This is a genomic window from Pseudonocardia sp. DSM 110487 (genome assembly GCF_019468565.1).
Lineage (GTDB): Bacteria > Actinomycetota > Actinomycetes > Mycobacteriales > Pseudonocardiaceae > Pseudonocardia.
Genome location: NZ_CP080521.1, coordinates 575,007 through 1,020,262 on the forward strand (window position 1 = coordinate 575,007; position 445,256 = coordinate 1,020,262).

Here is a 445,256-nt window from a genome sequence, read left to right on the forward strand (position 1 = left end):
CCGCAGGCGATCGCCACCGGGTGCATCCACATCGGCACCATGGCAGGGAAGTTGAACGGCGTGATCCCGGCGCAGACGCCGAGCGGCTGGCGGAACGAGAACAGGTCGACGCCGGTGGAGACCTGGTCGGAGTAGTCACCCTTGAGCAGGGTCGGGATGCCGCAGGCGAACTCGATCACTTCGAGGCCGCGTTGCACCTCGCCGCGGGCGTCCGAGACCACCTTGCCGTGCTCGTCGGAGATGATCTCCGCGAGCTCCTGGACGCGGGAGTTCACCAGCTCCCGGAAGTTGAACAGGATCTTCGTCCGGTTCGAGAGCGACGACTGCGACCAGGTCTGGAACGCCGCAGCGGCCGCCTGGACGGCCGCGTCGACGTCCGTGCGGCTCGCGAGCAGCACCTCGGCCTGCTGCTCGCCGGTGGCCGGGTTCCAGACCGGCCCTGTGCGCGTGGACTCGCCGGTGGCGGGCTTGCCGCCGATCCAGTGCGTGACGGTCCTCATGCGGGGGTGCCTCCTGCCGGCGGGCCCAAAAGGGGCTTCTGCTCTGCCTTGTGCGCCTCGTAGGTCTTGCGGGCGGCTGTCGTGCTGTCGAGCTGGGAGACCTCGGCAACCGGCACGTCCCACCAGTTCCCCGAGTCGGGAACGGGAGCGAGCGGGTCGGTCTCGATGTGGATCGCGGTCGTCCGGTCGGACGCGCGGGAGCGGGCGATCGCCTCGCGGAACTCCTCGATCGTCCGCACGCGGATGACGTCGGCGCCGAGGCTCTCGGCGTTGGCGGCGAGGTCCACCGGGAGCGTCTGCCCGTCGAGCAGGCCGGTGTCGGGGTTGCGGTACCGGTAGGCGGTGCCGAACCGCTGCGAGCCCACCGACTCCGACAACGCCCCGATCGAGGCGAACCCGTGGTTCTGCACGATGACGAGGTTGAGCTTGATCCCCTCCGACACCGCGGTGACGATCTCGCTCGCCATCATCAGGTAGGACCCGTCGCCGACCAGGGCGAACACCTCGCGGTCCGGGGCCGCCATCTTGATCCCCAGCGCGCCGGCGATCTCGTAGCCCATGCAGGAGTAGGCGTACTCCACGTGGTACTGCTTCGCGTCCCGCGCGCGCCACAGCATCTGCAGGTCACCGGGCATCGACCCGGCGGCCTGCACGACGACGTCGGTCGCGTGCATCTCCTCGTTGAGCGCGCCGAGCACCTCGGTCTGCGCCGGGAGCGGTTCGTGGCCCAGGTGGAAGGCCTCGTCGACGGTGCGGTTCCAGGCGGTCGTATCCCAGGTGGAGGAACACCGGTAGCCCGCGAGGGCCTCGGTGAGCGCCTCGAGCCCCGCGCGGGCGTCGGCGACGAGCATCTCGCCACCGTGCTTGGCCGCGTCGAACGCCGCGACGTTGAGGTTGACGAACCGCACGTCCGGGTGCTGGAACGCGGTGCGGGAGGCGGTGGTGAAGTCGCTGTACCGGGTGCCGATCCCGATGACGACGTCGGCCTCGCGGGCCAGCGCGTTCGCCACCGGCGATCCGGTGGAGCCGACGCCGCCGACGGCCTGCGGGTGGTCCCAGAGCAGCGCGCCCTTGCCGGCCTGCGTGTCCCCGACCGGGATGCCGGTGGCCTCGGCGAAGCGGCGCAGCGCGTCGGTGGCCTCGCTGTAGTGCACGCCGCCGCCCGCGACGACGAGCGGGCGCTCCGCCGAGCGGATCAGCTCGGCCGCCCTGGCCAGCGCGGCCGGCTCGGGCACCGCGCGCGGGATGTGCCAGACCCGGGGCGCGAACAGCTCCTCCGGCCACTCGTACGCCTCGGCCTGCACGTCCTGCGGCAGCGCGATCGTCACGGCGCCGGTCTCGGCCGGGTCGGCGAGCACGCGCATCGCGCCCAACAGCGCCGAGGGCAGCTGCTCGGGCCGCCACACCCGGTCGAAGAACCGGGACACCGGCCGGAACGCGTCGTTGACCGAGATGTCGAAGGTGCGCGGGTCCTCCAGCTCCTGCAATACCGGGTTTGCCACGCGCGTGGCGAAGACGTCCGACGGCAGCAGCAGCACCGGGATCCGGTTGGTGGAGGCGAGCGCGGCCCCGGTGATCATGTTCGTCGAGCCCGGTCCGATCGACGCGGTGCACGCCATGGCCTGGAGGCGGTTGCGCATCCGCGCGTAGCCGACGGCCGTGTGCACCATGCCCTGCTCGTTGCGGGCCAGGTGGTACGGCAGATCCACGCCCGTGCGCGTGGCCTCCAGCAGCGCCTGCCCGAGCCCGGCCACGTTGCCGTGCCCGAAGATCCCGAAGCAGCCCGGGATCAGCCGGTGCGACGTGCCGTCGCGCTCGCTGTACTGGTTCGCGAGGAACCGCACGAGCGCCTGGGCCACGGTCAGCCTCACGCCTTCTCCTCCGTCGTCGTCAGCGGGAGTCGTGGATCGATCTCCTGGTCCTCCCAGGTGGCGCGCACCCAGGCGTGCTCCGGGTCGTCGCAGATCAGCCACGCCCGGTCCGGGCTCGGACCGGCCATGACGTTGAGGTAGTAGAGGTCGTAGCCGGGCGTGGCCATCGACGGGCCGTGCCAGCCATGGGGGATGAGCACGGTGTCGCCGCTGCGCACCTCGGCGCAGACGTCGATCTCCCGGCCCGGGCCCGAGGTGTAGACGCGCTGGTAGGCGGGGCCGTCGCGGTCCACCTCGAAGTAGTAGACCTCCTCCAGCTGGGCCTCGCCCTCGCGCTCCTCGTCGTGCTTGTGGGGCGGGAAGGACGACCAGTTGGCGCCGGGCGTGAGTACCTCGACGGCGATGAGCTTGTCGGCGTCGAAGGTCTGCGGGTTGCAGAAGTTGTTGACCTGGCGGCTGGCCTGGCCCGCGCCGCGCAGCTCCACCGCAACACCGTCGGCAGGGCCGTAGCGCGCGTTCAGCCGCCGCGTGGCCCGTGCGGCGGGGAGGGCGAACCGCCCACCGCCGTCGGACGACACGGTGACGTCGGCGTCCCGTGGCACGTACGCGAAGTCGCTCACGCGGGCGAAGACGCTACGGCGGCCGGTGACGTCGAACGTCTCGCCGTCGCACGACACCCTGCAGCCACCCGACAGCGGCAGCACGACCATCTCGTCCGCCCCGGTCGAGAAGGTGACGCTCTCCCCGGGCGCCAACTCGAGGATCCGGAGCGAGCTGTACTCCCACCCGGCATTCTCGGGCGTCACGACGAGCGAGAAGGGCCCATCGGAGGTCTCGCCCCGCCGCACGAGGGGCCCCACATTCCGACGAACGGCGCGTTCGTCGGAACCTGTCCGACCAACGAGCCGATCGTCGGAACCGAGCTGCGCGCTCACAGGAGCCCCACCGCCGCGTCTACCGCCCCCGCCACGTCGTCGCCCGGTGGGTAGAGCAGCGACCGGCCGATCACCAGTCCCTTCACCGTCGGCAGGGCCAGTGCCTTGCTCCAGCTCGCGAACGCGGCGTCCTGGTCCTCGGCCACCTCCCCGCCGAGGATCAGGGCGGGCAAGGTCGTCGCGGCCATCGCGCGCTCCATCTCGTCGACGATCGGGACCTTGAGCCAGGTGCGCGCGGACGTGTTGCCCAGGCCGGCCGCGACCGTCGAGGCGCGGATCATCGCCTCGGTGGTGAGCTCGTTGCGTACCCGGCCGTCGACGCGGTGGGAGATGAAAGGCTCGACCATCGCCATCAGCCGGTGCCCGGCCAGCTCGCTCACCGCCCGCCCGCACGACTCGAGCGTGGCGGCGGTGGCGCGGTCCTCCGGATCGATGCGGACCAGCATCTTGCCGCCCTCGAACCCGGCCGCGGCGATGCTCGCGGCGTCGAAGGCGGTGAACCGGTCGTCGATCTCGAAGGTCGTTCCGGCCAGGCCGCCCCTGTTCATGGAGCCGACCACGACCTTGCCGTCGAGCGCGCCGAGCAGCAGCAGGTCCTCCAGCACGTCGGGGGTGCCGAGTACGCCGTTGACCCCGGGCCGCGACAGCGCGAGGCACAGCCGGTCGAGCAGGTCGCCGCGGTCGGCCATGGCGAGCGGCCGGTCGCCCGCCCGCAGCGCGCCGCGGGCCGGGTGGTCGGCGGCGATCATCATGAGCCTGCCGTGCTCGCCCAGCAACGAGTCGGGCTTGCGGCGGCGCTGCGCGGCCTCGGCCACCGCCTCCGGCCTGCGCACCCGCAGCTCGACGAGCTCCTGCAGTCGGTCAGCCAGCACGGACGGCCTCCCCGAGCTTGGCCTCGACCTCGTCGGTCGTGGGCATCGCCTCCGCGCAGGCCAGCCGGCCCGCGACGATCGCACCTGCGGCGTTGCAGAACCGCATGGAGCGCTCCAGATCCCAGCCGGAGAGCAGCGCGTGGCACAGCGCTCCGCCGAACGCGTCGCCCGCCCCGAGGCCGTTGACCACCTCGACCGGCACGGGCGGCACGACGACCTGGGTCGTGCCGTCGGAGGCGAGCACGCCCGCCGGCCCCTGCTTCACGACCGCAAGCCCGACACCCGCGTCGTGCAGCGCCTTGGCCGCGGCGTCCGGCTCACGGGTCCCGACCGCGGTGTCGCACTCGTCGAGGTTCCCGACGGCCACCGTGACGTGCTGCAGCGCCTCCTGGTACCAACGGCGGGCCTCCTCGCGGGAGGGCCAGAACATCGGGCGGTAGTCGAGGTCGAACACGGTGATGCCCGCCTTGCCGCGTGCCCGCAGGGCGGCGAGCGTGGCCTCGCGGCTCGGCTCCTGCGACAGGCCGGTGCCGGTCACCCAGAACACGCCGGCGTCCCGCACGGCGTCCATGTCCAGCTCGCCGGCGTGGATCTCCAGGTCGGGCGCCTTGGGGAAGCGGTAGAAGTACAGCGGGAAGTCGTCGGGCGGGAAGATCTCGCAGAACGCACAGGGGTCGGCAAGTGCGGCACCGGCGTGACGTACCGGTCGTCCACGCCGAAGCCCCGCAGCGCGTCGTGGATGAACTCGCCGAAGGGGTCCTGCCCGGTCCGGCTGATCACGGCGCTGCGCCGCCCGTGGCGCGCTGCCGCGACCGACACGTTCGTGGCGCTGCCGCCGAGGTACTTGCCGAACGTCTGCACCTCGCGCAGCGACACCCCGGTCTGCAGCGGGTACACGTCCACGCCGATGCGGCCCATGGTGAGCACCTCGAACCCGGCCATCCGCCTCCCCTTCGAGTCCGCGTTCTCCAGGTGACCCCGGACACGCCGCTCAGGTGTACTCTGACCCGCCGTACCTGTCAACACTTTGTCAGGACATACCCAACGGTAGGAGCAGGCGTGGAGGTCTCGGCACTCGACCGCACCAGCCCGGTGCCGCTCTACTTCCAGGTGGCCGGGAGGCTCGAACAGCTCATCGAGGGCGGCCAGCTACCGGTCGGCGGCCGACTGGAGAACGAGGTGGAGCTCGCCGAGCGGCTGGGTGTGTCCCGGCCCACCATGCGCCGCGCGATCCAGTATCTCGTCGAGCGCGGGGTGCTCGTGCGCAAGCGCGGCATCGGCACCCAGATCGTGCACCCGAAGGTACGCAGGCCCGTCGAGCTCTCCAGCCTGTACGACGACCTGGCGAAGTCGGGCAAGCGGCCCACCACGCGGATCCGCAGCCTCGATGTCCGCCCGGCGCCCGACCACGTCGCCGAGGCCCTTGGCGTGCCGGAGGGCACAGAGGTGACGTGGATGGAGCGGCTGCGGTTCGCCGCGGGCGAACCGCTCGCGCTCATGCACAACGCGGTGCCGGTGGACGTGCTTCCGCTGCGCCATGACGACCTCGAGGCACGTGGGCTCTACGAGCTGCTGCGCGCAGCCGGCTACGTGCCGCGGATGGCCGACCAGGTGGTGGGTGCCCGTGCGGCGACGGCAGCCGAAGCTCGGCTGCTGGGCGACACGCGGGGTGCCCCTGTGCTGACGATGACCCGCACGGCATGGGATGCCGGCGGTCGTGCGGTGGAGTACGGCTCGCACATCTATCGCGCGAGCCGGTACTCCTTCGCGCTCACCCTGTCCAGCTGACCCGGATGGGTCCGCTCACCTGCGCCAACCCCCCACCGGGCTGCAGGCGACACGCAGCTCAGCGGTAGCGCCGCTGCGGTGCCTCGTCCTCGTCGTCCTCGGCGGGAGCATAGGGATCGGCGTAGTACTCGTCCTCCGCCTCACCGTTGCGGGGTGCCGCGCTCCCGATCTCGCGCTGCAGCGCGTCGAGGTCCATGGTGGGGGAGCTGTACTTGAGCTCTCGAGCCACCTTGGTCTGCTTGGCCTTGGCTCGTCCGCGCCCCATGGCTGGTCCCCCTTACAACAGGGAAGGGGCGGCCGGATGTCTCGGCGGCCCCATTCATCTCAACAATCTCGTGGTGTTCACCGTACCTTGCGAACCGGCAGGAGTGCGACGTGGCACCGGTGATGTGACGCCGGACGCGTAGGAGGTCACCCGCTGGGCTGGCCTCAGCGGGTCGGGACCCCAGCCTCCTGCCCTTTCATCCGACGTTCCACCACCCGTTCGGATGGATGTGAGTGCCATCACGCCCGCGCCGACTCCGCCGCGGGTTCGTCCAAGTGGCGTAGCGCGAGGACGGCGCAGAGCGCGGCGGTCGCGCCCATCACGAGCATCGCCGACCAGCCGGCCAGGTCGGCCACCAGCCCGCCGATGGCAGGGGCGACGGCGGCGGCCATGTAGTTGGCGGTGTTGGACATCGCCATCGCGGTGGCGGCGCGACCCGTGGGGGCCAGCTCACCTGCCGCCGTGAAGACGAGGCCGTTCCAGCTGATCGCGAGCGCCGCGGCCGGGACCAGCGCGGCGGCGAGCAGCGCCGCGGGCCCCGGCCGCAGGACCGCCGCCAGTGCGAAGCCCGCCGCCACCGCGATGGCGACGATCCGCAGCGGGCCGAGCCTGCTCTGCACCCGGTCCGACCACGCCCCGTTCGCGAGGCGCCCGACGGCGCCCAGCACCTGGGTGAGGCCCAGCAGCGCCCCCGCGGTCGCAAGGGAGAGACCCGCGCCGCCGTGCAGCACCTCCACCAGGAACACCGAGCCGAGGAACTGCGGTACGACGAGCAGTAGCCCGGCCACGCTCAGCCGCTGCAGCCGGCGGTCGGCCAACACCTCGCGAGCCCGCGCAGCGGGCCGGGCGGATCGGGCGGGCCGGTCCGGCGGTTCGCGGATGAACGCGGCGACGGCCGCCGCCGCGGCAAGGCACGTGACGGCCAGCGCCGCGAACACCGCGGGCACCCCGCCCGCGTCCGCGATCGGAGGTAGGGCAACGGCCGCGACCGCGGCCCCGATGGGTACCGCGGTCTGCCGGATCGCCATCGCCGTGCCCCGGCCCGTCGCGGGGAACCAGGTGAGCACGGCGCGACCGCTGGCCGCGTTGACACTCGCGCCGGATGCCCCGGCGACGATCAGCAGGGCTCCCGCGGCCACCGCGTCGTCGACGAGCGCGAGGACGCCGAGCGCCACCGCCGCGCCGAGCAGCCCGGACGCCATCACCCACCGCTCGCCGAACCGGTCGGCGGCGCTGCCCCACGCCATGAGCGTCGGGATCAGGCCTGCCGATGCGAGCCCGATGAGCACACCGACGCCGGCGAGGCCCAATCCGAAGTGCTCGCGCAGGGCGGGCGTGACCGCGGCGAGTCCGAGGAAGTACGCGGTGGCGGCCTGTGCGGCCGTCCCGACGACGAGCACGACCCACCGATATGAAGGCCCCGAACCCATGACCCGACGATAGGCGGCCGTACCGAATATCGGGACGCTACTCCCACATAGTGAGAGTCGAGAGGACTTCGCACAGCGTGTGGGCACTTCGCACGAGGCCGACCTCGTGCGAAGTGATCCCTAGCGGAGGCCCAGCTGGGCTGCTCGACCCGGGGGTGGTGTGTCCGCCTCAGGGGCGTACGACGTCGGGTCGATCCTCGCCGGCGTCTCGCGGTCGGCCTCGCCCGCCGTCAGCTCGGCGTCCACCGGGACGCTGCGCTTCACAAGGGCAAGCGCCACCGGGCCCAGCTCGTGGTGGATCGTCACCGTGCCGACACGGCCGACGGGACGTCCGTCACGCTGAACCTGGTCGCCGGGCACGGGCAGGGTCTCGTCGCCGGCGTCGAGGTGCAGCAGCACGAGGCGGCGGGGCGGGCGCCCGATGTTGGCCACCCGGGCCACCGTTTCCTGGCCCCGGTAGCAGCCCTTCGTGAGGTGCACCGCCGAGCCGATCCACCCCACCTCGTGAGGGATCGTGCGGTCGTCGGTGTCGACGCGCAGGCGTGGGTGCAGCGCCTCGACACGCAGCGCCTCGAACGCGAGCGTGCCGGCCGGGCGCGCGCCCGCCGCCGTGAGCCGTTCCCACCACGCGGCCTGCGTGTCACGGGGGACCAGCAGGTCGGCGGCATCGGCACCGGGCCAGCCCATGCGCCGGACGAGCCCGCCACCAGGCAGGGCGAGCGCGCCGTGCGGACGCTCCGGCACCGCGACGCCTGCCGCGGCGAGCACGTCGGCTGTGTCCGGGCCGACGACGCTCAGCACGGCGAGCTCCGCCGTGGCGTCGCGGGGCTCCACCTTCGACCAGAACACCATCTTTTTCAGGTAGTCGAGCAGCTCCGGCACGTCGCCCGGCTCGGTGTCGAGGAACACCGTGTCGGCGGTGTGCGCCACCACCATGTGGTGCAGCACCCGGCCGTTGATGTCCAGCACGAGTGCCTCGGTGCCGGAGTCGGCAGGCAGCTCGCTGACGTGCTGGGTGAGCAGCAGGTGCAGCCAGCCGAGCCGCTCCGGTCCGGTGACCGCGATGACGCCGCGGTGGCCGCGGTCGACGACCCCGGCGCCGCGGCTCATGGCCCGCTGCTCGGCAAGGGGGTCGCCCCGGTGCGCCGGGACGTCCTGGTCGTTGTCTGCCCCTGGCAGGTCCGTCACTGCTTTGCCTCCTCGGCGTCGCGGCACTCGCGGCACTGCCCGGACAGCGCGACGTGAGCGGGGTCCAGCGCGAAGTCGGACTCGGCGAGCAGCCGCTCCGCGAGGCCGTCCATCAGGTCGGTGGGGGATTCGGTGACCGTGCCGCAGGAGTGGCAGACCAGGTGGACGTGCTGGTGCTGCTGCTCCGAATAGGTCGGAGCGCCGTGGCCCAGATGGGTGTGGCGGACCAGCCCGATGCGCTCGAGCAGGTCGAGCGTGCGGTACACCGTGGTGATGTTGACGGCGGGCGCCGCCTGCTGGACCTGCGTGCAGATCTGTTCCGGCGTGGCGTGCCCGAGGGCGCGCACGGCGTCGAGCACGAGCTGCCGCTGCGGCGTCATCCGCAGGCCGCGTTGGTGCAGGGTGCGGCGGAGGGCCGCCGGCCCGCTCTCCACGGTTCCCGACGTGGTGTCCACCGACTTGATGGTAGGCGCTCCGGCGTCCGGTGTGTCGGGTGGTGGACCGGGGGTTACGCGCTCCGATACCCGAAGATCGGGTGCCGTCGGTATGCTCCGTCAGGGTGAACGACCAGGTTTGGGAGCCTGGACCTACCTACCCTCGGCGGGTGGAAGGGCTGTCACGCTCGGGAGGGACGACGGATGACGAGTGATGCGGGCGCGCTGGGTGCCCCCAATTTCGACGTCGTCCTCCGGGGCTACGACCGCAAGCAGGTCGATGAGCACGTGGCCCGCCTCCAGCGCGTGGTCTCGCGAATGCGCGCCGACCTCGAGATGGCCCGCAGCCACCCGCTGCCCCTCGTGTCCCCGCCCGGCGGAATGCCCGCCGCGGGTGGCCCGCGTCCCGCGCCGCCGCGACCCGGCCCCGGTGGCCCCCCGCAGCGCGGGAGTGATGCACCCGACGTCGTCGGCAGCTTCACCGACCGCATGCAGAGCATCTTGCAGGCGGCGGAGGAGGAGGCTGCCGAGATCCGCAACAAGGCGCGTGCCGCCGCACGCGCGGAGGAAGAGAAGGTCCGAGCGCAGCTGGCCGACCTCGTGCGACAGCGCGACGCGCTCCTGAACGAGCTCACGCGCATGCGCGGGCAGCTCGAGGGCATGCTCGCGGCCCCCACCGGGCGTCTGGACCTCACCAGGGGCGACAGCGGCGGCGGCCAGGCCCGGCCGACCCCTTCGCCCTCCCCGAGCGCGGCGAAGCCGAGCCCGGGAAAGCCCCAGCCGTCGCCGTCGTCCCAGCCGTCGTCCCAACCGTCCGCGCAGCCTGCCCAGCAGCCCTCGCAGCCGGCTGCCCAGCCGTCGGCGGGCAACCGGCAGGGGAACGCTCCCGCTCCCGCGGCCCAGCCATCGGCAGGCACTCGATCGGGTGGTTCTTCCCAGCCGCCGCAGCAGCAGCGGTCCCAGCCGTCGCAGCAGCCGTCCTCGCAGCAGCCGTCAGGGCCCCGGCCGCCCGCCGCGCCCACCCCACGGCCACGTCCGTCGGGCGACGGCCATGGGCAGGCGCCCGCACGTCCCGCCGCCGATGCCACGAAGGGCGCAGGCGGACCGGAGGGCGGCTCCGGCCGTCCCGTTCCCGCCGACAGCGTCACCCGGGCCGCGCCGCAGGTCCCGCCACTCGCGCCGGCCCCCGCAAAGCCGCCCGCCACGGCGGCCGGCAGCGGATCGGCGCCTGCGGGGCAGGCCCAGAGCGCGTCGCGGCCCTCGACGCCGCCGCCCGCAGGCGGGTCGTGGCAGCAGCCCGGGCAGGGCGGCCAGAACCGCCCGGCGCAGAACCCGAGCGGTTCCGCTCCGTCCCGTCCGGCCGGCAAGTCCGGCAACGGGGCGCCGTCCGCCGGTTCCGGTCCGGCGGCGCCGAGCGGCTCGAGCCAGAACACGACGCAGGGGCAGCAGCCCGGCCAGCGAGCGAACGGGCCCGGCGCCGCCCAGCCGTCGGCTCCTCGGACGAACGCGCCCACGCCGAACCAGGGCTCGAACACGCCGGGGGGCAACGGGTCCGCACAGCGGCCCGCGGCCGCCCGCGGAAACACTCCGGGTGGCAACGGTTCCGGGCAGCAGGCCGGTGCCGCGCGCCCGGCCTCCGGGCAGCAGCAGGCCGGGCAGCAGCAGGCCGGGCAGCAGCAGGCCGGGCAGCAGCAGCAGCAGGGCGCGCAGCAGCAGCAGGGCGGGCAGCAGCAGCAGGGCGGGCAGCAGCAGGGCGGGCAGCAGCAGGGCGGGCAGCAGCAGGGAGCAGCGCAACCCGCTTCCGGCGGGCGCCCGTCCGGCCAGGCCCCTCCGTCCGGTGGCGAACAGCGGCGGCCGCCCGCGCAGGAGTCCGGTGACCTGTTCCGGGCGTCACCCGATCAGGCGAAGCGTGGCGGGGCCGAGCAAAGGCCTCCCGCGCGGCCAGTCGACCGGCCGGGCGGGGAGCGCACTGCCCTCGTCCCGACCGTCCCGCCATCGCAGGTGTCGCAGCCGCGCCAGAACGACAAGCCCGGGAACGGCGCCCCGACCACGGGCAACCCGCCCCGGCCTGCGTCCGCCCAGCGTCCGGACGGCGCACGACCCGAGCAGCGCAGGGACGGCCAGGGCGGCGCAGGGGAGTCCGGCAGGCAGGGTTCTGGGCCCTCCGGCAACGGCGCCGAGCACTCCGACCGATCCGCATCGGCGTCACGCTCCGGGTGATCTTTATTGCGCACCGTGAGCTGAAAGGGCGTACGGTGCGCAACCATGCAGCTGCCCCTGTCGGCGTCCGCGCTGGTCATGCTGGGCGTGGCCGCAGTGCTGGTCGGTGCCTTGATCCTCGTGGTGATCGCCGTGCGCAGGCGGAAACCCTCGACCGGATCCAGCCGGGTTCCACCGGACATGCGAAGGCCTCAGCCCCCGGCGACGTCGGGCCCGAACGCCGTCGACTCTCCTGCAGGCCCCACAGCGCCTGCATCGGTGGAACCGGTACCCGCACCTGCCCAGCAGGCGACCGAACCCGCCGCCCCGTTCGTGCCGCAGCCGCTCGCGGGCCCGGTCGCCGCAGCGGCGGCGCCGCGCCCTGCGGAGGTCACCGCAAGGGTCGAGCCGCCCGGCGGCGGTGAGCAGGTCTTCGTCGACCCGACACCCTCCGGCGGGATGCCCACGGTCTCGTCGCGTCCCCACCAGGCTGGCTCGGGGCGCACGGTCGCGGCCGCGGTGGCGCAGGCGTTCGCTGTGCGGGCGGCCGCGGGCCGCACGGGCGGGCCGGACGTGCAGCGGCCCGCGGGCCCACCGCCGCCCGACGACAGCACCCTCGACGCGTCGCAGAGCGACGATCAGCCCTCCGCCTCCGGCGTGGACGACGTCGACCCGGCCGCGAGGACCAATCCGGACGGCCTCGACATGACCGCGACGACGACGTCCGAGGCGGGCGAGCCCGAGCCCCACGTGAGCGGCAATGGCTGGGTTGCCACCGCCACTGAGCACCGCCCGGAGGGCAACGGGTGGCAGGCACCCGAGACCGCTGCTCCCACGCCCGTAGCGGGCTTCGTGGCGGGCGGATGGCCGGTGCCGGTACAGCCGGCCCCCGAGCCTGCCGCGGTGCCGGCGCCCCGCCCGGACGACGGCGGCGATGGCCGGCAGAGTGCCCCGGCCCGCGACGCGCGCGACCGGCTGCTCGCCGTGCTGCTCGACGACCCTGAGCGGGCCGTCGGCGCCGCCGACGAGCTGGAGACCTGCCTCCACGAGCTGGACCGCCTCACCGATGCCGTGCGCACGGGGCGAGCGGCCCTTCGCGACGTGCTGCACCGCCTGGCCGCCGCGGGCCTGCGCCCGGACCAGCTGGCCCGCCTGGCCCGCCTGCCGGAGAACGAAGTGCGGGAGCTACTGGAGGCCGCGCCCGCGGAGCAGCAGGCCTAGGTGTCCCTGGCCGCGCCCATGATCCGAAGTTTCGGGTGCTCATGGTTGTGAGGGCAGCCGTGGACAACCGCTAGTTCGGATCATGCCCCGCCGCCGGTCGGGCGGTCGGGTCAGGCGCGATCGTGTCGATCCGTCGGGTCGGTCTGGTCGGGCCCCTGCCGGTGGGAACACGCCGGCGGCCGGGGCTGGTGGGTGAGCGCCGGGGGGCCAGGGCTGGGAACGGCGCGCCCACGAAAGACCCGGCACCCGGCCGCACCCCGGGGTGCGTTCCGCGGAACGCACCCCCGGCCCAGGCGGTGATCAGCGGTTCGGTGCGAAAGCCGACGCCCCGAGCCCGGCTATCAGAGGAATGATCACGAAGTCCGGCTGGAGTGCTGCGTGCGCAATCAGCCCGCGATGCGGTTCAGGCGCGCCGAGAGGTGTGGCTGCAGTGGCTGGCCCACCATCGCGCGCTCGTCCACGTAGGCCAGGTCGCCGCCCTCGACCAGACCGTAGAGGCGGTGGGAGCCCACCACCTCCTTGGCCGACGCCGTGCGCACCACGGCGTCGGTCTCGATCTCCCACGAGGTCAGGTTGCGCGCCCGGCCGTAGAAGATCTCGGTGATGCCGGTGGCGTGGGTGATCAGCACCTCGAGCTCACCGTCGGGCTGTGGGCGCCAGAAGCCGGTCTCACGGGCGCCGGGGCGCACCACCTCGCCGTCCGGGCCGAGCAGCCACGCCTTGGCCTCGTAGGTCAGGAACGGGCGGCCGTCGTGGGCGAAGACGATCTGCTGCCCGAAGCTGTAGGGGCCGTCGATCGTGGGGTAGACGACCTCCCCGGTGCCGCGCCACACGCCGACGAGCGGGAGCAGGCCGATGCACAGCTCGTGCAGGTCGGGGCCCTCACGCAGGTTGGCGGTGTCGTCCGGGATCGGCAGGTCGTCGAACCGCGGCCGGTTGCGCTGCGGGGAGTCGGGTGCGGCGTTGGCCGGGCCGGTGATGGTGCCCGGCAGCTCGTCACGGCTCATGGCTTCGACTCCTCGGGCCCGCTCGGAGCCGTCGTGAAGAGCCGACGGAGCAGGTACCCGGTGTAGGCGGTGATCCCGCCGCAGACGGCGAGGAGCACGCCGGTGAACAACCACTGCACCGGGCGCACCCTACCCGGTTGCAGCAAAGCCACTTCCACGCAAGCACGTTGCATGAAAGTGGCTCTGCTTTCCCCGGGGAGCCCCCGCCTTGCTTCGCGGCGGCGGTGGCTCCCCGGAAGTGCGTTTGGGCTGCAATCCCAGGTCGGCCTACGCGAGCGCGATCTCCGCGCGGTGGACGCCGGGGCCCTCGGCGGTCAGCTCGGCCTGGCCGGTGCCCACCCGGGAGAGCGCGCGGACGGTCCACGTGCCGGGCGCTGCGAAGAACCGGAACTGTCCGGCCTCCGACGCCACCACCTCGGCCGTGAACTCGCCGGTGCCGTCCAGCAGCCGCACGAAGGCGCCGCCGACGGGCTCACCGCCTGCGACGACCCGGCCGGTGAGGACGGTCTCCTTGGTCAGATCGGTGCCCGGCGGGAGCGCGACCGCCTGGTCGGGTGCACCGCACATCAGGAGACCTTCTTCGCGGGCGCGCCCAGCTCGATCGGCACGCCGATCAGGGAGCCGTACTCGGTCCAGCTGCCGTCGTAGTTCTTGACGTCGCCGTAGCCGAGCAGCTCGTGCAGCACCACCCAGGTGTGGGAGCTGCGCTCACCGATGCGGCAGTAGGCGATGGTGGCCTTGCCTGCCTCGTAGCCCTCCTCGCCGTAGAGCTTCGCGAGGTCCTCGTCGGACTTGAACGTGCCGTCCTCGTTGGCTGCCTTGCTCCACGGGATGTTGATCGCCGAGGGCACGTGGCCGGGCCGCTGCGACTGCTCCTGCGGCAGGTGGGCGGGCGCGAGGATCTTGCCGGAGAACTCGTCGGGCGAGCGGACGTCGACCAGGTTCTTCTTGCCGATCGAGTCGACCACCTCGTCGCGGAAGGCGCGGATCGACAGGTCCGGGTCCTGCGCGGTGTAGGTGGTGGCGGTGGGCTCCACGACGTCCGTGGTCAGCGTCCGGCCGTCGAGCTCCCACTTCTTGCGTCCGCCGTCGAGCAGCTTGACGTCGGCGTGTCCGTACAGCTTGAACTGCCAGTAGGCGTAGGCGGCGAACCAGTTGTTGTTGCCGCCGTAGAGCACGACGGTGTCGTCGTTGCTCACGCCCTTGGCCGACAGCAGCTGCGCGAACTGGTCCTTGTCGACGATGTCGCGGCGCACCGGGTCCTGCAGCTCGGTGGTCCAGTTGATCTTGACGGCGCCGGGCAGGTGGCCGCCGTCGTAGGCGGTGGTGTCCTCGTCGACCTCGAGGAAGACGATGCCGTCGGTGCCGAGGTTCTTCTCGGCCCAGTCGGCGGTGACCAGGACGTCCTGGCGGCTCATGCGGTGGCTCCCTGGCTGTCGGTGGTGCGATCTCGGGCGTGCGCGAACCCGCTGCCGGCACGGGGCACGGCAGACGGGTGCGGTGATTCGGTCATGCGAATGCTCCTGAGGGCGTGGAAGGACGCAGATGCTCAGGAGGCGCGACACAGGCAGCTGCCGACGCGGCACAGATCAACTGCGCGGCGACGGGTCAGCGGCCAGAACACGCTGGTGAGGGTAACCGAGGATGCGGGATCGCGGCAGTACGGATGAGGAGCAGGTCACTTGCGGGTTTCCGCGCGGCCGCCGCGTCGGCTAGCCGGTAGCCGATACCGCGCCGTCGCCGAGGGTGAGGTCGTCGGCGTAGCCGCTGATCTCGAGCGCGCCGCCGACGGCGCGGAGCTTCGTCGGCGTTGCCGCGAGGGGGAGCGAGCCGGGGTCGATCCGCAGGGTGAACTGCTGCTGCAGCGTCCGCTGCACCGACGGGGGGAGCGGGTCCGCGTCGATGCCACCGATCCGCACGTCGAGCGGGACGATCTGCGCCTGCCCGTCCACCAGCTCGAGCATGGCGATGACGGCCACCTCCTGCTCCTCGCCGAGCAGGGTGATGTTGCCGGCGAGCCGAACCGCGTTTTCCGGGTCGATCGTCCGCAGCGACTTGTCGCCGCCCTCGTCGACGGCCTGCTCGAGGGCGTAGTCGTCGACGTTCTCGATGCGCAGCTTCTCGATGCCGGGGACGAGCCGTTCCACGTCGGAGGCGGGGATCTGGACGATGCCCTCGACCTCCTTCACGGACAGCGACTTCGGGCCCGATCCGAGCAGCATCGGCAGCGGTGCACTGACGTCGCGGAGCTGCGCGTGCACGGTCAGCTCCTGCAGCTCGCCCACGCGGATCCGCTCGGCGTCGACGTCGACGCTCGAGTAGTCGCCGGAGATCGCCTGCGTGAGGAATGGGAAGCCGTTGATCCGCACGGACGGGTCGTCGACGAGACCGATCTGCTCACGCATCTGGCGCGACACCGCGGACTCGGCGAGCGCGGCGGCTCCGTAGTCCACGGCGACGAACAGCCCGACCAGGACGAGCAGCGCGATGACCAGGCGCCTCATCCGACCTCCGACCTTGCGGCCCGGCGTTCTGCCGGGGTTGAGGTTTCGACGGTAGAGCGAGCCGGTTCCCGGCCGTCACCGGGGCTCTGTCTGATTGCCGCCGCTTCGCTCGGGCGGGCGCCCGCGGCGGCGAGGGCCCAGCGGGCGATCCGCCTGGCGAGCTCTGGGGTGGTCCCGCTCTCCCCGTGCCCGTCACCCGGCTCGGTCCACGACTCGGCCTGCCCGCCCGACGCAGTCGCGAGCGCGCGTGCGTGCGCCGCGGAGAAATAGTGGTCGCCCGCGATGTGGACGAGCAGCAGCGGCACGTCGATGTCGGCGACCACCTCGACGGGAGAGGGCGGGACGACCTCCCATCCACCGTCGAGGCGCACGCCGATCGCCCGGGCGGCGAGCCTGCCGTGCGGCTGTTCGAGCAGCCAGTGCACCCGGCGCATGGCCGCGGTCTCGCGCGAGTACCAGCGGGCGGGTGAGCTCACGGCCACCACAGCATCCGGCCGGTGGGCGCCTTTGCCTGCCTGGCGCAGTGCCACCGCGGCGCCGAGGGAGAACCCGATCGTGGCCACCCGCTCGTAGCCGAGGTCGCGTGCGACGGCCACCGCAGCGTCGAGATCGAGCGGCTCGCGGTCGCCGACCGTGTTGCGGCCTCCCGAGCGGCCGTGACCGCGCATGTCGAGGGCCACGACGGGGGCCACGGCGGCGAGCGCGGCGAGCAGCTTGCGGGTGGTCGGATGCCCGACATGGTGGGTGAACGCGTGCGCGACGACCAGTCCGATAGCCTGCCCGCGCGCCTCCCGGGAGAGGTGCACGCCGGAGAGTTTGACCCCGTCGGCAGAGGTCGCCGTGACCGCAACCGGCGTGACCTGCGCCGCGCGACTCGTGTGATCGACCACCACCCGGTTATCCTGCATCGATCCGCGTGTGGTGTTCCCGCCGGGTCACGCGGATGTGAACGGTGCGTCAGCGCAGCCCGCCGTGCTCGGAGGAGGGGCCGCAGCGGGCGGCCCAACTCCCGGTGGGAGAGGAGGCACGCCACGTGGAACTCCTATTGCTGACGGCCGACCCCGATCCCGGGTCCGTGCTGCCAGCTCTGACGCTGCTTCCACACGGGGTCCGCACGGCGGCTCCCGAGGTCGCGGCGCTGCTGGACGCCGGTCCGCACGACGCCGTCCTCGTCGACGCGCGCACCGACCTGGTCGCGGCGCGCAGCCTGTGCCGGCTGCTCGGCAGCACCGGCATGGACGTGCCCGTCATCGCGGTGCTCACCGAGGGCGGTTTGGTCGCCGTTTCCGGTGAGTGGGTCGTGGACGAGATCCTGCTGCCCACCACCGGTCCTGCCGAGGTGGACGCCCGGCTGCGGCTGCTGAAGTCGCGCCCCGGTGCCGACTCGGGCCGCGACGGCGGCGCGCTCGTGCTCGGCGAGCTCGTCATCGACGAGGCCACCTACGCCGCGCGGCTGCGTGGCAGGCTCCTCGAGCTCACCTACAAGGAGTTCGAGCTGCTCAAGTACCTCGCGCAGCACGCGGGCCGGGTGTTCACCCGCGCGCAGCTGCTGCAGGAGGTGTGGGGCTACGACTTCTTCGGCGGCACGCGCACGGTCGACGTCCACGTCCGGCGGCTGCGTGCCAAGCTCGGCCCCGAGCACGAGCAGATGATCGGCACCGTACGGAACGTGGGCTACAAGTTCGTCCGCCCCACCCGCGGCGGGCTGGGCGCGTCGCCGGTCGGGTTACTGGACGACGACGGCGGGCCCGGTGACGACGATGAAGGCGACCGGGTCCCGCGCCAGGTCTCCGAGGTCGCCGGCCGCTCCTGAGGCCGCCGTCCGCGATAGGCGCTAACGTCGTGCGGGTGATCGAACTGTCGTGGCGGGCCGGGTTGGACGAAGCGCTGGCCGGCGAGGTAAGGGCACTCGCCGCCGCGGCCACCACCGCCGACGGCGCCGAGCCCCTCGGCGAGCACGTGCTGATGCACCTCACCGACGACGGCGCGGCGCACCTGCTCGCCCTCGACGACGGCGCGTTGCGCGGCGTGGCCCAGCTCGACACCGCCGACGGCGTCGCGGAGCTCGTGGTGCACCCCGACCACCGGAGGACAGGGCTCGGCAGGCGGATCGTCGAGGAGGTGCTGGCCCGTGCGGGCGGCACGCTCCGCGTCTGGGCCCACGGGCAGCATCCGGGCGCGGTGGCACTGGCCGCCCGTCTCGGCTTCACCCCGGTTCGGGAGCTGTGGCAGATGCGGCGCAGCCTGCTCGACGGGTTGCCGGAGCCGCAGCTGCCCGCGGGTGTGCGGCTGCGCGCCTTCGTGCCGGGGCAGGACGACGATGAGTTCCTGCGGGTCAACAACGCCGCGTTCGACTGGCACCCGGAGCAGGGCGGCTGGGACCGTGGCCAGCTGCGCCTGCGGGAGGCCGAGCCGTGGTTCGACCCGGCGGGTTTCCTACTGGCGGTCGACGAGGCGGACCGGCTGCTGGGGTTCCACTGGACCAAGGTGCACACCGAGCCCGAGTCGATCGGCGAGGTGTACGTGCTCGGCGTCGACCCGTCGGCGCAGGGCAAGCGGCTGGGTGCCGCGCTGACGCTCGCCGGTTTGCGCCATCTGCGCGAGCGCGGGCAGTCACGCGTGATGCTCTACACCGAGGCGGACAACGCTGCCGCTGTGAAGCTCTACGGCAGCCTGGGGTTCACCCGATGGCAGGCCGATGTTTCGTATCGGCGATGACGGCTGTTCACCCGTCGGCAACCACAGCGTTGCTGCAACTGATCACGTCGGCGCAGGTCACGGCAAGATCACGGTCCACGCTCCGTGAGTGCAATGCCTCACCCGGGGGACCTGTTCATCTTGCGTTCATCTGAACGGCGGGGCCCGTCCACCGGCCTTACCTAGCGTTCCCGGCGAGCGGCCCCCGAGCCGCCCGAGCCCGTTGCACGGGAACCCACGTACGGAGGAACACAGGTGAACACCCTGCGGCACGGCTCGCGTGCCCGACTCGCCGCGGTCGGCGTAGCCGCCAGCGGCGCTCTCCTACTCGCAGGCTGCGGCGCCGCCAACGAGGCCGCCGCCCCGCCGGCCGGTGGTGGCGCGCCTGCAGCGACCGACGTCTCCGGCACCATCTCCGGTGCCGGAGCCACCTCGCAGCAGGCCGGGATGGAGGCCTGGATCGCCGGCTTCAGCAGCGTCGCCCCCGACGCCACCGTGAACTACGACCCCACCGGTTCCGGTGCGGGCCGCACCCAGTTCACGGCGGGTGCGGTGCAGTTCGCGGGCAGCGATGCCGCCCTCGACGAAGAGGAGCTTCCGGCGGCGCAGCAGGTCTGCGGCGGCCCGGACAACGTCATCCAGATGCCGCTGTACATCTCGCCGATCGCGGTGGTGTTCAATCTGGACGGCGTCGACAACCTCCAGCTGTCCGCCGGCACGATCGCGAAGATCTTCAACCGGCAGATCACCACCTGGAACGACCCGACGATCGCCGGTGAGAACCCCGGCGCGCAGCTGCCAGCCACGCCGATCACCCCGGTGAACCGGTCGGACGAGTCGGGCACCACCGAGAACTTCACCGAGTACCTGGCCGAGGCGGCCGGCGCCGACTGGCCGCACGAGCCCGACGGCGTGTGGCCGGTCCAGGGCGGCGAGGCCGCGCAGGGCACCTCGGGCGTGGTCGGCGCGATCCAGGGTGGTCAGGGCACCATCGGCTACGCCGACCTCAGCCAGGCCGGTGACCTGGGCACGGTCGACGTGCTGGTGGGCAACGCCCACGTCAACCCGACGCCGGATGCCGCAGCGGCCGTTGTCGAGGCGTCTCCCCGTGTCGAGGGGCAGGGGCGGTACAACTTCGCCGTCGAGCTGAAGCGCGACACCCCCGGCGCCTACCCGGTGGTCCTGGTGTCCTACACGCTGGCCTGCACGCAGTACTCCGACCCGGCTCAGGCCGGCACGGTGAAGGCGTTCCTGAACTACATCGCCAGCGAGGCGGGACAGACGGCGGCGAGCGAGAACGCCGGCAACGCGCCGATCTCCGACAGCCAGCGCAGCACGTTCCAGCCCGCGATCGATGCCATCGCCGCGGCGGGATGATTGAGCGCGACATCACGTAGCCGCGAGGCCCGGACGGTTGTCATCATGAAACCGTTCGGGCCTTCGGTCCGTGACCGTTCTGCGCGCTCGAACTTCCCCGGCGATCCGCCGGAAGGGATCATGTGAGTACCGAAACCACCCCGGGCCCAGCGCCTGCCGTCGATCCGCAGCCGCCCGCCACCGCCGTCAAGCCCGTCGTGCAGCCCGGGGACCGCGTCTTCGCCGGCATGGCCAAGGGCGCGGGCATCCTCATCCTGGTCGTGCTGGCCGGTGTGGCGGCGTTCCTGCTCGTCGAATCGGTCCCGGCGCTCACCGCGCCCGCCGCCGACATCCCCGGCGGGGCCGGCTTCGCTGCCTACGTCGCACCGCTGATCTTCGGCACGCTGCTCGCCGCGGTCATCGCCCTGATCATCGCAACGCCGCTCGCGGTTGCGGTCGCCCTGTTCATCACCCACTACGCCCCGAGGCGGATCTCTCAGCCGCTGGGCTACGTCGTCGACCTGCTGGCCGCCGTCCCGAGCATCGTGTACGGGCTCTGGGGTGCCTGGACGCTGGCGCCGGCCTCCGTGGCGCTGATGCAGTGGCTGGAGGGCAACCTCGGCTTCATCCCGCTCTTCGCCGGTCCGGTGTCCGCCACCGGGCGCACGATGCTGGTGGCGGGTGTCGTGCTGGCCGTCATGATCCTGCCGATCATCACGGCCGTCTCGCGCGAAGTCTTCCTGCAGACGCCGAGGCTTCACGAGGAAGCCGCGCTCGCGCTCGGCGCCACCCGCTGGGAGATGATTCGGATGGCGGTGCTGCCGTTCGGCAGGTCCGGGATCATCAGCGGCGCCATGCTGGGCCTCGGGCGCGCGCTCGGCGAGACGATGGCCGTCGCGATCGTGCTCTCGGTGTCCGGCGGGATCACGTTCAACCTGATCAGCAACGGGAACCCGTCGACGATCGCGGCCAACATCGCTCTGCAGTTCCCCGAGGCAAGCGGGCTGGGCGTCAACGTCCTCATCGCGTCGGGGCTGGTGCTCTTCCTCATCACCCTCGCGGTGAACTCCATCGCGCGCTACATCATCAACCGACGCCGAGAGTTCTCGGGGGCCAACTGATGACCGTCGACACCAGCAAGCGCGAGCAGCGCACGAGCGCGCTCCCACCGCCATCGAGCGGGCTGGAGATCCAGGGGCAGCTACCTCGGTGGGCGGTCCCTGGCGGGCTTGCGGCATCCGCCGTGGTCATCGGGCTGCTGCTGGCCGTGGTCGGTTTCAGCATCGGGCTCTTCGTCGTCGGCACGGTTGTGCTCTTCGCGGTGGCCCTCTACGTCGCCTCGCGGCGGGTCGAGGGCCGGCGCAAGGCCACCGACCGGCTGGTCACCGTGATCGTCAGCAGTGCGTTCGGGCTCGCGGTGATCCCGCTGATCTCGGTGATCTTCACGGTCGTCTCCCAGGGCCTCGTCCGGTTCGACCCCGAGTTCTTCAGCTCGTCCATGCGTGGCGTGGTCGGCGAGGGCGGTGGCGCGTACCACGCCGTCATGGGCACGCTGATCATCACCGGGTTGGCGGCCGTGATGTCCATCCCGGTTGGCCTGCTCACAGCCATCTACCTGGTGGAGTACGGCAAGGGCCGGCTGGCGCGCGCGATCACGTTCTTCGTCGACGTGATGACCGGCATCCCGTCGATCGTCGCCGGGCTCTTCGCGGTGGCGCTGTTCACCTACCTGGTCGGTCCCGGCGCCCGGCTCGGATTCGCCGGTGCCGTGGCGCTGTCGGTGCTGATGATCCCGGTGGTGGTACGTGCCACCGAGGAGATGCTGAAGATCGTGCCGAACGAGCTTCGCGAGGCCGCGTTCGCGCTCGGCGTGCCGAAGTGGCGCACGATCCTCAAGGTCGTGATCCCGACGTCGATCGCCGGCATCGCGTCCGGGATCACGCTGGCCATCGCCCGCGTGATCGGCGAGACCGCGCCGCTGCTGGTCGCGGTCGGCCTCACCACAGCGCTCAACTTCAACCCGTTCGACGGGCGGATGGCCACCCTTCCGGTGTTCGCCTACCTCTCGTACGCCACGCCCGGCGTACCGCGCGAGCCGTACCTGGAACGGGCCTGGACCGCGGCCCTCGTACTGATCATCATCGTCATGCTGTTGAACCTGCTGGCGCGACTCATCGCCCGCATGTTCGCCCCGAAGACCCGATAGGAGCCCTGCGATGGGCAAGGCGATCGAAGCCAAGGACCTGAACATCTACTACGGCTCGTTCCGCGCGGTCGAGGGCGTCAACATGTCCATCCGACCGAAGACGGTCACGGCGCTGATCGGGCCGTCCGGCTGCGGCAAGTCGACCTACCTGCGTGCGATCAACCGTATGCACGAGGTCATCCCCGGCGCGTACGTGGAAGGCCAGCTCGAACTCGACGGCAAGGACCTCTACGGCCCCGGGATCGACCCGGTGGGCGTGCGGCGTCAGATCGGCATGGTGTTCCAGCGGCCCAACCCGTTCCCCACGATGTCGATCTACGACAACGTGATCGCGGGCCAGCGGCTGAACAGCAAGAAGCTACGGAAGGACGCCACCGACGAGCTCGTCGAGAGGTCGCTGCGCGGCGCCAACCTCTGGAACGAGGTCAAGGACCGGCTCGAGAAGCCCGGTTCGGGCCTCTCGGGTGGACAGCAGCAGCGCCTGTGCATCGCACGGGCCATCGCCGTGCAGCCCGACGTGCTGCTGATGGACGAGCCGTGCTCGGCCCTCGACCCCATCTCCACGCTCGCGATCGAGGACCTGATCAACGAGCTGAAGATGGAGTACACGATCGTCATCGTCACGCACAACATGCAGCAGGCCGCGCGCGTGAGCGACTACACCGGCTTCTTCAACATCGAGGGCACCGGCAAGCCCGGCAAGCTCGTGGAGATGGACGAGACCAAGACGATCTTCTCCCAGCCCAAGGAGAAGGCCACCGAGGACTACGTCTCGGGCCGCTTCGGCTGATCGGCGGTCGTGAGCGGATACGCGCGCCATAGCGCGCGTATCCGTCACGAGTCAGATCGGGAGGGCGTCGGGCTCCTGGCCGGTCACGGCGTAGACCGTCTCCCGCGCCACGACCACCGCGTGGTCGGCGAACCGTTCGTAGTACCGCGCCAGCAGCGTCACGTCGACGGCAGCGGGAATCCCGTGTGGCCAGTGCTCGTCCATGAGCACCTCCATCATCCCGTGGTGCAGCACGTCCATCGCGTCGTCGTCGGCGTCCAGTTCGGCCGCGAGTATCACGTTGCGGGTGCGCGCGACCTCCGCCGCCTTGAGCGCGAGCTGCACGGCGACTTTCCCCATCTCGGCGAACGCCGGTTGCACCTCGACCGGCAGCGCCGGGTTCGGGCAGCGCATCCGCACGACCTCGGCGATGTGCAGCGCCAGGTCGCCCATGCGCTCGATGTCGCTGACGGCCCGGATGCTGGCCACCACGGCTCGCAGGTCGCCCGCGACGGGGCTGTGGAACAGCAGCGCGTCTCCCGCGAGGTCTTCCACCTGGGCGCGGAGCGCGTCGATCGCCGCGTCGCCTGCGATGACCTGCTCGGCCAGCCGTTCCCGGCATTCCAGCAGGGCGGTGGTGGCGCGGTTCAGCGCGCCGGCCGCGGCCGTGCACATCCGGCCGAGTAGTTCGGACAGCTCGGCCAGCTGTTGTGGCAACGGAGCGGGAGGCACGCCGAAGAGCCTATGAAGTCGCCGACTCGATGGCAGCAGCGGCCGGGTGAATGACGCGTGACCAGTGGAACCACTAGACAGTGAGCGGCCCCGGCATCTGGCCGGTGACGACGTAGACGATCCGTCGCGCGACGGCCACGGCGTGGTCGGCGTAGCGCTCGTAGAAGCGGGCCAGGAGCGTGATGTCGACGGCCGGGCCGACACCGTGGCTCCAATTGCGGTCCATCAGCACCGAGAACATGTGCCGGTGGAGGTCGTCCATGGCGTCGTCGTCGGACTCCAGCTCCGCGGCGCGGGCGAGGTCGCGGGTGCGGATGACGTCGCCTGCCTTCAGCGCCAGCTCCACGCCGACCCTGCCCATCTCCGCGAAGTAGGGCGTCACCTCGGCGGGCAGCACGGGGTGCGGGTGGCGGCGGCGGGCGGCCTGAGCGACGTGGAGCGCGAGATCGCCCATCCGCTCGATGTCGCCGGCGCCGTGGATGGCCGACACCACGATCCGCAGGTCGGTGGCCACGGGCGCCTGCAGCGCCAGCAGTGCGAACGCCTTCTCCTCTGCGGATGCGCGGACCTCGTCGATGCGGATGTCCTCGGAGATCACCTCTTCGGCCAGCTGCAGGTCGACTTCGAGGAGCGCCCGCGTGGCCTTACGCATCGCATCCGCCACCTGTGTGCACATGCCCGCCAGGGCACCCGCGAGATCATCGAGCTGCTCCTGATAGACGTCGCGCATGTGCCAAGAGTAGTCGCGAACCGGACGAACAGCCGCGCGGGAGAGTGAACCCGCGGTGAACGTCGTGGGATCTCACGTGCAGGTGACGGCCGGTTCCGCGGATGCTTCGGTGGTGGGGGCGGACAGCGCGATCGGCTCGGACGGCGCCCGGACCACGTCGTCGAACGAGCGGCCGAGCACCAGCTGCAGCACGCCGGTGCTGCCAGGGTCGGGCACCTCGGTGGCCGACGGCACCGTGGTCCTCAGCACCTCGGCGGCGGCCGCCTGGTCGGGGGAGAACCGGATCACGGTCTCGGAGGTGGGCTGATCGGCGCTGGAGGGCTCGCCCACCTTGAAGCCGAGTGAGCTCAACGTCTCGCTCACCTCACCGGCGAGCCCGGAGCGGGTGGAGGCGTTGACGACCTCCAGAGCGACCTCGCTCGGCGTGGGACCGGCCGTTCCGGCGCCGGGGTCCGTGATGTCGGCAGGGAGCGGCTGATCGGCGCGAACGGCGGAGAACAGTGCCGCTGCGTCCGTGTCTCGCATGACGGCGTTGCCGCGCGCGTTCCGTTCACCGGTCGGCACCGCCGCGTACCGCACGCCATCGGCATCGAGGCGGCGCAGGGTCATCGCGAGCGCGAGCACCTGGTCGATCCCCGCCCCGTCGGTCAGCAGGGCGTCGGTGAGCGTCGGGCGCAGCGCCGTGATCCGGCGGACGTCCAGCAGCGCGGTGCCCGACACCGCCGAGTCGAGCACGGCGGCGAGCACCTGCTGCTGGCGCTCGATGCGCCCGTACTCGGGCGACGGCTCGCCCTCCACGTTGCCTGCCTGCACGAAGTCACCCACGCGCACGCCTGCCAGCCGGTTGGGGCCCGCTTCGGGCACGACCGGGCCGAGCACGCCGTCGAGCACCGGGCGCGGCACGCAGACCTCGGCCCCGCCCACCGCATCGGTCATCGCAGGCACGGCGGCCAGGTCGATGCCGACGTACTTGGTGATCGCGAGCCCGCTGAGCTGCTGCACGACCCGGGTGATGCAGCGCGGTCCGCCGACGTCAAGGGCACTGACGAGCTGAGTGCGGGCCTCTGCCTGCTCCGGCTCGTCCGCGTACGTCGCCGCGCCGGCGTCCCAGCGTTCGCACGGCGGCCGGTTGATCTCCAGGTCGAGGGGGAACGCGAGCACCGTGACCGGGCCGCCGCTGTCCGGGATGTGTGCGACGGCGACGGTGTCGGCACGCGGCTGGGCAGAGTCCGAGGCGGGCTTGGTGGCCACCACCAGCACGTTCTCGTCGCCGGCCTGGGCGGCGGCGTCGACGACGGCACTCGAACCCGGATCGAGGGCAGCGGCATCGCGGACGGCCGCGCCCAGCCACGTCTTCGTGCCCCACCCGAACGCAGTGGCTGCGAGTACGGCAAGGGCCATCGCCCCGGCGAGTAGCCGCCCCGCGATGACAGCGGGCCTGCGCCGCTGCGGCGGCGCGCTCGGTTCTCCGAGTCGGCGATCGGTCACCGCGAGTCTCACCCCGGCGTGGGCCGCGGTCAGCCGGGTAAGCGTCTCGTCGATGCGCATCGCGCGCGTGTGCGCGTCGTCGTCGCGATCGGACCGGCGGGCGTCGTCGTCATGGGGAGCCCGGCGGACAGCGACCGTGGCTTCGGGGTTCATCGCGGCGGCCCTGCTCCGCGAGCTCGGCTCGACGTCGGTGCGCGCCCGGTCCACGGGAGGAGCCGGCTCGTCGGCGTCGGCCGGCCGGGCGCGGGTGCTCCGGACCGGGGTGTCGTCGGGCGGTTCGGCGGGGCGCCGACGGGTGATGGGCAGGGCGGTCGTCGCCGGCGCATCCGGCTCGCTCTCGCGGCGGCGGGCGGGGATCGCGGTGGTTGCTGCTACCGGCATGTCCGGGCCGTCGCCTGGGTCGAGCCGTCGTCGGCGCGGGCGTTCACCGGTAGGGATGGCCGTGGCCGGGGGCGCGCCGACGTCGTGATCAGCGCTGCGCCTGCGGCGGGCCCCCGTGGCGGGCAGGGCGGTGGTGGCTCCGCCGACCACTGGCTCGACGGACCGTCGCGGGACATCCGGGGCGTCGACGGAGTCCCGGTAGCGACGGGCGCCGCCGCCGACGTGTTCGTCGTAGTCCGGCGAGCGCCTGGCCGTCAGCTCGGGCGATTCCTCGGTGCGTCGACGGCGCGTGGGCGCGGCCGGGTCGAGAGCATCGGACGGGTGCTGCCGCCGGCCGTTCGGCGGGTCGTCGTAGGGGCTGTCGTAGGGGGCGAGGCGGCGGGCGCTGCCGTTCGGGGGTTCGGTCCGGCGGGCTCGGCGAGGCGCGGGCTCGTCCGGGAAATCCGCGGTGCGGCGTCGGGTGGCGCGGGCGGGGCCACTGGACTGGACCGCGTCCTGCAGATCGTCGTCGGGGGCGGCTCGGCGGCGGCGTGGGGCGGCGGGCTCGTCGAAGGGCTCGTCGAAATCGTCGTCGCGCCGCCGACGGCCATCGGCCGCGGCGGGTGTTCCGCCCGGCTCGGCCGCCTGCCGCCGTCCGGAGCCGCCGGCAGGGGGTGCGGTGTGACGCCTGAGCGCTCGGGCCGGGGGAAGGGCTGTGGTGGCGTCGGGGGCGGGCGGGGCGTCGAACGGCTCGGGCGCGCGCCGTCGGCCTCCGGGGCCGGTGGGCGGCGCGGACCGCGATCCCCAGCGCTCGTTCTCGTCGGGCGCCGCGTACCCGTTCCGGTACCCCGGGTCCGGCTCGTCGTCTCGGTAGCGGTGCCCGGACCGCGGGCCGCCCCGAGGCGGGGAGTCGTACCGTCCGGGTGGCAGGTCGACGCCTTGCCGCCCGCTGTCGGCGCCGGCCTCGTCTTCGGCCGCCCGGCGGCGGGCAGCGCGGCTGCCGGGGGGCGGCACAGCCGGATCGGAGCCGAGCAGGCCGTGGCGGGCGAGGACGTCCTGGGGATCCTCGTACGGGTCCTCGTAGGCGCGCCTACGCCCCTCGGTGGGGCGCTGAGCACGGTACGGACCGTCCTCCACGCCCACCTCCTCGGCACGAACAGGGGGCGGGCACGGGCGCGAACCGCCCGAGCCCGCCCCTCAACGTCTCGATCCGAGCTTACGGAGCGGAGGCCCTTTGATCGCAGTGGGGTGCGACGACCGGTGGCTGGGGGATCGACCGGCGGCCGGCCGCCGGCCCGGCGAGCCGCACGTGTCCGGTGTGGGCGTCGTGGAACGCCACGGCGTTGCGCCCGGCGTGCTTCGCCGCGTACAGGAGGCGGTCCGCCGCGGCGACCAGCCCGTCGTGACCCGTCACCGGTCCGAAGCCGTGAGCGACGCCGATGCTGACGGACACGCAGAGCTCGGGCGCGAGCTCCGGCCACAAGTGGCCGTCGACGCGCTCCCGGACGGTCTCGCAGACGCGCACGGCCTCGTGGCGGTCGTGCCGGGGAAGGACGATCGCGAACTCCTCGCCGCCGTAGCGGGCGCAGAACGCGCTCTCCGGCAGCGTCGAGTCGATCACGGCGACGAGCCGCTGCAGCACGCGGTCGCCGAACGGGTGGCCATAGGTGTCGTTGATCTGCTTGAAGTGGTCGACGTCCAGCAGCGCGACCGCGATACCGGCCGGCCCGACCCCGCCCGGCTCCCGGAGGAGCGCGACGAGCCGCTCGTCGAGGTAGCGACGGTTGTAGGTGTCGGTGAGGCAGTCGCGGCGGCTCTGCTCCCGCGCCTCGGCGTGCTCACGACGGAGCCGGTCGAGCTCGTCGACGCCGGACTGCCCGTTCAGCAGCCGGACGGCCGTGCGGAGGTGCTGGTAGGCCTGCTCCCAGCGGCCGGCCGTTGCGAGCTCCTCCGCGGCAGCCGTGTGCCATACCGCGCCTGCCGCTCCAGGCGTGGACGGAACGTGCTCCCGCCTGGCCGCGCCCAGCATCGTCATGCCAGAGGTGTCGACGGCGGAACGCCGGTCCTTGAGGTCCGCAACCCGTACGAGGCGGCTCAGCCTCAGCCGCCGGAGTGCTCCAGCTCGGCGCCCAGCGGGACGGTGGCGTCGTCCGGGTCGTCCAGCCAGTGCTCGGGGAGGACCACCCGGCCCGCCGAGCCCTGCCGGCCGCGTGGGCCGTCGGCGTCAGGCGGGAAGGCGATGTCGGGGTCGAGCTGGGTGAGCAGCTCGTCCAGCTCGTCGATGCTGCTCACCATGCCGAGGCGGCGGCGCAGGTCGGACCCCACTGGGAAGCCCTTGAGGTACCAGGCGATGTGCTTGCGCATGTCGCGGATGCCCTTGTGGTCGCCCATGTGCTCGATGAGGAGCACGGCGTGACGGCGCATGGTGGCCGCCACCTGCCCCAGGTTCGGCGGCTCCGGTAGCGGGCGTCCGGCGAACGCGGCCTCCAGATCACCGAAGAGCCATGGCCTTCCGAGGCACCCACGCCCGACGACCACGCCGTCGCACCCGGTCTGCGCGACCATCGCGAGCGCGTCGGCGGCGCTGAAGATGTCGCCGTTGCCGAGCACCGGCAGTTCCGCGGGCATGGCGTCGCGGAGCCGGGCGATCGCCGACCAGTCGGCCGTGCCCGAGTAGCGCTGCGCCGCGGTGCGCGCGTGCAGGGCGACGGCTGCGACCCCGGCGCCAGCGGCGCTGCGCGCGGCGTCGAGGTAGGTGTGGCGCTCGTCGTCGATGCCGATGCGCATCTTGACGGTGACGGGAACCGATCCGGCGTTCTCGACCGCCGCGCGCACGATCCGCTCGAACAACCTGCGCTTGTACGGCAGCGCCGCCCCGCCGCCCCGCCGCGTGACCTTGGGGACGGGGCAGCCGAAGTTCATGTCGATGTGGTCGGCGAGGTCCCGCTCGACGATCATCCGGACGGCCAGCCCCATCGCGACCGGGTCGACGCCGTAGAGCTGCATCGACCGCGGGTGCTCGTCCGCGTCGAACTCGATCATCCGGAACGTCAGCGGGTTCTTCTCCACGATCCCGCGCGAAGTGATCATCTCGCAGACGTAGAAGCCCGCGCCCTGCTCGCGGCACAGGCGCCGGAAGCCCGCGTTGGTGATGCCGGCCATGGGGGCGAGCACCACCGGCGTATCTGACACGAACGATCCGATGCGCAGCGGGCGGACGGTGGTCGGGGCACTCACAGGGCCCCATTGTCCCCGACGTCAGAAGTCGACGGAGACGCAGGCGACGCGATCGCCCGCGGTGCCGGCCTCGCCGGGCTCGGAGGAGGTCTGGTGGGTGTGCAGGACCAGCGACTTCGGCCGCCGGTCGGCCGGGAACGTCCACGCGACGGTCGACTCGGTGCTGCCGGCCCCGGTCTCGTCGGTGGTGAGGTCGAGCCAGATCTCGTTCTGCGGGTTCGCGAACGTGGGGTCGACGCTCGGCTGCACCGGGTCGGCGGCGTACTGGAAGTGCGGCCCCGCGGCGTCAGGCTGCTCCCCGCACGGCTGCGTGTGCACGTGGGCCCCGTACACGCGGTGCGGCTCGAGAGCCCGGACAGCGAGCATCACCGTGGTGGTGCCCTCCCCTGACCGCGACTGCACCGCGCCCCTTGCGCCTGCGGGCACCAGCCCCTCGTCGTAGGTGATCGCCGGGCCGGCACCGCGCTGGAACGTCTCGCTCACCTGAACGGTGTGCACGGGCCTGGTCGACGCCGCCGTTTGGACAACGGTGTCCGCGTTCGCGCATCCGGCCGCGAGCAAGCCACCGAGCAGTCCGGGGAGCAGGTGACGGGGTCGCATGTTCCCCAGGATGGGTGGTGGCGCAGCGTCGCGAGAACTGACCCTGCGTTACTCCAGACCAGCTATGCGAAGGTCATCGGGCGGCTCCGCTGCGTGCAGGCCGCTGGGCCATTGGCGGCATGATCGCCCGACCCGTACATCGCGGCTCGATCCACAGCGCGGACGTACTGCTCGGGTCCAGGCGGCGTTGCGAGCAGCACATCGGTGCTGTGGCGGACGCGCCGCCGTACGGGTCGTGGTGATCTCCGGGCGGCGGTCGCGTCCGGCTACGCTGGAGACCCACGGGCCTCTAGCTCAATCGGCAGAGCAGCGGACTTTTAATCCGCGGGTTCAGGGTTCGATCCCCTGGGGGCCCACCATAACCGCAGGTCACGGGGCTGCCGGGTCCTCCGGTTCGATCTTGGTCACGTTGAACTCACGTTCTTCAGCCCGAGCGAAGATCTCCAGCACCTCCGCAGCCTTGCGGGAGACAGCCTTGCGGCCAACGTAGGTGTCCGTGGTCTGTGAGATGCGGGAGTGGCCCAAGAGGTCACTGGCCTCACGGGTAGGAAGCTCGTCGGTCACCAGGGTCGCCACAGTGCGGCGGAAGGTGTACGGAGTGAACCACTCCCCGAGCTTGTGGCGTCGACGGAATGCCCGCCAGTCACGCCGTAGGTTGTTGGCCTCACGGAGTCCGCCGCGTGAGTTCGGGAAAACCCATCCCTCCAACATCTCAGGGTCGACGCCGTGCTGCGCAGCCACGCGCTGGCGACGATCCTTCAACATCTCGACCAGCCATCTTGCAAGTGGAATCCCTCGCTGAGCAGTCTCGCTCTTGCCGTCGTTGAGCTTCAGTCCCTCGCCCTTGATGCGGACCAAGTTGTTATCGACGTACGCAACCTGCGCATCAAAGTCGATCCGTTCCCATCGAATCGCGAGCGTTTCGCCAGTCCGGTTACCGGTCCCCCCGAAGTATCGCGCGATGTCTGGAAGGTCCTGGCGAACGGCGACGAGATCGGCATCGAACAGTTCGAATATCTTGAGTGCCTCTGGAACGCTCAGCGCTCTCGATACCCTCTTTCGACGACGACCTTGCTCGACCCGCCGAACGTCGCGGATCGGGTTGGTCTTGATAGCGCCATGTCGAACGGCCAGCCCGCATGCTCCTGAGAGGATCGCTCGACACGTCTTGGCTGTCGCAGCTGAATGCGACTTGTTGATGTCATGAACGATGCGATCGGCGCGGCCTGCGGTCATCTCGCTAATCGAGAAGTCGCGGACTCTCGGCAGCAGGAGCTTCGTCCAGCGGTTGTAGTAGGTGTCGTAGCTAGTCCCGCTACGCGTGCCCAGATCCACCATCTCACGGAACTCGGCAAGCCACTTGTCCACGACCTCCGGCACTTTGCTTTCGGCGCTGATCTCGCCTCCTGCCACTTGTCGGTCTCGTACAGCCTCGCGTAATCGATTCGCAGCCTGAGGTTTCGTCTTAGCCCAACGTCTGATCTGGCGTACCTCACCGTCGAAGTCGCGAAACTGGCACGTAGCGCGCCAATGGTGTGGCCGCTCCAGGACAACGCTGAACTCGCCCGCTGTTCCTATTGGCAGTCGTGGTCGCGCCATCTTGTGCCTTCCTTCACGAGATCTAGTTGTTGAGTGAGTCAAGCCAGATGCGCACATCTGACGGCGCATAGCGCAAGTGCTTGCCCATGCGGCGGGCACGAGGTCCACGGCCGTGCCGACGCCAGTCGTAGAGTGTCTTGACTGGAATCTTCAAGAACTCTGCAACTTCCTCGATCGTCCACATAGGCTCCATTGCAGTCGTCATTACTCTTCCCCTCCTTTCTGATATGAGTCATCCAGTCGTGCGCTCCTCCTTTGCGGCCTGGCGATGAGCGCGGGCGCGGTCGGCGGCGTCAGCGGCGAGTTGGGCGTCTCCGGTGGTGTTCCAGCCGATTCCGGCGAGGGTGAGTTGGCAGACGATCAAGGTGGTGTCGTCGTCGTGCTCGTGCTGGTGCTCGAGGCGGTCGACTTGCCTGCGGCGCCAGTCGGTGTGCTGCTGGCGGTGCCAGGCGCGGCGTTGCGCGCGCAGGGCCTTGTGGGTGGTGGAGTAGCGGCGGGATTTGGTGGCGAAGTGGCCACCGAAGCCGAGCATGTGGGTCCAGCGGCGCAGCCGGCCCCAGGTTTTGTGCCAGTCGGCTTGTTGTTCGTCGGTGGTCCAGTCCTGCGGCAGGGTGCCGAGTTGGAAGGCGTAGGCGACGAGGCGGCCGAGGTGGGTGTGGGCGTCGCTGTAGTGCTCGGCGGCTTCGGCGGTCATCCGCCCGGTGGGTGGCAGCCCGGTGGCTTCGGTGGCCTTGGTCGCGTACTTCGCGAGGTAGGCGGCGACGGCCTCGGAGGTGATCTGTCCGGTGCCGAGGTTCCCGACGGGGCGGACGTCGAGTTGCGGGCCCCATTCGATGGGCCAGCTGTGGTCGGTGTCGGCGTAGTCGGGGGTGCGCAACGCGACCGTGGGGACGATGCCGGCAACGAGCTCGGCGAAGTCCTGTGCGGTGATGTCCGCCGGTGGGGCGAGTATCGCATCCGGGTCGTCGAGTTCGCGGGCGTCGAGGCGGATGAGTGCGTGGAAGTGCACGACCCCGCGGCGTTGGTATTCGGCGACCTTGCCGTAGGAGATACGGAGTTTGACGCCGTAGGCGCGTTCCCAGGGACGTAGGGCGCGATTGAGGGCGGTGTTGGTGCGGCTGAACAGTTCCCCCGCCCAGGCGTTCCAGACGACGTGGTGGGCGTGGTCGTAGCAGTCCAGGCACAGCGGCCGGCCGAGACTCGGGTGGTTGTCGGTGTGCCGGGCGGTGCAGACCAGGAGCTTCCCGTGGGGGCAGCGGGTGATGGTGCGGCGCATCCGGCAGGGGGCAACCTTGCCGGTCTTCGGGTTGACGTTCCGCGTGTGGACCGGCCCGAACGACGGTGCAGTGAGGGTGGCGAACACGGCAGGGTGTCCGGCGACGGATGACGGGACGCCCTTGCCGCCGGTGAGGCCGGCTTTGATGAGTTGGTAGGTGTCGGCGCGGTAGGTCTCGGCGCACGGTGGGCAGACCGAGGCGCGGCGGTCGCCGCAGGGGACGTAGAGGACGCCGTCGGGCATGTCGGTGGTGGTGTGGCGGGTGTCGAGGATGCGGCCGGTGGCGCGTTCCACCGTGTCGATGGATCCGGTGAGGCGGACGGGGCGGCGGCAGCCCCGGGTGGAGGCGGTGTGGGTGAGCCAGCGGTTGAGGTGGTCGGAGCCTGCGCGGCGTAGGAGTTTGCGTTCGTGCTGGGACATGTCATCGGTGGTGGGCATGGGCGGCTACCAGGGGATGGCGGGGAAGTAGGTGCCGAAGTAGTCGCGGGCGATCTGCTCGGCGCGGGCGCGGACGGCGGCGACGTCGGTGGGGGTGCGGCCCCGGGTCCAGGCGGTGAGGTCGCCGTTGAACCGCATGTGGGCATCGATCGCGGCAAGAGGGTCAACCACCTGGACGGCGAGGGTGTCGCCGAAGTAGGTCAGGTGCGCGGCGAGGGCGTAGACGATCTCGCGGGCGGTCAGGTTGTAGGTCTCGGCGCGCAGGAACACGGCCTCCCCGCGGGCGTTCGGGACAGCGATCGTGCTGGCGGTGCTGGCACTGGTCGTGGTGGGGGTGTCGAGGGTGGTGGTCATGGCTGTTCTCCTTCGTCGGGTGGTGCTCAGTGGTTGGCGGTCACCACCACCCCCGGACTCCCTGGTGACGCATGCGTGTGGGGTGGGCCGGGGGTGGGGGTCGCCGTCAACGACCGAAGGTGTGTGGCTCTGCGGTTGTCGGAAGGGTTGCGAGGGTGGCGGTTTCGTGGTGATCACAGGCGAAGCAGAAGCGGAGCAGTCCGCAGCCATACAGCGCGTGATCCGGGATGCGGCCGTTGCAGGCGCATGGGTGCCATAGGCTGAAGTCGTGCCCGTCGCGGTCGCAGCCGATTCGGGCGGTGCAGCGCAGGCAGCGGGGTTCACCGGAGTCGGTGAGGGTCCAGCCGTGTTCGGTGATGTAGCCGATGGCCTCATCGGGTGTGTCGAAGTGGACGACGTAGTCGGCGCCGGTTTCGTCGAAGGTGGTGCGGCAGGTGTCGCAGGTGACGACGTAGCAGCGGGTGTGGTCGATGCTCATGGCTACAGCTCCACCCGCATGGGTTCGGCGGTCCGGTAGCCGGTGCGAGTCATGACCGCACAGAGCGGTTCTCCGTCCCAATGGGAATGCGGTGGTGGAGGTCCCCACACTGGGGTCCATTCCCGTGGTGGCTTCATGGCGGCGAGTTCGTGGCATGCGGAGCAGACCAGGATGAATCGCTGGGCTTCGGTCGGATGCTGGGTGTTAGTCATGGGGTGAACTCCATTCCAAACAGGGTGGGTTGGTGTTGGCAGGACAGGCAGTACCGGTCGCCTTCGGCGGTGTTGGCGATGAGTTGGTGGCAGCCTTTGCAGAACCGGCGGTGCCCGGTGCGGCAGGTGGGGCAGTGTGGGAGGCCGGTGTGGTCGTCGATGAATGGTTCATCGCAGTCGGGGCCGCGGCGGATGCCGGGTGCCCGTGATTTGCGGCCGGTGCGCACGAGTATCAGGTTGTGCTGCAGGTAGTCGTCGTGCAGGTACTGCGGTGTGGTCACGACGGTTCGCCTCCCCGCGTGGGGATTACGGCGATGGCGCGGTAACGGTCGCCGTGGTCGGTGTCGCCGCAGCCGTCACAGGACCAGGTGCTGAAACCGAGCTCTGTCCCATCGAGCAGGAGGGCGCGATGACCCCAGAGGCGATCCATGCCGGCAGCGGCAACTTCGGCGGCGTCGGTGCCGTCGTCGAACTCGCCATTTGTGATCAGGTGGATGCAGACGACACAGACGGCGAGGTGGGTGAGGTCGTATTGATCGCAGCCGGTGTTCATGACGGGTTGCCTCCCCAGCGTTGCTGGGCGGCTTGGCGAGTGATGCCCAGGCGGGAGGCGATGTCGTTCCAGGAGTAGCCGTTGGCGCGCAGGCCTCGGATGGCCAGGCCCATGGCGGCATCCAGGCTGGTGGCGATCTCCGCGAGTGCGGTAATGCCTTCGATGTCGCCTCGGGCGATGCGTCGGCCGTGGGCGGCGATGACGCGACGGGTGAAGGAGGCGTAGTCGTCGTTCTCCACGACGTTGCGGCGGTTCCGGGATGCCCGAGTCGGGCGGGTGCCTGTGGGCCGGTTTTGGTGTCAAGGCTGGCTTGACAGTCGGCGCGCTCATCGCCTGGCCCGCAGGTGGGTGGCGGGCCGGACCATCACGGAGGCTCTGGGAGCCCGTGAGATGGTCAGGGAATCGGTGGTGGTCGCATCGGCGATCCGAACGAGGATTCCGAGCACGGCCAGGGCCACTAGCGCGGTCACGATCAGTGTGAACATGGGCAGACTCCTCCTGTTGTTCGAATAGCGAGTGCTATCCGGGGTGTAGGTACTGCTGAGTGGGATGAGGGTTTAGGCGGCAGGGTCGATGCCGCGCATGCGCAGCGCAGTGGCGATGACGGCGCGGATTTGCGCGTCGGTCAGGTATGCAGCCTTGAACCGGCGTGGGATGCCACCCTCGGCGAGGATCCAACCAACCCCGATGTCTTCGGGGCGGATGTTGCGGGCGGAGTAGCCTTCCTTGGCCCACCCGACAGCGAGGATGATGTCGCTGGATGAATCGGTGGTGCAGCGGAAAGCGACCCGGAACCCGAACAGGTCCCGCAGGCTGGTGGGGATGATGTCGGCGGACGGGCGCTGAGTAGCAGCGATGACAATGATTCCGGCGGCGCGTCCGCGGGCGACCAGGTCGCGGACCAGGGTGCGGAACTCTTCCTGTTCCTCTTTGGTGCCGATGGTGACCGAGAAGAAGGCGAGTTCGTCGATGACGCAGACAATGACGTCCAGTCCGTCGGCGCGGGCGATCTTGCGGCGCTTGACCGCGTTGAGCTGGCGGTAGCGCATGTCCATCTCGGCCTGGAGTTCCCGCAGGCGGGTTAGGGCGTCGGTCATGGAGTTGCCGACGAACACGTCGGCGATCTCTTCCCAGAGTCCGAGTTCCACGGTCTTGCCGTCGAACAGCCACAGTCGGGCATCGGAGCAGAGGGCGACGTGGGCGATGATGGTGTTGAGCAGGCTGGACTTGCCCGAGCCTGGTTCGCCCCCGTCCAGCAGGTTGCGGTACATCAGGGTGACCTCGACGGGGAGGCCGTTCTCGTCGATCCCGAAGTAGATCGGGTCGTAGATCGAACGCGGTTCACAGGTGCGGCGGCGGGTGCGCCGGCGGTGGTGTGGGCGGGTCATCGTGATCGGTGTCCTTCGCGAGTGGTTCTCTCTGTGTGGGTGTTCTCCTTGCGTGGGGTGGTCGGGGCTGGGATGCGAGCGCGGTTCCCCGGGGTGGGGGTGCGTGGGTCTCGCATCCCGGTCCCGTCCGGTGTGGACGGCCAGTTACTGGGGTCGGACCTCATCGGTCGGCTTGTCGTCCCCACCGCTGGTGGTGGTGGTGACGGGGGTGTCGTTGATGATGGTGTCGGCGATGCCGATCACTTCGGCGTTGATGGAGCCGATGTTGATTTCCATGGGTTCGCCCTTCTCGGGTCAGACGTAGTCGCTGACGTCCACTCCTCCGAACCCGGTGACAGATGGTTCGGAGTCCTTCTCGGTACCGGCCGGTGTGCTGGCCGGGGTCTTGCCGGTGTTGCGCGGGCCCGAACCGTTCGTGCTGTTGCCGTTGCGGGTGGCTTGCACGGTCGGGAAGTCCGCCGGTGCGTTGGGCTGCAGGGTGGATCGGTCCGGGAGCGGCGCGGTGGAGCCGTTCGCCGGTGGTGTGTCGTCCCCGTCGATGTCGTCCAGGACGGCGGGGCGCAGCACGGTGCGTGCGGAGAGTGGGTCGCGTCGAATGACGTCGACGATCACCAGTGCGGCCTGGTGGCGGGTGGGTGTCACCCGTGCCGATCTAGGGCTGTCGCAGGGCGCGCTAGCTCGCGCTGCAGGCGTAGATACGCGCCAGATCCGCCGGTACGAGGCTGGTGAACAGCAGCCGTTGCTATCTGTCGCGATCGCGATCGCCGATGCCCTAGGTATCTCGGTCACTGAGCTGGCTGGCCGCTCTCCGAGCGGCGTCACCGTCACCGGCGACTGGTGGGCGTCCTGGCAAACGTCGCGCGATGGAGTAGAGAAGATCGCGACGCAGCCTGTACACATGCGACAAGAGGGCGAGATCGTCCACATCGCTGCCACCGAGCACGGGCTGAGCGCAGAAGAGGGCGGCTACCTCTGGACAGGGGAGTGCCGCCTCTGGGACAACCAGGTCCTCACCGGCTGGTACGCGGCAAACGAGGGCACGGTCCGATCCAAGGGGACCATGTACCTGTTCATGAAGCACGCGCACGGCATCCACATGATCGGCCGATGGGTCGGTCTCGGCTATGACGACCAGGTCATGACCGGTTGGGCCACGATGGGCAAGACGCGCGATGACTCTGAGCAGGCGATGACCGAACTGATCGCCGAGCGCGGGACGACGCCATGACCGAGCTATGCGAAGTGGTGATCACTGCACCCGATCCCGCGTGGCTTCGCAGCTTCACGCGCGAGCTCGTGGACCGGCGTCTCTGTTCGAGCGTCCACAACTTCACCCCTGTCCACTCGATCTACCGGTGGCAGGGTGAGGTCCATGAGCGCACCGAGGGGCGCGCCTCCCTGCATACGCGACGTGCGCTCGTTCCTGAGATCGTCCAGTACGCCAAGGAACGCCACCCGTACCAGGTGCCCGGAGTCAGCGCCCGGCCGATCTACGACGGCAACCCTGAGTATCTCGACTGGATCGCTGCTGAGACCGACCCGTCGGCCGGTGGTGCTGAAGGCTCGTGACCTCGCATCGCAGCCGTGTGGCCCACTTCGTGGTCGACGTGGGAGACCTTGAACGAGGCGCTGCCTTCTGGATCGCCGCTCTCGGTGCCACCGAGGAGCCCTTGGATCCCAAAAGCAGTGCGGTGTACCGCCGGCTTCGGCTGCCCGATGCTCCGGTTCGTGTACTGCTTCAGCTCACGTCTGATCCCAAGTCGCACAAAGAGCGGATGCATCTCGACCTCGAGACCGACGATGTGGAGACCGAAGTCCGCAGGCTGGAAGCACTCGGAGCCACACGGTGGAGCCGTCAGCAGGAGCGCGGGCACGACTTCTGGGTGATGCGGGACCCGTGGGGCAACGAATTCTGTGTGCTGCAGACGGAGTTCCCCGATCTCCTCGCGCAGCGACCGTCGTGGGCAGCACGCGACACCTGGTGAGAACTTTCTATACGTCTTCAAGCCGCCCCCATCCGGGGGCGGGCCGGACTGCGTCCGGACGGCATGCGCGGCCGCTTCCTTGCCGCTCCGCTCACGGGCGGCCGCGCGCCTATGGGCCGCCGGCCATGCGCCGGCAATGGGAAGCTGAGCGACGTCGAGTAGTGGTCATCCCCGCTGGCCGCAGATCGTCTTACATGATCGCGAGGAGTCAACCCCGCTGCGCGCCCCGATCCCGCCGGTGGCCTCGCTGGCAGGGCCTGCGCCAGTTGCGTCAGCGGTCGGGTAGCGGGATCGGGGGTTCCGGGTTGACACCTCGTGATCATGTGAAGAGCCGGCCAGGATCGCGGGGATGGGGGCGAGTGGCCGCCCAGCGCCGGGAGACCGTTGGTCGGCTGTCGTCAGGCGTCGTCCGACCCTTCAAGGGTGAGCTGGCGTCGGTGGTGGTCAAAGTGCTGGGTACCGAAGTGGTAGACGTCGAGCACGCTCATGGTGGGCTTGAAGTAGGGATCCCACGCGGTCGGAACGTGCATCGTGAGCGCGAGGCTCCGTTCGGTCTCGGCCGCGAGGGTGCGCTGAAGGCCACGCATGATCCAGTCGAGCACGGCGGTCATCGCGCGTGGCGAGAGGATCTGCCCGCCGACGCATGAGCCCAAGTAGTTGATCAGATGGAAGGGTTGGCGGCCGGCGTTCAGCGTGGCGGCGAATCCCCGGCTGTGCCCGAGTCTGCCGAGAGTGCGCACCAGAGGGAGCAGGGTACGGACGACGGCGTAGCCGAGCACCATGTGAAACAGCAGTTGGCGGTTCGTCCACCTGGTGCCGTTCGAGGGACGCCGCAGGTCGTGAGCTGACGAAGCGTGGACGAGTTGGTGAAACTCGGCCTGCGCCCGCCGCATCTCGTCGCTGATCTTGACCTGTTCCATGCGGACCCGCTCCGTTTGCTCAGGGCCGAGGACCCAGCTGGGACCGTCTCCGATGCCCTACCATCCCCCAAAGCCGCTTCCCCCGGCCACACATTCGTGAAGGGGGAAGCCATGTACAAGCCATGGTCCGCATCGCACGCTCAGCCGCCACCGCCGTTGGACCGCCCGGTCTGGGTCAACCTTGAGGCGTTCTGGGGTCCGCCCGACGATGGCACTGCCGGGGCTGACGATCCCCCGCCTGGCGGCCTCCTCGTCGCCACAGGCCGCGTCCCTGGCCTACTGAAGCGCTGGGTCCGCTCCACAGACGGTCGGTGGTTCGGCCGTGTGAACTTCAAGATCACTGACTCGTACGGCGCCGAGGTGACCGAACACGTATCGGTGCTCGTGCCATCACACGCCTTGACGCCCCGCTCCTGAGCGCACACCCAGCACTGCTGACAGCACACCCTGACAGCAACGACCCCGACACCTGGGCCATCGTCAGCACACCCCTGCTCCAAGGCAGCCCAGGTCATCGACCGTCCCAGACCATCAGAGACACCAAGATCCCGATTTTGGTTCCGATGGCTCGTCGCAGATACCTGCAACCTCACACCTCGTCCTGATCGAGTATCACAGCGCGAACTACACGCCTCTCCGACCTGTACACGGAGATTGCTTCGGGGTGGCCCGTGGCCGGCGCGTGTCATGCCCTCCAAGCGTCTGGAGGAGTGGATCTCATGGTGTGGACAAGATCCGACAGGATCTCAGCAGGCAGCTTGGCGATAGCCTCCTTGGCCCTGTTGTACGGACCTGTAAAGGACTATCAAACAGCGGCAAGTGTACCTTCGGGCCAGATTGTAATTGGAAAATGTTTAGCGCCAGAGCGAGAGGGTTCATCTGCTATGGATTCAACCCGTGAGTCGGTCCCGGATCAATCGCCAGATGCAGAACCGGACCAAGCGGGACCATTACCTCCTCCCACTCCAAATGTGCCGGCGCCAACCGGCACGTTGGACACCACCTGTCGTGTCCAGTATGACGAGACACTCGTTCCGGATCCGCCGGCTTCAGATTATGATGATGTTGTCTTTGACAAGGTGCAGATCAATGGAAGCTCGGATAATGTCCCTGCAGATAGGGACTTGTGGATCGTACTCCGCCCCGAGGATGACGGACAGTACTACCCGGTGGCGCGCGCAAGAAGGCTGGGCGATGGCGCTTGGAGCCTGGGGGATTCATCTCTAGATTTAGTTCAAATACCCAAATCGGGAATCACATATGATATCTTCCTGTATATGGCCGACAGTCAGCCATCGCGTCAACTGGCGACGTGGGATGAGAGAGAAGACAGGAAGCCTAGAGAGCAGTATGAGGGTATGCCAAGTCTCCCTCCAAATCTCGTCCTCTTGGGCTCGGAGTCGATTGAGCGACCGATATAGAACCTTGGAAGCGGAATCCTGGCTCGAAGTACCACCCAGGCTGTCCCGGATGAGTCAGGCCAGATGAGCTGTCAAGCGGAGGGGACTGCTCACGCGTCCGCCTGTGCTACGAACCATCCCTCACGTCCTACTCACGTCAATGGTCCGGAACTGACGCTCAGAAAGTAGAAGCGATCGGAAATCGCGATGCTACTTGCGCCCAGGTATGGGCCCAGTTCAGTCGCGACCGGCAACGTCCAGTCAAGTAGATCTTGAAACCGCGGGTTCAGGGTTCGATCCCCTGGGGGCCCACAACATCCGCTGGTCACGGGCTCGCTGGTGATCTCGGGTCAAGATCCAGGGACACTTTTGGGACTCGTTTCGTCCGCTGGCACGCCGAACAGCCCCTCCGGCACCTCTGCCGTCTGGCGGTCGGTGACGCGGACCTCCCGCCACACCCACCGGTCGTTCGATGGATCTCGCCAGTTGCCGAGCGAATCGGGGAACACGGCCTCCACACTCGGGCCGATCGCCAGCCGGCGGCGCTTCAACATCGTGACCGCCCACGACGGCGACGGGATCAGCCGCTCACCCTTCCGCCCGCTCTTCGTCGACGGCGCGGTCTAACGTCGCCACCATGGCAGCACGCTGGGACGGGGATGACCGGGGCTACGGCGTCGCGGACGCCGTACAGCTCGTTGCGGGCGCCAACGAGCTGGTTGCGGCATTCAGGGAACCCATGTGGGTAGCTGAACAGCCTGAGGTCCACCTCTTGCCGCACGTCGTAGCGTGGATTGAGCAGGACCGTAACCTCGTGTTGATCAATGCGGAGACCGACGGCGCGGGTGCGTACATCATCAATCTGGAATGGCGTGGTGCAACAGGCAGCGTCGGAGGCGCAAGGGCCGCTGTCTTTGCTCTTGTTGGGTCCTTTGCCGAAGGAGCGACGTACGTGAGGCAACGGCGGGTCGCGAGTAATGGCGACTCCGTGCCGACGCTGATGTTCCAGGTCGGTACCGGTGAGATCGCTTCAGACGCTCGGTTCGAGCCCCACGGTCATGTCGTAGTGATCAACCTGACCGGCGTGCTAGCTCACGTTCTTCCGCTTGCGTGAAGATCTCCAGCATCTCAGCGGCATTGCGGGAGACGGTCTTACGGCCGACGTAGGTCCGGCGAGATCCACGTCCCTCTTGGCTACATCGCTGCTTTCATGCGGGAGTGCCTGATGGAATCGTGTAGCCGGATGCTGGAGGAGGCAGTCATGAACGATGAGTCAACAGTCCTCGGCGAGCCCGCGGTCGTCGACCGGGCCACCTTCCAGACCGAACTCGACGAACTGCGGGCTCGGGAGAAAGCGCACACCCGGGAAGGCGACGCGATCGCGGCGGCCCGACGACGCCTACCGATGGTCGAGGTCGACGCCAACCTCGAGCTGCTCGGCCCTGACGGGACGGTCACGTTGCTCGACGCGTTCGAAGGCCGCCGGCAGCTCATCGCCTACTACGCCATGTGGTGGCCCGGCCGACCCGCGCCCGAGCAGTGCGAAGGCTGCACGTTGTTCCTCAATCAGGTCGCCGAACTGTCCGCCCTGCACTCCCGTGACATCACCTACGCGGTCCTCAGCCAGGGCCGCAACACCGCATTCGGCCCCGCCGATCCACAGGCGTCGTACGCCGAGAGCCTCCGCTACCGCGACTTCATGGGCTGGGACATGCCCTGGTACTCAGCGCAGCCCTCCCTCGACGCGCTCCTCGTCGGTCGCGAGAGCGGCTTGATGCACCTCGTGTGCTACTTGCGCGAGGGCGACCGCGTCTTCGAGACCTACTGGACGAACCGCCGCGGCGTGGAGGCCATGGACTACAGCTACACGCTCATGGACCGCACCGTCTACGGACGCCAGGAACCCTGGGAGGACTCACCCACCGGCTGGCCACAACAGTGCTCCATGAGGACCGACAGCGGCCCGCCCGCATGGACACCGGTGTCGGAGGAGTTCGGCGGACGCCCCATCGGCCAGTGGTCGCGACTCGACGCCGGACACTCCGACGACCTCGCCGTTGGGCCCTGATCGTCGGTGGAAGGAGCGCCAACCCAGGAATTGCATTCTTCTGTCCAGCGCTAAAGGGATCAAGCGTTCAGGTTGGTAACGATCGGGCGTGTCCGGTCGCTGCCTGATCGCGGAAAGTGGTGCCGGAGCGCCAGATCTGACGCTCTGACACCACTCGTGGTGATCAACCTCGCTCAGGCTCGCGGCCGGAGAGACTCAGGCTCCGTCGTCGAGGAAGTGGTCGGCGCGCTCCGGCCCGTACAGGAGGGCGTGCTCGCGCTCCTGTACCTCGCGCCGGGCGTCGGCGATGCGTCGCCAGGCCGCGCGGCGGGCGTGCACGTCGACGAGAGCGATCAGTAGCGCCACACAGACGAGGATGGTCAGGCCACCGAGGACGATCGCAAGGTTCATTGCCGGCCCCCGTTCGGGTTCGGACGACACGCGCCGGCCGGTTACCGGCGGTGGGCGTCGCAGGTGTAGTTTGCGCACTGGGCCTTGCTGTCGCAACTCAACAGCTGGGATTCCCATACAGAACACCCGACTAGCTCATCCCGCGAGAGCACATGCATACGAGCGCACCCGTTCGGCCGCTTCCAACCGAGGACGGCCACGAGGACCATCGCGGTCCTCGCCGGCCGGGAGGTCCACGTGCCGTCGTCTGAGGGGCCGCTGCTGCATCGTCGTAGGCTCGGGGCCGAGCTGCGGCGGCTGCGCGGCGACCGCACGCTCGAAGAGGTCGCCGAGGCCACGCTGATCAGTACGTCGAAGCTGAGTCGGCTCGAGAACGGGCAGGGTGTGCCGCAGCCGCGGGACATCCGTGATCTCGTGAACTTCTACGAGCTGGATGCGCAGACTGCTGAGCGCCTGCGTCGATGGGCGAGCGCGGGGCGCAGCCAGGCGTGGTGGCGGGAGTACTCGGGTGCCCTGTTCGCTGGGCTCGAGACGTACCTCGACTACGAGTCCGGAGCGTCGACGATCCGCAGCTTCGCCGCGGCGATCGTGCCGCCGCTGCTGCAGACCGAGGCCTACGCGACTGAGCTCTATGAGGCGCTGCCGATCGTCCGATCCGATGCTGCGCGGCGTCTGTCGGAGGTCCGCGCGCGGCGCCAGCAGCTGATGGTGGAGTCCGAGGCTGCTCCTCAGCTCACCTTCGTGCTCGATGAGCCGGTGCTGCGCAGGCCCTTCGGCTCGCCGGCTGACGTCCGCGAGCAGCTCGACCACCTGCTGGCCGTCTCGCGCCAGCGGAACGCGTCGCTGCGAATCGTGCCGTTCGGTGCCGGACTCCACGCCGGCCTCCACGGAATGTTCACGATCCTGCAGTACGCCGACGACCGCGACCGTGATGTGGTCGCCGTCGAGTCGCACACCGGCGAGCGCTTCCTCGAGCAGCCGTCGAGCGTCCTGGAGTACCTCCGGATCTTCGACGCGATCACTCGGAAGGCGCTCGACCACGAAGAGTCCCGGGCGCTCATCGCCGAGATTCGGGAACACCCTCACCACTCCCCGAAAGGCACGCCGTGATCTCGCACGACCGATTCCGCAAGAGCAGCTTCTCCGGTGGTGGGGGATGTGTTGAGGTGCGCCTCCTCCCCGACGGCCACATCGCGGTGCGCGACAGCAAGGACCCGAGCCTTCCTGCGAACCGCTACACCCCGGGTGCGTGGACTACGTTCCTGGCCGGGCTCCGGGCCGGCGAGTTCGACGTGGAGTGACAGCGCTCAGTCGAGGCGCCGCGCGCGGAGGCCCTCGGCGACGACGTCCGTGGCTGTCGCGAGCAGTTCGCGCAGCTGCGCCTCGTCGCGCCGCAGCGGATCGGGACGCCACGCGAGGCTGATGACGCCGTTCCACGCCGCCCACAGGAAGGTTGCGACCTGTTCCGGGTCGACCGGCCGCAGGTCTCCCGTCGCCACGCCTCGCCGGATCGCGTCGACCAGCCGCTGGTTCTGCTCGTCGACCGAGCGGGCGAGCCGTTCGGACAGCTCACGACCCGCGGCGTAGCGGCCCGGGGGGCCGGGGAAGGCGAGCATGCGGAAGTGGTCCGGGTGTGCCAAGTAGAAGGCGAAGTACTGCTCGGCAGCGGCGTGGATCTGCTCGATCGGTGAGTCGCTCGACCCGTACGCCCGGTCCATGAAGTCGCGGTCGACCTGCAGTGCGCGCTCGACGAGGGCGGCGTGCAGGCCGGCCTTGGAGCCGAAGTGGTTGTAGATCGACCCGACGGCAACGCCCGCCGCTCCGGCGATCTCCTCGACGGTCACATCGTCGGCAGACCGGTCCCGGAACAGCGTCTCCGCCGCGTGCAGCAGTGCGGTCGTGGTGCGTTCCTTGCGCTGATCGACCACCTGTCCCGACCTTCTCTTGTAACCGTTGCAAAAGCTGGTACCGTCCGATCATGGCCGATTGGCCGAGCGTGCACCAGCAGGTGGTCGACCTCTTCGTAAAGGGATGGGGCCGCCCGGAGCCCCACGCGTGGGACGAGCTGCTCGCCGACGACGCGGAGCTCGTTCAGCCGATGCTGCGGTCGGGTCGAGGGCGGGCCGTCTGGCACGAGGAGGCGCGTCGCCTGCTCCGGCTCGCGCCCGACTTGCGCGGCGACGTGCTGGCCTGGGCGGGGCGCGACGACGTCGTGTTCATCGACCTGCGGCTCAGCGCGACGGTGGGTGGCAGGCCGCTGGTCTTCCGCAGCGTCGACAAGCTGTTGATCGACCCCGACGGGCGGGTGCTGCGCCGCGAGGCCTTCTTCGACCCCGCTCCGATCGCACTCGCGCTGCTCCTCCGGCCGGGCGCGTGGCTTCGAGCGGCGCGGTTCCTGCTCCGCCGATGACCGCGGAGACCTGGCGGGATCCGCGGCTGGGCGCGGCCCGCGAGGCGCGGCTGCCGGCCGGCCCGATCCGCTACCACGACGCCGGGCACGGCCCGGTGCTCGTGTTCGTCCACGGCTACCTGGTCAACGCCAACATCTGGCGCAAGCTGGTCCCGCTGCTCTCCGGCAGGTATCGCTGCATCGCGGTGGACTGGCCGCTGGGCTCGCACGTGGCACCGATGCCGGGCGCCGACCTGTCTCCGCCCGGTATCGCGCGGCTCGTCGGGGATTTCCTCGACGAGCTGGACCTGCGCGACGTCACGTTGGCCGGTAACGACTCCGGCGGGGCCTACGCCCAGATCGCCGCCGCCGATCGTCCCGAGCGGATCGCGCGGCTCGTGCTGAACTCCTGCGAGACCCCGGAGTGCTCGTGGCCGCCGGGCCCCGGTGGCTTCGGGCTGCTCAAGGCCGCGGCGCGCCGACCCGCCACGCACCGGGTGCTCTACGAACCGTTGCGCCTGCCCGCCACCTGGCGGCTGCCGAACACCTACGGCTGGCTCGCCAAGCGCCCGATCGATCCGCCGGTGATGCGCAGCTACGTGCGGCCGGTGCTCACCCGGCCGGCCATCAGGCACGACGGGCGCAGGGCGATCAGCGCGGTCTCACCGCGCTACACCCAGGCGGCGGCGGACCGGCTGCGGAGGTCGTTCGGCAAGCCCGTGCTCCTCGCATGGGCGGCAGACGACCGTGTCTTCCCGCTCGACCACGCCCAGCGGTACGCCGCCGCGCTGGGCGCCGAGTTGCGGACGATCGCCGACGCGTACACCTATACGGCCGAGGACCAGCCGCAGCGCACCGCCGAACTCCTGACCGACTGGCTCGGGGCGAGCTAGTTAGTCCTTCCGCCCCGTCACCGCCACCGTGACGCCGAGGCCGATCATCGAGAGGCCGCCGATCCGGCCGACCACGGCGAGCCGGCCGGGGGAGCGGGCGAACCAGTCGCGGGCCGCGGACGCGCCGAGGCCCCATGCGCTGTCCGAGGCGAGTGCGATCCCGACGAAGATCAGGCCGAGCAGCATCATCTGGCCTGCGACGTGCCCGATGCCGGGATCGACGAACTGCGGCAGCACCGCCGCGAAGAACACCATCGTCTTCGGGTTGGCCACGCCGACCGCGAAGCCCTCCCACAGCGTGCGGACGCTGCCCCGCGCGGCCTCGCCGTCGATCGCGGCGGGAACCGATCCGCGTTGTCGCCACGCCTTGACGCCCAGGTACACGAGGTAGGCGGCACCGGCCAGCTTCAGCACCGTGAAAGCGACGGCCGAGCGCTCCACGACGGCGCCGATCCCGAACGCCACCGCGACGACGAGCACGTAGGCGCCGAGCGCGTTGCCCGCGACCGAGCTGAGGGCGGCGCGCCTGCCCTGGGCGAGGGCCCGCCCCACGGTGAACAGAACGCTGGGGCCGGGGATCACGATGAGCAGGAACGACATCGCCGCGAAGGCGAGCAGACGGTCGACGGACACCATGCCGCTATGCCAGCACGTTCCGCGCAGGTCCGGCTAGTGCTTCCCGCCGGAGGATCGTCGGCGGTGTGGGTGGATCGAAGCATTCGCGTGCCGATCGAGCGGTCATCGGGCCTCCGTGTAGGTGGGCCTGCCTCCCATCACGGTCGCGACGATCGGAACGTCCCGCAGCTCGCGCGGTGCGATGTCGCTCGGGTCCACCGCCACCACGACCAGGTCGGCCGGATCCCCGACGTGCACGCCCGCACGGCCGCCGCTCGCCGCACGCAGCGCATCGGCCAACGGGATCGCCTGCTCCGGGTGCCACGGCGGTCGATCGTCGTCGGTTCGCGCGACCGCGGACGCGATGCCGTCCCACGGGTCCAGCGGCGACACCGGCGCGTCCGACCCGATCTCCAGCCGCGCCCCGGTCGCCAGCAGCTCGCCGTACGGGAAGGCCTGGCCCGTCCGGCCCGCCCAGTACCGGTCCGCCACGTCACGGTCGTCGGGGGCGTGCGCTGGCTGGACCCCGATGGTCACGCCGAGTGCGGCGAACCGTTTCATGTCGTCGGGGTGGACGAGCTGCGCGTGCTCGATCCGGCCGGGGCAGCCCACCTCGGTGAACGCGTCGAGGGCGATCGCGGTGGCGCGGTCGCCGATCGCGTGCACCGCGGGCTGGATGCGGTGCCGGTGCGCCTTCGCCATGAGCTGCACCAGGTCGTCCGGGGAAAGCTCCAGCCGGCCGTGCGAGCCGAGCCCCGGGTACGGGTCGTGGCAGTACGCGGTGCGGGTGTTCAGCGACCCGTCCACGAACAGCTTGTACGGCCCCACGGCCAGCAGCCCGCCGGAACCGGGGACCGAGTCACCTGTGTGGTGCCCGCGGGCGATGGCATCGTCCAGCACGTGCCGGGCGATCACGCACCGCACCCGCACCGCGGGCGAGCCGATCGCCAGCCTCCGCGTCCAGTCGGCGACCGTGTCGGCGTACTCGAAGTCCATGATCGCCGTGACGCCGCGGGCCGCGGCCGCGTCCATCGCCTCCAGTACCCAGCGGTCCAGCTGGTCCTCCGACGTGGCCGGCAGCGCCGCTGTGGCCCGGTTGCAGTCGCCTTCCACGAGCACGCCCGTCGGGTGGTGCGCCTGCCCGACGAGCGCGAGTGCGGCCGGGCTCAGCCACGCGGTGTGCAGGTCGTTGCTGAGGAGGGCAACCGGCCGGCCCGGCAGGGCGCGTTCCAGCAGGTCCTTGTGCGGTTCGTCGGGCCACAGCCCGTCCCGGAAGCCCCCGCCGATCACCAGCTCGGCGGCTTCGGCCGGTGCCGCCGACACCACCCTGTCTACCGCCTCCCGTGCCGAGCCGGCGTCGTCCAGCCGCACCCGGCGCCGGCTGCTCGCCCACTGCGCGGCGTGCACGTGCGCGTCGACGAGTCCGGGCAGCAGCGTGCCGCCACGCCCGTCGATCACCAGCCTGTCGCGGGTCGGCGCGAGGGAGCCGATCTCCGCCACCGTGCCGTCGGCCAGCCGCACGTCCGCCACCGGCCCGCGCAGCCCCACCCGGACCCGGCGCAGCAGCACCGTCATCACATACCTCCCCCACTGCCGCGGGCGCGCAATGTGGCCACTCCCGCTCCGTCCAGTTCGTCGCAGTACACCGGACGCCCGGTCATCGCCATCACCAGCGCCAGCGTGCGGCCCGTCACGAGCGGGCCGGAGCCGGTGGTGAACGGGCCGTCGGTCGCCTGTAGGTACAGCCCGCGCACCCGGCCTCGGGCGAGGACGACCTGGTCGGAGCCCGCGTAGTACCGCGCAACGCGCGTGAGGACGTCCACCGGGTGGTCGCGCGTGATGCCCAGCGGCCGCCGGATGTCCTCGCCGTGGACGACGACCTCCCCGAGGATGGCCTGCAGCGGGAGCGGTGGGGACGTCGTGCTGGTGACGATCCGCGCGAACCGCGCGAGGGTCTCGGCGGGCGAGGAACCGAGCTGCTCGGCGAGGCGCATCGCCACCTGCCGGTCGAAGTCGAACCGGCAGCGGATCACGCCGGCCAGCCAGCGGAAACCGTTCAGGCTGCCGGCCGCGGTCAGGTGCGCGACGACCTCGCGCACGTTGAGGCCCGCACACAGGGACGGGGTCGACCACTGCTCGTCCTCGAGATTCGCGAGGTCGGCGGCAAGGGCCGCCCGCTCGGCGTGGATGAGTGGCCAGGTCTTGGATCTCGACACGCGAGTAGGTCGCGGCGGGCGGTGTGAGTTCATCGGCCGTCGCGGTGTTCGGCGAGCACCTCCTTGGCCACGCGCGCGGACTCGTCCGCGACCCACGCCCCCGCGTACGGGTTGTCGATCGTGATCAGCGCCTTCCACAGCGCCCAGCCGCGGGCGCGCGCCCACATCGCGTCGTCGGCCGGCATCAGGTGCTTGAACTCGGCACGGCTCTCGCCGTCGAACAGGGTCCAGGCGATCACGAGGTCGCAGGCCGGGTCGCCGACGCCGGACGTGCCGAAGTCGATGACCGCCGAGAGGTCGCCGCGGTCGTCGACGAGGAGGTTGCCGGCCGCGATGTCGCCGTGGAACCACACCGGCGCGCCGGTCCACCCGGCGTCGATCGCGTTCTGCCAGACGTTCTCGGCGGTGGCGCCGTCGATCCGCGGCCCGAGTGCGGCGATCGCGTCGTGCGTCTCGGCGTCGTAGACGCTCAGGGACCCGCCCCGGTGGAAGCAGTGCGCGCCTGCCGCCGGCCCGCCGGACGGGTCGATGCCCTGCAGCGCGACGAGGAACCCGGCGACGTCACGGGCGAATGCGACGAGGTCGCGGATCTTCTCCCGCGAGCTGACCCGACCGTCGATCCAGCGCCGGACCGACCACGGCCACGGGTACCCGCCGCCAGGAACTCCCAGCGCCAGCGGAACGGGGATCGGGAGCGGCAGCCGCGGCGCCAGCCGGGGGAGCCATGTGTGCTCCTTCTCCACGCTCGCCACGTACGCCGCGGCGCTCGGCAGTCGCACGGACATCGTGTCGCCGAGGCGGAACGTGCGGTTGTCCCAACCGGGCTGGTCAACGGGTACGACCGGCAGCCCGGACCATTCGGGGAACTGCGTGGCCACCAGGTGTGCCGCGAGGGCGGCGTCGATCTCGTCGCGGTGCATCGCGGGCATCCTGGCCGTCGCGGGCGCCGGCACGCGAGCGAGTTCCACAGGTCCCGCATAGCCCGTGCAGACGGAGCCGACAGGTGGATCGAGCACGGTAACGGACATACCGCGCCCTGGCTGAGGGCTGGGCGCGGCTCGGAAAGGGACCCGCCGGCAGCGTCGGGGGCACCGGCGGGTCCCTGCGGCCTACGCGCGGTCGCCGGTGATCGCGTAGGCGGCCAGGAATACGCGGACCGCCTCGTCGGCGTAGTACTCGAGCCTCTCGGCCGGTTCCTCGACGTCCGAGAACATCGCCCGGTTCAGCGGGATCGAAAGGATCAGCCAGTTGAAGTGCTCCGCGGCGATCAGCGGGTCGGGTACGTGCAGCAGCCCGCGCTCGGCCAGCCTGGTGAACCAGCCGGCGAACGTGGCGTGCGCGCGTTCGGGTCCGCGCGCGTACCAGGCGGCGGCCAGTTCGGGGAACCGGTCGGCCTCACCGATGAGGATGCGCCGCATCCGCACCAGGTGTGGCTGCATGACGTCGACGACGTGCCTGCGGGCGAACTCGCGGAGGTCTCGCTCCAGGTCCTGGGTTTGCGGCAAGGCGTCCACCAGGGACTGCGTGAGCCCTTCTGTCTCGGCGATGTCGCCGGTGATGATCGCGGTGAACAGGCGTTCCTTGTCCACGAAGTGCTTGTAGACCGTCTGCTTGGACACCGCGGCCCGTGCGGCCACGTCGTCCATGCTCGTGCCCGCGTACCCGTTGCGCAGGAACAGTGCACGGGCCGCGTCCAGGATCGCCTGACGCTTCCGGGCCGAACGCCCGAGCTCAGCTGTCTCCGTCACGGAAAAACCATACTGGACGGCTCAGTACTGATGCGAGTACTGTGCCGTCCAGTACTCAAAGGGGAGGACGGGATGAAGGTGACGTCGAACGACGGGACCGCGATCGCCTACGAGCGCGCCGGCGCCGGCCCGGCGCTCGTGCTGGTCGATCCGGCCCTCGGCTACCGTGAGTTCGACAACGTCCGGGGGCTGGGGAAGCTGCTCACCGCCCGGTTCACCGTGTACAGCTACGACCGGCGTGGCCGCGGACAGAGCGGCGACACCCCGCCGTACGCGGTCGAGCGCGAGGTCGAGGATCTCGCCGCTGTCATCTCCGAGGCCGGCGGCAGCGCCTGTGTCTACGGCTTCTCCTCCGGGGCGCTCCTGGCGTTGCAGGCCGCGGAGGCCGGTGTCCCGATCGAGAAGCTCGTGCTGATGGAGCCGCCCATCGGCACCGACGACGACCCGGCCGACACCGCGTTCACCGCCGAGATGGAATCGCTCGTGGCTGCCGGGCGCCGCCGGGAGGCGGTGGAGCGCTTCCTCGCCGCCGTCGGCGTGCCTGTCGAGATCCTCGCGGGGATGGCGCCGTCGATGCCGGCTCTCGACGCCGTCGCGCACACGATCGTCTACGACTGCCTGATCTCCAACGCGACCACCACCGGGCTGCTGGCGAAGGTGCCGACACCCACCCTGGTCCTCGACAGCCAGGGCAGCAGCGACGACCTGACGGGCTGGGCGGCGGGCGTCGCCGCCGCCCTGCCCGACGCCAGGTACCGGAGCCTGCCCGGCGGCTGGCACGGTGTGCCGGTCGAGGTCCTCGAGCCGGTTGTGACGGAGTTCTGTTCCTAGCGCCTGCGGTCGTAGATCACGGCGATCTCGCCGAGCTCGCCGGTCTCGTGACGGGTGAGCGTCCACGTCGACGCGGGCAGGCCGTCCTCGAACAGGCGCTCCCCACCCCCGACGATCTCCGGGAGGACCATCAGGTACAGCCGGTCGATCAGGTCCGCCGACAGGAGGGCCTTGATGAGGCTGGGGGAGCTGTTGACGAGGATGTCGCCCGCACCGGCGGCCTTGAGGTCGGCGACGACGTCAGCGGCCGGGGCGTTCACCACCCGGGTGCGCTCCCACGGCGCCTCGGTCAACGTGGTCGACAGCACCACCTTCTCCGTGTTCACCAGCCACTTCGCGTAACCCCGGTCCCGCGGATCGGCGTTCTCGTCGCCGGCCACCGACGGCCAGAAGCCCATGAAGCCCTCGGCGTTGACCCGGCCGAGCAGGGCCGTCGTCGCGGTCTCCCAGACGCGGGTCATGTGGTTGCGCGCGACGTCGCTGGTCACGTACGGGACGAACGTGCCGAAGTCGGCGGGGCCGCCCGGGCCGTGGTAGCGCCCGTCGAGGGTGAGGGCGAGGTTCGCGGTGACCCTGCGGTCTGTCGAGCTGGTCATGTCGATCAGTCCTTTCTGTCAGCTGGGGAAGGTGCCGCTGGTGACGTTGACGAACGTGCCGGTGATCGCCCCGGCACCGTCGGAGGCGAGGAACGCGGCCGTGGCGGCGACCTGGGCGAGCGTGGGGGAGCGGCGTGTCATCCGCATCCCGTCCAGGTGCTGGAGGAGGCCCTGGAACGCCGCGTCGTCCATCGCGGGGCCGCCGGCGACGGTGGCGAGCTTCTCAGGGGAGAGGGTCTCCGGGAGGCCTGCCGTCCAGATCCCGGCCACGCGGACGCCGCTCGGGCCGATCTCCGCGGCGAGATTGCGGACGAGCGTGTCGGTGGCCGCGTCGGCCGGGCCCGTGCCGCCCATCATCGGGCTGCCGGCCGCGGAGCCGCTGTTCAACGCGAGGATGACGCCGGAGCGCTGCTTGACCATGTGCCGGGCGGCCGCCCGGGCCGAGATGAAGTTCGCGGTGGCCCGCGTCACGATCGGGCGGGTGAAGTCGGCCGTCGTCATGTCGATCAGCGGGATGCCCTGCACGTCCCCGGCCGTGACCAGGTTGAACGAGATGTCGATGCTCCCTGCCGTCTCCACGACGGAACGGGCGTGCTCGTCGACGGCCTGCTCGTCGAGGCCGTCGAGCACGGCGACCTCGGCCCGCCCGCCGGCCGCGGTGATCTCCTTCGCGACCAGCTCGAGGCCCTCCCGGGTGCGTCCGGCGAGGAAGACGCGGGCGCCCTCGCGGGCGAACGTCGTGGCGACGGCCGAGCCGATCGACCCGCCTGCCCCGTAGACGACGGCGTTGCGGTTCTCCAGCAACATGGCGCGTTCCCTTCGGTTCGTGATGGCAGGAACGCTAGGGATCCGCGGGCGGGCGGAAATCCGTATCGGTATCAGTACTTCTCAGGCGGGTGGCTCAGGGCGCTCGCGGAGCAGGGGTGCGACGACGCCTGACCCGGATAGGGTGGCCGGCATGCTGCGGGGGCGGCGCGCCGAGCAGGAGCGGGTCGACGCCCTCCTGGCCGCGGCGCGGGACGGGATCAGCGGCGCGCTGGTGGTCAGGGGAGAGCCCGGGATCGGCAAGACCGCGTTGCTGGAGTACGCGGCACAGCGGGCCGACGGCATGCGGGTAGTGCGCGGCGCCGGGATCGAGTCCGAGGCCGAGCTGCCCTTCGCCGGCCTGCACCTGCTCCTGCGGCCCGCCGCCGACGCGCTCGAGGCGCTCCCCGGCCCGCAGCGGCACGCCCTCGCCGGTGTGTTCGGGCTTGGCGAGGCGGGGAGCGGCGACCGGTTCCTGATCGGCGCCGCCGTGCTCTCCCTGCTCGCGTACCTGGCCGAGGCGCAGCCGCTGCTCTGCCTCGTCGACGACGCGCAATGGCTGGACCGGCCGTCCGCGGAGGCGCTGCTGTTCGCCGCGCGGCGGCTGGACCGCGAGGGCGTGGTGGTGCTCTTCGCGGTCCGCGAGCATTCCGGCGAGTTCGCGCCTGCCGGCGTCCCCGAGCTATCGCTCGCCGGGCTCGACCCGGACAGCGCGGCCGCGTTGCTCGACGACCTCGGCGCGGCGCTGCCCGCCGACCAGCGAGAACGGCTCATCACCGAGACGCACGGCAACCCGCTCGCGCTGCGTGAGCTGCCCCCGCTGATCGCGACGCAGGGTGCCCACCTCGGCGTGATCCCGCTGACGAGCCGCGTGCTCGACGCCTTCCACCATCAGGTCAGGGCCCTCCCGCCCGGGAGCAGGCAACTGCTGCTCGTGGCCGCCGCCGACGACACCGGGGACGTCCCCACCCTCCTGCGGGCGGCAGGCACCCTCGGTCTCGGCGCCGCGGACCTGCAGCCGGCCGAGACGAGCGGGCTCGTGTCCGTCACGGCGGGCGGGCTGGCTTTTCGCCACCCGCTGATCCGCGCGGCCGTCTACCACGGCGCGCCGCTGGTGCAGCGGGTCGCGGTGCACGCCGCGCTCGCCGAGGCGCACGCCGACGACATCGACCGCCGGGCATGGCACCTTGCGCTGGCCGCCACCGGCGCCGACGAGCGGGTGGCCGCCGACCTCGAGCACGCCGCTGACCGGGCACAGGCCCGCGGCGGCCACGGCGCCGCGGCGGCCACGTACGAGCGCGCGGCCGCGTTGAGCGTCGATCGGGAAGCGGCGACCCGAAGGCTCGTGCTGGCCTGCGAGGCGGGCGTGCACGGCGGCCGGCTGGAATGGTCGCGGGGCCTTGCGGAGCGCACCGCGCGGGACGTCGGTGACCCGGTCGTCCTCGCCCGGCTGGCCGCGGTGCGGGCAGGAGCCGACTTCGCGCAGGGGGAGCTGCGCCGCGCGCACGGCCTGCTCACCGACGCCGCGCTGCGGATTGCTGGGAACGATCCCGAGCGCGCGTTCTGGATGCTCATGCAGGCCATGCACGCGGCCTGGGCGGCGCCGACCGACGAGGGGCTGATCGCGGCCACCGTCGACCGGTTCGACGCGCTGGGCCTTGATCCCGACGCCCCGCTGATGGGCGTCGCATGGCTCGCAAGGTGGGCTACCGCGCTCGTGCTGGACCGCGATCCGGCCGGCTTCCCTGCGCTGGACCCCGTGCTGTCCCGAGCCCGGGAGGCAGGGGCCGCAGCCGGTCCGCGGGCTCTCCTCGAGGTGGCCAGCCGGGCGTTCGTCGCCGCGCGCGACGAGGAGTGCGTCGAGATCGCGACGGCGCTCGTCGGGCAGGCTCGCGAGCACGGCACGGTGCACGCACTGCCGGGTGGCCTGGGCATCTCCACGCTCGCGCAGGTCATGCTCGGCCGGCACCGCGAGGCGTGGATCAGTGGGAGCGAGGCCATGGCGATCGCCGGGGACACCGGCCAGCCGCTCTGGGTCAGCTACGCCGCGGGCGCGCTCGCCTATCTGGCCGCCGTGGAGGGTGACGAGGATCGGTGCCGCGAGCACGCCGAGCTCGCCGCACTGGACGCGCGGGCGTCCCGGAGCGCGACGTCCGGAGGCGCGTGGGCACAGGCGGGACTGGCGCTGCTCGACCTCGGCGGCGGCCGTGTCCAGGGCAGCCTCGACCGGCTGCAGGCGATGGCGCACGGCCAGAGCCGGCACCTCGCCGCGGTTGTACGGAGCGTGCCGACCGAGATCGAGGCCGCCGTCCGGCTCGGCCGGACCGCCGACACGGTCGAGCCGCTGGCGTTGCTCACCCGCTGGGCCGCGACCCTGCGACGTCCCTGGATCGAGGCGCTGCTCGCCCGCTGCGAGGCGCTGACCGCGCCGGACGCCGACGCCGAGCGGCATTTCGAGCGCGCGCTGGCCCTGCACGCCACGGCGAGCAGGCCGTTCGAGCAGGCGCGCACCGCGCTGCTCTACGGCGAGTGGCTGCGCCGGGCCAAGCGCAAGTCCGACGCCCGGGTGCAGCTCGCGGCGGCGCTCACGGCGTTCGAGGAGATCGGGTCGCAGCCGTGGGCGGCGCGGGCGCGGGCCGAACTGGGCGCGTCCGGGGCGCGGACGCGCCAGGCCGCGCCGTCGCCCGCGTTCGGCGGGCTCACGCCCCAGGAGCTGCAGATCACCCAGCTCGCCGCGCAGGGGCTGTCCAACCGGGACATCGCCGCGCAGCTGATCCTCAGCCCGCGCACGGTGGCCTATCACCTGTACAAGGCCTATCCGAAGCTCGGGATCAGCTCCCGCGGGGAACTGGCGACATTGTCGGGAGGCACACAATGACGCGCACCAGCGCGAAGGCAGCGCTGTTCACCGAGTCGGTGATCCGGGAGACGTTCCGGCTGGCCGCCCAGCACGGCGCGATCAACCTGGGGCAGGGCTACCCCGACTTCCCGTGCCCGCAGGAGCTCAAGGACGCCGCGTGCGCGGCGATCCTCGCCGACGACAACCAATACCCGATGACCTTCGGCACGCCGCCGCTGCGCGCGGCCATCGCCGAGAAGACCGCGCGGACGTACCCGGGCTGGACGATCGACCCGGACACGGAGCTGTGCGTCACCTGCGGGGCAACCGAGGCGCTGGTGGCGGTGACGTTCGCGCTGCTCGACCCCGGCGACGAGGTCGTCATGTTCGAGCCGTGGTACGAGAACTACCAGCCGGACGCGATCCTCGCCGGCGCCGTGCCGCGCACCGTGCGGATGCACGCGCCCGACTGGACCTTCGACGAGGCCGAGCTGCGTGCCGCGTTCGGGCCGCGCACGAAGGCGGTGTTCCTCTGTCACCCCAACAACCCGACCGGCAAGGTCTACACGGCTGACGAGCTGGCTCTGCTGGCAGAGCTCTGCCAACGCTGGGACGCGGTGCTGGTCGTCGACTCGATCTACGAGCACATCCACTACCTCGGCCCGGGCGGCTACCTGCCGCCCGCACTCGTACCGGGGCTGGAGGATCGCACGATCACGGTCAACGCGCTGTCCAAGACCTATGCCGTCACCGGTTGGCGCGTCGGGTGGACGGTGGCGCCGCCCGACCTCACCTCGGCGATCCGCAAGGTGCACGACTTCCTCACGATCGCCGCGCCCGCGCCGATGCAGGCCGCGGGCGTCGCGGCGCTCGGGCTGCCCGACGGCTACTACGTCGATCTCGCCGCGCGCTACCTGGCGCGGCGCGACCTGCTGTGCGAGGCGCTGGAGGACATCGGGTTCGGCCTGCGCCGCCCGGACGGGTCGTACTACGTGCTGTGCGACATGTCGCCGCTGGACCCGGAAGGCGACGGCGTCGCGTTCGCCCGCAGGCTCATCACGGAGATCGGCGTGTCGTGCGTGCCCGCGCTGTCGTTCTGGCAGGCGGAGAACGCCGCGGCCGGGCGCAGCATGATCCGGTTCGCCTTCCCGAAGCGGCCGGAGACGCTGCACGCCGCGGTCGACCGCTTGAAAAGTCTCAAATAGCAGTTCAATGACACGATTGAAGGTATGGATGCCAGCTCCGTGATCCGGTACATCACCGAGGAGTTCGACCACGTCGTCGCCGTCGAGAACGAGGGCGACACCTTCTTCACCTACGACCCGAGCGGGCATCCGCCGGAGGGGGCGTGGCAGCCGTTCGCCACGGTCGTGACGAGCGATCGCCACGACCGGGTCTCGAAGCTGGACCGGCCCGGGGCGTTCCGGCTCAACATCGGGCTCAGGAAGGCGACCTATTCGAGGCTGTTCGGTGCCCCACCCCGCGAGCGTGACGAGGACTGGGTGCTCGACACCGGTCTCGACTACTCCGCGGAGGACCGGCTGATGCCCCACCCCCATTACGGATCCCAGTACTGGGTGTGCGTCGTCAACCCGGGCGAGGCCGGATTCGAGGAGGTCAAGCCGCTGCTCGCCGAGGCTCACGCCTTCGCCGCCCGCAAAGCGAAGCGGGGTTAGCCAGCGCCTACCCGCGGCCGCGCGGCATCGCCTTGCGCAGCAGCTCGACCGTCGCGGAGAAGGTGTCTCGCACGGCTGCGGCGGTGGTCGCCGGATCCCCGCCCGCCTCGATCGTGACCGGCCCGTACGGGATCGCGGTTCGGGTGGTCGGCAGGTCCGGCACCCCGCCGATGAGGTGGCCTGCCCCCGGGAAGTCCAGCTGCGTCGAGCCGTGGGTGTTGCCCGCCTTGGCGATCGCATCGAGCGCGCGCTGCGCCTGGGGGGTGGACGGCCACAACCCGTCGGCTTCGCCCGATGTGAGGAGCACCGGGGCGTCGATCTGTTCGACGGGGATGCGGGCGACGGCCAGCCGCCACCGCGATGCCGTGGAGACGGCCCGCGCGTACGCGTCCACCGAGCGCACGGGTTGGCCCGGTTGTGCGGACGAGGCACCGCGGGCGGGCGACGAGCGCAGGAAGGGCACGTCGGCGCCGGCCCGGGTCCACGAGGACACCTGCGTGCCGGCGGCGCCGAGCCCCGGCCAGACCAGGTCCGACGGCACATGGGCCGCCACGGCGGCGAACCGGGACGGCTCCGTCGAGGCGAGCACGAGCGCGTACTCGGCGCCCTTGGCCGTGCCGACCACGCCGACCCGATTCCCGGCCACCTCCGGCCGCTCGGCGAGCCACCGCGCCGCGGTGAGCCCGTACTCGAGCGGGATGCGGCTGAGCGTCCTCGGCAGGCCCGGCGCGCCGAAGTAGGCGAGGCCGAACACCACGTAGCCCTCCGACGCGAGCAGCGCGGCGTACGCCGGGTCGGGTCGTCCGCCCTCGGCGCCGCCGAGCAGCAGCACGCCCGGCCAGATCCCCGTGCCCGGTGGCAGGTAGAGGTCTCCCACCAGGCCCGCCTCGGCGATGGGCAGCACCTGGCCGGCCGGCTCGCGCACGACGCGGCGCAGCGTCGTGCGCGCCACCGTGACGCCCGCCAGGTCGACACCGAGCAGCACGACCACGTCGTCGGCGTCCATCAGCGGGTACGGCGCCTGCGCGCTGTCGGGCAGGCGCATCGACCAGAACAGCCCGTGTGGATCCACGCCCGTGTAGGTGCCGCCGGTGGATGCCGCGGCCGAGAGGTCCACCTGGCCCACGCCGTCGGTGACGAACTCGCCAGACGACTCCCACTGCTGGCCCTGCCGGTCGTACGTACGCGCCCACACGCGGACCTGGTCGCCAGCGGGGAGTCCCTCGACCGTCACCTGGACGGGTATCGATATGCTGACGCCGTCGGGTCGCGCCGTGATCTGCGGGCCCGTCTCGGTAACGTGCGCGGAGCACCCGGCAGCCAGCAACGCCACCGCGCAGGCCATGCCGATCGATGTCCGCATGCTTCGGATGCTAAGAGCGAAGATCCGATCTCACCGTTCAGCTCCCCCGGTTGGGCGACATGCCTACGGCGATGGCTGCGGGACCGTGCACTCGATCCGCGGGTTGAGCCCGACGTAGTTCAGGGGCCCCGCGGCGACCGTGACGAGCACCGTGCCGAGCTCGGCGCAGTTGACCTGGTCGTCCCCGGAGAAGTAGCCCCGCTGGTACGCGGCAAAAACGCCGATGAGTAGCCAGATGAGGACGATGACAGAGCCGGTCCGCATGGGTGTCCCTCTCGCCGGAAGATCTGGACTCTATGTGATCTGAGTCTCATCGAAATCACGATCGCACGTCCCTCCGGACGCTGCTAGCTTCTGCAATGACTCCGCGGTGGTCCCGACGGAACGACGCCGCAGTACGGGACCGCCCGCCGATCCGGCGAGGAGGGGGCGGCTGACGTTCCCGCCTACCCTCGTTCGGAGTCCCCATGAAGATCGGTATCGGTCTGCCCGTCGACGACCCTGACGTCCTGCGCGAGTGGGCCGTCCGCGCCGACGCAGGCCCCTTCAGCACACTCGGATTGCTCGACCGCCTGGTCTGGCACAACCCCGAGCCACTCGTCACGCTGGCCGCCCTCGCCGGCGCGACCAGCCGCATCCGGTTGCAGACCGAAGTGCTGCTCGCGCCGCTGCGTGGCACGGCGCTGCTGGCGAAGCAGGTGGCCACGCTCGACCGCCTGAGTCGCGGCCGCTTCACACTCGGCCTCGGCGTCGGAGGTCGGGCCGACGACCACGCCGCCGCGGGCGTCGACCTGCGCGAGCGGGGCCGTCGCCTCGACGAGCAGCTCGTGCGGATGCGGGAGCTGTGGGACGGCGGTACGCCCATCGGCCCGGCCCTCGCCTCGCCCGGCGGGCCGGAGCTGCTGTTCGGCGCGTTCCGCCCGGCCGCGCTCGCCCGCGTCGCCCGGTTCGGCGACGGGCTGCTCTGCGCCGCCCCGCCGTCATGGGCAGGCGACCTGTTCCGGGCGGTCGAGCGCGACTGGGCGGAGCGCAGCCGACCCGGCAGGCCGCGGCTCGTCGCCCAGGTGAACGTCGCGCTCGGGCCGGACGAGGTGGCCGACACCGCCCGCACGGCCATGGGCGCCTACTACGGCTTCACCGGCACCGCCGATCGCATGCTGGCCGGCCTGCTCACGACGCCGGACCAGGTGCGCGACGCGGTGCGCGCCTACGCCGACCTCGGAGCCGACGAGGTCGTCCTCTACTGCTGGGCGACCGATGCCACGCAGGTCGACCGGATGGCGGATCTGGTGTCCTGACCGCGGGGGCGGCGTGCGATCCTTGACGCGTACGGTCGCTTCCCCCGGCCGCCGATCTTGGTCGCTGGAAGGGGAAGCCGTGTACAAGCCGTGGTCGTCGAGCGTGAGCACGCCGCCTCCGCCGCTGGACCGGCCGGTGTGGGTCCATCTCGACCGGCTCTACGGCCCACCCGATTCACCCGGCCCGATCGCCGACCCCGTGCCCGGCGGGCTCCTCGTCGCCACGGCGAGGGTGCCCGGGCTGCTCAAGCGGTGGACCCGCGCGGTCGACGGCCGCTGGTTCGGCCGGGTCAACTTCGCCGTCTGCGACGCCTACGGCGCGGTGGTGGCGGAGCACCTGGCGGTCCTCGTCCCCGCGTCGGCCCTCACGCCACGGGAGGAGGAACCGCGGCGGTAGGTGGGCGGGCGCTGCCCGGGCAGCGATCAAGGGGAGATGGTCGCTGTTCGATCTTCTGGAGCAGCCATCAGCCCTTGATCGCCGGGGAGAGAGCGCAGTTGTCCACCTCGGCCGCTGGTTGTCCACAGATCACCCACATGGGGTGGTTTTGCCTGGTCGAGGGCCCAGGCTCGATGCATGCGCCAGCCACTCCGCGATATCGCCGCCGCACAGCACAGCGCCTTCACCGCCGCGCAGGCCATGAGCTGTTACAGCCGCGGCGAGCTGCGGGCGCTGTTGCGGTCCGGCCGCTGGGAGGGGGTGTTCACGGGTACGTACCGAGTGAAGTCCGGGGTAGCGGGCTCGAGGCTGCGGCTGTCGGCGGCCGGGCTCAGCATCGGGCGCGAGGTGCCGGCCTGTCTGCACACGGCCGCCGAGCTGCACGGCTTCGGTGTGCTCGACGACGTGGTCACCCACGTTGCCGTCGGCCCGGACGAGCCGTGCGCACGCCGAGCTGACCTCTGGCCGCACCAACTCGCCCTCGCACCGGACGACCTGGTCCGGCTGCGGTGCGGGGCGCTCGTCACCACCGCCGACCGGACGGCGATCGACCTGGCGCGAACCCTTCCTCGCATCGACGTCCTCCCCGTGCTCGACGCGGCCCTCGCCGCGGGTGTCTGCACGCCCGAATCGCTCGCCGCGGAGCTGGATCGGCACGCAGGGCTCCGCGGCGTCCGGCGGGCCAGGGAGCTGGTGCCGTTGTCCGACCCCGCTCCGGAGTCTCCGCAGGAGTCCCGGCTGCGCCTGCGCTGCCACGACGCGGGGTTGCCGCCGCCCAGCCTGCAGTTCCCGGTCCTCGACTCGCGTGGCCGCACCCGCCGCTGGCTGGACCTTGCCTGGGAGGAGGCCAAGGTCGCCCTCGAGTACGACGGTGAGGACGGGCATGCCGGGCGGGAGAACCTGCGCTCCGACCGCCGCCGCCACAACTTCCTGCAGGATGACGGCTGGGCGATGTTCTACGCGACCGACCTCGACGTGTACCGAGACTTTCCGGACCTGATGCGGAAGGTCGGGACAGCCATCGAGCGCCGATCCCAGCGACTCGTCGGCTAGTCGCGGGCTCCTGTCCGTCGATCAAGGGCAGATGGTCGCTCCGAAGGATCAAACCGCGACCTTCTCCCCTTGATCGCCGCCCGGCGGCCGGCGTCACCCGGTTACGAGTGCATCCAGCCGCCGTCCACCACCCAGTGCTGCCCCGTGCACGAGCGGCTGTCGTCCGCGGCGAGCCACAGCACCAGCCGCGCGACGTCGGCAGGCTCCAGCCGCTGAGGCACGGCCTGTGCCGCGGCGCGGTGGGCATCGGCGTCCGGGGTCATCCAGTTGTCCAGCTGCCGAGGCGTCATGATCCAGCCGGGCAGCACGCAGTTGACGCGCACGCCGTCCGCTCCGAACTCGCGCGACAGCGACCGGGTGAGCCCTTCGACGCCTGCCTTCGCGGTCATGTAGACGGTGAGGTCGAGCAGGTCCACGTGGGCCGAGATCGAGCCCATGTTGATGATCGAGCCGCGCCCGGCGGCCCGCATCGCGGGAGCCACCGCCTGCGCCGCGAAGAACTGGTGGTCGAGGTTCACCCGCATGCGCTCGTCCCAGTAGGACGGCTCGATGTCGCCGACGGGGTGGCGGGTGTCGCTGCCGGCGTTGCTCACGAGCACCTGCACGTCACCCAGCTCGGCGGCGATCTCACCGATCACGCGGCGGTACGCGTCGAGGTCGCGGATGTCGCACTCGCGGAACAGCGGGCGCGGGTGCCCACGCTCGGCCACGGCCGCCACGAGCTTCTCGCCCGCGTCGGCGGCCACGTCGACGAACCCGACGCGCGCGCCCTGGGCGGCGAACTGGGCCACGAACTCGGCGCCGATGCCGCTCGCGCCACCGCTGATGAGAACGACGGCGTCGCGCAGGCTGGGGTAGGTGGCGTACTCGCTGGTCATGCGGGCAGTACTACCCCGCGACCCGCGGAGCCCGCGCGGAGGGCCTGGTAGGCGTCGTCGACGCCGTCGAGCGGGTACCGATCGCCGAGCAACACGTCCAGCGGCAGCCGGCCCGCCAGGTACAGGCCCAGTATCCGGGGGAGATCCACGGGCGGGTTCGCCGACCCGTACAGGCTGCCGACGAGGCGCTTCTGCTGTTGCACCAGCTCGTTGATCGGGATCGACGCGGTGGCGTCCACCGCGCCGAGGCCGACGGCGATGGCGGTGCCACCGGGTCGCAGCACGGCGAACGCCTGACGGAGGGTCTGCGGCAGGCCCACCGCGTCGACCGCGACCTCCGCGCCGCCGCCCGTCAGCTCATGGACGGCCGCGACCACCTCGTCCGGCGACAGGCCGGAAGCGTCGAGCGTGTGGGCGGCGCCCAGGCGGCTGGCCAGCTCCAGCTTGTCCGCGGCGACGTCGACCACGATCGGCACCGCCCCGACGAGTACGGCGCCCATCAGCGCGGACAGGCCCACCCCGCCTGCGCCGACCACGACGAGCGGCTTGCCCGCCACCTGCCCCGCCACGTTGACGACCGCGCCGACACCGGTGATGACCGCGCATCCGCTGATCGCGGCCACGGCGGGCTCGACGCCGTCGGGCACCTTCACGACGGCGCGTTGCGACACGACCGCGCGCTCCGCGAAGCAGGAGACGCCGAGGAAGTGGTGCAGCGGCCCACCGCCGAGCCGCAGCCGGGATGTGGCGTCGAGCAGGCCTCCGCTGCGCGCCTGCACCCGCCCGAACACGCACATCACCGGGCGGCCCGTGACGCAGTACTCGCAGTGCCCGCACCGCGGCCGCCAGGTGAACGCCACCCGGTCGCCCACCGCAACGGCATCGACGCCGGGCCCGGCCTCCTCGACCACGCCGCTGCCCTCGTGACCGAGCACGATGGGCAGCGGGCAGGGGATCGCGCCGTCCATGTAGTGCAGTTCGGTGTGGCAGACCCCGGCGGCCTCGACGCGCACGAGCACCTCGCCGTCGTGGGGCGCCTCCAGCCGCACGTCCTCCACGCGCAGCGGCTCGCCCGGCGCCCGCAGCACCGCGGCTCGTACCCGATGCATCAGGCCCACGCTTCTTTCGTGACGCGCACGTCCTGCCCGGTGCGGGCGCTCTCGCCGATGGCGAGGGAGATGGCGTGATCCTGGCAGCCCTGCGCGAGCGGGTACGGCGGAGGGCCTTCGTCGCGGGCCCAGACACCGGTGGCCTCGAGGATGGCGGCGACGGCGATGTCGTCCTCCGACAGGCGCGTTCCGCGGAACGGGTTGCGGTACAGGACGGTGCCGTCGAGGGAGACGTGGTCGAGATCGTTTCCCTCGAGGTTGAGATCGATCCCGGTGCGGCGGTACACGAGGTGCGACTCGACGGGCGTTGCCGGCTCGGCCAGCCGGACCAGGCGGTCGTCCACCAGCTCACCGGTGGTTCCGCGCACCGCGATCCGGCGCTCGAGCAGCGGGTTCCACCACTGGTTCTCGGTGAAGTCGTAGAGACCGTGGCGGCCGCCGAAGTCGAGGGTGGCGATCGTCCTCGTCCGCGGCTCGGGTGCGGCTTCCGGGCGCCAACCATCGAAGCCGAGCGGGTCGACGAGAGGCGCGCTGAATGCGCGCGCGGAGACGACGACGTCCTCGGTGTCCACGCTCAGCAGCCCGCGCACGAGCGAGACCGCGTGGTAGAGGTGCGTGGAGCAGACGTGCACGGCCGTCGGCTCCCCGATCGTCCCGGCGCGCACCGCGGCCAGGCGGGCGGCGTGGCCGGGCATCAGCAGGTACTGCTCGGCCACCTGCACGAGGCCGCTGCCGCCCACGTCCGACCACAGGGCGCGCAGGCCGTCGAGGTCGGGAGCGGGCGGCGTCTCGACGAGCACCGGCACCCCGAGCGCGACCGCCGACCGGGCCACATCGGGCATCTGGGGCCACGGCACGGCCGCTGCGACGAAGTCGGGACGCTCGCCCGCGAGCAGCTCGTCCAACGTGCGGACGGCGGGCACTTCTGGTCCGGCCCGCTCGGGATCACGACTCACGACGCCGATCGCGCGCAGGTGGTCCGGCACCGCCGCAGCGAGTCGGAGAAAGAAACGGCATCGCTTGCCGCTGCCCACCACTGCGAACGTCGTCGGCGCCACCGGCCCACAGTCGTTCATGGTCCGGCGTGCGCGCAAGGCCCGATCGGGATCGCGGATATCACCAGAGTGGACAGACAGCGCTCACGATCCGTTGTGATCTGCGCAACAGGAGGTAGTCGGACAACTTGGAGTAACCCGGACGGGAGAGTCTCGTTTGATCAATTACGCGGACCGTGACCGGCCGACCATGCCGTCATCCGGTCAGGACCGTCCCTGTCCGATCAGCTCTGTTTGGGTGACATGTCACAGCAAACTGCGCCGCCCGACGCGGCGCCGTCCCGGGGCGCGGGCCCCGGCCCGTCCCGACGCGGGATCCTCTTCGGGGCGATCGCCGGGGTCGTCATCGCGGCTGGCGTCGTGCTGGGCTTCACCTTCTTCGGCGGTGGGTCGAGCACCGACCCGTCATCCGTCGCCGAGGGTGGGGTTCCTCCGGGCGAGGTTCCCGTGAGCAGTACCTACACCGAAGTGACCGGCGCGCCGGCCGACCCCGACCCGACGGGGACGACCGAAGGCCTGGTCGTGCACCCGATCCGGGAAACTCCGGTGCGCGACGCCCCCGACGGGCGGCCCATCGCGCGCATGGAGACCACGCAGTTCGGCGACACATGGCTCCCCGTGATCGCCGAGCAGCCGGGCTGGGTGCAGGTGCTCCTGCCCTCCAAGCCCTCCAACTCCACCGGCTGGATCCGCGCCGACGACGTGGAGCGGGCAATCACGCCCTACGTCATCCGCGTGCACCTCGGTGCCAAGAAGCTCCAGCTCGTGCAGGACGGCGAGGTCGCCGACGAGTGGTCGGTGGGGATCGGCACTCCCGAGACCCCCACACCGACGGGCCGGACGTTCCTGCTGGGGGCGTTCACCAACCCGAACGAGACCTACTCGGACGTCTTCCTCCCGCTCGGGGTGCACAGCCCGACGCTGGACAGCTTCGGTGGCGGCCCGGGAACGGTCGCCATCCACGCATGGCCCGATGCGAGTTCCTTCGGCAACGCCGTCAGCAACGGCTGCATCCGGGTCCCGAACGACGCATTGCAGAAGCTCGCCAAGGTCCCGCTTGGCACGCTCGTGATCATCGATCAGGAATGAGGGGTTAGCACCACAGTGAAGACGAAGAAGCTTGCCGGTGCGGCAGCGGTCGGGGCAGTCACCGCGGTGACCACCCTGCTCCTCGGTGCGACGCCTGCGTTCGCACAGGACTCGGACTCCAAGGGCGACAGCGCGTTCGCGCTCTCGGCGTCCGGTGTCCTGGACATCAACCCGATCTCCCCCGTGAAGTCGGCGGACGGCAAGCTGGTCCACGACGAGCTCCTGTCGATCGGTGACGTCGCAGGGGAGTACGAGGACGACATCTCCCTCGGGCTGCTGACCTCGGAGGCCGAGGCCCACCGCTCCGAGACCGCCGTCAAGGAGGTCAACCTCCTCAACATCCTGCGCGCCGACCTGATCCGCACCTGGTGCGACAACGGCGAGGGCGGGCTGCAGATCATCAACGGCACGGTCCTCGGGCAGAAGCTCCCGGACACCTCGGTGCCCGGCAAGGACATCGACGTCTCGCCGCTGGTGAAGGTGTCGCTGAACGACCAGAAGCGCAACACCGACGGCTCGCTCTCGGTCACCGGCATCAAGGTGACCGTGCTCCCGGCCCCTGAGGTCGCGGACCCGAACGAGAAGCTCGACTCCGCGGAGAAGGCGGCCCTTCCGGTCCTCGGTGACCTGCTGGGCAAGGAGCTGCCCGTCAACACCGACACCCTCGGCGGCCTCGTCGGCGACCTGGGCGGCCTCGCAGGCGGTGACCTCCAGACGATCACCGTCGGCAACGCCACCTGCCAGGAGGGCGGCGCAGCCTCCGGTAGCGACGAGAACGCCGACGACGACGGCAAGTCCTCCAAGGACGACGACGGCGACGACGACGGCAAGTCCTCCAAGGACGACAAGGGCGACGGCGACGACGACGGCAAGGGCGGCGGCAACTCCGACGTCAAGGCCGACACCGCCCCGGCCCCGTCCGTGGTGAAGGCGGCCCTGCCGGTCACCGGCTGACACGCACCATCTGAAACATCACCGCGACGGGCGGGAGCCGAGCAGGCTCTCGCCCGTCGTCGTTTTCACGCCAGGCGTTCGGGGAGGCTCCACCGCATCGCGATGCACGTGCCGGCCTCCGCGCGCTGGACGTCGACCCGTTCCGCCAGCCCCGCGATGAGCACCATGCCGCGGCCGCGCCAACCGGATTCGCGCGGCGCCTGCCAGTTGCCGTGATCGCGCACGACGACCTGGACCTCGCCGTCCACGCAGCTCGCGTCCAGCTCGGCCTCACCGTCGCCGTCGGGGTAGGCATGATCGGCGACGTTCGCCAGCGCCTCGTGCGTGGCCAGGACGATGTCGTCGACGGCATCGGCGGAGAGACCGAGACGGGCGGCCCACCTCGCGACCTGCGCGCGAATGTCACGGAGGCGGTGCGGAAGAGACGGCGCCGGGAGCCGCAGTTTCAGCGATCCCGGGCCGCGGGCGAGCGCAGGCATCCAGTACTCCCGGTCGCGGTCCTGCGAGGCAGATGGCGGGGAGATACCCCCTGTGATGGGGGACGAACCTGGACAGACCGGATCGGGTATGAATCCGGCCGTCGCGGCGTTGGAGGGTGATGTGGATCGACGTGGGAGCGCCCCCGACCGGACCTGGTTGATCGCCGTCGCCGCCGCGATGTGGGGAACCGACGGCTTGCTGAGGCAACCCCTCGCGGGCCAGCTGCCCGCGGCCACGGTGGTGTTCTGGGAGCACCTGCTGATCGTGGTGGTGCTGCTCCCGTTCGTACCGTCGGCCGTGCGGGCGTTCCGGGCGGCGAACGGGCGGGAGCGGCTGGCGCTCGTGCTGATCGGCGCGGGCGCATCGGCCGTGGCAACGGCGCTGTTCACCCAGGCGTTCCGCTATGGCGATCCGGTCACCCCGCTCGTCCTTCAGAAGCTCCAGCCGGTCATCGCCGTGGTCGCGGCCGCGCTGCTCCTGGGCGAGCGCATGCGCCGCGGATACTGGCTCTTCGCGGTGCCCGCGCTCGTCGGGGCGTGGCTGATGGCCTTCCCCGAGCCGCTCTCGGCGGCGCCGCAGGCGGTGACCGCCGCGCTGCTCGCCGTGGCGGCGGCCGCGCTGTGGGCCGTCGGCACGGTGCTCGGGCGCATGGTCAGCGTGCGAATCGCCAGCCGGGACGTCACCGTGCTGCGGTTCGCCATCGGCCTGCCGGCCAGCGCGGTCGTGCTGCTCGCGCAGGGTGCTCCGGTCGCGGTGACGGGCGCGCAGCTGGGCCCGCTGGTGCTGCTCGCGCTGGTGCCCGGCCTGCTCGGGCTCACCCTGTACTACATCGGGCTGCGGTCCACCGCCGCCGCGCGCGCCACGCTCGCCGAGCTGGCGTTCCCGGTGACGGCCACGCTGATCGGCGTCGGTCTGCTCGGCACCCGCCTGGAGCCGAGCCAGTGGTTCGGGCTGCTCGTCGTGGTGGCCTCGGTCACGGCGCTGGGCCTGCGCGAGCGGTCCCGGGAGCCCGTCGTGCGCGTGGAGGCGGCCGCGGCGTAGCAACCACGGTGGTCGAGTAGGGCCGGCACTGGCGGGCCGACGCTACTCGACCACCGGAAGACCGGCGAACCGCCAGGGCCGGTCACGGCTGCCCGGAGCGGAACGCGTCGAGGACGCGGCGCTCCCGCTTCGTCGGGCGCCCGGCACCTCGTTCCCGGCGGGCGACCGGCACCACGGCCTCCGGTGGTGGGGCCGGGGTGCGGTCGATGTAGCAGGTGGCCGCGTCCGCGGCGCCGACCCGTTTCTGGATCACGCGTACGACCTCGACCACCCGGGTCCGGTCGTGCACCCGGGCCCGCACCTCGTCGCCGGGGTGCACGGGCGCGGCAGGCTTCGCGGGCCGGTCGTTCACGCGCACGTGCCCGCCCCGGCAGGCCGCGGCGGCGTCGGACCGGGTCTTGGTGAGCCGGACCGCCCACAGCCAGCGGTCCAGTCGCGTCGACTCCACGCCTCGATGATGGACCATCCGCCGAAGTCGAACGCCACCCCGGACCTACCGGGTGTGGAGTGTTTCACCGGAGGGCCACGGATCGGTGACGGCGTGCAGCAGCCGATCGATGACCGACAGATCTCCTACAACGGCGACGCTGCCGTCGGCGCATGCGGTTTCGAGTGTGGCCGGATCGGCCAGCAGGGCGCTGAGCGTCTTGGGCTCCGTGCGGAGCGAGGCGGCTGCCGTTGCGGGTTCGCCGGGCTGCACCTGAACCCGTCCGGACGCAAGGCGGACCGTCCACGCCCGACCGTCGAGCTCGAGACGGCAAGTCGTCGCCGGTGCCGCGGGGTCGGGGCGAGCGGCACCTCGCAGGAAGATCAGCACGGACGTGGCGCTGAGCGCGCTCGGCGGCGGGGGTTGCGGGGCGTCCATCCCCCAGTCGCTCAGAGCCAGCAGGACCGGTTCCAGCTTCCGGCCCCGTTCGGTCAGTTCGTAGACCCGAGGACCGTCGGCGGGCGCCAGTCGCCGGACCACCCCGTTGTGCTCGAGTTCTCGGAGCCGGTCCGCAAGCAGGTTCGAGCTGACGTGGGGCAGAGCGTGCCGCAACTCGGAGAAGCGCTGAGGCGCCAACAGCAGCTCGCGGACCACCAGCAGGGCCCAACGCTCCCCGACGACGTCGAGGGCCCGCGCGATCGCGCACGAGTCCCGATAGCTACGGCTGGTTGGCATGGCCGCCTTCCTCGTCCAACTGATCCGAAACTACCACAACTGCTGATTGTTATTTACAACTGTAAGAGGTTGACTTTAGCAACCAGTGGCAGTTACCGTTCCCCTCGCACCGGCGCATGGAGGACGGACATGAGTGGATTGCTGCTCGAGAAGAAGAACGCTGTGATCTACGGCGGCGGCGGAGCCATCGGGGGCGCCATCGCACGGGTGTTCGCCCGGGAAGGCGCGAGGGTCTTCGTCGCCGGGCGGACGCAGGCGAAGCTCGACGCCGTGGCGCACGACATCGCCGCGGCGGGCGGAACGGTCGAGACCGCGCACGTCGACGTTCTCGATGAGCGGGCGGTCCAGGAGCACGCCGATGCGATCGCGGCGACGGCCGGCAGCATCGACGTCGCCGTCAACGCCGTGAGCGTCATGCACGACCAGGGGACCCTGCTGGCGGACCTCTCGCTGGAGGAGTTCATGCGGCCGATCGACGGTTTTCTGCGGCCGCTGTTCATCACGAGCAAAGCCGTGGCACGGCACATGGGTCGCGAGCGCCCGGGCGTCGTCCTGATCCTGTCCGAACCGGGTGCCAAACTGGCCACCAGCGGCATCCTGGGACACGGCGTGAGCGCCGCAGGCAAGGAGGCGTTCTCGCGGCTGCTGGCCGCGGAACTGGCACCCGGCAACATCCGGGTCGTCGACATCCGTCCCCACGCCGTCGTCGATGCGCCGGCAGCGGGTTCCTACACCAAGGACCTCTTCGCACGGTCCGCGGCGGCGACCGGGCAGTCGGTCCAGGAATTCCTCGAAGGCGGGTTGGCGCAGGGGACGCTTCTGAAGCGGCTGCCCACGCTCACCGAGATAGCGGAGACGGCCGCGTTCCTGGCTTCGGACCGCGCCGGAGCCATGACCGGAACGGTTGCCAATCTGTCAGGCGGCGCACTTGTGGACTGAGTCGAACGTCCTCGCACGCCCGGTCGGTGCCTCTCGCCGACCGGGCACGCGTGGTAGTTGCCGTACCGGACGGACTATCCGCCGAAGCTGAACGCCACCTCGCCGAGCTCTCCGAAAGCGGCGCGCACCTCGTCGCCCGGTCCGACGGGCACGGGTGCGGTCGTCGTTCCGGTGGTGACGAGCTCGCCCGCGTGCAGCCCGCGTCCGTGCCGGCGCAGGTCCTCGACGATCCAGACGAGCGCGTTGCGCGGATCGCCGAGCACGTTGCCGCCACTCCCCGTCGCGGCCCGCTCCCCGTTGATCCACACCTCTGTTCCCCATGTGGACAGGTCGTGCTCCGCCCAGCCCGGCACCTCGGGGCCGAGCACGAACCGGCCGGCGCAGGCGCAGTCGGCGAGCAGTTGGGCCCCACCGACCGTCTCGTAGCGGGCGAACCGCGAGTCGGGCACCTCGACCGCCAGGTGCAGCCCGTCGACCGCGGCAACGATCTCGTCCGGGCCCGCGTCCGGCGCGACGTCGGCGCCCATGAGGTAGGCGAACTCGGCCTCGACCACGCGCATGTGCATGCCGTCGCTGGCCAGCACGTCTCCGGGGTCGTGCCGGAACCGTTCGAACAGCGGGCCGGGCAGCGGGCCGGTCACCCCGATGTGCGCCTGGCCCGACGCGGTGGTCGCCGCGATCTTCCAACCGTAGGACCGCCCCGCGCGCCCGCCGATCGCGAGCTGCACGGCGAACCCCTCCGCGTCGTCCCGTGGCCGGACGTCGTCGGGGAGCGCGGCGATCCGCTCCCCGGACGTCCAGGCGTTCCACAGGACGTCGGCCGCGGCGCCGGCGCGGTTCGCGTCAGACATGTCCGTCATCTTGCCCGCCCCGGCGCAGGCGCAGCTGGTCGACCACCACGCGCACGCGCGGGTCGTCGCGCAGCTCCTCGAGCGTGACGGGCAGGGGGAGCCGCCAGTTGGGGTACTCGTCGATCGTGCCGGGGAGGTTGGGCTGGCGGACCTCGCCCACCACGTCGTACGGCGAGACGAGCGCCAGGCGCGAGCGGCTGCGCGCAAGCAGCGCGTGCATCGCGACGACGAGCTGGTCCTCCCCGGGATCCGGCCCGTCGACGAGGCCCTCCTCGCGGAGCAGCTCGACGAGCTCCAGCCGGTCGACGGTGGCCTTCGCCTCCTCGGCCGGCACGTCGTCGAGCAGTCCGAGCTCGGCGCGCACCCGGACGTGCTCGCCGCGCAGGAAGCCGGTGGCCGTGGGGAGGTCGTGGGTCGAGATGGTCGCAACCGACTGCTCCGGCCACTTCTGCGGGGGCAGCAGCGGCTGGCCCGGCGCGTCCAGGTCCCGGGTGAACCACAGCACCGACGAACCCAGGATGTTTCGCTCCGCAATGCCCTCGGTGACCTCCGGCTCGACCGTGCCGAGGTCCTCGCCGATCACGAGCGCCCCGGCGAGGTGGGCCTCGAGGGTCAGCACGGCGAGCATGACGTCGGCGTCGTAGTGCACGTACGTGCCCCGGTCCGGGCGCTCGCCCGGCGGCACCCACCACAGCCGCCACAGCCCGGAGACGTGGTCGATGCGCAGCCCGTCGGCCTGGCGGAGCAGGGCGCGCAGGAGGTCGCGGTACGCGGCGTAGCCGGTGGCGTCGAGCCGGTCGGGGCGCCACGGTGGCAGGCCCCAGTCCTGGCCCTGCTGGCTGAAGGCGTCCGGCGGGGCGCCCACCCGGACGCCCTGAGCGAGCACGTCCTGCAGGGCCCAGCCGTCGGCGCCCTCGGGGTCGCAGCCGACGGCGAGGTCGTGCACCACTCGCACGCCGACGGCCCTGGCCGCGTCCCGCACCGCCGCGAGCTGGTCCTGCACCTGCAGCTGCACCCACGCGTGGAACGCGATCCGCGGGGCCAGCTCCGCCTTCGCGGCCGCGACACCCGTGCCGCCGGGCGTGCGCAGGCCCTCCGGCCACCTGCTCCAGCGGGCACCGTGCCGCTCGGCGAGCGCGCAGTAGGTGGCGAACTCCTCCAGGTCTGCCCCGATGCCGCGGGGCTCGGGCCTGCCCTCGGAGCGCCACAGCAGCTCCAGCGCCGCGCGCTTCGCGGCCCACACCCGGTCGTGCTCGATCCGCCCACCCGAGAACTCGGGGCGCAGCGCGTCGACCTCCGCCCGGCTCACCGAGTCGGTTCGGGCGTAGGCGCTGAGGTCGGTGATCCGCAGCGCGAGCGGCGTACCGAAACGCCTGCTCGACGGTGTGTAGGGCGACGGCTGCACCGGAGGGACCGGAGTGATCGCGTGCAGCGGGTTCAGCAGCACCGCTCCCGCACCGTGCTCCGCGCCGGTCCACGCCGTGAACGCCCGGAGGTCGCCGAGGTCCCCGATGCCCCACGAGCCTGCCGAGCGCAACGCGTAGAGCTGCAGCATCCACCCCCATCCGCGTGACGGCTCGGGGAGCGCGGGGGGCGCCACGACGACGGTCACGTCCTGCGCGCCCAGCTCGAGGCGGTACCAGCCCGGTTCCAGCCCCGCCGGGATCTCGGTGACCTCCCGCCGTTCGCCCGCGGCATCGACGAGCACGCCGGGCTCGGGGAGGGCGCGCGAGGAGTCCGTGCGGACCGCGATGGTGCCGGGCAGTCGCCCGCTCGCCGCCCGCTCGCGGGCCGCGGCCAGTGCCCCACGTCGCGCATCCGGGCTGCCGGCGTCGACATCGAGCAGGCCGAGCACCCGGACGACGACCTCGGGATCCACCTGGACCGGGCGGCGGTCTCCGTCCCGATAGCTCGTCGCGACACCGTGCGCGGTCGCCAGTTCGATCAGCTCGCTGTCCACACCGTTCCCTTCCCCTGGACCCGCCCAAGCATGCCGCTGCCGGGCAAGCGATCACGCTTTGGCCCGTGACCTGCGGCAACACGCTCCTCGTCGCTCCCTGCTCAGATCAGGAACAGGTGCTAGGTTCCCTCCGGCGGGCTCCCGCACGGCAGGGCGGTCCACAGCCGCTGGACGTCCGCCGCGGGGCGAAGGCGGATGCGGAGCGGAGAGCGCCGGGACATGGCAGAGCGGGCGGGCGGATCATCCAGGCGGCGCCCCGCGGGCGGGGGAATCCGATGAACACGCTCGTTCTGATCGGGCTGGTGCTTGTCCTCGCGGGGTTCGTCCTGCTCGCCATGCGGTTCGCGCCGCGGGTGCGCAGGCAGTTCGCCGCGACGGCCGCCCAGCCGCGCACGGTGGCAGACCTCGTCCGGCTCCGGGAGCAGACGGTCGTCCACGGGGCGCAGCCCACCCCCGCTCCCCGAGCCGCCGCTGCGTCGGCCGCCCGGCCCGAGCCGCCCGCGCCTCGCGTTGCGCCGGTCGCCGCCGCGGTGCCGGCCCAGCCAGGGCCGGGCCGGGCCGCGGCGGAGCGGTCGGTGCCCGCGTTCGTGCCGCCACCGCCTCGTCCCACTCCCGTTGCCGGGCGGGTGCGGCGGGAGTCGGCGGAGCTGCCGCCGTCCCTCGACGGCGACAACTCGCCGTGGCAGCGCGGCGCCCGGATGGCCGTCGGGCTCGGGGGTGGGCAGCCGTGGCGGGAACCTCCCGCGCCGCCCACGCCGCTGCGAATCGTGCCGGCCCCGGAGCCGCCCGCCCCGGTGGAGGCCGCCGCGCCAGCCGAACCGGAGGCGCTGATGCGGCTGGTTCCGGCCGAGCCCGAATCACGAACGGATGCGCCGGAGGAGCCGAGCGAGGCGACTGCCCCGGCCGAGCAGGTGTCCGTCCGGCTCGTGCCGGCGGAGGCCGCCCCGGCGCAGGATCCGCCCGAGCCCGCGGAGGCTGTTGCCCGGCGGCAGGCCGTCTGGATCGAGCCAGAAGCGGTTGGTAAGCCCTCCGAGCAGGTGCCCGCCCAACCCGTGCCGGTCGAGGACGTCCCTGCGGAATCGCAGGCCGTCTGGATCGAGCCGGCCGCGGCCGGCGTGCCGGAGCGTGAGAACGTGGATCCGCCCGAATCGGAGCCAACGAAGGGGGAGATCCCGATCCCGGACGGATGGGACGACATCGAAGCCGAGGACGTCCCGGCAGGCGCCGTGCCGGACCGGTTCGCCGAGGAGCGATCCGCGGTCCCCGACGAGCAGGCGGAGCGCCGTCGCGGCCGGCAGACGCCCGACGAGCGGGCCGCAGAGCAGGCCGCGGCCGATCTCGCCCTGCTGCGGACATTCGGGTTCGCCGACCCCGGGCTGCGCCCGGACAGCGCCCCCGTGGTCGCGATGGAACGTCCGGACGAGGAGGAGCCGCCTGCCGAGCCCGGTGACGCGCAGCCCGTGCGGTACCGGGTGATCCGCCGAGACGGCACGATCGTGGGCGGTGCCACCGTCACGCTGCTCGACGACCGCGGCGGTGACGTGGCCGCCGGTGCCGCCGACGCCGAGGGGCGGGGCGAGGTGCTCGCTCCAGCGGCCGGTGGCTACGTGCTCGTCTCCACCGCGGCGGGACACCAGCCCGGCGCCGTGGCGATCACGGTGTCCGGGGCGGCCACCGAGATCGACGTGCTCATCGCGCGCTCGGCGTCCGTGTCGGGATCCGTCGTCGGCGAGGACGGCCCGATCGCGGGTGCCCGCGTCACGCTCGTGCAGGACGGCGAGGCCGTCGACGCGGTCGACACGGCGGACGACGGCACGTATCGGATCAGCGACATCGGGTCCGGTGAGTACGGGCTGTCGGTGGCGGCGCACGGGTGCCGGCCGGTGGCCGTCGTGCTCGACGTGGAGGAGGAGGCTGACGTGCGCCACGACGTCGAGCTCGAGCCCGCGAGCCCGGTGGCCGACAGCGACCTCGTCGAGGACGACGCACTCAGCGGCCTGCGCTGACCGTGCCTCACGTCGAGGGCAGGCTGCCCGGCGTCGGCGGGGTGGAGCTGTTCTGGCAGGGCTGGCTCCCCGCGGGCGATCCGCGCGGGGTGGTGCTGCTCTGCCACGGGCTCGGTGAGCACTCCGGGCGCTACGGCACCGTGGTCGACGCGCTCGTCCCCGACGGCTGGGCCGTGTACGGCGTCGACCACCGCGGCCACGGCCGTTCCGGAGGCCGGCGTGCCCACCTGCGCCGCTACGCCGACTGGCTGGCCGATTTCGACGCCTTCCGACGCGTGATCGTCGCCCGCCATCCCGGCCTGCCGGTGTTCCTGGTCGGCCACAGCATGGGCGGCCAGATCGCGCTCGCGTACGCGCTGGACCACGAGGCCGACCTCGCGGGGCTCGTCCTGTCCGCGCCCGCGCTCGCGAACAACACGGTGCCGAAGGCCGCGGTCGGCGTGCTCAGGGCCGTCGGGAAGGTCGTGCCCACGCTCCGTCCGGCGGGCATCGACGCCTCGAAGATCAGCAAGGACCCCGCGGTGTACGAGGCGTACCAGGCCGACCCGTTGGTGCACCACGGCCGTCCGACCCTCGGCCTCTCCTCGGCGCTCGTGGGGCAGTTCGGGGTGCTCCCGGAGCGGGCACGTGATCTGCGCCTGCCGGTGCTCATGCAGCACGGCGCGCTGGACGCGATCGTCGACCCGTCCGGCTTCCGCCGCATGGAGGCCGCATGCGGTTCCCCCGACCTCACGGTCCGCTGGTACGAGGGGCTCTGGCACGAGATCTACAACGAGCCAGAGCGCGCCACCCCGCTCGGCGATCTCCGCGACTGGCTCGCCGCCCACGTTTGATCGCTCCGAGCTCGGCCCAACGGCCCGAGGAGCGCCCTGAACAACTCAGGCCTACTGCGCGGCGCCTTGCCCGGACATTACGGCGCGGATCCCGCGCGCTGGGAGCAAGTGGAAATCCGGGGTGGGATGTGTTCATATACGCGCATGTCGCCCGCCGCGGTTCTCGGAGAGATCTGGGGCTCTCGTCGCGCGGACGCTTTCGACCAGTGCTGTCGCCCGAGCTGACCTTCCCCGTCCGCTCGAAGCTGCTGCCATCACTGGAGTTCCCCCGTGCTGCTGCACGCCCCCACACCGCTCGCGCTCGGTGATCTCACCGCCCTGACCCGCGAGGTCGCCGCCGAAGTGCGCGCGGGCCGCCACCCCGTCCACGTCGACCCGGAGCGGCGCTGGTACCGGCTGCTGCGCAGCGACGAGTACCTCGACGTGTGGCTGATCAGCTGGGCCACCGAGCAGACCGCGGAGCTGCACGACCACGCAGGCTCGCTCGGCGCGCTGACGGTCGTGTCCGGCAGCCTCGTCGAACAGCGCTGGGCCGGGAACGGGCTGCGTTCGCGGCGGGTGCGCGCCGGGCGCAGCCTCGGCTTCCCGCTGGGGCACGTGCACGACGTCGGCAACACCGAGCCGACGCCCGCGGTATCGGTGCACGCGTACTCTCCTCCGCTGACCGCGATGTCGTATTACGCGGTCGAACCGGGCGCGCGGTTGCGTCGCACCCGCAGCGTGCTGGTGGAGTCGGGTTCGTCGGAGGGAGTGGGATGACCACCGTGAACGACCTGCTCGCGGCGGCCCGCGCGCGGCTCGACCGGCCGGACCCGCACCGCGCGGCGGAGTTGGTGCGCCACGGCGCGTTCCTCGTCGACACCCGCCCCGGATGGCAGCGCGCGGAGGAGGGTGAGCTGCCGGGTGCGCTGGTGATCGAGCGCAACCACATCGAGTGGCGGCTCGATCCCACGTCCGATGCCCGCATCCCGGAGGCCGTCGACCACGACGTGACGTGGATCCTCGTGTGCTCGGAGGGCTACAGCTCCAGCCTCGCCGCGGCCTCGCTCCAGGACCTCGGGCTGCACAACGCCACCGACCTCGACGGCGGCTACCGCGCCTGGAAGGCGGCGTTCGCCGCAACCTCGGTGGCCGAGTAGGGCACTGGTCAGGCCCGGAACAGCTCGACGAGCCTGCCGAGCTCGGGAACGCTCCCTGCGGCGTCGAGCGCTTCCTTCAGCGTGGCGTCGTGCACCGGACGGGCCCGTTCGAGCAGCGCCCGACCCTCCTCGGTGATCTGGCTGTAGATCCCGCGTCGGTCGTCGGCGCAGAGGTAGCGGCTGAGCAGGTCGCGGTTCTCCAGACGGTTGACCAGCCTCGTGGTGGCGCTGTGGGAGAGCGCGGCTGCGCGGGAGAGCTGCTGCATGCGCATGTGCCACCCGTCCTGGCGGGCGAGGGTGTCCAGCACCGTGTACTCGACCACCGACAGGTCGAACTCCGACTGCAGCGCCTTCTCCAGCGCCTCCTCCAGCCGGCCGTGCAGCGCGGCGAGCGTGCGCCAGCCCTGCGCACGGACCTCGACGGCATCGTCGGCGATCGGCATCGCGGCACCTCCTCACGTGCGGCCCAGCATACCTGCTTGCCGCGATAGGAAGCGTGTGCAACTGTTGTAGACGCGCGCTATCGGCGCGCGCTCACATCAGGAGGACGGTTCATGCCCCTCGCCCTGCTGGCACTCGCCATCAGCGCCTTCGCCATCGGGACCACGGAGTTCGTCCCGACCGGCCTGCTCCCCGAGATCGCCGCCGAATTCGGCGTCGACATACCCGCCGCGGGCCTGCTGATCTCCGGCTACGCGCTCGGCGTCTTCGTCGGGGCGCCGCTGCTCACCGCGGCGGCGACGCGGCTGCGCCGCAAGCCCGTGCTGCTCGGCCTGCTCGCGCTGTTCGTCATCGGCAACATCGGATCCGCGCTGGCCGCCGACTACGCGCTGATGATGGTCAGCCGGATCGTCGCCTCGCTGTGCCACGGCGCGTTCTTCGGCGTCGGGTCGGTGGTCGCGGCCGGCCTCGTCGCCCCCACCCGCCGGGCCGCCGCCATCGCGATGATGTTCACCGGCCTGACTCTGTCGAACGTGCTCGGCGTCCCGCTCGGCACGCTGCTGGGCCAGACGTTCGGCTGGCGCAGCACGTTCTGGGTCGTCGCCGCGCTGGGCGTGATCGGAGCGCTGGGCGTGCTCGCGCTCGTGCCCGACCGCCCCGCCGACCCGTCCGCGAACCTGCGCGCCGAGCTCTCGGCCTTCCGCCGCCCCCAGGTGTGGTTGGCACTGGGCATGACCGCGCTCGGGTTCGGCGGCGTCTTCGCGTCATTCACCTACGTCGCGCCGCTGATGGTCGACGTCGCGGGCTTCCCGTCGAGCGCGCTCACCTGGCTCGTGCTCCTGTTCGGGGCCGGGCTGGTCGTCGGCAATCTCGTGGGCGCGCGGCTCGCCGACCGGGCGCTCATGCCGTCGATCGTCGGGGCGATCGCGGCACTGGCGGTCGTGCTCGCCGCCTTCACCGTGACGGTGCGGGCGCCGGTGCCCGCCGCCGTCACCCTGTTCCTGGTGGGCGTCGCCGCGTTCGCGACGGTGCCGGGCCTGCAGGCGCGGGTCCTGGACGCCGCGGGCACCGCAGGGACGATGGCCTCCGCGGTCAACATCGGCGCCTTCAACCTCGGCAACGCCGTCGGCGCATGGCTCGGCGGTCTGGTGATCGGCGCCGGGCTCGGGTTCCCCGCCGTGAACGGCGTCGGCGCGGCCATGGCGGCCGCCGGGCTCGCCGTCGCCCTCGTCTCCGTGGCGCTGGAGCGGCGCCGCGTCCCCGTCCCCGCATGACCGACAGGAGAAACCCATGACCAGGACCGCACTCGTCGTCGGGGCGCGCGGCGTCATCGGCGGCACGCTCGCCGAGCACCTCGCCGGCCTCCCCGACTGGGACGTCGTCGGCCTGTCCCGCCGCGGCGGCCCGGCAGGCGGCCCGGTCCGCCACGTCGCGGCCGACCTGTTCGACCCCGCCTCCGTGCGGGACGCCTTCCGCGCCCACCCCGGCATCACCCACGTGTTCTATGCGGCTTACCAGGACCGGCCGACGTGGTCGGAGCTGGTGGAGCCGAACGTGACGATGCTGCGCACCGTGCTCGACGTGGCCGCGGAGAGCGCCCCAGACCTGCAGCACATCAGCCTCATGCAGGGCTACAAGGTCTACGGTGCCCACCTCGGCCCGTTCTCGACGCCTGCGCGGGAGAGCGACCCGCCGCACATGCCGCCGGAGTTCAACGTCGACCAGCAGCACCTCGTGGAGGAGCGTGCGGCCGCCGCCGGGTGGACCTGGTCGGCGATCCGGCCGTCGGTGGTGGCGGGCTTCGGGCTCGGCAACCCGATGAACCTCGGGGTGGTCCTCGCGGTGTACGCGTCGATCAGCAAGGAGCTGGGCGTGCCGCTGAGGTTCCCCGGCAAGCCGGGTGCCTACGACGCGCTGCTGGAGCTGACCGACGCCGGCCTGCTCGCCGAGGCCACGGTGTGGGCGGCCACCGACCCGCGCTGCGCGAACGAAGCGTTCAACATCGCCAACGGCGACCTCTTCCGCTGGAACCGCATGTGGCCGGTGGTCGCCGACGCGTTCGGGCTGGAGGTGGCGCCGCCGCTGCCGATGTCGCTGCGGGACGTGATGGCGGACAAGGAGCCGGTGTGGGACGCGATGGTGGCCCGCCACGGGCTCGCCCCGACCCCGTACGCGGACGTGTCGTCGTGGGCGTTCGGCGACTTCGTCCTGTCATGGGACTACGACATGTTCGCCGACACGTCGAAGTCGCGCCGGTTCGGCTTCCACCGATACGTCGACACCGAGGCCATGCTGCTCGGTCTCTTCGACGATCTGCGGAAGCGGCGGATCATCCCCGAGTAGCGTGCGCCCCCGGGGACGATCAGGGGAGGGCGTCGATGGGTGAGCAGAATCTGCCGGTCGCGGGCAGCATCGCGACGGACAACAGCCTCGCGGTGGCGGGGAGCGTGGCCACCGCGGGCAGCGTCGCCGTGGCAGGCAGCGTCGCCACGGCGGGGAGCGTCGCGGTCGCCGGCAGCGTGGCGACGTCCGGCAGCGCCGCTGTGGCGGGGAGCGTGGCCACCGCGGGCAGCGTCGCGATCGTCGGTTCGGTGCTGACGCTGCTCAGCGTGGCCCTCGCATCGTGCATCGCCTGTCTCGGCTGCGTGGGCTGCCGCCGCTGCGTGGCCTGCATCGGGTGTGTCGACTGCGTGGGCTGCGTCGGGTGCGTGGGGTGTGTGGGACTGCGCGGTGCCGTGGGCCAGGTCGGGGTGCGTGCCTGAAGGCGCCTGGCGGATCATGGCGCGGTGAGTGCTCGCAACCTGTTGAGCACCGCCTGCAGGACGGCCGCGCTGGTGGCGTAGTTGAGTCGCAGGTAGCGGCGGCCGTCCTCGCCGAAGATCGGCCCGCCGCTGAGCAGTACGCGGGCGCGGGCGAGCACCTCGGCGACCGGGTCGTCGCCCAGCCCCAGCGCGTCGGCGGCGAACCAGTAGAGGTAGGTGGCCTCCGGCATCGGCTCCGGGTCAGCGGCCCACGACGCGACGGCCTCGGCCACCAGCCGCCGGTTGCGGTCCAGCACGTGCAGCAGGCGCTGCTGCCAGTCGCCGCCGTGCCGCCACGCGGCGACGGCGGCCTCCACCGCGAGCGTGGAGACCGCGCCGTACAGCTCGGTCGGCTCGGCGTCGCGCACGGCGAGCAGCCGCCGCGGCCCGAAGTGCGCCACCGAGCAGCGCAGACCGGCCAGGTTGAACGCCTTGCTCGCCGACGTGAGCGTCACCGTGCGGGCCGCGGTGTCGGCGTCGATCGAGGCGAACGGGACGTGCTCGTGGGGCGCGAAGGTCAGCTCGGCGTGGATCTCGTCGCTGATGACGAGCAGGTCGTGCCTGCGGGCGATCGCGGCGATCTCGCCGAGCTCGTCGCGGGTGAGCACCCTGCCGGTCGGGTTGTGCGGGTTGACCAGCAGCAGTGCCCTGCAGTCGTGGGTGGCCACCGCATCGGCAAGTCCCGTGATGTTCGCCGCCCAGCTCTCGGACGTGCGCAGGAACGGCACGTCCACCCGCTTGCGGCCCATCGCGCCCACGGTGTGGTGGAACGGCGGGTAGGTCGGGGTGTGCACGGCGACGGCGTCGCCCGCCGACGTGCCGAGGTGCAGGAGCACCTGCACGGCCTGCACGACGTCGGTGTGCTCGCGCACGTCGGCAACGTCGACCGGCCAGCTGTAGCGCTCGCGCATCCGGTCGGCGAACGCGTGGCGCAGCGGATGCCCGTCCTCCCACCGCGGATAGCCGAGGTCGCCCCGGCGCACCGTGTGCTCGATGGCGTCGGCGATCACGGGCGCGACGGGGTAGTCCATGTCGGCTACCCACGCGGGCAGGACATCGGGGTCGACGCGCCACTTCGAGCCCGGTCGCTGTCTCAGGTCCTCGATCTTCAGGTCGTCGAACAGCGGGTCGAGCACCGGCGCCATACCCCGAGCGTAGGAGTAGGGCCCGCGCTACTCGACCAGCGTCCGGTCGATCGCCTCGGCGTTCCGGTCGAACCAGCGCTGTGCCCGTTCCTGGCGCGCCTGCGCCTCCGGTGTCCAGTACTCCGCGAAGCCGGGGACGCCCCGCTCGGCGCCGTCCCGCACGATCTCGCACATCCAGGCGTGGGAGTCGCGCAGCGCGGGGAGGAACGCCGCACGATCCGCGTCGTCGAGGCCGTAGGCGTCCACGAGGATCCGGGTGCGTTCCAGCTCGCGGCCGCGGCGGGCATCGGTCGTGTCGACCGGGTCGCGCAGCGGCGCCCACAGGCGGGCGGCGGCCGCGAGGTCCCAGACGGGCGAGCCCGGCCCCGCCAGGTCGAAGTCGATCAGCGCCACCGCGTGGCCGTTGCGGAAGACCACGTTGTCGAGGTTCGGGTCGTTGTGGGCGATGCCACGGCCGTCGAACGGGGTGGGCGCGGGATGCGACCAGTGGTACGGCGCCGGGTCGAAGGCCGCCGCCGCGTCGTGGAAGCGGCGCAACAGCCGCCCGACGCTGCGCAGCGCATCGTCGGTGAGCCCCCACATCGGTGCCGGCGCCGTGACGGCCCGGCCGGGCACGTAGCTGAGCACCTCCCGGCCCGAGTCGTCGACGCCGAGCACGCGCGGGGCGCCGTCGAACCCGACGTCCTCGAGATGCCGCAGCAGCGCGTGGGTGGCGCTGCTCGTGGGACGCAGCGGGCGGCGGACGGTGTTGCCGACGCGGTGCACACGCCCGCGGTTGGCCGTGCCGCCCAGCAGCGGCACCTCCACTACCCCGGCCCCGCCGCGGTGATCAGCGACTCGGCGAGCGTCGAGTGCGTGACCAGGCTGTTCACCAGCCCGCCCCGCACCGCGGCAAGCACGGCTCGCACCTTCGCACCTCCGTACACGATCGCGATCACCTCGGGCACGGCCCGCATCTGGTCGGCCGTGATGCCGATCATCCGTTCGGTGAGGTTCGAGCGTACGGGCATACCGTCGGCGTCGACGAGGATGCCGGAGATCTCGGCGCACACGCCGCTGCGCGCGAGCTCCTTCCGCTCGGCCTCGCCGGTGGCGTCGTAGACCGTGGACTGTTCGGGCTCCCACGCTCCCACGCCCGCGACTGCACGGGTGACCGACCCGATGCGGGAGAACGCCTGCGCGACCTCGGGCTGGCGGCGCAGGGCCTGCGCGGTGGCGGCGTCGGGCACCGCCATCGGGGCGTAGAAGAAGTAGGCCGGGCCGCCGGCGACGCGAGCGACGTCGCGGACCACGTCGATCGAGCTGTCGTCCACGCCCGGCCGGGCGAGGGCACCGGTGAGCTGCACGACGGGCACCGGGGCGAGCCGCTGCAACGCGTTGGCCATCGCACTCACCGAGCGCGCCCACGACAGGCCGAGCACGTCGTCCGCCGTGACGATCTCGGTGAGCAGCTCCGCCGCGGCGGTGCCGAGGTGGGCGCGCATGGTGGCTGGCACGTCGTCCGGGGTGTCGGTGACGACGCAGTGCTGCAGCCCGAGCGTCGACATGAGCCGGTCCGACAACTCCACGTCGACCGAGCCGGGATGCCCGATCTCGATCCTGACGAGCCCGCTGTTGCGCGCGTCGTCAAGCAGCCGGGCGACCTTGAAGCGGCTGAGCGCGAACTCCTGTGCGATCTCGACCTTGGACCGGCCGTCGAGGTAGTAGCGGCGCGCGACCGACGCCGTGAGCACGAGCTGGGCCGGCCCGCGCGCGCTGCCGTCCATCGCCACTGCCGCCTCCTCGCTCATATGAGCGGAACGACGCCCATTCTTCCACAAGCCATTGAGTTGAGGTTGGCTCGTTGCCACACTTCTGATCGTGTGATCGGGCGTGTGCTCATCTGAGCATCAGTGGGCACCGATGCGGAGGGACGCAATGAGGCGACTGAGCATGCGGAGCGTGCTGCTCTCCCTCGTCGTGCTGCTGACGAGCACCGCCTGCGCGGGGTGGGGCGGCAGCGTCGGAGGCGGTGGGGCGAACAGCATCAACGTGCTCATGGTCAACAACCCGCAGATGGTGGACCTGCAGCGGTTGACGGCCGAGCACTTCACCCAGCAAACGGGCATCACCGTCAACTTCACGGTGCTGCCGGAGAACGACGTGCGCGACAAGATCAGCCAGGAGTTCTCCAGCCAGGCCGGTCAGTACGACGTGGCGTCGCTCTCCAACTTCGAGATCCCGATCTACGCCCGCAGCGGCTGGATCGCGTCGATGGACCCCTACATCGCGCAGGACCAGGCCTTCGACCAGGCCGACATCCTGCCGCCGATGGCGGAGTCCCTGAAGGGCCCGGACGGCCAGATCTACGGCCAGCCCTTCTACGGCGAGTCCTCGTTCCTCATGTACCGCGCCGACGTGCTGCAGTCCGCGGGCATCGCGATGCCCGAGAAGCCCACGTGGCAGCAGGTGGCCGACATCGCCGCGCAGCTGGACGGCGCACAGCCCGGCATGGCGGGGATCTGCCTGCGCGGCCAGCCCGGGTGGGGCCAGGTCTTCGCACCGCTGACCACGGTGGTCAACACGTTCGGCGGCACCTGGTTCACCGCCGACTGGCAGGCCGCGGTGAACGCGCCGGAGTTCCGGGAAGCCGTGCAGTTCTACGTCGACCTGGTGCGCGAGCACGGTGAGTCGGGTGCGCCGCAGGCCGGCTTCACGGAGTGCCTGAACAACATGGTCCAGGGCAACGTCGCCATGTGGTACGACGCCACGTCCGCGGCGGGCTCGCTGGAGGCCGCCGACTCGCCGGTGCGCGGCAAGATCGGCTACGCGCCCGCTCCGGTCGTGGAGACCGACAGCGCGGGGTGGCTGTACGCATGGGCGTGGGGGATCCAGGCGGCAAGCGAGAAGAAGGACGCCGCGTGGAAGTTCGTCTCGTGGGCGTCGAGCAAGGAGTACGAGCAGCTGGTCGGCGAGCAGATCGGCTGGTCGGACGTGCCTGCGGGCAAGCGGGCGTCCACCTACGAGAACCCGCAGTACGTCGCGGAGGCGAGCGCATTCGCCGAGCAGACGAAGAACGCCATCGAGACCGCCGACCCGCGTAACCCCGGTGTGCAGCCGCGGCCCGCGCTCGGCATCCAGTTCGTCGGGATCCCGGAGTTCCCCGACCTCGGGACCCAGGTTTCGCAGGAGGTGAGCTCGGCCATCGCCGGGCTGGTGACGGTGGACGAGGCCCTCGACCGGGGCCAGCAGCTGGCCGACGACGTGGCGGAGCGGTACCGCTCCCGGGCGGAGGGGCAGTCATGAGTACGGCAGTGGAACCACGCACGTCCCCGACCCAGCAGCCGCCGGGCGAGGGTGCCGCGCTGCGCCGCGCGGGCGACTGGGCGCGCCGCGCCCCGCTGCTGCCCGCGCTGATCTTCCTGATCATCGTGACGCAGCTGCCGTTCGTCGGCACGCTGGTCATCTCGTTCATGAACTGGAACGCCTACTACCCCGACGAGGTCGGTTTCGCCGGGTTCGACAACTACCGGCGGGTGCTCACCGACGTCACCACCCGTGACTCGATCATCACGACGATCGTGCTCACGGTGTCGGTGGTTCTGGTCAGCGTCGTGCTCGGGCTCGTGATCGCCCTCCTGCTCGACCGGACGTTCCGCGGCCGCGGGATCGTCCGCACGATGATGATCACGCCGTTCCTCGTGGTGCCGGTGGCCGCGGCGCTGCTCTGGAAGCACGCGCTCTACAACCCGGAGTACGGCCTCTTCAACGGCGTGCTGACGTGGATCTTCGGTGAGAACGCCCCACAGCCGGACTGGATCTCCACGATGCCGCTCACCGCGGTGGTGGCGTCGCTCGTCTGGCAGTGGACGCCGTTCATGATGCTGATCCTGCTGGCCGGGCTGCAGAGCAAGCCGCTCGACGTGATCGAGGCGGCGAGGATCGACGGCTGCTCGTCGTGGCAGATCTTCCGGCACATGACGTTGCCGCACCTGCGCCAGTACCTGGAGCTGGGTGCGCTGCTGGGGTCGATCTACATCGTGCAGAACTTCGACGCCGTCTTCACGATCACCTCGGGTGGCCTGGGCACGGCGAACCTGCCCTACACGATCTACCAGATCTTCTACAACGCGCACGACTTCGGCCGGGCCTCGGCCGCGGGTGTCGTCGTGGTGATCGGAACGATCATCATCGCGACGTTCGCGCTGCGCACCGTCTCGTCGCTGTTCCGTGAGGAGGGGGCCCGATGACCGCCACCCTTGAGGCGCCGCGCACCGCGGCGCCCCCGGTCAACCCGCCCGGTCGCAACCCGGCCGGCACCCTGCTCACGATCCTCGCGTGGGTCGTCGGCGTGCTGTTCGTGCTGCCGGTGCTGTGGATGGTCCTCACCTCGCTCCACAGCGAGGCGGACGCGGCCACCAACCCGCCGTCGCTGTTCGCGCCGCTCACGCTGGACGGCTACGCGAACTTCTTCGGCGCGCAGACCGGCACGAGCCCGTGGCCCGCACTGCTGAACTCGCTCACGGCGAGCGTGCTGTCCACGGCGCTGGTTCTGCTGCTCGCGATCCCGGCGGCGTACGCGCTGTCGATCCGGCCGGTGCGCAAGTGGACCGACGTGCTGTTCTTCTTCCTGTCCACGAAGATGCTGCCGGTGGTGGCGGGCCTGCTGCCCGTCTACCTGATCGCGCAGGGCATCGGGATGCTCGACAACATCTGGATGTTGATCATCCTCTACACGTCGATGAACCTGCCGATCGCGGTGTGGATGATGCGGTCGTTCCTCGCCGAGGTGCCGGTGGAGGTGCTCGAGGCGGCGTCGATCGACGGGTGCAGCCTGACGCGCACCCTGCGCACGGTCGTCGTGCCGATGGTGCTGCCCGGCATCGCGGCCACATCGCTGATCTGTTTCATCTTCAGCTGGAACGAGCTGCTCTTCGCCCGCGTGCTCACCGCGACGGTCGCCCAGACGGCGCCCGTGTTCCTCACGGGGTTCGTCACCAGCCAGGGTCTGTTCCTGGCCACGGTGTGCGCGGCGTCGGTCGTGGTGTCGCTGCCGGTGCTGATCGCCGGGTTCGCGGCGCAGGACAAGCTCGTGCAGGGGCTCTCGCTGGGGGCCATCAAGTAGCTCAGATCAACTGGACGAGCAGGGATCCGGCGACGAGCAGCACCAGCCCGGTCCCGCGCCGGGCACTGAGCGGTCTGCGGGGCAGGCGGAGCCAGCCGCGCGAGTCGATGGCCGCGGATGCGAGCTGCTGCCCGGTGACGGTCAGCGCGACGGTGACTGCCGCGCCGATCGCGGGGATGAGCAGGAACGTGCCGGTGACGTAGCCGACGGCGCACGCGCCGCCGAGCCACCCCCACCACGGCATGCCCGCGCCGGGAAGGCGGAGTCGCGCGGTCCGCCCCGTGACCAGGAGGGCGGCGAGCACGACGGAGATCGTGAGCGCCGCTACGACGAAGCTGACCAGCGCGACGGCGATCGGCTGTTCGAGCACCGAGCGCAGGCGGGCGTTGACGGCTCCCTGCACGGGGAGCACCGCGCCTGCGACCAGCCCGAGCAGTAGCCACCCGCCCGCCGCCGGGGGTGCGGGCGGTGCGGGCGGTGCCGCGCCCGTCGCCGGCACCGCCGCAGGTGCGCCGGCCGGCTGCTGACCGCGGACGATCAGGGTGATGCCGGCGAGCACTGCTGTGGTGCCCGCGAGAATGCCGAGGGTGACCGGCTGCCGGGGCAACCCGAACAGCCCGAACACGTCGAGCCCGACCGACGCCAGCATCTGGCCGGTCACGAACAGCCCGCCCGCCGCGAGCGCTCCCATGCGCGGGAACAGCAGGATCCCGCTGGTGATGTAGAGCGGGCTGGCGAGCCCGCCGAGCAGGTACCACGCCGGCGCGTCGGTGATGCCGGTGAGCGCGCCGAACGCGCCTGCGGCCGCGGCCAGCACCGCCAGCAGCCCCACCGCTACCCACAGCTGCAGCGTCGACGCGCCGTACGGCGTGCCGACCGCCTTGGTCAGCTGCAGGTTCACGGACGCCTGTACGGCGAGCAAGCAGCCGATCAGCAACGCGCTGATCAGGAGGACGACAGTCATTCGCACACCTCTCTCGAAGATCTGGACATGGTGTCCGGTTTCGAGAGTACTGCAACTGGACACGGCGTCCAGTTTCGCGCGGGCCCGGCCCGTCCGGTGTCGCTGACTGCGGCACCCAGTCACTAGGTGGCGGTTGCGTACTGCGGGCGTCCGCTGGGCCGGTAGACCTGGATCGTCACGCCACCCCTGGTGGCGCGGTATTCGACCAGGTCGAGCGCTGTGTCCGGGCCGGTGGCGGGAAACAGTCGCGTGCCCTGGCCGACGACCACGGGATAGGTGAGCAGGATGATCTCGTCGACCAGCTGGTTGTCGAACAGCCAGCGGACCAGGCTGCCGCTTCCGTGCACCTGCAGCTCACCCCCCGGCTTGGCCTTCAGCTCGCGGATGGCGGCCGCGACGTCACCGGAGAGGACGGTCGTGTCCGCCCATTGCGGGTCGGTGAGCGTGCTCGATGCCACGTACTTCGGCCGCGTGTTCAAGGCTGTTCCGATGGGATTGTCGCCGTGGTTCGCCCCCCAGGATCCGGTTCCCCATGAGCCGGCGAAGATCTCGTAGGTCAGCCGTCCGAACAGGAACGCGTCGGCGCGCTGGTAGACCTGGCCGAGGAACGACTCGGCCTCGTCGTCGAACAGCGGCAAGGCCCATCCGCCGCGCTCGAATCCGCCCCTGCGGTCCTCGTCCGGCCCGCCGAGTCCCTGCATCACGCCGTCGACGGAGACGTTCGTGGCGATCGTCAGTTTCATGGTCGCAGTTCCCTTCTCGCTTGGCGGCCTCTCACTCTTGCTACGAACACGTCTGTCCCGATCCGACACCGCCCCCGGATTTCTTTCGAGGACTTCTGGTGCGCCGGTTGTGAGCGACCAACGCTGGGCTCCCGGTGGGGCCACTAGCCTGGGCCGATGGCTGCCGTCGGACCGCCGCGCGTGGGCGTCCCACCCACGGAGCGCGCCGACGCCGCCCGAAACAGGGCGCGGGTCCTCGCGGCCGCGGCGGAGCTCTTCCGCAGCCGCGAGGACCCTCGGGCCGTCACGATGGACGACGTCGCCCGCGCCGCCGGTGTCGGGCGGGCCACGCTCTACCGGCGCTACCCGGACATCGTCTCGATCGCGGAGGCGCTGCTCGGAGAGGACGAGCGCGTGCTGCAGGAGGAGCTCCTGCGCGGCGCGCCTCCGCTGGGACCCGGCGCCCCGCCTGCCGAGCGGCTCGCGGCGTTCTACGCCGCGCTGGTGGAGCACCTCGACCGGCACCTGCCGCTGGTGCTCGCGGTGGACGCGGGGGCGGCGCGGTTCGCGGTGGGCTCATATGGGTTCTGGCGCGCCCACGTGCGGTCGCTGCTGGTGGAGGCAGGCGTCCCGGACCCGGACGCCATGGTGGACGCGCTGCTCGCGCCGCTCGCGGCGGAGGTGTTCCGCCACCAGCTCGCCAGCGGCGTCACGCCCGCGAAGGTGGCCGACGCCCTTGCGCACCTGGCGCGCCGGCTGCTGTCCGACGCCGGCACATGACGCCGCGGCGCGCTCCGACAGCCGGATCGCCTCGGCTGGACTGTTGCCACTGATCGGCGGTCACTCCATCATGTGACCGATCACCGCGGAGCGTGCTGGACGGAGACCCATGAGTGACGGAGGGCCGGTTCACCGGACCGTCGACGTCCGGCTGGAGCTGCAGACCGATCCGGAGTCGGATCCAGAGGACCGGGAACTGGCGATCCGCCGGCTGCGGCGCGAGCTGTCCGAGTTCGACACCGGTGTCGTCCGACCGGCCGCCGGACCTGCCACTCCGCCCGGGTCGAAGGCGACCGACCCGGTCACGATCGGCGCCGTCGTACTGGCGCTGAGCGCCTCCGGCGGGGTCTTCGTCGCGATCGTCGAGACCGTCAAGGACTGGCTGGGCAGGCAGGCGGCCCGGCACCGGGTCACGATGTCGATCGACGGCGACTCGATCGAGCTGACGCGGGCGTCCGCGGAGGAGCGCCAGGCGCTGGTCGAAGCCTTCATCCGCCGGCATTCCGCGGACTGACCGCGCCGTGGGCAGGCGCCTGGCGCTGCTGATCGCCACGCACGAGCACGAGGAATCGTGCGTACGTCAGCGCGCGCTCCTCCGACAGTCTGCTCGTGTTCGACATCTCCGGCGGCTGACCCTGACCCCGTGTGTCGGGCCCCGGCTCTAGCCTCCGGCTCGTGACGATCCTGGAACTGCGCCAATACTCTCTCCGCCCCGGCCGGCGCGACGAGCTGATCGAGCTGTTCGAGCGGGAGTTCGTCGAGTCCCAGGAAGAGTTGGGAGCGCGGATCGTCGGCACGTTCCGGGACCTCGGCGATCCGGACCGGTTCGTGTGGGTCCGCGAGTTCGCCGACATGGCCGCCCGCCGCGCAGCGCTCGCCGGGTTCTACGGCGGCCCGGTGTGGAGGGCGCACCGCGCGGCCGCGAACGCCACGATGATCGACTCCGACGACGTGCTGATGCTCGAACCGGTCGGGCCGGGGCTTCCCGACGCGTCGCGGGCCGCCGTCGGATCGGGTTCGTCCGGCCCGTCGCGCGTGCTGGTGGTGGTCCGCAGCGGCGAGGGCCTTGAGCCGAGCGTGGCCGAGGCCGAGCGGCTGCTCGGGGTGCGCCCGGTGGTGGCCTGCTCGGCACCGTACGTCAACGACTTCCCAGCGCTGCCGGTCCGCGACGAGCAGGTGGTGGTCTGGTTCGCGTCGTTTGCCGATGCTGCCCTCCAGGCGGCCCGCGAGCCGCTGCACGCCGAACCGGCGTGGCGGGCGGGGACGCAGGCGATCCAGCTTCTCGAGCTGGAGCCCACGCCGCGGTCCGCCCTGCGCTGAGCGGCACGGCCGAGCGAGATCAGATCTTGATCACGATGACCTCGCCCGCGCACAGCGCCGCGAGGTCGTCCGGATCGGACGTGAGAACGGTGACAGGGCCTCTGGCTTTGGCCGCGAGTGCGGTGGCGCTGAGGATGGCATCGAGGGCGTGGCTGTGGCCGTGCAAGCCTGCGTCGCTCAGGAGCGCAGCGGCGTTCCGGGCGATGGCCTCCGTGACCGGCTCCACGACGATGCGCGACAGGGTCCACTCGAGCGCTGGGCGGTTGATCTTCGGGTGGATCACCTCGACGAGCGTGGCTGCGCTGGTGACGACCCGAAGGTCGTCTGCCCGAGCCAGGGCGAGCCAAGTCGTCACATCGCGGTCACGCCGAACGGCGCCTGACAGTCCCTCGCTGTCCAGGACGAGCGTCCCGCCCGGGCCGGCTGACGGTTGTGTCACGCCGCGCCCGGCGCCGGCTGGTGTTGGTGCTCGCGTTCGCGGAGCAGAATGTCGCGTTTGGCCTGGATCTCCTCGTCGCTGATCGGGCCGTGTTCGGCTTCGGCGACCGCGATCAGCTCAGCGAGGTTGTCGCGCTCGATCTGCCTGGCGACGGCCGCCGAGACGTACGCCGACAGGCCGGACGGCCCGCTTCGTGCGCGTGCTGCTTCGGCGATGTCCCGGGGCATCGTGATCGAGTACTTCTGAGTAGGCTCGGGCATGCTACTTATCCTACCGTTGATGCCACCATTCGCTATTCGCCGATCCGGACGTCGACGCCCGGCCCCATCGGGATGTCGAACGCGTAGAAGGCGGTCAGCACCAGCACCCACGCCACCCAGAACGGCACCACGAACGGCACCATCTTCGCGATCACCGTGCCCAGCCCGGCGCTGGGCTGGTAGCGCCGCACGAAGGTCAGCAGCACGATCATGTAGGGGTTGAGCGGGGTCATGACCTGCGTCGCGGCGTCGCCCACCCGGAACGCGCCCTGCACGAAGCTGGGCTCGTAGCCCAGCAGCAGGAACATCGGCACGAACACGCTCGCCATGAGCGTCCAGAGGCTGGAGCCGGACACGATGAACAGGTTGAGCAGCGAGGCGAGCACCACGAACCCGAGGATCGCCGGGTAACCGGTGAGCCCGATCGTCTGCAGCAGGTTCGCTCCGGAGACCGCGAGCCACGCGCCGATGTTCGTCCAGGCGAAGAGCGCGATGAACTGGCCGAGGATGAACGCCAGCACGATGAACCCGGAGAGGTCCTTCAGGGCCTGGCCCATCAGGAGCGGCACGTCCGCGCCCCGCCGGATCACCCCGGCGTAGATGCCGTAGAAGAGCGCGGGCACGAAGAACGCGAGGAACACCAGCGTGACCACCGAGTCCAGCAGCGGTGACGCCGGCAGATAGCCACCGGTCTCGTTCCGCAGCGGGGAGTTCGGCACGAGCACCAGCACGAGCACCGCCACCACGAGGACGAGCAGTGCGACGCCCGCGGCCCGGAGCCCGCGCCGCTCCGTGGGGGTGACGGTGGCGCTGGTCGGTTCCGCCGTGGGGTCGTCACTCCCACGCGTTGCTGTGGGGTCGTCGTCGGGTTCCACCTCGGTGTCCGGGAAGCCGGAGCGCACGAGCCCCGGCTCCACCACCCGGTCGATGATCAGGCCGGCCAGCAGGCTCAGCACGATCGAGGAGACGGCGTTGTAGAAGTAGTTCGAGATCGGTGTGACGGGCGTGCCCGTGACGGGCAGGGCCGCGGCCACCCCGTTGGTGATCCCGGCGAGCAGCGCGTCCAGGCTCGTCACCAGCAGCGACGTCGAGTAGCCCGCGCCGACGGCGGCGAACCCGCCGATCAGCCCGGCCACCGGGTGCCGGCCCGCCGCCTTGAACACGATGGCGGCGAGCGGCGGGATGATGATGAAGGCCGAGTCGGCCATGACGCTGCCGCTGACGCCGATGAAACCGAGCGCGTAGGGCAGCAGCCAGCGCGGCGCGCGCGAGAACGCGAGCCGGATCAGCGCGTTGAGCATCCCGCTGCGCTCGGCGAGCCCGACCGCCAGCATGATCGTCACGACCGTGCGCAGCGGCGGGAAGCCGATGAAGTTCTGCGCCAGCCCGGTGAAGAAGAACTCCAGCCCCGCGCCGCTGAACGCCCCGCGCACCGGAGTGATCTCGTTCTCGCCGGGGATCGTGACGCTCACCCCGAACGCCGCCATCACCGAGGACAGCACCGCGACCACGAGCGTGAGCAGCACGAACAGCATGAACGGCTCGGGCAACCGGTTGCCGGCGCGTTCGATCCAGTCCAGAACGCGGTCGAGGCGGCCGGGGGCGGACGGGCTGGTGGTGGTCACGCGGCCTCCTCAGTCGAAGAACATCGGTACGTCCAATGGGCCGCCTGCCGCGGCGAACTCGGTGTGGACGGCCTCGCGGAGGCCCGCGTCGGCCAGGTAGTCGACGGCGGTGAGCGCGAGGCCGACGGCGCCGTCGCGCACCGCGAGGTCACCGGCCGGGCCGCCTGCCGCCTCGGCGAACGCCGTGGTGTGCAGCGCGACCGTCGGGTCGGACACGGCGATCATCGGATGGATCGCGGGCATCCGGTAGCTGAGGTTGCCCAGGTCGGTGGAGCCGGTGAGGAAGTCGGGCACGACGCCGGGCGGCAGCGGCCTGCGGTCCACCGGTTCCTGATTCACCGCCCATCGTGCGGCGAGCGCGTGGTTGAACCGGATCGGCAGGTACGCCGGCAGCGGATCCCAGTGCATTTCGACGCCGCAGCCGGTCATCGCCGCCGCGCCGTGCGCGATCTCCGTCATCCGGGCGGCCAGGTCCCGCAGCGTCTCCGGCGCGGCCGATCGCACGTAGAACAGCAGCGCCGCCCGCTCGGGCACCACGTTCGGCCGGGCGCCTCCATCGGTGAAGATCCCGTGCAGCCGGTCGCTGCTGGGCAGGTGCTGACGCAGCGCCGCGATGCCCTGGTAGGCCGCCACCGCCGCGTCGAGCGCGTTGCGGCCCATGAACGGCTGTGCCGCGGCGTGCGATGCGACCCCGTGGAAGACCATCTCGACCTGGCGGCGGCCGAGGAACGGGTGCAGCGCGAGGTCGTGCGTGAACGGGTGCAGCATGATCACGGCGTCCACGTCGTCGAAGACGCCCGCGCGGGCCATCTTCTCCTTGCCTCCGCCGCCCTCCTCGGCGGGCGTGCCGATCAGCGACACCCGCCCGCCGACCCGTTCCTGGGCCATGGCGGCGGCGAGGAACCCGCCGACGCCCGTGGCGCAGATGATGTTGTGACCGCACGCGTGGCCGAGCCCGGGAAGGGCGTCGTACTCGGCGAGCACGGCGATGTGCGGGCCCTCGGTGCCGCGGGTCGCGATGAGCGCGGTGTCCAGACCGCCGACCCCGATCTCGGCGGAGTGACCGTGCCGTTCCAGGAGCGTCGCCACCGCCCGCACCGACCGGTGCTCGGCGTAGCCCTCCTCGGGGTGGGCGTGCAGGTCCTGGCTGAGCGCGACCAGATCGTCGCCGTACTCCCGCGCCGCGGCCAGCACCGCGGCCCGGACGTCCTCCGGCGCGCCCGCGTGTTCGGACGTGATCGCGTCCGCCTCGCGGACGGCACGCTCGGTGGCCGCGGTGAGCGAGCGCAGGTAGCTGTCGTCGGGTGGCGACGGCCTGGTGGCGTCGGGCTCGCACATGATCGGCACCCTAACGCGGAGGCCCCGCTCTCGCCGCCGTCGCCGAATGGACGTCAGCAAGGTGGCCATGCATGACACTTCAATCTCCGTTGAAGCTTCGCGGGCCGATCATGCGCGGATGACACGCTCGCTCGGCCCCGCCGACTTCGCCGCGCCGATCCACGACCGCTGGTTCGCCGACTACATGACCGGCGCGTGGTACGAGTACGGCCACCTCGACGTCGACGAGGAGGAGATCCTCCGCTTCGCGAAGGAGTTCGACCCGCAGCCCATCCACACCGACCCGGGGTTCGCGCGGAGCGGTCCGTTCGGCGGGATCATCGCCAGCGGCTGGCACACCGCGGGCCTCGCGATGCGGCTGCTCGCCGACCACTACCTGTCACGCGTCGCGAGCCTTGCCTCGCCCGGCATCGACGAGCTGCGCTGGCGGGTGCCGCTACGGCCCGGGGACCGGGTGCACCTGCGCGCGACGGTGCTCGACACCCGCCCGTCCCGTTCGAAGCCGGACCGCGGCTTGGTCGTCACCCATGTCGAGCTGCTCAACCAGGACGGCGGGGTGCCGATCGCCTTCCGGGCGATGAACCTGCTCGCCGTCAGACCAGATCGTCGATCGCCTTCTGGATCCGCTTGATCGAGACGGGGTAGCGGGTGCGCATCGGGTGGGCGTAGAGGCCCACCCGCAGCTCCTCGATCATCCAGCGGATCTCGCGCAATTCCGGGCCGGGTTCGACGCCCGGCGTGAGCGCGGCGAGCTCGGCGGCGTACTCGTCGGCCACCACGCGGACCTGCGCGGTCCACTCGGCGTCGCGGGCCGGGTCGGCGCGCAGCTTCTCGATCCGCCGCTCGACGGCCTCCAGGTAGCGCGCGACGTCGGCGAGCCGGGTGGCGCCTGCCGCCGTCGCGAAGCCGGGGCCGACCAGCGCGTTCACCTGCGCGGTGATGTCGGCGACGCCCGCGGCCAGCACCGGGGCGCGCAGGTCGGCGAGCTGCGCCTGGACGCGGTGCCAGACCACCAGCACGCCGCGCACGGCCTGCAGCACCTGCAGGGTCGTGGAGGCGAGGCGGTCGGCGAACAGCTTCCGCAGACGGGAGTAGGACCGCTCGTCCCACGCGGGGCCGCCCGCGGCGGCGATCAGGTGGTCGGCGGCTGCCGTGACGCAGTCGTCGAGCAGCGCGGCCACCGAGCCGTGCGGGTTTCGGGAGAGCACGAGCTTCGCGGCGTTGTCCAGGTCGCGCTGCACCTGCCGCACCGGCGACGGGGTCTCCAGCAGCAGGAGCCGCCGGACTCCGCGGTGGTGCGACGGGTCGCGCTCGGCCGCTGTCGGGAAGACCCGCACGTCGACGCTCGTGCCGCGGTCGATCAAGCCCGGATAGCCGGTGACCGTGTGGTTGCCGCGGCGGATCGGGTGCTCGCGCGGCAGCGTGCCGAACGACCATGTGGTGGCGCCCGTCGTCTCGATCTCGACGCCTGCGGCGGCGAGCTCCTCGCGCACCTTCGGCGCGAGCGTGCGCCGCAGCGCCTCCAGGTCGGTGTCCCGTGCCACCTCGCGGCCGGTCTCGTCCACCACCCGGAACGTGACGGTGAGGTGCTCGGGAAGCCGGTCCAGCTCCCAGGCCGAGCGCGGGATCTCGACGTCGCGCATCCGGCCGAGCTCGCGCTCCAGGCCGTTGAGCAGCGGTTCCCGCCCCGCCTGCAGGCGGGCGAGCACGGCGCGGGCGTGGTCGGGCGCGGGCGAGTACAGCCGGCGCAGCTGCTTGGGCAGCGTGCGGATCAGGGCGGTGACCAGCTCCTCGCGCAGCCCGGGCACCTGCCATGTGAACGGTGTGGGGTCGACCTGGTGCAGCGCGGCCACCGGCACGTCGACCGTGACGCCGTCGGTGCGCGCGCCCGGCTCGAACGCGTACGACAGCGGCAGCGTGAGCCCGCCCGCCTCGACGTGGTCGGGATAGGCGGAGCGGTCGACGCCCGCCGCCTGCGCCGTGCGCAGCATCTCCTCGGTGAAGAGGAGCAGGTCCGGCTGCCGCCGCGACTCCTTCTTCCACCACGAGTCGAAGTGCCTGCCGGAGACGACGTCCGCCGGGATGCGCTCGTCGTAGAACCCGACGAGCGCCTCCTCGTCGACGACGAGGTCGCGCCGCCGCGCGCGGTGCTCCAGCTCCTCGACGTCCTCCAGGAGCTCACGGTTGGCGTGGAAGAAGCGGTGGCGGGTGTCCCAGTCGCCTTCGACGAGGGCGTGCCGGATGAACAGCTCGCGCGAGGTCTCGGGGTCGATCCGCCCGAAGTCGACGCTGCGGCCGACGACGATCGGGATGCCGTAGAGCGTGACGCGCTCGGTGGCGACGGCTGCGGCCCGCTTGCGCGACCAGTGCGGCTCGGAGTACGTCCGCTTGACCAGGTGGCCGGCCAGGGGCTCGATCCACTCCGGCTGGATGCGGGCGGCTGTGCGGGCGAACAGCCGGGAGGTCTCCACCAGCTCGGCCGCCATCACCCAGCGCGGCGGCTTCTTCGCGAGCGGCGAGCCGGGGAAGATCATGAAGCGGGCCCCGCGGGCGCCGAGGAACTCGCGGCCGGTGTTGCGCCGATCCTTGTTCCGGTCCGCGCGTTCGGGGCCGTCGTCGCGCAGCCCGACCTGCGAGAGCAGCCCGGAAAGCACCGAGATGTGGATCCGGTCGGAATCGGCCTCGGTGTCGTTGAGCGTGAGGCCGGCGTTGCGGGCGGCCTGGCGCAGCTGCGAGTGCAGGTCCTGCCACTCGCGGATGCGCAGGTAGTGCAGGAACTCGTCGCGCAGCAGCCTGCGGAACCTGTTGCCGGACAGCTCCTCGCGCTGCTCGGCGACATACCGCCAGAGGTTGACGAACGCCAGGAAGTCCGAGCCGTCCGCGTCGAGGGTCGAGCCAGCCGCTGTCCACTCCCCGGCGAAGCGGGCGTGCTTCGCGTCGGCGGCCTGGCGCTGCTCGCTCGGGCGCTCGCGCGGGTCCTGCACGGACAGCGCGGCGGCGATGACGAGCACCTCGCGCAGGCAGCCGTTGCGGTCGGCCTCGACGAGCATGCGGCCCAGCCGCGGGTCCACCGGCAGCGCGGCGAGCGCGCGGCCCACCGCCGTGAGCTTGCGGTCGTCGAGGGCACCCAGCTCCTGCAGCAGCGCGATTCCGTCCGCGACCGCGCGCGGGTCCGGCCGCTCGACGAACGGGAACTCGGTGAGCTCGCCGAGGTCGAGCGAGATCATCTGCAGGACGACCGACGCGAGGTTGGTGCGCAGGATCTCCGGGTCGGTGAACTCCGGGCGCGCGTCGAAGTCGTCCTCGGAATAGAGGCGGATGCAGATGCCGTCGGCCACGCGGCCGCAGCGTCCGGCCCGCTGGTTGGCGCTGGCCTGCGAGACCTTCTCGATCGGCAGCCGCTGCACCTTGAGCCGCCGCGAGTAACGGGAGATGCGGGCCGTGCCGGTGTCGATGACGTAGCGGATCCCGGGGACGGTCAGCGACGTCTCGGCGACGTTCGTGGCGAGCACGACCCGGCGGCCGGGATGGGCGGCGAACACGCGGTGCTGCTCGGCGGTCGAGAGGCGGGCGTAGAGCGGGAGGAGCTCGGTGTTCCGGAAGTCGCGTTTGGTCAGTGCCTCGGCGGTGTCGCGGATCTCGCGCTCGCCGGGCAGGAACACGAGGATGTCGCCGTCGCCCTCGCGCTGCAGCTCGGCAACGGCGTCGCCGATGGCGTCGAGCTGGTCGCGGTCGGGATCGTGGTCCGGGTCGTCGAGGTCGACGATCGGGCGGTACCGGACCTCGACCGGGTAGCTGCGGCCCGAGACCTCGACGACCGGCGCGTCGAAGTGCTTCGCGAACCGTTCCACGTCGATCGTGGCGGAGGTGATGATCACCTTGAGATCGGGGCGGCGGGGGAGCAGCTGGGTGAGGTAGCCGAGGATGAAGTCGATGTTGAGGCTGCGCTCGTGGGCCTCGTCGATGATCAGGGTGTCGTACTGCCAGAGCATCTTGTCGCCCGTGAGCTCGGCGAGCAGGATGCCGTCGGTCATGAGCTTGACCAGCGTGTTCTCGCCGACGTGGTCGGTGAAGCGCACTTTCCAGCCCACCGCGTCGCCCAGCTCGGTGCCCAGCTCCTCGGCGATGCGGGCCGCGACGGTGCGCGCGGCGAGCCGCCGCGGCTGGGTGTGCCCGATCAGCCCGCGCACGCCACGGCCGAGCTCGAGGCAGATCTTCGGGATCTGCGTGGTCTTCCCGGAGCCGGTTTCGCCCGCGACGATCACGACCTGGTTGTCGCGGATCGCGGCGGCGATGTCGTCGCGACGGGCGCTGACCGGTAAGGCTTCGGGGTAGCGGATCGCGGGCACCGCGGCCGTGCGTGCGGCCATCCGTTGCTCGGCGGTCTCCACGGCGGCCTTGATCCCGGCCGCTGCGCGGGCCCGCGCGGTGGCGTCGCGGGTGCGGCGGACCGTGTCGAGGCGACGGCCGAGGCGGTGCGCCTCCCGCAGGGTGAGAACCGGGATGCGATCGGCGAGCGCGTCCAGCTCGGCGTCGTCGACGGGCGGCAGACCCTCGGTCGGTACGGCAGGCGCCTCGCCGCGGGCGCGGGGCCTGCGGCGGCGGGGACGGCGGGCACGCCGGGGCTCGCCCTCGTGGGGCGGATGATCCACCGGCTCGGGGCGCGCGTCAGCGGCTCTGGCCGCGGGAGAGGACATCAGTGCGAGAGTCTGCCTAGGTAGACGGGTCAGATCGAGCGTAGGGCGGGGACGACCTCGTCCGCGACCGGGTTGTCGGCCGCGGGGTGCTCGACGAGCGCCAGCACGCGGTTGGCGAGGAAGCGAGCCGTGCGCACGGTACTCCCGCCGCGCGTGACCTCGCTGACCTCGATCACCCCGCGGGACTGCGTGATACCGACCTTCCGGCCGGCGCGCGTTGCCTCGATCTCGTAGGTGCGTGTGGTGCCGCTTCCGGCGTCGATGACGATCTCTACTCGGTCGCCCTTCATGGCGATCGCCGCCCTTGCAATCGGTGGATTCCGCTCATTACAACGAGCTGCCCACGTCACGAATTCCCAGTTCAGCGACCCGGAGCACGCGATCTGCGTACGAAAGAAGGCGCGCATCGTCGTGGCTTGCCACCACGACGGCGCACCCGCCGTCGGCAGCCTCGCGCAGCAGCCGCACCACGCCGGCCGCGACGGTGGGATCGAGGGCCGCCGTCGGTTCGTCGGCGACGATCAGGGCCGGCTTGCCGGCCAGCGCCCTCGCGATCGCCACCCGCTGCCCCTGGCCGCCCGAGAGCTGGTGCGGTCGCGCGTCGAGGTGGGCGGGGGAGAGGCCGACGTCGGCGAACAACCGCTCGACGTCCGGCCTGGTCGCGCCGGCCTCGGCCACCGAGCGCCACACCGGCCAGCGCGGGTCCAGGCTCGCGGAGACGTCTTGGAAGATCGGCATCACGTACCCGGGACGAGGTCGGTGAGGCCGCCGCCCCTGCCAGACCTCGACGCCGCCGAGCCGGACGGTGCCCGATGCCGGTCGGTGCAACCCGGCGAGCGCCCGCAGCACCGTTGTCTTGCCCTGCCCTGATGGACCGCAGATGCCGACCACCTCACCGGCCCCTACATGGAAGTCCACGTCGACCAGCACGGGAGGGCCGCCCGGGTGGGCGAGGGTCACGCGCTCCAGGCGGGCTATTGAAACGCCACTTTCCTGAAGCGACGTCGCAGGAAAGGGGCTTTGCCGCAACTGGTTGGAAGGGAGCGCGGCCAGCAGCGCGCGCGTGTGTTCGTGGCCCGCCTTCGCCGCCAGCTCAGCGACGCCGCCGCGGTCGATCCGGATGTGCTCCACCACCCTGCCGCGCAGCAGCACGTACACCTCGTCGGCGTAGCGGCTCAGCAGCGCGAGGTCGTGCCCGGCGACCAGCGCGGAGCGGGCCCTGCCTACGAGACCGGCCATCGCGGCCTCGGCCGTGTCGGCATCGAGGGCTGACGTGGGTTCGTCGGCGAGCAGCAGCGGGGGTTCGTGCGCTGTGGCCGCCACCAGGTCGGCCCGCTGCAACATCCCGCCCGACCAGGTGTGGGGCCTGCGGCGCAGCCCGTCAGGTGCGACGCCCAACGCCGCCAGCCGCCGCGCGATGTGACCGCGCGGCGCGCTCTGCCCGTGCACCCGCCAGGCCTCTGCGACGTGGTGCCCGACCGGCCACACCGGGTCGCAGGAGCCGAACGGGTCCTGCGCGACGTAGCCGATCTCGATGCCGCGCCGCAGACCGCCGGGCCGGATCGTGCCGGACACCGCGGCCGACGACGGCAGGACGCCGAGCACCGCGTCGAGCACGGTGCTCTTGCCCGAGCCCGACTCTCCGATCAGCGCGACGACCTCGCCATCGGCGACCCGGATGTCGACCTCGTGCAGGGCCGTGACGTCGCCGTAGCGCACCGAGAGGCCCTCGACCGCGAGCATCAGCGGGCCTCTCGGGTCAGCGCGTCGCCGAGCAGGGAGGCGCAGGCCACGCTGAGCACGATCAGCGAGCCGGGCACCACCACGAGCCATGGCGCCGTGCCAGCGACCGTGGTGCTCTCGGCCACCATCTGCCCCCACTCGGCGGTCGGGGGTGCCACCCCGAGGCCGAGGAACGACAGCCCGGCCAGGCCGAGCACGACCTCGCCGAGGCCGAGCGTGGCCACCGCGGCGACTCCGGACGTCGTGGCCGGCACGACGTGGCGCAGCGCGGCCAGCGGGCGCGGTACCCCGGCGAGCTCGGCGGCCACGACGTACGGCCGGTGCAGCAGCCCGTCGGCGAACGTACGGGCGAAACGGGCCAGCGGCGCCCAGCCGGCGAGCGCCATCGCGACGACCAGGTTGGTGAGGCCGGGGCCGAGCACACCCACCACGGCGAGCGCGAGCACGAGCTGCGGGACCGCCAGCACCACGTCGACCGCGCGGGAGAGCACGGCGTCGACCACACCCCCGACCAGCGCGGCGGTGACCCCCACCAGGAGGCCCACCACCGCGGAGATGACCGTGACGAGCAGCGCGGCGCCGAGCGAGGTGTGCACTCCCGCCGCGACCCGTGCCAGCACGTCCCGCCCGGCCTGGTCCGTGCCGAGCAGGTGGGACCCGCCCGGGGCGGCCATGCGGTTCGCGTAGTCGGTCGCGTCGGGATCGGGGCCCAGCCACGGGACGGCGATCGCGAGCACGGCGAGGCAGGCGAGCAGGACCACGCCGGTCCACAGCTCGACGCGCCCAGTCATCGCGCCCGGCCCGGGTCGATCGCGGCGGCCGCCAGGTCGGTGAGCAGGCTCGCGAGGACGTAGGCCAGCACCCCGAGCAGCACGGTGCCCTGCACCACCGGGACGTCCCGCGCGACGATCGCGTCGATCAGGTACGGCCCGACGCCCGGCCACGTGAACACGGTCTCCACGACGGCCGCGCCTGCCAGCAGCGAACCGACCGTCATCCCGATCGCGGCGAGCAGGGGCGGACTCGCGCCCGGCAGCACGTGCACGAGCAGCACGCGCAGCCGCCTGGCGCCGCGCGCCCGCGCCACGTGGACGTGCCGCCGGGTACCGACGTCGATCATCGCGCCGCGCAGCACCCGCGCCCACACCGCGGCCGCTGTGAGCGCGAGCGGGATCGCCGGCAGCACGGCCCCGCTCCACGACCCGTCGGCGAGCACCCGCCCGATGCCCAGGCGCAGGACCACGACCTCCAGCAACAGGGTGCCGACCACGAAGCTGGGGGCCGCGGCGCCGAGGAACATCAGGCCGCGCGCTCCGAGGTCCGCGTGGCGGTTCTGCGCAGCGAGCGCCAGCGGGACCGCCAGCAGCAACGCCAGTCCCAGCGCGACGGCGGCGAGCCGCAGCGTGGCCGGCAGCCGGTCCGCGAGCTCCGCGGTGACCGACGCACCCGTGCGCCACGACGTGCCGAGGTCGCCCTGAGCCGCGGACAGCAGCCACCGGCCCAGCCGCACGGGCGCGGGCACGTCCAGGCCGAGCTCGGCGCGCAGGGCAGCGACCTGATCGGGCGTCGGACTGCTCACCCCGCCCGCAATCAGCACGCGCCGGGCCGGGTCGCCCGGAGCCAGCAACTGCAGCGACCACACGAGCACCGCCGCCGCGATGAGCGTGACGGCCGCTTGTGCGATCCGGAGGCTAGGTCTGCGCACCGATGTGGTGGAGCACAGACGACGGCCGGTAGCCCGCGAAGCTCTCTGCGACGATCGCGGGCGACGAGCGCTGGGCGACGATCACGACGTACCGGTTGGCGGCGACGATCTCCTGGGCGCGCTCCAGCATCGGGCGACGAGCCGGCTCCTCCGGCGTGGCCTCCAGCTGCGTGACCAGCGCGTCCAGCTCAGGATCGGCCACGCCGCCGAAGTTGCGCTGCGCGCCGGAGGTGAGGAACGACCGGAGCGGGCCGATCGGGTCGTAGGTGTAGCCGAGCGTGCCGTCGAAGCTCAGTCCGACGTCCCAGCCAGCGGGGTCGCGCATCGCGGCGTAGTTGTCGTCGACGCTCGCGATCGTGACCTCCATGCCGAGCGGGCGCAGCTGCGACTGGATCGCGACGGCGACGGTACGGGTGTCGGGCTGGGAGCCGTAGGTCAGCATCGTGACGGCGAGCCGCGCGCCGTCCCGCTGCCGGATGCCGTCCGGGCCGGTGGCCCAGCCTGCCGCGTCGAGGACGCGGGCGGCCTCGGCGGGGTCGGTGCGCTGGGTCGGCAGTGCGTAGTCGACGACGTCGGGGAAGAGGCCGGTGGGCGTGCGGTAGGGAGTTCCGAGGACGTCCTCGGCGAGCTGCCGGTAGTCGACGCCGAGCGCGAACGCCTGCCGCGCGGCCAGATCGTTCATCGGGGCCTTGTGCAGGTTCGGGATGGCGCGCAGGTGCTGCAGGGGCTGGGCGGCCACGGCGACCGACGGGCCGCTGCCGTTCGTGAACTGGGCAAGCGCGTCCGTCGGCGGGTACAGGGCGATGTCGGCTTCGCCGCTGCGCACGGCGAGCACACGCGCCTGCGGGTCGGACACGAACCGGATGCGGGCCTCGTCCAGCCGTACCTCGCCGCCCCAGTAGTTCGGGTTGCGCTCGAGCACCAGTTCCTCCGCCGACAGGCTCCGCACCCGGAACGGTCCCGTGTAGATGTCGCCCGCCGGTTCGGTGGCGGCGGGGTCGAAGACCGAGATGCCTTGCTCGTCGGCGAGCAGGTGGGGGAGGTTGCCCACTGGCCTCGACGTCGTCAGTCGCAGCGTCCGGTCGTCGAGCACCTGCGTCTCCGCCCCGGCGAGAGTCCCCTTGACCAGGGCGTTCTCCGCGAGGTGCCGGTCGAGGATGGCCTTCAGCCCTTCCGCGGCGAGCGGGTTCCCGTTGGCGAACCGGATGCGCGGGCGCAGCCGCAGCAGCCACGACGTCGCTGACTCGGAGTCCAGTGACTCGAGGAGCCAGGGCTCGACCCGCCCGTCCTCGGTGGCCCGCATCAGCAGCTCGCCGTAGCCCCACTCCGGAGACCACAGTCCTTGCTTGATCGGGTCGAGGCTGCGGACGGTGTAGGGCGTGACGACCCGAACGACCGCGTCCTCGGGAGGCGGGCTCTCGGGTGCGCCGCAGGCGGCGAGGAACAGAGGAACGGCGAGCAGGGACAGCCAGCGGCGGGGCACGGACCGGGACTGCACTACAGCCGACAATCATTGTCAAGATAGGTTTGGGGGCGGCGCTGTCGGGGGCAGCGCCGCCCGGGCGGCCGCGTCGACGACGGCGGGATACGTCGGACGCGGCAAGTCGGTGGATGGGAGCTGTCCGAGCCGGGCGCCGGTCGCCTCACGGCGCGCGGCCGCCTCGTAGGGCGGCGAAAGGGTGGGACCCGGGGACACGGGTCGCCCGGCGTCGGACAGTTCTTCCAACCCTCCCGGACCGGGATGTGTTCCCGGCTCGCGAGGGTGTCCGGACCAGGCGCTGGTCGCCTCGCGGCGCGTGGCACGACACAGCTCCAGCCGGACTGGTATTCCGTGAAGGCTCTTTACATGTGAGACCCGGGGACACAGGTCGCCCGGCCCGGACAGGCTGTACAACGGGCGACTCCCGCGGATGATTCCCGGTCCGGCGCACCGATCCCGGCATGACGATGATCACGTCCGCAGCCGGTCGGGGCGCCGGCTCGCTGAGCCCCGTGGCGTGTGGGATGCCGGCCATGATCATCCATTGGGTGCGCCGACGGCCGTATCTGGCCGCGAGCGCGCCAGTCCGGTGATCATGCCCGTGTTGGCGTGGGTCGCTCCGGGTGTGATCACCGATTGGGTGCAGGCCCGGCCGTATCTGGCCGTGGATGCACCGGTCCGGTGATCAGCCTGCCAGGCAACCTGACGTTTCGTCCTTGATCACCGATTGGGTGCGGCTCCGGCCGGATGTGGCCGCCGCTGCACCAAGCTGGTGATCATGGCGTCGCAGCCGTACCTCACTGCCGGCCCGGACGAGGGCAGCAAGAACTGATTCCGACGAACGGCGCGTTCGTCGGAATCACAGGGCTGCGAGGACCCCGTCCGTGTACGGGGGCCATGCTTCGACCGCCCACCTGCTGAAGTTCCGGTCCGTCAGGACGACGCATGCCGCCTGGGCGTCGGGGTCGACCCACAGGAACGTGCCGGACTGGCCGAAGTGGCCGAAGGTGCGGGGCGAGCTGTTCGCGCCGGTCCAGTGGGGCGACTTCCCGTCGCGGATCTCGAAGCCGAGCCCCCAGTCGTTCGGCTTCTGCCGGCCGTAGCCGGGGAGGATGCCGTCGAGCCCGGGGAAGGCGACCGTCGTGGCCTCGCCGAGGGTCTTGCGGTGCACGAGGGTCGGCGAGAGCAGTTCGGTGGCGAACCTGGCCATGTCGGAGGCGGTCGAGACGCCGCCTGCCGCGGGGGAGCCGTCCAACCGGGTGTCCGCCATCCCGAGCGGGGCGAGCACGGCCTCGTGCAGGTAGCGGTCGAACGGCATTCCCGCGGCCTCGGCGACGGTCTCGCCCAGCACCTCGAACCCGACGTTGGAGTAGATCCGCCTCGTACCCGGCTTCGCCTGCTGCACGCCGTCGGAGAACGACAGGCCGGACGTGTGCGCCGCGAGGTGGCGGACGGTCGAGCCCTCGGGGCCGGCCGGCATGTCCCACTCGACGGCGCCCTCCTCCACGGCGACGAGCACCGCGTAGGCCGCGAGGGGCTTCGTCACCGACGCGAGCGCGAACTCGCGCTCGGTCTCGCCGGCCGTGGCGAGCACCCCCGACGGGCCGACCACCGCGGCGGCGGCGTGGCCCACCGGCCAGTCGAGCACGGCACCGACGGCCGTCCGCAGGTCAGGCATCGCCGTACACCGGAATCGCGGCGCCGCTGATCGGGGCGGCGTCCGGGCCGCAGAGGAACGCGATGACCTTCGCGATCGCCTCAGGGGCGACCGCCCGCTCGGCCTGCTTCGGGCTCATCCAGGTGCGGTTGGCCGGCGTGTCGATCGTCGACGGCAGCACCGCGTTGACCCGGATCCGGTCAGCCCGCAGCTCCTCGGCCAGCAGCGCGGTGAGCCGGACGACAGCGGCCTTGCTCGTGGCGTGGGCCACCGGGGCGGCGCCGGCCATCGCCGTGCGCGACCCGACCGTGACGATCGCGCCGCCACCCCGCGCGGCCAGCCGCGGCGCCGCCGCCTGCGCCGTCCACAGGGTCGAGCCGAAGTTGGAGCGCCACAGCCCGTCGAGCTGCTCCTCGTCGACCTCGGCGAGGTTGCCCGGCACGAACCCACCGGCGAGCGCGACGAGCGCGTCCGGGGTGACGGGAAGCGCGTCCACCTCGGCGAACGCGGCGTGCACGGCCGCCCGGTCGGCGAGGTCGACCGGGATGGCGTGCACGCCGTCCTCCGCGCCCAGCTTCTCGAGCCGCTCGCCGGGCCGGTCCAGTGCCACCACCGGACGTCCGGCAGCGCGGAACTCCGCCGCCACCGCGTGCCCGAGGGCGCCTGCCGCGCCCGTCACGATCGCTGCGTTCACCCGGCCATCCTCCCCTTCCGGTGCGATGCTCGCGAGGTGGCCAGGGTCTGGGTCGGGACGTCGGGTTGGCGGTACCCGCCGTGGCGCGGCACGTTCTACCCCGAGGGCCTCGCCCAGCGCCGCGAGCTGGAGTACCTGTCCCGGCAGGTGAGCAGCATCGAGATCAACGGCTCCTTCTATTCGCTGCAGCGCCCCGAGTCCTACCGGGCATGGGCCGCCGAGACACCAGAGGGGTTCCTGTTCTCGGTGAAGGGTGGGAGGTTCATCACCCACCTCAAGCAGCTGCGCGACGTCGAGACGCCGCTGGCGAACTTCTTCGCCTCCGGGGTGCTGGCGCTCGGCCAGAAGCTCGGGCCGGTGCTGTGGCAGCTGCCGCCGCGGATGCCGTTCGACCCCGCGCGGATCGAGCCGTTCCTGCGCATGCTGCCGCGCGGCACCGGCGCCGCCGCGGAGCTCGCGACCCGGCACGACGAGCGGCTCGACGGCCGCGCGCACACGGAGACCGACACCGACCGGCCGCTGCGGCACGCCCTGGAAGTGCGGCACCCGACGTTCTGCCGGGCCGAGTTCGTGGAGCTGCTGCGCGAGCAGGGCATCGCGCTCGTGGTGGCGGACACCGCGGGTACGTGGCCGCACCTGGAGGACGTGGCCGCCGACTTCGTCTACGTCCGGCTGCACGGCGACACCGAGCTCTACACCAGCGGCTACACCCCAGAGGCCCTCGATGCATGGGCCGCGAAGGTGCGGGCGTGGCGAGCCGGAGAGGTGCCGACCGGCGAGTTCACGGTGGCGCCCGCGGCAGCCGTCGAGCCCGCCGGCCGGGACGTCTACGTGTACTTCGACAACGACGCCAAGGTGCACGCACCGTTCGACGCCGTCGCGCTGGAGCGGCGTCTCGCATGACCGGTCGCGCCCGCGGGTACTGGGGGCGGGTGCAGAGCGAGGTCCGGGAGCGGATCGCGGGCGAGGTCGCGGAAGAGGCTCGACGTCGCGGGCTCACCGTCGCCGTGGCCGAGTCGCTTACCGGCGGCATGGTGGCCACCGCGCTCGCCGCGGCCGACGCGGCATCCGAGTGGTTCCGCGGGTCGCTCGTGGCCTACTCCAGCGAGGTCAAACACGAGGTGCTGGACGTCCCCGAGGGACCGGTGGTGAGCGCCGAGGCCGCCGAGTCGATGGCGGCGGGCGTCCGCAGGCTGCTCGGCGCGGACGTCGCCGTGGCCGTGACCGGCTCGGGCGGGCCGTCGGCGCAGGACGGGCAGGAGCCGGGCACGGTCTACGTCGCCGTCGACGACGGGTCCGGCATCCGCGTACTGCGCCTCGAGTTCGACGGCGAACCCCGCGAGATCTGTATCCGTTCAGCGGAGAGCACCCTGCGCCTACTGCTGGACGGGCTCCGCCGCTAGGAGGTCGCGCGCCGCGCGATGCGCGATCAGCATCCGCCTGCCGACCACCATGAGGACGCCGGCGAACAGCATCGCCGCCGCACTGGCGAGCCATGCTGCCGGGAACGACACGTGCGCGGCGATGAAACCGAACGTGATCGGCCCCACGAACCCGCCGCCGTACACCCCGACCTGCACGATCGACGTGGCCGCCGCCGGGGCCTCCGGGTTCAGCCGCACCACCGCGAACTGCAGGAGGCCGGGCCACGACCAGCCCAGACCGAAGGCCAGGACGGTGCCCGTCACGAGCGCGATCGCGTCCGGTACGGCCAGCAGCGCGACCCCGGCCGCGCCGAGCATGAGGCTCCCGGCGACAACCGCGATGTGTCCGCCGGACCGCCGGTCGGCGAGCCACCCGTTGACCAGCCGCAGCGTCAGACCCACGACGCTGCCCATCGTCAGCGTGAGCCCGGCGAGGCCTGCGTCGATGCCGCGGTCGACGGCCGCCGCCACGAGGAAGATCCCGAGCGCGGTGGCGGCACCCGCTCCGAGCCCTGCCGCCAGCCCGATCACGCTCAGGGCGCCCGTCGCCCGCTCGCCCCGCGCAGCGGAGCTCCGGCCCCGTCCGTCCGATCCGTGCGGCGTCAGCAGCAACGCGCCGAGGGCGAGGCCGGTCGCGATGACGTAGGCCCACCGCCAGCCGATCGTCAGCGCGATCGCCGGCACGGCTGCCCCCGACAGCAGCGTCGCGATCGGGATCGCTGCCTGCTTGATGCCGAAGGAGAGCCCGAGCCGGGTGGCCGGCACGTGCCGCGCGAGCGTCAGGTTCGACGAGAGCTGGCCCAGCACGTTGCACCACGCGCAGCACAGCAGCAGCGCCACCAGCGCCGGGTACGACCGGGCGAACGCCGCGATCGTGGCCATCGCGCACGCGACGCCGATCACCGCGACCCGGCTGGTCACGCCGGAGCCGTACCGCTCCACCAGCCATCCGCACGGCAGCGATGCCACCGCGCTGATCCCGAAGTACAGCGCGACGACGAGGCCGAGGCCCGCGGGGTCGAACCCCAGCTCCGCGGAGATCTGCACGGTCAGCGCGCCGGTCAGGAAGACCGGCAGAACGGACGCCGTCGTCGTCGTGACGGCGCCGACAGCCGCTCGTACGGGACGAGCCATATGAGCAATGCTAAGCGGTAGTCGCGCCCTGGGTGTGCGCGAGTCGCGGTGTGAGTGTGGGTGAGTCGCGGTCTGCGTGCCTCAGCCGCGGATGCGCGATGTGTGCCCCGACCACTCCTTCTCCCGCAGCTCGAACTTCTGCACCTTGCCCGTGGAGGTCTTCGGCAGCTGCTCGACCAGCTCGACCGTCTTCGGCGCCTTGAACCGCGCGATGCGGCCCTTGACGTGCTCGATCAGCTCCTCGGGGGTGGCGGTCTGCCCCTCGGCGAGCACCACGAAAGCCTTGGGCCGCTCGCCCCACTGCTCGTCCGGCACGCCGATGACGGCCGCCTCCAGCACCGCGGGATGGGACACGACGGCCTGCTCGACCTCGATCGTCGAGATGTTCTCGCCGCCGGAGATGATGATGTCCTTCGCCCGGTCGCGCAGCTCGACGTAGCCGTCCGGGTGCATGACGCCGAGGTCACCGGAGTGGAACCAGCCACCGGCGAACGCCTTCTCGGTGGCGGGCTCGTCGCTGAAGTAGCCGAGCATCACGTTGTTGCCGCGCATCACGACCTCGCCCATGGTGGTGCCGTCGGCGGGGACGTCGTTCATCCGCTCGTCGACCACACGCATCTTGTCGGCACAGACCATCCCGACGCCCTGGCGGGCCTGCTTCGCCGCGCGTTCCTCGACGGGGAGGTCGTCCCATGCGCGCTGGTACTGGTTCACCGAGTACGGCCCGTAGGTCTCGGTGAGCCCGTAGACGTGCACGATCCGGAAGCCCATCCGCTCGGCGTTGGCGATCGTGGTGGGGCTGGGCGGGGCGCCTGCCGTCGTGATCGTGATCGGTTGCTCCAGGTCGCCCGCCTCCGGCGCGCGCAGGATCGTGGTGACGACGGTGGGCGCGCCGTTGAGGTGGGTGACGCCGTGCTCGCGGATCAGCCGCCAGACGACGTCGCCGCGCACCTCCCGCAGGCACACGTGGGTGCCGCCCACCGCGGTGAGCGCCCATGGCGTACACCAGCCGTTGCAGTGGAACATCGGCAACGTCCAGAGGTAGACGCTGTCGAACGTGTGCCCGGAGTGCACGATCTCGCCGAAGGAGTTCAGGTACGCACCGCGGTGCGAGTACTGCACGCCCTTCGGTCGCCCCGTCGTCCCCGATGTGTAGTTGATCGAGATGCACTCGGTCTCGTCGGAGACCTCCCACGCGAGCGGCTCGTCGTTGCCCCTTGCCAGCAGGTCGTCGTAGGTGACGCCGCTGCCGGTGCCGTCGCCGGGGCCCGCCGGGTCGACGATCGTGACGATCTCCTCCACCGTCTTGAGGCGGCGCGAGAGCGGCGCCACCGTCGGGTAGAAGGCCGCATCGACGACCAGCAGCTTCGCGCCGGAGTGGTCGAGGATGTAGCGCACCTCCTCGGTGGCCAGCCGCGTGTTGATCGCCACGAGCACGGCGCCCGCGAGCGGGACGGCGAAGTGGGCAACCAGCATCTCGGGCACGTTGGGGAGCAGGTAGGCCACGCGGTCGCCTTGCGCGATCCCGGAACCACGCAGCGCGTGCGCAACCCGGGTGACCTCGGCCGCGAACTCGGCGTAGGTGTGCCGCCGGTCGCCGTAGACGATCGCGGTCTTGTCGGGGAAGACCTCGGCCGAGCGCTGCAGGAACGCCAGCGGGGTGAGTGGGGTGTTCCAGACGGCGGTCATCAGCTCGCCTCCTTGCGCGGGGTGCCCTGATCCTCGGTGCTGCCCGGCGCGGCGACAACCACCGGTCGGGAGATTGCAGGAAAGCCACTTTGCTGCAACGGGGCGCCCGGTGAGACTGCGCAACCATGGAGTCGATCGGCGAGATGATGGAGGCGAACCGGTCCAACTGGGACGCAAGGGTCCCCGTGCACCTGCGTGGCTACGGCCTCGATCACCTGCGGGCCGGCGGTCAGCGGCTCGCCGCCTTCGAGTACGCCGCGATCGACGTCGACGGCCGGGACGTGCTGCATCTCCAGTCCCATATCGGCACCGACACGATCTGCCTCGCCCGGCACGGGGCACGCGCGGTCGGGCTCGACCTGTCCGGTGCGTCGATCGCCGCCGCCCGGGGCCTTGCGGCCGAGTGCGGGGTGGACATCGAGTACGTCCACAGCGACGTGTACGCGGCCGTGAAGGCGCTCGGCGGCCGGCGGTTCGACGTCGTCTACACCGGCAAGGGCGCGCTGTGCTGGCTGCCCGATCTGCACCGCTGGGCGCGGGTGGTGGCCGAGCTGCTGCGTCCGGGCGGAGTGCTCTACGCGATCGACTTCCACCCGCTGATGCAGGCGGCCGCCGACGAGCAGCCCGCCACCGGACTGCTGCTCGACGGCAACTACCTCAACACGGGCGCCGAGCGCTACGACTCGCCCGACACCTACGCAGGCGTTGGCGTTCTCGCCGAGAGCACGGTGACCTACGAGTGGGCACACGGGCTCGACGAGGTGCTGGACGCCGTGCTGTCGGCCGGGCTGCGGCTCACCGGGTTCGTCGAGCACGACGTCTGTTGCTGGCGCCGGTTCCCGAGCATGACCGACCTCGGCGACGGCTGGTTCGGCTGGCCGGAGGGCGTGCCGCGCCTGCCGCTGATGTTCTCGGTGCGGGCCGAGAAGGCCTAATCCTCGAGGCGGATCGCCGCCCGTGGACAGGCGGCAACCGCCTGCTCCAGCTTCGGCCGCAGCGCCTCGCCCGGGTGCTCGTCGAGGACGTAGAGGAAATCGTCCTCCCGCACCTCGAACACCTCCGGGGCGATGCCCATGCAGACGGCGTTGGACTCGCAGAGATCGAAGTCGACGACGACCTTCATCACCCCATCGTCCACGGTCGCCCACGGGGCGAACACTCAGGCGACCCTCACCAGCCGGGCGTAGGCGACCACGTTGTCCTGGTAGTGGCCGCTGCCGGTGTCGAACACGCCGCCGCAGGTGATGAGCCGCAGCTCCGCGTCCGCCGTGTTGCCGTAGACGCGCTCGGTCGGGAACCGTGCCTTCGCGTAGCGCTCCACGAGGTAGACGTCGAACACCGCCGTCGACCCGTCCGCGCGGGCCACCGACACCTCGTCACCCGGGTTCAGGTCGCCCAGCCGCTGGAACACACCGGGCGCGCCCTTGTAGTCGACGTGCCCCGCGATGACGGCCGGTCCGGGTGACCCGGGCGTGGGGGCGAGGGTGAACCAGCCGGCCGTCACGGCGTCCGGGGGCACCTCGAGGGCACCCGCCGCGTCGATGCCGAGATCGAGCAGCGGTCCGGAGTGCACGTCGATGGCCGGCACGGTGAGCTGGACCGGTGCGGTGGTCGGCGGTTGGACGCTCTCCGCCGGCGCGGCCGGGGTCGCCGCCGGAACAGTGCCCCCGGGGGCGCCGCACGCCGCCAGCACGGCGACGGCGACGCCCACCAGCGCGACCCGCAATGAGCGAGCTTGCGAGCGACTCATGTTTCAGCGCCTGCGCGAAGCGTGCGATGCGCTCCGATCACGACAGGGCAGCCCCGCCGGTGGCCACTCCGCCCTCCGGGTACACCGCGACCTGCTGGTCCTCGGTGCCGAAGGCGTCCTTGCACGCGATGCCGTCGTCGTCGGCGTCGAGCCGCTCCTCGTCGTTCGAGCTCTCCTCGAACGCGGCCTGCGCATCGGCCTGAGAATCGAAGTCGGAGCAGTCCCGGTCGCCGGCCGCGTTGTCGTCCTCGTCGCCGTCGTCGTTGCGACCCTCGTCCTTCTTGTCAGCCTTCTTGTCGTCGTCGTTGTCCTCGTCGGGAGCGGCCGCCGGTGTGGTGTCGGGGGTGGCGTCGTCGGCTTCCTCGCTGTCGTCGGAACGAACGACGGGGATCGCCTCGCACAGGTCGTCGAGCCGGAGCCGCTCGGCCGGGTCAAGGGTGTCCAGGGCTGCCTGGGCGTCCTGAAGGCCGAGGTCGGAGCAGTTCGGGCCGTCGAGAGGCGCGGAAGCGAGCGCGGTGCCGGCCATGGTCACGACGAGCGCGCCGCTGGCCGCGGCGGCGATCAGGGACAAGCGGGTATGTCGGGTAACGGACATGAGAGCGGGGGTCCTCTCGGTGCGATTCGGGGAGCGGTCGCCGTGGGGGAGCGTCGACCTGCACGTTTAGCTCCGCCGCTGCACTATCCGTTACCTCCCGACTACGAGTTGCTCCATCTCGCCCCGTGACATCCGGCGAATGGCGCCCCCGGCTACCCGCGACGCAGCACCGGGCGGAGCGCGTCGAGCACCTCGACGCTCTCGATCGTGGACGGCACGGGCTCGTCGACGCCGTCGGCGATACCGCGCATCGTCTTGCGGAGGATCTTGCCGGAGCGGGTCTTGGGCAGGGCCGCCACGACGGCGACCTCCCTGAGGCTGGCCACGGCCCCCACCTGGTCGCGGACCAGCCGCACGAGCTCGGCCGCCACCTCGTCCTCGTCCCGCTCGACACCTGCCTTGAGCACGACGAACCCGCGGGGGACCTGCCCCTTCAGCGCATCCGCCACCCCGATCACCGCGCACTCGGCGACGTCCGGGTGGGAGGCGAGCACCTCTTCCATCCCACCGGTGGACAGGCGGTGCCCTGCCACGTTGATGACGTCATCGGTGCGGCCCATCACGTAGACGTAGCCGTCCTCGTCGAGGCGCCCGCCGTCGCCGGTCAGGTAGTAGCCGTCGAACGCGGACATGTACGAGGCCATGAACCGCTCGTCGTCGTTCCAGAGGGTGGGCAGGGAGCCAGGGGGCATGGGCAGCTTCACGACGATCGCCCCGTCGGTGCCCGGCGGGACAGGTGCGCCGGACGGGTCGAGCACCTGGACGTCCCAGCCGGGCAGCGGCTTGGTCGGGGAGCCGGGCTTGATCGGCAGCAGCTCGATGCCCGCGGGATTGGCGACGATCGGCCAGCCGGTCTCGGTCTGCCACCAGTGGTCGATCACCGGGATGCCCAGCAGCTCGGACGCCCAGCGCTGGGTCTCGGGGTCGAGGCGCTCGCCCGCGAGGAAGAGGTAGCGCAGCGACGAGATGTCGTGCTTGCGGGTGAACTCGCCGTCCGGGTCCTCCTTCTTGATCGCCCGGAACGCCGTCGGCGCGGTGAACAGGCTCTTCACACCGTGTTCCGCGACGACCCGCCAGAACTGCCCCGCGTCGGGCGTGCCGACCGGTTTGCCCTCGTAGAGCACCGTCGTCGCCCCGGCGAGCAGCGGCGCGTAGACGATGTAGGAGTGCCCGACGACCCACCCGACGTCGGACGCGGTGAAGATCGTCTCGCCCACGCCGACGTCGTACACGTTGGGCATCGACCAGCTCAGCGCCACCGCGTAGCCGCCGCCGTCGCGGACGACGCCCTTCGGCTTCCCGGTGGTGCCGGACGTGTAGAGGATGTAGAGCGGGTCGGTGGCGCGGACCGGCACGCACCCGGCCGGGGTTGCCGATGCCATCGCCTCCGCCCAGTCCACGTCGTCGGCGCCCATCGTGGCTTCCGCCTGCGGGCGTTGCAGGATCACGCGCTTCGCGGGCTTGCGCGCCGCGAGCTCGATCGCCTTGTCCAGCAGCGGCTTGTACTCGATGACCCGCTTGCCCTCGATGCCGCAGGACGCCGAGACGATCACGGAGGGCGCCGCGTCGTCGATGCGCACGGCGAGCTCCTTCGGGGCGAACCCGCCGAAGACCACCGAGTGCACGGCGCCGATGCGTGCGCAGGCGAGCATGGCGATCGCCGCCTCGGGCACCATCGGCATGTAGATCACGACGCGATCGCCCCGGCCGACGTCGAGGCCGGTGAGCACGCCCGCGAACCGGGCCACCTCGTCGCGCAGCTGCGCGTAGGTGTAGGTCCGTCGGGTGCCGGTGACGGGGGAGTCGTAGATCAGCGCGGCCTGGTCGCCGCGGCCGCCGTCGACGTGCCGGTCGAGGGCGTTGTGGCAGACGTTGAGCTCGCCGTCGGGAAACCAGCGGTAGAACGGCGGCCGGGACGCGTCGAGTGCGCGGGTGGGCGCCACGTGCCAGTCGATCGCCTGCGCCGCCCCCAGCCAGAAGCCCTCCGGATCGTCCGTGCTGGCGCGGAAGACGTCCTCGTACTCGCCCATCGTGATGGCCTCCTCGCCCTCGAGTGCCTCGTCACAGTAAGCCGGGTGCGGAGCGGATCGCAGACCTGTGCACGGGCCACCTGGCCGGGTGGTGAGAGGTACCTGCATCGGGGACGCGAAGCGCTCCGGGGGTGAGCGCAACGTAGCGTGACCACCCGTTCGGCCGACTACCTGTGGAGTGTCGCCCTCGTTCCACGTTGCGTAGCTAAGCAATCACGCCAGGCGATGAACGGGGGGACGCGGTGATCGAGTTCGGACGCAGATGGGGCGCCGGCTGGCTGCCTTCCGCGCTCGCCGTGCTGGTGGCACTCACCGGCGCGATCGGCATCGCGGTCGCCACCAACGAGTCGTACCTGCCCGTCACCACCCCGGCGGGCGCCTGCCGGCCCACATGGGTGACCGGTTGGCAGGCCGCCGCGCAGCCCGGTCCGGCGCAGCCCGGCCTCGCGGGCACCACCGTGCGGATGGTCGTGCACCCGCGGGTGACCGGATCCGAGGTCCGGCTGCGGCTGTCGAACCTCTACGGCACCACACCGCTCGCGGTCGGCGCTGTCACCGCCGCCCGCTCGGACGGGGCGGCCGGCCTGATCCTCGGGACGGCGCGACCGGTGCCGTTCGACGGGCGGCAGGCGGTCGTGATCCGGCCGGGTGGCGAGGTCATGAGCGACGCCGTCCCGCTGGTGGCCGAGGCGGGCAGTCCACTCGCGGTCAGCCTGTTCCTGCCGGTCGTGCCGCAAGTGATCACCCAGCACTGGGCGATGCAGGCCGCGTACCTGTCCGGCGGAGGCGACGCCACGTTCGGCGGCGCCACCGCGTTCGGGCCGCAGACGCCGTCCTCGGTCGTGCTCACGGGGATCGACGTGCGCGCACCGCGGCCGGTCAACTCGGTGGTCGCGGTCGGCGACTCGATCACCGACGGTATGGGTGCCATGCCGGGGCAGAGCTGGCCGGACGTCCTCGGTGGCCGCCTCGTCGAGGCCGGTGGGGTGACCACGATGGCGGTGCTGGGGGCGGGCATCTCCGGGAACCGGCTCCTCGCCGACAGCGGGCCGCAGAACGGCGACGTCCCGCTCGCCCGTTTTGACCGCGACGTGAGCGCGGCCGGCGGCGCCACCGACATCGTGCTGAGCATCGGCACGAACGACATCGCGGCGGGCCGCAGCGCCGCCGACATCGCCGCCGGGCTGCAGGCGTTCGCGGAGCGCGCGAGGGCCGCTGGCAAGCGGGTGTTCCTCACGACGGTGACGCCGTCCGGGACGGGTGCGCACGGCACGCCGGCCGCCGTCGCGGCGCGCCAGGAGCTGAACGCGTGGGTGCGCGAGCACGGGGCCGCGTACGCCGACGGCGTCTTCGACTTCGCCGCCGCCGTGGCCGACCCCGCCCACCCGACCCGGCTCGCGCCCGCGTTCGACGCCGGTGACGGGCTGCATCTGTCCGCCGCGGGCTACGGGGCGCTGGCCGCAGCGGTCGATCCGGCGCTGCTCACGGGCAGCCCCTGCCTCGCCGGGAACCCGCCGGCGCGGGCCGTCGTGTCGGGCCGCTGACGGTACGGCCCGAAGCCCTCGTCGAATCGATCCTCTCGAGATTCGGTGGTGGAGCCGGCCTCGCGGCCGGCACGCCGGGCAGGACTTGACACTGCTGGGGCCCCGCCCGCATCATCTGCCAAACCGCTTTTGCAAACGCCCCTCGTGGGCGGGGCCGACTTCGGCTTCCTCGTCGCAGGCGCCGTCGCCGCCGCGCTCTACCCCCTCGTCGTCACGGTGTTTCCCGAACCGGCCGAGGTTTACGGCCGGACCGCGCTCCCACCCATGAAAGGCAACCGCGTATGAAGAGAGTCCTGGTCCTCAGCTCGAGCCCGCGCCGCGACGGCAACTCCTGGACGATGGCCCAGGCCGCCGCGGGCGGTGCGCGGGAGGCCGGGCACGACGTCGACGTCGCCCACCTCGCCGACTACGTGGAAGGGCTCTTCCGGGACTGCCGGACCTGCCGAGGCGCCGACGGTGCCTGCACGATCGGTGACCGCTACGAGGAGCTGCTGCACGAGCGGGTCCTCCCGGCCGACGGGCTCGTCGTCGCGACCCCGCTCTACTGGTACGGGATGTCCGGGGCGCTCAAGACGTTCTTCGACCGGCTGTTCTGCTACACCTCGGGGAGCGCACCGGACGGCGAGACGGTCGCCACGGGGCTCACCGGCAAGCGCGCCGCACTGCTGATCGCCTGCGAGGAGAGCTATCGCGGGGCGACGGCGGGGCTCGTCACCCAGTTCCAGGAGCTCACCCGGTACCTGCACCAGGAGCTGGTCGGCGTGGCCGTCGGGATCGGCAACAGCCGCGGCGAGGTGCAGCGCGATCCCGGACGGCCGCTGGAGCAGGCGGCGGAGCTCGGCAGGCGGCTGTTCGACATCCGGGTCACCGACTACCGCATCGACACCGTCCGATCGAACCGCGTGTGGGGGCGGACGCCCGAGTCCGGGAACGGCACCGCGCCACTGGCCTCGGCCACCGCACCCGGCGGCTGATCAGGAGGCCGCGCGGGCGGTCGAGGCGCGGGCGTTCAACCGGACCGGCACCTCGATCGTCCGGTTCTCGGCGGCGCCGTCCTCCACCAGCGCGATGAGAGCGGCCGCCGCGGCCTGCCCGACCTGGCGCGGGTGCACGAACATCCCGGTGATCTGCGGCGACGTGAGCTGCAGGGAGCCGCTGTCCACCGCGCTGCAGATGCCCAGTCCGGCGGGCACATCGAGCCCGCGGTTGCGGGCCTCGTGCAGCACGCCGAGGGCCAGGTTCTCCGAGCTGGTGAACACGGCATCGGGCGGCGGGGTGCGGTCGAGCAGGCCACCCAGCGCAGCGGCGGTGCCCTCCAGCGTGGGCGGCTCGTCCACCTCCACCACGAGCGGCTCCATGCCGTGCTCCCGCACTGCCCGCACGAAGCCGTCCCGGATGTCGGACGTGTAGGAGCGCGAGGTGTCGGTCGTGATCAGCGCCGGGCGCCGGTACCCGCGCTCGGCGAGATGCCCGACCATCAGCTCGGCAGCGGCGACCAGGTCGTTGTCCACCACGACCGGCACGTCACGCCGCGGGCTGATCGGTCGCCCGGTCGTGACGAGCGGCTGGTCCTCCCACCGTCCCGAGAAGAACGGCTCGTCCCCACGAGGGTCCACGAGCAGCACCCCGTCGACCCCGAAGCCCCGCAGGCCGTCGATCCCGGCATCCGGCGGTACGAGGACCACCGCGTACGAGCGTTCCGCCGCCGCCTCTGCGGCGCCGTTGAGCACCTCGAGGAAGTAGTCGGAGTTCGGCACCAGCGCCGCGGTCGTGCTCGCGTCCACCGAGTTCGCGATCTGTACCGCAAGCGTGCGGCTGCGGCGGGTCACGAGCTGCTGGGCGTGCACACTCGCCCGATAGCCCAGCTCGGACGCCGTGTGCAGCACCCGCTCGCGGGTGCCGGCCGCGATGCGACCCTGCCCGCTGAGCACGTGCGACACCGTGGTGATGGACACGCCGGCCGCCGCCGCGACGTCGCGGATCGTGGTCATGTGGCTAGTGTCCCGAACCGGAAGTCCGGTGCATAAATCGGCGGATCCGGGTTTCCGCTGGGTGTGCCGGCGAGCCGGCCTCGTACCGGGCGTACTCCGCCGGTTCGCCGGTGCGCCCAGCGGGAAGCTGGGCCGTCGAGTTATGTGGTGGACTTCCGGTTCGGGACACTAGTTGCGGCGGCCGAGTCTCGGCAGGAGACGGCGCTTGGGCTGGTCGTCCTCGACGATGGGGAGCGGGCCCGTCGGGGTGTCCTCGCGGTCGAGCCGCTCGATCACCCAGTCCACCGCGAGCGAGCCGGGGGAGACGCCCCGGTCGTCGGCGATCCGGCGCAGCTGCTCGATCCGCAGCGCCGGCAGCCGGAGCTGGAACACCTGCGCGGACCCGAACCGGCCGGTCAGCTCGGTGGAGTGCTCGTCGCTCGCGCCGCTCAGCGCGGCGATGTAGGAGTCGAGCTCGCGATCCGTCTCCGGTAGCTCGGGCTCAGGCTCCCGGCGCGGCGGCGCAGGCGCGCGATGGCGGGAACGAGGCCGGTCGGGGGGCGGCATATCCGGCAGCCTACGCGGGGTTCCATGTGCGCTGCGTGATCCTTTGTCGGGACGCTCACCGGGAAGAGGGGTGCACCAGGTGGCCGCTCTTAGGTAACGTGCCGGTCACGGCCACGGGGGTGGCTGCGAGGCGTTCCGATCCGGGGTGGGGTACCCGAGACGGGTGAAGGCAACCGGTTTCCGGTGGACGGCGCGGTCCGCAGGAGGTGCGCCCCCGCACGGTCGGACGAAGAGCTGGCGACCGCACGGGGAGGCGTCGATGACCATCGGTAGCGCACGCACGGATCTCGAAGGGGACCGGCTCACATCGAGCGGGTCGATCCCCAGTCAGCGCACTGCGGCCGACGCGTACCGCGTGTCCGAGGAGCAGCTGCACCGGGCACGGATGGTGGTCGCCCGCAACTCGGCCGATTCCGAGGACCTCCGCCAGCTCCTCGACATGCTCGGGCTGATCTCGTCAAACCCGGATCTCCCGCCGCCCGTCACGCGCTGAGCGCCGACCCGTTCGGAGTGGCTCCCACCTGCACCGGAGTCGCTCCGAACGGGGTGTCGCACCCCCGGGTTCCGGGCCGCGACCCAGCTGTCCTATGCTTGTTCCGCTCCCAACGGACAGCCGTTGCGGGCGGGGACCCCGGTCCAAGCCCCCATCGTCTAGCGGCCTAGGACTCCGCCCTTTCAAGGCGGCAGCGCGGGTTCGAATCCCGTTGGGGGTACGGTACGAGTGCGGTACAACTGAACAGCAAGGCCCAGTGGCGCAGTTGGTTAGCGCGTCGCCCTGTCACGGCGAAGGTCGCGGGTTCGAGTCCCGTCTGGGTCGCTTCACCACCGGTGTCACCACCGGTCTCGGCCAGGTAGCTCAGTTGGTACGAGCGACCGCCTGAAAAGCGGTAGGTCGGCGGTTCGACCCCGCCCCTGGCCACCATCCCGTGGCTTCGGGTGCTCCGCCTCACTTCGTTCGGCTCCGCCTCCGCGTGATGGTGGGCGTCTTCTGGGGGGCAAACCCCCAGACCCCACCCCAGGGGGCTCCGCCCCCCGGAACCCCCCGCCGCTGGGCGCGTCGGGTCCGTTGGCTGCAGCTTGGGTCTTCGGGGCGTGCCTGGAGTGAGTGCTGGCGCACTCCTTCTCTGCTGGCGCAGCCCGTCTCTCCTGGCGCAGCCCGTCGAGCAGGGGCGTGGGCGGAGAAGGGGGGCGCGGGCGGGTTTGATCAGGACCTCGGCGCCTTCCCGGGTCAGATCGAGCCTGTTGCCAGATCGAGCCACTCGCCGCCCCGGTTCCGACCTCATGATCTGAAGTATCGGTTGTCCATGGTCGCGACAACGACCATCTACACCCGATACCGGCAGGTCAGTGCGGTGATCAAGGGCTGATGGTCGCGATCTGAGATCATCTAGCGACCATTTCCCCTTGATCGCCGCGTTGTCCCCAGGACGGCGGCTTGATCAGCAGTTCGGCGCGTTCCCGGGTGGTTCTCGCCCGTTTCCGCGCCGAAACATCGATCATGCCCGCCAGAACCGCCTCCGGTGGCGCCGCGCGCCCATCTGGGCAGGCCCTTGGCCTGCCCGTGCTGCTGCCCAGAGGGGTCGCAGAGGCTCGCAGGTCAACGGTCGCGCCTGGGAGGGGCGGCCCCGCACACTGCGCGGCGCCACCGGAGGCCCGCCCGGCCTGGCGGTTACTCAGGGATCCGCCACCGGAGGCCCTCCAGATCAGACCCGCTGCGACGCCGCACATCTGAGCACCCAGAGCGGGACATCTTATGACCGGCATCACACCCCCGGTCGTCGATGCCCGCCTCGGTTAGTCTCACCTCAGTGCTTGGGTGTGCCCTCAGGGTCCCCACCGCGGGAGCACACCGCCTGCCCGTTCAGGGTGGCCGTTCGCCGCTCGACGGGGTGGTGCACGTCAACTGACCGATGACGTAGGGTCGCCGTCCGGCTACCATCCGCCCGGATGGGGGACAATCGACTGCGATGACGGCCTGGTGAAAGGTTTCAGGGGGATGCGGGTGCCGCGACGCGGGGTAACTCGGTGGGCCGTCTGGACGCTCCCGGTCCCGGTCCTCGCCGTGATCCTCGCCGTCGAGCTGCTGGCAGCCGGCACCCTGGCCACCTCCGTCCCGCGGGACATTCCCCTGCTCCCGGACAACTGGGCCCTCGTCATGGGTGTGCTCGTCGTCGCCGGGATCCTCAGCACGGAGGCCTCGCTCGGCGTCGAGCGGATGCGGCACCGGTCCGACGAGACGCCCCACATCGACCTCAGCTCCGTATGGACCTTCGCGGCCGCCGCGCTGCTGCCAGGAGCCGCCGCGAGCCTGGTTGTGATCGGGATCTACGGGCACCTCTACACGCGGGTGTGGCGAGGCGGGATCCCGCCTCACCGGGCCATCTACAGCACCGCAACCGTGGTGCTCGCGGTGCAGGCCGCCTCGGCCGTCACCGGGCTGGTGGATCGCGCGTCGCTGTTCCAGAGCCTTCCGGGCCTCGCGGCGATCGTGCTCGCGCTGCTCGCCTACGCCGCCGTGAACATGGTGCTCGTCGTCGCCGTCATCGTGCTGAGCGGCCCGAACCGCGATCTCGCCACGTTCCTGCACGTCCTCACCCGCGGTGACGAGGCCGTGCTGGAGTTCGCCACGCTGTCCATGGGGGCGCTCGCCGCCGGGGCGATGGGCGCCCTCGGGCCTGCCTACGCGGTGCTCGTGCTCCCCCCGCTGATCGTCCTGCACCGCACCGTCCTCGTGCGGCAGCTCGAGGAGGCCGCGAGCGTCGACGGCAAGACCGGCCTGCTCAACGCCGCGGCGTGGCACGTGCGGGCGGTCCGTGCGCTGCGGAGGGCCGAGCGCACCGGTGGCCGCGCCGGCCTGCTCGTCCTCGACCTCGACCACTTCAAGTTGGTCAACGACCAGTACGGCCACCTCGTGGGCGACCACGTACTCGCCGCGGTCGCCGCCGCCGTGCGCGACGAGGTCCGGGACGACGACCTCGTCGGTCGCTTCGGCGGCGAGGAGTTCGTCGTGCTCCTCCCCAGCACCGACACGGAGGACGGGCGGGTCGCGGCCGTCGCCGTCGCCGAGCGGATCCGCAGGCGGGTGGCCGACATCCGGGTCGACGTGCCCGACCCGGCCGGCGCGGTCGTCGTCGACAACCTCACCGTCTCCATCGGCGGCGCGTCCTTCCCCACGGACGGCGCCGACCTCGGCCAGCTGCTGGAGGTGGCCGACACCGCCATGTACGCGGCGAAGCGGGCCGGACGCAACACAGTGCGCATGGGCATGCACGCCGTTCCGAGCGGATCCGTCCGGCCCGTCCCGCGGCCTCACCCGTGAGGGATACGAGTGCTCGAGCACTCGTATCCGCTCACGACCTCGCGGGATCCTCAGCCGCCCGTGGGTAGGGCCGTGCCGCTGAGGGCCGGTGTCTCGTCAGGCTCGTCGGTCGAGTCCTCGGACGGCTGACCCAGCGGGGCGGGCGCGCCGAGCGGCAGCGGCACCGGCAGGGCACCCACACCCGGGACGGGCGGCAGCGCAGGTGTGGGAAGCGGAACCGGTAGCGGCGGGAGGCCGGGCAGTCCGGGTAGGCCGGGCGCGGCGGGAGCCGCGGCACCGGGCGACGCCGGCGCGGCGCCGGGGAGCGGCGGAAGGCCCGGAAGCGGTGGCAGGGCGGGCAGGCTCGGAGCGGGCAACGGGACGGGTAGCGGTGGCAGCGGCAGCTGTTCCGGGACGTTCCCGGTGACGTGCGCCGCCGGATCGGCGTGGCCGGCGACCGGCACGGCCGGAACGCCGATCGTCGCGGACACCGCGGGCCCGGTGGGCGTCTGAGCCCCAACCGGTACCCCGGGCACCTGCGGCGGCGCGTTCAGGAGACCGCCGAGCAGGCCGCCCACGGCGGTCAGGAGACCGTCGACCGGCGACTGCGGCACCACCGGAACCGGCGGCACGGGTAGCGCGGGCGCTGTGCCCACTCCGGACGCCTCCGGTGTCGACGGTTCCGCGGCGTGGGCCGTCGAGGTCCCGAGGCCGGCGACGAGCACCCCGGCGGTCACCGCGGCGATCGACAGGGTCCTTGCGTTCCGACTCCGCATCGGAGCCTCCCCAGATCAGTTGGACAGAACGCCCGGAATGATGCGTCTGGGGCTGGTGTGACACCAGAGGAAGAACACCGACGGGGCCGGGGTCGGTGCGCGAACCCGGACTCTCAGTGATCACCGAACCCGGATCGGGTGTCCCCGGTGGAGCCCGGTTGTGCCCGGTCCGCGTCGACATCGCACCGAGCGCGCATGCCAAGATCGACACGCCGAGGGGTTTGATCACTCGTTGGCATGGGATACGCGAAAGCGGCGGACCGGCCGGTCAGGTGTCACACGGAGTGCAGAAGACAACGCGTTTCGTGACGGAGCGTCAGCGTGCCAGTCGTTCCAGTCGCCGCGTCGTCGGCCACCGGACGGAGTGCGCCCAGCCGAGCCGCTCGAAGATCCAGATGATCCGCGCCGAGATGTCCACCTGGCCGCGCTTGACGCCGTGGCGAGCGCAGGTGGGATCGGCGTGGTGCAGGTTGTGCCACGACTCGCCGAACGAGAGCACCGCGAGCCACCAGACGTTCGCGGAGCGGTCGCGGGCGGCGAAGGGCCGGTCGCCGAACATGTGGCAGATCGAGTTGATCGACCACGTGACGTGGTGCAGCACGGCCACCCGTACAAGTCCGGCCCAGAACAGGGCGGTGAGCGCGCCCCACCACGAGAGCGAGACGAGTCCGCCGATCAGCGCCGGGACCAGCAGGCTGGCCAGCGTCAGCGGGAGGAAGAGCCGGTCGACGGCCACGATGTCGCGGTCGGCGAGCAGGTCGGGGGCGAAGCGGCGGGCGTTGGTGCGGTCGCGGCCGAGGATCCACCCCATGTGCGAGTGCCAGAACCCGTGGATCATCGCGGCCGGGCCGGTGCCGAACAGCCACGGCGAGTGGGGGTCGCCCTCCTTGTCGGAGAAGGCGTGGTGGCGGCGGTGATCGGCGACCCAGCCGATGACGCCGCCCTGGAAGGCGGTGCTGCCGATCACCGCGAGCGCGACGCGCAGCGGACGCTTCGCCTTGAACGAGCCGTGGGTGAAGTGCCGGTGGAACCCGACCGTGACGCCGAGACCGGCGAGGTAGTAGAAGGCCACGGCGAGCCCCACGTCCAGCCAGGTCAGCCCCCAGCCCCATGCCAGCGGGACCGCTGCTGCCAGTGCGAGCAGCGGCACGACCATGAACGCGACCACCAAGGCCTGCTCGGTGGCGGTCTTCCGACCCTCGACGAGCGGGGCGGGCCGGTGCGGTGCGGCAGCGGTCATGGGACTCCTTCGGCCTGCGACGGATCCAGATAACGGTACGACAACGACCGCCGCGCGCGGAGGGCCCGAACTGCCGCTCAGGCCGCGAATCGCGCGTTCGGAGCAGGATCCGTCGGGGGTGTAGTGGTAGGTTCTGCGGCGGTTGCAGTCGTGTCTTCCTCGATCGTTGTGAAGCGTCCGTGGAGAGTGACGGTGGGCTTCGCAGACGTTCGAGGGCATCCTCTTCGTCAAGCGGCGGTCCCGTGCACCCCCGGCCGGCACACAGTCGGCAGGGTCCGCTACATGTATGGAGAACAGGTATGCCGCAGGGCACCGTCAAGTGGTTCAACGCCGAGAAGGGCTTCGGCTTCATCGCCACGGACGACAACGGTCCGGACGTCTTCGTCCACTACTCGGCGATCCAGTCCGACGGGTTCCGCACCCTCGAGGAGAACCAGCGCGTCGAGTTCGAGTCGAGCCAGGGCCAGAAGGGTCCGCAGGCCGACACGGTCCGCCCGATCTGAGCGATCCTCGACCTGCACGACCGGTGCCGGCGTCCCACACGGGGACGCCGGCACCGTTGTTTTCGGGAATGTTTCCAGCCGTGCCGCTGGCCGTCGACGACCGGTTTTCGTCCGTTTGACGGTCTAGGCATCGGCCGTCGGTCCTCGGCGGCCAACCGGTCGCCCGCCGTTCACCGGCGGTGAGTGAGCACATCCTCAGCGATGTTTTCCGCTCGTCTCGGCGCTCGGTTCGATCGCCGCTCTCCGCCCCACTACCCGTTCCCGGCCCGTCATGCTCGGTGTTGTGCCTCACAGGAGTGCGGCATGACGCACTGGCGAGACGAGTGGCACGGAGGTCATCAAGATGTCGGGCTGGGACAGCTACCGCGTGGTGTACGGCGCGGAGCTCCGCGCGGCAGCGCACGAATTCGATGACCACGGTTGGCCGGTGGTGGCTGCTTCGCCCACTGCCCTGCTGCTCGTCACCGGCACTGCGCTGGACGTCTTCGAGGTGTCGGCCGCCGTCGGCCGCCGGGTCTGCGCGCACCTGCGCGACACCGGTTCCGTGGTGCCGATCGCCGCCACGCCCACGGGCGCGTGGTGGTTTCCCGTCACTCCGGGCGCGGTGCTCCCCGCTGAGCTCCGTGACGTCGAGGGTGTCGTCCTGCACACCGCGGGCGCCGCGGTGCTCGCGCCGCCGTCCGAGGTTCAGGACGGCTGGGTGCACTGGCGGGTCGCCCCCGCGCTCACCGGCTACCGGGTGCCCGAAGCCGACGCGATCCTCCACGCCGCTGCTGACGCGCTGCGGTGGCGTGCCGACCGGAACCCGCACCCGGGCGCCCAGCGGCCCGCCGGTGCACTGGCGGTCGGAATGCGGTCCTCGCTGATGTAGGACCGTCGCCGGCGACCGGTTCGCCCCTGTTGACGCGGCTCGTCGCGCCGCGCCGGGGGTATCGGGAGTGCCGGTGGTGCGGCGCCCGAGGGGGCACTCCTCCCTCGTCGCGCGGCCGCACCACGAACGTGGCCGGGGTCGGTGGAGCACCACCGACCCCGGCCAGAGCCATTCCGGGCACTATTGGTTCGTGCAAACCTCGCAGTCTCCCCGCACGGACGAGACGCCAAGGCGCCCGGTTGTGGAGGTCGGCCTCGGTTTCGGCCGGATGGACGCCGCGGCCCGAGCTCGGGACCTGCGCAAGATGAAGTCGCTCGCGACCGGCCTGCTGCTCGTCGCAACGGTGATCTTCCTGCTGATGCGCTGGTGGGAAGTGAGCGGCGGTCCCGTGTGGGTGGGCTACGTCCGCGCCATGGCAGAGGCCGGGATGGTCGGTGCGCTCGCCGACTGGTTCGCGGTCACCGCGCTCTTCCGGCGTCCGCTCGGGCTGCCCATCCCGCACACGGCGATCATCCCCACGAAGAAGGACGCGCTCGGCGAGAACCTCGGCGACTTCGTGGGCGAGAACTTCCTGGCCGAGGACGTCGTGCGCGACAAGCTGGCCCGTGTCGAGGTCTCCTCCCGGGTCGGCGCCTGGATCGGCCAGGAGGCCAACGCCGACCGCATCACCGCCGAGCTCGCCACCGCGGCCCGAGGCGTTGTCACGGTCCTGCGCGACGACGCCGTGCAGGAGATCATCGAGCAGGTACTGGTCCGCAAGCTCATGGAGCGCCCGATCGGGCCGCCGTTGGGGAAGGTCCTGCAGGGCGTGCTGGAGGACGGTGCGCACCACCGGCTGGTCGACCTCGTCTGTGATCGCGCCTACGACTGGGTCACCGCCAACCACGACACGGTGCTGCGGATCGTGCACGACCGGGCGCCGGCGTGGTCACCGCGTTTCGTCGACGACCTGATCGCCGATCGCGTGTTCCTCGAGGTCCAGAACTTCGCGTGGGCCGTGAAGACCGACCCGGAGCACCCGCTGCGCAAGGCCGTCGACACGTTCCTCGTCGAGTTCGCGGCCGACATGCAGAACGACTCCGAGACCATCGAGCGTGCCGAGCGGATCAAGCACCAGATCGTCGGTCACCCGGATGTCCAGCGGTTCATCGGGCAGGCGTGGGGCACGGTGAAGGGCCTCATCCTCGACGCGGCGGCCGATCCGTCCAGCGCGCTGCGCACCCGCGTGCGCGACGGCCTCGTGGCGCTGGGCACCCGGCTCGCCACCGACGCCGAGCTGCGCGCGAAGGTCGATGGCTGGCTCGGCGACGCCGCGGGCTACGTCGTGCGGCACTACCGCGGCGAGATCACGACCCTGATCACCGACACCGTCGAGCGGTGGGACGCGGAGGAGACCTCCCGCAAGGTCGAGCTGCAGGTGGGCCGCGACCTGCAGTTCATCCGCATCAACGGCACGGTGGTCGGGTCGCTCGCCGGGCTCGTCATCTACACGGTGGGACAGGTGGCGTTCGTCGCCTGAACGCCAGAATGTGTTTGAGAAGCCCGCATGTGGGCCGCAGACGCCGGTGATCCAGAAGGTCCCGGCGACCTGGCGGCCCGCTCCGCGCTTCTCAAACACATTCTCAGCCGCGGCCCTGCCCGTGCGCGATGCACGCCAGGTACACGGCGATGGCGTGCCGATGGTCGCGCAGCGAGCGACCGAGGATGCTCTCGATCTTCTCCAGGCGGTAGACGAGCGTGTTGCGGTGCACGTGGAGGGCCTCCGCGGCACGGACGAGATGGAAGCCGCGCTCCGCCCAGGCCATGAGCGTCTCGCGCAGTACGTCCCAGTCGGGCCGGTCGGGAAGATCGCCGAGGACGGAGCAGGCGAAGCGGGCGCGGGCCCCGACACCGATCGTCGCCAGTAGCTGGTGCACTCGGTATTCGGCGATGTCCGCGACCGGCACCGCCCGATCCCCGTCACGGGACGCGAGCCGGACGGCGGCGAGCGCGTCGGCGTGCGAGTCGCGGAGCTCGACGACTCCGGCGGCGATGCCTCCCACGCCGACGCGGTGATGCGGGCCGTGGGCTTCGGTGAGTGCCTCGGCGGCACGTCCAGCCACCGCGAGCGGGTCGCCGGACCGGAACCGGTGAAGCACCGCGATGTGTGACCTACCGATGGCGCCCACCACGTCCTGGGCGTCGCGGAAGACCTCGTGAACGGTCCGCAGCACCGCTGATACCCGCTCCGTGGGCACCCGCTCGAGATCGACGACCAGCGTGACCCGGGGGAGCCGCAGGTCGAAGCCCAGCTCGCGGGCGGTGGCCGCCACCTCCTCCTGGGTGACGATCGCCGGGTCGTGGCGCGTGATGTCCTGCAGGAGGTCGGTCACGGCCTTGTCGCGTACCAGCCGGGAGGTGATCAGGGACGCCTCGCGGAGCAGCAGCTCGGTCTGGTGACGCACGACCATCCCGAACCGCCGCACCTGCGTGGGCGCTCCGGTAAGGCCGACCGTGCCGACGACCTCGCCGTCGAGGAACACCGGCAGGGTGATGCCGGGCCGCACACCCGCCAGCAGGCGGGCCTGTTCGGCGCCGTGCGCCGCGGGTCGTTCGGTGCGGACCACCTCGAGCGAGGCTTCGTGGAAGCTGCCGACCCTGCTCGGGTCGCCGCTGCCGAGCACGATCCCGTCCCGGTCGGTGATCACGACGTTGTAGCCGATGATCCCGCTCGTCTCCGCTGCGATCTCCTGGGCGAGCCGCGCGCTGATCATGAGCAGACCCTTCTTCATGCAGATCGTACGAAAGATCAGCGATGGATCGATGATTCGCTGGACGAACCGCATGATGACGCCGGCCGCGGCCGTTCATACCGTGATGCGCCTCACCCCCCGACCCCCGGAGGTCGCCATGACCGTCCTCGACTGGGCGCTGCTGGCCGGGTACTTCGTGCTCCTGATCGTGATCGGCGTGCAGACGATCCGTCGCGTCCAGAGCGCCGACGACTTCGCCGTCGCGGGGAACCGGATCATCTGGCCGGTCTTCTTCGGCAGCCTGGCCGCGTCGTTCCTCGGCGGCGGGGCGTCGCTCGGCGTGGCGGGAAAGACGTTCTCCGACGGCTACGTCTACATGTTCGCCTTCTTCGGCTATGCCGTGAGCTTCCTGCTCATCGGCCTTTTCGTCGCGCCGCGGCTCAAGCGCTACCTCGGCGCGCACACCGTCGGCGACGTCATGGAGGAGCACTACGGACGCGGTGCGCGGCTGATCACCGGCGTGCTCTCGATCCTGCTGTGCGCCGGGATCCTCGGCGCACAGGCGCTGGCGATCGGCACCGTCGTGAACGCGACGCTGCAGTTGCCCACCGTGCCGTCGGTGATCGTCGGCATGGGTGTGGTGGTGCTCTACTCGTCGTTCGGCGGCGCGTGGGCGGTGATCCAGACCGACATGCTGCAGTTCGTGTTCCTCGGCGTGTTCATCCCGGTGACGCTGGTGCTCGCGCTGGGTGAGGTCGGCGGGCCCGCGGGTCTGCTGGCGGCCCTGCCCGAGGCGCACCTGACCTTCGGGGGCGGCTACGGGGCCCTGATGTTCATCGGCCTGTTCGTGTCGTTCCTGCTCGGCGAGACGCTGGTGCCGCCGTACGCACAGCGCACGTTCTCGACGCCCGACAGCAGGCACGCGCGCATCGGGTTCGCGATGTCGGGCGGCTTCGCGTTCCTCTTCTACTTCATCGCCGCGTCGATCGGCCTGGTCGCGCTCGTGATGTTCCCGAACATCCCGCCGGACCAGGCCATGCCGACCGTGGTGATGAACCTCCTGCCGGCGGGACTGATCGGGCTCGTGGTCGCCGCGCTGCTCGCCGTGGTCATGTCGACGGCGAGCTCGTACCTCAACTCGATCGCCGTCGTCTTCGTCAAGGACATCTACCAGCCGTTCGTCAACCCGCAGGTGTCCGCGCAGAAGAAGCTGTGGCTCGAGCGCGGGCTCTCGCTCGGCGTCGGGGTGGTCGCCACGCTGTTCGCCCTGTCCGTGCCTTCGATCGTGGACGCGCTGCTCTACTCGTACACGTTCTGGGCGCCGACGATCGTCATCCCGCTGCTCGCCGCCGTGCTGCTCGGGTCGCGGGCGAAGGCAGCCGCCCTCAGCGCCATCGCGGCCGGCGCGGTCGTGACCGCCGGTTGGATCCTGTTCCTCCAGGACAGCACCGGCCTGGACGGCCTCGTGGTCGGCGCCGCCGCCAACATCGTCGTGTTCGCCGTCGTCGCGCTCGCGACCCGCGCCACCCCCACCACGCCGGATCGCCGGCCCGTCGCCGAGGAGGCCTGATCTTCATGTTCGCCGTGCTGCTTTATGGGATCCCGGTGGTCGTGATCCTGGTGACGCTCTGGACCGGATGGCTCGGGCTGCGCTTCTACTTGGACGAGGTCGTGCGGGGCGGGTCCGACTCGTGAGGGTGGTCGTCGTCGGAGCCGGCGTCGTCGGGCTGTGCACCGCGCTCGCCCTGCGCCGGGAGGGCGCGGACGTCAGCGTGCTCGACCGGGCGAGCGTGGACCACGGCGCGTCGGCGGCCAACGCCGGCTGGGTGGTGCCGGTGCTGTCGGCGCCCCTGTCCGGACCGGGTGTGCTGACGGAGGTGGCCACGGCGACTCTGCGCGGCGAGGGCTCGGTGGGGGTCCGGCCCGCGGCAGGCCTGCTCGGCTGGGCGGCCGGGTTCCTGCGCAGCACGCGCGCCGACCGGCATCGCGACGGCCTGCGCGCCGTGCTCGCCCTCGGAGCCCGCAGCGTCGAGCTGTTCGACGAGCTGCGGGCGTCGGGGGTGGAGTTCGAGATGCATCGCCGCGGGCTGCTGATCGCCGCCCGGACCCGGCACGGGTTGGAGTCGGCCGAGGCGCTGGTGGCGGCGGCTCGCGCGGCCGGGTACGGCGGCGAGACACGGGTGCACGTCGGATCGGCGGTGCAGGCGCTCGAACCGGCGCTGGCCGACGCCGTGGTCGGTGTCGTGCACGCCGTGGCCGACGCGCACGTGCGCCCCGAGTCGTTGCTCGCCGGGCTGCGCGCCGCCCTGCTCGCGGAGGGGGCGACGCTGCGCCGCGGCGTCGCCGTTCGAGGGGTCGAGCGCGACGGCGGCGGCTGGACGGTCGCCACCACGAGCGGCGCCGTCCGCGCTGACCGCGTCGTGCTCGCGGCCGGTGTCGACACCGCGGTGCTGCTGCGCGAGCTCGGGGTGCGCGTGCCGTTGCTGGCAGGCACGGGCTACAGCGTCACCGCGAGCGGGACCGGCACGGTGCCGGCACACCCGGTGAAGCTGATCGAGGCGAACCTCGCCTGCTCGCCGTTCGAGGGCGGTCTGCGCCTGTCGGGCATGTTCGAGCTCGGCGCTCGTGGAAGTACGGTGCGAGCGCGGGCGCTGCGGCGGATCCGGGCGGGCGCCCACCGCTACCTGCGGGACTGGGCGCCGGTCGAGGACGGGACGGCGATCGCGGGGATGCGCCCGGCCACCCCGGACAGCCTGCCAGTGATCGGCGGTGTGCCCGGCCACGACGGGCTCTTCACGGCGACCGGGCACGGTACCCTCGGCCTCACGCTCGCGCCTGCCACCGCCGCTGCGCTCGTTCCGCCGGTGCTGCACGGGACGCCAGCGCCGGAGCTCGCGCCGTTCGCCGTCGAGAGGTTCGCCACCCGGCCCACCGCTGCCGCGCGGGTGCTGCGCGAAGGGGTCTGAGATGCGCTTCCGGGCAACCGTGGGTGGCCGCACGTACGGGTTCGACGCGGTCGCCACCGTGCTCGCCAGGGCAAGTCCGGCCCGCTCCGGCGACCAGCTCGCCGGCGTGGCGGCGGCGAGCGCCCAGGAACGGGTGGCGGCCCGCACCGTGCTGGCCGACCTGCCGCTGTCGGTGTTCCTGGAGGAACCGGTCGTCCCGTACGAGTCCGACGAGGTCACGCGCCTGATCGTGGACACGCACGACCCGGCGGCGTTCGCGCCGGTGTCGCACCTGACGGTCGGCGGATTCCGCGACTGGCTGCTGTCCTACGAAGCCACAGCGCCGGTGCTCGCCGCGCTCGCGCCCGGGCTCACGCCGGAGATGGTCGCCGCCGTCTCGAAGCTGATGCGAAACCAGGACCTCATCCAGGTCGCGCGCCGGTGCCGGGTGGTCACGCGGTTCCGGAACACCATCGGGCTGCCGGGCAGGCTGTCGGTGCGGTTGCAGCCCAACCACCCCACCGACGACCCCCGCGGCGTCGCGGCCTCGATCCTCGACGGCCTGCTGCACGGCTGCGGCGACGCGGTCATCGGGATCAACCCGGCCACGGACAGCATCCCCGCCGCGATCACGCTGCTGAAACTGATCGACGACGTTCGGCAGCGCTACGACATCCCGACGCAGTCGTGCGTGCTCACCCACGTCACGAACACCATCGCGGCCATCGAGCGGGGCGCGCCGGTCGACCTGGTGTTCCAGTCGATCGCGGGCACCGAGGCCGCGAACCGCGCCTTCGGCATCGATCTCGCGGTCCTCGCCGAAGCACACGCGGCGGCCTTGTCCCTGGAGCGCGGCACGCTCGGCGCGAACGTCATGTACTTCGAGACCGGGCAGGGGAGCGCGCTGTCGGCGGACGCCCACCACGGCGTCGACCAGCAGACGCTCGAGGCGCGCGCCTACGCCGTCGCACGCCGGTTCGACCCGCTGCTCGTCAACACGGTCGTCGGGTTCATCGGGCCGGAGTACCTCTACGACGGCAAGCAGATCACCCGCGCTGGCCTGGAGGACCACTTCTGCGGCAAGCTCCTCGGCGTCCCGATGGGCTGCGACGTCTGCTACACCAACCACGCCGAAGCCGACCAGGACGACATGGACACCCTGCTCACGCTGCTCGGCGCGGCCGGGTGCACGTTCGTGATGGGCGTCCCAGGGGCGGACGACATCATGCTCAACTACCAGAGCACCTCCTTCCACGACGCGCTCTACGTCCGGTCGGTGCTCGGACTGCGGCCGGCGCCGGAGTTCGAGGCATGGCTGGAGCGGATGGACCTGATCGACGACGAGGGCCGGGTCCGCGAGCTCGCCCCGCGAAGCCCTCAGCTCACCCGGCTCGTCGGAATGCTGGAGGCATCGTGAGCGAGCCGGTGCCGGATCTCTGGGCCGCTCTGCGCCGGCACACCTCCGCCCGGATCGGCCTCGGCCGGGCCGGCGACAGCGTGCCGACGGCCCGGCTGCTCGAGTTCGAGGCCGCGCATGCCGCCGCCCGCGACGCCGTGCACACGCCGATCGACGTGGCGGCGATCCGGGCGCAGCTCGGCGGCCTCCCGACTGTCACGGTCCGCAGTGCCGTCCGCGACCGAAGCCACTACCTGCGGCGCCCGGACCTCGGCCGGCGTCTCGACCCGGAGTGCACAGGGCTGCTGGAGGCCCGGGGGTACGACGTCGCTTTCGTGATCACCGACGGCCTCTCCGCGCGTGGGGTGCACGACCACGCTGCCGCGGTTCTCCTCGCCGCGGTGGAGCAGTTGCCCGGCTGGTCGGTGGCGCCAGTGGTGCTGGCCACGCAGGGGCGGGTGGCGCTGGGCGACGAGATCGCCGAGCGGCTGGGCGCCGCGTTCGTCGTCGTGCTGCTCGGGGAGCGGCCGGGCCTCAGCGCGGCAGACAGCCTCGGCATCTACCTGACCGCCGACCCGCACGTCGGCCGCACGGACGCCGAGCGCAACTGCATCTCAAACGTGCGCCCGCCCGAAGGGCTCGGACACGCGGCGGCGGCCGGCAAGCTCGTGCACCTCATGCACGAAGCTCGCCGGCTCGGGATCACCGGAGTGGGTCTCAAGGACGACACCGCCGCGCTGCCGGAAGGCTGACAGCGCCTGATCACTTCGTGGTGAGCACGGCCTTGCCGTTGATTTCGCGGCGTTCGAGTGCGCGGTGCACATCGGCTGCCTGGGCGAGTGGGAAGGTCGCGCCGGGTGCAACCTCGAGCTCGCCGGCGTGCACCTGCTCGAGCAGCCGGCGCAGGCTGTGGCGGTACCAGTCGTGGTTCGACTTGATCTCTTTGGGCAGCATGCACACGGCCGTGCGGCGGCCCGGCAGCAGGTTCAGCAGGTTGACCCGCAGGGCGCCGCGAACCGTGTCGGCGACCATGTGGCCAGGGCGGCCGGCGAACGCGTAGCTCACGAACACGCCGCCCCTGGCGAGTAGCCGGTACCCCTTGCGGATGTTCGCCCCGCCGATGTGGTCGAAGACGGCGCTGATCCCGTCGGGCTCGCGTTGGGCGATGACGGCGGCGAAGTCCTGATGCCGGTAGTCGATGAAGCTGACGCCGTAGCGTGCGAGCCGCTCGTCGCTGCCCGCCGCCGAGGCGGTGCCGTACATGCGCAGCCCCTTGAGCCGTCCGAGCTGGCTCAACGCCTGGCCGACGCCCCCAGAGGCTCCGTGGATGAGCACGGTGTCGCCGGTGGTGAGCTGTGCGTGGGTCTCGAGGATGCTCAGCGCGGTTAGGTAGTCGAGTGGGACGGTGGCCGCGACAGCCGGATCGAGGCCGTCCGGAAGGGGGACCAGCAACCAGGACGGCAGGACGACGTAGTCGGCGTAGGCGCCCATCTTCGGCAGCGCGGCCGCCACGAGCGTCCCCGGTTCGAGCTCCTCGTGGTCGACCACTTCGCCGACCAGTTCGTAGCCGGGCGTGAACGGCACCTTGCGTTGCAGGAGGTAGTCCCCACGGCGCGCCATGAGATCGGTGAAGCCCACGCCGATCGCGACTGTCCGAACCCGGGCGTGGCCGGGCGGGGGAGCGGAAAAGGTCCGCTCCCTCAACCGGAGTACCTCGACCCCGCCGAAGGACTCGACGATGATCTCTCGACCGGACAATGCTTCGTCGTTCATCGCTTCTCCAAACGGACTTGCCCGGTCCGGGAGTCGATCTCCCGGTTCTGTCGATCTACTGCCCTGAACCCCGGCGACGAAGGAATGTGACGCGGTGGACGAACGCGCATGGCTGACCGAGCGTTTCGAGGACCACCGACCCCATCTGCACGCGGTGGCCTACCGGATGCTCGGCTCGCTCGCCGAGGCCGACGACGCCGTCCAGGAGGCCTGGCTGCGTGTCGATCGCGCCGACACCAGCAGTGTGGAGAACCTCGGGGGCTGGCTGACCACGGTGGTCGCCAGGGTGTGCCTGAACCTGCTCCGCTCGCGCAGGCACCGGCGCGAGGAGCCGATCGACCTGCGGGAGTTCGACTCGGTCATCGCCCATGGGGCCGGGGGTGACCCCGAGCAGGACGCGTTGATGGCCGACTCGGTCGGGGTGGCGCTGTTGGTGGTGCTCGACACGCTGCAGCCGGCCGAGCGCCTCGCGTTCGTGCTGCACGACATGTTCGCCATGCCCTTCGACGAGATCGCCCCGATGCTCGAGAAGTCCCCGGCCGCGACGAGGCAGCTCGCCAGCCGCGCCCGCCGCCGGGTCACGGGGACCGCCCCGGCACCCGACGCCGATCTCACCGACCGACGGCACGTCGTCGAGGCATTCCTCGCCGCCACTCGCGGCGGGGACTTCGAGGCGCTGATCACCCTGCTCCACCCCGATGTGGTGCTCCGTGCCGACAAGGTGGCCGTCGGCGCGCCCGAACCCGTTGTGATCCGCGGCGCCCACCCGGTGGCCAAGGGCGCGATGGCCGCCATGAACCGCGCCTTGTTCACCGGACCGGCGCTGGTCGACGGGGCGGTCGGACTCGCGATGGCGCCCGGCGGCCGGCTCCGCCTCGTTCTCACCTTCACGATCATCGAGGGGGCCGTCACCGAGATCGAGGTGGTCGCGGAGCCGCATCGCCTCGGTCGACTCGACCTCGCCGTTCTCAATGGTTGAGGTAGGCGAGGACCGCTCGGACGCGGCGGTGGGTGTCGTCGGCGGGTGGCAGCTCCAGTTTGGTGAGGATGTTGGTGATGTGCTTCTCGACCGAGGGTGGGGCGAGCACGAGCTCGGCGCAGATGGCCGAGTTGGACAGGCCCTGCGCGACGAGCGCGAGCACCTCTCGCTCACGGGCGGTGAGTGCGGTGATGCCCTGGTCGCGGTTGTTGCGGGCGAACAGCTGCCGGATCACCTCGGGGTCCATTGCGGTGCCGCCCGCGGCGACCCGGTCGATCGCGTCGAGGAACTCGTCGAGCGCGGTCACGCGGTCCTTGAGCAGGTAGCCGACCGCGCCGTTGCCGTCGGCGATCAGCTCGGCGGCGTAGGTGCGCTCGACGTACTGGGACAGGATGAGGATCGGCGCCTTCGGTTCGCGCTTGCGGATGGCGAGGGCGGCCCGCAGTCCCTCGTCCCGGAACCCGGGCGGCATTCGCACGTCCACGATGGACAGATCGGGCCGGTGCTCCTGCACAGCGCTCTCGAGGTCGGGGGCGTTGTCCACCGCGGCGACCACGGTGTGCCCGGTGTCGGTGAGGATCCGGATCAGGCCGTCCCTGAGCAGGAGCAGGTCTTCGGCGATCACGATGCGCATGGCAGCTCCGCGTGGACGACGGTCGGACCGCCGGGTGGACTGGTGATCTGCATCCTGCCGTCGAGTGCCTCGACGCGGCGCCGTAGCCCGTCGAGGCCGGACCCGTCCGGGTCCGCGCCGCCGTGCCCGTCGTCGCGGATCTGCACGGACAGCATGCCGTCCGGGCGGCGGGTGACGGCCACGACGCACTCGTCGGCCTCGGCGTGCTTGATGGCGTTCGCCAGCGTCTCCGCGACCACGAAGTAGGCGGCCGACTCCACCGCGGGGGCCAGGGCGCCGACGTCGTCGGCGCGCACCACGACGGTGAGCGGCGCGTCGCCTGCCAGTGCGGTGAGCGCCGCGGCGAGGCCACGGTCGGTCAGGATCGGTGGGTGGATCCCGCGGACCAGCCTGCGCAGCTCGGCGAGCGCGTCGTCGAGCTGCCTGCGGGCGGTGAGCAGGTCGTCGCGCAGCGGGTCCTCCTGCCTGCCTTCGACGCGCATCCGGCGCTCGGCGAGGGCCAGCGTCATCCCGGCCGCGACGATGCGGGCCTGAGCGCCGTCGTGCAGGTCGCGCTCGATGCGCTGCAGCTCGGCGGCCTGCGCATCCACGACCCGGCGGCGGGTGACGGCGAGCTCGGTGGCTCGTTTCTCGAGGCGCTGCCGGGGGCCCGGCCCGAGCAGCCGCTCCGCGACCCGGGCCTGCGCCATCGCAAGCACGCGGACCAGCCACCAGGCCGGGAAGGCCAGCGCGAGTCCGAGCACGCTGAGTGCGAGCCGGCCCGGGACCGTGTGGAACAGCGCATCGACGAGCGGGGGCAGGTGTGGGTTGGGCACGGCCCACAGCCAGGTGGGCGCGGCGATCGTGGCGAGGTCGAGGATCGCGATCACCACGCCTGGGATCCCGCAGGCGAGCCCGAGCGGGAACAGCAGCGCCAGCCATGCGAGGTCCCGCCACGTCGCCGGCTGACGGAGCAGATCGCGGCCCCGCGCCCAGGGGTTCGCGCCCACCCCGGGTTCGTAGGGATCGGGGATCGGCCGGCCCAGCAGCGCCCCCGCCCGCAGCCGCTCCAGGTGGGCGATCCGGCGGGTCACCCACGTGACGGCCAGGAAGAGGGGCGAGCCGAGGTAGGTCACCGACAACAGGCCGCTGGCCAGCGTGGTGAACAGGACCCATATGAACGCGGCCGGTCCGATCAACACGCCGGTCAGCAGGTGGGCCAGGTCCCTGGCCGCGCGGGCGAACACCTGGAGAACCTAGTCGCCGAGGCCGGGAAGCGACCGGCGGTTGACCACCAGCCGGGCGGGCACCGCCCCGGCGACCACGCCGAGCAGCGCGACGCCCGCCACCATGCCCGCGTAGCGCAGGGGATCGGCGAACAGCCGCCACTGCCCGTCCTGCGCCACGCTGAAGGCGCCCACGACGACCCCGCTGATCAGGCAGCCGAGCACCAGCGCGACGGCCACCGTGATCAGCGTCTCCCGTCCGAGCATGCCGTGCAGCTGCCGTGCGGTTGCGCCGGCCAACCGGAGGTCGGCGAACTCGCGGCGGCGGGCACCCGTGGCGATGGCGAACGTGTTCACCACCGCGATGGCGGTGAACCCCAGCGAGATGACGACCATCAGCTCCCAGGCGGCCTGCTGGTTCTGCACGTCGGCGGTGCCGCCGCGCGGGTCGCGGGCGTCGGTCGCGGCCAGCGCGGGCCACCGCTCGGCGACCGCAGCGCGCACCCCGGGTTCGCCGCGCAGGTAGAGGGCGCCGACCAGCCCGCGGGGATCGTGCCGGGCCACCAGCTCGGCCGGCAGCACCAGCTCGCCGAACCCGCGCCACCGCTCGAACACGGCGACCACCGTCAGCGGCACGCGGGTGCCGTCGGCCAGCCAGAAGTCCGGCCGGTCGCCGACGTGCCAGCCGCGTTCCGCGGCGAGGGGCCCGCTGACGGCCACCGTGTCCGCGTCCAGCGCGCCCAGGTCCCCGTCCGAGACCCCGAGATCCAGGGCGGACTCGCCGGTCGCCCGCAGGCCCTGTGCCGGGTAGTCCTCCGGTTTTCCGCCGAGATCGACGACCACGCGCGTGCCGATCGTCGCGGCCGACCCGGTCACCTCGCGAACGGCCGTCACCTGCGCGGCCACGTCGAGCGGAAGGCCGGGAGCGTTCGTGGCGGCGACGCGGACCATCGCCGGAGCGGTGCGGGCAGTCTGCTGCTCGCCGGTGACCTGGGTGAGGATGTCGCCGTTGAGGAGCATCGTGGCGTTGATCGCGAACATCAGCGTCAGCGGGATCGCCACGCCGACGACCCGGCGGCTCTCCGCCCGGGTCATCGCCCCGGCCACCCGGCCCAGTACACCGGCCCCCACCACACGGGACACCGCCGACGTGAGCGCGCCGACCAGGATCGGCCCGAGCGCGGCCGCGGCGCACAGCAGCAGGGCGCAGGACACGAAGCCCATCCCCATGCCCAGCGGCCCACCCATCGGAACCAGGCCAAGAACCGCCATTGCGCCGCCGGCCAGCACCGCCGCGGCGGCGACGCGCAGCCTCCAACCGGCGCCCGAGGCGGCGACGGTTTCCCGCAGCGCCTGGGCCGGCGCGATCCGGACGGCCCGACCGGACGCCACGGCCGTGGCGAGCAGGGTCACCAGCAGCCCGACGACGACGGCGGCGATCAGCACCAGCGGGTTCAGCGCCACGGCGAACTGCGGGGGCACGGCGCCCAGGTCGCGGAACCGCGCGGCCACCAGGTACGCCACGACGACGCCGGCCGGCAGCGCCGGCACCGCGGCCACGAGCGTGACCATCCCGATCTCCACGCCGAGCATCGCCCGGAGCTGGCGCGGGGTCGCGCCGGCCGTGCGGAGCAGGGCCAGTTCGCGCAGCCGCTGGCGGACCGCGAGCGACACCGTTCCGGTGAGCACGAACACCGCGGCGAACCCGGTGATCCCCAGCACGAACCCGAAGATCGAGATCGCGCCGATGTAGTCCGGCGCCGCGCCGGGCAGGTCCGCTGTGGACTTGTCGGGGCCCGTGTGGACGCCGGCGACACCGGCGACCCGCTCCTGCAGCGCGGCGACGACGGTGTCGCGTTCCGCGCCGGGGGCGATCCGCACGGCGACAGCGGTCGGCCCGGACAGCCCGGACAGCTCGCCGACCTGCTCGTCGGCGACGAACACGGCGGCCTGCCCCGGCACGTTCCCGGCGGCCACGCCAGCCAGTCGGAGGTCCCGGACGCCGGTCTTACTGGTGACCCGCACGGCCTGCCCGACCTCGAGGCCGCCTGCCAGTGCGCCGTCGAGCACCACCTCGCCCCGCGCGGGCGGCGCGCCGGCCTGCAGCTCGTACGGGGTCAACGCCGCCGACGACCAGCCGTGCGCGACCACGGCGGCGCGTTCGGGCGCACGCACCGGGGCGCCGGCGACGTCGAGACCGACCGGGAACGCCGCGTCCGGCACGGCCGATGACACCCCCGGGATGCCGGCGACCGCGCGGGTCAGCTCGGCGGGTAGCGCGGGCGCGCCCGTCAGCCGCTCGCTCTTGGTCTTCACCTTGACCTTGTCGCCCTTGTCCTCCTCGGTGGTCAGTACCACCGCCCGGGGGCCGGCGACCACCGCGTCGGCGGTGGCGAAGCGGTCCGCGCCCGGGCCCGCCGTGAGCACCGAGGACAGCAGCAGCCCGCTTCCGGTGATCAGGGCGACGGCCAGGAACGCGGTGAGGAACGTCCCGACGAACGCGCTGCGGCGCCGTCGCACGGTCGCTGTGGCCAGCTTGATCATCGGGTGAGCTCCATCATGCGAGTGGCCACCTTGGCGGCCGTGGGTGAGTACAGGTCCCCGGCCAGCCGGCCGTCGGCGAGGAACACCACGCGGTCGGCCCAGGACGCCGCGCCCGGGTCGTGCGTGACCATCACGATCGTCGCGCCGAAGTCGTCGACGAACCGGCGCAGCAGCGCCAACACCTCGCGGCCGGTGGACAGGTCCAGCGCCCCGGTCGGCTCGTCGCCGAAGATCACCTCGGGGCGCGCGGCGAGCGCCCTGGCCAGCGCCACCCGCTGCTGCTGACCGCCCGACAGCTCGCCCGGCCGCGCCTTCTCCCGTCCCGCCAGGCCGACCCGCGCCAGCACCTCGCGGGCCCATGCCTTGTCGGGCCGGACACCCGCGAGCTGCTGGGGCAGCAGCACGTTGTCCCACACCGACAGCGCGTCGATGAGGTTGAACGACTGGAAGACGAACCCCACGTGTTTGCGCCGGACGATCGTCAGCTTCGGTTCCCGAAGGTCGCCGATGTCCTGGCCCGCGAGCAGCACGCGCCCGCCGCTCGGGCGGTCCAGCCCGGCGGCGCAGTGCAGCAGCGTCGACTTCCCCGAGCCGGACGGGCCCATCACCGCGGTGAAGGATCCCCGAGCGAACCCGACGGTCACCCGGTCCAGCGCGCGTACGGCAACCTGACCCGGGTAGACCTTCGACACCTCGGCCAACGCCACCGCGTTCCGCGGTGGGGCATTCCTCGAATCCTGCACCAGAACCATGCCGATGAGCCTTTCTGGCCTGACGGGCCGAAACCACCGGGTCCACTCGGATCTGTGAGGCAGGGCTGTCCCTACCCCCCGGGTCGCGGCAACGGTCGGATAGCCGCTCATCCGGGTGTGGGGAGCGTCATCCACCAGCGCAAGCTGGGTGCTTGCAAGAGCTAGCACTGCGGCGTACGTTCGGTGGAGACGCACGGAGGTGAGCGCGAGTGGCAGCGACGGAGCGGCCCTCCCAGCCGGGTGATACCGGCCCGGGGGAGCGCGTCGGGCACGCGGTCGAGCAGGTGGGCCACGTGGTCGAGCAGGCGGGGCACGCCGTCGGTCAGGCCGTCGACGACATCGGCACCTACATCCGCAGCCAGCGGGAGGGCGCGCAGGTGTCACTGCGGCAGCTCGCACGCGCCGCCGGCGTCAGCAACCCCTACCTCAGCCAGATCGAGCGGGGGCTGCGCAAGCCGTCCGCCGAGATCCTCCAGCAGATCGCCAAAGGTCTGCGGATCTCCGCGGAGGCCCTGTACGTGAAGGCCGGGATCCTCGATGAGAAGCCCGCGAGCGCCGTCACCGACGCCGTGCTCGCGGATCCGGGCCTGACGGAGCGCCAGAAGCAGGTGCTCCTCGACATCTACCAGTCATTCAGGCGGGAGCACGACTCGTCGCCACCAGAGGAGTGATCATCATGGCCGTGGAGCTTCCGACCACCGCCGACGTTCGCAAGGCTCGCCACAACGCGGCCAAGGTCGCCGCCGAGCGTGCCGAGGTCGCGCGTACGCCGCTGCTCGCCGTACTGGGCGTCGGGGACCGGGCTGTCAACGCCGTGTCCAAGGCCGTCGAGGGGGTGCAGCACCGGGTCGCCGAGCTGCCGCAGCACCTGAACGGCGAGGAGCTGCGCAAGGCGGTCGCCGAGCTGCGTGAGCAGGCCGGCAAGACGTACGCCGATTTCGCCAAGCAGGGCGAGCAGACCTGGGGCCGCATCCGCAAGCAGCCGCAGGTCAAGGAGGCCATCGCTCGCCTCGAGAGCTACACCGGCCAGCTCGACTCCCGGGTCGACAACATCGTCGACGACGCGCGTGACGCCACCGAGAAGGCGCTCACGACCGTCAGCACGCAGACCCGCTCCACCGGGGAGCGGATCGCCAAGGCCACGCAGCGGTTCACCGGCCGCGCGGCCGCCACGGTCACCGAGCTGAGCAAGGACGCCTCGAAGACCGTGGAGCAGGCCGGCACCGAGGCCGCCGAGACCATCTCGGACGCGGGCACCGAGGCCGCGCGTGAGACGCGCGGCACCACTCGCCGGGCCGCCAACCGGACCGCCCCGAAGGCCGAGCCGGCGTCGGGCGCGAGCAAGCCGGCCGCGCGCCGGAACAACTCCGCGAACGGCTCCAAGTCCAGCAGCTGATCCGCTGCCGACACACCAGTGCTCCCGAGGGCTCCCGTGCCTCGGGGGCACTGGTCTGTCATCTGCCCTTGTCGGTGGCCGGGCGCCGGTGACCGTTGAACCGGCCCGGGGATGTGCCCCGACACTGATCACACGTACTCTGGGTGTGTGAGCCTGCTGTATAACCTCGACGGCTGGGTGCTGTGGGCCATCTGGCTGGCCGCCATCCCCGTCGGTGGCTACGCGTTCGTCCACGCCCTGATGCAGCGTGCCGAGGCGTTCACGGCGGCCGACAAGCTCACGAAGCCCGCGTGGCTCGGGATCACCGGGGCCAGCGCGCTGGTGCTCATCTTCTTCCAGGGCGGCCCGCTCGGCACCGGAGCCCTGTTCTGGCTGGCGGCGCTCGTCGCGGTGCTGGTCTACATCGTCGACGTCAAGCCGGCCGTGGTCGGCGTGCAAGGTGGTGGGCAGCGCTGGTGACCGGTTGGTCAGTCCTCGGCACGCTGCAGGCGGTTCCCGCACTCGATCGGCCCGACCTCCTTGGCGACCCCGTCGTCATCGCGCTCAAGGCGCTCGACCCGGCCGACGCCGCGCTCGTCGGTGTCGCGGAGATCGACCCGGGGCTCGCCGACACGGCGCAGTTCTGCGCCGCGTACTCGTCGCCGCTCGACCGCTCGGCCAACTGCGTGGTCGTGGCAGGCCGACGCGGCGAGGACACCCGCTACGCGGCGTGCCTCGTGCTCGCCACCACGCGCGCCGACGTCAACGGGCTGGTCCGCAAGCGGCTGAACGCCCGCAAGGCCTCGTTCGCGCCGATGGACGACGCGGTCGAGCACACCGGCATGGAGTACGGCGGCATCACCGCCATCGGCCTTCCCGATGGCTGGCCGCTCCTCGTCGACGCCGCGGTCGCGGCCGCCTCATCCGTCGTGATCGGCAGCGGGATCCGGGGCTCCAAGCTCGCCCTACCCGGTGAGCTGGCGGCCCGGCTGCCCGGCGCCGAGGTCGTGGAGGGTCTCGGCCGGTAGGAACGCGCGCCGATTGCCGTCCTCGCGGTGTCCGCGGAGCGTGCGAGGATCTCAGCCGACGCGCGCAGCGCTCAGGGGACCAGTAGCACCCGGCCGAGCTGCTCCCGGCCCTCCAGGATCTGGTGTGCCTTCGCCGCTTCGGTGAGCGGGAGCCGTGCGTGCACGGCCGTGTGCAGCTTCCCGGCCGCGGCGTGCTCGGCCACATCGGTCACGTCCGCCCTCGCCAGCTCTGGGCGTGCGGCGCGCCAGGCCAGCAGGGAGAACCCGACGATGGAACGCAGGGCGTAGAGGGTCGCGGGCACGGCACCGGGCTCCCCGCCCGCCGCGCCGTAGACGACCACCCGGCCCAGCGGAGCGAGCAGGTCGATGGTGCGCTCCAGCATGGGACCACTCACGGAGTCGAGCACGAGGTCCACCCCGCCGGGCACTGCGGCGCGAACGCGTTCCGGCCAGTCGGGGTCGGTGTAGTCGATGGCGACGTCGGCCCCGAGGCCGCGCACGAAGTCGAGCTTGGCGGCTGAGCTCGCCGTGGCGACCACCGTTCCCGCACCGTGCAGCCTCGCCAGCTGGACGGCGAGGTGCCCGATCCCGCCCGCGGCCGCGTGGACGAGCACGGTCTCGCCCGCAGCGAGGCGTCCCAGTCGGAGCGCGCCGAGTGCGACCGGCCCGCCCATCGGCAGCATGCTCGCCATCGCGTCGTCCACGTCGTCGGGCACGGGGGCGAGCCACGCGGTATCGGCCACCACTTCGTCGGCGAACGCGTCCTCGACGAGGCTCGCGACCCGCTTCCCGAGTAGGCCCGTGTCAACCCCGTCGCCGGCGGCGACGACCGTGCCCACCACGTCACCGGTGAGGATCCCGGGCAGCGGGCGATGGAAGATCCCGCCGGTACCCCGGCGGAACTTGGTGTCGACGAAGTTCGCGCCGATCACCTCCGATCGCAGGCGGACCTGGCCTGGGCCCGGTTCGGGAACGAGCGCCTCTTCCAGCGTGAGCACGTCCGGGTCGCCGTACTCGTAGTAGCGCACCCTGCGCATGGTTCCTCCCCGAGATAATGTGGACCAGCGGTCAAGTTCGAACCGTACTGGACCGCCAGTCCAGTTGTCGAGTGAGGAGTACGCGGTGGCCGAACGTGCCGATGCCGCGCGGAACCGGCGTGCGATCCTGCTGGCCACCGAGGAGCTGCTCGCCCGGTTCCGGCCGGAACAGATCTCGATGGAGCAGGTCGCCGCGGCGGCGGGCGTCGGGAAGGGCACGGTGTTCCACCGCTTCGGCAGCCGCCTCGGTCTGATGACGGCGTTGATGCAGGAGCGGGCGTATGCGCTGCACGACGCCGTCGAGAACGGGCCGCCACCGCTCGGCCCCGGCGCCCCCGCCGGGGAGCGACTGCTCGCGTTCTTCGACGCGATCGTCGACCTGGTCGCCCGCAACAAGGGTCTGCTGGCCGCGCTGGGGCACGCCGTGACCGCGGCGCCCCGGCCGGACCCCGACCACGCCGACGGCCACCCGCTCCATCAGGCGTGGTGGGCCCACGTGCAGGCGTTGATCGCCGCGGAGCGCCCTGACCTCGACGCCGAGGCTGCGGCCGACGTGCTGCTCGGTGCGTTGCAGAGCGGTCCCGTCCTGAGGCTGTTCGAGCGAGGAGAGGGGAAGCGGGTCGCAGCAGCGGTACACGCCATGGTCGAGGCGCTGCTCAGGGCGTCGTGCACGGTCGGCCTCCCGCAGGTCGAGTAGCGCGCCGGTCCTACTCGACCACCGGAGTGCTCGCCTGGTCGTCAGGTGTACGGCGTGAGGCCCGTGCGTAGCAGTTCGAACGCGTGGTCGGCCTCGGCCAGTGCGACCGGCGCAAGCGCGTCGGCGCTGTGGCCGTCGTTGATCCGGCGCTGGTTGGCGGAGGCGAGCTCCTGCAGGACCGTGAGCACCTGACCGGCCGCCAGGCGTGCGGTGAGCTCGGGATGGGGGACGTCGCGGGTCGTCTCGAGCAGGGCGGACGTGAGCGCGTCCACGCCGCGGGAGTGGAAGCGCAGCAGGGCGGTGCTCAACGTGGGCGTGTCGCGGACGAGCCGGTGGAACGCCACGACATCGGGGGTGTCGCACAGGCCGGTGATCGGGTCGCGCTGACTCAAGGTGGCCCGCAGGTGGCGGTGGAGCGCGTCGAGCGGCGTCTCGTCCGCGGCGCGGTCGCGGACGACGCGGGCGGCCTCGTCCTCGTGGTCGGCGAACCGGTGCAGGACGAGGTCGTCCTTGGTGGGGAAGTACGCGAACAGGGTGCGCTTCGAGACCTCGGCGGCCTCGGCGATCTCCGCGACCGGGACGTCGTCGTAGCCGCGCTCGAGGAACAGCGCGATCGCCGCCTCCGAGATCGCCCGGCGCGTGCGGGCCTTCTTGCGTTCCCTCAGGCCGAGTTCCACGCGGCAAGCCTATACCTGGTTGTTTTCTGCACTCGGTGTACTTATGCTCTCGGTGTGACTATCGAACATGATGTGATCGTGGTGGGCGCCGGGCCGACCGGGCTCTTCCTCGCGAGCGAGCTGGCACTGGCGGGTGTGGACGTCGCGGTCGTGGAGCGCGAGGCCGGGCCGAGCGGGCAGTCGCGCGGCGGCGGGGTCAACCAGCGCAGCGCCGAGGTGCTGGCGATGCGTGGCCTGCTCGATGCGGTCACGGAGCGGGCCGTCCCGCGGGAGTCGGTGGGCGGGCACTTCGCGTTCCTCCCGGTCCCGCTCGACGCGCGGCCGTGGCGCACCCGCTACCCGGACGGGATCCTGATCCCGCAGGACCGCATGGAGGACGTCCTCGAGGGGCGCTTGCGCGAGCTCGGGGTCGAGGTTCGGCGCAGCACCGAGCTGCTCGACCTCGTCCAGGACGCCGACGGCGTCGAGGCGGCCGTCTCCGCCGGGCGGCTGCGCGGCCGCTATCTCGTGGCCTGCGACGGCGGGCACAGCACCGTCCGGAAGCTCGTCGGCGCGGACTTCCCGGGGCGGACCGGCACGATGTCGGCGGTCAGCGCTGATGTCGAGCTCGCCTCGGTGTCGGACACCGTGTCCCGCTCCGTCGGCCACATCAGCACGCTGGCCCGGACCGCAGGCGGGTACTGGATGATGCTCCACCCGCTGGACGGGGACGCCGGCCGCACCAGCGGGTTCCGCGTCGTCTTCGGTGGCCCGCCGCAGGCCGAGCTCCCGCGCACGGCGCCGGTGACCGCCGACGAGGTCGCGGCCGCGCTCGTCGCCGTCCACGGCCCGGACACCGTGCTCGGCCGGCTGCGCTGGGGCACGCGCTTCAGCGACGCGAGCCGCCAGCTCACGGAGTACCGCCACGGGCGCGTTCTGTTCGCGGGGGACGCCGCGCACATTCACATGCCGGTCGGCGGACAGGGTCTCAACCTGGGGCTGCAGGACGCGATGAACCTCGGCTGGAAGCTCGCCGCGGTGGTGGCAGGGCGCTCCCCGGATACCCTCCTCGACACCTACCACGACGAGCGGCACCCGGTGGCCGCGCACGTCCTCGCGACGGTGCGGGCGCAGGGCGTGATCATGAGCCCGCCGCCGGACGCCGATGACCGCAGGGCGTTGCGGGAGATCCTGACGGATATGGCCCGCCTCCCGGACGGCAACCGGTACCTTGCCGGGCTGATGTCGGGCCTGGCGGTCCGCTACGACCTCGGCGACCCCGACCCGCTCGTCGGCTCCCGGATGGTCGACCTGTCGCTCGCGACGGACGGCGGCACCACCACCGTCAGCGCGCTGCTGCGAGCCGGGCGTGCGCTGCTCCTCGACCTCGACGCGCCGCTCACCCCGGCGGAGGAGATCGTCGACGGCGTCGAACGGGTCACCGCCCGGGCGGTCGGCTCGCCCGTGGGCGTCGACCTCGATGCGGCGCGGCAGGTGCTGGTGCGTCCGGACGGTTACGTCTGCTGGGTGGGTCGCGAGCACGGGGATCGGCCCGACACGGCGCTCGCCAGGTGGTTCACGGGAAGTGCTCGGGAAGCGCCTGCGTTGCTCCGATGAGGCCTGGAGTGCCTTGAGTCCAGTTCGCTCAGGGTTCCTGCGTTCACTGACAGCGGAAGTACTTGAACGCTGGAATGGCGACAACGGTGTAAGCGTTGGGCAGGGCATGACAGAGACGCTGAAGCTGCCGGTGCTTCCGCTCGCCGACTCGGTGCTGCTGCCCGGCATGGTGGTTCCCGTCCGGCTCGACGAGCCGGAGATCCAGGCAGCGGTCGATGCAGCGAACAGCGTCGACCGCAAGGTCCTGGTCGTCCCCCGCCTCGACGGCAAGTACCCCGCCGTGGGCACCGTGGCCGTGCTCGAGCAGGTCGGGCGCCTGCCCAGCGGGGAGCGGGCGGCCGTGGTGCGCGGCGAGGGCCGCGCCCAGATCGGCTCCGGCGTCACCGGGCCCGGCGCCGCGCTGTGGGTGGAGGCCACCCCGGTGCCCGACCAGCCCGTGACCGGCCGGACGACCGAGCTCGCCAAGGAGTACAAGGCCCTGGTCATCGGGATCCTGCAGGAGCGTGGCGCGTGGCAGGTCGTCGACTCGGTGCAGCAGATCACCGACCCCGGCCAGCTCGCCGACACCGCGGGCTGGGCCTCGTACCTCGACCTGGAGCAGAAGTCGCAGCTGCTCGCCGAGACCGACGTCGTCAAGCGACTCGAGCTGCTGCTGGAGTGGACGAAGGCGCACGTCGCCGAGCAGGAGGTCTCGGAGAAGATCGCGCAGGACGTCCGCGAGGGCGTGGAGAAGACCCAGCGCGAGTTCCTGCTGCGCCAGCAGCTCGCCGCGATCCGCAAGGAACTGGGTGAGCTCGACCCGAACTCGAACGACGACTCCGCCGACTACCGCACGCGCGTGGAGAACGCCGACCTCCCCGAGCACGTGCGCAAGGCCGCGCTCACCGAGGTCGGGAAGCTCGAGCGGGCGTCCGACCAGAGCCCGGAGTCGGGCTGGATCCGCACCTGGCTGGACACGATCCTCGACATGCCGTGGAACACGCGCACCGAGGACACCGACGACCTGGTCGCGGCACGGTCGGTCCTGGACGCCGACCACGCAGGCCTCGACGACGTCAAGGAGCGGCTGATCGAGTTCCTCGCGGTCCGCGCGCGGCGCGACCGCAAGGGCATGGAGAAGGTCGGCGGCCGCGGCTCCGGCGCGGTGCTCGCGCTGGTCGGCCCGCCCGGCGTCGGCAAGACGTCGCTGGGTGAGTCGGTCGCCCGTGCGCTGGGCCGCAAGTTCGTGCGCGTCGCCCTCGGCGGTGTCCGGGACGAGGCGGAGATCCGCGGTCACCGGCGCACCTACGTCGGCGCGCTGCCCGGCCGGATCGTGCGGGCCATCCGCGAGGCGGGCGCGATGAACCCGGTCGTGCTGCTCGACGAGATCGACAAGGTCGGCAGCGACTTCCGGGGCGACCCGACCGCCGCGCTGCTGGAGGTGCTCGACCCGGCGCAGAACCACACGTTCCGCGACCACTACCTCGAGGTCGACCTCGACCTGTCCGACGTGCTGTTCCTTGCCACGGCCAACGTCGGCGAGGCCATCCCCGGCCCGCTGGCCGACCGGATGGAGTGGGTGCAGCTCGACGGCTACACCGAGCAGGAGAAGGTCGCCATCGCGCGTGATCACCTGCTGCCGCGGCAGGTCGAGAAGGCCGGCCTCGAGCCGTCCGACGTCGAGTTCTCCGACGTGGCGCTGTCGATGATCGCGGCCGAGTACACCCGCGAGGCCGGCGTGCGGCAGCTGGAGCGGGGCCTGGCCAAGGTCCTGCGCAAGGTGGCCGTGAATCTGGACTCCGGTGCCGAGGCACCGGTCCACGTCGACGCCGACGCGCTCGTCGGCTACCTGGGCCGGCCGAAGTTCACGCCGGAGTCGGCCGAGCGGACGTCCGTGCCGGGCGTCGCCACCGGGCTCGCGGTGACGGGGGCCGGAGGGGACGTGCTCTTCATCGAGGCCACGGCCATGGAAGGCGACTCGGGCCTGACCCTCACCGGGCAGCTGGGCGACGTGATGAAGGAGTCCGTCTCGATCGCGCTGTCCTACCTGCGGTCGAAGGGACTGGCCGGTGACCTGGCCACGCGCAAGCTGCACGTCCACGTGCCGGCGGGCGCGGTGCCGAAGGACGGGCCGAGCGCGGGCATCACGATGACCACCGCGCTGGCGTCGCTCGCGAGCGGGCGGCCGGTGAAGTCCTCGGTCGGCATGACCGGCGAGGTCACGCTGCAGGGCAAGGTGCTGCCGATCGGTGGCGTCAAGCAGAAGCTGCTGGCCGCCCACCGCGCCGGGCTCACCGACGTGATCATCCCGAAGCGCAACGAGCCCGACCTCGACGACCTGCCGGAGTCGGTGCGCGGTGAGCTGCGGGTACACCCGGTGGCCGACGTGGCGGAGGTGCTGGCGCTGGCGCTGGAACCGGCGCCGGTGAGCGCGGTGGCCTGAGCTACCTGCACGAACGGCACGTTCGTCCGATCGTTCCGGACGAACGTGCCGTTCGTGCATTCGCGTGGTCCGGAACGGGGAGGTGGAGCCTTCCTGTATCCGGGAGCTAACGCGGGCCTCCCTCCTGAGCGAGATGCAGCCACGAGCACGAGCTCAGGAGGAGCTATGACCCAGACCGTGGGAGGCGGCACCGCCGCTCTCCGAGCTGTGATGGCCGGTCCGGTCATCGACCCATCGGATCCCGGGTACGACGCGGCGCGGGCGGTGTGGAACGGCGACATCGATCGGCGGCCGACCCTGATCGCCCGCTGCGGTTCCGCGGAGGACGTCGCCGCGGCCGTCCGCTTCGCGCAGGCGGAGGGACTCGAGATCGCCGTGCGCGGCGGCGGGCACAGCATGTCGGGCCAGAGCGTGGTCGACGACGGTCTGGTGATCGACCTCAGTGGGATGTGCCAGGTGAGCGTCGACCCCGAGGCCATGCGCGCCCGGGTGGGCGGAGGCGCGCTGCTCAAGGACCTGGACGGCGCCACCCAGGAGCACGGCCTGGCCGTGCCGCTCGGCGCGATCGGCCACACCGGGGTCGGCGGTCTGACGCTCGGTGGCGGGATGGGGTGGCTGACCCGGCAGGCGGGGCTCACGATCGACAACCTCGTCTCCGTCGAGATCGTGCCTGCCGACGGCCGGATCGTGCGCGCCTCGGCGACCGAACACCCCGACCTCTTCTGGGCGGTACGGGGCGGGGGCGGCAACTTCGGCGTGGTGACCGAGTTCGAGTTCCGGCTGCACGCGGTCGGTCCGATGATCGACTTCGGGTTGATGTTCTGGGGCGAGGAGCAGGCGGGGGACGCGTTGCGGGCGATCCGGGAGGTGGTCCCGGCGCTACCGCGGTCCCTCAACGTGATCATCACCGTGATGACCGCGCCGCCGGCCCCGTTCGTCCCCGAGCAGCACCACTTCCGGCCGGGGATCGGGCTGCTGCTCGCCGGCTTCGGCGACACCGAGGAGCACACCTCTGCCCTCGCGCGGGTGCGTGCCGCACTGCCGCCGTTGTTCGACCACGTCACCCCGATGCCCTACGTGGCGCTGCAGCAGATGCTCGACGAGAGCAACGCTGCCGGCGCGCACTACTACGAGAAGTCGACCTACGTCGACGATCTCACCGACGGCGTGGTCGACGCGCTGGTCGACCACCTCGGGCGCCGCACGTCGCCGATGTCCATCGTGTTCATCTACCGCCTCGACCAGGCGTTCTGTGAGATGGACGAGCTCGGCACCGCGTTCGGTGGAACCCGCTCGCCGCAGTACGCGATCTTCGGCATCGCCGCGAGCCCGACGCCGGACCTGCTGCCGGCCGACCGGGAGTGGTCGCGCTCGCTGTGGGCGGCGCTGCAACCGCACAGCAGGGGTGTCGGCACGTACGTCAACGCGATGACCGAATACGAGGAGCACCGCGTGCGCGCCGCGTACGGGTCCAAGTACGAGCGACTGAAGCGGGTCAAGGCCGCCCACGATCCGCGCAACGTGTTCCACCGCAACATCAACATCGTGCCCGGCTGAGCGGGAAGGCCCGCTGTACGCAGGACCACTCGTTCGGCGTCACCGGACCGGTAACCCTTCCTCGCCGATGAGCGAGTCCATCCCTCATCGCCGCACGGAGGGAGTCCGGTCATGGCGGCAACGAGGAATGTGGACGGCCTGCGATCGATGGTGGCGGGCGGCGTGATGACGCCGGGCGACCCGGGGTACGACACGGCGCGTGCGCTGTGGAACGGCAGCTTCGACCGCCGTCCGGCCGTGATCACGTGCTGCCGCTCGGCGGCGGACGTCGCGGCCGCGGTCGGCTTCGCCGAGGCGAACGGGCTGGAGATCTCCGTGCGCGGCGGTGCCCACTCCTTCAGCGGGGCATCGGCAGGCGACGGCGGGCTGATGATCCACCTGGGATCGATGAGCACCGTCCAGGTCGACCCGGAGGGCAGGCGCGCCCGGGTCGGAGGCGGCGCGACGTGGGGCGACGTCGACGCGGCCACGCAGGAGCACGGCCTCGCCGTGACCGGCGGGGTGCTCAGCGACACCGGCGTCGGCGGCCTGACCCTCGGCGGCGGGATGGGCTGGCTCGCCAACCGCCACGGCCTCTCGATCGACAACCTCGTGTCGGCCGAGGTCGTGCTCGCCGACGGCAGGGTCGTCCGGGCGTCCGAGTCCGACGAACCCGATCTCTTCTGGGCATTGCGCGGCGGCGGCGGGAACTTCGGCGTCGTCACCGCGTTCGAGTACCGGCTGCACCAGGTCGGCCCCGAGGTGCAGTTCGGCCTGCTGTTCTGGGAGGTCGAGCGGGGGGTGGACGGGTTGCGCGCATGTCGCGAGGCCGCCCGGACCCTGCCCTCCGACTACGGGATGCTGATCGGCGGTGGGCTCAGCGCCCCTGAGGCGCCGTTCGTCCCCGAGGAGCACCACGGGAAGATCGGCCACGCCCTCCTCGTGGCCGGCTACGGCTCCGCGGACGAGCACGCCCACGCGATCGATGCCGTCCGCGAGATGTGCCCGCCGTTGTTCGAGTTCCTCACGCCGATGCCGTACACGGCGATGCAGCAGTTGTTCGACCCCGAGCTCCAGCCGGGTACCTGGATGTACGACAAGGGCCTGTACCTCGCCGAGCTGACCGACGACGCGATCACGGTCATGACCGAGCGGGCGCCAGGGAAGACCGACCCGCTGTCGTTCATGCCGATGTTCGCGTTGCACGGCGCCGTGTCCGAGGTCGGCGACGACGCCACCGCGTACGGCGGGCTGCGTACACCCAACTTCGTCGTCGACGTCTCGGGGGCGAGCAACGACCCCGACCGGTTCGTCGCCGACCGGGAATGGGCCCGCTCCACATGGGACGCGCTGCGCCCGCTCGCCGGAAACGCGGGTAGCTACGTCAACTTCATCTCCGAGCTGGAGGACGACGAGCGCGTCCGCGCGTCGTACGGGCCGGCGAAGTACGGCCGGCTGGCGCAGATCAAGGCCGAGTACGACCCGGGCAACCTCTTCCATCGCAACGCGAACATCAAGCCCGTCTGACCTCTTCCGGTATCAGGCAAGGCTGGGCTGGCTCCTCCTTCGGCACAGACCATTAGGGGGAGCGTATGACGAACACGATGAGCGGCCGGGTCGATGCGCTGCGTACGGCGATCGATGGACAGGTGTTGCTGCCGGACGACCCGGACTACGACCGGGCCGCGCTGATCTGGAACGGCGCCATCGATCGATCGCCCGCGGTCGTCGCCCGCTGCGCGTCGGCTGCCGACGTCGCCTCGGCACTGCGGTGGGGGCAGGAGTGCGGCCTCGAGATCGCCGTGCGGGGTGGCGGTCACAGCGTCGCGGGCGCCGCCGTGATCGACGGCGGCCTCACGATCGACCTCAGCCCGCTGACGTCGGTCGTCGTCGACCCGGTCGCGCGGCGGGCGCGCTGCGGGGGTGGGGCATCACTCGCGCAGCTCGACGCCGCCTGCCAGGAGCACGGCCTCGCCGTGCCCGCCGGTACGGTCAGCCACACCGGTGTCGCCGGCCTGACCCTCGGCGGCGGCTTCGGCTGGCTCAGCGCGATGGCCGGGCTCAGCATCGACAACCTGATCTCGGCCGAGATCGTCCTCGTCGACGGGCGCGTCGTGCGGGCGAGCTCGCACGAGTATCCGGATCTGTTCTGGGCGCTGCGCGGAGGCGGTGGCAATTTCGGCGTGGTCACCGAGTTCGAGTTCCAGCTGCACCCGGTGGGCCCGCTCGTCCACCTCGGGATGTTCTTCTTCGAGCTGGGCCGGGCGGAGGAGGCGATCCGGCTCGGCCGGAAGTTCTTCGTCGACAGCCCACGCACCGCGGGCGGCGCCATCGCCTGCGTGAACGCACCGCCCGCGCCGTTCGTGCCGGAGGAGGCGCACTTCGCGCCAGGTGTCGCGCTCGTGGTGGCTGGATTCGGCGCGGCCGACGAGCACGCGGCCATGATCGCGCCGCTGCGGGAAGCCGGACCGCTGTTCGAGCTCGTGACGCCGATGCCGTACGTGGCACTCCAGCAGATGCTCGATGACGGTGCGCCGTGGGGGGTGCGCGCGTACGAGAAGGGCCTCTACCTCGAGGATCTGACCGACGCGGCCGTGGACGCGATCGCGGCGAGCATCCGGGCGAAGAGATCCCCCATGTCGCAGCTGTTGCTGTTCCCACTCGGTGGGGCGTACCGCGACGTGCCCGACGAGGCCACGGCCTTCGGCGGAAGCCGGTCAGCGAGGTACGCGGCCGCGATCGGCGGCATCACGCTCGACCCGCAGATGTTCGACGACGAGCGGCAGTGGGTGCGGTCCACGTGGGCTGCCCTTCGCCCGTTCAGCGCGGGTAGGGGCAGCTACGTGAACATGATGGCCGAGTTCGAGGACGACCAGGTCCGGGCGGCGTACGGCTCGAAGTACGAGCGGCTGGCGCTCATCAAGACCGTGTACGACCCACGCAACGTCCTGCGCTCGAACGCCAACATCAAGCCGGCCTGACGGGGAATCCGCGGGCGCCGCGCGGCATTGTGGCGACCATGACCTTCGCACTCCCGGACACCGAGTTCGGCGTACGCGCTGCACGGCACCTGACCGACGACGTCGTCGCGTGGCTCACGCTCGTCGACGCATCGGGCACGCCGCAACCGGCGCCCGTGTGGTTCCTGTGGGACGACTCGTCGATCCTCGTCTACAGCCACGGCGAGGCGAAGCGGCTCGCCCACCTGCGGGCCAACCCGCGGGTCGCGCTGCACTTCGACGGCAACGGCGCCGGCGGGGACATCGTCGTGCTGACCGGTGACGCGGAGATCGTCCCGGACGAGCCACCGGTGTCGGAGAACCCCGAGTACCTGGCCAAGTACGGGCACCTGATCAAGGAGGGCTGGCAGACGGCGGAGAACTTCGCGTCGATCTACTCGGTGCCGGTGCGCATCCGCCCGAAGCGCCTGCGCGGCCACTGAGACAGGTCGTGAGCGGTTACGCGTGCCATAGCGCGCATAACCACTCACGACCCCTGATCACGGGAAGACCACGGTCTTGTTGCCGTGCACCAGCACCCGGTCCTCCAGGTGCCAGCGCAGCCCGCGGGCGAGGACGAGCCGTTCGATGTCGCGGCCGCGGCGCACCATGTCGGCCGCGGTGTCGCTGTGGTCGACCCGGATGACGTCCTGCTCGATGATCGGGCCTGCGTCGAGCTCCGGCGTGACGTAGTGGCATGTGGCGCCGATCAGCTTGACGCCACGGGCGTAGGCCTGGTGGTAGGGCCGCGCGCCGACGAACGACGGCAGGAAGCTGTGGTGGATGTTGATCGCCCGCCCCGCCCACGCCCTGCACAGGTCGGGCGGCAGGATCTGCATGAAGCGGGCGAGCACCACGGCGTGCGGATCGTGCTGGTTCACGAGCTCACCCACCTCGGCGAGCGCCGCCGCCTTCGCGGCGGTCCTCGTCTCCGGGTCGCCGCCGGGCGGCGGGAACGGTACGTGGTGGAAGGGCACGCCGTGCGCGCGGACGATCGGGCCGAGGCGGTCGTGGTTGCCGATCACGGCGGCCAGGCGCACCGGGAGTTCTCCCGCGGCGACGCGGCCGAGGATGTCGTGCATGCAGTGGGCTTCCTCGCTCACCAGCATGACGACGCGTTTGGGCTCGCGGGTGTCGGTGACCGTCCACGTCGTGTCCCCGCCCAGCTCGGCGGCCACCGAGGCGAAGCGCTTCCGCAGCTCCTCGGCGCCGAACGGCAGCGACGCGGCCCGCACGACCTGCCGGGTGAAGAACCACCCCGTGCCGGGATCGGAGTGGTAGCCGGCCTCCACGATCCAGCCGCCCGCGTCGGCGAGGAAGCCCGCGATTCGGGCCACGATCCCGGTGGTGTCGGGGCAGCTCAGCGTGATGACGTACTGGTGCTCGGCCGTGGGGTCCACGAGACGATGGTCCTCCGCCGTCAACGGGCGTTCTGGGCCAGCCACTCGTCGGTGAACGCCGTCTCCGCCGTGAGGAGCCTCTGCACCTGCTCCCCGACGACGCCCTCGATCTTCCCTCCGATCAGGGGCACCGAGACCCGCACGTCCGCGCGCACGTTCAGCTCGCTGCCGCCCTCGGGCAGGTCGCGCAGCCGCATGCCGCCGGTGGCGGACGCGGGCGCGCCCGGGATAGTCACGTCGACGTCGCCCAGGTAGCGGCCGCTGTCCTGCCGGGTCCACCGCTCGTTGCGCTCGATCGTCAGGTTGCCGGGCAGCACGCTCCGCACCACCGCCGGCAGGTCCTTGGCGTCGAGGCCGAGCCGAAGCCGGTAGCGCGCGCCCTGGACGTCGGCCGAGTGCTCAAGGAGGTTCGCACCGGGCCCGCCGATCCGCTCGAGGCGGGCGCGCAGGTAGTCGGGGTCGACCATCGTGGCGTAGACCTCGTCCGCCGGGTGAGGGGAGACGGACCGGAAGTCGATCTGCCGGGACATGAGCGGAGGCTACCGGGTAGCCGGTCGTGGTTCTGCCTTACCGTTGGCGCCTGTGCCCGTACCCGACGTGCTCCCGCCGCCGACGCAGCGGCTCGCGCCGCTGACGACCCTCCGGCTGGGCGGCCCCGCCCGGCGGTTCGTCGAGGCGACGTCAGCGGACGCGGTCGTGGAGGCCGTGCGGGACGCCGATGCCGCTGCGGAGCCGCTGCTGCTGCTCGGTGGGGGCTCCAATGTCGTGATCGCCGACCAGGGCTGGCCCGGCACCGTCGTGCGCGTCGCGAACACCGGACACGCGGTCGAGCGGCGACCGGACGGTTCGGTGCTGCTCACGGTTGAGGCGGGCTCCGACTGGGACGAGGTGGTCGCGGCCTGCGTCGCCGACGGGCTGGGCGGGCTGGAGTGCCTGTCCGGGATCCCGGGGCGGACCGGGGCCACGCCGGTGCAGAACGTCGGCGCGTACGGGGTCGAGGTCGCCGATCTGCTCGTCGACGTCGACCTGTACGACCGGCGGACCGGTGCCGTGCGCGCCGGAGTCCCCGCCGCCGATCTGGCCCTCGCCTACCGCACCAGTGTGCTGAAAGGTCGCGACGACGCCGTGGTGCTGCGCGTGCGGTTCGCGCTCCCCGGCACCGGCGTCAGCGCGCCCATCCGGTATCCCGAGCTCGCCAGGACACTGGGCGTCGAGCCGGGTGCCCAGGTGCCGGCGGCGGTGGCGAGGGACGCGGTGCTCGACCTGCGCCGCGGCAAGGGCATGGTGCTCGACGCCGACGACCACGACACGTGGAGCGCAGGCTCGTTCTTCACCAACCCGGTGCTGCCAGCGGGGCAGGTGCCACCGGATGCGCCCCGCTTCCCGGCCGGGCCCGGAACGGCCAAGGTGCCCGCCGCGTGGCTGATCGAGCACGCAGGCTTCCGGCGCGGCCACCCAGGGCCCGGCGGACGGGTGGCGCTCTCGGGCAAGCACGTGCTCGCGCTCACCAACCGCGGTGGGGGTACCACCACCGAGTTGCTGGCGCTGGCCAGGGAGGTGCGCGACGGCGTGCGGTCACAGTGGGGAGTGCCACTGTCCCCCGAACCGGTTCTCGTGGGATGTCGGGTCTGAGCCGCGCGTAACCTGAATCGGGGCCCGCTGCGGGGACAACCGCGGCCGCTTCGGCGCGTCTGTAGCAGCGGGAAGCTCTGGCAAGGGGGACTCGGTTTGCGCAGGATCCTGCTCGCACTGGCGGTCGTGCTGGTCGGGTCGCTCGGGGTGGTGACGATCGCCACCGCCGACGAGTCCGGCCGGGTGACGGAGGCGGTCGTTCCGCCGGTGCTGGAACCGCCCGCCACGCTGGCGTACGCACCCGGCGGGGACGCCTCCGGTGTCGACCCGCGAGCGTCGGCCACGGTGTCGGTCAAGGACGGCAAGCTCGACGACGTCACGTTGACCGGTCCTGACGGCAAGGCCGTCGAGGGCGAGGCCAACGCCGACGGCACCGAGTGGAGCAGCACGACGGAGCTCGCCTTCGGCGCCACGTACTCGTGGAGCGGCAGCGCCACCGGCCGCGACGGCGCGAAGGTGCCCGTGCAGGGCTCGTTCACGACGCTGAAGCCGAACAAGACCGTACGCGGCACCATCAACATCGGCGACGGGCGCACGGTGGGGGTCGCGGCGCCGATCCGGATCCAGTTCAACGACCACGTGGACGACCGCGCGGCGGCGGAGCGTGCGCTGTCGGTCGAGACGTCCGTTCCCGTCGAGGGATCGTGGGGCTGGCTGCCCGACGAGGGCGGCGGTTCGCGCGTGGACTGGCGGCCGCGCGAGTACTGGCCTGCCCACACGAAGGTCACCGTCACCGCTGACCTGTTCGGCGTGCCGTACGGCGGAGGCAAGTACGGTGCGACCGACGTCACCAGCTCGTTCGAGATCGGACGGTCGCAGATCGTCAAGGCCGACGCCACCAGCCACCATGTCGTCGTCATCCGCGACGGCCAGCAGGTGTTCGACTTCCCGGCCAGCTACGGGCTCGACTCCGACCCGCGGCGCAACACCCGCACCGGCGTGCACGTCGTCACCGAGAAGTTCGCCGAGCGGCGGATGGTGAGCCAGCAGTTCGACTACGACGTGAACATGCAGTGGGCGGTCCGGATCAGCAACAACGGCGAGTTCCTCCACGCCCAGCCGGGGACGGTATCGGTGCAGGGCTCGGAGAACGTGAGCCACGGCTGCATCAACCTCTCCCCTGCCAACGCCAAGTCGTACTACGACTCGGTGCTCTACGGCGATCCGGTCGAGGTCACCGGCACGAACGTGCCGCTCTCGGCCCGCGACGGCGACATCTGGGACTGGACGCTGTCCTGGGACGACTGGAAGGGCCTGTCGGCGCTGGACAGCTAGCTCAGATCAACTCGCCCGTTCGCGACGAGCCAGTCCAGGGCCTCCCGCAATGCTTCGAGGGTCGGGTACCGCGGGTTGAAATCCAGCACCGTGCGGGCGCGCTCGATGCTGGCGCTGATCGAGCGGGAGACGTGCTCGCGGGTCTGCTGGGCGTACTCCGGCGCCACCCGCGACTCGAATTCGGGCCAGTCGACCAGGTCGAGCGCGGGTTCCCGCCCGAACCAGCCCGCCACCGCGTGGGCGAGGCCGCGGGAGGTCATCGCCTGCTCCGCGACGACGTGGAAGCTCGAACCGATCGCGGCGGGCCGCGTCAGCGCTCGCTCGAAAGCCTGCGCCACGTCGTCGGCGTGCACGTGGTGCAGCACGCCGAGGCCGAGGTCCGGGAGCGGGAGCGGCTCGCCCGACGCGAGCGCCCGCCACACGGCGGGGTCGAGGTTGCCTGCGGGCGTGATGACCGGCCAGCCGGGCCCGGTGATGTGCCCGGGGTGCAGCACGACGCTCGGGACGCCGCCGCGGCGCGTCTCGGCGTGCAGCAGCCGCTCGATCGCGGCCTTGCCGATGCCGTAGTCGCCCACCGGCGTGCGTGGCTCGTCCTCCGTGACCGGTACGCGGTGGACGGGGCCGTGTACCCAGATCGTGCCGCAGTGCAGGAGCAGCGGGCGGATCGGCCGCAGCGCCTCGACGAGCCGGCCCGCCGACTCGGGTGTGAAGCACACCAGGTCCACGACGACGTCCGGTTCGAGGGCCACGACCCTGGCCCCGAACGTGCCCGCCGCGTCCTCGGCGTCCCGGTCCGCGACGACCCGCTCGACGCGCGACCACTCGGGCGCCGCGTGGTAGGGCTCCCGCGTTCCCCGGCTGAGTGCGACGACCTCGTGCCCGGCGCGCACCAGGCGGGGCACCAGGTAGGAGCCGATGTGACCGGTGGCTCCGACGACCACGACGCGTGCCATCGTTCGATCATGCTCCGATCGGGAGGGGTAGTGCACGTGATGCGCGGGTATCGCGCGGGTATGCGACCCGAGGAGCTGAACGACCAGGTCGACAGCCGCGCCGTGCCGCTCCCCGAGGAGGAGCGCGTCGAGGAGGGCGGGGAGGACCGCCGCGCCGAGGCGACGGAGATCCTCCGCGACTCCGAGCAGCGGATCGGCGAAGCGGCCCGGGCCGAACGTCCGGGGGACGCGGCGCGGGAGAACCGCCCCACGGAGGAGACCGCAGGTCCCTGAACCGGAATCAGGCCGTGCGGAGCAGGGCTGCAGCGTCGCGGACCGTCGTGCGGATGCGGTAGAGGCTCGTGCTGGCCACGATGTAGATCGTGCGGCCGTCCTCGCCGCCGAAGCACAGGTTCGCGATCTTCTCCGGCACCGGGATCCGCAGCAGCGGGCCGCCGGCCGGGTCGAACACCTGCACGGAGTCGTGGCTGGAGGTCCACACGTTGCCGTGCTCGTCGACCCGGAACCCGTCGGGCACGCCCGGCGAGACCTCGGCGAACTCGCGGCCGTTCTTGCACAGCCGGCCGTCGAACACGTCGTAGACGTGGATGGAGTGCCCACCGGGCCGGGCCGGGTCGCGCTCGCCGCTCGGCGGGGATGCACCGGAATCGGCGACGTAGAGCAGCGACTCGTCGGGGGAGAAGGCCAGGCCGTTCGGGGCCTCGACGTCGATCACGGCGGGGACGACGGAGCCGTCGCGCGGGTCGAAGCGGAAGACGTAGTGGTCGCCGTACTCGAGCTCGCCCGGGTGGCCCTCGGTCGGCTTCTGGATCCCGTAGGACGGGTCGCTGAACCAGATCGTGCCATCGCTCTTCACGACGACGTCGTTGGGCGAGTTGAGCCGCGCACCCGCCCATCGGTCGACGACGTTCTCGACGACGCCGTCGCGGTCGCGCTCCACCCTCCGCCTGCCGTGCGAGCACTGGAGGACCGAGCCGTCCAGGTCGAGCGTGCGGCCGTTGGTGAACTCGACGTTCTCCTGGTAGACGGTGAGCTCCCCGCTCGCTTCGGAGAACTGCAGGATGCGGTTGTTGGGGATGTCGCTGTAGCGCACGGCGCGGTCGGCGGGGATCCACACCGGGCCTTCCGCCCAGATCGAGCCGGTGGCCACCTTCTCCAGCTCGGCTCCGGCCTCGAGCAGGTCGGTCATTCGAGCACCTCCGTCTTGGTCTTCGTGGTCGCCACGGTCTCGGTCATGCGGGCCAGCGGCAACAGCCCGAGCAGGCAGATCACGGCGAGTACGACGTAGTGCACGGTGAACCCGCCCGCGTCGATGATCAAGCCTGCCACCGGGGCGGCGAGCACGCCGGACACCCCGAGCGCGATGCCGATCATGATGCCCATCGCGGTGCCGGCCGCGCGCGGCACCGAGTCGATGAGCAGGGCGTACACCACGGGGAAGGGGGCGTTGCGGAAAAGGCCCCATGCGAGCAGCACGATCCACGCGCTCCCCGGGCCGGTGATGAAGATCATCGCCAGCATGCTCGCGGCCCACCCGACCACGAGGAACCTGATGGCGAACTTGCGCCCGGCGTGGTCGGACCACGCGCCCCACACGACCTGGCCGATCCAGCCGGTGAGGCCGGAGGCCCCGGCGAGCAGGGCGGCGAGGCCGAGGTCGATCTCCTGGGCCACGAGCTGCCCCGTCAGGAAGGTGACCGCGGCGGTCTCGGCCCACAGGAACAGGAAGATCAGTACGACCGACCAGCGGACGTTCGGGCTGGCCAGCGCGTCCTTCACGGGGCCGAGGCCGAGGCCCTTCGGGCGGGTGGAGAGCTCGGGAAGGGGCTTCGTGTACCCGTGGGCGTCGATCCAGTCGTAGACCTTCTGCTGGTTGCGCCGGGTTCCGACGAACGCCTGCAGCGCGATGATCGGGATACCCAGCAGCGGGATGAGCAGGAACGCCTCCTGCCAGCCCGCGAAACCGAGCACGGCCGCGATCAGCGCGCCGGTGAGGAACTGCCCGAGCGGGAAGCCGGTGTGGTGCACGCCGACGGCGAAGCCGCGGTACTCCTTCGGCCACCACTCGCTCACCAGGGCGACGTTCACCGGTTCCGAGCCGCCCCGGCTGATCCCCATCGGGATGCGCAGCAGCAGGAACGCCGCGAAGCTGCCGGCCAGGCCGAACGTCAACGCGCCACCGAGGATCCCGATGAGCATCGCGACGTTCCATGTCCAGGAGCGCCGGTACCCGGTGCCGATGCGGTCCGACAGCCAGCCGAACAGCAGAGCTCCGACGATCAGGCCGCCGAAGAAGACCGAGTTGACGAGCCCCGCCTGCGCGGAGTTGAGCTCGAACTCCTTCTGGATCGCCGGCAGAACGGCGGGCAGGATGCCGCCGTCCACCGCCGTCATGAGGATGGCGCCGGTGGTGACGGCAAGGGTTGCCCAGGACAGCGGGTGTGCGCGCGGCACCCAGGACGGGGCGTGCGTGGCCGGCGGCGTGTCGGACATGGCGACCTCGTTGGCGCGTCGGGGGAGCGGGGGAGCGCTGTGATCAGCGCGGCCATCCTCCGCCCGAGATCGTCCCGCCGTCAACCACTCATCAGATGTCTCGGTGGGCGCGGCTGGCGCTTGCCTGCGCTCGCGGCTTCAGCACGATCTGGTCCAGGTTCACGTTCGACGGCCGGGTGGCGGCGAACGCGATCACGTCGGCCACGTCGTCCGGTGTGAGCGGGGTGAGCCCGCGGTAGACGCCCGCCGCCCGCTCCTCGTCGCCCTCGAAGCGGACCAGCGAGAACTCGGTCTCCACCAGTCCCGGCAGCACCTCGGTGAGGCGCACCGGCTGCCCGAGCAGCTCGCCGCGCAGCGTGCGGTGCAGCACCGACTGCGCGTGCTTCGCACCCGTGTACCCCGCGCCGTTGTCGTAGATCTCGACGGCCGCGATCGAGGTGACCGTGATGATGTGCCCGTCCTCGGAGGCCAGGAGCGCCGGAAGCAGGGCCTTCGTGACGCGCAACGTGCCCATCACGTTCGCCTCGAACATCCAGCGCCACGCGTCCTCGTCGGCCTCGGCCACCGGTTCGAGGCCCTTCGCGCCACCGGCGTTGTTGACCAGCAGCCTGCAGTCCGGGACTGCGGCGGCGAACGCGGCCACCGACTCGCCGTCGGTGACGTCCAGCCGGATCGCGGTGCCGTCGATCTCGGCGGCGATCTCGGCGCATCGATCGACCCGCCGTGCGCCCAGAACGACGTGGAAGCCTGCCTTGGCCAGGGCGCGGGCGGTGGCGGCGCCGATGCCGGAGCTTGCACCGGTGACTACGGCGGTGGGTCGATCGGTCATACCCGAAACCCTAAGCTGCGCCCGACGGCCCCGACATGCGTGCACCCACAGCCCGACTCGCGTGCACCCACAGCGCGACTCGCGGATGACGGATGCCCCAAAACCCGCGAGTCGCGGTCTGGTTGTACGCGAGTTGCGGTGTGGGTGCGGGCGAGTCGGGGTGCTACTCGAGGCCTTGCTGCGCCGTGCGGGAGCCGCGGCGGGCCGCGGCCCGCTGCCAGGCGAAGATGCCGTAACCGACGGCGCCGAGGAACGCGCCCGCGAGGCAGGCGGTGAACCAGATGTCGAGCGGGCGCAGGCCGGCGAGCGCGGCGACCAGGAGCAGGGCGGCGGCCACCAGCCACAGCGCGCTGCCCACCACCGCGACGAGCGCCGGCCGGGAGAGCCGGGGCGACAGCGGCGGGGGCGAGATCACGCGGCTCAGGGTACGGGGAGTGCGCGCGTAACACGGCGCCCTTACCCTGCGCGCGTGATCGAACGCCTCTTCCGCGTCAGCGAGCGCGGCTCCACGGTCGGCCGCGAGCTCCGCGGTGGTCTCGTGACGTTCGTGACGATGGCCTACATCGTCGTGCTGAACCCGCTCATCATCGGCAGCTTCACGGCCGCGGGGCCGGGCGCCAAACCGGACGCGCTCGGCAACGTGCTGTCGGTGCCGCAGGTCGCTGCCGTCACGGCGCTCGTGGCCGGCGTGATGACGCTGCTCTTCGGGTTGATCGTGAACTACCCGTTCGCGATCGCCACCGGCCTCGGGCTCAACGCGTTCGTCGCGTTCACGCTCGCGCCGCAGATGAGCTGGCCGGAGGCGATGGGCCTGGTCGTCGTCGAGGGCCTCGTGGTCCTCGTGCTCGCGGCCACGGGCTTCCGGACGGCGGTCTTCAACATCGTGCCACCGTCGCTGAAGGCCGCGATCGCCGTGGGGATCGGGCTGTTCATCGCCTTCATCGGGCTGGTGGACGCCGGTTTCGTCCGGCGCGTCCCGGACGCGGCGGGCACCACCGTGCCGGTCGGTCTCGGCATCGACAACTCGATCGCGTCGTGGCCGACCTTCGTGTTCGTCGTCGGGTTGCTCGTCACCGGGACGCTCGTGGCGCGCGGTGTGCGCGGCGGGATCCTGATCGGGGTCGCCGTCACGACGGTCGTCGCGATCATCGTGGAGGCGATCACCCAGGTGGGGCCGTCCGCCGGAACGAACCCACAGGGCTGGGGGCTGTCGGTGCCCGCGCTGCCGGACAGCGTCGTCGGGCTACCGGACCTCTCGCTCGTCGGTGCGTTCTCGTTCGGTGCGTTCAGCCACGTCGACCTGCTCACCGTGGTGCTGCTGGTGTTCACGCTCGTGCTCGCCGACTTCTTCGACACGATGGGCACGATCACCGGCCTCGGTCGCCAGGCGGGCTTCGTCGGCGCGGACGGGCAGCTGCCGCGGGTGGGACGCGCGTTGGTCGTCGACGCGGCGGGCGCGGTGGCAGGCGGGGCGGCGTCGTCCTCGTCCAACACCGTGTTCGTCGAGTCGGCGTCGGGGATAGCGGAGGGGGCGCGCACCGGCCTCGCCAGCGTGCTCACCGGGGTGCTGTTCCTGCTGGCGATGTTCTTCACCCCGCTCTACGAGGTCGTGCCGATCGAGGCGGCGGCGCCCGCGCTGGTGGTGGTCGGTGCACTGCTCGTGCGGCAGATCACCGACATCGATCTCACCGACTTCCGGGTGGCGCTCCCGGCGTTCCTGACGATCGCGGTCATGCCCTTCACGTACTCGATCGCCAACGGGATCGGCGCGGGCTTCGTCTCCTACGTCGTGCTGACGGCGGCGACCGGGCGGGCGCGGGACGTGCACTGGCTGATGTGGGTGGTTGCCGTCGCGTTCGTCGGGTACTTCGCGGTGGGTCCGCTGCAGGCGTTCTTCGGCGCTTCATGATCGGGGGTTGCGGCCGAAGGAGAGGATAGGCTAACCTCAACTCGTCGCTTCGTGGTGGGAGCGGCGCGTCAGTTCGGGAAACCTGTGGGGGCCCCGGCCAATCGGCCGGGGCCCCCACGGGCGTTCGGGGCCGGTTCGAGCGGCGGGCGCCTGCCGAGGAACGCCAGCAACCTCTCGTCTGCGGCCGGAGCGCCGCGCGCCGGCACTTCCGGCCCGAACTGCGGGGACCGCGGCCACGGCACCACCCACCTCGCCACCGGGAGCAGGTGAGCCGCCAGATCCAGCGGGATGCTGTCGGGCAGCCCACACGCCTGTGCCACGTCCCATCCGTGCACCGCCAGCTCCACCGCTCCCGCGTTGGCCACCACGAGACCGGGCACGGGCTCGCGGCCGACCGCCACCGGGCGGTCCGCACGCTGCTCGTCCCACCCGGACAGGAGCAGGCCGGACTGCACGTCGAAAGTCTCGAGCACGTCCGTGCCCACCCCGCCCGGCGCCGGTCCCGGGAACACGCACGCGTGCTCGACCGCCTCGCGCAGCGCGGCCACCGACTCGTTGAGGTGCCGCATCAGGTCCAGCAGGTCCCACCCGGCGCAGGGGGTGGGCCGCGCCAGGTCCGCGGGCCGCACCTGGACGACCACGGTGCGCGCGTACCGGATGGCCCGCTCGAGCAAGCCGCGCCGCCGCGTGAGGACGGCGGACGTGTCCCCCGTCATGCCGACGCCCCGTCCGGTCCGCCCGGGTGCACCTTCGGCAGGCCGAAGGCGCTGAACAGGCTGCGGTCCTCGATCACGTCGATGCGGGTGAGACCCGAGCGCGACGTGGCCAGCACGTCGATGCCGTGCGCGCGGTAGCGCCCCTCGGTGTCGCGGCGGTAAATGCCGAAGCCAGGGCGGCCGGCCACCGTGACCGCGACCATCCGGGCCTCGCCGAGGGCGGGGCATGTGCGGAACAGCTGCAGGATCGCGTCCTTCCCCGTCACGGTGCTGCCCGTCCCGGGCAGCGTGCACGCCGCGTCGTCGGTCAGCAGGTTCACCAGCGTGCCGACGTCGCCCGTCTCGAACGCCGCCGCGTACTCGTCCAGCAGCCGCTGCCGGCCGCCGTCGTCCGGAGCCTGCTCCGCGGGGTCCGCGGCGGCCTGCGCGAGCTGCTCCCGCGCCCGGCGCACCATGCTGTGCACGGCAGCGCCGGAGGTGCCCAGCAGGCCTGCGATCTCGGTGGCCTGCCAACCCAGCACGTCGCGCAGCACGAGCACCGCGCGCTGCCGGGGAGACAGGTGCCGCCAGACCACCCCGAGTGCCCCTGCCCGGTGCTCCCGTGACGTCAGCACGGCGGCCGGGTCGGAGAGATCGGGGTCGAGACCGCGGCGTTCGGCCGCGGCGGCCCCCGTCGCCTCCGGCCACTGCGCCGGGCCGTCGTCGTCGCCCTCCGACTCCGGGAACCCGGACGGCACCGGCAGCCGGCGCCGCCCGTCCAGGGCGGTGAGGCAGACGTTCGTCGCGATCCGGTGCAGCCAGGTGCGCAGCGACGAGCGGCCCTCGAAGTCGCCGTAGGAGCGCCATGCACGCAGGTAGGTCTCCTGCACCTGGTCCTCGGCGTCCTGCACGGAGCCGAGCATCCGATAGCAGTGCGCCAGTAGCTCGGCGCGGAACGGGTCGGCGAGCCGGGCGAAGTCCTCCGCTCCGACCAGCACGACCGTCGCGCTCCCGTCGGCCGATTCCCCGGTCCGTGTGCCTTCGTGCATCACCACGAGCCGCCCTCTCGTCCGCGCCCGGAAGCCCTCACACAAGTACCGACCAGATGCACGGCGCGGATTCGTCGCGCCGCCGCGGCGAATCCGGGAAGGGGTCCCGGTCTGTCCTCTCATGTCAGAACGAACGGGCGCCGCGCCCATTCCACGACCCATCCCGGCAAGCCCCGACCCGCGCCGCTGGAAGGCGCTCGCCGTGCTGTGCACGGCCTACTTCATGATCATCGTCGACGCCCAGATCGTCATCCTCGCGCTCCCGTCCATCGAGGCGGAGCTGTCGTTCTGGACCAACGGCTCGCAGTGGGTGATGAGCGCCTACCTGCTCAGCTTCGGTGGTCTGCTGCTGTTCGGAGGCCGCACCGCCGACCTGCTCGGCGGCCGCCGGATGTTCATGGTCGGCACCGCGCTGTTCCTGGTCGCCTCCGTGCTCTGCGGGCTCGCTTGGACCGGTGCCGTCCTCGTCGCAGCGCGCGTCGTGCAGGGCGTCGCCGCGGCCGTGATGGCCCCGACTGCCATGGCCGTGCTGATGAACACCTTCGCCGAGGGGAAGGAGCGCAACCGCGCGATCGGCGTCTGGACCGGCGTCGGCGCGTTCGGCGCCACCGCCGCGTTGCTCGTCGGCGGGACCATCACCGAGGGCCTCGGCTGGGAGTGGATCTTCTTCATCAACGTTCCGCTCGCCGGCGCCGTCCTCGTGCTCGGGCCGCGTCTGCTCCGCGAGACGCCGGTCGCCACGGGCCGGCGCTCCTACGACCCGTTCGGCGCGATCACGGTGACCGGCGCGCTCGTGCTGCTCGCCTACGCCGTCGTCGAGGCACCGGTCGCCGGCTGGGGATCGGCGCAGACCCTCGGGCTGCTCGCCGCGGCCGTGGTGCTGTTCGCGCTGTTCCTCGTGGTCGAGAGGGTGGCGAAGGCGCCGCTGGTGCCGCTGCGGATCTTCCGGGTGCGCACCCTCGTCGGCGGCAACGCGATGACGCTGCTCGTGTCGATGGCGATCTACGGCGGCGCGCTGATGATGTCCGTCTACGCCCAGCAGGTGCTGGTTTGGTCGCCGGTCCTGTTCGGGTTGAGCACGGCGGTCTACGCCGCGATGTCGGTGGTCGGCTCGAACCTCGCAGGCCCGCTCGTCACGCGCTTCGGCTACCGGCGGGTCGCGGTCCTCGGCGCCATCGCGCTGTCGGCAGGGGCGCTGCTGCTGACCCGCGTGTCCCCCGAGGGGAACTACTGGACGGAACTGCTGCCCGCGATGATCGTCTTCGGCTACGGCATCGGCACCACCGTCGTCTCCGCGGCGATCGCCGCGTTGTCCGGGGTGGCGCCGCAGGAGTCAGGGCTCGCGTCCGGGATCAACAACTCGATCTTCCAGATCGGTGCGGCCTTCGGCATCGCCCTGTGCACCACGGTGGCGGTGGCATTCACCGACACCGCTGCCGCGGACGGGCGCGTCGGGCTCAACACCGGTGTCCAAGCCGCGTTCGGGATGGCGTTCGTCTTCGCGGTGTGCTGCCTCGCGGTCGCGCTCGTGCTGCTCGCGCTGCGGGGCGGGCGGCCTGCAGGGAACGTGACGGGAGCTGCGCGGTGACCGCCCCTTCGTCGTGGGCGGGGTTGCCGACCGCGGCAGCCGACGAGGTGCTGGACGTGTTGGGGAAGGCCGTGGACGAGGACTGGTCGCGGCGAGCAGGCGATACCGAGTGGTCGTGTCGCGATCTGCTCGACCACATCACGCTCGGGGTGACCGGGTACGCCGCACTCCTGATCCTCCGGCCGACCGCCGGATATCCCGCGCTGCGCACCGGGAGCGACCCGGGCGCAACGGTCCCGGCCCGGCTCGAGTCGCTCTGTGTTGCCGCCACGCTGCTCTCGCACACGGTGCGCGCGACCGGGCCGCAGGTGCGGGCCTTCCACTCGTGGGGCAGCTCCGACGCGTCCGGCTTCGCGGCGATGGGCGCCGTCGAGCTGCTGGTACACGCCCATGACGTGGCGCGGACGTTCGGCATCGACTGGGAGCCCCCGGACCGGCTGGCCGAGCCGGTGGTGCAGCGGCTCTTCCCGAACGCGCCCGGCGGCGTCGCGCCGAGCGCTGCACTGCTGTGGGGCACCGGGCGCACCCCGCTGCCCGAGCATCCGCAACTGCCTCGCGAAGGCTGGCAGTGGTACGGCGAGGTGCGTTGAGCCGACGGCGCTCCTAGGCGGGCACGCCCGCCACCAGGTCGGGGGTTTCGCCCTCGAGCGCCTCGTCGTCCGGCTCCGCTGGATCGTCCCGTGCGGGCGACGGGCGCAGTACCGCGGGCTCATCCGGACGCAGCCCGCGCCACAGCGCGGTGGTGAGGGGCCGGGAGACCAGCGGCGGGACGGCGCGCTGCAGCTGCCCCGAGCCGACGAGGGCGGACACGATCCGATGCAGCGCCGCGGCATAGCCGCGCACGTCGGGCGGGAGGCGTTCGGGCGGATAGGCGAGCACAGCCGCGGCCTCCGCGCGAGCGTCGCCCGCGCACCAGCGCCGCACGTGCGGCAGCGCCACCACCGCCCCGAACCGCCCCGCAGGCACCGCGGGCGTGGAGATCCCCGGCGCGATCCCGGCGAGCACGAGCATCGGCCGCGGGCCCGACGGAGCGCAGGCGAGGGCGGCGGCCTGCCGCAAGGACTGCTCGTCGGACCGGCAGACCAGCACGTCGGCCTCGCGGGCGGTGCCGGGCGTGAGCAGGCTGCCGTCGATCGTGTGCAGGGCGGCGGCGAGCGTGCTGGTGCCGCTGCCGGGGGTGACGCCGGTGACCACCGGCCTGCGTACGGCGCTCATCGGTGACCTCCGGGTATCTCGGCGAGCGGATCGTCCTCGGCGAGGGTGTGCTCGCCGACGGCCGCGATCGGCGCAGCGGGCGGCGGTGGCCCGTCCTCGCCGAGGGTCTCCTCCCACGCGTCGACGGACAGCCGCCCGGCCTCCCACACCACCGGCACGGACAGCCGCACCCAGCGGGACGCCATGCTGCGCCACCCGCGGCCGGTGGGTGGCGGTGCCACCGCGGGGACGCCCATCTGCGCCGGATCCGTGTCCTGGGCGGTGGTGCGCGTCTCGTGCTCGCCGACCGCCCGGTACGGGGTGATCCGAACCCGGACGTCGACGAGCACACGGCCCTCGCCGTCTGCGCGCACGCGGCCCGGGAGCGCGAAGTCCGCGCGTTGCCGGCCCTCGCCGTTCCACCCGATGCGGGCCGGGTCGCCGCCGGCGACGGCCAGGTAGCCGTGCAGCACCCGGCCGCGGCGGGCCGGGTCGTCCTCGTCCCAGGACAGGTAGTCGACCGCGAACGCCCCGGCCAGCGCCGCGGCCTCGGCCGGGTCGGGGCTCGGGGTGGCGCCGGGGCGCCATGCAGGGCGTTGGGCCGGCACGGCGGGGAATCCGCGCGGGTCGGTGGGCGGATCGGTGACGGGCGGCCCCCAAGCGGCCGGCCCGCTCGCCGGCCACGCCGCGGGGCCCCACGCGGTGCCCGGGTAGGCCGCGAACGCCTCAGGGGGTTGCCGGCCCACCGGTTCGGCGGGAGCCGGTTCCGGGGTGCGGCCGAAGAGCCGGAACCGGGCCACGGCGGTCACCGGCCTGGTGGGACGGCAGGGCGGTCCGTGCGGGTGGGGTCGGGATCGGGCATGGTTCCCCCATCGGTCGAGCGCGGCACGCCGATGACGGTAGGAGCGCCACCGGCCGACGTGGGGCGGTTCCGGGGCAGCGGTTTGCGATAGTGAACGGTCTAGGAGGGTCCTGAACAACTCAGGCCGTAGCGCGCAGTAGGCCTGAGTTGTTCAGGGCGCTCCTAGGGGACCGGCCAGGTGTGCACCGGCTCGTTGGCCGCCGACGACTCGAGGTATCGCGCCAGCATGCCGTGCAGCGCGGCCGGCCGGTCGGCCCCGCCGGCCTCGAGCGCGGCCACCGTGTCGAGCTGCCAGCCCGCGCCCGTGCGGCGGGTGACACAGCGCTGCTCGATGATCGACAGGAAGCGGTCGGTGACATCGCCCTCGACGCCCCAGCGTGCGAGCCCGTCGGCCGCCTGCGGGAGCAGCTTGCGCAGCACCAGCTCGTCCGGGCGGATCCATCCGGTGCCGGGCCAGTACAGCGGGCCGTCGAGGCCGTGCCGGGCGGCGGTGGTGAAGTTCTCCTCGGCGGCCTCGAACGACATCATGCTCCACAGCGGACGCTCGGCCTCGACGAGCGTGCGCAGCAGGCCGTAGAAGAAGAGCGCGTTGGCCACCATGTCCACCACGGTGGGCCCGGCCGGCAGCACCCGGTTCTCCACGCGCACGTGCGGCACGCCGTCGGCCACGTCGTAGACCGGCCGGTTCCAGCGCCAGATCGTGCCGTTGTGCAGCCGCAGCTCGTCGAGGGTCGGCACCTGGCCCGCCTCGAGCTCCGCCATCGGGTCGCCCTCCTCCGTGACGGGCATGAGGGCGGGGAAGTAGCGGCCGTTCTCGGAGAACAGGTCGAGGATCGAGGTGATCCAGCGCTCGCCGAACCACACCCGCGGCCGCACCCCCTGGTTGCGCAGCTCCGGGGTACGCACGTCGCAGGACTGCTCGAACAGGGGGATGCGGGTCTCGGCCCACAGCCGCGAGCCGAGCAGGAACGGCGAGTTCGCGCCGACGGCGAGCTGCACTCCCGCGAGGCACTGCGCGGCGTTCCAGTAGCCGGCGAACGAGTCGGGGTGTACCTGGAGGTGCAGCTGCATGGACGTGCAGGCGGCCTCCGGCGCGATGGAGTCGAAGTCGGCCTGCAGGTGTTCGGGCGCCACGCCGTGGCGGCCCGACGGGTCGTCGCCGGCGATGTCGAGGCGGATCGGCTCGCCGCGAGCGCTCAGCATCTGCTCGTTGAGCGTGGTGTAGCGCTGGTCGGGCGAGAGCGCCTCGACCACGAGGTGCCGGCGCTGCAGCGTGGGCAGGATCCCGATGACGGCGAGCTGCGCACCGCAGTCCACGGCCTTGGCGCGGGCCACGGCGAGCTCGTCGAGCAGGTGGTGCTCCAGGTGCCGCCACTCGTCGCCGGGCAGCGGCCGCGGCGGCAGGTTCAGCTCGAGGTTCCAGCGCCCGAGCTCGGACTGGAACTGCGACGAGCCGATCGCGTCCAGCACGTCGGCGCCTGCGAGCGACGGGGCGAGGTCGTGGCCGACGAGGTTGAGCTCCACCTCGAGTCCGGTCATCGGCTCGTCCCGGGCGAACGGGTGATCGCGCAGCATGATCGCGAGCGCGTCGAGACAGCGCTGCACCTTCGTCCGGTAGCGCTGGCGATCCCGTCGACTGAACGTCCGTCGGTCGACGTCCTGGCCCATGCCTGCGCTGCCTCCCGACCCCGGGCGTGCCCGGAGCTTCGCTCGATGCTCGCGGGCGATCGGGCCGCGGCGGCGGCCGCGTCGCGCGCGGGCTGTCCACCTTGGCACCCGTGGTGATCCCTCCGCTACGGCCGACCGGATGACCGGTGCCGACCGACTGGCCCAGCCTGCGACGATGGATCCCCGTGGCAACCATCACTCCCGTCGACGACCCGGCAGATCCACGGGTGGACGACTTCCGCGACCTCACCAGCGCCGATCGCCGCCCCGACCGGCCCGGCGGACGAGGGCTGGTGATCGCCGAGGGGGTCGTGGTGGTGCGCCGCATGATCGACTCGCCGTACCCCGTGCGGTCGCTCCTCGGAGTACCCCGTCGCTTCGACGAGCTGGCCGACGACCTGGCCACGCTCCCCGTGCCCGCCTACGCCGCCGACGCGGAGACGATGGCCGCCGTCGTGGGGTTCCACCTCAACCGGGGCGTGTTAGCGGTGGCCGACCGCGCCGCGCCGCCCGACGTCGCCGAGCTGCTGCGGCACGCCCGGCTCGTGGCCGTGCTGGAGGGCGTGAACGACCACGAGAACCTGGGTGCGCTCTTCCGCAACGCCGCTGCGCTCGGTGTCGACGCGGTGCTGCTGGGCCCGCGCTGTTCCGACCCGCTCTACCGCCGCAGCGTCCGGGTCTCGATGGGGCACGTGCTGCGCGTCCCGTTCGCCGAGCTGCCCGGTCCGTGGCCGGCCTCGCTCGACGTCCTGCGGGCCGCTGGCCTGCGGGTCGCCGCGCTCACCCCGGCTCCCGACGCGCAGCCCCTCGCCACCGCCGACCTGGCCGGGCAGCGGGCCGCCGTCTTGCTCGGAGCCGAGGGGCCAGGGCTCACCGCGGAGGCCCTCGCGGCCGCGGACCTGCGCGTCCGGATCCCGATGGCGTCCGGCGTCGACTCGCTGAACGTCGCCACCGCAGCGGCCGTGGCGTTCCACGCGCTCACGCCGCTCGAGGAGGGCGCTCCTGGCGACCGATTGGGCCGTTCTCACGCTGCCCGCGGCAGAAAGGCGACCTAGGCTGGCGAGGTGCGGCTCGGTTCGGGGGGACGGGTCCTGCTCGGCGAGCGCCGGGTAGGTGATCCACCGCTGCCGACCGAGCTCGAGGACGCGCTGCGGGAGTGGGCTGCGTTCGCCGTCACCGTCTCGGGCGCGGGCGGGCCCGCGGAGCGCGACATGCTGCAACGGAGGGGACGCCAGCTCGCCGCCCGCCTCGCCGACGCGCTGGGGCGCACCGTCACCTACACCGATCCGGTGTCCGGCCGGGTCGAGGCCGTGCCCGCCCCGACCACCGGCCCGATCCCACGCCAGCCCGACGACGTCGAGCCGACGCCGTGGGCCACCGGCCTCACCGTGTCCGCGTTCACAGCGGTGGTCGTCGCGATCGGCGACGTCGCGCTCAGCCGGGCGTTCGCCGAAGCCTTCGGGCTGCTGTGGGTGCCGGCGAACATCCTCGTCGCGCTGGGCCTTGCGCCCTCGCTGCACCTGCTTCGGCGCACGCCGTTCTGGCGCTGGCCCGCGCTCGGTGCCGCGGCCGGTCTGGCGGCCGCGTGGGTGGTCCTGTTGCTCGGGCAGCTCGGCTGACACTAGGGGCGGCCTGCGTGGGCGGCCGGGGCGCGGGCGGTGAGCACCAGCCCGGTCTCCGGGCCGGTCAGCAGGCGCTCGATGTTCTCCTCGAAGCCCTCGTACATGTGCCAGTCCGCGGCGAGCACGAACAGCGTGCGGCCGTCCTCGCCGCCGAGCGTGCAGGCGAACCCGGCCCGGTCGAGGGGAACCGTGGCCAGCACCTCCCCGCCCTCGGCCACCCGTAGGCAGGCCGGTCCCGCGTCCGTCCAGCCCGGCGTCCATACGGCGCCCTCGGCGTCCAGCACGATGCCGTCGCCCGGCACTGGTGCCCACACCCGCCGGTTCGACAGGCTCCCGTCCGGCTCGATGTCGAACGCGGTGAGCGTGCCGGCGAACGACTCCGAGACGATCAGTGTCGAGCCGTCCGGCGTGACCGCCATGCCGTTGGGGAACGCGATCCCGTCGGCGACGCGCCGCACCGCGCCGTCGGGCGTGACGAGCGCGACGAACCCCGGCGCCTCGCCCGCGTCCGGGTGGAAGTCGGTGCCGCCGTTGACGTAGATGTTGCCGCGGCCGTCCACGACGATCTCGTTGAGACCGGCGCCGAGACCACCGAGGTCGGCGTGGTCGACGAGCGAGCCGTCGGGCTCTTGGCGCAGCAGCCTGCCCTCGGGCCCCGCGACCACCAGCAACCGTCCGTCGGGGAGCCAGTCGATCGAGAACGGGATCGTGGTCGGCACCGTGGCCATCACCTCGGCACGGCCGTCCAGGTCGACGGCGAGGACCTGCTGCGCGCCCCAGTTGGACAGCCACAGCCTGCCCTCGTGCCATCGCGCCGACTCGCCGATCTTCAGCCCGGTCAGCAGAACATCGCTCATGCCACTCATACGAACGGGAGGCTCCCACATCGACGCCGAGGAGGGCCCTGAAGAACTCCGACCCACTGCGGGCGCCGATCGGTGGAGGCCCGTGAGGAGCTCGTCACGTCGGTGGGTTCCGGCCGGTCATAGTGATGACGGTCCTCGAAGGAGGTTTGGGGCGGATGCCGGAGGACAGCTGGCTGGCTGAGCAGTTCGAGACCCACCGCGGGCACCTGCGCTCGGTCGCGTACCGCATGCTCGGCTCGACGAGCGAGGTCGACGACGCGGTGCAGGAGTCGTGGATGCGGCTGGCCCGCTCGGAGCCCGGCGACGTGGAGAACCTCCGGGGCTGGCTCACCACGGTCGTGGCCCGGGTGTGCCTCAACAAGCTCTCCGCACGCAGCTCCCGGCGTGAGGAGCCGATCGACGGCCAGGTCGCCGAGGCGGTCGGGAACCTGGAGGCGGGCGTCGACCCGGAGCGCGAGGCGTTGCTGGCCGACTCCGTGGGTCTCGCGCTCCTCATGGTGCTCGAGACACTCACGCCCGCGGAGCGACTCGCTTTCGTGCTGCATGACATGTTCGCGGTGCCGTTCGACGAGATCGCCCCCATCGTCGAACGCTCCCCGGCCGCGGCCCGCAAGCTCGCCAGCCGCGCCAGGCGGCGGGTGCACGGCAGGGCCACCGTCCCCGATACCGACCAGGCCCGGCAGCGGGAGCTGGTCGAGGCATTCCTCCTCGCGTCGCGCAGCGGCGAGTTCGAGGCACTACTCGCTGTGCTCGACCCGAACATCGTGCTGCGGGCCGATGACGAGGCCGTGCAGATGGGCGCCGAACGTGAGGTGCGCGGCTCGGCGGCGGTGGCACGCACGTTCTGCGGGCGGGCACAGGGCGCACGGCCGGCGCTGATCAACGGTGTGCCCGGGGCGGTGTGGGCGACCGGCGGACGCCCTCGTGTGGTGTTCGGCTTCACCGTCCGGGACCGGCGTATCACCAGCATCGGCATGCTCGCCAACCCGAAGGAGCTCCTTCGTCTCGACGTGGTGTACCTGGTGCCATGCTGTGCAGAGCCCGGCGAGCGGCCAGGACCGCGCGAGATCTGCCGGCCGAGGCCGTAGGGCGGCTGCTGGCCGCGTGCACCCGACCGCGGGACCGCTTCCTGCTGATCTTGCTCGAACAGACCGGGCTGCGTCTGGGCGAGGCCATGGGCCTTCGTCACGGCGACCTGCGGCTGCGCGCCGGCGAGGTGCGGGGTTGTCCCGCGCCGGGACAACGCCAACGGCGCCCGCGTGATGGGGCTGAAGCTGATCCGGGGTCATGGTCATGCACCACCCCGAGTCGCAGCCCTCGTCGTCGAAGACGAGCGGCAACGTCTGCGTCCCGGCTGGCACGACTCACGCAGCGCATCGTTTGCAAGGTGGTCGGGCGATGCGTCGGGCAAGCTATTGCGAAACATCTGGTAACGGCCCGTGTATGAATGCTTCGGTTGGCAGGTTGGGCGTGTGAGTGGGTCAAAAGTGCCCATGCCGCCATACTGCTGGTGTGGGATGGGATGACTGGGTGGTGTCGCGGTCGCGAGAGCTCGTGTCGTTGCGCGGTCGCCGTGTCGATTCGTGGGTGGGCGTGGAGATGGCCCTGTGGGGGGCACCGGACGACGACGGCAGTGACCCCCAGTTCGGCGGACTGGAAGTGCCGTGTCTGCATCTGCTGGGTTTGCAGGCGTCCCGGGACCACGGCGGCGTGGTGAGTGTCACCACCTACCAGGACGATGTCTTCTTCGGTTTGCTGCCCAGTTTGGAAGCCAAGTTCGCAGACGGGGGCAGGCCCTGGGAGGGGATCTACCGCTGGCGACCGTTGACCGAGCTGCCGACCGGCCGGATTGAGCATGTGGCTGTGTTCGCCGACGAGGGTGTCCTGGCCGAGGTGCACCTTCGCATCGGTGGGCAACCGCTGTTGCTGGTCGCGGGTGAATTGGACGGGACGCCTGCGGATGGGCTGCTGTTCCACCGGCTCGACGATTCTGTCCTGGCGTTCACCGATCTCGCCGCGGTTGAGCACGCCATTTGGACCTCGTCGCGGCAAGACCTCGCCCTGATCCACCAGTGATGGCCGCGCGACTTCCTGGGACCGACTGAAGCGTTCAGCCACCAGAGGCCTGCCCCTGGGGCGCGCGGCGCCACCGAAGGCGGTCGGATGGGCACGATCAATGTTTCGGCGCGGAAACGGGCGAAAACGACCCGGGAACGCGCCGAACTGCTGATCAAGCCACCATTCCGGGGGCAATGCGGCGATCAAGGTGCAATGGTCGCTAGTTGATCTCCGATCGCGACCAATAGCCCTTGATCACCGCGCTGACCTGCCGGCCTCGGACGAGGCCAGGTAGATCATGGCCGAGCTAGCAGGCCGATGACGTTTCCGTCTGCGTCCCTGATCAACGCGGTCTGCGCGCCACCACCGACGTCCTTCACGTCTTGCTGCACCTCGGCGCCGGCGTCGACGAGTTCCTGGACGCTCCTCGTGATGTCGGTGACCCGCCAGTACACGATCGGGCCGGTCATCCCCTTGCGGTGACCGTTGGGGTCCAGGCCGATCCGGCGGCCGTCGACGTCGAACCCGACGTAGTACGGCTCGTCCTTGACCGGCGCGACCCCGGTGAGTGCGCGGTAGAGAATCTTCGCCTGCTCGAGATCCTTGACCGGGTGGACGACTGTTTCGATGCCATCGACCACGTGCTCGACTCCTTCCACAGCGTGTCGACGAGGCCTCGCCGACACACACATGACCAGCCGCAGCAGCGAGATGTGACCGATCTCTGCGGTCCCGGTCGAGCGCGACCGCGCGGACGGTCTCGGTCAAAGGCAGCCCGCCGGCCCTCCTGGGGGCGGGATGAGCCCGGCGTCGTGGGCGACGATCGCGGCCTGCACCCGGTTGCGGGCACCGAGCCGGCCGAGGATCGTGCTGACGTAGATCTTCACGGTGCCCTCGACGACGTGCAGCCTGCGGCCGATCTCGGCGTTCGACAGGCCGGCTCCGATGAGGCCGAGCACCTCGCGCTCCCGGTCGGTGAGCGCGGCGACCTGCGCGTGGGCGCTGCCCGCTCGGTGCGTGGTCGGCAGGCCGTCCAATACCCGGCGGGTGACGAGCGGTGAGAGGTATGCCGCGCCCGATGCGACGGCACGGACGCCGAGGACGAGCTCCTGCGGGTCACCGGTCTTGAGGACGAACCCCGCGGCCCCACCGCCGAGGGCACGCGTGATCGACGCGTCGTCGGCGAACGTGGTGAGCACGAGCACCGGCGTGGCGATCCCGATGCGGACCAGCTCCGCGGCCGCGTCGACGCCGTCGAGGTGTGGCATCCGGATGTCGAGCACCGCCACGTCCGGCCGGTGCGCCCGCACCATGTCCACGGCTTCCCGCCCGTCGGCGGCCTCGCCGACGACCTCGATGTCGCCCGCGGTGCCCAGCACCGCCGCGACTCCTACGCGGACGACCGGCTCGTCGTCGGCGATCACGACGCGGATCATCGGGTGATCAGCTCGACTCCCACGACCCGATCCTCGCGGACGCAGAGCCGATACAGGTCGCTGCCGTGCGCGTCGAACGGGTTGGCGTGGGTGCTGTAGTAGCGGCAGGTCGCGCCCGGCGGCTCCGCCGGCACGTCGCCGGGACCGTCCGTGCGAATCCGTTCCGGCAGCGTGACCTCGCTGATCGGATCACCGGGACGGATGCCGGCCGGGTCGAGCACGGACGTGGCGGCGTCGAACCACATGTAGGCGAGCACAGCGGCGACCCCGGTGACCGACACGAGCGCCGCGGCCAGCACGACCCGCCGTCCCGCGCGGCGCATGCGTTCCCGGGCGCGGCGCTGCTCGACGTCGGTGGTCATGGGGGCAGGCGCCGTGGGTGATCGGGGAAGGCAGGCCGTGACGCGGAACCCGCCGTCCGGGGCGGGGCCGGCCGTGAACGCGCCTCCGAGCAGCCGGACGCGCTCGGCGAGGCCGGCCAGCCCGAGCCCGGCACCGGGCGCGGTGGCGCGCGGCGCCGGGCCGCTGTCGACAGCCACCTCTGGCCCGTGCTCGGCATCCCCCAGCGTGACCCGGACCGGGGCGCCGGGGGCGTGCTTCATCGCGTTGGTCAGCGTCTCCGCGACCACGCGGCTCAGGGTCGCGGCCACCACCGGATCGTGCGGGCGGAGCTCTGCGGCCTCGAGGGTGACGTCGAGACCGGCCGCGGCGCTGCGCTCGACGAGCTCGGGCACGGTCCGTCCGGGATCGTCGGGCTCGGCCCTGAGCAGGCGCACGGTGTCGGCGAGCCGCTCGGCCGCGGCCGTGATGCCGGCCCGGGCGGACCCGGCGGCGGAGCGGTACCGCGCATCGAGGGTGGGGTCGAGCTCGAGCGCGCCGATCTGGAGGGCCGCCCTGGCCAGCTCGTGCCCGAGCAGGTCGTGCATCTCGCCGGCGAGCCGGGCCCGCTCCCTTGCGCGGGCATGCTCGGCCTCGCGCTCCCAGCGGGCTGCCCGATCCCAGCCTGCGCGCACCAGCTCGTCGCGCAGGCGGCGGTAGCGGCCGACGGTCCACGGCACGGTGGACAGCACGGCGGCGCCGACAGCGGTCCCGATCGCGGTATCGGCCTCGCCGACGACGAGCAGGGCTGTGACCGCGCCCGCGGCGGGCCCGAGTACGAGCACGGCGGCGTCGCGGTGTCCCGACGCCGCACTGCGCCCCGCGAGGAGCGCGACGCCCGCGAGCCCGACGGCGAGCGTCGACGCACCCAGCACGGAGTCGGTCTCCGCGCGGCCGAGGTAGCCGATCTCCCACGCCGCGACGGCGATCGCCAGCGCGAGGTAGGGCCGCCGCTCGGTGAGCAGCACCGCGACGCCGAGCGCCACGACGTGGGCGGCGACCTCGGCCGGGGCGAACCGGTCGGGCGATGAGGCGAGACCGGCCCACAGCACCGGGACGGTGCCGAGGACCCACAGGACCGCCCGGAGCGTCACCGCACGCGGAGCGGTTGGGTGGGGGCCTCGACCGGCCCGGCGCCGAGAACCAGCCGGCCCGTGGGCCGGGAGCGCAGCCGCAGCACGGTCGTCTCTCCCATGTGGGCGATCGTAGGTAGCGCGGCGGCCACGACGGCGCCCAGCAGGAAGCCGGCCACGACGTCGTGCGGGAAGTGCACGCCGACCACCACTCGGGACGCGGCCGCCGCCGCAGCGAGCACGAGCACGGCGAAGCCGAGTCGGGCGGCCGACCACAGCACGGCCACCGCGACCGCTCCGGCGACGGAGGCGTGGTTGCTCGGGAACGACCAGTCGCCCACCGCGGGGCACGGCGCGATCGTCGGCGCCGCGACGAGCCGGCATGGCCGGTCGACCGCTTTCCACTCCTTGGCGGTCTCACTGAGCGCGTACGCCAGCACCGTGACGACGGGCGCGGCGAGCGCACGTGCGGCGACGGTCGCCTGCCGGGTGCGGGCGCGCCACCAGAGCAGCGCGAACGCGGCGAGGTACACCGCGAGCACCGCATCCGTGGCGAGAGCGGTCGCCGCCTGCAGCGGGGCCGGGAGCTCGGCGGCCGCGCCGACGATGCCGCGGTACCACTCGGCGCTGACGTCGGGGACGTCCGGGATATCGAGAACGATCACCCGTGCCAGCGTCGGCACGGCGAGGGCTCGGCGCCGCTGCCGAAAGGCAACGACCCGCCCTGCCGATCGGCAGGACCCGGCCCGAGCGGGTCAGCGCTGGCCGCGTACCCCGAGCAGGACCTCGTCCCAGGACGGCATCACCGGCTTGCCCTTCTTGGTGCGCTTGCCCGCGGCGTTCGGCTGGGCGGCCGCCGCAGGCGGCTCGGGCGGGACGGTCTCGGCCGGCTCCTCGGGAGCGGGAGCTTCGGCCGCAGGTTCCGGGCTCGCCGCAGGCCTGCTCGGGGCCTTCTCGGTGCCGGCAGGCCCCGGGTGGCGGCGCTCGGAGCGGACGGCGGGCTCGCGGACGGCACTGCCGTTGTTCGTCCCGGGTTCCGGGGCGGTGGGCTCGGCGGCTTCCGGCCTGGCGCTTTCGGTGCGCTCCGGTCGGCTCGCGGAGGCGGCGGGCGGGTCCACCTGGGTGGGCCGCTGCCGCCGGTCACGATCGCCCGCGTCGACGGGGGCCGGCTCGGGCCGGTTGCGCTCCGGGCGGGCCGGCTCGGAGCGCGGCGGCTCGACGGGGGACTGGCGTTGCGTCGGCGGCACCGACCGGCGGGGCTCGGGTGCGGTGCGAGCAGGCGAGCGCTCGACCGTGCGGGCGTCGGCGGGGGGCGGCGTGTCGATCCGCGAGCCGCGAACGCCGTCGGACGCGGCCGCCCGCAGCTCCTCCTCGGGTCCCGGGGCGGGCTCGGGATCCTCGGGACGGGCGATGTCGATGACCGGACCGACGGTGCGCAGCGGCCGCGCGGGCAGGCCCTCGACCAGGTCGCTGGCGTGCTCGTCGACCGCGGTGACCGTGCCGCCGTGGGCGCCCGGCTGGAACGTCCAGTGCGCGCGGTTGTCGGAACGGCCCGCCTGCCAGGACAGGGCGACGACCCACTTGCCGTCCTCGCCCTTCCACGAATCCCAGTCGGCGTCGGCGTACTCCTGGCCGCGCAGGCCGAAGGTGTGGGCGACGACATCGCCGAGGGTGCGGGTGTCGGGCCCGTCCGCGCGCATGGGGTGGGCGCGCTGGGCGACCTCCGCGGTGCGGGAGCGTTCCAGGAGCACGGGGTAGGCGAACCGCTCGATCTTCTGGATCGGCACGCCGGCCGCGGCGGCGACCTGCTCCACGGACGCCCCGGCGCGGATGCGGGCCTGGATCTCACGTGGACGCAACTGGCTCTCCAACTCGATCGAGATCTGTCCGAGCCGGGTGAGATCCCCCCTTGCGGCAGCGCGAAGCTGCTCGTCGGCGGGCACGGTGAAGCGCTCGCGTCGCACCGGGTCCTCGAGGACGACGGAGAACTCACCGCCACCCTCGGTGATCCCGACGACCCGCAGCGCCCGCATCAGCGGCCCTCCCGCTCTCGTTCTCCCCGTCCGGGTGACGTTAGTTGCCGGATCGCACCCTGCGTCGGAGGCGCGCCGACGACTCCCGGGTTGAGCTGGGACGCATGTTACTGGTGTGACTACGCAGCGCTCACAGCGGTGATCAGGACAGCCGCTCGACGACCCAGTCGATGCACCCCGTCAGTGCGCTGATGTCGGCAGGGTCGACCGCGGGGAACATCCCGATGCGCAGCTGGTTGCGGCCCAGCTTGCGGTACGGCTCCGTGTCGACGATGCCGTTGGCGCGCAGAATCTTGGCGACGGCCGCCGCGTCGACCGAGTCGACGAAGTCGATCGTGCCGACCACCTGGGACCGGTGGGCCGGATCGGTCACGAACGGGGTGGCGAACTCCGACTTCTCCGCCCACGCGTAGAGCCGCCCGGACGAGTCGGCCGTGCGCGCGACGCAGGCGTCGAGCCCGCCGAGCCCGAGCATCCAGTCGATCTGCTCGGCCATGAGGAAGAGCGTGGCGAGCCCGGGCGTGTTGTAGGTCTGGTCCTTCACCGAGTTGTCGACAGCCGTGGCGAGGGAGAGGAACGGCGGGATCCAGCGGTCGGTGGCGGCGAGCTCGCTCACGCGCTCCAAGGCGGCGGGGCTCATCAGTGCGGCCCACAGCCCGCCGTCGGAGGCGAAGCCCTTCTGCGGCGCGAAGTAGTAGGCGTCGGCATGGCTCACGTCGACCGGGAGCCCGGCCGCGCCGGAGGTGGCGTCGATGAGCACGAGCTGGTCGGGTGTGGTGCCCTCGGGGCGCACGACCGGAACGGACACGCCGGTGGACGTCTCGTTGTGCGCCCAGGCCAGCACGTCGCACGAGGGGTCGGCGGTCGGCTCGGGCGCGCTGCCCGGCTCGGCCTTGACCACCAGCGGGTCGGCGAGGAACGGGGCGCCGCGCGTGGAGTCGGCGAACTTCGAGGAGAACTCGCCGTACGCGAGGTGCAGCGCGCGCTCGCGCACCAGCCCGAACGCCGCGGCGTCCCAGAACGCCGTGGACCCGCCGTTGCCGAGCACGACCTCGTAGCCATCGGGCAGCGAGAACAGCTCCCGCAACCCGCTGCGCACCCTTCCGACCAGTGACTTCACCGGCTTCTGGCGGTGCGAGGTGCCCATGATCGCCGCACCCGCTCCGGCCAGCGCCGTGAGCTGCTCCGGTCGGACCTTCGAGGGGCCACAGCCGAAGCGTCCGTCTGCGGGCTTGAGGTCGGCGGGGATCTGCAGGTCGGCGGACGAGGAAACGGTCACGGTCCCGATTGTCGCAGCCGCGGCGGCCCGAACGGGTCTGGGTCCGCACCGCGGCCGATGACAAACCGCACTTCACACACTGAACAGGGACATCACACAAGGCCGGCCTTGTGTGAAGCTGGCACGGGGTGTGTGAAGTCACCTCGGCGCGCGTTGACCTGGCGTGCGCGGCCTCCGTTCGGGCGCACCCGTGCGGCCGTTCGCTGACACCATGGTCGAGAGATCATCGGCGAAGGGGCAAGCGGAGATGTCGAACGCATCGGATCGGCCGGAGCAGGGTGACCGGCCGACCGCACCGGTACCCGAATCGGGCGAGGCGCCTCCGGCGAGCTCGGAAGAACCGGCCGCACAGGAAACCGAATCACCCGCGGACGCCGCGGCGGAGCCGGCCACCTCCCAGGTCGGCCCCGACGAGCGGGCGGGCGCCGACGAGGGTGCGGGCGCCGCCGCGGGCTCTGAGAACGGTCCGGGGATCGATCTCGACAAACGATCGACCGATGGCCCCGCGGTGGCGACCGAGCCCGCTCTGTCGGCCGGTGCGCCGGAGCCGCCGCGGCCGGGGGAGGGACCGGTCGACCACGGGCAGCCGGGGCACCAGCCGCAGGATCACCAGCAACCGGGATACGGGCAGCCGGGGTACGGACCACCCGGCTACGGCCCGCCACCCACCTACGGCCCACCGCCGGGGTACGGCCCGCCACCGGGGTACGGCCCGCCACCTGGTTATGGCCCGCCACCTGGTTATGGCCCGCCACCTGGTTATGGCCCGCCACCTGGTTATGGGCCGCCACCTGGTTATGGGCCGCCACCTGGTTATGGGCCGCCACCTGGTTATGGGCCGCCACCTGGTTATGGGCCGCCACCGGGCTATGCACCGTCGTTCGGCTACGGCCCGCCGCCGCCCTATGGGCCGCCACCGGGGTACGGCGCACCGGGATACGGGCATGGGCCCTACGGCCCGCCCGCTCCACAGCCGCCCCGCCCCGGCATCGTGCCGCTGCGCCCGCTCGGCCTCGACGACATGCTGACCGGGACCGTCAGGTACATGAGGTCCAATCCGTCCCTGGCGCTCGGGGTGACGGCGGTCGTCATGGTCGTGGTCCAGGCGATCCAGCTGCTCGTCGAGTTCGCCCTTGTCGGGATCGACCCCGCGGAACTGGCGCAGGGCCGCAGCAGCGGACTGGTCGGTTCGCTGATCGGCACGGTCGGGAGCAGCCTCGTATCCGTCGTGCTCGGCGCGGTGCTCGCCGGCCTGCTGCTCGTCGCGCTCGGCCAGGCCGTGCTCGGGCGGTCCATCGGGGTGCGTCAGGCCTGGCAGGTGATCGCGCCGCGAGTGCCCGGCCTGATCGCGCTGTCGCTGCTGGTCTGGCTGGCGATCATGGTGGTCGTGCTCGCCCCCACGTTTCTCGGGCTCGTCTTCGCCGCGACGGGCTCAGGCGGCGGGATCGTGTTGGGGCTGTTGCTGCTGGTGGTCGCGGTGGTCGTCACCTGTTATCTGGGCGTGCTGTGGGTTTTTGCGCCGGCGGCGTACGTGCTGGAACCCATCGGGGTCATGGCGGCTCTTCGCCGCTCCGTCGAGTTGGTCCGCGGTTACTGGTGGCGGACGTTCGGCATCCTGCTGCTCACCGGGCTCATGATCGTCATCCCGGCGGTCGTCGTCATGGTCGTGGTCGTCCTGCTGTCCGTCTTGCTGCCGCCCGCCGCCATGCTCATCAGCGTGCCGCTCGCCGCGGTGGTGCTGGCCACCTTCGCCACTCCGTTCGGCGTGGGCGTCACCGGGTTGCTCTACCTCGATCAGCGGATCCGCAAGGAGCGCCTCGACCTCGAGCTCGCACGCTCGGCGGATTGGCCGGCCGCCCCGCGGTAGGTCCTGCGGTACGCCAGCGGCGCCACGCCGATGGTGGCGTGCAGGTGCTGGCGAAGCGACGCGGTAGTTCCGAACCCGGACTCGGCGGCGATCCGCTCGACGGGCAGGTCGGTGGTCTCCAGCAGCCGACGCGCCGCCGCCACCCGCTGCGTGATGAGCCACTGGGCCGGGCTCATGCCCGTCTCCTCCCGGAAGCGGCGGGTGAAGGTCCGCACGCTCATCGAGGAGTGCGCGGCGAGGTCGGCGAGGCTGAGTGGCTCGTGGAGCCGTTCGAGGGCCCATGCCCTTGCGGGCGCGGTGCCGGGGCCGTCCGGGTCGGGTACCGGCTCCATGAACTGCGACTGCCCGCCCTCGCGCCACGGCGCGACGACGCTGCGCCGCGCAACGCGGTTGGCCACCGCTGCGCCGTGGTCGCGCCGCACGATGTGCAGGCACAGGTCGATGCCCGCGGCGTTGCCGGCGGAAGTGAGAACGTCGCCGTCGTCGACGTACAGGACGTCCGGGTCGAGGTCGACCTGCGGGAACAGCGCCTGGAACGCGTCGGCGTGCATCCAGTGGGTGGTGGCGCGGCGCCCGTCGAGCAGGCCGGCGGCAGCGAGGACGAAGGCGCCGGTGCAGATCGAGACCATTCGGGAGGCGAGGCCGTCGAGTGCCCCGGCGAGCTCCGGTTCGAGCACGCCGCGCTCCGTCGCGGAGCCGCTGTAGATCCCCGGGATGATGACGGTGTCCGCGGTGCGCAGGATCGACGCGTCGTGCTCCGGGAGCACGCTGTACCCCGCCGACGTGCGCACCGGGCCGCCGTCGAGCGTGGCGACGCGCACCCGGTACAGCGGCTGCCCCGCGTCGTCGACGGCCGTGCCGATCAGCTTGTGCGGCAGCCCCAGTTCGAACGCCACCACGTCGGGTAGCGCGAGCACGGCGACGTCGTGGCGTTCGGGCATGGCTGGATTCTTTCATGTATTGGCCGTCGGGCCACTGTCGAATCGTCTCCGCGGCAGCGAAACTCCCTGCGTGACGCAGCTCGAGAGCGCGAGACGCATCCACCCCGCTTGGTGGGTGGCCGCCGTGACCTTCCTCGCCCTCGTCGGGGCAGCCGGCTTCCGGGCGGTGCCCGGCGTCCTGATGAACCCGCTGCACGACGAGTTCGGCTGGTCCATCAGCACGATCTCCCTCGCCGCCGCCGTCAACATGGCGCTCTACGGCCTCACGGCACCGTTCGCGGCGGCGCTGATGGAGCGCTTCGGCATCCGGCCGGTCGTCACGGCCGCGCTCGTGGTCGTCGCCGCGGGGAGCGGGCTCACCGTGTTCATGACGGCGAGCTGGCAGCTGATCCTCTGCTGGGGCGTGCTCGTCGGCCTGGGCACCGGATCGATGGCGCTCGCCCTCGTGGCCACCGTGACTGGGCGGTGGTTCGTCGCCAGGCGCGGCCTCGTCTCCGGGGTGCTGACAGCGGGCGGCGCCGCAGGCGGGCTGGTGTTCCTCCCGCTCGTGTCCCAGCTCGCCGAGGCGTACGGCTGGCGGCCTGCGGCGCTGGCGGTCGCGTTCACGGCGCTCGCCGTCGCCCCGCTCGTCATGTGGCTGCTGCGCGACCGGCCCCGCGATCTCGGCGTCGCGCCGTACGGCGGCACCCCTGCCGACGACGTCGACCCGGTGCGCAGCGGCGCGGGCCGGCTCGCCGTGCGCGCGCTGGTCACGGCCGCCCGCACGAAGGGGTTCTGGTACCTGGCCGCCGGCATGATGATCTGCGGTGCCACCACGATGGGCCTGATCCAGCCGCATTTCATCCCGGCCGCGCACGACCACGGCATGCCGCAGACGGTCGCCGCGGGGCTGCTCGCGCTCGTCGGGATCTTCGACGTGGCCGGCACCATCGCGTCCGGCTGGCTCACCGACCGCGTGGACCCGCGCTACCTGCTGCTCGTCTACTACGTGCTGCGCGGGCTCTCACTGCTCGCGCTCCCGGCACTGTTCGGGCCGGACATCCAGGCCAACATGGTGGCGTTCATCGTGTTCTACGGCCTGGACTGGGTGGCCACGATCCCGCCGACGATGGCGCTGTGCCGAGAGCTCTTCGGCGCGGCGGCACCGGTCGTCTTCGGGTGGGTGTTCGCCTCGCACCAGGTGGGCGCTGCGGCCATGGCGCTCGGCGCCGGCATCGTGCGCGACGAGCTGGGCGCCTACGACGCGGCCTGGTACGTGGGCGGCGCGATCTGCGTGGTGGCGGGCTTCCTGTCCCTGCTCGTGCGCAAGCGCGTTCCGAAGAACGGCGCGCTCGTCGGAACCTGACTGACGAAACGCGCCGTTCGTCGGAATCAGGCGTGGGCTATGTCGGACCAGCCCTCGACGTCCTCAGGACGCCTCGGGCGCGGGCCGATGTACTGCCCCGCCGGGCGCACCAGTTTGGCCTCGCGCTTCTGCTCCATGATGTGCGCCGACCAGCCCGCGGTGCGGGCGCTGGTGAACATCGCGGGCATCATGTGCGGCGGCACCTCGGCGAAGTCGAGGATCACGGCGGCCCAGAACTCGACGTTCGTCTCGATCGGGTGGTCCGGCCTGCGGGTGCGCAGCTCGGTGAGCGCGGCCTGTTCGAGCGCTGCCGCTGCGTCGTAGCGCGGGGCCTTCAGCTCGAGGCACGTGCGGCGCAGCACGCGGGCACGCGGGTCCTCGGCCCGGTAGACGCGGTGCCCGAAGCCCATCAGGCGCTCCTTGCGGTCGAGGATGCCCTTGACAAGGCCCTCGGGGTCCCCCGTCCGCTCGACCTCCTCGATCATCGGCAGCACCCTTGCCGGCGCGCCACCGTGCAGCGGGCCCGACATGGCGCCGATCGCGCCCGACATCGACGCCGCGACGTCGGCACCGGTCGAGGCGATGACCCGCGCGGTGAACGTCGAGGCGTTCATGCCGTGCTCGGCGGCGGACACCCAGTACGCGTCCACTGCCTGGATGTGGGCCGGGTCGGGCTCCCCGCGCCAGCGCGTCATGAACCGCTCGGTGATCGTTTCGCACTCGTCGATGCGCGACTGCGGCACCGCGGGCACGCCGATCCCGCGCGCCGACTGCGCCACGTACGACAGCGCCATCACCGATGCCCTCGCGAGCTGGTCGCGGGCCTCCTCGTCGCCGATGTCGAGCAGCGGGCGGTAGCCCCAGTACGGCGCGAGCATCGCCAGCGCCGCCTGCACGTCCACCCGGACGTCGCCGGTGTGCACCGGGATCGGGAACGGCTCCGCGGGTGGCAGGCCGGGCCCGAACCGGCCGTCGACCAGCAACGCCCATACGTTGCCGAAGGTCACCTTGCCGACGAGGTCCTCGATGTCGACGCCGCGGTAGCGCAGCGAGCCGCCGTCCTTGTCGGGTTCTGCGATGCGGGTGCGGAAGGCGACGTGGCCCTCCAGGCCGGGGGTGAAGCCGGGCGGAGGCGGCGGTACCGCCTCCTCGCCCTGGTCCGATCCGGGTGCGGTCGGCGCAGTGGTCACCGCGTCCTCCTCGTCGTGGTTGGCGCAACCCTGCCGCTGCATCGGGGGACGTGCAACGGGCGACCGGGTGGCTTCGGTCACCGGGGGTGTCGATCGCGTGTCGTTGCACATAGCGTGGTGGGTCCGCTACCCGGGGGAGGGCGTCGATGGCAGAGCAGCTGGCGACGATGCGCGTGGACTATGCGCGTACCGACGAGCTCGACGTGGGCGATCTCGCCGCCACGTGGCACGAACAGCTGGCGCTGTGGATGGACGAGGCGATCACCGATGGCGTCGCGGAACCCAACGCGATGGTGCTGGCCACCACGGGCGAGGACGGCAGGCCGACCTCGCGCACGGTGCTGTGCAAGGGCCTCGACGCCCGCGGCGTCGTCTTCTACACGAACTACACGTCAGCGAAGAGCCACCAGCTGCGCGCCACGCGGTACGCATCGGCCACCTTCCCCTGGTACGCCCAGCACCGGCAGGTGCACGTGCGCGGCCACGTCGAGCTGGTGACGCCCGCGGAGAACGCGGCGTACTGGTCCACCCGGCCCCGCGGTTCCCAGCTCGGGGCATGGGCGTCGGCCCAGTCGGTCGAGGTGCGAGACCGGCGCGTGCTCGACGACGCGCTCAAGGCCGCCACGCAGCGCTTCGCGGCCGAGGAGGAGGTACCGCCTCCGCCGCACTGGGGCGGCTGGCGGATCCTGCCGGAGCAGGTGGAGTTCTGGCAGGGCCGGAGCAACCGGATGCACGACCGGCTGCGCTTCGAGCACGATCCGCACAGCCGCACATGGCGCGTCCGCCGCCTGGCCCCCTGACTCCGACGAGCCCGCACTCACGCGACTCGCGCGCACTCACACCGCGACTCGCGCGCACGGAGACCGCGACTCGCGGAACGTGGTACTCGTTGTCGTATGACAACGTCCGGTCCGGATGGCCCAACGAAGCCGATCAATGCCGGCCCGGATGCCCCCACCAGCCCGACCGCGCGCCCCGAGCCAGTCACAAGGCGCATCGCGCGCTCGGTGCGCGGGGTACTGACCGACACCCGGCCCCTGCGCACCCCGGCCTACCGCAGGCTGTGGACCGCGGGCATCGTCACGGTCATCGGGGCGCAGCTGTCCGTCGTCGCGGTGCCCGCGCAGATCTACGAGCTCACGGGCTCGTCGGCGTACGTCGGGCTGACGGGCCTCTTCGGGCTCGTGCCGCTGGTCGTGTTCGGGCTGTGGGGCGGCGCGATCGCCGACGCCATGGACCGGCGCACCCTGCTGCTGTTCACCAACGCGGGCATCGCGCTGTCGTCGCTTGCGCTCTGGGTCACGGCCGCGAGCGGCGTCGGCGGGGTCTGGCTCGTGCTCGGGCTGTTCGCCGCGCAGACGGCGTTCCTCGCGGTCAACCAGCCTGCGCGCAACTCCGTGATCCCGCGGCTGCTGCCCGCCGAACAGCTCCCCGCGGCCAACACGCTCAACATGACCGTCTACCAGGCAGGCGCGATCGCGGGGCCGCTGCTCGCGGGCGTCCTGATCCCGGTGATCGGGCTCCCGACGCTCTACCTGCTCGACGCGCTGGCCCTGCTCGCCACGCTGTGGGCGACCTGGAAGCTGCCGTCGGTGCCGCCCGAGACGGGTGGTGAGCGCAGGCGGGCCGGGCTGAGGGAGATCGCGGAGGGTTTCCGCTACGCGGCCATGCACGCCGTGCTGCTGGTGTCGTTCCTGATGGACATCGTGGCGATGGCGTTCGGCATGCCGCGGGTGGTGTTCCCGGAGATCGCGCACACCGTGTACGGGGACCCGCCCGGCGGCGGGTTCGCGCTCGGGCTGCTGTTCGCCGCGATCCCGGCTGGGATGGTCCTCGCCGCGCTGTTCTCCGGCCGGCTGAACCGGATCCCGCGCCAGGGAGTGGCCGTCACGCTCTCGATCTGCGTCTGGGGCCTCGGCGTCGCGTTGTTCGGGCTCACCGGATCGCTGTGGCTCGCCGTGATCTTCCTCGCTCTCGCGGGCGCGGGCGACATGGTGAGCGGCGTCTTCCGCATGTCCATGCTGCAGTCCGTGGCAACCGACGAGATGCGCGGGCGCATGCAGGGGGTCTTCGCGGTGGTGGTCGTCGGCGGTCCGCGGATCGCCGACCTCTGGCACGGCCCCGCGGCGTCCTGGTGGGGACCCGGGACGGCGGCGACGGTGGGCGGGGTTCTCGTGATCGTCGGTGCGGTGGTGGTGGCAGCGGCGTTCCCGGCGTTCTGGCGTTACCGCCCTGTGCACGCCACATGACATTGGTCGTGATGAACGCGTCAATGCCAGGACGGGCGCAACTCCGATCCGGAGCACTAGCGTTGCGGCCAACCACGCAAAACATGAGTGTGAGGGAACCTCCACATGGCCGACGAGACCACCAGCGCCGCTGTTCTGAACCACCCCGGCGGCGAGTACGAGATGTCGATCCGGCCGGCGACCGAGGGTGCGTCCGCGTTCGACATCGGGAAGCTGCTCCCGTCGACGGGACTCGTCACGTTCGACTCCGGATACGGCAACACCGCTTCCTGTGCGTCCGCGATCACCTACATCGACGGTGACGCCGGCATCCTCCGCTACCGCGGGTACCCGATCGACCAGCTCGCGGAGAGCTCCACGTTCCTGGAGACCAGCTACCTGCTCATCTACGGGGAGCTGCCCACGAAGGACCAGCTGGACTCGTTCACGAACCGGGTCAGCCGCCACACCCTGCTGCACGAGGACCTGAAACGGTTCTTCGACGGCTTCCCGCGTGACGCGCACCCGATGCCGGTGCTGTCCAGCGCCGTCAGCGCGCTGTCGACCTTCTACCAGGACAGCCTCGACCCGTTCGACGAGGACGCCGTGGAGCTGTCCACAGTGCGGCTGCTCGCCAAGGTGCCGACGATCGCCGCGTACGCCTACAAGAAGTCGATCGGCCAGCCGTTCCTCTACCCGGACAACTCGCTGGGGCTCGTCGAGAACTTCCTCCGGATGACCTTCGGGTTCCCGGCCGAGCCGTACGAGGTCGACCCCGACTTCGTCCGTGCCCTCGAGGTGCTGCTCATCCTGCACGCCGACCACGAGCAGAACTGCTCCACCTCCACGGTCCGCATGGTGGGCTCGTCGCAGGCGAACCTGTTCGCGAGCATCTCCGCCGGCATCAACGCCCTGTTCGGGCCGCTGCACGGCGGGGCGAACCAGGCGGTGCTGGAGATGCTGCAGCGGATCCGCGACGTCGAGGAGGGCAACGTCGACGCCTTCATCGAGCGGGTGAAGAAGCGGGAGCACGGCGCCCGGCTGATGGGCTTCGGACACCGGGTCTACAAGAACTACGACCCGCGCGCCCGGATCGTGAAGCAGAGCGCCGACGAGATCCTCAAGAAGCTCGGGGTCAGCGACCAGCTGCTCGACATCGCGAAGGCGCTCGAGGAGCGGGCCCTTGCCGACGACTACTTCGTCGAGCGCAAGCTCTACCCGAACGTCGACTTCTACACCGGCGTGATCTACCGGGCCATGGGCTTCCCGACGAAGATGTTCACGGTTCTGTTCGCCCTCGGCCGCCTGCCGGGGTGGATCGCCCACTGGCGCGAGATGATCAACGATCCGGCCACGAAGATCGGCCGGCCGCGCCAGCTGTACGTCGGCGCCACCGAGCGCCCGTACGTGCCGATGACCAACCGCTGATCGAGAACGCCGGGCGGGGCGTGGCGCGGGTCCCGTGCGAACGGCTTACCCTTCGTGCGCATCCGGCGGAAGGGTGGAGGTCTATGGCGGAGAACGTCGAGGGGCACCGCGGTCGTCGTGGCAGGTGGCTGGCGCTCGCCGTGTTGTTGGCGGTCGCGGTGTGGGTCGTCCGGTCGCGGCGGGCCACTCGGGCGGACTACGGAGGGGAGTGGCCGCTCCTCGAGGAGGCGGTGCCGGCCGTGCCGGCCCCGCCACCGGCGGCCGAGTCGGCGCCGCGGCGCCCGTCGCCCCGGCCACGTCCGGCGCCGACGCCCTGATCAGCTGGTCAGGGCGTCGCGGAGGCTGACGCGGGCGCCGGTGCGCAACACCGAGTTCCGGTAGACGCGCCCGGCGACCCGCACAACCACCACGATGGCCGCCGCGGCGAGCGCCGCGGCCACCAGTACCTCCCCGAGCGACGCGACGCCGAGTGCGTAGCGCGCCGGCATGATCGTCTGGGAGAAGAACGGCACGAACGACAGCACGGCGGCGAGGCCGTTGCGCGGGTCGCTCGGCAGCAGGTTGAGCGCCAGCACGAACGGGATCAGCAGCAGGAAGATCATCGGTGCCACGACCGACTGCAGCTCCTCCTGCCGCGAGACCGTGGAGCCGACGGCCGCGTAGAGCGAGGCGTAGAGGAAGAAGCCGAGCAGGTACCAGAGCACGACCATCGCGAACATGCCCATCGCGGCACCCGGCACCACCAGCAACCCGGCGGCACCTGCTCCGAGGCCCGCGATCGCGCTGAGGATCACCAGCTGCAGCAGCCCCACCGCGCCGAGCCCGAGTACCTTGCCTGCCAGCAGCTGCCACGGCGTAATCGTGGCGAGCAGCAGCTCCACCACCCGGCTCTGCTTCTCCTCGACCACGCCGGTGGCGACGAGGTTGCCGTACCCGCTGAGCGAGAAGAACAGCAGGATCGTCCCGACGAACGCGACCGCGAGCCGCTGGCCGCTCCCGCTGTCGGCCGGTTCCAGCGTGCTGACCTCGAGCGCGGAGGAGTTCGCGACCCGCGCGGGGTCCACCCCCGCGCCGGCGAGAGCCGCGGTGACGGCCTGCTGCGCGACCGCGTCCCCCACGATCGCCTGCAGTGTGCCCTCCACGGAGTCGAGGCCGACGAGCTCGTACGCGCCGGGCGCGCCGGTGAGCAGTGCGTCGAGGGCCCCGTCCCGGACCTGTCCGCGTCCGTCGGCGTCGTCGACCTCGCGGACGGTGAGCTCGGTGCCCTGCAGGTGTGCGGTCTGCTCGAGGACCGGCCGGATCGACACGGCCTGTGGGGCGACGCCGAGCGTGTGGCTCGAGGTCTGGCCACCGATGTAGGTGCCGAGCAGGAGCAGCCCGCCGAAGAAGACGAGCGTGATCACGATGCCGACCACGAAGCTGCGCGAGCGGACCTGCGTGACGAACTCGCGGCGCGCGACGAGCAGGACCGCGCTGCGGGCGGGCAGCGGCGCGCTCATGCCGCGCCCTCCGCCTGCGCGGGGCCGGCCTGCACGACGTCGCGGTAGAGCTCGGTGAGCGGCGGGCGCCACCGGCGGAACTCGTGCACCGGCCCAGCGGCGAGCGCCGCTCGCAGCACGTCCTGGTCGTCGGTGCCCGCGGCGAGCCGCACGCGGGTGCGCCCGTCGGTGTCGTCGAGCACCTCGACGCCTTGCAGCGCCGTAGCCCAGCCTGGCGGCGGCCCTTCGACGTCGAGCACGGCGGCCGCACCGCCGCGTTCCCGCAGGTCGGCGACGCTGCCGACGGCCACCATGCGCCCGTCCGCGATGATCCCGATCCGGTCGCACAGCCGCTCCACGAGCTCGAGCTGGTGGCTGGAGAAGATCACCGGGACGCCGGCGTCGGCCTTGTCGCGCAGCACGCCGCTCATCACCTCGACCGCCGTGGGGTCGAGCCCGGAGAACGGTTCGTCGAGCACGAGCACCTCCGGGGCGTGCACGAGCGCGGCGCACAGCTGCACCCGCTGCTGGTTGCCGAGGGAGAGCTTCTGCACCTCGTCGCCGAGCCGCGCGCCGACGCCGAGCCGCTCGGTCCACACCGTGACGGCCGCGGCGGCGTCCGCGGCGGAGAGGCCGTGCAGCCTGGCCAGGTAGCGCAGCTGGTCACCGACTCGCATCTTCGGGTAGAGGCCCCGCTCCTCGGGCATGTAGCCGATGCGCCTGCGCACGTCGGCGTCCACCGGGCGGCCCTTCCAGCGCACCTCGCCCGCGTCGGCGGAGAGCACCCCGAGCACGATGCGCATCGTCGTGGTCTTGCCGGCGCCGTTGCTGCCGACGAACCCGAACACCTCGCCCGGCTCGACGGTGAACGAGACGTCGTCGAGCGCCTGCCGCGCCCCGAACCGCTTGCTGACTCGTGCGATCTCCAGCACACACAGACAGTAGTGCCAGCGTTTGCGGGCCCTCCGGACCGCTCATAGGTTCGACCGGCAACACCGTAAGGGGGGCCTATGGCCACGCAGGAACATCAGCAGGCACACGAGGTCGACGAGCGGACGGTCCGCAAGGCGGTGGGGGCCGCCGCCATGGGGAACCTCGTCGAGTGGTTCGACTACGGCATCTACAGCTACGTCGCGATCTACATCGCGATGAGCTTCTTCCCGGGCGGGGACGAGAGCGCGAATGTCGCGCTCACGTTCGCCCTCTTCGCGGTTGCGTACCTGGTGCGCCCGCTCGGCGGCATGATCCTCGGCCCGCTGGGTGACAGGGTCGGCCGGAAGCGGGTGCTCGCGCTCACGATCGTGGTGATGTCGGCGGCGAGCTTCGCGATCGGGCTGCTCCCGACGTTCGGCGCGGTGGGTTGGCTCGCGCCGATCCTGCTGGTCGTCGCACGGCTGGTGCAGGGCTTCGCGACGGGAGGCGAGTACGGCGGGGCCGCCGCCTTCATCGCGGAGTACGCGCCGGACAAGCGCCGCGGCTTCTACTGCAGCTTCCTCGAATTCGGCACGACGGGTGGGTTCGTGCTCGCGGCCGGCCTGGTGACGGTCCTGCAGCTCGGCCTGTCCCCTGAGGCGATGGCGTCATGGGGCTGGCGGATCCCGTTCCTGATCGCGGGCCCGCTCGGGCTCGTCGGGCTGTACCTGCGGAGCAAGCTCGAGGACACGCCCGCGTTCCGGGAGCTGGAGGAGCGGCACCAGGTGTCGGAGTCGCCGCTCAAGGACACCCTTGTCCACCACTGGCGGCCCGTGCTGGTCTGCATGGGACTGGTGCTCTTCTACAACGTCGCCGTCTACACGATCCTCTTCTACATGCCGACGTACCTGCAGACGACGCTCGGCCTCGCGGAGACGCCCGCGCTGCTCTACATCCTCGGCATGATGCTGATGATCATGTTCGTGATCATCCCGGTGGGCGCGCTGTCCGACCGGATCGGCCGCAAGCCGCTGATCGTGGCCGCGTGCATCGGGTTCATCGTGCTCGGCTACCCGGCCTTCATGCTGCTCGCGCTCGGCACGGTGACCGGAACGGTGGCCGGGCTGGTCGTCCTCGGCCTGTTGCTGGTGATGTTGCTCGGCACGATGTCGGCCACGTTGCCTGCGCTCTTCGCGACGGACGTCCGGTACGGCGGCTTCTCGATCGGCTACAACCTCTCGACGTCGATCTTCGGTGGAACCGCACCGTTCGTCCTGGAGACGCTGGTGATCAGCACCGGGAACAACGCGATGCCCGGGATCTACCTCGTCGTCGCCTCCGTGATCTCGATGGCGGCGGTGATCGCGGTGGCGGAGAGCGCGCGGAAGCCGTTGCCGGGGACGTCGGCGGCGGTGCTGCGCGCAGCGCCGGCCTAACGCCAGCCGGCGGGCAGTGGACGGAACCCGTCGAACGGGGCTGCCCACACGTAGCTCCAGCAGACGGTGCCCTCGGCCGTGACCAGCCGCTCGCGGCGGTACTGGCTGCCCTCGTACTCGTCGAGGGTCGGCAGGAGGTCCGCCGGGTTCCGCACCGGCACCAGCCATCCGGGTGCTCGACCCTTGATGTCGCGGCGCAGCGCCGGGTAGCCGAGGCCGGTGTCGTACACGACCCCGTCGACGCTCGCGGGGAGCGGCTCGCCCGCGCTGTGCGGCGCCACCAGCCGCCACGAGCGGTGGCCGGGCTGCAGGAGGCCGTAGACGAAGATGGCCGCGGGCCACTCGTCGCCGTGCGGTGCTCCGGCCACCGTCGGTGCGTCGAGGCCGTCGTCGCCGGGTTCGCCGCTGAGCCCGTGTGCCGCCTCCTGGGGCAGGTCCGCGCATCGGACGGGCGCCCCGTCCACGTGCAGTGGGCGGCGGATGGCGCCGTGCCCGACGTAGCACCACGGCTCCGGGATCCGGACGCCGTCGGCCGTGCGCACCTCTCCGGTGCGCAGGCGGGCCAGGCGGAAGCGCTCGTCGCGGCCCTCGCAGCGGTCCAGCACGGCGATCTGCTCGGCCGTCGCGAGCCAGACGACGTGCTCCTCGACGACGCCGGGCGCCGCGGCGAGCACCGCGGGCCGCTGGCCGTCGCGGCGTCGGAGCCCGCCGGCCCACACCGCCGCGACACCGCGGGTACTGACCCGCAGTGCCACGACGGGGTCGTCGCCCATCCCGAGTGCCCTGCGCAGCCAGGTGATCTTGCTCGGGCAGCGGTTGGAGCCGTAGGCGAGCAGGGGAACGCGCCGCGCGGACGGAACCGCCCCGTAGCCGGCGAGCCAACCGTCGACGGGGGTGCCGTCGATGGTCCAGCTGTCCGTGTGGAGCACGTGCGACTCCCCGTCGACGTGCGCGAACGAGAAGTCCGGCACGGCGCCGGGGTAGGGGTCCGCTGGGAAGTCGGCGTCGGGGAGCGGCACCCGACCAGGGTGCCGTGCGTACCGGCGTTCGCGCACCCCGTCTCGTCTCACGCGACGCGTCGGCGGCGAGCGTGAACGGAGATGGGGCGCGTCAGCCGGGAAGGGGTGCGCCGGCCCGCGCCCGGCGCCACCGGCGGGTGAGGAGTCCGTGGCGGGGCGAGAGCAGCAGCGCCAGCACGAAGCAGGCCGTGCACACCAGCCCCATCGCGCCCGCGATCGAGCTGTCCATGGGGAGCGCGACGGCGTACCCCACGGCGGCACCGACCCACCCGATGCCGATCGCGAGCGCCACCATGACCACGAGCCGGTCGGTGAGCAGGTATGCCGTGGCCGCCGGGACGATCAGCAGCGTCACCACGAGGATCGCCCCGACGGCGTCGAACGCGGCCACCGCTGTGACGGCCGAGGCCACCAGCAGGAGCCGGGACAGCAGCACCGGGCGCAGCCGCACGGTGGCGCCGAACTGCGGGTCGAACGTCGTGGCCTTGAGCTCCTTCCACATCAGCCCGACGAGCACCACGTTGAGCAGCACGACCCCGCCGAGCACCAGCCCGGAGCGGGCGACCTCGTAGCCGCCGACCCAGACGGTGTCGAACGGCACGAACGCGATCTCGCCGTAGATCGTGGAGTCGAGGTCGAGGTGGATGCCCGCGGCGTAGCGGGTGACGCCGAGCACCCCGAGCGAGAACAGCGCGGGGAAGACCAGCGCGATCGCCGCGTCGGACGCGACGAGGCCGGTGGCCCGCAGCGCGTCGATGCCGAGCACGCAGAGCACGGCGAACGCGGCGGCGCCGATGATCACCGGGAGCGGGGCCCTCGTCTGCGCCACCAGCCAGACGGCGACGATCCCCGGCAGCACCGCATGGCTGACGGCGTCCGACAGCAGCGCCATCCGGCGTAGCACGAGGAACGGCCCCAACAAGCCGCAGGCGGTGGCCACCAGACCTGCGATGACGACGATCAGTGCTCCGTCACTCATCCTGGCTTCCTCCTAGAGGTCGTGAGCGGATACGCGCGCTATAGCTCGCGTTTCCACTCACGACCTTGCGGAGCTGGGCCACCGCGTCCTCGCCGAGGCTTCCGGCCAGGTCGACCGGGTCCGGCTCGCGGGCGTCCGGCAAGCGGATCGACGGGCCGTGCTCGAGCCATGCCGACCACAGGGCCCTGCGCTCCGCCGTCTCGGCAGCTGCCGCCCGACCGGTGGCGGTGAGCGTGCCGTCGGCGGCGAGCAGCCCCCGGCGGCGCAGGCCGGCGCGGATCAGCCGGTCGCTCAGGCTCGTCGTCGGGGCGTCGGGGTGGGCGAGCACGGCGTCGCGCCGCACGATCCGCCGTCGCGACGCGAGTCGACGAGCCTGCCACAGCACGCCGCGACCGGGTGCCAGTAGCAGCGCCGCGAGCGCAACGGCGAAGCCGGTGAGCACGACCACCGGCCCGGTGGGCAGCTGCCCGCGGGTGGCCGTGAGCGCACCCGTGACCCCGACCGCCGCCCCGATCAGCCCGGCGAGCACGAGCACGCTCGGGAACCGGTCGGCGAGCTGGCGGGCGGTGACCGTGGGCACCACGAGCATCGCGACCATGAGGATTGCGCCGACCACCCGCACCCCGATCACGACCGCGACGACGAGCAGTGCCGTCATCAGCGTCTCCAGAGCCCGTACCGGGAGGCCGATCGCGCCGGCGAACGCGGGGTCGAACAGCGTGGTGGTGAGCGCCCTGCGCAGCACCCCGACCACGACCAGCGCCACGGCGGCGAGCGCGGCCATCACGGCGACGTCGCGTTCCAGCAACCCGGCGGCCTGTCCGAACAGGTAGTTCTCCAGGCCTGCCTGGTCGGCGTCCGAGCTGTTGGACAGGTGCGTGAGCAGCACGACGCCGAACGCGAAGAACCCGGACAGCACCACACCGATCGCGGCGTCCGGCCGGATCCGCCCTGCCCGCTCGATCCCCACCATCAGCAGCGCGGCCACCATCCCCGCAACCGCGGCCCCGAGCAGCAGACCCGGCACGTCCTTCACCCCCGCGACGAGGAACGCGACGCAGACGCCCGGCAGCGTCGCATGCGCCACCGCGTCGCCGACGAGGCTGCGGCGGCGCAGCACGGCGAACGCGCCGAGCACCCCGCTCGTGATGCCGAGGACGAGCGCGCCCGCGACCACGACCGCGTCGGTGTACGGCAGGCCCAGCGCCGCGCTCAGCCGGTCCACGTCACTGCCGCCCCGTACGCAGCGCGTACCGCGTCGGTGGTGAGCACATCGGCCGTGGGTCCGCACCCGAGCACGCGCACGTTGAGCAGCAACGTCCAGTCGAATGCGGCCCGCACCTGCGCCATGTCGTGGTGGACGACCACGACCGAGCCGCCCGCGTCGCGCAGCTCGCCGAGCAGGCGCAGCAGATCCTCCTGGGTGCGGGCGTCGATCCCGGCGAACGGCTCGTCCATGACGAGCACCGGCGCCCGCTGCGCGAGCGCGCGCGCCAAGAACACGCGCTGCCGCTGGCCCCCGGACAGCTGCCCGATCTGCCGCTTCTCGAAGCCCGCCATCCCGACGCGCTCCAGGCACTCCGCCGCGATCGCCCGGTCGGCCCGCCCGACGCGGCGGAACCAGCCGGTGGACCGGTAGCGGCCCATCTCAACGACTTCGCGCACGGTGATCGGGAAGTCCCAGTCCACCGACTCCGCCTGCGGCACGTACGCCACGTGGTCGAGCGCGCGCCTGCCCTCGACACCGTCGATCAGCACTCGCCCCGCGTCGGAGGGGACGAGGCCGAGCGCGGCCTTGAGCAGCGTGGACTTGCCCGCCCCGTTCGGCCCGACGATCGCTGACAGGTGCCCAGCCGGGAACGCGCAGTCGACCTCCCACAGCACCGGCGCCGACCGGTAGGACACGGTCAGCCCACGGACCTCCAGCGCGCTGGCGGTCCGGGTCTCGGTCGAGCTCATGAGCATCGCGTCATCCCCTCTGATCGATCAGCCCGTCCGCGATCCGGTCGGCGTTGGCGCGCAGCATCCCGATGTAGGTGCCCTCCGGGGTGCCGGGATTCCCCGCGGCGTCGGTGTAGAGCTCCCCGCCGACGTGGATCTGCACGCCGTGCTGCGCGGCGGCGGCCAGCAGGGCGTCGATCGTCTGGCGGGGCACGCTCGACTCGATGAATACGGCGGGCACGTCGCGCTCGGCCACGAGCCGCGCAACCCGCTCGACGTCGGCGGTGGTGGCCTCGGCCGCGGTGGAGATGCCCTGGATTCCGGCCACATCGAGCCGGTAGCGGCGGCCGAAGTAGTTGAACGCGTCGTGGGACGTGACGAGCACCCGCCGCTGCTGCGGGATCGCCGCGAGCCGCCGGTCGATCTCGGCGTCCAGCGCGGCCAGCTCCGCGAGGTAGGTGTCGAGGCGGGCCCGGTAGCCGTCGGCGTGCTCCGGGTCGCGCTCGACGAGCGCGGCGGCGATCGACTCGCTGACCTTCGACCACAGCGAGACGTCGAACCAGATGTGCGGGTCGTACTCCGTGCTGGTGTCGGGGGGAGCGAGCAGCTGCTCGCGGGGGATGCCGTCCGTCACGGCCCTCGTCGGTTGCCGTTCCCCGAGCTCGAGGAACAGCTCGCCCATCCGGCCTTCGAGGTGCAGCCCGCAGTAGAGGATCACGTCGGCCCCGCGCAGCGCCTGCACGTCTCCCGCACTTGCCCGGTACAGGTGCGGGTCGACGCCGGGGCCCATCAGGCCGGTGACGTCCACCCGATCGCCGCCGATCCGGGTGACGGTATCGGTGAGGAAGTTCGTGGTGGTCGTGACGCGGACCCGCCGGTTCCCGATCGGGTCGGTGGCCGACGGCGGAGCGGCGACGCAGCCGGAGAGCGTGAGCAGCCCGGCCGCGACCAGCACGGTGCGGCGCCCCACCCCTGGCATTAGCCACCTCTAATCAATCAGTAAGCCCCGCCTAATGATCCACGATAGCGTATGTGACCGGATACCCGGAAGTGTGAGACCTACGCTCGGGGTGTGGTCTCGACCAGCGCTCGCGCCGGGATCAGCGGCGCCCCGTTCCGGTTCATGCTCGGAGCCACCACGTTCTGCTTCAGCGGCTACGCGCTGCTGCTCCCGGTCGTGCCGCTCTGGGCCGCGCGCGGCGGATCGGGGGCGTTCGGGGCAGGTGCCACCACCGCGGTGCTGATGGCGACGACCGTCGCCACCCAGCTCGCGGTGCCGTGGTTGCTCGTGCGGCTCGGCCACCGCTGGGTGCTAGCCGCCGGATCCGTGCTGCTCGGGGCCCCCGCGCCCGCCCTCGCCCTCTCGTCCGACCTCCCGCTCGTGCTCGCGCTCTCGGCGCTGCGTGGCGTCGGGTTCGGGCTGGCGACGGTGGCGGGGAGCGCGCTGGTGGCGGAGCTCGTGCCGCGGGAGCAGCACGGACGCGCGGCGGGCTGGTACGGCCTTGCCGTCGGGCTGCCCCAGCTCGCGCTGCTTGCGGCCGGTGTCGCCGTGGTCGAGCGGTTCGGCTTCACCGCGGTGTTCGTCGTGGCGGGAGTCGCCCCGGTACTTGGCGCGCTGCTCGTGCCGGCGATCCGGGTGGCTCGCACGACCGTCGCGATTCCGGCGGGGCCGCGCCGGGTCACGCGGTCGGCGCTGGTGCCGGTGTTCGCCATGCTGACGTGCTCGATCGCCCAGGGCGGCCTGATCACCTTCCTCCCGCTCGCCGTGCCGGATGCCGGGCTGCTCGTGCCGGGAGCCCTGCTGGCGACGGCGGCGGGCGCGCTGCTCGGCCGGCTGGTGGCGGGCGAGCTGGTGGACCGGCGCGGCTGGGGTGGCCGGCTCCTCGTCCCTGGGATGCTGCTCGCCGCGGCGGGGATGGGCGTCGAGGTCGTCGGCGGCGGCGCACTCGTCGTGATCGGGGCCGCCGCCGTCGGGTTCGGCTTCGGCATGGTGCAGAACGACTCTCTCACCGTGCTGTTCGCCGCTTTCGGCGCCGGCGGCTACGGCGCGGCGAGCGCGATCTGGAACATCGCCTACGACGCCGGCACGGGCGTGGGCGCACTCGGGCTCGGGGCGGTGGCGGAGTCGTTCGGCTACCCGGCCGCCTTCGGGGCGGCGGCCGTCCTGCTCTGCGCCGGGATGGCGGTGACCTTGACCAGGCCAGGGCGGCGGGCTCGATAGCCCGCACGGCGTCTGAACGGCGGTGTCCCTTCACGAGCGCTCGGGGCTACGGTCGCCGCTCCCACGGCGGGGACCACCGAGGAGGATCGCGATGTCGGACCACGCGGCGCTCGTGCAGGAAGCGTACGACGGCTTTGCGAAGGGCGACGTCGGCCCGCTCGTCGCCATTCTCGACGATGACGTCGAGTGGAACGAGTCCGAGCACTCCATCCACTGGCCCGGCGGCCCGTTCCGCGGAACGCAGGCCGTGTTGGAAGGTGTCATGGGTCCGCTCGCGCGAGACTTCGACGGCTTCCGGATCGACGTCGGCCGGATCTCTGTCGCGGGCGACACGGTGTTCGTCCAGGCCCGCTACCGGGCGACGGCCAAGGCGACCGGGAAGGCCCTGGACGCATTGGCCGCCCACGTATGGGACTTCCGGGACGGCAAGGTCGTCACGTTCCAGCAGTACACCGATACCTGGCAGTGGGCTCAGGTCACGGGCATCGAGCCGAAGCAGTAGTCGGGTCCAGCGGCCGCCGACGCCCGCCTCTCGGCTACTCCGCCGGGTTCGAGGCGGCGGCAGCGCTGCTCTGCGCTGGTGTGGTGGTGGCCTGGATCAGGCCTGGGGCGGCCGTCGGCAGACCATGAGCCTCGGCCGCCTCGCGTAGCAGGACGTCGTAGGTGAGCACGATGTCGACGTCGTCGCGGATCATCAGGGCAGTGGCGAGGTGGATGGCATCGAGGGTGCGCGGATCCCGATGCTCTCCGGCTCACTCACAAACGCAAATGTAGCACCAATGTGCTACCTGGTGGCCTATGTTCGAGATTGCATCCAGCGCTGTTCGGTCTTCCCCGGATCGCGCTGAATGCAATCTCGGTCCCGACTGCCGGGCTCCTCAGTGGCCCCGCGCAATCCACTCCTCCAGGTGCGGCAGCTCCGCACCGATCGTCGTCGGGTCGCCGTGACCCGTGCGGACCACCGTGTCGCCCGGCAGCGGCAGGAGCCGGTCGCGGATCGAGTCGATGATCGTGTCGAATGAGGAGAACGAGCGGCCCGTGGCGCCAGGGCCTCCCTGGAACAAGGTGTCGCCGGAAAGCAGCGTGCCGAGCTCGGGTGCGTACAGGCAGCACGAGCCGGGGGAGTGGCCGGGGGTGTGCAGCACCCGCACCGCCACCCCGCCCGCGGTGAGCGTCTGGCCGTCGGTCAGCTCTGCGTCCGGCTTGCGGTCGGGGTGGGTCATCTCCCACAGCGGAGCCTCTGCGGGGTGCAGCAGGATGGGCGCGCCGAACCGGTCGGCGAGCGCGGGGGCCTGGTTGACGTGGTCGTCGTGGGCGTGGGTGCACACCACCGCGACGACCCGCCGGTCGCCAACGGCCGCGGCGATCGCGTCGGCGTCGTGCGCGGCGTCGACGACGAGCACCTCGCGCTCGTCGCCGACGATCCACACGTTGTTGTCGACGTCCCAGGTGCCGCCGTCGAGGGAGAACGTCCCGGACGTCACGACCCGGTCGATCGTCACAGGATCACCACCGACCGCAGGACCTCGCCCTTGTGCATCTTCTCGAACGCGGCCTCGACGCCGTCCAGCCCGATCGTCTCGCTGACGAACTTCTCCAGCGGCAGCCTGCCCTGCAGGTGCAGGTCGACGAGCATGGGGAAGTCGCGGGACGGCAGGCAGTCGCCGTACCAGGACGACTTGAGCGAGCCGCCGCGGCCGAACACGTCGATCAGGGGCAGGTCGACCATCATGTCGGGGGTGGGCACGCCGACGAGCACGACGGTGCCTGCGAGGTCGCGGGCGTAGAAGGCCTGCTTGTAGGTCTCGGGGCGGCCGACAGCCTCGACGACGACGTTCGCACCGTTGCCGTCGGTGAGGGCCTTCACCCCCTCGACGACGTCCTGCGAGCGCGAGTTGATGGTGTGGGTGGCGCCGAACTCCTTCGCCCAGGCCAGCTTCCGGTCGTCCACGTCGATCGCGATGATCGTGGACGCGCCGGCGAGCCGGGCGCCTGCGATCGCCGCGTCGCCCACGCCGCCGCAGCCGATCACGGCGATCGAGTCGCCGCGACCCACCTTCCCGGTGTTGATGGCCGCGCCGATGCCGGCCATGACCCCGCAGCCGAGCAGCCCCGCAACCTCCGGCTTGACCTCGGGGTTCACCTTCGTGCACTGCCCGGCGTGGACGAGGGTCTTCTCGACGAACGCGCCGATGCCGAGCGCGGGGGAGAGCTCCTGGCCGGACTCGAGGGTCATCTTCTGCGCGGCGTTGTGGGTGGAGAAGCAGTACCAGGGCTCGCCGCGGCGGCAGGCGCGGCACGTGCCGTCGACGGCGCGCCAGTTGAGGATGACGAAGTCCCCCGGCTCGACGTCCGTGACACCCTCGCCGACGGTCTCGACGACCCCCGCGGCCTCGTGCCCGAGCAGGAACGGGAACTCGTCGTTGATCCCGCCCTCGCGGTAGTGCAGGTCGGTGTGGCAGACCCCGCAGGCCTGCACCTTCACGACCGCCTCACCGGGCCCCGGGTCCGGCACGATCACCGTCTCCAGCGAGACCGGCTCACCCTTCTTGTGCGCGACGACCCCGCGGACCTGCTGCGGCATGACTATCCCTCACCTCGTTGTTCGGATGCGCTCATGCGCAGCCTGCCACGTGTGCGAAGCGGCGGTAGGTTCCAGACGTGCTCGTACGCGATGACATCGACGTCGAGGGCGTTCCGGTCGCGGTGCTGCGGATGGCGCACGGCCCGGTCAACGCGATGGACCTCGAGCTGTGCCAGGCGCTCGCTGAACGGTTCCGCGCGCTCGCGGCCGATCCGGCCCGTGTGGTGGTCGTCACCGGATCGGACCGCGCCTTCTCGGCAGGTGTCGACCTCAAGCGCTGCGCTGCGGGCGGCGACCCGTACGTCGAGAAGTTCCTCCCGGCGCTGGCCGACGCGTTCCGGGCGGCGTTCGAGCTGCCGAAGCCGCTCGTCGCGGCGGTGAACGGACACGCGATCGCCGGTGGCTGCGTCCTGGCGGCTTGCGCCGACGTCGTGCTGATGGCCGATGGTGACGGCCGGATCGGGGTGCCCGAGATCAAGGTGGGGGTGCCGTTCCCGCGCATCGCGCTGGAGGTGCTCGGCACCGCGGTGGGTGAGCGGGGTGCGCGCGAGCTCGTGATGGGCGCGCAGACCTACCTCCCCGACCAGGCCGCGCGGCTCGGGCTGGTCCACGAGGTCGTCCCCGCGGCCGAGCTGGGCTCCCGGGCGCTCGCCGCGGGCGCCGCGCTGGCGCGGGACGTGCCACCGGACACGTTCGCCACTACGAAGGGGCAACTTCGCCGCGGCGCGCTGGAGCGGACCGACCGCTACGCCGACGAGGACGAGCCGGTGTCGACGCTGTGGAAGCGACACATCAGCGACGGCTGGGTGGCGCGGTACCTGGCGTCGGTCACCAGGCGTTGAGGGGCCGGTTCGGTCCCATTGCCCTACCGGGCGGTGAGAGTGGCGATCACTGAGTCGACGTACGCGGGAAGCGCCACGCCGGACGGGGCGGCGCCCGGGGTGGCGTGCGCGAGCTGCGCGTGGCCGAGGTAAGCCGTGTAGGCGAGCAGGCTCCGTTGGCGGGCCTCATCGGGCGGGAAGCCGAGCTCGGCGAACATCGCGGCCAGGTAGTCGAGGCGCCGTGTGGTGATCCGGGCCAGCACGGGAGCGACCAGCGGGTGGTCCGCGCTGGACTGCAGGGCGAGCTCGACGCGGGCCCCCGGGAGCTCGATGCCTGCCCCAAGCGCCACGGCGAGCAGCATGCGCAGCCTGCGGCGCATGTCCGGCTCGGTCTCGACGAGTGCGATCACGTCGTCGGTCTCGGTGCGTTCCCACAGCCGCAGCGCGGCTTCGAGCAGCGCGTCCCGGCTGCTGAAGTGCCAGTAGAAGCTGCCCTTCGTGGTGCCGAGCGACGCCGCGATCGGCTCGACCGCTACGGCCGCTATGCCACCGCGCGCCAGCGCCGCGAGTGCCGCGGATGTCCAGTCGCCCGCCGTCAGTTGCTTCCGAACCGGCATCTCCGTACGGTACCGTACGGCTGTCCATACGGTGGCGTACGGAGGTGGCTCCATGGTCCGCAACGTCCACGAGCGGATCGTTCCGGCTCCGATCGAGCGGGTCGGCCCGCTTCTCGACCGGATCGGCGGGCCCGACGACGTGCTGTGGCCGACGCCGGGGTGGCAGCCGATGGTGCTGGACCGGCCCGTTGCGGTCGGTGCGGCGGGCGGGCACAGCTCGATCCGCTATCGCGTCACCGGATACGAGCCGGGCCGCAGGGTCGAGTTCGAGTTCACTCCTGGCGATGGGATCGAGGGCCGGCACGTGATCTCCGCCGAGCCCGCGGGCCCCGACCGCACGCTCCTGCGGTACGTCTCCGAGGGGCGGTTCACCGGCGCGATGCGGCTGGCATGGCCGCTCGCCGTCCGCTGGGCGCACGACGCGCTGCTGGAGGAGCTCCTCGACAACGCCGAGCGCGCGGTCGGGGTCGAGCCCGCGCGCCCGGCCCGCCGGTCGGCGTACGTGCGGCTGTTGCGGGCGTTCGAGGTGCCGCGGTCGATCGCCACCGCCCCGCCGCGCACACCGTTGATCTCCGGTGCGCTCCCGCGCGTCGACTGGACGGACGCCTACGCCGTCCGCGCGCTTCCCGGCATGCCGGCCGACCCGCAGGTGTGGGCGGACGCGGTGTTCCGCCACCCGCCGCGCTGGGTGCTCGCCGCGCTCGGGCTGCGTGAGCTGCTGGTCGGGCTCGTCGGGATCGACCGCAGCGGAGCGGGCGCGTTCGCCACCCTTGCCCGCACCGAGGACGAGGTGCTGCTCGGCACGGACGCGAACCACCTCGACTTCAGGGCGTCGGTGCGCCGCGAGCCCGATCGGGTCGTGCTCAGCACCGTCGTGGGGCTGCACAACCGGCGTGGGCGGCTCTACTCGGCGCTGGTGCGGCCGGTGCACCCGATCGTCGTGCGCGCGATGCTGAACCGGGCGTCGCGGCGGCTCTCCGGTGCGGCCCGCCGTAATCCGCTGGACGTGGTCGCGCGCATGCGGTGATCTCGGCGCATGCCGAACGGAGGCGGAAACCGGCTGGGATTCGACGAGCTGCCCGTGCGGGTCCGCAGGGCGATCGAGGAGATCCTCGGCGCGCCCGTCGTGGCGGCGCACACGCAGCCCGGCGGGTTCTCGCCCGGCCTCGCCGCTCGCCTCGTGCTCGCCGACGGACGGCGGGCGTTCGCCAAGGCGGTGGGCGTCGAGCGCAACCCCGACGCGCCGGGGTTCCATCGGCGGGAGGTGGAGGTGCTCGCCGCCCTGCCGCCCGACCTGCCCGTTCCCCGCCTCATCGGCAGCTACGACGAGGGTAACTGGGTGGCGCTCGTGGTCGAGGACGTGGAGGGCGAGACGCCCGCGGAGCCGTGGCGCCCCGGCGAGCTCGCCAGGGTGGTCGAGGCCATGGCCGGGCTCGCCGACCGGCTCACCCCGAGCCCGATCGCGATCCGCCCGATCGCGGCGCTCGACGAGAACGGCTTCCGGGGCTGGCGGACGCTCGCCGCCGATCCGGCCGCGGCCGCCCCGCTTGGCCCCGCGGTCCGCGCTCGGATCGACGAGCTCGCCGCGATCGAGGACGGCTGGGCCGCGGCGGCAGCGGGCGACTCGCTGGTGCACGGCGACCTGCGCGCCGACAACATCCTGCTGACGCCGCACGATGTCGTCTTCGTCGACTGGCCGCACGCCAAGATCGGTGCGCCGTGGCTCGACCTGCTGTTCCTGCTGCCGAGCGCCGCGGTCACCGGCACCGACCCGGAGGAGGTCTGGGCCGCCTACCCGCCGGCGCGCAAGGCGGACCCGGACGCGGTCACCGCCGTTCTCGTCGCACTGACGGGATTCTTCCTGCGGCACTCGGTGCTGCCGCCACCTCCGAACCTGGAGCGCGTGCGGGAGTTCCAGCGGGTGCAGGGCGAGGCGGCGCTGCGCTGGGTCGACGCCCGCCTGCGCTGATTCCCACTGGGGCCGATCAGGGTAGTCCCGCGAGATCGGCCATCGTCTGCATCTGGTGGTCGAAATGCGCGGCCGGGTCCTCGAACATCTCCGCGAGCCGGCCGAACACCTCGAAGCTCACCAGGCCGAACAGTTGGCTCCACGCGGCGAGCCCGGCCAGCAGGGCTCGGTCGGTGGGGCGGGCGTCCGTGGGAGGGCCTACGGCCTGGGTGACGATCCGGTCGAGATCCGCGTGCAGTGCCGGGGCGACCGGGACGTCCACCGCCCGCGACGCCTCCGCGGCCACCCGGACCAGCGCCACGACCACCCGCGACGCGGGCGGCATGGTGTCGGCCGGCGCGGTGTAGCCGGGCACCGGCGTGCCGTAGAGCAGCGCGTACTCGGCGGGGTGGTCCAGAGCCCAGTGCCGCACCGCCCGGCAGAGCGCCATCCAGCGCCCACGCAGGTCGGACGGTTCCACGGCGGCCTCCGCCGCCTCCGCGGCGGCGCCGAGCTCCTCGTACGCGTCCGTGATCAGGGCGGTGAGCAGGGCGTCGCGGCCGTCGAAGTAGCGGTAGAGCGCGGACGGCACCATCTCGAGATCGCGCGCGACCGCGCGCAGCGTCAGGCCGGGGCCGTCGATCGCCAGGCGGCGGCGGGCGGCCGCCTTGATCTCGTCGACGAGCTCGGCGCGCACACGAGCGCGCAGGGACGGGGCGGGCACGTGGTGAGACTCCCACACGACGAGATCGTGCGCACGGAAGGAGAACATTGTTCTTGGCATGTCGAACCTCGTGCGCTAGCCTCGATGAGAGAACAGTGTTCTCGAATCGGAACGAGCTTTTGGGGGTAGCCGTGGCGCTGCAGGTGGTCGTGGGAGCGGGCGCGGTGGGGGTGGCGACGGCCCGGCTGCTCGCCGCCCGTGGCGATCAGGTTCGGCTGGTCAGCAGGCGGGGGACCGGGCCGGAGCACCCGTCCGTCGAGCGGGTCGGCGCGGACGCGACCGACTCCGCCGCCCTCGCCCGCATCGCGCACGGCGCGGTCGCCCTCTACAACTGCGCCGCGCCGCCGTACCACCGCTGGACGCTCGACTGGCCGCCGCTTGCGAACGCGCTGCTCGACACCGCCGAGGCAACCGGTGCCGTCCTCGTCTCGGCCGGCAACCTCTACCTCTACGGCCCGGTCGACGGCCCGCTCACCGAGGACGTGCCGGCGCGCCCGGCCGGGCCGAAGGCGCGCGTCCGGGCCCGGATGTGGCAGGACGCGCTCGCCCGCCACGAGGCCGGTCGGATCCGCACCGCGGACGTACGGGCGTCCGACCACATCGGTGCTGGATCCCAGTCGATGCTCACTCTCGCGGTGCTGCCTCGGGTGCTCGCCGGCAGGCGGGCGAGTGTGCCCGCGGACCTCGACGCCCCGCGCACCTGGACCGCCGTCGGGGACGTCGCCCGCACCCTCGTCGCCGTCGCCGACGACGAGCACGCATGGGGCCGGGCGTGGCACGTACCGAGCGTGCCGCCGCTTTCCGTGCGTGAGGTCGTCACCCGGTCGTGTGCGCTGGCCGACGCCCCGCCGCCGCGGCTGTCGACCATGCCGGGGTTCGTCCTCTGGCTCGGGGGGTTCGCGGACCCGCTGGTCCGCGAGCTGCGGGAGACCCAGTACCAGTTCCGCGGCCCGTTCATCATGGACTCGACGGCGGCCGTCGCCGCGCTGGGCATCACCGCCACGCCGATCGACGAGAGCCTGGCGGAGACCGTCAGTCGGCCCGCAACGGAGCCGGCTCGCCCAGCGCGTCGGCGATGAACGCCGGGATCTCGCGCTTGCCGGAGCCGTCGGCGGCGACCACCACGTAGACCGTGCGACCCATGCACGTGACCTCGTGCCCGTCGCGCCGCACCTCGAAGTCCAGCGCGAAGCTGGTGCGCCCGATGCGGGCGGTCGACACGGCCACCTCTGCCGTGTCCTGCCAGCGCAGCCCGGATCTCCAGTCGATCTCCGAGCGCACGAGCTGCACGTCGTAGCCGGACTCGATCATCTTCTGGTACGGCATGCCGCGGGCGGTGAGGAAGGCCGACATGGCCTCGTCGAAGTAGGTGAGGTACCAGCCGTTGAACACGACGCCCTGGGCGTCGACCTCCATGTACCGAACCGCGATGGGGAAGGTGAATACGTCGCTCATGACGAGGGCTGCTCCGCGCTCACGCCTGGCGACGCTACCCGCCCGCGAGGGCCGAAGGCTCCTCGCTCGCGAGTCGCGGTTTGGGTGTGCGCGAGTCGCGCTGTCAGACCGCGCGGCCGATGAACGCCGTGACGTCCGTGAGGACCTTGTCCTTGTTGGTCTCGTTGAAGACCTCGTGCCGGGCGCCCGGGTAGGTCTTCTCCTCGAACACCACGCCGCGCAGGCCGGCGATGCCGTCGCGGGTGGCGTCGATCGGGACGATCTGGTCGTCCTCGCCGTGTACCCAGAGCGTGGGAAGAGCGCCGAGCGGGCCGTGGGAGCGGATGCGGTCGAGGCACGCGACGATGGCCTCGAGGGTGGCGCGCTGGAAGCGGCCGTGCCACACGAGCGGGTCGTCGGCGTAGGCCTTGCCCACCGCGGGGTCGCGGGAGAGCGCGTCGGGGTCGATCGGGGTGTCCGGGATCTCGGCTGAAGCGAGCAAGCCGCTCGCCGCGTCCCAGCGACCGAGCACGGGCCCGGAGAGCACGAGGGCGGCGAGCTCGTGGCCGTAGCGCTGGGCGTAGCGCGCCGCGATCATCCCGCCCATCGAGTGTCCGACGAGCACGGTGGGCAGCTTCGGGTCTCGGACCCTCGTCGCGAGCTCGTGGAAGTCGCTCACGACCGGCTCGTAGTCGGTGATCAGCACCCGCTCGCCTGCGCTCCTGCCGTGGCCGATGTGGTCGACGCCGTGCACGACCGCGCCGTTGCGCACCAGCGCGTCGGCGACGTGCTCGTACCGTCCGATGTGTTCGCCGTAGCCGTGGCAGAGCAGCGCGATGTAGCGCGCATTCGCCCGGGGCCAGGTGCGGGCGGTGAGCTCACCCGCGTGCCCCTCGAAGGTCCAGTCCCGCGATTCGGACACCCTCGTCCCCTCCTCAGTCGCCCAGGCGCTCCCGGATCGTGCGGTTGACCGCCCGACCGAACGCCGTGACCAGCCCGAGCACCGTCACCGGCTTGAGCTGGGACAGCGCCGCCGCAAGGCGGTTCCGCTCGTCGGCGCGGTGGCCGCGGTCGCGGTAGGGCTGGAGAACCTCGTCCTGGAACATCGCCATCAGTTCCTCGGCCAGCGCCGTGGTGTGTTTCTCGATGAGGCCGTGTGCGCGGCGCCATACGTCGGTCGGCAGGTGTGAATCGATCACGGCGAGCGCGCTGCCGAGCGTGCCTGCGCCGTGCAGCTGGAGGCGGCCGTCGGGCAGCGGGGTGACGGCGCCGAGGTCGCGCAGCGACTCGAGGTCCTCGTCCGACAGGGCTCGGCCCGCGCGCTTCTCCAGCTCGTCCCGATCGATCTCCTCGATCTCCTCCGGCACCCACGGCGTGAGCAGCGCGCGGTGCAGCGCCAGCTCGGCCTGCCCTGCCTGTGGGGGGAGGCGTTCCAGGTGGCTCTCGATCGCGGAGAGGGTGAAGCCCAGTGCCGACAGCTCGCTGACCAGCTCCAGCCGGGCGAGGTGATCGGGGCCGTACAGCCCGGTACGGCCGCGCAGCTGCGGCGGCGGGAGCAGCCCGCGGGCGGTGTAGTACCGGATGTTGCGGACCGTGATGCCCGAGCGGTCGGCGAGCTGGTCGATCGTGAGGAGCTCGCCCCGGTCGGGTAGCGATGGTGCCGCCATGGGCCGCAGATTACGGCACCGCTTGACCTATGTGACAGCGCTGCTGTAACAAAGCGGGAGGTCCACTCCGCTCGGTCGTCGAAGAAGAGGGTTTCCATGGCAGAGATGCCCGAGGCGTACGTCTACGACGCCATCCGCACTCCTCGCGGCCGGGGCAAGGCCTCCGGATCGCTGTACGAGGTGAAGCCGGTATCGCTCGTCGTCGGCCTCATCCACGAGCTGCGTGCCCGCTACCCGGAGCTCGACCCGGCCGCGATCGACGACGTCGTGCTCGGCGTCGTCTCGCCGATCGGCGACCAGGGCGGTGACATCGCCAAGACCGCCGCCATCCTCGGGGGCCTGCCGGACACCACCGCGGGCGTGCAGCACAACCGGTTCTGCGCCTCGGGGCTCGACGCGGTGAACAGCGCCGCCCACCAGGTGCGGGCCGGCATGGCCGACTTCGTGCTCGCGGGCGGCGTCGAGAGCATGTCCCGGGTGCCGATGGGCTCCGACGGGGGCGCGTGGGCGATGGATCCGGAGACCTCGTACGAGACGGGCTTCGTGCCGCAGGGCATCGGCGCCGACCTCATCGCCACGCTCGAGGGCTGGACCCGCGACGACGTCGACGCGTACGCGCTCGAGTCGCAGACGCGCGCCGCGAAGGCGTGGGCGAACGGGTACTTCGCGCGCTCGGTCGTGCCGGTGAAGGACCGCAACGGCCTCGTTGTGCTCGACCGCGACGAGCACGTGCGCGCCGGCACCACGATGGAGGCGCTCGGCGGGCTGCAGCCCTCGTTCGCGATGATCGGCGACCAGGGTGGGTTCGACGCCGTGGCGCTGCAGCGCTACCACTGGGTCGAGAAGATCGACCACGTGCACCACGCCGGCAACTCCTCCGGCATCGTCGACGGCGCCGCGCTCGTGCTCATCGGCACCGAGGCGGCGGGCAAGGCCGCCGGCCTGACCCCGCGGGCCCGGATCGTCTCCACCGCACTGTCCGGCGCCGACCCGACGATCATGCTGACCGGACCGGCGCCCGCCACCCGCAAGGCACTCGCCAGGGCGGGGATGACCGCCGACCAGATCGACCTGTTCGAGATGAACGAGGCCTTCGCCGCCGTCGTCATGCGCTTCATGAAGGACATGGGCGTGCCGCACGACAAGGTCAACGTCAACGGTGGCGCGATCGCAATGGGCCACCCGCTCGGCGCCACCGGCGCCATGATCCTCGGCACCCTCATCGACGAGCTCGAACGCCGCGACCAGCGCTTCGGCGTCGCCACGCTCTGCGTCGGCGGCGGCATGGGCATCGCCACCGTCGTCGAGCGCCTCTCCTGAAAGGGCTACTCAGTGAAGAATCAAACGGCGGCTGACCAGAAAGCCGTCCGCTGGGAGAACGGCGAGGACGGGATCGTCGTCGTCACGCTCGACGACCCGGACCGCAGCGCGAACACGATGAACGACCGCTTCGTCGCTGACTTCGGCGAGTGCGTCGACGCGCTGTCGGCCGGCAAGGACGACATCACCGGCGTGATCATCACCTCGGCGAAGAAGACGTTCTTCGCCGGCGGCGACCTCGACACCTTGAGCAAGGCGACCAAGGACGACGCCGCCACCGTCATGGAGAGCTCCATGACGGTGAAGAAGCACCTGCGCAGGCTGGAGACGCTGGGCAAGCCGGTGGTCGCCGCGATGAACGGCACCGCGCTCGGCGGGGGTCTGGAGATCGGGCTCGCGTGCCACCACCGCATCGGGCTGGACGCCAAGGGTGTGGTCTACGGGCAGCCCGAGGTGACGCTCGGCCTGCTGCCCGGCGCCGGTGGTGTGGTGCGCACGGTGCGGATGCTGGGCATCGCGAACGCCGTGATGAACGTGCTGGTACAGGGGCAGCGGCACAAGCCGGCGAAGGCCCTCGAAGTCGGCATCATCGACGACCTGGCGGCCACCCCGGAGGAGATGCTGGAGAAGGCGCGCGCCTGGATCGCGGCCCATCCGGAGTCGCGGCAGCCGTGGGAGGAGCCGGGCTACCGGATCCCCGGCGGCACCCCGTCGACCCCGAAGCTCGCCTCGATCCTCCCGGCCTTCCCCGCCAACCTGCGCAAGCAGCTCAAGGGCGCCCCGATGCCTGCCCCGCGCAACATCCTCGCGGCGGCCGTCGAGAGCACGCAGGTCGATGTCGACACGGCGTTCCGCATCGAGGCCCGCTACTTCGCGGAGCTGGTCACCGGGCAGACCTCGAAGAACATGACCAAGGCGTTCTTCTACGACCTGCAGGCCATCAACGGTGGCGAGTCCCGGCCGGACGGCCACGAGCAGTGGCAGCCCACGAAGGTCGCGGTGCTCGGCGCCGGGATGATGGGCGCGGGCATCGCGTACGTGTGCGCGCTCGCAGGCTGGGAGGTCGTGCTCAAGGACGTCTCGCTGGAGGCGGCCGAGAAGGGCAAGGCCTACTCCGAGGGGCTCGTCGCGAAGGGCGTCAAGCGCGGGAAGACCACGCTGGAGAAGGGTGAGGCGCTCCTGCAGCGGATCACGCCCACCGCCGACTACAACGACCTCGCGGGCTGCGACATGATCATCGAAGCCGTGTTCGAGTCGGTGCAGCTCAAGCAGGAGGTCTTCCGCGAGGCGATGAAGGTCGTCGAGCCGGATGCCCTGCTCTGCTCCAACACCTCCACCCTGCCGATCACCGAGCTCGCCGCCGGTCTGGACCGGCATGGTGACTTCATCGGGCTGCACTTCTTCTCACCCGTCGACAAGATGCCGCTCGTGGAGATCGTCCGGGGCGAACGGACCTCGGACGCGGCGGTCGCCAAGGCGTTCGACGTCACGCTCGGGATCAAGAAGACCCCGATCGTCGTCAACGACAGCCGCGGCTTCTTCACCAGCCGGGTGATCGGCACGTTCCTCAACGAGGGCGTCGCGATGCTCGCGGAGGGCATCGACCCGCAGACGATCGAGCAGGCCTCCTCGCAGGCCGGCTACCCGGCGCCGGTCCTGCAGCTGATGGACGAGCTCACGCTCACGCTGCCGCAGAAGATCCGCAACGAGTCGAAGGCGGCAGTCGAGGCGGCGGGCGGCACCTGGGAGCCGCACCCGGCCGAGGCGATCATCGACCGGCTCGTCGCCGAGTTCGACCGCAAGGGCAAGAGCGCAGGCGCCGGGTTCTACGAGTACGCCGACGGCAAGCGCACGGGCCTGTGGCCCGGCCTGCGCACCGAGCTGGGAGCCACGAACCACGACGTCGACCTGCCCGAGCTGTCCGAGCGCATGCTGTTCGTCGAGGCGATCGAGACGCAGAAGTGCTTCGACGAGGGCGTGCTCACCTCGGTGCCCGATGCCAACATCGGCTCGATCTTCGGCATCGGCTTCCCCCCGTGGACGGGCGGTGTCGTGCAGTACGTCGAGGGCTACCCCGGCGGCGTGGCGGGCTTCGTGAGGCGGGCGGATGAGCTGGCGAAGAAGTACGGGACGCGCTTCGAGGTCCCGGCCAGCCTCCGCGCCAGGGCGGCAGCGGCGGCTTAGCGCGGACCTGCGGTCGAGTAGCGCCGGCCCTACTCGACCACCGGGGACGGGTGCACCGCGTCGAGGACGACATCCGCCAGGTCGCCCGTCCTGGCCATGACGTCGCGTTGGCGGTGCGCGCCGGTGCCCCTGCGCAGAACCCCATCGAGCAGCTCGCGCACGAGGTGGAGGTCGCCCGACTCGTCCAGCGCCGGTGCGACGTGCGCGAGCAGCGCGTCCTGCACCTCGGCGGCCGGGGCGGGGCGCCAGGTGCGGGGGTCGAGGAGCTGCGCCTCCATGCCCCAGCGGCTGGCGCGCCACTCCGCGAGCTGCAGCACCTCGGTGCGCACCGGGTCCGGGGCCGAGCCGCGGGCCGCGGCGGCGGCCGCGGTCTGCACCAATGACCTGACGAGCCCGGCCACGAGCACCGCGTCGTCGGGTTCCCGGCAGACGTCGGCCACCCGCACCTCGACGGTCGGGAGGTGCCACGACAGCCGCGCCTCGATGTAGATCATCCCCTCGTCGATCAGCGTGTCCGTGGCGAGCGCGGTGTCGACGAACGCCCGGTACGCCGCGGCGGACCCGAACGGCGCGTACGGGCCTGCCAGCGGCCAGCGCTGCCATGCCTGCGCGCGGTAGCTGCGGTACCCGGAGTCCTCCCCGTTCCAGAACGGGGAGTTGACCGACAGCGCGAGCAGGGGTGCGAGCCACGGCCGGATCCGGTCGAGGACGGCGACACCCTCCTCCGGCGAGTCGACCGCGACGTGGACGTGGCACCCGCAGGTGAGGCCCTCCGCGACGGTGAGCCCGAACCGGCGGGCCATCTCCGCGTACCGCCACGTCGGCATGATCGTCGGCTCCACCGGGAGCGGTGAGGTCGCGAGCGGGACGAGCGCCACGCCGACGTCGGCGGCGGCCGCCGCAGCAGCAGACCGCGCGGATCGGATCTGCCGGGAGAGCTCGTCGAGCGTGCTGCACGGCTTGGTGTTGGTCTCCACCTGCTCCTGCTGCAGCTCGGCGGTGAGCTCTCCCTCCCCGGACGCGGCGAGCACCGCCTGCCCGACCGCCCGCGGCCTGCCGGTCCGCGGGTCGACGAGCAGGAACTCCTCCTCGACGCCGAGCGTCCGTTTCGTCACGGAGAGGAAGTACCCCGCGCCGGGACAGCTGTCCCGCCGGTCACCCGCCGGCGTCCTCGTCGGTCAGCGCGGCATCTTCGCCGGGTGTCCGCCACCACGTCTCGGGCACCCTGGAGCCGTGGCCGACTGGGTGTTCTCGATCGTCGACCGGCTCGGGGCTGCGGGCGTGGGGCTGCTCATCCTGCTCGAGAACATCGTCCCGCCGATCCCGTCCGAGGTGATCCTCCCGCTCGCGGGCTTCCGCGCCCGCACCGGCGGCGTGAACGTCGTCTTCGTATGGCCCGCGGCGACGGCCGGGTCCGTACTCGGCGCGCTGCTGCTCTACGGCCTCGGGTCGTGGCTGGGCTACGACCGGCTGCACCGGCTCGCGGGCCACCGGTGGTTCGTGTTCGTCAGCCAGAAGGACATGGAGCGCGGTGAACGGGTCTTCGAACGGCACGGCGGCAAGGTCGTGCTGTTGGGGAGGTGCGTCCCGTTCCTGCGCAGCGTGGTCTCGATCCCGGCCGGGATCTCCGGCATGCCGCTCGTGCGCTTCGTCGCGCTCACCGCGGTCGGCAGCGGGGTCTGGAACGCGGCGTTCCTCGTGCTCGGCTGGGTGCTGGGGGAGAACTGGGACCAGGTGGAGGGTGTACTCGGCCCCGTCAGCTACCTGGTGCTCGCGCTGCTCGCGGTCGGGCTGGTCGTGCTGATGGTGCGGCGGGTGCGGTCCGCCTCGGTTCCCCGCGGGTGACCGACCGAACCGCGAAGTGCCTTCTTCCCGGCCGAGGCCGGATCGGCGACGCTCGGTGCATGACACTCAAGGTGCCGTCCTTCGACACGATCAAGGACGAGTTCGACGCTTACGTCGGCTCCATCGGATACGCCACGATGGTGACCGTCGACGCGCACAACCGGCCGCGCACCAGGGTGTTGATCCCGGTCTGGGAGGTCGTGGACGGGGCGCCGCTCGGCTGGCTCGCCACCTACCGGACCCCGGTCAAGGCGGCGCACATCGCCGGCAACCCGCACACGAACTTCTCCTACTGGTCGCCCGGGAACAACTCGGTCGCGATCGACGCCGTGGCGGAATGGACCGACGATCCGACGGACAAGCAGCACGTATGGGACCTCTACCGCCGCACCAGCCCGCGCGGCGCAGGCTACGACCTCGGCGGTTTCTGGCGGTCGCCGTCCGACCCGCAGCTGCACGTCCTGCGCCTCACCCCGTGGCGCATCCAGGTGATCCGCGGCGCGGACCTGCGGAGCCGGATCTGGCAGCCGGAGCTCAGTACTCGTAGGGATCCGGTGGCGGCGGGATCGTCCGTGCCGAGGTGACGGTCAGCGCCGGGACGTGGCCGTTAGCAGCCGTGGCACTGCCCGTCTGCAGGACACCCCGCACAAGCAGCCAGGTGTCGGCGGCGTGGTCGCCGAGGTCCCCGACCAGCCGAACGCGGTTCGGGCGGGCGTCCGCCGCACAGCAGGCGATCGTCAGGCGGGCCAGCTCGACGGCCGTACCACGGCGCACCACGAACCCGGTGAGCCCGACCTCCCGCCCCTCGAGGGACCCGCCGGTGTCCCAGATCGCGCGCTGCACGAACTCGGCGACCGAGAGCTCGGCCGGTAGCGGCCCGAACACGTCGGACTCCTGCACGACGGCATTGCCCGTACCCGCGCGGGTCACGGCATCGGCACCCAGCGCGGGCGGCGCGACCAGCGCGATCACGAGGACCGGCGCGAGCAGCAGCCAGGGGGTGTGGCCATGGCGGTGCTCGTGCGCAGGTCGCCCGGTTCGGTCGCGCAGCAGCCCCACGATCGCGAGCACCACGATCACGGCACCCGCGGCGAGCACCAGCCAGCGGTGGGACGGGCGGACGTAGCGCAGGTACGTGTCGTCGGCCGCGATCCGCAGCAGCGCCCCGCCGAGGAGCACGAGCAGGACGTGCTGGGTGTCGCGCCTCACAGCAGAACCAGCCCGGAACCGACCGCGCAGAGCACTGCGACCGTGAAGGTCAACGGCGCGAAGCGGGCGGCGAACGCGCGGCCGAACGTGCCCGCCTGCAACGCGATCAGCTTGACGTCGACCGCGGGGCCCACGACGAGGAACACGAGCCGCGGCAGCAGCGGGAGCATCGTGAGCGACGCGGCCACGAACGCGTCGGCCTCGCTGCACAGAGCCAGCACCACCGCCAGCAGGGCCATGACCAGCACGGCGAGCACCAGCTGCCCGGCAAGCGCCTCGGTCCATGCCGGTGGCACGAGCACCGACAGCGTCGCCGCCGCGGCCGCGCCGATCACGAGGAACCCACCCGCGGAGACCAGGTCGTGCCGCGCGGTCTCGGCGAGTACCGCCCAGCGCCGACCGTCCGACGGGGGCGGCACGGCCCGGCGGCCGATCCACTCGGCCTTGCCGAACCGCGCCCACACCCAGCCGGTCACACACGCGGTGGCGAGCGCCCCGACCGCCCTGGCGAGCACCATCCGCGGCTCGCCCGGGAACGCGACCGCCGTGGCGACGAGCACGACCGGGTTGACCGCGGGGGCGGCGAGCAGGAACGTCAGCGCCGCGGCGTCCGGCACGCCCTGACCCATCAGCCGCCGGGCCACCGGCACCGACGCGCACTCGCAGCCGGGCAGCACGAGCCCGGCGGCGCCCGCCACCGGGACGGCCGCGGCTGGACGCGCCGGCAGCACCCGGCGCAGCACCGACGGCGAGACGAACGCCGCGATCGCGCCGGAGAGCAGCACCCCGAGCACGAGGAACGGCAGCGCCTGCACGCAGATCGCGACGAACACGGTGGCAGCGGTCTGCAGCACGGGCACCGACAGCACGTCGACGAGGAGCGGTCGCGCCAGGATCGCGACCAGCAGCACCGCGCAGAACACGTGCATCGACGTGATGCGGGAGCCGATGGCAGCGGTCACGGGAGGGATGCTGCCAGCGCGCCCGGCCCCCATGGGCCCGTTCGCCACTTTCGGGGTGTCGTTCCATTCCACCCCACCGGCAGGTCGGAGCAATCTCGGATCAATGGGTCGGGACGCGGTCCAGGAGGCGCTGCAGCGCCGCGTTGAAGGCGTCCGGACGTTCCAGGTTCGGCATGTGCGCAGCGCCGTCCACGACCACGAGCTCCGCGTCCGGCACTCCGTCGGCGATCACCCGCGCGTCCGCGACCGGGGTGAAGGAGTCCTCGCTGCCGACGACGACGACCGTCGGCACCGTGACCGCGGCCAGGCTGGCGCGCCGGTCCGGGCGGTCGGCGCGGGCGCGCTGGGCGGCCGCGGCACCGGCGGGGTCGGTCGAACGCATCATCGCGAGCACGTGCCGGGCCACATCGGGCGGCGCGTCCGGCGAGACCATCAGGTAGAGGTTCTCGACGGCGTAGGGGTCCATGCCCTCGCGCAGCAGGCGCTGTGCCTGCGCGATCCGCGCCACCCGCGACTCGCCGCTCTCGCCTGCCGCCGTCGTGTCCGCGATGAGGAGGCCGGCCACCCGGTCGGGGTGGCGGGCCCAGAGCTCGAGCGCGATCTGCCCGCCCATCGAGAGGCCCGCGACCACCGCGCGGGGGACGCGCAGTCCGTCCAGGAGCGCGGCGAGGTCGTCGACGAACGCGGACCAGTCCGGCACAGCGCCGCCGCTGGCCCCGTAGCCCCGCAGGTCGGGCACGATCACGCGCCGGTCCGCGCTGAAGTGGCGCAGCTGCGGCGCCCACATCGAGCGGTCGAACGGATGGCCGTGCACCAGGAGGAGCGGGGTGCAGCGGTCCGGCCCGACGTCCTCGTAGGCGAGAACGGTCCGATCCAGTGCGATGGTGCGCATGCCGGCTCCTCTCCGTTTGACCGTTCCGAGTCTGGTCGGTACAAAGCCCCGAAGCAACGCGTCTCGCGCGCGACAATGAACTCGGAGCAATCGTGGACGACTATCGGGTGTTGGCCGACGCCGTGGCCACCGACATCGCGGCGGGCAGGCTCCGTGCGGGCGACCGGCTCCCCACGCAGCGGCGGTTCGCGCGCGACCGCGGCATCGCGGTCTCCACCGCGTCCCGCGTCTATGCGGAGCTCTCCCGCCGCGGGCTCGTCGCGGGTGAGGTGGGCCGCGGCACGTTCGTCCGGGCCGCGCCGCCGCCGCCCGGACCCGCGCTCGTGGAGCACCGTCCGGTCACCGTCGACCTCGAGATGAACTTCCCGATCCTCGACGGGCAGGCTGCGCTCCTCGCGCCCGCGCTGTCCGGGTTGCTGCGGGCCGACGGGCTGCGGGCAGGGCTGTCCCCCGGGAGCGCCGCGGGAACCGAGGCGGCCCGGCGGGCGGCCGCGGCGCTCCTCGCCTGCGAGGGCTGGACGCCGCGGCCGGAGCAGGTGCTGTTCGCCGGCAACGGGCGGCAGGCCATTGCGGCCGCCATCGGCGCGCTCGTGCCCGTCGGCGGGCGGCTCGGCGTCGAGGCGCTCACCTACCCGGTGACGCGCACGATCGCCGCGCGGCTCGGCGTCGAGGTGGTGCCGCTCGCGGTGGACGCCGAAGGGCTGCAGCCCGATGCGGTGCGTGCGGCGGGCCGGCTCGACGCCGTGTTCGTGCAGCCGACGATGCACAACCCGCTCGGCGTCACCATGCCCGTACCGCGCAGGCGGGAGCTGGCCGATGTGCTCGCCGAGCACGACGTGCCGGCGATCGAGGACCGGATCTACTCCTTCCTCCGCGACGACCCGCCGCCCCTCGCGGCGTTCGCCCCGGAGCACACGGTCGTGGTGGAAAGCCTGTCCAAGCGGGTCGCGCCCGGCAGCACGCTCGGGTTCCTCGTGCCGCCGATGGCTCACCACCAGCGGGTTCGCGCGGCGATCCGCGCGGGCGGGTGGCTCGCCCAGAGCTTCGCGGTCGAGGCAGCGACCCGGTGGGTGGCCGACGGCGTCGTGGCGGAGATCCAGGCGGCGAAGCGGGTGGACGCGGCGCGGCGCCAGGCGCTGGTGGTCCAGCGGCTGGCCGGGTTCGCCGTGCGCGCCGACCCGGCGGCCTACCACTGCTGGTGGGAGCTGCCGCCGCCGTGGCGGGCGGAGACGTTCGTCGCGGCGGCCGCGCGGCGCGGGATCGCGGTGACGCCCGCGGCGTCGTACGCGGCGGGCGCGGGGCATGCACCGAGCGCGGTCCGGCTCGCGCTGGCCACGCCCCCCGTCGACGCGCTCGCCGCCGCCCTCGACGTCCTCGCAGCGCTTGGCCGGGGCGCTCCCGGCGACGACGGCACGGAGTAGAGACAACGGCGCGGAGTAGAACTGCGCCCGTGCTGATCGTGCGGGGTGCCGAGCTGGTGTGGACCGGGAGCGCCGAGCTGCCGGGCGGTGAGATCGCCTGCGGGCCCGACGGGAAGGTCGCGGCGGGTCCCGTCGACGGCGAGATGCTCGACGCGACCGGGTGCGTGGTGACACCCGGCCTCGTGAACGCCCACCACCACCTGCTGCAGACCGCGTTCCGGACGCTGCCCGGCACCCGCGGCGTGCCGATGCGCGACTGGCTCCCACGGATGGCAGCCGCGTACGCCGCGGTGGGCGTGGACGACGAGCTGGCGCACGCCGCCGCGGCGGCCGGGCTCGCCGAGGCACTGCTGTGCGGCGTCACGACGGTGGCCGACCACCACCTCACCTGGCCTGCGGGCGACGGGGTCGGCATTGCCCGTGCAGTCGCGGCGGCCGCGGGCGAGCTGGGCGCGCGGCTGGTGTTCGTCCGCGGCAGCGCGCGCGACGACCCGCAGGAGGCGGCGGCCTCCGCGGACGCGATCGCGGCGGCGCTCGGCGGCGACCCGACCGGGATGGTCCAGGTCGCGGTGGGGCCTGCCGGCGTGCACAGCGACGGTGAGGAGACGTTCGCGCTGCTCGGCGAGGTCGCGAGGCGGCACGGCCTGCGGCGGCGGACGCAGGCGAACGAGCAGGTCGACGTCGAGATCGCCGAGCAGCGCTACGGCCGCCGCCCCCTCGACCTCCTCGACGAGTGGGGCTGGCTCGCCCCTGACGTCACGATCGCGCACCTGTGCGACGTCACCGACGAGGAGATCGCCCGCGTCGCGGCGGCGGGCGCGAGCGCCACGCACGCCCCTGGCTGTGACCTGCCCATGGGATGGGGCGTAGCCCCCGTGGCCGCGCTGTCGGATGCCGGCGTCCCGGTGGGGCTCGGGACGAGCGGCGGCGGCAGCAACGACGCGGGCCACCTCCTCGCCGACGCTCGCCTCGCGATGCAGGTGGCCCCGCTCGCCGGACGGCCGGTGACCGCGCGCGAGGTGCTCACGTGGGCGACCGCGGGCTCTGCCGCCGGGCTGGGGCGCCCGGAGCTGGGCCGCCTCGACCCGGGCTGCGCCGCCGACCTCGCCTGCTGGGACGTCACCGGCGTCGCCGACGCGGGCATCGCCGACCCGCTCGCCGGGCTGCTGTGGGCGGCGCCGGGGCGCCGGCCGAGGCACGTGGTGGTCGGTGGCCGGGTCGTCGTGCGGGACGGGGAGCTGGTCGGGCGGTCGGAAAGGGAGGTGGCGGGGACCCTCCGGACCCTCCTCGCCGACCGTCCAGCTCGGTAGAAGGTGCCGCCCTCGCCCCTTGGCCGAGGAGCGTGATCACCGCATCGGTGCTGTACCGGCCGCATACGGCCGCCGCCGCACCAACCTGGTGATCACCAGCTTGGGCTCGGCCCCGGCTGCCCCGGAGCTCTCGTCATCCGAGCGCCCCGGCACGATCGGGGACCGCACATTGATCGCCTGTTCGGTGCGCTCCCGGCCATATACGGCCGCGAGGGCACCGACCGGGTGATCAGCAGGCAACTGATCGCCGGCATGGTGCGGGAGCGGCCACATCCGGCCGCCGCTGCACCGGTCTGGTGATCACGGCAAAGGCTCGGCGCCAGCGTCTCCCGGCTCGAAACATTGATCGTGCCCGCGACACCGCCTTCGGTGGCGCCGCGCGCCCTCTGGGCAGTCCCCGGCCTGCCCGCGTTGTGCTGCCCGGAGGGGCCCGCACGATGCGCGGCGCTACCGAAGGCCCAGCGCCCGCTCTTGCTCAGGGCAGCACCGGGAAGTGCCGCCAGCCGTCCCCGTCCCGGACGAAGCGGGTCTTGGTCGACGGTGAGCTCTCGGTGCCCGCCTGCCAGAAGTCGACCCGGTCGGGTTCGAGCCGGATCGTCGTCCAGCTCGGCGGCGCCTCGCGGGACGCGGGGTCGGCCGCCGCCGCGTCGAACGCCTCCTCGACGGCTCCGGGAGGCACGGCGTAGTCCGGCGGCCGCAGCTGCGGGAGGAGGGCGTGGTAGGCCCACGCGATGAGCTGCAGCTGCCGTGCCTGGGTGCGGTAGCCCTCGCGCGAGGTCTCGGCGTCGAGCTCGGCGGCGATGCCTTCGAGGACGACCTGCCGGGCGTGCCCCGGCCAGTAGAAGACGGCGGAGGCGCGGGGGTTGGCGGCGAGGTCGCGGGTCTTCGTGGTCGGGGTGGAGGAGTGGAAGCGCACCCCGTCCGGATCGATCACGGTGACGAGCACCGTGCGGGCGTGTGGGACGCCGTCGGCATCGGCCGTCGCGAAGGTCATCGTCTGGTGCTCACCCGCGGCGATCCAGCGGGCCAGCACGGAGAGCGGGTCGCCCGAGAGCAGCTCAGGCACCGGGTGCCCCCGAGTGCACCAGCACCAGCACGCACGTCTCCGGTCCGACCTGCCGGAACCGGTGATCCACCAGGCCAGGGTATGTGATCGAGTCCCGGGCGTGCAGTGTGCTGAACCGGCTGACGCCCTCCTCGCGCAGCTCCACCTCGACGGTCCCGTGCGCGACGTAGAGCAGCTCCGTTCGCTCGTGGCGGAAGAACTCCTCGAACTCCTGCGGGGCGCCGACGAACTCGGTGACGTCGGCGCCAGCCGGGTCGTGCAGCAGCAGCCGGGCCCCGCCCGCCTCCACCTCGACGAGCGACGCGTCGTCCGCGCGCACGGCCTCGCCCGCGGGTGTGCCCGCGGCCTTGCCGAGAAGTGCCTGCTGGGTGGTGCCGAGTGCGGTCGCGATCCGGAACAGTGAGCGCATGGACGGACGCGTGCGCCCGAGCTCCAGCTGCGACAGGAACGGCTGGGACAGCCCGGCCCGCGCCGCCACCTGGGCGAGGGTCATCCCGCGGGCGTGGCGCGCGGCACGGATGGCCCGGCCCAGCCTGGCGTCCGCCGCACGCTCGGCGCCGCTCGCGGTCGGCACCGATTTCACACGGCCGCGCGGGCGCGGCAACGTCGCTGAAACATGGGCTCCCTAGCGTCGGTCAATGTTGACTCCATCAATAAACTGCAGGTAGATGGCCGGTCAAGGAGGAAGCTATCGACGAGGAACGGGTTCGCCCGATCGGGGCGCCGGACGACCCGGCGCAACTTTCCGGCGTGCAGCTGCGCTCCATCCGCGGTGTCCGGCTGCTCGATGGCATGGTCACCGACCTGCAGATCGTGGACGGCCTGATCACCCCCGACCCGGTGCGGGTGAGCGACCCGGGCGTCGACCTCGATGCCGCCGGCTGGCGCGTCCTGCCCTCCGCGGTCGAACCGCACGCCCACCTCGACAAGGCGCTCACGGCCCACCGGATCGACCCGGACGCCGGGAACGACCTCCCGGCCGCGATCGAGCAGTGGAAGGCGCTCGTGGCCGGGATCGACAGCGCCGACATCGCCGAGCGGGCCATGGCCGCCGTGCGCCGGTACGTCGTGAACGGGATCACCACGATCCGCACGCACGTGGACGTCCTCGGCACCGGCGACCCGATGCGCGGCGTCGACGCACTCGTCGGCCTGCGCGAGCGGCTACGTGGCCGGGTCACGCTGCAGGTCTGCATGCTCGCCGGGTTCCAGACGCCGGACTCCGTGCTGGCCGAGGTCGCGGCCCGCGGCGTCGACGTCATCGGCGGCTGCCCGCACATCGCCCCCGACCCGCACCGCGAGACCAGCCGCATGCTCGACCTCGCCGAGCGGCTCGGCCTGCCGGTGGACCTGCACGCCGACGAGCAGACCGGCCTCCCGTCGGCGGACGCCGGGCTGGACATCGTCGACCTCGCCGAGCAGGTGATCGCCCGCGGTCTGCAGCAGCGGGTCACGGCGAGCCACTGCGTGCGCCTCGGCATGCTGCCGCCGGAACGCCTCGCCAAGGTGCTCGAGCTCGCCGCACGGGCCGGGCTCGGCATCGTCACGCTGCCGATCACGAACCTGTACCTGCAGGGCCGGGACGCCTCGCACGCCGCGCCCCGCGGGATCGCCGCCGTCAGGCAGATCCTCGACGCCGGCATCCCGCTCGCCGCGGGCGCGGACAACCTGCGTGACCCGTTCAACCCGGCGGGCCGAGCCGACCCGTTCGAGACCACGTCGCTGCTGATGACCGCCGCGCACCTGCGCCCGGTGGAGGCGCTCGCCGCCGTCACCACCGGCGCGCGCACCGTGCTGGGGCTGCCGCCGGCCGGCACCGCGCCCGGCGCCACCGCCGACCTCGTCCTCGTGCCCGACATCGACCTGGGAGACGTGCTCGCGGGCACGGTCGACGCCCGGGTGGTCGTGTCCGGCGGACGGGTCATCGCCGACACGCGGGTCGCAAGAGCGCTCGACCTGCCTGCCGTGCCCGATCTTGCCCCGCAACCGCTCACCGAGGTGAGGTGATGAGCGTGACCACCGATACCACCGAGCGCACGCGGACATTGGCCGTCGACCGCGTGACCAAGCGGTTCCCGACCGGCACGGTCGCGCTCACCGACGTGAGCCTCTCCATCGACGCGGGCGAGTTCGTCACCGTCGTCGGGCCGTCCGGCTGCGGGAAGTCCACCCTGCTGCGGCTCGCGTCGGGGCTGGAGACCGCCACGGGCGGCGCGATCGAGGTGTCCGCGCGCGCCACCAGCTACGTGTTCCAGGACGCGACGCTCCTGGAGTGGCGCAGCGCCCTGCGCAACGTCGAGCTGGTCGGGGAGCTGCGGGGCGTGTCCCGCGAGGAACGGCGGGAGCGGGCCCGCGCCGCGCTCGACCTCGTGGGCCTCACCGGGTTCGAGGGCCAGCACCCGCGGCAGCTGTCGGGCGGCATGCGGATGCGCGTGTCGCTGGCAAGGGCGCTGGTGGCCGAGCCCGACCTCGCCCTCTTCGACGAGCCGTTCGGCGCGCTCGACGAGATCACCCGGCTCCAGATGCAGACGGAGTTGCAGCGGATCTTCCGGCAGGAGCGGTTCGCGGGGCTCTTCATCACCCACTCGGTGTCGGAGGCGGTGTACCTGTCCACGCGGGTGCTCGTGATGAGCGGGCGGCCCGGCCGGATCGTGGCCGAGATCCCGATCCCGTGGGACTACCCGCGCGAGCCCGAGCTGCGGTACTCGGCCGAGTTCGGCGAGATCACCGGACGCGTCTCGGCGGCGCTGGGGGAGCACTCGTGACGACCGTCGAGAGCCGCGTCGAGGTGCCCGCCCCCGAGGCGGCGCCATCGCGCTCCGCCGCGAGCACGGCCCTGCGGCGCTCCGCCCCGATCGTCGGCGCGCTGATCGGCTTGCTGGCGGTCTGGTACGCGGTCACCTACCTGGTGCTCCCGGCGAGGCAGCGCTTCCTGCTCCCGCCCCCGCACGAGGTGTACGGCGGGGCGTTCACCAACCCGCAGCTGATGGGGCCGATGACGGAGGCGCTGGGCCGCAGCTTCGCGGTCGCGCTCGTCGGGCTCGTGATCGCGGTGGTGCTCGGGATCGCCTACGCCGTGGTGATGTCGCAGTGGTCGTGGGCGGAGAAGATGCTCTACCCGTACGCGGTGATCCTGCAGACGATCCCGATCCTCGCGCTGGTGCCGCTGATCGGGATCTGGCTCGGCTACGCCTTCCCCGCCCGCGTGGCGGTCTGCGTGATCATCGCGCTGTTCCCGATGATCGCCAACACGCTGTTCGGGCTCCAATCGGCGAGCGCGGCGGCGCACGACCTGTTCACGCTGAACAAGGCCACCCGGTGGCAGCGGCTGACGAAGCTGCAGTTCCCCGCCGCCGTGCCGTCGATCTTCACGGGCCTGCGCAACGCCGCGGGCCTCTCGGTGATCGGCGCGATCGTCGGCGACTACTTCTTCCAGCAGGGGGCGCCGGGCATCGGGGGCCTGCTGCGCGTCTACACCCAGCGCCTGCAGATGGAGGCGCTGCTCACCGCCGTCACGCTCACCGCGCTCTTCGGCGTCGTGATCTTCACGATCTTCGCCGTGCTCGACAGGGCCGTCGTCGGCCGCTGGTACGGCCGAGTCCCCCGCTGATCCCCGCCCACCACTGGAGCTCCCCATGATCCGATCCGGCCCTCTCGCCGCGACGGCCGTCGCCGCCGCGCTCGTGCTGTCCGCGTGCGGCGGCGGCACGGCCGAGTCCGGCGCAGCGCCCACCCCTGCCGCCCCAGCCGCGGAGGCGGGCGGGCCGCTCGACCTCAGCGGTGCCTGCCCGGCGAAGGTGGTGCTGCAGCAGGACTGGCAGCCGGAGGCCGAGCACGGCTCGATGTACTCGCTCGTCGGCCCCGACTACACGATCGACTCGGACGCCAAGTCGGTCAGCGGCTCGCTCGTCGCGCAGGGCGTGGACACCGGCGTGGACGTCGAGGTGCGGCCCGGCGGCTCCAACGTCGGCTTCCAGCCGGTTCCGGCGCTCATGTACCTCGACGACGCGATCGTGCTCGGGGCGGTCACCACCGACGCCGCGATCACCGGTGCGGCCGAGCAGCCGACGGTGGCCGTCGCCTCGACGATGACCGTGAGCCCGCAGATCCTGATGTGGGACCCGGAAAGCCATCCCGGCATGACGACGATCCGGGAGGTCGCCGCCACCGGCGTCCCCGTGGTGACCTCTGGCGACATCCTGCACGCGCTGCTGGCGAGCCAGGGCATCATGCGGCCCGAGCAGGCCGACACCAGCTACGAGGGCACGCCCGCGCGTTTCGTGTCCGACCCGACGATCCTGCAGCAGGGCTTCGCCACGGCCGAGCCGTACCTCTACCAGAACGAGATCGCGGAGTGGGGCCGCCCCGTTGGCTTCGAGCCACTCGCGAACTACGGCTTCTCCGTCTACCCGGAAGCACTGGCCGTGCGCGCCGACAAGCTCGAGCAGCTGCGCCCGTGCCTGCAGAAGCTGGTGCCGATCATGCAGCAGTCCCAGATCGACTACCTCGAGGATCCCGCCTCGACCAACCGCCTGATCGTGGAGCTCGTCGAGGCCTACCAGACCGGGTGGGCCTACTCGGCCGGCGTCGCGGACTTCTCCGCCAAGGCCCAGGTGGAGCAGGGCTTCGTGAAGAACGACCCGGCGTCGGGGGTGTTCGGGCAACTCGACCCCGCGCGCATGCAGCAGATCGTGTCCACGTTCGGCCCGATCCTGCAGTCCCAGGGCACGATCACCACGGTGCCCGACCCGTCCAGCCTCTACACCAACGAGTTCATCGACCCGAGCATCAAGATGGAGGGCCCGTGAACGTCGCGGAGCGCACCGCGGCGGCCGTCGCCGAGATCGAGCGTCTGGGCGCCGGCACCGTCTCCACCGACCCGGCACTGATCCTGAAGGTCTCCTCGGACTGGTCGCGCATGTCGCCCGTGCTGCAGGAGAAGGTGCCGCCTGGCCGCTACGTCGCCCACGCCGTGGTGCGGCCGACGCGGCCGGAGCACGTGCCGCAATTGCTGCGGGCGGCGTTCGACCACGATGTGCCGGTCACGCCGCGCGGTGCGGGTACCGGCAACTACGGGCAGGCCACCCCGTTCGACGGCGGCATCCTGCTCGACCTGCGCGGGCTGGACACGATCACGGTGAACCCCGGCGGCACGATCACCGCGGGCGCGGGCGCCCGGCTCACCGCGATCGACAAGGTGGGCCGTGCGGCCGGGCTCGACATCTGGATGTACCCATCCACGAAGAGCTCCACGATCGGCGGCTTCATCGGCGGCGGCAGCGCGGGAACCGGCACGATCGAGCACCGCACCACGGCCGACGGCTTCGTCGTGTCCGCACTGGTGGCGCCCATGGACGGCAGCGGCACGATGCGCCGGGTCACCGGCGACGAGCTCACGCCCTACATCCACACCTACGGCGTCACCGGCATCCTGGTCGACGTCGAGGTCCGCACCGATCCCGCGCGGGACTGGGTGGCCGTCTACGGGAGCTTCGGCTCGTACGCCGACCTGGTCGAGGTGCACCGCAGCCTGCTGGACCTCCCGCAGCTGCCGCGGCTCGCCTCGGGTGACGAGCCCGCGCTGGTGCCGACGCTGACGGCGCCGCTGGACCTCGACCCTGCCCGGTGGAGCCTGCGCGTGATCGCCGAGGCGTCCACGGCAGGCGAGGTGGCCGCGCGGATGGCCGCGGGCGGCGAGCACGTCGCAACGCTCACCGACTACGTCGAGACCGACCGCCTCTCCGGGATGTCGTACAACCACCCGGTCTGGTTCTTCCAGCGCGGCAACCCGCAGCAGTCGTACTTCCACATGGAGACGGGTGGCACCCCGCTGTGGGACGCACCCGACGCCGTCCGGGAGGTGTACGACGGGCCCGTCCACGTCCACCTGGACCTGTTCGCCCACGGTCCGGGCGCCATGATCGTCGCGGAGTACCAGGGGGAGGAGGCCACGCTCGCCGGCATACCCAAGCTGGAGGCGCTGGGGGTGGGCGTCCACAGTCCCCACCAGTGGTACGTGGACCGAAACGTCGAGCTGGCCATCGAGACCGCACGTGTGAACGACCCGAAGGGCCTGCTCAACCCGGGCAAGCTCGTGGCCATCCCGCCCGTCGACACGCGCGTCAACATCGGGGTGCGCTGATGGTGCCGCGGTTCGTCGACCTCACGGCGCCGCGGATCGCGGCGCTGCCGCCGGACACCGTTGCGGTGCTCCCGCTGGGCGCGATCGAGCAGCACGGCCCGCACCTGCCGGTCTCCACCGACTACGTCGCGGCGAGCGAGGCCGCCGAGGCGGCGGTGCGCGTCGTCGCGGAGGCGGGCACGGCGCCCGTCGTGCTGCTGCCCGCGCTCGCGTACACGAAATCCGACGAGCACCACTGGTCGGCGGGCACGATCTGGCTGTCGTGGGACACGCTGATGTGCACGCTCGTGGATATCGGCCGGTCGCTCTCGACGTCGGGCATCACGCGGCTGCTGTTCGTCAACGGGCACGGCGGCAACTCCGCGCTCGGCCAGGTGGCGTGCCGCGAGATCCGGATCAAGTTCGGGCTGCGCACGTTCTTCGCGCACCTGTCGGTGCCCGCCGACCAGGGCGGGCGGACGTCGGCCGAGAACGAGTACGGAATGGGCGTGCACGGCGGTCACGGCGAGACATCGCTGATGCTGCACCTGCGCCCCGAGCTCGTGCACATGGAGCACGCGCGGCGCCGGGTGCCCGAGGGACTGCGCGAGTACGAGCACATCGGGTTCGGCAAGCCGGTGTCGTTCGGCTGGACGAGCGCCGACTTCGGCCCCGACGGCCACATCGGCGACCCCACCGGCGCAACCGCCGAGCACGGCAAGGCGATCTTCGAGGCGGCGGTGGGCCGGCTCGCCGAGGTGATCGTCGAGGCCCACCGCTTCACCACCCCGGCGTGACGTCACGAATCCAGATCAGGCGCCGAGTGCGTCGATGACCAGACGGGCCGCCGCCGCGCCGGAGTGTTGCTGCTGGCCGGTGATCAACTGACCATCTCGCACCGCGTGCGGCGCGAATCGGCCGTGCACGATGAAGTTGGTGCCGGACAGCTTGCGGGCCTCGTCCTCGATGCGGAACGGCTGGATCGGCTTCCCGACGAAGGACTCGACGAAGTCCTCCTCGGAGTTGGCGAACCCGGTCCAGGTTCGATCGGCCACCACGAGCCGACCGTCGGAGGTTCGGGCTTTCAGCAGGACGCAGGTGGCGTGGCAGACCACGGCAGTCAGCCGGCCTGCCTCGACGCGGTCGGCGACGAGCCGGTGCACCCGCTCGTCGTTGTAGAACGTGTACATCGGCGCCTGCCCCCCGACCAGGAACACCGCGTCGTATCCGGTGGTGTCGATGCCGGACAGCGGCAATGAGTTCGCCACCAGTGCGGCGTGCGTCGGCGAGCTGATGAACCCGAGGCTGAGCAGGTCCTCCGCCGAGTACCCGGAGGCATCTCGAGGGTCGCTCCACGAGTCGGCTTCCAGCGCACCACCTTCTGGGCTGGCGATGTCGACCTGATATCCGCGCTGGGTGAACTCCCAGTACGGGTGCGCCAACTCGGCCCACCAGAAACCGACCGGCCACCCGGTCCGGTCGGACACGGCGGGATTGGACGCCACGATCAAGATCTTCTTGGCGCCGCCGGTCTTCTCGTCGGCCGCGTTCGTCATTTCAGCCTCCGGGCTGTTCGGAGAGGACTGTGCGCAGAGCCGCGATGTCGGTCTGCAGCGAGCCTCCGGCGAACGTCAGCGCTTCCAGGGATCGCTTGGCGGCCTCCGGATTTCCGAAGCCGCACGCGTCGGTGACCACGACCGGCAGGTAGCCGAGGTCGGTGGCGTGCCGGACTGTGGGTTCGATGCCCACCTCCAGCGCGATGCCCGCGATGAGGAAGGTCCGGATGCCGCAGTCGCGCAGGGCGATGTCGAGGTACGTGCCGGCGAAGGCCGACATCGTGATCTTTTCCAGTACCGCCTCGCTGCTGCGGGGCGCCAGCTCGGGCACGATCTGGGACTGCGGAGCGTCCGGCGGAAACGGCGCGACGACCTGCTCGACGCGATCGAGGCGCTGCCAGTCCATGGCCGTGCGCAGCTGCGCGACCCCGGCGACCTCCACCGGGAGGGAGATGTGTTTGGTGAAGAAGACCCTCAGTCCGGCCTGTCTGCCGAGATCGAGGACCTCTGCGACCCGGGCAACGATGTCCGCCCCGCCGGGAATCTGATCAACGATGCCGACCTGCATGTCGTAGACGATCAGCGCGAGGGGCTCGCTGGCCGCGGCTTCGGCAAGGCTGCGGGGGATGCTCAAGCCCCGGACGTGCTCCATTGGCGCTCCTCTCAGCTACGGGCCCGCGTCCGGTCGAGCGGTTCGCCGACGTCGACGCCGGGGGCGAACAGGCTCTCCACGGGCAGCGGGGCGGTCAGCGGGATGAAGGACCACTCCAGCAATCCGGCCTTGCTCAGCGGGAAGTCGTCGACGTAGCGCTGGGCCTCGGCCACGCTGTCGGCCTCGAAGACGATGACCACGCCGGGCTCATCGGCTCGTGCGTAGTTCTCCCGCACCACCCCGGCCTTCCACAACCGCCAGACGTTGGCAACCTCCTCGGGCAGGTAGGGGGTGACCGTCTCCATGGTCACGCCGGGCCGGAACCGGTCGTAGGCGATGATGCGCATCACACGATATTATCTTAACGTGCAGGAAAAACAATGTCCTGATGCCGGCGGCTCGGATACCGATCACGTCGACCAGGTGCGCCGGCAGTGGGCCCGGGTGTGGCCCGATCTCGACACCGAACCGATCGGGATCATCGCCCGGCTCGGGCGGGCGCAGGCCTACATCGATCCGGCCCTGGACGCCGTGTTCGCCGAGCACGGCCTCACCCGAGGGGCGTGGGACGTGCTGGCCGCCCTGCGTCGCGTCGGCGAGCCCTACCGGCTCACTCCCACCGAGCTGTACCGGGCCCTCATGCGCACCTCGGGCGCGATCACCCACACCCTGCACCGGCTGGAGTACGCAGGGCTCGTCGAGCGCCTGCTCAACCCCGAGGACGGACGAAGCCTCTACGTCGCGCTCACCCCACACGGCGTGGAGCTCACCAACGCGGTCGCTCCACTGCACGTGGACAACGAACGGCGCCTGCTCGCCGGCCTCACCCCCGACGAGCAGCACACGCTCGCCCACCTGCTCCGCAAGCTCCTGCTGGGCTGGGAACGCGAGAACCCCGTGCCCACCGCCCGGCAGGCCGGCCGAGCGCCCAGGCGACACCGTCACTAGCGTGACGTCGTGTCCGTGATCCGTCCTTATCGTCCCGCGGATCGCGCCGCGGTGGCCGACATCTGCATCCTCACCGGCGACGCGGGAGGCGACTCCCGCGAGCGGTTCCCCGACCCCGACCTCCTGCCGGCCGCCTTCGCCCTGCCCTACGTCGAGCACGAGCCGGAGCTCGCGTTCGTGCTCGACGACGGCGGCGCCGCCGTCGGGTACGTGATCGGCACGGCCGACACCCCGGCGTTCGTGAAGTGGTACCGCGAGGAGTGGCTGCCCCCGCTCGCCGAGCGCTACCCGCTGCCGGAGCGGACGATGACCCCGCTCGACTGGCTGGTCGGCCTGCTGCACAACCCGGAGCGGATGCTCGTGCCGGAGCTGGCCGACCACCCGGCCCACCTGCACATCGACCTGTTGCCCGAGTACAAGGGCGCCGGGCACGGCCGGGTCCTCATCACGACCTTCCTGCGCGCGCTCGGCGCGATGAACGTGCCGCGAGTGCATCTCGGGATGGATCCGCGCAACACCGGGGCCCGCGCCTTCTACGAGCGGATGGGCTTCACCGAGATCCCGGTGGCCGGCGAGCCGCGAGGCCAGTTCTTCGGCCGCGCCACGATCGCCCCGTAGCCGGAACTGAAAGGGCTCTCCGGAGGGGCCTTCGCGGTCGTATCGTGCTCCACGGCGAAACCTGGGGGGCGACGATGAGTGGTCGTGGGTGGGTGCTGTTCGCAGCGATGAGCATCCTGTGGGGCATCCCGTACCTGATGATCAAGGTGGCCGTCGAGGGCGTGTCCGTGCCCATGGTGGTGTTCGCGCGGACGGTGGTCGGGGCGGCGATCCTGTTGCCGCTCGCGTTGCGGGCCGGCCGACCGACGTGGCTGCGCGAGCGCTGGAAGCCGCTGCTCGCCTTCGCGGTGATCGAGATCATGATCCCGTGGGGCCTGCTCTCGGACGCCGAGCAGCACATCACCAGCTCGATGACCGGGCTGCTCATCGCGGCCTCGCCGATCGTCGCGGTGCTGATCGGCCGCCTCACCGGCGACGCGGAGCGGCTCGGCGCCGCGCGGTGGGCCGGCCTCGCCGTCGGTCTCGCGGGCGTGGTCGTGCTCGCCGCCCCCGCTCTCGGTGACGGGAGCCCGTGGGCGATCGTCGAGGTGCTGCTGGTCGCGGTCTGCTACGCGACGGCACCGATCATCGCCGCGCGGCGGCTGTCCGACGTGCCCGCACTCCCCATGACGGCCGTGTGCCTCGGCGGCGCGGCGCTCGTCTACGCCGCGCCCGCAGCACTCACCTGGCCGCAGACCCTGCCCGACGGGCGGGTGCTCGCGGCGCTCGCCGGCCTCGCCGTCCTCTGCACGGCGCTGGCGTTCCTCGTGTTCTTCGCGCTCATCCGCGAGGTCGGGCCGTCGCGGGCACTCGTGTTCACGTACGTGAACCCGGCCGTCGCCGTCACGGCGGGCGTCCTGGTGCTCGGCGAGCCCCTTACCGCCTCGATCGTCGTGGCGTTCGCGTTGATCCTCGCCGGCTCCGTGCTGGCCACGGCGCCGCGCGCGCGGAAGCCGATCACACCCGTCGGGTCTCCCGAATGCCGATGACGGCCAGCAGGCTGATCACGGCTACCCCCACCATGTAGGCCGAGACCGACAGCGACGTGCCCGTGGAGCTCTGCAGGTACGTGGCGATCAGCGGCGCGAACCCACCGCCGAGCACCGCGCCGATGGCGTAGGAGAACGAGGCACCGCTGTAGCGGTACCGCGCGTCGAACATCTCGGCGAAGAGCGCCGACTGCGGGCCGTACGAGGCGCCCAGCCCGATCGTCAGGACGATCACCGAGATGATCATCAACGCCGCCGACCTCGTGTCGATCAGCAGGAAGAACGGCACCGGCCACACGACCAGCAGCACCGAACCGACGAGGTACACCGGCTTGCGCCCGACCCGGTCCGACCAGATCGCCGACACCATGATGCTGACCAGCCACGACACGCTGCCGATGATCACGACCAGCAGCATGGTGTTGCGGTCGACCTTCAGCACCGACGTGCCGTAGGAGAGCAGGTAGGCGAGGAAGACGTAGCCGATCGCGGTGTTGGCGATGAAGCTGACCGACGCCACCAGCAGCTCGCGGGGCCGCTCGCGCAACACGTCGATCATCGGGACCCGGGCGCGGACGTTCTCCGCGCGCAGCGCCGCGAACACCGGGCTCTCCTCGATCCGCAGGCGGATGAACAGGCCGACGCCGACGAGCACGATGCTGAACAGGAACGGCAGCCGCCAGCCCCAGCTCGCGAACTGCTCGTCGTCGAGCGCGCCGACGGCGACGAACACCAGCTGCGCGAGGATCAGCCCGGCCGGCACCCCGATCTGGGAGTACGAGCCGTACTTGCCCCGTTGTCCCTCGGGCGCGTGCTCGACGGCCATGAGCGCGGCGCCGCCCCACTCCCCGCCCGCGGACAGGCCCTGCAGCAGTCGCAGCACGACCAGCAGCACCGGCGCGAGCAGGCCGATCTGCTCGTAGGTGGGGAGCAGGCCGACCCCGACCGTCGCGATGCCCATCAGCAGCAGCGACGCGATGAGCATCGCCTTGCGGCCGACCCGGTCGCCGAAGTGGCCCCAGAGGATGCCGCCGACCGGCCGCGCGAGGAACCCCACGCCGAGCGTCGCGAACGATGCCAGCGTCCCCGACGCGGGGTCGAACGTCGGGAAGAACTGCGAGGCGAACACCAGCGCGGCTGCGGTGGAGTAGATGAAGTAGTCGTACCACTCGATCGTGGTGCCGACCGCGCTCGCGAGCGCGACCCTACGCAGCTGGTCCGGGCGTGACCCGGCCTCCGCGGCAGCAACCTTCGACATCGGGTCCACCCCGGCCACCTCCTCGTGTCCTGCGCACAACGATCTAGTGCGCCGATCGGCGCGTCAACCGTCCTGTTGCCGGCGCGTTTTGACACCGGGACGATGATCGTGACCATGGGCGCGCGCGACCTCGAACAACTCCTCGCCGAACAGGTCAGCTACTACCGCGCTGTCGCGCCGGAGTACGAGGAGCACGCCTTGCCGTTCGACGACGGCGGCGAGCTGGCCGCGGCGCTCGACGCGTTCCGGCCCACCGGCAGCGTGCTCGAGCTCGCCTGTGGTCCGGGCGTATGGACCAGGCAGCTCCTCCGCCACGCCACGGAGGTCACGGCCGTGGACGCGTCGCCCGAGATGGTCGGGATCGCCTCGGCCCGTTTCGGCGGCGAACCCGTGCGGTTCGTCGAGGCGAACATCTTCGACTGGCAGCCTGATCGCCGCTACGACGTGGTCTTCTTCGGCTTCTGGCTCTCGCACGTGCCCCTGGAGCGGTTCGCGTCGTTCTGGTCGCTCGTCGCGGGCTGTCTGAAGCCCGGTGGCCGGGTGTTCTTCGTCGACGACGCGTATCGCACGCCCGACGAGCTCGTCGAAGGCGAGTCGTCCTCGACGATCCTCCGGCGCTTGCACGACGGGTCTGCTCACCGAGCCGTCAAAGTGCCCCACCGGGCCGACGAGCTCGAGGAGCGGCTGGCTCGAGTCGGATGGCGGGTGCAGGTCCGGCCGACGACGACCGGACCGTTCTACTGGGGAGCAGGCAGCCCCGTCTCCTAGCCGGTCCAGCCCGGCCGCACGAGACCGCTCTCGTACGCGAGCACCACCACCTGCGCGCGGTCGCGCGCGGCCAGCTTGATCATGGCCCGGCTGACGTGCGTCTTCGCCGTCGCCGGGCTCACCACGAGCCGTTCGGCGATCTCGTCGTTGGACAGTCCCGCCGCCACGAGCGCCACAACCTCGCGTTCGCGGTCGGTGAGCTGGCCGAGCAGCGCGGTGATCTGTTTGGCGGGCTGCGGCGGTTTGGCCCGCGCCGCGAACTCCTCGATGAGCCGCCGCGTGACGACGGGGGAGAGCAGGGCGTCGCCACCGTGCACCACGCGGATCGCGTGCACGAGCTCCACCGGCTCGATGTCCTTCACCAGGAAGCCGCTCGCGCCGTTGCGGATGGCGTCGAAGACGTACGCGTCCTCGGCGAACGTCGTGAGGACGATGACCCTCACCCCGGACAGTCGAGGGTCGGCCACGATGTCCTTGGTGGCGTCGAGGCCGTTGCGGCCCGGCATGCGGATGTCCATCAGCACGACGTCCGGCTTCGTGTCGCGAGCCATCGTGACGGCGGCGGCGCCGTCGTCGGCCTCACCGACCACCTCGATGTCCGGCTGGGCCTGCAGCAGCGCCCGGAACCCGGCGCGCACCAGCGCCTGGTCGTCCACCAGCAGCACGCCGATCATCAGTGTCCCCCGCCTCCCGTCGTGAGCAGGTGCGCGTCCACCCGGAACCCGCCGCCAGGGCGCGGGCCCGCCGTGAGCGTGCCACCGAGGGCGGCGGCGCGCTCGCGCATTCCCGGGAGCCCGTCGCCGCCGTCGGATCTTCCCGCAGGGCCAGAGCCGTCGTCGTCGATCTGCATCGTGATCCCGTCCTCGGTGTACGTGAGCAGCACCGACGCCTGCGCGGGCCCCGCGTGCTTGCGGGTGTTGGTCAGCGCCTCCTGGATGATCCGGTACGCCGCCGTGTCGACGCTCGGTGGCAGCTCCCGCGGCTCGCCGCCGATCTCGACGGACACCGGCAGCCCGGCCGCGCGCGTGGCCTCAACGAGCTCGTCCAGCCTGGCGAGGCCTGCCACCGGCTGGTGCGGCGGCTCCTCGTCGACGCCGCGCAGCACACCGAGCGTCGAGCGCATCTCGCGCAGCAGGTCACGGCTGGACTGCTTGATCGCGGTGAGCGCCGAGCGGGCTTGCTCCGGGTCGTCGTCCATCAGGTAGAGGGCCACGCCTGCCTGCACGTTGATGAGCGAGATGTGGTGGCCGAGCACGTCGTGCAGGTCGCGCGCGATGCGCAGCCGCTCCTCGCTGCCGCGGCGTCGATCCGCTTCCGCGGCCGCGGCTCGCGCCTGCTCGCGCCGCTCCCGGCGGGCCCGCCACAGCTCCGCGGCCGCGACGAACGCGGCGATCCACGCGAGCCACACCGACGCGCCGGCGAACGGGAACCCGAGGCCGGGGTGGCGCAGCACGTGCACCACCAGTACGCAGGCGAAGGTGACGGCGGCGACCGAGTAACCCGCTCGTCGGTAGCCGCGGCCGACGGTGGTGCCGAGCGCGACGAACGAGGCGAGCGGCACGGGCCCGAACGGGTAGCCGGCCGCGAGGTATATCAGGAGGACTCCGGCGACACCGGCGAACACCACCGGCGGGTTCCACCGGCGCACGACCAGTGCCGCGGGCCCGGCGAGCAGCAGGATCCCGCCCACCGGGTCGAGCAGGCGGAGCCCGGTGCCGTACCGCTGCGCGAACCCGGTGCCGACCAGCGTGAACACGGCGACGGCGACCGGCAGCACCACGGTGGGCAGGAACCCCGCCCACCAGCTCGGACGCTCGCCGGTTCGCATGGGGCGACGGTAGCCCGGGGCAGGGGCCGGGCACCTCCGCCCGCGGGAGTGCGTCGGCGTACCGCCCTCGGCGTAGCGGTGACGGCCGTGTCTGCGGCGATCGGCACCCCGTCCGATGACCTCGGACGGGGTGCCGTTCGTTCGATGGCCTCTACGTCGAGGACGGCGCGTCGAGGAAGCCAGGGACGATTGTGTGCAGCTCAGGGCGGTGGACCACGCTGAGGTGCGTGGTGCCCGGCAGGATCGCCAGCTGCGAGGCCGGCAGGCCGACCATGTCGCCGATGACGTTGCCGCCGAGCAGCCCGAAGAACTCCACGAGGTAGTCGTTGCGGACGATGTCGGAGTCGCCCGCCACGAGCAGCACGGGTGCGGCCAGCCCCTGCACCGCGCTCCGCGGGTGGTCCGGGTAGTGCCGGTCCATCTCCTTCTTCTTCTCGACGAGAACCGGGAAGTCCTCGGGACGGGGAGCGGCACGCAGGTAGTAGTCGTGGAACGGGGTGCCGTGCAGCATCTCCGGCCGGAAGCCCTGCAGGCTCTCCATCAGGCCTGCGTGGGTGGAGTTGGTGTCGTAGCCGGGTGAGACGAGCACCAGCTTGTGCACCAGCTCCGGCCGTTCCAGGCCCATGCCGAGGGCGACCGCGGCGCCCATGCTGTAGCCGAGGACGTCGGCCCGGGTCACTCCGAGCTGGTCGAGCAGCGCGACGGTGTCGTCCACCATGTGCTCGACGCGCAGCGGGCGGTCGATGTCGGGGGTGTGGCCGTGCGCCTGTTGCTCCACGGCGATCACTCGCCGGTTCCGGGCGAGTTCGGGGAGCAGGCCTGCGAAGTCGACGCCGATGCCGGAGAAGGCGCCGTGCAGCAGGACGAGCGGACGCCCGGTCTCCGGGCCGTGCACCTCGTAGTACATCTCGAGCCCGTTGACCGTGGCGTAGCGGCCCGGCTCGGGCGTCGCGTCCGCGGCGGGGGTGGCGCAGCCGACGGCGAGCGCCGCCGCGACCGTGGTGGTGATCGCGAGGAATGTGGTCGACCTGGTCATCGTGGTTCCTTCCGGTTCGGTGGTGCCGGGCGGCACGAACAGCCGCAGCGGTGGCCACCCGTTCTGGCGGGCGTGCCGGGCAACGGCGGCGGCGAGCGCTGCCCCCGAGCGCTCGCCGCCGACGAGCAGGCGCGCCGGGTCGGCGTCGAGCTCGGCGGCGTGCTCGGCGGCCCACTCCACGACGGCGACGGCGTCGGCCGGATCGCCGGGATGTGTCACGAGCACGGTCAACCCGGTGCGGCAGAGCGCGGCCGGGTCGATGACCGGCCGGCTGCTGTCCGGGAAGAGCACCAGCAGCGGCGTCCCGGACGGGCCGCCGGGCTGGTGCAGGTCCGACCACAGCCGACCTCTCACGCCACGGAGGGCGAGGCGGGCGGTGCCGCCGAGCTCGAGTGCCATGCGGAAGACGCTCGCACCCGGAACGGTGCCGAGGGAAAGGCCGAGTGCGCATGACCGTCGTGCCCGGAACGCATCACCACCGGGCGCATCCGCGGGCGAGAATCGCCCTATGAACGAGCCGTCCCGGGGGCGCCTGCTCGCGCTCCCTCCGGCACCCGACGCCGTCGAGCTGCGCCACCTGCGGGCGTTCGTCGCGGTCGCGGAGGAGCTGAACTTCGGGCGGGCCGCGGCCCGCCTCTACCTGTCGCAGCCCGCGCTCAGCCGTCAGATTCGCGCTCTCGAGCGGCTGCTGGGTGCCGAACTGCTGCGGCGGTCGACCCACCGGGTGGAGCTCACGCTCGCCGGGGAGGCCCTCCGGCCTCGCGCCGAGGACCTGCTCGAGCGGCTCGACGACGCGGTGGCCGCCACGCGCGCCGTCGGCGGTGAGCTGATCGGCCGGGCCGCCCGGCACTGGGACGAGCTGCGGGAGGCGCTCGGCGTCGAGGCGGGTGTCCAGGAGCTGCGGGACGCCGTCGAGGCGATGCACGCGCAGTTCGCCGTGCCCGCGGAGGTCCTCGTCCGGCCCGCGAACGCGGGCGGTGTGCCGTCGCTGCTGCTCAGCGGCTCACCGGAGCAGGAGACGACCGTGCTCTACCTGCACGGCGGCGGCTACATCCTCGGTTCCGCGTTCGGTTACCGCCCGCTCGTCGGGGCGTTCGCGCTCGCCGCGGGCACCGGCGTGGTGCTGCCGGACTACCGGCTCGCGCCGGAGCACCCCTTCCCCGCTGCGGTGCAGGACGCCCTGCGCGCCTACGCGTGGATCGTCGAGCGGGCCTCGTCCGCGGACCGAATCGTGCTGGCGGGTGACTCCACGGGCGGCGCGCTGGTGATGTCGCTGTTGCTCAGCCTCGCCGCGGACGGCCTGCCGATGCCGGGCGGGGCCGTGCTGCTCTGCCCCGGCCTCGACCTCACCGGCGCGTACCTCGACCCCGTGGCGGACGCGGAGCTCGTCGGGCACGTGCGCCGCAGCCGCGAGCTCTACCTCGACGGTCACCCGGTGGACGACCCGCTGGTGAGCCCGCTGCTCGCCGACCTCAGCGGACTGCCGCCCCTCCTCGTGCAGGCGGCCACCGGGGACAAGGCCCGTCCCGAGGCGAGGCAGCTCGTCGAACGAGCCCGCGAGCACGGCGTGGACGCCCGCTTCGAGCTCTATCCCGCCGACACGCACCAGTTCCACGTGTTCTGGCCGTTCCTGCCCGAGGCGGCCGAGGCGTTGCAGCAGGCCGGGGCGTTCGTGCGGGAGGTGGGGGAGCGGGCAGGCGGGTCGCGCAGCGCCTGAGCGGGTTGCATGCCGCACAGAACCGGGAGCGAGACGTGGACGCGACGTAGCGTGCAGATGTGGTCGAGGACGAGGCGCAGGTCGTCGCGCGGGTCGTACGAGGCGGGGTGGCGGAGTCGGTGCACCGGGGTCACCTGGTCGTGCTCGCGCCGGACGGGTCGGTGCGGGTGCGCCGCGGCGACCCGGACGGCACGTTCTTCGCGCGCTCGTCGCTGAAGCTCGTGCAGGCGGTCGCGATGTTGCGGAGCGGGCTCGACCTGGACGGCGAGCTGCTCGCGCTCGCCTGCGCCAGCCACTCCGGCGAGCCGGACCACCTCTCCGGTGTGCGTCGCATCCTGGATGGTGCCGGCCTCGACGAGGCAGACCTGCAGAACACCCCGGCCCTTCCGCTCGACGCCGACGCCGCGACTGCGTGGGTGATCGCGGGGAACAAGCCGACCCGGCTCACCCAGAACTGCTCCGGCAAGCACGCCGCGATGCTCGCCACCTGCGTGGCGGCCGGATGGGATCGAGCGGCGTACCTCGACCCGGCCCACCCGCTGCAGCGCGCGATACGGGCGACGGTCGCCGAGCTGACCGGCGACGGCGACCCGGCGCACGTCACGATCGACGGCTGTGGCGCACCGCTCTTCTCCTGCACACCCGCGGGCCTTGCCCGCGCGTTCGCGCGGATCGCCACCGCCCCCGCAGGCACACCCGAGCACCGCGTCGCCGCGGCCGTGCGCGCATTCCCGTGGTGGCTCGGCGGCACCGGCCGGTTCCCCACGACGCTGATCGTGGCCGCGCCCGGCCTCGTCGCGAAGGACGGCGCGGAGGCCGTGTTCGCCGCGGCGCTCCCTGACGGCGGCGCGCTCGCCGTGAAGATCGCGGACGGCTCCCCGCGCCCCCTGCCACCGGTGGTCACGGCGCTCCTGGGGACGCTCGGGGTCACCGGGCTGGGCGACATCGGCGAGGTCCCGGTGCTGGGCCACGGCGAACCGGTCGGCGAGGTCGAAGCTGTCCTCTGACCCGGGCACTCGGGTTTCGTGAGCGCGGAGTGTCAGGCGGGTGCCATGGCGGCCAGCCGGTGCCGGGCGGCGGCGATCCGCTCCTCGGTCCAGGTGATGTCGGGGTCGGGCTCGAGGAACGTGAGGGCGACACCGGCCAGCGCGACGGAGCGCAGAGACCAGTGCGCCGTCTCCCCGGTGCCGAACGGGTCGGCGTGGATGTGCGCCCCGGCGATGTCGGGGCTCGTCGGTGACATCAGCACCAGTCCCCGGAAGTGCGCGCTGACCAGGCTCGCGAGGGCGTCGTAGCCGGTGCCGAGCGCGGGGCGCATCCGGAAGCCGAACAGCTCGGCCCACTCCTGCCATGCCGCGGCGATCCGGGTGGCGAAGCCCCGCTCGGACGCTGTCAGCGCCGCCTGCACATCCGCGCGGAGGGCCCCGTCGGGCAGGCCGAGGAACGTGGCGTGGAGGGCGAGGTAGGTCCGCCATTCCGCCGACCGGTGCACACGCGCGAAGTCCGGCTCACGCCGGATCAGCTCCAGCAGCACCGCGCGACGGCCCTCCGGCGTCTCGAGCCGATCGAGCCGCTCGGCCGCGATCTCGGCGAGGGCGGCATGCCCGGTCTCCCTGCCCGCGACGGACGCCGGTGCCGCGGCCGTGGCGAGCTCACGGAGCAGGTCGCTGAAGAACATGTCCTTGTAGGGCCAGCGGCGGTACACCGCACTGCGGGCGACTCCGGCTTCCCGGATCACCTCCTCGAGGCTGATGTGTTCGAGGCTCACGGTCAGGCCGGCCTCGTTGACCATGCCCACCGCGGTGTCGAGCATGCGGCGTTCGGTCTCCCGGTCGGACAGCCGGCGCCGCCTGCGGGGGAGACCGGTGGGTTCGGGGCCGGTCTGCACTGTCACCTCCGTGCGCGTTTGAGATACGATGTCTCAAGTCTCAAACTGTAGGCCACCGCGAAGGACCTGTCCCGGATGCGCCCGCTCGAAGCCTCCCTGCTCGCCGCCACGGTGTTGGTGTTCCTCCTCCATGTCGTTCGGTTGCCCGGCCGGGCGCGTCACCTCCGTTCGCTCGCACTTATCCCGCTCCCGCTGCTGGCGGCGCAGGTGCTGGTCGAAGGGGCGCGCTGGCAGATGATCCCGGCGTACGCGCTGAGCGGGCTGCTCGCAGCGGCCTGGCCTGCGCGGACGGCCGGATGGGGGCGGGGCAGCACCCGGATCTGGGCGGGGTTGGGGGGCATGGGACTGGTCGTGGCCATTGCGGTACCGCTGGCCGTCCCCGTGTTCGGCTTCCCCCGCCCGACCGGCCCCTACGCGATCGGTACGCAGACCTACCACTGGGTGGACGCCGCCCGCCCGGACATCTTCACCGCCGATCCCGACGACCGGCGGGAGGTCGTCGTGCAGGTCTGGTACCCCGCTGTCGACGAGCCCTCTGCGCCGCGAGCGCCCTACGTCGCGGACGGCCGCGCGCTCGCGCCGCTCGCCCGCCTGATGGAACTGCCGGATTCCACCTTCGGCTACTTCGACCAGGTGCGGACGAACGCCGTCCCAGGTGCGCCGGCCGCCCGCGAGGCGGTCCGCCATCCCGTGCTGCTCTTCTCGCACGGTCGTGGTGGCTACCGCCAGCACAACACGGCGCAGGTCGAGGAGCTCGTGTCCCACGGCTACGTGGTCGCGGCCATCGACCACCCGCACGCCGCGGCCGGCGTGGTCTTCCCGGACGGGCGGCGGGTCGACCTGGATCCCCGGATGCTCGACCGCGCCTTCATCGACAGCGTCATCCCGTTCCTGGCACAGGACGCGATCTTCACGCTGGATCGGCTCGCCGACCTCGACCGTTCCGACGACGTACTGGCCGGACGGCTGGATCTGGACCACGTGGGCATGTTCGGGGTGTCGCTCGGTGGGGCCGTCGCCGGTGAGACGTGCAAGATCGAGCCCCGCCTGGGGGCCTGCCTGCCCATCGACGTGTTCCTGCCCGCCGACGTGGTCTCCGACGGCCTGCGCCAGCCGGTCATGTGGATCAGCCGCGACGCCGACACGATGCGCCGCGAAGGCTGGTCCGAGTCGGACGTCGAGGAGACGCACCGCACCATGCGCGCGGTCTTCGACCGGCTGCCCGGAGCCGGGTACATCGTGCTGGTCCCCGGGATGTACCACGTCGACTTCTCCGACTTCCCGCTCTTCTCGCCGCTCGCCGAGCCGCTGGGCCTCCGCGGTCCCCTCGACGCGCGCCGGGCGCGCGTCATCCCCGACACCTACGCGCTCGCCTTCTTCGACAAGCACCTGAAGGGGCGGCCCGCCCCGCTGCTCGACGACCCGTCACGGCGGTTCCCCGAGGTGCTCTTCGAGAGCCGGTAGGACGGGTCAGGCCAGTGCGGCGCGGATCAGCTCCACGGGGTGGTGGGCGCGGCGGGTGGTGCCGTGGGCGATCTGCTGGCGGCAGGACACGCCCGTTGCGGCGATGACGGTGCCCTCCGGTTCGGCGCGGACGGCGGGGAACAGCCGGTCCTCGCCCACCTTCATCGACACCTCGTAGTGCTCGGCCTCGAACCCGAACGAGCCGGCCATCCCGCAGCACCCCGCGTCGACCTCGACGACCTCCGCGCCCGGGATCCGGGAGAGCAGCGCCACCGTGGCGGCCGTGCCGACCTCGGACTTCTGGTGGCAGTGGCCGTGGTAGAGGATCCGGTGGCCCGCGGGCCACGCGTCATCGCGCAGCCGCAGGGCGCCGTCGTCGATCGCCTCGACCAGCAGTTCGTCGACGAGCCGGGCGCGGCCGGCCACGTCGGCGACGCGGGGGTCGTCGGCGCCGAGCAGGGCGCGGTGCTCGTCGCCGAGGGTCAGCACGCAGGACGGCTCGACGCCAGCGATCGGCCCCTCGGTTCCGGCGAGCGCGTCGACGAGCCCGTTCGCCTGCCGCTTGGCCTGGTCGAGCATGCCCTTGGAGAACGCCGCCCGCCCGCAGCATCCGCTGGACTCCAGCCGCACGTCCCATCCAGCGAGCTCCAGCAGCTCGATGGCGGCGATCCCGATGGCGGGCTCGGTGAAGGAGGTGAAGGAGTCGCCGAGGAAGGTGAGCGACCGCCGGCTCCGAGGTTCAGGAACTTCCCGGGAGTGGAACCAGGTCAGGAGCGTCTCGCTGGCGAAGCTCGGGAGTGGGCGTTCCGGAGCGATACCGATAGCTCGGGCGAAAAGCTTCCGGAACGCGGGCACGCGGTTGGGCAGGTTCGCCAGCGGGGCGCTCGCCGCGCCAAGGCGGTTGAGGCCGCGGATGCCGGCGAAGACCCGCGAGCGCAGCGGGATGCCCTTCGTCTCGTGCTTGTGGTGCAGGGCCTCGGCCTTGAGGGTGGCCATGTCCACCGAGAGCGGGCACTCGCTCTTGCAGGCCTTGCACATGAGGCACAGGTCGAGCACCTCGTGCAGCCGCTCGTCGCCGAGCGCGGTGCGCGGGTCGGGGTCGGACAGGGCCTTGACGAGGGCGTTGGCCCGGCCGCGGGTGGCGTCCTCCTCGCGGTGGGTGGCCATGTACGACGGGCACATCACGCCGACGTCGTCCTTGCGGCAGAGCCCGATGTTCTGGCAGCGGTCGGCGGCGCCGCGCATCCCGTGCTCGCCGCCCGCGACGACCGTGAGGTCCAGCATCGTGGTGAGCGGCCCGGCAGGCGGGAGCGCCGGTTCGCGCAGGTTGTCGGTCATCGACGGGGCGTCGACGATCTTGCCGGGGTTCATCAGGCCGTCCGGGTCGAAGATCCCCTTGACCCGGCGCATCGCCTCGTAGAGCTCGTCGCCGAACAGGTGCCGGTTGAACTCGCTGCGGGCGAGTCCGTCGCCGTGCTCGGAGGAGTTGGCGCCGCCGAACTCGGCGACCAGGTCGCGCACCTCCTCGGCCACCGCCCGCATCTTCGCGACCTCGTCCGGGCGGGAGAGGTCCACGAACGGCCGCACGTGCAGGCAGCCCACCGAGGCGTGCCCGTAGAAGCCCGCCCGCATGCCGTGGCGGTCGAGCACCTTCGCGAAGCGCTCGGTGTACTCGGCGAGCCGGCTCGGGTCGACGGCCGTGTCCTCGACGAACGCGGCGGGCCGGTTGGATCCGCTGCTCGCGGCCATCAGCAGGCCGAGGCCCGCCTTGCGGACCTTGAGCAGCGCACCCTGCTGAGCGGGTGTCTCGGCACGCAGCGTGTGGTAGCCGTGTCCGTGCTTCTCCCACAGCGCGGTGAGCCGGTCCAGCTGTCCGGAGAGCTCGTCGGGGTCGTCCCCGCTGAACGAGACGAAGAGCAGCGCGTCCGGGTCGTCGTGCAGGATCGAGCCGAGCGCGGCGTACTCGAGCTTCGACCGGGACAGGTCGAGGATCGTGCGGTCCATCAGCTCGACGGCCGCGGGCTCGCAGGACAACGCGTCCTCGGTGGCGTCGATCGCGGCCTGGGTGGAGCGGAAGTGCCCCACGGCGATCACGGTCTTCTTCGGCTTGGGCACGAGCCCCACCAGCGCCTCGGTGGCCACGACGAGCGTGCCCTCGGACCCGACGACGAACCGCGCGAGGTCGAACGAGTCGGTGAGGCGGTCGAGCCGGTAGCCCCCTGCGCGGCGCCAGAACTTCGGGAAGCCGGTGGCGATCGCGTCCCGGTGCGCGTCGACCAGCGCGGGCAGCTCGCGGTAGAGCCGGGCCTCGAGCGTGTCGCCCGATGCGCGCCGGGCGCGTTCCGCCTCGTCGACCGGCCCGAACCGGGCGGTGGACGCGTCCGACAACACGACGTCGAGCGACCGGACGTGGTCGATCGTCATCCCGTACCGGACGGAGCCGCTGCCCGCCGAGTTGTTGCCGATCATCCCGCCGAGCGTGGCGCGGTTGGACGTCGAGGTGTCGGGCCCGAACAGCAGCCCGTGCGCCGCGGCGGCGCGGTTGAGCTGGTCCTGCACGACCCCCGGCTGCACGCGCGCGGTGCGCGTCTCCGGGTCGAGCTCGACGATCCTGCTCATGTGCCGCGAGAAGTCCAGGACGAGGGCTTCGCCGACGGTCTGCCCGGCGAGGCTGGTGCCCCCGCCGCGCGGCAGCACGGGCACCCCGTGCTCGCCCGCGATGCGCACCGCGGTGACGACGTCGCCCGCGTGCCGGGGCGCCACCACCCCGACGGGCGTGATCGCGTACATGCTGGCATCGCGGGAGAAGAGGTGGCGGGTGTAGTCGTCGAAGAGGACCTCGCCGTCGAGCTCCCGGTCGAGTGCCTGCTGGAGCTCCGTCATTCCGCCGCCTCCCGCAGGCGCTCGAGCGCCGCTTCCACACCCCCCGGCTTGATCGGGACCCCGGCGAGCTGCAGACCCATCTGTACCCCGCCGAGCGTGCCGACGAGCGTGAGGTCGTTGAAATGGCCGAGGTGGCCGATCCGGAAGACCTTGCCCGCGAGCTTGCCGAGGCCCGAGCCGAGGGACATGTCGAACCTCTCCAGGATCACCCGCCGCACCTCGTCGGCGTCCTGCCCGTCGGGCAGCAGCACGGCGGTGAGCGAGCCGGAGTGCTCGCGCTCGTCGGCGCACAGCACCTCGAGGCCCCACGCCCGCACGGCGGCCCGGGTGGCGGCGGCGTGGCGCTGGTGGCGCGCGAAGACGCTGGGAAGGCCCTCCTCGGCGAGCATCGCGCACGCCTCGCGCAGGCCGTAGAGCAGGTTGGTGCCCGGTGTGTACGGGAAGAATCCGCGCGCGTTGGCCTCGATCATGGGGCCCCAGTCCCAGTAGGAGCGCGGCAGCCCCGCGGTCCGGTTCGCCGCCAGTGCCTTCTCGCTGATCGCGTTGAACCCGAGGCCCGGCGGCAGCATCAGCCCCTTCTGCGACCCGGCGACGGTGACGTCCACCCCCCACTCGTCGTGGCGGTAGTCGATCGAGGCGAGTGAGGAGATCGTGTCGACGAGGAGCAGCGCGGGGTGGCCTGCGTCGTCCAGCGCGGTACGGACGTCGGGCACCCGGCTGGTGACACCGGTCGACGTCTCGTTGTGGACGACGCAGACCGCCTTGATCTCGTGGGCGGAGTCGGCCGCGAGACGTTCGCCGATGGCCTCGGGGTCGGCGCCGTGGCGCCAGTCGCCCGGGATCACCTCGACCTGCAGCCCGAGCCGGCCCGCGAGCTCGGACCAGAGCGATGAGAAGTGCCCGGTCTCGCTCATCAGCACGCGGTCACCGGGGCTGAGCGTGTTGACCAGCGCCGCTTCCCACGCTCCGGTGCCCGACGACGGGTAGATCACGACGGGACCGGTCGTGCCGAACACCGGGCCGAGTGCGGCCAGCACGGCCTTGGTGAGTTCGGCGAACTCCGGCCCGCGGTGGTCGATCGTCGGCGCGGCCATCGCCCGCAGCACCCGGTCCGGCACGTTCGTCGGCCCGGGGATCTGCAGGAAATGACGCCCTCCGGTGATGTGCACGCGGCCCTCCAAAGTCGTGTCCCGGGTTGACGCTGCGAGTGACCCGAACCATACTCCGTCCGGAATCAGACTTCCGCAATGCGGAACGCCCTCCGACAACGCTGCCGTGAGGAAGTGCGCATGTCGATACACGTGGTCTCGATACTCGCCCTGGTGGTCGCGTTCGTGATCGCCACCCTCCTCCCTATCAACCTGGGCGCCATCGCGCTGGTCGCGGCGTTCGTCATCGGCTCGGCCGTGCTGGAGGGCTCACCCGACGACATCGCGGATGCGATCTTCGCGGGGTTCCCGGGGAGCCTGTTCGTCACGCTCGTCGGCGTCACGTTCCTGTTCGCGATCGCCCGCGCGAACGGCACCGTCGACTGGCTCGTCCATCGCGCGGTGCAACTGGTCCTCGGCCGCATCGCGTTCATCCCCTGGATCATGTTCGCGGTCACCGCCGTGCTCACCGCGGCCGGATCGGTCGTGCCCGCCGCGGTGGCGATCATCGCGCCGGTCGGGCTGAGCTTCGCGGTGCGACACAAGATCAATCCGGTCCTGATGGGCCTGTCGATCATCAACGGGGCGACGGCGGGCGGGTTCTCACCGATCAGCGTCTTCGGCGTGATCACGAACAACGTCGTTGCCGAGAGCCAGCTCCCGGGCAGTCCCGCGTTCCTCTTCTTCGGCAGCCTCGTCTTCAACTTGCTGCTCAACATCGTCATGTTCTTCCTGTTCGGCGGGCGGGAGCTGCTGGGCAGGGTGGTCGAGGAACCGGCGGTGGCGGAGGCGAACGCACGTCCGGAGGGCCCGGGCGCCGCGAAGGCCACCACCACCGGCGCCACCGGAGCAGGTTTCGAGGGCGGCGACCGCCAGCCGGTCACGACTCTCGACCTCAACCGTTCACTCACCCTCGTCGCGCTGCTCGGCGTCGCCGTCGGCGCGCTGGGGTTCCAGCTCGACGTCGGCCTGCTCGCCGTCACCGCGGCCGTGCTGCTCTCGCTGGTGGCGCCGAACTCCTACAAGGGCGCCGTCGCGCAGGTCGCGTGGCCGACCGTCCTGCTGGTGTGCGGGATCGTCACCTACGTCAACCTGATGCAGGAGAACGGCACGATCGACTGGCTCGGCGAGTCGGTCGCCGCGATCGGCGTTCCGCTGGTCGCCGCGCTGCTGATCTGCTACATCGGCAGCGTCGTCTCCGCATTCGCCTCCACCACCGGAATCCTCGCCGCGCTGATCCCGCTCGCCGTGCCGCTGCTGCTCGGTGGGCAGCTAGGGGCGATCGGGGTGATCACCGCGCTGGCGATCTCCTCGTCGGTGGTCGACTCCAGCCCGTACTCCACGTCGGGCGCGCTCACCGTGGCGAACACGCCCGAGGAGCAACGCGACTACGTCTACCGCCGGTTGATGATGTGGGGCTTCTCGATGGTCCTGATCGCGCCGCTCATCACATGGCTGGTGCTGGTGGTGCCGGGTTGGCTGTAGGCATGACCGATCTCCTCGTCGAGCAGGACGGCCCCGTCCTGCAGGTGACGTTCAACCGCCCCGATGCCCACAACGCGCTGACGTTCGCGATGTACGAGGGCGTGCACGACGCCTGCGAGAAGGCCGACGCCGACCCGGATGTCCGGGTGCTCGTGCTGCGTGGCGCGGGCGGGAAGGCGTTCGTCTCCGGCACCGACATCTCGCAGTTCGCCGGTTTCGATGGCGCTGCCGGCATCGAGTACGAGGAGCGGATGACCCGGGTGCTGCGCAGGCTGGAGGACACCGCGGTGCCCACGGTCGCCGCGGTGGACGGTTACTGCGTCGGTGGCGGCCTCGCCCTCGCCGCGGCATGCGACCTGCGGATCGCCACCGGCGCGTCCCGCTTCGGGGTGCCGATCGCACGGACGCTGGGCAACTGCCTTTCGATGGACACCATCGCGCTGCTGGTGGCGAACCTCGGCCGGTCGCGGGCCCTCGACATGCTGCTGCGGGCCCGCCTGCTCGACGCCGCCGAGGCGCACGCAGCCGGGTTCGTCACGCAGCTCGTCGACGACGCGGGAGAGCTCGACGCCGCGCTCGCCGAGACCGCCGCGACGCTCGCGTCGCACGCACCGCTGTCGATGTGGGCCACCAAGCAGGCGCTCGCGCGGATGCGGCGGGCCGGGCTCCCGGACGGCGACGACCTCGTCGCCCGCGTGTACGGGAGCGCCGACTTCGCGTCGGCGGTGGCGGCCTTCGCCCGCAAGGAACGCGCCACCTGGACGGGAGCATGAGCGTCACCGCTTAACCTGGAAGGCCAGTACCTGGCAGGAGGATCACGGTGGGCGCAGTGACCCAGCCGGACCGCGGCGGCGGCGTGCAGTCCCTCGACCGCGCGTTCGCCCTGCTCGAGCACATGGCCGACGCCGGGGGAGCCGTCGCGCTCTCGGAGCTGGCCACCCGTTCCGGCCTGCCGCTGCCCACCATCCACCGCATCGTCCGCACGCTGGTGGCGTCGGGGTACGTCCGCCAGCTCCCGTCCCGCCGCTACGCGCTCGGCCCACGCCTGATCGGGCTGGGCGACGCCGCGTCGCGGATGCTCGGCGAGTGGGCACGCCCGCAGCTCACCGAGCTCGTCGACCAGGCGGGCGAGACCGCCAACCTCGCGATGCTGGACGGCGACGCTGTCGTCTACGTGGCGCAGGTACCCTCGCGGCACTCGATGCGCATGTTCACCGAGGTGGGCAGGCGGGTGCCGGTGCACTGCACCGGCGTGGGCAAGGTGCTGCTCGCCCAGCTGCCGCCCACGGAGGTCCGCGCGATGGTCGCCCGCGCCGGGATGGCGGCCCAGACCCCGCACACGATCACCGACCCGGACCGGCTGGAGCGCGAGCTGGAGCGCATCCGGACGCAGGGCTATGCCGTCGACGACGGCGAGCAGGAGCTGGGCGTCCGGTGCATCGCCGTCGTGGTGCCGCGCGGCCCGGCGTCCACGGCGCTGTCGGTATCCGGGCCGGAGACGCGAGTGACGTGGGCCGCCGTCGAGCGCATCGTGCCGATGCTGCAGGCCGCCGCCGCCTCGCTCGCCGGGCATCTCGATGCGCGTGGGGCAATGGCCTAGGCCATTGCCGGGCCCGTTCGGTGGTGGCCGCGCCCATGATCCGCAGTATCGGTTGCTCATGGTTGTGCCGGCAGCGATGAGCACCCGTTACTCGCGATCTTCGCTCTCATGATCCGGAGTTTCGGGTGCTCATGGTCGTGCGGGCAGCCATGGACAACCGCTCCACGCCCCAGCCCTCTCCTGGATGATCGAGGCGAGACCACCCCGGGGCTCGGCCGCGGGCGGGTCGGTGACCATCAGGAACGGGGCACCAGCTGCAGGGGGTGCCGCGCAGGTCCCGATCCTGCTGATCACGCCCCAGGTTCCGTGGCTGGCCAGTAGCGACGACGGGACCACAGCCAGTCAAGTGGCACCCAAGCCGCGGTGGTCTCGTCCGGAACGGGCGTGCCCCCGCGTCGGGGACGGCCGCCCGAGCAACCACATGATTCGGTAGTGCACCCAACTCAGCCACCTCTATGACGCGGGGGTTGAGGTGAACCGGTGGGAACACGACGGCGGCCCGGCCCCGTGTCGCCCGGTGCGCTCCTTCCCGGCTGGCGCATCCGGTCGACAGGGTGGCCGACCTACGACGGGTGCGTCGGCCGACGCGGGTTGCGCCGGCGTGGCGGCCCCTACCGTGCCGACCGGCGGCCCGAGCCCGTCGGAGGGGCCTCAGCAGCGGATTTCGTTCACACTTACGGGTTACTCCCCCGGTTGCCGGATGCGAAGCGGCCGCATGGCTGGTAGGTCGTTGCGGGTACCCCCGACCAGGGAGGTGAGCGGCATGGAGTGGACCGCTGACGACGACCAGCAGCTCGCCGAAGCCGTGCGCCGGCACGACGCCGGTGAGGATCCGTGTGCCCGCCCCGGTGAGACGACGGTGCCGGAATGGGCGATGATCTCGATTCTGCTGGGCCTCGTGGCATTGACCGGGTCGGTGTTCGCCGTGGTTGTGGTCGCGGCGTTCGGGTCCGTCTGGTGGTTGTTGCGCACGGCCGACGCCGTCGAACCGAGCGACCGCGACGCGGGCCGGGAGGCGCGTGGTCCGTTCGGTGGGCCGGGAATCTGGCTCTGAGCGTCTCGATGCGGGCCACTCGACCAGAGCCGCGTCGCTGCGTGCTTGGTCACGGGCGCGTTCCTGCGTCCGATCAGGGCAGATATCCTCCTCTGTCGTGGCAGGATTCTTCGACCACGTCGCCGATCATCACGCACAGCGCTGGTTGTCGGGTCTGACGGACCAGCTGGGTGACGCGGGGCTCGCGGCAGCGGCAGGCGTGCCCGCGTTGTTGGCCGCCGTGGACCAGCACGCCGCAGGCGTGCGCGACATCCTGCTGCTCGGTGTAGAGGGCTCGGCTGCTGCCGCGGGTGCGGTTCTCCTCGCCGGCTACGCGAAGGGCCTGCTCGACCAGGCCGGCACCGACGCGGCCCGGCTGCGGGCCGCCGTGGGAGAGTGCTGGCACCGCGCCGACTGGCTCACCGTCCGCGTGCTCGCCGTGTGCGCGCTGAGCCGCGACGACCGCTGGCACCGCACGCCTGCGCCGCTGTTCGAGGCCTGACTACTCCTGCAGCAGGCCCGCGAGGTAGGTCCGGGTGAACCGGACGAGCGAGGCCCTGAAGTCGGGGTAGGGCGCCGCCTCGGGGTCCTCCGCGTGCAGGGCCACCACCTGTGGTGACGGGTGCGCGGCCTGCCACAGCCCCGCGGCCACCACTCCCGCCATCATGAACAGTTCGAAGCACGCGTCGGCATCGAGCGCGGGGAGCGCCCGCTGTAGCGCGGGCAGCACCTCCCGCAAGGTCGTCTTGATCGTCAGCTTGTAGGCGCGGACGGTGTCCAGCGAGACGTTGCGTTCCAGCGTGAGCGGTGTGTACAGCAGCAGCTGGCAGAACAGCGGCCGGTCGGCCACCGAGTTCGCCAGCGCGTCGGCCACGTCGTGGGGCTCCGGATCCGCGGTCGAGAGGGCGGCGAGCGCTCCGGCGGCCCATTCCTCGAACTCGGTCTCGGCGAGCCGGAGGAAGATCTCCTCGCGGGTCTCGAAGTACTTGAGCAACGCCGACTTGTGCATGCCCACCTCTGCCGCGATGTCGGCGAGGCTGACCGCGCCCACTCCGTCGCGCAGCGCGAGCTCGCGCGCGGCGTCGAGGATCGCGGCGTAACGCTGTTGCTTCTGCTCGGGCCGGCGTGCGCGCAGGAAGCCGACCCCTTCGGTGCTCACGAGGGGACCCTAACTCGCAAGTAGGACAACGGCGTTCCCTTGTTAAGTCAACGCTGTCGCCTTATTGTGGCCCGGTGACCCCCGTGAAGCTGCGCGTGAACGGAACCACGGAGCTCCTCGAGCTCGATCCCCGGGTCAGCCTGCTCGACGCGTTGCGCGAGCACCTGGGTCTGACCGGCACCAAGAAGGGCTGCAACCAGGGCGCCTGCGGTGCATGCACTGTGCTCGTCGACGGCGAGCGGATCGCCGCCTGCCTCGCGCTCGCCGTCCAGTACGCCGAGCGCGACATCACCACGATCGAGGGAGTCGGACAGCCCGACCACCTGCATCCCCTGCAGGAGGCGTTCGTCCGCGAGGACGGCTTCCAGTGCGGCTTCTGCACGTCGGGCCAGATCTGCTCGGCGCTGGGGATGCTCGCCGAGCACCGCGCCGGCATGCCGAGCGCGGTCACGCCGGACATCGATGCCGGCGAGATCGAGCTGACCGAGGCCGAGATCAAGGAGCGGATGAGCGGCAACCTGTGCCGGTGCGGTGCGTACGAGGGCATCGTCGGGGCCATTCAGGAGGTCGCCCGATGAGGCCGTTCGGATACGTCAGCGCGTCCGATCTCCCCACCGCGCTGGACGCCGTCGCGGCCGGGGCGCGGCCGCTGGGCGGTGGCACCAACCTGGTGGACCTCATGCGCGACGACGTCGAGCGGCCCGAGACGCTCGTCGACGTCACCGCGTTGCCACTGGCCGGCGTGGACGAGCTGCCCGACGGCGGCCTGCGGATCGGCGCGATGGTGCGCAACAGCCACCTCGCGGCCGATCGGCTCGTGCGCTCGCGGTACCCGGTGCTCGCCGAGGCGCTGCTCGCCGGCGCGTCGGGACAGTTGCGCAACATGGCGACGGTCGGCGGCAACCTCCTGCAGCGCACCCGCTGCCCCTACTTCCGCGACCACGCGGCGGCCTGCAACAAGCGCGAGCCCGGCTCCGGCTGCGCCGCGCTCGACGGCCTCCACCGGGGCAGCGCGGTGCTCGGCACCAGCGAGCACTGCATCGCCGCCCACGCGTCCGACATGGCTGTCGCGCTGGTCGCGCTCGACGCCGTGGTCGAGGTGCAGAGCGTGCGGGGCACGCGCCGCATCGCGCTCGCCGAGCTGCACCGCCCACCCGGTGAGACCCCGCACGTCGAGACCCGGCTCGCCGCGGACGAGCTGATCACCGCGGTCGAGCTGCCCGCCGCACCGGTCGCGCGCACGTCGCGGTACCGCAAGGTGCGTGACCGCGCCTCGTTCGCGTTCGCGCTGGTGTCGGTGGCCGCGGCGCTCGAGGTCCGCGACGGCGACGTCGTCGACGTGCGGCTGGCGCTGGGCGGGGTCGCCACCACGCCGTGGCGGGCGCGCGAGGCCGAGCGGGTGCTGCTTGGTGCCCCCGCCACCGATGAGACGTTCCGCCGCGCTGCGGCCGCCGAGCTGGCGCCCGCGGTCGCGCGGCCCCAGAACGCGTTCAAGATCGAGCTCGTGCAGCGAACGATCGTTGCGACGCTGCGGCAGCTCGCTACCGAGGGAGGTGCGGCATGACCCAGGCGCCGGAGCGGACTCGCCCGACGACGGCCACCACCCCCGCGGTCGGGCGGCCGATCGACCGCGTCGACGGCGCGGTGAAGACCACCGGCGTATCCGAGTACACGGCCGACCGGCCCTTCCCGGACCTCGCGCACGCCACGCTCGTGCACGCGACGATCGCCCGGGGCCGCATCACCGCGATCGACACCGCGGCCGCCGAGGCGGTGACCGGCGTGCTCGCCGTGATCACCCATCGGAACGCGCCTCCCTTGAAGCCGCCTGCTGCCCGGATCAACCCGCTCGACCTCAGCACCATGGCGTCGGGGACGAAGGTGAACTACCTGGGCAGCGACGAGGTGCACTGGAACGGGGAGCCGGTCGCCGTGGTCGTCGCGGAGACACTGGAGGCGTCGGCGGAGGCCGCCAGGCTCGTCCAGGTCAGCTATGCCGCCGCGCCGGCCAGCACCGACTTCCACGCCGCCGAGGACTCGGCCGAGCCGGTGCGAGCGATGCCGATGATGCCCAGCGGGGGCCGCAAGGGCGATGCCGAGCAGGCGCTCGCGTCCGCCCCGGTCTCGGTCGACCTCAGGTTCACCACGCCCCCGCAGAACCACAATGCTCTGGAGCCGCACGCCACCACCGCCGTGTGGGACGGGGACCGGCTCACCGTCCACGACACCACCCAGGCGATGGACTTCACGCGCCGGCACCTCGCTCGGCGGTTCGGCGTGCCCGTCGATGCGGTCCGCGTGATCACCCCGAACCTCGGCGGCGGGTTCGGCGGGAAGGGTTTCGTCTGGCCCGGCACCGTCCTGTGCGCGATGGCGGCCCGTGTGGCGAAGCGCCCGGTCCGGCTGGCGCTGTCGCGTGAGGCCGTCTACCGCACCGTCGGCGGGCGCGCGCCCACCGTCCAGCGGGTCGCGCTCGGCGCCGAGCGCGACGGCGCGCTGACCGCGCTCGTGCACACCGGGATCTCGCAGCTCGGCCGGGTCGGCGGCATGCCGGAGGCGGTGGGCTCGCAGTCCCGCCACCTCTACGCGGCGCGCACGATCCTCATCGGGCTCAGCACCGCGACGCTCGACCTGCTGCCGAACACCGCCATGCGGGCGCCGGGCGAGGCGGTCGGCACGTTCGCGCTGGAGTCCGCGATGGACGCGCTGGCGTACGAGCTCGACATGGACCCGGTCGATCTGCGCATGCGCAACGAGCCGGAGCGCGATCCGCTCGACGGCAAGCCGTTCACCCATCGCAATCTGCGGGCCGCCTACGCCCGCGGAGCGCAGCGGTTCGGCTGGGCCGACCGCCCGCCGCAGCCGCGCTCGATGCGGGACGGGCGGCGGCTGCTCGGCTGGGGTGTCGCCACCGCGTTCCACATGCCGATCCAGCTCACCGCCGACGTCACGGTCCGGCTGGGGATGGACGGCACCGTCCTGGTGCGCTGCGGCCTGCACGAGATCGGCGTGGGGGCCGCGACCGTGCAGGCGCAGATCGCGGCGGACGCGCTCGGCGTGCCCGTCGAGGCGGTCACGGTCGAGCTCGGCGACTCGGCGTTGCCGGTCGGGCCGATGGCGGGCGGATCGGGGCAGACCGCCACCGCGGCGGCAAGCGTGCTGCGTGCGTGCGAGGAGTTGAGGCGCTCGGCGTTCGCCCTCGCCTCCCGCTCACCCGGCTCACCCCTGCACGGGCGAAGGGCGGACGAGGTCGCGGCGCGCGACGGCGGGCTCTTCGCGGCGGACGGGTCGGGCGAGACCTACGGGGAGATCCTCGCCCGCGCCGGACGTCCGTCACTGGAGGGCCGGGTCGGGGCCCGGACCTCGATCGGCCGCGTCGCGGGGCAGGTGCGCTTCCTCGCCGGCATGGTCAACGACCAGCGCCGCCAGGTGCGCGCGGCCACCGGTGCCCACTTCTGCGAGGTCGCGGTCGACGAGGACACCGGCGAGGTCCGCGTGACGCGCTGGGTCGCGGTGTTCGACGTGGGGCGTGTGATCAACCCGAAGACCGCTTCCAGCCAGCTGCGCGGCGGGATCGTGATGGGGATCGGGGCGGCGCTGTCGGAGGAGACCCTCGTCGATCCCCGCACCGGCGGCATCGTGAACGCGAGCCTCGCCGACTACCACGTACCGGTGCAGGCCGACATCCCGGCGATCGACGTCTCCTACCTCGACGAGCCGGACCCGACCACCCCGCTCGGCCTGCTCGGGGTGGGGGAGGTCAGCATCACGGGGGTCGCGGCCGCGGTGGCGAACGCGGTGTACCACGCGACGGGCGCACGCGTGCGGGACCTGCCGATCACCCCGGACCGCCTCCTCTGAATTGCAGCATGGCCACCTTCACGCAACGTCACTGCGTGGAGGTGGCCATGCTGCAACGAGGGAGAGGCCGCGGCGGGGCCGGCCTTGTGGCGTCCGACCCCGCCGGGTGCTCCGGGAGGGGAGCGCCTTACGACTTGCGCACGTCCGCGGCGGGGTCGGTCGCCGGGTCCATCCGCGTGCCCATGGGATCCGTCGACTCGCCCGGCCTCGTGCGCTCGCCCATGGTGGGACGAGCGGCGTCCTCGCGGCCGCGCTCGTACGCCTGTGCGTGGGCCCGCGCCATGGGTGCCTCCTGCTCGGCGCGGTCGAGCCAGCGCTCCCAGCGCTGCTGCATCGGCCGGATGAGCCCGCCGCCGACACCGACGATCATGATGCCGCCGACCGTCGCCAGTACGGCGATCAGCACCGGCAGCGTGACGGCGACAGCGACACCGATCTGGCTCAGCGCGGCGATCACACCGAGGGCGATGATGAAGACCGAGGCGATGTTCGCGAGCACGTTGCCGTACGTGAGCCTGCCCGTGACGCTCATGACGAGGTCCTTGACGGCGGCCGCGATGGCCGAGGCCACCACGACGATGATGATCGCGACGGCGATCCGCGGCAGGAACGCGACGATGCCCGTCAACAGGGCGCTGATCGGGTTCGGCCCGAACACGCCGAACGCGAGCTGCAGGGTGAGCAGCAGCACCGCGTAGTAGACGACCATCGCGATCAGGTCGCTTGCGTCGTACTTCGACCGTGCGAGCGCCTGGCCGATCCCGCCGCGCTCGACCGCGCGGTCGAAGTGCAGGCGCTCGAGCACGGCGTTGGTCAACTTGCGCAGCCCCTTCGCAATGAGCCATCCGATGAGCAGGATGACGAGGAAGAGCAGCAGTTGCGGCACGAAGACCGCGACCATGCGCATGGCATCGCCCAGCGCTGCGCCGAGGTTGTCGAACATCGGAACTCCCAGGTCGTTGGATGTCGCACCGTTCGGATGCCCATCCCAACCCGCGCCACACCTGGTTCACACGAAATCCGCACAATCGGTGGACGCTCTAAAGGGGCCAAAAGTCCCGGTCAGCGGCGGAAACGGAAGCCGCGCCTGCGGAGGTGGCTCGCGTCGCGCTCGGCGCACGCGGGGCACATCTCACCGTCGGGGGCGACCATCGGTGCGGGCGTGACGACGTGGCCGCAGACCGCGAAGTACTGGCCCCCACGTTGCGCGATGCCGATCGAGAGTTCTTCGTCGGGGACGGAATGGCAGCGACCGTCCATCACACAGGTGACGGAAATGGTGGTCTCGCCGAGCTCGGACGGCCCCGACTGCCCACGCGGTCTGCTCACGGTCCCCACTCCGCCACAGGTCCACCCTTCGGGCGGCCGCCCACGGGCATGCCACCCACCGCATCCAGTCTGTCGCTCTCTGCTTGCATACGCAAGAGGGATTTGCAACCTTCTTCTGCACGTGCATCTGCGCGAACGTTCCACCCGGCTCCGAGGGAGCTCCGAACAGCTGAGTGGTCGATTTGCCGCCGCGCGGAGATCTGACGGGCTGCTCATCCGCCGTCCGTTGACGACCGGGCTCGGACCGCGTATCTGTATAGGCTGTCTAGACAGCAAGGAGTCGCGGTGCCACCGCTCTACGCCCGCATCGAGCGGGCTCTCCGCACTCGCCTGGCGACCGCCGCGCCGGGGGACCCGCTGCCTTCGGAGCCTGCACTCGCGGCCGAGTTCGGCGTCGCGCGGATGACCGTGCGCGCCGCGCTGGACCGGCTTGCTGCCGAGGGCCTCGTCGAACGGGTGCCCGGTCGCGGCACCTTCGCCTGCACGGGCCCCGCACCGCGTCCGGCCGGCACCCTGATGAGCTTCCACGACCAGGTGCGCAGCTGGGGACGGGTGCCCTCGTCCAGGGTGGTCGAGTCCGCGCTCCGGGAGCCGACGTCCGACGAGGCGCGTGCACTGCGCCTGGGGCCGGACGACCCGGTTGTCGCGATCGCCCGGGTTCGGCTCGCCGGCGGCACCCCGCTTGCGCTCGAGCACGCATGCTTCCCTCCGCACCTGACCGATCTGCTCGAGCTCGACCTCGAGACCGAGTCGCTGCACCGAGCGCTGCGGGACCGTGCCGTGCACCCGACTCTCGGCTCGTCGACGCTGACCGCGGAGTCAGCGGGGCCGCACGCCGGCTTACTCGCGGTGCCGGCGACCGAGCCGTTGCTGGTCGAGACCCGGCTGATCCTCGACCAGCGCGCCGAACCCGTGGAGCGCACCGTCAGCCGCTACGTGGGATCGCGTTACGCGCTGCAGGTGAGCTTCGACGTCGAGGCTCGACCGTGACCATGTACCGATCCGAGGAGACGCCCGTGCCCGACCTTCCCGAGGCCGCCGCCGTGGCCGCGATGATCGACCATTCGCTGCTGCGTCCCGAGCTCACCGTCGACGAGGTGCGAGAAGGCTGCGCTCTCGCCGCCCGGTACCGCACGGCGTCGGTCTGCGTCCGGCCGTCGGACGTCGGGCTCGCCGCGGCCTCGCTCGCCGGCACCGGCGTCCTCGTCGGCACCGTGGTCGGGTTCCCGCACGGCAGCCAGACCACCGCGACCAAGGCGGCGGAGACGCGAGAGCTGGTCGCGGCGGGTGCCGCGGAGATCGACATGGTGCTGCACGTCGGGCGCCTTCGCGACGGCGACGCCGGGTACGTGCGGGAGGACATCGCCGCCGTCGTGGCAGAGGCAGGCGGCCGCACTGTCAAGGTGATCCTCGAGAACGCCCTGCTCGACCGGGCCGCGAAGGTGCTCGGGTGCCGGCTCGGCGAGGATGCGGGCGCCCACTACGTGAAGACCAGCACCGGCTTCGCGGGTGGTGGCGCCACCCCGGAGGACATCGCGCTCATGCGCGCCACCGTGTCACCGCACGTCGGCGTCAAGGCCGCGGGAGGCGTGCGAACGCTGGATCGGCTGCTCGAGCTCGCCGCCCTCGGTGCCACCCGCTTCGGGGCGACGGCCACGGCGACGATCCTCGACGATCTCGCCGCCCGTCGCTCCGTCGGGGTCGCGATGCCCGTACGCTTCGAATCGTGATCCGCCGTGTCATTCTGTCCGTGGTGTCCGTTCTTGCCGCGCTGGTGCTGGTCGCCGGCTGCGGTGGAAGCTCCCAGGTCGACTGCGGGCTGGACGGTAGTTGCACCATCACCTTCCCGCGCAGCGGTGACGTCGCGGTCTCGGTGCTCGGGGTCGAGGCCCGCCTCGTCGGTGTCCAGGACAGCACGGCGCAGCTCGAGGTGGCGGGTCAGCAGATCACCGTGCCCGTGGGTGGCGAGACCGAGGCGAGTGGCTTCATGGTCGGGGTCGACCGGGTCACCGACAGCGAGGTCGTCGTCCGCGTACGCATCGCCTGAGGTGTCCGACATCCCGGCGGTCTTCCACGACCTGCTGCGCTCGCGTGCGGTGGCGTTCGTGTCGACGCTCGGCAAGGACGGCGCCCCGCAGGTCACCCCGCTGTGGTTCCTCTGGGACGGCGAGCGCGTGCGGATCAGCCTCGTCGAGGGCCGTCAGAAGCTGCGCAACCTGCGCCGCGACCCGCGGATCGCCGTCGCGATCGCCGATCCGGCCCGCCCCACCTTCTACCTGGAGCTGCGCGGCGCCGTGAGCGAGCTCGCGCCCGACCCGGCCCTGGAGCTGGAGCGCGCGATCGCCGAGAAGTACACCGGCAGCTGGGAGGACGTGGAGCCGCCGGGCACCGCGCGGTACGCCACCAGCGTGATCGTCGAGCGGACGACATCGCAGCTGGATCACTAACGGGGTTCGGCCGGCGGGTCCCCGGCCTCCGACAGCGTTCGCTGCATCCAGGCGACGTCGTGCCACCGGCCGTGCTTCCAGCCGATGCGCCGGTAGGTGCCGACCGGTTCGAAGCCAAGGGCACTGTGCAGTCCGGCGCTCGCCTCGTTGGGCAGGGTCATGCCGGCGATGGCCGTGCGGTAGCCCCGCTCGGCGAGTCGACGGAACAGCGCCTCGTAGAGGGCCCGTCCGGCGCCGGTGCGCCGCCTGCCGATCTCCAGGTAGATGGAGACCTCGCACGCCCAGCGATAGGCGGGGCGCGCCTTGAACTGGCCCGCGTACGCATAGCCGACGGCCCTGCCGTCGTCGAGGTCTTCCAGGACGAGCCACGCGTGCGAGCGCTCGGCCGCGGTGATCCGCTCAGCCATCTGCGCGACGGTGGGCGGCTCGGTCTCGAACGTGATCGCTGTGTCGGTGACGTAGGGCACGTAGATCGCCGCACAGGCGGCGGCGTCCTCTTCGGTAGCTGCGCGGACCTTCATGGTGACGATGATAAACAGAATCGGCACTATAGTGACAGCGTGTCCGACACCCTGACCGCATCCCTCGCCGCAGCACTGCAGGCGGCCCGGAAGTCACGCGGCCTCTCGGTCAGCGCGCTCGCCGATGGGGCAGGCGTGTCCCGGGCGATGATCGCGAAGATCGAGCGCGGCGACGCGCAACCCACGGCCGTGCTGCTCGCCCGGCTCGCGAACGCCCTCGGGATGACGCTCTCGGAGCTCGTGGCCCGCGCCGAGGACGGAGGCGGCCGGCTCGTGCGCGCCGCGGACCAGCCCACGTGGACCGACCCGGCGAGCGGCTACCGGCGCCGGACGGTGTCGCCCGCGAGCGGACGACCGCTCGAGCTCGTGCAGATCGAGCTGCCCGCCGGGGCGAGGGTCGAGTTCGCCGCAGCCGCCTACCCCGACGTCCACCAGCAGGTCTGGGTGCTCGACGGCCACCTGCGCCTGCACGAGGGCGACACGGTCCACGAGCTCGACCCCGGCGACTGCCTCCAGCTCGGCCCACCCGTGGCGCGCGTGTACGTCAACCCGACCAGTGGGACCTGCCGCTACCTGGTGGCGCTCACCCGCCGGTAGTGCGCCCGGCGAGTGAGTCCGTGCGGCCGCACGCGAGGTGGATGTTCCGGACCCACTCGGCAAGCGCGGTGACTACGAACGATGACCGGTTCCTGACGCGGGCCCGGCCCCGCACACACCTTCACGTCTTCACACACACGTCCGGACGTGTGTGCCGAGGCCGGCCGGTGTGTGCGGCGGCCGCAGTTGTCGCTCCGGCTGCCTTCACCGCAAGATCGCCGATTCGGCGCGTTCCCGGGTCGTTTTCGCCCGTTTCCGCGCCAAAGCATTGATCATGTCCGTCGGACCGCCTCCGGTCAGGAGACGCGGTCGAGCAGGGAGCGGCGCCACGCCTCGGTGCTCGCGACCTCGTTGAAGGTGAAGAAGTGGAAGCCGTCCAGGTGTGCGTCGGCCAGCTGGAGGTAGGGCGCGAGCCGCCTCGCGAGGCGACCGGGGTGGTAGCCGCCCGGCAGGAAGAACCGCCAGAACAGGCTCTGCTGCTTCAACAGGAACCGTGCCGACTGCCCGAGGCCGAGGCCCGCCGAGATGCGGACGAGCTTCTGGCGGCTCACGACCCCCGGCAGCCCCACCCTGATCGGGAGCCGGATACCGCGCTGCTTCACGTGCCGCGCCCACCCGACGGTGGCGTCGGCGTCGAAGCAGATCTGCGTGATGGCGTGCGTCGCGAAGGGAGCCTTGCGCTCGAACGCCTTCTCGAGCAGGCCCCGTTCGATGCGGGCGTGGCCCTCCGGGTAGCCGGCGATCCCGATCCGCTGGAACGGGTTGCCGACCTGGTCGAGCGCCTCGAGCAACGTGAGGGCGTCGCCGAACCGTCCGGCGGGCTCGGGCGAGTCGCCCCCGATGACGAACGCGCTGTCGATGTGCGCCTCTCGCAGCCGCGCCACGAGGTCGGTCAGGTGAGCGCCGTCCACGATCTGCCGCGCGGCGAGGTGTGGGGTCACGGAGTAGCCGTGGCGGGCGAGCCGGACGGCGAGGTCGACGGTGGGTTCCGGCCCCTTCGCGTGGCTCGTGCTGATCGTCAGCGGCACGTCGGGCGGTACGTGCGCGACGACGGACTCCTCCGTGCTCTTCATCGGGAGGACCTCGTAGGAGACGCGCCGCAGTGCTCCCGCGAGGTCGGCCACGCGTCGCAGCTTACGGGCGAACGTGCGCTGTCTGCCGTCCTCGCAGAGTCCGGGCACCCTGCGACGACCGCAGCCGCCGCGCAGTCCGGCTAGAGGCGGCCCGTTGTCCGTTTCGGGACCAGCCGCACGGCGACCACATCGCCGGTCTTGGCCTCGGGTGTCTGCTCCACGTGCTCGGCGTACGTCCGGCCGACGTACTTGAGCGTCAGCTCGTCGCGGAGCTGCTCGGTCAGCGCGGGCTCGAACACGGCGGTACCTCGGATCGCGGCGTAGCCGTACGGTGCTTCCGGCGGGCAGACCAGCACGCTGACCCTCGGGTCACGACGCAGGTTTCGCTCCTTGCGGCTGCCCGCTCCCACCATGAAGAGGACGTCGTCGCCGTCCCGCTCGACCCAGACCACCGACTGCTGGGGCGTGCCGTCGGGCTGGATCGTGGCGACCGTGGCGAAGATCGGGGAGTCGAGCACCTCGCGCAGCCGCTCGGCCGACACTCCCGACATCACGTAGGGACGCCGGCCTGTTCTCGGCAGTGCATCCAGCAGTCGTTCGGTCTCGGCCTGCAGTCGGCGGGCGGCGGCGAGGTCGAAACTCGGGCCGGTCAGGGGAATCTGCTCGTGCCGCACCCACGCGCTGATCGGTTCCGCGGGAGGGCGGTCCAGTAGCGCCAGTACCGGCTCGATGCCCTCCTCGACCGGCCTTGCGGCCGCGCGGATGGCGTCGATCTGGATCGCGGTCCGGGCGTCGTACTCGCCGGAGAAGCTCGTGCCGACGGTGCCCGGGTTGAGGAGCGCGTAGCGCGCCTTGTGCGACGTGGTGGCGTGGGCGTACCCGACGCCGAGCAGGTCGTTGAGGGGGCCACCGTGCATCATTGCCGCAGTGCCGTGGTAGCCGTGCTCGAACTCGAGGTCGTGCCAGCGGATCTTCTCCGTGCCGCCCGGCCCCGCGACGTTGACGATGATCGGTGCCTCTGCCGCGTCGAGCAGGTCCGTCATCTCGTGCCCCATGACGTAGCGGCTCAGGTAGAACAGCGCGAAGTTGCTCTCGACGCCCTCCGCTGTGACGGCCCTCGTCGAGCGGTAGTGCCGGGCGCACAGCACCAGGGCGTCGACCGCGGGGAAGAGGGAGCGGATCTCCGCGACCGCCGCCCTCGTCCCGGCCAGCAGGCCGAGATCGGCGTGCACGAAGTGTGCGCGCCCAGCGGCGCCTTCCCGCGCCGCGCTGTCGAGGAAGGCGGCCCCCTTGTCCGCGTTGCGCCCGACGATCGCCACCTCGTGACCACGCCGCAGCCGATCGATGGCGACCGCCCGCCCCATGCCGTCGGTGCCACCGGTGATCACGATCCGATTTGAACTCACGAGTTCAACCTAATATCCGCATGGGTATCAAGCAACTGACCGTAGGATGCAGCAGTGACGACGCGCGGCCGGATAGACAAGCGGGAGGCGATCCTCGCGGCTGCAGGCGAGGTGTTCGCCCGCGAGGGATACGCGCTGGCGGGCGTCGACGTCATCGCGGCGGAGGCGGGCGTGGCCAAACCGACCGTCTACAACCACTTCGGTGACAAGGAGACGCTGTTCCGCGAGGCGATCGCCGCCGACGCGGACCGCGCACTGGCCAAGCACCTCGCCGCGGTCGATCGGCTTCGTGACGGCAACGAACTACGAACGACGCTCGAGAACGTCGGGCACCACATGCTCGTCTGCCATTGCGAGGAGCGGTCCGTGGCCCTGCGGCGCCTCCTCAACGCCGAACTCGGCCGGTTCCCCGATCTGATCGACATCGTGCGCGGGCGCGCCGCGGACCGGGTCACCGAGGCGCTCGCCGACCGCCTCGCCCGGCTCGCACTGGCGGGTCGGCTTCGGAAGCTGGACCCGACCGAGGCTGCCGAGCAGTTCATCGCGCTGCTCACGGGCCCGGTCGAAGCCCGTTCACGACTGGGCACCCGGCCGGTCCCGGACGACGAGCTGTGGACGGTCACGAGGGCGGCGGTGGAGACGTTCCTGCGGGCCTTCGGCGAAGCTCTTCCGGTGGTCGAGTAGCGGCGGCCCGCCAGGGCCGGCGCGTATCGAGACCACATGCCTGTCCTAGGGGGTGGTGGTCTCGATACGGGACGGCGCTGGGGCGCCGTCCCTACTCGACCACCGGGACGCGCGTGCGACATATGACTCGCCACAAGATAGTCGCCAAGATTGTTGACAATGCGTCCGATGCGCGCCGATGCTGGGCGGGCGAGTCACGACGGACGGGAGAGGCGATGTCGGAGGCGGGATCGGGATCTGCCGGGCGCGGCAGCCTGCTGGTCGTCAGCGCGCACGCGGGCGATTTCGTGTGGCGCGCGGGCGGGGCGATCGCGCTGGCGGCCGAGCGCGGCGACCGCGCCACGGTGGTGTGCCTGAGCTTCGGTGAGCGGGGTGAGTCCGCCCGTGCCTGGCGGGAGGGCCGCACGCTCGACGAGATCAAGGCGATCCGCCGGGAGGAGGCGGAGAACGCCGCCGCCTGCCTCGGCGCCGAGATCCGGTTCCTCGACGCGGGCGACTACCCGCTCGTGGAGTCGCGGGAGCTCGTCGACCGGCTCGTGCGGGTCTACCGCGAGCTCGCGCCCACCGTCGTGCTCACGCACACGCTCGCCGACCCGTACAACGGCGACCACCCGGCGGCGGCGCGGATGGCGCTGCAGGCGCGGGTGCTCGCACAGGCGATCGGTTACGACGCCCCTGGCGAGCCCCTCGGTGCGCCGCCGGTGTTCTTCTTCGAGCCGCACCAGCCCGAGCAGTGCGACTTCCGCCCGGACGTCCTGCTGGACATCACGGCGGTGTTCGACCGCAAGCGCAAGGCGATGGAGTGCCTACCGGCCCAGCAGCACATGTGGGATTACTACACCGACCTGGCCAAGCGCCGCGGCGTGCAGCTCAAGCGCAACGCCGGCCCCAACCTCGGGCTGCCCCACAGCACGATGGGCGAGGCGTACGTCCGCCTGTACCCGCAGGTAACGGGGATCCTCGCATGAAGCCGGTGATCGTCACGGACCCGCAGCGCGCCGAACTCGGCGATGTCGATGCGCTGGCCGAATTCGGAGTGGCCACGGTGCACGAGGCATTGGGGCGCACCTGCTACCTCGGCCCCGACCTGCGTCCGGTTCAGCAGGGCGCCCGCGTCGGTGGCACGGCCGTCACGGTGCTGTGCTGGCCCGGCGACAACCTGATGATCCACGCTGCCGTCGAGCAATGCGGGCCGGGCGACCTGATGGTCGTCACGACAACATCGCCCTGCACCGACGGTCTCTTCGGCGAGCTCTTCGCCACCGCGCTCGCCCACCGCGGCGTGCGGGGGGTGGTCACCACCACCGGCGTGCGCGACGTGGCCGACCTGCGTGCCATGGGCTTCCCGGCCTGGTCGGCGGCGGTGAGCGCGCAGGGCACGGTCAAGGCGACGGCCGGGGCGGTCAACGTCCCGATCGTCGTCGGTGGCCAGGTCGTGCGGCCGGGCGACGCGGTGCTCGCCGATGACGACGGCGTGGTGTGCGTGCCGCGGGCGCGGGTCGGCGAGGCGCTCACCGCCGGCCGGGCCCGCCTGGAGAAGGAGGAGGCCACGCGTCGCGCGTTCCGCGAGGGCGAGCTCGGCCTCGACCGCTACGGCCTGCGCGCCACTCTCGCCGCGCTGGGGGTGGAGTACATGAAGGCCGCACGATGACGGGAGTCCGTTGCCTGCTCATGCGGGGCGGCACCTCGAAGGGCGCCTTCTTCCTCGCCCCCGACCTCCCGGCCGATCCGGCCGAGCGCGACGATCTGCTGCTGCGGATCATGGGCAGCCCCGACCCCGCGCAGATCGACGGGCTCGGCGGAGCCCAGCCGGTGACGAGCAAGGTGGCCGTCGTGTCGCGCTCCACTGAGCCGGACTGCGACGTCGACTACCTGTTCCTGCAGGTCGGGATCGACGCGCCCACCGTCTCGGACCGCCAGACGTGCGGGAACCTCCTGGCCGCGGTCGGCCAGTTCGCGGTGGAGCGGGGCCTCGTGACCGCGGGGTCGGAGCGCACGGGCGTGCGGATCCGCATGGTCAACACCGGTGGCCGGGCGGAGTCGACGTTCGCCACGCCGGGCGGGCGCGTCGACTACGCGGGTGACACGGCGGTGGCGGGCGTTCCCGGCACGGCGGCCCCGGTGGCGCTGGCCTTCGCCGGCACCGAGGGCTCGGTCTGCGGCAGCCTGCTACCGACGGGCCGGCTCGTCGACGAGATCGACGGCCTCCCGGTGACCTGCATCGACAACGGGATGCCGGTCGTCGTCTCCCGCGCCGAGGAGCTCGCGCCGGAGCGCATCCAGTCCCTGCGGATCCAGGCAGGCAAGCTCATGGGGCTGGGCGACGTGAGCGGCTCCGCCGTTCCCAAGATCACGTTCGTGTCGGCCCCCGAGGCCGGCGGCGCGATCCGCACCCGCACGTTCAACGCCTTCGACCCGGTCCGCCGACACCCGTCGATCGGTGTGTTCGGGGCCGTCAGCGTGGTCACCGCCGCGTTGCTCGACGGCGCCGTCGGGCACGAGCTGCTCGTCCGGCCCGCGGACGGCAGACCGTTCGCGGTGGAGCACCCGAGTGGCGTGCTGGAGGTCGACGTCGACGTCGAGCCGGGCAGTCCGCCCCGGGTCCGCCGCTCCGCGGTCATCCGCACCGCCCGACCCCTTTTCGACGGCACCACCTTCCCTCGCCACTGACGTCTGGAGCCGATGATGTCCCTCGAGAAGTCCCCCCGGCACGAGATCGCCCACCTCGGCCACGTGGAGCTCTTCACGCCGGAGCCGGAGCGCAGCCTCGACTTCTTCGTCCGCGTGCTGGGCCTCACCGAGAACGGTAGCCATGGCGACTCGGTCTTCCTGCGCACATGGGACGACTACGAGCATCACAGCCTCAAGCTGACGGCGGCGAAGACGTCCGGCGTCGGGCGCACCGCACTGCGGGCGTCCAGCGAGGAGGCGCTCAAGCGCCGGGTCGCCGCCGTGGAGGAACGCGGCCTCGGCATCGGCTGGGTCGACGGCGACCCGGGCATCGGCCCCACCTACCTCTTCCGCGACCCCGACGGCCACGAGATCGAGATCTACTGGGAGACCGAGCGCTACCAGCCGCCCGACCACCTGCGTCCCGCACTGAAGAACCAGGCCCAGGCCTACCCCGGGCGCGGCGTGAGCGTGCGCAGGCTCGACCACGTCAACTACCTCGCCAGGGAGGCCGCCGCCAACGGCGGCTTCATCTGCGACGCCCTCGGTGGCCGGGTCACCGAGCAGATCCAGCTCGACAGCGGGGTGATCTCCGGCCAGTGGACGAACTTCGCGCAGAAGTCCTACGACCTGGTCTACACGAACGACTGGACCGGCTCGACCGGCCGTCTGCACCACATCGCGTTCGCCACCGACACGCGCGAGGACATCCTCCGCGCCGCCGACATCGCCCTCGACAACGGCGTGTTCATCGAGACCGGTCCGCACAAGCACGCGATCCAGCAGACCTTCTTCCTCTACGTCTACGAGCCCGGCGGCAACCGCATCGAGCTGTGCAACCCCACCGCACGGCTGATCTTCGCCCCTGACTGGGAGCCGGTGACGTGGACCGAGGCCGAGCGGGCGAAGGGCCAGGCATGGGGGTTGAAGACGATCTCGTCCTTCCACACCCACGGGACCCCGCCGGTCGACGCGCCCTCACAATGAGCACGCCGATCTGCGTGCGGAGGTAGCTAGTGTCCCGAACCGGAAGTCCACCACATAACTCGACGGCCCAACTTCCCGCTGGGCGCACCGGCGAACCGGCCGAGTACGCCCGGTACGAGGCCGGTTCGCCGGCACACCCAGCGGAAACCTGGATCCGCCGATTTATGCACCGGACTTCCGGTTCGGGACACTAGGGATGACGGGAACCGAGAGTTCGCGCTCGTTCGACGCGCTTCCTGTCGTCGACGCCATCCGGGCCGCCATCGCCGACGGCGAGTTCGTCCCCAACCAGCGCCTCGTCGAGGCCGATCTCTCCGAGCGGTTCGGGGCCAGCCGCGCCACCGTGCGCACCGCGCTGGTGCAGCTGGCCAGCGAGGGCTTCGTCGAGCGGGTGCAGAACCGGGGTGCCCGCGTCCGGGCCGTGTCGCTCGCAGAAGCCGTTGAGATCACCGAGGTCCGGATGGCCCTCGAAGGGCTGTGTGCGGCGAAGGCGGCCGAGCGGCTCACCGACGCCGACGGCGAGCGGCTCCGCGAGATCGGGGACGCCATGCGCGCGGCCGTCGCGTCGGGGGACCTGCTGGGCTACTCGGAGCTGAACCGGCGGCTCCACGGCCTCGTCCTCGGGCTGGCCGGCCAGAGCACCGCCCGCGCGATCCTCGAGCGGTTGCGCGGGCAGAGCGTCCGCCATCAGTTCCAGCTCGCGATGCACCCCGGGCGGCCCGCGATCTCCCTGCCTCAGCACCTGGAGATCATCGAGGCGCTCTGCGCCCGCGACGCCGATGCGGCGGAAGCCGCGATGCGCCGCCACATCCGCAGCGTCATCGACACCCTCCACGAGGTCGACACCACCCGCACCCGCCGCTTCGACTCCCTCTGATCGCCCGGAGGTCGAGCAGGGCGAGCCGCCAGGCGAACCCGTGTCGAGACCCGGCTCCTGCGCCCTGGCTAATGACTTGAGGTCAGTTATAGTGACCTCAAGTCATTAGACGATGTGAGGGGGCATCCGGTGTCCGGACTTCAGTTGGTCGGTTCCTTGCTCGATCCTGCGTCGCGGGCCGACCCGTACCCGATCTACGCCCGGCTTCGCGGGCTAGGGCCGGTGTGGATCGAGGAGATGGCCACCGCGATCGTCAGCGGGTACGGCGACTGCGAGCGGCTGCTGCGTGATCCGCGGCTGAGCGCGGAACGGTGGCGGCGCACCGGTTCCGTGCTGGACGCCGTCCAGGTGCCGCCGGATGCGCCGTCATCCGTGCGGCAGCCGTGGTTCCTGTCCCAGGACCCGCCGGACCACACGCGACTGCGGCGCCTCGCGAGCCGCACGTTCACGGCCCGCGCCGTCGCCCGGATGGAACCGACCATCGTGGAACTGGTGGACGAGCTGCTCGATCGGACCGCCGGACGTGACTCGCTCGACGTGCTGGCCGACTTCGCCTACCCGCTGCCGGTGACGGTGATCTGCCGGATGCTCGGCGTCCCGCTGGCCGACGAGCCGCTGTTCCGGACGTGGTCGGCGCAGCTCACGCGGTTCCTCGACGGGTTCACGCAAACCGACGCCGTGCCGGGGGTGACGCCGGACTGGGTGGTGGGGCTGGTCGAGATGCACCGGTACGTCAACGACCTCGTCGCGGACCGGCGGGCCCAGCCCGGTGGCGAGGACCTGATCTCGGCGCTCCTCGCGGCGGAGGACGGCGGCGACGCGTTGACCCACGACGAGCTCGTGTCCACCGTCGTGCTCCTACTGGTGGCCGGGCACGAGACCACCGTCAACCTGATCGCGGCCGGTGTGCTCGCCCTGCTGCGCCACCCCGAGCAGCTCGCCGCGCTGCGCGCCGACCCCGGCCTGGCGCCAGCCGTCGTCGAGGAGGTCCTGCGCTACGACCCGCCCGTCCAGCTCACCGCCCGAGTCACCACGGAGGACATGCGAATCGGCGAAGTGGTCGTCCCGGAGCGGAGCATGGTGATCCTGCTGCTGGCCGCCGCGCACCGGGACCCGGACGCAAACCCCGACCCGGACCGGTTCGATCCGCACCGCGCCGAGATCCGGCACCTGGGCTTCGGCTTCGGCCCGCACTTCTGCCTCGGCGCGCCGCTGGCGCGGCTCGAAGGGCGGATCGCCTTGAGCCGGCTCGCGCAGTGCGTCCGCGAGCCGAAGCTGGTTCTCGACCCTCCGCCCTACCGCGAGCACGTCAACCTGCGCGGGCCGCGCGAACTACCAGTCACCCACGCCGGCACCGGCGGGTGACGGCGATGACGAGGCTCCGGGCCCATCCGTGGTCCGTGCTGCTGGTCCTGTGTCTCGGATACGTCATGACCCTCGTCGACATGACGATCGTCAACGTCGCGATCCCCGCCATCGCCACGGACCTGGGCGCCGCGCTCGACCAGGTTCTGTGGGTGCTGAACGGCTACACGCTCGCCTTGACCGTCCTGCTCGTCACCGCAGGCCGGCTCGGTGACCTGTACGGCGCCCGCACGATGTTCGCGGGCGGCGTCGCGATCTTCACCATCGCGTCGGTGTGGTGCGGGCTCGCCGGCAGCGCCGGTGAGCTGATCGCGGCCAGGGTGCTGCAGGGCATCGGCTCCGCGGTGCTGGTTCCGCAGACGCTGACGATCATCACCCGTACCTTCCCCGCCGAGCGGAGGGGACGGGCGCTGGGCATCTGGGGCATCACCGGCGGACTCGCCACCGTGGCGGGGCCGACGCTGGGCGGGGTACTGGTGACCTCGTTGGACTGGCGGTGGATCTTCTTCGTGAACGTGCCGGTGGGCATCGCGGCGCTGGGTCTGACCTTCGTGGTCGTTCCCGAGCAACCCAGGGGCACGCGACGCCGGCTGGACCTCTCCGGAACTCTGGTTGTGACCGTGGCGCTGTCGGCGCTCACGTTCGCGCTCGTCGAAGGCGAGCGCTACCACTGGGGCGCCGTCTGGTCGTTCGTCAGCATTCCGCTGCTCATCGCCGCGTCCGTCGTGCTGTTCGCCGCCTTCCTGGCGATGGAGGCCCGCCGGCAGGATCGTGAACCGCTGGTGCCGTTCGTGCTGTTCCGCGATCGCGACTTCACGCTGATGAACGTCGTGAGCGCCGTCGTCGGGTTCACCGTCGTCGGGCTGTATCTCGTGGCGGCCCTCTACCTGCAGGCGGTGCTGGGGATGAGCGCGCTGGGCGCTGGGCTGCTGCTCGTGCCAGGCGCGGCTGTGGTGATGGTCGCCGCCCCCATCGCAGGCCGGCTGACCGACCGGTCCGGTGGGCGGGGCGTGCTGGCCAGCGGGCTGGCGCTGTACGCCATCGGCACGGCGGCCTTCGCCTGGGCGCTAACCGTCGATCAAGCGTGGCCGTATCTGCTTCCCGGCCTCGTCGGCACCGGACTCGGCGTCGGCTTCACGATGGCCCCCGTGGGCTCCATCGCCATGAGGTCGGTTCCGCCCACCAGCGGAGGCGCAGCGTCCGGTCTGCTCAACACCGCCCGCCAGCTCGGCGCGGTGTTCGGCGGCGCGGTGTTCGGCGTGGTGCTCCAAGGCCGGCTCGACACGCCGTACCTCACGGCCACCGGCGGGGCGGCGCTCGTCGAGGCGATCCGCTCGGCCCTCACGGTCTCGATCGTCCTGATCCTGGCAGCGGCGCTGTTGACGCTCGCAGCCCGCACAGGTGAGCGTGCTGTGATGACTGGCTAGCCTGCTGATCGTGGGCACCTCTCGGACGCGTCGCCGCCTCGCCCCGGACGAGAGGCGTGCCGAGCTGATCGACGCGGCCATCCGGCTGCTGCGGTCCGGGCGGGAGGTGTCGAATTGGGCGCAGGCGGTCACCGCGGAGGCGGACGCCGCGAAGGGCACGTTCTACGTCTATTTCTCCTCGTGGGACGACATGCTCGTCGCCGTGCGCGAGCGGGTGCTGCGGGAGTACGTGAGCCGGTACCAGGAGCTCGCGGAGTCGCCGGGGCCGCTCGACTGGTGGGCGGTCCTCGACGCCGAGTGCGACGAGGCCATCGACTTCATCGCCCAGCCGAGCGGCCTCCACCACGCGATCTTCCACTCCGCCGCGGCTCTTGCGCCGATCGACGACGACCTCGACATCACGGCGGCGGTCGCCCGGTTCCTCGAACGGGGCATCGAGGAGGGAGCCCTCCGGGCCGTCGATCCTCGCGCCGCCGCTGCGTTCCTCCTCGCCATCGTGCATGCTGCCGCGGATGCCATCGCCGCCGGGGACACCCCGGATCGGTGGCGGTCGTCCGTCCGCGATCTCACCCGGAGCTGGTTGAGCCGGACGGCGGTGTGACGCGGGACACGCGTCCCGGAAGCAGGGTCGACGTGTCGTGATGGCATGAGGTGCGTGAGGGACGTGTGGGCGGGGAGCGGCGGGTGACAGTTCTTGCCCGCGTTCTGGCCCGCCCGCGGTGGGGCCCCGTCAGCACGGCGGATGTGCTGGCGATCGAGTGCTACGTGCTCGCGGCCGTGGTGCTGTACGCCGGGCTGTGGCGGCACCTCGACAGCGGCTATCTCGTCGCGAGCATGCAGGACCAGAACCTCTTCGAGTGGCTGTTCGCCGCGCAGGCGCACGCCGTGGCGGAGGGCCGGAACCCGCTGTTCTCGGACCTGCAGAACGCGCCGCTCGGCGTGAACCTGATGGCCAACACGGCGCTGCCGGCCCTCGCGGTGCCGCTGGCGCCGGTGACCCTCGCCTTCGGGCCGACGGTGACGTGGACCCTCGTCCTGACCGGCGGTCTCGCCGGCACCGCGACGGCCTGGTACTGGCTCTTCTCCCGCCAGGTCGTCCGCTCCCGGCTCGCCGCGGCGGTCGGCGCGGCCTTCTGCGGCTTCGCGCCGCCGGTGATCTCGCACGCCAAGGCCCACCCGAACTTCGCCGCCACGTTCCTCCTGCCGGTGATCGCGATCTGGCTGATCCGGCTCTCCAGCGCCCGCAGGCCGGTCCTGTACGGCGTGGGGCTCGGCGTGCTCGGCACGCTCCAGGTCCTCATCGGGGAGGAGATCCTCCTGATCGCGGTGCTGGCCGTGGCGCCCTACGCCATCTGGTTCGCTCTCGCGAGGAGGCAGGTTCCTCGTCAGGTCGTTGTCGGCGTCGCGACGGCGACGGTCGTCGCCTGCGCGCTGGTCGCCTACCCGCTGTGGCTGCAGTTCGCAGGCCCGCAGAGCTACCGCAGCATCGAGCACGGCCCCACCGGCAACTCGCTCGCCGCGTTCGTCGCCTACTCCAGCCAGTCGATCGGCGGTCTGCTGACCGGTGGGCCCGGCGCGCTCGCGATCAACGGCACGGAGGAGAACGCGTTCTTCGGGTGGGGGCTCGTCGTGCTCGTCGTCGCGCTGGCGATCTGGCTACGTGCCGAGCTGCCCGCCCGGATCGCGACGGCAGCGGGCGGGGTGGCCGCCGTGCTGTCCCTCGGGCCGGAGATCACCCTCGACGGGCGGCCGGTCGGGGTGCCGGGACCGTGGGGGTTACTGGCCGATCTCCCGCTCCTCGAATCGGTGCTGGAGTCCCGGTTCGCGCTGGCCTGCGTGCCCGCGGCAGGCTGCCTGCTCGCCATCGCCACGCGGCGGGTCCTCGACGTGTCGCCGAATCGCAGGATCGGTCCGGTGCCGTTGCGGGTGGCATGGGTGGGCGTGCTCGTCGCGGCGCTGGTCCCGATCGCCCCGGTGCCGTACGCGACGGTGACCAGGGCGCCCACTCCCGCCTTCTACGCGGGCGGGGAGTGGGCGCGGTGGGTCGATCCAGGACGCACGATCGTCCCGGTCCCACTGCCCGAGCCACTCCACGCCGATGCCTTGCGCTGGCAGATCGATGCCGGCATGGGCTTCGCCCTTCCGCAGGGCTACTTCGTCGGCCCGGCAGGGGAGGAGCAGCGGGGCGCCTACGGTGCGCCGAAGCGGCCGAGTTCGGTGCTCCTCGACGGCGTGGCCGCCACCGGGCAGGTGCCGCCCATCTCCGACGTCGAGCGCGCACGCATGCTGGCCGACCTGCGCTTCTGGCGGGCCGACGCCGTCGTCCTCACCGGTGGACCCCACCAGCGGGAGCTGCAGACCACGCTCTCCGCGCTCGTCGGCCCCGGCCGTCCGGTGGCGGACGCGTGGGTGTGGGATGTTCGGCCGATCACCCGCTGAGATCGCGCCCCTTCAGGGGTAACGAGGGTGATGTGGCAATGATCAATGGCGCACTACGTCGTGGTGACCGGGGCCAGCCACATCCCGACGATCGCGTCGATGAGCCCGGTGCCGGCGTCGCGCCAGCTGGCCCGCGGGGTGGGGATGCCCTCGGCGATTGCGCGCTCGCGCTCGGCGAGCATGTGCACCATCAGCTGGCGGGCCATGTCGGCGCGTTCAAGGCGCACCTCGTCCGGGAGGTCGGGCAGGCACGCGTTGAGCCCGTCGATGATCCGCTGCAGCGTTGGCGACGTGAGCGAGTTGGCGGTCATGATCTCGCGCAGGCCGGGGTCGGTCATCACCTGCGCGCCGAAGCGCGCGAACCAGGTGGGTGAGCCCGCCGACTCGAAGTACTCGGTGGACGAGCGGACCAGGCAGGCGACCCACTCCCGCACGTCGTTCGGGTCGGAGATCTCGGCCACCAGCTGCTCGCGCAGCCGTTCGATCTGCTGCGTGTGCTTGCGGATGATCGCGCGTACCAGGTCGGTCTTGGTGCCGAAGTGGTAGCCGACAGCGGCGTTGTTGCCCTGCCCCGCCGCCTCGCTGACCTGCCGGTTGGAGATCGCGAATACGCCGTGCTCGGCGAACAGTCGCTCCGCCGTCGCGAGGATCACCTCGCGCGTGGCGCCGGCCCGTTCGGCCCGGACGGTTCTTGGTGCCCGATCGGTACTCGCCACTGTCACCACCTCACCGGAACCTCGCACAGCCCGCCGACGGCGAGTCCCTCGACCCGCTGCAGCTCCTCCGCCGGGACGGCGAGTTCCAAGGTGGGCAGCTTACGCAGCAGCACCTCGAGCGTGACCTGCAGCTCGGTGCGGGCGAGCGCCTGTCCGAGGCAGGAGTGCGGCCCGGTGCCGAAGGCGAGGTGCGGGTTCGGGCTGCGGCCGATGTCCATGTCGGCGGCGTGGTCGAAGACGCGCTCGTCGCGGTTGGCGGCGGCCATGCTGCAGACGACGGTGGTGCCGCTCGGGATCCGCCCGTCGGGGACGTCCACGTCCTCGTCGAGGTAGCGCACCATGCCGAAGCCGGAGTTGGTGTCCAGCCGCAGCGTCTCCTCCACGGCGGTGCGGACGAGGGACGGCTCGGCGAGCAGCCGCTCCCAGTGGCCGCGGTCGGCCAGCAGCATCGCGACCATCTTGCCGATCATGTTCGCGGTGGTCTCGTGCCCGGCGATCAGCAGGCCGAGGCCGGTGGCGATGAGCTTGGTGTCCGACCACGGGTCGGCCTCGGCCTCGCCCGCGGCGATGAGCTCGCTGAGCACGTCGTCGCCCGGGTTCGCGCGCTTGGCGGCGATGTGCCCACCCATGTACTCGAAGCACTCCGCCTCGCCCACCGCGACCTCCTCGCTGGTGTAGCGGGTGAGGTTGAGCAGCAGGTCCGACCAGTGGGAGAACTGGTCGCGGTCGGCGTCGGGCACGCCGAGCATGTCGCAGATCACCCACACCGGCAGCGGGAAGCCGAGAGCGGCCTTCAGATCGGTGGGCTGGCCCTGCTGCACCATCTCGTCGACGAGCCGCTCGGCCATCTCCGCGATCCGCGGACGCAGCGCGGCCATGCGCTTGGCGGTGAACCACCGGTTGAGCAGCCGTCGCCACTGCTGGTGCGCCTCGCCGGTCTGGGGGAGCGCCATCGCCAGCATGCTGTTGAACACGCCGCCGGCGTCCGACATCTGGGCGGCGTCGTCGGCCCCGGAGCCGCGGCCGAACCGCGGGTCTGACAGCACCTGCCGGACGTCGTCGTAGCGGGTGAGCAGCGTTGCCTGGTCGCCTGTTGGGAAGCGCACGTGGGCCACGGGGCACTTCTCGCGCAGCTCCTCCCACTCGGCCGGCGGGGCCAGCGCCGCGTCGTTCGGGATCGGGTACGGCAGCAGCTCGCTGGTGGTCATCTGGTGCCTCCTGGGGACCGAGTGGACTCAGCATAAGTCAAGCGACTGCCTTAAGTCGAGGAGCGCCTCCGGTGGCGCCGTGCCTTCAACACGTCGGCAGGCCGTAGGGCCTCCGGTGGCGCCGGGCCCTCAGCGTGCCGGCAGGCTGCAGGGCCTCCGGTGGCGCCGCGCAGTGTGCGGGGTCGCCCCTCACGATTCAAGGGCGCTCCGCGTCGCTTCGCGATCGCTGCGCGACCCTTGATTCGCGAGCCTCTGCGACCCCTCGGGCAGACGTCGCGGGCAGGCCAGGGGTCTGCCCGATGGGGCGCGCGGCGCCACCGGAGGCGGATCCACGGGCATGATCGAGGCTTCGGCGCGGAAACGGGCGAAAACGACCCGGGAACGCGCCCAAGTGCTGATCAAGCCGGCATTCCGGGGGCAATGCGGCGATCAAGGTGAAATGGTCGCTAGTTGATCTCTGATCGCGACCATCAGCCCTTGATCACCACGCTGACCTGCCCGTACCGGGTGCAGATGGTCGTTGGCGCGACCATGGACAACCGATACTTCAGATGTGGTTGGCCCCGGGGGGTGGCGAGCGGCTCGATCTGGCAAAGGCTCATAACGACCCGGGAATGCGCCGAATCGGCGATCTTGCGGCGATGGAGGGCTGATCGGCAGCGGTGGCCGTCGCCGCGGCCGTCGCGCACACCGGGAGGTCCCGGCGCACACGTCCGGAGGTGTGTGTGAAGACGTGGAGGTGTGTGCGGGGCCAGGCTCGCGTCACCGCACTAGGGAGTCGACTCCCGCACCTGGAGCGTGGGTGTGATGGCGATGCTGCGGGGGCCGTGCCCGGCCGGTTCGAGGAGGAGGCGTACGCACTCGTCCGCCATCGCGTCCCACTGCTGCCGCACCGTGGTGAGCGGCGGGTCGGCGATCGCGGCGAAGGGGATGTCGTCGAATCCCGTGACCGCCACGTCGCCCGGAACGGTGGCGCCCCGCTGTCGCAGCCCTCGCAACACGCCGAGCGCGATCGCGTCGTTGCCGCACACGATGCCGTCGACCGCGTCGAGGTCGACCTGCCCCGCGGCCGCGATACCCCACTCCACCTCGAAGCTCCCGAGCAGTGGGGCCTGCGCCGCGGACAGGCCGTGCCTGCGCAGTGCGGCGTTGACGGCATCAAGTCGGGCCTGTGCGGAGTAGTTGGTGAGCTCGGAGCTGACGAACACCAGACGCCGCCGGCCGGCCGCCACCAGGTGGTCGACGACCTGCGCGAACCCGGCCGCGTCGTCGACGCCCACCCAGTCGGTGAGCGCGCCGTCGACGCGGCGGTCGACCTGGATGATCGGCAGCTGCCCGACGAGGGCCCGCACCGCGGGGGCGCTCGCGGTGAGGTCGTATGGGCTGATGATCACGCCGTCGACCTGCCGCTCGACGAGCGCGCGCAGGCGACGTGCCTCCACGTCGACGTCGCGCTGCGAGTCGCAGAGGAAGAGCTCGAGGCCCTCGCGGGCCAGTCGCCGCTCGACGGCCTCCACGAGCGCGGGGAAGAACGGGTTGGAGATCTGCGGCACCAGCATGCCGATGGTGCCGGACTTCTGCGTGCGCAGCGCGCGGGCGACGGCGTTGTAGCGGTAGCCCAGCTGCTCGGCGGCCGCGAGGACCTTCCTGGCCGACTCCGGATGCACGGCGCGCGAGCGCGACAGCACCCGTGACACCGTGGACGTGGACACCCCCGCGAGCCGGGCGACGTCGTGGATCGTGGCCATGGTCCCCCGGTCGGTAATCGTTTGCCAGCATGTTAACTGGCGCTTCACCTTGACGACAGGCCAGAAATCCTCTTAGTCTCAGCCGCCATCCTGGCAATCGTTTGCCAAGCCCTCGATGGAGGCATCATGCGAATCGGCCGTCTACGCGCCGCAGCGGTCGGCGTGGCCGCGCTGGCCACTCTGCTGGCGGGCTGTTCCCGCGACGACCAGGCCGCGGCGCCTGCGACCGATGCCGGGGCGTCCGACGGTGTGGTGAAGGTCGGGCTGGTCCAGATCAACCAGCAGGCGATCTTCTTCAACCAGATGAACGAGGGCGCCCAGCAGGCGGCCGACGAGGCGGGCGTCGAGCTGACGATCTTCAACGCCAACGACGACCCGGTCCAGCAGAACCAGGCCGTGCAGAACTTCGTGCAGCAGGGCTTCGACGCGGTGATCGTGGTCGCGATCGACGTCGAGGGCATCAAGCCCGCGATCCAGCAGGCGGCGGGCGCGGGGCTGAAGGTGATCGCGGTCGACGCGATCGTCGACGACCCGGCGGTGAACGTGCAGGTCGGCGTCGACAACGCGGCGGCGGGCAAGCAGATCGGCGAGTTCGTCAACACCTACGCCAAGGACAACGGCATCCAGCCGAGCATCGGCGTGGTCGGCGCGCTGAACTCCTACATCCAGAACGTGCGCAAGGACAGCTTCGACGAGACCGTCACCACGGCAGGCGCGCAGGTCGTGCAGACCGTCGACGGCAAGAACACCCAGGAGGGCGCGGCCACCGCGGCCGAGAACCTGCTCACCGCGCAGCCGGGGATGAACATCGTCTACGCCACCGGCGAGCCGGCGTTGCTGGGCACCGTGGCCGCCGTGCAGTCGGGCGGGGCCGCCGACCGGCTCAAGGTGTTCGGCTGGGACCTCACCAAGCAGGCCATCGACGGCATCGACGCCGGGTTCGTCGCCGGCGTCGTACAGCAGGACCCGAAGACCGAGGGCGTCGAGGCCGTCAAGGCCGCGAAGGCGCTGGTGGACGGCCAGCAGGTCGGCAAGCAGGTCGACGTCCCGGTCACGATCGTCACCAAGGACAACGTGGCCCCGTACCGGCAGGTCTTCAGCTGATGGAGCCCGGCTACCGCGTGGAGCTCGTCGACATCCGCAAGCGCTACGGGATGATCGACGCGCTGCGTGGCGTCACGCTCCGGGTTCGGCCGGGCGAGGTGCTCGGCCTGGTCGGTGACAACGCCGCAGGGAAGTCGACCGCCATGAAGATCCTCTCCGGTGCGGTGATCCCGGATTCAGGGGAGATCCGGGTGAACGGGGAGCGGGTCGCGTTCGGCACGCCGCGCGAGGCCCGCGACGCCGGGATCGGCATGGTGTACCAGGACCTGGCGCTGTGCGACGACCTCGACGTCGCGTCCAACCTGTTCCTCGGCCGCGAGCCGCGCACCGGTGCCGGGATGTTCCTGGACAAGCGGCGGATGCACGCGGAGGCCCGCCGCCAGCTCGATGCGCTCAACATCCGCATCCCGCTCACGAACGTGCTCGTGCGCAACCTGTCGGGCGGCCAGCGGCAGGCGGTGGCGATCGCGCGTGCGGTGTCGTTCGAGCCGCAGGTGCTGATCCTCGACGAGCCGACGGCCGCGCTCGCCGTCACCGAGGTGGAGACGGTGCTCGAGCTGATCCGCACCGTCTCCGCGCGGGGCGTGAGCGTAATCCTGATCACGCACCGGCTGCAGGACCTCTTCCGGGTCTGCGACCGGCTCACCGTCATGTACGAGGGCACGGTGCGAGCCGACCTGGACGCGGCCACGACCAGCCTCGACGAGCTGGTCGCGCAGATCGTCGGGCACGGGGAGGCGGCGTGATCACGAACGACCGGGTGGTGACCACGAGGTCCGCGCGGACCCACGCGTTCCTCGGCACGCACATCCAGACCGTCGCGATCGGCGCGATGCTGCTGGTGGTGCTCGTCGTGTTCGCGGCCACCGCCGACACGTTCCTCTCCGTCGAGAACGTGCTCAGCGTGCTCCGGCAGAACAGCCCCGCGCTGATCGTGGCGGTGTTGATGACGTTCGTGATCACGACGGGCGGCATCGACCTGTCTGTCGGCTCCGTGCTCGCCCTGTCGGGAGCGCTGCTCGGCATCCTGATCTCGGCGGGGATCGACCCGACGCTCGCGTTCCTCGCGGTGCTGCTGCTCGGCGCGGTGGTGGGAGCCGTCAACGGCTGGTTCTCCCACTACCAGGGGATCCCGTCGTTCATCGTCACGCTGGCGATGCTCGGGATCATCCGCGGCACCGCGCTGCGCGCCACCGACGGCTACTCGATCTCGATCCCCAAGGAGAGCTGGGTCGGGTTTCTCGGGCAGGGGCGGATCGCCGGGGTGCCCGCCCAGGCGGTGATCGCGATCGTCATCGCGGTCGTGGGCTGGGTGGTGTTCACCAAGACCCCGTTCGGCCAGTACGTCACCGGGCTCGGCAGTAACCGCGAGTCGCTGCGACGGGCGGGCGTCAACGTGCGGCTCGTCGGGTTCACCGTGTTCATGCTGGTCGGGGTGGCCGCGGCACTCGCCGGGGTGCTCGTGGCGATGCGGTTGGGGAGCGGCTCGGCCAACCAGGGCGTGAACTTCGAGCTGGCCGTCATCACGGCCGTGGTGCTCGGCGGGACCAACCTGTTCGGCGGCAGGGGGACGGTGCTCGGCACCGTGCTCGGCGTGCTGACGCTCGGGTTCATCGAGAACGGCCTGCAGCTCGCGCACGTCAGCCCGTTCTACGTGCAGATCGTGCAGGGCGCGATCCTGCTCGCCGCGATCCTGGCCAACGCCAAGCTGTTCAGCAGGTTCACGGTGGCGAGATGACCGTGATGACCGTGGCCGGCCCGCTCGATCCGGGCGAGCTGGGCGTGACGCTCATGCACGAGCACCTGCTCAACGACTGCTCGTCCTGCTGGAACCCGCCGGACCCCGGGGACGTCGAGGGGCTCGAGATCGCGGAGTTGCCGGTTCGGATGGAGTTCCTCGGCCGCCTGCGCAACGACCCGTTCCTGTCGGAGGACAACTGCCGGCTCGACGACGTCGACACCGCGGTCGCGGAGGCCGGCCGCTTCGTGGAGGCGGGCGGGCACACGATCGTCGAGCAGACGTGCGAAGGGATCGGCCGCGATCCCCGTGGGTTGTTGCGGATCTCGCAGGAGACCGGGCTGAACATCGTGATGGGCTGCGGGTTCTACCTGGAGGCGAGTCACCCACCGGTGGTGCGCGGGATGAGCGTCGAGGCCGTCGCGGAGCACATCGAGCGGGAGATCCGCGACGGGGTGGACGGCGTCCGGCCGGGGATCATCGGCGAGATCGGCGTGTCGGCGGCCTTCACCGCCGAGGAGGAGAAGGTGCTGCGTGGGGCCGCGCGGGCGCAGGCCCGCACCGGGCTGCCGCTCTCGGTACACCTACCCGGCTGGGAGCGCCACGGTCACCGCGTCCTCGACGTCACGGCGGAGGAGGGGGTCGCCCCGCACGCCACGGTGCTCTGCCACCTGAACCCCAGCCTCGATGACCTCCTCTACCAGCACTCCCTCGCCGAGCTGGGGGTGTGGCTCGAGTACGACATGGTCGGCCTCGAGTTCTACTTCGCCGACCAGGACGCGCAGTCGCCGTCCGACGAGGAGAACGCTCGCGCGATCGCCGCCCTGATCGAGGCAGGCTACGGCGAGCAGCTGCTGGTCTCCGGCGACGTCTTCATCAAGACCATGCTCGTGCGCTACGGCGGCTACGGGTACGACCACCTGCTCACGAGCTTCGCGGCTCGGCTGCATCGCCACGGGGTCTCCGCGGTGGACGTCGAGCGCCTGCTCGTGCACAACCCGGCTTCCGTCTTCGCGGCGGCCGCGAAGGGAGTTCAGCGATGACGAGCGTGCTCGTCGCCGGCGAGTCGTGGGTGAGCGAGGCGACGCACTACAAGGGCTTCGACTCGTTCACCTCCGTCACCTTCCACACCGGGATCGAGCCGCTGCGCGACGCGCTCACCGGGGCGGGCATCGACGTGACCCACATGCCGGCGCACGACGTGCCCGCGCGGTTCCCGTCGAGCGTCGAGGAGCTCGCGGCCTTCGACGTGGTGATCCTCTCCGACATCGGCGCCAACTCGATCCTGCTGCACCCTGACACCTGGCTCGAGGGCAAGCGCAGGCCCAACCGGCTCGCCGTGCTCGCCGAGTGGGTCCGCGGAGGGGGCGGTCTAGCGATGGCCGGTGGCTACCTGAGTTTTCAGGGGTTCGAGGGCAAGGGCTTCTTCCACGGCACGGCCGTCGACGACGTGTTGCCGAGCGTGATCTCCCCGTACGACGACCGCGTGGAGACCCCGGAAGGTGTCGACCCGAAGATCGTCGACGCGGGCCATGCCGTTCTGTCCGGTGTGGACGGCGAGTGGCCGTTCCTGCTCGGCTACAACCGGTTCGCCGTGAAGGACGACGCGCACGTACTGGCGGAGGTTGCAGGCGATCCGCTCCTGGCCGTGCGCGGGGTCGGCCAGGGGCGGACGCTCGCGTGGGCGTCGGACATCGGGCCGCACTGGTGCCCCACCGAGTTCGTGGAGTGGCCGGGGTACGCGACCTTGTTCACGAACGTCGTGCGCTGGTTGGCTCGCGAGTCGTGACCCCGATCATCCTCGACTGCGACCCCGGCCACGACGACGCGATCGCGATCATGCTCGCGGCCGGCGACCCGGCCGTCGACCTGCTGGCCATCACCACCGTCGCCGGGAACCAGACGCTCGAGAAGACCACCCTCAACGCGTTGCGCGTGTGCACGCTGGCCGGTATCCACGACGTGCCCGTCGCGGCGGGCTCTGCCCGGCCACTGATGCGGCCGCTGCAGGTCGCCGAGGACGTCCACGGCGAGTCCGGCCTCGACGGTCCGCGGTTCGGCGAGCCCACGGTGAAGGTCGTCGACGAGCACGCCGTCGACCTGATGCACCGCATGCTGCAGGAGCACCCGGAGCCGGTGGCGCTCGTGCCGACCGGTCCGCTGACCAACATCGCGCTGCTGCTCACGCGGTACCCGGAGGACGCGGCGCGGATCCGCGAGATCGTGCTGATGGGCGGCTCGACCGACCGCGGCAACGTCGGTCCGTACGCCGAGTTCAACATCTTCGTCGACCCCGAGGCGGCGGCGATCGTGTTCGGCAGCGGGGTGCCGGTCACGATGTGCGGGCTCAACGTCACCCACCAGGCGCTCGTCACGCCCGACGTCGTGTCACGGCTGGAGGCGCTCGGCGGGGAGCTCGGCACGGTGTGCGCCGAGCTGATGACGTTCTTCGCCTCGACCTACAAGCAGCTGTGGGGGTTCGAGGCGCCGCCGCTGCACGACCCGGTGGCCGTGGCGCGGGTGATCGACCCGACGCTCGTGGAGTGCGTGGACGCGCACGTGGCGATCGAGGTCTCGGGGGAGCACACCCGCGGGGCCACGGTCGTGGACCTGCACGGATACCTCGGTGCGGCACCCAACGCGAAGGTGGCGGTAGGGCTCGACGTGCCCCGCTTCTGGGACCGGCTCGTCGCCGCGCTGGGGAGATTGACTCCGACGAACGGCGCTGCGCGCCACTGAGCCTTTGCCAACCTGATCATGCGCTGGCGATCATGAGGGTCTGAACTGCGGCGATGAGCCGGTGGGCGGTGTTCGGGCTGGAGCGGATCTTCCGCAGGACCCGCCAGTTCTTCAGCTCGGCGTTGGCCCGCTCGCCGGGTCGACGGCGGCGGGCGTGGGCGGTGTTGACGTCCTTCTGGTTCCGGGACAGGCACCGGTAGCGGCCGGTGCCCAGATCCTTCCGACGGCGCCGCTGCGGAACCGCGACCGTCGGCCCGGCGCCCTGATAGGCGGTGTCGGCCGCCGCGGGGATCTCGTGGGCGGCCAGCGCCTCGATGATCCCGTGCTCACGGGCAGCGCCCATGTCATGTCTCGCGCCGGGCAGCGGCGGCGAGATCCATACCAGCCGGCCGATCGGGTCGGCGACGACCTGCACGTTCAGCCCGTGGGCCTTGTGCTTGCCGGAGTAGAAGGCCCGGTCATAGCCCGATGTCATGCCTACCCGGTCGATGCGCAGCAGGGTGCCGTCGAGGATCACGAACGCCTTGCGGCGGGCGACCTCGATCGCCTGGGCCAGGGTGGGAGCCATCGCGGCGAGCAGTTCGAGCGCCTCACGGATGTACCGGTACACCGTCGAGGTCCCGATGCGGAAGCCGCAGGCCAGGTCGGCGTAGGTCTCGCCCTTACGCAGGTGCGCGACCACGAGCAGCGCCTGCCGGCCGGGCGAGAGCTTCCGCCACCGGGTTCGGCGCTGGTTGCGCTGCGCTCGCAGCGCATCGGAGAGCACGCCGAGGGCGCGGCTGGACACGGTCATCCCGGACGGGTAGGACAGCACGTTGAAGCTCCTGGTGGGACGTGTTGATCTAGGCAATCGCCCGTCTACCAGGAGATTCGCCCATTCGAGGCCACGCCACGCTGCACACCGCTGACTGCCCGCCCAGGTCGGCAAAATTCATTCGTTACTTTTGGCGTCATGGCGCGCCAGCAGGTATCCGGCGGGGGGCTTGCCTGGCGCCGGAGCAACGATTCGCAGGCGTCCGAGCTCGGCGAAGTCGTGCTCGCGCAGTCGGTCGGCGAGCGCGTCGAGGGTCCACAGATACGCCGGTGAGGCTCTGTGGTCGTACGGGACCCAACCGTTGGCGTCTGCGGTGTCGGTGATCTGCACACCGATCAGCAGGGGTCCGCCCGGCTCTACCACTCGGGCGAACTCGGTCAGGACGCGCGGAAGCAGGTCCGGCGGCGTGTGGATCAACGAGAAGTGCGCCAGGATGCCCGCGATCGACTCGTCCCCTGCGTCGAGATGGAGCATAGAACCGACCTCGTAGCGCAGGTCGGGACGATACCGGCGGGCGATCGCGACCATGGCCGGTGACAGATCGATCCCGTAAGCCCGGATACCGGCTCGATCCAGGTGATCGGTCCACTGTCCGGGACCGCAACCCGCATCGACCACAGCACCCACCGACCCACCGGCGCGGACGAGGTCGGCGAAGGCGTTGATCATCCCCGCTGACAGCGCATCGATGACTTGGTCGCCCTGTCGCACCATGTCGTCGTACAACTCGGCGACCTCGTCGTAGTCTCGGCGGGTCCGATCCAACGCTTCGTTCTCACTCACCCGCCGGACTCTAGGGAACAGGTCGGACGTAGGAGTGTCGGACACTCCAACCGCGAAGGCGACGCGATCGATCCGTCCGCCCAGGACGGTGGGCACCACCTTTACCACCGCCCCCACCAAGCTGTCCACGACGGCCGCAGCGCTGGCACATCCACTCCCGGACCGCACGCCACGCCGCACAACCGCTGGCCAGCCCCCTCACCAGGTTGGCAAAGGCTCACTGAGGTCTCCGCGCTTGCTTCGCGGCGCGCGCAGACCTCAGACATCCATGGCGGTTAGGTTCCGACGAACGCGCCGTTCGTCGGAACGTCTCCCGTTCGAGCGACCGCGCCCAGAAACATTGTTATCAGAAGTGATACCATGTTGCGGTGGCGCAGAACGACTCGAGCAGGACGGAGCACGCGCTCGATCAGGCAAGTCCTGATCTGCTGGCGGTCCTGGAGTCGGCTGCCCGGCTCCAGGAACTCGTGCCGGATGCCGTCCTGGTCGGCGGTTCGGCGGCGGCCCTCTACGCCGGCCACCGCGACTCGTGCGACCACGATCACGTGATCGGGGACCTGCGGGACCGGTTCGACGTCGTGTTGGAGGCGCTCGAGTCCGAGGGCGAGTGGGTCACCAACCGGGTGCGGCCCGGCAAGATCATCCTCGGTCAGCTCGGTGACATCGAAGCGGGCGTTCGTCAGATGATCCGAACGCGCCCTCTCGAGACCGCCGAGGTTCCGCTCCCTTCGGGGCGGTCCCTGCGCGTGCCGACGGCGGAGGAGACGCTGCGCATCAAGGGGTTCCTGATCGTCCGCCGGAACCAGACCAGGGACTACCTCGATGTGGCCGCGTTGTCCGATCGCTATGGCGCCGACGCGGCGGCCGCGGTCCTGGCCGCGATCGATGACTACTACGCCGACCAGCACGGCCAGGGGCGCGGCGTCGCATCCCAGGTTGCGCGGCAGCTCGCGGATCCGCGGCCGAAGGACGAGTCGGTCACGCGCCAGCTCGGTTCGTATCGGAATCTGCGGACGCGGTGGACCGACTGGGCCGAGGTGCGTCGCGCCTGCATGGCTGTCGCTGCCGGCATGCTGGATGCGAAGGAGTAGCGCGATGCCACTCGCATTTCGCAACCTCGACATCACTCCGGAGGCACCGGTCTCCTCGTGGCCGACCGAGGCCGTTCAGGCGGCGTTGGAGCGCGGCGATCTCGAACACTGGCGCCGGATCGTCGCGGAGGTGAATCAAGATCCGTGGGGTCGGATCGCTCGACAGCTCGAGGAAGTGCTGTCGCATTCCCGCCCCTACGGCATCGCCGACGCGATGGACGTCGCGCTCGCGCGGGCCCGGCGGCGGGCCGAGGACGAGGAGCGAGAGCAGGTTGCGGCCGAGGTCCGGGACGCGATCGCCCGGTCCGGGTTGAGCCGCGCGGAGTTCGCCTCCCGCATCGGGACGTCGGCATCTCGGCTGTCGACCTATGCGACAGGAAAGGTCACGCCGTCGGCGTCATTGATGGTCAGGATGCGCCGCGTCGCAGCTCAGGGGGAATGATCCCGGCGGCGCGCTGGGTTCGCCTGCGGATTCACAGGGTCAACGGCTCTCCAGGGGCGAGAATGCGCACGTCGGTGTCGGGTGCCACGTCGGCGGCCGCCTGCTCGTAGAGGTCGGGGCGGTCGCGGTCGAGCTTCAGCAGCAACCGGTCCCGCACCGGGCCTGCCGTGTACGCGTAGTGGATGGGCACGGCCAGGCGTGGATGCAGGACCTTCGTGAGGTCGGCGGCCTGCTCGGCATCCATGACGACCTGGCGGCCCAGCATCGGGCGGATCCGCAGCCCGTTGATCGGGAGCAGGGCGAGGTCCAGGTCGGGGAAGCGGCGGGCGATCTCGTCGAGTTCAGGGATGCGCATGGTGTCGCCGCCGAAGAAGACGGCCTGCCCGTCGGACCGGAGCACGAAGGTCGCCTCCGGTACCGAGTGCTTTGCCGGGGCGGCGGTGACCCGGACCGGGCCGAGCTCGGCGCTGTCCCAGTCCCCGAGCGCGACGACATTGTGGAAACCGGCCGCCCGGACCCGCGCCGCCAGTGACGGGATGGTGGCGACGGGGACCTGTTTGTCCGGGTAGCCGGCCAGTGCATGCAGGTCGCAATGGTCGTAGTGGCCGTGGCTGATGACGATCCCGCTGAGCGGCGGGAGGTCGGCGGCGCTCGCGAACGCGCGCGGCTCGCCGGGGTGGTAGCCCGGCCGCTCGGACAGCCAGGGGTCGGTGAGGATCGCGGCCCCGTCGAAGTCGAGGAGAACGCTCGCGTGGACGACACGGGTGACTGTCGTGGTCATGATCGCCTCTTGGGAAGACAGCTGTCTATGGACGCTTGTAAGTAGACACGCGTCTTTCTATGATCGCAACAGTGAACTGCGGGCGGAGAGGAGTCGCGATGACCAGGCCGGCCTCCGGTCGGAGAGTCAACCGGCGAGGCGAGGGCGAGCGACTGCGTGGCGAGCTCGTCGAGGCCGCATGCCGGCTCCTGGAGCGTCTCGACGGCGAGGAGTCGCTGTCCCTGCGTGCCGTCACACGGGAGGCGGGCGTTGCACCGCAGAGCTTCTACCTGCACTTCCCGGACAAGCAGGCGCTCATGCGCGCGGTGTACGAGGCGAGGTACGCCGAGCTGACGGCAGGGATGCGGGACGCGCTTGCGCAGCTGGACAGCACGGCACCGCCCACTGAGCGCGTCGGAGCCATCGCTCGCGCCTACTGCCGCTTCGGCCTGACTCGCCCCGCCGAGTACCGCGTGCTGTTCGGCACGCTGGGCACGTCGGGATGGGATCCCGAGACCCTGCCGGGTCTGGTGGCCTTCCAACTGTTCCGGGACGAGCTCGCCGGCTGCGTGGCGTCCGATGCCGATGAGGTCACCGTGTGTCTCTGGGCGTCTCTCCACGGCCTGGTCACCCTGCGGGTGAATCGGCCGTCTTTCGCCTGGCCGCCCATCGACGACCTGATCGACCGGACCGTCGCGGCCTACGCCGGCGGCTGATCGTCAGGATCCCGGGACTGCCGGGCTCGCATGGCGAGGTGCGCGACGGGGCACGGCCAGGTCGTCACGGTGGTGAGGCAGCCGCGGCAGCGGCCGTCGGGTAGCCGCCGGTGGATCGCGAGCACCCGTTCCGCGCCGCCGGGCTGCTGCGCCATGAACTGGATGGCGGCGTCGACGTCGGTGACGGAGAAGTCAGCCATCGCGGCGCAACCGGCAGCGGAGGCGCCGGGCCCGTCGCTGCGCGGGCGTCCGTGGGTTGCAGAGCGGGCACGGCCGTCCCGGGCCTTCCGTCAACGCGGCGCTGACGACGACCGCGCCGCAGCGGGCGGCGTAGCGACCGGTCGAGGACGTGGCGAACACCCCCTCCTCGACGAGGTGATCACACCGGTCGAGGGCGGTGACGATCACCAGTCCGCTCGTACTGGATGGCACGTGCGCTGGCCGCTTCGGCATAGCAACACCATAGAAGACGCATGTGCGAGTTAGGAAGTAGTAGGCCGGGCGTGTCTTTCGACGGCCGATAGGCCACACTGCTCAGCTATGGCTCAGAGTCCGACGGTCCGCCGACTCCAGCTCGGCCGCGAGCTGCGCCGACTCCGGGAGAGCGCGGCCGTGCCCCGCGAGGCCGCCGCGGAGGAGCTGGAGTGCGACGTCTCGAAGATCAGCAAGATCGAGACCGGCAAGCAGACGCTTCAGGCCGCCGAGGTCAGGGCGCTGCTGCGGCTCTACGGCTGCGAGGGGGAGGAGGCGGAGCAGGTCCTCGCCGTCGCGCGGGAGGCTCGGAAGCGGGAGTCGCACCGCGTGCCGGAGTGGGTGCGGGCCTTCGTCGGGCTGGAAGCCGAGGCGGTCGAGATCAAGAAGTTCGAGATAGAGCTTGTACCGGGCCTGTTTCAGACGGAGGCATACACGCGCGCCGTGACGCATGCGGCGGACCCGACCCGGAACCCGGGCGAGGTCGACCGACTCGTGGCGATCAGGCAGGAACGTCAGGCTCGCTTGTTCGGCGACGGCCCTCCGCAGCTCTGGGTTGTGCTCAACGAGGCGGTCATCCGTCGGCTGGTAGGCGGGCGCGATGTGATGGCCGAGCAGCTGGGTCGGCTGCGGGAGCTGGCCGACCTGCCGACCGTGTCACTCCAAGTGTTGCCCTTCGGTGCCGGTGCCCACGCGGCGATGGGTTCGTCGTTCAGCATCCTTCGTCTGCCCGATCCAGGCGGCCAGGTCGTGTACCTGGAGGACCTGTGGAGCGCGGAGTACGTCGACCGCGAGTCCCAGGTCGCCGCCTACAATCAGGTGTTCGATCGCCTCTGCACGACCGCGTTCGACGCGGCGGAGACGAAGACCCTGATCGAGAGGGCGATGGGTGAGTCCGATGACCGATCTGGCGGGCGCCGTCTGGCGTAAGTCCAGCCGGAGCAACGGCAACGGCGGCGACTGCGTCGAGGTGGCCGACCTGCCGGACGGGTCGCGGGCCGTGCGGGACAGCAAGGACCGCAGTGGTCCGACCCTGCTGTTCACGCCGTCGGAGTGGCAGGCGTTCGTCGAGGGCGTGAAGCTGGGCGAGTTCGACTAGCGGATCCGGCGGAGCGGGGAGCGCTCCAGGACGCCCCGTCGCAATCCGCGACGAAGGACACAGGCGAGCCAACGCTGATGTCAGGTTAGCCTCAGCGCGCATCGTCGCAGTCCCGAACGCGTCTTTCGAAGGAACCAGTACGTGACGTCCCACGCTCCCCGTCTCATCGGCCGCACCGCGGCCGCGGCATTCGCCGCCTGCGCGCTGGTCGGCTGCGGTGCATCCGAGCCCGTGCCCACCTCCGGCCCGGCGGTGGGCGGCGAGGGGGTCACGACGTACCCGCTGACGATCGAGACCTGCGGCCGCAGCCAGACGTTCGACGCGGCCCCTGGCCGCGTGGTCTCCCTCGATCAGGGATCGACCGAGATCCTGCTCTCGCTCGGTCTGGCTGATCGGATGGTCGGGACCGCGTCCTGGACCGACCCGGTGCGGGAGAACCTGGCAGAGGCCAATGCGCGGGTGCCCCGGCTGGCGGACAACGCCCCGTCGTACGAGGCGGTACTCGGCACGGACCCCGACTTCGTGACGGCGTCGTTCGGACGGCACTTCAAGGAAGAGGGCGGCGTCGCTCCGCGCGACCGGTTCGCCGAGATCGGCATCGGCACGTACCTCTCGCCCACCGACTGCGAGGACGGCCGCAGCATCAACGGCGGCGGCAAGCGGACGCGGCCGTTCACCATCGACTCGCTGTACCAGGAGATCACCGAGCTCGCGATGATCTTCGACGTGTCGTCGCGTGGCACCGCGTTGGTCGAGGAGCTGAAGTCGCGGACCGCGGCGGCCGTCACGCGGGCGGATGCCTCGGGAACGACGCTGGCCTTCTGGTTCGCCGACACCAAGAGCCCCTACATCGCGGGCGGTACCGGCGCGCCGGACCTCCTCGCGCGCACCATCGGGGCCCGCAACGCCTTCTCCGACGTCGCCGACGAGTTTCCGGCCACCACGTGGGAGGCGGTGGCCGACCGCAACCCCTCGGTGCTGGTGCTGGGCGACCTCGCCCGCAACCGGTTCCCCGGTGACCTGCTCGGCGACAAGGAGGCGTTCCTGGCTTCCGACCCGGTCACCGGATCGATGACGGCGGTCCGCGAGAAGCGGTACGTGTCTCTGCACGGCGCCGAGATGAACCCGTCGATCCGGCTCGTCGACGGCGTCGAGAAACTCGCCGCCGGTCTGTCCGCCCTGCCCCGGTGACCGTTGCCGGCGTCCGCTCCGCCCGTGGTGTCGCCGTCGCGACGGTCGTCGCGGGCGCAGGGGTTCTCGTTCTGTCGGTGGCGGTTGCCATCACCCTCGGCTCGGCCGACATCTCGCTCGTCAACGTCCGGGACATCGTGGCGAACCATCTCGGGGTGGTCGCGATCCCGGTGCGCGCGGTCGAGGACGCCATCGTGTGGGAGGACCGGCTGCCGCGGTCGCTCGTGGCCGCCGCCTGCGGTGCGGGCCTGGCCGTCTGCGGGGTGATCCTGCAATCGCTGCTGCGCAACCCGCTCGCCGATCCGTTCCTGCTCGGCGTCTCCTCCGGCGCCTCGACCGGTGCGGTGGTCATCGGGATCCTGGGTGTGGGTGGCGGGGCGCTGGGCCTGTCCGGCGGGGCGTTCGTCGGCGCCGTGTTCGCCTTCGCCATGGTGCTTCTGCTGGCCCGGCTCTCGGGTGGGAGCAACGACCGCGTCATCCTGGCCGGGGTGGCAATGACGCAGCTCTTCTCGGCGCTGACGTCCTTCGTCATCTTCGCCTTCGCCGACTCCGACGAGACGCGCGGCGTGATGTTCTGGCTGCTCGGCTCGCTCGAAGGCGTCCGGTGGGACGACGCGCGGCTCACCGCATCCGTCGCCGTCGGCGGGCTCGTCGTGTGCTGGGCCCTCGCCCACGTCCTGGACGCCTTCACCTTCGGCGACGAGGTGGCCGCGTCGCTCGGCATGCCGGTCGGCGCGATCCGGGCCGGGCTCATGACCCTCACGGCGCTGGTGACCGCGGCGCTGGTGAGCGTGGCAGGCGCGATCGGGTTCGTCGGCCTGGTCCTTCCGCACGCCGCCCGGTTCCTGGTGGGCCCCGCCCACGGCCGGCTCGTCCCGGTCAGCGCCCTGCTGGGAGCGGTCTTCATGGTGTGGGTCGACGCGTCCACCCGGGTGGCGTTCGCCCCGACGCCGCTGCCGATCGGCGTGGCCACGGCCCTGGTCGGGGTCCCCGCGTTCGTACTGATCATGTTCCGCCGGAGGGGGACGAGGTGACGCTGAACGCCGACGCGGTGACGTGGAACCGCGGCGGGGCGATCGTGGTCGACTCCGTGAGCGTGCGGCCCGAGCCCGGCGACACGGTCGGCCTGCTCGGCCCGAACGGTTCCGGCAAGTCCTCCCTGCTGCGCCTGCTCGCCGGGCTGGCGCGGCCGACCGCAGGCACCGTGAGCCTCGACGGCACCGACCTGCGCCGGCTGCGAAGGCAGCACGTCGCGCGCTCCGTCGCGGTCGTCGGCCAGCACGCCGACACCGATGTCGACGTCACGGTGCGCGACGTGGTCGCGCTCGGCCGCCTACCGCACCGCGGCGTGCTGGGCCCCGATCACAAGGCCGACGCAGCCGCCGTCGACCGGGCCCTGGAGCAGACCGGGTTGACGGTGCTCGCCGATCGGCTCTGGCGGCAGCTGTCCGGCGGGGAGCGCCAGCGGACGCAGATTGCTCGCGCGCTGGCACAGCAACCGCGCGAGCTGTTGCTGGACGAGCCGACCAACCACCTCGACATCCGCCACCAGCTCGAGGTGCTGTCCCTGGTGTCCCGGCTGCCGGTGACGTCGGTGGTCGCGCTGCACGACCTCAACCTTGCAGCGCTGTTCTGCGACCACCTCATGGTGCTGCGCGCGGGACGTGTCGTCGCGGCGGGCGCGGCCCGTGACGTCCTCACCCCGGAACTGATCGCCGACGTCTACGAGGTCCGTGCCGAGGTGATCGACGATGCGTCCGGCCGGCTGAGCGTCCGCTTCGAGCCGGAGCACCCGGTGATCGCTGCGAGACGCACATCATCGTCCTCGGGAGGGCCCTGACGCGCTTCTCGGGCTGATCATCAGCCGTGGCCGCCGCGGTGGGTGAAGTTGCGACGTATCCGCAATGCGGCGACGGGGATCGCAACGTGGGCGAGGAGCAGGACCACCGCCGCGACGGTGACACCGCCACCGAGTGCCAGAGCGACACCGCCGATACCGAGATGCACAGCCACGGCGACGGCGGTACCCAGCACGCCGGCGACGGTGAGGGCGATCGGAGCCCGCGCGCGGTGTGCGGGTGGTTCGGGGTCGGTGCCGTCCCACGTCAGGGTCAGCTGGTCGCGGCGGCCGAACCGTTCGATGTCGCGGGTGAGGATCTCCTGGATGCGGTGCAGGTTCTGCTCGTCGGCCGCATCAGCGCGGACCGTGAGCCGGTCGTCCTGCACCCGGAGCGTCGCGCTGCCCCACGGGTCGAAGGTCACGACGACCTGGTCGTCGGCGCATTCGACGTGCAGATTCACCTCGCCACTGGCCAGGGGGTTGCCGCCGTGCATGCGCATGCCGTGGCCGCGGGTTCCGCCCATGGCGCGGGCGTGCTTGCCGAACTGGGCGAGGTAGCGGGCGGCGCGAGGGGTGTCGATCGCCGCTTCTGCGGTGGGCATCGGCTGCTCAGTTCCTGGTCGCGGCGACGGACCACGCGCGGATGCCCTCGGGATCGATCGTGATCTCGATTGTGGCCGGTTCGATCGCGTCGAGCCGCCACCCGTCGGCGAACGCGGTGGTGATCTCCGCGCGGGTCAGCCGGTGTGGCCCCTCGTTGCCGGGCTGCCGGTCGGAGAAGCAGAGCATGAAGTACCGGGCACCGGGCCGGGTCGCCGAGCGCAGGCCGGCGACGTAGGCGGCGCGGTCGTCGGGGTCGAACATGTGGAAGAGGCCGCAGTCGAGCACGGTGTCGAAGACCTCGTCGAGCTCACCCAGGTTGCGGGCGTCCCACCGCAGGAACCTGGCGGGGAGCCCGCGGTCGCGTGCCTTGCGGCCTGCGGTCTCGAGCGCGTTGCCTGCCAGGTCCACGCCGGTGGCGTCCAGCCCCATCTCGGCGCACATCAGCGTGTGCTCCCCGGTTCCGCAACCGGCGTCCAGTACCCGCCCCGCGATCGCGCCGGCCTCGGCGAGCGCCCGGAACGCCGGCTGGGGCCGGCCGATGTCCCACGGCGGCGGGCTGGCGTAGAGGTCTTCCGGACTCCGGTACTGCGGGTGATGCGGTGTCATGACCTCAGCTTTGCGAGACAAAGTGTCTCTGTCAATGCGCAGTGTCGGCTACCGGTCGTCGCGTATGGTTCGGTGGTGCCGAAGCTGTGGAACCAGACGATCGAGGCCCACCGTCGCGAGGTGCGCGACGCGATCCTCGACACCACCGCGGCACTGGTGGCCGAACACGGGCTGCTCGCGGTCACGATGTCGCGGATCGCCGCCGAGACCGGGATCGGGCGGGCCACGCTGTACAAGTACTTCCCGGACGTCGAATCGATCCTGGCCGCATGGCACGAGCGCCAGGTCGGCGCGCACCTGGCGCAGCTGGTCGAGATCCGTGACCGCGGCGGCGAACCCGCGCAGCGCCTGGCCGCCGTGCTGGAGGCCTACGCCCTGCTCTCCCACGTGTCGCGGGAGCACCACGACCGCGACCTCGTCGCCCTGCTGCACCGTCAGGGCCGCCACCTCGAACCCGCTCTACGGAAGGTGCACGACCTGATCCGGGACCTGCTCGCGGAAGCCGTGACTGCAGGCGACGTCCGCGGCGACATCCCGCCCGCCGAACTGGCCGACTACTGCCTGCACGCCCTCGGCGCGGCCGGTGGTCTCCGCTCGAGGGCGGCGGTCCAGCGGCTGGTCACGGTCACCATGGCCGGCCTGCGTCCGGATTGAGTTTGCATAGCGAACCAGTCGGACGACACGTCGCCCGTAACGGCCGCCCACCACCCGGCGACCCCGCCGGCGTGTCGATTTCGCCTCGTCCCGATCGTCGATGAGGCGGAGGTCCGGACCAGACCGGACCGCGCCGACAGAGGTGGCCAACGGTGAACTATCACTCCGCCGGATGGGATCCCGGCTTCACGCCCCAGGACGTCGCAGCGCTGGCGAGCGTCACGGAGGGGCCGGTGCTGGTTGCCGGCGACCCGGGACTCGCCGACGAGCTGTCCTGCCCCGATGCCACGATCCTGCACGAACCCGACATCACGGTCGGGGCGGCGAACCCGGCGGACGTCCAGGCAGCCGTGCGGTTCGCCGCCGACTTCCGGCTTCCGCTCGCCGTGACGGCACCCGGGCACCGGGCTTGCCCGAAAGGCGGCGTGCTCGTCAGCACCCGCCGCATGAACCGGGTCCACCTCGACCGGGTCAGCCGAACCGCGATCGCCGAGGCAGGCGTGCTGTGGCCGGACGTCGTCGATCGGGCCGCCGAGCTGGGCCTCGCCCCGCTGGTTCCGTCATATCCCGGGACGGGGATCGTCGGCCGCACGCACGGATGGACGGCAGGTCACGTCCGCTCGGTCCAGGTCGTCACCGCCGACGGGGAGTTCCGCCACGTCACGGCCGGCAGCGATCCGCGCTTGTTCCGGCTCCTGTGCGCGAGCGATCCCGGCGACGTCGGCCTCGGCATCATCACTGCGATGGAGTTCGCTCTCTTCCGCTAGGGGGACGGTATCGGGCGCCCGATCGAGGGCGTCAGCGACCAGCCGTGAGGCGCGAGCGGGTGCGGGCAGGCGCCGTCGGGGGCAGCTCGGAGAGGATGCCGCCGAGCGTGGTCGCGCCGAGGTGTCGCCGCCATGCGTCGTGCGCCTCGGCCATCTTCCGGGCGAGGATGCACGTGTCGCGGCAGTCCTCGGGCGGCAGCGCGCCGCGCCCCTGCTGGCGGATCTCGCGGCACTCGTAGGGCGAGGCAGCGCCGTCGACGGCCTCGACGAGTTGCAGCAGCGTGATCTCGGACGCGGGTCGGGCGAGGCGGAACCCGCCGCGGGGACCGGTGGTCGCGGCCAGCAGACCGGCCTTGACGAGCGACTGGAGCTGCTTGGCGAGGTACGGCCCTGGTATGTCGTAGTACTCCGCGAGCTGCTTCGCCGACGCGGTGGCTCCCGGCTCGAGCTGCGCAAGCGTGGTGGCGCAGTGCAGGACCCACTCGGTGCTCACGGGCAGCTTCACGCGTCACATCCTATCGCGGATATTGCGGATCTATTTAGTCCGAGATAGCGTCGGCGGCATGCGGATCGCAGTCGCCGGGGCAACCGGCAACATCGGAGCACTCACCGTCGCCGCCCTCGAACAGGGCGGTCACGAGGTCGTGCGCATCAGCCGCTCGCTCGGCGTCGACCTGTCCACCGGCGAGGGGCTCGACGTGGCACTGGCCGGGGTCGAGGCCGTCGTCGACGCCACCAACGGGCCTTCGTTCGACGAGGCCGCGACCGTGGCGTACTTCGGCGCCACCACCGCGAACCTGCTCACCGCCGAGGAGAAGGCGGGCGTGCAGCACCACGTGCTGCTCTCGATCGTCGGGATCCACCAGGTCGAGGGCAACGCGCACTACGCGGGCAAGCGGGAGCAGGAGCGCCTGGTCTCCGCGGGTCCGGTGCCGTGGACGATCGTGCCGGTCGCGCAGTTCCACGACTTCGCCGCGATGGTGGCGGGCTGGACCGAGCGGGACGGCGTCGCCACCATCGCCCCGCTGCTCGTCCAGCCGATCGCGCCTGCGGACGTCGCCGAGATCCTCGCCGAGATCGCCGTGGGTGAACCGCAGGGCCGCTACGCCGATGTTGCCGGCCCGGAGCCGCAGGACCTCGTCGACATGGCCCGGCGCACGCTCCACGCGCGCGGGCGGGCGATCAAGCTGGTGCCGACGTGGTCGGGCCTCTTCGGGCCAGGGATGGCAGGCAATGTGCTGCTGCCCGGCGACGGTGCCCGCATCGCGCCGACCACCTTCGACGAGTGGCTCGCGAAGTCGGTCTGAGCGGCACCCGGCCGCGGTGCTGAGGTGCGGCGTGATCAGCATTCGGCGCGTTCTCGGGTCGGATTCGCCCGTCTCCGCAGACCGGAGCCGGGGGGCCGATGAGTTCTCGACCGTTGGCAGGTCATAGCTGCCGTGACGACCTACACACTCGAGACCCCCGAGACCGACCTCGTCTACGACGTCCGCGGCCCGCTGCCGCCCGCAGGCGGGCGCCCGCCGCTCGTCATGATCGGCCAGCCCATGACGGCCGACGGTTTCGCGACGCTGGCCTCGCACCTCCCCGACCGCACCGTCGTGACCTACGACCCGCGCGGTCTCGGTCGCAGCAACCGCAAGGACGGCAGGACCGACCACGACCCGGACGTGCAGGCCGCCGACGTCCACGCCCTGATCCAGGCGCTCGGGGCGGGGCCCGTCGAGATGTTCGCGAGCAGCGGCGGCGCGGTCACGGCGCTCGCGCTCGTGGCGGCGTACCCCGACGACGTGACCGTCCTCGTGGCCCACGAGCCACCGCTCATCCCGGTCCTGCCGGACGCAGCCGCCGCGGAGCGCGCCAGGGCCGGGTTCCGGGACGCCTACGAGGCAAAGGGCTCCGGCGCAGGCATGGCGGCCTTCATCGCGATGACGTCGTGGCCGGGCGAGTTCACCGAGGACTACTTCGCGCAACCCGCGGCGGATCCGGCCGCGTTCGGTATGCCGACCGAGGACGACGGCACGCGGGACGACCCGCTGCTCTCCGACCGGTCGTGGGCGGTCAGCAGCTACCGGCCGGACGTCGACGCGCTCGCCGCGGCGCCCACCCGGGTCGTGATCGCGGTGGGCGAGGAGACCGGGAACACCTTCACCGGCCGCACCGCGGAGGCGACGGCCGAGCTGCTCGGCCAGGAGGTCACGGTGTTCCCGAGCCACCACGGCGGCTTCGCGGGCGACGAATTCGGCTACCCCGGTCAGCCCGAGGCGTTCGCGCGCAGGCTGGGTGATGTCCTCGGATGATCCTTCATCCGAAGATGGAGTACGCAATTCTGCGTACTCCGGTCCGGTGTCGCCCGGTGCTACGGTCCGAGTGATCTACCCGGCGGCGCTGATCGCAGGAACGCGGGACTGCCGGGTAGTTGAGGCGCGCAATAGATCTGCCCGGCCATCCTGCGCACACGTGACGATCACGTGCGGAGCCGTCTGTTGTCGCGCCGATTCGTGGGCCGAGGAGAAGCGTATGAAACGGCACGGTCGGGACAATTTCTACATCGTTGGTGAGGGTGTGTACACCGCGAGGCGCGATGAGGTGTCGGTGCGTCAGGATCCGACCACGGTGGCGGCCCTGCGCAAGTTCCGGTTCTCCCGTCTCGGCCCGCTCGGCGAGCCGGCGGACGATACCCAACGCCAGATCAACGAGGACGTCGCCGTGGCGATGACCACGGACGTCGCCGCCGATCCCGACTCCGACATCCCGGCCGGGTTCACCTACTTGGGCCAGTTCGTCGACCACGACCTCACGCTCGACAAGACCGCCGTTCACCTGGGCCAGGACGTCACTGTGGCCGAGTTGCTCCAGGGTCGTTCGCCCGCGCTCGACCTCGATTCGCTGTACGGGCTGGGCCCAGGCCGCGAATCCCGGTTCTACGAGCCTGACGGGGTGCGGTTGCGGCTGGGGGCCACGATCGGGGTCAACTTCCCACCCGGCGATTCGGTCGCGAACAGCGACCAGCAGGGCTTCGACCTGCTCCGGTCCGGGCAGGGGTCCACCCCGGCAGAACGACGGGCGGCGGTCATCCCCGACCTCCGCAACGACGAGAACCTCGCGGTGGCGCAGACCCACCTCATGTTCATCAAGTTCCACAACGCGGTCGTGGCGAAGCTCGTGGGCGACGGCACCCCGAGCTCGCTGTTGTTCGCCGAGGCGCGCGAGTCGGTGGTCAAGCACTACCAGTGGATGCTGCGCCATGACTTCCTGCCGAGGATCGTCGACGAGGCGATCGTGGACGACGTCTTCACCAACGGCCGCCGGTTCTTCGAAATCCCGATGCCGTACCAGGACGACGACCCCGATCTGTATCGAAAGGCATACCTCAAGCGCCCCGGCCCTAGTCGCTGTTACGTCCGGCCCGGCGACACACCGACGATGCCGGTGGAGTTCTCGGTGGCCGCGTTCCGGTTCGGACACAGCATGGTGCGGGAGTCGTACGAATGGAACCGCGTGTTCAGGACAGCCGGCCCCGGTGGCCCGGGCCTGCTCGATCTGCTGTTCCGGTTCAGCGGCACGAGCGGGAACCTTTCCCCCACGGGTGACATCAACGATCCCAACTCGCCCGGATTGGAGCGGCTGCCGAGCAACTGGATCGCTGATTTCCGCCGGCTCTTCGATTTCCGCGACGCGGATCGCCCGGATCTGGTGCCGGCCGACGGCATCAACATGGCCAAGCGGATCGACACGCTGCTCGTCGACCCGCTCGGCAAGCTGCCGCTCGGCGCCTTCGGAGGCCGCCCCGAGCTCCCCGGCGCGGTCGACCGCGCCTTGAACCTGGCGTTCCGCAACCTCACCCGCGCCGGCATGGTGCGCCTGGCGACCGGCCAGCAGATGGCCGGTCTGCTCGAGGTCGAGGTCCTGAAGCCGGAGGACATCATCAACGGCAGCGGCGGTGCGGTGATCCCGACCTCGCCCGACGGCCAGGCGGGGCTCACCGAGGGGCAGAAGGCGTTCTTCGCCGAGCACACCCCGCTGTGGTTCTACATCCTGCGCGAGGCCGAACTGGCCGGTGGGAAGCTGACCGGGGTCGGCGGGCGCATCGTCGCCGAAGTGTTCCACCGCGCGATGGAGGGCAGCACTCACTCCATCGTCCGGGACCCCTCGTGGCGGCCCACGTTCGGCCCGGACCCGGACACCTTCAGGATGGTCCACCTGCTGCTCACCGCTGTCCAGGGCGTCGAATCCAGCCTGTTCCCGCTGGGCTGACCCGGCCCGCTGCACCCCGTCGCCGGTCGCGGTGACGGGGTGCCGACCATGCTCGCGTTCGCCTCGTCCTCGACCCCGGCGGGCCCATCAGGCCGATCTCGTCGAGCACCACGCGGTCGGCGGACGCGAGCTGTTCCACCGCCTCGTTTCGGTTCGCCGTAGGCGCGGCGTGGCACCATCTGGCAGATGACCAGATCCGCTGAGACGGAGCGCCTGCGCGACCTCGCGCGGCTGCGCCGGGTCCGCGACCGGATCGACCGGGAGTACGCGCAGCCGCTGAACGTCGAGGCGCTCGCCCGCGGCGTGAACATGTCGGCAGGACACCTCAGCCGCCAGTTCCGGCTCGCGTACGGCGAGTCGCCGTACTCGTACCTGATGACGCGCCGGATCGAGCGCGCGATGGCGCTGCTGCGCCTCGGCGACCTCAGCGTCACCGAGGTCTGCTTCACGGTCGGCTGCTCGTCACTTGGCACCTTCAGCACCCGCTTCACGGAGCTGGTGGGCGTGCCGCCCAGCGTCTACCGGCAGCGGGCCGCGGACGAGATGGCGGGGATGCCGCCGTGCGTCGCGAAGAAGGTGAGCAGACCGGTCAGGAATCGAGAAGCACGCGCCCCTGAGCCGCACTTAACGTGACCGCCATGGACATCACCATTCACCAGGCCTACCTCCCGCACAACGACAACGCCGCCTCACTGGCCTTCTACCGCGACACCCTCGGCTTCGAGGTTCGGGGCGACGTCGAGTACGGCGGGGTGCACTGGCTCACCGTCGGACCTCCCGGCCAGCCCGACACCTCCATCGTCCTGCACCCGCCGGCCGCCGACCCCGGCATCACCGACGACGAGCGCCGCACCATCACCGAGATGATGGCCAAGGGCACCTTCGCCGGTATCAACCTGGCGACCAAGGACCTCGACGGCACCTTCGAGCGGCTGCAGGCAGGCGATGCCGAGGTCGTCCAGGAGCCGACCGACCAGCCGTGGGGCGTGCGTGACTGCGCCTTCCGCGACCCCGCGGGCAACATGATCCGCATCTTCCAGGTGAGCTGAGCCATGACGTGGAACAAGTGGGTGCGGCAGAGCCACCGTTGGCTGTCGATCACCTTCACGCTGACCGTCGCCATCTGTTTCGTCGCCTTGACCGGGATCCTGCCCTTCTGGGTGTTCTACGTGCCGCTGGTGCCGCTCTTCCTGCTGATGTTCACCGGCCTGTACATGTTCGTGCTGCCGTACGCCGCCAAGCGGCGCGCCGCTGTCCAGAGCTGAGCGCCCGGCCCGACCCACCACTGGAGACACGATGAGCACGGCCACGAGGACCGACACGCGGTCGCCCGCGTTGCACGTCGCCGACAGCCACGACCTGATCCGCGTGCACGGCGCCCGCGTGAACAACCTCAAGGACGTCAGCGTCGAGATACCGAAGCGCAGGCTGACCGTGTTCACCGGTGTCTCCGGGTCGGGCAAGAGCTCGCTGGTGTTCGACACGATCGCCGCGGAGTCGCAGCGGCTGATCAACGAGACGTACAGCGCGTTCGTGCAGGGCTTCATGCCGACGCTGGACCGGCCCGAGGTGGACGTCATGGACGGGCTGACGACGGCGATCGTCGTCGGCCAGGAGCGGATGGGCGCCAACCCCCGCTCCACGGTCGGCACGGTGACCGACGCAAACGCGATGCTCCGGATCCTGTTCAGCCGGCTCGGCCTGCCGCACGTCGGGCCGCCGATCGCCTTCTCGTTCAACGTCCCGACCCGCAGGGCGAGCGGTTCCATGGTCACGGAGAAGGGCAAGGGAGAGCGGACCGTGGTGCGGGGCGCCGTCTACCACGGTGGCATGTGCGCGCGCTGCGAAGGCCGGGGCACGGTCAACGACATCGACCTGACCCAGCTGTACGACGAGAACAAGTCGCTCAACGAGGGCGCGCTCACGATCCCCGGCTACAGCATGGACGGCTGGTACGGGCGCATCTACCGCGGTTGCGGCTACTTCGACCCGGACAAGCCGATCCGTCGGTTCACGAAGAAGGAGCGGCACGACCTCCTCTACAAGGAGGCCACCAAGATCAAGGTCGATGGCGTCAACCTGACCTATGCGGGCCTGATCCCGCAGATCCAGAAGTCGTACCTGTCGAAGGACATCGACTCGCTGCAGCCGCACATCCGCGCGTTCGTCGAGCGGATCGCGACCTTCGCCACCTGCCCCGACTGCGACGGCACCCGGCTCAACGAGGCGGCGAGGTCGTCGAAGATCAAGGGGATCGGCATCGCCGACGCATGCGCGATGGAGATCCGCGACCTCGCCGGATGGGTGCGCGGGCTGGCCGAACCGTCGGCCGCGCCGCTGCTCACGGCGCTGGGCGAGGCGCTCGACGCGTTCGTGGACATCGGGCTGGGTTACCTCTCGCTCGACCGGCCCTCGGGAACGCTCTCGGGCGGCGAGGCGCAGCGCGTCAAGATGATCCGCCACCTCGGCTCGTCGCTCACCGACGTCACGTACGTCTTCGACGAGCCCACGATCGGCCTGCACCCGCACGACATCCAGCGCATGAACGACCTGCTGCTGCAGCTGCGGGACAAGGGCAACACGGTGCTCGTCGTCGAGCACAAGCCGGAGGCGATCGCCATCGCCGACCACGTCGTCGACCTCGGCCCCGGTGCCGGCGCCGGCGGAGGTGAGGTGGTCTTCGAAGGCACCCTCGACGGGCTGCGGGCGAGCGACACGATCACCGGGCGCCACCTCGACGACCGCGCGTCGCTGAAGCCGTCGGTGCGGACGCCGTCGGCGGCGCTGGAGGTGCGTGGCGCCAGCACCCACAACCTGCAGGGCGTCGACGTCGACATCCCGCTCGGCGTGCTCGTGGTGGTCACCGGCGTTGCCGGCTCGGGCAAGAGCTCGCTGATCCACGGCTCGGTGGCGGGCCGGGACGGTGTGGTGGTGGTCGACCAGGGTGCGATCCGCGGCTCGCGCCGGAGCAACCCGGCGACGTACACCGGCCTCCTCGACCCTATCCGCAAGGCGTTCGCGAAGGCGAACGGCGTGAAGCCTGCCCTGTTCAGCGCCAACTCCGAGGGCGCATGCCCCGCCTGCAACGGCGCAGGCGTCATCTTCACCGAGCTGGGTTTCATGGAAACCGTCTCCACTACCTGCGAGGAGTGCGAGGGGAAGCGGTTCCAGGCGGCTGTGCTGGAGTACAAGCTGGGCGGCCGCGACATCACCGAGGTGCTCGGGATGTCGGTGGCCGAGGCCGAGGCGTTCTTCGGCGCGGGCGAGGCGCGTACACCGGCCGCGCACGCCATCCTCGACCGGCTCGCCGATGTCGGGCTCGGCTACCTCACCCTCGGCCAACCGCTCACCACGCTGTCCGGCGGCGAGCGGCAGCGGCTCAAGCTGGCCACCCACATGGCCGAGAAGGGCGGCGTCTACGTCCTCGACGAGCCGACCACCGGCCTGCACCTCGCCGACGTCGAGCAGTTGCTCGGCCTGCTCGACCGGCTCGTCGACTCCGGCAAGTCGGTGATCGTCATCGAGCACCACCAGGCGGTCATGGCGCACGCGGACTGGATCATCGATCTCGGTCCCGGTGCCGGCCACGACGGTGGCCGGGTCGTGTTCGAGGGCACGCCCTCCGACCTCGTCGCCACCGGCTCGACGCTCACCGGCGAGCACCTCGCGGCGTACGTCGGCGGGTGACCGGTCAGACGACGGAGCCGGCCGGCCCCGCCAGTACCGCAACGCCTGCCGTCGCGAAGTTGGCCAGGTCGGCCCGGGTCGCCCGGCCCTCCGGTCCCGCCATGCCCGCGCCGTAGGCCGCCTCGGACTCGTACTCCATCACCGCCACCAGGTAGTACGGGGGCAACGTGCCGTCCGGGCCCGGTCCGGGCCTCGTCACCGTGTAGCGCTGCAGGCCGGGGATCGTGGCGGCGAGCGGCGCATGGACCTCGTCGTAGTGTTCGTCGAACTTGGAAGGGTCCTCGGGGTGGTTGTAGAGCACAGTGACCTGGAACACGAGACCTCCTTGCCGCGGGGACAGGAGTCATCTGTAGCGAATCGATGACGTCCGGGGACACGACATTTCCACGACGTGGGACGGAAGGCGAGAGTGCGGAATGCCCCTTCTCGGGCGGGAACCCGAGCTGAAGGAGTTGGTCGAGCTCGTCGACGAGCCGGGCGGGCGAACCGGGATGATCGTCCGGGGTGAGGCGGGTATCGGGAAGTCCGCGCTCGTGCGCGAGGTCGTCTCTGCCGCGTCGGTGTCGGGCGTGCGAGTGCTCACGACGACCGGCACGGAAGCCGAGCAGAACCTGCCCTATGCGGGGCTGCACCAGCTGCTCCACCCCATCCGCTCCGGGATCGACGCGCTGCCCGCGCCGCAGCGGGACGCCATGCGGTCGGCGCTCGGCATGGCCGCCGCCCCGGAGCCGGGCGCGTACCTCGTCGGTCTCGCCGCCTTGACCTTGCTGGCCGAGCACGCCGCCGTAAAGCCGCTGCTGGTCGTCGCCGAGGACGTGCACGTGCTCGACCCCGCAAGCGCGGACGCGCTCGCCTTCGTGGCACGCCGGATCGAGTCCGAGCCCGTGGTGGTCGTCGCCACGGCCCGGGACAGCGTGCGCACGCCGCTCGACGATGCCGGGCTCTCCACCATGGACCTCGACCGGCTGTCCGATGAGGACGCGAGCGAGGTACTGGACGCGGTCGCCCCTGCCGTGCCGCCCGCGGTCCGGGTGCGGCTGCTCGCGGCAGCCGCAGGCAACCCGCTTGCGCTGACCGAGCTGCCGGCGGCCGTCCGCCGGCTCGATGTGCTCGATCCGGTGCTGCCGCTCACCGATCGGCTCGAGACCGCGTTCACCGCCCGGCTCGCGGGCCTGCCGGCACCCACCCGGGCCGCCGTGCTGGTCTCGGCGCTCGACGACGGGACGTCGGTCGCCGAGGTGCTCGCCGCGACCAGCCTCGTCCTCGGTGCGACGGCCGAGCCAGAGGTGCTGGCGCCTGCCGTCGACGTCCGGCTGGTCGAGCTCGGCGACGGCGCCGTCGTGTTCCGGCACCCGCTGATGCGCTCCGCCGTTCCGCGGGCGGCTGACCTCACCGCCCGCAGGCAGGCGCACCTGGCGCTGGCCGAGGTCCTGCGTGCCGAGCCGGACCGCCGCGCGTGGCACCGGGCGGCCGCGACCGCCCAGCCCGACGAGACGGTGGCCGTCGAACTGGAGGGAGCCGCCGACAGGGCGCTGCTGCGTGGCGGGGTCGCGGCCGCGACGGCGGCGCTGGAGCAGGCGGCCCGCCTGAGCGAGCATCCCGTCCGCCGGGCCGACCGGCTGTTGCGCGCGGCCCAGCTGGCGGTCGAGTCGGGACGGCGGGAGTCGGCCGAGCACCTGGTGCGAGACGCCCGGACGCTGGAGCTGTCCGCCCAGCAGCGAGCCACCGCCAGTTGGTTGCTCAGCGGGTTCGAGGACGGCGTGCGGGAGGACGACTCGCGGGTCCCGGAGCTCGGCGAGCTGGCCACGGCGGTCGCCGACGACGGGGAGGCCGAGCTGGCGGCCCGGGTCCTGTGGGGAGCCGCGATGCGGTGCTTCTGGTCCGAACCCGGGCCGGTCGCGCGCCGCTCGTTGCTCGCGGTGGCGGACCGGCTGCTCCCGGCTGACGAGGACCCGCGCCGCGTCGCGGTCACCGCGTACGTGGCGCCGTTCGACCGCGGCACTACGGTCCTGCACAGCCTGCGCAGGCTGGCGCGGGTGGCAGGCGCCGACCCGGAGGTCGACCGCTTCCTCGGCAGCGCGGCGCTGCAGATCGGGGCCTTCGACCTGGCCGCGACGTTCTCCGCCGCCGCGGCGCCGGGCTTCCGCGCGGACGGCAGGCTCGGGCTGCTGGCACGGGCACTGGCCGTCCAGGCGTGGAGCCTCGTCCGGCTCGGCGATCTCGCAACGGCCGCGCCGATCGCGGCGGAGGGCGCCCGCCTCGCGCGGGAGACGAGCCAGCCGTTCATGCGCGGCCTCGCCACCGCCGTCCAGGCCGAGATCGCGGCGCTCCGCGGCGACCACGAGCAGGCGAGGACGCTCGCCGACGAGGCCGAACGGGTGAGCCTCGCCGCGGGGGCCCGGCCGGTGCTGGCCACCGTCGCGCTCGCGCGCGGTCTCACCGCCCTCGGCGAGGGGCGGTTCGACGACGCGTTCGACGATCTTCGCCGCATCCTCGATCCCACGGACCCCGCCTACCAGCTGGCGCTGCGCGCCTACTGCGTCGCGGAGCTCACGGAGGCGGCCGTCCGCGCCGGCCGGACCGAACAGATGCGGCAGATCATGGCCGGCCTGGAGTCGCTCGCCGCGTCGACGCCTTCCCCGGCCCTGCACGTCGGACTGCGCTACGCCCGCGCGGTGCTCGCGCCGAACGAGGACGCGGAGCAGCTGTTCCGGGCGGCCCTGCGGGAGGACCTGTCCGGCTGGCCCATGGAGCGGGGCCGGCTCCAGCTGGCGTTCGGCGAGTGGCTCCGACGTCAGCGCCGGGTGGTGGAGTCGCGCACGCACCTGCGCGCGGCCCGGGAGACCTTCGACGCCCTCGGCGTTCTCGCGTGGAGCCAGCGGGCGCGGCGCGAGCTGCGCACGGCGGGGGAGTCCAGCCCGAACCGCGATCCGGACGCGCGCGACCGGCTCACCCCGCACGAGCTCGGCATCGCCCGGCTCGCCGCAGAGGGGCTGACGAACAAGGAGATCGGGCAGCGGCTCTACCTCTCCCACCGCACTGTGGGCACGCACCTGCACCGGATCTTCCCCAAGCTGGGCGTGAGCTCCCGTGCCGAGCTGGGGAGGATGCTCGAGACACTCCCGGTGGTCGAGTAGGGACGGCGCCCCAGCGCCGCGCCGGCCCTGACGGGCCGGCGCTACTCGACCACCGGGAGGGCCCTGGGGCCAGGCGCTACTCGACGTGCGGGTGTGGCCGCTCAGCCGGCTGCAGCCTGGTGGATCACGTCGACGACGGCCTGCGGGTTCGCGGCGGGCACTGCGTGCGGGGACCGGACCTCGGTGACGACCGCCTGGGCCCGCTGGGCCTCGAACCGCTCCGCCTCCGGTGAGATGGCCTTGTCCTCGGTAGCCACGATCGCGTGCTTGCGGATGCCGGCGGGCGCCGCAGCGGTGATCTTCTCGTCGAACGCCGACGCCAGGATCGGCCGTTGCTCCGCCGCGGACGCCGCGACATCCGCGGCGGGGAGACCGCCGGCGAAGAGGGCCGCGAAGCTCTCCGGGTTGACGTACAGCTCGGGGCCGTCCGGGCCGTCGACGGTGTGCGTGCTGGTCGGGCCGATGAGCGAGCCGGGGAACTGCGAGTTCAGCTGTCCCGCCATCTCGCCGGCCTGCGGGATGAACGCCGCCACGTAGACCAGTGCGGTGACGTCGGGCGTCCGGTTCGCCAGCTCGCTGATCAGGAGACCGCCGTAGGAGTGCCCGACGAGGATCTTCGGCCCCTCGATCGCGGCGACGGCTCCTTCGATCGCGCCGACGTCGGCCGCGACACCGCGCAGCGGCACCGCGGGGGCGAACACGGGGTAGCCATCGGCCTGGAGCCGCTTCACGACCGGGCTCCAGGACGAGGCGTCCTCGAAGGCGCCGTGCACCAGCACGATCGTGGGTCTCGGTCCGGCGGTCGTCGCCGTCGCGGAGGCAGGTGCGACGGCAGCCACGTCGCCCGGCGCGCCACAGGCGGTCAGGGCCGCGACGGCGATCGCCGCCGCGGCCGCAAGCAGAGGAATCGGGTTCTTCATCGCCTTTCCCGTCCGGTCAGGCGACGGTGGCCTTCCGCGGTGGAGGTGGCCACCGCGGTGTACGCGGTCTCGGACATCAGTGATCCTCCGGTTCATCGGGTTCGTGCCACGCTAAGAACCCGGAACCGGCGGTCGCGCCCGTCGGACGACGTCATGGGTGTACGTCATCGCACGTGACGTACACCGATGGCGTCGGTCGACGGTCGCCGCGCGACTCTCCTCCTCCATAGCGTCGCCGCGAAACGGCGCACAGGAGAGGTCGGATGATCAGCAGGAGACGATTCACGCAGGCGATCGCCGCGTCGTTGGCGGCGCCGTCGTTGGCGGGTTGTTCGTCGACGCCCGCTCGTCCGGCTTCGGGGGCGAACGCCTCCCTCGGCCCGATCAAGCAGATCGACGCGGGCCGCCTCAGCGTGGGGTATGCCGAGTTCGGGCCCGCCGATGGCCCGGTGGTGCTGCTGGTCCACGGCTGGCCGTACGACCCCGGCAGCTTCATCGACGTCGGGCCGGCGCTCGCGGCGGCGGGATACCGCGTCATCTCGCCCTACCTGGCCGGATACGGCCCCACGGTGTTCCTGTCGAAGGACGCCGTCCGGAACGCCCAGCAATCGGCTGTCGCACTCGACATCGTCGCGCTGATGGACGCCCTTCGGATCGATTCGGCGATCCTCGCCGGGTTCGACTGGGGTGCGCGGACCGTGGACGTCGTCGCGGCACTGTGGCCGGAGCGCTGCACGGCGCTCGTCTCGGTGAGCGGCTACCTGATCACCAATCTCCAGGCGAACCTGAAGCCGCTGCCGCCGGCCGCCGAGTACGGATGGTGGTACCAGTACTACTTCGCCACCGAGCGCGGTGTCATCGGCTACCGCGAGAACCGGCACGATTTCAACAGGCTCATCTGGAAGGCCGCGTCCCCGACGTGGAACTTCGACGACGCCACCTACGCGCGCACCGCGGCGTCCTTCGACAACCCGGACCACGTCGACATCGTCGTCCACAACTACCGCTGGCGGCTGAGCCTCGCCCCTGGCGAGCCGCGGTACGACGCGTTCGAGCAGAAGCTCGCCACGGGCCCGCAGATCGCGGTACCGACCATCACCGTGGCCAGCGACTTCGACGGCCCGAACGTGGACGGAAAGGCCTACCGGGACAAGTTCACCGGCAGGTACGAGCACCGGATTCTCGAGGGAATCGGTCACAACGTGCCGCAAGAGGCGCCGGAAGCGTTCGCACAGGCCGTCATCGACGCGGCCCACCTCTGAAAAGCTCCGAGAAAGCGGGAAATCCGATGTCCCCCCTGTTTCGCATCTACCTGATCCGCGGTCTCGTCGCGATCGCTTGGGCCGTGGGCTTCTCGGCGGTCAGCGGCTCGCTCACCGCCCTGAGTGTCGTCCTGCTGATCGTCTACCCGCTCGTCGACGTCGTGGCCTCGCTGCTCGACGCCCGCGAAGACCCTGGTACTCCGGCCCGCATGCTGCAGATCTTCAACACCGCGCTGAGCGCACTGGCAGCACTCGCCCTCGGCCTTGCGGCCCTCGGCGGCGTCGGAGCCGTGCTCTTCGCCTTCGGCGTCTGGGCCATCGTGTCCGGCATCGCGCAGTTCAGCGTCGCCATCCGCCGCCGCGGCACGGACCTGGGCCGTCAGTGGCCGATGCTGATCGCCGGTGCCCTCTCGGTCATCGCCGGTGCGACGTACCTGCCCGCCGCCCTCGGCGATGCCCCCGCACTCACCATGCTGGTCGTCTACACCGCAGCGGGAGGGATCTTCTTCGTCCTGCAGGCCGCGAGCCTGGCGTGGCGGCAGCGCCGGCACACCGCGCAGGTCTGATCGGATCCGCGCTCACCGGCGACTCGTGGGCAACCGGGAACTGAGCGATGATCTTCTTACGGAGGGCTGTGGCGCACCTCGACGCGCAGGATGCGGTCGTCGCCAGTGCGGGGGGTGCTGCCGCCCCAGGTCGCGCGGTCGGTGTTCGACGTGATGATCCACAGCGCTCCGTCAGGGGCGACCTCGACCGTGCGGATCCGGCCGAAGTCGCCCACGAAGTGCGCGATCGGGTCGGCGTTCGCGATGCCGTTCTCGACGGGGAGCTGCCAGAGACGCCTGCCGCCCAGTGCCGCGATCCACAGCGAGCCCTCGGCGTACGCGACGCCCGACGGGCTCGCCTCGTCGGGGTGGATGGTGGCGATCGGGGCCTCGCCCGTCGACCCGGCGATGCCCTCGGTCGCGGGCCATCCGTAGTCGGCGCCGGCGCGCAGCACGTTGACCTCGTCCCAGGTGCGATGCCCGAGCTCGGACGCGTATGACGTGCCGTCGGGCCCGAAGGCGATCCCCTGGACGTTGCGGTGCCCGCTGGAGTAGATCGGCGACGGACCGGGGTTGTCGTCGGGGGTGGAGCCGTCGACCGCGATGCGGAGGATCTTGCCGTTGAGGGAGTTGTCGGTGGCGGCGTTCTCGGGCTCGAAGGCGTCCCCCGTCCCGATCCAGAGGTGCCCGTCGGGCCCGACGACGATGCGGCCGCCGTGGTGCCGGTCCGCGGTCTGGATGCCGTCGAGCAGCACCCGGTCGGCGGTGAGGGAGCCGTGGTCCTCGGCGATGGTGAGCGCGACGATCCGGTTCTGGTCCGGCCCGGAGACGGACGCGAAGACGGTGCGGTCGGTCGCGAACGCGGGGGACGCGGCGATGCCGAGCAGTCCTCCCTCCGAGCTCGCGTGCACGCCCGGGACGACGCCGACCCTCCGCGCAGCGCCGCCTTCCGCCGGGATGCGCAGGATCTCTCCGCTGATGCGCTCGGAAACGAGCGCCGAGCCGTCGGGGAGGAAGGTGAGCCCCCATGGCGCCTCCAGACCCGTCGTCAGCTCGATCGGCTCGCCGAGAGTCGCGACCGGGCCCATCGGTGCGGTGCTCGCGGGCGCGGACCGGGCCGGCGTCGTCACCGGCTGCTCCGGAGCGCCCGAGCAGCCGCTCACGGCGATGGCGATCGACGCCGCGACTGCCGCACGTGACCACGAGCGGCCGTTCATCAGGCGGCCCCACCGTTGACGTAGAGGACCTGACCGTTCACCCAGCGGGCGGGCCCCGCGAGGAACGCGACGGCCTCGGCGATGTCCTCCGGTGTACCGAGCCGTTCCATCGGGTTCATCCCCGCGATCCGGTCGATCACCTCCTGGCTCTTGCCCTCGAAGAACAGGGGCGTCGCGGTGGGGCCGGGCGCGACGGCGTTGACCGTGATGTCGCGGCCGCGCAGCTCGCGCGCGAGGATCAGCGTCAGCGCCTCGACGGCTCCCTTGGACGCGGCGTAGGCGCCGTAGCTCGGGATCTGCAGCCGGGTGACCGACGTGGAGAAGTTGATGATCGCGCCCCCGCCCCGCACGCGCCGGGCGGCGAGCTGGTCGACGACGAACGTCCCGCGGACGTTGGTGCGCTGGACGCGGTCGAAGGTGTCGAGATCCATCTCTGCGATGGGTGCCAGCGGCATGATGCCCGCGGTGTGGACGACGACGTCGAGGCCGCCGAACTCGCGTTCCGCGACGTCGAACACCGCGGCCATCGCCGCCTCGTCCGCGACGTCCCCGCCCGCGATGACCGCTCGGCCCCCGGCACGCGTCACGGCGTCCGCCGTCTCATGGGCGCGGTCCTTATTGCCCGCGAAGTGCACCACGACGGCGAAGCCGTCGGCGCCGAGGCGCTCGGCACCCGCCCGCCCGATGCCGCCGGAACCGCCGGTGACGAGCGCGACCCGCTCTGCGTTGGTGGCCATGGTCCTGCCTCCACTAAGATATGGACGGTTGGTTCACATACAAGGCTACGCCCCAAAATGAACAATCAGTCCATAAATGAGGAGGCGGTATGACCGACGTCACACCGGTGCGGCGGGGTCGGGGGCGACGGCCCGCCGCCGAGGTGCGCGGCGCCGTGCTCGCGGCGGCCGGTCGAATCCTGCTGCACGACGGCATGCAGGCGATCACGTTCGATCGCGTGGCGGCGGAGGCGGGATCCAGCAAGACGACCCTCTACAAGTGGTGGCCGTCTCCGGGGGCGCTCGCAGCCGAGGCCTACTTCGCCCAGAGCCGACGGGTACTGGACTTCCCCGACACCGGCGATGTGCGAGCCGACCTGATCGCCCAGCTCCGCGCGTTCGTCCGCTGGCTGAAGGACGACGGGGCCGAGAAGCCCGTGTCCGAGCTCATCGGCGCAGCCCAGATGGACCCGAGCCTCGCCCGCGCCTGGTCGGAGAGCTACGCGCTCCCGCGGCGCGATCTCGCCCGGGAGCGCCTGCGGGTCGCTCAGCGGCAGGGTCAGCTGCGCACGGACGCCGACCTCGACATCATCGTCGACCACCTGTGGGGCGCCTGCTACCACCGGCTCCTCGTGCTCAAGGTGCCCTTCGACGAGTCGATCGTCGAGCCCCTCGTCGACCACGCCCTGTACGGGGCGGCACCGCGAGGAGCGTGACCGGGCCTTCGGCGAAGCCGGCGCGGCGCGGCGAGGTCGCCGTGCTCGCGGCCGTTACCGGATGTCGTGGTCGGGGTGGGTCCGGTCGTACCGGTGGCGGGCCTCCGCGATGACGGGGCGATGGGTGAGAGACCAGTCGGCGAGCGCTTTGACCAGGTGGGTCAGGCTGGCCCCGGTGTCGGTCAGGCGGTAGTCGACCTGGGCCGGGACGGTCGGGTACACGGTGCGGACGACGAGTCCGTCGCGTTCCAGCCTGCGCACGGTGAGGGTGAGCATGCGCTGGGAGATGCCGTCGATCGCGCGCTGGAGTTCGCGGAAGCGGCGTGGCCTGCCGGCGAGTTCGACGATCACGAGTACCGACCACTTGTCGCCGACGCGGTCCTGGATATCGCGGATCCCGCAGTCCGGGTGATCTTCGCGGCCGCAGGGGTCGAGGTCGGCGGGTTGGGGGGTTACCCCGGTGTGCGTGAGTGACATCGAACTGCCTCCTTGTCGGCGGTGGCGGGGCGCTGCATGCCCGCGGTGCGACCGCGACGCAGCCGCACCCCGGGTGACGGGATGCGGCGGCTCGATTTCGACGACCGCTCCAGCCTCGACCTTGCTGGTGTATCGACCCTCGTGCTGATCTCCGCCGGGTATGCCGAGGACGACCAGGTCATCGCGCGGCACACGGCTGCCCTGGATGCCGCCGTCCGAGACGGCGTGCGGCACGTCGTCTACACCAGCCTGACCGGTGCAGGCGACCACCTCGGCTTCGCACTGGCGCACCGTGCGACCGAACGGCTCGTGCGCACCTGTGGCGTGCCGTGGACGATCCTGCGGAACGGTCTGTACGCCGAGCTCTTCGGCGGTCTGCTGACGTGGGCCGGCGACCGGGTTGAGTCCGCATTCGGCGACGGAGCCATGGCCGCGGTCGCTCGTGCGGACCTCGCCGAGGCTGCGGCGATCATCGCGGCGGATCCGGCACAGCCAGCGGGCAGACCTACGATCTGGTCGGCACGCCGATCACGGCATCGCAGGTAGCCGACGGGCTCGGGGTCCCGCGCCGCACCATCGGCCTCGGCGAGTACCGGCGCAGGCTGCTCGAGGGGATGCCGGAGTTGCTGCCGTTCCAGCCGCCCATGCTCGTATCGATTGCCACCGGCATCCGGCACGGCTTCCTGGACGGCACCGGCCCCGATCTCGCCGACATCCTCGGCCGCCCGGTCAGCGACCCATTGACCACGGCCGTCTCGATCGCCTCTGCCACGAGACCAGTGCGCAGCCGGACAGCGGCAGGTGCGCGGCCCGCAACGGCATGAGCGCTCAGGCGTTGTAGCCGCCGTCGACGTCCAGCGAGGCGCCGGTGATGTACGCGGCGTCCGGTCCGGCGAGGAACGTCACCGCGGCCGCGACCTCGTCCACGGTGCCCCACCGGGGCAGGCAGAGCCGCTCGATCAACGGCCCTAGCTTCTCCTGGTTGCCGGCGACCAGGTCGGTGGCCATCGGTCCGGCGTGCACCACGTTCGCGGTCACATGGCGTGCGCCGAGATCACGAGCCAATCCCTTGGTGTAACCGTCGATGGCGGCTTTGGACGCGGCGTTGTCGGCCACACCGGGCATGCCGGCCCGGACGCCCTGGCCGGAGCCGATCAGAATGATCCGGCCGTTGTCGGAGATCACTCGCGCGGCGGCCCGGACGGTGGCCATCAGTCCGGCCCGGGTCACCGCCCAGAACCGATCGAACAGTTCCTCGTCCCGGTCCGGGTCGTCGACCCGGCCGAAGGCGTCGATCGAGGCGTTGGCGACCAGGATGTCGAGTGCGCCGAAGCGGTCCAGGACCCGCCGAGCCAGGCCGGCGGCGGCCGCCGCGTCGGCCTGGTCGGCCTGGAACCCCTCGGCCGCGCCACCACCGGCGCGGATCTCTCGGGTCAGCGACTCAGCGGCGGCGCTGGAGCGGACGTAGCTGAAGGCGACGGAGGCACCGCGCGCGGCCAGGGCGCGGACGGTGGCCGCGCCCAGGCCGCGGGTCCCGCCGGTGACGAGAGCGGTGCGGCCGGTGAGCGTTTGGTCCATGATGATTCCCTTTCTCGCGCTACAGGATCTTGATGTTGAGGGAGAAATCGTCGTGCCGGATGCCCTGGCCGAGGATCACCAGACCCATGCCTTCCAGCCAATGCGCGAACGTCAAGTCGCCGGTGTCCAGTGGGCGCAGCCCGAGGCTCGCGATGAATGAGGAGACCGTTGCCTTCGCATCGGTGTCGTCACCGGCGATGAACACGTCAACGGGATGGCCCGCTGTCTCACCGGCCGCAAGGACGCCGGAGAACAGGGTGTTGAACGCCTTGACGACCGTCGTACCCGGGGCGGCCGCCGCGGCGATCTCCTGGGCGGCGGAGCTGTCGCGCGGTGTGACCAGCCCGGTGTGCGCCGAATCGAAGGGGTTGCTGATGTCGACGATGACCTTGCCGGCCAGTACCGGCCCGTAGTCGGAAACGATCGATGCCGCGCCGGCGTAGGGCACGGCGAGGATGACGATGTCGCCGGTGGGCGCGTCGCCGACGGCGCTCGCGGTGGCGGTCCCGCCGAGGTCGGCGGCGAGCGCGGCAGCCCTGGCCGCGTCACGGCCGATGATCTGCACGTCGTGACCCGCGCCGCTGGCTCGCACACCCAACGTGCGGGCCATGGTCCCCAGGCCGATGATGCTGATCTTCGTCATGATGTGTGCTTCCTTCGTTGGCGGAAAGTTCGGAACTATTTCAGGCGCTGGCGAGAGCTACGTGATTCCGGACCGCGTCCAGGCCGGCAGCATGCGAAACGATTGGTTCGTATCCGAGCTCTGCTACGGCCTTGTCCGCCCGCAGGGTGCACGGCTGCCCGAGAAACCATCGAGCGGGCACGGGGACCTCGCGGGTGGCGGTCTCGGCGTCCAGGTCGGGAATCGGCGTGTCGACGCCGTGGATGTCGAACAACGCCTCGAGGAAATCACGCAGGATGACGCGGTGCTGGTCGGTCACGAAGTAGGCCTCGCCCGGCCGGCCGCGGTGCCATCCGAGCAGAAGGCCCTCGACGGCGTTGTCGACGAACGTGATGTCAGTTGTGTGCCGGCCGCCTTCGATCCACGCGAACTGCCCTGCCTTGGCCGCGGCCACCAGGCCGTCGGTGAGGATGCTGTCGGGTCCCCAGACGAACCTCGGACGGATGGACACCGTGGCGAAGCCCGGGGCGTTCGCGTCGAGCACGATCTTCTCGGCATCGGCCTTCGCCGCACAGTAAGCGGCCTCCGAGTCCGGCCGAAGCGGCGCGGTCTCGTCGACGTCCACGAGCGGGTCGCCTGCGAGGAGCGCTGCTTCGCTACCGCAGTGGACGAACCGTGGAACCTGCGCGTGGCGGGCCGCATCGACCGCTGCCCGGGTCCCGCGAACCGAGACACGTTGATGGCGCTCACGGTCAGCGGCGATGTCCGTCTCGGCAGCGAGGTGGAACACCACGTCGCTGCCCACGACCTCGTCCTGCCACGTGGCCGGGTCGGTCAACTCGCCCCGCACGGGCACTGCGCCCAGCGCCGACACCTTCGCTGCCGACGCCTCACTGCGGACCAGAACACGTACCGCGTTCCCCTCGTCGAGGAGCCGGCGTACCAGCACCTGGCCGATGAACCCCGAACCGCCGGTGACGAAAACCCGCGCCATGAGACTCCCCTTCGTCCGCTACAAGTCCCTCGCTCGCCATGGGGCGACGAGAGCGTCGTGAGCTGGAGCAAGCGGCGAGCCTCGAGCATTCCCTCGACAACATCGATACTTTGGGGGACAGCGATAAAATTTCTGAATGATCCGGTGTCGACCTCAAAGCCCCGGGTCGAGTTCGGCGGACGATTCCTCGGCCGGCGCAAGCTGCTGTGCGATGTCGGTCGGTACCCGAAGACCGGTGCTGCGAAGATCACTGACCAGTTGGGCGGCGAGTGGGTCGCGCGAGGTCTTGGTGATGGCGACGAGGCGTCGTTTCCATCGAGGCTCGAAGGGGCGGACCGCCCCTGCGAAGCCGGCGGTGATGGCGCTGACCGGAACGACGGTCACGCCCAGCCCCGCTGCCGCCAGCTGGGGCGCGTGGGTCGTCACGGCGGTGCGAACCACTGCCGGCCCACGCAGGTCGACATCGTCGAGGTGGCTCTCGATCCATGTGCCGAGCCTGTTCTCGGGCGTGAAGTGCACGAACGGCTGTCCTTGGAGATCCCGTGGCCGGATGGCTGGCCGGGAGGCGAGTGGGTGCTGTGCCGGGAGGGCTACGACGATCTCCTCCTCGGCGACCGTGGTCGTCTCGAACCCCGCGCCGCCGAGGTCGGGGAACAGCAGGAGGTCGGTCTCGCCGGCCTCCAGCATGGCGAAGGCGGATTCCGGGTCCGTGCTCTCCCGGAGGGAGATCACGACGTCGGGGCGGTCGAGGTTCCAGCGGGCCAGTACGGGCGCCAGCAACGCCACCGTGAGGCTCTGCGCGCACACCACCCGGACGATGCCTCCGACTCCCTGCCCGACCGCGCGGGCGAGCCGGATGGCGTCGCCGGCCGCGGCCACCGCCCGACGCGCCTCGGGCAGCGCTGCGCGCCCAGCGGCGGTGAGGCGCACGCCGCGGCGGTCGCGCGTCAGGAGTGCTGTCCCGGCCTCGCGTTCGAGAGCTGCCAGCTGATGTGAGATCGCAGGTTGCGAGAGATGGAGGTGCCGCGCGGCGCGGGTCACCGACCCCAGATCAGCGGCGGCGAGCAGGCACTCGAACGCCCTCAGGCTTGGCATGAGCAAAATCTATCATAAATCGTACTTTTATCGATTGAAGTACGGGAAGAACTGCTCGCCGCCCGGCCGTTGCACTGACGGACAGGAACGGCGTATCAGTCCAACGTGTGGAGATCGACGTGTTTGAAGCAATAAACTGGCCGGCGGACATGACTCCCAGTCAGTCCCCGATCCACTTCACCAACGAGCTCGAGGTCGCGGCCTCTCCCGAAACGATCTGGTCCCTGCTCGTCGATCCCAAGGCGTGGCCCGACTTCTACCCGGGCGTCGAACATGTCCAGCTGCTCGACGGTCACGACTCGCTGCGTCTCGGCACGCGGTTCGAAACGAATCTGGCCGGCCAAGACGTCTTCGCGTCCGTACAGGAGTTCGAACCCATGACGCGCATCGCCTGGGGCGGCTACCCCAAAGCCTCGGATGCGGCCAAGGCCTATCACGCTTGGATCATCACTCCCACACCGACGGGATGTCACCTCTGGACCGAAGAGACGATGCAGGGCTCATTCTGGATCGAATTGGCGAAGAACGCTCCCGACGGCTTCTGGCGCACACGAGAGACTGCTCGCGGCGCTCGCCAAGGTCGCCACCGAGGGTGGTGGCTCTCGTATCGGATGAGATCCGAGGGCGCGGTGGGTGGCGAACGCCAGTAGGCGAAGCGCACCGCGCGAACTTCGTCGTCATCGCGACCGCGGCACCCGCGGCCGGCGGGAAGCCGGACGCGGATGCCGCGCTCACCTCAACCGGCCCCGCCGCTCTGCGTGTGATCGCGGAGGGTGCCGAACGGCGGCGATGTCCCGCCCGGCAGCGGCCTTCGGGTCAGGCGTTGTAGCCGCCGTGGGCGTCCAGCACCGCGCCCGTGACGTACGAGGCGGCAGGGCTCGCCAGGAAGGCGATCGCGGCGGCGATCTCCTGCGGATGGCCCATGCGCTGCAGCGACAGCGCGCTGAGCAGCGTCTTGAGGACCTCGGGGTTGGGCGGTTCCATCCCGCTCTCCATCAGTCCGGCTTCCACCACGTTGGCCGTGATGCCCCGGGGTCCGAGGTCGCGAGCGACGCCCATGGTGTACCGCTCGATCCCGGACTTGGTCGCCGAGTAGTCGGCGACGCCGGGGATGCCGACCCGGCTGCCCAGTCCCGAGCTGACCGTGATGATGCGGCCGTCCGCGCGCAGCACCCGGGAGGCGGCCCGGATGATCGCGATCACGCCGAGGTAGTTCGTGGCGTGCATGCGGTCCAGCGCGGCGGTGTCGGCATCCGGGTCGTCCACGGTGCGGCCCTGCTCCGTCGAGATCGCCGCGTTGTTGACGAGGATGTCCAGGCCGCCGAAGTACGCGACCACCTCGTCGATCAGCGCCGGCGCCCCGCTCGTGTCCGCCTGGTCGGACCGGAAGGCCGCGACCTTCGCGCCCGTGCCACGCACCTCGTCGACGACGGCCTGTGCCTGCTTCTCCGAGCTGACGTAGGTGAACCCGACGTCGGCGCCCTGCTCGGCCAGGAGCCTGACGGTGGCGGCTCCCAGTCCGCGGGACCCTCCGGTGACCAGGGCGACCTTGCCAGTGAGCGGTTCGTTCATTCTTCCCACCTCGCTGTTCGATCATTCGGTAGTCGTAACGCTAGTTGTTACGACTAACTGTCGCAACTGTTGTTGTTACGACAGCGCGGTCGTAACATGGCGCGTTACAGCCGAGGGGAGGGTTCGTGAGCGCCAACAGCAGGTTGACCATCGCCGCTCACGCGCTGGCCTGGATCGGCCTCTACCAGCGCCGGGGCCATGAGGTGGCCACGTCCGAGCAGATCGCGGGCAGCGCGAACACCAACCCCGTGGTGATCAGGCGGCTGCTCGGCGAGCTGCGCAAGGCGGGGCTCGTGAAGTCCCGGCGTGGCGTTGGCGCCGGCTGGTCACTGGCGCGCGAGCTGGAGTCGATCACTCTGCTCGACGTGTACGACGCGGTGGAGCCCGGTCCACTGTTCGCCATGCACCGCGCCAGCCCGGACCAGGGGTGCGTGGTGGGCTACGGCATCCGGCCGGCGATGCAGGGCATCTACGGGGGCATCGAGGAGACGCTGAGAGCCGAGTTGGCCCACGTCACGATGGAGGACGTGCTCCGGGACGTCCTCGCGGTACCGCGCTCCTAGCGGCGGCGGGTGTTCTACCAACCTGCGAGAGCGACATGGCTGACCAGCCGTCTGCGCACCTTCTCAGCCTCGGCGGCGGCCTTCGGGTCCGGCTGGCACGGTTTTCGACGAGGTAGCGACGCTTGCCGCTGATCGCGTCGATGCTGGCTAAACCCGAACCCGCAGCGAACCGCGTGGAAAGGCCACCCGCCACGCAGGCCCGTCTCCCGCGACTCGACCCGTCCGACGTGGCCGGTAACCAGCACCGGGCCAGGGTTGCGGTTCAGCGGGTTGCCGCGTGGTCAGACGCGCCGGTTCTCGCCCGACACTCCCCGGATGGTTGGCGCAGACGCTGCCCGACTACTCCCGTCGACTCAGCACTCGGCGACGCCAGCCTCATGCAAGGCGCGACGGACGATCGGGGCGAAGGGGTGCCTCGCGATGTCGAGCGCCCCTTCGATCTCGGCCGCTGGCATCACCCGGCGGAAGGGGATCTCATGTCGCGGGTCCCACGGGTCAACCGTGACGTCAGCCCGCCAGATCGAGCGAACGAGCACGGTCCCGGATTGTCGGCCCGCTACGTACTCGCCGCGGGAGAAGCCCAGCAGGCGAGCTCGGACGACGGTCGCACACGCCTCCTCGCGCACCTCTCGTCGCAGGGTCTGCTCCCAGGTCTCGCCGTGTTCCCGCCGGCCGGCGGGTAGCTCCCATCGTCGTCCGTCGCGGCTGATCACGACGACATCTGCGGTGTCCGTGACGCAGATGCCTTCCGCCCCGTGAGCCTGGCCCTCGGGCGGCATGTTCGGCGCGTGCCACGACACCAGGATCTCGTCATCGCCGACACGGACAGCGATCTGGCGAGCGTCGAGATCGGTAGGCCTGCGCTGGCTTCGCTCCATGACCGCTCCTCCCGCTGGCCCACAGACTGGTGCTGGGCTTATTTGCTTGACAGCGTCATCGCACCCATTGGGCTGCTGCCGGGCGGCCGTGGCGCAGCACGCTGCCCGCCGCCTCGGTGAAGTCGTCTGGAAAGATCCGGATCCTCCGCAGGTCGGGATCGTCGATGGACCACCAGCGGAACTCCTGGATGTAGGTGCGCTCGTATTGACTCAGGTTGTCGCGGGTCAGTTCAGCAGAGGAGACCGGGCACCAGAAGTACCGCTCGTCGGTGGCGCGGGTGACACCCGCCGCGTCGGTGATGCTCTTGCGACGCCGCCAGATGCACGGACCAGGATCGTCGATGACATGTCCTGTCTCCTCGAGGATCTCGCGCACGATCGCGGTCTCGAAGGTCTCGAAGGTCTCGCCGGGCTCGACGCCGCCTCCGACAGTGATCCAGTAGTTCGTGACGGGGTCTGACGCGTTCAGCGCGACAGCGTCGCGCACGCGTAGGAGGAGGATCCGGCCGTCGGGGTCGGTGATCAGGGCCCGCGCGGACGGCCGGAACACGATCATGCCCAGAACGTACGCACACGCGAGCGCACCCACTCGCGAATTTCCGCCGGTCTGGGGAGTCTCGACGAGCTGATCTTCGATCGGGCGCTACCGCTGGGCCGTCGCCGCGATGAGGGTTGAGGAGATGTACGCGTGCGCGGGATTGGTCGGGACGAAGAGCGTTTCGATGCCGCTCAGATGACGGTTCATCTGCGCCATCGGCAATTCGTCCCCCAGGTCGCCCAGGGTGCGCATGCCTCGCACGATCACGCCGATGCTCGCACCCCGGCAGTAGTCGACCAGTAGCTTGCCGGCACTGGAGTCCACCGTGACGTTGCCCAGGTCGCTGGTCATGTCGGCCAGCAGGGCCAGTCGTTCGGCGAGGGGGAGTCGGCCGGACTTCTTCGGGTTGGTCAGCACGCACATGACGACTCCGTCGAACATGCCCGCAACCCGGCGCGCAACGTCGAGGTGTCCCTGCGTGGCCGGGTCGAAGGAGCCGGGGAACACGGCGCGCATGGCTTGCCATACTAACGATCGGCCTCGTCCAACGAACTCCACCTCGAGCGGTGCACCAACGGGCAGACGCCGGCCGCCCGGATCCGGTCACCTCGCTTGCCCGAGAGCGGCGCGTAGCTTGTCGGCATACGGCCAGCGCTGTTCAGCTGGCACGAACTGGCCGTAGGGGGCTGAGGCGTACAGGTCGTCGCCGACGTAACGCGGGAAGACGTGCACGTGGTAGTGCCAGGCGTCCTGGCTGCCGGCCGGCTCGTTGTGCTGCCGAGTGGAAACGCCGTCACAGCCGTAGGCGCTGCGCATCGCGATCGCGATCCGGCGGACGACATCGTGCACGGCGTGCCCGCACTGGTCCGGGAGGTCATACAGGTTCTCGTGGTGGGCGGTGGGGACTACGAGCACATGACCGTGGTTGTTCGGCCACCAACGTGGTGCGATCAGCGCCGCCGCGCCATGCGTGCGGCAGACGATGTCCCGCTGGGTGTTGGCTGCGCTGTCCATCCCGCTGAGCACCCGACAGAACGGGCACAGGTAGCCCTCGGGCTCGTGATTGAACACGACCACTCCTCACCGGTCGCCCATCGCGGGCCAGTACGCCCGAATCTCGTCGTCGGTGAGGAGTTCGACTAGCTTGTCACGGTCGGATTCGTCGTCGCCGACAAGCTGGGTCACGAACACGTAGTCGCTGTCCCGGGGAGGGTCTCGATCTCGCCGCGCTGCCGTCGCGACGACCGCGCCGACGCCCTGGTCATGGAACGGCGATAGCACCGCGCGCTCCACGGCGGACCACCGAGACCGCCGCTCAGGCCTGTGACTTGCGTGCCCCCGGCAGGATTCGAACCTGCGACACCCGCTTTAGGAGAGCGGTGCTCTATCCCCTGAGCTACGAGGGCTTGCGGCTCGATCCTAGCCGTGACCGGCGGCACCGCCCGGCCCGGGCGCCGAGGTTGCGCGGATGTAAGGATCGGCGGGTCGCTGGGGGAGGGAGCCGTCGTGGACGTCAGCAGCCTCGTCGAGGTCGCCCCGCGGGAGCGGTTCGAGCGGATCTGCGCGCTCACCGGCGCGGGGATCAGTGTGGCGGCCGGGCTCGGGACGTTCAGGGGGCCGGACGGGCTCTGGACGCTCTCGCCCGAGGTCGAGCGGGCCATGCACGCCCATCTGCTGCCCGGCAACGTCGACGCGTTGTGGGATGTCTGGGGCGGCATGTGGAAGACGGCCGCGGCGGCTGGGCCGACGCAGGCGCACCGTGCGCTCGCGGCCGCCGGGGCGTCGGTGATCACGCAGAACGTCGACGGGTTGCACCAGGCCGCGGGGTCGGTCGACGTCGTCGAGCTGCACGGGTCGGCCGGCCGGGCTCGGTGCCTCGACGAGGCCTTCTGCGGCTGGACCGGGCCTGCCGACGACGCGCGGCGTGCCGATCCGCCGCAGTGCGGGCGGTGCACGGAGCCGGCGCGCCCTGCCGTCGTCCTGTTCGGGGAGATGCTCGACCCGGAGGCGCTCGGCGCCGCGCGGCGGCTGGTCTCGGCATGCGACCTCTTCCTCGCGATCGGCACGTCGGGCAGGGTGGCGCCTGCGTCATGGCTGGCGCCGACGGCCCGTGCGGCGGGCGCGTTCTGCGTGAACGTCGACCTGCACCCGGACGGGCCGGTCGACCCGGCCTTCCACGCCCGCGTCGTCGGCGATGCGGAGGACGTGCTGGCGGAGTGGGCGCGGTAGCGCGAGGAGATCCCCGCAAGATCCATCCGACATCAGCCTCGTTGCCCGCGACGTGGCGATCACGCGCAACTCGCAACGATCAAGCTGCCCGAGATGACGGGGAACGCCCTTCCGGGGGCGCCCAGCCTCACATCGGAACGATCAAGCCTTGGAGACCGTGGCGGGCGTCGCCGAGCACCTGCTCGCACACCTGCGCCTCGCTCTCCGGCGAGAACACGTCCGGGACCACGTCGACATCGTCCATGCCGTCACGGTGCGGATGCCCGCGCCGCCATGTCGAGGAACGTTGCCGTTCCGGCAAACTCGCCCACTCGTGGTGCGGGCCCTCGTGCAGCGCGGCGTAGACGCGGTCCCGTATCGCGTTGGCCTGGGCGTCGGTGAGCGTCCGATCGAGGGGGCGAAGCACCAGCCGCAGCAGCACGTTGTCCTGGCCGGGCTCGGTACCGAGGCGGATCCGGGCGGGTGCGGGGAGCCTGTCGTGAGGCGTGCGGGCCAGCTGGGTGAGGCTCTCCAGCACGTCGGCGTCAGCGCCGAGAGCCGTGCGGGCGCGGTCGCCGAGCAACTCGTCGTCGACGTCGGCCGCCGCGACGATCGAGAGATCGCGCCGGACCGCGGGCAGCATCGAGACCGGGCGCCACGGGCCGAGATCCAGCATCTGCTCCGCGATCCGCGGGTCGGTGGCCCGCAGCAGCCGGATGTCCGGCACCCCTTTGCGCAACATGACTGCCCGGTCGAGCCCCATGCCGAGCGCGAGTCCGCGCCAGCGCCCCGGGTCCAGCCCGGCCGCGGCCAGTACGTGCGGCGAGGCCAGCCCGCACTCGGCGAGCTCGACCCACTCGTCGCCCACGCGGACGTCCACCTGGCGGCCTTGCTCGGTGTACGGGTGCCGGGCGGGCACGGTGCGCCATCTGGCGCCGGGCAGGACCGCGTCGACGAGCGCGCCGAGCATGTCGTCCAGGTCGGCACCGCCCTCGGTGATGCGCCACAGGTCGAGCTGGTGCGGCTCGCCGACGTGCATGCGATCGATGGCGTCGCGCCGGTAGACGAGGCCGGGCAGCACGAGCAGCACGTCGGTGCGCGGGTCGGGCTGCGCGGCGAGCGCACGCAGCGCGGGCGGGACGCCTGCCGTGGTGTGGCTGCGCAGCATGACGGTGTCGCTCAGGTAGCGCGAGTAGCGGGCCTCGCGGGTGATCGCGGAGGCCGGGTAGCCGAGGCGGTCGTAGTTGTCCTCGACGGCGACGACGGGGGACGAGCGCAGCACGCGCACCGCGCAGCCCCACCGGGTGGCGAGCGCGTCGACCGCGGCGTCGAGCAGGAGCCCGACGGCGTGGGTCCCATTGGCGGGATCGGTCAGGTCGCGCAGCGCGATGGCGGCGGCGAGGTGGTCGGGGGAGAGGGTGGCGGACATGGCGATCCTCACGGGTGGTGGCGGGTGGGCTCACCCCCGGCCGCCCCGGCGCGCGGATCAGGCGGATACGTCGATGCCCGCGCGGCCGCACCGCGGCCGGGGGCACGGAAATCGCCGCGTGCTCGCCATGGGGAGAAGATAGCGCGGTGAGCTGCTGCACGCTTCTCATATCCGCTGGTCACCCGGCCGGGGATCGTTGCCAGCGCCACAGGCGGCTCTCAGGCGCGTCTCAGACCACGCGTTCACACTGACCGCATGCGCATCCTCGTCGTCGACGACGACCGGTCGGTCCGGGAGTCGTTGCGCCGTTCATTGGCCTTCAACGGCTACCAGGTCGAGCTCGCGAACGACGGCCAGGCAGCCCTCGACGCCGTGCTCGCGCAGCGCCCCGACGCGATGGTCCTCGACGTGATGATGCCGCGGCTCGACGGGCTCGAGGTGTGCCGACGGATGCGTGCCGCGGGCGACGAGCTGCCGATCCTCGTGCTCACGGCGCGCGACGCCGTGTCCGACCGCGTGGCGGGTCTCGACGCGGGCGCCGACGACTACCTGCCCAAACCGTTCGCTCTGGAGGAGCTGCTCGCCCGGCTGCGTGCGCTGCTGCGCCGGCGCACACCGGACGACATCGCCGCCGCGGCGGCGGGGCAGAGCAAGCCGCTGGAGTACGCCGATCTCTCGCTCGACCCCGACACGCGCGACGTCCGCCGCGGTGATCGCCCGATCAGCCTCACCCGCACCGAGTTCACGCTGCTGGAACTGCTGCTCACCAACCCGCGCCGGGTGCTCACCCGCTCCCAGATCCTGGAGCAGGTCTGGGGCTACGACTTCCCGACCACCGGCAATGCGCTGGAGGTGTACGTCGGCTACCTGCGGCGCAAGACCGAGGCCGACGGCGAGCCGCGGCTGATCCACACCGTCCGCGGCGTCGGGTACGTCCTGCGGGACACGCCGCCGTGAACTGGCCTGCCGCGCCGCAGCGGCAGGCGAGGCCCGCCCGGCTGGAGGCATTCGACCAGGTCTCGCTGCGCACCCGGGTCGGGGTGCTCGCGGCGCTCGTCGCGGCGCTTGCGGTGGTGCTGGTCTCCGCCGCGGCATTCATGACCGTGCGCGTCAACATCATGCAGACGCTCGACGCCAACCTGTTGCAGCGCGCGACCGCCGCTGCGCAGAGCGAGCTGGGCGAGCCCCAGGTGCTCGCCACCATCCCCACCGAGGTGCTCGGCGCGGGCGACATCCGGCTGGCGCTGCTGGTCGCCAACGGTCCGGCGATCTCCGCGGAAGGGGCGGCGTCCGCCCCGCCGCTCGGCGAGGACGAGCTGGAGGTCGCCAAAGGCGAGGCGAGCTCGTCCACCCGCACCGCCACCGACGACGGCGTGCCGTACCGGGTGGTGGCGGTCCAGGCCGGGCCGGGGCAGGCACTCGTGATCGCCCAGCGGCTCGACGCCACCCAGCAGGTGCTCACGAAGCTCGGCGTGGCCATGCCGGTCGTCGGAGGGTTGGGGGTGGTCGTCGCCGCGATCGCGGGGGTCGCGGTCGCGCGCGCCGGCCTGCGCCCCGTCGACCGGCTCACCGCCGCGACGGAACGCGTCACGGCCACGGGAGACCTGCGCCCGATCCCGGTCGAGGGGTCCGACGAGCTCGCCAGGCTGACCGCCAGCTTCAACGAGATGCTCGGCGCGCTCGCGGCGTCGCAGGAACAGCAACGGCGGCTCGTCGCGGACGCGGGGCACGAGCTGCGCACCCCGCTGACCTCGATGCGCACCAACCTGGAGCTGCTCGCCGCCGCCAACAGGCCAGGGGCGCCGAAGCTCCCCGAGGTCGAACGCGCCGAGATCCTCGACGACGTCCAGGCGCAGGTCGCCGAGCTGTCCACGCTGGTCGGCGACCTCGTCGAGCTGGCCCGCGAGGACGCCCCGATGGTCGTGCACGAGCCGCTCGAACTCGCCGAGATCGTGCTGCGGTCGCTCGAACGGGCGCGGCGTCGGGCCGGCGACGTCGAGTTCGACCCGTTCCTCGTGCCGTGGACGCTCGCCGGTGATTCCACCGCGCTCGAACGCGCCGTGCTCAACCTGCTCGACAACGCGGCGAAGTGGAGCCCACCCGGAGGGCGCGTGCGGGTGCAGATGCGTCCGGTGGACGAGTGGTCGGTCGTGCTCGAGGTTGCCGACGCCGGGCCGGGCATCGCCGCGGAGGACCTGCCCTTCGTGTTCGAGCGCTTCTACCGCGCCACGACGTCGCGGACGATGCCCGGGTCCGGGCTCGGCCTCGCGATCGTGCGGCAGGTCGCGGTGCGGCATGGCGGCGCCGTGTGGGCCGGCCGGGCGCCGGAGGGCGGGGCCCTGCTCGCGATGCGGCTCCCCGGGCACCGGCTGTTCACCTGACCCGAAAGATCTCCTGCATCCACCGGGTCGTCGCTAGGCTGGGGTCTGCAGGTCCCCTGACGCGAATTCGGTGATGGCATGGCGAACCACCCCTCCGACCACGACGGGGCCTCGGGAGGGCCGGACGAGGGGGCGCTACGCGGCCCCGGTGATCAGGCACACCATGCCGGTCCGCCGGGGCGGGGCGCCGAAGGTTGGGCGCCGTACGGCGGTGGCCCGTCGAGTGCCGCGACGGCGGAGATGCCCGCGCCCGGTGGGTGGCAGGGCCACGGCGGGTACGCCCCGGCCGCCGCATGGTCGGGTGGGTGGCCCGGGTACAGCGGCCCGGCCGGACAACCCGCTCAGGCGCCCTGGTACGGCGCGCGCCCCGCGGAACCACCGGCGCCCGCCAACCCGTACCACCCGCCGCAGGCCCCCGCGTACTACCCCGAACCGCCCGCACGGACCGGAGGGCCGCGCAGGGGCACGCTGATCGCGCTCGCGCTGGTGGCGTTGCTGCTGTCCGGCGTGATCGGCGGGGTCGTCGGCCACTCGCTCGCCGGCAACGGCCGGGGCGGGTCGGTCGGTGTGCTCGGCCAGCCACTGCCGTCCGTCGGTGAGGCGTCGGCGCCGACCACCCCGGTCGAGGGCGTGGCGGCCCGCGTGCTCCCGAGCGTCGTGCAGCTGCGCGTCGAGGGGCCAACCGCGTCCGGTGAGGGCTCCGCGATGGTCCTGAGCCCCGACGGCCTGCTCCTCACCAACAACCACGTCGTGGAGGAGGCGGCTCAGTCCGGCAGCGTCACGGCCGTGTTCCAGGACGGCACCACGGCCCCCGCGCAGATCGTGGGCCGCGACCCCAGCTCGGACCTCGCGGTGATCCGCGCACAGAACCTGTCCGGGCTCACGCCGGTCGAACTGGGCAACTCCGACTCGGTCCGCGTCGGGCAGCAGGTCATCGCCTTCGGCGCGCCGCTCGGGCTGGGCGGCACCGTCACCACGGGCATCATCAGCGCTGTCGACCGGGCTGTGAACGTCGGTGAGGAGACCGGCGCCAACACCCCCACCGTCCTCAACGCCCTGCAGACCGACGCCGCGATCAATCCCGGCAACTCCGGTGGGCCGCTCGTCGACATGGAGGGCCGCGTCGTCGGCATCAACTCCGCGATCGCCACCACCGGCGCGCAGGGCGGGTCGATCGGCGTCGGCTTCTCGATCCCGATCAACCAGGCGAGGCGCGTCGCGGAGGAGCTCGAACGCACCGGTCGCGCGTCCCGTGCGGTGCTCGGTGTCACGGTGACCGACGACCCGCGGCAGGCCGGGGCGGTCATCAAAGAGGTCAGCGCCGGCGGTGCGGCCGAGCTGGCCGGAATCCGCTCGGGCGACATCGTGTTGCGCTTCGGCGACCAGCGCATCTCCACGGGCACCGACCTGCAGGCCGCCGTGGGGTCGCGGGCGCCCGGCGAGGTGATCGAGGTGCAGCTCGCCGACCGCACGGTGCAGGCCACCCTCACGGCCGCCCCGAACTAGCTTCCGCGAGTCGCGGTCTCGGTGCGCGCGAGTCGGGGTCATCGTGTGGGCGGGATTCGCACCACCAGGTGGATCGTCGTGGTCCACTGTTGACGCGAATGGTGACGTTCTGGTCTCGTTCAGTGGTCCCGGTTGTGGTGCCCCACGCCGGGTGCCCGTCGCGTCGGCGCCGGTTCCCCCTCCCAGCGCCGGCGCGACCCGGCCTCGCAGGACCGGGTGACCATGCCCCATGAGGCAGCCCGCTAAGTTGAGCGCCATGGAGATGGCGCCGCCCCAGATCGGTCGAGCCCTCGTAGTTGTCGTGGACGACCGGGTGAGCCACGGCGAACGTGAGGATTCCATCGGGCCGCTCGTCACGGAGCTGCTCGAGGAGGCGCGCCTCGTCGTCGACGGTGTCGTCGTGGTGCCGGGCGACCCGGTGGCGATCCGCAACGCCCTGAACACCGCCGTGATCGGCGGCGTCGACCTGGTCGTGACGGTCGGCGGCACCGGGGTGTCCCCGCGTGACGTCACGGCCGATGCCACGGCCGGCGTGCTCGACCGGCCGATCCCGGGCATCGCGGAGGCCATCCGCGCCTCCGGCCTCGCGGCGGGCGCCATGGACGCCGGGCTGTCGCGCGGGCTCGTCGGCGTGTCGGGCAGCACCCTCGTGGTGAACCTCGCCCCGTCCCGCTCCGCGGTGCGGGACGGGATGGCCACTCTCACCCCGCTCGTCTCGCACGTGATCTCGGAGCTGTCCGGGCTCGATTAGGACAAGGCCTAGTTCACGTCTGGCTTCTTCGGCTCGTCCGGCTCGACGACCACCACGGTGGGTCGGTCGGTGGGTCGGGGTCGGTCCAGCGAGGCCCCGACCTTCGCGGTGACCTCCTCGATCCTCTCGTGGAAGCGTCCACCGGTGGCGCGGTCGACGCCGCTCGCGGCGGCGTCCGCGGCCTTCGCCGCGAAGTCGGCAGCCTTGTCGAGGTAACCGGGCGCCTTCTCGCGTGCCACCTCCGACAGCTCACCCGCCTTGAGCAGCGCGGTGTCGGTGAGTTCCTTGGCCTTGTCCGTGAGTCCCATGCGGTCAATGGTGGCACCGGTGCAGGATGGTGGGGTGAACGAGCTGCCCGAACAGGTGCGTCGCCGGCTCGAAGAGGTGTTCGGTGACGTGCTGCCCAGCACCACCTCCGACGAGCGCGACGATCGACCCGACCCGCGCGCGGGCGACGCGGAGCTGCTGGCGAACCGCCCGCCGCACCACGATCAGGACTGACGCTCTCCGGCTTGCTGCGCGCGCAGTAGGTCGCGGATCTCGGTGAGCAGCTCCACGTCGGTGGGCTCGGCAGGGCCGGTCTCCTCCCCGCGCTTGCGCCGCTCCTTGAGGTGGTTGAGCGGAAGCACGATCAGGAAGTAGACGACGGCCGCGACGATGAGGAAGTTGAGCGCCGCCGAGATCACCGAGGCGACGTCGATGTAGGTGCTCTCCTTGCCCGGGACGATCTGGATGCCGAAGCCGGGGCTCTCCGGTGGCGTGATCGCGTTGATGAGCGGCTGCAGGATCCGCTGGGTGAACGACGTGACGATGCTGCCGAACGCGGCACCGATGACGACGGCAACGGCAAGGTCGACCACGTTGCCGCGCAGGATGAAGTCCTTGAATCCCTTGAACACCTAGTGCCCCCCGCCGAAAGTCCGCCACATGTCTCGACGGCCCAGCTTCCTGCTGGCCGCACCGCCGAGCCCGCCCGAGTATGTCCAATACGAGGGACGACTCGTCGGCGCACCCAGCAGAAACCTGGATCCGCCGATACACGCAACGGACTTCCGGCGGGGGGCACTAGCGGAGCGTAACGGCGACCTGCTCGGTGAGCGACGCGGCCGCCACTCGCGCAGCGATCCCGGCCGGCATCGCGACCAGCACCAACCGCCCGGACGACGGCGAGTCGGGTGGCAGGACGGCGAGCACGGCCGCGGCGGTGGCGAGCACGACGGGCTCGCCACTCTCCCCGCCGACCGTGACGACGTCGACGGTGCTCCCCGGGATGAGCAGCGCGGCAGCGCCGGAGTCGGCCAGCCGGACCGGCACGGCCGCCGCCCCTGCCGGGGCGCCGAGCACGGCGGCAGGGCCTGCGAGGCGCGTGTCGGTGATCGGCTCACCCGCACGGGCGGCGCCGACGAGCACCCGTCCCTCGGCACCTGCCGGATCGGGCAGGGCGCCGCCGGGCACCAGGTCGGCGGGCCAGTGGCGCACCCCGAGATCGGCCGGGCGGAGCGTGGATCCGGCCGCGACGTCGACCGCGGCGACGACCACCGGCACGCCGCCCGCATCGGGTCCGGGCGCAATTGCCAGCGCCAGTGCGAGCGTCGCGAGCACGCCGGCCGCGGCCCGGCGCAGCAGCGCGACCCGGCGCCAGCCCGGACCTACGACGAACGCTCCGAACCGCGAGAGCGGCCGGGGCGCGAGCCGGGAGTCGGTCATGGGACCGACGCTAGATCGGCGGCGACGTCAACGGGACGGTAGCGCCGGACCTGTGGACAACTCGCGGGCGAGGTGGATAACTACGCTAGGCGGCGGGAGCGGCCGACGACGAGCTGGGTGTGCTCGACGACGAGGTCTCCTTCGCGCCGCCCGTCGACGAGCCCGAGTCGGACTTGCCGGAGTCGGACTTGCCGGAGTCGCTCTTCGAGTCGGTGTTGGCGGCGACGCCACCCCCGCCGGAACGGCTGTCGGTGCGGTAGAAACCGCTGCCCTTGAACACGATCCCGACCGACGAGAAGACCTTGCGCAGGTTGCCCGAGCACGCCGGGCACTCGGTCAGCGACGCGTCGGTGAAGGACTGCACGGCCTCGAACCGGTGGTCGCAGGCGGTGCAGGCGTACTGGTAGGTCGGCACGTGTCCCTCCGGAGGCACACACGAACGAGCTGGCACTCGAACAGTTTGAGTGCCAGCATAACCCGTCAGGGTCGGGGGTTGTTCCCGAGCGTGACGAGGCCGGCTCTCGCGAGCAGGGCGCCGGTCACGAGCCGGTCGTGCGGCTCGGACGGCAGCCGTTCCACCAGCTCTTCGTCGTTCAGCACGATGACGATCGGCACGCCCGGCGCCGCGAGCGGCAGGGTGCGGTCGTAGTGCCCGGCGCCCCTGCCGAGCCGCACGCCGCTGAGGTCGACGGCGAGCCCTGGCACCAGCACGAGCCGCGCCCGTGCGATGGCGCCGGGGCCGAGGCGCGGCCCGGTCGGTTCGCGCAGCCCGAGCGGCCCCGCGGCGAGGGAGTCGGGGCCGGTGTACGCGGCCCAGTCGAGCGGCCCGGCGTCGGGAGGCACGACGGGCAACAGGACCTCGTGCCCCGCACCGTGCAGGGCGGCCACCAGCTCGGGCGATCCGGGCTCCGAGCCGACCGGGAGGTAGGCGCATACCGGACCGCCGGTGCCGGCCGCCAGTTCCACGGCCGTGGTGGCGAGCGCCGCCGCCCGCGCTGCCCGTTCGGCGGCCGGCAGGGCCCGCCGAGCTGCCACGAGAGTGGTACGCCAGCGTGTCTTCTCCGCGAGAACGGCGCGTCCCGTCACGCACCGAACCTACTCTCGCCATTAGGCTCGCCCACCATGAGTGAAGTCGTGCCTGGGAAGCGCTCGTTCCGCTCCGCGGTGGTGCCGGCTGCGGGCCTGGGCACGCGATTCCTGCCGACGACGAAAGCCGTGCCGAAAGAACTGCTTCCGGTCATCGACACCCCGGGTATCGAGCTGGTGGCTGCCGAGGCCGCGGAAGCGGGTGCCGAGCAACTGCTGATCGTCAGCTCGCCCGGTAAGGACGCGGTGGCCGCCTACTTCGCGGATTCATCGGAACTGGAGAAAGAGCTCGCATCCCGGGGCAAGGAGGCACTGGTCGCGAAGGTGCGGCGCGCCCACGAGTTGATCGGCGTGCGCACCGTCACCCAGGACGAGCCGCGAGGCCTCGGCCACGCCGTGGGATGCGCGCGCGAGGCGATCGGACCCGACGAGCAGGCATTCGCCGTGCTGCTTCCCGACGACCTCGTGCTGCCTGCCGGGGTCCTCGGCAAGATGGCTGAGGTCCGCGAGCGCTACGGCGGCAGCGTGCTCTGCGCCTTCGACGTGCCGCGCGAAGCGATCTCGGCCTACGGCGTCTTCGAGGTCGAGGACACCGGTGACGCGGACGTCAAGCGGGTGCACGGGATGGTCGAGAAGCCGGCGCCGGAGGAGGCGCCGTCCACGTTCGCCGCGGCCGGGCGCTACCTGCTCGACCGCGCCGTCTTCGACGCGATCGACCGGATCGAGCCCGGCGCGGGCGGCGAGCTGCAGCTCACCGACGCCATCGCGCTGCTGATCGACGAGGGCCACCCCGTGCATGTGGTCGTCCACCGTGGCGATCGGCACGACCTCGGCAACCCCTCCGGCTACGTCCGGGCATTCGTCGACTTCGCGCTCGACGACCCCGACATCGGCCCCGACCTGCGTGCCTGGCTGGCCGCCCGCCTAGAGAGTTGACCGAAGTGCCCCCAGTGCGCACGGTCGACGAGCAGCTCGAGCGGATCCTCGCCGCCGCGGTGCGGCCCGCGCCGGTGCGGGTCGCGATCTCGGACGCGCACGGCCTGCGCTGCGCCGAGGAGGTCGTCTCCTCGCGGCCGCTTCCCGGCTTCGACCAGGCGGCCATCGACGGCTACGCGGTGCGCAGCGTCGATCTCGCGGGCGCGTCACTGGCCGAGCCGGCGTCCGTGCCCGTCGTCGGGGAGATCCCCGCGGGTTCCCGCCAGCCGCTGCGGCTGCAGCCCGGCCAGGCCGTGCGCGTCGCCGCGGGGGCGCCGTTGCCGACGCTCGCCGACGCCGTCGTCCCGGTCGCGAACACCGACGCCGGAACAGCGCGCCTCGAGGTGCACCAGGGCGTGCCGTCGGCGGCCTTCGTGCGCCGTATCGGTGAGGACGTGCAGCCGGGTGACGTCGCGGTGCGCCGGGACGCCGTGATCGGTGCGGCCCAGGTGGCCATGCTTGCCGCGGCAGGCCGCGACAAGGTGCTCGTACACCCGAAGCCACGCGTCTCGGTGATCTCGGTCGGTGACGAGCTCGTGGAGCTGGCCCGCACCCCGGGCGCAGGTCAGATCGTCGACGTCTGCTCGCACGCCCTCACGGCGGCAGCCAGGGAGGCGGGGGCAGACACGGCGAGGGCGGGGCTCGTCCGCGGCGACGCACGCGAGGTGTGCGCCGCGCTGCAGGACCGGCTCCCGTTCAGCGATGTGATCGTGGTCTGCGGTGCCGTCGGGGGCGCGGCGGGCGCCGAGGTGAAGTCGGCCCTCGTCGGGCTCGGGGACATCGACGACACCCGCGTCGCGATGCACCCTGGCTCCACCCAGGCGTTCGGGCGGCTCGGTCCGGACGCGGTGCCGACCTTCCTCTTCCCGGCCTACCCCGCCACCGCGCTGCTGCTGTTCGAGGTGCTGGTGCGCCCGCTGGTACGTCTCGCGCTCGGCCGCACCGATCCTTACCGGCGGATGATCACAGCCCGGCTCACGTCGCCCGTCACCTCGATGAAGGGGCGGCGCGGCTACGTGCGCGGCCGGCTGCTGCGTGAGCAGGCCACCGGCGACTACCTCGTGCAACCTCTCGGCACTTCCGGCACGCACCTGCTGTCGTCCATCGGTGAGGCCAACGGGCTGATCATCCTTCCCGAGGACCTCACCGAGTCCACGGTGGACGAGCAGGTCACCGTGGCGTTCCTGCCCGCTCCGCACTGAGGCAGGGATGGCGCACGCGTACCCGGGGCGGACGTCCGCCCGCCATCCCGGCTGGCCCGCCCGGCTCGGACCGCTGCGCGTCCGGGCGGGCGTCGTCGCGTTGCGGCCGGTCCGGCTGCGTGACGGCGGGGCGTGGTCCGCGGTCCGGATCCGCGACGAGCAGTACCTCGCGCCGTGGGAGCCGACGATGCCCGGCAGCTGGGCCGAACGGCACTCGCCGGGGGAGTGGCCCGCGCGCTGGTTGCAGCTGCGAGCCGCCGGGCGGCGCGGCGTGGCCCTTCCGTTCGCCGTGACGCTGGACGACCGCTTCGTCGGCCACGTCATGGTGGGCAACGTCGTGCGCGAGCCGTTGCTCTCCGCTTACGTCGGCTACTGGGTGGACTCCACCGTCGCGGGCGGTGGCGTGATCACCGGTGCCGTCGCGCTCGTGGTGGACCACTGCTTCAACCGCGTCGGCCTGCATCGGGTGGAGGCCACGGTCCGGCCGGAGAACGCCGCGAGCCTGCGCGTACTGGAGAAGCTCGGGTTCCGCGAGGAGGGGCTCTTCCGCCGCTACCTCGACGTCGACGGCGCATGGCGCGACCACGCCTGCTTCGCGCTGACCGCCGACGAGATCCGCCCCGGAGGCCTCACCGGACGCTTGGTGGCCGCGGGCCGTGCGGAACGGGTCCACACGACACCGGCGTAGGGGTGAACCTCGGCGCGTCGGCGCGTCGTTGCCGGTCTCACCCGGTGTTTCTTACTACCGTTGACGCGCGGGAGCGATCTTGGCCGGGGAAGCCGGGTCGCCCCGGACTGCGCCGCGGGGGAGGGGTAGGAGGCAGCCGTGCCGAGCTCGATGATCTTCGCGAGCCTGGTCGTGCTCTGGCTGTTGATCCTCGTCCCCGCCGTCGCGCGGCGCCGGCAGGAGGTGGCCCGACCGAGCGTCGCCGCGCTGTCGGGGCGGGTGCTCGACCGGCCGCGCCGGGCTCCGGGACAGGCCATGGGCCGCGAACGGGAGGGGGACGGGATGGACGACGAACCGGGCGGCGTCGACGACCATGTCGACAACCGCGTCGACGACCACGACGACCGTGCCGACGATCTGTTCACCCACACGGTTGCTGAGCGTGACGACCGCCGCTGGGAGCGCCCGCCGCCGCGCTACCGCCCCGGCCGCGGCGGGTTCGACCCCGAGGCGGCCGCGCTCGCCGCCCGCACGCGCTACGCGTTCCGCCAGCGGGTCGTGCTCACGATGCTGATCGTGGCCCTCGTCACCGGTGTGATCGCCGCCTTCGCCGTGCCCGGCCTGTGGTGGGCGCACGGCGCCGTCGACCTCGGTCTCGTGAGCTACCTCGTCTACCTGCGCCGCCAGGTCCGGTTCGAAGAGGCGATCCGTGAGCGGCGGGCCGCCCGGATGGCAGGCACCCGCCGCCCCGCCGCGGCCGACGACCCCGAACTCGACGCATGGGCGCGCCGCGGCCGTGAGCTCACCCGCCCCGACGATCGCTACGAGGCGGACGAGGACGACCACCGCTACGACGACTGGGATGAACTCGAAGACGCAGACGCCCTCGACGAGGAACCCGAGCGCGTCACCGGCGCCGGCACGCCGCTGCGCGACCGCGAGGACGACGCCCAGCCGGTCGAAGCCGAGCCCGCGCTCCCGCGCCTGCGTCCGGCCCCGCCGCCCGCACTCCCTGCCGGCACCTCGCTCGTCGAGGCGGACGAGGACGACCCCGAACTCCACGTCCTCGACGGCCCAGCCCGGCCGGGATACCGCCGTGCGGTCGGGGAGTGACCGCCTGATAAGGTCGTTCCCGTCCGGCCCACCGGCCGGTATGGGGCTGTGGCGCAGTTGGTAGCGCGACTCGTTCGCATCGAGTAGGTCAGGGGTTCGATTCCCCTCAGCTCCACCCTCTGGCGACGCGTGCTCGCGGAGTGCGCTCGCCCCTTCGGGTGTTGCGTCCCCTCTGGGGGCCAAGCCCCCAGACCCCCGGCCGGGGGCACGCCCCCGGACCCCCATCCCGTGTGATCCCGTTTGGTGGGTCGGATGCTGTCGGGCATCGGTTGGGTTCGTGTGCTGGTCCGGTTTGGGGCTGCACGAATAGCCATGCCTCCAGTGGTCGAGTCGGGCCGGCGACCAACATCCCCTCCCGGTGGTCGAGTAGGGCCGGCGCCCCAGCGCCGGCCCGTATCGAGACCACGAACCCGGTCTCCATGCGCGCCGGCGCTACTCGACCTGCGGGCGGATCGAACCCGGCCCTATCTGCGCGGTCTCCAAGCCGGCCGCCTCGAAGCGGCGTTCGTCATCGTTGGCCAACGCCTGTTGACATCGACGGGCCTGGCGTCCTACTGTTTGCCTACAGACGTTGACCAACGCTCGTTGACAAACATGGAGGAGACATCATGTCACCCACTGCCAATGCCGACGTCCTCGTCGTGGGCGCGGGGCCGACCGGGCTGCTCCTGGCCGGGGATATGGCCGAGGCGGGCCTGTCGGTCGTGCTGGTCGAGCGTCGCCCGCACAAGGTCAGCAACCTGTCCCGGGCGCTGGTCGTGCACGCCCGGGTGCTGGAGCAGTTCGACGCCCGCGGCATCGCCGACGAGGTCGTTGCGAGCGGGCATCCCATCAGCCGGCTGGCGCTGTTCGAGGCGGCCCGGCTCAACCCCTCGCGGCTGCCCACCCGCTACCCGTTCGTCCTGTTCACGCCGCAGTACGAGGTGGAGAAGGTGCTGGAACGCCGGGCCCGTGAGGCCGGTGTCGCCTTCGAGTACGAGACCAAGGTCGTCGCGGTGGAGCAGGACGCGGACGGCGTCACGGCCCATACGGAGGACGAGGACGGGCAGCCGGGCGCCACGTTCCGCGCGTCCTACCTGGTCGGTGCCGACGGGGTGCACAGCTCGGTCCGGCCCGCAATCGGCCAGCCCTTCCCCGGCGACACGATCCTCAGCTCGCTGATCCTCGCCGACGTCAGGCTCGACAAGGCACCGGACCGGCCCTTCGTCGTGAACGCCGTCCCGGACGGGTTCGCGCTGCTCACCGAGATGGGCGATGGCCTGTACCGGGTGACCGGCTGGAACCGGCGTCACCAGCTTCCCGATGACGCGCCGCTGGAGGAGGACGAGGTCAAGGAACTGCTCCGGATGAACTTCGGGACCGACTACGGGATCACCGAGATCCCCTGGATGTCGCGGTTCCACAGCGACGAGCGGCAGGCCCCGGCCTACCGCGTCGGGCGGGTGTTCCTCGCTGGTGATGCCGCGCACGTGCACTCCCCGGCAGGCGCCATGGGCATGAACACCGGCCTGCAGGACGCCGCCAACCTCAGCTGGAAGCTGGTGGCCGTGCTGCGCGATGGCGCCGACGACCGGTTGCTGGATACCTACCAGGTCGAACGGCACGCGGTCGGCAAGGTCGTGCTGCGGATGAGCGGGACGCTGGTGCGGGCCGCCCTGCTACGCGGATTCGCCGCCCGGCTGCTGCGCCGCGCGGCCGGAACGGTCGTCAGCAACTTCCGTCCGCTGGCCGACAAGGCGGCGTCCATGATCAGCGGGATCGGCATCGCCTACAAGGCCCCGCGCGGCGCGCACAAGCTGACCGGACGGCGCGCCCCCGACGTCGAACTGGTCGAGGGACGGCTGAACGAGCTCCAGTGCGGCGGCAGGTTCGTGCTGATCACACCGGCCGGTCAGGACGCGGACGTGCCCGGCCACGTCGTCCACGCGCACTGGACGGGCGACCGACGCACCACGGCCCTCGTCCGTCCCGACGGCTACTTCGCCTGGGCGACCGACCGCCCCGACGAGGAGGGCCTCCGCGCGGCCGTCGCCACATGGGCGGGCACCGCGACCACACGATGATCTGCTCAGTGGAGGACGGTGAGCAAGCCCTCGACGCCGCGGTGGAACGCGGCACCGACGCTGTCGACGCCGTCGAGATCGGCGCCGGACATGGCGCCGTCGCGCATCATGACGAAGTGCCGTGCGGCGTGCTCCGGTTTGCCGCGCCGTGGTGAGGCTCCGAAGACCTGCGCGAAGAGCTCGGTGAGAGTGGCCACGTACCAGGCTCGGTGATCGAGGATCATCCGGCGCACAGGGTCGTCCGGGTGGGGGTACTCGGCGGCGGCCTTGAGGAAAGCGCACCCGCGGAACTCCGGTCTGGCGAGGTCGTCAACGACGGCGGTGCCGATCGCACGCAGTGCGTCGGCAGGCGACGGCGCGGTCTCGATGGCCGCTTGCACGTCGGCGCGGGTCTGGGTGTCAACGCCGCGCAGGTAGGCGAGTACGAGGTCTTCCTTCGAGGGGAAGTGCCGGTAGAACGTCGCTCGGGTGGCCGGGGCATCGGCGAGGATCCGCTCGACCCCAACCGCGCGGATCCCTTCGCGATAGAACAGCGCGCTGGCCGTGGACAACAGCCGCTCCCTGGCCTCGGACCGCCCGTGCGCCCGCGGGTTGCCGCTCGAGCTGTCGGGCCCGGGGCGGGTCGGTGTCGCCATGAACCGAGGGTAACAGAAAGAACATTCTGTCTTGCAAGCGCTCGTGCCGTCTGTCAAGCTCGGCCGTGCAAGAGAGAACGGTCTTTCTACCGGTCCAACGGTCTTTGGGGAAGAGGAACTGTCATGGCCACGACTACCGCTCCTGTCGCTGCCCCACTCGCGTCGGCGCTTCGTCGGCTCTACTTCGTCCGTTTCGGGTTCGCCCTGATCTGGGCAGTCGCGCTCTTCCTGACCGCGTCGAGCATCGGGCCGGTGAGCGTGGCCCTGCTCGTGATCTACCCCCTGTTCGACGTGGGCGCCGCCATCGTCGACGCGCGTTCCTCCCGAGCGAGCCGATCCGCCATCGGCCTCTACGTCAACATCGCGGTCAGTCTGATCGCCGCTGTCGGAGTGGTCTTCGCGGTCACCTCCGGCATCCCGGCAGTCCTGCAGGTGTGGGGGGTCTGGGCCGTCTTGGCCGGGCTCGTCCAGCTCGTCGTGGCTCTGCGGCGGCGCACGCTCGGAGGCCAGTGGCCGATGATCGCCAGCGGCACCATCTCCACGGTCGCCGGGATCTCGTTCTTCCTGCAGGCATCGGCCCCGCACGCCTCGCTGAGCAACATGGCCGGCTACGCCCTGCTCGGCGGCATCTTCTTCCTCGTCTCGGCGCTGCGCCTCAGCCGGAGCACCGGCGGGAGGAACTGACACGACCAGCCCACCGCTACCGGGCGACACCGCCAGGTTCAGCTTGCGAACGTGACTGTGGCCAGCTCGCACCAGCTCGCCTGCGCCCCCTCCTGCGTCAGCTGGGCGAACCGCGTGTCACCGAGGTGGCGCCGCACGGCCCGCTCGATCCGGGCCGCATCCGGTTGCGAACGGTCCGGCTGACCGCGTACGCACGCGCTCGCCGCGAGCAGCCGGGCGGCCTGCTCGTACTGCTCGTTCCGCAGCGCCAGGTCCGCGATCCCGGCGAGCACCTGCGCGATCAGAGGTGGGTACTCCGTCTCGGATGCCGCCTCGAAGGCGGCGATGCGGTGCTTCACCGCTTCGTCGAGATCCTCGGCGAGGTAGCCGAGCAGGTCATGGGTGGTCGCGCGGACGTGTGAACGCTCCGCGGCGTCGCCAAGGACGTCGGTCGCGACGCGGAGCTGCCGGCGTGCCTGCTCGGCATCGCCGTTCCAGCGCGCGAGCTCCGCCTTCGCAAGGGCCAGCTCGGCCAGCGTGTTCGGCCACGCAACCCGTTCCGCGTACCGCTGCGCCTCTGCCATGGCGGCCGCGCTCGACTCCTCATCCCCCGAGAGCCAGTACAACTGGGCCTGCCGTGACCGCATCGTCACGACATCCTCGACGGCACCGACCTCGGTGACCACCGCGATCGCCTGCGCGTAGTACTCGCACGCGCCTGCGAACTCGCCGCGCATGGCGATCCGGTTCGCCAGCTCCGTCAAGGCGAACGAAACCCCCCACCGTTCGCCGATCGCGCGGAACTCGGCGAGCGCGGTCTCGAGGTACGCGTCCGCGTTCCGCTCGTCATGGCCGACGAGGATCCGCATCTTGCCGAGTTGGAGCCGGGCGATGGCCCGTACCCAGGGATCCTCGTCGGCGAGCAGCGGTTCGAACGCGGACAGCAACGCGTGCGGCCCCTGCAACATGCGTTCCAGCGCGGCGACGAGCCCGATCAGGGGGTGCCGGCTCCGACTGCGCCGGCCGAATTCGCACGCCTTGTGGATCCACTCCTCCGCCTCGTACGGGTCACTCCGCCCGGAGGTCCCGAAGAAGGAGACGAACGCATAGGCCTTCGCCCGGACCTCGTCGGCCACCTCGCCGGGCGTGCCGGCCGCCGCCATGATCAGTTCGTTGCCCTCGGCCTTGTGCCCGCCGAACCACCAGTACCAGCAGGCGGTCACCGCGAGACGCATCGCCCACTGCGCATCGCCGGCCGCGAGCGCACCGCGCATCGCGGCGCGGATGTTGTCGTGCTCGGCTTCGAGCGTGGCGAGCCATTCCAACTGCTCGGCGCGGCGAAGATGCGGCTCCGCGGATTCGGCGAGTTCGGTGAAATACGCGAGATGCGCGCGCCGCGCCAGATCCGATTCCGCCGCCTCCGCCAGACGCTGCTCGGCGTACTCCTTGATCGTGCCGAGCATCCGGTAGCGCGGCGCCCCGTCGCTCTCGGCGAGCACCAGCGATTTCTCGGTCAGGGCGGTCAGCAGCTCGAGCACCTGACCGGTTTCGATCGTTGCGTCGTTCCCGCCCTCCGCGCAGACCCGCTCGGCCGCTTCGAGGCTCGCGCCACCGGAGAACACCGAGAGCCTGCGCAGCACCATCCGTTCGGGGTCGGTGAGCAGCTCCCAGCTCCAGTCGATCACCGCACGCAGTGTCCTGTGCCGTGGCAGCGCCGTGCGGCTGCCGCCGGTCAGCAGGCGGAACCGGTCGTCGAGCCGGTTGGCGAGCTGATCGACGGACATCGTGCGCAACCTGGCCGCGGCGAGTTCGATCGCCAGTGGCATACCGTCCAGCGCCCGGCAGATGCGCGCCATCGTCGACAACGTGCGCGCGTCGGCCCTGATGTCCGTGCGCACCGCACAGGCTCGGTCCTGCAGCAACCGGACGGCCGGAGCGGACTCGATCTCGGCGGCGTCGGCGTCCTCCGCGGGCAGGACCAACGGCACGACCGGCCACAGCGTCTCACCGATGATGCCGAGGGGCTCCCTGCTCGTCGCGAGGACCCGAAGCCTCGGGCACTCTCCGAGCACCCGATGGGTGAATGCCGCCGCGGACTCGATCACGTGCTCGCAGTTGTCCAGGATCAGCAGCGCCTCCCGCTCGCGGAGAGCGGTGATGACCCGGTCGATCGGCGGCGCGTTCGGTGCGTCGCCGAGCAGCGCATCTCGCATGCCGAGAGCCGAGAGCGCCGCGTGCGCCACATCCCCGTCGGAACCGATGGCCGCGAGTTCGACCAGCCAGGCCCCGTCCGGCAGGTCGCCGAGCAGCGTGCGCGTGGTCTCCGCGGCCAGCCGGGTCTTCCCCGAGCCACCCGGCCCGACCAGGCTGGTGAGTCGATGTCCGGTGACGAGTTCGCGGACGACGGCGACATCGCCGCCCTTGCCGACGAAGCTGGTCAGCTCGGCCCGCAGGTTGGTCTTCCGGGACTCCTCCCGCCGCCCCAGCTCACCCCGCAGCAGCGCGACGTGCAACGCGGACAGCTCCGGTGCGGGGTCGATGCCGAGCGCGGTGGCCAGCGCTTCCCTCGTGCGCTCGTACACGAGCAGCGCCTCGGCGTCGCGACCCGTCGCGACGAGCGCACGCATCAATGCGGCGACGAGTCGCTCCCGCAGCGGATGCGCGGCCACCACGTCGGTCAGCTCGGCGACGAGATCCGCGCCATGGCCGAGGCTGATCTCCGCGTCGAACCGATCCTCCATGGCGGTCAGGCGTAGCCCCTCGAGCCGGGTGACCGCAGCCTCGAACGCCGCACTCTCCGGCGAGCCGACGTCCTGCATGGCCGCGCCGCGCCACAATGCGAGGGCCTCGCGAAGCCGCCGTAGCCGCTGCGGATCCGCGCCGTCGCGGGCCTGGCCGACGAGGCGTTCGAACCGCACGGCGTCGACGGCGTCGGGTTCCACCCTCAACCGGTAGCCGTCCCTCCGCCCCTCGACCACCCCATCCGGCAGCGCCTTCCGGAGGCGGGATACCAGGCGCTGCAAGGCATTCGCCGCTTCGGCCGGCGGGCGCTCACCCCAAATCCAGTCGACGAGCGCCGCCTTCGGGACGGCATGGCCCGGTCTGAGCGCGAGGGCGATCAACAGCGCGCGCAACCGGGTGCCCGGCACGTCGGCGACGACACCGTCGTCCGTGCGGGCCTCGAACGGCCCGAGCACCCCGATCTGCACCTGGCCGAGCTTGCCATGGGAGATCGGTAGGTCTCCGGCTGCTGGTGTCCGGGCCGTGTCAGCGCCGTGTCAGGCCCTGCGGTGATCGTGGCGGCAACAACGGCCACGAAAGGAAATCCGATGACCCAGACGGTGCCCATCCCGCACGGCCTTCCCATGGAGCGCGACGCGAGCCCCTTCGATCCCCCTCGCCGGATCAGCCGGTTGCGCGAGGCCCGCCCGGTCAGCCCCCTGATCTTCCCCGACGGTCACGAGGGCTGGCTGGTCACCGGCTACGACGCGGTCCGCCAGGTCATGGCCGACACCCGGTTCAGCTCCCGCCAGGACATCGGCATCCTCCACCTGCCCTACGAGACCCCCGGCATGCCCGCACCCACCGAGCCGTCGCCGCAGGTGCCGGGCCTGTTCATCAGCATGGACCCGCCGGATCACACGCGGCTGCGCCGCAAGCTCACCGGCGCCTTCACCGTCAAGCGCATGCGGATGCTCGAGGAGCACATCACCGAGATCGTCGAGCGGCAACTGGACGAGCTGGCGCGCCTCACGCCCCCGGTCGACCTGGTCGCGGAGTTCGCGCTGCCGGTGCCGTCGCTGGTGATCTGCGAGCTGCTCGGCGTCCCCTACGCGGACCGGGCGAACTTCCAGGTCAACTCGGCCAAGTTCCTGGAGAAGGACGTGACGCTCGAGGAGAAGATGGCCGCCTACGGCGGAATGACCACGTACCTGGCCGAACTGGTCATGCGTAAACGCGCCGAACCGGGCGAGGACATCCTGTCCGACCTCGCCCGCGATGACGACGTCACGGTTGAGGAGCTGATCGGCGTCGCCTTCCTGCTCCTGCTCGCGGGCCACGAGACCACCGCCAACATGCTGGCACTGGGCACCTTCGCGCTCCTGGAGCACCCCGAGCAGCTGGCCGAACTGCGCGCCAACCCGCACCTGCTGCCCGATGCCGTCGAGGAGATGTTGCGCTACCTGGCCATCGCCGATGTCTTCTACCGCTATGCCACGGAGGACATCGAGGTCGGCGGCGAAACGATCAGCGAGGGGTCGACGGTCGTCGTCTCGTTGCTGGCCGGCAACCACGACCCGCAGCGCTTCGACAACCCCGACACCCTGGACATCCACCGCAAGGCCCGCGGTCACCTGTCCTTCGGGCACGGCGTCCACCAATGCCTCGGCCAGCAACTGGCCCGGATCGAGATGCGCGCCGGATTCGACGGGCTGCTGCGTCGCTTCCCGACGCTCGAGCTCGCCATCCCCGCGGGTGAGGTGAAACTCAAGACCGACATGAACATCTACGGCGTCCACACGCTGCCGGTCCGCTGGACGGAAACGGCCTAGCTGTTCGTGCGCCCACTCAATCGAGCAGGAGGGCCGCGAAGAGCTTCGCCGTCCTGGGGTCGACCGTCCAGGTCTGTGCCAGTTCGGCGGCGTCCTCGTCGGTGAGGCCCGCCCGCTCGTAGCGGCTCACCAGTTCCTCGTCGCCGTCCGGGTCGCGGGGAGCGATGTCGACGCCGACGACGTCGGCCTTTCCGACGATGGCCTTCGCGTCCGGGTAGAGGTCGAGGCCCCATGCGTCGGCCAGCGCTTCGGCGTCCGCGAGCTGGCGATCGTGCCGACGACCGGTCCCGGTCACCACGGAGTCGGCGACCGAGGTGAGGTAGTCGGGGGTGCCGTACACCGGATCGAGAGGGGGTGGCGCCGACGGCGCGGGTGGATCGGGCGTCGGGGTGGCCATGGCTGACGCTGCAGACGGGCGGGGCGCGGCGGGGACGGCATCGCGGTCGGGCTGCAGGGTCACGACGATCAGGCTGGCGATTCCCGCGGCCGCGATGCCGAGCGTGGATCCGGCCGCTGTCTGGGCCCTCGCACGCCGCCGCCTGCGCCGCTCGACGATGTCGAGCACGTCGGAGAGCGGGAGAGGGGGCCGCGGGTCGTTCATCGGTGGCCTCCCGGTCCGGTGGGGTCGCTGCCCAGCGCGCGTCGCAGCCGGGCGCGGCCGGTGCTGAGCAGCGCGGATACCGTGCCCTGTGAGATGCCCATCCGTTCGGCCACCTGGTGTTCGGTGAGGTCGTCCCAGTAGCGGAGGCGGATCGCGGTGCGCATCCGCGGAGGTAGCCTGCGGCACGCCCGGTACACGTCGTCGTGGTGGTGGTCGCCGATGTCCACGAACGTCACGGGGAGCATCCGTGCGAGGGCGCGGCTCTCCAGCATGCGGTGGCGCCAGCTGCGGCGGCAGATGTTGACCGCCACGCGGTACACCCAGCCCTCCGGCGAGTCCATGATCGCCACCCGGGGCCACCGCTCGTAGGCGCGGGCGAACGCCTCCGCGGCGGCCTCCCGCCCGAGGAGCGGGTCGCCCACCGCGGCGGACACCCGGCGGGTCACCCCGTCCGCAACGGACTCGTACCAGGGGGCGAAGTCCAGCCACACGACCGTTTCGAGATCGACGGTCACCACTCCTTACGGCCCCACCGGGCCAGGGTGCGGAGATCGTGCCGGACGCTTCCCGCCGGCTCCGGGAACCGATCGCGTGCCAGGCACCGCTGCAGCAGCCCCTCGACGAGTGCCGCTTGCGACATGATCTGGGCGGCGTCGGCGGCCCCGGGCAGGATACGGACCTCCAGGGTGTCCTTGATCATCGGCTCGCGGATCACGTGCAGCAGGTTGACGTCGCAGTACTTGCTGAGCTCGACGGCCGTGACGGCGTTGCGCACGTCGTCCCACGAGCCCAGGTCCCGCAGTGTGCCGACCAGCTCGACGAGGGCAGGTGGCGGTGGGCCGAGCCTGCGGCACGCCGGGTTCGTGCCCAGCAATGCGCGTAGCGGCTCACCCCACTTCGAGAACAGCTCGACGACGTTCGCGAACGCCTGCGGCGTCCGGAACGGTGCCGCGTCGAAGTGCAGGTGCACCGCCGCCTCCACCGGAACCGTGAACCCGAGCTCACCGGCCGGGCGCAGGATCCGCTCCAGCGCGTCGCCGTGTTCGTGCTCCAGCGGCGTGGTGATGATCTCCGCGGGGCGGTGGCGTTCGCCCGGCAGCGGTGCCGCCATCGCGATGCTGGCGTCGTCCCGATCGGTGACCTTGTAGATCGAACCGCGGGCGCACGTCACCTCGGTCCCGAACAGCGCGGCCACGGGTGCCAGCACCTCATCGACGGGGGCGGCCGGGTCGCACACCTGCGCGAGCAGGTTGAGCAGGCGCGCGTCGTCGGTGACGATCCGGTGCCAACCCGGCAGCGGGGCGGCCCGGACGTCCAGGTCGGCAACGATGGTGACGTCGTCGACGACGGAGCACACCGGGCGGCCCGCGGCGTCCAGCACGTCGAACCCCGGTGTCAGGTGGCGGAAGGCCCCCATGCCGGGTACCGCCGACGGCTCGCTGTCGCGGTGGAAGGCGAGTGCGACCTCGCCCCCCACCGCGACCGCGACCGCGTGCGCCAGATCTGCCCTGCTCGCCCCGCGCGGAGCGAGCAGCTCGATCTCGAAGCCGACCCGGGACTCCAGCTCGTGGAGCACGCAGCGGTTCCCCTCAGGAAGCGTCGACGAACGGGAGCACCCCGACGGTCTTGAGTTCGCGGCCGGCCTTGACCTTCGCGAGGGCCGGATCCACACCCCAGTTCTGCGCGAGCACCGCGGCGTCCTCGGCTGTGTATCCCGTGTCGACGAACAGCTGGGCCAGCTGGGTGTCGGAGAGGCCGTCGGCGGCGGACGGGTTCGCGTACGGAGTCGCGGCGAGCGGCGTCCCCTCCACCAGGAACGAACCGGCCTTGACCTTGGTCTGGGAGACGTCGGGCACACCCCAGCTCCGGGACAGCGCGACCGCGTCCTCGTACGTGTAGCCCGCATCGGCGTACGCCTGCGCCGCGGTGGCATCGGGGACCTGGGCGGCACTGGCCCCGAATGCGAGGTGCTCCACGACGGGCTCGATCGCCGGGACATCGGCGTTGGCGGCCGCAGGGGCCATGAGCACCGAACCCGCGATCGGCAGCCCGATCAGCCCGAACACCACAGCCGGGCGGCGGAACCGGCCCTGCCATGTAGACCGCCTCTGCTCCACCGGTTCGCGATGATCCATCCCTCACTCCTCACAGTCGCTGTCGCCGCCGTGCCGGCGCTGACATCTCGTGAAGCGCGAGGGGTTGGCTGCTCCTTAGTGAAGTGATGTGGATCACCGAGGTGATCACGGCGCCGGATCTGCTGCCCGGCTGCGGTATGGCGCCCTGTCACCGCCGGTCGGTGGAGGCGAGGGGTCAGCAGGCGTTCGGGCAGAAGCCGTCGAGCTCCGCGTTGAACCCGGGTGGGCGGTCCGGCTTGCTCGGGTCGATGGTCCGGAGGATGCGGTGGCCGATCTCGCTGAGCTGCCGCGTCTGCGCCTTGGTCAACGGGTCGAAGACGAGGCGCCGGATCTCCTCCGAGTGCGCCTCGAAGGAGCCGACGAACTTCTCCCAGCCGTCCCCGGTGAGGATGGCGAGGGTGCAGCGGCCGTCGGTGGGGTCGGGTGCGCGGCGTACCCAGCCGCGCTTCTCCATGCGGGAGATCACCTGAGACAGCCGCGACAGCGAGCCGTTGGTGAGCACCGCGAGCTCGCTCATCCGCATCGAGTGGCCTTCGTGCAGGGCCAGCGCCATGAGTGCCCAGTACTCGAAGTGGTTCATCCCCGCGTCGCGCTGGAGTTGGTCGTTGAGCGCCGCCGGCAGCTTGATCATCAGGCCGACGAGCACGAGCCAGATCGGTAGCTCCTCTTCGGTCAGCCAGGTCCGCTCGGTGGTCTCCACTCGGCGGAGTCTAGCCGGACTTTACTTCATGGTTGAAGTGACTGACCGCACACCCGACTTGCCGCCTTGATCGCGTAACCGCTAGCTTTGCTTGAGCGTTGAAGCTACATGGTTGAAGTAACGGCGCGGGGGACCGGTCTCATGCACGTCGTCCGGTAGGGCCTCGCCGCCCGATTTCAGCCATCCCAGTGACTCGACGGAGAGTCGCCCGGTCAGTTGTAGCTGACTGAAGCTTCATGTTCCTTCCAGTCATCGTCCGGCTCCTCCGTGAGCCGGCGTCCAAGTCATGTGAGAGGTTTCCTGTGGAGTCTTCGCGGATCTTCATCGTCGGTTCTGGTGTGGTCGGTGCCGCCACGGGCGAGGGCTTCCTCGCCGCAGGTCACAAGGTGACGTTCATCGACGTCTCGGCGCCGCGGGTGGCCGAGCTGGCCGCGCGCGGCCTGGATGTGCGTACCGAGATCGACCTGTCCGGCGAGCCGGAGTCGTTCATCTTCCTGACCCTGCCCACGCCGAACGACGGGCACCGCTACGACCTGTCGGCGTTCACCGCCGGTACCGCCTCTGTGGGCAAGGCCCTCGCCCTGTCCACCGCACGGCACACCGTCGTGGTGCGCTCCACCGTTTCCCCCGGCACCACCGAGGGCTTGGTCAAGACCACCCTGGAGGAGAACTCCGGGATGGTGGCCAACGAGGGCTTCGGGCTCGCGTCCAACCCCGAGTTCCTGCGCGCGGTCTCCGCGGCAGAGGACTTCGCCCACCCGTGGATGACGATCATCGCCAGCCGCGACCCGCAGAACGTCGAGCGGCTGCGCGAGCTGCTCGCACCCTTCGGTGGCGAGCTGCGCACCTTCACCAACCCGGCCGAGGCCGAGTTCGTCAAGGCAGCGCACAACATCTTCAACGCCACCAAGATCAGCTTCTGGAACGAGATGTGGCTGGTCGCCCAGAAGCTCGGCCTCGACCTGGACCCGATCGCCGCCACCGTGGCCCGCTCGGCAGAGGGCTCGATCAACCCCGAGTACGGCATCCGCGGCGGCGCCCCCTACGGCGGCGTGTGCCTGCCCAAGGACACCCAGGGCTTCCTCGGGTTCGCCAAGACCGTCGACGTCGACATGCCGCTGCTGTCCGCCGTGGTGGAGGTCAACGACCGCCTGGCCGAGATCGTCGACCACGAGGCCGACATCACCGACCTCGCCGCCACCCACTCGCAGCTGCGTGAGGCCGCCCGCGGAGTGCAGCAGCAAGCGGTGAGCGAACCGGCATGAACCTGCCGCTGTTCTACTACGTGCTCGGCACCCCGTTGGGTGTGCTCGGGCTGATCCGGTGGGGGACCTGGCTGATCCGCCGGGTCCCCGCCGTGCTGTACAAGCCGATCGCCGGCGACCACGACGCATCGCTGGCGATCGTCGTCCCGGTGTACCAGGAGGACCCCGAGATACTGGCCACCGCGATCGAGTCGTGGCTGGCCAACCGCGTCGACCAGATCATCCTTGTGGTGGACGTTTCCGACACCACCTGTCAGGACGTCGCCGCCGGGTATCCCGTCGAGGTGATCATCACCGACGTCCCTGGCAAGCGGGACGCCCTCCGGCGGGGCTGGCGGGCGGCCCGGACCGAGCTCGTCGCCCTGGTGGACTCGGACACCATCTGGGCCCCGGACGTCGCCGACGAGGTGCGCAAGCCGTTCGCCGATCCCCGCATCGGCGGGGTCGGCACCCGCCAGTCCGTCTACGGCACCAGCGGGTTCCTCGCGCGGATCACCGACATGTTCCTCGATCACCGCTACTTCGACGAGAACGCCAGCCAGTCCCGGCTCGGCAGGGCCGTGTCCTGCCTGTCCGGGCGCACGGCCGTCTACCGCCGCCACGTCCTCGTCGAGATCGAGGACGAGTTCATGAACGAGACGTTCTGGGGCGTGCAGGCCCTGTCCGGTGACGACAAGCGGCTCACGACGCTCACCCTGGAACGCGGCTACCTGACCTACATGCAGCGCACCGCAGAGGTGTGGTCGACCTTCCCCACCCGGTGGAAGGTGTTCTTCCGCCAGCGGCTGCGCTGGGCCCGCAACACATGGCGATCCGACCTGCGCGCCCTGTCCAAGCCGTGGGTGTGGCGCCACCCCTTCCTCGCCTACACGATGATCGACAAGGGCCTGTCCGGCTTCACCCTGCTGCTGGGCCCCGGCTTCCTCGTCTACTCCCTCGTCAGCGGGAACTGGATCTTCTCCCTGGTGCTGGTCGCCTGGTGGCAGCTCAGCCGCGCCGCCAAGCTCCTGCCGCACATCCGCAGGCGCCCGTCCTCACTCTTCTTCGTCCTCGGCTACGTCGCCGTGTCCTGGGTCATGGCCCTCATCAAGATGTACGCCCTCGTGACCATCCGAACCCAGCGTTGGGGCACCCGCCAGGTCGCCGTCGAGAACGGCCATGTCGTCCGGACCGGGACAGTGGACCTCGCCGTCGTGATTCCGGACCAGCACGCCGAGCGCGAAAGGATTGCGGCATGAGCGCCGCCCGGAAGGGTCGACGCGCCAGAGGCGTCGTCGCTCTCACGCTGGTCGTCGGGATCAGCCTGGTCGCCGGGGTCGCGACCGTCTGGCGGCTCGCCGAGCCGGCCGGGCCCACGGTGCAGGCCGCGGCGCTCCCGCCCCATGAAGATCCCGCGGAGGAGATCCCCGTCGACGAGGCGGCGCCGCAGCCGCTGCTCGCGCCGAGCGTGACCTCGCAGGCGGACGGCCCGGCGTCGTGGGTGTCGCGGGGCCGGCCGAGCCGGATGGTGACTGTGCGACCCACCACCCTCGACGTGGTCGTCGACGGGCGGGTGAGCCGTCGCGTCGCGTTCGCGGGCACCGCGGTGACCCTGGCCGAGCTCGACCGCTACCTGCCCGCGAGCTGGCTGACCGTCGGCGACGGCGTCGCGACCCTGTCGGCGACCGTCGTCCTGACCCGGGGCACGACGCTCGGCGTCACCGGCGGCGACGGCATGCGCACCCTGCAACTGGCCGGCGGGGCCACCCCGGCCGACGCCGCGTCGATCCACACCGGCGGGGGCGCGCTCACGCTCGCCGGCATCACCGTCACCTCCGTCGACCCGGCCACCGGCCAGCCCGTCCCGGCCACCGCGGCCGGCAGGCCGTCCATCGTCGCCTCCTCCGGCGGCCGGCTGGAGGGCGCCGACCTCACGATCAGCGACCTCGGCGCTCCATCCGCCGCCGACGACGACGGCCGCCCCGCGGTGCTGTTCAACCCCGGCAGCACCGGCTTCCTGACGCGCACCTCGATGCTGCGCGGCAGCACCGGGCTGAAGCTGCAGCGCTCGGACGGTGTGCACCTCACGGACGTGTCGGTCACCGAGTCGGGCGAGGACGGTCTCGTCCTCTCCGGCGACCGGGCCACCGCGCTGAGCGGGATCCGCGCCGAACGCAACGGCGGCGACGGGGTCCTGGTCGCGGGCCAGAGCTCGGGCCGCCCGATCACCGGTATCGCGACGTCGGGCAACGGCGGCTTCGGCCTCGCGGTCAAGGGGCAGTCCGGCGCCCGCATCACTGCCGTCACCACAGCGGGCGACCAGGACGGCGGGCTCCAGCTGAGCGGCAGCAGCGACGTCGTCGTCACCGACTTCACGGCGACCGACCAGCGCGTCGGTGTGTTCGCCCACATCGGCAGCAGCGGGATCACGCTCGACCGCGTCCGTACCACGGACGGCCGTTGGGGCGTGTCGATGGAGAAGAGCACCCACGGGCTGCGCATCACCGACTCCACCTTCCAGGGTGCGCTGGTGGCCGGTGTATCCATCGGCGGCCAGCAGGCCACCCTCGAAGGGGTGCAGATCCGCGACACCGACACCGGTGTGCGGATCGAACGCGGTGCCCGCGACGCCGCGCTCACCAACCTGACCGTGGCCAACGCCCGCGACGGCGTGGTCGCCAAGCCCGACACCACCGGCATCGTCATCACCGAGCTGGTCGCCGACAACGTCGAATCCGACGCGATCCGCACCGCCAGTGCCGGGACCCGGATCGTCGGTGGCCTGATCACCGGCGGCGCCACCGGCATCGACGCCGAAGCCGCCACCACGATCTCCGGCACGACGATCAACGCGGCCGAGGCGGGAATCCGCTCCAGCTCGCCCGACCTCGTGCAGGTCACCGACGTCGCCATCGACACGCAGGAGATCGGCGTCAACGCCGCAACGGGGAGCCCGTTCCTCCTCGCCGACTCACAGGTGCACGCCCTCGAGTCGGTGCGCGGTGAGGTCGACCTCGCGGGCGTCAACGACCTGAGCCTGCCGCCGCTGAACGTCATCGGCGTGATCGGAATCCCCCTGATCCTGCTGGCCATCGTGCTGGAGGAGGTCCACAGCTTCCGGCAGCGACGCATCAGGGGCAGGGCCCGACCCGGAGCACCCACGCTGCGGGTGGCGAACTGAGCCGGCGCCGCGCTGGTTCGTGCGGCGGGGAGGTGCTCAGTCGTCGACCGGGCGCCACCCCGGCCGCTCGCCGTCTGCGTGGACGTGACCGAACTGCACGTCCGCGAAGTGGATGCCGAAACCGATCGTGCCCGGCGTGGTGAGCTCCTCGACGAGGGCGCGGCGGAAGTCGGTGGACCGTCCGCGGTCGTGGTCGGGCGCAGCCCACCACTCCGGGTGTTCCATCTGGATCGGGGAGTGGAAGGCGTCGCCGAAGGCGATCAACCGGCGCTCGCCCCCGTTGATCACGTAGGTGGCGTGCCCTGCCGTGTGCCCGGGGGTGAGCATGACCCGAACGCCCGGGAAGATTTCCTCGCCGTCGGTCGCGGTGCGCACGTGCGGCCGCAGCGTCTCGAGGATCTCGCGGGAGGTGCCCTGCGCCTCGGCGAGATGCCGCTGCGTCCACTCGGGTTCCGAGATCCGGTAGTCGGCGTCGCCGAACACCCGCGAATCGCTCCCCGGGGTGGGCTGCCATGCCCAGCCGACGTGGTCGGTGTGCAGGTGGGTGATCGCAACCGCTTCGATCGCCGCGGGATCGCGGCCGAGCGCGGCGAGGCTGTCCAGCAGTGCCCCGCCGTGGATGGCCCCGTGCGCGTTGCCCGGATGTGCCGGCACCGACTGCGGGCCGAACCCGGCATCGATCAGCAGCGCGCGGTCGCCGTGTTCCACCAGCAACCCACCGATGCTGGCCACGAGGTTTCCCGAATCGTCGAGGTACTCGGGGTGCTCGGCCCAGACCTCGTCGGTGGTGTCCGGCAGCCACGCGCGCGGGTCGAGCTGAACCGCACCGTCCGGCACGTAGCTCACCCTGGTGTCGCCCAGTGACAGCGACCGGATGCCTGCCGGTCGCCGGAGCCGCTCGTCCATGTCCCACCCCGTCTAGTTATGATTTGAAAGATTCAGATCATAAATATCATGGCTTGATGGACCGCTGCTAGCCTGGGCAGGTGACCACTCCGGATGCGCAGGCCGTCGCAGAGCGGCAGCTCTGCGGGCTGGTGAACGGGCTGGCCGGCCGGATCAGCGCGCACGTCCGGGAGCGCGCGGTGAAGCTGGGGCTCACCGCCGCCCAGGCCACCGCGCTGCGCGAGCTGACGGGGCCGATGACCATGTCCGAGCTCGCCGACCGGATGGACTGTGAGCCGTCGAACGCCACGGTCGTGGTCGACCGGCTCGAGGGCCAGGGGCTGCTCGAACGTCGTCCCCATCCCTCCGATCGCCGCGCCAAGCGGCTGATCCTCACCCCCGCCGGTATCGAGCTCCGGGTGCGGCTCCTCGAGTTGCTCGGCGAGGAGTCGCCCCTCGCCGGCCTGACCCAGAAGGAGCAGGCGGTGCTGCACGACTTGCTGCAGCGGGCCGTCTCGCACAGCACTTGACGTCAACCCGGACTCAGGTACCACGATCCGGATCGTGATTTGCTACCTGAAGAGTTCGGCCTGATCATGCCGCGCGTGATCGCCGCGGAGGCGATAGATCCGGAGTGGTGTCAGCTGTTCAGCAGCTCGGCGGCGACCGCGAGATCGGCGGAGAGGGTCGCGCGGTCCGCCGCGGACAGCTCCAGCGCTTCGATCTGCGCGAGCACCGCGGCCGCGGCGTCGCGGTCGCCGGTGCGGACGTGCAGTTCGGCGAGGTAGACGAGTGCCGGAACCCGTTGGACGGGTGGGGCGTCGGAGTGGCGGGTGAGGCCGATCTCGAGCATCCGGATCCCGGCCGCGTCATCCCCGTGCGAGTCGGCCTGGCGCGCCGCCGCGGCGACGACCCGGGCCAATCGGCCTTCTTCCTCGGTCGGCCTGTCCTGTGGCCCACCGTCGAGGTCTGCGTCGGACTCGGTGCGCTGCCGGCTGATCCGCAGCCAGTTCCCACCCGGATCGACCACCATGAAGCCGCCGCGGGTGCCCTGCATCCGACGCGGCCGCGTCATCCGCGGGATGCCGGACACGGGCACCTTCCCGAACGCCTCGCGCAGGCCCGCCGCGAACGCCGCGTGCAGGGCTCCGGTGTCGGGAACGAGCACGATCACGGTGTGCATCGACTCGGCGGGTTCGAACTCGGGGACCCCGAAGAGGTGCAGCTCGATGTCCTGCCGGCGGACGACGGCGTAGGGGTTGGGCCGCTCCTGGCGGTAGGGCACCTCGAACCCGAGGGCGCGGTAGAAGGGCAGGGAATCGTCGAGGGCGCGGCAGGGCAGGGCGGGGATCACCGTCGCGGAGGGCACGACAACACCGTACGGTGTTCGGAGTATCAGCGGTAGGAGAATTGCATGGAGTTCGCGGGGCGCGGCGATCCCGCGCGCACGATGGCGCTGCTCTGGGAGGGCGTGCCAGCACCCCGGCGCGGGCCCCGGCAGCGCTTCGAGCTCCCGCGGCTCGTCGACGCCGCGATCGCCGAGGCCGACCGGGCGGGCCCGGCGGCCCTGTCGATGCGCGCGCTCGCGCAGGCGCTCGGGATCGGCCCCGCGACCCTGTACACGTACGTGCCGGGAAAGGCCGAGCTGCTGGAGCTGATGGTCGACCGCGTCGCGGCCACGCAGCCCCTGCCCGTCGCGGACGCCGGATGGCGCGCCGGGCTGCGCGACATGGCGAGCACCGACCTCGCCGCGTACCGGGCGCATCCCTGGCTGCTGCAGGTCGCGACCTCGCGCACCGTCTTCGGGCCGCACGTCATCGCCCGCTACGACGCCGCCCTTGCCCTGCTCGACGGAACGGGGCTCGCGGGGATCGAGATCGCGGGCTGTGTCGCGGCGGTCGAGGCGCACACCCGCGGCGCGGGTGCCGCGGTGGTCGAGGCCGAACAGGCGCCCGTCGCCACCGGGAGCAGCGACGACGAGTGGTGGGAGGGTCGCGCCCCGCTGCTGGCCGAACGCATGGACGGGCGCTTCCCGCGCCTCGCCGCGCTGGAGGCGGCGGGGGCCTTCGGGGTGTCGGACACCACGCTGCCGTACACGCTGCAGCGCGCGCTCGACCGGTTCGCCTACGGGCTCGAACTCGTGCTCGACGCGGTAGGCGCCCGCATCGGTGGAGCGAACGGCACATCTGCTCGCACCTAGCGCGCGACCGAGCCGCTCGGTCCGCCGTAACTGCCGCCGCATCGGCGCACCGCACTCGTGTTCGGCGTTCTCGCTCGGAGCACGGCAGGATGCCCGCGTGCGGAGAGTGCGCAGTGCCCTCGTCCTCGCGGCCTGCGCCGTGATCGTCATCGTGGTGGCAGGCGTGGCCCTCGCCGACCCGTTCCACCTGCGTCACATCCGGTGGTTCACCGCGTCCGCGGTGCTGCTGGCCGTCCTGCTCGCCACGGCGGCGTTCTCGGTGCTCGCGCCGCGCGGCGTGCTGCGGCTGATCGTGCTGGCCATCGGCGGGCTCGCCGCGCTCGGCTGGATCGGGATCGTGATGGTGGCGACGCGGGTGACGGTCGAGAACCGCACCGTATCGGAGGTGGCGGACGGCGGGCGGCGACTCGTGGTCGTCGAGGCGGCGCCTCCGGCCGCCCGGCCCATCTACGCCGTCGTGGTCCGCTCGGGGGGCGGGATGTTCGAGCAGGAGACCGTGGTCTACCAGGGCGTCGAGTCCGGGGTGCCCCCGTCCGACATCCGGTTCGTCGACGGCGACACGGTCGAGGTGCGCACGGGTCCGTGTGTCTACCGGTCCGAGGTCGAGGCCGTCACCCTCGCCGTCGACCCCGTCTACCGCCCGCTTCGCGCTGACACCTGTTAAGAGAGCGGCAACTCGGCCTCGGCGATGCTGGTCGGGGGCACGAGGCCGGCGTCGCCGGGCTGCAGCACCACCATGACGAACCGGACGGGCCCGTCGCCGATGCCCGAGTAGCGGTGCGGCGCGTGGGCCTGGAACAGCACGGTGTCGCCGGTGTCCAGGTGCTGTTCGGTGGCGCCGACGCGCAGGCCCAGCCGGCCCGACAGCACCGAGAGCACCTCCTGCGTGCCCATCGGGTGGGCCTCGCCGTCGAAGCCGTCGCCGGGCTGCAGCGTCCAGTCCCACAGCTCGACGACGTCCGGCGGGTCGGTGCCGATCCGGAACACCGCGTTGCTGCCTGCCGCGCTGCTCCACAGCGTGGCGGCCTCCGCGGCGCGACGGACGGTGACGCGCGGCTCGCTCGCGTCCTCGATGAGCGAGGTGACGCCGACGCGCAAGGCGGCGGCGAGCGCGGCGAGGGTGGCGATGCTCGGGTTGCCGCGCGAGGTCTCGATCTGGATGACGGTGCCGCGGCTCACGCCTGCCGCGGTGGCCAGCGCGTCGATCGTCATCCGCCGCTGTTGGCGCAGTGCACGCACGTTGCGGCCGACGGCCGTGGCCACGTCCTCCGAGGACTGCATGGGGACAGTCTGCCGTACCCCAGGGAATAGTTCGTTGTACTTCAGCGCTGCCTTCGGCTAGCGTCCACTCTGCTGTCCTTCAGGGTTTGATCCATTGAACTGAGGTCTCATGTCCGTCCCGTTCGCCCTGCCCGCCGCCGTCACGTACGGCATCGCCGACTTCGCAGGCGGGCTGGCGGCGCGACGAGCATCGGTGCTCGTCGTCACGGTCGTCGCGCAGGCCGCTGGGCTGCTGAGCCTGCTGCTCGTGATCGGGCTCGTCACGGGGCGGCCGTCGCCCGCCGCGTTCGGGGTCGGTGCGCTCGCGGGCCTCGCCGGGGTGTCCGGCCTGCTGCTGTACCTCAAGGCGCTCGCCGTCGGGCCGATGGGCGTGGTCGCCCCGCTGTCGGCGGTGGTCAGCGCGGGGCTCCCGCTCGCGGTGGGGCTCGTGGGCGGGGAGCGGCTCGGGCCGGTGGCTGTGCTCGCCGTTGCCGTCGCGCTCGTGGCGATCCTGCTGGCCACCACGGGCACCCGGAACGACCGGGCCGCCAGCACCGGCGTGCTGCTGGGCCTGGCCGCGGGAGTGGGTTTCGGCATGTTCTTCGTCGGGATCGACGCCGCGCCGGACGACTCGGGGCTGTGGCCACTGCTCGCCGGCCGGATCGCCTCGGTGGCGCTGCTCACCGGCCTCGTCCTCCGGCACCACCTGCCCCTGCCCACCCGCACGCGGGCCGCGACCCTCGCACCGGCCACTGGCGAGTCCAGCATCCCGGCACGGGGAGACGACCGCCTCGGCGCACGTGGCCCGCTGCTGCTCATGGTGGTGAGCGGCGTGTTCGACACCCTCGCGAACGTGCTGTTCCTCGTGGCCACGCGCCTCGGCGAACTGGGGATCAGCGCCGTGGTGGTGTCGCTCTACCCCGTGGTGGTCGTGCTGCTGGCCCGCGTCGTGCTCGGCGAGCGCCTCACCCGCACCCAGCTGCTGAGCGCAGGCCTCGCCCTGACCGCGAGCGCCTTGCTGGCCGCGTCGTGACGATCACTGGCGCCATGACGGCAGCCACAGCTGCGTGTCCCACATCTCCGGTGTGATCGGCACGCCCATCAGGATCGGCCACAGCCAGGCGAAGTTGGCGACGACGAGGCCGGTCCAGAGCCCGACGACCAGCAGGCCGGTCTGGCGCCGCTCCCGCCCGGCGCCTGCCGGCCCGAGCACGACACCCATCGCCAGCACCGTGGCGAGCACGAGGAACGGCGCCAGCGGCGCCATGTAGAAGTAGTACATCTGGCGGGACATGTTGGCGAACCACGGCAGGATGCCCGCGGCGTACGCGAGTAGCACCGCGCCGGAGCGCCAATCGTTGCGCGTGAGCAGCCGCCACAGGGCGAAGCCGAGCACGGGGACCGCCGGCCACCACAACGCCGGGGTGCCGATGAGCATGACGGCGCTGATGCAGTCGCTGCGGCCGCATCCCGTGACGTGGTCGCCGGACGCGTAGTAGTAGAGCATCGGGCGCAGCCCCATCGGCCACGTCCACGGCTTCGACTCCCACGGGTGCACCCCGCTGGCCTCGGTGGTGAGGCCGGCGTGGAACTCCAGCACCTTGCTGCTGTAGTACCAGAGCGAGCGCAGGGCGTCGGGCAGGAACGACCACGGCCCGCCGGTGCCCACTTCGATGCCGACGGCGTACCGGTCGGTGCCCGTCTCGCTGCGGAACCAGCCCCACCACGCCGACAGGTACGCGAGCAACGGGACGACGGCGAGGGCCCACACGGCTGGCCCGAGGTCGCGGCGCAGGGTGCCGACCCACGGCCTGCGGACCCCGGCCGCCCGCCGGGCGCCGGCGTCGAAGAGCAGGACCAGCAGCGCGAAGCCCGCCACCCAGTACGACTCCGACCACTTGACGGCGCAGCCCCAGCCGAGCAGTGCGCCGGCGAGCAGTCGCCACCACCGCACGCCGAGGCGCGGCCCGTAGGGGGTGTCGCCGACCCGGCCCTCCGTCACCACTACCGCCATGCGCGCGCGCACGTCGTCGCGGTCGCAGAGCAGGGCGGCGAACGGGGCGAGCACGAAGAACGCCGAGATGCTGTCGAGCATCCCCATCCGCGACTGCACGTGCGAGAGGCCGTCGCAGATCAGCAGGATGCCGGCGATCCCGCCGAGCAAGGTGGAGCCGGTGAGCCTCCGCGCGATCCGGATGATCAGCAGCACCGTGAGCGTGCCTGCCAGTGCCGACGCGGCGCGCCAGCCGAAGCCGTCGTAGCCGAACAGCAGCTCGCCCAGCGCGATCAGCTGCTTGCCGAGCGGCGGGTGCACCACGAGCTCGTAGCCCGGGTTGTCCTCCACACCGCCGTTGCGCAGCATCTGCCACGCCTGCGGCACGTAGTGCTTCTCGTCGAAGACGGGGGTGCCGCCGTCGGTCGGATAGCCGAGTCCCGTGAAGCGCACGACGCCCGCGACCAGCGTGAGGGCGATCGTGACGATCCAGCTGCGCAGGCGGTCGGTGGGTAGCGGGGGCCCGAGCACGGCAGTGGGGTCGAGCGGGCGCGGGAGTGCCTCCGGGCTCACCCCCAGCGGCTCGACGCCCGCTACGGGCCGGTCGCTCGAGGCTGCCCGGGTGCGCAAGCCCTCGACCGCCCGGATGACCATCCGCCCGATCGTAGGCTGTGGCCCGTGTCCTCTGGTTCAGGTCCTGGTCTGCTGGTACTCGCGGCAACCCCGCTCGGCGACGCCCGCGACGCATCCCCGCGCCTGCGCGACGCGATGGCCACGGCGGATGTCGTCGCCGCGGAGGACACCCGCAGGCTGCGCTCGCTCGCTGCGGCGCTCGGCGTTGCGGTGACCGGCCGGGTGATCAGCCACTACGACGCGGTGGAGGTCGCCCGGCTGCCGCGGCTGCTCGACGACGTGCGGGCGGGGCGGACCGTCCTCGTCGTGACCGATGCCGGGATGCCCGCCGTGTCCGACCCGGGGTACCGGCTGGTCGCCGCCGCGGCGGAGGCCGGTCTCCCGGTGACGTGCCTGCCCGGCCCATCGGCCGTGACCACGGCGCTCGTGCTCTCCGGGCTGCCGGCCGAGAAGTTCTGCTTCGAGGGATTCGCACCGCGCCGCGACGGCGAGCGGAGGCGCTGGCTCGCGGGCCTCGCCGCCGAACCGCGGGCGGTGGTGTTCTTCGAGTCGCCCCACCGGCTCGCCGAGACCCTCGCTACCGCCGTCGACGTGCTGGGCGCCGACCGCGCGGCCGCGGTGTGCCGTGAGCTGACCAAGGTGTACGAGGAGGTGCTGCGCGGGCCGCTCGCCGAGCTCGCGCAGTGGGCGGCCGAGGGTCCGGTGCGTGGCGAGATCACCGTGGTGCTGGCCGGGGCGGCGCCGTCCGAGGTGCCCACTGTGGAGTCACTGGTGGGTGCCGTGGAGGAGCGGGTGGCCGACGGCGAGCGGCTGAAGGACGCCGTCGCCGCCGTGGCGGAAGCCACCGGCGTCAAGAAGCGCGAGCTGTACGCGGCGGCGCTGGCCACCCGATCCTCGTGAGTGGATACGCGCGCTCTGGCACGCGTATCCACTCACGACCTGGAGGTGCATCGCCTCACGGCCGGGTGGGACCTTCCCCGGCCCCCGTGCGGGTGATCGCCTCTGCGATCTCCGTCAGGTCCTCCGCGGTGAGCGTCACGTCGTTCGCCGCGATCCAGCCGTCGATCTGCTCGGGCCTGCGGGCGCCGACGATCGCACCCGTGACACCCGGCCACGCGAGCGTCCAGGCCACGGCGACGGCGCCGCGCGACACCCCGTGGCGCTGCGCGATCGGCTCGAGGGCGGCCGAGAGGGCGAGGTTGCGCTCGAGGTGCGTGGTGAACTCGGGGCCGCCCCGGCGCCAGTCGTCGGCGGGCAGCGCGGCCACCCGCTCCGCGGTGAACGCGCCGGTCAGCAGGCCGGACTGCATGGGGGAGTAGACGATCGCACCGGTGCCGTTCTCGTGGCACCACGCGAGCTCCCGCGCCGCGCCGCGCTTGATCGCCGAGAACGGCGGCTGAAGCGAGTCGACGTGGCCGATCTTCTCCGCCACCTGGAGCTGGTCGACGTCGTGGTTCGACAGCCCGATCGCCCGCACCTTGCCCTCGGTGCGCAGGTCGACCATGACCTGCCAGTACTCCTCGAGCGACGTGCCGTCCTCGGCGGGCCAGTGCACCTGGTAGAGGTCGATCCGCTCGACACCCAGCCGTCGCAGGGAGGACTCCACGTCGCGGCGCACGATGGCCGGGTCCCCCACCCGGCGCGGCTTCGCGGTGCGGTCGGCGTCGTCCCAGACGAGCCCGCACTTGGTGAACACGTACGGCCGCTGATCTGCGGGAATCGCCGCCAGAGCCCGTCCGACGACCTCCTCGGAGTGCCCGAGGCCGTATACCGCCGCGGTGTCGATCCAGTTGATGCCCGATGCGATCGCGTGGTGGATCGCCGCCACCGACTCGTCGTCGTCCTGCGGGCCCCACGCGGCTGCCCAGCCACCGCCCCCGATCGCCCAGGCCCCGAACCCGACCCGAGTCAGCGCCATGCCCGTCGTACCCAGCTCGGCTGTCGTGAGTGACACCCGTCCTCCTGTCTTCGGTGTGTCCCGATCCTCGTGGTTGCACATTCACCTGTCCAACAGATGGATCTACTCACAGTGAGCACCTACGCTTCTCGGTCGTGGAGTTGCGGCAGCTCGAGTACTTCGTCGCGGTCGCCGAGGAACGGCACTTCACGCGGGCGGCGCGGCGCGCGTTGGTGTCGCAGTCGGGACTGTCGGCGTCGATCCGGGCGCTCGAACGCGAGCTCGGCACGCCCCTGTTCGTGCGGTCGACGCGCCACGTGGAGCTCACCGAGGTCGGGCGCGCCGTGCTCGTCGACGCGCGGCGCGCACTCGCCGGTGCTGCCGCGGCCCGCGACGCCGCTGCGGCGGTGCGGGGCCTGCTGCGCGGCACGGTCGTCGTGGGCACCGAGCAGTGCATCACCGGCGTCGACGTCCCCGCGGTGCTCGCGGCGTTCCGCGCCGAGCATCCGGGGGTGGACGTCCGGCTGCGCCACGAAGGCTCGCTCGCCCTGTTGGAGCAGATCCCGGCGAGCCGGGTCGACGTCGCGTTCGTCGCGGTCACCGGCCCGGTCCCGGAGGGGGTGCGGCTGTTCCCGGTGGCCCGCAGCCCGATGGTGCTGCTGTGCCACCCGGAGCACAAGGCGGCGGCCGGCGAGCCGACGTGGGCCGACCTCGGCGCCCATGTGTTCGTCGACTTCCCGCCCGACTGGAGCATCCGCCAGCTCGGCGACAGGGCGTTCGCGCAGGCCGGGCAGCGGCGGGAGGTCGAACTGGAGGTCAACGACGTCCACGGCCTTGTCGACCTCGTCCACCACAAGCTCGGTGTCGCGATCGTGCCGGAGTCGGTCGCCCGCAAGAAGAGCGCGGCAGGCCTCGCCGTCCGGCCGCTGCCCGGCGGCGTTGCGATCGACTGGGAGGTGGCGGTGGCGATCGGCGCCGGCGAACGGGCGGGTCCCGCGGCGCTGGAGCTGTGCCGCATCGCGAGAGCCCTGTGATTCCGACGAACGGCGCGTTCGTCGGATAGGTACCGACGAACGCGCCGTTCGTCGGATCAGGATGGACCCGGAGTCACGATCGCGATACGGCACGAAGTCGGGGCCTCGTGTTCATGGCGCGTTCACCCGGCCAGGTGACGATCACGGCATGACCGCTCCGGCGGGCCGGCGCTCCGGCAGGCGGGTTCTCAGCTGGTTGCTCGCGCTCGCCCTGCTGGGCGTGATCGGGTTCGTGGTGCTCCGCGACGTCGGCGGGCAGGAGCCGGAGCCACCGGAGTTGACGGTGGTCACCGGCGTCATCGGCTCGGAGAAGGACGCGTTCTTCGCCGACCAGCGGGTGCGGGACGCGTTCCGGGCCCACGGCCTCGAGCTGAAGATCGACCCCGCAGGGTCGCGCCAGATCGCCACCACCACACGCCTCGACGGCTACGACTTCGCCTTCCCCTCCAGCTCGCCCTCCGCCGACAAGCTGCTCGCGCAGCGACCCGCCGCGCGGACCTACGCCCCGTTCTCGTCCCCGATGGCGGTGGCCACGTTCGCGCCGATCGTCGAGCTCCTCACGCAAGCGGGCGTGGTCGCACCCGGCAGCACGACCTTCGACGTGCGCCGGTACCTGGAGCTCGCCGCGGCAGGCACCCGGTGGGACCAGCTGCCGGGCAACACGTCCTTCCCGGCGCGCAAGGACGTGCTGCTCTCGACCACCGCGCCGTGCCAGTCCAACTCAGCCGCGATGTACCTCGGCATCGCCTCCTACGTGGCGAATGCCGACGGGGTGGTCACCGACCAGACGGTCGCCACCCAGGTGACCCCGTCCGTCCAGCCGCTCTTCCGCGACCAGGGCTACCTGCCGCCCACCACCGAGGTGCTGTTCGAGGACTACCTCTCGGCGGGGATGGGCCGGGTACCGATGGCGCTGGTCTACGAGGCCCAGTACCTGGCCGAGGCGCTCTCGCCGGACCCGGTGCTCCCCGCCGATGCGCGGCTGCTCTACCCGAGCCCGACGATCTTCTCGCGGCACACCCTCGTGCCGCTCACCCCGGCAGGTGACCGGGTCGGGGAGCTCCTGACCACCGACCCACAGCTCGCCACGCTGGCCGCGCAGCACGGCTTCCGGCCGACCGACCCCCGCGCGTTCGCCGCCGCGTTCCGGGACCGCGGTCTCCCGGAGCCGCCGGCGCTCGTCGACGTCGTCGAGCCTCCGTCGTTCGACACCTTGGAGGGCATGTTGTCGCTGCTCGGGTGCACCCCGTGAAGCGGATCGCCGCCGCTGCCACCGCGGTGCTCGCGCTCGTGGCCGGCTGCGGCGGCGGGGAGACCGCCGGAGCGGGGCCGATCATGGGCCCGTCCGACGCCCCCGTCACGTTGCGCGTGCTCGCGGGCAGCGAGCTCCTGGACCTCGAACCCGTCCTCACCCAGGCGGGCGAGGCCACCGACGTGCGGATCCAGCTCGAGCCCATCGGAACCCTCGACGGAGCCGAGGCAGTGGCGTCCGGCGCGGCGGAGACCGACCACGACGCGATCTGGTTCTCGTCCAACCGCTACCTCGCCCTGCAACCCGGGGCGCAGGCCCGGCTCGGCACCGCGATCGACATCATGTCCTCGCCGGTGGTGCTCGGCCTGCGGCGGCCGGTGGCCGAGCGGCTCGGCTGGGTCGGTCGCCCCGTCACGTGGGCGGAGATCGCGGCCGCTGCCGGTGCCCGGCAGTTCACGTACGGGATGACCGACCCGTCGGCGTCCAACTCGGGTTTCTCGGCGGTGGTCGCCGTGGCGACCGCGCTGGTCGGGGCCGGTTCGGCGCTCACGCTGGAACAGGCGGAGTCGACCGTGCCCGCGCTGCGCGACTTCTTCGCCGCCCAGACGCTCGCCGCGGGCTCGTCGGGCTTCCTTCAGGAGGCGTTCGTCCGGCGGGCCACCGGCGCCGACCCGGGCACCCCGGTCGACGGCCTGATCAACTACGAGTCGGTGCTGCAGGGGATGAATGCGGCCGGCACGCTCCCCGAGCCGCTCGAGCTGATCCGGCCCGCCGACGGGGTGGTCACGGGCGAGTACCCGTTCACGGTGCTCGCCGCCGCGTCGCCGGAGGCGCGCGACGCGCACCGCAGGCTCGCCGAGTACCTGCGCACGCCGGACGTGCAGCGCGAGATCGCCGAGCGCACCCACCGGCAGCCCGCGGTGCCCGGTGTCGTCCCCACGCCGTCGGGGACGGCCGTCGAGCTGCCGTTCCCGGCGCAGGCCGACGTCGTCGAGGCGCTGCTCACCAGCTACTTCGACAAGCTGCGCCGCCCCTCCCGCACGATCTACGTGCTGGACACGTCCGGCTCCATGGCGGGCGACGAGCGCATCGGCGCGCTCCAGCGCTCGCTCGCCGGGCTGGCCGGGGCGGACCCGTCGCTCACCGGGCAGTTCCGCCGGTTCCGGGGCCGGGAGCAGGTCACGCTGCTGCCGTTCAACACCACTCCCGAATCGCCGCAGACGTTCACGGTGGCCGAGGAGAACCCCGCCCCTGACCGGCAACGGATCGCCGACGCCGGAGCCGCGCTCCTGCCGGGCGGTGACACCGCGATCTACGACAGCCTGCAGGCGGCCTTCCGGATCGCGGAGCAGCAGAGCGCCGCCGACCCGGACCGGTTCACCTCGATCGTGCTGATGACCGACGGTGAGAACACCTCGGGCGCCGACATCGCGGCGTTCCGGGCGTTCGTCGGGTCCCGTCCCGCCGTACCGGTGTTCTGCGTGCTGTTCGGGGAGAGCAGCGTCGAGGAGATGGAGGAGGTAGCCCGGCTCACCGGAGGCCGTACGTTCGACGCGCGCACCGCTCCGCTCGCGGAGGTCTTCAAGGAGATCCGCGGGTATGTCTGACCGGGTGCGCCGCTACCTCGGCTCGCGGAAGAACATCGCGGGAATGGCAGGCGCGCTCGCCGGCGTCGGGCTGCACCTCGCGGGCCTGATCGGCGACGTGTGGCCGGTGGTCGCCGTCGGGCTGTACGGGGTGGGAGCGCTCGTCGGGCCGAGCGACCCGCCACCCGAGCCGCCGGAGCCCCGCCTGACCGACACGCTGCGCGGCGAGTCCACCGCGCTGCTGCGACGGGTCCAGGGCCAGGCGGGTGCCCTGCCGGAGGGCGCGGCCACGGTCGTCACCCGGATCCTCGATGCCGTCCGCCTCGTGCTCGACCGGCTCGACCAGGTGGCCGACCAGGAGACCGACCGCGTCGCGGCGCCCGAGCGACTCGCCGACGCCGCCGAGATCGTGCGCGTCGAGCTCCCCGAGTGCCTGGACACCTACCTCGGCCGCGGACCGTCCACCCCGGAGGAGCCGGCGGCCCGCGAGCTCAGGGCCCAGCTGACGCTGGTGGCCGAGCGGGCCGACCGGCTGGTCGCGCAGGTCCCCGACCTCCACGTGCGGCGTGCGGAGGACCTGACGCGGGAGATGCGCCGCAGGCACGAACGCCCTTAGGAGCAACACCCGCAGGTCGAGTAGCGGAGGCGCCCCGGGCCGGAGCGCATCGAGACCGACCCGCCAGTGCCTCGGGGTTTGTGGTCTCGATACGGGACGGCGCTGGGGCGCCGTCCCTACTCGACCACCGGAGAACTAGGCGCTGTGGTTGATCTTCAGTCCGTAGATCACGACCTGGCCCACGTCCGAGGGGTCGGCGCCCTTCTCGGGGTTGGAGTTCACGTAGGCGCCGGCCTTGAAGTAGTTCCCGGTCCCGCTGATGGGCAGGCTGGCCTTCAGCGCGCCGTTGAACCAGACCTTCACCGTCCCCGCGGCCGACTGGATCTTCACGCGGAACCGCTCGCCGAGCTTGTACGCGGGGTCGAGCACGACGTCCTTGTCCCCGTCGGCGTACTTCACCGTGAGGCTGCTGCCCGAAAGGTGGATCTGCATGACGTCGTCGTCGCCGCCGTGGATCTGAGCCGAGATGACGTCGGGCTTCGTGGAGGGCGTCTTGGTGATGGCCTGGTCGACCTCCATCGTGTGCGTGCCGGAACTGCCGTCCCAGCTCGCGTTCTCGCCACCCGTCATCTCCCGCAGCTCGGAGCGCGGGTAGTGGCTGTTCGCCGTGGTGGCGCCGCCCGCGTTGGCGGTGAACACGACGCCGTCCTTCGTGTCGTTCAGCTGGAACCACTTGCTGGCGTAGGTGGCGAGGTCCTTCGTGTCGACGGTGTCGGGGCGGCCTTCGGACCCGGTGGGCAGCGTGAGGTACCACTTGCTGGCGTCGATGATCTGCGCGGGGAACCGGGCGGCGCGCGCCACGGCCTCGCCGAGCCCGCCTTCCTGGCCGTCCTTGTCGTCGCCCTTGTCCTCGGCCGGAGCCTCGGAGGTGGGGGCGGGCGCCTCGGTGGTCGGCTCGGGATCGGGGGTCAGCAGCTCGGGGACGGGCAGCTCCGGCGTGGGGAGGACCGCCAGGTCGCGGGACGCGAGGTTGACGTCCTCCTCTGACGGCGGGCCGAGCGCGCCCGTGAACGAGAGCATGGTGCCGATGACGGCGATCACCGCCGCGATGGCGACGGCGACGAGGACGGTGCTGTGGTGCGAGGGGATACGCGCACCACGCGCGTGATCGCCCTGCTCAGACTGCTGTTCGTACGTCTGAGTGGGCGGCGCGTGGCGCGTTCCGGGGGAGCGGTGCCGGGCCACGAACCTACCTTCCGGATCGACGACCGGCCCGGACGTCCGGCTCGGGGTGCCGGCGGGGATGGGGAGGCCCCGTGTCCGTTTCGTGACCGGTCCGGTCAAGGAAAAGCTATCCGCGAGATCGTCCGGGGTTGCCTGTGCGCCGACGAGAGGGATGATCTCTGCGATGAACGGTCCTCTTGTTGGGCTATTCGGTCCAACGGTTCGTGTCAGTTGCCAGCTGAAGGCGCGGTAGCAGGCGACGGGCGGCGGGCCCGCACCCACCGGGCCGCGGGCTCCACCAGGCGCGCCGCCACCGGGCCGATCACGGCCATCAGCAGCACGTAGGTGGTGGCGAGCGCCGTCACCTGGCTCTCCACCGCTGAGTAGGTGACGGCCAGCCCGGCGATGACGATCGAGAACTCGCCGCGCGCGATGAGCGCGGCGCCCGCGCGGGCCCGCCCCAGGGGGCCGATTCCCACCCGTCCCGCGGCCCACCAGCCGGTGGCGAGCTTCGTCAGCGTCGTCGCGACGGCGAGGACGACGGCCCAGCCGAGCACGGGTGGGATCGACGCCGGGTCGGTGTGCAGCCCGAACACCACGAAGAACACGGCGGCGAACAGGTCGCGCAGCGGTTCGAGGAGCTTGGTGGCGTTCTCGGCCGTCGAGCCGGATATCGCGATGCCCAGCAGGAACGCGCCGACAGCGGCCGAGACCTGCATCGCGGAGGCGAAGCCTGCCACCAGCAGCGCGAGGCCGAGCACCTTGAGCAGGAACACCTCGCGGTCGGGCGAGTCGACCACGGCGGAGACGAACCGCCCGTAGCGCAGGGCCACCACGAGCACGACGGCGAGCACCGCCACCGAGATACCGACGGCGCTCAGCGCGCCCACGAGGGTCACCCCGATCAGCACGGCGGTGAGGATCGGCAGGTACAGCGCCATCACGAGGTCCTCGAACACGAGGATCGACAGCACGACCGGGGTCTCGCGGTTGCCGAGGCGGCCCAGGTCACCGAGGACCTTCGCGACGATCCCCGACGACGAGATGTACGTGACGCCGCCCAGCACGAGCGCTCCGACCGCCCCCCAGCCGAGGATCAGCGCCACGGCGACGCCCGGTGCCGCGTTGAGCACGACGTCGAGCACACCGGCGGTCCATGAGCGGCGCATGCCGTCGATCAGCTCGGTGGCCGAGTACTCGAGGCCCAGCAGCAGGAGCAGCAGGATGACGCCGACCTCGCCGGCGATCGTCGTGAACCCGTCGATGCCGTGCAGCGGTATGACGCCACCCGTGCCGAAGAACAGGCCTCCGAGCAGGTAGAGCGGGATGGGGGAGAGGCCGATCCGCCCGGCGAGGCGGCCGAGGAGCCCGAGGGAGAAGAAGACGGCCCCGAGCTCGATCAGCTCGAGAGCGGTGCTGGTCATCCGCCGCGCTTGAGGATCTTGACGGCGTTGTCGAGCCCCTCCGCTGTGCCGACGGTGACCATCAGGTCGCCCGCGGTCAGGGTGAAGTCCGGCGTCGGACTGGGGTGCACCTGGCCGGCCCGCATCACGGCGACCACGGACACGCCGGTGCGGGTGCGCAGTGCGGTGTCGCCGAGCGTGCGGCCGTCGAACGGCGGCCCGACGGGGATCTGCCGGGTGTGGATGCCGGGGAGGTCGCGGTGCTCCTCCCTGAGCTGCGCGACGAGCTGCGGCGCGCCGAGCAGGTTGGCCAGCGCACCCGCTTCCTCGGCGGTGAGCGGGAGCTCGGCGAGGCACGCGTCGGGGTCGTCGGGCTTGGAGATGATCAGTTCTATCTTGCCGTCCCGGTGGGTGACGACGCCGATCCGCCGGCCGTTGCGGAGCGCGAAGTCCTTCCGCACGCCGATTCCGGGTAGGGGTGTCACCTCGACGTTCACGCCTCCACGGTAGTTGAACGCGTGGCGGTAGCCTGCCGCGCGTGCGCGTCCTGTTCTGGAACCGCCTCAGGAGGACGGAATTCCTGGTGACGGTCACCCGGGAGGCGGCTCCGCCACCGTCTGAGCGGGCCACGAAACCGGGATGCGGCCCGGGCATAGGCTGGAGAGCATGAGTTCCCACGTGCTGACCGCCGTGGCCTGGCCCTATGCCAACGGCCCTCGGCACATCGGCCACGTCTCCGGCATCGGTGTGCCCTCCGACGTGTTCTCCCGTTATCAGCGGATGGCCGGCAACCGGGTGCTCATGGTCTCCGGCAGCGACGAGCACGGCACCCCGATCCTGGTGCAGGCCGAGAAGGAGGGCCTGACGCCGCAGCAGACCGTGGACAAGTACCACCGCGTGATCGCGGAGGACCTGCGCGGGCTCGGCGTCACCTACGACCTCTACACCCGCACAACCACCGGCAACCACTCCGACGTCGTGCAGCAGATCTTCATGGCGCTGCACCGCAACGGGTACGTGGTGCCGAAGACCACCACCGGGGCGATCAGCCCGTCCACCGGTCGCACGCTGCCCGACCGCTACGTCGAGGGCACCTGCCCGATCTGCGGCTACGACGGCGCGCGCGGCGACCAGTGCGACAACTGCGGCAACCAGCTCGACGCCGCGGACCTGATCAACCCGCGCTCGCGGATCAACGGCGAGGTGCCGAAGTTCGTCGAGACCGAGCACCTGTTCCTCGACCTGCCCGCGTTCACCGAGACGCTCGGCAAGTGGCTCGCGTCGAAGACGGGCTGGCGGCCGAACGTCCTGAACTTCACGCGGAACCTCGTCGACGACATGCGGCCCCGCCCGATCACCCGCGACCTGGACTGGGGCGTCACGATCCCGCTCGACGGGTGGAGCGACCAGCCGCTCAAGAAGTTCTACGTCTGGTTCGACGCGGTGATCGGCTACTTCTCGGCCAGCGTCGAGTGGGCCCGCCGCACGGGCGACCCCGACGCGTGGAAGGCGTGGTGGAACGACCCGGCGTCCGAGCTCGTGTACTTCATGGGCAAGGACAACATCACCTTCCACGCCCAGATCTGGCCCGCGCTGCTGCTCGGGCACAACGGGCAGGGCGACCACGGCGGCGCGCCGGGGCCGTACGGAGAGCTGAACCTGCCGTCGGAGATCGCGTCGAGCGAGTTCCTCACGATGAGCGGCTCGAAGTTCTCCACCTCGCGCGGCACCGTGATCTACCTGCACGACTTCCTGCGCGAGTTCGGGCCCGACAGCCTGCGGTACTTCATCGCGGCCGGGGGGCCCGAGACGCAGGACGTCGACTTCACGTGGGACGAGTTCGTGCGCCGGATCAACTTCGAGCTGGCCAACGAGTGGGGCAACCTCGTCAACCGGTCGATCTCGATGGCCCACAAGAACAACGGGGCCGTCCCGGCGCCCACCACACCTGCGGCCGCCGACGCCGAGCTGCTGGCGCTGTCGAAGGCCGCGTTCGACACCGTGGGCGGGCACCTGGCGCGCTCGCGGTTCCGCGCCGGGATCAGCGAGGCGATGAAGGTCGTCTCCGCCGCCAACCGGTACCTGTCGGACCAGGAACCGTGGAAGCTGAAGGACGACCCGGGCAGGCGCGACGCCGTGCTGCACACGGCGCTGCAGGTCGTGCAGGACGCCAACACGCTGCTCACGCCGTTCCTGCCGCACTCGGCGCAGCAGGTGCACGAGGCGTTGGGTGGCACCGGCGTGTGGGCCGCGCAGCCGGAGCTGCAGGAGGTCCCCGACCTCGACATCCCCGGCCGGATCAACCCGATCCTCACCGGGGACTACACCAAGGAGCAGGCGCGCTGGTCCTCCACACCGATCGAGGTCGGCCGGCCGCTGGCCAAGCCCACGCCGATCTTCCGGAAGCTCGAGCCCGAGCTCGCCGAGACGGGCCCGGAATGGGCCCCGATCGCCAAGTGAGGTCGTGAGTGGATACGCGAGCTATGGCACGCGTATCCACTCACGAGGGCCGGAGGCCCTGGTGAGCGGGGCGCACGGGCGGCGAGAGGCGCCTCCTCCTCCCGAGCCGCTGGCGGCGGCCACCGTCGACTCGCACACCCACCTCGACGCGTGCGGGTGCGTGGACGCGGCCGACGTGCGCGCGGCGATGGACCGGGCCTCGGCGGTGGGCGTCACGCGGGCGGTCACGGTGGCCGACGATCTCGCCTCGGCGCGATGGGTGGTGCAGGCCGCGCACTGGGACGACCGGGTCGTGGCTGCCGTCGCACTGCACCCCACGCGGACGGCCGCGCTCACGGAGGACGACCACGCCGAGATCGAGCGGCTCGCCCGCGACCCGCGCGTGGTCGCGGTGGGGGAGACCGGCCTGGACTACTACTGGGACTACTCGCCGCCGCAAGCCCAGCAGGAGTCGTTCCGGCGGCACATCGACCTCGCCAAGCGCATCGGCAAGCCGTTGATGATCCACGACCGGGACGCCCACGACGACGTGCTGCGCATTCTCCGCGAGGAGGGCGCGCCCGACGCCGTGGTGTTCCACTGCTTCTCGGGCGACGCCGCGATGGCGCGCGAGTGCGCCGACGCCGGATACGTGCTGTCGTTCGCGGGTCCGGTCACGTTCCGCAACGCCCGCGCGCTGCGGGAGGCGGCGGTCGTCGTGCCGGAGGACCAGCTGCTCGTCGAGACCGACGCGCCGTTCCTCACCCCGCACCCGCACCGGGGAAGGGCCAACGAGCCGTACTGCCTGCCCTGGACCGTGCGCGGCCTCGCGGACCTGCGCGAAGTCCCCGACGAGCAGCTGGCGGCGAGCGCCGGACGCAACGCCGAGCGGGTCTTCGGGCTCGCCGAGCTGCCACCCGCCGCGGAGCCCGCCACACCCACCGGCGACGCCTCGCGCTCGGCGTAAAGGGCGGGCCGTTCGGCGCTGTCGGCGTGTCGGGGTTCGACCTCGGCGCTCACAGCCCGTTACGGTTCCGTGATCGCAAGCCGGGGTGGGGAATCGCTCCCCAGCTAGTGCGGGCACGGTGGTCCGGGGCGCTCCCCCACGATCGACAGCCTCCGGGCCACCGTGACCGCGACTCCTCCCCTGCCCGGTCCGACGAGGTCTGGAAGCCCGTGGTCGACGTCCCAACGCGTGCTCGGCGAGGCGCCGACGTACGCGCCCGGCTCGGTCGCGCGGTCTCCGACGTGGAGGCCGCGGAGGACCCGTACGCGGCCTGGTACGCCGGCGGCGACCCCGAGGCGCCGGAAGCGGTCGTCACGGCGGCGATCGACGTCGTCCCACCGGCCACTCCCGCGGCCCGCTCGACGCTGACCCGCTCGCGCGCCCACCGCAGGGCCCAGCCGGTCGAGCCCGACCGACTCGCCACGGGTCAGTTCAGGCCGATCGTCACCCGCCCGACGGACGGCTCCGCCGACGACGCCTCCGCCGACCCCGTCACGAGCGAGATGCGCGTCGTCGCACCGGACGACCTGACCGGCCCGCTTCCCGCCCTGCCCGCCGTGCGGACGGGGGCGCGCCTGCCGGTCGTCGAGCGTGGCACCGGCGCACACCCCGCCGTCGAGCGGACAGGGGCTCAGCGCGCTACCCGGGACACCGGGGGATACCCGGCGGCCGACCGAGTCGAGACCCACCCAGCGGCAACCGGCGCGCAGCCCGCGGTCGAGCGCAGCGGGAGCCGTGCGGCGACGGCCGGTACCGGCGCGCACCCGATGGTCGAACGCACCGGGGCGCAGGCAGCGGCCGCGCCGGCCGTCGAGCGCACGGGCGGGCTGCGCAGGCCGGCCGCCACCGAGGTCACCGGCCCCCAGCCGGCGATCAGCGACGTCGGGCCGGAGGGCACCGGCTCGTACCGGCACGGCGGCGCCGCGCACGAGCCGCCGCGCGTAGCCGCTCCGGCATGGACGGCGTACCTGAACGACGCGCCGACCGGGCCGATGCCGGCGATCCAGGACGAGTCGTCCACACACCCGATCGGGACGGTCACCGCGCCGGTCGCGGTCGTGACCGCGCCGCCTGCGCCACCTGCAGCACCCGCGCCTGCCGAGGACCTCGAGCCCGCCGTCGCGCCCCGGCCGCGGCCCGTCTCCGAGCTCATCGCCGCACCCGATGTCGTACCCCGGCGCTCGCGGCGGGATCGGCGCGCGGTCGAGGAAACGTCGCAACGCCGTGGCCTGCTACGAGCCACGGTCATCGCCGTCGTGCTCGCGATGATCGGCGGCGGGGCGAGCGCGCTCGCCGCGGACAAGACGATCACGGTGACCGTCGACGGCCAGGACCGGATCGTGCACACCTTCGCAGGCGACGTCGGGTCGACGCTCGCAGCGGCCGGGATCGAGCTGACCCCACGGGACCGCGTCGAGCCCGCGCCGACCGCCGAGGTCGTCGACGGCGATGAGGTGATCTTCACCCACGCCAGGACGCTCACCCTCGTCGAGGGCGCCTCGCAGCGCGACCTGCCGATCCCCGCCACCACGGTGGAGGAGGCGATGCAGATCCTGGGCCTGGAGGCCACGCCCACCCAGATGTCCGCCCCGCCGGCTTCGCAGATCCCCCTCGACGGGTTCCGCCTGGAGCTGCGCGTGCCGCGCACCGTGAAGTTCACCGACGGCACGGGGGCGCCGTCGGAGGTCACCACGATGTCCGGCACCGTCGCCGGGCTGCTCGTCGAGAAGGGCATCCAGCTCGGGCCGGACGACGTGTCCGTCCCTTCGGCGGACACGCCGCTCACCGAGGGCCTCGACGTGCACATCGTGCGCAACGGTGAGGGCGAGGTGGTCGAGGTCCGGCCGATCGCGCCGCCGGAGCAGGTCATCGAGGACGCGGGGCTGCCGCTGGGCAAGCGGGTGGTCCTCGACAAGGGGGCGCCCGGCGAGCAGACCGCGATCATGCGCGTGTACGTGCAGAACGGGCAGGAGGTCCGCCGCGAGCAGGTCAGAGCCGGCAGCATGACGCAGCCGAAACCGCGGGTCGTGCGGCTCGGCACGAACGAGAGCCTCCGGGCGCCCCTGGTGGCCGACGGCAGCGTGTGGGATCGCCTCGCGAAGTGCGAGGCCACCGGGAACTGGGCGGTCAACTCCGGCAACGGCTACTACGGCGGCCTCCAGTTCGACGCAGGCACCTGGCGCGCCTACGGCGGCACCGACTACGCGCCGCTCCCGCACCAGGCCTCGCGCGAAGAGCAGATCGCCGTCGCGTCGAAGGTGCGGGACGACCGGGGTGGCTACGGGGCATGGCCGGCGTGCTCCCGCCGCCTCGGCCTCCCGCGCTGACCGGCATGCTCCCGGGGTGAATGACGCGCAGTCCCGGCTACTGGGCCCGGCCGAGGTGCGGGCGCTGGCCGCCGAGCTCGACCTGCGGCCGACGAAGCGGCTCGGGCAGAACTTCGTGCACGACCCGAACACCGTGCGCCGCATCGTCAAGGCAGCCGAGCTGGAACCGGACGACGTCGTCGTGGAGGTCGGGCCCGGGCTCGGGTCGCTGACACTCGCCCTGCTGCCCGCGGTTCGGGCCGTGCACGCCGTGGAGATCGACCCGGTGCTCGCGGGGCGCCTTCCCGCCACGGCTGCCGACCGGGCGCCCGCCCTCGCCGACCGGCTCACCGTGACCGCCGCCGACGCGCTCGGCGTGCGCGCCGCGGACCTGCCCGGCCCGGCGCCGACCGCGCTCGTCGCCAACCTGCCCTACAACGTCGGCGTGCCGGTGGTGCTGCACCTGCTGGCCGAGCTCCCGCAGCTGCGTCGCGGGCTGGTGATGGTGCAGTCCGAGGTTGCCGAGCGGCTCGCCGCGACGCCGGGAAGCCGCACCTACGGCGTGCCGAGCGCCAAGCTCGCCTGGTTCGCGGCGGCCCGTAGGGCCGGGCCCGTGCCGCGGGCGGTGTTCTGGCCGGTGCCCAACGTCGACTCGGGGTTGCTCGCCTTCGACCGCCGCGACCCCCCGCCCGGCGACCGCGTGGCCGTCTTCCGCCTCATCGACACCGCGTTCGCCCAGCGCCGCAAGGCGCTGCGCTCCGGCCTCGCGGGTTGGGCGGGCTCGCCGGCCGCCGCCGAGACCGCCCTCCGCGGCGCAGGCATCGACCCCATGGCCCGCGCCGAGACCCTCTCCATCGAGGACTTCGCCCGCCTCGCCACCGCCAAAGCCTGACGTCCACCCCGACTCGCGTGCACTGAGGGCGCGACTTGCGTGCACTCACGCCGCGACTCGCGGGGGCAAAGCGCGTGGCGAGGCGGGTCGCGACACGTCCGGGGTGGACGCACGTAGGGTTGACCGGTGCTCGCCGCCGTCCCGCCACCGGTCACCGTGCGTGTGCCTGCCAAGATCAACTTGCATCTTGCCGTCGGGCCACTGCGCGCCGACGGCTACCACGACCTCGTCACCGTCTTCCACGCGGTGAGCCTGTTCGACGAGGTCACGGTCGCGGCGAGCGATGCGCCCGGCATCGAGGTGCACGGCGAGGGCGTGTCCGAGGTTCCTGCCGACGAGACGAACCTGGCCTGGCGGGCCGTCCAGGTGCTCGCCGAGAAGGCCGACCGCGACCCGGACGTGCGGCTGGTGCTGCGCAAGGGCATCCCGGTCTCCGGCGGCATGGCGGGGGGCAGCGCGGACGCGGCCGCGGCGCTCGTCGGACTCTCCACGCTGTGGAAGCTCGATCTCAGCCGGGACGAGCTGTCGGTGCTCGCCGCCGAGCTGGGCAGCGACGTCACGTTCGCGCTCTACGGCGGCACGGCAGTCGGTACCGGACGTGGCGAGCAGATCGTGCCGGTGCTGTCGCGGCACACCCAGCACTGGGTGATTGCGCTGCACCGGGGCGGTCTGTCGACGCCCGCGGTGTTCCGCGAGCACGACCGGCTTCGGGGCGACAGCCCGCCTGCGGACCGGCCGGTGGAGCCGGTGCTCGAGGCGCTCGCGGGTGGTGATCCGAACCAGCTCGCGCTCAGCCTCGGCAACGATCTGCAGGCCGCCGCCGTGAGCATGGCCCCCGACCTGCGCCGCACGCTTCGCGCGGGCGTGGCCGCGGGCGCGCTCGCCGGATTGGTGTCCGGATCCGGTCCGACCTGCGCCTTCCTGTGCGGTGGCGCCGAGGCGGCGCTGGACGTCGCCACCGAGCTCGCCGGGGTGGGGGTCTGCCGCACGGTCCGGATCGCGCACGGCCCGGTGCCCGGCGCCCGTGTGGTCGACCACGATCCGCCGACCAGCCCGCCGCCCGCCTCGTGGCCGCCGGTGCGTGCCTGATGGCCGGCCAGAACCTCGTCAATCTGGAAACCGTCACCGCACACGTTCCCGGTGATGCCTCCCGGGTGTTGCTCAACGGTGTGTCGCTCGGGGTGGAGCAGGGTGAGCGGATCGGTGTGGTCGGGCTCAACGGTGGCGGCAAGACCACGTTGCTCGACATCATCACCGGCACCCGCGCACCGGACGGGGGGCGGGTCAGCCGCATCGGCGGCCTGAACCTCGCCCACCTCGCCCAGTCCGACATCCTGCCGGCAGGCGCGCGCGTGCGAGACGTCGTGCTGGCCGCGTGGGCCGGCGCCGCCGAGCACGAGTGGGCGGGCGACCCGAAGGTGCGCGACGTCCTCGACGGGCTGGGCCTCACCGATCTCGACCGCGGCGTCGAGGGACTGTCCGGCGGGGAGAAGCGGCGCGTCGCGCTCGCGGCCACGCTCGTCGGAGACCCGGACCTCGTCGTGCTCGACGAGCCGACCAACCACCTCGACGTCGAGGGCATCACGTGGCTCGCCGAGCACCTGATCGCCCGCCGCTGCGGGGTCGTGGTCGTCACGCACGACCGCTGGTTCCTCGACGCGGTCTGCACGCGCACATGGGAGGTCGCGAACGGCCGGGTGGAGAGCTATCTCGGTGGCTACGCCGACTGGGTATACGCCCGCGCCGAGCGCGCCCGGCAGTCCGACGCCGCGGAGGCCCGCCGCCAGAACCTGGCCCGCAAGGAGCTGGCGTGGCTGCGCCGTGGCGCGCCCGCCCGCACGTCGAAGCCGCGCTTCCGGATCGAGGCGGCGGAGGCGCTGATCGCCGACGTGCCGCCGTTGCGCAACACGGTGGAGCTGCACCGCTTCGCCACCAACCGGCTCGGCCGCACGGTGCTGGAGCTGGAGGACGCCACCGCGGTCGTGGCCGGGCGCACGCTGCTCGATCACGTCACCTGGCGGGTCGGCCCCGGCGACCGGCTCGGGATCGTCGGCGTCAACGGGTCGGGCAAGACCACCCTGCTGCGCAGCCTGAGCGGGGAACGCCCGCTCGACGGCGGCCGGCTGGTGCGCGGGCGCACCGTCCAGCTCGCTCAGCTCACGCAGGAACTCGTCGACCTGCCCGCCGAGATGCGGGTACTGGAGGCCACCGAGCAGGTCGCGAAGTACGTGCGGCTCGGCAAGGCGGAACTGTCGGCGTCGCAGGTGCTGGAGCGGCTCGGCTTCCCCGCGTCGCGGCAGTGGACGCCGGTGGGCGACCTGTCCGGCGGGGAGCGCAGGCGCCTGCAGCTCACCCGGCTGCTGATGGCCGAACCGAACGTCCTGTTGCTCGACGAGCCGACCAACGACCTCGACGTCGACACCCTCACCCAGCTCGAGGATCTACTCGATGGCTGGCCGGGCACGCTCATCGTCGTCAGCCACGACCGCTACCTCGTGGAACGGGCCTGCGACACCGTTGTCGCGCTGCTGGGGGACGGGAAGGTCACGCATCTCCCTGGCGGGATCGACGAGTATCTGCAGCGCCGGGCGGCGGTCCGGGACTCCGGCACGGCAGCTTCGGCGCCGCAGGCGAAGCCCGTCTCGAACGCCGCGCAGCAGCGCGCCGCCCGCAAGGAGGCCGCCCGGCTGGAGCGCCGCATGGAGGCGCTCGCCGCCACCGAGGAGCGGCTGCACGCGCAGCTGGTGGAGGCCTCAACCGACCCCGAGCGGCTGATGGCGCTCGATCGCGAGCTGAAGGCCGTGGTGGCCGAACGGGAAGAGGTCGAGCTGGAGTGGCTCGCCGCGGCGGAGCTGGCCGAGTAGCTCCACCATCGAGTGACCAGCGCCAAACGCTGTGTCATGGGTGCTGCGTCATTCGGGCGAAGCCGTCACGCTATCGTGACAACTTGGACCTGTGCACGTGACATGACGGGGCCGGTGGTGGACGCCGACGTTCGCCGTTCAGCACCGGCCGCCTGAGGAACGTTCGAAGGGACAGCTCGTTGAGCATGCCCTGCTCCCCGCCGACGATCCCGTTGCCCGCGCAGACGATGCCCGACCTGCGATTCCCCCCGTTCCCGGAGTCGCGGTCGGCGCTGGGTGTGCGCGGCGGCCCTCTCGTCGCGTTGGCCGCGTTGCTGGCCGGGGCGGTCGCCCTTTCGGCGATCGCCGTGTTCGGGGACGGCTGGCCCGCGTTGTGGATCCCGGCCGGACTCGCGCTCGTGGCGCTCGCCACCTACGCCCTGCTGTGGAGCGCCCTCGTGCGCCCCGTCCGGCGGTTCGCCGCCGCGATGGCCCGCATGGCGGCCGAGGACCGCGTCGACCTCGTACCCCGCGCCCGGGTCGTGGAGCTCGACCGCGTCGCGCTGGCGCTGTACCGGTTCCGCCGCATCCGGCCGGGCCGCCGCGGGACACGCTCCCGCCACCGGGTCCCGCTGGCCGTCACGCTCGGGCTGGTCGCCGCCCTCGTGCTGGGCTGGGCGATCCCGGCGGCCGTGGCGACCGTTGGTGGTGCCGTTCCGCAGACCGAGGCCGTCGTGCGCGACGCGGGCGCGAGCGCCGCGGTGCAGGCGGACGAACTGCACGGCGCGCTGCGTGGCGGGCTGGCGGCCGTGGAGCGCGCGGCCGCCCTGCCGACCGGCGCCGCGGTCACCGACCCCGCTACGACCGCCTCGCAGGTGCTCGCGGTGGAGCCGCTCTTCCGCTCGGTGACGGTGGTCGACGCGTCCGGGCAGCCGGTCGTGACGGCGGGGGCATCACCGAGCGCCGCGATCGAGGTCCCGCCCGGCGGGGCCCGCGTGGTGCAGGCCAACAGCGCCGGCAGCGAGCCCCTCGTGCGCGCCTCGTCCCCGATGTGGGACGGCGCGAGTGCGCTGGTTGCCGAGTTCGATCCGCGCGCGCTGAACGCCCTGATCCGCGGGTCAGGCGGGCGAACCCGGGTGGTCGACGGGCAGCGGGCGACCGTCCTCGACAGCAGGGGGTACACCGCGTTCGCCCCGCTGGACGACCCGGCGCTCCGGGCACTGGCTGCCGCCGCGGTGGGGGACACCCCTGCCGTCGACACCCCGGATGACGGGCGGGTGGCCGCTGCCCAGCGGGTGACCGCGCCCGGCACCGCCACCGATCTGGGCTGGGTGCTCGTCGAGGATCGGAACCTCGCCGCCGCCGCGTTCGCGGGTGACGGGAACCGGCGTGCCGCGCTCGTCGCGATCGTGGCGGCCGCCGGCCTCGCGTGCGCGGCGCTCGCCTGGACCGCGGTCACGACCGTCGTGCCTGCCCGCAGGCTCGCGCGGCACGTCGAACGGCTGGCCGCCGGGGAGACACTGCCGCCGCTCGCCCCGCAGCGGCTCGACGAGATCGGCACCGCGGTGGAGGCGACCAACCGACTGGCCGCCACTCGGACCGTCAGGCCTGTTCATGGGCTCAGGGTGGCCCGCACGTGACATTCCTGTTCGGCGTGTACGTCGCGGGCTGCCTGCTCCTACTGGTGGCCGGGATCCTCGAGCAGCGTGGGCACCACCGGCGCCTGCGCTCGATCCCCCAGCGGATCGTCGTGAACGGGATCCGCGGCAAGAGCTCCATCACCCGGCTCTGCGCTGGGGCGATGCGCGGCGGCGGGCTGCGGGTGATCGCGAAGACGACGGGCACCGCGGCGCGCTTCATCCTCCCCGACGGCGCAGAGGAGCCGGTGCACCGCAAGTTCGGGATCGCCAATGTCGTCGAGCAGATCGGCATCGTGCGCCGGGCGGCGTCCTGGCGTCCGGATGCGCTGGTGATCGAGTGCATGGCAGTGCTGCCGGACCTGCAGGAGATCAACGAGAAGAAGCTGATCCGCTCCACGATCTGCGTGATCTGCAATGTCCGGGAGGACCACCTCGACGAGATGGGGCCCACCCTCGACGACGTCGCCCGCTCGCTGTCCCGGTCGATGCCGGAGGGCGGGATCTGCGTCACCGCGGAGCGCGAGCGGCTGCACATCCTGCAGGAGGAGGCCGACCGGCGGGGGTGCCGGCTCGTCGCGGTGGACCCGGAGTCCGTGCGGGACGAGGAGATGGAGCGCTTCCGATGGATCACGTTCAAGGAGAACGTGGCGGTCGCGCTGGCCGTGGCGCAGCTCGCGGGCATCGGCCGCGGGGAGGCGATGGCCGGCATGGTGGCGGCCCGACCCGATCCCGGCACGGTCACGGTGGAGAACTACGCCACGCACCGGGGCCGGGTGGCGTTCGCCAACGTGTTCGCCGCGAACGACCCCGAGTCGACGCTCATGAACATCGACCTGCTGCGCGGGCGCGGCCTGATCGCCTCCCCGCTCACGATGGTGATCAACTGCCGGCCGGACCGCGTCGAGCGCAACGGGCAGATGGGCGAGCTGTCCGGCCGGGTGCGACCCGAGCGGATCGTGCTGATCGGGGAGCAAACCCATACGGCGCGCGGTCGCGTGCCGCGCGATCTCGCCGACCGCGTCGTCGATCTGGGCGGCTCCCTCGATCTGGACGCGTTGCTCGACGCGATCGTGATCGGCCATGACGGGATGGGGTCGGTGGTGGCCGTGGGCAACATCCACGGCCAGGGAGAGGTGCTGCTGGAGCGAATCGCAGCGCTGCCGAGACCGCCTGCTCGTCTGCGGGTCGCCTGATGCTGGCGGGATCCCTCGCGCCGCAGGCCGCGACCGTCGCGCTCGCGATCGGCCTGCTCTTCGCGCTCGTCTGCTACCTCACCACCAACCTCTCGCCCGGCGGCATGATCACCCCGGGCTGGCTCGCGCTCACGCTGGTGGAAGACCCGCGCAAGGTCGCCGTGATCGCCGCCGTCACGGTCGTCACCTACCTCGGCCTGCGCGGCCTGCAGCGGGCCGTGATCCTCTACGGGAAGCGGCAGTTCGCGGCCGTGATGATGCTGTCCGTACTGCTGTCGACGGGCCTGTTCCTGGTGGTGCAGCGCGACTATCCGCTGATCTTCGCCCACGAGACGCTCGGGTTCGTCATCCCGGGACTGGTCGCCTACCAGCTCGTGCGGCAGCCGCCGGTGGCCACGGTGCTGGCCACGTCGGCGGTGAGCCTCGCCAGCTACGGCGTGCTGGCGAGCGGGCTGGTGCTCGGGGCGGTGACCGCCCTGTGAGGACGCTCAGGGCCCGGCGCGTCCTCATGGGCGTGCTGGCGGTGGTCGTCGGCGTCACGGGGGTCGTCGTCGGTGAGCTGCGGGAAGCGCCGACGGCGCCAGGGGCAGCAGCACCGTCGCGGGTCGCGGCGTCGGCGGCAGACCTGCGCTTCCTGCGCCGGGAGGCGCCGGCAGGCACCACCGTGGTCGACACCTCGGGAACCGTGCTCGCCACCCTCACCGACGGCGCTCGCACCGCCACCATCGACGGTCCGCAGCGCACCTTCGCGGAACCGCAGTTCGGCGGAGCCCCGGTGACCACCCACGTCTGGGTGCGGCTCATGCCCCAGGAGTGGCGGGCGGGCGCGGAGAACGAGTCGTGGTTCCGGCCGTGGCTGCAGCAGAACCTGGACAGCACCGCGCCCGACGTGCTGGCGCTGGCCGCGGAGTACCTGGACCGGGTTCCGGAGCAACGCGACGAAGAGGGCGTGCGCGTCGGCGGAGACGCGCGGTTCGGCCCGCCCGGCCCGAACGGTGGCCCGTCCCCCGAGAACTCCGACTTCTACGACTACCTCGGCATCAGCTGGCGCTTCGCGGACAGGCAGGCGCGCAGGCCGGATCCAGAGCGGTACGGAGCGGTGGACTGCTCCGGCTTCGTCCGGCTCGTCTACGGCTACCGCGCGGGATATCCGCTGCTCGCCACCGAGAGGCCAGGGCCTGGGCTGCCGCGGCGCGCGCGGGCGATGGCGGAGACCGGCCCCGGCGCCGTCGTCCTGCCCGACAACGGCGCCCCGCCGTCGAACGTGGGCGCGCTGCAGGCGGGCGACCTGCTGTTCTTCGACCTCGATCAGGAACAGGACCGCCGGATCGACCACGTCGCGATCTACCTGGGGCGAGACGACCGGGGGCAGCCGCGCTTCGTGTCGAGCAGGCGCCGGGCCGACGGCCCGACCCTCGGCGACCTCGGTGGCACGTCGGTGCTGGACGACGGTGGTCACTACGCCAGTTCGTTCCGGGCGGCGAAGCGGCTGTGACGAGGATGCGGGTCACGATGGCCGTGTTCGTGGTGCTCGCGCTCGCCGGGGTGGCGGCGCTCATGACCGTGCTCACACCGCGCGGGGCGCCGTCGGACCCGCCGTCGCTGGAGCAGCAGGTCGGGGAACTCACCGACCGGCTCAGCCCGCGCGGGCCCTACCGCCCGCCGGAACCGGCAGAGCGGGACGCCGTGGTCGGCGCGGTGGCGGCGCTGGTCGCGTCCGGATCGGACGGTGCGGCCCGTGGCGTGCTGGAGGACGCCGGGTTCACCGTCGGGACCGCCCGGAACGCAGCGGGTGCCGAGTACCTCGTGGCTCGCGGCGACCCGGCGTCGGAACGATCGTGGGGCCTGATCGCGCTCCCCATTGGCCGGACGCCGCGGCTGCTCATCGAGGTGCCGCACCCGAACGCCGACTACGACACCGAGGACGTCGGGCTCGCCGTGCTCGCCACCGCGCCGGACGCCGTGTACCTGCAGGCCGGTGCGCATCGGAGGGCCGACGACGAGCGGGCCGACGTCGCGCACGAGGAGGATTCGCTCTTCCACGCCCTTGCCGTGGACCTGAGCACCCGGATGCGGCTCCCGCAGCTGCAGCTGCACGGCTTCGGGGAGCGCGACGACCTCGACGCGGACATCGTCCTGGGCGGCGGTCCGGACGACCCGGCGCCGCCGGTCAGGGCGCTCGCCGACCGGCTGGAGTCGGCGGGCATCGACGTCTGCCGGGCGTGGGCGGACCGCTGCACGGAGCTGGAGGGCCGGACGAACGTGCAAGGTATCGCCGCGGCGAAGGCGGGGTTGCCGTTCGCGCACGTGGAGATGAGCGCATCGATCCGCTCCCGCCCGGAGGAGGTGGCGCCGGCGCTGGCCACGCTGGCCGACCACTGAATGCGCCCTGACACCGCTGGTCGAGTAGCGGAGGCGCCCAGCGCCGGAGCGTATCGAGACCCCTCTGGATTCGGAGGTGCCCGTGGGTGGTGGTCTCGATACGGGCCGCCGCTGGCGCGACGGCCCTACTCGACCACCGGGGGATGGGCGGGTCCATCGATCGATCGACGCGCGCTGCGCGGGGCCGCCCTAGCGTCGATCACGTGACCGTCGAACTGCAGGTGCTGGTGCGGGAGCTGCCCGCGTTCGCCCGCGCCCCGGTGCTCGCCGTGGCCGCCGCGGTCGGCCTCGTGCTGACCGCCGTGAGCGGCCGCTACGGCTACTTCGGCGACGAGCTCTACTTCGTTGCGGCAGGCCACCATCTGGACTGGGGCTACGCCGACCAGCCGCCGTTGCTCCCGCTGATCGCGCTGCTGATGGACACGATCGCCCCTGGCTCCGTGGCGGTGCTGCGCATCCCCGCGACCCTGGCGATCATGACGGCGGTGGTGCTGGCCGCGCTCATCGCGCGGGAGTTCGGCGGGGGCAGGAGGGCGCAGCTGCTTGCCGCTGGCGCGGTGTCCGTCTCGCCCGGGTTCCTGGCGACGGGCCACCTGCTCGCCACGTCCACCGTCGACCCGGTGGCCTGGATCGCGGTGACGTACCTGCTGGTCCGCTGGGTCCGCACCCGCCAAGACGGGCTGCTGCTCGCCGCCGGGATCGTCACGGCCGTCGGGCTGCAGGCGAAGGTCCTGATCGTCGCGTTCTGGGCCGTCGCGCTCGTCGCGGTGTTCTGCTGCGGGCCGCGGGAGCTGCTGCGCAGGCGCGCGCTGTGGACCGGCGGCGCCATCGCGGTGCTCGCCACGATCCCGACCCTCGTCTGGCAGGCGCGCAACGGCTGGCCGCAGCTGGAGATGGGCCGGGTCGTCGCGGGCGAGAGCGGATACGCGGGCGGGATGCTCGGCTTCCTCCCGCTCGGGTTCTTCGCGGCGGGGATGCTCGTCGGTTCGGTGCTCGGCGTGGTCGGCGTCGTGCGGCTGTTGCGGACCCCCGAACACCGGTTCCTCGGCGTCACGGCGCTGGGCGTGACCCTGCTGTTCATGCTGGCCGGGGGCCGCCCGTACTACATCGCAGGGGTGTTGCCCCTGCTGTGGGCGGCGGGCGCGGCGGCCGTGGAGCAGCGGCGCCCCGCCGTGTGGTGGCGCTGGGTGCCGACGTGGCCCGTGTACGCCGGAACGGCCGCCGCGCTACTGCTGCTGAACGTGCTACCCGTCCAGCCGGTGTCCGTGCACGCCGACCAGCCGCTGCGGATCGGCAACTTCCAGCTCGACGAGATTGGCTGGCCTGCGATGGTCGCGGACGTACGGTCCGCCTACCGCGCGCTGCCGCCCGATGAGGCGCGGGACGCCGTGGTCGTCACGGGGGACTACTGGACCTACTCAGCCGTCCAGGAGTTCGCCCCGGAGCTGCCTTCCTTCAGCTACAGCCGCGGCGCCGCCTGGTTCGGCACACCACCGGAGGACTCCGGGGTCGTCGTGTTCGTCGGCGACCCGTCGGCGATCATCTCCGGGTTCCGTAGCGGGACCTGGGTCGGCCAGCTCGACAACGACGAGCGCGTCGCCAACCTCGCGCAGGGCACTCCGATCTACCTGCTGGAGGGCAGGCGGGTGCCGTGGGTGCAGCTGTGGGAGTCGGCCCGCCGCCTCTGAGCGGTCAGGCCGCGCTGAGGGCGGCGACCAGGTCCTCGGTGCGGCCGAGCAGCGCCGCCAGCGCGATCGGGTCCATGTAGTCGTCGTACTCGACGATCTCCCCGTCACGGACGCGGACGATCCCGAGCGCCCGGAAGCGGTACGGGCCGCCGGAGCCGTGCGAGTACCCGTGGTGCTCGATCTCGACGACGACGACCTCCGGGTCGTCGGTGTCGCGCACGACCATGTCGACGCCCTCGATCTCGAGCAGCGACCGACGGGACGACGCGGCACCGTGGTACTCGCGCATCGCGTCGCGCCCCTTGATCTCCCGAGGCATTCCGGGAGGCGCGAACGGGTAGCGCAGGACGCCGTCGGCGGAGAAGAGGTCGGCGAAGACCACACCATCCCCTGCGACCATCCGGCGCACCTGCTCGACGACCTCGCGCGGGCTTCGGTCCATGTCGTCCTCCACTAGAATCGGAACGGTGACTCCGCTTAGAAGATACGGAACGCACGCCCCGGTTAGCAAGTGCGATGGCTGAGCGGGCCCTGCGTGCCGACGCCCGCCGCAACCGGGAACGCGTGCTCGCCGCCGCCCGGCGCGCGTTCGCCGAGCAGGGCTACGCCGTGCCGCTCGACGAGATCGCGTCCGCGGCGGGAGTCGGCCCCGGCACCGTCTACCGGCACTTCCCCACGAAGGAAGCGCTGTTCGAGGCCGTCTCGGTGGCGAACATCGAGGAGCTCGCCGCCGACGCCCGGGCTCGGGCGGAGGCCACCGATCCCGATCTCGCATTCGCCGGCTTCCTCGACCGGGTGGCGGAGCAGGCGCTCACCAAGCGCGATCTCCCCGACGCGCTCGGCGGCGCAGGTGCGGACGCCGTTGCCGCGGCGGTTGCCGACATGCACGATGCGCTCGGTGTACTCCTCGCCAAGGCCCAGGAGGCGGGTGGCGTGCGCGGCGACGTGTCCGTCAGGGACGTGATCGCGCTGCTCAAGGGCCTACTGCAGGCCGTGCGCGGCGACCAGGACCCCGATCTGGGGCTCCGGCTGCTCGCCGTGATTCGCGACGGACTCCGACCGAAGGAGGGGAAGGATCAACCTTTCGACCGATCCGGTGAGGGAGCTAGCGGCCTAATGTCATGACTGCGCGGGCCGGGTTGGGGGACCCGGTCGGGGAGTCCCGCGCAGCGCGACCGGCCCCTGCCGTACCGACGGCGGCAGTGGGCCGGTCGGCACGTCGGGGGTCTGCGTGGCCCCGTTCGCGGCGGAGGTTCATCCCGAATGCCGCGGCCTCACGCGCGAGCCAGCTCCGCCAGCATCAGCGCCTCGGCCAGCACGGCGCGGCCGAACATCGCGAGGTCGAGGCTCTCGTCGATGCCGTGCCAGCGGCTCGCCGGATCGCCGACGCCTGTCACCAGCACCGCCGCGCCGGGGAACTGGCGCGCGAACTCTGCGATGAACGGGATCGAGCCCCCGATGCCGGTCTCCACCACCGGGTTGCCGTAGGCCTCCGCGAATGCGCGCCGGGCCGCGTCGTACGCCGTGCCGGTGGCCTCGATCGTGAAGGGCTCGGCGATCCCGGGTTCCGGTGTGACCGTCACCTGTGCTCCCCACGGCACGTTGGCCTCGAGGTGGTCGGCGAGTGCGCGCTGTGCCTTGAGTGCATCGTCGCCTGGCGCGAGCCGCATGCCCACGCGTGCCCTTGCCCGCGGCAGCAGCACGTTGGACGACTCAGCCACCCGCGGGGCGTCGATCCCGAGCACCGCGACGGCGGGCTTCGCCCAGGTGCGCGTCGGGATCGTTCCGCTGCCGATCAGCTCGACGCCGTCGAGCAGGCCGACGTCGGAGCGGAAGACGTCCTCGTCGATGTCGGGGGCCTCGGAGTCGCCGTGCACGAGACCGGGCACGGCGACCTCGCCATCGGCGTCGTGCAGCGTGGCGAGCGCTTTGCAGAGCGCGGTGAGGGCGTCGCCGACCGGGCCGCCGTACACGCCGGAGTGCACCGGCCGCTCCAGACTCGCGACCTCGACCGTGACGTCGACGAGCCCGCGCAGGCTCGTGGTGAGCGCCGGGACGTCGACCGCCGGGTTGGAGGCGTCGGCGATCACGATGACGTCGCAGCTCAGCAGGTCCTTGTGGGCGCGCAGCAGCGCAGGGAGGGTGGGCGAGCCGGACTCCTCCTCGCCCTCGATGAACAGGGTGACCCCGACCGGAGGCCTGCCCTCGTACGCGCGCAGCACGGCGAGGTGGGTCATCACGCCGGCCTTGTCGTCGGCGGCGCCGCGGCCGTAGAGCCTGCCGTCCCGCTCGGTCGGCTCGAACGGCGGGCTCGTCCACAGCTCGGTGTCGCCGGTCGGCTGGACGTCGTGGTGGGCGTAGAGCAGCACCGTGGGCGTGCCGGCCGGGCCGGGGAAGTGCGCCACGACGGCGGGGGCGCCGCCGTCGGCCGCGATGATCGTGACGTCGGCCGCTCCCGCGTCGCGCGCCAGGTCGGCGACGGCCTCGGCGCTGTGCCGGGTGTCGTCGGCGTGCCCCGGATCGGCCCAGATGCTGGGGATGCGGACGAGTCGTTCGAGGTCGGCGCGGGCACCCGGGAGGACAGCAGCCACGGAGGCGGCGACGGACTGCTCAGACATGTGCCCGGATACTAGTGATTGAAATGCCCGTAGGTTGGTGACCATGTCCCGGTTCCTCGCGATGTTGCTGGACTCCGCCGCGCGCTCGCCGCGTGGGATGACGACGGGCGAGCCGAAGAGCCCGGTCCGGCACACGTGGCCGCAGGTGCACGCCACCGCCCGGCGGATGGCGGCCGCGCTGCGCGACGGCACCGCCGACCACCCCGGACTCGATCACGGTGCGGCGGTCGGCGTGCTCGCGGGCGAGCCGGTGTCGATCGCTCCCGCGGCGCAGGCGGTCTGGCTGTGCGGGGGCAGCGTCACGATGCTGCACCAGCCCACCGCGCGTACCGACCTCGCCGCGTGGGCCGAGGACACGGTGTCGGTGTTGCGGATGATCGACGCGCGGCTCGTGCTGCTCGGCGCCCCGTTCGATGCGCTCGGTCCGGTGCTCACCGAGCGTGGCATCCCGTTCCGCACGCTCGACGGGCTGGCCGACGGCGAGGGCGACATCGAGCCCGACGCGGACGTCGCAAGCGAGGACGACACCGCTCTCCTGCAGCTCACGAGCGGGTCGACCGCCGAGCCGAAGGCGGTGCGGATCACGCACCGCAACCTCTTCGCCAACCTGTCCGGCATGGTCGAGGCCTCGAAGCTCCGCGTCGAGCGGGACGTGATGGTGTCGTGGCTGCCGCTGTTCCACGACATGGGGATGGTCGGGTTCCTCACGGTCCCGATGACCACGGGGCTGGAGCTCGTCACGGTCACACCCGTGGACTTCCTGGGGCGCCCGCTGCTGTGGGCCGAGCTCATCTCGAAGTACGGAGGCACGGTCACCGCCGCGCCGAACTTCGCCTACGCCGTGCTGGGCCGCCAGCTCGCGCGCGCCGAGGAGGGATCGCTCGACCTCTCCACGCTGCGCATCGCGCTCAACGGCGCCGAGCCGATCGACGCGGACGCCGTCGAGGCCTTCACCAGCGCGGGCGCGAAGTTCGGGCTGCGGCCGGAATCGGTGCTCGCGGCGTACGGGATGGCGGAGACCGCGCTCGGGGTGTCGTTCGCGCCGGTCGAGACCGGTCTGCAGGTCGACACGATCGACGCCGACCAGCTGGAGTCCCACCGGCGCGCGGAGCCGGCAGGAGACGCGCCCGCTCGCCGGTTCCCGCGGCTCGGCCCGCCGTTGCCGGGCATCGAGGCGCGCGTGGTCGCCGACGACGGCCGCGTGCTCGGCGAGCGCGACGTGGGCGTGATCCAGTTGCGCGGCGAGTCGGTGACGCCGGGATACCTCACCGTCGACGGCCCGGTCGCCACCCAGGACGCCGACGGCTGGCTGGACACCGGCGACGAGGGCTACATCGCCGACGGCGACGTCGTGGTCTGCGGGCGGCGCAAGGACGTGATCATCATGGGTGGCCGCAACATCTACCCGACCGACATCGAGCGGGCCGCGGCCGCCGCGGACGACGTGCGCGCCGGCAACACCGTCGCAGTGCGGGTGCTCGCGGGCGGCGAGGGTGGGCGGCACCGTGAGACGTTCACCGTGGCCGTCGAGTCCCGCAAGGCCGGTGACGCCGAGGCCGAGCAGCTCATCCGCAAGGACGTGATCGGCCGCGTCGTCTCCACGGTCGGTGTGCGCCCGGCCGACGTCGTGGTGCTCGGCCCTGGCACGCTCCCCAAGACGCCGTCGGGGAAGCTGCGCCGCGCCGCCACCGCCGAGCTGCTCCGGAATCGGGACCGCTAGCTCCACCCGACCAAGTGGGAAGCACTGAGCGCTGAGCATCTCCCGCCGGAAGAACTCCAGGTGGGCCGCCAGACGGCTCCTACCCGCGGCAGCTGTCCGGAGGCCAGCAGCAGCGGGTGGCGATCGCGCGGGCGCTCGCCATGCGGCCCAAGCTCATGTTGTTCGACGAGCCGACGTCGGCGCTCGACCCCGAGCTGGTGGGCGAGGTGCTGGACGCCATGCGCGCGCTCCAGAGAGAGGTGGCCTTGCAGCACGACGTAGCGGTGATCGGAATCGGCGCCATGGGCGCGATGGCGGCCTGGAGCGCGGCCTCGCGCGGGGCGTCCGTTGTGGGCTTCGAGCAGGTACGCGATCGCGCACGACAAGGGCTCGTCGCACGGTGGGTCGCGGATCTTCCGGCGCACGATGTTCGAGGGCGAGCACTACAACCCGATCGTCGCGCGGGCCGAGGAGCTGTGGCGGAAGCTGGAGAAGGAAGCGGGCACGCGGCTGCTCCAGCCGTCGGGCGGGTTGTGCATCGGACCGCGCGACGGTGAGCTGATCGTCGACGCGCTGCGCTGCGCCGAGGCCGGTGGCGTGGAGCACGAGCTCCTCGAACCCGACCAACTCGCTGCTCGGTTCCCGCAGCACGCGCACATCCCCGGCGACGTCGGTGTCTACGAACCCGGAGCGGGCGTGCTGAACCCGGAGGCCGCGATCACCGCGGCGTTCGGCCTCGCCACCGCCGCGGGCGCCCAGCTGCGGACGGCAAGCGGGGTCACCGCGATCCATCCCGAGGAAACCGGCGTCAGGATCGAGACCGCTGACGAGGTCGTCACCGCCCGCAGCGCGATCGTCGCGACCGGCGCCTGGTTCACCGATCTGCTCCCCGACCTGCCCCTGCGCATCCAGCGCTCCTCGCTGATGTGGTTCACCGGCGCCGACCGCGCCACGTACCGGCCCGACCGGTTCCCCGTGTTCATCCGCGAGAGCGGGCCCGTCGATGGATGGGGGATCCCGGACGTCGACGGCCGCGGCGTGAAGCTCGGTGCGGGGCCGAGCGCGCCCAAGCCGTGGATCGACCACCCCCGCGACAACGACCACCCCGTCGACGAGAAGGACGTCGAGCCCGTCGCGGGGTTCTGCCGTGCCGCGTTCCCCGGTCTCACACCGACGCCTGTGGACGCGCGCGCGTGCATGAACTCGAAGACGCCGGACGGCGACTTCGTGCTCGGCAGTCCCGAGGCCGCCCCGCGCCTCGTGCTCGCGGGCGGCTTCTCCGGGCACGGCTTCAAGCACGCCAGCGCCGTCGGCGAGATCGTCGCCGACCTCGCGCTCGCAGGCGGGTCGTCGATCCCGCTGGAGCGTTTCTCCCCCGACCGGTTCAGGAGCTGACACATGGACCATCGCCACCTGGGGCGCACGGGCTTACTGGTCAGCCCGGTCGCGCTCGGCACGATGAACTTCGGCCCCCGTCACACCGGAAGCCGACGCCCGCGCGATCATGGATCGGGCGCTCGACCACGGCGTCACGCTCTTCGACACCGCCGACGTCCGTGCCGGATCAGCCGCTCAGGGCGTGGAACCTGTTCTGCGCGGGTTCCAAACCGTCGGAGAGCAACGCCTCCGCTGCGTCTGCGGCCAGGTCGATCGCGAACTCCAGGTCCTTGCGCTCCGTGCCGGAGAAACGCTTCAGCACGTAGTCGGCCGGGTCCTGGCGACCCGGCGGGCGGCCGATGCCGAACCGGACGCGCAGGTACTCCTTCGTGCCGAGGGACGCGCTGATAGAGCGCAGCCCGTTGTGCCCGCCCTCGCCGCCGCCGCGCTTGAGCCGGATCACGCCGAAGCCGAGGTCGAGGTCGTCGTGGATCACGATGAGGTCCTCGACCGGAACCGAGAAGTACCGGACGAGGCCGGCGACCGGCCCGCCCGACACGTTCATGTACGTGCGCGGCTTCGCGAACACCACCCGGCGGCCGGCGAGCCGGCCCTCGAGCACGTCCGCGTTCGTGCGGTGCTTGGAGAACCTGCCGCCGCCTGCCCGCGCGGCGAGCAGCTCGACCACGCCGACCCCGACGTTGTGCCGGGTGTCGGCGTAGTCGGGGCCGGGGTTGCCGAGCCCGATCACCAACGCGGGGCCCGGCGGCATGCTCAGCTCTCCGAGCCGGAGGACTCGGCCGGGGTCGAGGGCGACTCCTCGACGACACCGGCGCCCTCGAGGTCGACCTCACCCTCCATCTGCTGCTCGGTGGGCGACGGCACGACGTTGACGACGAGCAGCTCCGGGTCGGCCTTCAGCTCGGTGCCCGCGGGCAGCCGCACGTCGGAGGCGTGGATCTGGGACCCCACCACGAGGCCCTCGACGGAGACCTCGATCTGCTCGGGGATGCTGGAGACGTCGGCCTCCACCTCGAGCGTGTTGAGCTCCTGGCTGACCATGGTGCCGGGGGCGGCGTCGCCGACGACGACGAGCTGAACCTCGACGCCCACCTTCTCGCCGCGGCTGATCACCAGCAGGTCGACGTGCTCGATGTACGGGCGGATCGGGTGCGTGACCACCGTCTTGGTCAGGGCGAGCTGGGTCTCGCCGCCGATGTTCAGGCTCAGCACGGCGTTGCGGCCCTGCTCGCGGACCACGCGGGCGAACTCCAGCTGCGGGAGCGAGAGGTGCTGCGGGTCGGTGCCGTGCCCGTAGAGCACGGCGGGGATCTTTCCGGCGCGGCGGGTGCGGCGGGCGGCGCCCTTGCCGAACTCCGTGCGGGTCTCGGCGTCGATACGGGCCTCGGCCACGGTTGTCTCCTCGATCAGAACTGCTGCGGTGGACGCGCGCGACGAGGCAGACCGGTGGTACCCGGGACTGCGTCGATCACGGCGGGCCAGCGTGCACCCGCCCTCGCCGCGGAACTGGCGTCCACGATACGTGACGGTTCCCAGCGCCCCGACCTCCGGGTGCGGCAGCCCCACTTCCGCGAGTCGCGGTCTGGGTGTGCGCGAGTCGCGGTCTGGTGTGCGCGAGTCGCGGTCTGGGTGCGCGCGAGTCGCGGTTGATGGCCGTCGCTCCGCTCCCGACTCCTCGATCGGCGCCGGGGGAGCACGCTCTGGGTCGTTCGGTGGTGGGCAGGCCCATGATCCGCAGTATCGGTTGCTCATGGTTGTGCCGGCAGCCATGAGCACCCGCTACTCGGGATCTTCGCTCTCATGATCCGGAGTTTCGGATGCTCATGGTCGTGGGGGCAGCCATGGACAACCGCTAGTTCGGATCATGCCCGCCGCCGGTCGAGGGGTCGGGGTGGGTCAGGCGCGATCGTGTCGATCAGGTCGGTCTGGTTGGGCAGCTGCCGGTGGGCGCGCCGTTCCCGGCCCGGGCCACCGGGCGCCCGCCCCGCGATCCGGGCCTCGCGCATGTTCCCGCCCGTTCACCTCGACCCGCTGCCGCACGGAGGTGGCTCGGTTGGGTGCACTACCGAACCCTGGGGTGCGTTGGCGGCCGTCCCCGACTGGGGGGCACGCCTGTTCTCGACGAGACCACCGCGGTCTGGGTGCCACGCAACCGGCTGTGGTTCCGACCCTCCACGCCCCTGCCCTCTCCCGGGTGATCGAGGCGAGACACCCCTGGGCAGGGCCGCGGGCAGGTCCATAGATCAGCAGGAACGGGGCACCAGCTGCAGGGGGTGCAGCTCAGGTCCCGATCCCGCTGATCACGCCCCAGGTTCCAGGGCTGGCCAGCGGGCGAGGACGGGACCACAGCCAGTCAAGTCCTCCCCAGTCGCCCGCCCGGCCCGCGACTGGCGGGGAGCGTGTCAGGCGTTGCCGTTGAACAGGCTCGTGACCGAGCCGTCGTCGAAGACCTCGTGGATGGCGCGGGCAAGCAGCGGCGCGATCGACAGGACCGTCATCGTCGGGAAGCGCTTCTCGTCCGGGATCGGCAGGGTGTCGGTGAAGATCACCTCACGGGCCCCGCAGGCGGCGAGCCGGTCGGGGGCCGGGCCGGACAGCACGCCGTGCGTTGCGGCGACGACGACGTCCTTCGCACCCGACTTCAGCAGCACCTCGGCCGTCTTGGCCACCGTGCCACCGGTGTCGATCATGTCGTCGATCACGACGCACAGCCTGCCCTCGACCTCGCCGACCACCCGGTTGGCGACGGCCTCGTTCGGCCTGCGCGGGTCGCGGGTCTTGTGGATGAACGCCAGTGGGGTGCCCCCGAGCGTCTCGGCCCACCGCTCGGCCAGTCGTACGCGACCGGAGTCGGGGGAGACGACGGCCATCTCGTGGTCGGAGTAGGTGCGCTTGATGTGCTCGGCGAGCACCGGCAGCGCGAACAGGTGGTCGACCGGACCGTCGAAGAAACCCTGGATCTGGGCGGTGTGCAGGTCGACGGTCATGATGCGGTCGGCGCCCGCGACCTTGAACATGTCGGCGATCAGGCGGGCGGAGATCGGCTCGCGGCCGCGGTGCTTCTTGTCCTGGCGGGCGTAGCCCCAGAACGGCATCACCACGGTGATCCGCTTGGCCGACGCCCGCTTCAAGGCGTCGACCATGATCAGGTGCTCCATGATCTGGTCGTTGATCGGCGCCGAGTGCGCCTGCAGCACGAACGCGTCGCACCCGCGCACCGACTCCTCGAACCGGACGAAGATCTCCCCGTTGGCGAACGAGTACGCCGACTGCGGGGTGATCGTCACGTCGAGGTGCTTCGCCACCTGCTCGGCGAGCTCCGGGTGTGCGCGCCCCGAGAAGAGCATGAGGTTCTTCTTGGGCGTCGCCGACATCACGCTCACCGTGCTGTGCCTCCGTGGACGTCGATGGCCGGGTCGGCCGCGCGGGCGGCGGCCTCGGCGGCCGGGGTGCCGGGTCGTTTGCGGGCGACCCACCCCTCGATGGTGCGCTGTGACCCGGCCGACACGGCCAGCGCCCCCGGGGGGACGTCCTCACGCACGACGGTTCCGGCGCCGGTGTATGCGCCGTCACCGACGTGCACTGGCGCGACGAACGTGTTGTCCGACCCCGTCCTCACGTGCGAGCCGACCACCGTGCGTTGTTTGCGTACCCCGTCGTAGTTCACGAACACGGATGACGCGCCGATGTTGCTGTGCTCGCCGATCGTGGCGTCGCCGACGTACGTCAGGTGCGGCACCTTGGTGCCCGCTCCGATGTCGGAGTTCTTCACCTCGACGAACGTGCCGATCTTGCCGCGTTCCCCGAGCCGCGCGCCAGGGCGCAGGTAGGCGAACGGCCCGACGGACGCGCCGGGACCGATCACCGCGCCGCTGCCGTGCGTGCGCACCACCTTCGCGCCCGCGCCGATCTCGCAGTCGGTGAGGGTCGTGTCCGGGCCGATCTCGGCCGCGCCCGCCACCGACGTGGCGCCGTGCAGCTGGGTGCCGGAGTGCAGCACGGTGTCGGGCTCGAGCCGGACCTGCACGTCCACCCACGTGCTGCCGGGGTCGATCACCGTGACGCCCGCGTACATCCACTGCTCGAGCAGGCGCCGGTTGAGCTCGGCCCGCATGGAGGCCAGCTGCACGCGGTCGTTGACGCCGCGCAGCTGCCAGTCGTCCTCGCAGCGCACGCCGCGCACGTCGAGCTCGTCGTCGTGGGCGATCTTGACCAGGTCCGTGAGGTAGAGCTCGCCCTGGCTGTTGTGGGCACGCAGGCGGTCGATCGCGGCGAGCAGGAACCCGGTGTCGAAGGCGTACACGCCGGAGTTCACCTCGCGCAGGGCTCGCTGCTCTGGGGTGGCGTCGACCTCCTCGACGATCCGGGTGACGGTGCCGTCGGACTCGCGCACCACCCGGCCGTAGCCAGCCGGGTCGTCGACCTCGCTGGTGAGCAGCGCCAGCGGGGCGCCGGAGGCCGCGTGGTCCGCGAGCAGGGCGGCCAGCGTGGGCGGTTCGAGCAGCGGCACGTCGCCGTAGGTGACGACGATCGGTCCCGACAGGTCGGCGGGCAGCGCGTCGAGCGCACAGCGGACGGCGTGGCCGGTGCCCAGCCGCTTGTGTTGCTCGGCGACGAGCACCGGGCGGGCGAGCTCGCCGACCATCCCGTCGATCGCCTCGCGGACCTGCTCGGCTCCCGCCCCGACCACCACGACGAGGTGCTCGGGCTCGAGCGCCGCGACCGCGTGCACGGCGTGGCCGAGCAGGCTGCGGCCTGCGATGGGGTGCAGGACCTTCGGGACGGCGGACCGCATCCGCGTGCCCTCACCTGCTGCCAGCACGATCGCCGCCGCGGGCCGGGACGGCGTGGCGCCGGACGATCCTCGCCCGTGCGGGTCGAGCATGGAGTCCACTCCTGGTCGTGGCCGGGACCGGCACGGCAGGCGGACGGCGATGCCGCGTCTGGCGCGGCTCGACGCGCCGGTGCCGGCGGTCGGGACCGACCGATCGTACGGGTTCACCCGTCCGTGTGCCGCCGCCCGGGGAGGCCTCGTAACCAGGAGGGTGGCCGGTCGTTGTCCGGGCCGAGCACTCTCCGTGCTGGAATCGTCACAGACCGGCGCGGTCTCGACTCGGAAGGCTTCGATGGGCAAGCACAGCAGGGCGGCACGCGTCCGCGCGCGTTCGCTGGTGGCGGCGGCCGTGCTGGTCGTTCTCGGCGGGTTCGGCGTGGCCGGTACCGCCCAGGCGGACGACGGGCTCGTCGAAGGCACCCCCTGTACGGAGGACGTGCGCGCCTGCGTCGACCTCGGCGCGAAGCGCGCGTGGCTCATCGACGACGGCGCCGTCGTGCGCGGTCCCGTGCAGATCAGCCCCGGCGGTCCCGGCCACGAGACGCCCAAGGGCGAGTTCCGCGTGGAGTGGAAGGACACGAACCACCGCAGCGTGGAGTACGAGGGTGCGCCGATGCCGTTCGCCGTCTTCTTCGCCGAGGGCGGGATCGCGTTCCACGAGGGCAGCCTCCGCGGCCCGTCGAAGGGGTGCGTGCGCCTCGGGCACGACGACGCCGTCGAGTTCTACAACTTTCTCGAGGTCGGCGACGCGGTTGAGGTCCATTAGGGCTGGTACGGGCCGGTAACGCGGCCGAAACGACCACTCGGCGTAGATCACCCACCGGTCGGCTCAGCGGATGTGTCATCCGCGACGAGACGGGCGACTCATCAGTTGTCAGGGTGGAGCGACGACGAGGAGGAGACACCAGCATGCCGACGCGTACCGCCCGGACGGCCTGGAACGGTGACCTGCAGAACGGGTCCGGTCAGGTCGAGCTCAGCAGCAGCGGCGTCGGAACGTACGACGTCAGCTTTCCCAAGCGGGCGGCGGACGACGCCGACGGCACGACCAGCCCTGAGGAGCTCATCGCCGCCGCCCACTCGGCGTGCTACTCGATGGCACTCTCGGCCGAGATCGCGCGGGCCGGCGGCACGCCGCAGTCGCTGGACGTGACGGCTGCCGTCACGTTGTCACCGGACCCCGCGGGTGGGTTCCGGATCTCGGAGATCGCTCTCACGGTCCGCGCCGAGGTCGAGGGCCTCGACGCGGACGGGTTTAGCAATGCCGCTCAAGCGGCAAAGAACGGTTGCCCGGTCAGCAAGGCGCTGTCCGGAACCACGATCACGCTGGACGCCGCCCTCGAGTGAGCGGCGCCGGTGGGTCTCGAGGGGTGAAGGAGTTGGACATGAGGTGCACGGGCAACGGACGTCCGCCCGAGCCGCCGCCGCGTCCCGGCGGCCGCTGACTCGAAAGTCGACGAACGGTCCTCTCGCCGGTGCCTGTCGGCGAGGGGGCCGTTCGTCGTGTTCTGTGGTCGTCACGCGCGCAACGGGCGGAAGAACGCCCGGATGTCGTCGACGAGCAGCCCGGGTTCCTCCAGCGCCGGGAAGTGCCCGCCTCGGGGCATCACGGTGAGACGGCGGAGGTCGGTGTACGCCCGCTCGACGTACCGGCGCGGGTAGCTCGCCCCGAACAGCGCGACCGCGGCGGGCACCCCGACCCGCAGGCCGGGCGGGAGCCGGTGCGTGTCGATCCCCGGCGGGGAGTGCGGGTACCGCTGCACGAGATCGGGATCGCTGCTCAGGCCCCACTCGCGGTAGAAGCGGAACGAGCTGCCGATGGTGCCGGTCAGCCAGTAAAGGCTCACCACCGTCAGCAGCTGGTCGTGGGTGAACCGGGTGCGGAGGTCGCCGTCGCAGTCGCTCCAGTCCCGCCACTTGTCGAGGATCCACGCGGCGAGGCCGACCGGTGAGTCGGACAGCCCGTACGCGAGCGTCAGCGGGCGGGTGCGCTGGGTGTGGGCGTACGCGCCACCGGCTTCGCGATCGAGCCGTCGGCGCCGCAGGAACCGCTGCTCCTCGCCCGACAGGTCGTCGTCAACGGGTGGCTCGGCCGGGAATCCGGTGTGGACGCCGACCAGCCGTAGCGGGTGCTCGATCGCCAGACGTGTGGTGACGAACGCGCCGATGTCGCCCCCGTGTGCCGCGAAGCGCTCGTAGCCGAGCGCCGACATGAGCTCGCACCACACGTCCGTCACCCGCCGCGACCTGCCGGCGGGCAGCGGATCGGAGAACCCGTATCCGGGCAGTGACGGGACAACCACGTCGAATGCGTCCTCCGGATCGGCGCCGTGTGCCGCCGGGTCGGCCAGCGGGCCGACGACGTCGGCGAACTCCGCGAACGTGCTCGGCCATCCGTGGGTCAGCACGATGGGCAGCGGCCTCGGGCCGCGTCCGCGCACGTGCACGGCGTGGATCCGGACCCCGCCGACCGCCGCCCTGATCTGCGGCAGCCGGTTGAGCGCCGCCTCGGCGGTGTGCCAGTCGTACCCGTCGCGCCACCGGGCCACCAGCTCACGCAGGAAGGGCTGATCGAGGCCGCCCTCCTCATCGGACGGCCAGCGGACGCGAGCGAGCCGTTGGTGGAGGTCGTCGAGTGCGGGCTGTGGGACGTTGATCGTGAACGCGGGCAGCACACCAACGGGCTTCCCGGATGGTTGGAGCTCGATGCGGCGTGTCATCTCGTCGACGGCGGGCGCGTGCCGTTGACTGGGCGCGGGTACCCGATCGGGTTACACGTCCACCTTCTCGGATGCGCGGCGGAGGCTGCCCGTGGCAGGAACAGTCGCAATGGTGCTGGCTGACGGCGATCATGACGGAGGAGGTGGCCTGATCGCCCTGCTCATCATATTGCTGGTGCTGTACCTGCTGTTCCGCAAGTGACGGCGTCGGCTCCCGGCCCTCGGGCCGGCAACAGGTCGTGATCAGCGCACGTGGTTCCGGCGCGGCAGAACCGTCGCCGGCGTACCACCCCCCGCGATCATCGCGCGGCGCGGTGCAAACGAGCTGAAACCCTGCTCCGCCGCCAGGATTCGAACCTGGACCATCGGAACCAAAATCCGAGGTGCTGCCGTTACACCACGGCGGACAGGCCTTCATCCTGGCATGGGCCGGGAACCGGTTTGCACGGTGCCGCGTTGGCTCGGGCGAGCGGCGACGTCTGCGCGCTTCGGGTGGTTCGCCGGGAGTTCGCATGCGGTGGCGGTGGACGACATCGTCATCCCTTAGCCTCGCCGCGCGAGACCGTTTCGGACCAGCCCGAGGAGCCAGATGACCGTCACGGCCCAGGACCCGCTCACCGCGGGTCCCAATCCGGTGATCACCGGGCGGCGCACGGCGTTCCAGCACGCAATGATCTATGTGTTCGTGGCGGTTCCGATGATCGCGCCCGTCGTGGCCGTGCCGCTGGTGTGGGGCTGGGGAGTCGACTGGCACGATCTGCTGCTGCTCGCCGTGTTCTACGTGCTGGCGATGCTGGGCGTCACGGTCGGGTTCCACCGCCACTTCACCCACAAGTCGTTCAAGGCGAAGACGTGGCTGCGGGTCGCGATGGCGATCACCGGGTCACTCGCCGTGCAGGGCAACGTGCTCAACTGGGTGGCCGACCACCGGCGCCACCACGCCTTCTCCGACCGGGAGGGCGACCCGCACTCGCCGTGGCTGCACGGCACGTCGCCGCTCGCGGTCGCGCGCGGGTTCCTGCACGCGCACATGACCTGGTTCTTCGACCGGAACGAGACCAACCAGCGGCGCTTCATCCCCGACCTGCTCGCCGACCGGGCGGTCGTGCGGGTGAGCAAGACGTTCGGGGTGTGGGTGGCGGTGAGCCTGCTGCTCCCGGCGGTGCTCGGCGCGCTCATCTCGTGGTCATGGACCGGCGCGATCACCGGCTTCTTCTGGGGTGGGTTGGTGAGGCTCGCGCTCTCCAACCACGTCACGTGGTCGATCAACTCGATCTGCCACATGATCGGGGAGCGCCCGTTCCGCTCCCGCGACCGTTCGCGCAACTTCTGGCCGCTCGCGATCCTGTCCATGGGCGAGTCGTGGCACAACCTGCACCACGCCGACCCGACGTGTGCCCGCCACGGGGTGCTGCGCGGTCAGATCGACATCTCGGCACGGGTCATCTGGATGTTCGAGCGCCTCGGCTGGGCATACGACGTGCGCTGGCCGACCAGCCGCCGGCTGGCCCGCCTCACGGCCAACTGACATCCGTCCACCCCGGCCTGACCAGGCCGAACCGGGCAGGCGCCGGTAGCTGCCACGTTCGGGTGGGCCCCCACCCGGGGCCGGGCTGGACGCGGCTCGTGGAACACTGGCGGCCGTGCGCGTGGAGAAAGTGCGCACCGAGGCGACAACCGGGGGGTCGACGCGGTGCTGACCGACAACGCTCAGTCCGACGCGGAAGCGCGTGGGCCGGGCGTGGGTGTCCCGGCCCCGTCCTGCCGGCTCTGCGGGTCGACGCAGCTGCGTAGCTTCCTCGATCTCGGCGCAACGCCCCCCTGTGAGCGGATCCTCACGGCGGAGGAGACCGAGGAGCCGGAGGTCACCTACCCGCTGCACGTGCGGGTGTGCGCCCGGTGCCTGCTGGCCCAGCTCCCGCCGTTGATCACGCCCGAGGACACGTTCACCGAGTACGCCTACTTCTCGTCGTTCTCGACGTCATGGGTGGAGCACGCCCGCCGGTTCGTCGACGACGCCGTGACGCGGCTGAAGCTGGGACCGGAGTCGTTCGTCGTCGAGGTCGCGAGCAACGACGGTTACCTGCTGCAGCACGTCGTCGAGCGCGGCATCCGCTGCCTCGGCGTCGAGCCGTCGGTGAACGTCGGCGAGGCGGCGCGGGAGAAGGGCGTGCCCACGCTCACCGCGTTCCTCACGCCCGAGACCGGCGAGCAGGTGCGCAAGGAGCACGGCCCGGCCGACCTCGTCTCCCTCAACAACGTCTACGCGCACATCCCGGACGTCATCGGGTTCACCCGGGGGCTGCGGTCGATGGTGGCCGACGACGGGTGGGTGTCGATCGAGGTGCAGCACCTGCTCACGCTGGTGGAGCGCACCCAGTTCGACACGGTCTACCACGAGCACTTCCAGTACTACACGCTGCTCACGGGCCAGCGGGCGCTCGCCACCGGCGGCCTCACCCTCGTCGACGTCGAGCTGCTCGACACCCACGGCGGGTCGATCCGGATGTGGGCCCGGCCCAGCGAAGTGGCCGGTGAGCCGTCGGAGCGGGTGCGCGAGGTGCTCGCCGCCGAGGAGGCAGCCGGGCTGCACACCGCGGAGGGCCACGACGGGTTCGCGGAGGCCGTGTCGCGGGTGCGCGACGACCTCGTCGCCTTCCTCGTGGACGCGCGGCGCGCGGGCAAGAAGGTCGTCGGCTACGGAGCCCCCGGCAAGGGCAACACGTTGCTCAACTACTGCGGCATCCGGCCCGACCTGCTCGCGTACACCGTGGACCGCAACCCCTACAAGCACGGCAAGTTCACGCCCGGGATGCGGATCCCGGTGCTGCCTCCGGAGCGGATCGCCGCCGATCGACCGGACTACGTGCTCATCTTGCCGTGGAACCTGCGTGACGAGCTGGTCGAGCAGCTCTCCTACGTGCGCGAGTGGGGCGGCAAGCTCGTGTTCCCGATCCCCGAGCTCGAGGTGGTCTCGTGAAGGTCGTGCTGTTCTGCGGTGGCTATGGGATGCGGATGCGCGACGGCGTGTCCGATCTGCCCAAGCCGATGCACCCGGTGGGACCACGGCCGCTGATCTGGCACGTGATGCGCTACTACGCGCACTTCGGGCACACCGACTTCGTGCTGTGCCTCGGCTACGGGGCCCACCACATCAAGGACTTCTTCCTGACCTACTCCGAGACCGCGTCCAACGACTTCGTGCTGCGCGGCGGGGACGTGCACCTCTTGGGCAGCGACATCTCCGACTGGACCATCACGTTCGTGCACACCGGGCTCGACTCCCCGATCGGGGAGCGGCTGCGGCGGGTGCGCCGGCACGTGGCGGGCGAGGAGATGTTCCTGGCCAACTACGCCGACGTGCTCACCGACCTGCCGCTGAACAGGATGGTGGAGAAGTTCCGGCGCTCGGACGCGGTGGGCGCGCTGCTGGCGGTGCCGCCGCAGTCGGCGTTCCACTGCGTCGACGTGGGTGACGACGACCGGGTTGCCGGGATCACCACGTTGCAGGAGATGCCGCTGTGGGAGAACGGCGGCTACTTCGTGCTGCGCCCGGAGATCTTCGACTACCTGCCCCAGAACGGCGATCTGATCATGGATGCGTGCCGCCCGCTGGCGAAGGAGGGCCGGTTGATGGCCTACCGCCATCGCGGGTTCTGGCAGCCTGCCGACACGGTGAAGGAGCGCCACGCCCTCGAGGCGGCCTACCGGGCCGGGAACCGGCCGTGGATGCTCTGGGAGCAGGACACCGACAACGCCGACGACGAACCGGATTTCGTCACGCCCGAGCACGACCCGCTGCAGGCCGCCATCGCGAGCATGCGCGGCGCCCTCGTCGAGCGGTAGCGGCGGGCTGACGTGCTGACCCTGCTTCCCGAGCGTCTCGACCGGATGCTGCTGCTCGGTGCCCACTGCGACGACATCGTGATCGGAGCGGGTGGGGCGCTCCTCGAGCTGTGCCGCGCCCACCCCGGCGTCACGGTGACGGCGCTCGTACTCACCGGCGGCGGCTCACTCCGCGAGGAGGAGGAGCGAGCCGCGCTCACCGCGTTCTGCCCCGGCGCGAAGCTCGACGTCACGGTCCTCGACCTGCCGGACGGGCGGGTGCCGACCCGGTGGGAGCGGGCCAAGCTCGCGCTCGAGGAGCTGCGCACGCACGGTGAGCCGGACCTCGTGCTCGCCCCGTCGGCGCACGACGCCCACCAGGACCACCGCACGCTCGCCGAGCTCGTGCCCACGGTGTTCCGCGACCACCTCACGCTGGGCTACGAGATCCTCAAGTGGGACGGCGACCTCGCCCAGCCGAGCGTGTACCTCCCGCTCGCCGAGCCCGTGCTGCGCGAGAAGATCGCGAAGCTGCACGAGCACTACGGGTCCCAGCGGGACCGGAGGTGGTTCGACCCGGAGACGTTCGGCGGCCTCGCCCGGATCCGGGGCGTGCAGTGCCACGCGCGGTACGCCGAGGCGTTCCACGTCGGGAAGCTGGTGCTCGGTGTGGCGCCGCTCCCGAGTGGCGATCCGATGGACGGGATCCGGTAACGGGCCCGGGGACGGGCTCGACGGAGAAATGAAGTACGGCGAGATGACGACGACCGAAGGGAAAGAGCACCTGTGCGCATCCTGCTGACCGGCCACCAGGGCTACCTGGGCACCGTGATGGCCCCGATCCTCACCGCGGCAGGACACGAGGTGACCGGCCTGGACAGCGGCCTGTTCGCCGACTGCGTGCTCGGCTCCCTCGACGTCCCGGACGTTCAGGGCCTGTCCACCGACCTGCGTGACGTCACCGTCGAGCAGCTGCAGGGCTTCGACGCCGTCGTGCACATGGCGGCGCTGTCCAACGACCCGCTGGGCTCGCTCGCCCCGGAGATCACCTACGACATCAACCACCACGCCTCCACCCGGCTGGCGCGGCTGTCGAAGGAGGCGGGCGTCAAGCGCTTCGTCTACGCCTCCACCTGCTCGGTGTACGGCGCTCAGTCCGGCGACGAGCTCGTGGACGAGGACGCCCCGCTCAAACCGGTCACCCCTTACGCGATCTCGAAGGTCCGCGTCGAGGACGACCTCGCGGAGCTGGCCGACAGCGACTTCGTGCCGGTCTCGATGCGCAACGCCACCGCGTTCGGCTTCTCGCCGCGGCTGCGCGCCGACATCGTGCTGAACAACCTCGTGGGGCACGCGATCCTGACCAACGTGGTCAAGGTGCTCTCCGACGGCACCCCGTGGCGCCCGCTCGCCCATGCCGACGACATCGCGGGCGCCGTGGCCGCCGCGCTCGCCGCGCCCGCCGACGTGGTGCGGGCCCGCGCCTACAACGTGGGCACCGAGAGGAACAACCGCACCGTCGCCGAGATCGCCCAGGCCGTGGTGGACGCCGTGCCCGGCTCGGAGCTCTCGATCACCGGCGAGGCCGGCAACGACCCGCGCTCCTACCGCGTCGACTTCGCCCGCGCTCGCAAGGAGCTCGGGTTCGAGGCGCAGTGGTCCATCCCGGACGGCGCCGTCCAGCTGGCGAAGGAGTACCGCGAGCGCGGCCTCACCCAGGAGGCGTTCGACAAGAAGTTCACGAGGCTCGCCGTGCTGGCCGCCCGCCAGGAGAAGGGCGAGCTGGACGGGGCGATGCGCGTCACCGCCTGAGCACCCGCAGTTTCCGGTGGTCGAGTAGCGCCGGCCCGCCAGGGCCGGCGCGAATCGAGACCACAGGCCACGGCCTGCCTCTATGTTCGTGGTCTCGATACGGGCCGGCGCCGGGGCGCCGTCCCTACTCGACCACCGGAGCGGGATGCTCGGCTACTCGGGCGGCTGCATGTGGCCGAGCTGGGTGAGCAGGCTCAGCTGGTCGTAGTACCACTCGGCCCGGACGACTTTCCCCTCCGCGTCGTACTCGTGGATCTCGCAGTAGGGCAGGGCCACCTCGCGCCCGGTCGCGGGTAGCGGGCCCAGCGGTCCGTCGTTGCGGCCCACACCGGTGAACAGCATCACCGTGGCCGAGCCGGCATCGAAGAAGCGAGGGCTGGTGATCTTGCCGTCGGAGAATGCGGCCACCCAGCCCTGGTTGAGCTCGATGAACTGCTGGCGCCCTTTCACCGTGACGTTGCGCGCCTGGTCGACCAGTTCGCAGTTCTCGGCCAGATCGGCGGCCATTCCGTCCCAGTCGCGGCTGTTGAACAGGTCGGCGGAGCGGCGGTGGCTCTCGATGTTGCTCATGGCGATTCCCTCTCGTTGAAGGGGCGCGCACTCTACTCGCTTGGTGACTCAGATCACACCGGCTGAACGGTGGCGACGACGATGCGCCTGCTGGTCCAGTACGTTCGAGCCGAGAGTGCTGTTCGTCCATGAGGGGGCTCGTCCCGTGTGCCGCAACATCCGGACCCTGCACAACTTCGAACCACCGGCCAGCACCGACGAGGTGCGCGCGGCTGCCCTGCAGTACGTGCGGAAGGTCAGTGGGACGGCCAAGCCGTCGCAGGCCAACGAGGCGGCCTTCGCGCGGGCCGTCGACGCCGTCACCGAGGCCACCCGCCAGCTCCTCGACGAGCTCGTCACCGCGGCGCCGCCGAAGGACCGCGAGGTCGAGGCGGCGAAGGCGCGGGAGCGGGCCGCGGTGCGGTACGGCACGCGCTGAGCCTGGCCTGCCACGCGGCCGCCACGACGAGTGCCGCCACCGCGGCGCCTGCCGAGGCGAGCAGCCCGTAACCGCCGCCGCTCATCACCGCGCCGGACGCCGCGCCGCCGCCGGCGGCCGAGATCCCCATCGCGACCTCGCCCCAGCCCTCCCTACGCGGGCGCTCGGCAGCGGGAACACCCGCGGTGAGCAGGGTGCTGCCGGCCACGAGGCCGAGGTTCCACCCGACACCGAGCAGCACGAGCGCCACGCCGAGCACGAGCGGCGCGCCCGCGGCCGTGGCCGCCAGCAACGCCGACACCACGAGCACCGCCCCGGCCAGCGCCGTCGTCGGCGTGGGGCCCCACCGGTCGGTGAGCCAACCCGACAGCGGCGCTGGCGCGAACATCCCGGCGATGTGCAGGCTCACCACCAGCCCGATCGCCCCCAGCCCGACGCCGAGGTGGTGCAGGTGCACCGGCGCCATGGTCATCACACCGACCATCACCAGGTTCGTGAGCGCCAGCACCGCGAGCCCGCGCACCGGGGTGCCGTGCGTCGCGACGTGCGGGTCCGGTTCCGTCTCGGGCAAGCGCATCGGCAGCCGCAGCAGCAGGCCGGCGCCGGCGGCGAAGCAGACCGCCGCCACGACGTACGCTCCGCTCAGCCCTGGCAACCCGAGCGCGCGGCCGAGCACGTCCGCCGGCACCAGCAGGTTCGGCCCGGCCACCGCGCCCACAGTGGTGGCCACGAGCACCGTGGCCATGGCGCGGGCCCGCGCCCCCTCCGGTGCGCCGTCGGCCGCCGCGTACCGGCCGAGCATCACGGCGGCCGTCCCCGCGCCCAGCAGGAGGGTGCCGACGAGTAGCCCGGTCAGATCGCCGGCCAGCACGACGACGACGCTCCCGCCCGTCGCCACCGCCAGCCCGGTGGCGAGCGCCCGCGGGCGCCCGCACCGCCGGCTGAGCGCCGACATCCCGAGGGCCGCCACGGCCGACCCGACCACGAGCACGGCCTGCGGGAGCCCGGCCACGGCGTCCGAGCCGCCGAGGTCGCGGGCCAGCAGGGCGGCGGCCGAGCCACCGATGGACTGGGCGAGCCCGCCGAGCAGGCTCGCGAGCAGCAGTGGGAACACACGGAAAACGGTAGGAAGGACGGGCGGCCCGGCGAAGGGGCGCAGCGGGGGTCGGGAGCCCGTTCCGGTTCACGAACGCGAGGAGTTCGCCGGTGGAGACCTCACGATCGTTCGAGCTGGACGATGTCGACTGGCGGCTGCTCGACGCGCTGCAGGCCGACGCCCGCCTGTCGTACAACGCGCTCAGCAAGCGGGTGCACCTCTCGCCGCCTGCGGTCGCGGAGCGGGTCCGCAGGCTGGAGGCGGCGGGCGTGATCTCGGGCTACCGCGCCACCGTCGACCCGGCCATGGCAGGGCAGCCGCTGCTCGCGTTCATCCAGCTGCGCTGCTCGCTGGGGCATTGCCTGCTCAAGACCACGACCTCCGAGACCTACCCGGAGGTCGTGGAGATCCACAAGCTGTCCGGCGAGCACTGCACGATGCTCAAGCTGCGTGCCGCGTCGCTCGGCCACCTGGAGGGAGTGATCGAGCGCATCGGCGAGCACGGCCAGATCAACACCTACGTCGTGCTCTCCACGGCGTACGAGGGGCGGCCGGTCACCGCCGTCGCCCCGGACCGCCCGGTGACGCGCTCGGAGGGCTGGAGCTGACCCGGAATCTCCCGCAGGTCGAGTAGCGCAGGCCCCTCTTCCGGTGGTCGAGTAGCGCCGGCCCGCCAGGGCCGGCGCGTATCGAGACCACATGCCGGTCTCGGGGGTTGGTGGTCTCGATACGGGACGGCGCTGGGGCGCCGTCCCTACTCGACCACCGGAGGGCTAGATCGGGGTGACGCGCAGAACCTCGTCGTTGTTCCCGTTGGAGGTCGAGACGTACAGCGCTCCGTCCGGACCGAGCCGCACGGCCCGCAGGCGGCCGAACGTTCCGTCGAGCGGCGCGGGCCTGGTCACCCCTGTGACGGCGCCATCGGGGCCGAGGGCCATGAGGAGCAGCGTCTCCCCCCGCAGCGCGCCCACGGCGAGCGTGCCGTTCAGGTCGCCCCACTGCCCGCCGGACAGGAACGCGGCGCCGCAGATCGCCTCGATCGGGTCACCGGAGCTCCACACGGCGGGCACGGCGTCGGGGAAGCGCTGGAGGTCGGTCATCGGCACGTCCTCGTCGTATCCGCCGACGGTGCCGCCCTGCGACGGGTCCCAGCCGTAGTTGCCGCCCGGCCGCAGCCGGTTGACCTCGTCGTCCTCGGTGGGGCCGTGCTCGGCCGTGTAAACGTCGTCGCTGCCGGGCCGCACGGCCACGCCCTGCACGTTGCGGTGCCCGTAGGTCCAGATCAGCCGCTGGGCGGGGTTCTGGGCGTCGGCGAACGGGTTGCCCGGGGCGGGACCGCCGGTCGCGAGGTCCACGCGCAGCACCTTGCCGCCGAGCGAGTTGAGGTCCTGGGCGACGGCGGCGCGCGCGGTGTCGCCGGTGCCGACGAGCAGCGACCCGTCCGGCGCGATCGTCGGGCGGCACCCGGAATGGCGGCCGGACTGGTTGATCGGCAGTCCGCCGACCAGCGGGTCCGCGACGCGGGTGGCGGACGCGCCGTCGGCCGACAGCTGCCATGTGACGAGGCGGACGTCGGTGGGGTTGCCGTCCTGCATGTGCGTCTGGCACGTGGTGAAGCGCCGGGACCGGTCGAAGTCGGGGTGCACGACCATCCCCATCAGGCCGCCCTCGCCGCGGGCGTACACGTCGCTGAGGTCGGCGTCGACCTCCCGGACGGTCGCGCCAGGCGCGATGCCGGACAGCAGCGCGATCCGCCCGTCCCGCTCGGTGACGAGTGCGCGGCCGTCGGGGAGGAAGCCGATGTCCCAGACGTGCGAGAGGCCGCTCGCCACGAGCTCGACCTGCAGCTCCGGGGTGCCGGTGCGGGTGGGGGCGGCGGTGGGGGGCGCACTGGTCGTCGGCGCGGCACCGCTGTCGGTGGGGGCGGGTTCCGCTGGCCCGCAGCCGGCCACCCCGATCATCGCGACGACGCCCGCCACCATCACCCGCCAGAACCCCCGCATACCGGCCATCCTGCCGCCGCGAGGGTGAACGTGCCGTAGGCGGGTCGTTCCTCGATACGGTCGCCCTCATGTCCCCGAGCTACCTGCGCTTCCCCCACCTCCGCGGCGACACGCTGGTGTTCACCGCGGAGGACGACGTCTGGACGGCCCCGCTGTCCGGCGGCCGTGCGTACCGGCTCACGGCCGACGACGTGCCGGTCGCGCACCCGCGGCTGTCCCCGGACGGCACGCGGGTGTCCTGGACGTCGTGGAAGAACGGGGCGCCCGAGGTCTACGTGAGCGACGTCGACGGCGGCGGTGTGCGCCGCCTGACGTATTGGGGTGACCCGCGGGCCGAGTCGCTGGGCTGGACGCCGGACGGTGAGGTGCTCGCGCTGAGCGGCACCGGCCAGGCGTCCTCGCGCCGCACATGGGCCTATGCGATCCCGGCGGCGGGTGGCACCCCGCGCCGGCTCCCGTACGGGCCGGTCTCGGAGGTGGCGCTGGCCGCGGACGGCCCCACGGTCGTCATCAGCACGCTGATGGTGCGGGAACCCGCCTGGTGGAAGCGCTACCGCGGCGGCACCATGGGCAAGCTCTGGTGGGACCGCACTGGCTCCGGCGAGTTCGAGCGGCTCGCCGCCGACGTCGACGGGCAGCTCAGCTCCCCGATGATCGTGGGATCCCGGATCGTGTTCCTGTCCGACCACGAGGGCTGGGGCAACCTGTACTCGCTCGGCGCCGACGGCACCGGGTTGCGGCGGCACACCGATCACGGCGCGCCGGGGGCGCCTGCTTTCTACGCGCGGCACGCGAGCACCGACGGGCAGCGCGTGGTCTACGAGTCAGCGGGTGAGCTGTGGATCCTCGACTCGCTCGACGCCGAACCGCGGCGGCTGGACGTGCGCCTCGGCGGGCCGCGGACGAACCGGGAGCCGTACCGGGTGTCGACGGCGCGGGAGCTGACACGGGCGGCGCCGGACAAGACGGGCCGGACGAGCATCACGCTGGTCCGCGGCACCGTGCACCGGCTCACCCACCGCGACGGCCCGGCGCGCACGCTGCTCGCGGAGCCCGGCGTGCGGGCTCGGCTGGCGCGGCCGCTCGGCACGGATCGGGCCGTGTGGGTCGACGACGCCGATGGCGAGGACGCGATCTGCGTCGCCCCGCTCGACGAGCGGGCCGAGGGGGTCGAGCCGCCGCGGCGGTTCGGTGCGGGCGAGGTGGGCCGCGTGCTGGAGCTGGCGCCCGCCCCTGACGCCTCGGCCGTGGCGCTGGCCACGCACGACGGCAGGCTCCTCGTGCTCGACGTGGCCGCAGGCACGCTGCGACAGCTCGCGCAGGGCGCCGACCGGGAGCTCGCCGACCTCGCGTGGTCGCCCGACAGCGCGTGGCTCGCCTACAGCGACCCGGCGGAGGCGGGCTTCTCGCGGATCATGATGGCCCGCCTGGCCGACGACACGCTCGTCGCCGTCACGGAGCCGCGGTTCGCCGACACCGACCCCGTCTTCACCTCCGACGGCAAGTACCTGGCCTTCCTGTCCCGGCGCAGCTTCGACCCGATCTACGACGAGCACGCGTTCGACCTCACGTTCCCGGCGTCGTGGCGACCGTTCCTGGTGCCGCTGGCCGCCCGCACGCCGTCGCCGTTCGGGGCGAGCCCGGACGGGCGCCCGGTGTCGCCGGGGGAGGAGGCGCCCACCGATCTGCGCGCGCCCGCCGCCGACGACCCGTCGGCCGAGACACCGGAGGAGCCGAAGGACGAGAAGAAGAAGGACGACGACGGCCCACCGGAGGTGGTCGTCGACGTCGAGGGGCTCACGGCCCGCGTCGTGCCGATGCCGGTGCCGGCCGCCCGCTACAGCGGGATGCAGGCGGGCAAGGACTGCCTGCTCTGGTACCGCATCCCCGTGTCCGGGGTGCTCGGCGACGCGCTCGCCGACACCGACGACCGCGCCGAGCGGCCCGTGCTGGAGCGCTTCGACCTGGTGCGCCGCAAGCTCGACGTCATCGCCGATCCGGTGAGCGCGTTCGCCGTGAGCGGCGACGGCACCCGCCTCGTCGTGCGCGACGGCCGGACGTTGCGCGTGCTGCGCACCGACCGGTCCGGTTCCGACACGCCGTCCTCCGGCGACGCCGACGAGTTCGAGATCGACACGAGCCGAATCGACGTCACGGTGGATCCGACCGCGGAGTGGCGCCAGATGTTCGACGAGGCCGGGCGCCTGATGCGCGACCACTTCTGGGTGGCCGACATGGCCGGCGTCGACTGGGACGCGGAGCTCGCCCGCTACCGCCCGCTCGTCGACGCCGTCGGCAGCCACGACGACCTCGTCGACCTGCTCTGGGAGGTGCACGGCGAGCTCGGCACGTCGCACGCCTACGTCCAGGCCGGTAAAGCGGGGGACTCGGGCGGGCGTCCCGGGCTGCTCGGCGCCGATCTCGAGCCCGCCGCGGACGGCGAGGGCTGGCGGGTGGTCCGGGTGCTGCCGCCGGAGACCTCGGCGCCCGCCGCCCGCAGCCCGCTGTCCGGCCCCGGTGTCGACGTGCGGGAGGGCGACGTGATCCTCGAGGTCGGCGGCCGCCCGGTCGACCCCGGCTACGGGCCGGCCCCGCTGCTGGTCTCCGGGGCCGACAAGCTGGTGGAGCTCACGGTGCGTTCCGGACCCGACCGTCCCGACGCGGACGCCGTGCGACGGGTGGTGGTCAAGCCGCTCGGCTCCGAGGCGGCGCTGCGCTACCAGGACTGGGTGGCGGGCCGCCGCGCGTTCGTCGCCGACCGCTCCGAGGGCAGGCTCGGCTACCTGCACGTCCCGGACATGGGGGCACAGGGGTGGGCACAGCTGCACCGCGATCTCACCAGGGAGACATCGCGAGACGGGCTGATCCTCGACGTGCGCGGCAACGGCGGCGGCCACACCTCCCAGCTCGTGATCGAGAAGCTCGCCCGCAAGGTGATCGGCTGGGACGCGCCCCGGCACCGCCAGGCCACCACGTACCCGGAGGACGCGCCGCGCGGCCCGGTCGTCGCGCTCGCCGACGAGCTGGCAGGTTCCGACGGCGACATCGTGACCGCCGCGATCAAGCGGCTCGGGATCGGCCCCGTCGTCGGGGTGCGCACGTGGGGCGGCGTGATCGGGATTGACAGCCGCTACAGCCTCGTCGACGGCACTGGCGTCACGCAGCCGCGCTACGCCACCTGGTTCGACGACTCCGGCTGGTCGATCGAGAACTACGGCGTCGACCCGGACATCGAGGTCGTCATGCGCCCGCAGGACTGGGTGGCCGGTCGCGATCCGCAGCTGGAGCGCGCGGTGGACATCGCACTGGAGGCTCTGTCGGAGCGCCCGGCCGTGCGCCCACCGGACCCGGCGACCCGCCCGTCCCGCCGCCGCCCGGAGCTTCCCCCGAGGCCCGTTCCATGATCACCAAACGGGCGCGTACCCGGCCGCATATGGCCGGTAACGCGCCCAACCGCCGATCACGCCGGCGCGCCCGCGCCAAGATCGTCCGGTGGGTGCAGTAGCGGCCACATGCGGCCGCTGGCGCGCCGATCTGATGATCATGGGGCGGCACGGCATGATCGGCAGCTGGGTGCGGTGCCGGCCATATCCGGCCGTGGTTGCACCCGTCCGGTGATCATGCCGCTGCGGGGCTCAGCCGAGCTGGGGGATCACCTCGGCCGCCAGGCGTTCCATCTGCTCGGCCGGGTCTCCCACCTGCGTGAACAGGACGAGCTCGGCACCCGCGTCGATCGCCTCCCGAACGCCGCGCACGAGGTCGGCGGGGGTTCCGGCGACCGCGGCGGACTCGATGGCCTCGATCCGCGCGCCGTAGATCGACGCCAGCGCGTCGTTCATGCGGGTACGGGCGCGGTCCGCGTCGTCGTCGATCAGGGTGTAGATCCGCTTGGCGATCGGGTACGACCCGGCGTCCCGGCCGCTGTCGGCGAGCAGCTGCCGGACGGTGCGGACCTGCTCGGCGAACACCGCGTTCGGCGACGATCCCGCCCCGAAGAAGCCGGTGCCGAGCCGGACCGCGCGGCGCAGAGCCGCCTCGGCGCTGCCGCCCATCCAGATCGGCGGGTGCGGCTTCTGGAACGGCTTCGGATGCATCCCGCCGTTCTCCACCTGCCAGAACTCGCCCTTGAAGGTCACCGGGTCCTCCGTCCACAGTGCCTTCATCAGGGCGAGCCCCTCGGTGAACCGCGCGATGTACCGCTCAGGAGGAAGCCCGAACGCGGGGAAGATCCCGCCGCGCGGCCCGCCGCTGCCGACGCCGACGTCGAGTCGGCCGCCGCTCAGCTGGTCCAGCGTGGCCAGGCTCTTCGCGAGATGGACCGGGTTGTGCAGCGTCGTCACGAACACCGCGCAACCCACCCGCAGCCGCTCCGTGCAGGCAGCGGCGTACGTCATGGTCTCGAGCGCCGACAGCTGCGACGAGGGCCCCAGCACCTGCTCCTGGGTCCAGCCGCTCTCGAAGCCGAGCTCCTCTGCCCGGCGGAGGAACGTGCGGAACGCGTCGAAGTCGAACTCGCCGTCGCCGAAGAACTGCGGAATGCCGATCCCGAACCTCATCCGCCGATCGTAGGGCCGATCTCATGCTGTCGGGCAGCGCCGAGGTGAACCGGACCGATTCTTGACTGATCGATCTAGAATCGCTACGGTTCGGGCGTGGCGCGCACGAAGGAGTTCGACCCGGAGGCCGCCCTGGACGCGGCGATGCGGCTGTTCTGGCGCAACGGCTACGAGGGGACGTCCACCGCCGATCTGGTGCACGAGCTGCGCATCGCCCGGGCGAGCCTGTACGGCACCTTCGGCTCCAAGCACGACCTGTACCTGGCGGCTCTCGACCGGTTCCTCTCCGGGGCCAGTGGGCCGACCCCGGCCGACATACTGGCGTCGCGCGACTCCGCCATGGACGCCATCCAGGATCTGCTCGAGGCCAGCGCGACGGTCGCGACGCGCGACATGCCACGAGGTTGTTTCGCGGTCAACGCCACCGTTGAACACGGGGACGTCGATCCCGACATCGCCCAGCGCACCAAGAGCAACTTCAGCCGTCTCGAGAACGCGCTCTACGGCGCGCTGCTGAGGGCTCGCGCGGAGGGCGAACTGGCGCCCGGTGTCGACCCGAAGGCGGCGGCGACCACGCTGGCCACGCTCAACCACGGCCTGAAGGTGCTTGCGCGCGGTGGTGCCGAGAACGGCGACCGCATCAAGGTCACCGTCGGCACGGTCATGTCGATGCTGAGAGCCTGAGCCGCAACGGGTCGGGATCGCCGTCGGTTCGGCATGCAATCTTTCAAGACTGATCAGTCTTGAATCTATTTCGGAGAGGGAGACAAGGAATGATCTACGACCATCATGGCGAGCCTGTCCGCACCGGCCGCGCCAACGTCAACGGGACCAGCCTGCACCACCGCACGGGCGGTTCCGGCCCGGCGGTCGTGCTGCTGCACGGCGTGCCCAAGACCAGCTACCACTGGCGGCACCTCATCCCGAAGCTGACGGCGCGGTACACGGTCGTCGCGCCGGACCTCCGTGGTCTCGGCGACTCCGCCCGCCCCTCGGGTGGCTACGACTCCGCGACGATGGCCGACGACGTCGCCGCGCTGATGGCCCACCTCGGGCACGAGTCCTACAGCGTGATGGGTGAGGACTGGGGAGCGGTGATCGGCTACCAGCTCGCAGCACGGCACCGGGACCACGTCAACGCCCTCGTGTTCGCCGAGGCGTTGTTCCCCGGGTTCGGGTTCGAGGACCACACGGCGCTCACCCACGAGAACGTCTCCGGCGGGATGCACCTGTGGCACCTGGGCTTCTACTTCCAGCCCGATGTCCCGGAGATGCTGATCGCCGGCCACGAACGCGAGCTGATCACGTACATGATCAAGAGCGAGCGCACGTACCCCGATACCGCCACCCCCGACGCGATCGAGGAGTACGTGCGCTGCTACTCGATGCCCGGCGGCATCCGCGCGATGCTGTCGATCTACCGAGCGATGCTCGTCGACGCGGAGCAGAACCGGCAGGCGGCGCGGACGAAGCTGGACATCCCGGTACTGGCGCTGGGCGGTTCGGCGTTCATCGGCGACCGCAACGAGGCTCAGATGCGGCTCATGGCGCACAACGTCACCGGGCGGGTGTTCGACGCCGGACACGACCTCGCCGAGGAGGTGCCGGACGAGGTGGTCGCCGCGGTGTTGCCATTCCTGGCCGAGGTGACCATGGTGGCGGCGGTGTGACCGGTCAGGGCTCGACCGGCACGGCGTCGACGTTGCGGTGCGGCTCAGCGGCCGGCGTCCGACCCGGAACCAGCAGCGCCACCGCCACGAACACCCCGAGCGACACGACCGGGCAGATCAGCGTCGGCCAGCCGTCGAAGCCGGAACCGATCACGTCGTTGGGGATGTACACCAGCGAGTTGTCGACGCCGTAGAACGTGGGGGTCATGGCGAAGAGCACCAGCCGCAGCACCACGCCCACCCCGATCGACGCCGCTGCCGCCGCCGTCGTGATGCGGGCGGGCCACCAGTGGCCGAGCACGAACGGCACCACCAGTCCGGCGAGCATGAGGTCGAACGCAAGGGTGAGCAGGATGCCGGTCTCGGGTACCCGGAGCGCGAAGAAGATCGCGATGGCCACGACGAGCGGCATCGTGAACCGCACGCGCCGCAGCAGCGGGTCGCGCCCGCCCGCCGGGTCGGCCTGCTGTTCCAGCCCGGCGATGTTGCGGACCGCCACGCACGCGGTGCCGAGGATGACGCCGTTGGCCGTGGAGCAGGAGGCGGCGACGATCGCGGACAGCACGAGGATCGTGAGGATCACCGGGGCGTAGTCCAGCACGGCGAACAGCACCGGGCCCTCGGCGGCGCCGCCGAGTATCGCGCCGCTGGACAGCGCCACGAGCGCGTACGGGATGCCGACGAGCGCGGTGCCGGCGGCGCCGACGAAGCACGCCCGCCGAGCGGTCTCCGGGGACTTCGCGGAGAAGATGCGCTGCATGAAGTCGATGGCGACGATGTCGCCGATACCCAGCGCGATGAGCGTGGCCCAGTTGATGGGAGCGCCCTGGGCGGGGTCGGTGAGCTGGCCGAGGTCGAACGGCCCCATGCCGTCGGGGATGGTGATCCCGTAGGTCACGGCCACCCAGATCAGCAGCGCCGCCGAGCCGATCACCGTGATGACCATCTGGATGAACGCCGTGTAGGCGTCGCTGAACATGCCGCCGGTGATCGTGTACGCGAGCACGACGCCGACGATCAGCAGCACCCCGAGCGTGTAGCTCGTGCCGAGGAATCGCTCGAACAGGAACCCGCCCGCCACCAGGTTGCCGGCCAGCAGGATGCAGAAGCTGAAGATCATGAGGACGGACGCGACGAGCTCGACCCCACGTCCGTATTTCCGGCGGTAGAAGTCGGGCAGGCTGAGCAGGCCCATCCGGTTCATCGGCTTGGCGAAGAAGATGCCGGTGAGCAGCAGGCAGAGGCCGAGTCCGAGTGGGAGCGACGCACCGGCCCAGAACCCGAGGCTCGCGGACAGGTCGGTGTTGCCGAGCGTTGCGTTGGAGTCGACGGCCTGGCCCATCAGGCCCGCGGCCGACAGCGGAAGGGCCAGCGACCGGCCGGCGACGAGGAAGTTGGTGCTGTCGCCGTCGACCTTGCGGGCGACCGCGAGACCGACGACGAGTACGAGGAGGACGCTGATCGCGACGCCGAGGATGATCATGGTGGCTCCCGGGCTGGTGGGACGTGCCTGAGGACTGGGGGCAGATCAGGACGTGCTGCGGGGGAGGTGGCCGGAGCGCACCAGGCAGCCGAGGGTGTCGCAGATGACGCGCGTGGCGATCAGCGACGTGATCTCGGCGTTGTCGTAGGGCGGGGAGCACTCGACGACCTCGATCCCGGCGAGCGGGCGGGCGTCGGCGATGATCTGGATGAACTTGAGGACCTCGCGGGGCAGGAACCCGCCGGGCTCCGGCCATCCGGTGCCGGGCACGAACGCGGCGTCGAGGCAGTCGACGTCGAAGGAGAGCCACACGGCGTCGGCGCCGTCCCATGCCACGTCGAGTGCGCGCTGCGCGGCCTCCTCGATGCCCATCTCGACGCAGTCGGTGACGGTCATGATCGTCGTGCCGCGCTCCCGGCCGACCTTCACGCCCGGCCGCGGGGCCTGCCAGCCGCCGATCCCGATCTGCACGAGGTTCTTTGCCGGCACGTTCGGGATATCCGTGGCGTGGAACCACGGCGTGGTGTGCATCCGCTCGTCGAGGTCGGTCTCCTGGGTGTCCACGTGGCGGTCGAAGTGGATGATCCCGAGGTTGCCGCCGTTCAGGTGGGGTGCGACGCCGCGGACCGTCGGGTAGCCGATGGAGTGGTCGCCGCCGAGCACCACCGGGAAGGCGCCGGACTCGTAGACGTGCGAGACGGCCTTGCTGATCTGGTCGAAGGTCTTCTCGATGTTGCCCGGGATCGTGAAGATGTCGCCCAGGTCGCCGATCGTGATCGTCTCCCGCAGGTCGACGCCCAGCTCGAAGCTGTACGGGCCGTAGAGCGCGGAGATCTTGCGGATGCCCTGCGGGCCGAACCGGGTGCCGGAGCGGTAGGTGGTGCCGCCGTCGAACGGGGCGCCGAGCACGGCCACGTCGTACTCACCGCAGCGGCGGACGTCCTCGACGTACGGGGCCTTGAGGAAGGTGTTGATCCCGGCGAAGTGCGGCAGCTCGCCACGGGAGAACGTCGGGATGCGCTTGTCGACGATCGAGTCGGCGCCGGGAAGACCCAGCTCCAGGCCGCGCGCGATCTCCTCCTCCCACTTGGTGGTGGGAAGCCCGGCCTCGGCGCGGACGGCGAAAGCGGCCTCGGGTCCGTAGTTCTCGTGCAGCTCCGGACCGTCGGGGGTCTGGTCGGGGCGACGGGGGTTGTAGTGCACGGAAGCTCCTCACGGTCGGGGGCACCGACCGCGGAGCAGCCGGCACCACCAGCTGTCTCCCGGGCTTTTGTCCCGCCGTGGGGCGGCCGTCGTGCGTGGCCGCCTGCGTCTCTCGGACCAGACCCCCGATGGGCGGGGCGGAACCCTAGACGCGCCTCACGTCTGTGAGTCGCGGATCAGTACACGCACGTGCTGTTGCAGACGATCGCTTCGAGCGTTACCGATTGGTGAAAGCCGCTTGCGCCGGCCGCGCCGGCGGCTACTCCGGCTCGAGCGATCGCGGCATGATCGGTGTGAGGTGTGTGCGGACGCCCTTGCGCGGGCGATGAGGGTGATCTCGCACGATCAGCGGATCCGGCCGACCGCCGCCCACAGGCCGCGGTGCTGCTCCCCGGTCGTGTCCTCGGGGCGCCACTCCGTCGCGTCCACGAGGCCCGGCTCCACCAGCTCCGTGCCGCGCAGGATCTCGGCAACCTCGTCGCGGGTGCGGGGCGTGACGGGATTCGCGGTGTTGCGGTAGACGTCGGCCAGTGCACGGACCTCGTCCGGGTCGTGGTCGGCCGTCCCGTGCGAGAGGACGTGGATGCTGCCGGGCGCGAGCCGGGCGCGGTAGCGCTGCGCCAGCCCGACGGGGTCGTCCCTGTCGGGGACGAAGGGGAGCACGGCGACGGTGAGCAGGGCGACCGGCCGGGAGAGGTCGAGCAGGTCACGGACCCCGGGCGCGTCGAACACGGCGTCGGGGTCGCGGATGTCGGCCATCGTGATGGTGGCGAGCGGGTCGTCCGCGAGCAGGGCCGCTGCCGAGGCGACGGTGACCGGCTCGTTGTCGACATAGGCGACCCGGGCAGGGGAACCGAGGTCGCGGGCGATCTCGTGCACGTTGCCGACCGTCGGGATGCCGGAGCCGAGGTCGAGGAACTGGTCGATGCCCTCCCCGATGCAGAAGCGCACCGCGCGGTGCAGGAAGAACCGGTTGGCCCGCGCGACGTCCACGGCGTACGGGATGGCCGCCTTGACCTGTTCGGCCGCGGCGCGGTCGGCCGCGAAGTTGTGCGACCCGCCCAGGTAGTAGTCGTACATCCGGGCGGCGTTCGGCACGTCGGGGTCGACACCGGGCAGCTTCGACAGGTCGGTCATGGCGCGATCGTCCTGCGTGGAGCGGCCGCGGTCCACCGATCACCGTTCCTGGTGCTGGTTACGACGATCGAGGCCGAGCTACTCGGGGCGCGTCCGGAGCTTGAGCAGCTGATCGCGAAGGTCGTCGAGGTCCCACAGGTATCGGCCCGATCGCTTGTCCCCGCCAGGGGTGATCAGAGCCGGCTTGAGCCTGCCCTCCTGGGCCCACCTCGCCAGTGAACGTGCCGACACCCCGAGCTCTCGTGCCGCCTGGGTGGTTGTCAGCAGATCCACGACGGGACCGTAAGGGCCGGTCAATGGCGTGAGCAGCATGAATGGCTGTAACGTCGGTAACGGCGGTACTGTCCTTGTTGGCTTTAAAGTCGCTATGCTCGCCTCGTGGCGTTCTGGATGACCGAGCTACCGGGAGGCGGGTTCGCGATGGGTGAGGCACCGGACGAGGCCGAGGCGCGGCTGATGATCGTGCGTCAGCAGGGGCGGGCGTCGGTGACGTTCAGCGCACGCTCGGGCCGGTACCGGTGGACGGTCGTGCTGGACGAGGGCAAGACGTCACACGGGTGGGCGGAGACCGAGGAGGAGGGATGGTGGTTCGTGAAGGAGGCGGTGAACCGGCCGTTCCGCGGCACGCACTACCGCAAGCCTCGGGGCCTCTGGACGCTGCCTCCCGATGAGTGATCACGATCCTGCGGGCGGCTGATCGATCCGGCCGGCGTCCCTCGGCGTAGGGTGGAGGGCAGACCCCGCCGGGGCAGAGTCCCGGGCAGGGGTCTGTTCTGCGTGCGCTTCTTCTGCCTTGCGAGGGTCTTCCAGCCGTGGCCAAGCTCTCCGGTTTGCTCCGTTCCGCCCTTTCCGATTCCGATCTGCGTGCCGTTGTCGACGCCGCCCGCGACGTCCGTGCCGACGAGGTGCCGGCGCTCTCCGTGGAGGGACCGTCCGCGCTGCGCCCGTTCCTCGCCGCGGGGTTCGGCATGGACGAAGGCGACGGTGGTGCGGGCCGCACCGTCCTCGTCGTCACCGCAACCGACCGCGAGGCCGAGGACACCGGCGCCGCGGCCGCCGACCTGCTCGAACCAGGCGCCGTCGCCGTGCTCCCGTCCTGGGAGACGCTGCCGCACGAGCGGCTGTCCCCGCGCCCCGACACGGTCGGGAGGCGGCTGGAGATCTTCCGCCGGCTCGGCGCGCCGGAGACGGCCCCCCGCGTCGTGATCGCGGCGGCGCGCAGCCTGATCCAGCCGATCGCCCCCGGCCTGGGCACGCTCGACCCGGTCCGCCTTCGGGTCGGCGACACCCACGACTTCGAGGCGCTGCTCGTCCGCCTGGTCGAGCTGGCCTACACGCGCGTCGAGATGGTCACCGCCCGCGGTGAGTTCGCCGTCCGCGGCGGGATCGTCGACATCTTCCCGCCCACGGCCGAGCACCCGGTGCGCGTCGAGTTCTGGGGCGACGAGGTGAGCGAGCTGCGCTCGTTCTCCGTGGCCGACCAGCGTTCGGTCGCGCCCGTCGAGGAGCTGCTCGCACCCGGCTGCCGGGAGCTGCTGCTCACCGAGCCCGTGCGGGAGCGGGCCGCCGCGCTCGCGCGCACGCACGACAACAACCCACAGCTGCGGGAGCTCCTCGAACACCTCGCAGAGGGCATCCCGAGCGAGGGCATGGAGTCGCTGGTGCCGGCGCTCGTCGCGGGCGAGCTGGAGCTGCTCACCGACCTGCTCCCGGCAGGGTCGCTCGTGCTGCTCGCCGACCCGGAGCGCATCCGCACCCGCAGCGCCGACCTCGTGCGCACGGGACAGGAGTTCCTGGAGGCGTCCTGGTTCGCCGCGGGCGTCGGCGGCAACTCGCCCATCGACGTCGGCGCGTCCGCGTACCGCGACCTCGCCGAGGTGCTGGAACACGCGTCGGCGAGCGGCCGGTCGGTCGTGACGCTGAGCCCGCTGGTGTCCGGCCGCGAGGACGTCCTCGCGCCTTCCGTCCACGAGGTGGAGAGCTACCGCGGCGACATCGACCGCGCGCTGGTCGACCTCCGCGCCCACGTCGCCACGGGTGGCACAGCCGTGCTCGTCGTCGCGGGGCACGGCACCGCGCAGCGCTCCCTCGAACAGCTGCGCGACGCCGACGTGCCGGCCAAGCACGTCGAGGAGCTGGTCGGCGTCCCGGAGCCGGGCCTGGTCACCGTCACCTGCGGGCGGCTCACCGAGGGCTTCGCAACGTCCGCGCTCGTGCTGCTCACCGAGGCCGACCTCACCGGCAACCGCGCGGCCGGCACCGAGCCGCGCAAGCTCGCGTCGCGGCGGCGCAACGCCGTCGACCTCGTCACGCTGCAGCCCGGCGACTACGTGGTGCACTCCCAGCACGGCATCGGCCGGTTCGTCGAGATGCGCGAGCGGACCGTCAGCGGGGCCACCCGTGAGTACCTGGTGCTGGAGTACGCGAGCTCCAAGCGCGGCCAGCCCGCCGACCGGCTGTTCGTCCCCACCGACTCGCTCGACGAGGTCAGCCGCTACGTCGGCGGCGAGGTGCCCACGCTCAACAAGCTCGGCGGCGCCGACTGGGCCAAGACGAAGGGCCGGGCCCGCAAGGCCGTCCGACAGATCGCCGCGCAGCTCGTGCAGCTCTACGCGGCGCGCCAGTCCTCGCCCGGTCATGCGTTCGGCAAGGACACCCCCTGGCAGCGCGAGCTGGAGGACGCGTTCCCCTACACCGAGACGCCCGACCAGCTGGCGGCGATCGAGGAGGTCAAGCGCGACATGGAGCGCTCGGCCCCGATGGACCGGGTGATCTCCGGCGACGTCGGGTTCGGCAAGACCGAGATCGCGGTGCGGGCCGCGTTCAAGGCGGTGCAGGACGGCAAGCAGGTGGCGGTGCTCGTGCCCACCACGCTGCTCGCCACCCAGCACCTGCAGACGTTCGCCGACCGGATGCGCGCGTTCCCGGTCACGGTGAAGGGGCTCTCCCGGTTCACCGACAACATCGAAGCCAAGCAGACGATCGAGGGCCTCGCCGACGGCACCGTCGACGTCGTGGTCGGCACCCACCGGCTGCTGCAGACCGGGGTGCGGTGGAAGGACCTCGGCCTCGTGATCGTCGACGAGGAGCAGCGCTTCGGCGTGGAGCACAAGGAGCACATCACGTCGCTGCGCACGCACGTCGACGTGCTCACGCTGTCGGCCACGCCGATCCCGCGCACGCTGGAGATGAGCCTCGCCGGTATCCGTGAGATGTCGACGATCGCCACGCCGCCCGAGGATCGCCATCCCACGCTCACTTACGTCGGCGCGTACGACGACAAGCAGGTCACCGCGGCGATCCGACGGGAGCTGCTGCGCGACGGCCAGGTGTTCTACGTCCACAACCGGGTCTCCACGATCGACCGCGCCGCGCGCAAGATCCGCGATCTCGTGCCGGAGGCGCGTGTCGCGATCGCCCATGGTCAGATGAACGAGGACCTGCTGGAACGCACCGTTGCCGGGTTCTGGCACAACGAGTACGACGTCCTGGTCTGCACGACGATCGTGGAGAACGGGCTGGACATCTCGAACGCCAACACCTTGATCGTCGAACGGTCCGACACGCTCGGGCTCTCGCAGCTGCACCAGCTGCGCGGCCGGGTCGGGCGCGGCCGCGAGCGGGGGTACGCGTACTTCCTGTTCCCGCCCGAGCACCCGCTCACCGAGACCGCGCACGACCGGCTCGCCACGATCGCCCAGCACTCCGACCTCGGTTCCGGCGCCGCCGTCGCGATGAAGGACCTGGAGATCCGCGGCGCGGGCAACATCCTCGGTGCCGAGCAATCGGGTCACATCGCGGGCGTCGGGTTCGACCTCTACATCCGCCTGGTCGGCGAGGCCGTCGCGGCGTTCCGCAAGCAGGCGGGGGCAGGCGAGGGCGAGGAGGAGGAGCAGCTGGCCGAGGTCCGGGTGGACCTCCCGATCGACGCGCACGTGCCGCACGACTACGTCACCGGCGAGCGGCTGCGGCTCGAGGTCTACCGCAAGATCGCCGAGGCCTCGGACGGCGCCGCGCTGGACGCGATCGTCGAGGAGCTCACCGACCGGTACGGCGAGCCGCCCACCCCGGTGCGCAACCTGCTCGCCGTGGCGGCGTTCCGGCAGACCTGCCGGACGTTGGGCGTCGGAGAGGTGACGGTGGCAGGCGCGAGCATCCGGATCGGGCCGGTCGAGCTGCCCGACTCCGCCCAGATGCGGCTCAAGCGCCTGCACCCGAAGGCGACGTACAAGCCGGCGGCCAAGCTCGTGAGCGTTCCGAAGCCCACGGAGAGTGGCCGTGTCGGTGCGGCGCCGCTGCGCGACGTTGCTCTGTTGGAGTGGTGCACGAAGCTCATCACCGACCTGCTCACCCCCGCGCGGGTCTGACGGGCCGCATTCGGTCACCTGCGCGGAGTAACGGACCGCGTCCTGTGACGATCAATCAGCTGGAGCCCCCCGGGACCGGCCTGGACGGGCATGACACCCGGGAGAGTGCGTGCCCGATCCCCATCCGGAGACCGCGCCGCCCAGCCGGGAGGCCCCAGGTGGGGCGGCGCGCCCGCAGCCGCCCGCGCGCTACGGGTTCCCGCTCCTCGCCACGTACGGCCAGCGGGTCGGCGGTTTCCTCATCGACATCGGCATACCGGGCGGGTTGCTGGCGATCGTGCTGATCGCCGCGCTCGCCACCAGGGACGTCGCCGTGATCGGCGTCGTCTATCCCGGCGCGGCGCTCGTCGGGCTGGCGTTCGTCCTGTGGAACAGCGGGTACCGGCAGGGGCGTTCGGGGCAGAGCCTCGGCAAGAGGGTGCTGGGCACGCGGCTGGTCAGCGTGGGCTCGGAGGAGCCGGTCGGGTTCCGCCGTGCGGTCGGGCGGCAGATCGCGCACCTGCTCGACGGGATACCGCTCGGAGTGGGCTACCTATGGCCACTGTGGGACGAGCAGCGGCAGACGTTCGCGGACAAGGTCTGCTCGACGCTCGTGGTGCAGGCCGACCTCTGATCCGGTCCTCACCTCGAGCGTGAGAGGGTGTCGGTCGTGCGCATGCAGGTGGGACGCGTCGCGGCGGCGGTCGCCGTCATCGGTGCGGTGATCAGTGGGTGCGGTGGGCCGAGCCAGGCGGGCACTGCCGTGTTCGTCGGGGACAACGCGATCCCGATCGAGAGCGTCCAGAGCCAGCTCGACACGGCGCTGGCCAAGAAGGACGTGATGGCGCAGATCACGGCCCAGGGCGGATCCACGGCCGGGCTCGCGCGCAGCATCGTCACGCGTGCGGTCGTGCACGACCTGCTCGCCCGGCGCGCGGCCGATGAGGGCATCGTCGTCACCGATGCGCAGGTCGACGCCCGGATCGCCGAGAGCGGCGGGGCCGACGCCCTGCTCGGCCGCTTGCCGTACGACCTGCCGATGCTGCGGCAGCGCGTGCACGACGACCTGATCGCCGCACAGCTGGCCCAGCGGGAGGTCGGCGGGCTCGTGGTCACCGCCGATCTGGTGGCGGCCACCTCCCGGGACGCCGCCGATGCGACGGCAGCCACCCTCCAGGCGGGCGGTGCGCAGGCCGACGCCCTGTTCACCGACCAGCGCACGTCGGTGCGGGGCCAGCCGTTCGACGCGGCGTCCTCACCCGAGGAAGCCAGCACCGTGCTGTTCGGCGTGCCGGTCGGCACCGTGGTCGCGTTCCAGCCGAGCCCTGACCAGAGCACGTGGATCGTCGCGCGGGTCACCGACCGGCGCACGAACGCCACCGCCGACCCGGCCGCGGTGAGCAGCATCAGCCAGACCCAGCTGGTCGCCATCGGCCAGCGGCTGCTCCAGCCGACGGCCGAGCAGATCGGCATCCGCGTCAACCCCCGTTACGGGGTGTGGGACCCGATCCAGATGCAGATCGTCGGCGAGGACCAGCAGGTCGGCACGATCCTGCCGCCCGTCGCGAGCTGAAAGCGATGAGTACTGGGGTCGCGCAGCGGACGGTCGTCCTCCTGCCCGAGCGGTGGAGCGGTGTCCTGCCCGCTGCCGCCGTGCCGGCCCTGCGCGCGGCCGAGCGGGTGCTCGCCGACCCCACGGTGCCGGACGAGGTCGTGGCCGTCACCGGCGCGATCCGCGCCGACGGCTGGGGCGTGGACGGGGCGGCCGAGGTGCTGCTGACCACCGACCCCGCCCGGGTGGACGGCGCCGCCGTCGTGGGGCTCCCGGTGGGCGCGGCGCTGCTCGACGCGGTCGCCGTGATGGACCGGCTGCGCTCGCCCGGCGGCTGTCCGTGGGACGCCGAGCAGACCCACGAGTCGCTCCTGCAGTACCTGATCGAGGAGTGCTACGAGCTCTACCAGGCGATCGAGGACGGCGATCGCGTCGCCATCCGCGAGGAGCTCGGCGACGTGCTGCTGCAGGTGCTGTTCCACGCGCGGGTGGCCGAGGAGGCAGGCGTCCTGCCGTTCACGATCGACGACGTCGCGGCCGACCTCGTTGCGAAGCTCGTCGGGCGGCACCCGCACGTGTTCGCCGGCAGCGAGCGGATCGACACGGCCGAGCGCCAGGAACGCCGCTGGGAGGAGCTCAAGCGCGCTGAGAAGCAGCGCGAGTCCAGCGTGGACGGGGTGCCGCTCGGGCAGCCGGCTGTCGCGCTCGCCGCGAAGCTCACCAGCCGCACCGCACGTGCCCACCTGCCGGCCGACCTGCTGCCCGCAGGCGCGAGCGTGGGGGAGCAGCTCTTCGCGCTGGCCGCCAAGGCGAAGCTCGCAGGCGTCGACCCGGAGGCGGAGCTGCGGACTGCCGCGCGCCGGTTCGCCGACCAGGTGCGGGCCGCGGAGCGGGCCGCCGTCGCCGACCGCGCCGACCCGCACGCCCTCGACGCCGCGGGGTGGCGACGCTACTGGCCCGCGGCTGGCTAACCTGGTCGGGTGACGCCACGTCGTGGACGCCCTCGCATGTCCGTGACCGGGCGCCGCCGTCGAGCAAGGCGGAAAGTCAGCGGTTGGAACACAGCCGCAATCGCGCTGGCGGTGATGGCGGCCCTCATCGGGGTGTCGATCCTGTCGGACCGCGACAGCCGCGACCACCGGGCGGAACGCCCGCAGCGCGGCGACGGACTCACCGCCGCGGACGTCGACCCCGACACGCCTGTCCCGCAACCACCGCCGCTGACGGGAGGCACTGACCTCGTCGCCTGGTCGGTCACCGCGGCCGAGCGCAGCGGCGTCCCGGCCAGGGCGCTGCGCGCCTACGCTGCCGCGGAGCTCGCCCAGCGCACCGACACCCCGGACTGCCGCCTCTCGTGGAGCACCATCGCCGGGATCGGGCGCGTCGAGTCCGATCACGCCCGCTTCGGCGGCGCGCGCGTGAACTCCGACGGTGAGGCCAGCCCGGCGATAGTCGGGCCGCCGCTCGACGGCTCACCCGGCGTGCGCGAGATCCGGGACACCGACGGCGGCCGCCTCGATGGCGACACCACGTTCGACCGCGCAGTCGGGCCGATGCAGTTCCTGCCCGGCACATGGGCCCGCTACGGCGCAGACGGCAACGGCGACGGCGTGCGTGACCCGCACCAGCTCGACGACGCCGCCCTCGCCGCGGCGCGCTACCTCTGCGCCGACGGCCGCGACACGGCGAGTGGCGAGGGTTGGTGGGACGGCGTGCTCACGTACAACAGCTCGGTCAACTACGCCCGCCTCGTCTGGGCCGCCGCCGACCGCTACACCACCTCCACCGCCGCCTGACCCCGCGACGAGCGTGCACTCAAACCGCGATGAGCGTGCACTCAAACCGCGACTCGCGTGCACTCAAACCGCGACTCGCGGAAGTCTGGGCGCCCTCCTCCCGCGAGTCGCGGTCTGGATGTGCGCGAGTCGCGGTCTGGGTGTGCGCGAGTCGCGGGGTCAGGCCTCGAAGAGGGGCTGACCCCAGTACTGGCCGTCTGCCAGGCCGGGTGGGCAGGCGAAGACGGCAGAGCCGGTGTGCTCGATGTACTCCATCATCACGTCGTTGTTGGCGAGCGCCCGTTGCATCGGCACGAACTGGGCGTGCGGGTCGCGCATGAACGCCACGAAGAACAGGCCGGCGTTGAGGTGGCCCTGGCCGTCGCTGCCGTCGACGAAGTTGTAGCCGCGGCGCAGGATCCGCACGCCGCCCAGCGCCTCGGGCGACGCGAGCCGGATGTGCGCGACGTCGGCAATGCGCGGCTCTCCGTCCGGGCCGATCGCGGCGAGGTCGGCGGTGTCGAACTCGCCGGCAGCGCCGAGCGGGGCGCCCTCACCCTTCGTCCGCCCGATGATCATCTCCTGCTCGGCGAGCGAGGTGCGGTCCCAGATCTCGATGTGCATCCGGATCCGCCGCGCCACGAGGTAGGTGCCGCCCGCCAGCCAGGCCGGCCCGTCGTCCGGGCGCACCCACACGTGCTGGTCCAGCTCGGCCCCGTCCTCTGCTTTGAGGTTGCGGGTGCCGTCCTTGAAGCCGAAGAGGTTGCGCGGCGTCGCCTGCGCCGTGGACGTCGACGACGTGCGCCCGAACCCCAGCTGCGACCACCGTACGGTCGTGGTGCCGAAACCCATCCGCACGAGGTTGCGTACCGCGTGCACGGCGACCTGTGGGTCGTCCGCGCACGCCTGGATGCACAGGTCGCCGCCGGACATGGCCGGGTCGAGCTGGTCGAGCGTGAAGCGGGGCAGCTCGGCGAGCCCGGCAGGGCGCAGCGCGGGGTCGATGCCGAGCTTGTCGAAGAACCCCGGCCCCACACCGAACGTCAGCGTGAGCGACGCGGCCGGCAGCCCGAGCGCCTCGCCGGTGTCGGCGGGCGGTCCTTCCGGATTGCCACCCACCGCGCCGCCGGGAGCGGTCTCGGCCCCTGCGGTCATGCGCTCGGCAGCGGTGGTCCACTTCTGCAGCAGGGCACGGACGCGCTCGCGGTCACCGGTGGTGAGGTCCAGCGCGACGAAGTGCAGCCGGTCCTGCGCCGGCGTGACGATGCCCGCCTGCCGGTCGCCGCGGAACGGCACGACCCCCTCGGCGACGGGCGCGGCCGATGCCGAGCACGCCGTCACGGCGCCGGTGCCCGCGAGCGCCGCGCCTGCGCCCGCCCAGCCGAGCAGCCGCCGCCGAGAGAGCCGCCCGATCATGACGTCACGACCGCCGCGACCTGGCTGACCGGCTCGCCCAGCGCGTCGACGGCTTCGGCCATCCGCCGGGTGTCGTCCTCGGTGAGATCGGTGTAGAGCCGGTACCCGTCGCCGACGCGGTACTCCTCCAACAGTGCGTCGACGGCCGCGAAGCGCTCGTCGAGCACCGGGCCGAGCGTCGGGTCCTTCTCGTCGATCACGGGCCGCAGCGCGGCAACCGCGCCCTGCGAGCCCTCGACGTTGGCCTTGAAGTCCCACAGATCGGTGTGCGAGTAGCGGTCCTCCTCACCGGTGATCTTCCCGGTGGCGACCTCGTCGAGCAGCTCCTTGGCCCCATTCGCGAGCTGCACCGGCGTGAGCTCGACGGTCGCGGTGCGCGACTCGAGGTCGCGGATGTCGGCCATCAGCTGGTCGGCCATCGCGGGCGCGTCGGGCTGCAGGCCGTCCACCCACAGGTCCTTCTCCAGCCGGTGGTAGCCGGTGAACTGCACACCGGGGTCGCGCTCGTCGTCCTCGCGCCCGTCGATCTTCGGGTCGATGTCGCCGAACGACTCCGCGACCGGTTCGATCCGCTCCCAGTACGTCCGCGCGACCGGGAACAGCGCCTTCGCGGTGTCGACGTCGCCCGCCTTCACGGCGTCGACGAACTCCTGCGTCTTGGGCACGAGAGCTTCGATCTGCGAGGTGACCCAGCGGTGGTAGCCGGTGGTGGCCTCGGCGAGCCGGGTGTTCTCGTCGACGGACCGGGTGGCCGAGCCGGTGACCGTGAACGGCGCCTGGATCCCGTCGCCGACCATGCCCGGCTTGCACGCCGTGGTGTAGCTGCCGCCGTCCGGCACCTCGACGATCAGGTTTCGGGTGAGACCGGGACCGATGTTCTCGACCTCGCCCATGATCCGGCCGCCGGTGCCGTACAGGTAGAACTCGGTGATCTTGCTGCCGGTGTTGCGCACGGAGAACGTGATCGTGCCGGCCGGGGCCTCGGTGGCCCCGACCTCGCAGCGGTCGTCGGCGGCCGTGACGGCGATCGGGCCTCCGGCGCCCGCGGCGTCGCCGGCTGGCGGCGCGGTGCTGGTGCAGGCCGCGAGGGCGGCGGACGCGGTGACGAGAACCGCGACCCGGGACGTGCGTGACATGGTGCTCCTCGAGCGGATCAGGTGGTGGGGATCGCGGCGCGGGTCCGCTGCGGACGGAGGAACAGCGGGAGGACGACCGCCACGTAGGCGACCCAGACGATCGCCTCTGCGACGGTGGTCTGCGGGGAGAAGTTGAAGATCCCCTTCAGCAGCGTCCCGTACCAGGAGTCCGGCGGGACCGCCGTGCTCACGTCGAAGGCGAGTGTGGTCAGGCCCGGCACGATCCCGGCCTCCTGCAGGTCGTGCATGCCGTAGGCGAGGATCCCCGCGGCGACGAAGATCAGCAGCACCCCGGTGATGGTGAAGAACCGGCCCAGGTTGAGGCTGATCGCCCCTCGGTAGATGAGGTAGGCGAGTGCGATCGCGATCGCGATGCCGATGAGGAAGCCGATCAGCGGCTGGGTGGTCTCGCCCGCCGCCTGCGCCGCCGTGAAGAAGAACAGTGCGGTCTCGAGCCCCTCGCGGCCGACGGCGAGCCCGGCCATCACGACGACGGCGACCGGGCCCATGGCGAGCGCGCCCTCGAGCTTCCCGCGCAGCTCCGCCGAGATCGACCGGGCCACCCGGCGCATCCAGAAGATCATCCAGGTGACGAAGCCGACCGCGATGATCGAGAGAATGCCCCCGAACGCCTCCTGAGCCTCGAACGTCAGCTGCTGCTGGGCGAGCGCGAGTGCCAGCGTGACGCCGACGCTGACCGCGATCGCGATCCCGACGCCCAGCCAGACCTTGGGCAGCTCGGAGCGGCGGTCGGTGCGCACGAGGAAGGCGACGAGGATGCTGACCACGAGCGCGGCCTCGAGGCCCTCTCGCAGTCCGATCAGTGCGTTTCCGAGCACGCCAGCTCCCTGAGGTCAGGCTGACCAGTAGCCCGGTGAGGCTAGCCTGCCTCCAGGGTGCGCGGAAGGGTCACGCGGAGCACATCACTGCAGCTCAGAATTGCTTTGTCGGCTCAGTCCGGTTCGCCCGGTTCGCCGTCACCGTTGACCGCCATTCGGACGCGCAGCTCGCCGAGTGCCTCCTGGTACTCGGGGCGCGGGTCCATTGCGGCCGCCATCTTCAGCTGCGCGTGCGCCTCGGCGAGCCGGCCCTGCCGTTGGAGGGCCTTGCCGAGCGCGAAGCGGGCGTAGTGATCGGCCGGGTCGAGCTCGATCACGCGGCCGAACGCCTCCTCAGCGCGCTGGAGCTGGGCGGAGTCGAGGTAGGCCCGCCCGGCGAGTAGCTGCACCGATGCATGGTCTGGCTGGCTTTCCAAGACCGGGGAGAGCGCCTGCAGCGCGTCGAGCGGGCGGCTGCGCGCGATCAGCATCTCGGCGCGGCGGAAGGACTCGAAGAGGGCGTCGGATGCTGGCTGGCTCGTCATGGTCGTTACTACGTTAGGTGTCCTCGACGCGATCTGCGAGGGGTGCGGAGGCGTCACTCGGGGAAACCGCGGGCGACGTGCGGGTTCCTCCGCGGGCCTCGCGCGGTCGGCGACTAGGCTGGCGCCCCGGACGAGCGAACCTTTTCCGACGGGAGCACTTCGTGGCGGTCATCGAGCAGGTCGGCGCACGCGAGATCCTCGACTCGCGGGGCAACCCGACGGTCGAGGTCGAGGTCGCGCTCGACGACGGGACGCTGGCGCGCGCGGCGGTCCCGTCCGGCGCGTCGACGGGTGAGCACGAGGCGGTCGAGCTGCGCGACGGCGACCCGCTGCGCTTCGGCGGCAAGGGTGTCGAGAAGGCCGTTTCCGCGGTGCTCGACACGATCGGCCCCGAGCTCACCGGCATGGAGGCGGTCGACCAGCGGCTGATCGACCAGCGCCTCGTCGATCTCGACGGCACGCCGGACAAGTCCGCGCTCGGTGCCAACGCCCTGCTGGGCGTGTCGCTCGCCGTCGCGAAGGCCGCGGCCGAGTCGTCAGGGCTGGAGCTGTTCCGCTACGTCGGGGGGCCGAACGCACACGTGCTGCCGGTGCCGATGATGAACATCATCAACGGCGGCGCCCACGCCGACAGCTCGGTCGACGTGCAGGAGTTCATGATCGCGCCGGTCGGGGCCGACTCCTTCAAAGAGGCACTGCGCTGGGGCGCGGAGGTCTACCAGTCGCTCAAGTCCGTGCTCAAGAGCAAGGGCCTGGCCACCGGGCTGGGTGACGAGGGCGGCTTCGCCCCCGACCTGCCGGGCACCCGCGCCGCGCTGGACCTGATCGCCGAGGCCGTCGACAAGACCGGCTACACGCTGGGCCGCGACATCGCGCTCGCCCTCGACGTGGCCGCCACGGAGTTCCACAGCGATGGCGTCTACTCCTACGAGGGCCGCAAGCTGTCCTCCCAGGAGCTCTCGGCCGTGTACGCCGAGCTCGTCGAGGCCTACCCGCTGGTCTCGATCGAGGACCCGCTGTCCGAGGACGACTGGGACGGCTGGGTGGCGCTCACCGACGCCATTGGCGACAAGGTCCAGCTCGTGGGTGACGACCTGTTCGTCACCAACCCGGAGCGGCTCGACGAGGGCATCAGCCGCGGCGCGGCCAACGCGTTGCTGGTCAAGGTCAACCAGATCGGCACGCTCTCGGAGACCCTCGACGCCGTCACGCTCGCGCAGTCATCCGGCTACCGCTGCATGATGAGCCACCGGTCCGGCGAGACCGAGGACACCACGATCGCCGACCTCGCCGTCGCCACCGGCTGCGGGCAGATCAAGACCGGCGCGCCGGCCCGCTCCGAGCGCGTGGCGAAGTACAACCAGCTGCTGCGCATCGAGGAGGCGCTGGGCGACGCCGCGCGCTACGCGGGCGACCTGGCGTTCCCGCGCTACAGCTCCTCGGCGGAGACCGGGGCCTAGGCGCACGTGGGGGACGAGCGGGCCAGGGCACGCGGGGAGCGCACGCGCCGCACGCCGCGTCCGCGTCGCTCGGGCACCGGCACGCCCCGCCGCCGGGCCAGGGAGCCACAGCTGACCCGGGTGCCCCGCGCCCGCGGGGTGGTCGCGGCCACCACGGGATTCCTCGGCCTGTCCTCCACGAGGCGGGCCGCCGCGCTGGCGCTCGTCGTGTGCGCGCTCGCCCTCACCGTCGCCGTGCCGCTGCGCAACTACGTGGCCCAGCGTCAGGAGCTGGCCGCGGTGTCGGAGCAGCAGCAGATGCTCGCGGTGGAGGTCGCGCGGCTCGACCAGGAGCGGGCGCGGCTGTCGGATCCGGCCGAGATCGAGGCACAGGCCCGGTCCCGGCTCGGGTACGTCATGCCGGGGGAGGTGCCCTACGTCGTGCAGCTGCCGGTCGCACCCGGTGCGGACCCGGCGGGCGCGGCGAATGCCGGCGTCCCGTGGTACCGGGTGTTGTGGCGGGAAGTGGCGGAAGGACCGCAATGAGTACGAAGGAAGGCATCGCGGATGCGGACGTCGAGGCCGTCACCGCGCAGCTGGGCCGCAAGCCGCGCGCGGTGCGCGAGGTGGCGTACCGGTGCCCGTGCGGGCTGCCCGCGGTCGTGCAGACCTCGCCGCGCCTCGAGGACGGCACCCCGTTCCCCACGCTCTACTACCTGACCTGTTCCCGGCTGAACTCCCGCATCGGCGGCCTCGAGGCGTCCGGGCGGATGCGGGAGATGACCGAGCGGCTCGCCGAGGACCCCGAGCTCGCCGCGGCCTACCGCCGTGCGCACGAGTCGTACCTCGCTGAGCGGGATGCGATCGAGCCGCTCGGCACCGAGGTCAGCGCGGGTGGCATGCCCGAGCGCGTGAAGTGCCTGCACGTCTGCGCGGCCCACGCGCTCGCGGCAGGCCCTGGTGTGAACCCGTTCGGCGACGAGGCGCTGACCGAGATCGGCGACTGGTGGCGGCAGGGCCCCTGCGTCACCTCCTGACCAGGTCGTCCCGCTCGGCCGCCACGAGCTTGCGCACGGCCGGCACCACCTCCGCCGCGAACCGCCGGATCGTGTCCGGATGGCCGGTGGCGAGCAGGTAGCCGCTCACGTCGTGCTCGAGCGTGATCTCGGCGAGTTGCTCGGCCCACTCACCGGCAGTCCGTCTACGACTCGTGCGCGCCGAGCTGGCCCGGGAGGGAGCCCTCTACCTGGCGCCGGACAGCGAAGGTCGGCGTTAGGCGGCCCAACGCAGCTGCTGATAATCGCTTGTCACACGCTGTCGACTCCGCCCTAGGGCGCTTGACACAAGGTGCAACTCCCACGAAGCCTGTCCCCCGATGAAGGGCGAGCTCGTCACAGAGGTGCTGGCGTACGACGGCGGTCGGTCCGTCACGGTGTACGTGCCGCCGGGTCGCCCCGAAGCGATCGCCTTCGCCGGTGACGGTCAGTTGATTGCGCCGTGGGGCGAGGACCTCGAAGCCGCCGACGTGGCTCCCACGATGATCGTCGGCACGCATCGGTTGGACGACGAGATGAGTCGCCTCCGTGAGTACACACCTGTGTTCGACGAAGCGCGGTTCGCCGAACACGAAGCGTTCTTCGTCGATGACGTGCGCGGTTGGGTGCAGTCGCGCTTTGGCGTCGCACTTCCCGCAGAACGCACCGCGGTGTGCGGTGTGTCGGCGAGCGGCGAGTTGTCCCTCGCCGTCGGCTTGCGGCATCCCGACATCTACGGTGCAGTCTTCTCCGCGTCGCCGGGTGCGGGGTTCAAGCCTCCGGCGGTGCTGCCGACACTGTTGCCCCGTGTCTATTTGGTCGCCGGCACGCTGGAGCCATTCTTCCTCGCGAACGCGACGCTGTGGGCCGATGCGCTGCGGGGTGCCCGCGCGGATGTCGTCATGTACGAACGGGCGGGAGACCATGGCGGGCCGTTCTGGCGGGAAGAATTCACGCGGATGACTGCATGGGCCTTCGGCTGACTAGCCTGCTACTACAGCCGGACTTCGTGATCGTTCTTCTGATCGCAGGGCTGGGGGAGCATCTCGGCACGGCGGAGCTGCCGACACCGGTGCAACCCGGTGCCAGTCGACGCGCCTGGTCGCCGGCCGGCCGCCCGCGTCGACCGGGCGCGCCATCCGAGAGCGAGCGCACCGGGCGACACGGGGCCGGGCCGGCTCGGGCCTGTGATCGTCAGCTTGGCGCCTTTCCCGACGTGGGGCGTCGGCTTTCGCGCCGAACCGCTGATCACCGCCTGGGCCGCGGTGCGTTCCGCGGAACCGCGACCCCGGGGGTGCGGTCGGGTGCCGCGCCCACCGGCCGCTGCCCGACCAGACCGACCCGATCGACACGATCGCGCCTGACCCACCCCGGCCGCTCGACCGGTGGCGGGGCATGATCCGAACTAGCGGTTGCCCATGGCTGCTCGCACGACCATGAGCACCCGAAACTCCGGATCATGCACGGGAAGATCGCAAGTAGCGGGTGCTCATGGCTGCCGGCACAACCATGAGCAACCGGTACTGCGGATCATGGGCGCGGCCACCGGCAAACGGGACTCGGCACCAGTGCCGCAACACCCGTCGCGCGGTGGCAGTCCACGTTCCCCCGCCTCGACCAGCAAGATCACGAAGTCGAGCTGTTGTACTAGGCGAGAACAGCCACGTCGAGCCCCGCGAGGCGGGCCGGATCGGCGATCACCTCGTACGCGGTGATGCGCCCGCCGTCGATCGTGAAGGTCAGCGCCGCGCGCAGCCGTCCGCCAGGGGCGACGATCGCGCCGACCGCGCCGTTCACCAGGGCAGGCTCGGCGTGCCGCGCGCGCTCCCGCGAGAGCGTGCGCGCCTCCGCGGCCACCTCGCGGGCGCCGCGGACCACCGCTGCCCCGCCCGGCCGGAGGGAGATCGGATCGGCCCGGCGCACGACGTCGGGCGCGAGCACCGCGAGCAGCGCGTCCAGGTCGGCGCGGCGGACGGCGTCGAGGAACGTCTCCACCACCCGGCGGTGCCCCGCGAGGTCGGCCGGTAACGCCTCCTCGGGCACGCGCACCTTCTGCCGCGCCCGGCTGGCCAGCTTCTTCGTGGCGTCCGGCGACCGCTGGAGGACAGGGCCGATCTCGGCGAACGCCAGCCCGAACACGTCGTGCAGCACGAATGCGACCCGTTCGGCCGGCGCGAGCCGGTCGAGCACGACCAGCAGCGCCCGCCCTACCGAGTCGGCCAGCTGGACCTCCTCCTGCGGGTCGGGGCTCACGACGTCCCGCGGCTCCGGGAGCTCCCATCCCGCGGGCTGCTCACGCCGCGAGGCACGGGCGCGCAGCGCGTCAAGGCTCACGCGGGAGACCACCGTCGTCAGCCACCCGGCGATGTTGTGCACGTCGTCGGTGTCGGCGCGGTTGAACCGCAGCCACGCCTCCTGCACGGCATCGTCGGCCTCGGCGGCCGAGCCGAGCAGTCGCATGGCCACGGCCCGCAGGTGCGGGCGGTGCCGCTCGAACACCTCGTGATCCGGCATCCGTCTCCTCCGTTCCTCACGGATCTGACGGATCGGACCGCGCAGAGGTGACGGTCCTCAGGGGGTGACCCTGGCGACCAGCGCGTCGGCCTGCGCCTCGGCCGGCAGAGTGCCGGACGTACGCCATGGCCCGTCGGGCAGGAAGCGGCTCGCGACGAACGCGCGTGCCACCTCGTCGGGAGCGTGCCGCAGCAGCAGCGACCCCTGCAGGCACAGCGCGAGCATCTCGGCGAGCCTGCGCGCCCGCCGCTCCTCGCGCCCGCGCAGCTCCGTGCGCAGCTCGCGGACGCCCCGGTCGAACCACGTGTCGCGCCCGGAGGCCGCCTCGATCTCCGCGAACACCGCGTCGACCGACTCGGGCTCGCGCGTGACCGCACGCAGGACGTCGAGGGCGGTGACGCTGCCCGAGCCCTCCCAGATCGAGTTCAGCGGCGCCTCCCGGTAGAGCAGTGGCAGGCCCGAGTCCTCGACGTAACCGTTGCCGCCGAGGCACTCCAGGGCCTCCGCCACCACGGCGGGCGCCCGCTTGCACACCAGGTACTTCGCGGCGGGCAGCGCGAGCCGCAGCAGCGTGCGCTCCTCGCGGTCGACGGCCCCGGCGAGCCGGATCGCCAGCGCCGTGGCGGCCTCGGACTCCAGTGCGAGGTCGGCGATCACCGTCTGCATGAGCGGCGCGTCGGCGAGCCGGGTGCCGAACGCGCCGCGGTGGGCCACGTGGTGCGCGGCCTCGGTGAGCGCGGCCCGGGTGAGCGCGGCCGAGCCGAGCACGCAGTCCAGCCGCGTCATCGACACCATCTCGATGATCGTCTGCACGCCCCGGCCCTCGTCGCCGAGGCGCCATCCGGTCGCACCGGTGTACTCGATCTCGGCGGAGGCGTTCGACCGGTTGCCGAGCTTGTCCTTGAGCCGTTGCAGCCGGATCGCGTTGCGCGTGCCGTCGGGAAGCACTCGGGGGAGCACGAAGCAGGTGAGCCCGGCCGGGGCCTGCGCGAGCGTCAGGAACAGGTCGTTCATCGGCGCGGAGGTGAACCACTTGTGCCCGACCAGCCGGTAGGTGCCGTCGGAGGTGACGGTGGCCGTCGTGGTGCCGGCGCGGACGTCGGAACCACCCTGCTTCTCGGTCATCGACATCCCGGCGAGCAGGCCCGCCTTCGTCGACGGCTCGGCGAGCCCGAACTCGTACGTCGTGGACCGCAGGCCGGCCTCGTACCTCGCGGCGAGCTGGGGGTCGTGACGCAGGGCGGGCACCGCCGCGTACGTCATCGAGATCGGGCAGCCGTGGCCCGGCTCCAGCTGGCTCATCAGGTAGAACCCCGCGGCGCGCGCGACGTGCGCGCCCGTGCCCGGCTCGGCCACCCATGGTGCCCCGTGCAACCCCCAGCCCACCGACGTGCGCACGAGCCAGTGCCACGACGGGTGGAACTCGACCTCGTCGACGCGGTGGCCGTACCGGTCGTGGGTGTGCAGCACCGGCGAGTGGGTGTTGGCGAGGCGGGCGTGCTCGCGGGCCTCCGCGGACGTGACGAGGGCGGCGAGCTGGCGCAGCGCGGGCAGCGCCTCCTCCGCGCCCTCCCTGGCGACCGCGCCGGTCAGCGCGGGGTCGCAGGCCAGCAGGTCGGCGCCGGCGAGCGGGGGCGGCTGGTTCTCGACCAGGTGCGTGCGGTGGTCGCCCGGTCGCAGCGGTGGCTCGGGCGGACGGGCGTGCTCGGACCTGCCGCTGCCGTTGCGGCTGGCCGGGGCCGGGATCGTCGCCGCGGAGCCGCGCGGGGCGCCCCGCTCCTGCTCCTTCCCTTTCGGGTCCACGGGCCGAGGGTAGCGGCCGACTGGCGCCTCCGGGCCGGTTTGCTCCGCGTACGGTGATCGGAGTCGGACGACGAGGAGGGCCCATGTCACGAGTTGCCGCCATCGACTGCGGGACCAACTCGATCCGCCTGCTGGTCACCGACGTCACCACCGGGTCAGACGGCGTGCCCGCGCTGCGCGACGTGCATCGCGAGACCCGGATCGTCCGGCTCGGGCAGGGCGTCGACGCCACTGGTGAGCTCGTGCCCGAGGCGATCGAACGCACCCGCGCCGCACTCGCCGACTACACCGCCGTGCTGCTGCGCAAGGGCGCGGAGCGCGTGCGGATGGTGGCCACCAGTGCCACCCGCGACGCCCGCAACCGCGACGACTTCTTCGGGATGGTCCGCGACACCCTCGGCATCGAGGCCGAGGTCATCTCCGGCGACGAGGAAGCACAGCTCTCGTTCACCGGAGCGGTGGGTGACCTCGACCCCGACGCCGGACCGTTCGTCGTGGTCGACGTCGGCGGCGGCTCAACCGAACTCGTCGTCGGCACCCTTGAAGTCGACAAGGCAGCGGTCCGCGCGGCCCGTTCCGTCGACATCGGCAGCGTCCGGATCACCGAGCGGTGCCTGCACGGCGACCCGCCGAGCGCGGAGGAGGTCTCGCAGGCCCGTGAGCTCGCCACCGGCATCCTCGACGACGCGTTCGACGCCGTACCCGTCGACGGCGTGTGCACCTGGGTCGGCGTCGCGGGGACGATCACCACCCTGTCCGCGGTGGCGCAGGACCTCGCGGCGTACGACCCCGACGCCGTGCACATGTCCCGGATCCCGCGCGCCGACCTGCACCGGATCGCGGCGGAGCTGCTGGGCCTTTCCCGCGCGGAGCGGGGCCGCTACGGCGGGATCCACCCCGGGCGCATCGACGTGATCGGCGGTGGCGCGCTGATCGTCGACGTGCTGGCGGCCGAGCTGCACGAACGCGCCGGTATCGACGAGCTCGTGGTGAGCGAGCACGACATCCTCGACGGCATCGCCCGCTCCATCGTCTGACCGCGAGTCGCGCTGTGAGTGCACGCGAGTCGGGGTCTCCGTGCACCTCAGCTGCGCGTGCGTAGCGTGTGGGGCGTGGGGACCAAGCCGTCGACGGCGAGCTTCCGGAACGTCGCCGAGCTCGACGCGGCGCTCGTCGACTGCCGTGTCTGCCCCCGGCTGGTCGGATGGCGCGAGCAGGTGGCAAGGGAGAAGCGGGCGGCGTTCCGGCACGAGGAGTACTGGGGCCGGCCGGTGCCGGGGTTCGGCCCGATCGACGCGCCGCTGCTGATCGTGGGCCTCGCCCCCGCGGCGCACGGCGCGAACCGGACGGGCCGGATGTTCACCGGCGACCGCTCCGGCGACGTGCTGTACGCCGCGCTGCACGCCGTCGGCCTGGCGAACCAGCCAACCGCCGTGCACGCCGGCGACGGACTCGAGCTCATCTCCACCCGGATCACCGCACCGGTGCACTGCGCGCCGCCGGACAACAAACCGACGCCCGACGAGCGCGAGCGCTGCGGCGCGTGGCTGCGCGCCGAGCTGGCGCTGCTACGGCCACGGGCGGTGGTCGTGCTCGGCGCGTTCGGCTGGCAGGCGCTCCTGCCGGCGCTCGCCGAGGCGGGCTGGGTGGTGCCCCGGCCGCGGCCGCGATTCGCCCACGGTGCCCACGTCGAGCTGGTGGGCGAGCGGGGACCGCTGCACCTGTTCGGCTGCTACCACGTGAGCCAGCAGAACACCTTCACCGGACGACTGACGCCCGCGATGCTCGAGGACGTGCTGCGTCGTGCGGCCGGCGTAGCCAGGCTCACCCTCAGGAGGGAAGTGTCCGTGACCTGAGCGGTGGGAACATGGATGCCATGGCGCGCAACACGCGGATCGTCGTGGTCGGTGGCGGTTACGTCGGCATGTACACCGCACTGCGGCTGCAGAAGAAGCTGCGCCGCGGTGAGGCCGAGGTCACGGTGATCGACCCACAGCCGCACATGACCTACCAGCCGTTCCTCCCCGAGGCGGCGGCCGGCTCGATCGAGCCGCGCCACGTGGTGGTGCCGCTGCGCAAGGTGCTGCGGAAGTGCCACCACCTCACCGGCCGGGTCACGGCGATCAACCATGCCGACCGCGAGGTCACGGCGGAGCTCGTCTCCGGCACGGTCACCACACTGGGATACGACGTGCTCGTCGTGGCGCCCGGATCGGTGGCCCGCACGCTCCCGGTTCCGGGACTCGCCGAGCGGGGCATCGCCTTCAAGACCGTCGGCGAGGCCATCTACCTGCGCAACCACGTCCTGTCGCGGCTCGACGCAGCGGCCACCACGATCGATCCCGGACTGCGCAGGCGGCTGCTCACGTTCCTGGTGGTCGGCGGTGGCTACGCCGGCATCGAGGCGCTCGCCGAGCTGCAGGACATGGCCCGCTACGCCACCCGCTACTACGAGAACATCGCCCCTGAGGACATGCGCTGGGTGCTCGTCGAGGCCGCCGGGCGGATCATGCCCGAGGTCGGCCCACGGATGGGGCTCTACACCGTCGAGCGACTGATGGAAGCCGGCATCGAGGTCTTCCTCGACACCCGCGTGCAGTCGATGGAGGGCGGGCACGTCGTCCTCTCCGACGACACCGAGTTCGATACCGACACGATCGTCTGGACCGCGGGCGTCAAGCCCAGCCCCATGCTCGAGCACACCGATCTTCCCCGTGACGCGCGCGGTCGGGTCGAGTGCACCGCCGAGCTGCAGGTCGTCGAGATGCCCGACGTGTTCAGCGCGGGCGACTGCGCGTCCGTACCCGACCTGTCGAAGGACGACCCCGACGCCCGCACCAGCCCGTCGGCCCAGCACGCGGTCCGGCAGGCCAAGGTGCTCGCCGACAACATCGTCGCGCACCTGCGTGGCCGTCCCCTGAAGCAGTACAAGCACAGCTACGCGGGGTCGGTTGCGAGCCTCGGGCTGTACAAGGGTGTCGCCGAGATCTACGGCGTCAAGCTGCGCGGCCCGGTCGCCTGGTTCATGCACCGCACCTACCACGTGAGCCGCATGCCCACGTGGAACCGGCGCATCCGCATCGTCTTCGACTGGACCGGCGCGTTGTTCCTCGGCCGCGAGGTCGTGTCGCTCGGCCAGATCATGGACCCGAAGGCGGAGTTCACCCGGGTCGCGGGGCCGGGCAAGCCCGCGCCGACCACCGAGAAGGCTTCTGAGCCGATCTCCACCGCGGCCAAGGGCGCCTGAGTCACCAACTCGCGTGCACTGACACCGCGACTCGCGTGCAGTGACACAGCGACTCGCGTGCGCTAGGCTCAACCAAGTGGTTGGTGGAGAAGGTGAGGGGCGTCGCGGGCAACTCGTCGCGGCGGCGTTCCGGCGGGTCGCTGAGTCGGGCTTCGAGGGGCTGAGGCTGCGGCAGGTGGCCGAGGACGTCGGCATCGATCACTCCACGCTGCACCACCACTTCGCCACGAAGCAGAGCCTCGTCGAGGCGGTCGCCGCGCACACCACGCGGCAGTTCTGGGAGACGGCCCCGCCCGCGCCGGACCGCGCCTCCGCGCTGCGGGCGCACCTGCGCGTTCTGGGGCAGATGATCGTCGAGCGGCCGGACCTGTTCGCCGTCACGGTCGAGCTGGACCTGCGTGCCCGGCGAGACCACGCGGTCGCCGCCGCGATGGCGGAGCACGAGTCGGGGTGGCGGGACAAACTCGTCGACATCCTCACCGACCTCGTACCCGATCCGGCGACCTCCGCCGAGCTGGTGATCGCCACGGTCAAGGGCGTGCGCCTGCTGCCGGACGTCGCGGGACCGGTGCTCGACCTGCTCGCGGCGCAGCTGACCGGAGACGGGAGAGGATGACATGCGGGTACTGATCATCGGGGGTGGCATCGGCGGCCTCGCGCTCGCGCAGGGGCTGCGCCGGGCCGGCGTCGACGTCGCGGTCCACGAGCGCGACCACGGCGTCGGCAGCCGCTGGGAGGGCTACCGGATCCACATCAACCCGACGGGCGCCAGGGCGCTCCACGCGCTCCTGCCCACCGACGGCTGGCACGAGTTCCTCGCGACCGCAGGCCCCGGCGGAGACTTCGGGTTCCTCACCGAGCAGCTCCACGAGCTGGTCGTCGTCGAGGAGTCGATCATGTATCCGGGAGCGACCGACCCCGTCGAGAGCCACTACGCGGCCGACCGGGCCACGCTGCGCCGCGTGCTGTCGAGTGGTCTTGACGACGTCGTCCGGCTCGGCTCCGAGTTCGTCGGCTACGAGCTGCAACCCGACGGCCAGGTCGAGGCGCGGTTCTCCGACGGCAGCACGGACCTCGCCGACCTGCTCGTGGGCGCGGACGGGCCGTCCTCGCGGGTACGCGCGCAGCTCCTGCCGCACGCGGCCCCGGTGGACGCCGCCGTGGTCGGCATCGCGAACAAGATCTGGCTCGACGGCGCGACGCGGGCCGAGCTGGGCCGGCTGGGCACGGGCATGAACGCGGTGCAGCCGAGCGCGCCGGTCTTCCTGTTCACCTCGGTGTTCGAGCCGCCTGCGGCCACCGGTCTGCGGCCCTACCTGCTGTGCGCGCTCGTCGCCCGCCCTGAGCTGCTCCCTCCCGACGTCACCGAGCTCGACAGTGACGCCTTGCGCGCTGTCGTCGACGTACTGGTGGCGGGCTGGCACCCGCGGCTTCGTCGCGCGCTCGCGAGCGCCGATCCGTCGGCCCGCAGCGCCGTGACATTCAGCGCATCGCCGCCGGTGCCCACCTGGACGAGCGGCCCCGTGACGGTCCTCGGCGACGCGATCCACGTGATGCCGCCGATCGGCGGTCTCGGTGGCAACACCGCGCTGCGCGACGCGCACCTGCTCAGCCGCCTGCTCCCGGCGGTCGACCGCGGCGAACGCGCCCTGCCCGGCGCCGTCGCGGAGTACGAGGCCGAGATGCGCGAGTACGGCACCGCCGCTGTGCACTACGCGGTGGAGCAGGCACGGCAGCTGCTGTCCTCCGGGCCCGGGGCCATGGCGGCCGCGCGCACGTTCTTCCGGTTGTGCGCGGCCGTAGGGCCCCTGCGGCGGCGGGCGTTCGCGAACGGATGGGCCGCCCCGGCCGCCGCGCGGGCATGGGAGCGCGGCACGGTGCCGACGGCGGCGTGAGCGCTTTCCCGGGTCCGTAGGCTTGGCGCGCGCGCCCCCGTGGCCCAACCGGCAGAGGCAAGCCCCTTAAAAGGGTTTCAGTGTGGGTTCGAATCCCACCGGGGGTACGGCGAGCTGACCTCGTGGCGATTCAGGCGGGCGTGCTGCGGCGGTGGGCGGTTGGGCTGAGTCCACGGACGCGTTTGAAGGCGACGGAGAGGGCGAACGCGTTGGCGTACCCGACCCGGCGGGCGATGGATTCCACGGTGTCGTTCGTCTCGCGCAGCAGGTCCGCGGCCAGCGTGATCCGCCAGCCAGTCAGGTACGCCATCGGGGCCTCGCCGACCAGGGCTGTGAACCGGCGGGCCAGGCTGGCTCGGGAGACACCGGTCCGGTCGGCGAGCTCGGCGACGCTCCACCGGTACGCCGGGTCCTCGTGCAGCAGCCGCAAGGCCAGGCCTGCCACCGGATCGCTCTGCGCCCGGTACCAACCGGGCACGTGCGACTCGGGCCGGGCGAACCACGCGCGCAGGGTGACGATCAGGGCGAGATCGAGCCATCGGTCGAGCACGCTCTGCTGGCCGGGCTCGTCGCGCTGGATCTCGCCGAGCACCATGTCCATCACGTGCCCGGCGACGTCGCCTGCCGGCACCACCAGCACCGGCGGCAGCGCGGCGAGCAGCCGGCGGCTGACGTCGCTGTCCAGCTGATAGGTGCCGCTGACCGCCATCACCTCACCCTCTGGTCGCGCGCCGTGGGTCCGGACGCCGAGCCGGGCGCTGTAGTCGACAGGCGCTCCCGGCAACGGTTCGCAGACACCGCGGGGGTGGATGCGTAGCTGCGGCGTGGTGTGTGGATCGTCGGCCACGACGTACGGCTCGGGACCGGCCAGTACCGCGACGTCGCGCTCCTCCAGCCGGACAGGGTCCAGCCCGTCGCGGACGATCCAGCCGGAGCCGCGAACGAGGGTGGCCAGGGCGAGCTGCGCCTCGTCGCGGATGTCCAGGCCCCACGGTCGGTCCAGGATGGTCAGGTTGAACACCCCGCCCCGGGCCCGGGTGGATGCGAGCAGATCGTCGAGGACGTCCACGCCGAGCAGCATAGTTGAGACGCGCAGACATGGAAATGCGCCAGACAGCCATGGTTTGTCTCGGCTGGTCGGGGTGGACTACTCCCATGACTACTTCACCGATTCTCGTCCTGGGCGGTAAGGGCAAGACCGGGCGCCGCGTCGTCGCGCAGTTGGAGGCGAAGGGAGTACCGGTCCGGCTTGCGTCGCGATCGAGCGAGCGACGGTTCGACTGGTACGACGAGAGCACGTGGCCGGGGATCGCTTCCGGGATCCACACGGCGTACCTGGCGCCGCCGGTCGGGCCGACGGGCCTGGCCCAGGCCTGCAGATTTGTCACGCACGCTGCCGAGAACGGTCTGCGTCGGGTGGTGCTGCTGTCCGGCCGCGGCGTCGGCAGCCCCGGCCGCGAGTTCGCCGTCTACGAGGGCCAGCTCGACGTGGAGCATGCCGTCAAGGGCAGCGGAGCAGACTGGACCATCGTCCGGCCGGCCTGGTTCATGCAGGGCTTCAGTGAGGACTTCGGGCACGAGTACGTGATGGCGGGCGAGATCCGGTTCTCCGCCGGCACCGGCGCCGAGGCGTGGATCGACGCCGACGACATCGGCGAGGTGATGGCCGCCGTCCTGCTCGACGAGCGGCACACCGGCCAGACCTACTCGCTGTCCGGGCCGCGCACCCTCACCATGGCCGAGGTCGCCGACGAGTTGACCACCGCCACCGGCCGGGAGATCCGCTACGTCGACCTCGATCCGGCCGAGCACGTCGCCGAGCTGACGGCCATCGGCGTGACCCAGGAGGACGCTGAGTCCGTGCGCGATCTGTTCGCTGTGATCCGCAACCACCGTTCCGAATACGTCTCCCACGGCGTCGAGGAAGTCCTCGGCCGTGCTCCCCGCGACTTCACCGACTGGGCCAGGTCAACCGCACAAGCCGGAGCCTGGTCGGCCTGACCCCTTGCCATGGTCACCGCGCGGCGGGTGATGCGCCCGGTGAGTCCCCCACCCGACACGCCCCTGACCTGCACGGTCCGGGCCGTGTCGGGACCGGCAGAGTGATCGGCAAAAAAACTCAGACACCCACGCTCCCCCATCGGAGGTCCGCGAATGGACACGGTAGGCACGCTGTCGCTGATCTTGGCAACGCTGACGATGGGCCTGGTCACCGGCGCGTTCGTCGTGTTCTGGCACACGATCATGCCCGGCCTCGCCACGACCGACGACCGGACGTTCGTCGGCGCGTTCCAGTCGATCGACAAGGCGATCATCAACCCGTGGTTCATGATCAGTGGCTTCGTCGGCGCGCTGATCTTCACGCTCATCGCGACGTTCACCCAGTTCGGCCGCCCCACGTTCCCGTGGATCGCCGTCGCGCTCGTGCTCTACCTGATCGTCTTCGTGATCACGATGGCGGTCAACGTGCCACTCAACGACGCGATCAAGGCGGCCGGCCTGCCCGACAACCCCGCCGATCTCGCCGCGATCAGGGAGGCTTTCGACGAGGCCAAGTGGCGGGCGTGGAACCTCGTGCGCGTGATCGCCGGCGTCGTCGCCTTCGCGAGCCTGACCTGGGCGCTGGTCGTGCACGGGCGCACTGTTGTCGGCTAGTGCCGGCACGGCCGGCCGACGGCCGGGGCAACGACAACCAGCAGGTCGCGCTGCAGCTGTCCCTATCGGTGCGCACCGACGAACGGCACCTCACCAGCGTCTACGCCAAGCTCGGCCTGTCCGGCCGCTCCGCGCGCGCCGCTGCGGTGGCCCGGCTGCTCACCCACGGCTGACGCAGAACAAGGCAGTGATCGCCTGAGCACCGGTCTCGAGGACGCCGAGCAGGTCACCGTGGCCTTCCTGGTTGCGGTCGGGGCCGCCGAGGAGGGCCGCTCGACCCTGATGTTCCTCACCAAGGAGGCGGTCCGCCTCGCGACGGCAGGGGTCGCCACCGGCACCGCGTGCGCGGGGTGCCCACCGCTGCCCGAACTGGTCGAGCGCTACCAGGCCGCCGGGGGCGCGTTCCTGGTCTGCCCGATCTGTTTCAACGCAAAGGGGCTCGACGAGAGCCAGCTGATCAAGTCGGCCGAGCTCGGCGGCACCGTGCCGATGTGGCGCTGGATCGGCGACGGCGCGACGACGTTCAGCTACTGACCTACGGTTCACGCAGGTGTGCTGACCAGGTCCGGGCGATGTTCGGATCACGTGAGGGGCGGGGCATGAGCGAGGTCTGGGCCGTCGGCGAGGCGTACGAGCAATACGTCGGCAGGTGGAGCCGGCCGGTCGCGGAGCTGTTCGTGCGGTGGCTGGGCGTCCCCGCGGGCGGTCAGTGGCTGGACGTCGGCTGCGGCACCGGGGCGCTCATGTCCGGTGTCCTGCGCGTTGGCGATCCGGCCGAGGTGCACGGCGTCGACCCGTCGGAGGGCTTCGTCGCGCACGCTCGCAAGGAGATCGACGACCCGCGGGCCCGGTTCTCGACGGGCGATGCTCGTGCGCTGCCGTTCCCCGACGGCCGCTTCGACGCCGTCGTGAGCGGACTGGTGCTCAACTTCGTCCCCGAGCCGGCGACCGCTGCCCGCGAGTTGGCGAGGGTCGCGACACCGGGCGGTGTGGTGGGCGCCTACCTGTGGGACTACGCCGATGGCATGCAGATGATCAGGCAGTTCTGGGACGCAGCGGCCACCCTCGATCCCGGTACCGCCGAGCTGGACGAGCGGCGGCGCTTCCCGCTGTGCCGACCGGAGCCCCTGCACGCGCTGTGGACCGGCGCGGGCCTCGCCGCCGTCGAGGTCGAGCCGATCGAGGTGCCCACCCGGTTCCGCGATATCGACGACTACTGGACGCCGTTCCTCGGAGGGCAGGGCCCCGCGCCCGGGTTCGTCAGCGCGCTCGACGAGGATCGGCGCTCCGCGCTACTGGAGCTCCTGCGCGAACGCCTTCCTGTTGCGCTGGACGGGTCGATCACCCTGTCTGCGCGCGCTTGGGCCGTCCGAGGGGTCCGCTGACGGTCGCGGCGCTGGATCACGGCCCCCGTCATCAGCCCGGTCAGCACGGCCAGCCCGCACCAGGCCACGAGCCCTACCAGGATCCAGAGCGTCATGGACGAGTACACGCCGCGCCCGCTTGCGGTGTTCGAATCGACCTCGAGCGACTGCGCGGTCTCCGGAAACAGGCCGGCGACGAGCGCACCCCTCTGGGGACGCCCGCCGCCGGGTCTTCGAGGTGGGGCGCGCTAGCGACGCCCACCTGCGGC

The 445,256-nt window shown here is 71.8% G+C and carries 455 protein-coding genes, 8 tRNA genes, 2 pseudogenes and 1 riboswitch (1 of these 466 only partly in view); of the genes and pseudogenes, 245 read left to right on the forward strand and 220 right to left on the reverse strand.

Going from position 1 to position 445,256, the window contains the following annotated elements; all coding sequences use genetic code 11:
• From K1T35_RS02490 to iolC, 5 genes and pseudogenes are all read right to left on the reverse strand, one after another.
• Positions 1-500: the beginning of a CoA-acylating methylmalonate-semialdehyde dehydrogenase gene (locus tag K1T35_RS02490; protein ID WP_220258574.1), read on the reverse strand. It extends 997 nt beyond the left edge of the window; only the first 500 of its 1,497 coding nucleotides appear in the window; the start codon lies at positions 498-500; its stop codon lies off the left edge, out of view.
• On the reverse strand, positions 497-2,371 hold the full coding sequence (iolD, locus tag K1T35_RS02495; protein WP_220258575.1) for a 3D-(3,5/4)-trihydroxycyclohexane-1,2-dione acylhydrolase (decyclizing): 1,875 nt from the start codon (positions 2,369-2,371) through the stop codon (positions 497-499). Before iolD ends, K1T35_RS02490 begins: the two co-directional genes overlap by 4 nt.
• Positions 2,368-3,231 (reverse strand): 5-deoxy-glucuronate isomerase, encoded by an 864-nt coding sequence (iolB, locus tag K1T35_RS02500; protein ID WP_220258576.1) that lies wholly within the window; start codon positions 3,229-3,231, stop codon positions 2,368-2,370. The genes iolD and iolB overlap by 4 nt, the downstream gene beginning before the upstream one ends.
• A gap of 71 nt (positions 3,232-3,302) precedes the next feature.
• Entirely contained in the window at positions 3,303-4,175 is an 873-nt protein-coding gene (locus K1T35_RS02505) for an aldolase (RefSeq protein ID WP_220262341.1), read from the reverse strand.
• Positions 4,168-5,120, reverse strand: a pseudogene (iolC, locus tag K1T35_RS02510) (5-dehydro-2-deoxygluconokinase). Before iolC ends, K1T35_RS02505 begins: the two are co-directional and overlap by 8 nt.
• 117 nt (positions 5,121-5,237) lie before the next feature.
• Here iolC and K1T35_RS02515 point away from each other — a divergent pair.
• Entirely contained in the window at positions 5,238-5,966 is a 729-nt protein-coding gene (locus K1T35_RS02515; RefSeq protein WP_255621509.1) for a GntR family transcriptional regulator, read from the forward strand.
• 58 nt (positions 5,967-6,024) lie between these two features.
• On the opposite strand, the gene K1T35_RS02520 is transcribed toward K1T35_RS02515, so the two are convergent.
• From K1T35_RS02520 to K1T35_RS02535, 4 genes are all read right to left on the reverse strand, one after another.
• Positions 6,025-6,231 (reverse strand): DUF3073 domain-containing protein, encoded by a 207-nt coding sequence (locus K1T35_RS02520; RefSeq protein ID WP_220258577.1) that lies wholly within the window; start codon positions 6,229-6,231, stop codon positions 6,025-6,027.
• A 239-nt stretch (positions 6,232-6,470) separates the two neighbouring features.
• On the reverse strand, positions 6,471-7,661 hold the full coding sequence (locus K1T35_RS02525) for an MFS transporter (RefSeq protein WP_220258578.1): 1,191 nt from the start codon (positions 7,659-7,661) through the stop codon (positions 6,471-6,473).
• 120 nt (positions 7,662-7,781) lie between these two features.
• The gene (locus K1T35_RS02530; protein ID WP_370645294.1) at positions 7,782-8,876 is read right to left on the reverse strand and encodes a folate-binding protein YgfZ; all 1,095 of its coding nucleotides are present in this window, start codon (positions 8,874-8,876) and stop codon (positions 7,782-7,784) included.
• The gene (locus K1T35_RS02535) at positions 8,846-9,229 is read right to left on the reverse strand and encodes a Fur family transcriptional regulator (protein ID WP_220262344.1); all 384 of its coding nucleotides are present in this window, start codon (positions 9,227-9,229) and stop codon (positions 8,846-8,848) included. Before K1T35_RS02535 ends, K1T35_RS02530 begins: the two co-directional genes overlap by 31 nt.
• Positions 9,230-9,487: 258 nt before the next feature.
• Between K1T35_RS02535 and K1T35_RS02540 the strand changes: the two genes are divergently transcribed.
• Both K1T35_RS02540 and K1T35_RS02545 read left to right on the forward strand, forming a co-directional pair.
• Positions 9,488-11,503 carry a hypothetical protein gene (locus K1T35_RS02540; RefSeq protein WP_220258579.1) on the forward strand — a complete coding sequence of 672 codons (2,016 nt, stop codon included), beginning with the start codon at positions 9,488-9,490 and terminating at the stop codon, positions 11,501-11,503.
• 45 nt (positions 11,504-11,548) lie between these two features.
• The gene (locus K1T35_RS02545) at positions 11,549-12,703 is read left to right on the forward strand and encodes a hypothetical protein (protein WP_220258580.1); all 1,155 of its coding nucleotides are present in this window, start codon (positions 11,549-11,551) and stop codon (positions 12,701-12,703) included.
• Between the two features lie 386 nt (positions 12,704-13,089).
• On the opposite strand, the gene K1T35_RS02550 is transcribed toward K1T35_RS02545, so the two are convergent.
• The 7 genes from K1T35_RS02550 to K1T35_RS02570 form a co-directional block, all read right to left on the reverse strand.
• Positions 13,090-13,710, reverse strand: coding sequence for an FABP family protein (locus tag K1T35_RS02550; protein ID WP_220258581.1), 621 nt, complete (start codon positions 13,708-13,710; stop codon positions 13,090-13,092).
• Positions 13,707-13,829, reverse strand: coding sequence for a hypothetical protein (locus K1T35_RS48655; RefSeq protein WP_255621511.1), 123 nt, complete (start codon positions 13,827-13,829; stop codon positions 13,707-13,709). The genes K1T35_RS02550 and K1T35_RS48655 overlap by 4 nt, the downstream gene beginning before the upstream one ends.
• Positions 13,830-13,977: 148 nt before the next feature.
• Positions 13,978-14,277, reverse strand: a complete 300-nt coding sequence (locus K1T35_RS02555; RefSeq protein ID WP_220258582.1) for a DUF1416 domain-containing protein — start codon at positions 14,275-14,277, stop codon at positions 13,978-13,980.
• Positions 14,277-15,128, reverse strand: a complete 852-nt coding sequence (locus K1T35_RS02560) for a sulfurtransferase (RefSeq protein WP_220258583.1) — start codon at positions 15,126-15,128, stop codon at positions 14,277-14,279. Before K1T35_RS02560 ends, K1T35_RS02555 begins: the two co-directional genes overlap by 1 nt.
• A gap of 131 nt (positions 15,129-15,259) precedes the next feature.
• Entirely contained in the window at positions 15,260-15,334 is a 75-nt protein-coding gene (locus K1T35_RS49700; protein ID WP_370645493.1) for a putative leader peptide, read from the reverse strand.
• Positions 15,335-15,422: 88 nt separating this feature from the next.
• On the reverse strand, positions 15,423-16,214 hold the full coding sequence (locus tag K1T35_RS02565; protein ID WP_220258584.1) for a DUF2993 domain-containing protein: 792 nt from the start codon (positions 16,212-16,214) through the stop codon (positions 15,423-15,425).
• Positions 16,211-17,107, reverse strand: a complete 897-nt coding sequence (locus tag K1T35_RS02570; RefSeq protein WP_255621512.1) for a S9 family peptidase — start codon at positions 17,105-17,107, stop codon at positions 16,211-16,213. The genes K1T35_RS02565 and K1T35_RS02570 overlap by 4 nt, the downstream gene beginning before the upstream one ends.
• Before the next feature lie 140 nt (positions 17,108-17,247).
• Here K1T35_RS02570 and K1T35_RS02575 point away from each other — a divergent pair, with 140 nt between their 5' ends.
• The 6 genes from K1T35_RS02575 to pstB all read left to right on the forward strand — a co-directional run bounded on the left by K1T35_RS02575 (position 17,248) and on the right by pstB (position 23,263).
• Positions 17,248-18,027 (forward strand): response regulator transcription factor, encoded by a 780-nt coding sequence (locus K1T35_RS02575; protein WP_220258586.1) that lies wholly within the window; start codon positions 17,248-17,250, stop codon positions 18,025-18,027.
• Between the two features lie 35 nt (positions 18,028-18,062).
• The gene (gene mshD, locus K1T35_RS02580) at positions 18,063-18,932 is read left to right on the forward strand and encodes a mycothiol synthase (protein ID WP_370645295.1); all 870 of its coding nucleotides are present in this window, start codon (positions 18,063-18,065) and stop codon (positions 18,930-18,932) included.
• 243 nt (positions 18,933-19,175) lie between these two features.
• Positions 19,176-20,288 carry a phosphate ABC transporter substrate-binding protein PstS gene (pstS, locus tag K1T35_RS02585; RefSeq protein ID WP_220262346.1) on the forward strand — a complete coding sequence of 371 codons (1,113 nt, stop codon included), beginning with the start codon at positions 19,176-19,178 and terminating at the stop codon, positions 20,286-20,288.
• A 122-nt stretch (positions 20,289-20,410) separates the two neighbouring features.
• Entirely contained in the window at positions 20,411-21,388 is a 978-nt protein-coding gene (gene pstC / locus K1T35_RS02590; RefSeq protein WP_370645296.1) for a phosphate ABC transporter permease subunit PstC, read from the forward strand.
• A complete protein-coding gene (gene pstA / locus K1T35_RS02595; RefSeq protein ID WP_220258587.1) occupies positions 21,388-22,473 on the forward strand; it encodes a phosphate ABC transporter permease PstA in 1,086 nt (361 codons plus the stop codon). Before pstC ends, pstA begins: the two co-directional genes overlap by 1 nt.
• Before the next feature lie 10 nt (positions 22,474-22,483).
• On the forward strand, positions 22,484-23,263 hold the full coding sequence (gene pstB / locus K1T35_RS02600) for a phosphate ABC transporter ATP-binding protein PstB (protein WP_220258588.1): 780 nt from the start codon (positions 22,484-22,486) through the stop codon (positions 23,261-23,263).
• Between the two features lie 51 nt (positions 23,264-23,314).
• On the opposite strand, the gene phoU (K1T35_RS02605) is transcribed toward pstB, so the two are convergent.
• The 6 genes from phoU (K1T35_RS02605) to K1T35_RS02630 all read right to left on the reverse strand — a co-directional run bounded on the left by phoU (K1T35_RS02605) (position 23,315) and on the right by K1T35_RS02630 (position 30,389).
• Positions 23,315-23,974 carry a phosphate signaling complex protein PhoU gene (gene phoU, locus K1T35_RS02605; protein ID WP_255621514.1) on the reverse strand — a complete coding sequence of 220 codons (660 nt, stop codon included), beginning with the start codon at positions 23,972-23,974 and terminating at the stop codon, positions 23,315-23,317.
• Between the two features lie 73 nt (positions 23,975-24,047).
• The gene (gene phoU, locus K1T35_RS02610; protein ID WP_220258589.1) at positions 24,048-24,704 is read right to left on the reverse strand and encodes a phosphate signaling complex protein PhoU; all 657 of its coding nucleotides are present in this window, start codon (positions 24,702-24,704) and stop codon (positions 24,048-24,050) included.
• A gap of 72 nt (positions 24,705-24,776) precedes the next feature.
• Positions 24,777-27,689 carry an LCP family protein gene (locus K1T35_RS02615; RefSeq protein ID WP_220258590.1) on the reverse strand — a complete coding sequence of 971 codons (2,913 nt, stop codon included), beginning with the start codon at positions 27,687-27,689 and terminating at the stop codon, positions 24,777-24,779.
• A gap of 79 nt (positions 27,690-27,768) precedes the next feature.
• Complete coding sequence (locus K1T35_RS02620) at positions 27,769-28,587, reverse strand: GGDEF domain-containing protein (RefSeq protein ID WP_220258591.1); 819 nt, start codon at positions 28,585-28,587, stop codon at positions 27,769-27,771.
• Between the two features lie 65 nt (positions 28,588-28,652).
• Complete coding sequence (gene dusB, locus K1T35_RS02625) at positions 28,653-29,789, reverse strand: tRNA dihydrouridine synthase DusB (protein WP_220258592.1); 1,137 nt, start codon at positions 29,787-29,789, stop codon at positions 28,653-28,655.
• A gap of 21 nt (positions 29,790-29,810) precedes the next feature.
• Entirely contained in the window at positions 29,811-30,389 is a 579-nt protein-coding gene (locus K1T35_RS02630; protein ID WP_220258593.1) for a superoxide dismutase family protein, read from the reverse strand.
• A gap of 283 nt (positions 30,390-30,672) precedes the next feature.
• Between K1T35_RS02630 and K1T35_RS02635 the strand changes: the two genes are divergently transcribed.
• Positions 30,673-30,748 (forward strand) — tRNA-Lys (locus K1T35_RS02635).
• A gap of 10 nt (positions 30,749-30,758) precedes the next feature.
• Here the strand turns inward: K1T35_RS02635 and xerC are convergent.
• The 12 genes from xerC to K1T35_RS02690 all read right to left on the reverse strand — a co-directional run bounded on the left by xerC (position 30,759) and on the right by K1T35_RS02690 (position 37,329).
• A complete protein-coding gene (gene xerC / locus K1T35_RS02640; RefSeq protein WP_220258594.1) occupies positions 30,759-31,802 on the reverse strand; it encodes a tyrosine recombinase XerC in 1,044 nt (347 codons plus the stop codon).
• Positions 31,803-32,010: 208 nt separating this feature from the next.
• A complete protein-coding gene (locus K1T35_RS02645) occupies positions 32,011-32,193 on the reverse strand; it encodes an AlpA family transcriptional regulator (protein ID WP_255621517.1) in 183 nt (60 codons plus the stop codon).
• Positions 32,194-32,220: 27 nt separating this feature from the next.
• Entirely contained in the window at positions 32,221-33,702 is a 1,482-nt protein-coding gene (locus K1T35_RS02650; RefSeq protein WP_220258595.1) for a replication initiator, read from the reverse strand.
• 6 nt (positions 33,703-33,708) lie between these two features.
• Entirely contained in the window at positions 33,709-34,056 is a 348-nt protein-coding gene (locus tag K1T35_RS02655; protein ID WP_220258596.1) for a hypothetical protein, read from the reverse strand.
• A gap of 106 nt (positions 34,057-34,162) precedes the next feature.
• On the reverse strand, positions 34,163-34,534 hold the full coding sequence (locus tag K1T35_RS02660; protein WP_220258597.1) for a hypothetical protein: 372 nt from the start codon (positions 34,532-34,534) through the stop codon (positions 34,163-34,165).
• A 208-nt stretch (positions 34,535-34,742) separates the two neighbouring features.
• Positions 34,743-35,027, reverse strand: a complete 285-nt coding sequence (locus K1T35_RS02665; protein WP_220258598.1) for a hypothetical protein — start codon at positions 35,025-35,027, stop codon at positions 34,743-34,745.
• Positions 35,024-35,299: a hypothetical protein gene (locus K1T35_RS02670; RefSeq protein ID WP_220258599.1), complete on the reverse strand. Its 276-nt coding sequence runs from the start codon at positions 35,297-35,299 to the stop codon at positions 35,024-35,026. The genes K1T35_RS02665 and K1T35_RS02670 overlap by 4 nt, the downstream gene beginning before the upstream one ends.
• Complete coding sequence (locus tag K1T35_RS02675) at positions 35,296-35,538, reverse strand: hypothetical protein (RefSeq protein ID WP_220258600.1); 243 nt, start codon at positions 35,536-35,538, stop codon at positions 35,296-35,298. Before K1T35_RS02675 ends, K1T35_RS02670 begins: the two co-directional genes overlap by 4 nt.
• Positions 35,539-35,625: 87 nt before the next feature.
• Positions 35,626-35,784 (reverse strand): hypothetical protein, encoded by a 159-nt coding sequence (locus K1T35_RS02680; protein ID WP_220258601.1) that lies wholly within the window; start codon positions 35,782-35,784, stop codon positions 35,626-35,628.
• 72 nt (positions 35,785-35,856) lie between these two features.
• Complete coding sequence (locus K1T35_RS02685) at positions 35,857-36,687, reverse strand: FtsK/SpoIIIE domain-containing protein (RefSeq protein WP_220258602.1); 831 nt, start codon at positions 36,685-36,687, stop codon at positions 35,857-35,859.
• A 144-nt stretch (positions 36,688-36,831) separates the two neighbouring features.
• Positions 36,832-36,963 (reverse strand): hypothetical protein, encoded by a 132-nt coding sequence (locus tag K1T35_RS48660; protein ID WP_255621520.1) that lies wholly within the window; start codon positions 36,961-36,963, stop codon positions 36,832-36,834.
• 18 nt (positions 36,964-36,981) lie between these two features.
• Positions 36,982-37,329 (reverse strand): hypothetical protein, encoded by a 348-nt coding sequence (locus K1T35_RS02690; protein ID WP_220263324.1) that lies wholly within the window; start codon positions 37,327-37,329, stop codon positions 36,982-36,984.
• Between K1T35_RS02690 and K1T35_RS02695 the strand changes: the two genes are divergently transcribed.
• From K1T35_RS02695 to K1T35_RS02705, 3 genes are read left to right on the forward strand one after another with little or no spacing between them, the layout of a single operon-like run.
• Entirely contained in the window at positions 37,319-37,915 is a 597-nt protein-coding gene (locus K1T35_RS02695) for a helix-turn-helix transcriptional regulator (RefSeq protein WP_255621521.1), read from the forward strand. The two genes, K1T35_RS02690 and K1T35_RS02695, sit on opposite strands and share 11 nt — an antisense overlap.
• Positions 37,912-38,256, forward strand: a complete 345-nt coding sequence (gene cutA, locus K1T35_RS02700; RefSeq protein ID WP_220258604.1) for a divalent-cation tolerance protein CutA — start codon at positions 37,912-37,914, stop codon at positions 38,254-38,256. The genes K1T35_RS02695 and cutA overlap by 4 nt, the downstream gene beginning before the upstream one ends.
• Positions 38,253-38,672: a VOC family protein gene (locus K1T35_RS02705; RefSeq protein WP_220258605.1), complete on the forward strand. Its 420-nt coding sequence runs from the start codon at positions 38,253-38,255 to the stop codon at positions 38,670-38,672. The genes cutA and K1T35_RS02705 overlap by 4 nt, the downstream gene beginning before the upstream one ends.
• Before the next feature lie 398 nt (positions 38,673-39,070).
• On the opposite strand, the gene K1T35_RS02710 is transcribed toward K1T35_RS02705, so the two are convergent.
• Entirely contained in the window at positions 39,071-39,592 is a 522-nt protein-coding gene (locus tag K1T35_RS02710; protein WP_220258606.1) for a DinB family protein, read from the reverse strand.
• Between the two features lie 2,037 nt (positions 39,593-41,629).
• Between K1T35_RS02710 and K1T35_RS02715 the strand changes: the two genes are divergently transcribed.
• Positions 41,630-42,106 carry a hypothetical protein gene (locus tag K1T35_RS02715; protein ID WP_220258607.1) on the forward strand — a complete coding sequence of 159 codons (477 nt, stop codon included), beginning with the start codon at positions 41,630-41,632 and terminating at the stop codon, positions 42,104-42,106.
• 147 nt (positions 42,107-42,253) lie between these two features.
• The gene (locus K1T35_RS02720; RefSeq protein ID WP_220258608.1) at positions 42,254-43,060 is read left to right on the forward strand and encodes a DUF899 family protein; all 807 of its coding nucleotides are present in this window, start codon (positions 42,254-42,256) and stop codon (positions 43,058-43,060) included.
• A gap of 195 nt (positions 43,061-43,255) precedes the next feature.
• Here K1T35_RS02720 and K1T35_RS02725 read toward each other — a convergent pair whose 3' ends face one another.
• Positions 43,256-43,450 (reverse strand): hypothetical protein, encoded by a 195-nt coding sequence (locus tag K1T35_RS02725; RefSeq protein ID WP_220258609.1) that lies wholly within the window; start codon positions 43,448-43,450, stop codon positions 43,256-43,258.
• An 84-nt stretch (positions 43,451-43,534) separates the two neighbouring features.
• Here K1T35_RS02725 and K1T35_RS02730 point away from each other — a divergent pair, with 84 nt between their 5' ends.
• Positions 43,535-44,560 carry a helix-turn-helix transcriptional regulator gene (locus K1T35_RS02730; protein WP_220258610.1) on the forward strand — a complete coding sequence of 342 codons (1,026 nt, stop codon included), beginning with the start codon at positions 43,535-43,537 and terminating at the stop codon, positions 44,558-44,560.
• Positions 44,557-44,751: a DUF397 domain-containing protein gene (locus tag K1T35_RS02735; protein ID WP_255621522.1), complete on the forward strand. Its 195-nt coding sequence runs from the start codon at positions 44,557-44,559 to the stop codon at positions 44,749-44,751. Before K1T35_RS02730 ends, K1T35_RS02735 begins: the two co-directional genes overlap by 4 nt.
• A gap of 6 nt (positions 44,752-44,757) precedes the next feature.
• Here the strand turns inward: K1T35_RS02735 and K1T35_RS02740 are convergent, their stop codons facing one another.
• Positions 44,758-45,378 carry a TetR/AcrR family transcriptional regulator gene (locus K1T35_RS02740; protein WP_220258611.1) on the reverse strand — a complete coding sequence of 207 codons (621 nt, stop codon included), beginning with the start codon at positions 45,376-45,378 and terminating at the stop codon, positions 44,758-44,760.
• A 50-nt stretch (positions 45,379-45,428) separates the two neighbouring features.
• Here K1T35_RS02740 and K1T35_RS02745 point away from each other — a divergent pair, with 50 nt between their 5' ends.
• Together K1T35_RS02745 and K1T35_RS02750 are read left to right on the forward strand one after the other, a co-directional pair.
• On the forward strand, positions 45,429-45,860 hold the full coding sequence (locus K1T35_RS02745) for a nuclear transport factor 2 family protein (RefSeq protein WP_220258612.1): 432 nt from the start codon (positions 45,429-45,431) through the stop codon (positions 45,858-45,860).
• Positions 45,857-46,732, forward strand: coding sequence for an alpha/beta fold hydrolase (locus tag K1T35_RS02750; protein WP_220258613.1), 876 nt, complete (start codon positions 45,857-45,859; stop codon positions 46,730-46,732). Before K1T35_RS02745 ends, K1T35_RS02750 begins: the two co-directional genes overlap by 4 nt.
• Here the strand turns inward: K1T35_RS02750 and K1T35_RS02755 are convergent, their stop codons facing one another.
• The 5 genes from K1T35_RS02755 to K1T35_RS02775 all read right to left on the reverse strand — a co-directional run bounded on the left by K1T35_RS02755 (position 46,733) and on the right by K1T35_RS02775 (position 51,311).
• Positions 46,733-47,368: a LysE family translocator gene (locus K1T35_RS02755; RefSeq protein ID WP_220258614.1), complete on the reverse strand. Its 636-nt coding sequence runs from the start codon at positions 47,366-47,368 to the stop codon at positions 46,733-46,735. It lies immediately after the preceding gene.
• A gap of 102 nt (positions 47,369-47,470) precedes the next feature.
• The gene (locus K1T35_RS02760) at positions 47,471-48,922 is read right to left on the reverse strand and encodes an amidohydrolase (RefSeq protein ID WP_370645297.1); all 1,452 of its coding nucleotides are present in this window, start codon (positions 48,920-48,922) and stop codon (positions 47,471-47,473) included.
• Complete coding sequence (locus K1T35_RS02765) at positions 48,922-49,563, reverse strand: maleylpyruvate isomerase family mycothiol-dependent enzyme (protein ID WP_255621523.1); 642 nt, start codon at positions 49,561-49,563, stop codon at positions 48,922-48,924. The genes K1T35_RS02760 and K1T35_RS02765 overlap by 1 nt, the downstream gene beginning before the upstream one ends.
• Before the next feature lie 29 nt (positions 49,564-49,592).
• Entirely contained in the window at positions 49,593-50,483 is an 891-nt protein-coding gene (locus tag K1T35_RS02770) for an aminoglycoside phosphotransferase family protein (protein ID WP_220258617.1), read from the reverse strand.
• Between the two features lie 189 nt (positions 50,484-50,672).
• Positions 50,673-51,311, reverse strand: a complete 639-nt coding sequence (locus K1T35_RS02775; protein WP_220258618.1) for a TetR/AcrR family transcriptional regulator — start codon at positions 51,309-51,311, stop codon at positions 50,673-50,675.
• A 72-nt stretch (positions 51,312-51,383) separates the two neighbouring features.
• Between K1T35_RS02775 and K1T35_RS02780 the strand changes: the two genes are divergently transcribed.
• Positions 51,384-52,142, forward strand: coding sequence for an alpha/beta fold hydrolase (locus K1T35_RS02780; RefSeq protein WP_220258619.1), 759 nt, complete (start codon positions 51,384-51,386; stop codon positions 52,140-52,142).
• Here the strand turns inward: K1T35_RS02780 and K1T35_RS02785 are convergent.
• Both K1T35_RS02785 and K1T35_RS02790 read right to left on the reverse strand, forming a co-directional pair.
• Positions 52,139-52,738 (reverse strand): dihydrofolate reductase family protein, encoded by a 600-nt coding sequence (locus K1T35_RS02785; RefSeq protein ID WP_220258620.1) that lies wholly within the window; start codon positions 52,736-52,738, stop codon positions 52,139-52,141. The two genes, K1T35_RS02780 and K1T35_RS02785, sit on opposite strands and share 4 nt — an antisense overlap.
• A gap of 18 nt (positions 52,739-52,756) precedes the next feature.
• Positions 52,757-53,545, reverse strand: a complete 789-nt coding sequence (locus K1T35_RS02790; protein ID WP_220258621.1) for an SDR family NAD(P)-dependent oxidoreductase — start codon at positions 53,543-53,545, stop codon at positions 52,757-52,759.
• A gap of 151 nt (positions 53,546-53,696) precedes the next feature.
• On the opposite strand from K1T35_RS02790, the gene K1T35_RS02795 reads away from it, so the two are divergent.
• Genes K1T35_RS02795 through K1T35_RS02805 form a run of 3 tightly spaced genes read left to right on the forward strand, consistent with a single transcriptional unit; the run spans position 53,697 to position 58,057 of the window.
• Positions 53,697-56,420 (forward strand): AAA family ATPase, encoded by a 2,724-nt coding sequence (locus K1T35_RS02795; protein WP_220258622.1) that lies wholly within the window; start codon positions 53,697-53,699, stop codon positions 56,418-56,420.
• Positions 56,417-57,586 (forward strand): pyridoxal phosphate-dependent aminotransferase, encoded by a 1,170-nt coding sequence (locus K1T35_RS02800; protein ID WP_220258623.1) that lies wholly within the window; start codon positions 56,417-56,419, stop codon positions 57,584-57,586. The genes K1T35_RS02795 and K1T35_RS02800 overlap by 4 nt, the downstream gene beginning before the upstream one ends.
• Before the next feature lie 24 nt (positions 57,587-57,610).
• Complete coding sequence (locus K1T35_RS02805) at positions 57,611-58,057, forward strand: DUF6194 family protein (protein WP_220258624.1); 447 nt, start codon at positions 57,611-57,613, stop codon at positions 58,055-58,057.
• A gap of 7 nt (positions 58,058-58,064) precedes the next feature.
• Here K1T35_RS02805 and K1T35_RS02810 read toward each other — a convergent pair whose 3' ends face one another.
• Together K1T35_RS02810 and K1T35_RS02815 are read right to left on the reverse strand one after the other, a co-directional pair.
• A complete protein-coding gene (locus K1T35_RS02810) occupies positions 58,065-59,420 on the reverse strand; it encodes an acyl-CoA thioesterase/bile acid-CoA:amino acid N-acyltransferase family protein (protein WP_220258625.1) in 1,356 nt (451 codons plus the stop codon).
• Positions 59,421-59,483: 63 nt separating this feature from the next.
• Positions 59,484-59,684, reverse strand: a complete 201-nt coding sequence (locus K1T35_RS02815; RefSeq protein WP_220258626.1) for a hypothetical protein — start codon at positions 59,682-59,684, stop codon at positions 59,484-59,486.
• A 203-nt stretch (positions 59,685-59,887) separates the two neighbouring features.
• Between K1T35_RS02815 and K1T35_RS02820 the strand changes: the two genes are divergently transcribed.
• From K1T35_RS02820 to K1T35_RS02830, 3 genes are all read left to right on the forward strand, one after another.
• The gene (locus K1T35_RS02820) at positions 59,888-60,718 is read left to right on the forward strand and encodes an LLM class flavin-dependent oxidoreductase (protein ID WP_220258627.1); all 831 of its coding nucleotides are present in this window, start codon (positions 59,888-59,890) and stop codon (positions 60,716-60,718) included.
• A 103-nt stretch (positions 60,719-60,821) separates the two neighbouring features.
• Positions 60,822-61,115 (forward strand): hypothetical protein, encoded by a 294-nt coding sequence (locus K1T35_RS02825; protein WP_220258628.1) that lies wholly within the window; start codon positions 60,822-60,824, stop codon positions 61,113-61,115.
• Between the two features lie 177 nt (positions 61,116-61,292).
• On the forward strand, positions 61,293-62,207 hold the full coding sequence (locus K1T35_RS02830; protein ID WP_220258629.1) for a hypothetical protein: 915 nt from the start codon (positions 61,293-61,295) through the stop codon (positions 62,205-62,207).
• A gap of 101 nt (positions 62,208-62,308) precedes the next feature.
• Here K1T35_RS02830 and K1T35_RS02835 read toward each other — a convergent pair whose 3' ends face one another.
• The 3 genes from K1T35_RS02835 to K1T35_RS02845 are packed head-to-tail and all read right to left on the reverse strand — an operon-like array spanning position 62,309 to position 65,270.
• Positions 62,309-63,085 (reverse strand): SDR family NAD(P)-dependent oxidoreductase, encoded by a 777-nt coding sequence (locus tag K1T35_RS02835; protein WP_220258630.1) that lies wholly within the window; start codon positions 63,083-63,085, stop codon positions 62,309-62,311.
• Complete coding sequence (locus K1T35_RS02840) at positions 63,082-64,194, reverse strand: alcohol dehydrogenase catalytic domain-containing protein (protein WP_220258631.1); 1,113 nt, start codon at positions 64,192-64,194, stop codon at positions 63,082-63,084. The genes K1T35_RS02835 and K1T35_RS02840 overlap by 4 nt, the downstream gene beginning before the upstream one ends.
• A complete protein-coding gene (locus K1T35_RS02845) occupies positions 64,194-65,270 on the reverse strand; it encodes a Gfo/Idh/MocA family protein (RefSeq protein WP_255621524.1) in 1,077 nt (358 codons plus the stop codon). Before K1T35_RS02845 ends, K1T35_RS02840 begins: the two co-directional genes overlap by 1 nt.
• 222 nt (positions 65,271-65,492) lie before the next feature.
• On the opposite strand from K1T35_RS02845, the gene K1T35_RS02850 reads away from it, so the two are divergent.
• On the forward strand, positions 65,493-66,338 hold the full coding sequence (locus tag K1T35_RS02850) for a L,D-transpeptidase (protein ID WP_220258633.1): 846 nt from the start codon (positions 65,493-65,495) through the stop codon (positions 66,336-66,338).
• Between the two features lie 15 nt (positions 66,339-66,353).
• The gene (locus K1T35_RS02855; protein WP_220258634.1) at positions 66,354-67,292 is read left to right on the forward strand and encodes a choice-of-anchor P family protein; all 939 of its coding nucleotides are present in this window, start codon (positions 66,354-66,356) and stop codon (positions 67,290-67,292) included.
• Positions 67,293-67,357: 65 nt separating this feature from the next.
• Here K1T35_RS02855 and K1T35_RS02860 read toward each other — a convergent pair whose 3' ends face one another.
• The gene (locus tag K1T35_RS02860; protein WP_220258635.1) at positions 67,358-67,771 is read right to left on the reverse strand and encodes an ATP-binding protein; all 414 of its coding nucleotides are present in this window, start codon (positions 67,769-67,771) and stop codon (positions 67,358-67,360) included.
• Between the two features lie 121 nt (positions 67,772-67,892).
• On the opposite strand from K1T35_RS02860, the gene K1T35_RS02865 reads away from it, so the two are divergent.
• Positions 67,893-68,813 carry a DMT family transporter gene (locus K1T35_RS02865; protein WP_255621525.1) on the forward strand — a complete coding sequence of 307 codons (921 nt, stop codon included), beginning with the start codon at positions 67,893-67,895 and terminating at the stop codon, positions 68,811-68,813.
• A gap of 82 nt (positions 68,814-68,895) precedes the next feature.
• Here the strand turns inward: K1T35_RS02865 and K1T35_RS02870 are convergent, their stop codons facing one another.
• Both K1T35_RS02870 and K1T35_RS02875 read right to left on the reverse strand, forming a co-directional pair.
• Positions 68,896-69,261 (reverse strand): RNA-binding S4 domain-containing protein, encoded by a 366-nt coding sequence (locus tag K1T35_RS02870; protein ID WP_220258637.1) that lies wholly within the window; start codon positions 69,259-69,261, stop codon positions 68,896-68,898.
• A gap of 45 nt (positions 69,262-69,306) precedes the next feature.
• Positions 69,307-69,975 carry a winged helix-turn-helix transcriptional regulator gene (locus tag K1T35_RS02875; protein WP_220258638.1) on the reverse strand — a complete coding sequence of 223 codons (669 nt, stop codon included), beginning with the start codon at positions 69,973-69,975 and terminating at the stop codon, positions 69,307-69,309.
• A gap of 129 nt (positions 69,976-70,104) precedes the next feature.
• Here K1T35_RS02875 and K1T35_RS02880 point away from each other — a divergent pair, with 129 nt between their 5' ends.
• On the forward strand, positions 70,105-70,914 hold the full coding sequence (locus K1T35_RS02880; RefSeq protein ID WP_220258639.1) for an SDR family NAD(P)-dependent oxidoreductase: 810 nt from the start codon (positions 70,105-70,107) through the stop codon (positions 70,912-70,914).
• Between the two features lie 74 nt (positions 70,915-70,988).
• On the opposite strand, the gene K1T35_RS02885 is transcribed toward K1T35_RS02880, so the two are convergent.
• Together K1T35_RS02885 and malQ are read right to left on the reverse strand one after the other, a co-directional pair.
• Positions 70,989-71,765: a 2-keto-4-pentenoate hydratase gene (locus K1T35_RS02885; protein WP_220258640.1), complete on the reverse strand. Its 777-nt coding sequence runs from the start codon at positions 71,763-71,765 to the stop codon at positions 70,989-70,991.
• Positions 71,758-73,725 carry a 4-alpha-glucanotransferase gene (gene malQ, locus K1T35_RS02890; protein ID WP_220258641.1) on the reverse strand — a complete coding sequence of 656 codons (1,968 nt, stop codon included), beginning with the start codon at positions 73,723-73,725 and terminating at the stop codon, positions 71,758-71,760. The genes K1T35_RS02885 and malQ overlap by 8 nt, the downstream gene beginning before the upstream one ends.
• Positions 73,726-74,000: 275 nt before the next feature.
• On the opposite strand from malQ, the gene K1T35_RS02895 reads away from it, so the two are divergent.
• From K1T35_RS02895 to K1T35_RS02910, 4 genes are all read left to right on the forward strand, one after another.
• Entirely contained in the window at positions 74,001-75,731 is a 1,731-nt protein-coding gene (locus tag K1T35_RS02895) for a carboxypeptidase-like regulatory domain-containing protein (protein ID WP_220258642.1), read from the forward strand.
• Positions 75,732-75,733: 2 nt separating this feature from the next.
• A complete protein-coding gene (locus K1T35_RS02900) occupies positions 75,734-76,564 on the forward strand; it encodes an alpha/beta hydrolase (RefSeq protein ID WP_255621526.1) in 831 nt (276 codons plus the stop codon).
• A 270-nt stretch (positions 76,565-76,834) separates the two neighbouring features.
• Entirely contained in the window at positions 76,835-77,323 is a 489-nt protein-coding gene (locus tag K1T35_RS02905) for a cysteine dioxygenase family protein (protein ID WP_220258643.1), read from the forward strand.
• Positions 77,320-77,703 carry a rhodanese-like domain-containing protein gene (locus K1T35_RS02910; RefSeq protein WP_220258644.1) on the forward strand — a complete coding sequence of 128 codons (384 nt, stop codon included), beginning with the start codon at positions 77,320-77,322 and terminating at the stop codon, positions 77,701-77,703. The genes K1T35_RS02905 and K1T35_RS02910 overlap by 4 nt, the downstream gene beginning before the upstream one ends.
• A gap of 8 nt (positions 77,704-77,711) precedes the next feature.
• Here the strand turns inward: K1T35_RS02910 and K1T35_RS02915 are convergent, their stop codons facing one another.
• Positions 77,712-78,146 carry a MarR family winged helix-turn-helix transcriptional regulator gene (locus K1T35_RS02915; RefSeq protein ID WP_220258645.1) on the reverse strand — a complete coding sequence of 145 codons (435 nt, stop codon included), beginning with the start codon at positions 78,144-78,146 and terminating at the stop codon, positions 77,712-77,714.
• Positions 78,147-78,257: 111 nt separating this feature from the next.
• On the opposite strand from K1T35_RS02915, the gene K1T35_RS02920 reads away from it, so the two are divergent.
• Genes K1T35_RS02920 through K1T35_RS02930 form a run of 3 tightly spaced genes read left to right on the forward strand, consistent with a single transcriptional unit; the run spans position 78,258 to position 80,906 of the window.
• Positions 78,258-79,418 carry an MFS transporter gene (locus K1T35_RS02920; protein WP_220258646.1) on the forward strand — a complete coding sequence of 387 codons (1,161 nt, stop codon included), beginning with the start codon at positions 78,258-78,260 and terminating at the stop codon, positions 79,416-79,418.
• 16 nt (positions 79,419-79,434) lie between these two features.
• Positions 79,435-80,487: an SDR family oxidoreductase gene (locus tag K1T35_RS02925; RefSeq protein WP_220258647.1), complete on the forward strand. Its 1,053-nt coding sequence runs from the start codon at positions 79,435-79,437 to the stop codon at positions 80,485-80,487.
• Positions 80,488-80,522: 35 nt separating this feature from the next.
• Positions 80,523-80,906 carry a hypothetical protein gene (locus K1T35_RS02930; protein WP_220258648.1) on the forward strand — a complete coding sequence of 128 codons (384 nt, stop codon included), beginning with the start codon at positions 80,523-80,525 and terminating at the stop codon, positions 80,904-80,906.
• A gap of 14 nt (positions 80,907-80,920) precedes the next feature.
• Here the strand turns inward: K1T35_RS02930 and K1T35_RS02935 are convergent, their stop codons facing one another.
• The 3 genes from K1T35_RS02935 to K1T35_RS02945 are packed head-to-tail and all read right to left on the reverse strand — an operon-like array spanning position 80,921 to position 83,856.
• Positions 80,921-82,090 (reverse strand): MalY/PatB family protein, encoded by a 1,170-nt coding sequence (locus K1T35_RS02935; protein WP_255621528.1) that lies wholly within the window; start codon positions 82,088-82,090, stop codon positions 80,921-80,923.
• Positions 82,091-82,117: 27 nt separating this feature from the next.
• On the reverse strand, positions 82,118-82,891 hold the full coding sequence (locus K1T35_RS02940; protein ID WP_220258649.1) for a phosphotransferase enzyme family protein: 774 nt from the start codon (positions 82,889-82,891) through the stop codon (positions 82,118-82,120).
• 5 nt (positions 82,892-82,896) lie between these two features.
• Positions 82,897-83,856, reverse strand: a complete 960-nt coding sequence (locus K1T35_RS02945; RefSeq protein ID WP_255622515.1) for a sugar-binding transcriptional regulator — start codon at positions 83,854-83,856, stop codon at positions 82,897-82,899.
• A gap of 151 nt (positions 83,857-84,007) precedes the next feature.
• On the opposite strand from K1T35_RS02945, the gene K1T35_RS02950 reads away from it, so the two are divergent.
• From K1T35_RS02950 to K1T35_RS02960, 3 genes are read left to right on the forward strand one after another with little or no spacing between them, the layout of a single operon-like run.
• On the forward strand, positions 84,008-85,375 hold the full coding sequence (locus K1T35_RS02950; RefSeq protein WP_220258651.1) for a sugar ABC transporter substrate-binding protein: 1,368 nt from the start codon (positions 84,008-84,010) through the stop codon (positions 85,373-85,375).
• The gene (locus K1T35_RS02955) at positions 85,372-86,319 is read left to right on the forward strand and encodes a carbohydrate ABC transporter permease (RefSeq protein WP_220258652.1); all 948 of its coding nucleotides are present in this window, start codon (positions 85,372-85,374) and stop codon (positions 86,317-86,319) included. Before K1T35_RS02950 ends, K1T35_RS02955 begins: the two co-directional genes overlap by 4 nt.
• Complete coding sequence (locus K1T35_RS02960) at positions 86,316-87,194, forward strand: carbohydrate ABC transporter permease (protein ID WP_220258653.1); 879 nt, start codon at positions 86,316-86,318, stop codon at positions 87,192-87,194. Before K1T35_RS02955 ends, K1T35_RS02960 begins: the two co-directional genes overlap by 4 nt.
• A gap of 1 nt (position 87,195) precedes the next feature.
• On the opposite strand, the gene K1T35_RS02965 is transcribed toward K1T35_RS02960, so the two are convergent.
• Both K1T35_RS02965 and K1T35_RS02970 read right to left on the reverse strand, forming a co-directional pair.
• Positions 87,196-88,158, reverse strand: coding sequence for a DMT family transporter (locus tag K1T35_RS02965; protein WP_220258654.1), 963 nt, complete (start codon positions 88,156-88,158; stop codon positions 87,196-87,198).
• A gap of 122 nt (positions 88,159-88,280) precedes the next feature.
• Positions 88,281-88,901: a dihydrofolate reductase family protein gene (locus K1T35_RS02970; protein WP_220258655.1), complete on the reverse strand. Its 621-nt coding sequence runs from the start codon at positions 88,899-88,901 to the stop codon at positions 88,281-88,283.
• Between the two features lie 156 nt (positions 88,902-89,057).
• Between K1T35_RS02970 and K1T35_RS02975 the strand changes: the two genes are divergently transcribed.
• The 3 genes from K1T35_RS02975 to K1T35_RS02985 all read left to right on the forward strand — a co-directional run bounded on the left by K1T35_RS02975 (position 89,058) and on the right by K1T35_RS02985 (position 90,980).
• Positions 89,058-89,660: a TetR/AcrR family transcriptional regulator gene (locus tag K1T35_RS02975; RefSeq protein WP_220258656.1), complete on the forward strand. Its 603-nt coding sequence runs from the start codon at positions 89,058-89,060 to the stop codon at positions 89,658-89,660.
• 109 nt (positions 89,661-89,769) lie between these two features.
• Complete coding sequence (locus K1T35_RS02980) at positions 89,770-90,174, forward strand: hypothetical protein (protein WP_220258657.1); 405 nt, start codon at positions 89,770-89,772, stop codon at positions 90,172-90,174.
• Positions 90,175-90,335: 161 nt separating this feature from the next.
• Positions 90,336-90,980 (forward strand): NIPSNAP family protein, encoded by a 645-nt coding sequence (locus K1T35_RS02985; protein ID WP_220258658.1) that lies wholly within the window; start codon positions 90,336-90,338, stop codon positions 90,978-90,980.
• 19 nt (positions 90,981-90,999) lie between these two features.
• On the opposite strand, the gene K1T35_RS02990 is transcribed toward K1T35_RS02985, so the two are convergent.
• From K1T35_RS02990 to K1T35_RS03005, 4 genes are read right to left on the reverse strand one after another with little or no spacing between them, the layout of a single operon-like run.
• A complete protein-coding gene (locus tag K1T35_RS02990; RefSeq protein ID WP_220258659.1) occupies positions 91,000-91,419 on the reverse strand; it encodes a PIN domain-containing protein in 420 nt (139 codons plus the stop codon).
• Positions 91,416-91,679: a hypothetical protein gene (locus tag K1T35_RS02995; RefSeq protein ID WP_255621530.1), complete on the reverse strand. Its 264-nt coding sequence runs from the start codon at positions 91,677-91,679 to the stop codon at positions 91,416-91,418. The genes K1T35_RS02990 and K1T35_RS02995 overlap by 4 nt, the downstream gene beginning before the upstream one ends.
• A gap of 32 nt (positions 91,680-91,711) precedes the next feature.
• Complete coding sequence (locus K1T35_RS03000; protein WP_220258660.1) at positions 91,712-93,304, reverse strand: AbgT family transporter; 1,593 nt, start codon at positions 93,302-93,304, stop codon at positions 91,712-91,714.
• 9 nt (positions 93,305-93,313) lie between these two features.
• Complete coding sequence (locus tag K1T35_RS03005; RefSeq protein WP_220258661.1) at positions 93,314-94,642, reverse strand: M20 family metallopeptidase; 1,329 nt, start codon at positions 94,640-94,642, stop codon at positions 93,314-93,316.
• 46 nt (positions 94,643-94,688) lie between these two features.
• Between K1T35_RS03005 and K1T35_RS03010 the strand changes: the two genes are divergently transcribed.
• Entirely contained in the window at positions 94,689-95,273 is a 585-nt protein-coding gene (locus K1T35_RS03010; RefSeq protein ID WP_370645300.1) for a MaoC family dehydratase, read from the forward strand.
• On the opposite strand, the gene hrpA is transcribed toward K1T35_RS03010, so the two are convergent.
• The 8 genes from hrpA to K1T35_RS03050 form a co-directional block, all read right to left on the reverse strand.
• A complete protein-coding gene (gene hrpA / locus K1T35_RS03015; RefSeq protein WP_220258662.1) occupies positions 95,236-99,339 on the reverse strand; it encodes an ATP-dependent RNA helicase HrpA in 4,104 nt (1,367 codons plus the stop codon). The genes K1T35_RS03010 and hrpA overlap by 38 nt on opposite strands.
• Positions 99,340-99,368: 29 nt before the next feature.
• The gene (locus K1T35_RS03020; RefSeq protein WP_220258663.1) at positions 99,369-99,629 is read right to left on the reverse strand and encodes a hypothetical protein; all 261 of its coding nucleotides are present in this window, start codon (positions 99,627-99,629) and stop codon (positions 99,369-99,371) included.
• 37 nt (positions 99,630-99,666) lie between these two features.
• A complete protein-coding gene (locus K1T35_RS03025; RefSeq protein WP_220258664.1) occupies positions 99,667-101,082 on the reverse strand; it encodes an ABC transporter ATP-binding protein in 1,416 nt (471 codons plus the stop codon).
• Complete coding sequence (locus tag K1T35_RS03030; RefSeq protein ID WP_220258665.1) at positions 101,082-101,873, reverse strand: ABC transporter permease; 792 nt, start codon at positions 101,871-101,873, stop codon at positions 101,082-101,084. Before K1T35_RS03030 ends, K1T35_RS03025 begins: the two co-directional genes overlap by 1 nt.
• Positions 101,870-102,787, reverse strand: coding sequence for an ABC transporter permease (locus K1T35_RS03035; RefSeq protein WP_220258666.1), 918 nt, complete (start codon positions 102,785-102,787; stop codon positions 101,870-101,872). Before K1T35_RS03035 ends, K1T35_RS03030 begins: the two co-directional genes overlap by 4 nt.
• Complete coding sequence (locus K1T35_RS03040) at positions 102,774-104,270, reverse strand: ABC transporter substrate-binding protein (RefSeq protein WP_220258667.1); 1,497 nt, start codon at positions 104,268-104,270, stop codon at positions 102,774-102,776. Before K1T35_RS03040 ends, K1T35_RS03035 begins: the two co-directional genes overlap by 14 nt.
• An 856-nt stretch (positions 104,271-105,126) precedes the next feature.
• The gene (locus K1T35_RS03045) at positions 105,127-105,945 is read right to left on the reverse strand and encodes a serine hydrolase (protein ID WP_220258668.1); all 819 of its coding nucleotides are present in this window, start codon (positions 105,943-105,945) and stop codon (positions 105,127-105,129) included.
• Positions 105,938-106,618: an SDR family NAD(P)-dependent oxidoreductase gene (locus tag K1T35_RS03050; RefSeq protein ID WP_220258669.1), complete on the reverse strand. Its 681-nt coding sequence runs from the start codon at positions 106,616-106,618 to the stop codon at positions 105,938-105,940. The genes K1T35_RS03045 and K1T35_RS03050 overlap by 8 nt, the downstream gene beginning before the upstream one ends.
• A gap of 36 nt (positions 106,619-106,654) precedes the next feature.
• Here K1T35_RS03050 and K1T35_RS03055 point away from each other — a divergent pair, with 36 nt between their 5' ends.
• Together K1T35_RS03055 and K1T35_RS03060 are read left to right on the forward strand one after the other, a co-directional pair.
• Positions 106,655-107,521, forward strand: a complete 867-nt coding sequence (locus K1T35_RS03055) for a DUF72 domain-containing protein (protein WP_220258670.1) — start codon at positions 106,655-106,657, stop codon at positions 107,519-107,521.
• Positions 107,518-108,021: a CinA family protein gene (locus tag K1T35_RS03060; RefSeq protein WP_220258671.1), complete on the forward strand. Its 504-nt coding sequence runs from the start codon at positions 107,518-107,520 to the stop codon at positions 108,019-108,021. The genes K1T35_RS03055 and K1T35_RS03060 overlap by 4 nt, the downstream gene beginning before the upstream one ends.
• Here the strand turns inward: K1T35_RS03060 and K1T35_RS03065 are convergent.
• Positions 107,995-109,176, reverse strand: coding sequence for an MFS transporter (locus K1T35_RS03065; protein ID WP_220258672.1), 1,182 nt, complete (start codon positions 109,174-109,176; stop codon positions 107,995-107,997). The genes K1T35_RS03060 and K1T35_RS03065 overlap by 27 nt on opposite strands.
• Before the next feature lie 81 nt (positions 109,177-109,257).
• Positions 109,258-110,865: an acyl--CoA ligase family protein gene (locus tag K1T35_RS03070; protein WP_220258673.1), complete on the reverse strand. Its 1,608-nt coding sequence runs from the start codon at positions 110,863-110,865 to the stop codon at positions 109,258-109,260.
• A 125-nt stretch (positions 110,866-110,990) separates the two neighbouring features.
• On the opposite strand from K1T35_RS03070, the gene K1T35_RS03075 reads away from it, so the two are divergent.
• A complete protein-coding gene (locus K1T35_RS03075; RefSeq protein WP_220258674.1) occupies positions 110,991-111,800 on the forward strand; it encodes a bifunctional 2-polyprenyl-6-hydroxyphenol methylase/3-demethylubiquinol 3-O-methyltransferase UbiG in 810 nt (269 codons plus the stop codon).
• Here K1T35_RS03075 and K1T35_RS03080 read toward each other — a convergent pair.
• The 4 genes from K1T35_RS03080 to K1T35_RS03095 all read right to left on the reverse strand — a co-directional run bounded on the left by K1T35_RS03080 (position 111,797) and on the right by K1T35_RS03095 (position 115,303).
• On the reverse strand, positions 111,797-111,988 hold the full coding sequence (locus tag K1T35_RS03080) for a ferredoxin (RefSeq protein WP_220258675.1): 192 nt from the start codon (positions 111,986-111,988) through the stop codon (positions 111,797-111,799). The genes K1T35_RS03075 and K1T35_RS03080 overlap by 4 nt on opposite strands.
• A 36-nt stretch (positions 111,989-112,024) precedes the next feature.
• A complete protein-coding gene (locus tag K1T35_RS03085) occupies positions 112,025-112,615 on the reverse strand; it encodes a class F sortase (protein WP_220258676.1) in 591 nt (196 codons plus the stop codon).
• A gap of 37 nt (positions 112,616-112,652) precedes the next feature.
• Positions 112,653-113,210, reverse strand: a complete 558-nt coding sequence (locus tag K1T35_RS03090; protein ID WP_255621531.1) for an excalibur calcium-binding domain-containing protein — start codon at positions 113,208-113,210, stop codon at positions 112,653-112,655.
• Between the two features lie 152 nt (positions 113,211-113,362).
• Entirely contained in the window at positions 113,363-115,303 is a 1,941-nt protein-coding gene (locus K1T35_RS03095) for a propionyl-CoA synthetase (RefSeq protein ID WP_370645494.1), read from the reverse strand.
• A gap of 179 nt (positions 115,304-115,482) precedes the next feature.
• Between K1T35_RS03095 and K1T35_RS03100 the strand changes: the two genes are divergently transcribed.
• From K1T35_RS03100 to K1T35_RS03110, 3 genes are all read left to right on the forward strand, one after another.
• Positions 115,483-116,784 (forward strand): GDSL-type esterase/lipase family protein, encoded by a 1,302-nt coding sequence (locus K1T35_RS03100; RefSeq protein ID WP_220258678.1) that lies wholly within the window; start codon positions 115,483-115,485, stop codon positions 116,782-116,784.
• A 144-nt stretch (positions 116,785-116,928) separates the two neighbouring features.
• A complete protein-coding gene (locus K1T35_RS03105) occupies positions 116,929-117,069 on the forward strand; it encodes a hypothetical protein (protein WP_220258679.1) in 141 nt (46 codons plus the stop codon).
• Positions 117,066-117,758 (forward strand): flavodoxin family protein, encoded by a 693-nt coding sequence (locus K1T35_RS03110; protein ID WP_220258680.1) that lies wholly within the window; start codon positions 117,066-117,068, stop codon positions 117,756-117,758. Before K1T35_RS03105 ends, K1T35_RS03110 begins: the two co-directional genes overlap by 4 nt.
• On the opposite strand, the gene K1T35_RS03115 is transcribed toward K1T35_RS03110, so the two are convergent.
• The gene (locus tag K1T35_RS03115) at positions 117,759-118,775 is read right to left on the reverse strand and encodes a LacI family DNA-binding transcriptional regulator (protein WP_220258681.1); all 1,017 of its coding nucleotides are present in this window, start codon (positions 118,773-118,775) and stop codon (positions 117,759-117,761) included.
• Between the two features lie 168 nt (positions 118,776-118,943).
• Positions 118,944-119,321 (reverse strand): hypothetical protein, encoded by a 378-nt coding sequence (locus K1T35_RS03120; RefSeq protein WP_220258682.1) that lies wholly within the window; start codon positions 119,319-119,321, stop codon positions 118,944-118,946.
• Positions 119,322-119,580: 259 nt separating this feature from the next.
• Here K1T35_RS03120 and K1T35_RS03125 point away from each other — a divergent pair, with 259 nt between their 5' ends.
• The 5 genes from K1T35_RS03125 (at position 119,581) to K1T35_RS03145 (ending at position 122,640) form a co-directional block, all read left to right on the forward strand.
• Positions 119,581-119,814, forward strand: a complete 234-nt coding sequence (locus K1T35_RS03125; protein WP_220258683.1) for a hypothetical protein — start codon at positions 119,581-119,583, stop codon at positions 119,812-119,814.
• Between the two features lie 147 nt (positions 119,815-119,961).
• A tRNA-Glu gene (locus K1T35_RS03130) sits at positions 119,962-120,034 on the forward strand.
• Between the two features lie 30 nt (positions 120,035-120,064).
• Positions 120,065-120,138: transfer RNA gene (locus tag K1T35_RS03135), tRNA-Asp, on the forward strand.
• 28 nt (positions 120,139-120,166) lie between these two features.
• Positions 120,167-120,243, forward strand: a tRNA-Phe gene (locus K1T35_RS03140).
• A 1,074-nt stretch (positions 120,244-121,317) separates the two neighbouring features.
• Positions 121,318-122,640, forward strand: a complete 1,323-nt coding sequence (locus tag K1T35_RS03145) for a GGDEF domain-containing protein (protein ID WP_220258684.1) — start codon at positions 121,318-121,320, stop codon at positions 122,638-122,640.
• Positions 122,641-122,690: 50 nt separating this feature from the next.
• Here K1T35_RS03145 and K1T35_RS03150 read toward each other — a convergent pair whose 3' ends face one another.
• Together K1T35_RS03150 and K1T35_RS03155 are read right to left on the reverse strand one after the other, a co-directional pair.
• The gene (locus tag K1T35_RS03150; protein WP_220258685.1) at positions 122,691-123,395 is read right to left on the reverse strand and encodes a hypothetical protein; all 705 of its coding nucleotides are present in this window, start codon (positions 123,393-123,395) and stop codon (positions 122,691-122,693) included.
• Between the two features lie 316 nt (positions 123,396-123,711).
• Positions 123,712-124,635 (reverse strand): acyl-CoA desaturase, encoded by a 924-nt coding sequence (locus tag K1T35_RS03155; RefSeq protein ID WP_220258686.1) that lies wholly within the window; start codon positions 124,633-124,635, stop codon positions 123,712-123,714.
• A 299-nt stretch (positions 124,636-124,934) separates the two neighbouring features.
• Between K1T35_RS03155 and K1T35_RS03160 the strand changes: the two genes are divergently transcribed.
• From K1T35_RS03160 to K1T35_RS03170, 3 genes are all read left to right on the forward strand, one after another.
• A complete protein-coding gene (locus K1T35_RS03160; protein ID WP_220258687.1) occupies positions 124,935-125,138 on the forward strand; it encodes a cold-shock protein in 204 nt (67 codons plus the stop codon).
• A gap of 343 nt (positions 125,139-125,481) precedes the next feature.
• A complete protein-coding gene (locus K1T35_RS03165) occupies positions 125,482-126,009 on the forward strand; it encodes a hypothetical protein (protein ID WP_220258688.1) in 528 nt (175 codons plus the stop codon).
• Between the two features lie 268 nt (positions 126,010-126,277).
• A complete protein-coding gene (locus K1T35_RS03170) occupies positions 126,278-127,528 on the forward strand; it encodes a DUF445 domain-containing protein (RefSeq protein WP_220262356.1) in 1,251 nt (416 codons plus the stop codon).
• Between the two features lie 103 nt (positions 127,529-127,631).
• On the opposite strand, the gene K1T35_RS03175 is transcribed toward K1T35_RS03170, so the two are convergent.
• Positions 127,632-128,780, reverse strand: coding sequence for a sugar diacid recognition domain-containing protein (locus tag K1T35_RS03175; protein WP_220258689.1), 1,149 nt, complete (start codon positions 128,778-128,780; stop codon positions 127,632-127,634).
• 118 nt (positions 128,781-128,898) lie between these two features.
• On the opposite strand from K1T35_RS03175, the gene K1T35_RS03180 reads away from it, so the two are divergent.
• From K1T35_RS03180 to eutC, 4 genes are all read left to right on the forward strand, one after another.
• Positions 128,899-130,311, forward strand: coding sequence for a sodium:solute symporter (locus K1T35_RS03180; protein ID WP_220258690.1), 1,413 nt, complete (start codon positions 128,899-128,901; stop codon positions 130,309-130,311).
• 121 nt (positions 130,312-130,432) lie between these two features.
• Entirely contained in the window at positions 130,433-131,707 is a 1,275-nt protein-coding gene (locus tag K1T35_RS03185; protein WP_220258691.1) for an FAD-binding oxidoreductase, read from the forward strand.
• A gap of 1 nt (position 131,708) precedes the next feature.
• On the forward strand, positions 131,709-133,103 hold the full coding sequence (locus tag K1T35_RS03190; RefSeq protein ID WP_220258692.1) for an ethanolamine ammonia-lyase subunit EutB: 1,395 nt from the start codon (positions 131,709-131,711) through the stop codon (positions 133,101-133,103).
• Complete coding sequence (gene eutC, locus K1T35_RS03195; protein ID WP_255621532.1) at positions 133,100-133,834, forward strand: ethanolamine ammonia-lyase subunit EutC; 735 nt, start codon at positions 133,100-133,102, stop codon at positions 133,832-133,834. The genes K1T35_RS03190 and eutC overlap by 4 nt, the downstream gene beginning before the upstream one ends.
• Positions 133,835-133,844: 10 nt before the next feature.
• On the opposite strand, the gene K1T35_RS03200 is transcribed toward eutC, so the two are convergent.
• The gene (locus K1T35_RS03200; RefSeq protein WP_220258694.1) at positions 133,845-134,855 is read right to left on the reverse strand and encodes a zinc-binding dehydrogenase; all 1,011 of its coding nucleotides are present in this window, start codon (positions 134,853-134,855) and stop codon (positions 133,845-133,847) included.
• Positions 134,856-134,949: 94 nt separating this feature from the next.
• Between K1T35_RS03200 and K1T35_RS03205 the strand changes: the two genes are divergently transcribed.
• The gene (locus K1T35_RS03205; RefSeq protein WP_220258695.1) at positions 134,950-135,834 is read left to right on the forward strand and encodes a sigma-70 family RNA polymerase sigma factor; all 885 of its coding nucleotides are present in this window, start codon (positions 134,950-134,952) and stop codon (positions 135,832-135,834) included.
• Here the strand turns inward: K1T35_RS03205 and K1T35_RS03210 are convergent.
• The 4 genes from K1T35_RS03210 to K1T35_RS03225 are packed head-to-tail and all read right to left on the reverse strand — an operon-like array spanning position 135,824 to position 140,969.
• Positions 135,824-136,468, reverse strand: a complete 645-nt coding sequence (locus K1T35_RS03210) for a response regulator transcription factor (RefSeq protein ID WP_220258696.1) — start codon at positions 136,466-136,468, stop codon at positions 135,824-135,826. The genes K1T35_RS03205 and K1T35_RS03210 overlap by 11 nt on opposite strands.
• Positions 136,456-137,694 (reverse strand): sensor histidine kinase, encoded by a 1,239-nt coding sequence (locus K1T35_RS03215; protein ID WP_255621533.1) that lies wholly within the window; start codon positions 137,692-137,694, stop codon positions 136,456-136,458. The genes K1T35_RS03210 and K1T35_RS03215 overlap by 13 nt, the downstream gene beginning before the upstream one ends.
• Before the next feature lie 9 nt (positions 137,695-137,703).
• A complete protein-coding gene (locus K1T35_RS03220) occupies positions 137,704-140,217 on the reverse strand; it encodes an FtsX family ABC transporter permease (protein ID WP_220258697.1) in 2,514 nt (837 codons plus the stop codon).
• On the reverse strand, positions 140,214-140,969 hold the full coding sequence (locus tag K1T35_RS03225) for an ABC transporter ATP-binding protein (RefSeq protein WP_220258698.1): 756 nt from the start codon (positions 140,967-140,969) through the stop codon (positions 140,214-140,216). Before K1T35_RS03225 ends, K1T35_RS03220 begins: the two co-directional genes overlap by 4 nt.
• Positions 140,970-141,253: 284 nt before the next feature.
• On the opposite strand from K1T35_RS03225, the gene K1T35_RS03230 reads away from it, so the two are divergent.
• The 4 genes from K1T35_RS03230 (at position 141,254) to K1T35_RS03245 (ending at position 143,372) form a co-directional block, all read left to right on the forward strand.
• Positions 141,254-141,640 (forward strand): helix-turn-helix domain-containing protein, encoded by a 387-nt coding sequence (locus K1T35_RS03230; protein WP_220262358.1) that lies wholly within the window; start codon positions 141,254-141,256, stop codon positions 141,638-141,640.
• Between the two features lie 5 nt (positions 141,641-141,645).
• The gene (locus K1T35_RS03235; protein ID WP_220258699.1) at positions 141,646-142,365 is read left to right on the forward strand and encodes a hypothetical protein; all 720 of its coding nucleotides are present in this window, start codon (positions 141,646-141,648) and stop codon (positions 142,363-142,365) included.
• A 147-nt stretch (positions 142,366-142,512) separates the two neighbouring features.
• Entirely contained in the window at positions 142,513-142,824 is a 312-nt protein-coding gene (locus tag K1T35_RS03240) for a DUF2516 family protein (RefSeq protein ID WP_255621534.1), read from the forward strand.
• Entirely contained in the window at positions 142,821-143,372 is a 552-nt protein-coding gene (locus K1T35_RS03245; protein ID WP_220258701.1) for a YbaK/EbsC family protein, read from the forward strand. The genes K1T35_RS03240 and K1T35_RS03245 overlap by 4 nt, the downstream gene beginning before the upstream one ends.
• Before the next feature lie 71 nt (positions 143,373-143,443).
• Here K1T35_RS03245 and K1T35_RS03250 read toward each other — a convergent pair whose 3' ends face one another.
• Positions 143,444-144,409: a zinc-binding dehydrogenase gene (locus K1T35_RS03250; protein ID WP_255621535.1), complete on the reverse strand. Its 966-nt coding sequence runs from the start codon at positions 144,407-144,409 to the stop codon at positions 143,444-143,446.
• An 85-nt stretch (positions 144,410-144,494) separates the two neighbouring features.
• Between K1T35_RS03250 and K1T35_RS48665 the strand changes: the two genes are divergently transcribed.
• Complete coding sequence (locus K1T35_RS48665) at positions 144,495-145,106, forward strand: TetR/AcrR family transcriptional regulator (RefSeq protein ID WP_255621536.1); 612 nt, start codon at positions 144,495-144,497, stop codon at positions 145,104-145,106.
• Positions 145,107-145,147: 41 nt separating this feature from the next.
• Here the strand turns inward: K1T35_RS48665 and K1T35_RS03260 are convergent, their stop codons facing one another.
• Positions 145,148-145,783, reverse strand: a complete 636-nt coding sequence (locus tag K1T35_RS03260) for a TetR/AcrR family transcriptional regulator (RefSeq protein ID WP_220258702.1) — start codon at positions 145,781-145,783, stop codon at positions 145,148-145,150.
• Between the two features lie 54 nt (positions 145,784-145,837).
• On the opposite strand from K1T35_RS03260, the gene K1T35_RS03265 reads away from it, so the two are divergent.
• The 6 genes from K1T35_RS03265 (at position 145,838) to K1T35_RS03290 (ending at position 154,779) form a co-directional block, all read left to right on the forward strand.
• Entirely contained in the window at positions 145,838-147,379 is a 1,542-nt protein-coding gene (locus K1T35_RS03265; RefSeq protein WP_255621537.1) for an FAD-dependent oxidoreductase, read from the forward strand.
• Between the two features lie 106 nt (positions 147,380-147,485).
• Positions 147,486-149,801: an endopeptidase La gene (gene lon / locus K1T35_RS03270; protein WP_220258703.1), complete on the forward strand. Its 2,316-nt coding sequence runs from the start codon at positions 147,486-147,488 to the stop codon at positions 149,799-149,801.
• A 165-nt stretch (positions 149,802-149,966) separates the two neighbouring features.
• Complete coding sequence (locus K1T35_RS03275; protein WP_220258704.1) at positions 149,967-151,358, forward strand: FAD-binding oxidoreductase; 1,392 nt, start codon at positions 149,967-149,969, stop codon at positions 151,356-151,358.
• 111 nt (positions 151,359-151,469) lie between these two features.
• Complete coding sequence (locus K1T35_RS03280; RefSeq protein WP_255621539.1) at positions 151,470-152,864, forward strand: FAD-binding oxidoreductase; 1,395 nt, start codon at positions 151,470-151,472, stop codon at positions 152,862-152,864.
• Positions 152,865-152,929: 65 nt separating this feature from the next.
• The gene (locus K1T35_RS03285) at positions 152,930-154,318 is read left to right on the forward strand and encodes an FAD-binding oxidoreductase (RefSeq protein WP_220258705.1); all 1,389 of its coding nucleotides are present in this window, start codon (positions 152,930-152,932) and stop codon (positions 154,316-154,318) included.
• A 38-nt stretch (positions 154,319-154,356) separates the two neighbouring features.
• Entirely contained in the window at positions 154,357-154,779 is a 423-nt protein-coding gene (locus tag K1T35_RS03290; RefSeq protein WP_220258706.1) for a TIGR03667 family PPOX class F420-dependent oxidoreductase, read from the forward strand.
• A gap of 57 nt (positions 154,780-154,836) precedes the next feature.
• On the opposite strand, the gene purU is transcribed toward K1T35_RS03290, so the two are convergent.
• Both purU and K1T35_RS03300 read right to left on the reverse strand, forming a co-directional pair.
• Positions 154,837-155,736 carry a formyltetrahydrofolate deformylase gene (gene purU / locus K1T35_RS03295; protein ID WP_220258707.1) on the reverse strand — a complete coding sequence of 300 codons (900 nt, stop codon included), beginning with the start codon at positions 155,734-155,736 and terminating at the stop codon, positions 154,837-154,839.
• 20 nt (positions 155,737-155,756) lie between these two features.
• The gene (locus tag K1T35_RS03300; RefSeq protein WP_220258708.1) at positions 155,757-156,266 is read right to left on the reverse strand and encodes a DUF2505 domain-containing protein; all 510 of its coding nucleotides are present in this window, start codon (positions 156,264-156,266) and stop codon (positions 155,757-155,759) included.
• Positions 156,267-156,318: 52 nt separating this feature from the next.
• Here K1T35_RS03300 and K1T35_RS03305 point away from each other — a divergent pair, with 52 nt between their 5' ends.
• Together K1T35_RS03305 and K1T35_RS03310 are read left to right on the forward strand one after the other, a co-directional pair.
• Complete coding sequence (locus K1T35_RS03305; RefSeq protein WP_255621540.1) at positions 156,319-157,368, forward strand: UDP-N-acetylmuramate dehydrogenase; 1,050 nt, start codon at positions 156,319-156,321, stop codon at positions 157,366-157,368.
• Between the two features lie 96 nt (positions 157,369-157,464).
• Positions 157,465-158,643: an Ig-like domain-containing protein gene (locus K1T35_RS03310; RefSeq protein ID WP_220258710.1), complete on the forward strand. Its 1,179-nt coding sequence runs from the start codon at positions 157,465-157,467 to the stop codon at positions 158,641-158,643.
• On the opposite strand, the gene K1T35_RS03315 is transcribed toward K1T35_RS03310, so the two are convergent.
• Positions 158,640-159,596 (reverse strand): NAD(P)-dependent oxidoreductase, encoded by a 957-nt coding sequence (locus K1T35_RS03315; RefSeq protein ID WP_220258711.1) that lies wholly within the window; start codon positions 159,594-159,596, stop codon positions 158,640-158,642. The two genes, K1T35_RS03310 and K1T35_RS03315, sit on opposite strands and share 4 nt — an antisense overlap.
• 60 nt (positions 159,597-159,656) lie before the next feature.
• Between K1T35_RS03315 and K1T35_RS03320 the strand changes: the two genes are divergently transcribed.
• On the forward strand, positions 159,657-159,869 hold the full coding sequence (locus K1T35_RS03320) for a hypothetical protein (RefSeq protein WP_220258712.1): 213 nt from the start codon (positions 159,657-159,659) through the stop codon (positions 159,867-159,869).
• Between the two features lie 7 nt (positions 159,870-159,876).
• On the opposite strand, the gene K1T35_RS03325 is transcribed toward K1T35_RS03320, so the two are convergent.
• From K1T35_RS03325 to K1T35_RS03340, 4 genes are all read right to left on the reverse strand, one after another.
• On the reverse strand, positions 159,877-160,785 hold the full coding sequence (locus K1T35_RS03325; protein WP_220258713.1) for an SMP-30/gluconolactonase/LRE family protein: 909 nt from the start codon (positions 160,783-160,785) through the stop codon (positions 159,877-159,879).
• Positions 160,782-162,089: an MFS transporter gene (locus K1T35_RS03330; RefSeq protein ID WP_220258714.1), complete on the reverse strand. Its 1,308-nt coding sequence runs from the start codon at positions 162,087-162,089 to the stop codon at positions 160,782-160,784. The genes K1T35_RS03325 and K1T35_RS03330 overlap by 4 nt, the downstream gene beginning before the upstream one ends.
• A gap of 91 nt (positions 162,090-162,180) precedes the next feature.
• Positions 162,181-162,918 carry an SDR family NAD(P)-dependent oxidoreductase gene (locus K1T35_RS03335; RefSeq protein WP_220258715.1) on the reverse strand — a complete coding sequence of 246 codons (738 nt, stop codon included), beginning with the start codon at positions 162,916-162,918 and terminating at the stop codon, positions 162,181-162,183.
• 163 nt (positions 162,919-163,081) lie between these two features.
• Positions 163,082-163,333, reverse strand: a complete 252-nt coding sequence (locus K1T35_RS03340; RefSeq protein ID WP_255621541.1) for a DUF2530 domain-containing protein — start codon at positions 163,331-163,333, stop codon at positions 163,082-163,084.
• 54 nt (positions 163,334-163,387) lie between these two features.
• On the opposite strand from K1T35_RS03340, the gene K1T35_RS03345 reads away from it, so the two are divergent.
• Positions 163,388-164,827 carry an NCS2 family permease gene (locus tag K1T35_RS03345; protein ID WP_220258716.1) on the forward strand — a complete coding sequence of 480 codons (1,440 nt, stop codon included), beginning with the start codon at positions 163,388-163,390 and terminating at the stop codon, positions 164,825-164,827.
• Positions 164,828-164,895: 68 nt separating this feature from the next.
• On the opposite strand, the gene K1T35_RS03350 is transcribed toward K1T35_RS03345, so the two are convergent.
• Positions 164,896-165,543: a TIGR03086 family metal-binding protein gene (locus tag K1T35_RS03350; protein ID WP_220258717.1), complete on the reverse strand. Its 648-nt coding sequence runs from the start codon at positions 165,541-165,543 to the stop codon at positions 164,896-164,898.
• Positions 165,540-166,571: an RNA polymerase subunit sigma-70 gene (locus K1T35_RS03355; protein ID WP_220258718.1), complete on the reverse strand. Its 1,032-nt coding sequence runs from the start codon at positions 166,569-166,571 to the stop codon at positions 165,540-165,542. Before K1T35_RS03355 ends, K1T35_RS03350 begins: the two co-directional genes overlap by 4 nt.
• A gap of 121 nt (positions 166,572-166,692) precedes the next feature.
• Here K1T35_RS03355 and K1T35_RS03360 point away from each other — a divergent pair, with 121 nt between their 5' ends.
• Positions 166,693-168,159, forward strand: a complete 1,467-nt coding sequence (locus K1T35_RS03360) for an MFS transporter (protein WP_220258719.1) — start codon at positions 166,693-166,695, stop codon at positions 168,157-168,159.
• Entirely contained in the window at positions 168,156-168,749 is a 594-nt protein-coding gene (locus K1T35_RS03365) for a maleylpyruvate isomerase N-terminal domain-containing protein (protein WP_220258720.1), read from the forward strand. Before K1T35_RS03360 ends, K1T35_RS03365 begins: the two co-directional genes overlap by 4 nt.
• 13 nt (positions 168,750-168,762) lie before the next feature.
• Here the strand turns inward: K1T35_RS03365 and K1T35_RS03370 are convergent, their stop codons facing one another.
• From K1T35_RS03370 to K1T35_RS03380, 3 genes are all read right to left on the reverse strand, one after another.
• Positions 168,763-169,374, reverse strand: a complete 612-nt coding sequence (locus tag K1T35_RS03370; protein WP_220258721.1) for a hypothetical protein — start codon at positions 169,372-169,374, stop codon at positions 168,763-168,765.
• The gene (locus K1T35_RS03375) at positions 169,371-170,162 is read right to left on the reverse strand and encodes a hypothetical protein (RefSeq protein WP_220258722.1); all 792 of its coding nucleotides are present in this window, start codon (positions 170,160-170,162) and stop codon (positions 169,371-169,373) included. The genes K1T35_RS03370 and K1T35_RS03375 overlap by 4 nt, the downstream gene beginning before the upstream one ends.
• A gap of 215 nt (positions 170,163-170,377) precedes the next feature.
• Positions 170,378-171,883, reverse strand: coding sequence for a glutamate--cysteine ligase (locus K1T35_RS03380; protein WP_220258723.1), 1,506 nt, complete (start codon positions 171,881-171,883; stop codon positions 170,378-170,380).
• 185 nt (positions 171,884-172,068) lie between these two features.
• Here K1T35_RS03380 and K1T35_RS03385 point away from each other — a divergent pair, with 185 nt between their 5' ends.
• Both K1T35_RS03385 and K1T35_RS03390 read left to right on the forward strand, forming a co-directional pair.
• The gene (locus K1T35_RS03385; protein WP_220258724.1) at positions 172,069-172,938 is read left to right on the forward strand and encodes an RNA methyltransferase; all 870 of its coding nucleotides are present in this window, start codon (positions 172,069-172,071) and stop codon (positions 172,936-172,938) included.
• Between the two features lie 9 nt (positions 172,939-172,947).
• Positions 172,948-173,502 (forward strand): DUF2537 domain-containing protein, encoded by a 555-nt coding sequence (locus K1T35_RS03390; protein ID WP_220258725.1) that lies wholly within the window; start codon positions 172,948-172,950, stop codon positions 173,500-173,502.
• Between the two features lie 2 nt (positions 173,503-173,504).
• Here the strand turns inward: K1T35_RS03390 and K1T35_RS03395 are convergent, their stop codons facing one another.
• Complete coding sequence (locus K1T35_RS03395; protein WP_220258726.1) at positions 173,505-174,362, reverse strand: SMP-30/gluconolactonase/LRE family protein; 858 nt, start codon at positions 174,360-174,362, stop codon at positions 173,505-173,507.
• 164 nt (positions 174,363-174,526) lie between these two features.
• Here K1T35_RS03395 and K1T35_RS03400 point away from each other — a divergent pair, with 164 nt between their 5' ends.
• On the forward strand, positions 174,527-175,459 hold the full coding sequence (locus K1T35_RS03400) for a sigma-70 family RNA polymerase sigma factor (RefSeq protein ID WP_220258727.1): 933 nt from the start codon (positions 174,527-174,529) through the stop codon (positions 175,457-175,459).
• Positions 175,460-175,883: 424 nt separating this feature from the next.
• Positions 175,884-176,447: a hypothetical protein gene (locus K1T35_RS03405; protein WP_220258728.1), complete on the forward strand. Its 564-nt coding sequence runs from the start codon at positions 175,884-175,886 to the stop codon at positions 176,445-176,447.
• Between the two features lie 278 nt (positions 176,448-176,725).
• On the opposite strand, the gene K1T35_RS03410 is transcribed toward K1T35_RS03405, so the two are convergent.
• The 6 genes from K1T35_RS03410 to serC all read right to left on the reverse strand — a co-directional run bounded on the left by K1T35_RS03410 (position 176,726) and on the right by serC (position 182,628).
• Positions 176,726-177,070: a VOC family protein gene (locus tag K1T35_RS03410; protein WP_255621546.1), complete on the reverse strand. Its 345-nt coding sequence runs from the start codon at positions 177,068-177,070 to the stop codon at positions 176,726-176,728.
• Positions 177,071-177,193: 123 nt separating this feature from the next.
• Positions 177,194-177,865, reverse strand: coding sequence for a response regulator transcription factor (locus K1T35_RS03415; RefSeq protein ID WP_220258730.1), 672 nt, complete (start codon positions 177,863-177,865; stop codon positions 177,194-177,196).
• Positions 177,862-179,337: a sensor histidine kinase gene (locus tag K1T35_RS03420; RefSeq protein ID WP_220258731.1), complete on the reverse strand. Its 1,476-nt coding sequence runs from the start codon at positions 179,335-179,337 to the stop codon at positions 177,862-177,864. The genes K1T35_RS03415 and K1T35_RS03420 overlap by 4 nt, the downstream gene beginning before the upstream one ends.
• Positions 179,334-179,981 carry a phosphatase PAP2 family protein gene (locus K1T35_RS03425; RefSeq protein ID WP_255621548.1) on the reverse strand — a complete coding sequence of 216 codons (648 nt, stop codon included), beginning with the start codon at positions 179,979-179,981 and terminating at the stop codon, positions 179,334-179,336. The genes K1T35_RS03420 and K1T35_RS03425 overlap by 4 nt, the downstream gene beginning before the upstream one ends.
• A gap of 90 nt (positions 179,982-180,071) precedes the next feature.
• Positions 180,072-181,349: a septation protein SepH gene (gene sepH / locus K1T35_RS03430; protein WP_220258733.1), complete on the reverse strand. Its 1,278-nt coding sequence runs from the start codon at positions 181,347-181,349 to the stop codon at positions 180,072-180,074.
• 142 nt (positions 181,350-181,491) lie between these two features.
• Positions 181,492-182,628: a phosphoserine transaminase gene (serC, locus tag K1T35_RS03435; protein WP_220258734.1), complete on the reverse strand. Its 1,137-nt coding sequence runs from the start codon at positions 182,626-182,628 to the stop codon at positions 181,492-181,494.
• 1,045 nt (positions 182,629-183,673) lie between these two features.
• Between serC and K1T35_RS03440 the strand changes: the two genes are divergently transcribed.
• On the forward strand, positions 183,674-184,495 hold the full coding sequence (locus K1T35_RS03440; protein WP_220258735.1) for a hypothetical protein: 822 nt from the start codon (positions 183,674-183,676) through the stop codon (positions 184,493-184,495).
• Here K1T35_RS03440 and K1T35_RS03445 read toward each other — a convergent pair.
• Positions 184,423-185,436, reverse strand: a complete 1,014-nt coding sequence (locus K1T35_RS03445) for a GlxA family transcriptional regulator (protein ID WP_220258736.1) — start codon at positions 185,434-185,436, stop codon at positions 184,423-184,425. The two genes, K1T35_RS03440 and K1T35_RS03445, sit on opposite strands and share 73 nt — an antisense overlap.
• Between K1T35_RS03445 and K1T35_RS03450 the strand changes: the two genes are divergently transcribed.
• Complete coding sequence (locus K1T35_RS03450) at positions 185,435-186,781, forward strand: MFS transporter (protein WP_220258737.1); 1,347 nt, start codon at positions 185,435-185,437, stop codon at positions 186,779-186,781. The two genes, K1T35_RS03445 and K1T35_RS03450, sit on opposite strands and share 2 nt — an antisense overlap.
• Before the next feature lie 26 nt (positions 186,782-186,807).
• On the opposite strand, the gene K1T35_RS03455 is transcribed toward K1T35_RS03450, so the two are convergent.
• The gene (locus K1T35_RS03455; RefSeq protein WP_370645303.1) at positions 186,808-187,971 is read right to left on the reverse strand and encodes a citrate synthase 2; all 1,164 of its coding nucleotides are present in this window, start codon (positions 187,969-187,971) and stop codon (positions 186,808-186,810) included.
• A gap of 146 nt (positions 187,972-188,117) precedes the next feature.
• On the opposite strand from K1T35_RS03455, the gene pdxH reads away from it, so the two are divergent.
• From pdxH to K1T35_RS03475, 4 genes are all read left to right on the forward strand, one after another.
• Positions 188,118-188,771: a pyridoxamine 5'-phosphate oxidase gene (gene pdxH, locus K1T35_RS03460; protein ID WP_220258739.1), complete on the forward strand. Its 654-nt coding sequence runs from the start codon at positions 188,118-188,120 to the stop codon at positions 188,769-188,771.
• 207 nt (positions 188,772-188,978) lie between these two features.
• Positions 188,979-190,220, forward strand: a complete 1,242-nt coding sequence (locus K1T35_RS03465) for an MFS transporter (protein ID WP_370645304.1) — start codon at positions 188,979-188,981, stop codon at positions 190,218-190,220.
• Between the two features lie 105 nt (positions 190,221-190,325).
• Positions 190,326-191,627 (forward strand): citrate synthase, encoded by a 1,302-nt coding sequence (locus K1T35_RS03470; RefSeq protein WP_220258741.1) that lies wholly within the window; start codon positions 190,326-190,328, stop codon positions 191,625-191,627.
• Between the two features lie 83 nt (positions 191,628-191,710).
• Positions 191,711-191,944, forward strand: coding sequence for a hypothetical protein (locus tag K1T35_RS03475; RefSeq protein WP_220258742.1), 234 nt, complete (start codon positions 191,711-191,713; stop codon positions 191,942-191,944).
• On the opposite strand, the gene K1T35_RS03480 is transcribed toward K1T35_RS03475, so the two are convergent.
• Together K1T35_RS03480 and K1T35_RS03485 are read right to left on the reverse strand one after the other, a co-directional pair.
• Positions 191,945-193,126 (reverse strand): ABC transporter permease, encoded by a 1,182-nt coding sequence (locus K1T35_RS03480; RefSeq protein WP_220258743.1) that lies wholly within the window; start codon positions 193,124-193,126, stop codon positions 191,945-191,947.
• Positions 193,123-194,037, reverse strand: coding sequence for an ABC transporter ATP-binding protein (locus tag K1T35_RS03485; RefSeq protein WP_220258744.1), 915 nt, complete (start codon positions 194,035-194,037; stop codon positions 193,123-193,125). The genes K1T35_RS03480 and K1T35_RS03485 overlap by 4 nt, the downstream gene beginning before the upstream one ends.
• A gap of 78 nt (positions 194,038-194,115) precedes the next feature.
• Between K1T35_RS03485 and K1T35_RS03490 the strand changes: the two genes are divergently transcribed.
• The gene (locus K1T35_RS03490) at positions 194,116-195,453 is read left to right on the forward strand and encodes an MFS transporter (RefSeq protein ID WP_255621550.1); all 1,338 of its coding nucleotides are present in this window, start codon (positions 194,116-194,118) and stop codon (positions 195,451-195,453) included.
• On the opposite strand, the gene K1T35_RS03495 is transcribed toward K1T35_RS03490, so the two are convergent.
• From K1T35_RS03495 to K1T35_RS03515, 5 genes are all read right to left on the reverse strand, one after another.
• Positions 195,450-196,472 carry a gamma-glutamylcyclotransferase gene (locus tag K1T35_RS03495; protein ID WP_220258745.1) on the reverse strand — a complete coding sequence of 341 codons (1,023 nt, stop codon included), beginning with the start codon at positions 196,470-196,472 and terminating at the stop codon, positions 195,450-195,452. The two genes, K1T35_RS03490 and K1T35_RS03495, sit on opposite strands and share 4 nt — an antisense overlap.
• Before the next feature lie 91 nt (positions 196,473-196,563).
• The gene (locus K1T35_RS03500) at positions 196,564-197,451 is read right to left on the reverse strand and encodes a metal ABC transporter permease (RefSeq protein WP_220258746.1); all 888 of its coding nucleotides are present in this window, start codon (positions 197,449-197,451) and stop codon (positions 196,564-196,566) included.
• Entirely contained in the window at positions 197,444-198,676 is a 1,233-nt protein-coding gene (locus tag K1T35_RS03505) for a metal ABC transporter permease (RefSeq protein ID WP_255621551.1), read from the reverse strand. The genes K1T35_RS03500 and K1T35_RS03505 overlap by 8 nt, the downstream gene beginning before the upstream one ends.
• Positions 198,664-199,410, reverse strand: a complete 747-nt coding sequence (locus K1T35_RS03510) for a metal ABC transporter ATP-binding protein (RefSeq protein ID WP_220258747.1) — start codon at positions 199,408-199,410, stop codon at positions 198,664-198,666. Before K1T35_RS03510 ends, K1T35_RS03505 begins: the two co-directional genes overlap by 13 nt.
• 10 nt (positions 199,411-199,420) lie before the next feature.
• Positions 199,421-200,371 carry a metal ABC transporter solute-binding protein, Zn/Mn family gene (locus K1T35_RS03515; RefSeq protein WP_220258748.1) on the reverse strand — a complete coding sequence of 317 codons (951 nt, stop codon included), beginning with the start codon at positions 200,369-200,371 and terminating at the stop codon, positions 199,421-199,423.
• Between the two features lie 93 nt (positions 200,372-200,464).
• Between K1T35_RS03515 and K1T35_RS03520 the strand changes: the two genes are divergently transcribed.
• Positions 200,465-201,613: an MFS transporter gene (locus K1T35_RS03520; protein WP_255621552.1), complete on the forward strand. Its 1,149-nt coding sequence runs from the start codon at positions 200,465-200,467 to the stop codon at positions 201,611-201,613.
• A 91-nt stretch (positions 201,614-201,704) separates the two neighbouring features.
• Positions 201,705-202,115, forward strand: coding sequence for a nuclear transport factor 2 family protein (locus tag K1T35_RS03525; protein WP_220258749.1), 411 nt, complete (start codon positions 201,705-201,707; stop codon positions 202,113-202,115).
• A gap of 34 nt (positions 202,116-202,149) precedes the next feature.
• On the opposite strand, the gene K1T35_RS03530 is transcribed toward K1T35_RS03525, so the two are convergent.
• The 3 genes from K1T35_RS03530 to K1T35_RS03540 form a co-directional block, all read right to left on the reverse strand.
• On the reverse strand, positions 202,150-202,308 hold the full coding sequence (locus tag K1T35_RS03530; protein ID WP_220258750.1) for a hypothetical protein: 159 nt from the start codon (positions 202,306-202,308) through the stop codon (positions 202,150-202,152).
• A gap of 183 nt (positions 202,309-202,491) precedes the next feature.
• Positions 202,492-203,115, reverse strand: a complete 624-nt coding sequence (locus K1T35_RS03535; RefSeq protein ID WP_220258751.1) for an MBL fold metallo-hydrolase — start codon at positions 203,113-203,115, stop codon at positions 202,492-202,494.
• On the reverse strand, positions 203,112-204,197 hold the full coding sequence (locus tag K1T35_RS03540; RefSeq protein ID WP_220258752.1) for an S-(hydroxymethyl)mycothiol dehydrogenase: 1,086 nt from the start codon (positions 204,195-204,197) through the stop codon (positions 203,112-203,114). The genes K1T35_RS03535 and K1T35_RS03540 overlap by 4 nt, the downstream gene beginning before the upstream one ends.
• 77 nt (positions 204,198-204,274) lie before the next feature.
• On the opposite strand from K1T35_RS03540, the gene K1T35_RS03545 reads away from it, so the two are divergent.
• Positions 204,275-205,039 (forward strand): enoyl-CoA hydratase/isomerase family protein, encoded by a 765-nt coding sequence (locus tag K1T35_RS03545; RefSeq protein WP_220258753.1) that lies wholly within the window; start codon positions 204,275-204,277, stop codon positions 205,037-205,039.
• A 23-nt stretch (positions 205,040-205,062) separates the two neighbouring features.
• Here K1T35_RS03545 and K1T35_RS03550 read toward each other — a convergent pair whose 3' ends face one another.
• Complete coding sequence (locus K1T35_RS03550) at positions 205,063-205,635, reverse strand: TetR/AcrR family transcriptional regulator (RefSeq protein ID WP_220258754.1); 573 nt, start codon at positions 205,633-205,635, stop codon at positions 205,063-205,065.
• A gap of 52 nt (positions 205,636-205,687) precedes the next feature.
• On the opposite strand from K1T35_RS03550, the gene K1T35_RS03555 reads away from it, so the two are divergent.
• Positions 205,688-206,662, forward strand: a complete 975-nt coding sequence (locus K1T35_RS03555) for a DUF2867 domain-containing protein (protein ID WP_220258755.1) — start codon at positions 205,688-205,690, stop codon at positions 206,660-206,662.
• A gap of 9 nt (positions 206,663-206,671) precedes the next feature.
• On the forward strand, positions 206,672-207,604 hold the full coding sequence (locus tag K1T35_RS03560) for a phosphotransferase family protein (protein WP_220258756.1): 933 nt from the start codon (positions 206,672-206,674) through the stop codon (positions 207,602-207,604).
• Between the two features lie 16 nt (positions 207,605-207,620).
• Here the strand turns inward: K1T35_RS03560 and K1T35_RS03565 are convergent, their stop codons facing one another.
• The gene (locus K1T35_RS03565; protein ID WP_255621553.1) at positions 207,621-208,307 is read right to left on the reverse strand and encodes a TetR/AcrR family transcriptional regulator; all 687 of its coding nucleotides are present in this window, start codon (positions 208,305-208,307) and stop codon (positions 207,621-207,623) included.
• A 131-nt stretch (positions 208,308-208,438) separates the two neighbouring features.
• Between K1T35_RS03565 and K1T35_RS03570 the strand changes: the two genes are divergently transcribed.
• Entirely contained in the window at positions 208,439-209,386 is a 948-nt protein-coding gene (locus K1T35_RS03570; protein WP_220258757.1) for an NAD-dependent epimerase/dehydratase family protein, read from the forward strand.
• Here K1T35_RS03570 and K1T35_RS03575 read toward each other — a convergent pair.
• The 3 genes from K1T35_RS03575 to K1T35_RS03585 form a co-directional block, all read right to left on the reverse strand.
• Entirely contained in the window at positions 209,340-209,762 is a 423-nt protein-coding gene (locus K1T35_RS03575; protein ID WP_220258758.1) for a thioesterase family protein, read from the reverse strand. The two genes, K1T35_RS03570 and K1T35_RS03575, sit on opposite strands and share 47 nt — an antisense overlap.
• Before the next feature lie 103 nt (positions 209,763-209,865).
• Positions 209,866-210,663 (reverse strand): alpha/beta hydrolase, encoded by a 798-nt coding sequence (locus tag K1T35_RS03580; RefSeq protein ID WP_220258759.1) that lies wholly within the window; start codon positions 210,661-210,663, stop codon positions 209,866-209,868.
• Between the two features lie 13 nt (positions 210,664-210,676).
• Positions 210,677-211,408, reverse strand: a complete 732-nt coding sequence (locus tag K1T35_RS03585) for a MerR family transcriptional regulator (RefSeq protein WP_220258760.1) — start codon at positions 211,406-211,408, stop codon at positions 210,677-210,679.
• Between the two features lie 105 nt (positions 211,409-211,513).
• On the opposite strand from K1T35_RS03585, the gene K1T35_RS03590 reads away from it, so the two are divergent.
• Both K1T35_RS03590 and K1T35_RS03595 read left to right on the forward strand, forming a co-directional pair.
• Positions 211,514-212,728: an acetyl-CoA C-acetyltransferase gene (locus K1T35_RS03590; protein ID WP_255622518.1), complete on the forward strand. Its 1,215-nt coding sequence runs from the start codon at positions 211,514-211,516 to the stop codon at positions 212,726-212,728.
• Positions 212,729-212,740: 12 nt separating this feature from the next.
• Positions 212,741-214,912 carry a 3-hydroxyacyl-CoA dehydrogenase NAD-binding domain-containing protein gene (locus K1T35_RS03595; RefSeq protein ID WP_220258762.1) on the forward strand — a complete coding sequence of 724 codons (2,172 nt, stop codon included), beginning with the start codon at positions 212,741-212,743 and terminating at the stop codon, positions 214,910-214,912.
• Positions 214,913-214,941: 29 nt separating this feature from the next.
• On the opposite strand, the gene K1T35_RS03600 is transcribed toward K1T35_RS03595, so the two are convergent.
• A complete protein-coding gene (locus tag K1T35_RS03600; RefSeq protein ID WP_220258763.1) occupies positions 214,942-216,027 on the reverse strand; it encodes a glutamate--cysteine ligase in 1,086 nt (361 codons plus the stop codon).
• Between the two features lie 118 nt (positions 216,028-216,145).
• Between K1T35_RS03600 and K1T35_RS03605 the strand changes: the two genes are divergently transcribed.
• Positions 216,146-216,757: a DedA family protein gene (locus K1T35_RS03605; protein WP_255621555.1), complete on the forward strand. Its 612-nt coding sequence runs from the start codon at positions 216,146-216,148 to the stop codon at positions 216,755-216,757.
• Between the two features lie 59 nt (positions 216,758-216,816).
• Positions 216,817-217,341, forward strand: a complete 525-nt coding sequence (locus tag K1T35_RS03610) for a pyridoxamine 5'-phosphate oxidase family protein (RefSeq protein ID WP_220258764.1) — start codon at positions 216,817-216,819, stop codon at positions 217,339-217,341.
• On the opposite strand, the gene K1T35_RS03615 is transcribed toward K1T35_RS03610, so the two are convergent.
• The 3 genes from K1T35_RS03615 to K1T35_RS03625 form a co-directional block, all read right to left on the reverse strand.
• Complete coding sequence (locus K1T35_RS03615; RefSeq protein WP_220258765.1) at positions 217,292-217,966, reverse strand: TIGR03943 family protein; 675 nt, start codon at positions 217,964-217,966, stop codon at positions 217,292-217,294. The two genes, K1T35_RS03610 and K1T35_RS03615, sit on opposite strands and share 50 nt — an antisense overlap.
• Positions 217,963-218,961, reverse strand: coding sequence for a permease (locus tag K1T35_RS03620; RefSeq protein ID WP_220258766.1), 999 nt, complete (start codon positions 218,959-218,961; stop codon positions 217,963-217,965). Before K1T35_RS03620 ends, K1T35_RS03615 begins: the two co-directional genes overlap by 4 nt.
• Positions 218,962-219,028: 67 nt before the next feature.
• A complete protein-coding gene (locus K1T35_RS03625) occupies positions 219,029-219,820 on the reverse strand; it encodes an alpha/beta fold hydrolase (RefSeq protein ID WP_220258767.1) in 792 nt (263 codons plus the stop codon).
• A gap of 92 nt (positions 219,821-219,912) precedes the next feature.
• On the opposite strand from K1T35_RS03625, the gene K1T35_RS03630 reads away from it, so the two are divergent.
• Together K1T35_RS03630 and K1T35_RS03635 are read left to right on the forward strand one after the other, a co-directional pair.
• Complete coding sequence (locus K1T35_RS03630) at positions 219,913-221,241, forward strand: PLP-dependent aminotransferase family protein (protein ID WP_220258768.1); 1,329 nt, start codon at positions 219,913-219,915, stop codon at positions 221,239-221,241.
• 29 nt (positions 221,242-221,270) lie between these two features.
• Positions 221,271-222,551 (forward strand): amidohydrolase family protein, encoded by a 1,281-nt coding sequence (locus K1T35_RS03635; RefSeq protein ID WP_255621556.1) that lies wholly within the window; start codon positions 221,271-221,273, stop codon positions 222,549-222,551.
• 475 nt (positions 222,552-223,026) lie between these two features.
• Here the strand turns inward: K1T35_RS03635 and K1T35_RS03640 are convergent, their stop codons facing one another.
• Together K1T35_RS03640 and K1T35_RS03645 are read right to left on the reverse strand one after the other, a co-directional pair.
• Entirely contained in the window at positions 223,027-223,617 is a 591-nt protein-coding gene (locus K1T35_RS03640) for a pyridoxamine 5'-phosphate oxidase family protein (RefSeq protein WP_220258769.1), read from the reverse strand.
• Complete coding sequence (locus K1T35_RS03645) at positions 223,610-224,191, reverse strand: helix-turn-helix domain-containing protein (protein ID WP_255621557.1); 582 nt, start codon at positions 224,189-224,191, stop codon at positions 223,610-223,612. The genes K1T35_RS03640 and K1T35_RS03645 overlap by 8 nt, the downstream gene beginning before the upstream one ends.
• Before the next feature lie 176 nt (positions 224,192-224,367).
• Between K1T35_RS03645 and K1T35_RS03650 the strand changes: the two genes are divergently transcribed.
• Genes K1T35_RS03650 through K1T35_RS03675 form a run of 6 tightly spaced genes read left to right on the forward strand, consistent with a single transcriptional unit; the run spans position 224,368 to position 230,535 of the window.
• Positions 224,368-225,624, forward strand: a complete 1,257-nt coding sequence (locus K1T35_RS03650; RefSeq protein WP_220258770.1) for an amidohydrolase family protein — start codon at positions 224,368-224,370, stop codon at positions 225,622-225,624.
• Positions 225,624-226,382: an ABC transporter ATP-binding protein gene (locus K1T35_RS03655; RefSeq protein WP_220258771.1), complete on the forward strand. Its 759-nt coding sequence runs from the start codon at positions 225,624-225,626 to the stop codon at positions 226,380-226,382. Before K1T35_RS03650 ends, K1T35_RS03655 begins: the two co-directional genes overlap by 1 nt.
• Positions 226,379-227,227 carry an ABC transporter permease gene (locus tag K1T35_RS03660; protein ID WP_220258772.1) on the forward strand — a complete coding sequence of 283 codons (849 nt, stop codon included), beginning with the start codon at positions 226,379-226,381 and terminating at the stop codon, positions 227,225-227,227. The genes K1T35_RS03655 and K1T35_RS03660 overlap by 4 nt, the downstream gene beginning before the upstream one ends.
• A 25-nt stretch (positions 227,228-227,252) precedes the next feature.
• The gene (locus K1T35_RS03665; protein ID WP_220258773.1) at positions 227,253-228,425 is read left to right on the forward strand and encodes an ABC transporter substrate-binding protein; all 1,173 of its coding nucleotides are present in this window, start codon (positions 227,253-227,255) and stop codon (positions 228,423-228,425) included.
• Complete coding sequence (locus tag K1T35_RS03670; protein ID WP_220258774.1) at positions 228,422-229,759, forward strand: FAD-binding oxidoreductase; 1,338 nt, start codon at positions 228,422-228,424, stop codon at positions 229,757-229,759. Before K1T35_RS03665 ends, K1T35_RS03670 begins: the two co-directional genes overlap by 4 nt.
• Complete coding sequence (locus K1T35_RS03675) at positions 229,759-230,535, forward strand: creatininase family protein (protein ID WP_220258775.1); 777 nt, start codon at positions 229,759-229,761, stop codon at positions 230,533-230,535. Before K1T35_RS03670 ends, K1T35_RS03675 begins: the two co-directional genes overlap by 1 nt.
• 15 nt (positions 230,536-230,550) lie before the next feature.
• On the opposite strand, the gene K1T35_RS03680 is transcribed toward K1T35_RS03675, so the two are convergent.
• Genes K1T35_RS03680 through K1T35_RS03690 form a run of 3 tightly spaced genes read right to left on the reverse strand, consistent with a single transcriptional unit; the run spans position 230,551 to position 232,293 of the window.
• Positions 230,551-231,294: a type 1 glutamine amidotransferase domain-containing protein gene (locus tag K1T35_RS03680; protein ID WP_220258776.1), complete on the reverse strand. Its 744-nt coding sequence runs from the start codon at positions 231,292-231,294 to the stop codon at positions 230,551-230,553.
• A gap of 1 nt (position 231,295) precedes the next feature.
• Positions 231,296-231,946 (reverse strand): cysteine hydrolase, encoded by a 651-nt coding sequence (locus K1T35_RS03685; protein ID WP_220258777.1) that lies wholly within the window; start codon positions 231,944-231,946, stop codon positions 231,296-231,298.
• Between the two features lie 11 nt (positions 231,947-231,957).
• Positions 231,958-232,293: a hypothetical protein gene (locus tag K1T35_RS03690; RefSeq protein WP_220258778.1), complete on the reverse strand. Its 336-nt coding sequence runs from the start codon at positions 232,291-232,293 to the stop codon at positions 231,958-231,960.
• Positions 232,294-232,312: 19 nt separating this feature from the next.
• Between K1T35_RS03690 and K1T35_RS03695 the strand changes: the two genes are divergently transcribed.
• The 3 genes from K1T35_RS03695 to K1T35_RS03705 all read left to right on the forward strand — a co-directional run bounded on the left by K1T35_RS03695 (position 232,313) and on the right by K1T35_RS03705 (position 234,480).
• Complete coding sequence (locus tag K1T35_RS03695; protein ID WP_255621559.1) at positions 232,313-232,894, forward strand: MarR family winged helix-turn-helix transcriptional regulator; 582 nt, start codon at positions 232,313-232,315, stop codon at positions 232,892-232,894.
• A gap of 9 nt (positions 232,895-232,903) precedes the next feature.
• Complete coding sequence (locus K1T35_RS03700) at positions 232,904-233,512, forward strand: GNAT family N-acetyltransferase (protein WP_220258779.1); 609 nt, start codon at positions 232,904-232,906, stop codon at positions 233,510-233,512.
• Positions 233,513-233,586: 74 nt separating this feature from the next.
• Positions 233,587-234,480 carry a DMT family transporter gene (locus tag K1T35_RS03705; protein ID WP_220258780.1) on the forward strand — a complete coding sequence of 298 codons (894 nt, stop codon included), beginning with the start codon at positions 233,587-233,589 and terminating at the stop codon, positions 234,478-234,480.
• Here K1T35_RS03705 and K1T35_RS03710 read toward each other — a convergent pair.
• Positions 234,449-235,738 carry an MFS transporter gene (locus tag K1T35_RS03710; protein ID WP_220258781.1) on the reverse strand — a complete coding sequence of 430 codons (1,290 nt, stop codon included), beginning with the start codon at positions 235,736-235,738 and terminating at the stop codon, positions 234,449-234,451. The genes K1T35_RS03705 and K1T35_RS03710 overlap by 32 nt on opposite strands.
• Before the next feature lie 102 nt (positions 235,739-235,840).
• Here K1T35_RS03710 and K1T35_RS03715 point away from each other — a divergent pair, with 102 nt between their 5' ends.
• Positions 235,841-236,506, forward strand: coding sequence for a trans-aconitate 2-methyltransferase (locus K1T35_RS03715; RefSeq protein WP_220258782.1), 666 nt, complete (start codon positions 235,841-235,843; stop codon positions 236,504-236,506).
• On the opposite strand, the gene K1T35_RS03720 is transcribed toward K1T35_RS03715, so the two are convergent.
• From K1T35_RS03720 to K1T35_RS03730, 3 genes are all read right to left on the reverse strand, one after another.
• The gene (locus K1T35_RS03720) at positions 236,503-237,180 is read right to left on the reverse strand and encodes a response regulator transcription factor (protein WP_220258783.1); all 678 of its coding nucleotides are present in this window, start codon (positions 237,178-237,180) and stop codon (positions 236,503-236,505) included. The two genes, K1T35_RS03715 and K1T35_RS03720, sit on opposite strands and share 4 nt — an antisense overlap.
• A complete protein-coding gene (locus K1T35_RS03725) occupies positions 237,180-238,334 on the reverse strand; it encodes a sensor histidine kinase (RefSeq protein ID WP_220258784.1) in 1,155 nt (384 codons plus the stop codon). The genes K1T35_RS03720 and K1T35_RS03725 overlap by 1 nt, the downstream gene beginning before the upstream one ends.
• Positions 238,335-238,485: 151 nt before the next feature.
• On the reverse strand, positions 238,486-239,769 hold the full coding sequence (locus tag K1T35_RS03730) for an alpha/beta fold hydrolase (protein WP_220258785.1): 1,284 nt from the start codon (positions 239,767-239,769) through the stop codon (positions 238,486-238,488).
• Between the two features lie 109 nt (positions 239,770-239,878).
• Here K1T35_RS03730 and K1T35_RS03735 point away from each other — a divergent pair, with 109 nt between their 5' ends.
• Entirely contained in the window at positions 239,879-241,087 is a 1,209-nt protein-coding gene (locus tag K1T35_RS03735; protein ID WP_220258786.1) for an alpha/beta hydrolase fold domain-containing protein, read from the forward strand.
• Positions 241,088-241,146: 59 nt separating this feature from the next.
• Entirely contained in the window at positions 241,147-242,094 is a 948-nt protein-coding gene (locus tag K1T35_RS03740; protein ID WP_220258787.1) for an asparaginase, read from the forward strand.
• Between the two features lie 32 nt (positions 242,095-242,126).
• Here K1T35_RS03740 and K1T35_RS03745 read toward each other — a convergent pair whose 3' ends face one another.
• Positions 242,127-242,981 carry a TetR/AcrR family transcriptional regulator gene (locus K1T35_RS03745; RefSeq protein ID WP_220258788.1) on the reverse strand — a complete coding sequence of 285 codons (855 nt, stop codon included), beginning with the start codon at positions 242,979-242,981 and terminating at the stop codon, positions 242,127-242,129.
• 69 nt (positions 242,982-243,050) lie between these two features.
• Here K1T35_RS03745 and K1T35_RS03750 point away from each other — a divergent pair, with 69 nt between their 5' ends.
• Entirely contained in the window at positions 243,051-244,439 is a 1,389-nt protein-coding gene (locus tag K1T35_RS03750; RefSeq protein WP_220258789.1) for a hypothetical protein, read from the forward strand.
• Positions 244,440-244,445: 6 nt separating this feature from the next.
• On the opposite strand, the gene K1T35_RS03755 is transcribed toward K1T35_RS03750, so the two are convergent.
• A complete protein-coding gene (locus tag K1T35_RS03755) occupies positions 244,446-247,322 on the reverse strand; it encodes an FAD-binding and (Fe-S)-binding domain-containing protein (RefSeq protein WP_220258790.1) in 2,877 nt (958 codons plus the stop codon).
• Complete coding sequence (locus tag K1T35_RS03760; RefSeq protein WP_220258791.1) at positions 247,319-248,491, reverse strand: alanine--glyoxylate aminotransferase family protein; 1,173 nt, start codon at positions 248,489-248,491, stop codon at positions 247,319-247,321. Before K1T35_RS03760 ends, K1T35_RS03755 begins: the two co-directional genes overlap by 4 nt.
• Positions 248,492-248,611: 120 nt before the next feature.
• Between K1T35_RS03760 and K1T35_RS03765 the strand changes: the two genes are divergently transcribed.
• From K1T35_RS03765 to K1T35_RS03785, 5 genes are all read left to right on the forward strand, one after another.
• On the forward strand, positions 248,612-249,955 hold the full coding sequence (locus tag K1T35_RS03765; protein ID WP_220258792.1) for an SLC13 family permease: 1,344 nt from the start codon (positions 248,612-248,614) through the stop codon (positions 249,953-249,955).
• 2 nt (positions 249,956-249,957) lie between these two features.
• On the forward strand, positions 249,958-250,728 hold the full coding sequence (locus K1T35_RS03770; protein ID WP_220258793.1) for an enoyl-CoA hydratase: 771 nt from the start codon (positions 249,958-249,960) through the stop codon (positions 250,726-250,728).
• A gap of 122 nt (positions 250,729-250,850) precedes the next feature.
• Entirely contained in the window at positions 250,851-251,555 is a 705-nt protein-coding gene (locus K1T35_RS03775) for an IclR family transcriptional regulator (protein WP_220262371.1), read from the forward strand.
• 763 nt (positions 251,556-252,318) lie between these two features.
• Positions 252,319-252,609 (forward strand): hypothetical protein, encoded by a 291-nt coding sequence (locus tag K1T35_RS03780; RefSeq protein ID WP_220258794.1) that lies wholly within the window; start codon positions 252,319-252,321, stop codon positions 252,607-252,609.
• Between the two features lie 97 nt (positions 252,610-252,706).
• Complete coding sequence (locus tag K1T35_RS03785; RefSeq protein WP_220258795.1) at positions 252,707-253,090, forward strand: DUF6401 family natural product biosynthesis protein; 384 nt, start codon at positions 252,707-252,709, stop codon at positions 253,088-253,090.
• On the opposite strand, the gene K1T35_RS03790 is transcribed toward K1T35_RS03785, so the two are convergent.
• The gene (locus tag K1T35_RS03790; RefSeq protein WP_220258796.1) at positions 253,091-253,747 is read right to left on the reverse strand and encodes a TetR/AcrR family transcriptional regulator; all 657 of its coding nucleotides are present in this window, start codon (positions 253,745-253,747) and stop codon (positions 253,091-253,093) included.
• A gap of 74 nt (positions 253,748-253,821) precedes the next feature.
• On the opposite strand from K1T35_RS03790, the gene K1T35_RS03795 reads away from it, so the two are divergent.
• Genes K1T35_RS03795 through K1T35_RS03805 form a run of 3 tightly spaced genes read left to right on the forward strand, consistent with a single transcriptional unit; the run spans position 253,822 to position 257,608 of the window.
• Positions 253,822-254,325 carry a 2Fe-2S iron-sulfur cluster-binding protein gene (locus tag K1T35_RS03795; RefSeq protein WP_220258797.1) on the forward strand — a complete coding sequence of 168 codons (504 nt, stop codon included), beginning with the start codon at positions 253,822-253,824 and terminating at the stop codon, positions 254,323-254,325.
• A complete protein-coding gene (locus K1T35_RS03800) occupies positions 254,322-255,311 on the forward strand; it encodes a xanthine dehydrogenase family protein subunit M (RefSeq protein WP_220258798.1) in 990 nt (329 codons plus the stop codon). The genes K1T35_RS03795 and K1T35_RS03800 overlap by 4 nt, the downstream gene beginning before the upstream one ends.
• Positions 255,308-257,608: a xanthine dehydrogenase family protein molybdopterin-binding subunit gene (locus tag K1T35_RS03805; RefSeq protein ID WP_220258799.1), complete on the forward strand. Its 2,301-nt coding sequence runs from the start codon at positions 255,308-255,310 to the stop codon at positions 257,606-257,608. The genes K1T35_RS03800 and K1T35_RS03805 overlap by 4 nt, the downstream gene beginning before the upstream one ends.
• A 127-nt stretch (positions 257,609-257,735) precedes the next feature.
• Here K1T35_RS03805 and K1T35_RS03810 read toward each other — a convergent pair whose 3' ends face one another.
• A complete protein-coding gene (locus tag K1T35_RS03810; protein WP_220258800.1) occupies positions 257,736-258,551 on the reverse strand; it encodes a hypothetical protein in 816 nt (271 codons plus the stop codon).
• 119 nt (positions 258,552-258,670) lie between these two features.
• On the reverse strand, positions 258,671-258,937 hold the full coding sequence (locus tag K1T35_RS03815) for a hypothetical protein (RefSeq protein WP_220258801.1): 267 nt from the start codon (positions 258,935-258,937) through the stop codon (positions 258,671-258,673).
• A 285-nt stretch (positions 258,938-259,222) separates the two neighbouring features.
• Here K1T35_RS03815 and K1T35_RS48675 point away from each other — a divergent pair, with 285 nt between their 5' ends.
• Genes K1T35_RS48675 through K1T35_RS03835 form a run of 4 tightly spaced genes read left to right on the forward strand, consistent with a single transcriptional unit; the run spans position 259,223 to position 261,384 of the window.
• Positions 259,223-259,927 carry a GntR family transcriptional regulator gene (locus K1T35_RS48675; RefSeq protein ID WP_255621562.1) on the forward strand — a complete coding sequence of 235 codons (705 nt, stop codon included), beginning with the start codon at positions 259,223-259,225 and terminating at the stop codon, positions 259,925-259,927.
• A 26-nt stretch (positions 259,928-259,953) separates the two neighbouring features.
• Positions 259,954-260,667 (forward strand): deoxyribose-phosphate aldolase, encoded by a 714-nt coding sequence (gene deoC, locus K1T35_RS03825; RefSeq protein ID WP_255621564.1) that lies wholly within the window; start codon positions 259,954-259,956, stop codon positions 260,665-260,667.
• Positions 260,664-260,984 (forward strand): hypothetical protein, encoded by a 321-nt coding sequence (locus K1T35_RS03830; RefSeq protein ID WP_220258802.1) that lies wholly within the window; start codon positions 260,664-260,666, stop codon positions 260,982-260,984. The genes deoC and K1T35_RS03830 overlap by 4 nt, the downstream gene beginning before the upstream one ends.
• A gap of 1 nt (position 260,985) precedes the next feature.
• A complete protein-coding gene (locus tag K1T35_RS03835; protein ID WP_220258803.1) occupies positions 260,986-261,384 on the forward strand; it encodes a PPOX class F420-dependent oxidoreductase in 399 nt (132 codons plus the stop codon).
• Here K1T35_RS03835 and K1T35_RS03840 read toward each other — a convergent pair.
• Complete coding sequence (locus tag K1T35_RS03840; RefSeq protein WP_220258804.1) at positions 261,381-261,905, reverse strand: GNAT family N-acetyltransferase; 525 nt, start codon at positions 261,903-261,905, stop codon at positions 261,381-261,383. The genes K1T35_RS03835 and K1T35_RS03840 overlap by 4 nt on opposite strands.
• Before the next feature lie 39 nt (positions 261,906-261,944).
• On the opposite strand from K1T35_RS03840, the gene K1T35_RS03845 reads away from it, so the two are divergent.
• Entirely contained in the window at positions 261,945-262,502 is a 558-nt protein-coding gene (locus K1T35_RS03845; protein WP_220258805.1) for an XRE family transcriptional regulator, read from the forward strand.
• A gap of 296 nt (positions 262,503-262,798) precedes the next feature.
• On the opposite strand, the gene K1T35_RS03850 is transcribed toward K1T35_RS03845, so the two are convergent.
• On the reverse strand, positions 262,799-263,626 hold the full coding sequence (locus K1T35_RS03850) for a methylenetetrahydrofolate reductase (RefSeq protein WP_255621565.1): 828 nt from the start codon (positions 263,624-263,626) through the stop codon (positions 262,799-262,801).
• 89 nt (positions 263,627-263,715) lie between these two features.
• Entirely contained in the window at positions 263,716-264,981 is a 1,266-nt protein-coding gene (locus K1T35_RS03855; protein ID WP_255621566.1) for a TIGR03618 family F420-dependent PPOX class oxidoreductase, read from the reverse strand.
• Positions 264,982-265,035: 54 nt separating this feature from the next.
• Between K1T35_RS03855 and K1T35_RS03860 the strand changes: the two genes are divergently transcribed.
• The 10 genes from K1T35_RS03860 (at position 265,036) to K1T35_RS03905 (ending at position 275,430) form a co-directional block, all read left to right on the forward strand.
• A complete protein-coding gene (locus tag K1T35_RS03860; RefSeq protein ID WP_220258806.1) occupies positions 265,036-265,665 on the forward strand; it encodes a TetR/AcrR family transcriptional regulator in 630 nt (209 codons plus the stop codon).
• Positions 265,666-265,880: 215 nt separating this feature from the next.
• Positions 265,881-266,633 (forward strand): PIG-L deacetylase family protein, encoded by a 753-nt coding sequence (locus K1T35_RS03865; protein ID WP_220258807.1) that lies wholly within the window; start codon positions 265,881-265,883, stop codon positions 266,631-266,633.
• On the forward strand, positions 266,630-267,316 hold the full coding sequence (locus tag K1T35_RS03870) for a 4-carboxy-4-hydroxy-2-oxoadipate aldolase/oxaloacetate decarboxylase (protein ID WP_220258808.1): 687 nt from the start codon (positions 266,630-266,632) through the stop codon (positions 267,314-267,316). The genes K1T35_RS03865 and K1T35_RS03870 overlap by 4 nt, the downstream gene beginning before the upstream one ends.
• Entirely contained in the window at positions 267,313-268,335 is a 1,023-nt protein-coding gene (locus K1T35_RS03875) for a PrpF domain-containing protein (RefSeq protein ID WP_220258809.1), read from the forward strand. The genes K1T35_RS03870 and K1T35_RS03875 overlap by 4 nt, the downstream gene beginning before the upstream one ends.
• 15 nt (positions 268,336-268,350) lie before the next feature.
• Complete coding sequence (locus K1T35_RS03880; RefSeq protein ID WP_255621567.1) at positions 268,351-269,322, forward strand: VOC family protein; 972 nt, start codon at positions 268,351-268,353, stop codon at positions 269,320-269,322.
• Positions 269,323-269,518: 196 nt separating this feature from the next.
• Positions 269,519-270,199 carry a GntR family transcriptional regulator gene (locus K1T35_RS03885; RefSeq protein ID WP_220258811.1) on the forward strand — a complete coding sequence of 227 codons (681 nt, stop codon included), beginning with the start codon at positions 269,519-269,521 and terminating at the stop codon, positions 270,197-270,199.
• Positions 270,200-270,355: 156 nt separating this feature from the next.
• Positions 270,356-271,564 carry a cytochrome P450 gene (locus K1T35_RS03890; RefSeq protein ID WP_220258812.1) on the forward strand — a complete coding sequence of 403 codons (1,209 nt, stop codon included), beginning with the start codon at positions 270,356-270,358 and terminating at the stop codon, positions 271,562-271,564.
• Positions 271,565-271,569: 5 nt separating this feature from the next.
• Entirely contained in the window at positions 271,570-272,991 is a 1,422-nt protein-coding gene (locus K1T35_RS03895) for a DHA2 family efflux MFS transporter permease subunit (protein ID WP_220258813.1), read from the forward strand.
• A gap of 10 nt (positions 272,992-273,001) precedes the next feature.
• Positions 273,002-273,592 (forward strand): TetR/AcrR family transcriptional regulator, encoded by a 591-nt coding sequence (locus K1T35_RS03900; protein WP_220258814.1) that lies wholly within the window; start codon positions 273,002-273,004, stop codon positions 273,590-273,592.
• A gap of 83 nt (positions 273,593-273,675) precedes the next feature.
• A complete protein-coding gene (locus tag K1T35_RS03905; RefSeq protein ID WP_220258815.1) occupies positions 273,676-275,430 on the forward strand; it encodes a glycosyl transferase in 1,755 nt (584 codons plus the stop codon).
• Positions 275,431-275,483: 53 nt separating this feature from the next.
• On the opposite strand, the gene K1T35_RS03910 is transcribed toward K1T35_RS03905, so the two are convergent.
• From K1T35_RS03910 to K1T35_RS03920, 3 genes are all read right to left on the reverse strand, one after another.
• Positions 275,484-276,146, reverse strand: coding sequence for a TetR/AcrR family transcriptional regulator (locus tag K1T35_RS03910; RefSeq protein ID WP_220258816.1), 663 nt, complete (start codon positions 276,144-276,146; stop codon positions 275,484-275,486).
• A gap of 2 nt (positions 276,147-276,148) precedes the next feature.
• Positions 276,149-277,354, reverse strand: a complete 1,206-nt coding sequence (locus K1T35_RS03915; protein WP_220258817.1) for a cytochrome P450 — start codon at positions 277,352-277,354, stop codon at positions 276,149-276,151.
• A 770-nt stretch (positions 277,355-278,124) separates the two neighbouring features.
• Positions 278,125-279,102 carry a LacI family DNA-binding transcriptional regulator gene (locus tag K1T35_RS03920; protein ID WP_220258818.1) on the reverse strand — a complete coding sequence of 326 codons (978 nt, stop codon included), beginning with the start codon at positions 279,100-279,102 and terminating at the stop codon, positions 278,125-278,127.
• A 126-nt stretch (positions 279,103-279,228) separates the two neighbouring features.
• Here K1T35_RS03920 and K1T35_RS03925 point away from each other — a divergent pair, with 126 nt between their 5' ends.
• From K1T35_RS03925 to K1T35_RS03950, 6 genes are read left to right on the forward strand one after another with little or no spacing between them, the layout of a single operon-like run.
• Positions 279,229-280,206: a substrate-binding domain-containing protein gene (locus tag K1T35_RS03925; RefSeq protein WP_220258819.1), complete on the forward strand. Its 978-nt coding sequence runs from the start codon at positions 279,229-279,231 to the stop codon at positions 280,204-280,206.
• Positions 280,206-280,952: an ATP-binding cassette domain-containing protein gene (locus K1T35_RS03930; RefSeq protein ID WP_220258820.1), complete on the forward strand. Its 747-nt coding sequence runs from the start codon at positions 280,206-280,208 to the stop codon at positions 280,950-280,952. Before K1T35_RS03925 ends, K1T35_RS03930 begins: the two co-directional genes overlap by 1 nt.
• Positions 280,949-281,944 carry an ABC transporter permease gene (locus K1T35_RS03935; RefSeq protein WP_220258821.1) on the forward strand — a complete coding sequence of 332 codons (996 nt, stop codon included), beginning with the start codon at positions 280,949-280,951 and terminating at the stop codon, positions 281,942-281,944. Before K1T35_RS03930 ends, K1T35_RS03935 begins: the two co-directional genes overlap by 4 nt.
• Entirely contained in the window at positions 281,941-282,987 is a 1,047-nt protein-coding gene (locus tag K1T35_RS03940; protein ID WP_220258822.1) for a phosphotriesterase, read from the forward strand. The genes K1T35_RS03935 and K1T35_RS03940 overlap by 4 nt, the downstream gene beginning before the upstream one ends.
• Positions 282,984-283,733 (forward strand): glutamine amidotransferase, encoded by a 750-nt coding sequence (locus K1T35_RS03945; RefSeq protein WP_220258823.1) that lies wholly within the window; start codon positions 282,984-282,986, stop codon positions 283,731-283,733. Before K1T35_RS03940 ends, K1T35_RS03945 begins: the two co-directional genes overlap by 4 nt.
• Positions 283,730-284,683, forward strand: coding sequence for a nucleoside hydrolase (locus tag K1T35_RS03950; protein ID WP_255621568.1), 954 nt, complete (start codon positions 283,730-283,732; stop codon positions 284,681-284,683). The genes K1T35_RS03945 and K1T35_RS03950 overlap by 4 nt, the downstream gene beginning before the upstream one ends.
• 16 nt (positions 284,684-284,699) lie before the next feature.
• Here the strand turns inward: K1T35_RS03950 and K1T35_RS03955 are convergent, their stop codons facing one another.
• Together K1T35_RS03955 and K1T35_RS03960 are read right to left on the reverse strand one after the other, a co-directional pair.
• Positions 284,700-285,497: a transposase family protein gene (locus K1T35_RS03955; protein ID WP_220258824.1), complete on the reverse strand. Its 798-nt coding sequence runs from the start codon at positions 285,495-285,497 to the stop codon at positions 284,700-284,702.
• 117 nt (positions 285,498-285,614) lie between these two features.
• Positions 285,615-286,280 (reverse strand): class I SAM-dependent methyltransferase, encoded by a 666-nt coding sequence (locus tag K1T35_RS03960; protein WP_220258825.1) that lies wholly within the window; start codon positions 286,278-286,280, stop codon positions 285,615-285,617.
• Positions 286,281-286,648: 368 nt separating this feature from the next.
• On the opposite strand from K1T35_RS03960, the gene K1T35_RS03965 reads away from it, so the two are divergent.
• Positions 286,649-287,371, forward strand: coding sequence for a hypothetical protein (locus K1T35_RS03965; protein ID WP_220258826.1), 723 nt, complete (start codon positions 286,649-286,651; stop codon positions 287,369-287,371).
• Between the two features lie 4 nt (positions 287,372-287,375).
• On the forward strand, positions 287,376-287,813 hold the full coding sequence (locus K1T35_RS03970) for a DNA-binding transcriptional regulator (RefSeq protein ID WP_220258827.1): 438 nt from the start codon (positions 287,376-287,378) through the stop codon (positions 287,811-287,813).
• A 31-nt stretch (positions 287,814-287,844) separates the two neighbouring features.
• Here the strand turns inward: K1T35_RS03970 and K1T35_RS03975 are convergent, their stop codons facing one another.
• Entirely contained in the window at positions 287,845-288,594 is a 750-nt protein-coding gene (locus K1T35_RS03975) for an MBL fold metallo-hydrolase (RefSeq protein WP_220258828.1), read from the reverse strand.
• Positions 288,595-288,692: 98 nt separating this feature from the next.
• On the opposite strand from K1T35_RS03975, the gene K1T35_RS03980 reads away from it, so the two are divergent.
• Positions 288,693-289,289, forward strand: a complete 597-nt coding sequence (locus K1T35_RS03980) for a TetR/AcrR family transcriptional regulator (protein WP_220258829.1) — start codon at positions 288,693-288,695, stop codon at positions 289,287-289,289.
• On the opposite strand, the gene K1T35_RS03985 is transcribed toward K1T35_RS03980, so the two are convergent.
• Positions 289,274-289,489 (reverse strand): hypothetical protein, encoded by a 216-nt coding sequence (locus tag K1T35_RS03985; protein ID WP_220258830.1) that lies wholly within the window; start codon positions 289,487-289,489, stop codon positions 289,274-289,276. The two genes, K1T35_RS03980 and K1T35_RS03985, sit on opposite strands and share 16 nt — an antisense overlap.
• Positions 289,482-289,742, reverse strand: a complete 261-nt coding sequence (locus K1T35_RS03990; RefSeq protein ID WP_220258831.1) for a hypothetical protein — start codon at positions 289,740-289,742, stop codon at positions 289,482-289,484. The genes K1T35_RS03985 and K1T35_RS03990 overlap by 8 nt, the downstream gene beginning before the upstream one ends.
• Before the next feature lie 87 nt (positions 289,743-289,829).
• Between K1T35_RS03990 and K1T35_RS03995 the strand changes: the two genes are divergently transcribed.
• The 5 genes from K1T35_RS03995 (at position 289,830) to K1T35_RS04015 (ending at position 293,890) form a co-directional block, all read left to right on the forward strand.
• Positions 289,830-290,690 (forward strand): helix-turn-helix transcriptional regulator, encoded by an 861-nt coding sequence (locus tag K1T35_RS03995; RefSeq protein WP_220258832.1) that lies wholly within the window; start codon positions 289,830-289,832, stop codon positions 290,688-290,690.
• Positions 290,659-290,859: a DUF397 domain-containing protein gene (locus tag K1T35_RS04000; protein WP_220258833.1), complete on the forward strand. Its 201-nt coding sequence runs from the start codon at positions 290,659-290,661 to the stop codon at positions 290,857-290,859. The genes K1T35_RS03995 and K1T35_RS04000 overlap by 32 nt, the downstream gene beginning before the upstream one ends.
• Positions 290,860-291,000: 141 nt before the next feature.
• A complete protein-coding gene (locus K1T35_RS04005) occupies positions 291,001-292,050 on the forward strand; it encodes an ABC transporter substrate-binding protein (protein ID WP_255621571.1) in 1,050 nt (349 codons plus the stop codon).
• Positions 292,047-293,084 carry an iron ABC transporter permease gene (locus K1T35_RS04010; RefSeq protein ID WP_220258834.1) on the forward strand — a complete coding sequence of 346 codons (1,038 nt, stop codon included), beginning with the start codon at positions 292,047-292,049 and terminating at the stop codon, positions 293,082-293,084. The genes K1T35_RS04005 and K1T35_RS04010 overlap by 4 nt, the downstream gene beginning before the upstream one ends.
• Entirely contained in the window at positions 293,081-293,890 is an 810-nt protein-coding gene (locus K1T35_RS04015; protein ID WP_220258835.1) for an ABC transporter ATP-binding protein, read from the forward strand. Before K1T35_RS04010 ends, K1T35_RS04015 begins: the two co-directional genes overlap by 4 nt.
• 20 nt (positions 293,891-293,910) lie before the next feature.
• Here the strand turns inward: K1T35_RS04015 and K1T35_RS04020 are convergent, their stop codons facing one another.
• Together K1T35_RS04020 and K1T35_RS04025 are read right to left on the reverse strand one after the other, a co-directional pair.
• Positions 293,911-294,492 (reverse strand): DUF2218 domain-containing protein, encoded by a 582-nt coding sequence (locus K1T35_RS04020; RefSeq protein WP_220258836.1) that lies wholly within the window; start codon positions 294,490-294,492, stop codon positions 293,911-293,913.
• 7 nt (positions 294,493-294,499) lie between these two features.
• Positions 294,500-295,099, reverse strand: coding sequence for a class I SAM-dependent methyltransferase (locus K1T35_RS04025; RefSeq protein WP_220258837.1), 600 nt, complete (start codon positions 295,097-295,099; stop codon positions 294,500-294,502).
• Between the two features lie 75 nt (positions 295,100-295,174).
• On the opposite strand from K1T35_RS04025, the gene K1T35_RS04030 reads away from it, so the two are divergent.
• Together K1T35_RS04030 and K1T35_RS04035 are read left to right on the forward strand one after the other, a co-directional pair.
• Entirely contained in the window at positions 295,175-295,753 is a 579-nt protein-coding gene (locus K1T35_RS04030) for a TetR/AcrR family transcriptional regulator (protein ID WP_220258838.1), read from the forward strand.
• A 152-nt stretch (positions 295,754-295,905) separates the two neighbouring features.
• The gene (locus K1T35_RS04035; RefSeq protein ID WP_220258839.1) at positions 295,906-296,520 is read left to right on the forward strand and encodes an FAD-binding oxidoreductase; all 615 of its coding nucleotides are present in this window, start codon (positions 295,906-295,908) and stop codon (positions 296,518-296,520) included.
• A 31-nt stretch (positions 296,521-296,551) separates the two neighbouring features.
• Here K1T35_RS04035 and K1T35_RS04040 read toward each other — a convergent pair whose 3' ends face one another.
• Complete coding sequence (locus K1T35_RS04040) at positions 296,552-297,025, reverse strand: Rrf2 family transcriptional regulator (protein WP_220258840.1); 474 nt, start codon at positions 297,023-297,025, stop codon at positions 296,552-296,554.
• Between the two features lie 58 nt (positions 297,026-297,083).
• Between K1T35_RS04040 and K1T35_RS04045 the strand changes: the two genes are divergently transcribed.
• From K1T35_RS04045 to K1T35_RS04075, 7 genes are all read left to right on the forward strand, one after another.
• Entirely contained in the window at positions 297,084-297,827 is a 744-nt protein-coding gene (locus K1T35_RS04045; protein WP_220258841.1) for an SDR family oxidoreductase, read from the forward strand.
• A 132-nt stretch (positions 297,828-297,959) separates the two neighbouring features.
• A complete protein-coding gene (locus tag K1T35_RS04050) occupies positions 297,960-298,820 on the forward strand; it encodes an alpha/beta fold hydrolase (protein WP_220258842.1) in 861 nt (286 codons plus the stop codon).
• A 220-nt stretch (positions 298,821-299,040) separates the two neighbouring features.
• On the forward strand, positions 299,041-300,777 hold the full coding sequence (locus K1T35_RS04055) for a heme peroxidase family protein (protein ID WP_220258843.1): 1,737 nt from the start codon (positions 299,041-299,043) through the stop codon (positions 300,775-300,777).
• Positions 300,778-300,963: 186 nt separating this feature from the next.
• Complete coding sequence (locus K1T35_RS04060) at positions 300,964-301,410, forward strand: helix-turn-helix transcriptional regulator (protein ID WP_220258844.1); 447 nt, start codon at positions 300,964-300,966, stop codon at positions 301,408-301,410.
• A gap of 5 nt (positions 301,411-301,415) precedes the next feature.
• The gene (locus K1T35_RS04065) at positions 301,416-301,826 is read left to right on the forward strand and encodes a VOC family protein (protein WP_220258845.1); all 411 of its coding nucleotides are present in this window, start codon (positions 301,416-301,418) and stop codon (positions 301,824-301,826) included.
• Positions 301,827-301,829: 3 nt separating this feature from the next.
• Positions 301,830-302,042 (forward strand): hypothetical protein, encoded by a 213-nt coding sequence (locus tag K1T35_RS04070; protein WP_220258846.1) that lies wholly within the window; start codon positions 301,830-301,832, stop codon positions 302,040-302,042.
• Positions 302,043-302,073: 31 nt separating this feature from the next.
• Entirely contained in the window at positions 302,074-304,464 is a 2,391-nt protein-coding gene (locus tag K1T35_RS04075; RefSeq protein WP_220258847.1) for an excinuclease ABC subunit UvrA, read from the forward strand.
• A gap of 4 nt (positions 304,465-304,468) precedes the next feature.
• Here K1T35_RS04075 and K1T35_RS04080 read toward each other — a convergent pair whose 3' ends face one another.
• A complete protein-coding gene (locus K1T35_RS04080; RefSeq protein WP_220258848.1) occupies positions 304,469-304,780 on the reverse strand; it encodes an EthD family reductase in 312 nt (103 codons plus the stop codon).
• Positions 304,781-304,880: 100 nt separating this feature from the next.
• On the opposite strand from K1T35_RS04080, the gene K1T35_RS04085 reads away from it, so the two are divergent.
• Positions 304,881-307,601: an AAA family ATPase gene (locus K1T35_RS04085; RefSeq protein ID WP_220258849.1), complete on the forward strand. Its 2,721-nt coding sequence runs from the start codon at positions 304,881-304,883 to the stop codon at positions 307,599-307,601.
• A gap of 101 nt (positions 307,602-307,702) precedes the next feature.
• Here K1T35_RS04085 and K1T35_RS04090 read toward each other — a convergent pair whose 3' ends face one another.
• Positions 307,703-308,521, reverse strand: coding sequence for an alpha/beta fold hydrolase (locus K1T35_RS04090; RefSeq protein ID WP_220258850.1), 819 nt, complete (start codon positions 308,519-308,521; stop codon positions 307,703-307,705).
• Positions 308,522-308,784: 263 nt separating this feature from the next.
• Between K1T35_RS04090 and K1T35_RS04095 the strand changes: the two genes are divergently transcribed.
• Complete coding sequence (locus K1T35_RS04095) at positions 308,785-309,783, forward strand: alpha/beta fold hydrolase (protein WP_220258851.1); 999 nt, start codon at positions 308,785-308,787, stop codon at positions 309,781-309,783.
• Between the two features lie 26 nt (positions 309,784-309,809).
• Positions 309,810-310,349 carry a DUF308 domain-containing protein gene (locus K1T35_RS04100; RefSeq protein WP_220258852.1) on the forward strand — a complete coding sequence of 180 codons (540 nt, stop codon included), beginning with the start codon at positions 309,810-309,812 and terminating at the stop codon, positions 310,347-310,349.
• Between the two features lie 56 nt (positions 310,350-310,405).
• Here K1T35_RS04100 and K1T35_RS04105 read toward each other — a convergent pair whose 3' ends face one another.
• Positions 310,406-311,545 (reverse strand): sorbosone dehydrogenase family protein, encoded by a 1,140-nt coding sequence (locus K1T35_RS04105; protein WP_220258853.1) that lies wholly within the window; start codon positions 311,543-311,545, stop codon positions 310,406-310,408.
• The gene (locus K1T35_RS04110; protein WP_220258854.1) at positions 311,545-312,282 is read right to left on the reverse strand and encodes an SDR family oxidoreductase; all 738 of its coding nucleotides are present in this window, start codon (positions 312,280-312,282) and stop codon (positions 311,545-311,547) included. The genes K1T35_RS04105 and K1T35_RS04110 overlap by 1 nt, the downstream gene beginning before the upstream one ends.
• 89 nt (positions 312,283-312,371) lie before the next feature.
• Between K1T35_RS04110 and K1T35_RS04115 the strand changes: the two genes are divergently transcribed.
• Positions 312,372-312,977 carry a TetR/AcrR family transcriptional regulator gene (locus K1T35_RS04115; RefSeq protein ID WP_220258855.1) on the forward strand — a complete coding sequence of 202 codons (606 nt, stop codon included), beginning with the start codon at positions 312,372-312,374 and terminating at the stop codon, positions 312,975-312,977.
• 54 nt (positions 312,978-313,031) lie between these two features.
• Here K1T35_RS04115 and K1T35_RS04120 read toward each other — a convergent pair whose 3' ends face one another.
• A complete protein-coding gene (locus K1T35_RS04120; protein ID WP_220258856.1) occupies positions 313,032-313,454 on the reverse strand; it encodes a helix-turn-helix domain-containing protein in 423 nt (140 codons plus the stop codon).
• A gap of 81 nt (positions 313,455-313,535) precedes the next feature.
• Between K1T35_RS04120 and K1T35_RS04125 the strand changes: the two genes are divergently transcribed.
• Both K1T35_RS04125 and K1T35_RS04130 read left to right on the forward strand, forming a co-directional pair.
• Positions 313,536-314,000: an NAD(P)H-binding protein gene (locus tag K1T35_RS04125; RefSeq protein WP_220258857.1), complete on the forward strand. Its 465-nt coding sequence runs from the start codon at positions 313,536-313,538 to the stop codon at positions 313,998-314,000.
• 68 nt (positions 314,001-314,068) lie between these two features.
• A complete protein-coding gene (locus tag K1T35_RS04130) occupies positions 314,069-314,278 on the forward strand; it encodes a hypothetical protein (RefSeq protein ID WP_220258858.1) in 210 nt (69 codons plus the stop codon).
• A 4-nt stretch (positions 314,279-314,282) separates the two neighbouring features.
• Here the strand turns inward: K1T35_RS04130 and K1T35_RS04135 are convergent, their stop codons facing one another.
• From K1T35_RS04135 to K1T35_RS04150, 4 genes are all read right to left on the reverse strand, one after another.
• On the reverse strand, positions 314,283-315,032 hold the full coding sequence (locus K1T35_RS04135) for an SDR family NAD(P)-dependent oxidoreductase (RefSeq protein WP_220258859.1): 750 nt from the start codon (positions 315,030-315,032) through the stop codon (positions 314,283-314,285).
• A gap of 19 nt (positions 315,033-315,051) precedes the next feature.
• Positions 315,052-315,675: an NADPH-dependent F420 reductase gene (locus K1T35_RS04140; RefSeq protein ID WP_220258860.1), complete on the reverse strand. Its 624-nt coding sequence runs from the start codon at positions 315,673-315,675 to the stop codon at positions 315,052-315,054.
• Between the two features lie 40 nt (positions 315,676-315,715).
• The gene (locus tag K1T35_RS04145; protein ID WP_220258861.1) at positions 315,716-316,648 is read right to left on the reverse strand and encodes an NAD(P)-dependent oxidoreductase; all 933 of its coding nucleotides are present in this window, start codon (positions 316,646-316,648) and stop codon (positions 315,716-315,718) included.
• A gap of 153 nt (positions 316,649-316,801) precedes the next feature.
• Positions 316,802-317,743 carry a LysR family transcriptional regulator gene (locus K1T35_RS04150; RefSeq protein ID WP_220258862.1) on the reverse strand — a complete coding sequence of 314 codons (942 nt, stop codon included), beginning with the start codon at positions 317,741-317,743 and terminating at the stop codon, positions 316,802-316,804.
• Positions 317,744-317,850: 107 nt separating this feature from the next.
• On the opposite strand from K1T35_RS04150, the gene K1T35_RS04155 reads away from it, so the two are divergent.
• Positions 317,851-318,393 (forward strand): SRPBCC domain-containing protein, encoded by a 543-nt coding sequence (locus K1T35_RS04155; RefSeq protein WP_220258863.1) that lies wholly within the window; start codon positions 317,851-317,853, stop codon positions 318,391-318,393.
• Positions 318,394-318,559: 166 nt separating this feature from the next.
• Here K1T35_RS04155 and K1T35_RS04160 read toward each other — a convergent pair whose 3' ends face one another.
• Entirely contained in the window at positions 318,560-319,315 is a 756-nt protein-coding gene (locus K1T35_RS04160; RefSeq protein ID WP_220258864.1) for an SDR family NAD(P)-dependent oxidoreductase, read from the reverse strand.
• 125 nt (positions 319,316-319,440) lie between these two features.
• On the opposite strand from K1T35_RS04160, the gene K1T35_RS04165 reads away from it, so the two are divergent.
• Complete coding sequence (locus K1T35_RS04165) at positions 319,441-319,878, forward strand: Rrf2 family transcriptional regulator (RefSeq protein WP_220258865.1); 438 nt, start codon at positions 319,441-319,443, stop codon at positions 319,876-319,878.
• Between the two features lie 353 nt (positions 319,879-320,231).
• Here the strand turns inward: K1T35_RS04165 and K1T35_RS04170 are convergent, their stop codons facing one another.
• The 6 genes from K1T35_RS04170 to K1T35_RS04195 all read right to left on the reverse strand — a co-directional run bounded on the left by K1T35_RS04170 (position 320,232) and on the right by K1T35_RS04195 (position 322,700).
• Positions 320,232-320,756: an NUDIX hydrolase gene (locus K1T35_RS04170; protein ID WP_220258866.1), complete on the reverse strand. Its 525-nt coding sequence runs from the start codon at positions 320,754-320,756 to the stop codon at positions 320,232-320,234.
• A gap of 55 nt (positions 320,757-320,811) precedes the next feature.
• Complete coding sequence (locus K1T35_RS04175; protein WP_220258867.1) at positions 320,812-321,312, reverse strand: NUDIX hydrolase; 501 nt, start codon at positions 321,310-321,312, stop codon at positions 320,812-320,814.
• 87 nt (positions 321,313-321,399) lie between these two features.
• The gene (coaD, locus tag K1T35_RS04180; protein ID WP_220258868.1) at positions 321,400-321,810 is read right to left on the reverse strand and encodes a pantetheine-phosphate adenylyltransferase; all 411 of its coding nucleotides are present in this window, start codon (positions 321,808-321,810) and stop codon (positions 321,400-321,402) included.
• 87 nt (positions 321,811-321,897) lie between these two features.
• The gene (locus tag K1T35_RS04185) at positions 321,898-322,365 is read right to left on the reverse strand and encodes an HIT family protein (protein ID WP_220258869.1); all 468 of its coding nucleotides are present in this window, start codon (positions 322,363-322,365) and stop codon (positions 321,898-321,900) included.
• Positions 322,366-322,374: 9 nt separating this feature from the next.
• On the reverse strand, positions 322,375-322,587 hold the full coding sequence (locus tag K1T35_RS04190; RefSeq protein ID WP_220258870.1) for a hypothetical protein: 213 nt from the start codon (positions 322,585-322,587) through the stop codon (positions 322,375-322,377).
• Between the two features lie 40 nt (positions 322,588-322,627).
• A tRNA-Arg gene (locus K1T35_RS04195) sits at positions 322,628-322,700 on the reverse strand.
• A gap of 100 nt (positions 322,701-322,800) precedes the next feature.
• Between K1T35_RS04195 and K1T35_RS04200 the strand changes: the two genes are divergently transcribed.
• Positions 322,801-323,523: an NAD-dependent deacetylase gene (locus K1T35_RS04200; protein WP_220258871.1), complete on the forward strand. Its 723-nt coding sequence runs from the start codon at positions 322,801-322,803 to the stop codon at positions 323,521-323,523.
• A gap of 127 nt (positions 323,524-323,650) precedes the next feature.
• Here the strand turns inward: K1T35_RS04200 and K1T35_RS04205 are convergent, their stop codons facing one another.
• Complete coding sequence (locus K1T35_RS04205; RefSeq protein WP_220258872.1) at positions 323,651-324,931, reverse strand: hypothetical protein; 1,281 nt, start codon at positions 324,929-324,931, stop codon at positions 323,651-323,653.
• 255 nt (positions 324,932-325,186) lie between these two features.
• Here K1T35_RS04205 and K1T35_RS04210 point away from each other — a divergent pair, with 255 nt between their 5' ends.
• The 4 genes from K1T35_RS04210 to K1T35_RS04225 all read left to right on the forward strand — a co-directional run bounded on the left by K1T35_RS04210 (position 325,187) and on the right by K1T35_RS04225 (position 329,569).
• Positions 325,187-325,888 (forward strand): response regulator transcription factor, encoded by a 702-nt coding sequence (locus tag K1T35_RS04210; protein WP_220258873.1) that lies wholly within the window; start codon positions 325,187-325,189, stop codon positions 325,886-325,888.
• On the forward strand, positions 325,885-327,312 hold the full coding sequence (locus tag K1T35_RS04215; protein WP_255621572.1) for a cell wall metabolism sensor histidine kinase WalK: 1,428 nt from the start codon (positions 325,885-325,887) through the stop codon (positions 327,310-327,312). The genes K1T35_RS04210 and K1T35_RS04215 overlap by 4 nt, the downstream gene beginning before the upstream one ends.
• Before the next feature lie 78 nt (positions 327,313-327,390).
• Positions 327,391-328,818, forward strand: a complete 1,428-nt coding sequence (locus tag K1T35_RS04220; RefSeq protein WP_220258874.1) for a S1C family serine protease — start codon at positions 327,391-327,393, stop codon at positions 328,816-328,818.
• A gap of 262 nt (positions 328,819-329,080) precedes the next feature.
• Complete coding sequence (locus K1T35_RS04225; RefSeq protein ID WP_370645495.1) at positions 329,081-329,569, forward strand: molybdenum cofactor biosynthesis protein B; 489 nt, start codon at positions 329,081-329,083, stop codon at positions 329,567-329,569.
• Between the two features lie 8 nt (positions 329,570-329,577).
• On the opposite strand, the gene K1T35_RS04230 is transcribed toward K1T35_RS04225, so the two are convergent.
• Positions 329,578-329,877 (reverse strand): hypothetical protein, encoded by a 300-nt coding sequence (locus K1T35_RS04230; protein WP_220258876.1) that lies wholly within the window; start codon positions 329,875-329,877, stop codon positions 329,578-329,580.
• Between the two features lie 34 nt (positions 329,878-329,911).
• On the opposite strand from K1T35_RS04230, the gene K1T35_RS04235 reads away from it, so the two are divergent.
• Positions 329,912-330,070 (forward strand): hypothetical protein, encoded by a 159-nt coding sequence (locus K1T35_RS04235; RefSeq protein WP_255621573.1) that lies wholly within the window; start codon positions 329,912-329,914, stop codon positions 330,068-330,070.
• Here the strand turns inward: K1T35_RS04235 and mscL are convergent.
• From mscL to K1T35_RS04255, 4 genes are all read right to left on the reverse strand, one after another.
• Complete coding sequence (gene mscL / locus K1T35_RS04240) at positions 330,061-330,468, reverse strand: large conductance mechanosensitive channel protein MscL (RefSeq protein WP_220258878.1); 408 nt, start codon at positions 330,466-330,468, stop codon at positions 330,061-330,063. The two genes, K1T35_RS04235 and mscL, sit on opposite strands and share 10 nt — an antisense overlap.
• 166 nt (positions 330,469-330,634) lie before the next feature.
• Positions 330,635-331,276, reverse strand: a complete 642-nt coding sequence (locus K1T35_RS04245; RefSeq protein ID WP_255621574.1) for an SAF domain-containing protein — start codon at positions 331,274-331,276, stop codon at positions 330,635-330,637.
• An 85-nt stretch (positions 331,277-331,361) separates the two neighbouring features.
• Entirely contained in the window at positions 331,362-331,691 is a 330-nt protein-coding gene (locus K1T35_RS04250; protein ID WP_220258879.1) for an FmdB family zinc ribbon protein, read from the reverse strand.
• Positions 331,692-331,756: 65 nt separating this feature from the next.
• On the reverse strand, positions 331,757-332,362 hold the full coding sequence (locus tag K1T35_RS04255) for a 5-formyltetrahydrofolate cyclo-ligase (protein ID WP_220258880.1): 606 nt from the start codon (positions 332,360-332,362) through the stop codon (positions 331,757-331,759).
• 36 nt (positions 332,363-332,398) lie between these two features.
• On the opposite strand from K1T35_RS04255, the gene K1T35_RS04260 reads away from it, so the two are divergent.
• The 6 genes from K1T35_RS04260 to K1T35_RS04285 all read left to right on the forward strand — a co-directional run bounded on the left by K1T35_RS04260 (position 332,399) and on the right by K1T35_RS04285 (position 338,382).
• On the forward strand, positions 332,399-333,298 hold the full coding sequence (locus K1T35_RS04260) for a UTP--glucose-1-phosphate uridylyltransferase (protein ID WP_220258881.1): 900 nt from the start codon (positions 332,399-332,401) through the stop codon (positions 333,296-333,298).
• A gap of 14 nt (positions 333,299-333,312) precedes the next feature.
• A complete protein-coding gene (gene glp, locus K1T35_RS04265; protein ID WP_220262379.1) occupies positions 333,313-334,539 on the forward strand; it encodes a gephyrin-like molybdotransferase Glp in 1,227 nt (408 codons plus the stop codon).
• Positions 334,540-334,546: 7 nt separating this feature from the next.
• On the forward strand, positions 334,547-335,227 hold the full coding sequence (locus K1T35_RS04270; protein ID WP_220258882.1) for a GNAT family N-acetyltransferase: 681 nt from the start codon (positions 334,547-334,549) through the stop codon (positions 335,225-335,227).
• A gap of 138 nt (positions 335,228-335,365) precedes the next feature.
• Entirely contained in the window at positions 335,366-336,319 is a 954-nt protein-coding gene (gene glpR / locus K1T35_RS04275; RefSeq protein ID WP_220258883.1) for a gephyrin-like molybdotransferase receptor GlpR, read from the forward strand.
• Positions 336,320-336,361: 42 nt separating this feature from the next.
• Positions 336,362-336,434, forward strand: a tRNA-Ala gene (locus K1T35_RS04280).
• A gap of 493 nt (positions 336,435-336,927) precedes the next feature.
• On the forward strand, positions 336,928-338,382 hold the full coding sequence (locus K1T35_RS04285; protein WP_220258884.1) for an FAD-dependent monooxygenase: 1,455 nt from the start codon (positions 336,928-336,930) through the stop codon (positions 338,380-338,382).
• Between the two features lie 5 nt (positions 338,383-338,387).
• On the opposite strand, the gene K1T35_RS04290 is transcribed toward K1T35_RS04285, so the two are convergent.
• Positions 338,388-339,017 carry a TetR/AcrR family transcriptional regulator gene (locus K1T35_RS04290; RefSeq protein WP_220258885.1) on the reverse strand — a complete coding sequence of 210 codons (630 nt, stop codon included), beginning with the start codon at positions 339,015-339,017 and terminating at the stop codon, positions 338,388-338,390.
• A 123-nt stretch (positions 339,018-339,140) separates the two neighbouring features.
• Here K1T35_RS04290 and K1T35_RS04295 point away from each other — a divergent pair, with 123 nt between their 5' ends.
• Positions 339,141-339,701, forward strand: coding sequence for a hypothetical protein (locus tag K1T35_RS04295; protein ID WP_220258886.1), 561 nt, complete (start codon positions 339,141-339,143; stop codon positions 339,699-339,701).
• A gap of 38 nt (positions 339,702-339,739) precedes the next feature.
• Here K1T35_RS04295 and K1T35_RS04300 read toward each other — a convergent pair whose 3' ends face one another.
• Positions 339,740-342,889, reverse strand: coding sequence for a BTAD domain-containing putative transcriptional regulator (locus K1T35_RS04300; protein WP_220258887.1), 3,150 nt, complete (start codon positions 342,887-342,889; stop codon positions 339,740-339,742).
• Between the two features lie 120 nt (positions 342,890-343,009).
• Between K1T35_RS04300 and K1T35_RS04305 the strand changes: the two genes are divergently transcribed.
• Positions 343,010-344,233: a cytochrome P450 gene (locus tag K1T35_RS04305; RefSeq protein ID WP_220258888.1), complete on the forward strand. Its 1,224-nt coding sequence runs from the start codon at positions 343,010-343,012 to the stop codon at positions 344,231-344,233.
• Between the two features lie 16 nt (positions 344,234-344,249).
• Here the strand turns inward: K1T35_RS04305 and K1T35_RS04310 are convergent, their stop codons facing one another.
• From K1T35_RS04310 to K1T35_RS04330, 5 genes are all read right to left on the reverse strand, one after another.
• Positions 344,250-344,834 carry a hypothetical protein gene (locus tag K1T35_RS04310; protein WP_220258889.1) on the reverse strand — a complete coding sequence of 195 codons (585 nt, stop codon included), beginning with the start codon at positions 344,832-344,834 and terminating at the stop codon, positions 344,250-344,252.
• Positions 344,831-345,349, reverse strand: a complete 519-nt coding sequence (locus tag K1T35_RS04315) for a sigma-70 family RNA polymerase sigma factor (RefSeq protein ID WP_220258890.1) — start codon at positions 345,347-345,349, stop codon at positions 344,831-344,833. The genes K1T35_RS04310 and K1T35_RS04315 overlap by 4 nt, the downstream gene beginning before the upstream one ends.
• A complete protein-coding gene (locus K1T35_RS04320) occupies positions 345,346-346,410 on the reverse strand; it encodes an amidoligase family protein (RefSeq protein WP_220258891.1) in 1,065 nt (354 codons plus the stop codon). Before K1T35_RS04320 ends, K1T35_RS04315 begins: the two co-directional genes overlap by 4 nt.
• A gap of 13 nt (positions 346,411-346,423) precedes the next feature.
• Complete coding sequence (locus K1T35_RS04325) at positions 346,424-346,969, reverse strand: hypothetical protein (RefSeq protein WP_220258892.1); 546 nt, start codon at positions 346,967-346,969, stop codon at positions 346,424-346,426.
• Positions 346,970-347,144: 175 nt separating this feature from the next.
• Positions 347,145-347,669: a MarR family winged helix-turn-helix transcriptional regulator gene (locus tag K1T35_RS04330; RefSeq protein WP_220258893.1), complete on the reverse strand. Its 525-nt coding sequence runs from the start codon at positions 347,667-347,669 to the stop codon at positions 347,145-347,147.
• Positions 347,670-347,971: 302 nt separating this feature from the next.
• Between K1T35_RS04330 and K1T35_RS04335 the strand changes: the two genes are divergently transcribed.
• The 3 genes from K1T35_RS04335 to K1T35_RS49600 are packed head-to-tail and all read left to right on the forward strand — an operon-like array spanning position 347,972 to position 352,094.
• Positions 347,972-348,934 (forward strand): 2-dehydropantoate 2-reductase N-terminal domain-containing protein, encoded by a 963-nt coding sequence (locus K1T35_RS04335; RefSeq protein ID WP_220258894.1) that lies wholly within the window; start codon positions 347,972-347,974, stop codon positions 348,932-348,934.
• Positions 348,931-350,172: a glycosyltransferase gene (locus tag K1T35_RS04340; RefSeq protein ID WP_220258895.1), complete on the forward strand. Its 1,242-nt coding sequence runs from the start codon at positions 348,931-348,933 to the stop codon at positions 350,170-350,172. The genes K1T35_RS04335 and K1T35_RS04340 overlap by 4 nt, the downstream gene beginning before the upstream one ends.
• The gene (locus tag K1T35_RS49600; RefSeq protein WP_220258896.1) at positions 350,169-352,094 is read left to right on the forward strand and encodes a right-handed parallel beta-helix repeat-containing protein; all 1,926 of its coding nucleotides are present in this window, start codon (positions 350,169-350,171) and stop codon (positions 352,092-352,094) included. The genes K1T35_RS04340 and K1T35_RS49600 overlap by 4 nt, the downstream gene beginning before the upstream one ends.
• A gap of 36 nt (positions 352,095-352,130) precedes the next feature.
• On the opposite strand, the gene K1T35_RS04350 is transcribed toward K1T35_RS49600, so the two are convergent.
• The gene (locus tag K1T35_RS04350) at positions 352,131-353,000 is read right to left on the reverse strand and encodes an MBL fold metallo-hydrolase (protein ID WP_220258897.1); all 870 of its coding nucleotides are present in this window, start codon (positions 352,998-353,000) and stop codon (positions 352,131-352,133) included.
• An 80-nt stretch (positions 353,001-353,080) separates the two neighbouring features.
• Here K1T35_RS04350 and K1T35_RS04355 point away from each other — a divergent pair, with 80 nt between their 5' ends.
• Positions 353,081-353,509 carry a MarR family winged helix-turn-helix transcriptional regulator gene (locus K1T35_RS04355; protein ID WP_220258898.1) on the forward strand — a complete coding sequence of 143 codons (429 nt, stop codon included), beginning with the start codon at positions 353,081-353,083 and terminating at the stop codon, positions 353,507-353,509.
• Between the two features lie 110 nt (positions 353,510-353,619).
• Here K1T35_RS04355 and K1T35_RS04360 read toward each other — a convergent pair whose 3' ends face one another.
• Positions 353,620-354,348 (reverse strand): VOC family protein, encoded by a 729-nt coding sequence (locus tag K1T35_RS04360; protein WP_220258899.1) that lies wholly within the window; start codon positions 354,346-354,348, stop codon positions 353,620-353,622.
• A gap of 45 nt (positions 354,349-354,393) precedes the next feature.
• Between K1T35_RS04360 and K1T35_RS04365 the strand changes: the two genes are divergently transcribed.
• Both K1T35_RS04365 and K1T35_RS04370 read left to right on the forward strand, forming a co-directional pair.
• A complete protein-coding gene (locus K1T35_RS04365; protein ID WP_220258900.1) occupies positions 354,394-355,179 on the forward strand; it encodes a TetR/AcrR family transcriptional regulator in 786 nt (261 codons plus the stop codon).
• Between the two features lie 97 nt (positions 355,180-355,276).
• Positions 355,277-355,843: a hypothetical protein gene (locus tag K1T35_RS04370; protein ID WP_220258901.1), complete on the forward strand. Its 567-nt coding sequence runs from the start codon at positions 355,277-355,279 to the stop codon at positions 355,841-355,843.
• Here the strand turns inward: K1T35_RS04370 and K1T35_RS04375 are convergent.
• Entirely contained in the window at positions 355,840-356,460 is a 621-nt protein-coding gene (locus tag K1T35_RS04375; protein WP_220258902.1) for a helix-turn-helix domain-containing protein, read from the reverse strand. The genes K1T35_RS04370 and K1T35_RS04375 overlap by 4 nt on opposite strands.
• 109 nt (positions 356,461-356,569) lie before the next feature.
• Here K1T35_RS04375 and K1T35_RS04380 point away from each other — a divergent pair, with 109 nt between their 5' ends.
• Complete coding sequence (locus K1T35_RS04380; RefSeq protein WP_220258903.1) at positions 356,570-357,472, forward strand: EamA family transporter; 903 nt, start codon at positions 356,570-356,572, stop codon at positions 357,470-357,472.
• Positions 357,473-357,475: 3 nt separating this feature from the next.
• On the opposite strand, the gene K1T35_RS04385 is transcribed toward K1T35_RS04380, so the two are convergent.
• Positions 357,476-359,086, reverse strand: a complete 1,611-nt coding sequence (locus K1T35_RS04385) for a dolichyl-phosphate-mannose--protein mannosyltransferase (RefSeq protein ID WP_220258904.1) — start codon at positions 359,084-359,086, stop codon at positions 357,476-357,478.
• Between the two features lie 24 nt (positions 359,087-359,110).
• Here K1T35_RS04385 and rsmI point away from each other — a divergent pair, with 24 nt between their 5' ends.
• Positions 359,111-359,965 (forward strand): 16S rRNA (cytidine(1402)-2'-O)-methyltransferase, encoded by an 855-nt coding sequence (rsmI, locus tag K1T35_RS04390; protein WP_220258905.1) that lies wholly within the window; start codon positions 359,111-359,113, stop codon positions 359,963-359,965.
• A 55-nt stretch (positions 359,966-360,020) separates the two neighbouring features.
• Here the strand turns inward: rsmI and K1T35_RS04395 are convergent, their stop codons facing one another.
• A complete protein-coding gene (locus K1T35_RS04395; protein ID WP_255621575.1) occupies positions 360,021-361,019 on the reverse strand; it encodes an aldo/keto reductase in 999 nt (332 codons plus the stop codon).
• 98 nt (positions 361,020-361,117) lie between these two features.
• On the opposite strand from K1T35_RS04395, the gene K1T35_RS04400 reads away from it, so the two are divergent.
• The 4 genes from K1T35_RS04400 to K1T35_RS04415 all read left to right on the forward strand — a co-directional run bounded on the left by K1T35_RS04400 (position 361,118) and on the right by K1T35_RS04415 (position 365,450).
• Positions 361,118-361,996, forward strand: coding sequence for a LysR family transcriptional regulator (locus K1T35_RS04400; RefSeq protein ID WP_220258907.1), 879 nt, complete (start codon positions 361,118-361,120; stop codon positions 361,994-361,996).
• A gap of 148 nt (positions 361,997-362,144) precedes the next feature.
• Positions 362,145-363,248, forward strand: coding sequence for a hypothetical protein (locus K1T35_RS04405; RefSeq protein WP_220258908.1), 1,104 nt, complete (start codon positions 362,145-362,147; stop codon positions 363,246-363,248).
• Complete coding sequence (locus tag K1T35_RS04410; protein WP_220258909.1) at positions 363,245-364,855, forward strand: substrate-binding domain-containing protein; 1,611 nt, start codon at positions 363,245-363,247, stop codon at positions 364,853-364,855. Before K1T35_RS04405 ends, K1T35_RS04410 begins: the two co-directional genes overlap by 4 nt.
• Positions 364,848-365,450 carry a hypothetical protein gene (locus tag K1T35_RS04415; protein ID WP_220258910.1) on the forward strand — a complete coding sequence of 201 codons (603 nt, stop codon included), beginning with the start codon at positions 364,848-364,850 and terminating at the stop codon, positions 365,448-365,450. Before K1T35_RS04410 ends, K1T35_RS04415 begins: the two co-directional genes overlap by 8 nt.
• Positions 365,451-365,585: 135 nt before the next feature.
• On the opposite strand, the gene K1T35_RS04420 is transcribed toward K1T35_RS04415, so the two are convergent.
• The 3 genes from K1T35_RS04420 to K1T35_RS04430 form a co-directional block, all read right to left on the reverse strand.
• The gene (locus tag K1T35_RS04420) at positions 365,586-366,635 is read right to left on the reverse strand and encodes a polysaccharide lyase family 7 protein (RefSeq protein ID WP_220258911.1); all 1,050 of its coding nucleotides are present in this window, start codon (positions 366,633-366,635) and stop codon (positions 365,586-365,588) included.
• A 206-nt stretch (positions 366,636-366,841) separates the two neighbouring features.
• On the reverse strand, positions 366,842-368,038 hold the full coding sequence (locus K1T35_RS04425) for a cation:proton antiporter (protein WP_220258912.1): 1,197 nt from the start codon (positions 368,036-368,038) through the stop codon (positions 366,842-366,844).
• Positions 368,035-368,514, reverse strand: coding sequence for a cation:proton antiporter regulatory subunit (locus K1T35_RS04430; RefSeq protein ID WP_220258913.1), 480 nt, complete (start codon positions 368,512-368,514; stop codon positions 368,035-368,037). The genes K1T35_RS04425 and K1T35_RS04430 overlap by 4 nt, the downstream gene beginning before the upstream one ends.
• A gap of 169 nt (positions 368,515-368,683) precedes the next feature.
• Between K1T35_RS04430 and metG the strand changes: the two genes are divergently transcribed.
• From metG to K1T35_RS04490, 12 genes are all read left to right on the forward strand, one after another.
• Entirely contained in the window at positions 368,684-370,477 is a 1,794-nt protein-coding gene (metG, locus tag K1T35_RS04435; protein WP_220258914.1) for a methionine--tRNA ligase, read from the forward strand.
• 61 nt (positions 370,478-370,538) lie between these two features.
• Positions 370,539-371,423 (forward strand): TatD family hydrolase, encoded by an 885-nt coding sequence (locus K1T35_RS04440; RefSeq protein WP_220258915.1) that lies wholly within the window; start codon positions 370,539-370,541, stop codon positions 371,421-371,423.
• 209 nt (positions 371,424-371,632) lie between these two features.
• Positions 371,633-373,789 carry a transglycosylase family protein gene (locus K1T35_RS49605; protein WP_220258916.1) on the forward strand — a complete coding sequence of 719 codons (2,157 nt, stop codon included), beginning with the start codon at positions 371,633-371,635 and terminating at the stop codon, positions 373,787-373,789.
• A gap of 16 nt (positions 373,790-373,805) precedes the next feature.
• The gene (gene rsmA / locus K1T35_RS04450; RefSeq protein WP_220258917.1) at positions 373,806-374,660 is read left to right on the forward strand and encodes a 16S rRNA (adenine(1518)-N(6)/adenine(1519)-N(6))-dimethyltransferase RsmA; all 855 of its coding nucleotides are present in this window, start codon (positions 373,806-373,808) and stop codon (positions 374,658-374,660) included.
• 126 nt (positions 374,661-374,786) lie between these two features.
• On the forward strand, positions 374,787-375,749 hold the full coding sequence (locus K1T35_RS04455) for a 4-(cytidine 5'-diphospho)-2-C-methyl-D-erythritol kinase (protein WP_220258918.1): 963 nt from the start codon (positions 374,787-374,789) through the stop codon (positions 375,747-375,749).
• On the forward strand, positions 375,749-377,524 hold the full coding sequence (locus K1T35_RS04460) for an ABC-F family ATP-binding cassette domain-containing protein (RefSeq protein WP_220258919.1): 1,776 nt from the start codon (positions 375,749-375,751) through the stop codon (positions 377,522-377,524). The genes K1T35_RS04455 and K1T35_RS04460 overlap by 1 nt, the downstream gene beginning before the upstream one ends.
• Positions 377,525-377,709: 185 nt before the next feature.
• Complete coding sequence (locus tag K1T35_RS04465; RefSeq protein ID WP_255622523.1) at positions 377,710-379,143, forward strand: HAMP domain-containing protein; 1,434 nt, start codon at positions 377,710-377,712, stop codon at positions 379,141-379,143.
• On the forward strand, positions 379,140-380,336 hold the full coding sequence (pgsB, locus tag K1T35_RS04470) for a poly-gamma-glutamate synthase PgsB (RefSeq protein ID WP_220258921.1): 1,197 nt from the start codon (positions 379,140-379,142) through the stop codon (positions 380,334-380,336). Before K1T35_RS04465 ends, pgsB begins: the two co-directional genes overlap by 4 nt.
• Positions 380,336-380,818, forward strand: coding sequence for a poly-gamma-glutamate biosynthesis protein PgsC/CapC (locus K1T35_RS04475; RefSeq protein ID WP_220258922.1), 483 nt, complete (start codon positions 380,336-380,338; stop codon positions 380,816-380,818). The genes pgsB and K1T35_RS04475 overlap by 1 nt, the downstream gene beginning before the upstream one ends.
• A complete protein-coding gene (locus K1T35_RS04480; protein ID WP_220258923.1) occupies positions 380,815-381,831 on the forward strand; it encodes an NlpC/P60 family protein in 1,017 nt (338 codons plus the stop codon). The genes K1T35_RS04475 and K1T35_RS04480 overlap by 4 nt, the downstream gene beginning before the upstream one ends.
• Positions 381,828-382,718: a hypothetical protein gene (locus K1T35_RS04485; RefSeq protein ID WP_220258924.1), complete on the forward strand. Its 891-nt coding sequence runs from the start codon at positions 381,828-381,830 to the stop codon at positions 382,716-382,718. The genes K1T35_RS04480 and K1T35_RS04485 overlap by 4 nt, the downstream gene beginning before the upstream one ends.
• A gap of 203 nt (positions 382,719-382,921) precedes the next feature.
• Entirely contained in the window at positions 382,922-384,406 is a 1,485-nt protein-coding gene (locus tag K1T35_RS04490) for a glycosyltransferase family 39 protein (protein WP_255621578.1), read from the forward strand.
• 4 nt (positions 384,407-384,410) lie between these two features.
• On the opposite strand, the gene K1T35_RS04495 is transcribed toward K1T35_RS04490, so the two are convergent.
• Positions 384,411-384,848 (reverse strand): nuclear transport factor 2 family protein, encoded by a 438-nt coding sequence (locus K1T35_RS04495; RefSeq protein ID WP_220258925.1) that lies wholly within the window; start codon positions 384,846-384,848, stop codon positions 384,411-384,413.
• Between the two features lie 74 nt (positions 384,849-384,922).
• On the opposite strand from K1T35_RS04495, the gene K1T35_RS04500 reads away from it, so the two are divergent.
• Entirely contained in the window at positions 384,923-385,531 is a 609-nt protein-coding gene (locus K1T35_RS04500; RefSeq protein ID WP_220258926.1) for a TetR/AcrR family transcriptional regulator, read from the forward strand.
• Between the two features lie 149 nt (positions 385,532-385,680).
• Here K1T35_RS04500 and K1T35_RS04505 read toward each other — a convergent pair whose 3' ends face one another.
• On the reverse strand, positions 385,681-387,024 hold the full coding sequence (locus K1T35_RS04505) for a dipeptidase (RefSeq protein ID WP_220258927.1): 1,344 nt from the start codon (positions 387,022-387,024) through the stop codon (positions 385,681-385,683).
• A 43-nt stretch (positions 387,025-387,067) separates the two neighbouring features.
• On the opposite strand from K1T35_RS04505, the gene K1T35_RS04510 reads away from it, so the two are divergent.
• From K1T35_RS04510 to solA, 3 genes and pseudogenes are all read left to right on the forward strand, one after another.
• On the forward strand, positions 387,068-388,744 hold the full coding sequence (locus K1T35_RS04510; RefSeq protein ID WP_220258928.1) for a fatty acyl-AMP ligase: 1,677 nt from the start codon (positions 387,068-387,070) through the stop codon (positions 388,742-388,744).
• Between the two features lie 80 nt (positions 388,745-388,824).
• Positions 388,825-388,983 (forward strand): annotated as a pseudogene (locus K1T35_RS04515) (ATP-binding cassette domain-containing protein); the annotation flags it as partial.
• A gap of 88 nt (positions 388,984-389,071) precedes the next feature.
• Positions 389,072-390,118, forward strand: a complete 1,047-nt coding sequence (gene solA, locus K1T35_RS04520; RefSeq protein WP_220258929.1) for an N-methyl-L-tryptophan oxidase — start codon at positions 389,072-389,074, stop codon at positions 390,116-390,118.
• A gap of 169 nt (positions 390,119-390,287) precedes the next feature.
• Here the strand turns inward: solA and pth are convergent, their stop codons facing one another.
• The 5 genes from pth to glmU all read right to left on the reverse strand — a co-directional run bounded on the left by pth (position 390,288) and on the right by glmU (position 395,006).
• The gene (gene pth / locus K1T35_RS04525) at positions 390,288-390,872 is read right to left on the reverse strand and encodes an aminoacyl-tRNA hydrolase (protein WP_220258930.1); all 585 of its coding nucleotides are present in this window, start codon (positions 390,870-390,872) and stop codon (positions 390,288-390,290) included.
• 2 nt (positions 390,873-390,874) lie between these two features.
• The gene (locus K1T35_RS04530) at positions 390,875-391,513 is read right to left on the reverse strand and encodes a 50S ribosomal protein L25/general stress protein Ctc (RefSeq protein WP_220258931.1); all 639 of its coding nucleotides are present in this window, start codon (positions 391,511-391,513) and stop codon (positions 390,875-390,877) included.
• Between the two features lie 470 nt (positions 391,514-391,983).
• Positions 391,984-392,127: a hypothetical protein gene (locus K1T35_RS04535; protein ID WP_220258932.1), complete on the reverse strand. Its 144-nt coding sequence runs from the start codon at positions 392,125-392,127 to the stop codon at positions 391,984-391,986.
• A gap of 396 nt (positions 392,128-392,523) precedes the next feature.
• On the reverse strand, positions 392,524-393,495 hold the full coding sequence (locus K1T35_RS04540) for a ribose-phosphate diphosphokinase (protein ID WP_220258933.1): 972 nt from the start codon (positions 393,493-393,495) through the stop codon (positions 392,524-392,526).
• A 5-nt stretch (positions 393,496-393,500) separates the two neighbouring features.
• Positions 393,501-395,006 (reverse strand): bifunctional UDP-N-acetylglucosamine diphosphorylase/glucosamine-1-phosphate N-acetyltransferase GlmU, encoded by a 1,506-nt coding sequence (glmU, locus tag K1T35_RS04545; protein ID WP_220258934.1) that lies wholly within the window; start codon positions 395,004-395,006, stop codon positions 393,501-393,503.
• Positions 395,007-395,247: 241 nt separating this feature from the next.
• Here glmU and K1T35_RS04550 point away from each other — a divergent pair, with 241 nt between their 5' ends.
• Both K1T35_RS04550 and K1T35_RS04555 read left to right on the forward strand, forming a co-directional pair.
• Positions 395,248-395,721, forward strand: a complete 474-nt coding sequence (locus K1T35_RS04550; RefSeq protein WP_220258935.1) for a L,D-transpeptidase — start codon at positions 395,248-395,250, stop codon at positions 395,719-395,721.
• Positions 395,722-395,864: 143 nt separating this feature from the next.
• Entirely contained in the window at positions 395,865-396,302 is a 438-nt protein-coding gene (locus K1T35_RS04555; protein ID WP_220258936.1) for an OsmC family peroxiredoxin, read from the forward strand.
• Between the two features lie 170 nt (positions 396,303-396,472).
• On the opposite strand, the gene K1T35_RS04560 is transcribed toward K1T35_RS04555, so the two are convergent.
• Together K1T35_RS04560 and K1T35_RS04565 are read right to left on the reverse strand one after the other, a co-directional pair.
• Positions 396,473-397,675, reverse strand: a complete 1,203-nt coding sequence (locus tag K1T35_RS04560) for an epoxide hydrolase family protein (protein ID WP_220258937.1) — start codon at positions 397,673-397,675, stop codon at positions 396,473-396,475.
• 336 nt (positions 397,676-398,011) lie between these two features.
• Positions 398,012-398,082, reverse strand: a tRNA-Gln gene (locus K1T35_RS04565).
• Positions 398,083-398,264: 182 nt separating this feature from the next.
• Between K1T35_RS04565 and K1T35_RS04570 the strand changes: the two genes are divergently transcribed.
• From K1T35_RS04570 to K1T35_RS04590, 5 genes are all read left to right on the forward strand, one after another.
• A complete protein-coding gene (locus K1T35_RS04570) occupies positions 398,265-399,203 on the forward strand; it encodes an acyl-CoA desaturase (RefSeq protein WP_220258938.1) in 939 nt (312 codons plus the stop codon).
• Between the two features lie 213 nt (positions 399,204-399,416).
• A complete protein-coding gene (locus tag K1T35_RS04575) occupies positions 399,417-400,655 on the forward strand; it encodes a class I SAM-dependent methyltransferase (RefSeq protein ID WP_220262381.1) in 1,239 nt (412 codons plus the stop codon).
• Entirely contained in the window at positions 400,652-401,521 is an 870-nt protein-coding gene (locus tag K1T35_RS04580) for a sugar phosphate nucleotidyltransferase (protein ID WP_220258939.1), read from the forward strand. Before K1T35_RS04575 ends, K1T35_RS04580 begins: the two co-directional genes overlap by 4 nt.
• A gap of 12 nt (positions 401,522-401,533) precedes the next feature.
• Entirely contained in the window at positions 401,534-402,214 is a 681-nt protein-coding gene (locus K1T35_RS04585) for a PIG-L deacetylase family protein (RefSeq protein ID WP_220258940.1), read from the forward strand.
• Positions 402,215-402,286: 72 nt separating this feature from the next.
• Positions 402,287-403,312, forward strand: a complete 1,026-nt coding sequence (locus K1T35_RS04590; protein ID WP_220258941.1) for an NAD(P)-dependent oxidoreductase — start codon at positions 402,287-402,289, stop codon at positions 403,310-403,312.
• Positions 403,313-403,465: 153 nt separating this feature from the next.
• Here the strand turns inward: K1T35_RS04590 and K1T35_RS04595 are convergent, their stop codons facing one another.
• Positions 403,466-403,882 (reverse strand): ester cyclase, encoded by a 417-nt coding sequence (locus K1T35_RS04595; RefSeq protein ID WP_220258942.1) that lies wholly within the window; start codon positions 403,880-403,882, stop codon positions 403,466-403,468.
• Between the two features lie 145 nt (positions 403,883-404,027).
• Between K1T35_RS04595 and K1T35_RS04600 the strand changes: the two genes are divergently transcribed.
• Positions 404,028-404,300: a DUF2277 domain-containing protein gene (locus tag K1T35_RS04600; RefSeq protein ID WP_220262382.1), complete on the forward strand. Its 273-nt coding sequence runs from the start codon at positions 404,028-404,030 to the stop codon at positions 404,298-404,300.
• Here the strand turns inward: K1T35_RS04600 and K1T35_RS04605 are convergent.
• Positions 404,218-405,414: an MFS transporter gene (locus K1T35_RS04605; protein WP_220258943.1), complete on the reverse strand. Its 1,197-nt coding sequence runs from the start codon at positions 405,412-405,414 to the stop codon at positions 404,218-404,220. The genes K1T35_RS04600 and K1T35_RS04605 overlap by 83 nt on opposite strands.
• Positions 405,415-405,506: 92 nt before the next feature.
• Here K1T35_RS04605 and K1T35_RS04610 point away from each other — a divergent pair, with 92 nt between their 5' ends.
• Positions 405,507-406,004, forward strand: coding sequence for an Lrp/AsnC family transcriptional regulator (locus K1T35_RS04610; protein ID WP_220258944.1), 498 nt, complete (start codon positions 405,507-405,509; stop codon positions 406,002-406,004).
• A gap of 165 nt (positions 406,005-406,169) precedes the next feature.
• On the opposite strand, the gene K1T35_RS04615 is transcribed toward K1T35_RS04610, so the two are convergent.
• Positions 406,170-407,399, reverse strand: a complete 1,230-nt coding sequence (locus K1T35_RS04615; protein WP_255621579.1) for a sorbosone dehydrogenase family protein — start codon at positions 407,397-407,399, stop codon at positions 406,170-406,172.
• Positions 407,400-407,467: 68 nt separating this feature from the next.
• On the opposite strand from K1T35_RS04615, the gene K1T35_RS04620 reads away from it, so the two are divergent.
• Complete coding sequence (locus K1T35_RS04620; RefSeq protein WP_220258945.1) at positions 407,468-410,803, forward strand: S41 family peptidase; 3,336 nt, start codon at positions 407,468-407,470, stop codon at positions 410,801-410,803.
• A 231-nt stretch (positions 410,804-411,034) separates the two neighbouring features.
• Here the strand turns inward: K1T35_RS04620 and K1T35_RS04625 are convergent, their stop codons facing one another.
• Entirely contained in the window at positions 411,035-411,955 is a 921-nt protein-coding gene (locus K1T35_RS04625) for an LLM class flavin-dependent oxidoreductase (RefSeq protein WP_220258946.1), read from the reverse strand.
• A 96-nt stretch (positions 411,956-412,051) separates the two neighbouring features.
• On the opposite strand from K1T35_RS04625, the gene K1T35_RS04630 reads away from it, so the two are divergent.
• Together K1T35_RS04630 and K1T35_RS04635 are read left to right on the forward strand one after the other, a co-directional pair.
• Positions 412,052-412,639 carry a TetR/AcrR family transcriptional regulator gene (locus K1T35_RS04630; protein WP_220258947.1) on the forward strand — a complete coding sequence of 196 codons (588 nt, stop codon included), beginning with the start codon at positions 412,052-412,054 and terminating at the stop codon, positions 412,637-412,639.
• An 89-nt stretch (positions 412,640-412,728) separates the two neighbouring features.
• A complete protein-coding gene (locus tag K1T35_RS04635; RefSeq protein WP_255621580.1) occupies positions 412,729-413,625 on the forward strand; it encodes an alpha/beta fold hydrolase in 897 nt (298 codons plus the stop codon).
• Positions 413,626-413,629: 4 nt separating this feature from the next.
• On the opposite strand, the gene K1T35_RS04640 is transcribed toward K1T35_RS04635, so the two are convergent.
• From K1T35_RS04640 to K1T35_RS04655, 4 genes are all read right to left on the reverse strand, one after another.
• Positions 413,630-415,108, reverse strand: coding sequence for a hypothetical protein (locus tag K1T35_RS04640; RefSeq protein WP_220258948.1), 1,479 nt, complete (start codon positions 415,106-415,108; stop codon positions 413,630-413,632).
• Between the two features lie 45 nt (positions 415,109-415,153).
• Positions 415,154-416,311, reverse strand: coding sequence for an agmatinase family protein (locus K1T35_RS04645; protein ID WP_255621581.1), 1,158 nt, complete (start codon positions 416,309-416,311; stop codon positions 415,154-415,156).
• A 54-nt stretch (positions 416,312-416,365) separates the two neighbouring features.
• A riboswitch (guanidine-I (ykkC/yxkD leader) is annotated at positions 416,366-416,471 on the reverse strand.
• A 185-nt stretch (positions 416,472-416,656) separates the two neighbouring features.
• Positions 416,657-417,448 carry an SAM-dependent methyltransferase gene (locus K1T35_RS04650; RefSeq protein ID WP_220258949.1) on the reverse strand — a complete coding sequence of 264 codons (792 nt, stop codon included), beginning with the start codon at positions 417,446-417,448 and terminating at the stop codon, positions 416,657-416,659.
• Positions 417,449-417,526: 78 nt separating this feature from the next.
• Positions 417,527-417,721 carry a helix-turn-helix domain-containing protein gene (locus K1T35_RS04655; protein ID WP_255621582.1) on the reverse strand — a complete coding sequence of 65 codons (195 nt, stop codon included), beginning with the start codon at positions 417,719-417,721 and terminating at the stop codon, positions 417,527-417,529.
• Between the two features lie 105 nt (positions 417,722-417,826).
• Here K1T35_RS04655 and K1T35_RS04660 point away from each other — a divergent pair, with 105 nt between their 5' ends.
• The 6 genes from K1T35_RS04660 to K1T35_RS04685 all read left to right on the forward strand — a co-directional run bounded on the left by K1T35_RS04660 (position 417,827) and on the right by K1T35_RS04685 (position 425,142).
• A complete protein-coding gene (locus tag K1T35_RS04660) occupies positions 417,827-418,123 on the forward strand; it encodes a hypothetical protein (RefSeq protein ID WP_220258951.1) in 297 nt (98 codons plus the stop codon).
• A gap of 137 nt (positions 418,124-418,260) precedes the next feature.
• Positions 418,261-421,815, forward strand: coding sequence for a transcription-repair coupling factor (gene mfd, locus K1T35_RS04665; RefSeq protein WP_220258952.1), 3,555 nt, complete (start codon positions 418,261-418,263; stop codon positions 421,813-421,815).
• Positions 421,816-421,924: 109 nt separating this feature from the next.
• Complete coding sequence (locus K1T35_RS04670) at positions 421,925-422,428, forward strand: RDD family protein (RefSeq protein WP_220258953.1); 504 nt, start codon at positions 421,925-421,927, stop codon at positions 422,426-422,428.
• A gap of 42 nt (positions 422,429-422,470) precedes the next feature.
• The gene (locus K1T35_RS04675) at positions 422,471-423,367 is read left to right on the forward strand and encodes a SurA N-terminal domain-containing protein (protein ID WP_255622524.1); all 897 of its coding nucleotides are present in this window, start codon (positions 422,471-422,473) and stop codon (positions 423,365-423,367) included.
• A 5-nt stretch (positions 423,368-423,372) separates the two neighbouring features.
• Positions 423,373-424,317 carry a MazG family protein gene (locus K1T35_RS04680; RefSeq protein ID WP_220258955.1) on the forward strand — a complete coding sequence of 315 codons (945 nt, stop codon included), beginning with the start codon at positions 423,373-423,375 and terminating at the stop codon, positions 424,315-424,317.
• Positions 424,318-424,431: 114 nt separating this feature from the next.
• The gene (locus K1T35_RS04685; RefSeq protein ID WP_220258956.1) at positions 424,432-425,142 is read left to right on the forward strand and encodes a lytic murein transglycosylase; all 711 of its coding nucleotides are present in this window, start codon (positions 424,432-424,434) and stop codon (positions 425,140-425,142) included.
• 159 nt (positions 425,143-425,301) lie between these two features.
• Here K1T35_RS04685 and efeB read toward each other — a convergent pair whose 3' ends face one another.
• From efeB to K1T35_RS04705, 4 genes are all read right to left on the reverse strand, one after another.
• Positions 425,302-426,537 carry an iron uptake transporter deferrochelatase/peroxidase subunit gene (gene efeB / locus K1T35_RS04690; RefSeq protein WP_220258957.1) on the reverse strand — a complete coding sequence of 412 codons (1,236 nt, stop codon included), beginning with the start codon at positions 426,535-426,537 and terminating at the stop codon, positions 425,302-425,304.
• Entirely contained in the window at positions 426,534-427,673 is a 1,140-nt protein-coding gene (gene efeO, locus K1T35_RS04695) for an iron uptake system protein EfeO (RefSeq protein ID WP_220258958.1), read from the reverse strand. The genes efeB and efeO overlap by 4 nt, the downstream gene beginning before the upstream one ends.
• A gap of 17 nt (positions 427,674-427,690) precedes the next feature.
• Positions 427,691-428,512, reverse strand: coding sequence for an iron uptake transporter permease EfeU (efeU, locus tag K1T35_RS04700; protein ID WP_220258959.1), 822 nt, complete (start codon positions 428,510-428,512; stop codon positions 427,691-427,693).
• Between the two features lie 113 nt (positions 428,513-428,625).
• Entirely contained in the window at positions 428,626-429,036 is a 411-nt protein-coding gene (locus K1T35_RS04705; RefSeq protein WP_220258960.1) for a tetratricopeptide repeat protein, read from the reverse strand.
• Between the two features lie 161 nt (positions 429,037-429,197).
• Here K1T35_RS04705 and eno point away from each other — a divergent pair, with 161 nt between their 5' ends.
• From eno to K1T35_RS04725, 4 genes are all read left to right on the forward strand, one after another.
• A complete protein-coding gene (gene eno, locus K1T35_RS04710; RefSeq protein ID WP_220258961.1) occupies positions 429,198-430,496 on the forward strand; it encodes a phosphopyruvate hydratase in 1,299 nt (432 codons plus the stop codon).
• A 6-nt stretch (positions 430,497-430,502) separates the two neighbouring features.
• Entirely contained in the window at positions 430,503-431,021 is a 519-nt protein-coding gene (locus K1T35_RS04715; protein ID WP_220258962.1) for a septum formation initiator family protein, read from the forward strand.
• Positions 431,018-431,512, forward strand: coding sequence for a DUF501 domain-containing protein (locus tag K1T35_RS04720; protein ID WP_220258963.1), 495 nt, complete (start codon positions 431,018-431,020; stop codon positions 431,510-431,512). Before K1T35_RS04715 ends, K1T35_RS04720 begins: the two co-directional genes overlap by 4 nt.
• A 338-nt stretch (positions 431,513-431,850) precedes the next feature.
• Positions 431,851-432,492 carry an esterase family protein gene (locus tag K1T35_RS04725; protein WP_220258964.1) on the forward strand — a complete coding sequence of 214 codons (642 nt, stop codon included), beginning with the start codon at positions 431,851-431,853 and terminating at the stop codon, positions 432,490-432,492.
• A 664-nt stretch (positions 432,493-433,156) separates the two neighbouring features.
• Here the strand turns inward: K1T35_RS04725 and K1T35_RS04730 are convergent.
• Both K1T35_RS04730 and K1T35_RS04735 read right to left on the reverse strand, forming a co-directional pair.
• Positions 433,157-434,023 carry a sigma-70 family RNA polymerase sigma factor gene (locus K1T35_RS04730; RefSeq protein WP_220258965.1) on the reverse strand — a complete coding sequence of 289 codons (867 nt, stop codon included), beginning with the start codon at positions 434,021-434,023 and terminating at the stop codon, positions 433,157-433,159.
• Positions 434,024-434,080: 57 nt separating this feature from the next.
• A complete protein-coding gene (locus K1T35_RS04735) occupies positions 434,081-435,703 on the reverse strand; it encodes an acyl-CoA dehydrogenase family protein (RefSeq protein WP_220262386.1) in 1,623 nt (540 codons plus the stop codon).
• Positions 435,704-435,909: 206 nt separating this feature from the next.
• On the opposite strand from K1T35_RS04735, the gene K1T35_RS04740 reads away from it, so the two are divergent.
• The 6 genes from K1T35_RS04740 to K1T35_RS04765 all read left to right on the forward strand — a co-directional run bounded on the left by K1T35_RS04740 (position 435,910) and on the right by K1T35_RS04765 (position 441,075).
• Positions 435,910-436,863 (forward strand): Ppx/GppA phosphatase family protein, encoded by a 954-nt coding sequence (locus K1T35_RS04740; RefSeq protein ID WP_220258966.1) that lies wholly within the window; start codon positions 435,910-435,912, stop codon positions 436,861-436,863.
• Between the two features lie 75 nt (positions 436,864-436,938).
• Complete coding sequence (locus K1T35_RS04745; protein WP_220258967.1) at positions 436,939-437,682, forward strand: uracil-DNA glycosylase; 744 nt, start codon at positions 436,939-436,941, stop codon at positions 437,680-437,682.
• A gap of 11 nt (positions 437,683-437,693) precedes the next feature.
• Positions 437,694-439,073, forward strand: coding sequence for an NAD(P)/FAD-dependent oxidoreductase (locus tag K1T35_RS04750; RefSeq protein WP_220258968.1), 1,380 nt, complete (start codon positions 437,694-437,696; stop codon positions 439,071-439,073).
• 76 nt (positions 439,074-439,149) lie between these two features.
• Positions 439,150-439,689, forward strand: coding sequence for a TetR/AcrR family transcriptional regulator (locus K1T35_RS04755; protein WP_220258969.1), 540 nt, complete (start codon positions 439,150-439,152; stop codon positions 439,687-439,689).
• 1 nt (position 439,690) lies between these two features.
• A complete protein-coding gene (locus tag K1T35_RS04760; RefSeq protein WP_220258970.1) occupies positions 439,691-440,968 on the forward strand; it encodes an NAD(P)/FAD-dependent oxidoreductase in 1,278 nt (425 codons plus the stop codon).
• A 33-nt stretch (positions 440,969-441,001) separates the two neighbouring features.
• Positions 441,002-441,075: transfer RNA gene (locus K1T35_RS04765), tRNA-Leu, on the forward strand.
• A 23-nt stretch (positions 441,076-441,098) separates the two neighbouring features.
• On the opposite strand, the gene K1T35_RS04770 is transcribed toward K1T35_RS04765, so the two are convergent.
• A complete protein-coding gene (locus K1T35_RS04770) occupies positions 441,099-442,037 on the reverse strand; it encodes an AraC family transcriptional regulator (RefSeq protein ID WP_255621583.1) in 939 nt (312 codons plus the stop codon).
• Positions 442,038-442,066: 29 nt separating this feature from the next.
• Here K1T35_RS04770 and K1T35_RS04775 point away from each other — a divergent pair, with 29 nt between their 5' ends.
• The 5 genes from K1T35_RS04775 to K1T35_RS04795 all read left to right on the forward strand — a co-directional run bounded on the left by K1T35_RS04775 (position 442,067) and on the right by K1T35_RS04795 (position 445,008).
• Entirely contained in the window at positions 442,067-442,969 is a 903-nt protein-coding gene (locus K1T35_RS04775; RefSeq protein WP_255621584.1) for an NAD(P)H-binding protein, read from the forward strand.
• Positions 442,970-443,122: 153 nt separating this feature from the next.
• Positions 443,123-443,623, forward strand: a complete 501-nt coding sequence (locus K1T35_RS04780) for a DUF1772 domain-containing protein (RefSeq protein WP_220258972.1) — start codon at positions 443,123-443,125, stop codon at positions 443,621-443,623.
• Positions 443,623-443,796, forward strand: a complete 174-nt coding sequence (locus K1T35_RS04785) for a LuxR C-terminal-related transcriptional regulator (RefSeq protein ID WP_220258973.1) — start codon at positions 443,623-443,625, stop codon at positions 443,794-443,796. The genes K1T35_RS04780 and K1T35_RS04785 overlap by 1 nt, the downstream gene beginning before the upstream one ends.
• Positions 443,797-443,854: 58 nt before the next feature.
• Positions 443,855-444,157, forward strand: coding sequence for a DsrE family protein (locus K1T35_RS04790; protein ID WP_255621585.1), 303 nt, complete (start codon positions 443,855-443,857; stop codon positions 444,155-444,157).
• Between the two features lie 65 nt (positions 444,158-444,222).
• On the forward strand, positions 444,223-445,008 hold the full coding sequence (locus K1T35_RS04795; RefSeq protein WP_220258974.1) for a class I SAM-dependent methyltransferase: 786 nt from the start codon (positions 444,223-444,225) through the stop codon (positions 445,006-445,008).
• Positions 445,009-445,256: the final 248 nt, after the last annotated feature.

What these genes read in the sequence shown, in the direction of transcription:
- K1T35_RS02520 (WP_220258577.1), bottom strand. Translation starts at nt 6,231, where the DNA reads ATGGGGCGCGGACGAGCCAAGGCCAAGCAGACCAAGGTGGCTCGAGAG.
- K1T35_RS02525 (WP_220258578.1), bottom strand. Translation starts at nt 7,661, where the DNA reads ATGGGTTCGGGGCCTTCATATCGGTGGGTCGTGCTCGTCGTCGGGACG.
- K1T35_RS02535 (WP_220262344.1), bottom strand. Translation starts at nt 9,229, where the DNA reads ATGACGCCGCAGCGGCAGCTCGTGCTCGACGCCGTGCGCGCCCTCGGG.
- K1T35_RS02540 (WP_220258579.1), top strand. Translation starts at nt 9,488, where the DNA reads ATGACGAGTGATGCGGGCGCGCTGGGTGCCCCCAATTTCGACGTCGTC.
- K1T35_RS02545 (WP_220258580.1), top strand. Translation starts at nt 11,549, where the DNA reads ATGCAGCTGCCCCTGTCGGCGTCCGCGCTGGTCATGCTGGGCGTGGCC.
- K1T35_RS02550 (WP_220258581.1), bottom strand. Translation starts at nt 13,710, where the DNA reads ATGAGCCGTGACGAGCTGCCGGGCACCATCACCGGCCCGGCCAACGCC.
- K1T35_RS02555 (WP_220258582.1), bottom strand. Translation starts at nt 14,277, where the DNA reads ATGTGCGGTGCACCCGACCAGGCGGTCGCGCTCCCGCCGGGCACCGAT.
- K1T35_RS02560 (WP_220258583.1), bottom strand. Translation starts at nt 15,128, where the DNA reads ATGAGCCGCCAGGACGTCCTGGTCACCGCCGACTGGGCCGAGAAGAAC.
- K1T35_RS02565 (WP_220258584.1), bottom strand. Translation starts at nt 16,214, where the DNA reads ATGAGGCGCCTGGTCATCGCGCTGCTCGTCCTGGTCGGGCTGTTCGTC.
- pstA (WP_220258587.1), top strand. Translation starts at nt 21,388, where the DNA reads ATGACCGTCGACACCAGCAAGCGCGAGCAGCGCACGAGCGCGCTCCCA.
- pstB (WP_220258588.1), top strand. Translation starts at nt 22,484, where the DNA reads ATGGGCAAGGCGATCGAAGCCAAGGACCTGAACATCTACTACGGCTCG.
- phoU (WP_220258589.1), bottom strand. Translation starts at nt 24,704, where the DNA reads ATGCGCGACGTCTATCAGGAGCAGCTCGATGATCTCGCGGGTGCCCTG.
- K1T35_RS02620 (WP_220258591.1), bottom strand. Translation starts at nt 28,587, where the DNA reads ATGACGATGCTGGGCGCGGCCAGGCGGGAGCACGTTCCGTCCACGCCT.
- K1T35_RS02630 (WP_220258593.1), bottom strand. Translation starts at nt 30,389, where the DNA reads ATGCGACCCCGTCACCTGCTCCCCGGACTGCTCGGTGGCTTGCTCGCG.
- K1T35_RS02645 (WP_255621517.1), bottom strand. Translation starts at nt 32,193, where the DNA reads ATGACGACTGCAATGGAGCCTATGTGGACGATCGAGGAAGTTGCAGAG.
- K1T35_RS02650 (WP_220258595.1), bottom strand. Translation starts at nt 33,702, where the DNA reads ATGCCCACCACCGATGACATGTCCCAGCACGAACGCAAACTCCTACGC.
- K1T35_RS02655 (WP_220258596.1), bottom strand. Translation starts at nt 34,056, where the DNA reads ATGACCACCACCCTCGACACCCCCACCACGACCAGTGCCAGCACCGCC.
- K1T35_RS02660 (WP_220258597.1), bottom strand. Translation starts at nt 34,534, where the DNA reads ATGAGCATCGACCACACCCGCTGCTACGTCGTCACCTGCGACACCTGC.
- K1T35_RS02670 (WP_220258599.1), bottom strand. Translation starts at nt 35,299, where the DNA reads ATGAACACCGGCTGCGATCAATACGACCTCACCCACCTCGCCGTCTGT.
- K1T35_RS02680 (WP_220258601.1), bottom strand. Translation starts at nt 35,784, where the DNA reads ATGTTCACACTGATCGTGACCGCGCTAGTGGCCCTGGCCGTGCTCGGA.
- K1T35_RS02685 (WP_220258602.1), bottom strand. Translation starts at nt 36,687, where the DNA reads ATGACCCGCCCACACCACCGCCGGCGCACCCGCCGCCGCACCTGTGAA.
- K1T35_RS48660 (WP_255621520.1), bottom strand. Translation starts at nt 36,963, where the DNA reads ATGGAAATCAACATCGGCTCCATCAACGCCGAAGTGATCGGCATCGCC.
- cutA (WP_220258604.1), top strand. Translation starts at nt 37,912, where the DNA reads ATGACCGAGCTATGCGAAGTGGTGATCACTGCACCCGATCCCGCGTGG.
- K1T35_RS02710 (WP_220258606.1), bottom strand. Translation starts at nt 39,592, where the DNA reads ATGGAACAGGTCAAGATCAGCGACGAGATGCGGCGGGCGCAGGCCGAG.
- K1T35_RS02715 (WP_220258607.1), top strand. Translation starts at nt 41,630, where the DNA reads ATGGCAGCACGCTGGGACGGGGATGACCGGGGCTACGGCGTCGCGGAC.
- K1T35_RS02720 (WP_220258608.1), top strand. Translation starts at nt 42,254, where the DNA reads ATGAACGATGAGTCAACAGTCCTCGGCGAGCCCGCGGTCGTCGACCGG.
- K1T35_RS02725 (WP_220258609.1), bottom strand. Translation starts at nt 43,450, where the DNA reads ATGAACCTTGCGATCGTCCTCGGTGGCCTGACCATCCTCGTCTGTGTG.
- K1T35_RS02745 (WP_220258612.1), top strand. Translation starts at nt 45,429, where the DNA reads ATGGCCGATTGGCCGAGCGTGCACCAGCAGGTGGTCGACCTCTTCGTA.
- K1T35_RS02750 (WP_220258613.1), top strand. Translation starts at nt 45,857, where the DNA reads ATGACCGCGGAGACCTGGCGGGATCCGCGGCTGGGCGCGGCCCGCGAG.
- K1T35_RS02755 (WP_220258614.1), bottom strand. Translation starts at nt 47,368, where the DNA reads ATGGTGTCCGTCGACCGTCTGCTCGCCTTCGCGGCGATGTCGTTCCTG.
- K1T35_RS02760 (WP_370645297.1), bottom strand. Translation starts at nt 48,922, where the DNA reads ATGACGGTGCTGCTGCGCCGGGTCCGGGTGGGGCTGCGCGGGCCGGTG.
- K1T35_RS02770 (WP_220258617.1), bottom strand. Translation starts at nt 50,483, where the DNA reads ATGCACCGCGACGAGATCGACGCCGCCCTCGCGGCACACCTGGTGGCC.
- K1T35_RS02780 (WP_220258619.1), top strand. Translation starts at nt 51,384, where the DNA reads ATGAAGGTGACGTCGAACGACGGGACCGCGATCGCCTACGAGCGCGCC.
- K1T35_RS02785 (WP_220258620.1), bottom strand. Translation starts at nt 52,738, where the DNA reads ATGACCAGCTCGACAGACCGCAGGGTCACCGCGAACCTCGCCCTCACC.
- K1T35_RS02790 (WP_220258621.1), bottom strand. Translation starts at nt 53,545, where the DNA reads ATGTTGCTGGAGAACCGCAACGCCGTCGTCTACGGGGCAGGCGGGTCG.
- K1T35_RS02795 (WP_220258622.1), top strand. Translation starts at nt 53,697, where the DNA reads ATGCTGCGGGGGCGGCGCGCCGAGCAGGAGCGGGTCGACGCCCTCCTG.
- K1T35_RS02800 (WP_220258623.1), top strand. Translation starts at nt 56,417, where the DNA reads ATGACGCGCACCAGCGCGAAGGCAGCGCTGTTCACCGAGTCGGTGATC.
- K1T35_RS02805 (WP_220258624.1), top strand. Translation starts at nt 57,611, where the DNA reads ATGGATGCCAGCTCCGTGATCCGGTACATCACCGAGGAGTTCGACCAC.
- K1T35_RS02810 (WP_220258625.1), bottom strand. Translation starts at nt 59,420, where the DNA reads ATGCGGACATCGATCGGCATGGCCTGCGCGGTGGCGTTGCTGGCTGCC.
- K1T35_RS02815 (WP_220258626.1), bottom strand. Translation starts at nt 59,684, where the DNA reads ATGCGGACCGGCTCTGTCATCGTCCTCATCTGGCTACTCATCGGCGTT.
- K1T35_RS02820 (WP_220258627.1), top strand. Translation starts at nt 59,888, where the DNA reads ATGAAGATCGGTATCGGTCTGCCCGTCGACGACCCTGACGTCCTGCGC.
- K1T35_RS02830 (WP_220258629.1), top strand. Translation starts at nt 61,293, where the DNA reads ATGCGCCAGCCACTCCGCGATATCGCCGCCGCACAGCACAGCGCCTTC.
- K1T35_RS02835 (WP_220258630.1), bottom strand. Translation starts at nt 63,085, where the DNA reads ATGACCAGCGAGTACGCCACCTACCCCAGCCTGCGCGACGCCGTCGTT.
- K1T35_RS02840 (WP_220258631.1), bottom strand. Translation starts at nt 64,194, where the DNA reads ATGCATCGGGTACGAGCCGCGGTGCTGCGGGCGCCGGGCGAGCCGCTG.
- K1T35_RS02845 (WP_255621524.1), bottom strand. Translation starts at nt 65,270, where the DNA reads ATGAACGACTGTGGGCCGGTGGCGCCGACGACGTTCGCAGTGGTGGGC.
- K1T35_RS02850 (WP_220258633.1), top strand. Translation starts at nt 65,493, where the DNA reads ATGTCACAGCAAACTGCGCCGCCCGACGCGGCGCCGTCCCGGGGCGCG.
- K1T35_RS02860 (WP_220258635.1), bottom strand. Translation starts at nt 67,771, where the DNA reads ATGCCTGCGCTCGCCCGCGGCCCGGGATCGCTGAAACTGCGGCTCCCG.
- K1T35_RS02875 (WP_220258638.1), bottom strand. Translation starts at nt 69,975, where the DNA reads ATGCCAACCAGCCGTAGCTATCGGGACTCGTGCGCGATCGCGCGGGCC.
- K1T35_RS02880 (WP_220258639.1), top strand. Translation starts at nt 70,105, where the DNA reads ATGAGTGGATTGCTGCTCGAGAAGAAGAACGCTGTGATCTACGGCGGC.
- K1T35_RS02885 (WP_220258640.1), bottom strand. Translation starts at nt 71,765, where the DNA reads ATGTCTGACGCGAACCGCGCCGGCGCCGCGGCCGACGTCCTGTGGAAC.
- K1T35_RS02895 (WP_220258642.1), top strand. Translation starts at nt 74,001, where the DNA reads ATGAACACGCTCGTTCTGATCGGGCTGGTGCTTGTCCTCGCGGGGTTC.
- K1T35_RS02910 (WP_220258644.1), top strand. Translation starts at nt 77,320, where the DNA reads ATGACCACCGTGAACGACCTGCTCGCGGCGGCCCGCGCGCGGCTCGAC.
- K1T35_RS02915 (WP_220258645.1), bottom strand. Translation starts at nt 78,146, where the DNA reads ATGCCGATCGCCGACGATGCCGTCGAGGTCCGTGCGCAGGGCTGGCGC.
- K1T35_RS02920 (WP_220258646.1), top strand. Translation starts at nt 78,258, where the DNA reads ATGCCCCTCGCCCTGCTGGCACTCGCCATCAGCGCCTTCGCCATCGGG.
- K1T35_RS02925 (WP_220258647.1), top strand. Translation starts at nt 79,435, where the DNA reads ATGACCAGGACCGCACTCGTCGTCGGGGCGCGCGGCGTCATCGGCGGC.
- K1T35_RS02930 (WP_220258648.1), top strand. Translation starts at nt 80,523, where the DNA reads ATGGGTGAGCAGAATCTGCCGGTCGCGGGCAGCATCGCGACGGACAAC.
- K1T35_RS02935 (WP_255621528.1), bottom strand. Translation starts at nt 82,090, where the DNA reads ATGGCGCCGGTGCTCGACCCGCTGTTCGACGACCTGAAGATCGAGGAC.
- K1T35_RS02945 (WP_255622515.1), bottom strand. Translation starts at nt 83,856, where the DNA reads ATGGACGGCAGCGCGCGCGGGCCGGCCCAGCTCGTGCTCACGGCGTCG.
- K1T35_RS02950 (WP_220258651.1), top strand. Translation starts at nt 84,008, where the DNA reads ATGAGGCGACTGAGCATGCGGAGCGTGCTGCTCTCCCTCGTCGTGCTG.
- K1T35_RS02955 (WP_220258652.1), top strand. Translation starts at nt 85,372, where the DNA reads ATGAGTACGGCAGTGGAACCACGCACGTCCCCGACCCAGCAGCCGCCG.
- K1T35_RS02960 (WP_220258653.1), top strand. Translation starts at nt 86,316, where the DNA reads ATGACCGCCACCCTTGAGGCGCCGCGCACCGCGGCGCCCCCGGTCAAC.
- K1T35_RS02965 (WP_220258654.1), bottom strand. Translation starts at nt 88,158, where the DNA reads ATGACTGTCGTCCTCCTGATCAGCGCGTTGCTGATCGGCTGCTTGCTC.
- K1T35_RS02970 (WP_220258655.1), bottom strand. Translation starts at nt 88,901, where the DNA reads ATGAAACTGACGATCGCCACGAACGTCTCCGTCGACGGCGTGATGCAG.
- K1T35_RS02975 (WP_220258656.1), top strand. Translation starts at nt 89,058, where the DNA reads ATGGCTGCCGTCGGACCGCCGCGCGTGGGCGTCCCACCCACGGAGCGC.
- K1T35_RS02980 (WP_220258657.1), top strand. Translation starts at nt 89,770, where the DNA reads ATGAGTGACGGAGGGCCGGTTCACCGGACCGTCGACGTCCGGCTGGAG.
- K1T35_RS02995 (WP_255621530.1), bottom strand. Translation starts at nt 91,679, where the DNA reads ATGCCCGAGCCTACTCAGAAGTACTCGATCACGATGCCCCGGGACATC.
- K1T35_RS03005 (WP_220258661.1), bottom strand. Translation starts at nt 94,642, where the DNA reads ATGTGCGAGCCCGACGCCACCAGGCCGTCGCCACCCGACGACAGCTAC.
- K1T35_RS03010 (WP_370645300.1), top strand. Translation starts at nt 94,689, where the DNA reads ATGGACGTCAGCAAGGTGGCCATGCATGACACTTCAATCTCCGTTGAA.
- hrpA (WP_220258662.1), bottom strand. Translation starts at nt 99,339, where the DNA reads ATGTCCTCTCCCGCGGCCAGAGCCGCTGACGCGCGCCCCGAGCCGGTG.
- K1T35_RS03020 (WP_220258663.1), bottom strand. Translation starts at nt 99,629, where the DNA reads ATGAAGGGCGACCGAGTAGAGATCGTCATCGACGCCGGAAGCGGCACC.
- K1T35_RS03025 (WP_220258664.1), bottom strand. Translation starts at nt 101,082, where the DNA reads ATGCTCGCGGTCGAGGGCCTCTCGGTGCGCTACGGCGACGTCACGGCC.
- K1T35_RS03030 (WP_220258665.1), bottom strand. Translation starts at nt 101,873, where the DNA reads ATGACTGGGCGCGTCGAGCTGTGGACCGGCGTGGTCCTGCTCGCCTGC.
- K1T35_RS03045 (WP_220258668.1), bottom strand. Translation starts at nt 105,945, where the DNA reads ATGCCTGACCTGCGGACGGCCGTCGGTGCCGTGCTCGACTGGCCGGTG.
- K1T35_RS03060 (WP_220258671.1), top strand. Translation starts at nt 107,518, where the DNA reads ATGACCGGTCGCGCCCGCGGGTACTGGGGGCGGGTGCAGAGCGAGGTC.
- K1T35_RS03065 (WP_220258672.1), bottom strand. Translation starts at nt 109,176, where the DNA reads ATGGCTCGTCCCGTACGAGCGGCTGTCGGCGCCGTCACGACGACGACG.
- K1T35_RS03070 (WP_220258673.1), bottom strand. Translation starts at nt 110,865, where the DNA reads ATGACCGCCGTCTGGAACACCCCACTCACCCCGCTGGCGTTCCTGCAG.
- K1T35_RS03075 (WP_220258674.1), top strand. Translation starts at nt 110,991, where the DNA reads ATGGAGTCGATCGGCGAGATGATGGAGGCGAACCGGTCCAACTGGGAC.
- K1T35_RS03080 (WP_220258675.1), bottom strand. Translation starts at nt 111,988, where the DNA reads ATGAAGGTCGTCGTCGACTTCGATCTCTGCGAGTCCAACGCCGTCTGC.
- K1T35_RS03085 (WP_220258676.1), bottom strand. Translation starts at nt 112,615, where the DNA reads ATGAGTCGCTCGCAAGCTCGCTCATTGCGGGTCGCGCTGGTGGGCGTC.
- K1T35_RS03090 (WP_255621531.1), bottom strand. Translation starts at nt 113,210, where the DNA reads ATGTCCGTTACCCGACATACCCGCTTGTCCCTGATCGCCGCCGCGGCC.
- K1T35_RS03110 (WP_220258680.1), top strand. Translation starts at nt 117,066, where the DNA reads ATGAAGAGAGTCCTGGTCCTCAGCTCGAGCCCGCGCCGCGACGGCAAC.
- K1T35_RS03115 (WP_220258681.1), bottom strand. Translation starts at nt 118,775, where the DNA reads ATGACCACGATCCGCGACGTCGCGGCGGCGGCCGGCGTGTCCATCACC.
- K1T35_RS03120 (WP_220258682.1), bottom strand. Translation starts at nt 119,321, where the DNA reads ATGCCGCCCCCCGACCGGCCTCGTTCCCGCCATCGCGCGCCTGCGCCG.
- K1T35_RS03125 (WP_220258683.1), top strand. Translation starts at nt 119,581, where the DNA reads ATGACCATCGGTAGCGCACGCACGGATCTCGAAGGGGACCGGCTCACA.
- K1T35_RS03145 (WP_220258684.1), top strand. Translation starts at nt 121,318, where the DNA reads ATGCGGGTGCCGCGACGCGGGGTAACTCGGTGGGCCGTCTGGACGCTC.
- K1T35_RS03150 (WP_220258685.1), bottom strand. Translation starts at nt 123,395, where the DNA reads ATGCGGAGTCGGAACGCAAGGACCCTGTCGATCGCCGCGGTGACCGCC.
- K1T35_RS03155 (WP_220258686.1), bottom strand. Translation starts at nt 124,635, where the DNA reads ATGACCGCTGCCGCACCGCACCGGCCCGCCCCGCTCGTCGAGGGTCGG.
- K1T35_RS03160 (WP_220258687.1), top strand. Translation starts at nt 124,935, where the DNA reads ATGCCGCAGGGCACCGTCAAGTGGTTCAACGCCGAGAAGGGCTTCGGC.
- K1T35_RS03165 (WP_220258688.1), top strand. Translation starts at nt 125,482, where the DNA reads ATGTCGGGCTGGGACAGCTACCGCGTGGTGTACGGCGCGGAGCTCCGC.
- K1T35_RS03170 (WP_220262356.1), top strand. Translation starts at nt 126,278, where the DNA reads ATGGACGCCGCGGCCCGAGCTCGGGACCTGCGCAAGATGAAGTCGCTC.
- K1T35_RS03175 (WP_220258689.1), bottom strand. Translation starts at nt 128,780, where the DNA reads ATGAAGAAGGGTCTGCTCATGATCAGCGCGCGGCTCGCCCAGGAGATC.
- K1T35_RS03180 (WP_220258690.1), top strand. Translation starts at nt 128,899, where the DNA reads ATGACCGTCCTCGACTGGGCGCTGCTGGCCGGGTACTTCGTGCTCCTG.
- K1T35_RS03190 (WP_220258692.1), top strand. Translation starts at nt 131,709, where the DNA reads ATGCGCTTCCGGGCAACCGTGGGTGGCCGCACGTACGGGTTCGACGCG.
- K1T35_RS03200 (WP_220258694.1), bottom strand. Translation starts at nt 134,855, where the DNA reads ATGAACGACGAAGCATTGTCCGGTCGAGAGATCATCGTCGAGTCCTTC.
- K1T35_RS03210 (WP_220258696.1), bottom strand. Translation starts at nt 136,468, where the DNA reads ATGCGCATCGTGATCGCCGAAGACCTGCTCCTGCTCAGGGACGGCCTG.
- K1T35_RS03220 (WP_220258697.1), bottom strand. Translation starts at nt 140,217, where the DNA reads ATGATCAAGCTGGCCACAGCGACCGTGCGACGGCGCCGCAGCGCGTTC.
- K1T35_RS03225 (WP_220258698.1), bottom strand. Translation starts at nt 140,969, where the DNA reads ATGGTTCTGGTGCAGGATTCGAGGAATGCCCCACCGCGGAACGCGGTG.
- K1T35_RS03235 (WP_220258699.1), top strand. Translation starts at nt 141,646, where the DNA reads ATGGCCGTGGAGCTTCCGACCACCGCCGACGTTCGCAAGGCTCGCCAC.
- K1T35_RS03250 (WP_255621535.1), bottom strand. Translation starts at nt 144,409, where the DNA reads ATGCGCAGGGTGCGCTACTACGAGTACGGCGACCCGGACGTGCTCACG.
- lon (WP_220258703.1), top strand. Translation starts at nt 147,486, where the DNA reads ATGACAGAGACGCTGAAGCTGCCGGTGCTTCCGCTCGCCGACTCGGTG.
- K1T35_RS03275 (WP_220258704.1), top strand. Translation starts at nt 149,967, where the DNA reads ATGACCCAGACCGTGGGAGGCGGCACCGCCGCTCTCCGAGCTGTGATG.
- K1T35_RS03280 (WP_255621539.1), top strand. Translation starts at nt 151,470, where the DNA reads ATGGCGGCAACGAGGAATGTGGACGGCCTGCGATCGATGGTGGCGGGC.
- K1T35_RS03285 (WP_220258705.1), top strand. Translation starts at nt 152,930, where the DNA reads ATGACGAACACGATGAGCGGCCGGGTCGATGCGCTGCGTACGGCGATC.
- K1T35_RS03290 (WP_220258706.1), top strand. Translation starts at nt 154,357, where the DNA reads ATGACCTTCGCACTCCCGGACACCGAGTTCGGCGTACGCGCTGCACGG.
- K1T35_RS03300 (WP_220258708.1), bottom strand. Translation starts at nt 156,266, where the DNA reads ATGTCCCGGCAGATCGACTTCCGGTCCGTCTCCCCTCACCCGGCGGAC.
- K1T35_RS03315 (WP_220258711.1), bottom strand. Translation starts at nt 159,596, where the DNA reads ATGGCACGCGTCGTGGTCGTCGGAGCCACCGGTCACATCGGCTCCTAC.
- K1T35_RS03320 (WP_220258712.1), top strand. Translation starts at nt 159,657, where the DNA reads ATGCGACCCGAGGAGCTGAACGACCAGGTCGACAGCCGCGCCGTGCCG.
- K1T35_RS03325 (WP_220258713.1), bottom strand. Translation starts at nt 160,785, where the DNA reads ATGACCGACCTGCTCGAGGCCGGAGCCGAGCTGGAGAAGGTGGCCACC.
- K1T35_RS03330 (WP_220258714.1), bottom strand. Translation starts at nt 162,089, where the DNA reads ATGTCCGACACGCCGCCGGCCACGCACGCCCCGTCCTGGGTGCCGCGC.
- K1T35_RS03335 (WP_220258715.1), bottom strand. Translation starts at nt 162,918, where the DNA reads ATGACCGATCGACCCACCGCCGTAGTCACCGGTGCAAGCTCCGGCATC.
- K1T35_RS03350 (WP_220258717.1), bottom strand. Translation starts at nt 165,543, where the DNA reads ATGACGGGGGACACGTCCGCCGTCCTCACGCGGCGGCGCGGCTTGCTC.
- K1T35_RS03355 (WP_220258718.1), bottom strand. Translation starts at nt 166,571, where the DNA reads ATGCACGAAGGCACACGGACCGGGGAATCGGCCGACGGGAGCGCGACG.
- K1T35_RS03360 (WP_220258719.1), top strand. Translation starts at nt 166,693, where the DNA reads ATGTCAGAACGAACGGGCGCCGCGCCCATTCCACGACCCATCCCGGCA.
- K1T35_RS03370 (WP_220258721.1), bottom strand. Translation starts at nt 169,374, where the DNA reads ATGAGCGCCGTACGCAGGCCGGTGGTCACCGGCGTCACCCCCGGCAGC.
- K1T35_RS03380 (WP_220258723.1), bottom strand. Translation starts at nt 171,883, where the DNA reads ATGGGCCAGGACGTCGACCGACGGACGTTCAGTCGACGGGATCGCCAG.
- K1T35_RS03395 (WP_220258726.1), bottom strand. Translation starts at nt 174,362, where the DNA reads ATGAGCGATGTTCTGCTGACCGGGCTGAAGATCGGCGAGTCGGCGCGA.
- K1T35_RS03400 (WP_220258727.1), top strand. Translation starts at nt 174,527, where the DNA reads ATGCCGGAGGACAGCTGGCTGGCTGAGCAGTTCGAGACCCACCGCGGG.
- K1T35_RS03415 (WP_220258730.1), bottom strand. Translation starts at nt 177,865, where the DNA reads ATGATCCGCGTCGTGATCGCCGACGACGAGCCGGTCGTCCGCGTAGGA.
- sepH (WP_220258733.1), bottom strand. Translation starts at nt 181,349, where the DNA reads ATGCGGGCGCTGCGGGTCGTCGGGATCACCGAGGGTGGCGGTGAGTTC.
- K1T35_RS03440 (WP_220258735.1), top strand. Translation starts at nt 183,674, where the DNA reads ATGAGGTCCAATCCGTCCCTGGCGCTCGGGGTGACGGCGGTCGTCATG.
- K1T35_RS03450 (WP_220258737.1), top strand. Translation starts at nt 185,435, where the DNA reads ATGGCTGGATTCTTTCATGTATTGGCCGTCGGGCCACTGTCGAATCGT.
- K1T35_RS03445 (WP_220258736.1), bottom strand. Translation starts at nt 185,436, where the DNA reads ATGCCCGAACGCCACGACGTCGCCGTGCTCGCGCTACCCGACGTGGTG.
- pdxH (WP_220258739.1), top strand. Translation starts at nt 188,118, where the DNA reads ATGGCAGAGCAGCTGGCGACGATGCGCGTGGACTATGCGCGTACCGAC.
- K1T35_RS03470 (WP_220258741.1), top strand. Translation starts at nt 190,326, where the DNA reads ATGGCCGACGAGACCACCAGCGCCGCTGTTCTGAACCACCCCGGCGGC.
- K1T35_RS03475 (WP_220258742.1), top strand. Translation starts at nt 191,711, where the DNA reads ATGGCGGAGAACGTCGAGGGGCACCGCGGTCGTCGTGGCAGGTGGCTG.
- K1T35_RS03480 (WP_220258743.1), bottom strand. Translation starts at nt 193,126, where the DNA reads ATGAGCGCGCCGCTGCCCGCCCGCAGCGCGGTCCTGCTCGTCGCGCGC.
- K1T35_RS03490 (WP_255621550.1), top strand. Translation starts at nt 194,116, where the DNA reads ATGGCCACGCAGGAACATCAGCAGGCACACGAGGTCGACGAGCGGACG.
- K1T35_RS03500 (WP_220258746.1), bottom strand. Translation starts at nt 197,451, where the DNA reads ATGAGTGACGGAGCACTGATCGTCGTCATCGCAGGTCTGGTGGCCACC.
- K1T35_RS03510 (WP_220258747.1), bottom strand. Translation starts at nt 199,410, where the DNA reads ATGAGCTCGACCGAGACCCGGACCGCCAGCGCGCTGGAGGTCCGTGGG.
- K1T35_RS03515 (WP_220258748.1), bottom strand. Translation starts at nt 200,371, where the DNA reads ATGCCAGGGGTGGGGCGCCGCACCGTGCTGGTCGCGGCCGGGCTGCTC.
- K1T35_RS03525 (WP_220258749.1), top strand. Translation starts at nt 201,705, where the DNA reads ATGTCGGACCACGCGGCGCTCGTGCAGGAAGCGTACGACGGCTTTGCG.
- K1T35_RS03530 (WP_220258750.1), bottom strand. Translation starts at nt 202,308, where the DNA reads ATGATCCGCGACGACGTCGACATCGTGCTCACCTACGACGTCCTGCTA.
- K1T35_RS03540 (WP_220258752.1), bottom strand. Translation starts at nt 204,197, where the DNA reads ATGCCGCAGCAGGTCCGCGGGGTCGTCGCGCACAAGAAGGGTGAGCCG.
- K1T35_RS03550 (WP_220258754.1), bottom strand. Translation starts at nt 205,635, where the DNA reads ATGCCGGTTCGGAAGCAACTGACGGCGGGCGACTGGACATCCGCGGCA.
- K1T35_RS03555 (WP_220258755.1), top strand. Translation starts at nt 205,688, where the DNA reads ATGGTCCGCAACGTCCACGAGCGGATCGTTCCGGCTCCGATCGAGCGG.
- K1T35_RS03560 (WP_220258756.1), top strand. Translation starts at nt 206,672, where the DNA reads ATGCCGAACGGAGGCGGAAACCGGCTGGGATTCGACGAGCTGCCCGTG.
- K1T35_RS03575 (WP_220258758.1), bottom strand. Translation starts at nt 209,762, where the DNA reads ATGAGCGACGTATTCACCTTCCCCATCGCGGTTCGGTACATGGAGGTC.
- K1T35_RS03585 (WP_220258760.1), bottom strand. Translation starts at nt 211,408, where the DNA reads ATGGCGGCACCATCGCTACCCGACCGGGGCGAGCTCCTCACGATCGAC.
- K1T35_RS03590 (WP_255622518.1), top strand. Translation starts at nt 211,514, where the DNA reads ATGCCCGAGGCGTACGTCTACGACGCCATCCGCACTCCTCGCGGCCGG.
- K1T35_RS03610 (WP_220258764.1), top strand. Translation starts at nt 216,817, where the DNA reads ATGACACTCAAGGTGCCGTCCTTCGACACGATCAAGGACGAGTTCGAC.
- K1T35_RS03620 (WP_220258766.1), bottom strand. Translation starts at nt 218,961, where the DNA reads ATGGGGGCCGGGCGCGCTGGCAGCATCCCTCCCGTGACCGCTGCCATC.
- K1T35_RS03625 (WP_220258767.1), bottom strand. Translation starts at nt 219,820, where the DNA reads ATGCGCACCATCGCACTGGATCGGACCGTTCTCGCCTACGAGGACGTC.
- K1T35_RS03655 (WP_220258771.1), top strand. Translation starts at nt 225,624, where the DNA reads ATGAGCGTGACCACCGATACCACCGAGCGCACGCGGACATTGGCCGTC.
- K1T35_RS03665 (WP_220258773.1), top strand. Translation starts at nt 227,253, where the DNA reads ATGATCCGATCCGGCCCTCTCGCCGCGACGGCCGTCGCCGCCGCGCTC.
- K1T35_RS03675 (WP_220258775.1), top strand. Translation starts at nt 229,759, where the DNA reads ATGGTGCCGCGGTTCGTCGACCTCACGGCGCCGCGGATCGCGGCGCTG.
- K1T35_RS03680 (WP_220258776.1), bottom strand. Translation starts at nt 231,294, where the DNA reads ATGACGAACGCGGCCGACGAGAAGACCGGCGGCGCCAAGAAGATCTTG.
- K1T35_RS03685 (WP_220258777.1), bottom strand. Translation starts at nt 231,946, where the DNA reads ATGGAGCACGTCCGGGGCTTGAGCATCCCCCGCAGCCTTGCCGAAGCC.
- K1T35_RS03690 (WP_220258778.1), bottom strand. Translation starts at nt 232,293, where the DNA reads ATGCGCATCATCGCCTACGACCGGTTCCGGCCCGGCGTGACCATGGAG.
- K1T35_RS03705 (WP_220258780.1), top strand. Translation starts at nt 233,587, where the DNA reads ATGAGTGGTCGTGGGTGGGTGCTGTTCGCAGCGATGAGCATCCTGTGG.
- K1T35_RS03710 (WP_220258781.1), bottom strand. Translation starts at nt 235,738, where the DNA reads ATGTCGAAGGTTGCTGCCGCGGAGGCCGGGTCACGCCCGGACCAGCTG.
- K1T35_RS03715 (WP_220258782.1), top strand. Translation starts at nt 235,841, where the DNA reads ATGATCGTGACCATGGGCGCGCGCGACCTCGAACAACTCCTCGCCGAA.
- K1T35_RS03720 (WP_220258783.1), bottom strand. Translation starts at nt 237,180, where the DNA reads ATGATCGGCGTGCTGCTGGTGGACGACCAGGCGCTGGTGCGCGCCGGG.
- K1T35_RS03725 (WP_220258784.1), bottom strand. Translation starts at nt 238,334, where the DNA reads ATGCGAACCGGCGAGCGTCCGAGCTGGTGGGCGGGGTTCCTGCCCACC.
- K1T35_RS03730 (WP_220258785.1), bottom strand. Translation starts at nt 239,769, where the DNA reads ATGGCACTCGAGCTCGGCGGCACCGCCCGCCTCGCCCTCCGTGGCGTG.
- K1T35_RS03735 (WP_220258786.1), top strand. Translation starts at nt 239,879, where the DNA reads ATGAACGAGCCGTCCCGGGGGCGCCTGCTCGCGCTCCCTCCGGCACCC.
- K1T35_RS03750 (WP_220258789.1), top strand. Translation starts at nt 243,051, where the DNA reads ATGCGCCCGCTCGAAGCCTCCCTGCTCGCCGCCACGGTGTTGGTGTTC.
- K1T35_RS03755 (WP_220258790.1), bottom strand. Translation starts at nt 247,322, where the DNA reads ATGACGGAGCTCCAGCAGGCACTCGACCGGGAGCTCGACGGCGAGGTC.
- K1T35_RS03765 (WP_220258792.1), top strand. Translation starts at nt 248,612, where the DNA reads ATGTCGATACACGTGGTCTCGATACTCGCCCTGGTGGTCGCGTTCGTG.
- K1T35_RS03770 (WP_220258793.1), top strand. Translation starts at nt 249,958, where the DNA reads ATGACCGATCTCCTCGTCGAGCAGGACGGCCCCGTCCTGCAGGTGACG.
- K1T35_RS03775 (WP_220262371.1), top strand. Translation starts at nt 250,851, where the DNA reads ATGGCCGACGCCGGGGGAGCCGTCGCGCTCTCGGAGCTGGCCACCCGT.
- K1T35_RS03780 (WP_220258794.1), top strand. Translation starts at nt 252,319, where the DNA reads ATGGAGTGGACCGCTGACGACGACCAGCAGCTCGCCGAAGCCGTGCGC.
- K1T35_RS03800 (WP_220258798.1), top strand. Translation starts at nt 254,322, where the DNA reads ATGAGGCCGTTCGGATACGTCAGCGCGTCCGATCTCCCCACCGCGCTG.
- K1T35_RS03805 (WP_220258799.1), top strand. Translation starts at nt 255,308, where the DNA reads ATGACCCAGGCGCCGGAGCGGACTCGCCCGACGACGGCCACCACCCCC.
- K1T35_RS03810 (WP_220258800.1), bottom strand. Translation starts at nt 258,551, where the DNA reads ATGTTCGACAACCTCGGCGCAGCGCTGGGCGATGCCATGCGCATGGTC.
- K1T35_RS03840 (WP_220258804.1), bottom strand. Translation starts at nt 261,905, where the DNA reads ATGAAGGTCCGCGCAGCTACCGAAGAGGACGCCGCCGCCTGTGCGGCG.
- K1T35_RS03865 (WP_220258807.1), top strand. Translation starts at nt 265,881, where the DNA reads ATGTCGGAGGCGGGATCGGGATCTGCCGGGCGCGGCAGCCTGCTGGTC.
- K1T35_RS03870 (WP_220258808.1), top strand. Translation starts at nt 266,630, where the DNA reads ATGAAGCCGGTGATCGTCACGGACCCGCAGCGCGCCGAACTCGGCGAT.
- K1T35_RS03875 (WP_220258809.1), top strand. Translation starts at nt 267,313, where the DNA reads ATGACGGGAGTCCGTTGCCTGCTCATGCGGGGCGGCACCTCGAAGGGC.
- K1T35_RS03880 (WP_255621567.1), top strand. Translation starts at nt 268,351, where the DNA reads ATGTCCCTCGAGAAGTCCCCCCGGCACGAGATCGCCCACCTCGGCCAC.
- K1T35_RS03885 (WP_220258811.1), top strand. Translation starts at nt 269,519, where the DNA reads ATGACGGGAACCGAGAGTTCGCGCTCGTTCGACGCGCTTCCTGTCGTC.
- K1T35_RS03895 (WP_220258813.1), top strand. Translation starts at nt 271,570, where the DNA reads ATGACGAGGCTCCGGGCCCATCCGTGGTCCGTGCTGCTGGTCCTGTGT.
- K1T35_RS03915 (WP_220258817.1), bottom strand. Translation starts at nt 277,354, where the DNA reads ATGACCACCAGCGAGCTGCTGCCGTACCCGATCCCGAACGACGCGGCG.
- K1T35_RS03920 (WP_220258818.1), bottom strand. Translation starts at nt 279,102, where the DNA reads ATGGCCACGATCCACGACGTCGCCCGGCTCGCGGGGGTGTCCACGTCC.
- K1T35_RS03925 (WP_220258819.1), top strand. Translation starts at nt 279,229, where the DNA reads ATGCGAATCGGCCGTCTACGCGCCGCAGCGGTCGGCGTGGCCGCGCTG.
- K1T35_RS03930 (WP_220258820.1), top strand. Translation starts at nt 280,206, where the DNA reads ATGGAGCCCGGCTACCGCGTGGAGCTCGTCGACATCCGCAAGCGCTAC.
- K1T35_RS03940 (WP_220258822.1), top strand. Translation starts at nt 281,941, where the DNA reads ATGACCGTGATGACCGTGGCCGGCCCGCTCGATCCGGGCGAGCTGGGC.
- K1T35_RS03945 (WP_220258823.1), top strand. Translation starts at nt 282,984, where the DNA reads ATGACGAGCGTGCTCGTCGCCGGCGAGTCGTGGGTGAGCGAGGCGACG.
- K1T35_RS03970 (WP_220258827.1), top strand. Translation starts at nt 287,376, where the DNA reads ATGCCACTCGCATTTCGCAACCTCGACATCACTCCGGAGGCACCGGTC.
- K1T35_RS03975 (WP_220258828.1), bottom strand. Translation starts at nt 288,594, where the DNA reads ATGACCACGACAGTCACCCGTGTCGTCCACGCGAGCGTTCTCCTCGAC.
- K1T35_RS03980 (WP_220258829.1), top strand. Translation starts at nt 288,693, where the DNA reads ATGACCAGGCCGGCCTCCGGTCGGAGAGTCAACCGGCGAGGCGAGGGC.
- K1T35_RS03985 (WP_220258830.1), bottom strand. Translation starts at nt 289,489, where the DNA reads ATGGCTGACTTCTCCGTCACCGACGTCGACGCCGCCATCCAGTTCATG.
- K1T35_RS03990 (WP_220258831.1), bottom strand. Translation starts at nt 289,742, where the DNA reads ATGCCGAAGCGGCCAGCGCACGTGCCATCCAGTACGAGCGGACTGGTG.
- K1T35_RS03995 (WP_220258832.1), top strand. Translation starts at nt 289,830, where the DNA reads ATGGCTCAGAGTCCGACGGTCCGCCGACTCCAGCTCGGCCGCGAGCTG.
- K1T35_RS04000 (WP_220258833.1), top strand. Translation starts at nt 290,659, where the DNA reads ATGACCGATCTGGCGGGCGCCGTCTGGCGTAAGTCCAGCCGGAGCAAC.
- K1T35_RS04020 (WP_220258836.1), bottom strand. Translation starts at nt 294,492, where the DNA reads ATGCCCACCGCAGAAGCGGCGATCGACACCCCTCGCGCCGCCCGCTAC.
- K1T35_RS04025 (WP_220258837.1), bottom strand. Translation starts at nt 295,099, where the DNA reads ATGACACCGCATCACCCGCAGTACCGGAGTCCGGAAGACCTCTACGCC.
- K1T35_RS04045 (WP_220258841.1), top strand. Translation starts at nt 297,084, where the DNA reads ATGCGGATCGCAGTCGCCGGGGCAACCGGCAACATCGGAGCACTCACC.
- K1T35_RS04055 (WP_220258843.1), top strand. Translation starts at nt 299,041, where the DNA reads ATGAAACGGCACGGTCGGGACAATTTCTACATCGTTGGTGAGGGTGTG.
- K1T35_RS04060 (WP_220258844.1), top strand. Translation starts at nt 300,964, where the DNA reads ATGACCAGATCCGCTGAGACGGAGCGCCTGCGCGACCTCGCGCGGCTG.
- K1T35_RS04065 (WP_220258845.1), top strand. Translation starts at nt 301,416, where the DNA reads ATGGACATCACCATTCACCAGGCCTACCTCCCGCACAACGACAACGCC.
- K1T35_RS04070 (WP_220258846.1), top strand. Translation starts at nt 301,830, where the DNA reads ATGACGTGGAACAAGTGGGTGCGGCAGAGCCACCGTTGGCTGTCGATC.
- K1T35_RS04075 (WP_220258847.1), top strand. Translation starts at nt 302,074, where the DNA reads ATGAGCACGGCCACGAGGACCGACACGCGGTCGCCCGCGTTGCACGTC.
- K1T35_RS04085 (WP_220258849.1), top strand. Translation starts at nt 304,881, where the DNA reads ATGCCCCTTCTCGGGCGGGAACCCGAGCTGAAGGAGTTGGTCGAGCTC.
- K1T35_RS04090 (WP_220258850.1), bottom strand. Translation starts at nt 308,521, where the DNA reads ATGAAGAACCCGATTCCTCTGCTTGCGGCCGCGGCGGCGATCGCCGTC.
- K1T35_RS04095 (WP_220258851.1), top strand. Translation starts at nt 308,785, where the DNA reads ATGATCAGCAGGAGACGATTCACGCAGGCGATCGCCGCGTCGTTGGCG.
- K1T35_RS04100 (WP_220258852.1), top strand. Translation starts at nt 309,810, where the DNA reads ATGTCCCCCCTGTTTCGCATCTACCTGATCCGCGGTCTCGTCGCGATC.
- K1T35_RS04105 (WP_220258853.1), bottom strand. Translation starts at nt 311,545, where the DNA reads ATGAACGGCCGCTCGTGGTCACGTGCGGCAGTCGCGGCGTCGATCGCC.
- K1T35_RS04110 (WP_220258854.1), bottom strand. Translation starts at nt 312,282, where the DNA reads ATGGCCACCAACGCAGAGCGGGTCGCGCTCGTCACCGGCGGTTCCGGC.
- K1T35_RS04115 (WP_220258855.1), top strand. Translation starts at nt 312,372, where the DNA reads ATGACCGACGTCACACCGGTGCGGCGGGGTCGGGGGCGACGGCCCGCC.
- K1T35_RS04120 (WP_220258856.1), bottom strand. Translation starts at nt 313,454, where the DNA reads ATGTCACTCACGCACACCGGGGTAACCCCCCAACCCGCCGACCTCGAC.
- K1T35_RS04125 (WP_220258857.1), top strand. Translation starts at nt 313,536, where the DNA reads ATGCGGCGGCTCGATTTCGACGACCGCTCCAGCCTCGACCTTGCTGGT.
- K1T35_RS04130 (WP_220258858.1), top strand. Translation starts at nt 314,069, where the DNA reads ATGCCGGAGTTGCTGCCGTTCCAGCCGCCCATGCTCGTATCGATTGCC.
- K1T35_RS04135 (WP_220258859.1), bottom strand. Translation starts at nt 315,032, where the DNA reads ATGGACCAAACGCTCACCGGCCGCACCGCTCTCGTCACCGGCGGGACC.
- K1T35_RS04140 (WP_220258860.1), bottom strand. Translation starts at nt 315,675, where the DNA reads ATGACGAAGATCAGCATCATCGGCCTGGGGACCATGGCCCGCACGTTG.
- K1T35_RS04145 (WP_220258861.1), bottom strand. Translation starts at nt 316,648, where the DNA reads ATGGCGCGGGTTTTCGTCACCGGCGGTTCGGGGTTCATCGGCCAGGTG.
- K1T35_RS04150 (WP_220258862.1), bottom strand. Translation starts at nt 317,743, where the DNA reads ATGCCAAGCCTGAGGGCGTTCGAGTGCCTGCTCGCCGCCGCTGATCTG.
- K1T35_RS04160 (WP_220258864.1), bottom strand. Translation starts at nt 319,315, where the DNA reads ATGAACGAACCGCTCACTGGCAAGGTCGCCCTGGTCACCGGAGGGTCC.
- K1T35_RS04170 (WP_220258866.1), bottom strand. Translation starts at nt 320,756, where the DNA reads ATGGAGCGAAGCCAGCGCAGGCCTACCGATCTCGACGCTCGCCAGATC.
- K1T35_RS04175 (WP_220258867.1), bottom strand. Translation starts at nt 321,312, where the DNA reads ATGATCGTGTTCCGGCCGTCCGCGCGGGCCCTGATCACCGACCCCGAC.
- coaD (WP_220258868.1), bottom strand. Translation starts at nt 321,810, where the DNA reads ATGCGCGCCGTGTTCCCCGGCTCCTTCGACCCGGCCACGCAGGGACAC.
- K1T35_RS04205 (WP_220258872.1), bottom strand. Translation starts at nt 324,931, where the DNA reads ATGTCCGCCACCCTCTCCCCCGACCACCTCGCCGCCGCCATCGCGCTG.
- K1T35_RS04210 (WP_220258873.1), top strand. Translation starts at nt 325,187, where the DNA reads ATGCGCATCCTCGTCGTCGACGACGACCGGTCGGTCCGGGAGTCGTTG.
- K1T35_RS04220 (WP_220258874.1), top strand. Translation starts at nt 327,391, where the DNA reads ATGGCGAACCACCCCTCCGACCACGACGGGGCCTCGGGAGGGCCGGAC.
- K1T35_RS04225 (WP_370645495.1), top strand. Translation starts at nt 329,081, where the DNA reads ATGGCGCCGCCCCAGATCGGTCGAGCCCTCGTAGTTGTCGTGGACGAC.
- K1T35_RS04230 (WP_220258876.1), bottom strand. Translation starts at nt 329,877, where the DNA reads ATGGGACTCACGGACAAGGCCAAGGAACTCACCGACACCGCGCTGCTC.
- K1T35_RS04245 (WP_255621574.1), bottom strand. Translation starts at nt 331,276, where the DNA reads ATGACCGACTCCCGGCTCGCGCCCCGGCCGCTCTCGCGGTTCGGAGCG.
- K1T35_RS04260 (WP_220258881.1), top strand. Translation starts at nt 332,399, where the DNA reads ATGAGTGAAGTCGTGCCTGGGAAGCGCTCGTTCCGCTCCGCGGTGGTG.
- K1T35_RS04270 (WP_220258882.1), top strand. Translation starts at nt 334,547, where the DNA reads ATGGCGCACGCGTACCCGGGGCGGACGTCCGCCCGCCATCCCGGCTGG.
- K1T35_RS04285 (WP_220258884.1), top strand. Translation starts at nt 336,928, where the DNA reads ATGTCACCCACTGCCAATGCCGACGTCCTCGTCGTGGGCGCGGGGCCG.
- K1T35_RS04290 (WP_220258885.1), bottom strand. Translation starts at nt 339,017, where the DNA reads ATGGCGACACCGACCCGCCCCGGGCCCGACAGCTCGAGCGGCAACCCG.
- K1T35_RS04295 (WP_220258886.1), top strand. Translation starts at nt 339,141, where the DNA reads ATGGCCACGACTACCGCTCCTGTCGCTGCCCCACTCGCGTCGGCGCTT.
- K1T35_RS04305 (WP_220258888.1), top strand. Translation starts at nt 343,010, where the DNA reads ATGACCCAGACGGTGCCCATCCCGCACGGCCTTCCCATGGAGCGCGAC.
- K1T35_RS04310 (WP_220258889.1), bottom strand. Translation starts at nt 344,834, where the DNA reads ATGAACGACCCGCGGCCCCCTCTCCCGCTCTCCGACGTGCTCGACATC.
- K1T35_RS04325 (WP_220258892.1), bottom strand. Translation starts at nt 346,969, where the DNA reads ATGGATCATCGCGAACCGGTGGAGCAGAGGCGGTCTACATGGCAGGGC.
- K1T35_RS04340 (WP_220258895.1), top strand. Translation starts at nt 348,931, where the DNA reads ATGAACCTGCCGCTGTTCTACTACGTGCTCGGCACCCCGTTGGGTGTG.
- K1T35_RS49600 (WP_220258896.1), top strand. Translation starts at nt 350,169, where the DNA reads ATGAGCGCCGCCCGGAAGGGTCGACGCGCCAGAGGCGTCGTCGCTCTC.
- K1T35_RS04350 (WP_220258897.1), bottom strand. Translation starts at nt 353,000, where the DNA reads ATGGACGAGCGGCTCCGGCGACCGGCAGGCATCCGGTCGCTGTCACTG.
- K1T35_RS04365 (WP_220258900.1), top strand. Translation starts at nt 354,394, where the DNA reads ATGGAGTTCGCGGGGCGCGGCGATCCCGCGCGCACGATGGCGCTGCTC.
- K1T35_RS04375 (WP_220258902.1), bottom strand. Translation starts at nt 356,460, where the DNA reads ATGCAGTCCTCGGAGGACGTGGCCACGGCCGTCGGCCGCAACGTGCGT.
- K1T35_RS04380 (WP_220258903.1), top strand. Translation starts at nt 356,570, where the DNA reads ATGTCCGTCCCGTTCGCCCTGCCCGCCGCCGTCACGTACGGCATCGCC.
- K1T35_RS04385 (WP_220258904.1), bottom strand. Translation starts at nt 359,086, where the DNA reads ATGGTCATCCGGGCGGTCGAGGGCTTGCGCACCCGGGCAGCCTCGAGC.
- K1T35_RS04405 (WP_220258908.1), top strand. Translation starts at nt 362,145, where the DNA reads ATGACCGCTCCGGCGGGCCGGCGCTCCGGCAGGCGGGTTCTCAGCTGG.
- K1T35_RS04415 (WP_220258910.1), top strand. Translation starts at nt 364,848, where the DNA reads ATGTCTGACCGGGTGCGCCGCTACCTCGGCTCGCGGAAGAACATCGCG.
- K1T35_RS04425 (WP_220258912.1), bottom strand. Translation starts at nt 368,038, where the DNA reads ATGACCAGCACCGCTCTCGAGCTGATCGAGCTCGGGGCCGTCTTCTTC.
- metG (WP_220258914.1), top strand. Translation starts at nt 368,684, where the DNA reads ATGAGTTCCCACGTGCTGACCGCCGTGGCCTGGCCCTATGCCAACGGC.
- K1T35_RS04460 (WP_220258919.1), top strand. Translation starts at nt 375,749, where the DNA reads ATGGCCGGCCAGAACCTCGTCAATCTGGAAACCGTCACCGCACACGTT.
- K1T35_RS04465 (WP_255622523.1), top strand. Translation starts at nt 377,710, where the DNA reads ATGCCCTGCTCCCCGCCGACGATCCCGTTGCCCGCGCAGACGATGCCC.
- K1T35_RS04475 (WP_220258922.1), top strand. Translation starts at nt 380,336, where the DNA reads ATGCTGGCGGGATCCCTCGCGCCGCAGGCCGCGACCGTCGCGCTCGCG.
- K1T35_RS04495 (WP_220258925.1), bottom strand. Translation starts at nt 384,848, where the DNA reads ATGGACCGAAGCCCGCGCGAGGTCGTCGAGCAGGTGCGCCGGATGGTC.
- K1T35_RS04500 (WP_220258926.1), top strand. Translation starts at nt 384,923, where the DNA reads ATGGCTGAGCGGGCCCTGCGTGCCGACGCCCGCCGCAACCGGGAACGC.
- K1T35_RS04505 (WP_220258927.1), bottom strand. Translation starts at nt 387,024, where the DNA reads ATGTCTGAGCAGTCCGTCGCCGCCTCCGTGGCTGCTGTCCTCCCGGGT.
- K1T35_RS04510 (WP_220258928.1), top strand. Translation starts at nt 387,068, where the DNA reads ATGTCCCGGTTCCTCGCGATGTTGCTGGACTCCGCCGCGCGCTCGCCG.
- pth (WP_220258930.1), bottom strand. Translation starts at nt 390,872, where the DNA reads ATGCCGCCGGGCCCCGCGTTGGTGATCGGGCTCGGCAACCCCGGCCCC.
- K1T35_RS04535 (WP_220258932.1), bottom strand. Translation starts at nt 392,127, where the DNA reads ATGCGCGAGGCCCGGATCGCGGGGCGGGCGCCCGGTGGCCCGGGCCGG.
- K1T35_RS04540 (WP_220258933.1), bottom strand. Translation starts at nt 393,495, where the DNA reads ATGTCGGCGACGCCCAAGAAGAACCTCATGCTCTTCTCGGGGCGCGCA.
- glmU (WP_220258934.1), bottom strand. Translation starts at nt 395,006, where the DNA reads ATGCTCGACCCGCACGGGCGAGGATCGTCCGGCGCCACGCCGTCCCGG.
- K1T35_RS04550 (WP_220258935.1), top strand. Translation starts at nt 395,248, where the DNA reads ATGGGCAAGCACAGCAGGGCGGCACGCGTCCGCGCGCGTTCGCTGGTG.
- K1T35_RS04555 (WP_220258936.1), top strand. Translation starts at nt 395,865, where the DNA reads ATGCCGACGCGTACCGCCCGGACGGCCTGGAACGGTGACCTGCAGAAC.
- K1T35_RS04560 (WP_220258937.1), bottom strand. Translation starts at nt 397,675, where the DNA reads ATGACACGCCGCATCGAGCTCCAACCATCCGGGAAGCCCGTTGGTGTG.
- K1T35_RS04570 (WP_220258938.1), top strand. Translation starts at nt 398,265, where the DNA reads ATGACCGTCACGGCCCAGGACCCGCTCACCGCGGGTCCCAATCCGGTG.
- K1T35_RS04595 (WP_220258942.1), bottom strand. Translation starts at nt 403,882, where the DNA reads ATGAGCAACATCGAGAGCCACCGCCGCTCCGCCGACCTGTTCAACAGC.
- K1T35_RS04615 (WP_255621579.1), bottom strand. Translation starts at nt 407,399, where the DNA reads ATGCGGGGGTTCTGGCGGGTGATGGTGGCGGGCGTCGTCGCGATGATC.
- K1T35_RS04620 (WP_220258945.1), top strand. Translation starts at nt 407,468, where the DNA reads ATGTCCCCGAGCTACCTGCGCTTCCCCCACCTCCGCGGCGACACGCTG.
- K1T35_RS04625 (WP_220258946.1), bottom strand. Translation starts at nt 411,955, where the DNA reads ATGAGGTTCGGGATCGGCATTCCGCAGTTCTTCGGCGACGGCGAGTTC.
- K1T35_RS04635 (WP_255621580.1), top strand. Translation starts at nt 412,729, where the DNA reads ATGATCTACGACCATCATGGCGAGCCTGTCCGCACCGGCCGCGCCAAC.
- K1T35_RS04640 (WP_220258948.1), bottom strand. Translation starts at nt 415,108, where the DNA reads ATGATCATCCTCGGCGTCGCGATCAGCGTCCTCCTCGTACTCGTCGTC.
- K1T35_RS04650 (WP_220258949.1), bottom strand. Translation starts at nt 417,448, where the DNA reads ATGACCGACCTGTCGAAGCTGCCCGGTGTCGACCCCGACGTGCCGAAC.
- K1T35_RS04675 (WP_255622524.1), top strand. Translation starts at nt 422,471, where the DNA reads ATGCAGGTGGGACGCGTCGCGGCGGCGGTCGCCGTCATCGGTGCGGTG.
- K1T35_RS04680 (WP_220258955.1), top strand. Translation starts at nt 423,373, where the DNA reads ATGAGTACTGGGGTCGCGCAGCGGACGGTCGTCCTCCTGCCCGAGCGG.
- K1T35_RS04685 (WP_220258956.1), top strand. Translation starts at nt 424,432, where the DNA reads ATGGCGGCCCTCATCGGGGTGTCGATCCTGTCGGACCGCGACAGCCGC.
- efeB (WP_220258957.1), bottom strand. Translation starts at nt 426,537, where the DNA reads ATGATCGGGCGGCTCTCTCGGCGGCGGCTGCTCGGCTGGGCGGGCGCA.
- efeO (WP_220258958.1), bottom strand. Translation starts at nt 427,673, where the DNA reads ATGTCACGCACGTCCCGGGTCGCGGTTCTCGTCACCGCGTCCGCCGCC.
- K1T35_RS04705 (WP_220258960.1), bottom strand. Translation starts at nt 429,036, where the DNA reads ATGACGAGCCAGCCAGCATCCGACGCCCTCTTCGAGTCCTTCCGCCGC.
- K1T35_RS04720 (WP_220258963.1), top strand. Translation starts at nt 431,018, where the DNA reads ATGAGTACGAAGGAAGGCATCGCGGATGCGGACGTCGAGGCCGTCACC.
- K1T35_RS04725 (WP_220258964.1), top strand. Translation starts at nt 431,851, where the DNA reads ATGAAGGGCGAGCTCGTCACAGAGGTGCTGGCGTACGACGGCGGTCGG.
- K1T35_RS04730 (WP_220258965.1), bottom strand. Translation starts at nt 434,023, where the DNA reads ATGCCGGATCACGAGGTGTTCGAGCGGCACCGCCCGCACCTGCGGGCC.
- K1T35_RS04740 (WP_220258966.1), top strand. Translation starts at nt 435,910, where the DNA reads ATGTCACGAGTTGCCGCCATCGACTGCGGGACCAACTCGATCCGCCTG.
- K1T35_RS04750 (WP_220258968.1), top strand. Translation starts at nt 437,694, where the DNA reads ATGGATGCCATGGCGCGCAACACGCGGATCGTCGTGGTCGGTGGCGGT.
- K1T35_RS04760 (WP_220258970.1), top strand. Translation starts at nt 439,691, where the DNA reads ATGCGGGTACTGATCATCGGGGGTGGCATCGGCGGCCTCGCGCTCGCG.
- K1T35_RS04775 (WP_255621584.1), top strand. Translation starts at nt 442,067, where the DNA reads ATGGAAATGCGCCAGACAGCCATGGTTTGTCTCGGCTGGTCGGGGTGG.
- K1T35_RS04780 (WP_220258972.1), top strand. Translation starts at nt 443,123, where the DNA reads ATGGACACGGTAGGCACGCTGTCGCTGATCTTGGCAACGCTGACGATG.
- K1T35_RS04795 (WP_220258974.1), top strand. Translation starts at nt 444,223, where the DNA reads ATGAGCGAGGTCTGGGCCGTCGGCGAGGCGTACGAGCAATACGTCGGC.